The organism is Streptomyces pilosus (genome assembly GCF_014649835.1).
GTDB classification, from domain to species: domain Bacteria; phylum Actinomycetota; class Actinomycetes; order Streptomycetales; family Streptomycetaceae; genus Streptomyces; species Streptomyces pilosus.
In genome coordinates, this window is sequence record NZ_BMTU01000001.1 from 736,441 (window position 1) to 1,182,713 (window position 446,273).

At 72.5% G+C, this 446,273-nt stretch carries 366 protein-coding genes, 9 tRNA genes and 5 pseudogenes (1 of these 380 running past the window's edge); 176 read left to right on the forward strand and 204 right to left on the reverse strand.

What is annotated here, in order from left to right:
* From IE118_RS03380 to IE118_RS03400, 5 genes are all read left to right on the forward strand, one after another.
* Positions 1–772, forward strand: partial view of an NAD(P)/FAD-dependent oxidoreductase gene (locus IE118_RS03380; RefSeq protein WP_189555709.1) — the 3' portion only. 446 nt of this gene lie to the left of the window's left edge; the window shows 772 of its 1,218 coding nt (coding positions 447–1,218); its start codon lies beyond the left edge, outside the window; it ends in the stop codon at positions 770–772.
* Positions 772–3,369 (forward strand): nitrite reductase large subunit NirB, encoded by a 2,598-nt coding sequence (gene nirB, locus IE118_RS03385; RefSeq protein ID WP_189555710.1) that lies wholly within the window; start codon positions 772–774, stop codon positions 3,367–3,369. Before IE118_RS03380 ends, nirB begins: the two co-directional genes overlap by 1 nt.
* Positions 3,366–3,716 (forward strand): nitrite reductase small subunit NirD, encoded by a 351-nt coding sequence (nirD, locus tag IE118_RS03390; protein WP_189555711.1) that lies wholly within the window; start codon positions 3,366–3,368, stop codon positions 3,714–3,716. The genes nirB and nirD overlap by 4 nt, the downstream gene beginning before the upstream one ends.
* A gap of 245 nt (positions 3,717–3,961) precedes the next feature.
* Positions 3,962–5,119, forward strand: coding sequence for an alkaline phosphatase PhoX (locus IE118_RS03395; protein ID WP_189555712.1), 1,158 nt, complete (start codon positions 3,962–3,964; stop codon positions 5,117–5,119).
* A gap of 149 nt (positions 5,120–5,268) precedes the next feature.
* Positions 5,269–5,703, forward strand: coding sequence for an excalibur calcium-binding domain-containing protein (locus IE118_RS03400; protein ID WP_189555713.1), 435 nt, complete (start codon positions 5,269–5,271; stop codon positions 5,701–5,703).
* A gap of 46 nt (positions 5,704–5,749) precedes the next feature.
* Here IE118_RS03400 and IE118_RS03405 read toward each other — a convergent pair whose 3' ends face one another.
* Positions 5,750–6,406: a hypothetical protein gene (locus IE118_RS03405; RefSeq protein ID WP_189555714.1), complete on the reverse strand. Its 657-nt coding sequence runs from the start codon at positions 6,404–6,406 to the stop codon at positions 5,750–5,752.
* 179 nt (positions 6,407–6,585) lie between these two features.
* Entirely contained in the window at positions 6,586–9,333 is a 2,748-nt protein-coding gene (gene ppdK / locus IE118_RS03410) for a pyruvate, phosphate dikinase (protein ID WP_373298259.1), read from the reverse strand.
* A gap of 548 nt (positions 9,334–9,881) precedes the next feature.
* On the opposite strand from ppdK, the gene IE118_RS03415 reads away from it, so the two are divergent.
* Positions 9,882–11,606: an alkaline phosphatase family protein gene (locus tag IE118_RS03415; protein ID WP_189555716.1), complete on the forward strand. Its 1,725-nt coding sequence runs from the start codon at positions 9,882–9,884 to the stop codon at positions 11,604–11,606.
* A gap of 105 nt (positions 11,607–11,711) precedes the next feature.
* On the opposite strand, the gene dusB is transcribed toward IE118_RS03415, so the two are convergent.
* The gene (gene dusB / locus IE118_RS03420) at positions 11,712–12,866 is read right to left on the reverse strand and encodes a tRNA dihydrouridine synthase DusB (protein WP_189555717.1); all 1,155 of its coding nucleotides are present in this window, start codon (positions 12,864–12,866) and stop codon (positions 11,712–11,714) included.
* A 242-nt stretch (positions 12,867–13,108) separates the two neighbouring features.
* Here dusB and IE118_RS03425 point away from each other — a divergent pair, with 242 nt between their 5' ends.
* Positions 13,109–13,315 (forward strand): hypothetical protein, encoded by a 207-nt coding sequence (locus IE118_RS03425; RefSeq protein ID WP_189555718.1) that lies wholly within the window; start codon positions 13,109–13,111, stop codon positions 13,313–13,315.
* 55 nt (positions 13,316–13,370) lie between these two features.
* Here IE118_RS03425 and IE118_RS03430 read toward each other — a convergent pair whose 3' ends face one another.
* Positions 13,371–14,753, reverse strand: coding sequence for a glycine--tRNA ligase (locus IE118_RS03430; protein ID WP_189555719.1), 1,383 nt, complete (start codon positions 14,751–14,753; stop codon positions 13,371–13,373).
* A gap of 161 nt (positions 14,754–14,914) precedes the next feature.
* Between IE118_RS03430 and IE118_RS03435 the strand changes: the two genes are divergently transcribed.
* The 4 genes from IE118_RS03435 to IE118_RS03450 all read left to right on the forward strand — a co-directional run bounded on the left by IE118_RS03435 (position 14,915) and on the right by IE118_RS03450 (position 18,081).
* Entirely contained in the window at positions 14,915–15,910 is a 996-nt protein-coding gene (locus IE118_RS03435) for a metal ABC transporter substrate-binding protein (RefSeq protein ID WP_189555720.1), read from the forward strand.
* Between the two features lie 23 nt (positions 15,911–15,933).
* A complete protein-coding gene (locus IE118_RS03440; RefSeq protein ID WP_189555721.1) occupies positions 15,934–16,707 on the forward strand; it encodes a metal ABC transporter ATP-binding protein in 774 nt (257 codons plus the stop codon).
* Complete coding sequence (locus IE118_RS03445; protein WP_189555722.1) at positions 16,707–17,594, forward strand: metal ABC transporter permease; 888 nt, start codon at positions 16,707–16,709, stop codon at positions 17,592–17,594. Before IE118_RS03440 ends, IE118_RS03445 begins: the two co-directional genes overlap by 1 nt.
* A 76-nt stretch (positions 17,595–17,670) precedes the next feature.
* Positions 17,671–18,081 carry a Fur family transcriptional regulator gene (locus IE118_RS03450; RefSeq protein WP_037639387.1) on the forward strand — a complete coding sequence of 137 codons (411 nt, stop codon included), beginning with the start codon at positions 17,671–17,673 and terminating at the stop codon, positions 18,079–18,081.
* Positions 18,082–18,178: 97 nt separating this feature from the next.
* Here IE118_RS03450 and IE118_RS03455 read toward each other — a convergent pair whose 3' ends face one another.
* From IE118_RS03455 to IE118_RS03470, 4 genes are all read right to left on the reverse strand, one after another.
* Positions 18,179–19,015: an isoprenyl transferase gene (locus tag IE118_RS03455; RefSeq protein ID WP_189555723.1), complete on the reverse strand. Its 837-nt coding sequence runs from the start codon at positions 19,013–19,015 to the stop codon at positions 18,179–18,181.
* 36 nt (positions 19,016–19,051) lie between these two features.
* The gene (gene recO / locus IE118_RS03460) at positions 19,052–19,798 is read right to left on the reverse strand and encodes a DNA repair protein RecO (protein WP_189555724.1); all 747 of its coding nucleotides are present in this window, start codon (positions 19,796–19,798) and stop codon (positions 19,052–19,054) included.
* A 184-nt stretch (positions 19,799–19,982) separates the two neighbouring features.
* The gene (locus IE118_RS03465) at positions 19,983–20,198 is read right to left on the reverse strand and encodes a hypothetical protein (protein ID WP_189555725.1); all 216 of its coding nucleotides are present in this window, start codon (positions 20,196–20,198) and stop codon (positions 19,983–19,985) included.
* Positions 20,195–20,404 carry a hypothetical protein gene (locus IE118_RS03470; protein WP_189555726.1) on the reverse strand — a complete coding sequence of 70 codons (210 nt, stop codon included), beginning with the start codon at positions 20,402–20,404 and terminating at the stop codon, positions 20,195–20,197. The genes IE118_RS03465 and IE118_RS03470 overlap by 4 nt, the downstream gene beginning before the upstream one ends.
* Positions 20,405–20,519: 115 nt before the next feature.
* On the opposite strand from IE118_RS03470, the gene IE118_RS03475 reads away from it, so the two are divergent.
* Positions 20,520–21,353: a helix-turn-helix domain-containing protein gene (locus IE118_RS03475; protein ID WP_189555727.1), complete on the forward strand. Its 834-nt coding sequence runs from the start codon at positions 20,520–20,522 to the stop codon at positions 21,351–21,353.
* Positions 21,335–21,547, forward strand: a complete 213-nt coding sequence (locus IE118_RS03480; protein WP_189555728.1) for a DUF397 domain-containing protein — start codon at positions 21,335–21,337, stop codon at positions 21,545–21,547. The genes IE118_RS03475 and IE118_RS03480 overlap by 19 nt, the downstream gene beginning before the upstream one ends.
* Before the next feature lie 6 nt (positions 21,548–21,553).
* Here IE118_RS03480 and IE118_RS03485 read toward each other — a convergent pair whose 3' ends face one another.
* The 8 genes from IE118_RS03485 to IE118_RS03520 all read right to left on the reverse strand — a co-directional run bounded on the left by IE118_RS03485 (position 21,554) and on the right by IE118_RS03520 (position 29,728).
* The gene (locus tag IE118_RS03485; protein WP_189555729.1) at positions 21,554–21,745 is read right to left on the reverse strand and encodes a hypothetical protein; all 192 of its coding nucleotides are present in this window, start codon (positions 21,743–21,745) and stop codon (positions 21,554–21,556) included.
* Positions 21,746–21,756: 11 nt separating this feature from the next.
* Complete coding sequence (locus IE118_RS03490) at positions 21,757–22,350, reverse strand: ArsR/SmtB family transcription factor (RefSeq protein ID WP_189555730.1); 594 nt, start codon at positions 22,348–22,350, stop codon at positions 21,757–21,759.
* 512 nt (positions 22,351–22,862) lie between these two features.
* Positions 22,863–24,077 (reverse strand): hypothetical protein, encoded by a 1,215-nt coding sequence (locus IE118_RS03495; protein WP_189555731.1) that lies wholly within the window; start codon positions 24,075–24,077, stop codon positions 22,863–22,865.
* A 102-nt stretch (positions 24,078–24,179) separates the two neighbouring features.
* The gene (locus IE118_RS03500) at positions 24,180–25,187 is read right to left on the reverse strand and encodes an SCO2521 family protein (RefSeq protein WP_189555732.1); all 1,008 of its coding nucleotides are present in this window, start codon (positions 25,185–25,187) and stop codon (positions 24,180–24,182) included.
* Position 25,188: 1 nt separating this feature from the next.
* Positions 25,189–26,154, reverse strand: coding sequence for an SCO2522 family protein (locus IE118_RS03505; RefSeq protein WP_189555733.1), 966 nt, complete (start codon positions 26,152–26,154; stop codon positions 25,189–25,191).
* Entirely contained in the window at positions 26,151–27,068 is a 918-nt protein-coding gene (locus IE118_RS03510; RefSeq protein ID WP_189555734.1) for an SCO2523 family variant P-loop protein, read from the reverse strand. Before IE118_RS03510 ends, IE118_RS03505 begins: the two co-directional genes overlap by 4 nt.
* A 3-nt stretch (positions 27,069–27,071) precedes the next feature.
* A complete protein-coding gene (locus tag IE118_RS03515) occupies positions 27,072–28,916 on the reverse strand; it encodes an SCO2524 family protein (protein WP_189555735.1) in 1,845 nt (614 codons plus the stop codon).
* A gap of 59 nt (positions 28,917–28,975) precedes the next feature.
* The gene (locus tag IE118_RS03520) at positions 28,976–29,728 is read right to left on the reverse strand and encodes an SCO2525 family SAM-dependent methyltransferase (protein WP_189556065.1); all 753 of its coding nucleotides are present in this window, start codon (positions 29,726–29,728) and stop codon (positions 28,976–28,978) included.
* A gap of 336 nt (positions 29,729–30,064) precedes the next feature.
* Between IE118_RS03520 and IE118_RS03525 the strand changes: the two genes are divergently transcribed.
* On the forward strand, positions 30,065–30,613 hold the full coding sequence (locus IE118_RS03525) for a GNAT family N-acetyltransferase (RefSeq protein ID WP_189555736.1): 549 nt from the start codon (positions 30,065–30,067) through the stop codon (positions 30,611–30,613).
* A 46-nt stretch (positions 30,614–30,659) separates the two neighbouring features.
* On the opposite strand, the gene IE118_RS03530 is transcribed toward IE118_RS03525, so the two are convergent.
* The gene (locus tag IE118_RS03530; protein ID WP_189555737.1) at positions 30,660–31,361 is read right to left on the reverse strand and encodes a TerB family tellurite resistance protein; all 702 of its coding nucleotides are present in this window, start codon (positions 31,359–31,361) and stop codon (positions 30,660–30,662) included.
* A 186-nt stretch (positions 31,362–31,547) separates the two neighbouring features.
* Entirely contained in the window at positions 31,548–33,269 is a 1,722-nt protein-coding gene (leuA, locus tag IE118_RS03535; RefSeq protein ID WP_189555738.1) for a 2-isopropylmalate synthase, read from the reverse strand.
* Positions 33,270–33,599: 330 nt separating this feature from the next.
* On the opposite strand from leuA, the gene IE118_RS03540 reads away from it, so the two are divergent.
* From IE118_RS03540 to IE118_RS03550, 3 genes are read left to right on the forward strand one after another with little or no spacing between them, the layout of a single operon-like run.
* The gene (locus tag IE118_RS03540; protein WP_189555739.1) at positions 33,600–34,670 is read left to right on the forward strand and encodes a M4 family metallopeptidase; all 1,071 of its coding nucleotides are present in this window, start codon (positions 33,600–33,602) and stop codon (positions 34,668–34,670) included.
* 21 nt (positions 34,671–34,691) lie between these two features.
* Positions 34,692–34,958, forward strand: coding sequence for a protealysin inhibitor emfourin (locus tag IE118_RS03545; protein ID WP_189555740.1), 267 nt, complete (start codon positions 34,692–34,694; stop codon positions 34,956–34,958).
* Positions 34,959–35,016: 58 nt separating this feature from the next.
* Positions 35,017–36,330 (forward strand): GH1 family beta-glucosidase, encoded by a 1,314-nt coding sequence (locus IE118_RS03550; RefSeq protein ID WP_189555741.1) that lies wholly within the window; start codon positions 35,017–35,019, stop codon positions 36,328–36,330.
* On the opposite strand, the gene era is transcribed toward IE118_RS03550, so the two are convergent.
* From era to IE118_RS03595, 9 genes are all read right to left on the reverse strand, one after another.
* The gene (gene era, locus IE118_RS03555) at positions 36,331–37,284 is read right to left on the reverse strand and encodes a GTPase Era (RefSeq protein WP_189555742.1); all 954 of its coding nucleotides are present in this window, start codon (positions 37,282–37,284) and stop codon (positions 36,331–36,333) included.
* Positions 37,285–37,383: 99 nt separating this feature from the next.
* The gene (locus tag IE118_RS03560; RefSeq protein ID WP_189555743.1) at positions 37,384–37,863 is read right to left on the reverse strand and encodes a hypothetical protein; all 480 of its coding nucleotides are present in this window, start codon (positions 37,861–37,863) and stop codon (positions 37,384–37,386) included.
* A gap of 233 nt (positions 37,864–38,096) precedes the next feature.
* Positions 38,097–38,450: a cytidine deaminase-like protein gene (locus IE118_RS03565; RefSeq protein ID WP_189555744.1), complete on the reverse strand. Its 354-nt coding sequence runs from the start codon at positions 38,448–38,450 to the stop codon at positions 38,097–38,099.
* A 20-nt stretch (positions 38,451–38,470) separates the two neighbouring features.
* Entirely contained in the window at positions 38,471–38,830 is a 360-nt protein-coding gene (locus tag IE118_RS03570) for an MmcQ/YjbR family DNA-binding protein (RefSeq protein ID WP_189555745.1), read from the reverse strand.
* Positions 38,827–40,137, reverse strand: a complete 1,311-nt coding sequence (locus IE118_RS03575; RefSeq protein ID WP_189555746.1) for a hemolysin family protein — start codon at positions 40,135–40,137, stop codon at positions 38,827–38,829. Before IE118_RS03575 ends, IE118_RS03570 begins: the two co-directional genes overlap by 4 nt.
* A complete protein-coding gene (ybeY, locus tag IE118_RS03580; protein ID WP_189555747.1) occupies positions 40,134–40,631 on the reverse strand; it encodes an rRNA maturation RNase YbeY in 498 nt (165 codons plus the stop codon). The genes IE118_RS03575 and ybeY overlap by 4 nt, the downstream gene beginning before the upstream one ends.
* Positions 40,632–40,643: 12 nt before the next feature.
* Positions 40,644–41,714, reverse strand: coding sequence for a PhoH family protein (locus IE118_RS03585; protein WP_189555748.1), 1,071 nt, complete (start codon positions 41,712–41,714; stop codon positions 40,644–40,646).
* 157 nt (positions 41,715–41,871) lie between these two features.
* Complete coding sequence (locus IE118_RS03590) at positions 41,872–42,993, reverse strand: carbohydrate kinase family protein (RefSeq protein WP_229846646.1); 1,122 nt, start codon at positions 42,991–42,993, stop codon at positions 41,872–41,874.
* A 103-nt stretch (positions 42,994–43,096) separates the two neighbouring features.
* Positions 43,097–44,392, reverse strand: a complete 1,296-nt coding sequence (locus tag IE118_RS03595; protein ID WP_189555750.1) for a glucarate dehydratase family protein — start codon at positions 44,390–44,392, stop codon at positions 43,097–43,099.
* A gap of 488 nt (positions 44,393–44,880) precedes the next feature.
* On the opposite strand from IE118_RS03595, the gene IE118_RS03600 reads away from it, so the two are divergent.
* On the forward strand, positions 44,881–46,212 hold the full coding sequence (locus IE118_RS03600; protein WP_189555751.1) for an MFS transporter: 1,332 nt from the start codon (positions 44,881–44,883) through the stop codon (positions 46,210–46,212).
* 37 nt (positions 46,213–46,249) lie between these two features.
* Here IE118_RS03600 and IE118_RS03605 read toward each other — a convergent pair whose 3' ends face one another.
* From IE118_RS03605 to hrcA, 9 genes are all read right to left on the reverse strand, one after another.
* Positions 46,250–47,242, reverse strand: coding sequence for an adenosine deaminase (locus IE118_RS03605; RefSeq protein WP_189555752.1), 993 nt, complete (start codon positions 47,240–47,242; stop codon positions 46,250–46,252).
* 20 nt (positions 47,243–47,262) lie between these two features.
* Positions 47,263–48,168 (reverse strand): ribonuclease Z, encoded by a 906-nt coding sequence (locus IE118_RS03610; protein ID WP_189555753.1) that lies wholly within the window; start codon positions 48,166–48,168, stop codon positions 47,263–47,265.
* Between the two features lie 6 nt (positions 48,169–48,174).
* On the reverse strand, positions 48,175–48,528 hold the full coding sequence (locus IE118_RS03615; protein ID WP_189555754.1) for a histidine triad nucleotide-binding protein: 354 nt from the start codon (positions 48,526–48,528) through the stop codon (positions 48,175–48,177).
* A 62-nt stretch (positions 48,529–48,590) separates the two neighbouring features.
* Positions 48,591–51,854 carry a S41 family peptidase gene (locus IE118_RS03620; protein WP_189555755.1) on the reverse strand — a complete coding sequence of 1,088 codons (3,264 nt, stop codon included), beginning with the start codon at positions 51,852–51,854 and terminating at the stop codon, positions 48,591–48,593.
* Between the two features lie 45 nt (positions 51,855–51,899).
* Positions 51,900–52,424, reverse strand: coding sequence for a hypothetical protein (locus IE118_RS03625; RefSeq protein ID WP_189555756.1), 525 nt, complete (start codon positions 52,422–52,424; stop codon positions 51,900–51,902).
* 173 nt (positions 52,425–52,597) lie between these two features.
* Positions 52,598–53,338, reverse strand: coding sequence for a 16S rRNA (uracil(1498)-N(3))-methyltransferase (locus IE118_RS03630; RefSeq protein ID WP_189555757.1), 741 nt, complete (start codon positions 53,336–53,338; stop codon positions 52,598–52,600).
* Positions 53,335–54,408 carry a nitronate monooxygenase gene (locus IE118_RS03635; protein ID WP_189555758.1) on the reverse strand — a complete coding sequence of 358 codons (1,074 nt, stop codon included), beginning with the start codon at positions 54,406–54,408 and terminating at the stop codon, positions 53,335–53,337. Before IE118_RS03635 ends, IE118_RS03630 begins: the two co-directional genes overlap by 4 nt.
* A 112-nt stretch (positions 54,409–54,520) precedes the next feature.
* A complete protein-coding gene (gene dnaJ, locus IE118_RS03640; RefSeq protein ID WP_189555759.1) occupies positions 54,521–55,657 on the reverse strand; it encodes a molecular chaperone DnaJ in 1,137 nt (378 codons plus the stop codon).
* Positions 55,657–56,673 carry a heat-inducible transcriptional repressor HrcA gene (gene hrcA, locus IE118_RS03645; protein WP_189555760.1) on the reverse strand — a complete coding sequence of 339 codons (1,017 nt, stop codon included), beginning with the start codon at positions 56,671–56,673 and terminating at the stop codon, positions 55,657–55,659. Before hrcA ends, dnaJ begins: the two co-directional genes overlap by 1 nt.
* Positions 56,674–56,835: 162 nt before the next feature.
* Here hrcA and IE118_RS03650 point away from each other — a divergent pair, with 162 nt between their 5' ends.
* Complete coding sequence (locus IE118_RS03650; RefSeq protein ID WP_189555761.1) at positions 56,836–57,570, forward strand: MBL fold metallo-hydrolase; 735 nt, start codon at positions 56,836–56,838, stop codon at positions 57,568–57,570.
* Positions 57,571–57,604: 34 nt separating this feature from the next.
* A complete protein-coding gene (locus tag IE118_RS03655; protein ID WP_189555762.1) occupies positions 57,605–58,411 on the forward strand; it encodes a DUF3097 domain-containing protein in 807 nt (268 codons plus the stop codon).
* 190 nt (positions 58,412–58,601) lie between these two features.
* Here the strand turns inward: IE118_RS03655 and hemW are convergent, their stop codons facing one another.
* The 4 genes from hemW to lepA form a co-directional block, all read right to left on the reverse strand.
* Positions 58,602–59,834, reverse strand: coding sequence for a radical SAM family heme chaperone HemW (gene hemW / locus IE118_RS03660; protein ID WP_189555763.1), 1,233 nt, complete (start codon positions 59,832–59,834; stop codon positions 58,602–58,604).
* Between the two features lie 27 nt (positions 59,835–59,861).
* Entirely contained in the window at positions 59,862–61,889 is a 2,028-nt protein-coding gene (locus IE118_RS03665) for a SpoIIE family protein phosphatase (protein WP_189555764.1), read from the reverse strand.
* Between the two features lie 238 nt (positions 61,890–62,127).
* Positions 62,128–64,002, reverse strand: a complete 1,875-nt coding sequence (locus IE118_RS03670) for an AMP-dependent synthetase/ligase (protein ID WP_189555765.1) — start codon at positions 64,000–64,002, stop codon at positions 62,128–62,130.
* 249 nt (positions 64,003–64,251) lie between these two features.
* Positions 64,252–66,120: a translation elongation factor 4 gene (lepA, locus tag IE118_RS03675; protein ID WP_189555766.1), complete on the reverse strand. Its 1,869-nt coding sequence runs from the start codon at positions 66,118–66,120 to the stop codon at positions 64,252–64,254.
* 254 nt (positions 66,121–66,374) lie between these two features.
* Between lepA and rpsT the strand changes: the two genes are divergently transcribed.
* On the forward strand, positions 66,375–66,641 hold the full coding sequence (gene rpsT / locus IE118_RS03680) for a 30S ribosomal protein S20 (protein WP_189555767.1): 267 nt from the start codon (positions 66,375–66,377) through the stop codon (positions 66,639–66,641).
* A 277-nt stretch (positions 66,642–66,918) separates the two neighbouring features.
* Here rpsT and IE118_RS03685 read toward each other — a convergent pair whose 3' ends face one another.
* The 9 genes from IE118_RS03685 to leuS all read right to left on the reverse strand — a co-directional run bounded on the left by IE118_RS03685 (position 66,919) and on the right by leuS (position 79,073).
* Positions 66,919–67,314: a nuclear transport factor 2 family protein gene (locus IE118_RS03685; RefSeq protein ID WP_189555768.1), complete on the reverse strand. Its 396-nt coding sequence runs from the start codon at positions 67,312–67,314 to the stop codon at positions 66,919–66,921.
* Between the two features lie 102 nt (positions 67,315–67,416).
* Positions 67,417–68,406: a DNA polymerase III subunit delta gene (gene holA / locus IE118_RS03690; protein WP_189555769.1), complete on the reverse strand. Its 990-nt coding sequence runs from the start codon at positions 68,404–68,406 to the stop codon at positions 67,417–67,419.
* A 55-nt stretch (positions 68,407–68,461) separates the two neighbouring features.
* Complete coding sequence (locus tag IE118_RS03695) at positions 68,462–68,707, reverse strand: hypothetical protein (RefSeq protein ID WP_189555770.1); 246 nt, start codon at positions 68,705–68,707, stop codon at positions 68,462–68,464.
* A gap of 23 nt (positions 68,708–68,730) precedes the next feature.
* Positions 68,731–69,570, reverse strand: coding sequence for an arylamine N-acetyltransferase family protein (locus IE118_RS03700; protein ID WP_189556066.1), 840 nt, complete (start codon positions 69,568–69,570; stop codon positions 68,731–68,733).
* A 28-nt stretch (positions 69,571–69,598) separates the two neighbouring features.
* The gene (locus IE118_RS03705) at positions 69,599–72,235 is read right to left on the reverse strand and encodes a ComEC/Rec2 family competence protein (protein ID WP_189555771.1); all 2,637 of its coding nucleotides are present in this window, start codon (positions 72,233–72,235) and stop codon (positions 69,599–69,601) included.
* Positions 72,232–72,939: a ComEA family DNA-binding protein gene (locus IE118_RS03710; RefSeq protein WP_373303148.1), complete on the reverse strand. Its 708-nt coding sequence runs from the start codon at positions 72,937–72,939 to the stop codon at positions 72,232–72,234. The genes IE118_RS03705 and IE118_RS03710 overlap by 4 nt, the downstream gene beginning before the upstream one ends.
* 1,357 nt (positions 72,940–74,296) lie before the next feature.
* Positions 74,297–75,142, reverse strand: a complete 846-nt coding sequence (locus tag IE118_RS03715) for a DegV family protein (RefSeq protein ID WP_189555773.1) — start codon at positions 75,140–75,142, stop codon at positions 74,297–74,299.
* A 137-nt stretch (positions 75,143–75,279) separates the two neighbouring features.
* Positions 75,280–76,026, reverse strand: a complete 747-nt coding sequence (locus tag IE118_RS03720) for a hypothetical protein (protein WP_189555774.1) — start codon at positions 76,024–76,026, stop codon at positions 75,280–75,282.
* A 173-nt stretch (positions 76,027–76,199) separates the two neighbouring features.
* The gene (gene leuS / locus IE118_RS03725) at positions 76,200–79,073 is read right to left on the reverse strand and encodes a leucine--tRNA ligase (protein WP_189555775.1); all 2,874 of its coding nucleotides are present in this window, start codon (positions 79,071–79,073) and stop codon (positions 76,200–76,202) included.
* Between the two features lie 483 nt (positions 79,074–79,556).
* Here leuS and IE118_RS03730 point away from each other — a divergent pair, with 483 nt between their 5' ends.
* Together IE118_RS03730 and IE118_RS03735 are read left to right on the forward strand one after the other, a co-directional pair.
* Entirely contained in the window at positions 79,557–80,849 is a 1,293-nt protein-coding gene (locus IE118_RS03730; protein WP_189555776.1) for a ferric reductase-like transmembrane domain-containing protein, read from the forward strand.
* Positions 80,846–82,456 (forward strand): NADH-quinone oxidoreductase subunit NuoF family protein, encoded by a 1,611-nt coding sequence (locus IE118_RS03735; RefSeq protein ID WP_189555777.1) that lies wholly within the window; start codon positions 80,846–80,848, stop codon positions 82,454–82,456. Before IE118_RS03730 ends, IE118_RS03735 begins: the two co-directional genes overlap by 4 nt.
* Positions 82,457–82,582: 126 nt before the next feature.
* On the opposite strand, the gene IE118_RS03740 is transcribed toward IE118_RS03735, so the two are convergent.
* The 9 genes from IE118_RS03740 to IE118_RS03780 form a co-directional block, all read right to left on the reverse strand.
* A tRNA-Ala gene (locus tag IE118_RS03740) sits at positions 82,583–82,655 on the reverse strand.
* A 125-nt stretch (positions 82,656–82,780) separates the two neighbouring features.
* Positions 82,781–83,014, reverse strand: coding sequence for a hypothetical protein (locus tag IE118_RS03745; protein WP_004931461.1), 234 nt, complete (start codon positions 83,012–83,014; stop codon positions 82,781–82,783).
* Between the two features lie 3 nt (positions 83,015–83,017).
* Entirely contained in the window at positions 83,018–83,191 is a 174-nt protein-coding gene (locus IE118_RS03750; protein ID WP_189555778.1) for a hypothetical protein, read from the reverse strand.
* A gap of 201 nt (positions 83,192–83,392) precedes the next feature.
* Positions 83,393–83,465, reverse strand: a tRNA-Ala gene (locus tag IE118_RS03755).
* Between the two features lie 131 nt (positions 83,466–83,596).
* Positions 83,597–84,262, reverse strand: a complete 666-nt coding sequence (locus IE118_RS03760) for a histidine phosphatase family protein (RefSeq protein WP_189555779.1) — start codon at positions 84,260–84,262, stop codon at positions 83,597–83,599.
* Positions 84,253–84,699 (reverse strand): ribosome silencing factor, encoded by a 447-nt coding sequence (rsfS, locus tag IE118_RS03765; RefSeq protein ID WP_189555780.1) that lies wholly within the window; start codon positions 84,697–84,699, stop codon positions 84,253–84,255. Before rsfS ends, IE118_RS03760 begins: the two co-directional genes overlap by 10 nt.
* Before the next feature lie 94 nt (positions 84,700–84,793).
* On the reverse strand, positions 84,794–86,470 hold the full coding sequence (locus IE118_RS03770; RefSeq protein ID WP_189555781.1) for a LytR C-terminal domain-containing protein: 1,677 nt from the start codon (positions 86,468–86,470) through the stop codon (positions 84,794–84,796).
* A 16-nt stretch (positions 86,471–86,486) separates the two neighbouring features.
* Positions 86,487–87,125: a nicotinate-nucleotide adenylyltransferase gene (nadD, locus tag IE118_RS03775; protein ID WP_189555782.1), complete on the reverse strand. Its 639-nt coding sequence runs from the start codon at positions 87,123–87,125 to the stop codon at positions 86,487–86,489.
* A 70-nt stretch (positions 87,126–87,195) separates the two neighbouring features.
* The gene (locus tag IE118_RS03780) at positions 87,196–87,360 is read right to left on the reverse strand and encodes a hypothetical protein (protein ID WP_189555783.1); all 165 of its coding nucleotides are present in this window, start codon (positions 87,358–87,360) and stop codon (positions 87,196–87,198) included.
* 372 nt (positions 87,361–87,732) lie between these two features.
* Between IE118_RS03780 and IE118_RS03785 the strand changes: the two genes are divergently transcribed.
* A complete protein-coding gene (locus IE118_RS03785) occupies positions 87,733–88,851 on the forward strand; it encodes a M48 family metallopeptidase (RefSeq protein WP_189555784.1) in 1,119 nt (372 codons plus the stop codon).
* A 98-nt stretch (positions 88,852–88,949) separates the two neighbouring features.
* On the opposite strand, the gene IE118_RS03790 is transcribed toward IE118_RS03785, so the two are convergent.
* The 5 genes from IE118_RS03790 to proB form a co-directional block, all read right to left on the reverse strand.
* Positions 88,950–90,023, reverse strand: coding sequence for an SCO2583 family membrane protein (locus IE118_RS03790; RefSeq protein WP_189555785.1), 1,074 nt, complete (start codon positions 90,021–90,023; stop codon positions 88,950–88,952).
* Between the two features lie 64 nt (positions 90,024–90,087).
* The gene (locus tag IE118_RS03795) at positions 90,088–90,645 is read right to left on the reverse strand and encodes an SCO2584 family spore wall biosynthesis protein (RefSeq protein ID WP_444545704.1); all 558 of its coding nucleotides are present in this window, start codon (positions 90,643–90,645) and stop codon (positions 90,088–90,090) included.
* Positions 90,646–90,757: 112 nt separating this feature from the next.
* A complete protein-coding gene (locus IE118_RS03800; protein ID WP_189555787.1) occupies positions 90,758–92,044 on the reverse strand; it encodes a glutamate-5-semialdehyde dehydrogenase in 1,287 nt (428 codons plus the stop codon).
* A gap of 63 nt (positions 92,045–92,107) precedes the next feature.
* On the reverse strand, positions 92,108–92,560 hold the full coding sequence (locus tag IE118_RS03805; protein WP_491591188.1) for a DUF8830 family protein: 453 nt from the start codon (positions 92,558–92,560) through the stop codon (positions 92,108–92,110).
* Between the two features lie 141 nt (positions 92,561–92,701).
* The gene (gene proB, locus IE118_RS03810) at positions 92,702–93,808 is read right to left on the reverse strand and encodes a glutamate 5-kinase (RefSeq protein WP_189556067.1); all 1,107 of its coding nucleotides are present in this window, start codon (positions 93,806–93,808) and stop codon (positions 92,702–92,704) included.
* Between the two features lie 234 nt (positions 93,809–94,042).
* Here proB and IE118_RS03815 point away from each other — a divergent pair, with 234 nt between their 5' ends.
* Both IE118_RS03815 and IE118_RS03820 read left to right on the forward strand, forming a co-directional pair.
* On the forward strand, positions 94,043–95,473 hold the full coding sequence (locus IE118_RS03815; protein WP_189555789.1) for a polysaccharide pyruvyl transferase family protein: 1,431 nt from the start codon (positions 94,043–94,045) through the stop codon (positions 95,471–95,473).
* 102 nt (positions 95,474–95,575) lie between these two features.
* The gene (locus tag IE118_RS03820) at positions 95,576–97,651 is read left to right on the forward strand and encodes a CDP-glycerol glycerophosphotransferase family protein (protein ID WP_229846647.1); all 2,076 of its coding nucleotides are present in this window, start codon (positions 95,576–95,578) and stop codon (positions 97,649–97,651) included.
* Here the strand turns inward: IE118_RS03820 and IE118_RS03825 are convergent.
* The 10 genes from IE118_RS03825 to IE118_RS34405 form a co-directional block, all read right to left on the reverse strand.
* Positions 97,620–98,843: a glycosyltransferase family 2 protein gene (locus IE118_RS03825; RefSeq protein WP_189555790.1), complete on the reverse strand. Its 1,224-nt coding sequence runs from the start codon at positions 98,841–98,843 to the stop codon at positions 97,620–97,622. The genes IE118_RS03820 and IE118_RS03825 overlap by 32 nt on opposite strands.
* Positions 98,844–99,041: 198 nt before the next feature.
* The gene (locus tag IE118_RS03830) at positions 99,042–101,117 is read right to left on the reverse strand and encodes a CDP-glycerol glycerophosphotransferase family protein (protein WP_189556069.1); all 2,076 of its coding nucleotides are present in this window, start codon (positions 101,115–101,117) and stop codon (positions 99,042–99,044) included.
* A 177-nt stretch (positions 101,118–101,294) separates the two neighbouring features.
* Positions 101,295–102,791 carry a bifunctional cytidylyltransferase/SDR family oxidoreductase gene (locus IE118_RS03835; RefSeq protein ID WP_189555791.1) on the reverse strand — a complete coding sequence of 499 codons (1,497 nt, stop codon included), beginning with the start codon at positions 102,789–102,791 and terminating at the stop codon, positions 101,295–101,297.
* 769 nt (positions 102,792–103,560) lie between these two features.
* Positions 103,561–105,006, reverse strand: coding sequence for a GTPase ObgE (obgE, locus tag IE118_RS03840; RefSeq protein WP_189555792.1), 1,446 nt, complete (start codon positions 105,004–105,006; stop codon positions 103,561–103,563).
* Positions 105,007–105,112: 106 nt separating this feature from the next.
* Positions 105,113–105,367, reverse strand: coding sequence for a 50S ribosomal protein L27 (rpmA, locus tag IE118_RS03845; RefSeq protein WP_055632588.1), 255 nt, complete (start codon positions 105,365–105,367; stop codon positions 105,113–105,115).
* Positions 105,368–105,381: 14 nt separating this feature from the next.
* Positions 105,382–105,702 (reverse strand): 50S ribosomal protein L21, encoded by a 321-nt coding sequence (gene rplU / locus IE118_RS03850; protein ID WP_004931419.1) that lies wholly within the window; start codon positions 105,700–105,702, stop codon positions 105,382–105,384.
* A gap of 219 nt (positions 105,703–105,921) precedes the next feature.
* Entirely contained in the window at positions 105,922–106,518 is a 597-nt protein-coding gene (locus IE118_RS03855) for a hypothetical protein (protein WP_189555793.1), read from the reverse strand.
* 72 nt (positions 106,519–106,590) lie between these two features.
* The gene (locus IE118_RS03860) at positions 106,591–113,589 is read right to left on the reverse strand and encodes an RHS repeat-associated core domain-containing protein (protein ID WP_229846648.1); all 6,999 of its coding nucleotides are present in this window, start codon (positions 113,587–113,589) and stop codon (positions 106,591–106,593) included.
* A gap of 96 nt (positions 113,590–113,685) precedes the next feature.
* A complete protein-coding gene (locus tag IE118_RS03865; protein ID WP_189555794.1) occupies positions 113,686–117,336 on the reverse strand; it encodes a LamG domain-containing protein in 3,651 nt (1,216 codons plus the stop codon).
* Between the two features lie 74 nt (positions 117,337–117,410).
* Positions 117,411–118,943, reverse strand: coding sequence for an FG-GAP repeat domain-containing protein (locus IE118_RS34405; RefSeq protein WP_268248917.1), 1,533 nt, complete (start codon positions 118,941–118,943; stop codon positions 117,411–117,413).
* A 737-nt stretch (positions 118,944–119,680) separates the two neighbouring features.
* Here IE118_RS34405 and IE118_RS03875 point away from each other — a divergent pair.
* From IE118_RS03875 to IE118_RS03890, 4 genes are all read left to right on the forward strand, one after another.
* On the forward strand, positions 119,681–120,283 hold the full coding sequence (locus IE118_RS03875) for an acyltransferase (protein WP_189555795.1): 603 nt from the start codon (positions 119,681–119,683) through the stop codon (positions 120,281–120,283).
* A gap of 158 nt (positions 120,284–120,441) precedes the next feature.
* Positions 120,442–121,545: a non-hydrolyzing UDP-N-acetylglucosamine 2-epimerase gene (gene wecB, locus IE118_RS03880; protein ID WP_189555796.1), complete on the forward strand. Its 1,104-nt coding sequence runs from the start codon at positions 120,442–120,444 to the stop codon at positions 121,543–121,545.
* 191 nt (positions 121,546–121,736) lie between these two features.
* Positions 121,737–123,017: a glycosyltransferase gene (locus tag IE118_RS03885; protein WP_221345289.1), complete on the forward strand. Its 1,281-nt coding sequence runs from the start codon at positions 121,737–121,739 to the stop codon at positions 123,015–123,017.
* Complete coding sequence (locus IE118_RS03890; RefSeq protein WP_189555798.1) at positions 123,014–125,158, forward strand: glycosyltransferase; 2,145 nt, start codon at positions 123,014–123,016, stop codon at positions 125,156–125,158. Before IE118_RS03885 ends, IE118_RS03890 begins: the two co-directional genes overlap by 4 nt.
* A gap of 74 nt (positions 125,159–125,232) precedes the next feature.
* Here IE118_RS03890 and galE read toward each other — a convergent pair whose 3' ends face one another.
* From galE to IE118_RS03925, 7 genes are all read right to left on the reverse strand, one after another.
* Positions 125,233–126,201, reverse strand: a complete 969-nt coding sequence (galE, locus tag IE118_RS03895) for a UDP-glucose 4-epimerase GalE (protein WP_189555799.1) — start codon at positions 126,199–126,201, stop codon at positions 125,233–125,235.
* A gap of 79 nt (positions 126,202–126,280) precedes the next feature.
* Complete coding sequence (locus tag IE118_RS03900; RefSeq protein WP_189555800.1) at positions 126,281–127,564, reverse strand: nucleotide sugar dehydrogenase; 1,284 nt, start codon at positions 127,562–127,564, stop codon at positions 126,281–126,283.
* A 10-nt stretch (positions 127,565–127,574) separates the two neighbouring features.
* A complete protein-coding gene (locus IE118_RS03905) occupies positions 127,575–129,218 on the reverse strand; it encodes a glycosyltransferase family 2 protein (protein ID WP_189555801.1) in 1,644 nt (547 codons plus the stop codon).
* Complete coding sequence (locus IE118_RS03910; RefSeq protein ID WP_189555802.1) at positions 129,208–130,233, reverse strand: Gfo/Idh/MocA family protein; 1,026 nt, start codon at positions 130,231–130,233, stop codon at positions 129,208–129,210. Before IE118_RS03910 ends, IE118_RS03905 begins: the two co-directional genes overlap by 11 nt.
* Positions 130,230–131,345 (reverse strand): DegT/DnrJ/EryC1/StrS family aminotransferase, encoded by a 1,116-nt coding sequence (locus tag IE118_RS03915; protein WP_189555803.1) that lies wholly within the window; start codon positions 131,343–131,345, stop codon positions 130,230–130,232. Before IE118_RS03915 ends, IE118_RS03910 begins: the two co-directional genes overlap by 4 nt.
* Positions 131,346–131,790: 445 nt before the next feature.
* Positions 131,791–136,023, reverse strand: coding sequence for an Rne/Rng family ribonuclease (locus IE118_RS03920; protein WP_189555804.1), 4,233 nt, complete (start codon positions 136,021–136,023; stop codon positions 131,791–131,793).
* 263 nt (positions 136,024–136,286) lie between these two features.
* Entirely contained in the window at positions 136,287–137,063 is a 777-nt protein-coding gene (locus tag IE118_RS03925; protein ID WP_189555805.1) for a TIGR03936 family radical SAM-associated protein, read from the reverse strand.
* Between the two features lie 605 nt (positions 137,064–137,668).
* Here IE118_RS03925 and IE118_RS03930 point away from each other — a divergent pair.
* Together IE118_RS03930 and IE118_RS03935 are read left to right on the forward strand one after the other, a co-directional pair.
* Complete coding sequence (locus IE118_RS03930; protein ID WP_189555806.1) at positions 137,669–138,520, forward strand: hypothetical protein; 852 nt, start codon at positions 137,669–137,671, stop codon at positions 138,518–138,520.
* Between the two features lie 342 nt (positions 138,521–138,862).
* Positions 138,863–141,157: a peptidoglycan recognition protein family protein gene (locus tag IE118_RS03935; protein WP_189555807.1), complete on the forward strand. Its 2,295-nt coding sequence runs from the start codon at positions 138,863–138,865 to the stop codon at positions 141,155–141,157.
* A gap of 70 nt (positions 141,158–141,227) precedes the next feature.
* Here the strand turns inward: IE118_RS03935 and IE118_RS03940 are convergent, their stop codons facing one another.
* The 11 genes from IE118_RS03940 to IE118_RS03990 form a co-directional block, all read right to left on the reverse strand.
* Entirely contained in the window at positions 141,228–143,192 is a 1,965-nt protein-coding gene (locus IE118_RS03940) for a TIGR03960 family B12-binding radical SAM protein (protein WP_189555808.1), read from the reverse strand.
* 64 nt (positions 143,193–143,256) lie between these two features.
* Positions 143,257–144,828, reverse strand: coding sequence for a CYTH and CHAD domain-containing protein (locus IE118_RS03945; protein WP_189555809.1), 1,572 nt, complete (start codon positions 144,826–144,828; stop codon positions 143,257–143,259).
* A gap of 113 nt (positions 144,829–144,941) precedes the next feature.
* Positions 144,942–146,144, reverse strand: coding sequence for a rod shape-determining protein RodA (gene rodA, locus IE118_RS03950; protein ID WP_189555810.1), 1,203 nt, complete (start codon positions 146,142–146,144; stop codon positions 144,942–144,944).
* The gene (gene mrdA / locus IE118_RS03955; protein WP_189555811.1) at positions 146,141–148,465 is read right to left on the reverse strand and encodes a penicillin-binding protein 2; all 2,325 of its coding nucleotides are present in this window, start codon (positions 148,463–148,465) and stop codon (positions 146,141–146,143) included. Before mrdA ends, rodA begins: the two co-directional genes overlap by 4 nt.
* 129 nt (positions 148,466–148,594) lie before the next feature.
* Positions 148,595–149,263, reverse strand: a complete 669-nt coding sequence (gene mreD / locus IE118_RS03960) for a rod shape-determining protein MreD (RefSeq protein ID WP_189555812.1) — start codon at positions 149,261–149,263, stop codon at positions 148,595–148,597.
* 13 nt (positions 149,264–149,276) lie between these two features.
* Positions 149,277–150,218 (reverse strand): rod shape-determining protein MreC, encoded by a 942-nt coding sequence (mreC, locus tag IE118_RS03965; protein WP_189555813.1) that lies wholly within the window; start codon positions 150,216–150,218, stop codon positions 149,277–149,279.
* Positions 150,219–150,390: 172 nt separating this feature from the next.
* Positions 150,391–151,410 (reverse strand): rod shape-determining protein, encoded by a 1,020-nt coding sequence (locus IE118_RS03970; RefSeq protein ID WP_024887540.1) that lies wholly within the window; start codon positions 151,408–151,410, stop codon positions 150,391–150,393.
* 328 nt (positions 151,411–151,738) lie between these two features.
* The gene (gene ndk / locus IE118_RS03975) at positions 151,739–152,152 is read right to left on the reverse strand and encodes a nucleoside-diphosphate kinase (RefSeq protein WP_189555814.1); all 414 of its coding nucleotides are present in this window, start codon (positions 152,150–152,152) and stop codon (positions 151,739–151,741) included.
* 65 nt (positions 152,153–152,217) lie between these two features.
* A complete protein-coding gene (locus tag IE118_RS03980) occupies positions 152,218–152,568 on the reverse strand; it encodes a DUF4233 domain-containing protein (RefSeq protein WP_189555815.1) in 351 nt (116 codons plus the stop codon).
* A gap of 6 nt (positions 152,569–152,574) precedes the next feature.
* The gene (gene folC / locus IE118_RS03985) at positions 152,575–154,074 is read right to left on the reverse strand and encodes a bifunctional tetrahydrofolate synthase/dihydrofolate synthase (RefSeq protein WP_229846649.1); all 1,500 of its coding nucleotides are present in this window, start codon (positions 154,072–154,074) and stop codon (positions 152,575–152,577) included.
* A 347-nt stretch (positions 154,075–154,421) separates the two neighbouring features.
* The gene (locus IE118_RS03990) at positions 154,422–157,046 is read right to left on the reverse strand and encodes a valine--tRNA ligase (protein ID WP_189555816.1); all 2,625 of its coding nucleotides are present in this window, start codon (positions 157,044–157,046) and stop codon (positions 154,422–154,424) included.
* Positions 157,047–157,183: 137 nt separating this feature from the next.
* Here IE118_RS03990 and IE118_RS03995 point away from each other — a divergent pair, with 137 nt between their 5' ends.
* Entirely contained in the window at positions 157,184–158,140 is a 957-nt protein-coding gene (locus tag IE118_RS03995; RefSeq protein ID WP_189555817.1) for a hypothetical protein, read from the forward strand.
* A 37-nt stretch (positions 158,141–158,177) separates the two neighbouring features.
* Complete coding sequence (locus IE118_RS04000) at positions 158,178–159,059, forward strand: hypothetical protein (protein WP_189555818.1); 882 nt, start codon at positions 158,178–158,180, stop codon at positions 159,057–159,059.
* 80 nt (positions 159,060–159,139) lie between these two features.
* Here IE118_RS04000 and clpX read toward each other — a convergent pair whose 3' ends face one another.
* The 5 genes from clpX to IE118_RS04025 form a co-directional block, all read right to left on the reverse strand.
* On the reverse strand, positions 159,140–160,426 hold the full coding sequence (gene clpX / locus IE118_RS04005; RefSeq protein ID WP_004931355.1) for an ATP-dependent Clp protease ATP-binding subunit ClpX: 1,287 nt from the start codon (positions 160,424–160,426) through the stop codon (positions 159,140–159,142).
* Positions 160,427–160,607: 181 nt separating this feature from the next.
* Positions 160,608–161,288 (reverse strand): ATP-dependent Clp protease proteolytic subunit, encoded by a 681-nt coding sequence (locus IE118_RS04010; protein ID WP_306430354.1) that lies wholly within the window; start codon positions 161,286–161,288, stop codon positions 160,608–160,610.
* A 115-nt stretch (positions 161,289–161,403) separates the two neighbouring features.
* Positions 161,404–162,009 (reverse strand): ATP-dependent Clp protease proteolytic subunit, encoded by a 606-nt coding sequence (locus IE118_RS04015; protein ID WP_030217676.1) that lies wholly within the window; start codon positions 162,007–162,009, stop codon positions 161,404–161,406.
* Positions 162,010–162,372: 363 nt separating this feature from the next.
* Positions 162,373–163,773, reverse strand: a complete 1,401-nt coding sequence (tig, locus tag IE118_RS04020) for a trigger factor (protein WP_189555819.1) — start codon at positions 163,771–163,773, stop codon at positions 162,373–162,375.
* Between the two features lie 165 nt (positions 163,774–163,938).
* Positions 163,939–164,015 (reverse strand) — tRNA-Pro (locus IE118_RS04025).
* 167 nt (positions 164,016–164,182) lie between these two features.
* On the opposite strand from IE118_RS04025, the gene IE118_RS04030 reads away from it, so the two are divergent.
* Positions 164,183–164,256, forward strand: a tRNA-Gly gene (locus IE118_RS04030).
* Positions 164,257–164,322: 66 nt separating this feature from the next.
* On the opposite strand, the gene IE118_RS04035 is transcribed toward IE118_RS04030, so the two are convergent.
* From IE118_RS04035 to IE118_RS04095, 13 genes are all read right to left on the reverse strand, one after another.
* Positions 164,323–165,471: a tyrosine-type recombinase/integrase gene (locus IE118_RS04035; RefSeq protein WP_189555820.1), complete on the reverse strand. Its 1,149-nt coding sequence runs from the start codon at positions 165,469–165,471 to the stop codon at positions 164,323–164,325.
* Positions 165,471–165,680, reverse strand: a complete 210-nt coding sequence (locus tag IE118_RS04040; RefSeq protein WP_189555821.1) for an excisionase family DNA-binding protein — start codon at positions 165,678–165,680, stop codon at positions 165,471–165,473. The genes IE118_RS04035 and IE118_RS04040 overlap by 1 nt, the downstream gene beginning before the upstream one ends.
* Before the next feature lie 2 nt (positions 165,681–165,682).
* Positions 165,683–167,068, reverse strand: a complete 1,386-nt coding sequence (gene repSA, locus IE118_RS04045; protein ID WP_308431812.1) for a replication initiator protein RepSA — start codon at positions 167,066–167,068, stop codon at positions 165,683–165,685.
* On the reverse strand, positions 167,065–167,763 hold the full coding sequence (locus tag IE118_RS04050) for a DNA cytosine methyltransferase (protein ID WP_189555822.1): 699 nt from the start codon (positions 167,761–167,763) through the stop codon (positions 167,065–167,067). Before IE118_RS04050 ends, repSA begins: the two co-directional genes overlap by 4 nt.
* Complete coding sequence (locus tag IE118_RS04055; RefSeq protein WP_229846650.1) at positions 167,760–168,005, reverse strand: hypothetical protein; 246 nt, start codon at positions 168,003–168,005, stop codon at positions 167,760–167,762. Before IE118_RS04055 ends, IE118_RS04050 begins: the two co-directional genes overlap by 4 nt.
* A 5-nt stretch (positions 168,006–168,010) precedes the next feature.
* Positions 168,011–168,190 (reverse strand): hypothetical protein, encoded by a 180-nt coding sequence (locus IE118_RS04060; RefSeq protein ID WP_189555824.1) that lies wholly within the window; start codon positions 168,188–168,190, stop codon positions 168,011–168,013.
* Between the two features lie 92 nt (positions 168,191–168,282).
* Positions 168,283–168,522 carry a hypothetical protein gene (locus tag IE118_RS04065; protein WP_189555825.1) on the reverse strand — a complete coding sequence of 80 codons (240 nt, stop codon included), beginning with the start codon at positions 168,520–168,522 and terminating at the stop codon, positions 168,283–168,285.
* A gap of 1 nt (position 168,523) precedes the next feature.
* Complete coding sequence (locus IE118_RS04070; RefSeq protein ID WP_018846190.1) at positions 168,524–168,814, reverse strand: hypothetical protein; 291 nt, start codon at positions 168,812–168,814, stop codon at positions 168,524–168,526.
* Between the two features lie 15 nt (positions 168,815–168,829).
* Complete coding sequence (locus IE118_RS04075) at positions 168,830–169,012, reverse strand: mobile element transfer protein (protein WP_189555826.1); 183 nt, start codon at positions 169,010–169,012, stop codon at positions 168,830–168,832.
* A gap of 16 nt (positions 169,013–169,028) precedes the next feature.
* Positions 169,029–169,667 (reverse strand): DUF2637 domain-containing protein, encoded by a 639-nt coding sequence (locus IE118_RS04080; protein ID WP_189555827.1) that lies wholly within the window; start codon positions 169,665–169,667, stop codon positions 169,029–169,031.
* A gap of 77 nt (positions 169,668–169,744) precedes the next feature.
* Positions 169,745–169,921 (reverse strand): hypothetical protein, encoded by a 177-nt coding sequence (locus IE118_RS04085; RefSeq protein ID WP_189555828.1) that lies wholly within the window; start codon positions 169,919–169,921, stop codon positions 169,745–169,747.
* 17 nt (positions 169,922–169,938) lie between these two features.
* Complete coding sequence (locus IE118_RS04090) at positions 169,939–171,273, reverse strand: FtsK/SpoIIIE domain-containing protein (protein ID WP_189555829.1); 1,335 nt, start codon at positions 171,271–171,273, stop codon at positions 169,939–169,941.
* Between the two features lie 2 nt (positions 171,274–171,275).
* Entirely contained in the window at positions 171,276–171,605 is a 330-nt protein-coding gene (locus tag IE118_RS04095; protein WP_189555830.1) for an SCO3933 family regulatory protein, read from the reverse strand.
* A 189-nt stretch (positions 171,606–171,794) separates the two neighbouring features.
* Between IE118_RS04095 and IE118_RS04100 the strand changes: the two genes are divergently transcribed.
* The 3 genes from IE118_RS04100 (at position 171,795) to IE118_RS04110 (ending at position 174,280) form a co-directional block, all read left to right on the forward strand.
* Positions 171,795–172,115: a putative quinol monooxygenase gene (locus IE118_RS04100; RefSeq protein WP_189555831.1), complete on the forward strand. Its 321-nt coding sequence runs from the start codon at positions 171,795–171,797 to the stop codon at positions 172,113–172,115.
* Positions 172,112–173,347: a helix-turn-helix domain-containing protein gene (locus tag IE118_RS04105; protein WP_189555832.1), complete on the forward strand. Its 1,236-nt coding sequence runs from the start codon at positions 172,112–172,114 to the stop codon at positions 173,345–173,347. The genes IE118_RS04100 and IE118_RS04105 overlap by 4 nt, the downstream gene beginning before the upstream one ends.
* A 705-nt stretch (positions 173,348–174,052) precedes the next feature.
* The gene (locus tag IE118_RS04110) at positions 174,053–174,280 is read left to right on the forward strand and encodes a hypothetical protein (RefSeq protein ID WP_189555833.1); all 228 of its coding nucleotides are present in this window, start codon (positions 174,053–174,055) and stop codon (positions 174,278–174,280) included.
* A 393-nt stretch (positions 174,281–174,673) separates the two neighbouring features.
* On the opposite strand, the gene IE118_RS04115 is transcribed toward IE118_RS04110, so the two are convergent.
* Positions 174,674–174,868 carry a hypothetical protein gene (locus IE118_RS04115; protein ID WP_189555834.1) on the reverse strand — a complete coding sequence of 65 codons (195 nt, stop codon included), beginning with the start codon at positions 174,866–174,868 and terminating at the stop codon, positions 174,674–174,676.
* Positions 174,869–175,491: 623 nt separating this feature from the next.
* On the opposite strand from IE118_RS04115, the gene IE118_RS04120 reads away from it, so the two are divergent.
* Positions 175,492–176,679 carry an acyltransferase family protein gene (locus IE118_RS04120; RefSeq protein ID WP_189555835.1) on the forward strand — a complete coding sequence of 396 codons (1,188 nt, stop codon included), beginning with the start codon at positions 175,492–175,494 and terminating at the stop codon, positions 176,677–176,679.
* A 16-nt stretch (positions 176,680–176,695) separates the two neighbouring features.
* Here IE118_RS04120 and IE118_RS04125 read toward each other — a convergent pair whose 3' ends face one another.
* Positions 176,696–177,154, reverse strand: coding sequence for an HD domain-containing protein (locus IE118_RS04125; protein WP_189555836.1), 459 nt, complete (start codon positions 177,152–177,154; stop codon positions 176,696–176,698).
* A 22-nt stretch (positions 177,155–177,176) separates the two neighbouring features.
* Positions 177,177–178,355 (reverse strand): PP2C family protein-serine/threonine phosphatase, encoded by a 1,179-nt coding sequence (locus tag IE118_RS04130; protein ID WP_189555837.1) that lies wholly within the window; start codon positions 178,353–178,355, stop codon positions 177,177–177,179.
* A 163-nt stretch (positions 178,356–178,518) separates the two neighbouring features.
* Here IE118_RS04130 and IE118_RS04135 point away from each other — a divergent pair, with 163 nt between their 5' ends.
* Entirely contained in the window at positions 178,519–179,769 is a 1,251-nt protein-coding gene (locus IE118_RS04135) for a GNAT family N-acetyltransferase (protein WP_189555838.1), read from the forward strand.
* Positions 179,770–179,772: 3 nt separating this feature from the next.
* On the opposite strand, the gene IE118_RS04140 is transcribed toward IE118_RS04135, so the two are convergent.
* The gene (locus tag IE118_RS04140; RefSeq protein ID WP_189555839.1) at positions 179,773–180,603 is read right to left on the reverse strand and encodes an Fpg/Nei family DNA glycosylase; all 831 of its coding nucleotides are present in this window, start codon (positions 180,601–180,603) and stop codon (positions 179,773–179,775) included.
* Between the two features lie 43 nt (positions 180,604–180,646).
* Positions 180,647–181,132 carry a ribose-5-phosphate isomerase gene (locus IE118_RS04145; RefSeq protein ID WP_189555840.1) on the reverse strand — a complete coding sequence of 162 codons (486 nt, stop codon included), beginning with the start codon at positions 181,130–181,132 and terminating at the stop codon, positions 180,647–180,649.
* Positions 181,133–181,361: 229 nt separating this feature from the next.
* On the opposite strand from IE118_RS04145, the gene IE118_RS04150 reads away from it, so the two are divergent.
* Positions 181,362–182,867 carry an amino acid permease gene (locus tag IE118_RS04150; RefSeq protein WP_189555841.1) on the forward strand — a complete coding sequence of 502 codons (1,506 nt, stop codon included), beginning with the start codon at positions 181,362–181,364 and terminating at the stop codon, positions 182,865–182,867.
* Positions 182,868–182,886: 19 nt separating this feature from the next.
* Here IE118_RS04150 and IE118_RS04155 read toward each other — a convergent pair whose 3' ends face one another.
* Entirely contained in the window at positions 182,887–184,746 is a 1,860-nt protein-coding gene (locus tag IE118_RS04155) for a serine/threonine-protein kinase (RefSeq protein WP_373303150.1), read from the reverse strand.
* 176 nt (positions 184,747–184,922) lie between these two features.
* On the opposite strand from IE118_RS04155, the gene IE118_RS04160 reads away from it, so the two are divergent.
* Positions 184,923–185,648, forward strand: a complete 726-nt coding sequence (locus IE118_RS04160; protein WP_189555842.1) for a hypothetical protein — start codon at positions 184,923–184,925, stop codon at positions 185,646–185,648.
* A 67-nt stretch (positions 185,649–185,715) separates the two neighbouring features.
* On the opposite strand, the gene IE118_RS04165 is transcribed toward IE118_RS04160, so the two are convergent.
* Positions 185,716–186,300, reverse strand: a complete 585-nt coding sequence (locus IE118_RS04165; protein ID WP_189555843.1) for a biotin transporter BioY — start codon at positions 186,298–186,300, stop codon at positions 185,716–185,718.
* Between the two features lie 302 nt (positions 186,301–186,602).
* Between IE118_RS04165 and IE118_RS34690 the strand changes: the two genes are divergently transcribed.
* The 9 genes from IE118_RS34690 (at position 186,603) to IE118_RS04205 (ending at position 195,295) form a co-directional block, all read left to right on the forward strand.
* The gene (locus tag IE118_RS34690; RefSeq protein WP_351804954.1) at positions 186,603–186,686 is read left to right on the forward strand and encodes a putative leader peptide; all 84 of its coding nucleotides are present in this window, start codon (positions 186,603–186,605) and stop codon (positions 186,684–186,686) included.
* Positions 186,687–186,767: 81 nt separating this feature from the next.
* Positions 186,768–187,985 (forward strand): ROK family transcriptional regulator, encoded by a 1,218-nt coding sequence (locus tag IE118_RS04170; protein ID WP_189555844.1) that lies wholly within the window; start codon positions 186,768–186,770, stop codon positions 187,983–187,985.
* Between the two features lie 210 nt (positions 187,986–188,195).
* The gene (locus IE118_RS04175) at positions 188,196–189,257 is read left to right on the forward strand and encodes an ABC transporter substrate-binding protein (protein ID WP_189555845.1); all 1,062 of its coding nucleotides are present in this window, start codon (positions 188,196–188,198) and stop codon (positions 189,255–189,257) included.
* Positions 189,254–190,114, forward strand: a complete 861-nt coding sequence (locus IE118_RS04180; protein ID WP_189555846.1) for an ABC transporter permease — start codon at positions 189,254–189,256, stop codon at positions 190,112–190,114. The genes IE118_RS04175 and IE118_RS04180 overlap by 4 nt, the downstream gene beginning before the upstream one ends.
* On the forward strand, positions 190,090–190,806 hold the full coding sequence (locus IE118_RS04185; protein WP_189555847.1) for an ABC transporter ATP-binding protein: 717 nt from the start codon (positions 190,090–190,092) through the stop codon (positions 190,804–190,806). The genes IE118_RS04180 and IE118_RS04185 overlap by 25 nt, the downstream gene beginning before the upstream one ends.
* 133 nt (positions 190,807–190,939) lie before the next feature.
* Positions 190,940–192,298, forward strand: a complete 1,359-nt coding sequence (locus IE118_RS04190; protein WP_189555848.1) for an LLM class flavin-dependent oxidoreductase — start codon at positions 190,940–190,942, stop codon at positions 192,296–192,298.
* 30 nt (positions 192,299–192,328) lie between these two features.
* A complete protein-coding gene (locus tag IE118_RS04195) occupies positions 192,329–193,225 on the forward strand; it encodes a TauD/TfdA dioxygenase family protein (protein ID WP_189555849.1) in 897 nt (298 codons plus the stop codon).
* 137 nt (positions 193,226–193,362) lie between these two features.
* Positions 193,363–194,742: an amino acid permease gene (locus IE118_RS04200; protein WP_189555850.1), complete on the forward strand. Its 1,380-nt coding sequence runs from the start codon at positions 193,363–193,365 to the stop codon at positions 194,740–194,742.
* A 310-nt stretch (positions 194,743–195,052) separates the two neighbouring features.
* Positions 195,053–195,295, forward strand: coding sequence for a hypothetical protein (locus tag IE118_RS04205; protein ID WP_189555851.1), 243 nt, complete (start codon positions 195,053–195,055; stop codon positions 195,293–195,295).
* Positions 195,296–195,298: 3 nt separating this feature from the next.
* On the opposite strand, the gene IE118_RS04210 is transcribed toward IE118_RS04205, so the two are convergent.
* A complete protein-coding gene (locus IE118_RS04210; protein WP_189555852.1) occupies positions 195,299–195,946 on the reverse strand; it encodes a mycothiol-dependent nitroreductase Rv2466c family protein in 648 nt (215 codons plus the stop codon).
* Positions 195,947–196,083: 137 nt separating this feature from the next.
* Between IE118_RS04210 and pepN (IE118_RS04215) the strand changes: the two genes are divergently transcribed.
* Positions 196,084–198,660, forward strand: a complete 2,577-nt coding sequence (gene pepN, locus IE118_RS04215) for an aminopeptidase N (protein ID WP_189555853.1) — start codon at positions 196,084–196,086, stop codon at positions 198,658–198,660.
* A 243-nt stretch (positions 198,661–198,903) separates the two neighbouring features.
* Entirely contained in the window at positions 198,904–199,956 is a 1,053-nt protein-coding gene (locus tag IE118_RS04220) for a putative endonuclease domain-containing protein (protein WP_189555854.1), read from the forward strand.
* Positions 199,957–199,983: 27 nt separating this feature from the next.
* Here the strand turns inward: IE118_RS04220 and IE118_RS04225 are convergent, their stop codons facing one another.
* Positions 199,984–200,433, reverse strand: a complete 450-nt coding sequence (locus IE118_RS04225; RefSeq protein WP_373303151.1) for an NUDIX hydrolase — start codon at positions 200,431–200,433, stop codon at positions 199,984–199,986.
* A gap of 235 nt (positions 200,434–200,668) precedes the next feature.
* On the opposite strand from IE118_RS04225, the gene IE118_RS04230 reads away from it, so the two are divergent.
* The gene (locus IE118_RS04230; RefSeq protein ID WP_189555855.1) at positions 200,669–203,989 is read left to right on the forward strand and encodes a S8 family serine peptidase; all 3,321 of its coding nucleotides are present in this window, start codon (positions 200,669–200,671) and stop codon (positions 203,987–203,989) included.
* Between the two features lie 61 nt (positions 203,990–204,050).
* Here IE118_RS04230 and IE118_RS04235 read toward each other — a convergent pair whose 3' ends face one another.
* Positions 204,051–205,034, reverse strand: a complete 984-nt coding sequence (locus IE118_RS04235; RefSeq protein ID WP_189555856.1) for a hypothetical protein — start codon at positions 205,032–205,034, stop codon at positions 204,051–204,053.
* Between the two features lies 1 nt (position 205,035).
* A complete protein-coding gene (locus tag IE118_RS04240) occupies positions 205,036–205,572 on the reverse strand; it encodes an RNA polymerase sigma factor (RefSeq protein WP_189555857.1) in 537 nt (178 codons plus the stop codon).
* A gap of 334 nt (positions 205,573–205,906) precedes the next feature.
* Between IE118_RS04240 and IE118_RS04245 the strand changes: the two genes are divergently transcribed.
* Positions 205,907–206,923 carry an aspartate-semialdehyde dehydrogenase gene (locus IE118_RS04245; RefSeq protein WP_189555858.1) on the forward strand — a complete coding sequence of 339 codons (1,017 nt, stop codon included), beginning with the start codon at positions 205,907–205,909 and terminating at the stop codon, positions 206,921–206,923.
* Positions 206,924–207,117: 194 nt separating this feature from the next.
* On the forward strand, positions 207,118–209,694 hold the full coding sequence (gene pepN / locus IE118_RS04250; RefSeq protein ID WP_189555859.1) for an aminopeptidase N: 2,577 nt from the start codon (positions 207,118–207,120) through the stop codon (positions 209,692–209,694).
* A 355-nt stretch (positions 209,695–210,049) separates the two neighbouring features.
* On the opposite strand, the gene IE118_RS04255 is transcribed toward pepN (IE118_RS04250), so the two are convergent.
* Positions 210,050–211,015: an EamA family transporter gene (locus IE118_RS04255; RefSeq protein WP_189555860.1), complete on the reverse strand. Its 966-nt coding sequence runs from the start codon at positions 211,013–211,015 to the stop codon at positions 210,050–210,052.
* Between the two features lie 100 nt (positions 211,016–211,115).
* On the opposite strand from IE118_RS04255, the gene IE118_RS04260 reads away from it, so the two are divergent.
* The gene (locus tag IE118_RS04260; protein WP_189555861.1) at positions 211,116–211,640 is read left to right on the forward strand and encodes a MarR family winged helix-turn-helix transcriptional regulator; all 525 of its coding nucleotides are present in this window, start codon (positions 211,116–211,118) and stop codon (positions 211,638–211,640) included.
* A 105-nt stretch (positions 211,641–211,745) separates the two neighbouring features.
* Here the strand turns inward: IE118_RS04260 and IE118_RS04265 are convergent, their stop codons facing one another.
* The 3 genes from IE118_RS04265 to IE118_RS04275 form a co-directional block, all read right to left on the reverse strand.
* Positions 211,746–212,021 carry a hypothetical protein gene (locus tag IE118_RS04265; protein WP_189555862.1) on the reverse strand — a complete coding sequence of 92 codons (276 nt, stop codon included), beginning with the start codon at positions 212,019–212,021 and terminating at the stop codon, positions 211,746–211,748.
* A 64-nt stretch (positions 212,022–212,085) separates the two neighbouring features.
* Complete coding sequence (malQ, locus tag IE118_RS04270) at positions 212,086–214,152, reverse strand: 4-alpha-glucanotransferase (protein WP_189555863.1); 2,067 nt, start codon at positions 214,150–214,152, stop codon at positions 212,086–212,088.
* Between the two features lies 1 nt (position 214,153).
* Positions 214,154–214,429 (reverse strand): hypothetical protein, encoded by a 276-nt coding sequence (locus IE118_RS04275; protein WP_189555864.1) that lies wholly within the window; start codon positions 214,427–214,429, stop codon positions 214,154–214,156.
* A gap of 315 nt (positions 214,430–214,744) precedes the next feature.
* Here IE118_RS04275 and IE118_RS04280 point away from each other — a divergent pair, with 315 nt between their 5' ends.
* The 4 genes from IE118_RS04280 (at position 214,745) to IE118_RS04295 (ending at position 220,294) form a co-directional block, all read left to right on the forward strand.
* Positions 214,745–217,618: a glycoside hydrolase family 84 protein gene (locus tag IE118_RS04280; protein WP_189555865.1), complete on the forward strand. Its 2,874-nt coding sequence runs from the start codon at positions 214,745–214,747 to the stop codon at positions 217,616–217,618.
* A gap of 80 nt (positions 217,619–217,698) precedes the next feature.
* The gene (locus IE118_RS04285; protein ID WP_189555866.1) at positions 217,699–218,232 is read left to right on the forward strand and encodes a PadR family transcriptional regulator; all 534 of its coding nucleotides are present in this window, start codon (positions 217,699–217,701) and stop codon (positions 218,230–218,232) included.
* Positions 218,229–218,927, forward strand: a complete 699-nt coding sequence (locus IE118_RS04290) for an ABC transporter ATP-binding protein (protein WP_189555867.1) — start codon at positions 218,229–218,231, stop codon at positions 218,925–218,927. Before IE118_RS04285 ends, IE118_RS04290 begins: the two co-directional genes overlap by 4 nt.
* Entirely contained in the window at positions 218,924–220,294 is a 1,371-nt protein-coding gene (locus IE118_RS04295) for an FtsX-like permease family protein (protein WP_189555868.1), read from the forward strand. The genes IE118_RS04290 and IE118_RS04295 overlap by 4 nt, the downstream gene beginning before the upstream one ends.
* Before the next feature lie 64 nt (positions 220,295–220,358).
* Here IE118_RS04295 and IE118_RS04300 read toward each other — a convergent pair whose 3' ends face one another.
* Positions 220,359–220,895 carry an HNH endonuclease gene (locus tag IE118_RS04300; protein ID WP_189555869.1) on the reverse strand — a complete coding sequence of 179 codons (537 nt, stop codon included), beginning with the start codon at positions 220,893–220,895 and terminating at the stop codon, positions 220,359–220,361.
* A 314-nt stretch (positions 220,896–221,209) separates the two neighbouring features.
* On the opposite strand from IE118_RS04300, the gene IE118_RS04305 reads away from it, so the two are divergent.
* From IE118_RS04305 to IE118_RS04355, 11 genes are all read left to right on the forward strand, one after another.
* Positions 221,210–222,295, forward strand: a complete 1,086-nt coding sequence (locus tag IE118_RS04305; protein ID WP_189555870.1) for a mechanosensitive ion channel family protein — start codon at positions 221,210–221,212, stop codon at positions 222,293–222,295.
* Between the two features lie 217 nt (positions 222,296–222,512).
* Positions 222,513–223,730 carry an ROK family transcriptional regulator gene (locus tag IE118_RS04310; RefSeq protein WP_189555871.1) on the forward strand — a complete coding sequence of 406 codons (1,218 nt, stop codon included), beginning with the start codon at positions 222,513–222,515 and terminating at the stop codon, positions 223,728–223,730.
* 88 nt (positions 223,731–223,818) lie between these two features.
* Positions 223,819–225,084 carry a 6-phospho-beta-glucosidase gene (locus IE118_RS04315; protein ID WP_189555872.1) on the forward strand — a complete coding sequence of 422 codons (1,266 nt, stop codon included), beginning with the start codon at positions 223,819–223,821 and terminating at the stop codon, positions 225,082–225,084.
* Positions 225,075–226,046, forward strand: a complete 972-nt coding sequence (locus IE118_RS04320; RefSeq protein ID WP_189555873.1) for an N-acetylglucosamine kinase — start codon at positions 225,075–225,077, stop codon at positions 226,044–226,046. Before IE118_RS04315 ends, IE118_RS04320 begins: the two co-directional genes overlap by 10 nt.
* Before the next feature lie 240 nt (positions 226,047–226,286).
* A complete protein-coding gene (locus IE118_RS04325; protein WP_189555874.1) occupies positions 226,287–227,729 on the forward strand; it encodes a GlnX family signal transduction membrane protein in 1,443 nt (480 codons plus the stop codon).
* A gap of 53 nt (positions 227,730–227,782) precedes the next feature.
* On the forward strand, positions 227,783–228,826 hold the full coding sequence (locus tag IE118_RS04330; RefSeq protein WP_189555875.1) for a glutamate ABC transporter substrate-binding protein: 1,044 nt from the start codon (positions 227,783–227,785) through the stop codon (positions 228,824–228,826).
* A 78-nt stretch (positions 228,827–228,904) separates the two neighbouring features.
* Entirely contained in the window at positions 228,905–230,239 is a 1,335-nt protein-coding gene (locus IE118_RS04335) for a hypothetical protein (protein WP_189555876.1), read from the forward strand.
* Positions 230,240–230,261: 22 nt separating this feature from the next.
* On the forward strand, positions 230,262–232,823 hold the full coding sequence (locus IE118_RS04340; RefSeq protein WP_189555877.1) for a serine/threonine-protein kinase: 2,562 nt from the start codon (positions 230,262–230,264) through the stop codon (positions 232,821–232,823).
* Between the two features lie 3 nt (positions 232,824–232,826).
* Entirely contained in the window at positions 232,827–234,353 is a 1,527-nt protein-coding gene (locus IE118_RS04345) for a PP2C family protein-serine/threonine phosphatase (protein WP_189555878.1), read from the forward strand.
* A 121-nt stretch (positions 234,354–234,474) separates the two neighbouring features.
* A complete protein-coding gene (locus IE118_RS04350) occupies positions 234,475–235,821 on the forward strand; it encodes a vWA domain-containing protein (protein WP_189555879.1) in 1,347 nt (448 codons plus the stop codon).
* Between the two features lie 81 nt (positions 235,822–235,902).
* Positions 235,903–237,219, forward strand: a complete 1,317-nt coding sequence (locus IE118_RS04355) for an FHA domain-containing protein (protein WP_189555880.1) — start codon at positions 235,903–235,905, stop codon at positions 237,217–237,219.
* A gap of 17 nt (positions 237,220–237,236) precedes the next feature.
* On the opposite strand, the gene IE118_RS04360 is transcribed toward IE118_RS04355, so the two are convergent.
* Positions 237,237–238,223, reverse strand: coding sequence for a methyltransferase domain-containing protein (locus IE118_RS04360; RefSeq protein WP_189555881.1), 987 nt, complete (start codon positions 238,221–238,223; stop codon positions 237,237–237,239).
* 49 nt (positions 238,224–238,272) lie between these two features.
* Between IE118_RS04360 and IE118_RS04365 the strand changes: the two genes are divergently transcribed.
* From IE118_RS04365 to IE118_RS04380, 4 genes are all read left to right on the forward strand, one after another.
* Entirely contained in the window at positions 238,273–238,686 is a 414-nt protein-coding gene (locus IE118_RS04365) for a globin (RefSeq protein ID WP_189555882.1), read from the forward strand.
* 174 nt (positions 238,687–238,860) lie between these two features.
* Complete coding sequence (locus IE118_RS04370; RefSeq protein ID WP_229846652.1) at positions 238,861–242,124, forward strand: ABC transporter permease; 3,264 nt, start codon at positions 238,861–238,863, stop codon at positions 242,122–242,124.
* A 174-nt stretch (positions 242,125–242,298) separates the two neighbouring features.
* Positions 242,299–245,049, forward strand: coding sequence for an ABC transporter permease (locus IE118_RS04375; protein WP_229846653.1), 2,751 nt, complete (start codon positions 242,299–242,301; stop codon positions 245,047–245,049).
* A 55-nt stretch (positions 245,050–245,104) separates the two neighbouring features.
* Positions 245,105–246,067 (forward strand): ATP-binding cassette domain-containing protein, encoded by a 963-nt coding sequence (locus IE118_RS04380; protein WP_189555883.1) that lies wholly within the window; start codon positions 245,105–245,107, stop codon positions 246,065–246,067.
* A 36-nt stretch (positions 246,068–246,103) separates the two neighbouring features.
* On the opposite strand, the gene IE118_RS04385 is transcribed toward IE118_RS04380, so the two are convergent.
* From IE118_RS04385 to IE118_RS04400, 4 genes are all read right to left on the reverse strand, one after another.
* Complete coding sequence (locus IE118_RS04385) at positions 246,104–246,769, reverse strand: DUF8185 domain-containing protein (protein ID WP_189555884.1); 666 nt, start codon at positions 246,767–246,769, stop codon at positions 246,104–246,106.
* Positions 246,766–247,188, reverse strand: coding sequence for an acyl-CoA thioesterase (locus IE118_RS04390; RefSeq protein ID WP_189555885.1), 423 nt, complete (start codon positions 247,186–247,188; stop codon positions 246,766–246,768). Before IE118_RS04390 ends, IE118_RS04385 begins: the two co-directional genes overlap by 4 nt.
* A gap of 4 nt (positions 247,189–247,192) precedes the next feature.
* Entirely contained in the window at positions 247,193–248,857 is a 1,665-nt protein-coding gene (gene ettA / locus IE118_RS04395) for an energy-dependent translational throttle protein EttA (protein WP_189555886.1), read from the reverse strand.
* A gap of 177 nt (positions 248,858–249,034) precedes the next feature.
* Positions 249,035–249,676 (reverse strand): GNAT family N-acetyltransferase, encoded by a 642-nt coding sequence (locus tag IE118_RS04400; protein ID WP_229846654.1) that lies wholly within the window; start codon positions 249,674–249,676, stop codon positions 249,035–249,037.
* Positions 249,677–249,842: 166 nt separating this feature from the next.
* Here IE118_RS04400 and IE118_RS04405 point away from each other — a divergent pair, with 166 nt between their 5' ends.
* Positions 249,843–250,337, forward strand: a complete 495-nt coding sequence (locus IE118_RS04405; RefSeq protein WP_189555888.1) for a DUF2243 domain-containing protein — start codon at positions 249,843–249,845, stop codon at positions 250,335–250,337.
* Entirely contained in the window at positions 250,334–251,206 is an 873-nt protein-coding gene (locus tag IE118_RS04410; protein WP_189555889.1) for a cytochrome c oxidase assembly protein, read from the forward strand. The genes IE118_RS04405 and IE118_RS04410 overlap by 4 nt, the downstream gene beginning before the upstream one ends.
* On the opposite strand, the gene IE118_RS04415 is transcribed toward IE118_RS04410, so the two are convergent.
* From IE118_RS04415 to IE118_RS04430, 4 genes are all read right to left on the reverse strand, one after another.
* Complete coding sequence (locus IE118_RS04415; RefSeq protein WP_189555890.1) at positions 251,172–252,581, reverse strand: Cys-Gln thioester bond-forming surface protein; 1,410 nt, start codon at positions 252,579–252,581, stop codon at positions 251,172–251,174. The two genes, IE118_RS04410 and IE118_RS04415, sit on opposite strands and share 35 nt — an antisense overlap.
* Positions 252,582–252,836: 255 nt before the next feature.
* Positions 252,837–253,316: a single-stranded DNA-binding protein gene (locus IE118_RS04420; protein ID WP_189555891.1), complete on the reverse strand. Its 480-nt coding sequence runs from the start codon at positions 253,314–253,316 to the stop codon at positions 252,837–252,839.
* Positions 253,317–253,702: 386 nt separating this feature from the next.
* Positions 253,703–255,547: a YfjP family GTPase gene (locus IE118_RS04425; protein WP_189555892.1), complete on the reverse strand. Its 1,845-nt coding sequence runs from the start codon at positions 255,545–255,547 to the stop codon at positions 253,703–253,705.
* A 3-nt stretch (positions 255,548–255,550) separates the two neighbouring features.
* The gene (locus IE118_RS04430; RefSeq protein WP_189555893.1) at positions 255,551–257,161 is read right to left on the reverse strand and encodes a dynamin family protein; all 1,611 of its coding nucleotides are present in this window, start codon (positions 257,159–257,161) and stop codon (positions 255,551–255,553) included.
* A gap of 320 nt (positions 257,162–257,481) precedes the next feature.
* Here IE118_RS04430 and IE118_RS04435 point away from each other — a divergent pair.
* A tRNA-Arg gene (locus IE118_RS04435) sits at positions 257,482–257,557 on the forward strand.
* Between the two features lie 67 nt (positions 257,558–257,624).
* Here the strand turns inward: IE118_RS04435 and IE118_RS04440 are convergent.
* Positions 257,625–258,599, reverse strand: coding sequence for a GNAT family N-acetyltransferase (locus tag IE118_RS04440; protein WP_189555894.1), 975 nt, complete (start codon positions 258,597–258,599; stop codon positions 257,625–257,627).
* Between the two features lie 294 nt (positions 258,600–258,893).
* Between IE118_RS04440 and IE118_RS04445 the strand changes: the two genes are divergently transcribed.
* Positions 258,894–259,862: an alpha/beta fold hydrolase gene (locus IE118_RS04445; protein WP_189555895.1), complete on the forward strand. Its 969-nt coding sequence runs from the start codon at positions 258,894–258,896 to the stop codon at positions 259,860–259,862.
* Between the two features lie 67 nt (positions 259,863–259,929).
* Here IE118_RS04445 and IE118_RS04450 read toward each other — a convergent pair whose 3' ends face one another.
* The 4 genes from IE118_RS04450 to IE118_RS04465 form a co-directional block, all read right to left on the reverse strand.
* Entirely contained in the window at positions 259,930–260,205 is a 276-nt protein-coding gene (locus IE118_RS04450) for a hypothetical protein (protein ID WP_189555896.1), read from the reverse strand.
* A 144-nt stretch (positions 260,206–260,349) separates the two neighbouring features.
* Positions 260,350–260,619, reverse strand: coding sequence for a hypothetical protein (locus IE118_RS04455; RefSeq protein WP_189555897.1), 270 nt, complete (start codon positions 260,617–260,619; stop codon positions 260,350–260,352).
* A 208-nt stretch (positions 260,620–260,827) separates the two neighbouring features.
* Positions 260,828–261,097 carry a hypothetical protein gene (locus IE118_RS04460; RefSeq protein WP_189555898.1) on the reverse strand — a complete coding sequence of 90 codons (270 nt, stop codon included), beginning with the start codon at positions 261,095–261,097 and terminating at the stop codon, positions 260,828–260,830.
* Between the two features lie 111 nt (positions 261,098–261,208).
* Complete coding sequence (locus IE118_RS04465) at positions 261,209–261,469, reverse strand: hypothetical protein (RefSeq protein ID WP_189555899.1); 261 nt, start codon at positions 261,467–261,469, stop codon at positions 261,209–261,211.
* A gap of 318 nt (positions 261,470–261,787) precedes the next feature.
* Here IE118_RS04465 and IE118_RS04470 point away from each other — a divergent pair, with 318 nt between their 5' ends.
* The gene (locus IE118_RS04470) at positions 261,788–262,027 is read left to right on the forward strand and encodes a chaplin (RefSeq protein WP_189555900.1); all 240 of its coding nucleotides are present in this window, start codon (positions 261,788–261,790) and stop codon (positions 262,025–262,027) included.
* Positions 262,028–262,195: 168 nt separating this feature from the next.
* Here IE118_RS04470 and IE118_RS04475 read toward each other — a convergent pair whose 3' ends face one another.
* Entirely contained in the window at positions 262,196–262,468 is a 273-nt protein-coding gene (locus tag IE118_RS04475; RefSeq protein ID WP_189555901.1) for a hypothetical protein, read from the reverse strand.
* Positions 262,469–262,626: 158 nt separating this feature from the next.
* Entirely contained in the window at positions 262,627–263,481 is an 855-nt protein-coding gene (locus IE118_RS04480; RefSeq protein WP_189555902.1) for a hypothetical protein, read from the reverse strand.
* Positions 263,482–263,799: 318 nt separating this feature from the next.
* Between IE118_RS04480 and IE118_RS04485 the strand changes: the two genes are divergently transcribed.
* From IE118_RS04485 to IE118_RS04520, 8 genes are read left to right on the forward strand one after another with little or no spacing between them, the layout of a single operon-like run.
* Entirely contained in the window at positions 263,800–264,885 is a 1,086-nt protein-coding gene (locus IE118_RS04485; protein ID WP_189555903.1) for a DUF3344 domain-containing protein, read from the forward strand.
* Between the two features lie 44 nt (positions 264,886–264,929).
* Complete coding sequence (locus IE118_RS04490) at positions 264,930–266,174, forward strand: glycosyltransferase (RefSeq protein ID WP_189555904.1); 1,245 nt, start codon at positions 264,930–264,932, stop codon at positions 266,172–266,174.
* On the forward strand, positions 266,171–267,601 hold the full coding sequence (locus IE118_RS04495) for an exopolysaccharide biosynthesis polyprenyl glycosylphosphotransferase (protein WP_189555905.1): 1,431 nt from the start codon (positions 266,171–266,173) through the stop codon (positions 267,599–267,601). Before IE118_RS04490 ends, IE118_RS04495 begins: the two co-directional genes overlap by 4 nt.
* A 6-nt stretch (positions 267,602–267,607) precedes the next feature.
* On the forward strand, positions 267,608–268,951 hold the full coding sequence (locus tag IE118_RS04500) for an O-antigen ligase family protein (RefSeq protein ID WP_189555906.1): 1,344 nt from the start codon (positions 267,608–267,610) through the stop codon (positions 268,949–268,951).
* Positions 268,948–270,699, forward strand: a complete 1,752-nt coding sequence (locus IE118_RS04505) for a lipid II flippase MurJ (protein WP_189555907.1) — start codon at positions 268,948–268,950, stop codon at positions 270,697–270,699. The genes IE118_RS04500 and IE118_RS04505 overlap by 4 nt, the downstream gene beginning before the upstream one ends.
* The gene (locus IE118_RS04510) at positions 270,683–271,447 is read left to right on the forward strand and encodes a polysaccharide deacetylase family protein (RefSeq protein ID WP_189555908.1); all 765 of its coding nucleotides are present in this window, start codon (positions 270,683–270,685) and stop codon (positions 271,445–271,447) included. The genes IE118_RS04505 and IE118_RS04510 overlap by 17 nt, the downstream gene beginning before the upstream one ends.
* A gap of 1 nt (position 271,448) precedes the next feature.
* Positions 271,449–272,585: a glycosyltransferase gene (locus tag IE118_RS04515; RefSeq protein ID WP_189555909.1), complete on the forward strand. Its 1,137-nt coding sequence runs from the start codon at positions 271,449–271,451 to the stop codon at positions 272,583–272,585.
* Between the two features lie 15 nt (positions 272,586–272,600).
* Positions 272,601–273,248 carry a YveK family protein gene (locus IE118_RS04520; protein ID WP_189555910.1) on the forward strand — a complete coding sequence of 216 codons (648 nt, stop codon included), beginning with the start codon at positions 272,601–272,603 and terminating at the stop codon, positions 273,246–273,248.
* A 50-nt stretch (positions 273,249–273,298) separates the two neighbouring features.
* Here the strand turns inward: IE118_RS04520 and IE118_RS04525 are convergent, their stop codons facing one another.
* Positions 273,299–274,633, reverse strand: coding sequence for a glycoside hydrolase family 26 protein (locus IE118_RS04525; protein WP_189555911.1), 1,335 nt, complete (start codon positions 274,631–274,633; stop codon positions 273,299–273,301).
* 169 nt (positions 274,634–274,802) lie between these two features.
* Between IE118_RS04525 and IE118_RS04530 the strand changes: the two genes are divergently transcribed.
* Positions 274,803–276,071, forward strand: coding sequence for a carboxylate--amine ligase (locus IE118_RS04530; protein ID WP_189555912.1), 1,269 nt, complete (start codon positions 274,803–274,805; stop codon positions 276,069–276,071).
* Between the two features lie 2 nt (positions 276,072–276,073).
* Entirely contained in the window at positions 276,074–277,339 is a 1,266-nt protein-coding gene (locus IE118_RS04535; protein ID WP_189556079.1) for an FAD-dependent oxidoreductase, read from the forward strand.
* 104 nt (positions 277,340–277,443) lie between these two features.
* On the opposite strand, the gene IE118_RS34590 is transcribed toward IE118_RS04535, so the two are convergent.
* The 5 genes and pseudogenes from IE118_RS34590 to IE118_RS33935 form a co-directional block, all read right to left on the reverse strand.
* Positions 277,444–278,349: a chaplin gene (locus IE118_RS34590; protein WP_229846655.1), complete on the reverse strand. Its 906-nt coding sequence runs from the start codon at positions 278,347–278,349 to the stop codon at positions 277,444–277,446.
* 174 nt (positions 278,350–278,523) lie between these two features.
* Complete coding sequence (locus IE118_RS04545; RefSeq protein WP_189555913.1) at positions 278,524–279,426, reverse strand: ABC transporter permease; 903 nt, start codon at positions 279,424–279,426, stop codon at positions 278,524–278,526.
* Positions 279,423–282,080, reverse strand: coding sequence for an alpha/beta fold hydrolase (locus tag IE118_RS04550; protein WP_189555914.1), 2,658 nt, complete (start codon positions 282,078–282,080; stop codon positions 279,423–279,425). The genes IE118_RS04545 and IE118_RS04550 overlap by 4 nt, the downstream gene beginning before the upstream one ends.
* 132 nt (positions 282,081–282,212) lie before the next feature.
* Complete coding sequence (mmsA, locus tag IE118_RS04555; RefSeq protein ID WP_189555915.1) at positions 282,213–283,715, reverse strand: CoA-acylating methylmalonate-semialdehyde dehydrogenase; 1,503 nt, start codon at positions 283,713–283,715, stop codon at positions 282,213–282,215.
* Positions 283,716–283,921: 206 nt separating this feature from the next.
* Positions 283,922–284,014, reverse strand: a pseudogene (locus IE118_RS33935) (5-deoxy-glucuronate isomerase); the annotation flags it as partial.
* 665 nt (positions 284,015–284,679) lie between these two features.
* Between IE118_RS33935 and IE118_RS04560 the strand changes: the two are divergent.
* Entirely contained in the window at positions 284,680–284,880 is a 201-nt protein-coding gene (locus tag IE118_RS04560) for a helix-turn-helix transcriptional regulator (RefSeq protein ID WP_189555916.1), read from the forward strand.
* 65 nt (positions 284,881–284,945) lie between these two features.
* Here the strand turns inward: IE118_RS04560 and IE118_RS04565 are convergent, their stop codons facing one another.
* The gene (locus tag IE118_RS04565) at positions 284,946–285,989 is read right to left on the reverse strand and encodes a zinc-dependent alcohol dehydrogenase family protein (RefSeq protein ID WP_189555917.1); all 1,044 of its coding nucleotides are present in this window, start codon (positions 285,987–285,989) and stop codon (positions 284,946–284,948) included.
* 207 nt (positions 285,990–286,196) lie between these two features.
* Between IE118_RS04565 and IE118_RS04570 the strand changes: the two genes are divergently transcribed.
* Positions 286,197–286,436, forward strand: a complete 240-nt coding sequence (locus IE118_RS04570; protein WP_189555918.1) for a heavy-metal-associated domain-containing protein — start codon at positions 286,197–286,199, stop codon at positions 286,434–286,436.
* Positions 286,437–286,564: 128 nt separating this feature from the next.
* Positions 286,565–288,823 (forward strand): heavy metal translocating P-type ATPase, encoded by a 2,259-nt coding sequence (locus IE118_RS04575; RefSeq protein ID WP_189555919.1) that lies wholly within the window; start codon positions 286,565–286,567, stop codon positions 288,821–288,823.
* Between the two features lie 549 nt (positions 288,824–289,372).
* Here IE118_RS04575 and IE118_RS04580 read toward each other — a convergent pair.
* The 10 genes from IE118_RS04580 to IE118_RS04620 form a co-directional block, all read right to left on the reverse strand.
* Positions 289,373–290,518 carry an RNA polymerase sigma factor gene (locus IE118_RS04580; RefSeq protein ID WP_189556081.1) on the reverse strand — a complete coding sequence of 382 codons (1,146 nt, stop codon included), beginning with the start codon at positions 290,516–290,518 and terminating at the stop codon, positions 289,373–289,375.
* An 8-nt stretch (positions 290,519–290,526) separates the two neighbouring features.
* The gene (locus tag IE118_RS04585; protein ID WP_189555920.1) at positions 290,527–290,934 is read right to left on the reverse strand and encodes a YciI family protein; all 408 of its coding nucleotides are present in this window, start codon (positions 290,932–290,934) and stop codon (positions 290,527–290,529) included.
* A gap of 468 nt (positions 290,935–291,402) precedes the next feature.
* Positions 291,403–292,692 carry a citrate synthase gene (locus IE118_RS04590; RefSeq protein WP_189555921.1) on the reverse strand — a complete coding sequence of 430 codons (1,290 nt, stop codon included), beginning with the start codon at positions 292,690–292,692 and terminating at the stop codon, positions 291,403–291,405.
* A gap of 219 nt (positions 292,693–292,911) precedes the next feature.
* Entirely contained in the window at positions 292,912–295,200 is a 2,289-nt protein-coding gene (gene recD2, locus IE118_RS04595) for an SF1B family DNA helicase RecD2 (RefSeq protein ID WP_189555922.1), read from the reverse strand.
* Between the two features lie 54 nt (positions 295,201–295,254).
* Positions 295,255–296,238, reverse strand: a complete 984-nt coding sequence (locus tag IE118_RS04600; protein ID WP_189555923.1) for a DUF1648 domain-containing protein — start codon at positions 296,236–296,238, stop codon at positions 295,255–295,257.
* Positions 296,235–296,582 carry a GntR family transcriptional regulator gene (locus IE118_RS04605; protein ID WP_189555924.1) on the reverse strand — a complete coding sequence of 116 codons (348 nt, stop codon included), beginning with the start codon at positions 296,580–296,582 and terminating at the stop codon, positions 296,235–296,237. Before IE118_RS04605 ends, IE118_RS04600 begins: the two co-directional genes overlap by 4 nt.
* Positions 296,583–296,770: 188 nt before the next feature.
* Complete coding sequence (locus IE118_RS34595; protein WP_308431813.1) at positions 296,771–296,974, reverse strand: hypothetical protein; 204 nt, start codon at positions 296,972–296,974, stop codon at positions 296,771–296,773.
* A 126-nt stretch (positions 296,975–297,100) separates the two neighbouring features.
* Positions 297,101–297,229 (reverse strand): hypothetical protein, encoded by a 129-nt coding sequence (locus tag IE118_RS34600; RefSeq protein ID WP_308431814.1) that lies wholly within the window; start codon positions 297,227–297,229, stop codon positions 297,101–297,103.
* 84 nt (positions 297,230–297,313) lie between these two features.
* Complete coding sequence (locus tag IE118_RS04615; protein ID WP_189555925.1) at positions 297,314–297,559, reverse strand: DUF397 domain-containing protein; 246 nt, start codon at positions 297,557–297,559, stop codon at positions 297,314–297,316.
* A complete protein-coding gene (locus IE118_RS04620; protein WP_189555926.1) occupies positions 297,556–297,753 on the reverse strand; it encodes a DUF397 domain-containing protein in 198 nt (65 codons plus the stop codon). The genes IE118_RS04615 and IE118_RS04620 overlap by 4 nt, the downstream gene beginning before the upstream one ends.
* A gap of 154 nt (positions 297,754–297,907) precedes the next feature.
* Here IE118_RS04620 and IE118_RS04625 point away from each other — a divergent pair.
* Positions 297,908–298,225 (forward strand): annotated as a pseudogene (locus tag IE118_RS04625) (ATP-binding protein); the annotation flags it as partial.
* A gap of 58 nt (positions 298,226–298,283) precedes the next feature.
* Positions 298,284–299,639 (forward strand): hypothetical protein, encoded by a 1,356-nt coding sequence (locus IE118_RS04630; RefSeq protein ID WP_189555927.1) that lies wholly within the window; start codon positions 298,284–298,286, stop codon positions 299,637–299,639.
* A 140-nt stretch (positions 299,640–299,779) separates the two neighbouring features.
* Here the strand turns inward: IE118_RS04630 and IE118_RS04635 are convergent.
* The 3 genes and pseudogenes from IE118_RS04635 to IE118_RS04645 form a co-directional block, all read right to left on the reverse strand.
* Positions 299,780–300,453, reverse strand: a pseudogene (locus IE118_RS04635) (nucleotidyl transferase AbiEii/AbiGii toxin family protein).
* Positions 300,450–300,815, reverse strand: coding sequence for a hypothetical protein (locus tag IE118_RS04640; RefSeq protein ID WP_189555928.1), 366 nt, complete (start codon positions 300,813–300,815; stop codon positions 300,450–300,452). The pseudogene IE118_RS04635 and the gene IE118_RS04640 overlap by 4 nt, the downstream one beginning before the upstream one ends.
* 109 nt (positions 300,816–300,924) lie before the next feature.
* Entirely contained in the window at positions 300,925–301,554 is a 630-nt protein-coding gene (locus tag IE118_RS04645; protein WP_189555929.1) for a TetR/AcrR family transcriptional regulator, read from the reverse strand.
* Between the two features lie 105 nt (positions 301,555–301,659).
* Here IE118_RS04645 and IE118_RS04650 point away from each other — a divergent pair, with 105 nt between their 5' ends.
* On the forward strand, positions 301,660–302,712 hold the full coding sequence (locus tag IE118_RS04650; protein WP_189555930.1) for an aldo/keto reductase: 1,053 nt from the start codon (positions 301,660–301,662) through the stop codon (positions 302,710–302,712).
* Between the two features lie 30 nt (positions 302,713–302,742).
* On the opposite strand, the gene IE118_RS04655 is transcribed toward IE118_RS04650, so the two are convergent.
* Positions 302,743–303,657, reverse strand: coding sequence for an RNA polymerase sigma-70 factor (locus tag IE118_RS04655; RefSeq protein ID WP_229846656.1), 915 nt, complete (start codon positions 303,655–303,657; stop codon positions 302,743–302,745).
* Between the two features lie 200 nt (positions 303,658–303,857).
* On the opposite strand from IE118_RS04655, the gene IE118_RS04660 reads away from it, so the two are divergent.
* Positions 303,858–304,343, forward strand: a complete 486-nt coding sequence (locus IE118_RS04660; RefSeq protein WP_189555932.1) for a carboxymuconolactone decarboxylase family protein — start codon at positions 303,858–303,860, stop codon at positions 304,341–304,343.
* 458 nt (positions 304,344–304,801) lie between these two features.
* Here IE118_RS04660 and IE118_RS04665 read toward each other — a convergent pair whose 3' ends face one another.
* Positions 304,802–305,140: an XRE family transcriptional regulator gene (locus tag IE118_RS04665; protein ID WP_030818657.1), complete on the reverse strand. Its 339-nt coding sequence runs from the start codon at positions 305,138–305,140 to the stop codon at positions 304,802–304,804.
* The gene (locus IE118_RS04670; RefSeq protein ID WP_373298278.1) at positions 305,137–305,523 is read right to left on the reverse strand and encodes a type II toxin-antitoxin system RelE/ParE family toxin; all 387 of its coding nucleotides are present in this window, start codon (positions 305,521–305,523) and stop codon (positions 305,137–305,139) included. Before IE118_RS04670 ends, IE118_RS04665 begins: the two co-directional genes overlap by 4 nt.
* 378 nt (positions 305,524–305,901) lie before the next feature.
* Between IE118_RS04670 and IE118_RS04675 the strand changes: the two genes are divergently transcribed.
* The 15 genes from IE118_RS04675 (at position 305,902) to IE118_RS04745 (ending at position 325,220) form a co-directional block, all read left to right on the forward strand.
* A complete protein-coding gene (locus IE118_RS04675) occupies positions 305,902–306,945 on the forward strand; it encodes a LacI family DNA-binding transcriptional regulator (RefSeq protein ID WP_189555933.1) in 1,044 nt (347 codons plus the stop codon).
* Positions 306,942–308,486 carry a sugar ABC transporter ATP-binding protein gene (locus tag IE118_RS04680; RefSeq protein WP_189555934.1) on the forward strand — a complete coding sequence of 515 codons (1,545 nt, stop codon included), beginning with the start codon at positions 306,942–306,944 and terminating at the stop codon, positions 308,484–308,486. The genes IE118_RS04675 and IE118_RS04680 overlap by 4 nt, the downstream gene beginning before the upstream one ends.
* Positions 308,476–310,434 (forward strand): ABC transporter permease/substrate-binding protein, encoded by a 1,959-nt coding sequence (locus IE118_RS04685; RefSeq protein ID WP_189555935.1) that lies wholly within the window; start codon positions 308,476–308,478, stop codon positions 310,432–310,434. The genes IE118_RS04680 and IE118_RS04685 overlap by 11 nt, the downstream gene beginning before the upstream one ends.
* Before the next feature lie 97 nt (positions 310,435–310,531).
* A complete protein-coding gene (locus IE118_RS04690; protein ID WP_189555936.1) occupies positions 310,532–311,437 on the forward strand; it encodes a ribokinase in 906 nt (301 codons plus the stop codon).
* On the forward strand, positions 311,434–311,823 hold the full coding sequence (gene rbsD / locus IE118_RS04695; RefSeq protein ID WP_189555937.1) for a D-ribose pyranase: 390 nt from the start codon (positions 311,434–311,436) through the stop codon (positions 311,821–311,823). Before IE118_RS04690 ends, rbsD begins: the two co-directional genes overlap by 4 nt.
* 310 nt (positions 311,824–312,133) lie before the next feature.
* Positions 312,134–312,466, forward strand: a complete 333-nt coding sequence (locus IE118_RS04700) for a hypothetical protein (protein WP_107500479.1) — start codon at positions 312,134–312,136, stop codon at positions 312,464–312,466.
* Between the two features lie 18 nt (positions 312,467–312,484).
* Positions 312,485–312,796 (forward strand): pore-forming ESAT-6 family protein, encoded by a 312-nt coding sequence (locus IE118_RS04705; RefSeq protein ID WP_189555938.1) that lies wholly within the window; start codon positions 312,485–312,487, stop codon positions 312,794–312,796.
* A 61-nt stretch (positions 312,797–312,857) separates the two neighbouring features.
* On the forward strand, positions 312,858–313,247 hold the full coding sequence (locus tag IE118_RS04710) for a DUF6507 family protein (RefSeq protein WP_189555939.1): 390 nt from the start codon (positions 312,858–312,860) through the stop codon (positions 313,245–313,247).
* Positions 313,244–315,820: a hypothetical protein gene (locus IE118_RS04715; protein ID WP_189555940.1), complete on the forward strand. Its 2,577-nt coding sequence runs from the start codon at positions 313,244–313,246 to the stop codon at positions 315,818–315,820. The genes IE118_RS04710 and IE118_RS04715 overlap by 4 nt, the downstream gene beginning before the upstream one ends.
* Before the next feature lie 10 nt (positions 315,821–315,830).
* Positions 315,831–316,700, forward strand: coding sequence for an immunity 49 family protein (locus tag IE118_RS04720; RefSeq protein ID WP_229846658.1), 870 nt, complete (start codon positions 315,831–315,833; stop codon positions 316,698–316,700).
* 28 nt (positions 316,701–316,728) lie between these two features.
* Entirely contained in the window at positions 316,729–316,992 is a 264-nt protein-coding gene (locus tag IE118_RS04725; protein ID WP_189555941.1) for a hypothetical protein, read from the forward strand.
* A 31-nt stretch (positions 316,993–317,023) separates the two neighbouring features.
* Positions 317,024–318,394: a type VII secretion integral membrane protein EccD gene (eccD, locus tag IE118_RS04730; RefSeq protein WP_373298257.1), complete on the forward strand. Its 1,371-nt coding sequence runs from the start codon at positions 317,024–317,026 to the stop codon at positions 318,392–318,394.
* Positions 318,395–318,407: 13 nt separating this feature from the next.
* Positions 318,408–319,736, forward strand: a complete 1,329-nt coding sequence (locus IE118_RS04735) for a MinD/ParA family protein (RefSeq protein ID WP_189555942.1) — start codon at positions 318,408–318,410, stop codon at positions 319,734–319,736.
* 76 nt (positions 319,737–319,812) lie between these two features.
* Positions 319,813–323,820: a type VII secretion protein EccCa gene (eccCa, locus tag IE118_RS04740; protein WP_189555943.1), complete on the forward strand. Its 4,008-nt coding sequence runs from the start codon at positions 319,813–319,815 to the stop codon at positions 323,818–323,820.
* Entirely contained in the window at positions 323,817–325,220 is a 1,404-nt protein-coding gene (locus IE118_RS04745) for a DUF6177 family protein (protein ID WP_189555944.1), read from the forward strand. The genes eccCa and IE118_RS04745 overlap by 4 nt, the downstream gene beginning before the upstream one ends.
* A 63-nt stretch (positions 325,221–325,283) precedes the next feature.
* Here IE118_RS04745 and IE118_RS04750 read toward each other — a convergent pair whose 3' ends face one another.
* From IE118_RS04750 to IE118_RS04760, 3 genes are read right to left on the reverse strand one after another with little or no spacing between them, the layout of a single operon-like run.
* Complete coding sequence (locus tag IE118_RS04750) at positions 325,284–326,084, reverse strand: sugar phosphate isomerase/epimerase family protein (protein ID WP_189556086.1); 801 nt, start codon at positions 326,082–326,084, stop codon at positions 325,284–325,286.
* A gap of 35 nt (positions 326,085–326,119) precedes the next feature.
* A complete protein-coding gene (locus tag IE118_RS04755) occupies positions 326,120–327,274 on the reverse strand; it encodes a dihydrodipicolinate synthase family protein (protein ID WP_189555945.1) in 1,155 nt (384 codons plus the stop codon).
* Entirely contained in the window at positions 327,271–328,422 is a 1,152-nt protein-coding gene (locus tag IE118_RS04760; protein WP_189555946.1) for a Gfo/Idh/MocA family protein, read from the reverse strand. The genes IE118_RS04755 and IE118_RS04760 overlap by 4 nt, the downstream gene beginning before the upstream one ends.
* A 248-nt stretch (positions 328,423–328,670) precedes the next feature.
* Between IE118_RS04760 and IE118_RS04765 the strand changes: the two genes are divergently transcribed.
* From IE118_RS04765 to IE118_RS04775, 3 genes and pseudogenes are all read left to right on the forward strand, one after another.
* Complete coding sequence (locus tag IE118_RS04765) at positions 328,671–329,717, forward strand: LacI family DNA-binding transcriptional regulator (protein WP_189555947.1); 1,047 nt, start codon at positions 328,671–328,673, stop codon at positions 329,715–329,717.
* A gap of 411 nt (positions 329,718–330,128) precedes the next feature.
* Positions 330,129–330,929, forward strand: a complete 801-nt coding sequence (locus tag IE118_RS04770) for a sugar phosphate isomerase/epimerase family protein (RefSeq protein WP_189555948.1) — start codon at positions 330,129–330,131, stop codon at positions 330,927–330,929.
* Positions 330,926–331,209: pseudogene (locus IE118_RS04775) on the forward strand (hypothetical protein). The gene IE118_RS04770 and the pseudogene IE118_RS04775 overlap by 4 nt, the downstream one beginning before the upstream one ends.
* A 55-nt stretch (positions 331,210–331,264) precedes the next feature.
* On the opposite strand, the gene IE118_RS04780 reads toward IE118_RS04775, so the two are convergent.
* Complete coding sequence (locus IE118_RS04780) at positions 331,265–332,194, reverse strand: EamA family transporter (protein WP_189555949.1); 930 nt, start codon at positions 332,192–332,194, stop codon at positions 331,265–331,267.
* Between the two features lie 161 nt (positions 332,195–332,355).
* Here IE118_RS04780 and IE118_RS04785 point away from each other — a divergent pair, with 161 nt between their 5' ends.
* The 3 genes from IE118_RS04785 (at position 332,356) to IE118_RS04795 (ending at position 336,219) form a co-directional block, all read left to right on the forward strand.
* Complete coding sequence (locus IE118_RS04785; protein ID WP_189555950.1) at positions 332,356–333,273, forward strand: LysR family transcriptional regulator; 918 nt, start codon at positions 332,356–332,358, stop codon at positions 333,271–333,273.
* Positions 333,274–333,577: 304 nt separating this feature from the next.
* On the forward strand, positions 333,578–335,416 hold the full coding sequence (locus tag IE118_RS04790; RefSeq protein WP_189555951.1) for a glycoside hydrolase family 3 protein: 1,839 nt from the start codon (positions 333,578–333,580) through the stop codon (positions 335,414–335,416).
* Between the two features lie 155 nt (positions 335,417–335,571).
* Complete coding sequence (locus IE118_RS04795) at positions 335,572–336,219, forward strand: hypothetical protein (RefSeq protein ID WP_189555952.1); 648 nt, start codon at positions 335,572–335,574, stop codon at positions 336,217–336,219.
* A 13-nt stretch (positions 336,220–336,232) separates the two neighbouring features.
* Here the strand turns inward: IE118_RS04795 and IE118_RS04800 are convergent, their stop codons facing one another.
* The 3 genes from IE118_RS04800 to IE118_RS04810 form a co-directional block, all read right to left on the reverse strand.
* The gene (locus IE118_RS04800) at positions 336,233–337,666 is read right to left on the reverse strand and encodes a S28 family serine protease (protein WP_189555953.1); all 1,434 of its coding nucleotides are present in this window, start codon (positions 337,664–337,666) and stop codon (positions 336,233–336,235) included.
* 96 nt (positions 337,667–337,762) lie between these two features.
* Positions 337,763–338,149: a hypothetical protein gene (locus IE118_RS04805; protein ID WP_189555954.1), complete on the reverse strand. Its 387-nt coding sequence runs from the start codon at positions 338,147–338,149 to the stop codon at positions 337,763–337,765.
* A gap of 92 nt (positions 338,150–338,241) precedes the next feature.
* Positions 338,242–341,949 (reverse strand): ABC transporter ATP-binding protein, encoded by a 3,708-nt coding sequence (locus IE118_RS04810; protein WP_189555955.1) that lies wholly within the window; start codon positions 341,947–341,949, stop codon positions 338,242–338,244.
* 214 nt (positions 341,950–342,163) lie between these two features.
* On the opposite strand from IE118_RS04810, the gene IE118_RS04815 reads away from it, so the two are divergent.
* Entirely contained in the window at positions 342,164–342,988 is an 825-nt protein-coding gene (locus tag IE118_RS04815; protein WP_189555956.1) for an endonuclease I family protein, read from the forward strand.
* 90 nt (positions 342,989–343,078) lie between these two features.
* Here IE118_RS04815 and IE118_RS04820 read toward each other — a convergent pair whose 3' ends face one another.
* The gene (locus IE118_RS04820) at positions 343,079–343,675 is read right to left on the reverse strand and encodes an NADPH-dependent FMN reductase (protein WP_189555957.1); all 597 of its coding nucleotides are present in this window, start codon (positions 343,673–343,675) and stop codon (positions 343,079–343,081) included.
* Positions 343,676–343,788: 113 nt separating this feature from the next.
* On the opposite strand from IE118_RS04820, the gene IE118_RS04825 reads away from it, so the two are divergent.
* Positions 343,789–344,628: a helix-turn-helix domain-containing protein gene (locus IE118_RS04825; RefSeq protein ID WP_189555958.1), complete on the forward strand. Its 840-nt coding sequence runs from the start codon at positions 343,789–343,791 to the stop codon at positions 344,626–344,628.
* A 95-nt stretch (positions 344,629–344,723) separates the two neighbouring features.
* On the opposite strand, the gene IE118_RS04830 is transcribed toward IE118_RS04825, so the two are convergent.
* Together IE118_RS04830 and speB are read right to left on the reverse strand one after the other, a co-directional pair.
* Positions 344,724–346,409, reverse strand: a complete 1,686-nt coding sequence (locus IE118_RS04830) for a thiamine pyrophosphate-binding protein (RefSeq protein WP_189555959.1) — start codon at positions 346,407–346,409, stop codon at positions 344,724–344,726.
* Positions 346,406–347,374 carry an agmatinase gene (speB, locus tag IE118_RS04835; RefSeq protein ID WP_189555960.1) on the reverse strand — a complete coding sequence of 323 codons (969 nt, stop codon included), beginning with the start codon at positions 347,372–347,374 and terminating at the stop codon, positions 346,406–346,408. The genes IE118_RS04830 and speB overlap by 4 nt, the downstream gene beginning before the upstream one ends.
* Before the next feature lie 159 nt (positions 347,375–347,533).
* On the opposite strand from speB, the gene IE118_RS04840 reads away from it, so the two are divergent.
* Both IE118_RS04840 and IE118_RS04845 read left to right on the forward strand, forming a co-directional pair.
* On the forward strand, positions 347,534–349,003 hold the full coding sequence (locus IE118_RS04840) for a PucR family transcriptional regulator (RefSeq protein ID WP_189556087.1): 1,470 nt from the start codon (positions 347,534–347,536) through the stop codon (positions 349,001–349,003).
* Positions 349,004–349,112: 109 nt separating this feature from the next.
* On the forward strand, positions 349,113–349,901 hold the full coding sequence (locus IE118_RS04845) for a phosphatase (RefSeq protein ID WP_189555961.1): 789 nt from the start codon (positions 349,113–349,115) through the stop codon (positions 349,899–349,901).
* Here the strand turns inward: IE118_RS04845 and IE118_RS04850 are convergent.
* From IE118_RS04850 to IE118_RS04860, 3 genes are all read right to left on the reverse strand, one after another.
* A complete protein-coding gene (locus IE118_RS04850) occupies positions 349,898–350,779 on the reverse strand; it encodes an acyl-CoA thioesterase (RefSeq protein ID WP_189555962.1) in 882 nt (293 codons plus the stop codon). The genes IE118_RS04845 and IE118_RS04850 overlap by 4 nt on opposite strands.
* A 35-nt stretch (positions 350,780–350,814) precedes the next feature.
* A complete protein-coding gene (locus tag IE118_RS04855) occupies positions 350,815–351,972 on the reverse strand; it encodes an acyl-CoA dehydrogenase family protein (protein WP_189555963.1) in 1,158 nt (385 codons plus the stop codon).
* A 110-nt stretch (positions 351,973–352,082) separates the two neighbouring features.
* A complete protein-coding gene (locus tag IE118_RS04860) occupies positions 352,083–352,691 on the reverse strand; it encodes an SACE_7040 family transcriptional regulator (protein WP_189555964.1) in 609 nt (202 codons plus the stop codon).
* Between the two features lie 87 nt (positions 352,692–352,778).
* Between IE118_RS04860 and IE118_RS04865 the strand changes: the two genes are divergently transcribed.
* From IE118_RS04865 to glmS, 13 genes are all read left to right on the forward strand, one after another.
* Positions 352,779–354,395 carry a carboxyl transferase domain-containing protein gene (locus tag IE118_RS04865; RefSeq protein ID WP_189555965.1) on the forward strand — a complete coding sequence of 539 codons (1,617 nt, stop codon included), beginning with the start codon at positions 352,779–352,781 and terminating at the stop codon, positions 354,393–354,395.
* 26 nt (positions 354,396–354,421) lie between these two features.
* Entirely contained in the window at positions 354,422–356,428 is a 2,007-nt protein-coding gene (locus tag IE118_RS04870; RefSeq protein WP_189556088.1) for an acetyl/propionyl/methylcrotonyl-CoA carboxylase subunit alpha, read from the forward strand.
* Complete coding sequence (locus IE118_RS04875) at positions 356,425–357,372, forward strand: hydroxymethylglutaryl-CoA lyase (RefSeq protein WP_189555966.1); 948 nt, start codon at positions 356,425–356,427, stop codon at positions 357,370–357,372. The genes IE118_RS04870 and IE118_RS04875 overlap by 4 nt, the downstream gene beginning before the upstream one ends.
* A gap of 6 nt (positions 357,373–357,378) precedes the next feature.
* Positions 357,379–358,539, forward strand: a complete 1,161-nt coding sequence (locus tag IE118_RS04880; RefSeq protein ID WP_189555967.1) for an acyl-CoA dehydrogenase family protein — start codon at positions 357,379–357,381, stop codon at positions 358,537–358,539.
* 209 nt (positions 358,540–358,748) lie between these two features.
* Entirely contained in the window at positions 358,749–359,795 is a 1,047-nt protein-coding gene (locus IE118_RS04885) for an ABC transporter substrate-binding protein (RefSeq protein ID WP_189555968.1), read from the forward strand.
* Positions 359,796–359,858: 63 nt separating this feature from the next.
* The gene (locus tag IE118_RS04890; protein WP_189555969.1) at positions 359,859–360,740 is read left to right on the forward strand and encodes a siderophore-interacting protein; all 882 of its coding nucleotides are present in this window, start codon (positions 359,859–359,861) and stop codon (positions 360,738–360,740) included.
* 155 nt (positions 360,741–360,895) lie between these two features.
* Positions 360,896–362,338, forward strand: a complete 1,443-nt coding sequence (desA, locus tag IE118_RS04895; protein WP_189555970.1) for a lysine decarboxylase DesA — start codon at positions 360,896–360,898, stop codon at positions 362,336–362,338.
* A complete protein-coding gene (locus tag IE118_RS04900) occupies positions 362,322–363,614 on the forward strand; it encodes a lysine N(6)-hydroxylase/L-ornithine N(5)-oxygenase family protein (protein ID WP_189555971.1) in 1,293 nt (430 codons plus the stop codon). The genes desA and IE118_RS04900 overlap by 17 nt, the downstream gene beginning before the upstream one ends.
* Complete coding sequence (locus IE118_RS04905; protein ID WP_189555972.1) at positions 363,611–364,150, forward strand: GNAT family N-acetyltransferase; 540 nt, start codon at positions 363,611–363,613, stop codon at positions 364,148–364,150. The genes IE118_RS04900 and IE118_RS04905 overlap by 4 nt, the downstream gene beginning before the upstream one ends.
* A complete protein-coding gene (locus IE118_RS04910) occupies positions 364,147–365,919 on the forward strand; it encodes an IucA/IucC family protein (RefSeq protein WP_189555973.1) in 1,773 nt (590 codons plus the stop codon). Before IE118_RS04905 ends, IE118_RS04910 begins: the two co-directional genes overlap by 4 nt.
* A gap of 95 nt (positions 365,920–366,014) precedes the next feature.
* On the forward strand, positions 366,015–366,890 hold the full coding sequence (locus IE118_RS04915; protein ID WP_189555974.1) for a DUF4429 domain-containing protein: 876 nt from the start codon (positions 366,015–366,017) through the stop codon (positions 366,888–366,890).
* A 75-nt stretch (positions 366,891–366,965) separates the two neighbouring features.
* Positions 366,966–367,223, forward strand: a complete 258-nt coding sequence (locus IE118_RS04920; RefSeq protein WP_189555975.1) for a hypothetical protein — start codon at positions 366,966–366,968, stop codon at positions 367,221–367,223.
* A 13-nt stretch (positions 367,224–367,236) separates the two neighbouring features.
* Complete coding sequence (gene glmS, locus IE118_RS04925) at positions 367,237–369,054, forward strand: glutamine--fructose-6-phosphate transaminase (isomerizing) (protein ID WP_189555976.1); 1,818 nt, start codon at positions 367,237–367,239, stop codon at positions 369,052–369,054.
* 84 nt (positions 369,055–369,138) lie between these two features.
* Here the strand turns inward: glmS and IE118_RS04930 are convergent, their stop codons facing one another.
* Positions 369,139–369,666, reverse strand: coding sequence for a universal stress protein (locus IE118_RS04930; protein WP_189555977.1), 528 nt, complete (start codon positions 369,664–369,666; stop codon positions 369,139–369,141).
* A 1,081-nt stretch (positions 369,667–370,747) separates the two neighbouring features.
* Here IE118_RS04930 and IE118_RS04935 point away from each other — a divergent pair.
* The 3 genes from IE118_RS04935 to IE118_RS04945 all read left to right on the forward strand — a co-directional run bounded on the left by IE118_RS04935 (position 370,748) and on the right by IE118_RS04945 (position 373,000).
* Positions 370,748–371,977, forward strand: a complete 1,230-nt coding sequence (locus IE118_RS04935) for a helix-turn-helix domain-containing protein (protein WP_189555978.1) — start codon at positions 370,748–370,750, stop codon at positions 371,975–371,977.
* Between the two features lie 229 nt (positions 371,978–372,206).
* Positions 372,207–372,809, forward strand: coding sequence for an oligoribonuclease (gene orn / locus IE118_RS04940; protein WP_189555979.1), 603 nt, complete (start codon positions 372,207–372,209; stop codon positions 372,807–372,809).
* 118 nt (positions 372,810–372,927) lie between these two features.
* Positions 372,928–373,000 (forward strand) — tRNA-His (locus IE118_RS04945).
* A 90-nt stretch (positions 373,001–373,090) separates the two neighbouring features.
* Here the strand turns inward: IE118_RS04945 and IE118_RS04950 are convergent.
* A complete protein-coding gene (locus IE118_RS04950; protein WP_189555980.1) occupies positions 373,091–374,146 on the reverse strand; it encodes a LacI family DNA-binding transcriptional regulator in 1,056 nt (351 codons plus the stop codon).
* A gap of 343 nt (positions 374,147–374,489) precedes the next feature.
* Here IE118_RS04950 and IE118_RS04955 point away from each other — a divergent pair, with 343 nt between their 5' ends.
* From IE118_RS04955 to IE118_RS04970, 4 genes are all read left to right on the forward strand, one after another.
* A complete protein-coding gene (locus IE118_RS04955; protein WP_189555981.1) occupies positions 374,490–375,848 on the forward strand; it encodes an ABC transporter substrate-binding protein in 1,359 nt (452 codons plus the stop codon).
* Positions 375,849–375,853: 5 nt separating this feature from the next.
* Positions 375,854–376,864, forward strand: coding sequence for a carbohydrate ABC transporter permease (locus tag IE118_RS04960; protein WP_189556089.1), 1,011 nt, complete (start codon positions 375,854–375,856; stop codon positions 376,862–376,864).
* Positions 376,865–376,876: 12 nt separating this feature from the next.
* Entirely contained in the window at positions 376,877–377,788 is a 912-nt protein-coding gene (locus IE118_RS04965; protein WP_189555982.1) for a carbohydrate ABC transporter permease, read from the forward strand.
* Between the two features lie 112 nt (positions 377,789–377,900).
* The gene (locus IE118_RS04970; protein WP_189555983.1) at positions 377,901–379,340 is read left to right on the forward strand and encodes a GH1 family beta-glucosidase; all 1,440 of its coding nucleotides are present in this window, start codon (positions 377,901–377,903) and stop codon (positions 379,338–379,340) included.
* A 187-nt stretch (positions 379,341–379,527) separates the two neighbouring features.
* Here IE118_RS04970 and IE118_RS04975 read toward each other — a convergent pair whose 3' ends face one another.
* From IE118_RS04975 to IE118_RS04985, 3 genes are all read right to left on the reverse strand, one after another.
* Positions 379,528–380,928, reverse strand: a complete 1,401-nt coding sequence (locus IE118_RS04975; protein ID WP_189555984.1) for a cellulose binding domain-containing protein — start codon at positions 380,926–380,928, stop codon at positions 379,528–379,530.
* A gap of 106 nt (positions 380,929–381,034) precedes the next feature.
* Complete coding sequence (locus tag IE118_RS04980) at positions 381,035–382,444, reverse strand: sensor histidine kinase (RefSeq protein WP_189555985.1); 1,410 nt, start codon at positions 382,442–382,444, stop codon at positions 381,035–381,037.
* A complete protein-coding gene (locus IE118_RS04985) occupies positions 382,441–383,160 on the reverse strand; it encodes a response regulator transcription factor (RefSeq protein WP_189555986.1) in 720 nt (239 codons plus the stop codon). The genes IE118_RS04980 and IE118_RS04985 overlap by 4 nt, the downstream gene beginning before the upstream one ends.
* A gap of 110 nt (positions 383,161–383,270) precedes the next feature.
* On the opposite strand from IE118_RS04985, the gene IE118_RS04990 reads away from it, so the two are divergent.
* Positions 383,271–383,831 (forward strand): hypothetical protein, encoded by a 561-nt coding sequence (locus tag IE118_RS04990; protein ID WP_189555987.1) that lies wholly within the window; start codon positions 383,271–383,273, stop codon positions 383,829–383,831.
* A gap of 33 nt (positions 383,832–383,864) precedes the next feature.
* Here the strand turns inward: IE118_RS04990 and IE118_RS04995 are convergent, their stop codons facing one another.
* The gene (locus tag IE118_RS04995; RefSeq protein WP_189555988.1) at positions 383,865–384,737 is read right to left on the reverse strand and encodes a spermidine synthase; all 873 of its coding nucleotides are present in this window, start codon (positions 384,735–384,737) and stop codon (positions 383,865–383,867) included.
* A gap of 42 nt (positions 384,738–384,779) precedes the next feature.
* Positions 384,780–385,196, reverse strand: a complete 417-nt coding sequence (locus IE118_RS05000) for a hypothetical protein (RefSeq protein WP_189555989.1) — start codon at positions 385,194–385,196, stop codon at positions 384,780–384,782.
* A gap of 285 nt (positions 385,197–385,481) precedes the next feature.
* On the opposite strand from IE118_RS05000, the gene IE118_RS05005 reads away from it, so the two are divergent.
* Positions 385,482–386,930: an NsdA family TPR-like regulatory protein gene (locus tag IE118_RS05005; RefSeq protein ID WP_189555990.1), complete on the forward strand. Its 1,449-nt coding sequence runs from the start codon at positions 385,482–385,484 to the stop codon at positions 386,928–386,930.
* Positions 386,931–387,142: 212 nt separating this feature from the next.
* Here IE118_RS05005 and IE118_RS05010 read toward each other — a convergent pair whose 3' ends face one another.
* Positions 387,143–387,739, reverse strand: coding sequence for a histidine phosphatase family protein (locus IE118_RS05010; RefSeq protein WP_189555991.1), 597 nt, complete (start codon positions 387,737–387,739; stop codon positions 387,143–387,145).
* Positions 387,740–387,932: 193 nt separating this feature from the next.
* Between IE118_RS05010 and IE118_RS05015 the strand changes: the two genes are divergently transcribed.
* The 8 genes from IE118_RS05015 to IE118_RS05050 all read left to right on the forward strand — a co-directional run bounded on the left by IE118_RS05015 (position 387,933) and on the right by IE118_RS05050 (position 395,106).
* Positions 387,933–388,892 (forward strand): phosphatase PAP2 family protein, encoded by a 960-nt coding sequence (locus IE118_RS05015; protein ID WP_189555992.1) that lies wholly within the window; start codon positions 387,933–387,935, stop codon positions 388,890–388,892.
* Entirely contained in the window at positions 388,843–389,982 is a 1,140-nt protein-coding gene (locus IE118_RS05020) for a hypothetical protein (protein WP_189555993.1), read from the forward strand. Before IE118_RS05015 ends, IE118_RS05020 begins: the two co-directional genes overlap by 50 nt.
* On the forward strand, positions 389,973–391,574 hold the full coding sequence (locus IE118_RS05025; protein ID WP_189555994.1) for a hypothetical protein: 1,602 nt from the start codon (positions 389,973–389,975) through the stop codon (positions 391,572–391,574). The genes IE118_RS05020 and IE118_RS05025 overlap by 10 nt, the downstream gene beginning before the upstream one ends.
* Positions 391,571–392,920 carry an AAA domain-containing protein gene (locus IE118_RS05030; protein WP_189555995.1) on the forward strand — a complete coding sequence of 450 codons (1,350 nt, stop codon included), beginning with the start codon at positions 391,571–391,573 and terminating at the stop codon, positions 392,918–392,920. The genes IE118_RS05025 and IE118_RS05030 overlap by 4 nt, the downstream gene beginning before the upstream one ends.
* Before the next feature lie 163 nt (positions 392,921–393,083).
* Positions 393,084–393,764, forward strand: a complete 681-nt coding sequence (locus tag IE118_RS05035) for a DUF2238 domain-containing protein (RefSeq protein ID WP_189555996.1) — start codon at positions 393,084–393,086, stop codon at positions 393,762–393,764.
* 181 nt (positions 393,765–393,945) lie between these two features.
* Positions 393,946–394,311, forward strand: a complete 366-nt coding sequence (locus tag IE118_RS05040) for a DUF8844 domain-containing protein (RefSeq protein WP_189555997.1) — start codon at positions 393,946–393,948, stop codon at positions 394,309–394,311.
* Between the two features lie 137 nt (positions 394,312–394,448).
* On the forward strand, positions 394,449–395,042 hold the full coding sequence (locus IE118_RS05045) for a bifunctional DNA primase/polymerase (protein WP_189555998.1): 594 nt from the start codon (positions 394,449–394,451) through the stop codon (positions 395,040–395,042).
* Positions 395,033–395,106, forward strand: a tRNA-Lys gene (locus IE118_RS05050). Before IE118_RS05045 ends, IE118_RS05050 begins: the two co-directional genes overlap by 10 nt.
* A 59-nt stretch (positions 395,107–395,165) precedes the next feature.
* Here IE118_RS05050 and IE118_RS05055 read toward each other — a convergent pair.
* Complete coding sequence (locus IE118_RS05055; protein ID WP_229846659.1) at positions 395,166–396,506, reverse strand: M6 family metalloprotease domain-containing protein; 1,341 nt, start codon at positions 396,504–396,506, stop codon at positions 395,166–395,168.
* Positions 396,507–396,858: 352 nt separating this feature from the next.
* Here IE118_RS05055 and IE118_RS05060 point away from each other — a divergent pair, with 352 nt between their 5' ends.
* Entirely contained in the window at positions 396,859–398,712 is a 1,854-nt protein-coding gene (locus IE118_RS05060; RefSeq protein ID WP_189555999.1) for a putative bifunctional diguanylate cyclase/phosphodiesterase, read from the forward strand.
* On the opposite strand, the gene IE118_RS05065 is transcribed toward IE118_RS05060, so the two are convergent.
* Together IE118_RS05065 and IE118_RS05070 are read right to left on the reverse strand one after the other, a co-directional pair.
* Positions 398,688–399,794, reverse strand: coding sequence for an LLM class flavin-dependent oxidoreductase (locus tag IE118_RS05065; RefSeq protein ID WP_189556000.1), 1,107 nt, complete (start codon positions 399,792–399,794; stop codon positions 398,688–398,690). The genes IE118_RS05060 and IE118_RS05065 overlap by 25 nt on opposite strands.
* A gap of 152 nt (positions 399,795–399,946) precedes the next feature.
* A complete protein-coding gene (locus IE118_RS05070) occupies positions 399,947–400,678 on the reverse strand; it encodes a maleate cis-trans isomerase family protein (RefSeq protein ID WP_189556001.1) in 732 nt (243 codons plus the stop codon).
* Positions 400,679–400,951: 273 nt separating this feature from the next.
* Here IE118_RS05070 and IE118_RS05075 point away from each other — a divergent pair, with 273 nt between their 5' ends.
* The 7 genes from IE118_RS05075 to IE118_RS05105 all read left to right on the forward strand — a co-directional run bounded on the left by IE118_RS05075 (position 400,952) and on the right by IE118_RS05105 (position 406,429).
* The gene (locus IE118_RS05075; protein WP_189556091.1) at positions 400,952–401,899 is read left to right on the forward strand and encodes a D-2-hydroxyacid dehydrogenase; all 948 of its coding nucleotides are present in this window, start codon (positions 400,952–400,954) and stop codon (positions 401,897–401,899) included.
* 277 nt (positions 401,900–402,176) lie between these two features.
* Positions 402,177–403,106, forward strand: a complete 930-nt coding sequence (gene ehuB / locus IE118_RS05080) for an ectoine/hydroxyectoine ABC transporter substrate-binding protein EhuB (RefSeq protein ID WP_189556002.1) — start codon at positions 402,177–402,179, stop codon at positions 403,104–403,106.
* Positions 403,103–403,816 carry an ectoine/hydroxyectoine ABC transporter permease subunit EhuC gene (gene ehuC / locus IE118_RS05085; protein WP_189556003.1) on the forward strand — a complete coding sequence of 238 codons (714 nt, stop codon included), beginning with the start codon at positions 403,103–403,105 and terminating at the stop codon, positions 403,814–403,816. The genes ehuB and ehuC overlap by 4 nt, the downstream gene beginning before the upstream one ends.
* Positions 403,816–404,466, forward strand: coding sequence for an ectoine/hydroxyectoine ABC transporter permease subunit EhuD (gene ehuD / locus IE118_RS05090; protein ID WP_189556004.1), 651 nt, complete (start codon positions 403,816–403,818; stop codon positions 404,464–404,466). Before ehuC ends, ehuD begins: the two co-directional genes overlap by 1 nt.
* Positions 404,456–405,241 carry an ectoine/hydroxyectoine ABC transporter ATP-binding protein EhuA gene (gene ehuA, locus IE118_RS05095; RefSeq protein WP_189556005.1) on the forward strand — a complete coding sequence of 262 codons (786 nt, stop codon included), beginning with the start codon at positions 404,456–404,458 and terminating at the stop codon, positions 405,239–405,241. The genes ehuD and ehuA overlap by 11 nt, the downstream gene beginning before the upstream one ends.
* A 235-nt stretch (positions 405,242–405,476) precedes the next feature.
* Positions 405,477–406,235 (forward strand): IclR family transcriptional regulator, encoded by a 759-nt coding sequence (locus IE118_RS05100; protein WP_189556006.1) that lies wholly within the window; start codon positions 405,477–405,479, stop codon positions 406,233–406,235.
* Positions 406,236–406,355: 120 nt separating this feature from the next.
* Positions 406,356–406,429, forward strand: a tRNA-Lys gene (locus IE118_RS05105).
* A gap of 53 nt (positions 406,430–406,482) precedes the next feature.
* Here the strand turns inward: IE118_RS05105 and IE118_RS05110 are convergent.
* The 3 genes from IE118_RS05110 to IE118_RS05120 all read right to left on the reverse strand — a co-directional run bounded on the left by IE118_RS05110 (position 406,483) and on the right by IE118_RS05120 (position 409,240).
* Positions 406,483–407,088, reverse strand: a complete 606-nt coding sequence (locus IE118_RS05110) for a lytic polysaccharide monooxygenase auxiliary activity family 9 protein (RefSeq protein WP_189556007.1) — start codon at positions 407,086–407,088, stop codon at positions 406,483–406,485.
* A gap of 124 nt (positions 407,089–407,212) precedes the next feature.
* Complete coding sequence (locus tag IE118_RS05115; protein ID WP_189556008.1) at positions 407,213–408,358, reverse strand: SPFH domain-containing protein; 1,146 nt, start codon at positions 408,356–408,358, stop codon at positions 407,213–407,215.
* A gap of 105 nt (positions 408,359–408,463) precedes the next feature.
* The gene (locus tag IE118_RS05120) at positions 408,464–409,240 is read right to left on the reverse strand and encodes a peptidoglycan-binding protein (RefSeq protein WP_189556009.1); all 777 of its coding nucleotides are present in this window, start codon (positions 409,238–409,240) and stop codon (positions 408,464–408,466) included.
* Between the two features lie 195 nt (positions 409,241–409,435).
* Between IE118_RS05120 and IE118_RS05125 the strand changes: the two genes are divergently transcribed.
* The 3 genes from IE118_RS05125 to glxA all read left to right on the forward strand — a co-directional run bounded on the left by IE118_RS05125 (position 409,436) and on the right by glxA (position 413,949).
* Positions 409,436–409,509, forward strand: a tRNA-Lys gene (locus IE118_RS05125).
* Positions 409,510–409,969: 460 nt separating this feature from the next.
* Positions 409,970–412,012 (forward strand): glycosyltransferase family 2 protein, encoded by a 2,043-nt coding sequence (locus tag IE118_RS05130; RefSeq protein ID WP_189556010.1) that lies wholly within the window; start codon positions 409,970–409,972, stop codon positions 412,010–412,012.
* Positions 412,009–413,949 carry a radical copper oxidase GlxA gene (glxA, locus tag IE118_RS05135; RefSeq protein WP_189556011.1) on the forward strand — a complete coding sequence of 647 codons (1,941 nt, stop codon included), beginning with the start codon at positions 412,009–412,011 and terminating at the stop codon, positions 413,947–413,949. The genes IE118_RS05130 and glxA overlap by 4 nt, the downstream gene beginning before the upstream one ends.
* A 78-nt stretch (positions 413,950–414,027) precedes the next feature.
* Here glxA and IE118_RS05140 read toward each other — a convergent pair whose 3' ends face one another.
* From IE118_RS05140 to IE118_RS05155, 4 genes are all read right to left on the reverse strand, one after another.
* Positions 414,028–415,065, reverse strand: coding sequence for a glycoside hydrolase family 6 protein (locus IE118_RS05140; RefSeq protein WP_189556012.1), 1,038 nt, complete (start codon positions 415,063–415,065; stop codon positions 414,028–414,030).
* Positions 415,066–415,405: 340 nt separating this feature from the next.
* A complete protein-coding gene (locus IE118_RS05145; RefSeq protein WP_189556013.1) occupies positions 415,406–416,032 on the reverse strand; it encodes a class F sortase in 627 nt (208 codons plus the stop codon).
* Between the two features lie 91 nt (positions 416,033–416,123).
* Positions 416,124–416,903 carry an HAD-IIA family hydrolase gene (locus IE118_RS05150; RefSeq protein ID WP_189556092.1) on the reverse strand — a complete coding sequence of 260 codons (780 nt, stop codon included), beginning with the start codon at positions 416,901–416,903 and terminating at the stop codon, positions 416,124–416,126.
* 433 nt (positions 416,904–417,336) lie between these two features.
* The gene (locus tag IE118_RS05155) at positions 417,337–418,449 is read right to left on the reverse strand and encodes an ROK family transcriptional regulator (protein WP_189556014.1); all 1,113 of its coding nucleotides are present in this window, start codon (positions 418,447–418,449) and stop codon (positions 417,337–417,339) included.
* Between the two features lie 56 nt (positions 418,450–418,505).
* Here IE118_RS05155 and IE118_RS05160 point away from each other — a divergent pair, with 56 nt between their 5' ends.
* The gene (locus IE118_RS05160) at positions 418,506–419,573 is read left to right on the forward strand and encodes a Gfo/Idh/MocA family protein (protein WP_189556015.1); all 1,068 of its coding nucleotides are present in this window, start codon (positions 418,506–418,508) and stop codon (positions 419,571–419,573) included.
* Positions 419,570–420,058, forward strand: coding sequence for a heme-degrading domain-containing protein (locus IE118_RS05165; RefSeq protein ID WP_189556016.1), 489 nt, complete (start codon positions 419,570–419,572; stop codon positions 420,056–420,058). Before IE118_RS05160 ends, IE118_RS05165 begins: the two co-directional genes overlap by 4 nt.
* A 101-nt stretch (positions 420,059–420,159) precedes the next feature.
* On the opposite strand, the gene IE118_RS05170 is transcribed toward IE118_RS05165, so the two are convergent.
* The 3 genes from IE118_RS05170 to IE118_RS05180 all read right to left on the reverse strand — a co-directional run bounded on the left by IE118_RS05170 (position 420,160) and on the right by IE118_RS05180 (position 422,369).
* Positions 420,160–421,017 carry a fumarylacetoacetate hydrolase family protein gene (locus IE118_RS05170; protein WP_189556017.1) on the reverse strand — a complete coding sequence of 286 codons (858 nt, stop codon included), beginning with the start codon at positions 421,015–421,017 and terminating at the stop codon, positions 420,160–420,162.
* Positions 421,018–421,190: 173 nt separating this feature from the next.
* Entirely contained in the window at positions 421,191–421,910 is a 720-nt protein-coding gene (locus IE118_RS05175) for a YidC/Oxa1 family membrane protein insertase (RefSeq protein ID WP_189556018.1), read from the reverse strand.
* A gap of 135 nt (positions 421,911–422,045) precedes the next feature.
* Positions 422,046–422,369 carry a DUF6412 domain-containing protein gene (locus IE118_RS05180; protein ID WP_189556019.1) on the reverse strand — a complete coding sequence of 108 codons (324 nt, stop codon included), beginning with the start codon at positions 422,367–422,369 and terminating at the stop codon, positions 422,046–422,048.
* Between the two features lie 286 nt (positions 422,370–422,655).
* Here IE118_RS05180 and IE118_RS05185 point away from each other — a divergent pair, with 286 nt between their 5' ends.
* On the forward strand, positions 422,656–423,669 hold the full coding sequence (locus tag IE118_RS05185; protein ID WP_189556020.1) for an SEC-C domain-containing protein: 1,014 nt from the start codon (positions 422,656–422,658) through the stop codon (positions 423,667–423,669).
* Positions 423,670–423,747: 78 nt separating this feature from the next.
* Here the strand turns inward: IE118_RS05185 and IE118_RS05190 are convergent, their stop codons facing one another.
* Both IE118_RS05190 and IE118_RS05195 read right to left on the reverse strand, forming a co-directional pair.
* A complete protein-coding gene (locus IE118_RS05190) occupies positions 423,748–424,581 on the reverse strand; it encodes an alpha/beta fold hydrolase (RefSeq protein WP_189556093.1) in 834 nt (277 codons plus the stop codon).
* Between the two features lie 295 nt (positions 424,582–424,876).
* Positions 424,877–425,197 carry a hypothetical protein gene (locus IE118_RS05195; RefSeq protein WP_229846660.1) on the reverse strand — a complete coding sequence of 107 codons (321 nt, stop codon included), beginning with the start codon at positions 425,195–425,197 and terminating at the stop codon, positions 424,877–424,879.
* 315 nt (positions 425,198–425,512) lie between these two features.
* Between IE118_RS05195 and IE118_RS05200 the strand changes: the two genes are divergently transcribed.
* From IE118_RS05200 to IE118_RS05210, 3 genes are read left to right on the forward strand one after another with little or no spacing between them, the layout of a single operon-like run.
* Positions 425,513–425,977 carry a very short patch repair endonuclease gene (locus tag IE118_RS05200; RefSeq protein WP_189556021.1) on the forward strand — a complete coding sequence of 155 codons (465 nt, stop codon included), beginning with the start codon at positions 425,513–425,515 and terminating at the stop codon, positions 425,975–425,977.
* A 25-nt stretch (positions 425,978–426,002) separates the two neighbouring features.
* Complete coding sequence (locus tag IE118_RS05205) at positions 426,003–427,040, forward strand: DNA cytosine methyltransferase (protein WP_189556022.1); 1,038 nt, start codon at positions 426,003–426,005, stop codon at positions 427,038–427,040.
* On the forward strand, positions 427,037–428,569 hold the full coding sequence (locus IE118_RS05210) for a DNA cytosine methyltransferase (protein WP_229846661.1): 1,533 nt from the start codon (positions 427,037–427,039) through the stop codon (positions 428,567–428,569). Before IE118_RS05205 ends, IE118_RS05210 begins: the two co-directional genes overlap by 4 nt.
* Before the next feature lie 15 nt (positions 428,570–428,584).
* Here the strand turns inward: IE118_RS05210 and IE118_RS05215 are convergent, their stop codons facing one another.
* The 3 genes from IE118_RS05215 to IE118_RS05225 are packed head-to-tail and all read right to left on the reverse strand — an operon-like array spanning position 428,585 to position 432,602.
* A complete protein-coding gene (locus IE118_RS05215) occupies positions 428,585–429,454 on the reverse strand; it encodes a DUF6339 family protein (protein ID WP_189556023.1) in 870 nt (289 codons plus the stop codon).
* Positions 429,451–430,446 carry a hypothetical protein gene (locus tag IE118_RS05220; RefSeq protein WP_189556024.1) on the reverse strand — a complete coding sequence of 332 codons (996 nt, stop codon included), beginning with the start codon at positions 430,444–430,446 and terminating at the stop codon, positions 429,451–429,453. Before IE118_RS05220 ends, IE118_RS05215 begins: the two co-directional genes overlap by 4 nt.
* Positions 430,443–432,602 (reverse strand): helix-turn-helix transcriptional regulator, encoded by a 2,160-nt coding sequence (locus IE118_RS05225; protein ID WP_189556025.1) that lies wholly within the window; start codon positions 432,600–432,602, stop codon positions 430,443–430,445. The genes IE118_RS05220 and IE118_RS05225 overlap by 4 nt, the downstream gene beginning before the upstream one ends.
* Before the next feature lie 480 nt (positions 432,603–433,082).
* Here IE118_RS05225 and IE118_RS05230 point away from each other — a divergent pair, with 480 nt between their 5' ends.
* From IE118_RS05230 to drmB, 5 genes are all read left to right on the forward strand, one after another.
* Positions 433,083–433,250 (forward strand): hypothetical protein, encoded by a 168-nt coding sequence (locus IE118_RS05230; RefSeq protein ID WP_189556026.1) that lies wholly within the window; start codon positions 433,083–433,085, stop codon positions 433,248–433,250.
* Between the two features lie 105 nt (positions 433,251–433,355).
* Positions 433,356–438,104, forward strand: a complete 4,749-nt coding sequence (locus tag IE118_RS05235; protein WP_189556027.1) for a DEAD/DEAH box helicase — start codon at positions 433,356–433,358, stop codon at positions 438,102–438,104.
* Positions 438,101–440,005: a UvrD-helicase domain-containing protein gene (locus tag IE118_RS05240; RefSeq protein WP_189556028.1), complete on the forward strand. Its 1,905-nt coding sequence runs from the start codon at positions 438,101–438,103 to the stop codon at positions 440,003–440,005. The genes IE118_RS05235 and IE118_RS05240 overlap by 4 nt, the downstream gene beginning before the upstream one ends.
* Positions 440,002–443,247 carry a helicase-related protein gene (locus IE118_RS05245; RefSeq protein WP_189556029.1) on the forward strand — a complete coding sequence of 1,082 codons (3,246 nt, stop codon included), beginning with the start codon at positions 440,002–440,004 and terminating at the stop codon, positions 443,245–443,247. Before IE118_RS05240 ends, IE118_RS05245 begins: the two co-directional genes overlap by 4 nt.
* Positions 443,244–445,106 (forward strand): MrfA Zn-binding domain-containing protein, encoded by a 1,863-nt coding sequence (gene drmB / locus IE118_RS05250; protein WP_189556030.1) that lies wholly within the window; start codon positions 443,244–443,246, stop codon positions 445,104–445,106. The genes IE118_RS05245 and drmB overlap by 4 nt, the downstream gene beginning before the upstream one ends.
* A gap of 8 nt (positions 445,107–445,114) precedes the next feature.
* On the opposite strand, the gene IE118_RS05255 is transcribed toward drmB, so the two are convergent.
* Positions 445,115–445,753 (reverse strand): ATP-binding protein, encoded by a 639-nt coding sequence (locus IE118_RS05255; protein WP_189556031.1) that lies wholly within the window; start codon positions 445,751–445,753, stop codon positions 445,115–445,117.
* Positions 445,754–445,992: 239 nt separating this feature from the next.
* On the opposite strand from IE118_RS05255, the pseudogene IE118_RS05260 reads away from it, so the two are divergent.
* Positions 445,993–446,214, forward strand: a pseudogene (locus IE118_RS05260) (helix-turn-helix domain-containing protein); the annotation flags it as partial.
* Positions 446,215–446,273: the final 59 nt, after the last annotated feature.

A 446,273-nucleotide genomic window follows, 5' to 3' on the forward strand; every position in this document is an offset into this window, starting at 1 on the left:
CGGACTGCTCGGCGTCTCCGCGGCCCGCGCGCTCGCGGTGCGCGGCGCGCAGGTCGTGCTCGCCCAGCAGTCCGAGCGGCTCATGGAGCGCCAGCTCGACCCGGCCGCGTCCGCGCTCGTGCGACGCCATCTGACCGGCCTCGGGGTGGAGGTGCACACCGAGTGCCGGGTGCGGGACGTGCGCTGCGCCGGCGGCGCGGTCCGCTCGGTGGAGCTGGCCGACGGGTACGCCCTCGACGCCGACCTCGTGGTCCTGGCGTGCGGGGTGCACCCGCGCACCGGGCTCGCGCAGGCGGCGGGCCTCACCGTCGGCAAGGGGGTCGTCGTCGACGACGAGCTGCGCACCTCCGACCCGTACGTCCACGCCATCGGCGACTGCGCCCAGCACGCCGGCACGGTGTACGGGCTCGCCGCCCCGGCCCTCGAACAGGCCGACGCGCTCGCCGCGCTGCTCGCCGGGGACACCACCGCCCGGTACACCGGCACCCGTTCCCTGACCCGGCTCACCCTCGCCGGCCGTCCCGGCTCCTTCGACCTCGCCGCGTTCGGCGAGACCGAGGCGCTGCCGGGCGACGACGTCGTGCAGCTCACCGACGCCACCCGCGGCACCTACCGCAAGGTCGTCGTCCGGGACGACCGCCTGGTCGGCGGGGTCCTGGTCGGCGAACTCGGCACCGTCGGCGCCCTCGCGCGCGCCTGGGAGGGAGCAGAGCCGCTCCCGACCGCCGGCCGGCCCCTGCTCCACCTGCTCACCAACGACGGAGGCTCCTGATGTCCACGGACACACCGACCATCGTGCTCATCGGCCACGGCATGGTCGGCCAGCGTTTTCTGGAGGCGCTCGCCGAGCGCGGCCTCACGGCCACGCACCGGGTGGTCGTGCTGTGCGAGGAGCCGCGTCCGGCGTACGACCGCGTGCAGCTCACCTCGTACTTCTCCGGGAGGACGCCCGGGGACCTGTCCCTGACGGACCCGGCGTTCATCGAGGCGCACGGCATCGACCTGCGCGTCGGCGACCCGGCGCTGGCCGTCGACCGCGAGGCGCGCCGGGTGACCGCCCGCTCGGGTCTGGTCGTGGACTACGACGTGCTGGTCCTGGCCACCGGCTCCTACCCGTTCGTGCCGCCGGTGCCGAACAAGGACGCCGAGGGCTGCTTCGTCTACCGCACGATCGAGGACCTGCTGGCGATCGAGGAGTACGCGAAGAACTCCACGACCGGCGCGGTGGTCGGCGGCGGACTGCTCGGCCTGGAGGCGGCGGGTGCGCTGAAGGGGCTCGGGCTGACCTCCCACATCGTGGAGTTCGCGCCGCGGCTGATGCCGGTGCAGGTCGACGAGGGCGGTGGCGCGGCCCTGCTGCGCACCATCGAGGAGATGGGTCTGTCCGTGCACACGGGCGTCGGCACGCAGGAGATCGTGGTCGGTGAGGACGGCGCGGTCACCGGCATGCGGCTCTCCGACGGGTCCGAACTCGCCACCGACCTGGTGGTGTTCTCCGCCGGTGTCCGCCCCCGCGACCAGCTCGCCCGGGACTGCGGACTCGACGTCGGCGAGCGCGGCGGCATCACGGTCGACGAGCAGTGCCGCACGGTCACCGACCCGCGCGTGTTCGCGATCGGCGAGTGCGCGCTGGCCGCCGACGGGCGGGTGTACGGGCTGGTCGCGCCCGGCTACGAGCAGGCGGAGACGGTGGCGGCGACCCTCGCCGCGGACGAGTCGGCGTTCACCGGCGCGGACCTGTCCACCAAGCTGAAGCTGCTCGGCGTGGACGTGGCGTCCTTCGGCGACGCGCACGGCACCGCGGAGGACTGCCTCGACGTCGTCTACTCCGACTCCCGGGCGGGCCTGTACAAGAAGCTGGTCATCGGCCGGGACGGCACGCTGCTCGGCGGCATCCTGGTCGGCGACGCGGAGGCGTACGGCACGCTGAAGGCGTTCACCGGCTCGGTGCCGCCGGTCTCCCCCGAGTCGCTGGTGCTGCCGGCCGGTGCCGGGGCGCCCGTCCAGCTCGGGCCGTCCGCCCTGCCGGACGACGCGATCATCTGCTCCTGCAACAACGTCCGCAAGGGCACCATCCGCGAGGCGGTCACCGAGCACCGGTGCACCACCGTGCCCGAGGTGAAGAAGTGCACCAAGGCCGGCACGACGTGCGGCAGTTGCGTCAAGGTGCTGGGCCAGCTCGTCAACGCCGAGCTGGAGGCGAGCGGCGTCGAGGTCGACAAGGGACTGTGCGCCTGCTTCTCCCAGACCCGGGAGGAGCTGTACGAGATCGTCCTCGCGCTGCGCGTCACCTCCTTCCGGGACCTGCTCGACCGGCACGGCCGGGAGGGCGCCCGGGGCGGTGACGGCTGCGAGGTCTGCAAACCGGCGGTCGGCTCGATCATCGCCTCCCTCGCCCCGACGATCGGCGCGAGCACGCACGTCCTCGACGGCGAGCAGGCGGCCCTGCAGGACACCAACGACCACTTCCTCGCCAACCTCCAGAAGAACGGCTCGTACTCGGTCGTGCCCCGCATCCCCGGCGGGGAGATCGCCCCGGAGAAGCTGATCGTGATCGGCGAGATCGCCCGCGACTTCGGCCTCTACACGAAGATCACCGGCGGCCAGCGGATCGACATGTTCGGCGCCCGCGTGGAGCAGCTGCCGCTGATCTGGGCCCGGCTGGTGGACGCCGGCTTCGAGTCCGGGCACGCCTACGGCAAGTCGCTGCGCACGGTGAAGTCCTGTGTGGGCCAGACCTGGTGCCGCTACGGCGTCCAGGACTCCGTGCGCATGGCGATCGACCTGGAGCTGCGCTACCGGGGACTGCGCTCCCCGCACAAGCTGAAGTCGGCGGTCTCCGGCTGCCAGCGCGAGTGCGCGGAGGCCCAGTCGAAGGACTTCGGCGTCATCGCCACCGCGAACGGCTGGAACCTCTACGTCGGCGGCAACGGGGGCGCCACCCCGCGCCACGCGGACCTGCTCGCGCAGGACCTCTCCGACGCCGAACTGGTGCGCCTGATCGACCGGTTCCTGATGTTCTACATCCGCACCGCCGACCGTCTGGAGCGCACCAGCGTCTGGCTGGACCGGATCCCCGGCGGCCTGGACCACGTCCGGGACGTCGTGGTGCACGACTCCCTCGGCATCTGCGACGAGCTGGAGGCCCTGATGGCCGCCCATGTCGCCCACTACCGCGACGAGTGGGCCGAGACCATCAACGACCCCGGGAAGCTGGCCCGGTTCGTGTCCTTCGTCAACGCGCCCGACACCCCCGACCCGGTGGTCGCCTTCGTTCCCGAGCGCGACCAGATGAAGCCCGACCTGCCGCTGCTGTCCATCGGCCTGCGACCCGCCGACGACGTCCTGGAAGGAACCGCCACGCGATGACCCTGACACTGGAGACCACCGATCTGAAGGTCCGGATCCGCCTGACGGACGACTGGTTCACCGTCTGCGACCTGAGCGCGCTGCTGCCGGGCCGCGGGGTGGCGGCCCTCCTCCCCGACGGCCGCCAGGCCGCCGTGTTCGCCGACCGTTCGGGCCGGCTCTACGCCATCGACAACCGCGACCCGTTCACCGGCGCGGCGGTCCTCTCCCGGGGGCTGACCGGCACCCACCGGGGCCGCCCGTTCGTCGCCTCCCCGCTGCTCAAGCAGCGCTTCGACCTGGAGTCGGGCCGCTGCCTGGACGACGAGGCGGTGCGGGTGACGGCGTACGAGGTGAAGGCGGCCTGAGGGAACGGCCGCTGTCGGCCTCCTGTCAGGTCCGTGCCGTGCCGGCAGCCCCGGACGACGTTCACGGCGGTGGCGGTACCGCTGCGGGCGCCGCCGTCTCCCTGGTGTGCGCCTGCTCGCGGGACGGTCATCTGCCGGTACACCCCCGTCCACGGGGCGTCCACTCCGTGCCCCTAGGTTCGCTGCTCGCACGGCCCCCGCCGCCGGCCGGCGGCGGGACGGTCACGGCACCCCTTGGAGCGACAGTGGAACGTCGTAGCTTCCTTCGTGCGACCGCCGTCGGCGGTACCGCCGCCGCGCTCGGCGGAACCCTGTGGCGGGGTGCGGCGCACGCCGCCCCCGCCCAGCCCGGCACCGGCCCCTACGGCCCGCTCGGCGCGGCGGACGCCCAGGGCATCGCACTGCCGGCGGGCTTCACCAGCCGGGTCGTCGCCCGTTCCGGGCGGACGGTCACCGGCACCTCGTACACCTGGCACAACGCCCCTGACGGCGGCGCCTGTTACGCCGACGGACCGGGCTGGATCTACGTGTCCAACTCGGAGATCAACCCCTCGGGCGGCGCGAGCGCGCTGAAGTTCTCCGCGACCGGGGCGATCACCGGCGCCTACCGCATCCTGTCCGGCACGCGGCAGAACTGCGCGGGCGGGAAGACGCCGTGGAACACCTGGCTCTCCTGCGAGGAAGTGGACCGGGGGTACGTCTTCGAGACCGACCCCTGGGGTGCGAAGGCGGCCGTCCGCCGCGACGCCATGGGCCGCTTCAAGCACGAGGCGGCAGCCGCCGACCCCGTGCGCGGGGTGATCTACCTGACCGAGGACGTCTCGGACGGCTGCTTCTACCGCTTCAGGCCCGGCACCTGGGGCGATCTGTCGTCGGGCACCCTGGAGGTCCTGATCGGCGGCAGCGGCACCAGCGGCCCGGTGAGCTGGGCGCGGGTCCCCGACCCCTCCGGCGCCACCGCCACCCGCAACCAGGTCTCCGGTGCCAAGCGCTTCAACGGCGGCGAGGGCTGCCACTACGCGGACGGCACCTGCTGGTTCACCACCAAGGGCGACAACCGGGTCTGGCAGTACGACGCGTCCGCCCAGACCATCGAACTCGCCTACGACGACTCCCTGGTGACGGGCGGCTCCGCTCCGCTGACCGGGGTGGACAACGTCACCGGTTCCTCCTCGGGCGACCTGTTCGTGGCCGAGGACGGGGGCACCATGGAGATCTGCGTCATCACGCCCGACGACGTGGTGGCCCCGTTCCTCCGGGTCAGCGGCCAGTCGGCCTCCGAGATCACCGGCCCGGCCTTCTCCCCGGACGGCACCCGCCTGTACTTCTCCAGCCAGCGCGGCACGAGCGGAAGTTCGTCCGGCGGCATCACGTACGAGGTGAAGGGCCCCTTCCGGACCTGACGCGAAGTCCGTGGCGGAGAGCCACGGTCTCGTGACGTAACGTTCACATCACAGGTTCTTCATATCTCCCAGCCGCCACGAGCACCCCAGTAGCTTCGGCAGCCTCGTACCGAGAACACGCATACGCCCGATCTGGGGGGCTCCTCACCATGAATCCGTTCCGTACCTCCGCCGCCGCGCTCCTCGCCGCCCTCGCGGTGGCCGCCGTACCGGCCACCGCCGTGGCGCACGACGGCGACCACCCGTTCAAGAACTGCACCGAGGCGTACGAGAACGGGTACAAGAACATCGCCAAGGGCGACGACCACTACGGCAAGCACCTCGACCGCGACAACGACGGCGTCGGCTGCGACCAGCCGCCCGCGGACTTCGTGCCCCACGAGGAGACCGGCACGGACTCCGGGGACGACAGCACCGACGGCACCGGCGACACCGGCAGCAAGGAGCAGAGCGGCGGCGGCACCGACCTCGCCGAGACCGGCGGCAGCGACACCACCCCCTACATCGCGGCGGGCGGCGGGGCCGTGGTCCTGCTGGGCGGCGGCCTGATGATCGCGGCCCGCAAGCGGCGCGACAACCGCTGACCTTCCTGGGCGCGGGGAGCCGACCCGCCGGCCGGCCCCCCGCGGCTCACAGGGACAGCAGCAGCGAGTCGGTCCTGCCCTTCCGGCGGCGCACGTGCCCGCGCCAGCCGGCCAGCACCGCCATCAGCGTCCACGCCACGAGTCCGGCACCCAGCCCGCCGAGCCGTCCGGTGGCGTCCACCTCGTCCGCCTGCTCCATGGGGACCACGCCCTCCGGGTCACGGATGACGTCGAGCCGTTCGCCCACCTCCGGGGCCCAGGCGGAGCCGTTGTAGGTCAGCCGCTCCGTCAGCTCCGCACCGTCCGCCGTGCGCAGCGTGTACCGGTGGTTGTCGCCGCCCGTGCTAGCCGCCTCGTCGGCGACGATCACCACGCTCTCGCGCACCCCGCGCACCTCCAGTGCCAGTTCGGGGGCGTACTGGACGGCCCCGACCAGGATGAACAGGCCCGGAACCGCGGACAGCAGCGCGATCCACGCCGCCCGGTGCAGCAGCATGAGCGCGACGACGAACGCCAGGCACAGCACGACGCCCACCGAGATGGGCACCCATGTCCAGCGGAGTGCCAGGTAGGACGCGAGGGCGGTGAGCATCGCGGCCAGCCATCCGCAGGCCGCCACACCGAGGGTGCGCCGCACGGACTGCCACGGGTCGACGGCGTACCCGCCCATGCTGCTCAGCGGTCTGATGGTGCTCCTGCGCATGCGGATCGGCACTGCGTCCCCCCGTGGTGTGGCCTGCGCGGCTCGGTGGATCTCCCTCCGGCGGACCCTACACAGACGAGAGAGCGGCACCCCCGCACGGGTGCCGCTCTCTCCTTTCGTGATCCGGAGCCGTCGCCGATCGGTGAGGGTGGTCGGGTGACAGACGACGGCTCCGGGGTTCAGCGGTGGTCGCTGCCCGTGGAGGTGACCGCCGCGCGGCCGGCCTCCAGCCGGGCGACCGGGATGCGGAACGGTGAGCAGGAGACGTAGTCCAGGCCGACCTCGTGGAAGAAGTGGACGGACTCCGGGTCGCCGCCGTGCTCGCCGCAGACGCCGAGCTTGAGGTCGGGGCGGGTCTCGCGGCCGGCCTTGGCGGCCAGCTTCACCAGGGAGCCGACGCCGTCCTTGTCGATCGTCTCGAACGGCGACACCCCGAAGATGCCCTTCTCCAGGTACGCGGTGAAGAAGCTGGCCTCCACGTCGTCCCGGGAGAAGCCCCACACCGTCTGGGTGAGGTCGTTCGTGCCGAAGGAGAAGAACTCCGCCGCCTCCGCGATCTGACCGGCGGTCAGCGCGGCCCGCGGGAGCTCGATCATCGTGCCGATGGAGAGCTTGAGCGAGGTGCCGGTGGCCTCCTCGACCTCGGCGATGACCTGGTCGGCCTCCTCGCGGACGATCTCCAGCTCCTGGACCGTGCCGACCAGCGGGATCATGATCTCCGCGCGCGGGTCGCCCTTGGCGGTCCTGCGCTCGGCGGCGGCCTCCGCGATGGCCCGTACCTGCATGGTGAACAGGCCGGGGATGACCAGGCCGAGGCGGACACCGCGCAGACCCAGCATCGGGTTCTGCTCGTGCAGCCGGTGCACGGCCTGGAGCAGGCGCAGTTCGTTCTCGTGCGGCTCCTGCCGGGACTCGGCGAGGGCGACGCGGACCGACAGTTCGGTGATGTCGGGCAGGAACTCGTGCAGCGGCGGGTCGAGCAGGCGGACGGTGACGGGGAGCCCGTCCATCGCCTCGAACAGCTCGACGAAGTCCCGCTTCTGCAGCGGCAGCAGCGCCTTCAGCGACTCCTCGCGCTCGGCCTCGGTGTCGGCCAGGATCAGCCGCTCGACGAGTTCGCGCCGGTCGCCGAGGAACATGTGCTCGGTGCGGCACAGGCCGATGCCCTGGGCGCCGAAGCGGCGGGCGCGCAGCGCGTCCTCGGCGTTGTCGGCGTTGGCGCGCACGCGCAGCCGGCGCTTGCGGTCGGCGAAGGCCATCATCCGGTGCACGGCCTCGACGAGCTCGTCGGCGTCGTCGGCGCCCGGGTGCATGCGGCCCTCGAAGTACTCGACGACCGGCGAGGGCACGACGGGGACCTCACCGAGGTACACCTTGCCGGAGGAGCCGTCGATGGAGACGACGTCGCCCTCCTCCACCACGTGCCCGCCCGGGACGGTCATCCGGCGGCGCTTGGTGTCGACCTCGAGTTCCTCGGCGCCGCAGACGCAGGTCTTGCCCATGCCGCGGGCGACGACGGCCGCGTGGGAGGTCTTGCCGCCGCGCGAGGTGAGGATGCCCTCGGCCGCGATCATGCCGTCCAGGTCGTCGGGGTTGGTCTCGCGGCGGATCAGGATGACCTTCTCGCCGGAGCGGGACCACTTGACGGCGGTGTAGGAGTCGAAGACCGCCTTGCCGACCGCCGCGCCCGGGGAGGCGGCGATGCCGCGTCCGACCTGCTCGACCTTCGCGTCCTCGTCGAAGCGGGGGAACATCAGCTGGGCGAGCTGGGCGCCGTTGACCCGGCAGAGCGCCTCCGCCTCGTCGATCAGGCCCTGGTCGACGAGCTGGGTCGCGATGCGGAAGGCCGCGCCCGCGGTGCGCTTGCCGACGCGGGTCTGGAGCATCCACAGCTGGCCGCGCTCGATGGTGAACTCGATGTCGCAGAGATCCTTGTAGTGGTTCTCCAGGGTCTCCATGATCTGCATGAGCTGGTCGTACGACTTCTTGTCGATCGACTCCAGATCCGCGAGCGGCACGGTGTTGCGGATGCCCGCGACCACGTCCTCGCCCTGCGCGTTCTGCAGGTAGTCGCCGTAGACGCCCTGGTGGCCGGAGGCGGGGTCGCGGGTGAAGGCGACGCCGGTGCCGGAGTCGGGGCCGAGGTTGCCGAAGACCATGGAGCAGACGTTGACGGCGGTGCCGAGGTCGTGCGGGATGCGCTCCTGGCGGCGGTAGAGCTTGGCGCGGTCGCCGTTCCAGGAGTCGAAGACGGCCTTGATGGCGAGGTCCATCTGCTCGCGCGGGTCCTGCGGGAAGTCCCGGCCGCACTCGGTCTTGACGATCTTCTTGAACTTGGTGACGAGCTTCTTGAGGTCGGCGGCCTCCAGCTCGGTGTCGACGGTGACCTTCTTGGCCGCCTTCGCCGCGTCCAGCGCGTCCTCGAAGAGTTCGCCGTCGACGCCGAGGACGGTCTTGCCGAACATCTGGATGAGGCGCCGGTAGGAGTCCCAGGCGAACCGGTCGTCGCCGGCCTGCGCGGCCAGGCCCTGCACGGACTTGTCCGACAGGCCGATGTTCAGGACGGTGTCCATCATGCCCGGCATGGAGAACTTGGCGCCGGAGCGGACCGAGACGAGGAGGGGGTCGTCGGCCTGGCCGAGCTTCTTGCCCATCTTCGCTTCGAGGGCGTCGAGGTGCGCACTCACCTCGTCACGCAGTGCCGCCGGCTCCTCGCCACTGTCGAGGTAGGTCTTGCAGGCCTCGGTGGTGATGGTGAAGCCGGGCGGGACGGGAAGGCCCAGGTTGGTCATCTCGGCGAGGTTGGCGCCTTTGCCGCCGAGCAGGTCCTTGAGGTCCTTGTTGCCCTCGGTGAAGTCGTAGACGAACTTCACGCCCTCAACGCTCGCACCCGGCTGCGGTACGTGGGGATCTTTGTTTTCCGACACGGGTCTCGACTCCCTCGAGGACGCGGTGGCTGCCCTGACGGCGAGGAATGTACCCAGATCAAAGGCATCTGGGTACGTCCACTTGTGCGTCATGCGCCCGTAACCACTCGTGCGCCAGCGGATTGAAAGTCAAAGCTTGGCAAGCGCTCACCGCCGAGTGTTTTCACTTCTTGAACGCATCACCTCGCCAACCGGCCCCACCAGTGCTCATGTGAGCGGCTATGTCCACGTCTGATTTCGCTCGATGAACGATCACCGAGTGGCACTGAGTGCCATCCTTTGAGAAGTGCAACCGCTCAAGATCCGCTCATCTGAGCGCAACCCTTATCAAGGGTGGCGAGAATCACGCTGCCACACGGCGTGGGATTCCACCATGCGGACCGGCCCGGCGCACCCCGCCGCCCGGCCCCGGACGCGCGCTCCTCACCAGGAAATCCCCCGGTCAGGTGAACGCACCGGCCGGTCCGCCCGTACGGAACTGAGGCGGACCCGGACCCCCACGCCGGGTCCGCCTCCTCACCGGCCTCGGTACGGAAGGAACCTCCGGGTTGCCCGCCTTCACTCGTGTCCTCGCACGCCTGCGCGCCCTGCCACGCCCGCGCGTCCTCGCCCGCCTGCGGGCCGCACGCGACGCGCACCCCACCGCCGCCCGCGCCGTCCGGTGGGCCGTCCACGTCCTGGCCGCCGTGCTGGTGGTCGGCGCGCTCCTGATGCCCAACACGGCCCCCGCGGTGCGCGCCGACCGCTTCACCCGCATCCCCGCCGAGGCGATCGTCGGGGCCGTCCTGCTGCTCGCCCTGCCCCGCCGGCCGCGCATCGTCGTGGCCGCCCTCTACGGGGCGGGGATCGGCGTGCTGACCGTGCTCAACCTGCTGGACATCGGCTTCACCGAGTACCTGGGCCGCGGCTTCAACGTCGTGCTGGACTGGGGGCTGCTCGACGACGCCCAGTCGTACCTGAAGGACTCGATGGGCGCCACGGCGGCCGACGCCGCGGCCGTCGGCGCGGTCCTGCTCACCCTGCTCCTGGTGACCGTCATGGCGCTGGCCACCGTCCGGCTGGGCAACCTGCTGGCCCGGCACCGCGTCCGCGCCACCCGGGGCGCGCTGCTCGCGGGCACCGTGTGGATCACCTGCACCGCGCTCGGTGTGCAGGTCGCCGGGGTGCCGGTCGCCTCCGACCTGGCCTCGGAGGCGGTGAAGGCGCAGACCCGGCGCGTGGTGGACACCCTGCGCGACGAGGCCGCGTTCGCGAAGGAGTCCCGGGAGGACACCTTCGGCGCCACTCCCCCCGACCAGCTCGTCCCGGACCTGCGCGGCAAGGACGTCGTCTTCGCCTTCATCGAGAGCTACGGCCGCAGCGCCCTGGAGGACCCGCTCATCGCGCCCGGCGTCACCAGGACCGTCGACGCCCGCACCGCGGCGCTCACCAGGGCCGGCTACGGGGCGCGCAGCGGCTGGCTCACCTCGGCGACGTTCGGCGGCAGCAGCTGGCTCGGCCACTCCACGGCCCTGTCCGGCCTGTGGATCGACAACCAGCAGCGCTATCGGACGGTCACCAACGGCGACCACCTCACCCTCACCAAGGTCTTCCAGAAGTCCGGCGCCTGGGACACCGTCGGCGTCATGCCCGGCGTGCAGAAGGCCTGGCCGGAGGCCGAGTGGTACGGCCTCGACAAGGTCTACGACGCCTTCGACCTCGGCTACCGGGGGCCGAAGTTCAGCTGGTCGCCGATGCCGGACCAGTACGCCCTGGCGGCGTACGAGCGGCTGGAGCACGGCAGGGAGCGCGCCAGGCCGCTGATGTCGGAGATCATCCTCACCTCCAGCCACCAGCCGTGGGCGCCGCTGCCCGAGATGGTCGACTGGGACGGACTCGGCGACGGGTCGCGCTTCGACGCCGTCGCGAAGGCGGGGAAGAAGTCCGCCGACGTCATCGCCGACTCCACGGAGTCCCGGCGGGAGTACGGCAGGTCGATCGCGTACTCGGTCACCAGCCTCACCGAGTGGCTGGAGCGCTACGGCACCGACGACACGGTGCTCGTCTTCCTCGGCGACCACCAGCCCATCGCCCAGGTGAGCGGCGACGGGGCGAGCCGGGACGTGCCGGTGACCGTGGTCGCCAAGGACCCGGAGGTGCTGGAGAAGATCGACGGCTGGAACTGGACGGAGGGGCTGCGGCCGGCGAAGGACGCGCCCGTGTGGCGGATGGACGCCTTCCGCGACCGCTTCCTCACCGCCTACGGCTCCGTCCCGCACCCCACCCGGGACTGACCGGCCGCCCGGGGCGCCGGGTCGGCCGCCGGAGGTGCCGGTCGGTGCCGCCGGAGGCGCCGGGTCGGCAGCCTGAGGTGCCCGTCGGCCGCCGGAGGTGCCGGCTCAGCCGCCGGAGGTGTCGAGTTCCGCTTCCTCGCCGACCCCGGCACAGTCGTAGGGGTCCTTCAGCCAGCCGTCCGGCAGCACCACCCGGTTGTTCCCGGACGTGCGGCCGCGGGGGCCGTCGGCACCGGCCGGCCAGGGCTGGTCCAGGTCCAGCTCGTCGAGCCCGGCCCGCAGTTCCTCCAGCGAGGAGGTGACCGCGAGCCGCTTGCGCATCTCGGAGCCGACCGCGAAGCCCTTCAGGTACCAGGCGACGTGCTTGCGGAAGTCGATCACACCGCGGGACTCGTCGCCGATCCACTCGCCCAGCAGCGTGGCGTGCCGGACCATGGCGTCGGCGACCTCCCGGAGGGCCGGCCGTGCGTAGGCGTCGGGGCGCCCCTCGAAGGCGGCCACCAGGTCCGCGAACAGCCACGGCCGGCCGAGGCAGCCCCGGCCCACGACCACCCCGTCGCAGCCCGTCTCGCGCACCATCCGCAACGCGTCCTCGGCCGACCAGATGTCGCCGTTGCCGAGCACCGGGATCTCCGGCACGTGCTCCCTGAGCCGTGCGATGGCGTCCCAGTCGGCGGTGCCGCCGTAGTGCTGGGCGGCGGTGCGGCCGTGCAGCGCGATGGCGGTCACGCCCTCCTCGACGGCGATCCGGCCGGCGTCCAGGTAGGTCAGGTGGTCGTCGTCGATGCCCTTGCGCATCTTCATGGTCACCGGCAGGGCGCCCGCCCCGCCGACCGCCTCGCGCAGGATGGACCGCAGCAGGTTCCGCTTGTACGGGAGGGCCGAGCCGCCGCCCTTGCGGGTCACCTTGGGGACCGGGCAGCCGAAGTTGAGGTCGATGTGGTCGGCGAGGTCCTCCTCCACGATCATGCGGACGGCCTTGCCGACGGTCACCGGGTCGACGCCGTAGAGCTGGATGGAGCGCGGCTTCTCGGTCGCGTCGAACCGGATCAGCTGCATGGTCTTCTCGTTGCGCTCGACCAGCGCCCGGGTGGTGATCATCTCGCTGACGAACAGCCCCTTGCCCCCGCTGTACTCCCTGCACAGGGTGCGGAAGGGGGCATTGGTGATCCCGGCCATGGGAGCGAGCACGACGGGCGGCTGCACCGTGTGCGGGCCGATGGGCAGGACGGTGTTCACGGTCGGCGAGGGCGTGGGCATTCCCCCATTGTCCCGCATGTCGCGGGGTACCCCGGCACGGTGATCGTGAACGGTCATTAGTTAACCGCACTATCGAAATCCGCCTGCGAGGAGGGCGCCGTAGCCCCACCGCACCCCGACCCCCCGCTGCCCCGCCCCCAACCCCACACCCGCGGAGGTGACTTGTGCGGCACACTCCTTGTCACCCCCGAACCGGGGCACAAGAACGGCGACACCGTCCCCGCCGAACCGCCGGAGGCACCATGCCGCAGATCGACACCAGCAAGGTCAGCCGCTGGGACCTGCACGGACGGGAGCACACCGTGCACGTCCAGCGCACCGGTGTGCAGCGCACGATCAGATGCGACACCTGCGGCTGGCGCCAGGGCGCCCAGTTCCTGCCGTGGCTCAAGGCGCAGGAGCACCTGACGGAGGCGCACCAGGCGACGGTGGACCCGACCGTGACATGAGCCCACCCACCGCCCGGTCCGGGTGGTGGGTGGGCTCACGAGAGGTGCCGGGAGGCTAGGCGCCGATCAGCCGGGAGGCGAGGTACCCCTCGATCTGGTCCAGCGAGACGCGCTCCTGCTTCATGGTGTCCCGCTCCCGGACGGTCACCGCGTTGTCGTCCAGCGTGTCGAAGTCGACCGTGACGCAGAACGGCGTGCCGATCTCGTCCTGGCGGCGGTAACGGCGCCCGATCGCACCGGCGTCGTCGAACTCGATGTTCCAGTTCTGCCGCAGCGCCTGCGCGAGCCCCTTCGCCTTCGGCGACAGCTCGGCGTTGCGGGACAGCGGGAGCACGGCCGCCTTCACCGGCGCGAGGCGGTGGTCGAGCCGCAGCACGGTCCGCTTCTCCATCTTGCCCTTGGCGTTGGGCGCCTCGTCCTCGACGTAGGCGTCGAGCAGGAAGGCGAGCATGGCCCGGCCGACACCGGCCGCCGGCTCGATGACGTACGGCGTCCAGCGCTCGCCGGCCTCCTGGTCGAAGTAGGCCAGGTCCTGGCCGGAGGCCTTGGAGTGCGCGCCGAGGTCGTAGTCGGTGCGGTTGGCGACGCCCTCCAGCTCGCCCCACTCGCTGCCGCCGAACTGGAAGCGGTACTCGATGTCAGCGGTGCGCTTGGAGTAGTGGGAGAGCTTCTCCTTCGGGTGCTCGTACCACCGCATGTTCTCCTCGCGCAGGCCGAGACCGGTGTACCAGTTCCAGCGCTGCTCCATCCAGTACTCCTGCCACTGCTCGTCCTCGCCCGGCTTGACGAAGAACTCCATCTCCATCTGCTCGAACTCGCGGGTGCGGAAGATGAAGTTGCCGGGCGTGATCTCGTTGCGGAAGGACTTGCCCATCTGGGCGATGCCGAACGGCGGCTTCTTGCGCGAAGCGGTCTGCACCTGGGCGAAGTTGGTGAAGATGCCCTGGGCGGTCTCGGGACGCAGGTAGGCGATGGAGCCGGAGTCCTGCGTCGGGCCGAGGTGGGTGGAGAGCAGGCCCGAGAACTGCTTGGGCTCGGTGAAGGTGCCCTTGTTGCCGCAGTTGGGGCAGCTGAGGTCGGCGAGGCCGTTCTCCGGGGCGCGGCCCTTCTTCTCCTCGTACGCCTCCTCCAGGTGGTCCGCGCGGAACCGCTTGTGGCAGGAGGTGCACTCGGTCAGCGGGTCCGTGAAGGTCGCGACATGACCGGAGGCGACCCACACGTCCGGGGCGAGGATCACGGACGAGTCGAGGCCGACCACGTCCTCGCGCGAAGTGACCATGTAGCGCCACCACTGGCGCTTCAGGTTTTCCTTGAGCTCGACACCCAGCGGTCCGTAGTCCCAGGCGGCCTTCGTACCGCCGTAGATCTCACTACTGGGGAATACGAAGCCACGGCGCTTGCTCAGGCTGACGATGGTGTCGATCTTGTCGGCGGCCACGGTGCTCTCTTCATTACGACGACGGGCGACGAAGCGAGATTGCTTCCAGCGAAGGACTCAGGCTACCGGCGGGTCCTGCCCCGCGACCAATTCGGTGTCCGCTACAGGCCGCTCACGTGCTTTGTTGACAACGGTTTCCATATTTGTTGAAAATGAGTGTCATGAACGTACGACGACGCCACATATCCGCGGCCGCCCTGGCCGCGGTCACCGCCCTCGGCCTCGGCGGCCTCACCGCCTGCTCCTCCGACAGTTCCGCCGCGGGCAGCACCGACAAGTTCGACGTCGTCGCGTCGTTCTATCCGATGGCCTTCCTCGCCGAGCAGATCGGCGGCGAGCACGTGAACGTCACCAGTCTCACCCAGCCCGGCCAGGAGCCGCACGACCTGGAGATCAGCGCCAAGCAGACCGCGCAGCTCCAGGACTCCGACGCGGCCCTCTACCTCAAGGGCCTCCAGCCCACCGTCGACGAGGCCATCGGCCAGTCCGAGGTGAAGACGAAGATCGACGCGGCCACCCTGACCTCCCTGGAGTCCCACGCCTCCGAGTCCGGCGGCCACGAGGACGAGCACGCGCACGAGGACGAGCACGGCCACGAGGACGAGGATCACGGCCACGACCACGAGCACGAGGAGGGCCAGGACCCGCACGTCTGGCTCGACCCGGTCAAGTACGCCGAGGTCGCCGAGGGAGTCGGCAAGGCCTTCGAGAAGGCCGACCCCGACCACGCCGCCGACTACAAGAAGAACACCGCGGCCCTGGTCGGCAAGCTGAACGCCCTGGACGAGAAGTTCGAGACCGGCCTCGCGGACCGCAGGACCGGCGTCTTCATCACCACGCACGCCGCCTTCGGGCACCTCGCCGAGCGCTACGGCCTGACCGAGGAGGCCATCAGCGGCCTGGACCCCGAGTCGGAGCCCAGCGGCGCCCGCGTGAAGGAACTCCAGCAGACCGCGAAGGCCGACGGCGTCACCACCGTCTTCTACGAGACCCTCGTCAGCGACAGGACCGCCAAGACCCTCGCCGCCGACGCCGGACTCCGCACCGACGTCCTCGACCCCGTCGAGGGCATCACGGACGACTCCCGCGGCGACGACTACTTCCAGGTCATGGAGGCCAACCTCGCGGCGCTGCAGAAGGCCCTGGGCGCGAAGTGAGCGGCACACCACCGGAGGACGGCATGACGACGACCGAACCCGTCATCTCCCTGCGCGGCGTCCGCGCCGAGCTGGGGGCGCGCCCGGTGCTGCGCGGCATCGACCTCACCGTGCGGCGCGGCGAGGTCGTCGCCCTGCTCGGCGCCAACGGCTCCGGCAAGTCGACGGCCGTGCGCGCCGTCATCGGCCAGGTGCCCGTCACCGACGGCGCGATCGAGCTGTTCGGCACCCCCCGCAACCGGTTCCGCGACTGGGCGCGCGTGGGCTACGTCCCGCAGCGCACCACCGCCGCCGGAGGCGTGCCCGCCACGGTCACCGAGGTCGTCTCCTCCGGGCGCCTCTCCCGCACCCGCTTCGGCCTCTTCCGCAAGGCCGACCGCGAGGCCGTACGGCACGCCCTGGACCTCGTCGGCATGACGGACCGTGCCAAGGACTCCGTCGACGCCCTCTCCGGCGGCCAGCACCAGCGGGTCCTGATCGCCCGCGCGCTCGCCGCCGCCCCCGAACTGCTGATCATGGACGAGCCGATGGCGGGCGTCGACCTCGCCAGCCAGGAGGTCCTGGCCGAGACCCTGAGGGCTCAGGTGGCCCGGGGCGCGACCGTCCTCCTCGTCCTGCACGAACTGGGCCCGCTGGAGCCCCTGATCGACCGGGCGGTCGTCCTGCGCGACGGCTGCGTGGTGCACGACGGCCCGCCCCCGGAGGCCGTCGGCCAGCACGCGCTGCCCGGCCACGACCACGTCCACCCGCACGCCCCCGCGGGCGCCGAACCGATCCGTACGGGACTGCTCAGCTGATGGAGATCCTCGACTACGCCTTCATGCAGCGGGCGCTGCTCGCCGCCGTCCTGGTCGGCATCACCGCCCCCGCCGTCGGCATCTACCTGGTCCAGCGCCGTCAGGCCCTCATGGGCGACGGCATCGGGCACGTCGCCATGACCGGCGTCGGCCTCGGCTTCCTGTTCAGCTGGTCCCCGGTGTGGATGGCGACGCTGGTCTCCGTCCTCGGCGCCGTCTTCATGGAACTGGTCCGCTGGTACGCCAGGACCCGCGGCGACATCGCCCTCGCGATGCTCTTCTACGGCGGCATGGCCGGCGGCGTGATGTTCATCAACCTCGCCCCCGGCGGCTCCACCGGCAACCTCTCGTCCTTCCTCTTCGGCTCCCTGTCCACGGTGTCGGAGTCCGACGTCACCGCGATCTGCCTGCTGGCCGCCTTCGTGGTGCTCGTCACCGTCGGTCTGCGCAAGCAGCTGTTCGCGGTCAGCCAGGACGAGGAGTTCGCGCGGGTGACGGGCCTGCCGGTGCGGTTCCTGAACCTGCTGACGGCGGTCACGGCGGCCGTGACGGTCTCCGTCGCGATGCGCGTCGTCGGCCTGCTGCTGGTGAGCGCGCTCATGGTGGTGCCGGTCGCGGCGGCCCAGCAGCTCACCCGGAGCTTCGCCGCCACGTTCGCCGTCGCCGTCGCGATCGGCGTGACGGTGACCATCGGCGGCACGGTCACCTCGTACCACCAGGACGTGCCGCCCGGCGCGACGATCGTGCTGCTCACCATCGGCGCGTTCATCGCGCTGACCGCGCTGGCCACCCCGCTGGCCCGCCGCCGCGCCCGGGCGATCGCCGCCGGGCAACCGGGCGGCGATCCCGCGGAGTGCGCGATTCCGGCCAGCCGGACGGCCGGCTAGCGGCCGGCGCCCGACTCTCCTCCGCCCGGGCTGGCACAATGGCCCGGGCAGACGCCCGATGTGAGGAGGCAATCCCGTGACGACCGCAGGACCGCCCGTGAAGGGCCGCGCCACCCGGCAGCGCGCCGCCGTGGCGGCTTGCCTCCAGGAGGTCGACGAGTTCCGCAGCGCGCAGGAACTGCACGACATGCTCAAGCACAAGGGCGACTCGGTCGGGCTGACCACGGTGTACCGCACCCTGCAGTCGCTCGCCGACGCGGGCGAGGTCGACGTCCTGCGCACCGCCGACGGCGAGTCCGTCTACCGCCGCTGCTCCACCGGCGACCATCACCACCACCTGGTCTGCCGCAGCTGCGGCAAGGCGGTCGAGGTCGAGGGCCCTGCCGTGGAGAAGTGGGCCGAGGCCATCGCGGCCGAACACGGCTACGTCAACGTCGCCCACACGGTCGAGATCTTCGGCACCTGCGCGGACTGCGCGGCGGCGTAACACCCCCCGCCCGGCCGCCGGCCGCGGGCAAGCGTGCCGCCGGGCGCCCGGGCCGCCCCACGCGCCCGGCGGCCGGCGCACGCCACCAGCGCCCCGCTCAGGACTCCTGGCGCCCCTCCATGGCCAGCAGTTCCTCGTTGGGGATGGCCCCGCCGAACCGCCGGTCCCGGGAAGCGAATTCCAGACACGCCCGCCACAGGTCACGCCGGTCGAAGTCCGGCCACAGCACGTCCTGGAAGACCATCTCGGCGTAGGCGCTCTGCCACAGCAGGTAGTTGGACGTGCGCTGCTCACCGCTCGGCCGCAGGAACAGGTCCACGTCCGGCATGTCCGGGTAGTACAGGTACTTCTCGAAGGTCTTCTCCGTCACCTTCGACGGATCGAGCCGCCCGGCCCGCACGTCCTCCGCCAGCGCCTGCGCGGCATCGGCGATCTCGGCGCGGCCGCCGTAGTTCATGCAGAAGTACAGGGTCAGCCGGTCGTTGTCCTTCGTCTGCTCCTGGGCGATCTGCAGTTCCTTGGCCACCGACTTCCACAGCTTGGGCATCCGCCCGACCCACCGCACCCGGATCCCCAGCTCGTCGAGCTGATCGCGGGTCTTGCGGATGAAGTCACGGTTGAAGTTCATCAGGAAGCGCACCTCGTCCGGGGAGCGCTTCCAGTTCTCGGTGGAGAAGGCGTAGAGCGAGATCGCCCCGACCCCCATCTCGACCCCGCCCTGGAGCACGTCCAGCACCCGCTCGGCGCCGACCTTGTGCCCCTCGGTGCGGGGCAGCCCGCGCTCCTTCGCCCAGCGCCCGTTGCCGTCCATGACGATCGCCACGTGGTTCGGGACCAGCTCCCGGGGGAGCTTCGGCGGCCGCGCGCCCGACGGGTGCGGTTCCGGCGTCCTGTACTCCCGGCGCTGACGCCCCAGGAACCCGCGTACGACCATGTGCCTCTCGTCTCCTCTGGCTGTGCGCTGCGCGCGTCACTTCTCGACGAACCGGAGCGAGCGCAGCCCGCGCTCCAGGTGCCAGTGCAGGTAGGCGGACACCAGCCCGCTCCCCTCCCGGACGTAGCGCGCCTCGCACGCGTCCGCCGTCTCCCAGTCTCCCGTAAGCAGCGCTCCGAGGAGTTCCAGGGCCTGCGGCGAGGGTACGACGCTGCCGGGCACCCGGCAGTCCGGGCAGATGGAACCGCCCGACGCAACCGAGAAGAACCGGTTCGGGCCGGGCATCCCGCACTTCGCGCAGTCGGTGAAGCTCGGTGCGTACCCGTTGACGGCGAGGGAGCGCAGCAGGAACGCGTCGAGGACGAGAGGGGGCGCGTGCTCGCCCCGGGCGAGGGTCCGCAGGGCCCCGACCAGCAGCAGGTACTGCTGCACCGCCGGCTCCCCCTCGTGGTCGGTGAACCGCTCGGCCGTCTCCAGCATGGCCGTACCGGCGGTGTAGCGGCCGTAGTCCGTCACGATCCCGCCGCCGTACGGCGCGATGGTCTCGCTCTGCGTGCACAGCGGCAGGCCGCGCCCGACCAGCTCGCTGCCCTTGGAGAAGAACTGCACGTCCACGTGCGAGAAGGGTTCGAGGCGGGCGCCGAACTTCGACTTGGTCCGGCGCACCCCCCTCGCCACGGCGCGTACCCGGCCGTGCCCGCGCGTGAGCAGGGTGATGATCCGGTCCGCCTCGCCCAGCTTCTGGGTGCGCAGCACGATGCCGTCGTCGCGGAACAGACTCATGGACCCATTCTCCCGTACGCGGGCACCGGCCCGTGCCCACGGGTACGGGCCGGTGCCGCTCGAGGCCCTCGGCCTGTTCCGCGTCGGGGGCGGGTCCCGTCAGACCGGGGGTGTCCACCGGGCCGGTCGTGACGGTGCTGACGCGCACGCCGCTCCGACCGGACGAGCGGCCCGGTGCACCGCGTCAGGAAAGCTCACCCCGGCTGCGCGCGTTGACGTAGGCGGTCGCCGCGCGCAGCCGCTCGGCCGGGGTCGCGCTCCGCAGGACGCCGGGATCGGCGTCCCACTCCCGGCCGCCACCGTAGGGTCTCAGCTGGACGTAGGGCCCCTCATGGCCCATGACGACGCCGATCCGCTCGGTCCCGGTGTCCACCACGTGCGCACCCAGGGGCGGCCTCACCGCAGCACCGCCGCCGCGATCCGCCGCGCGGTCTCCACCGAACACCGCCCCAGTTCGATGAGCGGACAGGGCGCCTCCCGCGCGAGACTCACCGGGTCGAGACCCAGTGACGGCAGGGAAATTCCGGCCTTTGCGAGTGCCGCCCGCAATTCCTTCACCACTTCCTCCGCTTCCTCGACGCAGTGCGCCGCGTGTCGTGCCGTCACGCTGATTCCCTTCCTCTCCGTCCTTCACTCTTCGTATCCCAAGAGTGACGCTCCGTGGCTACACTCGGAAGGGGTTCACGCCCTACAAGTGCGGCGCTGCACAAAGGGGTTAGCGATGGCCAACGGTTCGCGTCAGGCGGCGTGGGAGTTCTTCGGCGCGGAGCTCAAGCGACGCCGGGAGGAGGCGGGGTTCACGCAGGTGGAGCTGGGGACGAGGGTGTTCGTCTCGGGCGGCTACATCGGCCAGTTCGAACAGGCCATCCGGAAACCGCAAGGGGACGTGGCCCAGCGGATCGACGAGACTCTGCAAACCGACGGTATTTTCGAGCGGCTGTGCACACAGCTGATTGACGACCACCGGTACGCCGCATACTTCGCCAGGGCTGCGGAGCTGGAGACACGGGCGACGAGTATCTGTGAGTTCGCTCCCGCCCTGGTCCCGGGACTGCTGCAAGTTCCCGCCTACGCGCGGGCGGTCACCTTGGCGATGAATCCGTTCGCGCTCGACGAGTTCATCGACGAGAAGGTAGCGGGGCGCGTGGAACGTGGTCGCATCTTCAAGGAGGTGACGCGGCCGCTTTACTGGGTCATCCTGCACGAGAACGTGCTCCGGGTCCCGGTCGGTGGGCCGGCAGTGATGGCGGAGCAGCTGGAGCACATCGTGCGGCTCACGCGGGCACGGACGGTGGTGGTGCAGGTACTGCCGTACTCGGCCGGAGGGTACGCCGTGATGACCGGAGACCTGCGGCTCATGGAGTTCGACGACGCACCGCCGACCGCCTATACAGAGGCCGTGTATTCGGGGAGCCTGCTGGACGATCCGGCCGTGGTGAAGCGAGCGCAGCGGGCTTACGATCTGCTCAGGGCGGACGCATTGCCACGGGAGGCGTCACTGGCCCTCATCGAATCGGCGGCGGAAGGCTTCAGAAGATGCGCGAGTTCGACCTGAACAAGGCTCGCTGGCGCAAGAGTTCCTACAGCGACGGCAACGGAGGCAACTGCCTCGAAGTCGCCGACGGAGTCCCCGGTGTCGTCCCCGTCCGGGACAGCAAGCTGGACGCCGGCGGACCGGTGATCGTCATCGGGGCGGCCGCCTGGACGGCGTTCCTCTCCACCGGCGTCATGACTCCGCGGCCCGCGTAGGGGACGTCAGCGGACGAGGGCCGGCGTCCTCGGCGCGGTGGTGACCAGGCGCAGGCCGAGGCCGACCAGCGTCCAGCCGAGGCGGGCGCGCAGGAGCCGGTGGGGCCCGGCCGCGGCCGCGAGGCGGTACGCGTCCGCTTCCGCGCGGAGGTCGAGGGCACGGACGCGGTGCAGGGCGAGATGGGTCTCGGGGTGCATCGGGCAGCCTCTCAGTCCGTACGAGTGGGAAAGACGTGGGTGTGGACGCGCACCTGCTCGGCGTCCGGGGCACCCTCGCCGGGGGCCTTGGCGCGGTAGCTCTCCAGCAGTTCGTGCATCCTCTGCTTCAGCTCGTCCGCGAGCTCGGGAGTGAGGCGCAGGGTCCAGTCGCTCAGGTCCCACGAGGTGCGCCACGATTCGGGCCAGTCACCCTGGGTGCCCAGCCAGGTCGCGATCTCCCGGGTGTGCTGGTTGGCGACCTCGTGGAGGAACAGGTCGGCCGCTCCACGGACTTCGGGATCGCCGTCCCTGACCAGGGCGTCGTCGAACCGCACCCCCTCGTGGGCCGCCTTCCACCACCGCTCCCGCCCCTTGCCGTGCTCGGGTGCGTCCTCCACGAACCCGTGGGCGGCGAGCTGGCGCAGGTGGTAGCTGGTGGCTCCGCTGGACTCGCCGAGCTTGGCGGCCAGCTGGGAGGCGGTGGCCGGGCCGTTGCGCCGCAACGCCCTCAGCAGCTCCATGCGCAGCGGATGCGCCAGGCCGCGCAGTGAGCGGGCATCGAGGCTGTGGACCTTGAAATCCTGCGGGTCATTGGGCTCGTCCATGGATACAAAGGTAGCTTTGCAAAGGAAGCTGTGCAACGGATTTCATGCAACCACTTCTTTGCAAGTCGATGAGCTGCTGATGACGCCGTTGGCGTGACGTTTCCGCTCCCGCGCAACCAGGGCTCCCCCAGCCGCGCTCCTGTCCAGCAGAACCGACACCCCCTGGTGAGGAGACCGGCCATGACCGCGACCGCTTTCGAGTACGGCCCGCACCACGCCTTCACCCACCCCGGCGCCGTCGCGGACGACTCGGCCGCCCCCTGGTGGCCCGCGCCCGCCGGATCGCCGGACGGCGACTACCTGCTGGCCCCGCCGGACCCGGCCCGCCGCATCGACACCACGATCGACCCGCGCGACCGCCGCCGGCATCCCGCCCCGCCCCGAGGACCGCGAGGCCATCGAGAGCCTGAGCGCCCTGTCAGGCAGCATCAACACCACCATCCAGCGCTGGCTGCACCACACCCTGTGAGGACCGCCCGGCGGAGACACGAGAGGGCCGAGGGCCCCCGCCGTCATCCCCGGTCGACCATCCAGGTGCCGTCCTCCTCGTCGTCGACCCGTACCTCCAGCTCGCGCAGGCTCATGCCGGCGTCCCAGAGCTCCCGGAAGCGCTTCATGCGGTCCTGGACGTGATCCTGGCGCGCGATGAGCCGGGTCCTGATGTTGACGTCGCGCAGATCCTGGTCGATCTCGAAGGACACCGTCTCGTCGTAGACGATGAAGTCGTTGGTGGTGCCCCGCAGCAGGTGCGGCGGCAGCTCCGGCAGGACGGCCACCCGCACCTCGATGTGCAGGACCTGCTGCTCCTCGCAGAGCCGCAGCAGCCGGTCGTCCAGCTCCCGCGCGCTCTCCAGCAGGAACAGCCGCCGCACCGGGACCCCGTGCTCGATCGCCTCCCGCTGGGCGTGCAGATAGCGGCTGGCGGGTTCGCTGTTCCAGAACTCGCGGTCGACGGAGGTGCTGGTGGCGCAGATGGAGTGCTCCGCGGCCCGGGTGAGGGTGAGCATCCAGTCGTGGTTCTCCCCGGGGCATTCCGCGGTGAGGGTGGAGAGATCGGACATGTGCCCGATCACCCGCTGCATCTCCAGGCGGACGAAGGTGGTGAGGATCGGCAGGCCCGGGGACAGGACCTCGGCGAAGTTGGTGGCCAGGTCCGGCACGGACTCGATGCGCACCCACGCCGGTGCCGGTTCGGGCTGCGGCTCGGCGGCGCGCGCCGGGGCGACGAGGCGGGTCTCGACGAGCTGCTTCATGTCCTCGGTGTGCCGGGTCAGCCCGCTCTGCAACTCGTCGTCGTAGCGCCGCAGTCCGTCCCGCACGGTGGCGGCGGTCTCGGCCAGCAGGTGCTCGGCCCGCCGGGCCCGCTCCTCCGCCGTGCGGTCCGGGCCGAGGAGGAGGTGCTGGGCGGCGAGCGCCGCCGCGGCACAGAGCGCGGCCGCGCCCAGGTGCCGCCCCGTACCGTCCTCCGGGCTCAATAACGCGGCCAGGCCCCAGGTGAGCAGCCCGGCGACGAGGCCGACCAGCAGTCTGCGGGGCCACAGGGTGGCGTCGGTGTCCCCCTCCGGGCCGTCCGTGGCGGTGCCGGCCGGTGGCCGGTCCCGGCCGTGCGCGGTGCGGGGCGGCACCGGCCCGCCCGGTGGCCGGCGGCCGTCCGGCCGGTCGGACGGGCCCACGGTGACCTGCGGGCCGGCCGTTTCTTCGGGTTGCGGTGACTGTGCCGTGCTCATCTCGCTTCTCCCCCCGTCGGGAAAACGCGTCGGTTCGGGGTGCGGACAGGTGCGTGGGGCCCGGTCGGGACCGCTCACGGCAGGTGGGCGTCCCGGGCCGGATCAGGGCGTCGGCTCCACCTCCCGGCGCGCCGGAGGGATCGCGTGCAGGGTCAGCTGGTCGCGGACGCGCTGCACCAGGGCGAGCCACTGCCGGGTGAACCCGGGCTCGTCCTCGAGCACGTCCCACAGCGGGGCGAGTTCCCTGGACACGCGGGCCCGCGGCATCCACAGGTGCAGCAGGTGGTCGACGGCGGGCCTCAGCGCCCCGACGACGACGGGCAGGTCGTCCGCGGCGGCCGGCCGGCGCCGCGGCGCGGGTTCCCCGGGCCCCAGGCGGATGCCGTCGAGGATGCGGACCAGGGTCGTCAGCAGCCAGTCGTGCAGGGCGAGGTCGTCACAGAGCCCGGCCACCTCGGCGCTGCCGGTGCCCTCGGGGACCCGCAGCCGTACGGTGCGCAGCTCGGCCTCCGCGAGGGTGAACCGTTCGAGGGACGGGCCCTCGCCGTCCGGCGCGGGCACCGCCACCCAGCGCAGCCGGGTGGGCCGGGACCTGAGGGGCGGCCGCTGGTCGAGCAGCGGGTGCCGCAGCAGCCGCGTCTGCAGTCCGGCGGCGATCAGCCCGACGTCGAGGTCGCCGTGCCGGCCGCCGCCGAGGAACCCCTCGGCGACCGCGTCGCGGGGCAGCCTGCCGAACGGTTCGACCACCGCGGGCCGTACCAGGTAGTGCCCCCAGGGCCGGCGGTGGTCGGGGCCGGTGGCCGGGACCCGGAAGTACGCGGAGGTCTGCAGGACCCGTCCCTCGGTGAGCGCGGCCCGGGCGGCGACCGTGCCGACCGCGCGGACCCGCGCGCCGTTGGAGCTCGGCAGCGGGCAGTCGACTCCGGTGAGGACGTCGGGGGAACGCCCGTAGAGGTTGGGGCGCTCGGAGACCAGCACCCGCTCGTCGGCGCGCAGGCGCAGCAGCTGGGCGGCGGCACGGCTGTCGAGGGCCTGCCCGGCGGGCAGCAGGCAGGTCCGGACCTCGCCGCAGGCGAGCACGGCACGCGGTACGGTCTCCTCCGGCCGCACCTCAGGACCCCTCGTAGAAGAGGTAGGAGATGCGGTCGGCCACCGAGGCGGGTACGGGCACGCCCTCCCGGGCGGACCGTTCGGCGACCTGGCGCAGTGCCTCCGGGTCCACGTCGGTCTGGTCGAGGATCACCCGGACCGCGTGCTCGACGGGCAGGAAGCGGTTGGGCAGCACGGAGCAGGTCCGGTAGGCGGCGAAGGGCGCCGCCCGCGGGTTGAGCCGTATCAGCGCGGGCAGTTCGTCCCAGTCGTCCGGGAACGCGGCGTCCGTGTGGGGGTGCGGGTCGAGGACGGCGTCGCCCTGGTGGCGCAGCAGTCCGAGACGGGCGAGCTGCCACACGGCGGCCAGGAAGGGGCAGGACCACACGCGCTGCCCGTCGGGGGTGTCGTTCCACAGTTCGACGTCGAGGAAGACGGAGTGGCGGCGGGCCGCGGTCTCGGTGGGCGGCTGCCACGCGGCGGCCTTCCGCATGGCCTGCGGGGCGCGCGCGGTGGGGCTGCGCACTCCGTTGGCCAGCCAGCCGGTCTGTGCGGCGGGGGGCCGGTGGCCGTAGCTGCCGGGCGGTGGTTCCTCGACGATGCGGCCGGCCACCGCCTCCGCGACCGGCACCTTGCCGGTGACCGCGCAGCCGGACTCGCGGGCCAGGTAGTCGACGGACAGTCCGGCGCGGTCGGCCTCCGCCAGCAGCAGGGGGACGAGTTCGGCGGGGCTGGAGAAGCGGGTGAAGTAGTCGTCGATGAGGAAGCAGGTGCTGATCCGGGGGCGGGTGCTGCCCGCCCGGTCGGCCGCGGCGGCACGGGCCGCCTCCGCCCAGGGGCGCACCCGGGCGAGGTGCCGGCGCAGGTGGTCCGGCCCCGCTTCGAAGTCCTCCATGTAGAAGTGGCCCAGCTCCAGGGAGAGATGGGCCAGCGGCACCGACTGGGTCCGTGGTTCGGCGGTGGTCTCGCGGAACACGGCTTCCGTCATGGCCGCCCCCAGTGGGAGTCGTCGGTCAGCCGCCGGGCGATCTCCTCGAGCGCCTCCAGCGTCTCCTTGTTGGCGATCTGGGTGGAGAGCACGTCGTCCTCGGTGATCAGCTGTTCGCGCCACTGCAGGATGGGCTCCAGCGGTACGGTGCCGAGGACCACGCTGTCACCGATGCGCTGGTCCGCGGCGAGCCGACGCAGCGCCTTGTTGCAGGCCTGCATCCAGGCTTCCTGGGCGTGCGACACCTGCGACCACAGGGGCGACTCGGGATCGGGGACGGCGGCGCGCACGAAGCGGATGTTGCCCTGCAGGGTCTGCTCGTCGTGGCCGCGGTCGACGCCGCTGCGGACGATGCCGTTCTCCTTGTGGACGAGGCCGGCCGCGGCGATGACGTGCTGGTGCGTCCAGCGGTGGAAGACCAGCCAGCGGTAGGGGACGTTGCGCATCCGGGGGTGGGCCGTCGCCGCCAGCACCAGGTCGACGGCGTAGCTGCGGCCGGCGCTCAGGTCCACGACGACGAGGTCGAACTCGCCGTGGAGGCGCAGGAAGAGGTCGATGCACCGCTCCAGGGCGTCCTCTCCGGTGGCGAACTCGCCGCCGCCGGCGTCGCCGGGGTAGAGGACCAGGCGGCCGGACTGGTTCTGCCGGGCGCGCAGCACGGGGTGTTCCGTCTGCCGCCAGATGTCGATGCCGACCGGCTCGGTGACCTCGCCCTCCAGGTAGGAGTGCAGGCCCTGCTCCTCGGTGCCGCGCATCGCGCTGGGGACGTCGAAGACGGCGGCGGCGGTCGGCGACCCGAAGTCGAAGTCGACGTAGGCGACGTGGTCGCCGGTGAGGGCGCGCTGGTAGGCCAGGTTGGCGCTGGTGACCGAACGGCCCGTGCCTCCCTTGTCGGAGGCGGCGAAGACGAGCACGGCTCAGCCCTCCTGCCCGGCGGCGTCCCGGGCCTGGGCCAGGGTGTCGAGCTCCTGGAGCACCGGCAGGGCGAGGGCAAAGGCGGTGGCGGGCCGTTCGTCGAGGAGACCGCGGGCGTGGTCCAGGCGGCTCTCGATGCTCCGCATGGCCCGTCCGCGGCTCCCGTCGGCGGTGGTGGACGCCTCCAGCTGCTCCTTGCCGAACAGGTGGGTGGCCTCGCTGAGCAGGTCCCGGGCGAGCTCGGCGAGTTCCGGGCTGCGGATGGGCTGCTGCTCGTACAGGTTGCGGGCGGCGACCAGGCACTCGGTGACGCGCTCGGTGACGCTCCAGGACAGGCGGCGGGTGATGCCGTGCGCGTCCGGGTAGACCGCCCGTACGTTGTCCCAGAGGCCGGCGCCGGGGCCCTCCTCGATCCTGCGGTTCCACAGGTGCTCGAAGGTCTGCTCGGCGAGGCGCAGCAGCCGGTCCTGGGCGTCGATGTTGCGGGAGAGTTCGGCGAGCTGGACGGTCCGCTTGAGCAGCTGGGCGGAGAAGTCGGTCATCCGCCACTGGAGGAGCGACCCGGAGCGTTCGGACCCGGCGAGCGGCATCAGCACGCCCGGGTCGTGCAGCCGGACGACGGGGTCGTTCCTGGTCATCCTGCTGGTGACGCGGCCCCGGTCGGCCAGGCGTTCCATGATGGCGACGGTGCGGGTGAGGTCGTCGTCGGTGGCCTTCCGGCGGACCAGGTCGTGCACCAGGATGGCCGCGACGGTCAGGGAGAAGTACTCCGATTCCAGGCGCAGTCCGGTGGTCTGCCAGGGGAGGTCCTCGAGGGGCCAGCGGTCGCTGCCGAAGCGGGCGACGGTGGACCAGTACTGCTGGCTCAGCTCCCAGCGCAGCCGGAGCGCCTCGGCGAGCTTCTGCTGGTCGGCGTTGAGCAGGCCCAGGGTGAGGGTGCGCTCCGAGAAGAGGTCCTGGATACCGTCCAGGGCGACCACGGTGAAGTACACGTAGGGCAGCCGGTCGGCGATGCCGTCGGGCTGGCCCGGCACCTGGACGTCCAGGTCGGTGATCCGCGGCGCGTCCTGGACGATGCCCCAGGCCCAGCCGCACTCGAAGAGCTGGCTCTCGTCGCGGATGCTCTCGTCCACCTGGATGCCGCGGCTGAGGCTCTCGATGATGGTGGCCCGCAGGGGGCGGAAGCGGCGGGAGAACTGCTGGAGCACCGCCCGGTCGGAGTGCCGGTTCTGCCCGATGACCTGGATCAGCCGCCGGCCCTGTTCGGACTCGGCGTCGAAGACGTTGACGGTGAAGGAGCGCAGCAGGCTGATCATCGCGGAGGTCAGCCGGCTGTTGGTGGCGTCCCTCAGTTCGCCGAGCGCCCTGCGCACTTCGGGGCGGGTGGTGCTGCTCTCGTAGACCTTCAGGAACCCGAGGGTGGCGAGACAGAGCGTGACGGACATGGAGTAGGAGTCGACGACGCCCAGCTTGCCCTGTTCGTAGCTGAGTTCCTCGTTGGCGTCGGCCGGTTTGAAGTACGGTCCGCCGGCGAAGGTGGGACTGTCGTCGGGCCCGGTGTAGGTGCGCATGAACTGGGTCAGCGCGGTGATCAGGTTCGGCGGGATCTCCAGCCGGCTGCCGACCTGCTCCAGCGCGCGCAGCACGTCCCGCTCGGTGGTGTCCGGCTGGTCCAGGCGGAACGCCGGGATCTCGGTGGCCGGATACAGCAGACACAGCAGCCGCTCCGCGTCCGCGACACTGCTCAGCCCGTCGGTGTCCCCCCAGACGAGCTTGCCGTCCTCGAACGAATGACGGGCCGCGGCCCGCCACAACTCCAGCAAGTGCTGCCGTGGCTTGATCTGCATCCCCTACCCCGCCTCACACAGATCCGGGTTGCCCCCGTGTGCAGTCATGGTCCCCGTTCCTACGTCGTGGCAATCTCCGAGCTGCGCCGCCCCAGGGCGAGGATCATTCCCTCGTGTCCCGGCCGCACCACATGGTGCAGATCGTGGATCTCCAGGCCGTCGGCGTAGCCCTCGAGGCTCTCCCGGACCCGGCGCTCGTCGACCCGGCAGGCCGGGTAGTGGTGTTCGCCGATCCGGTAGCCGACGGACTCCTTCATGAAGGCGGCGGCGAACGGGGCGCCCTCGTTCAGCGCGCCCATGAAGCAGGCCACCCCCCGGCGGAACTCTTCGGGGCACTCCGAGATCGAGTCGGCCACGAAGAACATCGTCCCGATGTCCCAGCGGCGCCGGCCGTCGAGGTCGAGGAGGTTCGCCCGCTCCACGCGCACGATGTCCCCGAACCGGCTCCTCGGCTCGACCCGTTCGTAGGCGGGGTGGTCGCGGAGCACGTCCCAGAAGGGGTCCCACACCGTGTCGTACCCGGCCGGGGACGCCTGCTTCTCCAGGTACTCGACATTGGGGCGGGCGTACTCGAGCAGAAGGAGCTTCTCGCACCAGGGCAGCATGGACAGCGCCGGGTAGAGGTTCGCTCCTGCGCCCACGTCGACACCCCGTACCGCGGCCGGGACCCCGCCCGCGAAGCAGCCGCTGAAGTGGTCGCGCATCAGCCGCACGATCAGCAGGTCGACCTCGAGCGGGGTGCGGTAGTTCAGGTCGACATAGGCCTCTGGATCGAACTTCGACCACGGGGCGTCGGCGTTTCGGTCCATCATCACCCTGCCGCGTTCCATTCAAAGTCGGACAAGACCGTGTGCCCTGTCTGCGCGTCCCGGTGGACGTCGGCAGGCGAAACAGCATCTCCGGTTCTCGCACGGTAGGCCGCTGTGGCACGCGGAGACAGCCAGGAACACGCCAGTCCTCAGTGAACGGGCGCACACCAGGCGCACGTCAGCAGATCTCTGCACACCCGAACTCGCCCTTGCACGCGGTGAATTGGACGCTCACTCTAGCCAGTGGACATCACCGGCCGCCACCGGAAGCCTTCAATCACCCCGGTGTGAACGGTCGGTGCGTCGTGTTGACGTCCGCACGTCCCGACTGGGGGTTGCATGACCGCCGAACCGCTGGAGCGCACGCTGGACCACGACGGGCACCTCGGGGAACCCGCCGGGTTCCAGGGGTCCCGCAGTCCGTCCCTACGGGCGGCCCGGGAGTCCGACCTGCCCGAACTGCGCCGGCTCGACGAGGAGGTCTTCCAGGAGGTCGCCTATCCGGCCTTCCTGCTGCGCCAGCTCTACGACATGTACGCGGAGCACCTGCTGGTCCTCGACGAGGGCGAGGGGCGGCTGCGCGGATACGTGCTGGCCGCCACCACGGCACTCAACCGGGACAGCTGGATCCTCGGCCTGTGCGTGACCATGAGCCGCCGCCGGCACGGTCTGGGCCGGGAGCTGATGACGGAGGTCCTGGCCCGGCTGCGCCAGGACGGGATCGAGCAGGTCCGGCTGACCGTGGAGCCCGCCAACCACCCGGCGATCCTGCTCTACCGCTCTCTGGGATTCCGCCCGGAGCCGCCCGACGACGGCATCCGGCCCGACTACTTCGGCCCCGGTCAGGACCGCCAGATCATGCACCTGCGGCTGTCCCCGGACCACTGAGCGACCACCGACCCCGGCAGCGTGGACCCCGTGCGCCGGGGGCGTCTCAGGACGGCGTCCGGGCCGCCGCCAGGAGGCGGGTGACGTCCGTCGAGCAGATGGTGAGGGCCGCGCCGACCGTGGCGAGGGCGTCGCGTTCGGCGGGGGTGTAGGGGCCGTCGGCGAGGGCGATGCGGGCGCCCTGGAGGAGGATGGACTCGCGGCCGGGGGCGGCGAGGTGGGGGGCGAGGGGGTCGAGTGCCTCGTGCAGTTCGATGGCGAGGCCCGCCGCGCAGGGCTCGCCGGTGAAGCGGCCGGTGTCCGCCTCCAGCGCCTCGACCAGCGCGGCCAGCTGCTCCTCCGTGCAGTCGTCGAAGCCGGCCGCGCGCACACCGGCGGCGGCCGTCTCCAGGGAGGCGCGGGAGCAGACGCCGCCGGCGGCGAGGACCGCGAGGGCGACCGTGTGGACGGCGTCGCGGAGCATCGCGGCGAAGCGGGTGGTGGTGGGATGGTCCAGCACGTCGGTGCCGAAGTGACGCCCGCAGGCGGCGCATTCGACGGTCGGGGCGGACTCGCCGCGCGGCAGCACCGGCACGCCGAGCAGAGTGAAACGGCGGCGCCCGGTGAGCCGCTGGTAGTTGCGGTCACCGCCGCAGCCGGGGCAGAAGAACTCCCCGTCGCCGACGGCGGTCCACGCCGTGCGGGTGCCCAGCAGGCGCGACAGTCCGGCAGCAGCCGTATGACCGTGGGGTCCCCGTTCTGGCAGCACGTCGCACCTCCGTCAACGCCACGGCAGCATCGCCGCGCTTGCGTGATGTTAGCCACATCCGTGAGCCGGAGTCAGTACCCCGGGTGAGACCTTTCCGTGACCTCCACGGCCTTTGGCCGGTAAACGACGGGGCTCCGCCCGCCGTGAACGGCGGGCGGAGCCCCTCAAACCGCACGAAACGGCTGCTCAGCGCGCCGCGCGGTTGACGGCCGAGACGACCGCCTTCAGCGAGGCCCGCGTGGTGTTCGCGTCGATTCCGATCCCCCACAGGACCTTGTCGCCGATCGCGCACTCGATGTACGAGGCGGCCTGCGCGGAGGCGCCCTCGCTCATGGTGTGCTCCTGGTAGTCCAGCAGGCGTACGTCGACCCCCACGGCGCCCAGCGCGTCGAAGAACGCCGAGATCGGCCCGTTGCCGGAGCCGGTCAGGGTGGTCCGCTCGCCGTCGACGGTGGCCTCGACGGTCAGGGTGTCCACGCCGTCGCGGTCGGTGGTGGACTGGCCGTTGGCGACCTGGATGCGGCCCCAGGGGTTGTCCGGGTTGGGCAGGTACTCGTCCTGGAAGACGTCCCAGATGGCGGTCGGGGTGATCTCGCCGCCCTCGGCGTCCGTCTTCGCCTGGATGATCTTCGAGAACTCGATCTGCATCCGGCGCGGCAGGTCCAGCTTGTGGTCGTTCTTCAGGACGTAGGCGATACCGCCCTTGCCGGACTGGGAGTTGACGCGGATGACGGCCTCGTAGGAGCGGCCGACGTCCTTGGGGTCGATCGGCAGGTACGGGACCGCCCACTCGATGTCGTCGACGGTGACGCCCCTGGCCTTCGCGTCCGCCTCCATCGCGTCGAAGCCCTTCTTGATGGCGTCCTGGTGGGAGCCGGAGAAGGACGTGTAGACCAGGTCGCCCACGTACGGGTGGCGCGGGTGGACCTCCATCTGGTTGCAGTACTCCCACGTGCGACGGATCTCGTCGATGTCGGAGAAGTCGATCTGCGGGTCGACGCCCTGGGAGAACAGGTTCATGCCCAGGGTGACCAGGTCGACGTTGCCGGTGCGCTCGCCCTGGCCGAAGAGGCAGCCCTCGACCCGGTCGGCGCCGGCCATCAGGGCCAGCTCGGCGGCGGCGACGGCCGTGCCGCGGTCGTTGTGCGGGTGGACCGACAGGCAGACGTGCTCGCGGCGGGAGAGGTGGCGGCCCATCCACTCGAAGCGGTCGGCGTGCGTGGAGGGCGTGGAGCGCTCGACGGTGGCGGGCAGGTTGAGGATGATCTCGCGGCCGGGACCGGGCCGGTAGGTGTCCATCACCGCCTCGCAGACCTCCAGGGCGAAGTCCAGCTCGGTGTCGGTGAAGATCTCGGGGCTGTACTGGTAGCCGAACTCGGTCTCGTCGCCCAGCAGCTTCTCGGCGTACTCCATCACCAGGCGGGTGCCGTCGACGGCGATCTGCTTGATGTCGTCCTTCGAGCCGCGGAAGACCACGCGCCGGAAGACGGGCGCGGTGGCGTTGTACAGGTGGACGGTGGCGCGCCTGGCGCCCTTCAGGGACTCCACCGTGCGCTCGATCAGGTCCTCGCGGGCCTGGGTCAGTACGGAGATGGTGACGTCGTCCGGGATGGCGTCCGGGTCCTCGATGATGGAGCGCACGAAGTCGAAGTCGGTCTGGCCGGAGGCGGGGAAGCCCACCTCGATCTCCTTGTAGCCCATCTTCACCAGCAGGTCGAACATGGCGCGCTTGCGGGCGGGCGACATGGGGTCGATCAGGGCCTGGTTGCCGTCGCGCAGGTCGGTGGAGAGCCAGCGGGGAGCGGTGGTGATCCGCGCTTGCGGCCAGGTGCGGTCGGCGAGGTCGACCTGCTCGTAGCGGCCGTACTTCTGGATCGGCATGGAACTGGGCTGCTGGCGGTTTGCCATGATGCGTGGGCTCCTCGGAGGTCCGCGGGGGTGTCCTGGTGGACGGCCGACGGCGCAGCGCCAAACTCCGCGGGGAGGGGGTCGGCCTCTACTGCAGGCCCTCACCGCGGCAGCTAAGGAGAAGCAGCCCGAAACGCATGATGCTCCGCAGCTTAACCGAGTCGCTCACCGTGCGAGGTCTCGTATCAGTATGCGGGACCGCGGGGACGAAGGGGACAAAGAGTGCCGCATACCACTTTCCGCGTCCACGGGAGGCGGGGTGCCGGGGGTTTTCATCCATCATGGTCGCGGGGGGTGACAGGGCGGTGACGCAGTGCGATGGTTCCGGACATGACCAGGAACGGGGGCTTCGAGCCCGTCTTCTGCACGATCATCCCGCCGCACGTCCTCGACCGGCTCGCGCAGGCCGACGACCCGGCGCTCTCCGGGCCCGCGCGCCGCACCATCCAGCGTGACGCCTACGAGCGCACCCGGCGTCATCTGACCAGCGTGGTGGGCGCCCCGGCCGTCGCCCTGCTCGCCGACGCCGAGCCCGGAAAGCCGTACCGCACCGTGTACGACGCCCGGCACGGTACCGACCTCCCGGGGACGAAGGTGCGCGGCGAGGGCGACGCGCCCGGCAAGGACGCCACCGTCAACCGCGCCTACGCCGGTCTGGGCGCCACGTTCGAGCTGCTGCTGAAGGCCTACGGGCGTGACTCCATCGACGGCGACGGGCTGCCGCTGGACGCGACCGTGCACTACGACGAGGACTACAACAACGCCTTCTGGAACGGCGAGCAGATGGTGTTCGGCGACGGGGACGGGGAGATCTTCCTCGACTTCACCAACGCCATCGACGTCATCGGCCACGAACTCGCCCACGGCGTCACGCAGTACACCGCGAACCTGACGTACTACGGGCAGCCGGGCGCGCTCAACGAGTCGGTGTCGGACGTCATCGGCGCGCTCATCAAGCAGTACACGCTCGGCCAGACCGCCGACCAGGCCGACTGGCTGATCGGCGCCGGGCTGCTCGCCCCGCGGGTCACGGGCAAGGCGCTGCGTTCCATGAAGGAGCCGGGCTCGGCGTACGACGACGACGTGCTCGGCAAGGACCCGCAGCCGGCGACGATGGACGACTACGTCCGCACCGGACGGGACAACGGCGGCGTGCACATCAACTCCGGCATCCCGAACCACGCCTTCTACCTGGCGGCCACCACCCTCGGCGGGCACGCCTGGGAGCGGGCCGGGCAGGTCTGGTACGACGTGCTGACCGGCGGCGACCTCACGCAGGACGCGAAGTTCACGGACTTCGCCACGCTGACGGTGAAGGCGGCGCGCGCCCGGTACGGCGACGGCGACGAACTGCAGGCCGTGACCAAGGCCTGGGAGCGGGTGGGGGTGCGGACGCTGTAGTTCCGTACTAGACACGGACCCATGCGCATTCAGGTGAGACGCACGGGCGGATTCGCGGGCATCGAGCGACAGGCCGAGGTGGACACCTCGGGGCGGGCCGACGCCCACGAGTGGCACGCCCTGGCCGAGCGTGTCCTGGCCGGCGGCCGGGGCACGCCGCCGACGGGGGTGCCGGACGGCTTCGCCTACCGGATCACGGTGGACGGCAGGTCGGTGTACTGCGCGGATCCCCGGCTGTCGGACGAGCAGCGCGCGCTGATCCGCAGAGTGCTCAAGGAGGGCGCGTAACCGTCTTCCGGCGCAGGGGCGTTGACGTGGCCGACCGGCTGTGCGGATGATCCGGGCCATGGCGACGACGAAGGCGATGCCCCGCTTCCCGGACGGTTTCCTGTGGGGTGTGTCGACCTCGGCACACCAGATCGAGGGGGCGGTGGACGAGCGGGAGCCGTCCGTGTGGGACGTGTTCTCGGCGGAGCCGGGGCGGGTGCGGGACGGTTCGACGGCGGCGGTGGCCTGCGACCACGTCCACCGGCACGCGGAGGACGTGGCGCTGCTGGCCGGCCTGGGCGTGGACGCGTACCGCTTCTCCGTCTCCTGGCCGAGGGTGCTGGCCAAGGGAGGTCTGGACTTCTACGACCGGCTGGTCGACGACCTGTGCGCGGCGGGCGTGCGGCCGGTGCCGACGCTGTTCCACTGGGACCTGCCGGTCGGTCTCGACTGGCTGGAGCGGGACACGGCCGATCGGTTCGCGGAGTACGTGACGGAGGTCGCCGGGCGGCTGGGCGACCGGGTGCGCACGTGGATCACGCTCAACGAGCCCGCCGAGCACACCCTGCTGGGGCACGCGCTGGGCGTGCACGCGCCGGGCAGGAACCTGCTGTTCGACGCGCTGCCGGTGGCCCATCACCAGTTGCTGGCGCACGGGCTGGCGGTGGGGGCCCTGCGGGCGGCGGGGTCCGGCGACATCGGGATCGCCAACTCGCACGCGCCGACCTGGCCGGCCTCCGAGGACGAGGCGGACGTGACGGCGGCCGGCTTCTACGACGCCCTGCTGAACCGGATGTTCGCCGACCCGCTGCTGCTCGGCCGCTACCCGGAGGGCATCGGCGAGCTGATGCCGGGCGACGTCGAGGCGGACCTGGAGGTCATCGCGGCGCCGCTGGACTGGTACGGGATCAACTACTACGCGCCGACGCGGGTGGGCGCTCCGCAGGGCACGGAGATCGATTTCGGCGGGGTGCGGATGCCGGCCGAACTGCCCTTCTCCGTGCGGGAGATCGAAGGGCGTCCGGTGACGGACTTCGGCTGGCCGGTGGTCCCGGAGGCGCTGACGGAGGTCCTCACCACCTTCCGTGCCCGCTACGGCGACCGGCTGCCCCCGGTGGTCGTCACGGAGAACGGCTGCGCCTACGAGGGTCTGGACGACCGGGACCGCATCGCCTACCTCGACGGCCACCTGCGCGCCCTGCACCGGGCGCTGGAGGCGGGCGTGGACGTACGCGGCTACTTCGTGTGGTCCCTGCTGGACAACTTCGAGTGGGCGGAGGGCTACGCCCGCCGCTTCGGGCTGGTCCACGTCGACTTCGGCACGCTGGAGCGGACCCCGAAGGCGTCGTACGGCTGGTTCAGGGACGTGCTGCGCGCGCAGCGCGGCGGCTGATCAGAAACCCAGGCGGCGCAGCTGCTTCGGGTCGCGCTGCCAGTCCTTGGCCACCTTCACGTGGAGGTCCAGGAACACCGGGGTTCCGAGCAGCGCCTCGATCTGCTGGCGGGACTTGATGCCGACGTCCTTCAGGCGCTTGCCCTTGGGGCCGATGACGATGCCCTTCTGGCTGGGGCGCTCGATGAAGAGGTTGGCGTGGATGTCCAGGAGGGGCTTGTCGGCGGGGCGGTCCTCGCGCGGGAGCATCTCCTCGACGACCACGGCGATGGAGTGCGGCAGTTCGTCGCGGACGCCTTCCAGGGCCGCCTCGCGGATCAGCTCCGCGACCATGACCTGCTCGGGCTCGTCGGTGAGGTCGCCCTCGGGGTAGAGGGCGGGGCCCTCCGGCATGAGCGGGATCAGGAGGTCGGCGAGCAGGTCGACCTGCCGGCCGGCGGTAGCCGACACCGGGACGATCTCGGCCCAGGTGATGCCCAGTTCCCGGCCGAGCTGGTCGACGGCGATCAGCTGTTCGGCCAGGGCCTTGCCGTCCACCAGGTCGGTCTTGGTGACGATGGCGACCTTCGGGGTCTTCTTGATCCCGGCGAGTTCCTTGGCGATGAAGCGGTCACCGGGGCCGATCTTCTGGTCCGCCGGGAGGCAGAAGCCGATCACGTCGACCTCGGCCCACGTGGTGCGCACCACGTCGTTCAGCCGCTCGCCGAGGAGGGTGCGCGGTTTGTGCAGGCCGGGGGTGTCCACCAGGATCAGCTGCGCGTCCGGGCGGTGCACGATGCCGCGCACGGTGTGCCGGGTGGTCTGCGGCCGGTTGGAGGTGATCGCCACCTTCTGCCCGACCAGAGCGTTCGTGAGGGTGGACTTGCCCGCGTTGGGGCGGCCCACGAAGCAGGCGAAACCGGCCCTGTGGACGGCCTCGGCCGGCTGCTCGGATGACTGGGTACGAACGCTCATGCCGCCCATTCTCCCTGATGCCGGGAGCCGCGCCGCACCACCGTCCGCAACGGGGCCGGACCGGGCGCCCGTGGGTGCCCGGTCCGGCCCCCGGTGGGCTCAGTCGAAGACGAACGGGCCCGGCGCCTGGGGTCCGGTCGCCGCGCAGGTGATGGTGATGAAGCCGAACGCGGTCACCTTCAGGGTGCCGCCGAACGCCTCCAGGCTGTCGCCGGAGGCCACGGTGCCGGTGAGCGGGCCGACCTCGAGGGCGTCGCCGGCCGCCATGGCCGGGTTCCTGGTGCCCTTGAGGACGGTGGTGCCGCCGCCGGCCTTCACCATCGTCAGCTGCGAGACGAGGGAGTCCTTGGCGAGGGCGACGGGCGCCGTGACCGCGGAGGTGGTGAGGGTGACGGTGGCGGACGTGCCGTTCTGGGTCGCTGTCAGGGTGGCCGCGCCGCCGCCCCAGGTCCCGCAGTCGGCGTTGACGGTCGCCGCCCCGGGGGCGACGGCCGCCGCGGCGGGGGCGAAGGCGAGTCCGCAGACCGCGAGAGCGCCTGCCGCCAGGGACAGACCCGTTCCGAATCGCTTGCCTCTCATGGGATTCCGGCTCCCTTTCCGTGTGGGGGGAGTTCCGTGTGGGGGGAACTCCGTCGGGGGAACTGTTCGCGGAACTGATCGGCAGATGGGGTCCGGACCCGCTGCGTGACGCCGGCCGCCCGCGACATCTCGCCGGGACCGGCGTTTCCATTGATGCGCGGGGGGAGAGGGCGCGACAAGGTGGATATCCGGCCTATCGACCGGTGGTGACACATGCGGAGCGGGCCGGTGCGTCAGCCCGCGGTGAGCGTCTCCCGCACCGTTCCGTCCGGGCCGGCCAGCAGCACCGCGGTGCCGGGCCCGCCGAGGTCCCGTACGGCCGCCCGGTCCTCGGCCGGCACCGTCTCCGCCGCCGTCACCACGGCCGCCGCCTCCAGGGAGGTCGCGCCGGACGCCACGGCCATCGCCACCGCCGTCCGCAGGGCGCTCAGCTTCAGGGAGTCCAGGGCCACGGTCCCGGCGGCGTAGGTCCGCCCGGTCTCGTCGCGTACGGCGGCCCCCTCGGGCACCCCGTTGCGGGCCCGCACGGAGCGGGCCAGGGTGACGATCTTGCGGTCCTCGGGGTCGAGGGCGGTGGTGTCGGTCATGATCCGAGCATAAGGGGGGCTCAGGGACGGTCGAGGCGGAGGCGCTCGGCCCGCGGGAGACCGGCCACGACCAGGTCGTACGAGTCCTCCACCAGTTCCCGGACCAGGCGGTCCGGGAGGGCTCCGTCGACCGTCACCGTGTTCCAGTGGCGCTTGTTCATGTGGTAGCCGGGGGCGATCAGGTCCGGGTGCTCGGCGCGGAGCCGGACCGCGTCCTCCGGGTCGCACTTGAGGTTGACCGTGAGGGGCCGCGCGTCCAGCGCCGTGAGGGCGAACAGCTTGCCGCACACCTTGAACACCGAGGTTTCGGGGTTGAAGGGGAAGTCCTCCACGGCGGCGCCGAAGGACAGACACAGGGCACGCAGCTCTCCCGGCGTCACTCCGGCCCGTCCTCCTCCCCGCCCGGCGGGTCCGCGGGCCCCACCGGCTCCACCAGCACCGTCACGATCTTGTTCCGGCGGCCGGCCGACGCCTCCGCGGTCAGCCGCAGCCGGCGCTCGTCGGGCAGCTCGACCACGGACGACGCGCCCGCGATCGGCACCCGGCCGAGATGCTTGGCGAGCAGGCCGCCGACGGTCTCCACGTCCTCGTCGTCGTACTCCTCCAGCCCGTACAGCTCGCCGAGGTCGGTGATGTCGAGGCGGGCGGTGACCCGGTGACGGTCCTCGCCCAGCTCCTCCACCGGCGGGATCTCCCGGTCGTACTCGTCGGTGATCTCGCCGACGATCTCCTCCAGGATGTCCTCGATGGTGACGATGCCCGCGGTGCCGCCGTACTCGTCGACGGCGACGGCCACGTGGTTGCGCTGCTTCTGCATCTCGCGCAGCAGGTCACCGGCGTTCTTCGTGTCGGGTACGAAGAACGCCGGGCGCATCGCGGTGGACACCAGTTCGCTCTCGGCGTCCCGGCTGATGTGCGTCTTGCGCGCGAGGTCCTTGAGGTAGACGATCCCGACGATGTCGTCCTCGTTCTCGCCGGTCACCGGGATGCGGGAGAACCCGGAGCGCAGGGCGAGGGTGAGGGCCTGGCGGATGGTCTTGTACCGCTCGATGACCACCAGGTCGGTGCGCGGCACCATCACCTCGCGCACGAGCGTGTCGCCGAGCTCGAAGACGGAGTGCACCATGCGGCGCTCCTCGTCCTCGATCAGCGACTCCTTCTCCGCGAGGTCCACCATCGCGCGCAGCTCCGCCTCGGAGGCGAAGGGGCCTCGCCGGAAGCCCTTGCCGGGGGTGAGCGCGTTGCCGATGAGGATGAGGAGCGACGGGATCGGGCCCATGATCCTGGCGAGCGGCACCAGGACGTACGCGGCGGCCGTGGCGGTGTTCAGCGGGTGCTGGCGGCCGATGGTGCGCGGGGACACGCCGACGGCGACGTAGGAGACGAGGACCATGACCGCGATGGCGATCAGCAGCGCCTCGGCCGTCCCGTCGAACTCGCGCAGGCAGCCGTAGGTGATCAGGGAGGCGGCGGCCATCTCGCAGACGACGCGGACCAGCAGCGCCACGTTGAGGTAGCGGGTGGGGTCGGCGGCGATGCGGGCGAGCTGGGCGCTGCCCCGGCGGCCGGACCGTACGGCTTCCTCGGCGCGGAAGCTGGAGACGCGCGCGATGCCGGCCTCCGCGGAGGCGGCCAGCCAGGCGATGACGACGAGGCCGATCGCGCCGAGGACGAGTGTCGGACTCATGAGACGGTCGGGGCGGGGGACGGGCCGGTCAGGCCCTTCTCCGCGCGCCAGCCGTCCACGATGGCGGCCTGGAGACCGAACATCTCGGCCTTCTCGTCCGCCTCCTCGTGGTCGTACCCCAGCAGGTGCAGCACACCGTGGACGGTGAGCAGTTGCAGCTCCTCGTCCATGGTGTGCCGCGTCGGGGCGTCCTGGCCCTGCCGGGCGGCGACCTCGGGGCAGAGCACGATGTCGCCGAGCAGCCCCTGCGGGGGCTCGTCGTCGTCCTTGGACGGCGGCCGCAGCTCGTCCATCGGGAACGACATGACGTCCGTCGGCCCGGGCAGGTCCATCCACTGGATGTGGAGCTGCTCCATGGCGTCGGCGTCCACGACGATCACCGAGAGCTCGGAGAGCGGGTGGATGCGCATGCGCGCGAGCGCGTAGCGGGCGATGTCGAGGATCGCCTGCTCGTCGACCTCGGTGCCGGACTCGTTGTTGACGTCGATCGACATCTGGTGCTCGGTCTACTTCCCCTTGTGCCCGGACCTGCCGCGGCCGCCCTCGTGGGTGCCGTTCTGGGTGCCGTGCGTGCTGTCGTACTGCTCGTACGCGTCGACGATACGGCCCACCAGCTTGTGCCGGACGACGTCCTGGGACGACAGCCGGGAGAAGTGGACGTCGTCCAGGCCCTCCAGGATGTCCTGCACCTGCCGGAGTCCGGACTTGGTGCCGTCCGGCAGGTCGACCTGCGTCACGTCACCCGTGATCACGATCTTCGAGTCGAAGCCGAGGCGGGTGAGGAACATCTTCATCTGCTCGGGGCTGGTGTTCTGGGCCTCGTCCAGGATGATGAAGGCGTCGTTCAGCGTGCGGCCGCGCATGTAGGCCAGCGGCGCCACCTCGATGGTCCCGGCCGCCATCAGCCGGGGGATCGAGTCGGGGTCGAGCATGTCGTGCAGCGCGTCGTAGAGCGGGCGCAGGTACGGGTCGATCTTCTCGTAGAGCGTGCCCGGGAGGAATCCGAGCCGCTCCCCCGCCTCGACCGCCGGCCGGGTCAGGATGATGCGGTTGACCTGCTTGGACTGCAGGGCCTGCACCGCCTTGGCCATGGCCAGGTACGTCTTGCCGGTGCCGGCGGGGCCGATCCCGAAGACGATCGTGTGCTTGTCGATCGCGTCCACGTAGCGCTTCTGGTTGAGCGTCTTGGGTCGGATCGTACGGCCGCGCGAGGACAGGATGTTCTGCGTGAGCACCTGGGCCGGGGTCTCCTGGCCGTCGCTCTCCCCGTTCTCGCTCGCCTTGAGCATGGCGATCGAGCGTTCCACTGCGTCCTCCGTCATCGGCTGCCCGGTGCGGAGCACCAGCATCATCTCGTCGAACACGCGCGCGATGAGGGCGACCTCCGTCGCGTCGCCGACCGCGCTGATCTCATTGCCCCGGACATGTATGTCGGCCCCCGGGAAGGCCTTCTCGATCACACGCAGGAGGGAGTCGCCGGACCCCAGCACGGTCACCATGGGGTGCTGGGCGGGAACGGTGAACTGCACTTTCGCCTGTCCCTGCGCGGGGGTGCGATCTGTCGGTGTCTGAGTCATGGGCCGGCTCTGAAGGCCTGCGGATCCTCCTCGTCACGGCCGCGCACCGGAGGGCGGCCTCGCGATTCCCAGGGTACGACGGAGGACTGACAAGCCCGTAGGGCTTTTCGTACCGGCTCGCCTCCGCGTCGCGGGCGGGGCGGTGGGCTGCCGGCCGTCAGGCCGACCGGCGGAAGCCGATCGTCGGCACCGCACGCCGCAGCGGCCAGGGCCGCACGAGTTCCTCCGACACCAGGCCGGCCAGGAAGGCGTAGCGCCGCAGCGCCGAGGGGTCCTGTCCCTCGACCGACTGCACCCTGCGCCACCACGCGCCGATCTCCGCCCATCCCGGCGCCGACAGCGATCCTCCGAACTCCTGCACGGACAGCGCCGCCGTGAGTCCGGCGAAGGCGAGCCGGTCGGCCAGCGGCCACCCCGCCAGGCTCCCGGTGACGAAGCCGGCCACGAACACGTCGCCGGCGCCCGTCGGGTCGAGCGCCTCCACCTCGATCGCGGGCACCGAGGCCGTCTCCCCCGTGCGCCGGTCGACCGCGTAGGCGCCCTCCGCGCCCAGGGTGACCACCGCGACCGGTACGTGCTCGGTGAGGGCGTGCGCGGCCGCGCGCGGGCAGTCGGTGCCGGTGTACCGCATGGCCTCGTCCGCGTTGGGCAGGAACGCCTCGCAGTGCCGCAGGTCGGGCAGCCGGGCGAGGTCCCAGGCCCCGCTGTCGTCCCAGCCGACGTCGCCGAAGATCCTCGCCCCCTTGCGGGCGGCCTGCGCGATCCAGGGCGCGACGCGACCGGGGGTGAGGGAGGCGACGGCGGCCCGCGCGCGCGGCGGGCAGTCGGGTGCCGGTTCCTCCGGGGGCGGTTCGTGGCCGTGGGAGACCATGGTGCGCTCGCCCTCGTACGCCATGGAGACGGTGACCGGCGAGTGCCAGCCGGGCACGGTGCGCGACGGGGAGAGGTCGATGCCTTCGCCCTGCTCCAGGGTGTCCCAGCAGTACTCGCCGTAGTGGTCGCTGCCGAAGGCGGCCGCGAGGGAGGTGCGCAGGCCGAGCCGGGCCAGGGCGGTGGCCATGTTGGCGACGCCACCGGGGCTCGACCCCATCCCGCGCGCCCAGGACTCGGTCCCGCGCACGGGGGCGGAGTCGAGGCCGGTGAAGACGATGTCGAGGAAGACCGTGCCGGTGAGGTACACGTCCCAGGGCGGGTCGTGCGGGGTGCGCAGGGCGGCGAGGGGATCGAGCGGGGACGGGCGGTCGGGTCCCTCGTCGCGTGCCTTCCCGGTGGACGCCATCACGGTGCGCTCCCTGACATGGTGCGGATCAGGCCAGTGTGCACCACACCACCGACAAGGTGACGGCCGTCACCCCGGGCGCGCCCCCGGGCGGATCAGCGGATCACCAGCGCGGCACCGGAGGGGTGACCCACTCCGGGTCGGTGATCCGCATCGCCGCCGCGTCGTCGCGGTCCCGCAGCGAGCCGTCGTCGTCGAGCCACCGCCGGTGGAGGAAGGCGAGCCGCTCCCGGTCGAGCTCCACGCCCAGGCCGGGCGCGTCGGAGACCCGCACGGTGCCGCCGTCGAAGCCGAGCCGTTCGGTGAGGACGTCCTCCGACTGCCAGGGGTAGTGGGAGTCGCAGGCGTGGTGCAGGTCCGGCACGGTGGCCGCCACGTGGGTCATCGCGGCGAGGCTGATCCCCAGGTGTGTGTTGGAGTGCATGGAGACGCCGACCCCGAAGGCGCGGCAGATCGCGGCGAGCTGCCGGGTGTGGCGCAGTCCCCCCCAGTAGTGGTGGTCGGAGAGGACCACCTGCACGGCGTTCCGGGTGAAGGCCTCCCTGATCTCGGCGAACGTCGTCACGCACATGTTGGTGGCGAGCGGCACCCCGGTGCGGGCGGCGACCTCGGCCATGCCGGGGGTGCCGAGGGTGGGGTCCTCCAGGTACTCCAGGAGTCCCCCGAGTTCCCCGGCGACCCGTACCGAGGTCTCCACGGACCAGGCGCCGTTGGGGTCGAGGCGCAGGGGGTGGCCGGGGAAGGCGGCGGCGAGGGCGCGGACGGCCGCGATCTCCTCGTCGGGCGGGAAGACGCCGCCCTTGAGCTTGAAGGACGTGAAGCCGTACCGCTCCTTGAACCGGCGGGCCTGCTCGACGACTCCGGCCGGGTCGAGGGCGGCGCCCCAGTCGTCCTTCTCCGCCGGCACGCCGTCCGGGTGGGCGGCGTACTTGTAGAAGAGGTACGCGCTGAACTCCACGGTGTCGCGCAGCTTGCCGCCGAGCAGGGCGTGCACGGGCAGGCCGAGGCTCTTGCCGAGGGCGTCGAGGCAGGCGACCTCGAAGGCGGAGAGCACGGACAGGCGCAGCTTGTCGGCGCTGCGCGCCCCGCGCAGTCCGCCCGTGTCGACCCGGCCGGAGAGACGGGAGGCGTCGACGGCGACCTGGCCGGCCTCGGCGAAGAGCCGGTTCAGGTCGCCGGCGCGGCGGCCCCGCAGCCGGTCCGCGAGCGGCCCGGCCAGCTCCAGGTACCTGGTGTCGCCGTAGGTCTCGCCGAGTCCGGTGGTCCCGTCGGCGGTCACCACCTCCACGATCAGCCGGGGGGTGTACGGCTGGTGCACGCCCTGGGTGTTGAGCAGGGGCGGGTCGGCGACGAGGACCGGTGTCAGGCGGACGTCCGTGATGGTCGGATCGCGGTGCACGGGGGCGGCTCCTCCGTTGTCGGGTCCGGGGCTCCGGCGTGCTCCCCGCCCAGCGGGCATTCACATACCGGAATGGAGGTTAGATACGCGAATCGGGGACGTCAATGGGCCGTCCGCCTCCAGGAGCCGGGGGGCACCCTGCGGCGCGGGTGTCGCACACTGGTGCGGGCGCCGTCACGGGCGGGACGGCGGGCGCCGTCACGGGCGCCGACCCGTGCGGGACCGGACGCGTGCCCCCGGGCCCCGCCGAGGGGTCGGCCGGGCCGCGATCGCCGCAGGTGGCGGGGTATGTCACCGGCGAGAGCGGTCGCTGCTACCCGACCTTCCGGAGTACCAAACCCTTAAGTGACGTAGATCACATCTGGCGCCCTCCCGTTGCCCTCCCCCGGCTTGATACAAATTGCCCGCGCGCTCCTGTCGATCGACGGTCGTCGCCCCCCTCTTCCCCGCTTTACGCACCGTCCCTTTCGCACGCCCTGGGAACGCCCGTGTTCGCCCCTCGCACCACTCCCTGGCCCCTCGTCGCCCTCTTCACGGCCGGGTACCTCGCCCCCTATCTGCTGCCGACCACCGTCGGCCGGCTGGAACGCGGGCTCGACCTCTCCGCCACCCAGGCCGGGGCCGTCGGCAGCGCGCTGCTGCTGAGCTCCGCCTCCGCCGGTTTCCTGCTGGCCTCCCGCGTGGAACGCGTGGGGGCGCGGGCCCTGGCCCGGCTGGGTCTCGTCCTCGCCGTCGTCGGTTACGGCGCGGCCGCCCTCACCGACGCGGTACCGGCCGTCGTCGCCGGTGCGGTGATCGGCGGCTTCGGCTCCGGCACGGCCACCACGGTCGCCGCCACCCGGATCGCCGCCGAACGGGATCCGCACCGGGCCTCCACGCTCGGCCTGCTCAGCGTCTCCGCGCTCGCGGGCCTGGTGTACCTGACGGTGCCCCGCCTGCCGGGCCACGGACTCACCCTCGCCGCGATCGCCCTCACCGCGGTGGCCGTGTGGCCGCTGACCGCCCGGCTGCCCGCCGGCACCCCCGGCCCCCGGCCCACCGCGACCGACCCGGTCGCCGCCCGCCTGCCGCACCGGCGTTCGGGCATGGTCCTGGCCGGCGCCATGCTGCTGTGGTCGATGGCGCAGAACGCCCTGTGGGGTGTGAGCGGACGCATCGGGGTCAGCCAGGCGCACCTGTCGGAGCCCACGGTGGGCGTCGTCTTCGCGGTGGCGCTCGGCGCCGGCCTGCTGGGCGTCCTCGGCGCGGGCGCGCTCGGCTCGCGGCTCGGCCGCGCGCTGCCCATCGGCGGCGGGACCGTCGTCATCGCGGGCTGCATCGCGCTCAGCGCCTCGGCGACCGGGCTGGCCGGCTTCGCCGCGGGCGAGATCGCCTGGAACACGATCTACCCGGTGGTGCTGTCGTACCTGATCGGGCTGGCCGCGTCGCTGGACCCGCGCGGGCGGTGGGCCGTCCTGGTCGGCTCGGCGTCCGCCCTCGGCACGGCGGCGGGCCCGCTGACCGGCAGCGTGCTGTCCGCGCAGGCCGGCTTCCCGGTGATGGGGGCGGTGCTGGCGATCGGTCTGCTGCTGGTCGCGCTGCCGATGACGGCGGTCGCCCTGCACACCGGCGGACGTCCGCTGCTGCCGGGCGCGGTCCGCCGCCGCGGCGGGCACCCCGCGGCCCTGGTCGCCGCCGCGACCGGCACCCCCTCCCCCGCCGTGCCGGAGGTCGGCGCCCCGGAACAGCCGGTGGTGGAGATTCCCCTGGACGGCACCCCCGCCCCGGCGCAGCGCGCCTACGACACGGCGGCGGCCACCCGGGGACCGGGCACCGTCTGACGCGCCCCCGGTGCCCGGGCGCCCGGACGCCGGGGCGTCAGCCGAAGTCGTACGCCTCCACCTCGGCGAGGTAGCGCGCCCGCAGCTCCTCGTCGTCCTCCAGGAAGGAGGCGAGGAAGGAGTTGCGGGCCAGCTCGCGCAGGCGCTCCGGGGACAGTCCCAGCGTCTCGCGCACCGCGTCGAAGGTGTCGCCCGCGTAGCCGCCGAAGTACGCCGGGTCGTCGGAGTTGACCGTGCACATCAATCCGGCGTCGAGCATCGCGGGCAGCGGGTGGTCGGCGAGGGTGTCGACCGTGCGCAGCCGGACGTTGGACAGCGGGCACAGCGTCAGCGGGACCCGCTCGCGCACCAGCCGCTCCACCAGCGCCGGGTCCTCCACGCACCGCAGTCCGTGGTCGACCCGCTCCACACCGAGGACGTCCAGCGCCTCGGTGATGTACTCCGGCGGGCCTTCCTCACCGGCGTGCGCCACCCGCCGCAGCCCCAGCGCGGCGGCGGCCTCGTACACCGCGCGGAACTTCACCGGCGGGTGCCCGACCTCGGCCGAGTCGAGCCCGACACCGGTGATCCGGTCCAGGTACGGCTTCGCGGCCTCCAGCGTGGCCAGGGCCGACTCCGCGGACTCGTCCCGCAGGAAGCACATGATCAGCCGGGTGGAGACGCCGTGCGTCTCCCGGCTCCTGCCCAGCGCCCGCCACAGCCCCTCGACCACCGTCTCCATGCCGACGCCCCGCGCGAGGTGCGCCTGCGGGTCGAAGAAGATCTCCGCGTGCCGCACGCCCTGCGCGGCGGCGCGGGCGAGGTAGGCGTCGGCGAGGTCCTCGAAGTCCCGCTCGGTGCGCAGCACCGCCATCAGCTCGTAGTACAGGTTCAGGAAGGACTGGAGGTCCTGGAAGCGGTACGCCTCGCGGAGCGCTCCGGTGTCGGCGTAAGGAAGCTCCACGCCGTTGCGCGCGGCGAGGGCGAAGGCGAGCTCGGGCTCCAGCGTGCCTTCGATATGAAGGTGAAGTTCGGCTTTCGGTACGGGCATCAAACAATCGTACGGCCGTGTCACCGACGCTTCGGAAGCGCCACCCGGTCAAGATCGCGTGCCACCGTCAGCTCGCCCTCGTACCCGGCCGCCCGCGCCTGCCGCCCGAACTCCTCCGGGTCGGTGTAGCGCTGGCTGAAGTGGGTGAGGACCAGGTGCCGGACACCCGCCTCCCGCGCCACCCGGGCCGCCTGCCCGGCGGTCAGGTGGCCGAACTCGACGGCGAGCGCCTCGTCCTCGTCGAGGAACGTCGACTCGATGACGAGCATGTCGCAGCCCTCGGCGAGGGCGTACACCCCGTCGCAGAGCCGGGTGTCCATGACGAACGCGAACCGCTGTCCGCGCCGCACCTCGCTGACCTCCTCCAGCGTGACGCCGTCCAGCGAGCCCTCGCGCCGGAGGCGTCCGACATCCGGGCCCTCGATGCCGTGCGCGGCCAGCCGGCCGGGCAGCATGCGCCGGCCGTCGGGTTCGACCAGCCGGTACCCGTACGCCTCGACGGGGTGGGAGAGTCTGCGCGCCTCCAGCGTGTACCCGGGGGTGCGGGCGAGGGGGCCGTCGGTGTCGACGGGCGCCTCGGTGAGGGTGACGGTCTCGCGGTAGGCGGTCGCGTACCGCAGGCGCTCGAAGAAGCGCTGCCCGGAGCGCGGGTAGTGGGCGGTCACCTCGTGCGGCACCTTGTCGAGGTTGACCCGCTGGATCACCCCGGCGAGGCCGAGGGAGTGGTCGCCGTGGAAGTGGGTGACGCAGAGGCGGTTGAGGTCGTGGGCGGCGACCCCGGCGCGCAGCATCTGGCGCTGGGTGCCCTCACCGGGGTCGAAGAGGATGCCCTCGCCGTCCCAGCGCAGCAGGTAGCCGTTGTGGTTGCGGTGCCGGGTGGGGACCTGGCTGGCGGTGCCGAGCACCACCAGTTCACGTACGGACAAGGCTGCCTATCCGGGGGGCCAGGCGAGGCCGCGGCCGCCCAGGACGTGGGCGTGGGCGTGCCAGACGGTCTGCCCGGCGCCGCCGCCGGTGTTGAAGACGATGCGGTAGCTCTCCAGCTGCTCCTCGTCCGCGACGGCCTGCGTCTCGCGCAGCACGTCGGCGGCGAGCCCGGGCGCCTCGGCGGCGAGGGCGGCGGCGTCCTTGTGGTGCGCCTTCGGGATCACCAGGACGTGGGTGGGCGCCTGCGGGTTGATGTCGCGGAACGCGACGGTCGTCTCCGTCTCCCGCACGATCGTCGCGGGAATGCTCCCGTCGACGATCTTGCAGAACAGACAGTCGTCCTGGGGCTCCCCAGCCATACGCCCTCCTCGGCCTGACGATCACCTACCCGGGCATGGTATCCGCGCCCGCGCCCCCGTGGTCACTCCTGCCCGCTCCCGCCCCACGGCAACGCGGGCGGGACCTTCGCCGGTGTCGATTCCAGCGCTTCCAGCGCCAGCCGCACCGCCTCGTCCAGCTGCACGTCCCGCCCCGCCGCGTGGTCCTGCGGCCGCTGCACCACCTCCACGTCCGGGTCCACCCCGTGGTTCTCCACCCCCCACCCGTGCCCCTCCAGCCAGAAGGCGTACTTCGGCTGTGTCACCGCCGTCCCGTCGACCAGCCGGTACCGGCTGTCGATGCCGATCACGCCGCCCCACGTGCGCGTACCGACCACCGGTCCGATGCCCAGGGCCCGGATCGCCGCGTTCACGATGTCCCCGTCGGACCCGGAGAACTCGTTGGCGACGGCCACCACCGGCCCCCGGGGCGCGTCCCGGGGATAGCTCTCCGCCCGCATCCCGCGCGGCAGGTCCCAGCCCACGATCCGCCGGGCCAGCTTCTCCACCACCAGCTGCGAGGTGTGCCCGCCGCGGTTCTCCCGCACGTCCACGACCAGCCCCTCGCGCAGCACCTCCACCCGCAGGTCCCGGTGGATCTGCGCCCATCCGGGCGCCTGCATGTCCGGCACGTGGATGTACCCCAGCCGTCCCCGGGACTTCTCGAGCACGTACGCCCGCCGGCCGGCGACCCAGGCGTGGTACCGCAGCGGCTCCTCGTCGGCGAGCGGCACGACGACCGCGTGCCGCGGCTCCCCGCCGCCCGCGGGGAGCACGGTCAGCTCCACGGGCTTCCCCGCCGTCCCCACCAGCAGCGGCGCGGGCCCGGTCACGGGGTCGACGGGCTGCCCGGCGACGGCGAGGATCGCGTCCCCGGCCCGTACGGCGACGCCCGGTGCGGCGAGCGGCGAGCGGGCGTCCGGGTCGGACGTCTCCGCGGGCAGGATGCGGTCCACCCGCCAGCTGCCGTCCTCGTGCCGGGAGAGGTCCGCCCCGAGCAGCCCCTGCCGGGCCCCGCCGCCGTACCCGCCGCGCGGAATGACGTACGCGTGCGAGGTGCCGAGCTCCCCGTGCACCTCCCACAGCAGGTCCACCAGGTCGTCGTGCGTGGCCAGCCGGTCGAGCACCGGCCGGTACCGGTCGAGCACGCCGTCCCAGTCCACGCCGCTCATGTCGGGACGCCAGAAGTTGTCCCGCATGATGCGGCCGTTCTCGTCGAACATCTGCCGCCACTCGACGGCCGGATCGACAAACTGGCGGACCCGCCCGAGGTCGACGGTGATGTTGGTGTCGCTGTCCTCGTCACCGGAGGCGCGCCGGTCGCTGGGGACGACCTTCAGCCGCCCGTCGGTCCACAGCAGCACCCGCTTGCCGTCGCCGCTGACCTCGAAGTGGTCGGCGTCCACGGCCAGGTGCTCGACGCGCTGCTGGGCGAGGTCGTAGCGCTCCAGGTCGGTCTTGGGGTCCGGGTCGTCGGGCGTGGCCCGGGACGCGCCGAGCACGCCCCGCACCGGGTGCCGCAGCCACAGCACCCCGTCCTTGGCGGCGCGCAGGTCGGTGTAGCGGGCGGCCTCGACCGGGAACGGCACGATGCGGTCGGCGAGACCGTCGAGGTCGATCCGGGTGGCGGGGGTGCCCTCGCTGTCGGGCGTCTCGTCCCGGTCGGGTGTCTCGAAGGGCCGGCCGTGCCGCTGCGGGCCGAACGGCGACGGGGTGGTCGCCGCGAGGGTGATCAGGTACGGCCGTACGCCCTCCACGAAGGCCAGGTCGAAGACGTGCTCGTCGTAGACCGGGTCGAAGGAGCGGCTCGACAGGAACGCCAGGTGCTTGCCGTCGAGGGTGAAGGCCGGCGCGTAGTCCTGGAAGCGCAGCGGGGTGGCCTCGGTGACCGACAGGTCGGTGGTGTGGGCGAGGCGGAGCTGGCTGAGCGGGCGCGGGCCGGGGTGGGACCAGGCGAGCCAGCCGGAGTCGGGGGAGAAGACCAGCCCGGAGACGTCGCCGTCCTCGCTGCGGTCGACCTCGCGGACCTCGCCGGTCTCGCGCTCGACGAGGAGCAGGCGCCCGTCGTGCGAGGCGACCGCGGCACGGCTGCCGTCGGGCGCCATGGTCAGCTCCACGACCCGGCCCAGCTGTCCGGCGGCGACGCGGCGCGGGGTGGCACCGGGGGCGGGACCGGTGGCGGGGGCGAACTCCAGGGCGTCGTCGCCCTCGGCGTCGGTCACCCACACCACCCATTCCTCGCCGTCCGCGCGGAACGCGCGCGGGCGCCGTGCCCGTACGCCCGGTGTGGCGGCGAGGGCGCGGGCGGGTCCGGAGCGGTGGGTGACCCAGTGCACGGTGCCGCGCACGCAGACGGCGCTGCCGCGCGCGGTGTGGTCGGGGGAGGCGGAGCCGAACCAGCGGGCGGCGTTCACCGGGAACGGCTGGAGGTCCACGCGCTGTCCGCCGAGCCGCACGTCGAGCCGGCGCGGCTCGGCCCCCTCCAGGTCGTCCAGGATCCACAGCTCACCGGCGCTGGAGTAGACGACCCGGGTGCCGTCGGTGGCGGCGTGCCGGGCGTAGAACCCGTCGAGAGGTGTGTGACGCCTGAGGTCCGAGCCGTCGGCCAGGGAGGAGTACAGGGCGCCGGTGCCCTCGTGGTCAGAGAGGAACGCGACCCTCCCCCACTCCCGGCCGCGCTCGAGCGGGGGGACCCCCGTCCCGGCCCACAGCGGGTACTCGATGTTCCCGTCGAGGTCCTCGTGCAGCCGGACGAACTCGCCGTCGCCCCCCGAGTCGATCCACAGCTTGCCCGCGGTGCCGCCCCGGTAGCGCTTCCACCACGCGGCCTCGCGGCCCATCGGCGCGGACAGCAGCACGGTGTGCGGGCCGTGGGCGACGTCGCCGACGGGCCCGTACGGCAGGGTGTCCGCCGGGCCGCCGTCGAGGGGCACGGCACGGGCCCGACTACGGCGTGAACTGGCCTCGCCGTAGGTGGTGAGCGCGAGGACCCGGCCGTCGGGCGTCCAGCCGCGCACCTGGGTCCTGGAGCTGCCCCAGTGGGTCAGCCGGCGGGCGCGTCCTCCGTCCACGGGCGCGACGTGCACCTCGGGGGCGCCGTCGCGGGTGGAGGTCCAGGCGACGGTGGTGCCGTCGGGCGAGATGCGCGGATGGTTCACCGGCACGTTGTCGGCACTGACCCGCCAGGCCCGGCCGCCGTCCAGCGGGGCGAGCCACACGTCGTCCTCGGCGGTGAAGGCGACCAACTCGCCGTGCGGATGCGGGAACCGGAGATAGGCGGCGGATGCGACCGATGCGGGCTGTGTCACCCGGTCACCCTATGCAGGGCGCGGCGGTCCGGACAGGGGTTCCGATCACTTGCCCTCGACGGGGCGACAGGACGGGTACTGGTCGCACCACACGGTCGTCGTGACGGTCACCGTGACGGTGGGATCCGGTCCGCGGCCGGTCGGTTCGCCCACCCGGGGCGGGCTCTTGTCCTCGCAGTCGCCGAGGCCGTCGACGCGGAACACCTGCTTCCCGCCCACCTTCGCGGTGATGTTCCCGCGCACGCAGGCGCCGTTGACGGCGTGCGTGATCTTGCCGGTGACGCCGATCTCCTTGCCGTCCTGGGTCTCGCCCTCGCAGTCGACGGCGGCGACGGTGTTCTCCTGCGCCGACGGCGCCGAGCCCTTCCGGTCACCGAACGACGCGGTGCAGGTGAGCCAACGGACGTCGGCCTTCCTCCGGTTGAGTTCGTCGGTCACGGCCTCGTCGGTGGTGAACGCGACGGCCGTGGAGCCGAGGCCGCCGCCCTCACAGGCGGTGAGCCCGCCGGCGGCGGCCACGGCGAGGCCCACGGCGAGTGCGATGCGCGGAATCCTGTTCAACGCCCCCATGCACGGCAGCCTGCCACCGTCACGGGTGGGGCGGTAGAGCGCATACGGCCACGTACGCCTCGCGCCCTCGGCCCTCCGTACGCCGGAGGGCCGGCTTCCAGCCCCTCCGGCGTCCGGGGAGCGGGGAGCGGGGCCCGGGGCGGGAAGGGGCGGCGGGGCGAAGGGACTCCTGGTCAGGACCAGCGGCCGGTGCGCCCGAGCAGCAGCGCCGCGGCGGCCGTCCCCGCGGTGGAGGTACGCAGGACACTGCGGCCCAGCCGGTAGGGTTTCGCGCCGGCCCGCGCGAAGAGCTCCAACTCCTCGGGCGACACGCCGCCTTCGGGTCCGACGACCAGCACGATGTCGCCGGACGCGGGCAGTTCGGCGGTCGCCAGCGCCTCCGTACCGCTCTCGTGCAGCACGGCGGCGAAGTCCGCCTCGGCCAGAAGTGAGGCAACCTGCTTGCTCGTCGCCGCGTCCGCGACCTCGGGGAAACGCACCCGGCGGGACTGCTTCCCCGCCTCCCGTGCCGTCGCCCGCCACTTCCCGAGGGCCTTGAGCCCCCGCTCGCCCCTCCACTGCGTGATGCAACGCGACGCCGCCCACGGCACGACGGCGTCGACGCCGACCTCGGTCATCGTCTCCACGGCCAGTTCACCCCGGTCCCCCTTGGGCAGGGCCTGGACCACCGTCAGCCGGGGCGACTCCTCGGGCTCCTCCTCGACGTCACCGAGCCGTACGACCAGCCGGTCCCTGCCCTCGGCGGCCTCCACCTCGCCCTCGGCCCAGCGGCCGGCCCCGTCGGTGAGGACGACGTCCTCACCGGCCCGCAGCCGCCTCACGGAGACGGCGTGCCGTCCCTCGGGCCCGTCGAGCACGTAACGGCCACCCGGGGCCGGGTCGAGACGGTCGACGACGAACACCGGCGCGGTCATCGGGCACCTCCCGCCGACAACGCTGTCCGGGCGGCGGCGAGTTCGGCGGCCAGCACCTCCACCAGCTGTCCGGCGGGCAGCTCCCGGGCCATCCGGTGCCCCTGGCCCGCCCACAGCGCCATGCCCTGCGCGTCACCGGCCTTCGCGGCGGCCTTGCGCAGCGGTGCGGTGAGATGGTGGACGTCCGGGTAGGCGGCGGGCGCGTACGGGCCGTGCTCGCGCAGGAAGCGGTTGACCAGGGCGCGGGCGGGACGGCCGGAGAAGGCCCGGGTCAGCTCGGTGCGGACGTACAGGGGGCTGGTGAGGGCCTGCTTGTGCAGGGCGTGCGCGCCGGACTCGTGGGCGGCGAGGAAGGCCGTGCCGAGCTGGGCGGCGGCGGCACCGGCCGCGAGGACCGCGGCGATCTGGCCGCCGCGCATGATGCCCCCGGCGGCGACGACGGGGATGCCGACGGACTCGCGGACCTGCGCCACGAGGGACAGCAGCCCGGTGCCGGAGCCGTCCGTCTCCGGGACGTCGTGGTGGGTGCCCTGGTGGCCGCCGGCCTCGACGCCCTGTGCGATCACGGCGTCCGCGCCGGCCCGCTCCACGGCCCTGGCCTCCTCCGCCGTGGTGGCGGTGACCAGGGTGTAGGTGCCGGCCCGGCGCAGGGCGTCCAGGACCTCGCGGCCCGGTACACCGAAGTGGAACGACACGACCGGTACCGGGTTGTCCAGCAGGACCGCGAGCTTGGCGTCGTAGCCGTCGTCGCGGCCGCTGTCGGGGTCGCCGAGCTCGGTGTCGTACCAGGTGGCCTCACCGGCCAGCTGGTGGGCGTAGACACCGACGGCCGCGGGGTCGGCGGTCTCCGGCTGCGGCAGGAAGAGGTTGACGCCGAACGGCCTGGACGTCAGTCCCCGCAGCTGCTTGATCTCCTGGTACATCCCGTCCGCGGTCTTGTACCCGGCGGCCAGGAAACCGAGTCCGCCCGCCTCGGACACGGCGGCGGCGAGCTGCGGCACGGCGACACCGCCCGCCATCGGCGCCTGCACGATCGGGTGCGGGAAGAGATCGGTCGGTACGGAGGACATGACCGCATGGTGTCACGTCCCCCGGCCGTCTCCGAATCCGACCTTCCCCGTGGCACAGGCCACTTTTCGCCGTGCCGGGGACCGGGGTGCGGGCGTCCGCGGGAGCCGTTCCTCAGCGCCCGTTGAACGCGTCCTTGAGGCGCGAGAACAGTCCCTGCTGACCCGGCTGGAACGTGCCCTGCGGCCTCTCCTCGCCCCGCAGCTTGGCCAGTTCCCGCAGCAGGCGTTCCTGCTCGGGGTCGAGCTTGGTCGGGGTCTGGACCTCGACGTGCACGATGAGGTCGCCCCGGCCGCCGCCGCGCAGGTGGGTGACGCCCCGGCCGTGGAGCGGGATCGACTGGCCGGACTGGGTGCCGGGCCGGATGTCGACCTCCTCCATGCCGTCCAGCGTCTCCAGCGGCACCTTGGTGCCGAGGGCCGCCGCGGTCATCGGGATGGTGACCGTGCAGTGCAGGTCGTCGCCGCGCCGCTGGAAGGTCGGGTGCGGCAGCTCGTGGATCTCGACGTACAGGTCGCCGGCGGGGCCGCCGCCGGGGCCGACCTCGCCCTCGCCCGCCAGCTGGATCCGCGTGCCGTTGTCGACACCGGCCGGGATCTTGACCGTGAGGGTGCGCCGGGAGCGGACCCGGCCGTCGCCCGCGCACTCCGGGCACGGGGTCGGGACCACGGTGCCGAAGCCCTGGCACTGGGGGCAGGGGCGGGACGTCATGACCTGGCCCAGGAAGGACCGCGTGACCTGCGAGACCTCACCGCGGCCGCGGCACATGTCACAGGTCTGCGCGGTGGTGCCCGGGGCCGCGCCCTCGCCGCTGCAGGTGGTGCAGACGACCGCCGTGTCGACCTGGATGTCCTTGGTCGTGCCGAACGCGGCCTCGTCCAGCTCGACCTCGATGCGGATCATCGCGTCCTGGCCGCGGCGGGTGCGCGAACGCGGTCCGCGCTGCGACGCCGTGCCGAAGAACGCGTCCATGATGTCGGAGAAGTTGCCGAAGCCTCCGGCCCCGAAGCCGCCCGCGGCGCCGGCGCCGGCCTGCGAGAGCGGGTCGCCGCCGAGGTCGTAGACCTGCTTCTTCTGCGGGTCCGACAGCACCTCGTAGGCGGCGTTGATCTCCTTGAACCGCTCCTGGGTCTTCGGATCCGGATTGACGTCCGGATGCAGCTCGCGGGCGAGCCGCCGGAAGGCCTTCTTGATCTCCTCCTGCGACGCGTCGCGGCGCACGCCGAGTACGGCGTAGTAGTCCGTGGCCACTACGACTCCGCCAGGATCTGTCCGACGTACCGTGCCACTGCGCGTACCGCTCCCATCGTTCCGGGGTAATCCATGCGGGTCGGGCCGACCACACCGAGCTTGGCGACAGTCTCGCCGCCCGAACCGTAGCCGACCGACACGACGGACGTGGAGTTGAGTCCTTCGTGGGCGTTCTCGTGACCGATACGCACGGTCACGCCCGGATCCTTCGCCTCGCCGAGCAGCTTGAGGAGCACGACCTGCTCCTCCAGCGCCTCCAGGACGGGCCGGATCACCAGGGGGAAGTCATGTCCGAAGCGGGTGAGATTGGCGGTGCCGCCGATCATCAGCCGCTCCTCGTTCTCCTCGACGAGCGTCTCCAGGAGAGTGGAGAGCACCGTCGAGACCGTACCGCGGTCCTCCGCCTCGAAGGCATCCGGCAGGTCCTCCACCAGACTCGGCACGTCGGTGAAGCGGCGGCCCGCGACCCGGCTGTTGAGCCGCGCCCGCAGGTCCGCGAGGGACGCCTCGCCGAACGGCGCCGGGCAGTCGACCATCCGCTGCTCGACCCGGCCGGTGTCGGTGATCAGCACCAGCATCAGCCGCGCGGGCGCCAGCGCCAGCAGCTCCACGTGCCGCACCGTCGAGCGGGTCAGCGACGGGTACTGCACGACGGCGACCTGCCGGGTGAGCTGCGCGAGCAGCCGCACCGTCCTGGCCACCACGTCGTCGAGGTCGACGGCGCCCTCGAGGAAGTTCTGGATGGCGCGCCGCTCCGGCGCGGTCATCGGCTTCACACCGGCGAGCTTGTCGACGAACAGCCGGTAGCCCTTGTCGGTGGGGATGCGCCCGGCGCTGGTGTGCGGCTGGGCGATGAAGCCCTCGTCCTCCAGGGCCGCCATGTCGTTGCGCACGGTGGCCGGGGAGACGCCGAGGTTGTGCCGCTCGGTGAGCGCCTTGGAGCCGACGGGCTCCTCGGTGCCCACGTAGTCCTGGACGATGGCGCGCAGCACCTGGAGTCTGCGTTCACTGAGCACCGCGCACACCTCCAGTAGCCTTCCGCCCGGTAACGGCTCTGGCACTCTTCGCACGCGAGTGCCAGACTTCCCCGGCCCAGTGTACGGCCGGGGGGTACACCCCGGGCAAGGCCGGTCCCGCGCCGTCGCGCCGGGCGGCGTCGTCCCCGATAGCGTCCCGTCATGACCGTGACTTGGGAAGAGTCGGGATGGGAGCAAGTGGCGCCCGGGGTGGGGCGGTGCCGGCTGCCGGTGTGGGACTGCACGGCGGGGATCGTGGTGGGCGCGGACGGCGTGCTGCTCGTCGACGCGGGTTCGAGTCTGGCCGAGGGCGCGCGGTTGCGCACCGGGGCGCGGGCGCTCACCGGCCGCCGTGTGACGCATCTCGCGCTCACCCACCCGCACTTCGACCACGTCCTCGGGGCGGCGGCGTTCGCGGGGGCGGAGGTGTTCGGGGCGGTGGGCATGGAGACCGTGCTGACGGCGCGCGGGCGCGAGGAGCTGCGCGCGGACGCGGTGCGGTGGGGGCTGGACGCGCGGGCGGCCGCGGAGGCGGCGGACGCGCTGGTCCCGCCCCGGCACGCGGTGTCCGGGGAGTGGACGCTCGACCTGGGCCCGGACGGCGGCCGGCAGGTGCTGCTGGCGAACGTGGGCCCGGGGCACACCGCGCACGACCTCGCGGTGCTCGTCCCCGGCGACCCGGAGGTGGTGTTCTGCGGCGACCTGGTCGAGGAGTCGGGCGAGCCGCAGGCGGGCCCCGACGCCGTCCCCTCCCGGTGGCCGGCCGCGCTGGACCGGCTGCTGGCGCTGGGCGGCGAGGACGCGCTGTACGTCCCCGGGCACGGCGCGGTGGTGGACGCGGCGTTCGTGCGGGCGCAGCGCGACGCCCTGGCGGCACGTTTCGGCGTGTCGGAGTGATCACGGCGGCCGCGATCCTCGTATCGTCGTCAGAATGCGCCAGTACTCCGCCGATCTGACCCCTCCGTGGAAGAAGCCGCAGCCCGTCCCCGAGGTCGCCGCCGAGCCAGGACTGGTGGTGGAGGAGCCCGGGACCGGCTTCTGCGGCGCGGTGATCCGCTGCGAGGCGGGCACGGTCACGCTGGAGGACCGCTTCGGCAAGCACCGGGTGTTCCCGCTGGAGCCGCGCGGGTTCCTGCTGGAGGGGCGGGTCGTGACGCTGGTGCGTCCGGCCTCCGGTCCCCGGCGGCCCGCGCGTACGGCGTCGGGTTCGGTGGCCGTCCCCGGCGCGCGGGCGCGGGTGGCCCGCGCGGGGCGCATCTACGTCGAGGGGCGGCACGACGCGGAGCTGGTGGAGAAGGTGTGGGGCGACGACCTGCGCGTCGAGGGGGTGGTCGTCGAGTACCTGGAGGGTGTCGACGACCTGCCGTCGATCGTGGAGGACTTCGCGCCGGGGCCCGACGCGCGCCTCGGGATCCTGGTCGACCATCTGGTCCCGGGGTCGAAGGAGTGGCGCATCGCGCAGGCGGTGACGAGCGAGCACGCGCTGGTGGTGGGGCACCCGTACATCGACATCTGGGAGGCGGTGAAGCCGGCGTCGGTCGGCATCGGGGCGTGGCCGCGGGTGCCGCGGGGGCAGGACTGGAAGACGGGGGTGTGCGCGGCGCTGGGATGGCGGGTGGCGAACACGGGGGAGGCGTGGCGGCGGATCCTCGACTCCGTGCACTCGTACAAGGACCTGGAGCCGCAGCTGCTGGGCCGCGTGGAGGAACTGATCGACTTCGTCACGGCACCGGCCTGAGGGGCGCGGTGTCGCGGCGGGTCTTCTCGCCCCCGCCGCCCCTTCCCGGTCCCGTCCCCGGGGGCGCTGCCCCCGGACCCCCGCTCCTCAAACGCCGGAGGGGCTGAGGTAGCCCCTCCGGCGTTTGAGGAGCGGGGTCTGGGGCGGAGCCCCAGGTCGGGACGGGAAGGGGCGGCGGGGGCGAGGAAAGTCAGTCCACCAGGTCCCGCACCACCGCGTCCGCCAGCAGCCGCCCGCGCAGGGTGAGGGCCGCGCGGCCCTCGTCGTAGGGGCCCTCGGCCAGCAGGCCGTCGGCGAGGGCCCGGCCCGCAGCCGCAAGCCCCTCCGCACGGAGCAGCGAAAGAGGCACCCCCTCCGACAGCCGCAGCTCCAGCAGGATCCGCTCCACCCGCCGGTCCTCCTCCGACAGCAGCTCCCGCCCCGCCCCCGGCGACCGCCCCTCCGCCAGTGCCGCCGCGTACGCCCCCGGGTGCTTGACGTTCCACCACCGCACCCCGCCCACGTGCGAGTGGGCGCCGGGGCCCGCACCCCACCAGTCGGCGCCGCGCCAGTACAGCTCGTTGTGCAGGCAGCGCCCCGCCTCCGAGGTCGCCCAGTTGGACACCTCGTACCAGTCGAAGCCGGCCGCCGACAGCATCTCCTCGGCGATCAGGTACCGGTCCGCGTGGACGTCGTCGTCCGTCATCGGCACCTCGCCGCGCCGGATCCGGCGGGCCAGCTGCGTGCCCTCCTCCACGATCAGCGCGTACGCCGAGACGTGGTCCGGGCCGGCGCCGATCGCCGCGTCCAGGGACGCCCGCCAGTCGTCGTCGGATTCCCCCGGCGTGCCGTAGATCAGGTCGAGGTTGACGTGCTCGAACCCGGCCGCGCGGGCCTCCGCGACGCACCGCTCGGGGCGGCCGGGGGTGTGCGTGCGGTCGAGGACCCTCAGCACGTGCTGCCGGGCGCTCTGCATGCCGAACGAGATGCGGTTGAAGCCGCCGGCCCGCAGCGCCGCCAAGTAGGCGGGGTCGACCGACTCCGGGTTCGCCTCCGTGGTCACCTCGGCGTCCGCCGCCAGGCCGAACTCCTCGCGGACCGCCCCCAGCATCCGTACGAGGTCGTCGGCGGCCAGCAGCGTCGGCGTGCCGCCGCCCACGAACACCGTGCGGACCTCGCGCGGGTCGTCGCCGAGCACCTTCCGCGCCAGCCGGACCTCGTCGACGAGCGTCCCGGCGTAGTTGTCGCGGGAGGCCAGCACCCCGCCGCTGCCGCGCAGCTCGGTGGCGGTGTAGGTGTTGAAGTCGCAGTAACCGCAGCGGGTCGCGCAGTACGGGACGTGCAGGTAGAAGCCGAGGGGACGGTCCGTGGCCCCGGCGAGCGCGGACGCGGGCAGCGCGCCGTCGGCGGGGACGGGCTCGCCGTCGGGGAGTGCGGAAGGCATGTGCTCCATTGTCCCGCACCCGCCGGCTCACTCGGCCTGGAGCACCAGGAGGGCGAGGTCGTCGGCCGGCGGGCGGGCCCCGAACTCGTGCACGAGCTGCGTGATCCGTTCCGCTATCGGCCCGGCGTCCATCCCCGCGCACCCGGACAGGGCGGTGGCGAGCCCGTCCCCGTCGTCGAACTGGTGGGGGCCGGAGCGCCGCTCGGTGACTCCGTCGGTGACGCAGAGGAGCGTGTCGCCGGAGTACATCTCGAAGGTCTCGCTGGTGTACATGACGTCCTCGACGACTCCGAGGAGGGTCTGCGGCTGGGCGACCGTACGGACGGAGCCCTCGGGGTCGAGCAGCAGGGGCAGCGGGTGTCCGGCGGAGGCGAGGGTGCAGCGGACGCCGCCCGCGAAGGGGACGAGTTCGCCGAAGAGCAGGGAGAGGAAGCGGGTCTGGGGGCCGTCGCCGGGCGCGGTCGGGCGGGCCCCGGCGGCCACCAGCGCGCGGGCGGCGGCGTCGGCGGCCTCCGTGGCGTCGTCGAGGAGGAGCTGGTTGAGCCGGTCGAGGACGTCGGCGACGCGATAGCCCTCGCGGGCCAGCAGCCGCAGCCAGGGCCGGACGAGTCCGATGACGACGGCGGCCTCGGGCCCCTTGCCCTGGACGTCGCCGACGGCGAAGCACCAGCGGCCCCGGCCGGCCGGGAAGAGGTCGTAGAAGTCGCCGCTCGGTCCGCCCTTGTCGCAGGGTTCGTGGACGAGGGCGCTGCGGACGCCGGGGATCTCGGCGACGGCGCCGGGCAGCAGTCCGCGCTGGAGCACGGCGCTGATGGTGGCCTGGCGGGAGTACTGCCGGGCGGCGCCGATGGCGAGCGCGACCCGCCGGCCGAGGTCCTCGACCAGCCCGGTGATCTCGTCGGGGAACCGGTCGATGCCGCCCCGCCCGATCACCAGCGTCCCCAGCGGCCGCCCGCCGGCGACGAGCCGGTAGGCGAGGGCGGCTCCGTGGGCACCGTCGCCCGGGCCGTCGTCCAGGGCCGCGCCGCCGGGCCACGGGTAGGGCCGGGGCCCGGGGTGGAGCGGGTCGCCCGGATCGGGCGGGTGCTGTTCCAGGGCGTGGCTGAGGGCCTCGATGCGGTTCTCGCTGGCGTGCCAGACCCGGGCGAGGCGGGGGCCGCCGGCCCCGCGGGCGCCGTCGTCCCAGCCTCCGTGGCCGGTGGTTTCGTCCTCCAGCCACACCGCGCACCAGTCGGCCAGCCGGGGCACGATCAGCTGGCCGGTGAGGGAGGTGACCAGGTCCTCGTCCAGTTGGCCGGCGAGCAGGTCGGAGGCCTCGGCGAGGAAGGACAGGGCGCCGCGCCCCAGCCAGGTGCCGTCCCGTCCGTCGCGCCGGGCGAGCCAGTCGTCGCCGTAGGAGCCCGCCAGCCAGGTGTCGCGGCCGCCCGCCCCCTGGCCCTCCCGGTGACCGGGGGCGGGCCGGACGGTGAGCGGGTCCAGGGGGCCCCGGGCGAGGCTCTCCGCGACCCTGAGGTCGTGGACGTGGGCGTGCTCCCCCGCGTACGGGGCGCCCCGCTCGCCGGCGGCGTGCTCCGGGTCGGCGGGCAGCCGCGCCCACACGGTCTTGCTGCCGGGGCGGTAGGTGATCCCCCAGGACTCGCAGAGCGCGGCGACCAGACGCAGGCCGCGCCCGTACTCGGGGGTGTCCGGTGCCGGGGGCGGTGCGCTCTCGCCGTCGCGCGGCGCGCGGGAGGGGTGGTGGTCGGCGACCTCGACGACGAACGCGCCGGTCTCCTGCTCCAGCCGGTACGTCAGACGGACCTCGGTGCCGGCGTGCACGACGGCGTTGGTGACCAGTTCGCTGGCGACGAGCGCGGCGTCGTCACCTACGGGGCCGGTGAGGTGCTCCGCGCCGGGCAGGGCCAGTTCGGCCCACTCGGTGAGCGTCTTGCGCAGCAGTGCCCGCGCGGAACCGGGCGCGAGGGGGCTTCCGGACAGGGTCGCTTCCACCCGCGCGCACCCCCGCGGGTCGGAGGCGCGCGAGGCGGTCTCCCGCTGGGTCGGAATGGCCCGCATGGGCAGCTCCCCGGGCAGTTCGTACGAATGCAACCTCGATCACTGCCCACAGGGTGACAGACAGACCCCGCCCATAAGCAACGAGTTACCGAAGTGGGCCGCCAGGGATGCGAACCGTGGTACGCGTGTGGTCAGGAACGGTCAGAAAGCCGTCTCCTTCCGGACAACGGGAAAAGCGGGGCGGGGTCCCGGGCCGTGTCGGCCCGGGACCCCGCCCCGCTCGGTCACACCGTGGGTGTCACGCCTCGCGGGAGCCCTCGTACATCTCCTCGATGAGGTGCTTGTACTCGCGCTCCACCACCGGGCGCTTCAACTTCAGGCTCGGGGTGATCTCGCCGTGCTCGACGTCGAGGTCGCGGGGCAGCAGGCGGAACTTCTTGATGGTCTGCCAGCGCTGGAGACCCTCGTTGAGCTGCTTGACGTAGCCGTCGACCATCTCGACCGTGGCGGGCGCGGCGACGATGTCCGCGTACGCCTTGCCCTCCATGCCGTTGTCGGCCGCCCAGGCCGTGATGGCGGCCTCGTCGAGGGCGATCAGGGCGGTGCAGTAGTTCCGGTCCGCGCCGTGCACCAGGATGTTGGAGACGTACGGGCAGACGGCCTTGAACTGGCCCTCGACCTCGGCGGGGGCGATGTACTTGCCGCCGGAGGTCTTGATGAGGTCCTTCTTGCGGTCGGTGATGCGCAGGTAGCCGTCGGCGGACAGCTCGCCGATGTCGCCGGTGTGGAACCAGCCGTCCTCCTCCAGCACCTCGGCGGTCTTGTCGGGCAGGTTGTGGTAGCCCTGCATGATGCCGGGGCCGCGCAGCAGGACCTCGCCGTCGTCGGCGATGCGGACCTCGGTGCCGGGCAGCGGCTTGCCGACGGTGCCGGTGCGGTAGGCCTCGCCGGGGTTGACGAAGGACGCGGCGGAGGACTCGGTGAGGCCGTAGCCCTCCAGGATGTGGACGCCGGCGCCGGAGAAGAAGTAGCCGATGTCGGGGGCGAGGGCGGCCGAGCCGGAGATGCAGGCGCGCAGGTTGCCGCCGAAGGCCTCGCGGATCTTGGCGTAGACGAGCTTGTCGGCGACGGCGTGCCGGGCGCGCAGGCCCGCGGGGGCACTGGCCGTGCCGGTGCGGCGGAAGTTGTCCTGGGTGACCTTGGCGTACTCGCGGGCGACCCCGGCGGCCCACTGGAAGATCTTGTACTTGGCGCCTCCGCCGGCCCTCGCCTTGGCGGCGACGCCGTTGTAGACCTTCTCGAAGATGCGGGGCACGGCGGCCATGTAGGTCGGCCGGACCACCGGCAGGTTCTCGATGATCTTGTCGACGCGGCCGTCGACGGCGGTCACGTGACCGGCCTCGACCTGGCCGGAGATCAGCACCTTGCCGAAGACGTGGGCGAGCGGCAGCCACAGGTACTGCACGTCGTCGCCGTGGACCATGCCGGTCGCCGGGATCGCCTTGGCCATGTACGCCCAGGCGTCGTGGGGCAGGCGGACTCCCTTGGGGCGGCCGGTGGTGCCGGAGGTGTAGATCAGGGTGGCCAGCTGGTCCTTGGTGATCGCCGCGACCCGCTCCTTGATCACCTCCGGCTCCTTCTGCAGCCGGGCGGCGCCGAGCTGCTCCAGGTCGGCGAGGGTGATCACGAAGTCGTCCGTGTCGACACCGGCCGGGTCGACGACCACGACGCGGACGAGGTCGGGCAGCTCGGCGCGCTTGGCCACCGCCTTGGCCGCCTGCTCGGCGTCCTCCGCGACGAGCACCCGGCTCTGGGAGTCGGACAGGATGTAGGCGGACTCGTCCGCGTTGGTCTGCGGGTAGATCGTGGTGGTGGCGGCGCCCGCGCAGAGGATGCCGAGGTCGGCGAGGATCCACTCGACGCGGGTGGCGGAGGCCAGGGCCACCCGCTCCTCGGGCTGGACGCCCAGCTCGATCAGGCCGGCCGCGATGGCGTGCACCCGTTCGGCGGTGCCCGCCCAGGTGAGGGACTTCCAGTCGTCCGGGCCCTCGCCGGAGGCCGGCGGGACGGGGTAGCGGTAGGCCTCGGCGTCCGGTGTGGCCGCCACACGCTCCAGGAAGAGGGCCGCCAGGGTCGGCGGTCGGTTCTCGATCAGTGTCTGTGTGTCGCTCACGACATCCTCCGGGGCCCGCGACGGTGCGGCTGGCTCAGTGCGGCTGGGGTTTCCTCGCGCGTCGTTGTTTAACTCGCGAGTAACTATCGAGCACGGACAGAGTAAGGGCCGACCGGCCTCGGCGTAAGGGGCCACGGCCTGTTACTTCATACAGAGGACCACCCCCGATGCGCGCGGGGGCCCGCCGCACCGACGTGCGACGGACCCCCGTTCCGCCCGGTTCGCGGAGTGACCCGCGGTAACCTCCGGCTACTTCTTGGCCTTGCCCGAACCCGCGCTCTCGTCGCTCGACAGCACGGCGATGAAGGCCTCCTGCGGGACCTCCACGGAGCCCACCATCTTCATCCGCTTCTTGCCCTCCTTCTGCTTCTCCAGCAGCTTCCGCTTGCGGGAGATGTCACCGCCGTAGCACTTGGCGAGGACGTCCTTGCGGATGGCGCGGATGGTCTCGCGGGCGATGACCCGCGAGCCGATGGCGGCCTGGATGGGCACCTCGAAGGCCTGGCGCGGGATGAGCTCGCGCAGCTTGGCGACGAGCCGCACGCCGTACGCGTACGCCGCGTCCTTGTGGGTGATCGCGGAGAACGCGTCCACCTTGTCGCCGTGCAGCAGGATGTCGACCTTGACCAGGCTGGAGGTCTGCTCGCCGGTGGGCTCGTAGTCCAGGGAGGCGTAGCCGCGGGTCTTGGACTTCAGCTGGTCGAAGAAGTCGAAGACGATCTCCGCGAGGGGCAGGGTGTAGCGGATCTCCACCCGGTCCTCGGAGAGGTAGTCCATGCCGAGCAGCACGCCGCGCCGGGTCTGGCACAGCTCCATGATCGAGCCGATGAACTCGCTGGGCGCCAGGATGGTGGCCCGCACGACCGGCTCGTACACCTCGCTGATCTTCCCCTCGGGGAACTCGCTCGGGTTGGTGACGGTGTGCTCGGTGCCGTCCTCCATGAGGACCCGGTAGACCACGTTCGGCGCGGTGGCGATCAGGTCGAGGCCGAACTCGCGCTCCAGGCGCTCGCGGATCACGTCGAGGTGCAGCAGGCCGAGGAAACCGACGCGGAAGCCGAAGCCGAGGGCGGCGGAGGTCTCCGGTTCGTACACCAGGGCCGCGTCGTTGAGCTGGAGCTTGTCGAGGGCCTCGCGCAGCTCCGGGTAGTCGGAGCCGTCGAGGGGGTAGAGGCCGGAGAACACCATGGGCTTGGGGTCCTTGTAGCCGCCCAGCGCCTCCTCGGCGCCCTTGTGCTGGCTGGTGACGGTGTCACCGACCTTGGACTGGCGGACGTCCTTCACACCCGTGATCAGGTAGCCCACCTCGCCGACGCCGAGGCCGTCGGCCGACAGCATCTCCGGCGAGTTGGTGCCGATCTCCAGCAGCTCGTGGGTGGCGCCGGTGGACATCATCCGGATGCGCTCGCGCTTGTTGAGCTGGCCGTCGATGACACGGACGTACGTCACGACACCGCGGTAGGAGTCGTAGACCGAATCGAAGATCATCGCGCGGGCGGGGGCGTCCTTGACGCCGACCGGGGCGGGGACCTCGGCGACCACGCGGTCCAGCAGCGCCTCGACGCCCATACCGGTCTTCGCGGACACCTTGAGCACGTCGTCCGGGTCGCAGCCGACCAGGTTCGCCAGCTCCTCGGCGAACTTCTCCGGCTGCGCGGCCGGCAGGTCGATCTTGTTGAGCACCGGGATGATCGTGAGGTCGTTCTCCATCGCCAGGTAGAGGTTGGCGAGGGTCTGCGCCTCGATGCCCTGGGCGGCGTCCACGAGGAGGATCGTGCCCTCGCAGGCGGCGAGGGACCGGGACACCTCGTAGGTGAAGTCGACGTGCCCGGGGGTGTCGATCATGTTGAGGATGTGCGTGTTGCCCTTGTCGTGGGTCGGCGCCCACGGCAGGCGCACGGCCTGGGACTTGATCGTGATGCCGCGCTCGCGCTCGATGTCCATGCGGTCGAGGTACTGAGCGCGCATCTGCCGCTGCTCGACCACTCCGGTCAGCTGGAGCATCCGGTCGGCGAGCGTGGACTTGCCGTGGTCGATATGGGCGATGATGCAGAAGTTGCGGATCAGCGCCGGGTCGGTACGGCTCGGCTCGGGCACATGGCTGGGGATCGCGGGCACGCAGGGTCCTGATTCTTGAGGCGTCCGCATACGTGTGCTTGTCCGTCTGCGGTCTCGGGTCGGATCGATACGTAGCTTCCATCGTCCCACGCGCGGGGACCGGGGACGGGTTTGGGCCACCGAATGGGCCGCTGGTAGTGTGGAGGGCTGTGTCTCATGCCCTCTCGGTGCGAGGCACGTCTTCTGGAAAATCACCCGGTACGGACCGTGCGGCTCCCGTGCGGCCCCGTGCCAGAACCTGTAGAGGCTCATTCGTGGCGAACATCAAGTCCCAGATCAAGCGGAACAAGACCAACGAGAAGGCGCGGCTGCGCAACAAGGCCGTCAAGTCCTCTCTGAAGACCGCGATCCGCAAGGCCCGCGAGGCCGCCGCCGCGGGTGACACCGAGAAGGCCACCGAGTACCAGCGCGCCGCCGCGCGTCAGCTCGACAAGGCCGTCTCCAAGGGCGTCATCCACAAGAACCAGGCCGCCAACAAGAAGTCGGCGCTGGCGCAGAAGGTCGCGGCCGTCAAGGGCTGAACAACCCTGTGATCTGATCGCCGGCGGGACTCCGGGCGGGCCCTCTCTCTCCGCCCCCGGCCGGCACCCCGAGCTCGTACGCGGCCTGCGTTCGCCACGCGGGTACGGGCTCAGCAGCTTCATCCGAAGGCCCCGTCCCTCACCCTTCCCCAGGGTGGCGGACGGGGCCTTCGGCGGTCCGGGACCCGGGCGCGTGACGCCCGGGTCCGGACGTCATGGCGCTGCGGCGCTACGGTGCTACGGCGCTACGGCGCTACGGCGCTACGGCGCTACGGCGCTACGACCAGAAGGCGTTCGTCGCGTCGAGGTCCGCGACGCACTCGTCGAGGTCGGTGATCCGGTCCCCGACGATCCGGAAGACGATGCCTCCGTCGTCGTCGATGTGCTTTCCCCGCCGGTCGGCGGTGAAGTGGTGCAGCGTGACCGCGTGGCCCCTGCCGTCGACCAGGACCTGCCGCAGCTCGACCCGGAACGTCCCGCCGGTCTCCTCACCGAGCCGCCGGTAGACGTCGAGGATCGCGTCCTGGCCCTTGTGGTCGCCCGAGAGGATCCCGGTCCCGGGCACGTGATGCGTGGCGTCGGCCGTCATCAGGCCGCGCAAGGTGTCCATGTCCCCACGCGTGAACGCCTCATAGCCCTTGCGGACGAGCTGTGCGTTCGGGTGTTCAGCCATGTCGCTCGCCGCCTTTCCCTGTCCGGCGACCTGAGCTGATACGTCCGATTCTCCTCCCCCGGGGGGCGGGAGGGCCACTCGGTCAGCCGATCCGGCGGGCCGCTACGCCCGTCCCCTCGACCTCGCCGCCCGCGCGATGGTGACGACCGCCTTCTCCAGGGCGTACTCCGGGTCGTCCCCGCCGCCCTTCACCCCGGCATCGGCCTCGGCGACCGCGCGCAGCGCCACGGCCACGCCGTCCGGGGTCCAACCGCGCATCTGCTGCCGGACCCGGTCGATCTTCCACGGCGGCATGCCCAGTTCCCGGGCGAGGTCGGCGGGCCTGCCGCCGCGCGCCGACGACAGTTTGCCGATCGCCCGCACGCCCTGGGCCAGCGCGCTGGTGATCAGCACCGGGGCCACCCCGGTCGACAGGGACCAGCGCAGCGCCTCCAGGGCCTCCGCCGCGCGGCCCTCGACGGCCCGGTCGGCGACCGTGAAGCTCGACGCCTCGGCCCGGCCGGTGTAGTAGCGGCCGACGACCTCCTCGTCGATGGTTCCTTCGACGTCCGCGACCAGTTGGGACACCGCCGAGGCGAGCTCCCGCAGGTCGCTGCCGATCGCGTCGACCAGCGCCTGGCAGGCCTCCGGGGTGGCCGAGCGCCCGGTGGTGCGGAACTCGCCCCGCACGAACGCCAGCCGGTCCGCCGGCTTGGTCATCTTGGGGCACGCCACCTCGCGCGCCCCGGTCCTGCGCGCCGCGTCGAGCAGTCCCTTGCCCTTGGCGCCGCCCGCGTGCAGCAGCACGAGGGTGATCTCCTCGGCGGGCGCCCCGAGGTACGCCTTGACGTCCTTGACGGTGTCCGCCGACAGGTCCTGCGCGTTGCGCACGACGACGACCTTGCGCTCGGCGAAGAGCGACGGGCTGGTCAGCTCGGCGAGGGTGCCGGGCTGGAGCTGGTCCGGGGTCAGGTCGCGGACGTCCGTGTCGGCGTCGGCGGCCCTCGCAGCGGCCACCACCTCCTGCACGGCACGGTCGAGCAGCAGGTCCTCCTGGCCCACGGCGAGCGTCACCGGGGCGAGGAGGTCGTCGGATGCGGTCTTCCTGGCCATCGCGACAAGCATCCCACGCACCACCGACAACGCCGCCCGGACGTCCGCGGTCCCGCTACGGCTCCTCCCGCCAGCCCTCCCACGCGGCGACGAACTCGTTCAGCTCACCGGGGTCGAGCCGTTCCGCCTCGTCCCGCAGGACGACGAGCCACTGCGCGTCCTCCGCGTCGTCCTCCCCGGCGAGCGCGTCCCGCACCAGCCGCGGTTCCTCGACCACGCCGAACCGTTCCCCGAGCGCCTCGGCCACCTCCTCCGCGGCGTCGCGGTCGGGCAGCACCAGCACATGTCGCACATCACTCACACGGGCCATTGTCCGGTACGGGATCAGTCGCTCCCGCCGGTGTCCCGCACCGTCGGCACGGTGTCCAGCGTGATCCCGAACCGGTCCCGGTAGAGCGCCAGCACCTCCTCGTCCGTCCCGGCCTCCCGCTGCTGCCGGGTCCCGTCGGGCGAGGTGACCGTGAACCGGCGGCCGCTGAGCGTGATCCGCCCTCCGTCGTCGGTGATCCGCGAGCACACGAGGGACCGCGAGAAGTGCGAGGCCGGCGAGCTGCTGTGCCACCAGGAGCCGACCGTGAAGTCGTCGAGCACCCTCGGCCTCACCTCCAGGCGGTACACCGGCCGGCCGTCGTGGATCACGTCCAGGTCCGCGGCCTCCACCGTGTGGTGCCCGCCGCGCACCCCGGCCGCGTCGGCCCCGGCCTCGACGATCCGGAAGGTGCCGCCGGGATCCTGCTGCTCGCCCCGCTCCCCGAAGGCGAGCGGGAGGTGGAAGTGAGCCCCGAAGCCGACGTCGACCAGCCGGTCGCCGCCGTCGACCGTCCGTACCCGCAGCGCGAGATGGTCGTAGGGGATGCCGAGCCGGCCCCCTTCCCCGTACACCCGCGCGGCGAGCAGGGTGACGTCGTAACCGAGCGCGGCGAGCAACGCCGCGAACGCGCCGTTGAGTTCGTAGCAGAATCCGCCCCGCCCGGCCTCCACGACCTTGTCCAGCAGCCGCTTCTCGTCGAGCACGATCTCCTCGCCGAGGTGGATGGACAGGTTCTCGAACGGCACGGTCCTCAGGTGCCGCAGGTGCAGCTCGCGCAGGGCGTCCACGGTGGGCCAGGCGGGCTGTCCGGCGCCCAGCCGGCGCAGATAGGCGTCGATCGCCGCGGTGTTCATGCCACCAGTCATGCCGTCAGTCATGCCCTCAGTGTCGCGCCACAGCGAGTTCTCCGCTCCCGTCTTCCCCACCCCCGGTCACCGCCAGCGCCCCGTCCCGGTCGGTCCGCAGCACGCGCGCTCCCCGGGCGCGCAGCGCGGCGACGGTGCCGGGCGCCGGGTGTCCGTAGGTGTTGTCCCGGCCGGTGCTGATCAGCGCCAGCCGCGGGTCCGCCAGGCGCAGCAGGCCCGGGTCCTGGTGGGCGGAGCCGTGGTGGGCGACCTTGAGGACGTCCACGCCGGCCAGGCTCCGGGCCGCCGCCGATCCGGCCAGGGCCCGCTGGGCCGGTGGTTCGAGGTCGCCGAGCAGCAGCAGGCGCAGACCGGCCGTGCGGACCAGCATGGCCACGCTGGCGTCGTTCGGTCCCTCCGATGCCGGATGGCCGCCGGACGGCGGCCACACCACCTCCCAGGACAGGCCGCCCGCGCGGCGGACCTCACCGGCGGCGGCGCGGGTCAGGGGGATGTGCCGGGCGGCGGCGAGTCTCCGTACGAACGCGGCCTGGCCGGCGGGCTCCTCCAGGGCCGTGGTCGCGACGGCGCCCACCTCGCGTCCGCGCAGGACACCGGGCAGGCCCGCCACGTGGTCGGCGTGGAAGTGGGTCAGGACGACGAGCGGGACGCTGGTGACGGCGAGGGAGCGCAGACAGCGGTCCACGAGGGCGGGTTCGGGGCCCGCGTCGACGACCACGGCGGCCCCCTCCCCCGCCGCCAGCACCATCGCGTCGCCCTGCCCCACGTCGCACATCACCATCCGCCAGTCCGGGGGCGGCCAGCCCGTGATCGCCTCGGTGAGCGGGCGGGGCTGCACCACCAGCAGGACCAGCAGGAGGGCGCAGGCACCGCACCACCAGGGGTGTGCCAGGAGCCGGCGGCCCACGGACAGCGCCACGAGGGTGGTGGCGCCGAGCGCTGCCGCTCCGGCCCATCCGCCGGGCCAGTCCACGCCCGCGCCTGGCAGTGCGGCACCGGTTCTGGCGACCTCGGCGATCCACTCCGCGGGCCAGCTCGCGCACCAGGCCAGTGCCTGCGCCGCCGGCATCGCGACGGGCGCCGTGGCGAGGGCGAGGAAGCCCAGCACCGTGGCCGGGGCGAGCGCGAACTCCGCCAGCAGGTTGCACGGGATCGCCACCAGGCTCACCCGCGCGGCGAGCACGGCGACCACGGGTGCGCAGAGCGCCTGGGCCGCGCCCGCGGCGGCCAGCGCCTCCGCCAGGCGGGGCGGTACGCCTCTGCGGCGCAGTCCCGTGCTCCAGCGGGGAGCGAGGGTGAGCAGCGCTCCGGTGGCCAGTACGGAGAGGAGGAAGCCGTAACCACGGGCCAGCCAGGGGTCGTAGAGCACCAGGAGCAGCACGGCCGTGGCCAGGGCGGGGACGAGCGATCTGCGGCGGCCGGTGGCGAGCGCGAGCAGGGCGACGGATCCGCAGGCCGCGGCCCGCAGCACGCTGGGGTCGGGCCGGCAGACGACGACGAAGCCGAGGGAGAGAGCGGCGCCCAGCAGTGCCGTGCCCCGCAGGGAGACGCCGAGACGGGGGGCGAGTCCGCGGCGTTCGGCGTTCTGGGCCAGACCGGGCGGGCCGAGGAGCAGGGCGAGGAGGATGGTGAAGTTGGCGCCGGAGACGGCGAGTGTGTGGGTGAGGTCGGTCTCCCGGAACGCCTCGTCCAGCTCCGGGGTGATTCTGGCGGTGTCGCCGACGACCAGCCCGGGCAGCAGCGCCCGGGCGTCGGCCGGCAGTCCGTCGGTGGCCTCCCGCAGCCCGGCCCGCAGCCGGCCCGCCAGCCGCTGCGGCCCGGAGGGCCCGCTCACGGTCTCGGGCCCGTCGCGGCCCTTCACCCGCAGGACGGCCGCGAACCGGTCGCCGCCCGCCCGGGCCGGAGCGAGCCTGGCCTCGACCCGCAGTCGGGTGGAGGGGAGCAGGCGGAGCCATGGGGACGGGGAGGAAGAGGAAGAGGGGGAGGAGCTCCGGTCGTCGTGGGGCGTGGCGGGTGCGCCCGGGGGTGTGTCGACGATCAGGAGGACGGGTGCGCGGGTCTCCTGCGCCCCTTCTCCGGCCCGCTCCACGCGCCGGACGTCGGCCTCGATCAGTACGGACGCCGGGGCCATGCGGTTCCCGCTGACCCTGGGCCGGGTGAGCCGGGGGTCGGCGGTGACGACGGCCTCCGCGGTGACCCGCGCGTACTCCCCCGCGAGCGCGGGGACGGGGCCGCGCCGCAGGTCCGCGCCGTGCAGGCCCGCCGATCCCGCCGCGGCGGCCACACAGAGCAGCACGGCGGCCGTGGCGTGGGCGGTGGCGCGGGCTCGCTCCGTGAGGCGGCTGCGGGTCGCGAGGAGCGCGCCGGCCGTCAGCAGGCAGAGGCCCACGGCCGTCACCACGGAGGTGGGCGGCGCGTGCAGCGTCAGGGCCGCCGTGGCCCACGCGGCCAGGGCCGGCGGGACCAGCCGGAGGTCGGGCGGGCCCTCCTGCCGCGGATGCGCGGCACCCAGCCGCCGGCCGGAGGCGGCGTGGACGGTGGGGCGGGTGGAGGCGGCAGCGGCAGTGCCGACAGTGCCGGCAGTGGTGGTGACGGCGGTCGGGGTTGCCGGGTTCGTCGCCCCGGTGTCCGCGGCCGTACGGGGTGCCGTCATGGCCGGACGAGGTCCCGGAGGTCCGCGAAGCGGCGTTCGCCGATGCCGTTGACCTCGCGGAGTTCGTCCACCGAGCGGAAACCGCCGTTTTGGGTGCGGTAGTCGATGATGTGCTGGGCCAGCACGGGGCCGACTCCGGGAAGGCTGTCGAGCTGGTCGAGGGTGGCGGTGCCGAGGGACACCGGGGCGACGGGGCCGCCGGCTGCCGTGGCCGCGCCGGGGGCGCTGCCGGGGGCGGCCGCCCCCGCGCCCGGCGGTGCCGGGGCTCCGACGACCAGTTGTTCGCCGTCGACGAGGAAGCGGGCCCGGTTGAGGGCGTCCGTCCTGGTGCCGGGGCGGACCCCGCCGGCCGCACGGAGTGCGTCCTCGACGCGGGAGCCGGCCGGCAGGCGGTGGATTCCCGGCTCCCGCACCTTGCCGCCGACGTCGACCACGATCTCGGCTGCCGCCGGGCCGCCGGAGCCCGCCGGGGCCGCTGCCCGTGCCGGCGGCGGTCCGTCCGCCGTTCCCGTGCGCTCCTCGCCGGGGTCGGCCGCCCGGACCACTTCCGGGGGCCGCACCGGCTGGGTGCGGCCCGACCAGAAGTGCTGCACGGCGAAGCCGAGGACCAGCACGAGCAGCGCCGACAGGGCGAGCACGCTGCGCCGCTCCAGGCCGCAGCGCGTCTGCACCCACAGCGGCAGTCGCTCCCGCAACGCGAGCACGGCCCGGTCCGGTCGCCGGACCGGGGGCCAGTCCGGGTCGCGGCGAGCGGGAGGCCCCGGTTCGGGCACTCCCCCGGGCGCCCCGCGGTCGACGGAGTCCGAGCCGCCGCCCGCCCGGTCCGTGCCCGGATGGGGAGGAGGAGGATTGCCGTTCACCCGGTCCGTGCCCGGATCGGGAGGAGGAGGACTGCCGTTCGTCCGACCCGCGCCCCGATCGGGGCGGTGCGGCGGAGGCTCCTGGGCGACCGTCCGGCCCGCTTTCCCCGGACGCCCCGGGGCCGCTGACGGGTCCGCCCGCACCGGGCCGCCCTCAACAGCCCCGCGCGGGTTAGTACTCGAAGCTTCCGCCGGCCACAGGGGTGCCACGACCGCCCGCCGGTCCACCGGCACGTGATCCCCGGCAGTCGCACGTGGACGGACACCGGAACCGCCCGAGAGCCCAGGCGGTGCCACGGCCGCCCGTCCGTCCGCCATGCCACCCCCACTGGCAGCGCCTGGGCGGCCAGCCGCGTGCCCCGGCCCGAGCGAAGCCGCCACCAACGCCCGTGGGTCCACCATCACCACGCGCCGCGCACCAGCCGTGCGTCGAGGAGCACCGGAGCTCCCCGAGGCCGGAAGAGGCGCCACGGCCGCACGGCGGTCCCGCGCCGGGGCGTCCCTCCCCCCGCCCGCCGCCGCGGGCGCCGGGCGGCCCGGGGCGAACGCGCGGGCCACCGCTGCCCGTCGGTCCGCCCGGGCGCGGTTCACGGCGGCCTCACGGTCCACCGGCATCCCGCGGGCGCCCTCCGGCAGCCGCGCTTCCCCGGTGCCCTCCGCCGGCCGGGCTTCCCCGGCGCCCTGCGCGAGTCGAGGAGCGGAAGCCCCACGGTCACCTGCCGGACCCTTCGACGTCCGGGCGGGGCGAGGCCTATCGGCATCAGCCGCCGGTCCCCCGGCCCGCCCCCCGTGCCCTGGTCCGTCCGCTGCCCAGCTCGGCACCGGCCTGGCGGTCCGGCCACCGGCCGAGGCGGCCGGGACGGTAGGAGCGGCCGGAGCAGTAGGAACGGTCGAACCCGGACCCTCTTCGTCGCCGTCCTCACCGAACAGGGCATCCGCCCGCCGCCGGAGTTCCTCCGCCGAGGCGTGCCGTGCGTGTCGTGCCCGGGACCGGGGCCTGTCGTCGCGGCGGTGGCGGGCGCGGCTGTCGGATCCGGGGCCGCGGCCCGGTCCGCCGGTCGGGGTCGCCGTGCGTGAACGTGATCGAAGTGCCATGCGAGGAGGATCCGGCACACCGGCCCATCCGCGCAGATCCCGGTGTAATTCCGTGGATCACCGGCCGCTTGTGGACAACTCCGTCACCCGTACGAGCGGACCGGCCTCACCGGGCCGAGACCACGACCCCCAGCAGCCCGGGGCCCGTGTGCGCCCCGATCACCGCGCCCACTTCGCTGACGTGCAGCTCCGCCAGGCCCGGCAGCCGGGTCCGCAGCCGTTCCGCGAGGGCGGAGGCCCGGTCGGGGGCGGCGAGGTGGTGGACGGCGACGTCGACCTCCGCGCCGCCCGCCCGGTCGGCCGCGATCTCCTCCAGGCGGGCGATCGCCTTGGACGCCGTACGCACCTTCTCCAGTGGTTCGATGCGGCCGCCCGCCAGTTGCAGCAGCGGCTTGACCGCGAGCGCCGAGCCCAGCAGGGCCTGCGCGGCACCGATCCGGCCGCCCCGGCGCAGATAGTCGAGCGTGTCGACGTAGAAGTAGGCCGACGTGGCAGCCGCCCTTTTCTCCGCGGACGTGACCGCGTCGTCGACGGTGCCGCCCGCCTCCGCGGCCTCCGCCGCGGCCAGCGCGCAGAACCCGAGCGCCATGGCGATCATGCCGGTGTCCACCACCCGGACCGGCACCGGTGCCTCGCGGGCGGCGACGACGGCCGCGTCGTAGGTGCCGGAGAGCTCGGCGGAGAGGTGCAGCGAAACGATTCCGGTCGCGCCGGACTCGGCGGCCCTGCGGTAGGTCTCGGCGAAGACCGCGGGGCCGGGCCGGGACGTCGTCACCGGGCGCCGCTTCTGCAAAGCCTGGGCGAGGGAACGGGTGGAGATCTCGGTGCCCTCTTCGAGGGCGCGGTCGCCGAGCACCACGGTCAGGGGTACCGCCGTGATGCGGTGCCGCTCCATCGTCCGGGCCGGAAGGTAGGCCGTTGAATCGGTGACGATCGCGACATGGCGGGACATGAGCTGGAGGTTACCTGGCGTAGTGCCCGTGCGGCAGCCCGGCCCGGCGGGCCGTGTCCGGCCGTGGCCGGATCACACGCCGCTCGAACGGTCCCGGTCCCCGCTCGGACAGACCCGGTCCGACGCCCGGGCGGTCCTCACGTGGTGCTCTCGGGGCGCGGCTTCTTCTGCCAGGGGTAGGTGGGTCGCGGCGCGGGCGGGTCGAGGGCGGGGCGCGCGGTGTCCTGCTCGGGCTGCGGCCCGGGGGCGGTCTCCGGCGTTCCCGGCCAGGACTGGCCGGCCGCCGGGGCGTCGGCGGCGGGGGCCTCGGGCCAGCGCGGGGGCGCGGCCGGCTGTTCCGTGGTGGTCCAGTGGCGCAGGGCCCCGGTCTCCACGTCGATCTGCCCGGTCAGGGAGTCCAGGTCGTCGCCGGAGTAGCGGTGGGCGCGGTCGCGGACCGCCCAGCGCAGGGAGTCGGCGGAGCCCGTGATGCGCTCGGTGCGCTCGCGCAGCTCGGGCAGGCGCGCCGAGAGGGTGGTGCGGTCCGGTTCGGACTCCAGTCGCCTGAGCTCGCCGTCCAGTTCGTGGCCGTGGGCGCTGAGGCGCTGGAAGAGACCGAGGGACTCCTTGACCGACTCGTCCTCGGCCGCGGCGGCCTCCAGCGCGTCCTGCGTGGCCCGCATGGAGGTGCGCAGCTTGAGGCGGAGCTGGGCGATCTCCCCGGCCGGGCCGCTCTGGGCGAAGGCCTTGGCCCGCAGGGTGTGGTCCTCGACCGTGCGGCGGGCCTGGGTGATGTGCCGGTCGGCACTGCGCTTGGCGGCGCCGACGGCCTTCACCGTGGCGTAGACGCCGAGCACCACACAGAGCACGAAGAGCAGGGCGACCACTGCGAACACCGCTTCCACGAGGCTCCTCCTCCGGGCCCTTCGGCCTGTACCGGCGCACTGCGCGCCGCTCTTCAACGGTAAACGCAACGGGCAGGTCAGGAGTTCCGCCGGAACCCCGAACCTGCCCGTAGGGGACCACCCGGAGCCGGGTTGGCGGACGCCCGGCCCCGCGCGATCACCTCACGCTCACCTCACGCCGGGACGATGTTCACCAGCTTCGGCGCCCGCACGATCACCTTGCGGATGCCGGCGCCGTCCAGTGCCGCGACGACGCGCTCGTCGGCCAGGGCGGTCTTCTCCAGCTCGTCCTCGGAGATGTCCGGGGACACCTCCAGGCGCGCCTTGACCTTGCCCTTGATCTGCACGACGCAGGTCACCGTCTCGTCGACCACGTACGCCGGGTCGGCCACCGGGAAGTCCCGGTGCACCACCGAGTCGGTGTGGCCCAGCTTGCGCCACAGTTCCTCCGCGATGTGCGGGGCCAGCGGGGCGACCAGCAGCACCAGGGACTCCGCGACCGTGCGCGGCAGCGGACCTCCCCGCTTGGTCAGGTGGTTGTTCAGCTCGGTGACCTTGGCGATGGCGGTGTTGAAGCGCATGCCCTCCAGGTCGCCGCGCACCCCGTCGATCGCCTTGTGCAGGGCGCGCAGGGTGTCCTCGTCGACCTCGTCGGTGTCGGCGACGGTCACCTCGCCGGTCGACTCGTCGACGATGTTGCGCCACAGCCGCTGGAGCAGCCGGAACTGGCCGACCACCGCGCGGGTGTCCCACGGCCGCGACACGTCCAGCGGCCCCATGGCCATCTCGTACAGGCGCAGGGTGTCGGCGCCGTACTCGGCGCAGATCTCGTCCGGAGTGACCGCGTTCTTCAGGGACTTGCCCATCTTGCCCAGCAGCCGGGAGACCCGCTCGCCCTGGTACCAGTAGCCGCCGTCGCGCTCCTCCACCTCGGCGGCCGGCACGGCGATGCCCCGGCTGTCGCGGTAGACGTAGGCCTGGATCATGCCCTGGTTGAACAGCTTGTGGAACGGCTCCGCCGAGGAGACGTGCCCCAGGTCGAACAGCACCTTGGACCAGAAACGGGCGTACAGCAGGTGCAGCACGGCGTGCTCGGCGCCGCCGACGTACAGGTCGACACCGCCGTGCGGCATGCCCTCGCGCGGGCCCATCCAGTACTGCTCGATCTCCGGGTCGACCAGCTTCTCGGAGTTGTGCGGATCCAGGTAGCGCAGCTCGTACCAGCAGGAACCGGCCCAGTTGGGCATGGTGTTGGTCTCGCGGCGGTACCGGCGCGGGCCGCGGCCGTCGCCCAGGTCCAGGGTGACGTTCACCCAGTCCGCGTTGCGGGACAGCGGCGTCTCGGGCTGGGTGTCGGCGTCGTCCGGGTCGAAGGTGCGGGGGCTGTAGTCCTCGACCTCGGGCAGCTCCAGCGGCAGCATCGACTCGGGCAGGGCGTGGGCGACGCCGTCCTCGTCGTAGACGATCGGGAAGGGCTCGCCCCAGTAGCGCTGGCGGCTGAACAGCCAGTCACGCAGGCGGAAGTTGACGGTGCCCTCGCCGTGGCCGCCGCGCTCCAGCCAGTCGATGATGCGGGTCTTGGCCTCGGCGACGCCCAGACCGTCCAGGGAGACCTCGTCGTTCGACGAGTTGACGATCTTCGCGTCGTGGGAGGAGAAGGCGGTCTCCCACGTGGAGGTGTCGGTACCGCGGCCGTCGGTCGGTTCGACGATGCAGCGGATCGGCAGCTCGAAGGCGCGCGCGAACTCGAAGTCGCGCTGGTCGCCCGCCGGTACGGCCATGATGGCGCCGGTGCCGTAGCCCATCAGCACGTAGTCGGCGATGAAGACGGGGACCTGTTCGCCGTTGACCGGGTTGGTGGCGTAGGCGCCGATGAAGACGCCGGTCTTGTCCTTGGCCTCGGCCTGCCGCTCGACGTCGGACTTGGAGGCGGCCTGCGCGCGGTAGGCGGCGACGGCTTCGGCCGGTGTCGCGTGGCCGCCGGTCCACACCCGGTGGGTGCCCTCGGGCCACTCCTGGGGCGTGAACTTCTCCACCAGCGGGTGCTCGGGCGCCAGCACCATGTAGGTGGCGCCGAACAGGGTGTCGGGACGGGTGGTGAAGACGGTGATGTTCTCGCCGTCGATGGGGAAGCCGACGCGGGCGCCCTCGGAGCGGCCGATCCAGTTGCGCTGCTGCAGCTTGATCGCCTCGGGCCAGTCCAGGGCCTCCAGGTCGTCCAGCAGCCGGTCGGCGTAGGCGGTGATGCGCATGTTCCACTGGCGCAGCTTGGCCTTGAAGACGGGGAAGTTGCCGCGCTCGGAGCGGCCGTCGGCGGTGACCTCCTCGTTGGCCAGCACGGTGCCCAGACCGGGGCACCAGTTGACGGGCGCGTCGGAGGCGTAGGCCAGGCGGTACCCGCCCAGCACGTCGGCGCGCTCGGCCTCGTCCAGCTCGTTCCAGGAGCGGTCGCTGGGCAGCGGGCGCTCACCGGACTCGAACAGCTCGACCAGCTCGGCGATCGGGCGGGCGCGCTTCGCCTCCTCGTCGTACCAGGAGTTGAAGATCTGCAGGAAGATCCACTGGGTCCACTTGTAGTAGTCCGGGTCGATCGTGGCGAACGACCGGCGCTTGTCGTGGCCCAGGCCCAGCCGGCGCAGCTGGGCTTTCATGTTCTCCATGTTGGCCTCGGTGGACACGCGCGGATGCGTGCCGGTCTGCACCGCGTACTGCTCGGCGGGCAGGCCGAAGGCGTCGAAGCCCAGGGTGTGCAGGACGTTGTGCCCGGTCATGCGCTGGAAGCGGGCGAAGACGTCGGTGGCGATGTACCCCAGGGGGTGGCCCACGTGCAGGCCGGCACCGGAGGGGTAGGGGAACATGTCCATGATGAACTTCTTGGGGCGGGCGGCCAGCTCCGCGTCGCCCGCCAGGTCGCCCTTGGGGTTGGGGGCCGCGTACGTCCCCTCGGCGTCCCAGAAGTCCTGCCAGCGTGCCTCGATCTCGGCGGCCAGGGCGGCCGTGTAGCGGTGCGGCGCGGCCTCCGCGGCTGCGGGGTTCGTCTCGCTCATGATCCTCAATGCTCCATCGATCGTCTCTGCCTGCTGCTGCGGCTGGGCGGAAATGAAAAATCCCCTCGCACAGGAGGGGACGCCGCGCCGATTCCGGCCTGCCGTTCACCGGCGGTCGGGACTGATCAGCGCGGCCCGCTAAGCAGAAGGCGTACGGCACGCATGGCGTCAGGGTACCGCAGCGGCCGATCTCACCGCGACGCACGCGCCCGCCGCGTTGACCCAAGGTCAAAGGTTACTTCGCGTAACGACCACTAACGGGCATCACAACGGCCACATTGTCTTTTGATAACAGCGCAATAACTCAAACCTCGTACTGATCGGTACGTCGAGCCTTAGAGTTCGGCAGCGGGACCGCTTTACCGAACCGTTCGGAGTTGCCCCCATGAACCCTCGTCCAGACAGCAGCCCTCCCCCCGCTCGGGGCCGGTCGGCTGCGACTCCGTCGTGCCCGCTCCACGTCGTGACGTCGGGAGGTAGGTCGTGAGGCCGGACGACAGCACGGCGGACGACTGGTTCGCCGAGTTCCTCAACTTCGGCGTGGGCGTCCTCGCGCTCGTCTGCCTCAGCTGCTCGGTGATCTGGGGACTGGTCGCCCAGGACCGCATCCTGCTCGGCCCGCGCCAGCGGATCCTGGCGCAGGCGGTGCACCGCGCCACCGCGGTCGCCGCGGTCGTCTTCCTGCTGATCCACATCGTCATCAAGCTGGCCCTGGACCACACCACGTGGATCGCCGCGGTGATCCCCTTCGGGCTGGCGCTCACCGACGACGAGGCCGTCGCCGGCCGGTCCTTCCTCATCGGACTCGGCACCCTCGCCGGGATGCTGATGATCTTTGTCGCGATCACCGGCGTACTGCGCAACCGCTTCGCCTCCCCGGCGCCGGTCGCGGCCCGCTGGCGGGCGATGCACATGCTGGCCTACCCGGCCTGGTGCGCGGCGCTGGTCCACGGCCTCTACGCGGGTCGAGCGGCCAAGCCGATCTTCCTGATCCTCTACGGGCTGTCGCTGCTCGGCGTCATGGCGGCCCTGTTCGTGCGCGCCTCCCCGCCCCACGTCAAGCGCAGAATCGCCGACCGGCTCACCGCGCTGCTCGGCACCGCCGACCAGCGCGCCCGTGAGCAGCTCGAGGAGAGCCGGGCCCGGGCGGCGGAGTCAGCCCTGCCCGGGTACGAGGGCGGACGCGGCTCCGGGCGGGGCGGGCGGCGCCGGCGCGGCGAACAGCCGTCCTACGACACCGGTGAGCGCCCCCTGTACGGGGGCGGCGGCCCGCTGTACGAGACCGCCGAGCGCGCGCCGGCCCCCGAACCGGCGAACGGTTTCGCGGCCGCCTACCGCGCGGTGTCGACGCCCGGCCGGCCCCCGTTCGAACAGGAGCCGCTCACCGACGCGACGGCCCGCATGGAACTGCCGGTGGACCTCCGGCCCACGGAGACCTTCCCCCGCGTGGACGGCCCCTCCAGCACCTCGGGCAACTGGCCCATCCCGTCCCCGCCGCCGGTCGGCGAGGCCCCGCCCTCGGCGTACGACCCGCTCAACGACACGGGATACAACATCCCGGCGTATGACAATTCGGCCGGCTCCGGCTTCGGTTCACGTGATGTGTACGACACCGGTGAGACGAACGGCCTCTACGACACGTACAACCCGAGTGACACGTACAACAGCGGTCCCGCCAATGAACCACTCCCCGGTGCGTCGCCGTCGTCCTCCTACGACTTCGACGCACCGGGTTCGGGCGAACCTTGGAACACGCCCTCCGGAGGCTTTAAGTGAACGAGGCCCTGCCCGACGTACCCGAAGTCCGCGTGGTCGGGCTTCCCCAGCTCACGTCGGGCTTCGACCTTGTCGACCGGCTCGATCTGCCCATGCACCTCAAGGTGCACGGGCCGCTCGAGCCCCTGGGCGGTGAGCAGCTCGCGCAGCTCGCCGAACGCATCAACCTCAGGGGCCGCGGCGGCGCGGGCTTCCCCTTCCACAAGAAGCTGCGCTCGGTCGCCGAGACGGCCATCAAACGCGGCGTGCGGCCGGTCGTCGTCGTCAACGGAAGCGAGGACGAACCGGCCTGCCGCAAGGACACGGTGCTCATCAACCGTGCCCCCCATCTCATCCTGGACGGCGCACTGCTGTGCGCCGAGGCCATGGGGGCCCGCACGCTCGTGGTGGGGGTCACCCGGGAGTCCACCCAGCGCTCCATGGAGGCCGCGCTCGCCGAGCGCGGCCTGAACAACGGCCGCCGCTCCGCGCTGCGCGCCCGTGTGCAGCGCAACCCGGTCCGCATGGTGACGGGGGCCGCGGCCTCCCTGATCCGGTCCATCGACGGCGGGCCGGCGATCCCGCCCGGCCGCAAGACCAGCGCCTCGAAGAACGGCGTCGGCGGCGCGCCCACGCTGCTGTCCAACGCCGAGACGTTCGCCCAGCTCGCCATCGCCGCCCGGATCGGCCCGGAGCGCTACGGCAACACCGGGCTGTACGACGAGCCGGGCACCGTGATGCTCACGGTCTCCGGGGCGGTGGCCCGCCCCATGGTGATCGAGGTGCCGACGGGCGTACCGCTGCGGTACGTCCTCCAGCTCGCCGGTGCCCCGCCGATGCCGCAGGGGGTGCTGACGGGCGGCTACCACGGCAAGTGGATCGACGCGGCGACCGTCAACGAGGCGATCGTCTCCCGCAACTCCCTCGACGCGGTGGGCGGTTCGCTGGGCGCGGGGGCGATCCTGCCGATCAGTCAGGACACCTGTCCGCTGGGCGAGTCGCTGCGGGTCGCCCAGTGGCTGGCGGAGGAGAGCGCCGGCCAGTGCGGCCCCTGCTACCTGGGGCTGCCGGCGGCCGCGCGCGGACTGGAGGACATCCTCAACGGGGGCGGTCCGGCCGCCCTGGAGGCGGTCAAGCAGGTCGCGAAGAACGTGAAGCGGCGGGGCGCCTGTTCGCACCCGGACGGCTCCGCGATGTTCCTGGAGTCGACCGTCAAGGCGTTCACCGACGACCTGGCGGCCCACGTCCTCGGCAACGGCTGCGGACGGCCCGTGGCGGGTGTCCTGCCGCTCTTCGAGGGGGGCAGGGCCCCTACGGGCATCCCCGGCGGCGGGGGCGAGGAGAACGGCCCCAGCCGTCAGAAGATCTACGTCGACTGGACGCTGTGCCGGGGCCACGGCCTGTGCGCGGACATCCTCCCGGAGGTGTTCCAGCTCGGCGCGGACGGATTCCCGACGGTGGCTCAGGCGCAGGTGCCGCGGTTCGCGGAGGCCAAGGCGCTGCGCGCGGTGCGCCGCTGTCCGGCACTGGCGCTGCGCATCGAGGACGAGGCCCCGCAGGCCAAGGCGCCGTCCCGCAACCTGCCGGTGCTCTCCCAGGGGCGCGGCCGGCGGGCCCTGGGCCGCTGAGACCCGTAGGGGGGTCCGTCCGGCGTCACGCGCCGGACGGACCCCCCACCACCACGGCCGGCGGTTCTCGGCACCACAACGGGCGAGGGCGGACCATCCGTTCGGATGGTCCGCCCTCGACTTCTGTGGAGCTAAGGAGAATTGAACTCCTGACCTCCTGCATGCCATGCAGGCGCTCTACCAACTGAGCTATAGCCCCTTGTCCTGCTCCGCCCGGTTTCCCCGGCGGCGACGCCAACTTTACACGGTCGACCCGGCCCAACACCAAATCGGTTTCGCTCCGCCCGGTCATGTCCGACATGCCCCACCTGCAGCGGGGCCGGATCAGGCGGTGACGAACGAATAGAAGCGCTTGAGCGTGCAGTGCTCCTCGAGCAGCCGCCCGTAGATCGGCTCGCCCTCGAGTTCGCGGTACGTCTCGATGGGGTCGCCTTTTATGATCAGCGCCCGCGCGCACTCCTCGCACCAGTACTGGTACTCGGGATTGATCGGCTCCATGTCGCGGACGATGGGCGTGCCGCTGCCGCACCAGTCGCACTTCCGCCTGTGTGCACCCATCGATCAGCTCCAGCTGTGGCCGCAGGCCGTGCACACGAAGGAGATCCCGCCGTTGTCCCCGAGCACCTGGGCGACGTGCGCGGAACCACAGGAGGGGCAGCTGAGCCGGGTCGAGGTCCGTCGGGTCGACACCGCTCCGAGGAGGTGGTCGACCTCCTCGAGGATGCTCCCTGGCATCACAACTCCCTCCCGTCGGGCCGCGCCCCCTTCCGGTCGTTTGATTCTGCCACGACCGGGCCGACACGGTCAGCGACGCCGTGGTACCGGTCGGGACACGGCCGCACGCCTCGCAGAGGTATACGCCCGGAGGTGCCGTCCTGCTCATCGGCGGACAACGAAAAAACCCGCCTCCCTGGAGGAGGCGGGATCTTCGTCATGTGGAGCTAAGGAGAATTGAACTCCTGACCTCCTGCATGCCATGCAGGCGCTCTACCAACTGAGCTATAGCCCCTGGTTGCCGCGGAGGCGGCTTCCCGGTGTTTCGTCCCGCTCGGCGGGGCGAACAAGAAGAACTTTAGCCTGCGACCTGCCAGAAAGTGAAATCCGGGTCCCGGGGCGTCCCCGGGACCGATCGGACGGCTCTCAGTCGTCGTCGCCGAGCACGGGTTCCGGCAGCGTGCCGGCGTTGTGCTCCAGCAGGCGCCAGCCCCGGACGCCCTCGCCCAGGACGGACCAGCAGCAGTTGGTGAGGCCGCCCAGGCCCTCCCAGTTGTGCGGGTCCAGGCCGAGCAGCCGGCCGATGGTGGTGCGGATGGTGCCGCCGTGGCTGACCACGACGAGCGTGCCGTCCTCCGGCAGCTTCTCGGCGTGCCGCAGCACCACGGGGGCGGCGCGGTCGGCGACCTCGGTCTCCAGCTCTCCCCCGCCGCGGCGGACGGGCTCGCCGCGCTTCCACGCGGTGTACTCGTCGCCGTACCTGGCGATGATCTCGTCGTGCGTCAGGCCCTGCCAGACGCCCGCGTAGGTCTCCCGCAGGGCCTCGTCGTGGGTGACGTGGAGGCCGGTGAGCGCGGCGAGCTCCGCGGCGGTGGCCGCGGCCCGCTTCAGGTCGGAGGCGACGATGGCGTCGGGCCGCAGACCGGCGAGCAGGCGGGCGGCCCTGCGGGCCTGGGCGACGCCGGTCGCGGTGAGCTCGACGTCCGTGGAGCCCTGGAAGCGGCGCTCCACGTTCCACGAGGTCTGGCCGTGCCGCCAGAGGATGAGGCGGCGGCCCCGGCGCACGCCCTCACCGGTGGCGCTCACCGCCACTCACCACCCGGCTGCGCCGTCTCCTCGGCCTCCTGCTGCTTGGCGTGCTCGGCGGCCTTGCCCTTGGTGGCGCGGGCGTCCTCGGGAAGCTCCAGCTCGGGGCAGTCCTTCCACAGCCGCTCCAGGGCGTAGAAGACACGCTCCTCGCTGTGCTGGACGTGGACGACGATGTCGACGTAGTCGAGCAGCACCCAGCGGGCCTCGCGGTCGCCCTCGCGGCGGACCGGCTTGGCGCCGAGCTCCTTGCTGAGCCGCTCCTCGATCTCGTCGACGATCGACTTGACCTGGCGGTCGTTGGGCGCGGAGGCCAGCAGGAAGGCGTCGGTGATGGACAGCACGTCACTGACGTCGTAGGCGACGATGTCGTGCGCGAGCTTGTCGGCGGCCGCCTGGGCGGCGGTGCGGACGAGCTCGATGGAACGGTCGGTTGCGGTCACTGCCAGGCTTTCGATAGGCGGTCGTTTGCCCTCAAGGGTCTCACGGACCGCCCAGCGCACCCCACGTGACGAGCGCGGGGTGCGCGCGGGCCGGCTAGGAGCCGGGATCGTAGTCCTGGCCGAGGACCACCGAGACGCGGGCGTTCGCGGAGGTCTTGCCCCGGGTCACGGAGTCGGCCGGCAGCCCCAGGGTCTTGGCGACCTCGCCCGCGTTCGCCTTGTCGGCGGCGTCGGCGTAGACGACCTTCGAGGTGGCCTCCGCGTCGGCGGTGCCGGCCTCGCGGAAGGTGAAGCCGCCGTTGAGGAGGATCACGCGGGCCTTCTCGGTGCGGTCGTCGACCCCGGTGGCGTTGCGCACGGAGACGCTGACGGCGGCGTCCGGGTCGGGGCTCTTGGCGGTGCCGCCGAGGACGTCCTTGACCACGCCGTCGCTCGCCTCGGCGGTGAGCGTGCCGTCGTCCCGCACGGGCAGCAGGGCGGTCCTGTGGTCGCCGCCCTTGGCGAGGTCGGAGAGCCGGGCGAGGAAGGAGCCGAGGTCCTTGTCGGTGAGCGGCGGCTCGATGATCTGCCCGAGGGTCTGGATGGTGACGGTGGCGGCGTCCGGGTCGGAGGTCATCTTGCGCAGGACGCCGTGCAGGACCTGTCCGAACCGCTCCAGCTGGGCGTCCTGCGCCTCGCCGGGGCCGCGGTGGGTGGCGTAGGCGACGGCCGCCTTGCCGCTGAGGGTCTGGCCCTTGCCCTTCCTGACGAGGGGGGCCTCGCCCTTCTTCGCGTCCGGGTCGGGCACGTCGGTGTCGGTGTCGACCTCGATGTTGCCGACGAGGTCGACGAGGGTGAGCAGGAACGGGGTGTCCAGCCGCCAGGTGCCCTCGATGTCGGTGCCGAGGACGGTGTCGAGGGAGGTCCTGGTGCCCTCGGAGCCGTCGTCCTCGACCGACTTGGCGAGCGTGGTGGTGCTGCCGTCGTCGGCGGTGAGGGCGAGGGAGTTGGGCAGCAGGACGGTGGTGCCCTGCTTGGTGGTGGTGTTGTCGACGAGCAGGGCGGTGGCGGTGCCGCCCCGGTCGGTGTCGTGCAGGTGGACGACGAGCACGTCCCGCTTCTGGGCGCCGGCCGCCGTCGTGGTGCCCGTCTCCGGGCCGGAGGAGAGTCCGGGCAGCTTCCCGGCGTACCAGAGGTAGCCGACGCCGCCGGCCACGACCAGGGCGAAGGCGACGGCGAGGGCGACGACGCGGCTGCGGGCGCGGCGCTTGGCCTCCTCGCGGCGCTCGGTGCGGTTCTCGGTGAACTTGAGCCAGTCGATGACGTCCTCGGAGTCGCCGTCGGGCTCCTCGACGAAGGCGAACTGCTCGGTGCGGTACTCCCGGCCGGGCTCGTCGGGGGCCGGGTCCTCGTCGACCGGGCCGGCCTGCTGCGGGATGTGCGCGGTCTGTTCGGTGACTTGGGGCTGCTGTCCGGTGCCGTGCGGAGCCGTCTGCCCGTAGGGGTCGTACGCCGGCTGCTGGTGTCCGCCGGCGCCGTAGGCGTCGTAGGCGGGGGCCTGGGGCTGCTGCGGGGCGCCGCCGGTCGCGTAGGGGTCGTACGCCGGCTGCTGGGGCCCGCCCGTGGCGTACGGGTCGTAGCCGTAGCCCTGCCGGTCCTGCTGCTGGTAGCCGTCGTACTGCTGCGGCTGCTGGTCCGTGGCCTGGCGGTAGACAGGCCGGCCGTACTCGTCGTAGCCGACGAGCTCGTACGGGGCGCCGCCCCCGTATCCCGCGTCGTATCGGTCGTTCACCGGTGCCCCTCTCGGATCACTCGCCGCGGTACAGCTCGCGCTTGTCGATGTAGCGCACGACTCCGTCCGGCACCAGGTACCAGACGGGTTCTCCCTTGGCGACTCTCGCACGGCAGTCCGTCGAGGAGATGGCGAGGGCGGGAACCTCCACCAGGGAGACACCGCCCTCGGGGAGTCCGGCGTCGGTCAGGTGGTGTCCGGGCCTGGTCACGCCGATGAAGTGCGACAGGGAGAAGAGCTCCTCGCTGTCGCGCCAGGTGAGGATCTGGGCCAGGGCGTCGGCGCCGGTGATGAAGAACAGGTCCGTGTCCGGGTTGAGTGCGCTCAGGTCGCGCAGGGTGTCCACGGTGTAGGTGGGGCCGCCGCGGTCGATGTCGATGCGGCTCACGGAGAACTGCGGGTTCTCGGCGGTCGCGATGACCGTCATCAGGTAGCGGTCCTCGGCGGCGGAGACCGCCCGGTGGCTCTTCTGCCAGGGCTGGCCGGTGGGGACGAAGACCACTTCGTCGAGGTGGAACTGCGCGGCGACCTCGCTGGCCGCCACCAGGTGCCCGTGGTGGATCGGGTCGAAGGTGCCGCCCATCACACCCAGACGGCGCTTGCGCCGCTCGGCCGGGCCACTGCCGGGGCCGGTAGGCATGTCCTGCTCTCCCATGCGTGCAGACCCTACCGGCCCCGCCCGGGCGCCCCGTCCGCCAGTGCCCTGCCGGGCCGGCCGACGGGGATCAGCGGTCGCGGTTGAAGCGGGTGGTGATCCACAGCAGGGTCAGCAGGGCCAGCAGGACGAGACCGCCGACGAGGTAGGGGTTGAGACTCTGGTGGTTGCCGCTGTGCTCTCCGCCCTCGGCGGCGAGGGTGACCAACTGGGCAGCGGCGCTGGGGAAGCTCATCTTCGGCAGAACCAATCGCGTGTGGGCGGGACAAGGACGTCCGCTCATCGTATGCGGGCGTCTCCGCGACGATCACGCCGACTCCGCCGTTACGGGCGACCGCGGTGTCCGGAGCGCCCCGGCAGGAACCTTGTCCGGCTCTCAGTCGTCCTTCCGGCTGTAGCCGCGCAACAGGAACCACGCGGTGAGCGCACAACCCACCAACATCACGACCAGAACGATCCGGATCACGATTCCCGCGCCTCCTCGGCCTCACCGCACGTCCGCACTGCCCGTCCACGGTATCTCCGCCTAGGCTGGGGCTTCGCCGCGGGGGAGCGGAGGGGCCGCGACGGGGCCCGCACAGGTCACTCAGACGCACATGGGGGAAACATGTCCGACGGCCACCAGCACAACGGGCACGAGAGCGTGCCGAGCAGGCAGCGCAGGCGCTTCCCCGGGATCTCCTCGCGTGCGTACGAACACCCGGCCGACCGCTCCGCGCTGGTCGCGCTGCGGAAGCTGAGCGGCTTCGACACGGTCTTCAAGGCGCTCAGCGGGCTGCTGCCCGAGCGCAGTCTGCGGCTGATGTTCCTGTCCGACTCGGTGCGGGTCTCGGACCGGCAGTTCGCGCACCTCAACGACATGCTGCGGGACGCCTGCTACATCCTGGACCTGGAGAAGGTCCCGCCGATGTACGTCGCCCAGGACCCGAACCCCAACGCGATGTGCATCGGTCTCGACGAGCCGATCATCGTGGTGACGACGGGGCTGGTGGAGCTGCTCGACGAGGAGGAGATGCGGGCGGTCGTCGGGCACGAGGTCGGGCACGCGCTGTCCGGGCACGCCGTGTACCGGACGATCCTGCTGTTCCTGACGTCGCTGGCGGTCCGGGTCGCCTGGATCCCGCTCGGCAACTTCGCGATCATGGCGATCGTGACGGCGCTGCGCGAGTGGTTCCGCAAGTCGGAGCTGTCCGCGGACCGGGCGGGGCTGCTGGTCGGCCAGGACCTCCAGGCCTCGATGCGCGGTCTGATGAAGATCGCGGGCGGCAACCACCTGCACGAGATGAACGTGGACGCGTTCCTGGAGCAGGCCGAGGAGTACGAGGCCGGGGGCGACCTGCGCGACTCCGTGCTGAAGATCCTCAACGTGCTGCCCCGCACGCACCCGTTCACCACGGTGCGGGCCGCCGAGCTGAAGAAGTGGGAGGCCTCCCGCGACCACCAGCGCATCATGGACGGCCACTACCCGCGCCGCGACGAGGACGGCGACGCGTCGGTGCGGGACTCCTGGCGGGAGTCGGCGAGCGCCTACGCGGGCGAGGTGAAGAACTCCAAGGACCCGCTGATGAAGCTGGTCAGCGACCTCGCGGGCGGCGCCGGTGACCTGGGCGACCGGGTCCGCCGCGGCTTCGGCGGCTTCGCCTCCCCGGGCCCGAAGCGGGGACCGGCGGACCCGGAGGGCCCCTCGGACACCCCCGGCGGAGAACCGCCCCGCGACGGCGCCTGACGGCCACGCGCCCGGGGACGGCCGAGGGCCGGGTGGCGGCCGCGACGGGCCGTGGGCCGGGTGCGGGACCCGGGACGGCCGCCGAGGGCCGACGCCGGTCAGAGTTTCGGCTGGGCGGCCGGTGCCAGGGAGCCGCACAGGGCCGGCGGGGTGTCGGCGGTGTAGGGGTCGGTGCCGGGGGGCGCGCCCTGCTCGGCCGTCCGGCCGGCGAGCAGCGGGCGCAGCCGGGAGACGGTGTCCTCGGCGCAGGACAGGGGCCCGGCCTGGAGGTGCGCGACGACGAGTTCGGCCTGGTGCAGGCGGAGGTCGTCGTGGTCGAAGCGGAAGCGCAGTTCGCGGCGGACGGTGAACAGCGACGCCTCGGCGTCCCGGCCCGCGCCGGCCGGCCGCACCGCGTACACGAAGGTGTGGTCGGTGGTCACCTCCAGGGTGGCGGCGTCGGCCTCGGCCGCCCGCATGGTGCCGCGGACGCGGATCCCCGGGTCGGCCAGTTCCACGCGGGAGGGGTCGAAGCGGACCAGCCACCCGGTGGGAGCGTGCCGTCCGTCCGCGGCCGGCCGGTCGAAGCTCCGGTCGAACTGGCCGTGCTGCCCGGAGTCGAGCAGCATCCGTACCGGGCGGGTCTCGTCGCCGGTGAGCACCCCGGGGTCGAGGGAGGACCGTACGAGGTAGTCCTTCGCGGTGAGCAGGGCGGTGACCACCTGGCTGTCGGAGAAGTGCGCGGTGCTCCGGGACGCCGGGAGGGGGACGCCGTCGGCGCCGGTGTTGAAGGGCGCCGCGGGGCTGCGCGCGTAAAGCCGTTCGACGTCGGTGGTGCCGGGCACCTCGCCGCGGGGGGCGAGCGGGACGACGGTCGTCCGCAGCGGCTCGGCGGGCTCCGCGCCCGCGGGCGTCCGGTAGGGGCTGCGCACGCCCAGGTACACGGCGGTGCCGAAGGCCACGGCGATCAGCAGGACCAGGACCAGCGCCTGCCGGGAGAGTCCGCCCCGGCGCAGGGGCGGGCTGCGGCGGACGGCCGGGGCGTGGTCGGTGATGCGCTCCCGCGCGGAGTACTCCCGGAGCCGGGCAGCCCGGACGAAGGACTCGTCGAAGACGACGGACCCGTACTCGTCCTCTCCGCCTCCGGGGGCTCCCTCGGGTGTCCCCTCGGGCGGGTCCGAAGGCCCTCCCATATCTTCAGGGTGGGTCCCGGGGCGGCGCGGTAAACGCGTGCCGCAGGTTCGGTTCCGGCCGGTCTCAGGGGCTGCTGCCGGGGATCACCGGGACGGCCGGCCGGGAGTAGTCGGCCGACGCGGAGGGGGCGGCGGCGCTGCCCTGTTCCACACCTGTGGAGGCGGGTGGCGGGGTCGGGTCCTGCCGGCTGGAGGAGCCGCCCCGGTAGACGGCCGAGAAGGCGAGCGCGACCATGCCGATGCCCATCACGAGGGCGAGCACCCAGGCGACGGTCCGGTGCCAGCGCGCCTGCCTGCCGTACGGGCCCGGGGAGCCGTAGTCGTCCTCCAGGGCGTCGGCGTCGGCGTCCGGGCCGAGGTGGCGCGGGCCTGCCCGGTAGCCGCCGTAGCCGTCGTCGCGGCGGACGCGGGCCCGGTGTGCCTCGGCCTCGGAGGCCTCGGCTCTGGCCTGCGCGGCGGCCAGGAGGCGTTCGACGGCGGTCGGCTCGTGCACCTCGGCCGCGCGTACGAAGTCCTCGTCGAAGACCACGGAGGCGAACTCTTCGTCCGACACCCCGCGGTCGTGGTCGTCGTCGGGCTCCCAGCCGTCCGGGAACGGCGTGCCCCCCACGTCCTCCGGCACGCGTCCAGAGTAGACCTGGGGGGTCGTTTTGGGCAGACGGTATGGAAATTGATCCATCTGCCGGGACGCCCGGCCGCCGTCCCGTCGCGGCGGACGCCCGCCGCGCCGCGGTTCAGCGCCGTACGTGGCCGTCGCCGGTGACGATGTACTTCGTGCTGGTCAGCTCGGGCAGGCCCATCGGGCCCCGGGCGTGCAGCTTCTGGGTGGAGATGCCGATCTCCGCGCCGAAGCCGAACTGGCCGCCGTCGGTGAAACGGGTGGAGGCGTTCACCGCGACCGTGGTGGAGTCCACCAACTGGGTGAACCGGCGGGCGGCCTGCTGCGAGGTGGTGACGATGGCCTCGGTGTGTCCCGAGGTCCACAGCCGGATGTGCTCGACGGCCCGGTCGAGGGAGTCGACGACGGCGGCGGCGATGTCGTGGGACAGGTACTCGGTCTCCCAGTCCTCCGTGGTGGCCTCGACGACGGTGGCGCGGGAGTCCTTCGCGTACGCCATGACGCGCTCGTCGGCGTGCACGGTCACCCCGGCGTCGGCCAGGGCGTCCAGGGCGCGCGGCAGGAACTCGGCGGCGATGTCCTGGTGGACCAGGAGGGTCTCCGCGGCGTTGCACACGCCGACCCGCTGGGCCTTGGAGTTGACCAGGATCTCGACGGCCATGTCGAGGTCGGCCTGCGCGTCGACGTAGACGTGGCAGTTGCCGGTGCCGGTCTCGATGACCGGGACGACCGACTCCCGCACGACCGTGTCGATGAGGGAGGCGCCGCCGCGCGGGATGAGCACGTCGACCAGGCCCCGGGCGCGCATCAGCTCGCGCACGCTGTCGCGGCCCTCGCCGGGCACCAGCTGCACGGCGTCGGCGGGCAGCCCGGCGCCGTGCACGGCGTCGCGCAGGACCTTCACCAATGCGGTGTTCGACCGGTACGCGGAGGAGGAGCCGCGCAGCAGGACCGCGTTGCCGGACTTCAGGCAGAGGGCGGCGGCGTCGACCGTCACGTTGGGCCGGCCCTCGTAGATGATCCCGACGACGCCGAGCGGCACCCGGACCTGGCGCAGGTCGATGCCGTTGGGCAGGGCCGAGCCGCGCACGACCTCGCCGACGGGGTCGGGCAGCGCGGCCACGTCCCGCACGTCGGCGGCGATGGCGCGCACCCGCTCCGGGGTGAGCGTGAGCCGGTCGATCATGCCCTCGCTCAGGCCGCCCTCGCGGGCCTTGGCCACGTCCTGGGCGTTGGCCTCGACGATCTCGCTCGCGCGGACCTCCAGCGCGTCGGCGATGGCGAGCAGCGCGTCGTCCTTGGCGGCGCGCGGCAGCGGAGCCAGGGTGGCCGCGGCGCCCTTGGCCCGGTAGGCGGCCTGGTCGACCGGGGACATCGAGTCGTACGGGGAGAGCGTGGTCATACAGGGAAGGGTAGTGCGGGCGGCGGGCGCCGTCGGCGGTCATCCCGAACCATGAGACCGGCCTCAGAAGGGGTGGACGCCGACGGGAGTGGCGAGGACCGGGCCGTATCCGGCGGCGACGCGCTGGTGGTAGGTCGGCCGGTCGATGACCTCCAGCCCCACGATCTCCCACGGCGGCAGGCCCGCGGTCTGCCGGTGCTCGCCCCACAGGCGCAGCGCCACGGCGGCCGCGTCGTGCAGGTCGCGGGCCTCCTCCCAGTAGCGGATCTCCGCGTGGTCCTCGGCGTAGCGGCTGGTCAGCAGGAAGGGGTGGTCGTGGGCCAGCTGTTCCAGGGCCCGCCGGACCTCCGTGACGGGGGCCGGTGCTCCGGAGACGCTGAGGGTGACGTGCCACAGCCGGGGCAGGTCGTCGTCCTCGCCGGCCGGGAACCGGTCCCCGGCCGCGACGGCGGTCAGGGCGCGCTCCTCGCCGCCCGCGCGGTCGCCACCGCGGGACGCCGTCGTACCGGGGCGCACTCGTCTCACGACGGCCTCCTTCACACGCGGACCGCCCGGGGATCGGGCGGACTTGTCCCTGCGACAAAGTTGAGCAGCCCGCCGCGGATCGCGGGGCGGTTTTGCGGAACGTCCACCACCGAGGGCGGACGTTCCGGCACATTACGGATGCAGGACCACCAGATCGTCCCTGTGTACGACCTCCCGTTCGTACTCGCGACCGAGATCCCGGGCGAGTTCGCGGGTGGAGCGGCCGATCAGGAGGGGGATCTCCCTGGCGTCGAAGTTGACCAGGCCCCGGGCGACCGCACGGCCCTCGCGGTCCCGCAGCTCCACCGGGTCGCCCGCGCTGAACTCCCCCTCGACGCCGGCGATCCCGGCCGGCAGCAGCGACTTGCGGCCCTGGACGACCGCGCGCACGGCACCGTCGTCCAGGGTGAGGGAGCCCTGCGGGGTGGAGGCGTGCTGGAGCCAGAGCAGCCGTTCGGCGGAGCGGCGCCCGGTGGGGTGGAAGTAGGTGCCGGTGTCGCCGCCGGCCAGGGCCTCGGCGGCGTGCACCGCGCTGGTCAGGACCACCTGGATGCCGGCGGCGGCGGCGATCCGCGCGGCCTCGACCTTGGTGACCATGCCGCCGGTGCCGACGCCCGCCTTGCCCGCGCTGCCGATCTCGACGTGCGCGAGGTCCTCGGGGCCCCTGACCTCCGCTATGCGCGAGGTGCCGGGGCGGGAGGGGTCGCCGTCGTAGACGCCGTCCACGTCGGAGAGCAGCACCAGCAGGTCGGCGTGGACCAGGTGGGCGACGAGGGCGGCGAGCCGGTCGTTGTCGCCGAAGCGGATCTCGTCGGTGGCGACGGTGTCGTTCTCGTTGACCACCGGGAAGGCGCCCATCGCGAGCAGCTTGTCGAAGGTGCGGGAGGCGTTGCGGTGGTGGGCGCGGCGGCTCATGTCGTCGCTGGTCAGCAGCACCTGCCCGACCCGGATGCCGTAGCGGGCGAAGGAGGCGGTGTAGCGGGCGACCAGGAGCCCCTGGCCGACGCTGGCGGCGGCCTGCTGGCGGGCGAGGTCCCGGGGGCGGCGGCGCAGCCCCAGCGGGGCGAGCCCGGCGGCGATGGAACCGGAGGAGACGAGGACGATCTCCCGCTCTCCCCCGCTCCTCATCTTCGCCAGGACGTCGACGAGCGCGTCCACCCGGTCGGCGTCCAGACCGCCCGCCGCGGTGGTCAGCGACGAGGAGCCGACCTTGACGACGATCCTGCGTGCCTCGCCCACGGCCCGCCTTGCCCCTGCCACCTTGCCGCCTTCACGTCGATCGGTCGCCTCGCCAGGCAATCTACGGGAAACCGGGCGACAGGCGCGCGACGGTCCATCCTCCGGACCGGCCGGGTGACGGGCCGACCACGCACCGCGTACGGCGAAAGGGTTGTGTTGGTTGCCTGTAGAAATCAAAGAACGATTGAAATTATTGTGTCGTCCGAGACATGTCCAGATCGTGAAGGGCGCCCAGTGAGACGCATCCTGCTCCGTTCGGGTAAGAACCCGTTCGACGTCGTACCCGTGGAGGAGGCTCTCCACCGGGACGTCATCGCCACCAACTCGGGCAACCTGATCTTCAGCGATGCCGCTCACAAGATCCTCACCGCTCCCGGCACCGAGGTCGTCTCGAACGGCATGCGGACGGAGGTCGCCGCCGCCGGGCAGATCAACGACGAGTACGACGCGTTCGTGGTTCCGCTGGCCAACGCCTTCCGGCCCTCGTTCGAGCCGGCGCTGAAGCGGCTGACCCGGCTGATCGGCAAGCTGAAGATCCCGGTCGTGGTCCTCGGGGTCGGCGCCCAGACGGGCATCACGTACGACCCGGCGCGGCTGAAGGCCATGGAGCCGACCGTCCGCGCCTTCTGCTCGGCGGTCCTCGACCACAGCGCCTCGATCGGCGTGCGGGGCGAGTTCACCGAGAAGTACCTTAACGACATGGGCTTCAGGGACGTCGAGGTCATCGGCTGCCCGTCGATGTTCCTGCACGGCGACACCCTCACCGTCGAGAAGCGGGCCGCCACCCTGGCCCCCGACGCCCGCGTCGCGGTCAACGGCTCGCACACGGCGATGCACGGCGGCGGACTGCACAAGATCGTCTCCCGTGCCCACGCGCGCTACCCGAACCTGCGCTACATCGGCCAGAACCTCACCGACGCCAAGCAGTTGCACTGGCGGGACGTGAACTCCCCGGCCGGCCGGATCACCCTGATGCCGACGCACCCGGACCACCCGATGTACCGGGAGGACAAGGTCCGCGTGTACATCGACCCGCAGACCTGGTTCGACGATCTGCGGGACTTCGACTACTCCTTCGGCTCGCGCATCCACGGCAACATCGCCGCGCTGCTCGCGGGCACGCCCGCGACCGTGCTGGCCTTCGACTCCCGCACGCTGGAACTGTGCCGCTACTTCGAGATACCGCACCAGCGGCTCGACGAGACCGCCCCGGACACCGACCCGGCCGAACTGTACGAGAAGGCCGACTTCGGCGCGCTGACCGGCAACCACCGTGACCGGTTCGACCGCTTCACCGCCTTCCTCGACAAGAACGGCCTGCAGAACACCTTCACCCACGGCGACGGGGGCAAGGCCTTCGACGAGAAGATCAGGGCGCTGCCCTTCCCCCCGGGCGTCCGCCCCTGGCTGGACTCCGACCCGGCGTCCCTGGCCACCCGCCTCAACTGGATGTACGGCCGTGTCAGCGAGCTGACCGCGGACAACACCAGGCTCAAGCGCGAGCTGACGCGGGCCAGGTCCGGCGCCAAGGCGGCGGGCGCGGCGGCCGGCAGCGGTTCGAAGACCTCGGTCTACCGCCGCGCCCGGCGCGTGGTGGGCGGCCCGCTGCGGCGCGCCCTGCAACCGGTGCGGCAGCCGTCGCAGAAGGGCCGCGGAGCGGTATAACACGGGCCGGTCACTCCAGGGCCGGGGACACGCGCGTGTCGTCAGGCGGCCGGCGCGCGTTAACCCGGGCGCCCGTTCTGCGACAACCCTGGAGTGCCCGCAGTGCCCGTACCCTGGTCCCACCGGCGGCGGACAGCCGCGAAACTGCTCTTCCCGGCCGCGCTGGCGGCCGTCTTCGCCGCGCAGGCGGTGGGCGCCCTGCTCCCGCACGTCCCCCTGCTCATCGCCGCGACGGCGGTGTCCCTGACGCTCGAGGCGACGCTGTACCGCTGGCAGCCCGCCGTGCTGTCGCTGTTCACGAAGGCGCACGCGGACATCACCGTCCGCTGTCTCCTGCGTGACCTGCTGCTCATGGTGGGCCTGCTGCACCTGGGCGGGCAGAGCAGGGAGACGCAGTACGCGCCGCTCGTCGCCGGACTGCTCGCCTGCTACGCGCTGCACTGCGCCAGTCAGGCGGTGTCCGTGCTGGTCCGCCGCACCCGCACGCTGCCCGTGGTGACCCGCAACATCGACGCCTCGGCGCTGCGCCTCTCCCCCGCCCCGCCCGCGCTGCTGCGCCGTCCCGGCCACCGGCTGCTGGTGCTGGGCCTGCCCGCGACGGCCGGTCTGGCGGCGACGGCGGTGACCGACGACACCCGGTGGGCGGCGGCCGGTGTCGCGCTGTCGCTGCTGCTCGCCCTGGCCGGTCTGGCCGCCCTGCTGCTGCGGCTGCTGCCCGGGCGGCGGCCGGCGGACGAGCGGGAGGTGCTCGACTGGTTCGACGCGTGGCTGGCGGAGTACCGGCCGACGGTCGGGCTGTACTTCTCCGGCGGGGCCGCCTCCGCCTACCAGGCGGGCATGTGGCTGGAGCCCCTCGCCCGGCTGGACGCCCGTCCGGTCGTCATCCTGCGGGAGCGGTTCATGGTCTCCCGGATCGCGCCGACCGACATCCCCATCGTGTGCCTGCCGAAGGTCCCCACGCTGATGCGGCTGGAGCACTCCACGCTCCAGGTGCTCATCCACCCCTCCAACTCCGGCAAGACCTCGCAGGTGCTGCGCATCCCCACGATCAAGCACGCCTTCGTCAACCACGGCGAGAGCGACAAGCTGTCGTCCTGCAACCCGTACGCGAAGGCCTACGACGAGGTGTGGGTGGCCGGCCCGGCGGCACGGGAGCGCTACGCGCTGGCCGAGGTGGGCGTGGACGACAAGGACGTGGTGGAGATCGGCCGCCCGCAACTGGACGCCGTGCGCCCGTACGCGGGCCCGCCCGCCGGGTCCCGTACGACCGTGCTGTACGCGCCGACCTGGGAGGGCTGGGACGGCAACCCGGGGAACACGTCGGTGGTCGCGGCCGGCGAGAACCTGGTGCGGGCGCTGCTCGCGGACCCCGGGGTGCGGCTGCTGTACAAGCCGCACCCGCTGACCGGATCGGTGGACCCGCGGGCGGGCGCCGCGGACCGCCGCATCCGCGAACTGATCCACGCGGCCAACCGGTCCCGCCCCGGCCGGGTCACGGAGCCGTCGGCGGAACTGGCGCGGCTCACGGCGGAACTGGACCGGCTCACCACGTCCGGCTTCCGGGCGGGCGCCGACCAGGTGGAGCGGATGCTCGCCCAGAGCGCCCCCGAGCCGGGCCGGGCGGAGGCGGTGACGCGCCTGACCGCGGCCTGGGAGGAGGCGTACTGGGCCTCGCTGCCGGACGGGGAGCACCAGGTCGTCACCGAGGCCCGGCCCTCCCTCTACGCCTGCTTCAACGAGGCCGACCTGCTGATCAGCGACGTGTCCAGTGTGATCACCGACTTCCTGGCCGGCGGCAAGCCGTACGCGGTGGCCAACACCGGCGACCTCAGCGAGCCGGAGTTCCGCGCGGCCTTCCCGACGGTGGCGGCGGCGACGGTCCTGACGCCGGACGCGTCCGGGGTGCCGGCCCTGCTGGACGCCGTACGGCACCCGGAGCGGGACGGCCTGCGCGAGGCGCGCGCGGAGTTGCAGCTGCGGCTGCTGGGCCCGGCCGTCCCGGCCGCCCAGGAGCGCTTCGCGGCGGCCGTCGGGGCCCTGTGCGCGGCGGCGCGCGAGCACCGGGCCCGCGTGTCGGACCGTCACGCCACGGAACTCCCCGGTCAGCGCCGGGAGACGGCGGGGGCCGCGTCCGGGGGCGCCGCGCTCACGCCGCAGCGGCCTTCCCGCCGGGCTTGACGCCACGCGACGCGCGGAGCAGCCGGCGGACCCTTCTGACGGCCCGGCGCAGCACGGCGGGCGTGCCGTCCTCGCGGTAGCCGGGGACGGCGCGGGCCTCGCGGGGCGAGGCCAGGTACACGGAATCGGGGATGCCCGCCTCGCGGTCCCCGTAGTAGGGGTAGGCCAGGTAGACGTGGCGGCCGCGCCTCTTCAGTACGGCGGGCGGTCGTTCCTTCGTACGTAACCTCAGTACGCCGAGGAGGAGTTCCGGCCGCCGCTCGGCCACCAGGTGCAGCCGCAGCCGCTCCTCGACCTTGAGCAGCCGGGCGACGCCCTCGGTCCAGTGGCGCTCCATCAGCGGCTGCGCCAGTTCCAGCTTGCGGGCGCGCACCTCGTCGGTGTCCCTGAGGAACACGGGGCCGAACTGGGGCAGCAGGGTGATGGTGAACGGCCGCAGCATCAGCAGGTCACGGCGGGGGCCCGCGGGGACGAGGGCGGCGATCAGGTCCATCAGGGCGCGGGCGGAGTCGAAGCGCAGGGTGTAGCCGCCGCTCTTGGTGACGTGCTTGCCGTCGGTGCGGCCCACCAGGTAGTAGCAGGTGTAGTCGGCGACCACCGAGACGCCGTCCGCGCGCAGGTACGCCTCCATGGTGAACAGCGCGTCCTCGCCGGTCCACAGGGACTCGTCGAACCGCATGCCGTGCCGTTCGAGCAGCGCGCGGCGGAACAGTTTCTGCGCGCTGAGGGTGTACTTGATGTTGGACGAGTAGACGTCGGTGCGCTCCAGCGTCCTGCCCCACATGGACTTCGGCGCGCCGCGGTTGACGCCCTCGATCCGGCCCAGGACGACGTCGGTCCCGGCGCGGTCGGCCATGTCCACCATCCGCTCCAGGGCTTCGGGGCCGAGCCGGTCGTCGGCGTCCAGGAAGAAGACATAGCGGCCGCTCGCCCTGGCCAGGCCCACGTTGCGCGGGCCGCTGGGGCCGCCCGAGTTCTGCTGCCGGATCACGGTGACCGGCATGGGGGCACGGTCCGCGAACTCCTCCAGGCACCGCCCCGTACCGTCGGTCGAGCCGTCGTCGACCGCGACGACCTCGACCCGCTCCGGGCCGATGGTCTGCGCCTCGACGGACGCCAGGCACTCGGCCAGGTACGGCATCGCCTCGTATGCCCCGATGATCACGGTGACATCAGGCTGCGCCACGGTCACGCTCCCTCTTCGCAGGAAATCCTCTTGTATCGCCTCAATCGCTACGAGTTAGACGGGTGTTCGAAGACGACGGTTGTCCCGGCCCTCCGCCAGTGGCTCACGTCACAGGGTGGCCGCGGGTCGTGCGGGTATGCGAAAGGGTTGGGGTCACGAGAAGTGCTTCTCGTGACCCCAACCCTTTCGGCTGCGTGAGACCCGTCAGCGGGCTTCGACGCCCTCCGTCCCGTTCTCCACCGAGGCCCGGGGGGCGGGCACCACGTCCACCGGCTCCACCTCGGGACCGCCGACCGTGATCCGGCTCTCCTGGCCGAGGTTGCGCGCCTCGGCCTTCAGGGCGAGCTGCGCGACGGCGGCGTTGAACCGCTCGATGGACGTCGGCTCGTCCGGGCCGAGCAGGTACCGCTTGAGCTCGTCACGGGCCCCGGCCAGCGGGTCGGCGGCCGGCTCGCGGACGGCGTCGAGCAGTCCGCCGAGCTGCGCCGCGTCGTTGGAGAGGATCACCGCGGCGCGCACCGCCGTGTTCTGCCGCCTGAACTCGTCCGCGCCGAGTCCGGCGGAGTCGGTGACCGCGTACGGCTTGCCGCTGGCGATGAAGTCGGACACCACGCTGGAGATGTCGGAGACCATCGCGTCGGAGACGTTGAAGCAGTCGTACAGGCGCGGCTCGGCGCCGGTGATGACGCGGTGCTCCCACTCGGGGAAGGAGCTCCAGTAGGCGGCGTTCCACTCGGCGCGCAGCCGGGCGGTCTCCTCGTGCCGGGCGATGTCGACCAGTCCGTCGCGGGTGGCCTCGGCCTCGTCGCCCTTGTCCACGAGGCCGGTCAGCCGGTCGAGGCGGGCCTCGATGCGGGCCAGTTCGGCCTTGGCGCGCGACTGGACGGCGGCGTCGGCGGTGAACCGCGGGTCGGCCGCGCGGGCGGCGGCGGCCTTCTCGACCAGCGCGGTGATGCGCTGGTGGGCGGCCTTCGCCTTCGGGCTGCGGGTTCCGGTGAAGGGGTGCGGCTTGTACAGGACGCGCACCGCCGGGTCGGCCTCGACCAGCTGCTTCACGATGTTCTCGCCGGCCAGCAGGAGCGAGGTGTTGCCGGGGTTGTCGTCCCAGCCCTCCCAGGTGGGCGCGTACAGGATCGTCGGCATGCGGCCGGCGGGGGCGTCCTGGCGGGGGCGGATCGGGGCCAGCTGCGGGCGGCCGACCTCGACGATGTCCTCGTCGCGGATGCCGACGTCGGCGATGGCGTAGCGGTCGCGGCCCGCGCGGCCGGCCGTCCACACCTCGTCGTAGACCTTGCTGAACGGGTTGACGCTGGCGAGCTTGTCGCTGTCGCCGTGGCCGATGAAGACGTGCTTCATGGTGGGCACGCGCAGCAGGTGGATGTTCTTGCCGACGTTCGCCGGGTACAGCGCGACCCGCACGGTGGACAGGTCCATGTTCATCAGGTGCACCCCTCCGGGCACGCAGACGACGGGGACCGTGGTGGGCGCCAGCTTCTCCAGGATGACGTTCTCGCGCAGGATGACCAGCGGGCGGGTGTCCAGCCGCGCCATGGTGTCCAGCCACATGTTGACCTGGTAGGCGGAGTCCTTGGAGCCGGAGAAGTACAGCACGGTCTCCGGCCGGTAGTCGCGCAGCCAGCCGTCCAGGGCGCCCAGCACCTTCTTGGCGTTCGGCGGGACCTTCCGGCCGCGCAGGTGGGGCGCCAGCGCGAGGACGTACAGGGCGGCGGCGCCCACGGTGACGCCGATGCCGGTGTAGCCGACGGCGGCGGAGTCCAGGGAGGCGCCGGCGAGGACGCCGGCGACGGCCGCCAGGTCGAGGTGGAGCATCTTCTCGGAGGCCCGGTGTATCAGCGCGTGCGGCGGGGCGTCCGGGATGCGGAGGCGGGAGACCAGGTCGACGTTGCGGGTGGCGACCGGGAGGCGGCGGCGGTTGCCGATCAGGGTGGTGACCGCGCCGTGGCAGACCTGGAGCCCGTAGAACGCGACGAAGCAGGCGATCGCCCCGTAGTAGATCAGGTTGTCCCCGAGGTCGAGTCGGGCCAGCAGCAGGATCAGCAGGAGCTGCCGGATCAGGAAGCGGATCGACAGGCCCGCCCGCACCTTGCTGAGGCGGTTGACCAGGTAGCTGCCCTTGCGGTGCAGATAGTGGTCCGCCAGGTACGTCACGGCGGCCGCGGCCGCGAAGGCGGGGATGCTCGGGACGAGCGCGGCCAGCATGAGGCCGGCGTAGCCCAGCGTCATGAGGACCGCCGCGGCCAGTTCGGCCGCGCTGCCCACCCGGGCGACGCGTATAGCGGTGGATATCACGGAGGAACCTGCTCTGGGAGGGGAGTGCCGGTTTTGTGTCTGCGTATAAGGAGGCTACGGATTCAGGCCCCCGCGAAGCCCCGTTTCCGATTGGTTAACGGGTGACCGCAGAGGCCTGAATATCCGGAGTCTAATTGGCCTTGATTATTACACGCCGTCCTGTCGGTCCAGCACGGAGGCCAGCGCCCCCTCGAATCCGGAGGCCCGTGCGGCGTCCGCCGTCGGGTCCTGCTGCCGGACGTCGATGACGTGCCCGGTGAGCTCCGACAGCAGCACGTCCAGCGAGGTCCGGGCCACGGCCTCGGAGGAGAGCAGGCTGCCCGCGGGCTCCTGGCCGAACGCCTTGGTGCGCATCGGTGTGGCGGTGCGCTCGGGGTTGATGCAGTTGACGCGGACGCCGTCGCCGGCCCACTCGTCGGACAGGGCCTGGGTGAGGTTCACCATGGCGGCCTTGGTCGAGGAGTAGAGGCTGTACTCGGCGCGTCCGCGGGTGTAGCTGCTGGAGGTGTACAGCAGCAACTGGCCGTTGGTCTCGGCGAGGTACTTGTAGGCGGAGCGCGCGATCTGCACGGGGGCCAGGTAGTTGACCTTCAGCGCCTCCTCGATGGTGGCGTTGTCGGTCTCGGCCAGCTTGCCTATGCGCAGGACGCCGGCGGTGTTGACGACGTAGTCGATGCGGCCCGTCTCGGCGTACGCCTTGGACAGCGCGTCGTCGACCTCCTCCGGGTTCTCCACGTGGGTGCCGGTGGTGGAGCGGCCGAGCGCGAAGACGGTGGCGCCGTAGGACTCGGCGAGCTGGGCGATGTCCTGGCCGATGCCGTAGGAGCCGCCGAAGACCACCACGGTCCTGCCGGTGAGCAGCCGGCGGTAGGCCTCCTCGCCGTTCTGCTCGGGGGCGGCGGTGGAGCCGAGCTGGAAGAGCTTGTCGGCGATGAAGACGTCGACGGGCTGGGTGACCTTCATGTTGTACTCGTCACCGGCCACGACGTGGATCGGCACGTCCGGCAGGTACTTGAGCACGACGGAACAGTCGTCCGTCGCCTGGAAGTTGGGGTCGCCCGCGGCGACCTCGTAGGCGCGGCGGATGGTGGACAGCTTGAAGGCCTGCGGGGTCTGGCCGCGGCGCAGCCGGGAGCGGTCCGGGATCTCGGTGATGAACTCGCCGTCCTCGCCGTGGGTGCGCGTGACGATGATGGTGTCCGCGGAGGGGATGGCCACATCGACGGCCTGGTAGCGCTCCAGCGCGGTCACGCAGTCGTCGATGACGCGCTGCGACAGCAGGGGGCGTACGGCGTCGTGGAAGAGGACGTTGCGGTCCTCGCCCTCGGCCAGGCCCTCGCCGAGCGCCGCGATGGCCCGCTCGGTGGTCTCGTTCCGGGTCGCGCCGCCCTCGATGACCCGGGTCACCTTGGTGAAGCCGGCCTTGGCGACGATCTTTTCCACGTCGGGCACGTATCCCGGGGCCATCAGCACGATGATGTCGTCGATCGAGCCGGCCTTCTCGAAGGTGGCCAGGGTGTGCTCGATGACTGCCTTGCCGGCGATCTTCAGCAGCTGCTTGGGAATCGACAGACCCACCCGCTGGCCGGTGCCACCGGCCAGGATCACTGCGGTGGTACGGGGCTTGGCTATGTGCTGGGACACAGGTGACCTACCTTGGGGCGACAGGGAACTTCGAAATGGTCCCACTTGGGGTTACCGCAGTGCAAGGTGAGAGCCCCCCGCCGCATATGTGCACGCAACCTCTCATTCACCTGGGACTCCTGGTACTTCGTGACGGTTCCCTGGACGTGCCGTGAATTGCTGTGAGTAACTCCACAGGAGTTATGCCATTGCCGTGCGTGACGGATGAGGCCCACCCGTCACTTCGGCGCGGGCCGTGCCCCACCTCCGTGCAGCGGTGACCGAGGACCTTCGTCAGTTCCTTCGACGATGTCCGGTGAACCGTACGCCCTTTGCCCGGGTGCGTCGTCATCCGGGGCGGCCGGAGCGCGGTACGGGGCTCCCACCACCGCTCCGTACGGGGCTCCCCGCCGCTCCGGCGGGGGCGGGACGCGGCTGCGGCACCGGCTGCGCGGGCGGTCCACCGGGTGGGCGGACCGGTGCGCGGGCGGGCGGCGGCGGTGCCGGACCGGCGCGGGCCGCCGGCCGCCCGGTGCCGGGGTGCTCACCGACGGTCAGGGTGACGGTGTCCGGATCTTCACGTCCGGGGGCCAGGCCGCACGAATTCTTCGCATATTCGATCGCACCGTTCCGCACGATCTTCGAAGAGCGCGATTACCGGTCGCCCTTTGCCGCGGAAATTCCCCGTCGGGATTCCATGGCATTTTCGTTTCGGCCGCGTCCGTCCGGCCACGGAAAAAGCCCGGCACCCGCGTGGGCGCCGGGCTCTCCCGGCCGGGCCGCCGGACGGCTAGAACGGCTCGAAGTCGTCGTACTCCCGCTGGACGTCGTCCCGTTCGGCCTGGCGGTCGCGGCGGCGCTGGGCGGCCGGACGGGGGGCCTCGAAGCGGTGGTCCTCGCCGCGCCGGCCGAGCATCTCCGCGCCGGCCGTCGCGGTCGGCTCCCAGTCGAAGACGACCGCGTTGTCCTCGGGTCCGATGGCGACGCCGTCGCCGGTCCGGGCGCCGGCCTTCATCAGCTGGTCCTCGACACCGAGGCGGTTGAGCCGGTCGGCGAGGTAGCCGACGGCCTCGTCGTTGTTGAAGTCGGTCTGGCGGACCCAGCGTTCGGGCTTCTCGCCGCGCACGCGGAAGAGCGGCTCCCCGCCGATCTCCTCACGGGTGACGGTGAAGCCCGCGTCGTCCACGGCCTTGGGCCGGATGACGATGCGGGTCGCCTCCTCCTTCGGCTTGGCGGCCCTCGCCTGGGCGACCAGGTCGGCGAGCGCGTACGACAGTTCCTTCAGCCCCATGTGGGCGACGGCCGACACCTCGAAGACGCGGTAGCCGCGCGCCTCCAGGTCGGGGCGCACCATCTCGGCGAGGTCCTTGCCGTCGGGCACGTCGATCTTGTTCAGGACGACCATGCGGGGGCGGTTGTCGAGGCCGCCGTACTGCCGCAGCTCCTCCTCGATGATGTCGAGGTCGGAGAGGGGGTCGCGGTCGGACTCCAGCGTGGCGGTGTCCAGCACGTGCACGAGCACGCTGCACCGCTCGACGTGCCGCAGGAACTCCAGCCCGAGGCCCTTGCCCTGGCTGGCGCCCGGGATCAGCCCCGGCACGTCGGCGATGGTGTAGACGGTCGACCCGGCGGTGACGACGCCGAGGTTCGGGACAAGGGTGGTGAAGGGGTAGTCGGCGATCTTCGGCTTGGCGGCGGAGAGCACCGAGATCAGCGACGACTTGCCGGCGCTGGGGTAGCCGACGAGGGCCACGTCCGCGACGGTCTTCAGCTCCAGGACGACGTCCTGGAGGTCCCCCGGCTCACCGAGCAGCGCGAAGCCGGGCGCCTTGCGGCGCGCGGAGGCGAGGGCGGCGTTGCCGAGGCCGCCGCGTCCGCCCTGGGCGGCGACGTAGGACGTGCCGTGGCCCACGAGGTCGGCGAGCACGTTCCCCGCCCTGTCGAGGACGACGGTGCCGTCCGGCACGGGCAGGACCAGGTCCTGGCCGTCCTTGCCGCTGCGGTTGCCGCCCTCACCGGGCTTGCCGTTGGTGGCCTTGCGGTGCGGGGAGTGGTGGTAGTCGAGGAGGGTCGTCACGGACTGGTCGACGGTCAGGATGACGTCGCCGCCGCGTCCGCCGTTCCCGCCGTCGGGTCCACCGAGCGGCTTGAACTTCTCACGGTGGACGGAGGCACAGCCGTGGCCTCCGTTACCCGCGGCGACGTGCAGCTCGACGCGGTCCACGAAGGTGGTCATGGTGGGGTGCCTCCAGAGACGTATGAGCGATTTTCTGTCTTAACACGCGAAAGGCGGACCCGCCTTCCCGACCGGGAAGTGAGGTCCGCCTCGCGAAAGCTTCCGATCAGGCGACCGGAACGATGTTCACGACCTTGCGGCCACGGTGGGTGCCGAACTGCACCGCACCGGCGGCCAGGGCGAACAGCGTGTCGTCGCCGCCGCGGCCGACACCGGCGCCCGGGTGGAAGTGGGTGCCGCGCTGGCGGACCAGGATCTCGCCCGCGTTCACGACCTGACCGCCGAAGCGCTTCACGCCGAGGCGCTGAGCGTTGGAGTCACGACCGTTACGGGTGGACGATGCGCCCTTCTTGTGTGCCATCTCTCCTCAGTCCCTTACTTCGCAGCCGCGGGGATCTCAGTGACCTTGATCGCCGTGTACTGCTGGCGGTGGCCCTGACGACGGCGGTAGCCGGTCTTGTTCTTGTAGCGCAGAATGTCGATCTTCTGGCCCTTGTGGTGGTCCACGACCTCGGCCTGGACCTTGATGCCGGCCAGCACCCACGGGTCGCTGGTCACGGCGTCGCCGTCGACGACGAGCAGGGTCGAGAGCTCGACCGTGTCGCCCACCTTGGCGGTGGAAATCTTGTCAACCTCAACGATGTCGCCGACAGCAACCTTGTGCTGGCGACCACCGCTGCGCACGATGGCGTACACGCGGATCTCACTCTCACTCGAAGAACGGCACCCCCGCAGGCCAGCCACCCGGCAACGAACACGGACGACCTCTCCCGGCCACCGAGGCACCCGGAAGGAAGAGGTTTACGGGGATGTGGCGGCCCCTGTGGACACGCCGACGGTCAAGGTTACGGGGCCCGGCTTGAGGGGTCAAACCGGGCCCCGGGCGCAAAGGACCTCACCAGGCCGGTCGAGCCCTCACCGCTCGCCCTGAAGGTTCCTCAGGTGAGCCACGAGGTCTGCGGTCGGAACCGTCGCACCCGCGCCCTTGATGCCTCCCACCGTATCGACCTGATACCGGTCCGGGGCCACTTCCCGCACGAGGAACTGGCGGCTCCCCCCGTCCAGCGGGTCCACCCGGAGCCGGACGACACCGTGCGTGACGGTGGGAAACAGGAGACGCAGCCGCTCGTCCTCGTGCAAACGGGTCAACAAGGTGCGTTGATCCGCGTGGAAATCGGACGACAGGAGGCGCGACCACTGCAGAGGAGCCGGGTCGCCCGCTGCGAGCGGCCGGGCGAATTCGTCGAGCTCCATGAAGGGATACTTCGCTTCGAAGTCGTCGAGCGGAAGTCCGTCACGCCACGCCGCCACCGCCTCCACGACCAGACCAAGATCGTCCGTCGAGCCGGTCACCCAGGTGAATCCCGGCGTGTGCACCCCGATGAGGAACAATCGCTCCTCTGCCGCGAGACCGACCGAGACGACACCTCTGTCCGTCTCGACTCGCACGGGCGCGGATACCGGACCGATCGGTCCGACGTCGCATCCACGCCGCCCTGCGGTCTCCGCCATGGCCCTTCCCAGACTGCCGGCTGCCGCCACGTCCGGGTACAGGGCCTTCCATTCCGCATCCATGATCGCCTCTCAGCAGCCGCAATGTGGTAGCACCCCACCCTTGACGGGATCCAGCGCGCCGTCCAGCCCAGACAGATCCGGCATCGCTGTTTCCGCGTCCAGGGTTACGCCCTTGCCGCTCGTATTCGGTGAATACCACTTGATCGAACTCCATGATCGCTGGCCGTTGGCGAGAGCCCGGGCGATGTAGGCCATTTCGAGGTCGGTGGCGTATCCGTCCTCACCGTTGGTGAGTCCGCGCTGCGCGGCCTCCATGAAGTCACCGAGCCCCGACTTGTTGACGTGCAACGTCACATTGGGATCGACGATGGCCTTGCGTGCCGCCATCTTCCAGCCGTCGCCGGGCACATTGGAGAAGGTCTCGAAGCCGTTGTCTCCCGCCCACTTGTCGAGCTTGCCATTGTCCTGCCAGCCCAGGGCGACATCACAGTTGTGCACCAGGAGCGGTGTCGTGCCGGCCAGGACGTAGTAGGCGTGGATGCCCGTCACGGTGAGGTCGTGGGTGCGCTGCCGCTTCTCGAAATGACGATTGGCTTCGACCTCGACCGTGTCGCCCGAAGGCGTGTGGAGCGTCATCCCGGGCTTGAGATCGCCGGCCTTGATCCAGGCCTGCTCCGACTTCACCCAGAACGGGTGGGTGGTCGTGGCGACCAGAGCCTGGGACTTGCCTGAGGCGGTCTTCACCGTGAGGTCGGAGAAGTGCTTGTCGTCCTCGGTGACGATGGTTCCCGCGACCTCGCGAGCCGTCTTCTCGCCGGTTTTCGTGTCGGTGGTGACGACCTTGTCGCCCAGCTCCACCTGCTCGATCTGCTTGGTCTTTCCGTTGGCGAGCAGGACCTTCGTGCCGGGCAGGAAGCTGTGGCATTCAGGCTTTTTCTTCTTCTTAAGTGCCTCGGCCGCCTTCTTTCTGGCGTCCTTCAGTTTCTCCCCGGCCTTGGCCAGCCCCGCGGTCGCGTTGCTGACCGCCTTGTTGGCCTTCCACAGGCTCTTGACGCCACCGATCAGGTCTCCGACCAGGCCCGTGACCCTCTTGGCGAGGCGGTAGCCCTTGGCCCAGTTCCACGGGGCGCCGTACTTCGCGAGAACCTTGCCCGCCAGGCCGCCCGCGAAGCTGCCGGCGATGTTGAGCAGGGTCTCGCCGCACGATCCGACGTCACCGGTGGAAATGCAGTCCAGGGCCGCGTCGACCCCGAGGATGTCGCGGACGATCTTGACGAGGGCCTTGCCCGCGGACTTGATCCGCTGCTTGGCCGCGGCCTGCTGCCCCTGTGCCTGGGTGACCTTCCAGGACGCCAGGTCGTAGTCGGACTGCGCCTTCTCGACCTTCGTCTTCGGGTAGTACGGCTGGCCGCCGCGGCACTCGATCAGACCCTCCCGGCACTCCGGGATGATCATGCCGCTGGGGTCGGCGTGCGTGACCGGCGAGTTGTTCGCGTACGCGTAGCCGTTGATCTGCTGCGGCTGCGTGTGATCGATGATCGGGTCGACGGAGATGAACTTGCCGATCACCGGGTCGTACTCGCGCGCCCCCAGGTGGGTCAGGCCGGTCGAGGCGTCCATGGTGCCCCCGACGTAACCCTTCTCCCCGGGCCAGATGCCGGTCTTCTCCCCGCGCTCGACACCGAACGGATCGAAGCGGCGCTGGCTGACCGCGCCCGTCGCGGCGTCGATCGCCACTTCACCCGTGCCGTGGTGGTCCGAGGCGATGAACGACACCTTGCCGGCGGTACGGACCGCGACAGTCTGGCCGGCGTGGTCGTAGTAGCGGGTGGCCTCCTTCTTGGTTCCGTCGGCGGAAAGCTTCAGTTCCGTGCCCGGCAGGTAGACCGTGGTCCCGGACGGGTCCTTGCGCAGCAGGCGGTTGCCGGATCCGTCGTAGAGATAGCTGGTCTTCGTCCCGTTCGCCTCCGTGGCCTCTTTCAGCTTGCCCTGATCGGTCCAGACCAAGGACTGGGCGTCGCCATCAGTGGTGCGTTTGGTGGTGTTGCCCGCGTCGTCGTACTCGTACGTCGACTGCCGGTCACCCGTCGGGGTCTTCTCGACGATCTTGGTGACCTGGTGCGGGCCGTCGCCCAGCGCGCCCGCGGTGCCGTACTCGTAGCTGCGGGTGATGTTCTTCGACGCGTCGAGCCCGGTGTCGTGGACCGTCTCCGAGACGCGGTTGCCGATGGCGTCGGTCTCGTAGGACTTCCAGTACGGGGCGGGTCCGCCCAGCGGGCTCGATCCGGCCGCGGGGTCACAGGCCGCCGGGCCGCTGCCGTCCACCGGGGTGGCGGAGCCGCGCGTGCCCATGCCGGCCGCGCTCGCCGCGGTGGCCTGCGGAGTCCAGGCGTCCTTCAGCCGCTGCCGGCCGTCGTAGGCGAAGCACTGCATGTCCGGCGCGGCGGAGTTCGAGGTGTCCGCGATCGACAGGACGTTGCCGGCCTGGTCGTAGGAGTACCGCGAGTCCTTCGCCGGAGCCGTCGCGCCGTAGACGTCGACCACCGAGCGGGTGAGTCGGTTGGTGCCCTTCTCATAGCTGTAGGTCTGCCACACCTTCTTGCCACTGCCGGTGGACAGCTCCAGCTGCTGCAGCAGGCTCTTGCCCGAGTAGACCGTGTTGGTGACATAGGGGGTGGAACCCGTCGTGGTCATCGGGCGCTGCAGGCTGTCATACGTGTAGGTCAGTACCTCGGCCGGCAGATCTCCGACGGCAGGCAGGCCAGTGCTCTGGACTGTGCCGTCCCGGTTGTAGCCGGACGTGAAGACGTAGGTGCCGGCGAGATCGCCCTGTGAGGCCGGTATCTGGTAAGCCGTCTTCAGGGGGCGGTAGAACTCATCCATCGACTGGACTGCCGTGGCGAAGTACTCGGTCGAAGAGGTGTAGCTGAGGGAACCGTAGGCATAGCCCAGCCAGCCCGCCTTGTCGTACCTGTTCTCGGTGAGCTTGGTGCCCGTGTCGGGGTCGCCCTGCCAGGTCGTCACCACGCGGCCGAGGCTGTCGTAGACCGTGGAGTTCTTCTTGTTCCGGCCGTCGTACGTGGCGACCGGGCGGTCCAGCACGTCGTACTCCGTGCGCGAGGTGCCCGCGTCGGGGTCGACCGACTTGGTCTTGCGCCCCAGCTGGTCGTACTCGTAGCGCCACACGTTGCCCTTGGCGTCCGTGACCGTCTCGAGCTGACCCGCCGCGGTGTACGTGTACGTGGTGGAGTCGTAGGGAACGCCCGCCGCCGGGGAGGCGCCCCGGTAGTGACGGATCTCGGAGACGTTGCCCTGACCGTCGGTGACCGTCGTGGTCGGCACGCCGCCGACCGGCGGGTCGACGTGCGTCAGTTCACCCTCGTACGAGGTCGTGGTGCGCCACTGCTCGCCGCCGCCGACCGCGAAGACCTGCGTGGTGGGCCGGCCCAGACCGTCGTACTTCATCAGGCTCTGCTGGCCGACCTCGCCGTTGGCGACGATCAGCAGCTCGGCCGAGGGAGCGCCCGCCGCGTTGTACGTGGCGTTGGTCTTCTTGACGTTGCCCGTGCCGTCGTACCAGGTGTCGGCGACCATGCGGGTGCCGTCCAGGCCCTCGGTCTGGATCTGGCGCGGCCGGAGCAGGGCGTCGTAGAGCTGGTACTCGCTGCCGTAGGACCCGTCGTTCTCGATCTTCTCGGTCTTGATCGAGGTGACCTTGTCCTTGCGGACGTCGTAGGAGTACTTGATGCTCGGTGTCTGCCTGCTCTCCCGGTCCGCCAGCCACACCGACGTCAGGCGGCCCATGGCGTCGTACGCGAGGTCGGTGCGCTTGCCGTTGGGGTCGGTCTGGCCCTTGGACATGCCCCAGGCGGGCTCGTAGTCGGTGGTGGTGACGTGACCGGCGGCGTTGGTGACGGCTGTCTTCGTCAGCAGGCCGTTGGTCTCGGTGTAGACGGTCTTCGTCTCGTTCTGCTTCGCGTCCTTCTGGGACAGCGGCCGGCCGTAGGCGTCGTAGGTCGTGGTGCCGGTGACCTGGTATGTCGCGGTGGTGCCGTTGTGCGACGTCATCCGCTCGGTCTTCGTCGCGTCGCCCTTGACCGGGGCCGCGCCGAAGGCTCCGGCGTCGTAGGAGGTGCGCTCGTCGGCGAGGACCTGCGTCCTGCGGTCGGGGGTGGCGGAGCACCTCACCGAGACGGACTCGCTGCGCGCGGGCAGCGACAGGATGTTCTTCGCCGTGTTGTCCGCGTAGGTGGTGCGGGTGCAGGAGTCGTCCTTGGCGGTGGAGAGGTCGCCCTGGTCGTCGACCGTCAGCACCCGGCCGGTGCCGTTCGACGTGTCGTACGTGGTGGTGGCCCGGGTCTCCTGCCAGGTCCCGTCCGCCTTCAGGTTGAGGCCGCGGCCGGTCTGGGTGCGCACGATCACCGCGCGGGTGGTGCCCCAGTCGCGGGTCTGGGTCGCGGTGTAGTGCTTCCAGGGCGTGTTGATCGTCTTGGCGACCAGCTTGGAGCCGTCGTAGGTGGCGACCTCCAGCTCGTGGCCGGTGAACTCCTCCTCGTCCTTGTACGACGTCCCGGTGGAGTCCTTGACCGTCACCGAGCGGGCGCCCCCGGACGGGTCCTTGTCGCCGTCCATGCCCTGCAGGAAGGTGTAGTCGACGCGGGTCTTCTGCTCGTCGGCCGTGCCGCTGGTGACCTTGACCTTGCCGTAGCCCTGCCAGCCGCCCCAGGTGAGGTACTTCTCGTCGGTGATGCCGTCCGGCTTCGCCTTACGCCAGGCGGCGTCGCCCTGGTAGTCGTAGCGGGTGACCATGCCGTCGCTGCCGCCGGTGCGGTCGGTCTCGATGACCGCGGCGACGACGTACTTGTGGAACCAGTCGGTGATCGGGTCGACGAAGCCGGGCGGCGCCCACTTCACCGGGTAGCAGCGTTTGGTCGACTCGCCGGGCTTGGGCAGGGCCGACTTGGCGCACTCGGTGGGCGCGTAGTTGACGTCGAGCTGGGCGCCGGTCTCGCTGAGCACCATCGACAGGCGGTAGCGGTGGAAGGGCGCGATGTTGTCGCCGATGGCGTCGACGCGGTTGGCGAGCTGCTCGCCGAAGAGGTCCACCGAGGGCAGTTTCACCGCGGTGGTGCCGGCCCGGCCCTCGTGCGCGATCTTCGACAGCCAGAGGGTCTTGGAGTCGTCACCGTTGTCGGTGAACAGGTGCGTCAGGAGCCAGGCGTCCACGTCCCGGTAGCTGGTGGCGTCCTTGCGCATCTGTGTGACGACCGAGGTCAGCCGCTTGGTGGTGAAGAACGTCTGCACCGGCGAGGTGCACTTCGTGCTCGCCTTGCACTCCTGGTCGACCGGTACGTCCGGCCATCGCGCGGCGTTGGCCTTGGTGCGCTTGCTCTCCGCGCAGTCGAAGGCGTCGGTGGGCAGGCAGCGCTCGGCCGTGTCGAACACGATCCGGGCCGGGGCCTTCGCCGCGTACACCTTGCCGTCCTGCTGGCCGTAGTCGATGCGCTCGAGCCAGCCGCCGCGGTGGTACGCGGTGCCGTTGACGTCCGTCTTGCCGTTGAGCGCGTAGTGGTTGGTCTCGCGCTCGTAGTAGTAGGACATCACGTTGCCGTGGGTGTCCTTGACGTAGTCCAGGCTCCAGCGCCAGGCCTGCTTGCAGTGGGCGGAGGAGAAGGTGGCGTTGTGGCAGGGCTCACCTGAGTCGTCGCCGAAGACGGGGGCGGTCCACACGGACTCCGTCTCCTCGTTGCCCGAGGCCCAGCCCGGCAGGCGGTTGAGGCCGAACCAGTACTCGGTGCCGTCCGAGGTGGTGATCCGCCAGTGCTCGCCCTTGTCGCCGCTGCCGCCCTCGTCGCCGTTGACGGCGCCGGTCAGCCGCTCGACCTTGGAACCGTCGTCGGACGACATGTGCCACTTGCCCGTGGTGTCGTCCTTGACCAGCTCACCCGAGGTGCCGTTGAGCATGACGGTGGCGTTCTCGAACGCCCAGCACTGCTCCCCCGAGTCGGCGTGGCCGTCCTCGGAGCAGGGCTTGTACCGGCGCTCGATGTAGCCGGGGTCGTAGGAGAAGCCCTCGCCGATCCAGGAGCCCTGGTTGTTGGTGGCCGCGGTGCGGCCGTCCGCCGACTGGGAGGAGTAGCCGAGGCCGACGGTCGGGGTCAGACCGCCCGGCGTCGGAACGGATCGGAAGGGATAGTTCCAGTTGAACGCGCCGGAGGAGGTGGCGACGCTCCAGCCGGCCGACGGCGCCAGTGCCGTCGCCTTGTACGTGCCCTGCGCACCCGACGGGCCCGCGGCGACCGCGACCAGGGAGGCCGCGCCGGCGGCCATGGTGGAGGTGCCCTCCGCTGGGGCGGGGGCGGCCGTGACGTCGGCGGAGACCGTACCGGTCCGCACGTCGTTGACCGTGGGCAGCACCGTGGGCTGCCCGGGGCACTCCTTGCTGCCCGGTACGGCGACGGTGGCGCAGGCGGGGAGCTGGACCAGCCGGAGGCGGGAGGCGTAGGAGCCGCCGAAGCCCTCGGCGAAGTCCGAGTAGTCCACGGTCAGGCGGACCTTCGCGGGTGCCTTGCCCTCGCCGTCGGCGCGCTCGACGCCCAGCACGACGCCCGCGCCGAGTCGCGCGGCGCGGGCGGGGTCGAGGACGTCGACGCGGACGCTCTCGGCGGTCGCCGCCGCCTTCGCGCCGGCGGCGGCCTTCGCCTTCCCCCGGGCGGCACCGGCGCTCGCCTCGCCGACCGTGACCGGCAGCCCGCCGATCTCGGTCGGGCCGGCCGCGCCCACGGTCAGCTCGGCGCCGCCCTCGCGGGGCCACACCGCCTTGTCCAGGCCCCTGACCGCGGCCGCGCGGGCCGGGTCGGAGGGGCGGGGCTTCGCTTTGGCCGAGGTCCCCTTGGCGGGATCCCCGTCGTCCTGAACGCCGGGGCGGCCGGTGCGGCCCCGGTTCCCGTCGTCGAGCACCACTGCCTCGACCGACGACGCGGACAGCGCGAGCGAGAGCCCGAGCACTGTCGCGGCGACCACCGGTTTGGGCATGCGGCGGCTCAGTGAGCGGCCACGGAAGAACATCCGTCAACTTCCTGATCGTAGGGGGTGGGAGAAGAGCAGGCCGGACAGGTGTGCCGGGTCCTGGTGGACCCGGCACACCTCATCTGTGACGGTGCGTCACATGTCGGGAAGGGCCGTCAGCGCGGCCATCTGCTGCACCGCGACCTGGTCGGCCGCGCCGCCGTACACCCGCACCTCGTCGATCGCGCCGGCGAAGTACTCGCTCGCCCCGCGCAGCGAACGGCCCACCTGGAGGCCGCCGGTGGCGGACCAGAGGGTGGTGTCGTCGCCGTGGGCGCCCGCGACGAGCTGACCGTCGACGTACAGCCGGATGGCGTTGGCGAAGGCGTCGTAGACCACCGCGAGGTGCTGGCCGGAGCCGCCGGTGTCGGGCAGCGCCTGGTCGTCGGTGAAGGTGACGACCTCGGGGGCCGCCGCGTCGGTCCTGGCCACCGCCAGCTCCCACTGCTGCGTCGCGGCCTGGTAGCGGACCTGGACGCGGTTGGCGTGGGCGCCCGGCAGGGACAGCACCGTCTGGGACTTCTCCGGGTCCAGCGAGGTGAGCTGGGCACGGGCGGACACGGTGAAGCTGCCGGTGCCGGTGACCGGGGCGGTGGCGGTGGACGCGTAGTCGCCGTCGCCGTCCAGGACGAGGTTGCCGTCGCCGACCAGAGCCGCGATGTCGAACAGCGGGTCGGCCGGGCGGTAGACCGAGGCGTTGCCCGCGAGGGTCAGCGCCTGTCCGCCGCCGCTCTCCGCGGAGGCGCCGCCCGCGGCCTCGTCGAGCTGCCAGTAGCCCCTGCGGTCCGGCTTGACCGTCATCAGCTCGGCCACCTGGGCCGCGGGCAGGACCCGGTCGAAGACGCGGACCTCGGCGAGGTCACCGGTGAAGTGGTCGCGGTAGCCGCTCTTGGCCGTGGCCCGGCCGATCTGCAGCGGTCCGTACGACTTCCAGGCGGAGCGGCGCTGGGCGGTCCACTTCGACTCCTTGTTGATGTAGAGCCGCAGCTCCGGGCCACCGGACTTCTGGGCGTCGTACACGCCGGTCAGCAGCACCCACTGGTCCTTGACCACCGTGGTGCCGGCGGCGACGGCCTTCCACTCGCCGAGCGAGTCGACGTCGTTGACCGGGACGGCGAACTTCCAGGCCTTGGCGGTGGCGTCGTAGCCGAGGGTGAAGCCGGGCTCGCCGGTGCCGTCCTGGCTGAGGACGGTCATGTCCCGGTCGAGCGCGGTGGGCCGCACCCAGGCGCTGACGCTGAAGCTCCTCGTGGTGTCCAGCACGGTCTCGCTGACGTCGAGGTAGGCGTCGGCGCTGCCGTCGAAGCGGGCGGCCCTGTCCGCCTTGCCGCCGGGGCCGTCCGCGCCGAAGGCGACGGCGGGGCCGGCGGTCGCGGAGAACTCGCCGCTCTCGTCGTGGGCCTCGGTGCCGTCGGCCGGGTCGGCGAGGTTCCACTGGGCGACGACGGGGCTGCCCTCGCTCACCAGGAAGTCGTACAGGGTGCTGCTGGCGTGGCCCGCCTTGTCGAGGGCGATCACCTCCAGCACCTGGCGTCCGGCACGGGTCGGCATCCACTGCGTCGAGACCGGACCGCCGGCCTTGTCCGGGGTCAGCGTGGCGAGCGCGGCACCGTTGAAGCCGTACTGGTACTTGACGACGTCGGTGTCCGGGATGGCGTCGTTCGGGTTGGGCGAGAAGGTGAAGGTGCCGTAGGTGCCCACGCCGTCGTGGTAGACGGTGTCGGACGGGTACTGCTTGGACAGCACCAGCGGCTTGCCGGGCCAGGTCCTGTCGTAGACGAACTCGCAGCGCTGGGCGGGGTCGCCCGTCGAGCTCCACGGGCCGTAGCCGTCACCGTCGGTGGCCCGCGCGCTCCAGTAGATGACCGTGTTCTGCGGGATCGTCGACTTGACGGTGTGCTCGAACTTGGTGGCGGTGGTCGGCGAGAGCCAGTCGCGGCTCAGGTAGGTGTAGGACTTCGCCTCCTTGGTGGTGGGGTCGGTCCAGTCGACCTTGAACTCGACCTTCACCTTGTCGGTCCTGCCGTTGCCGTGGTCGGGGTCGCTCGCGATGGCCTTCAGCGTCGGCGGCCGGTCGACGGTCGGGCGGCTCGCGCCCCACTTGCACAGACCGCCCGGGTCGGTGGACATGTCCGCGGTCCGGATCTGCCGGGGCAGGTTGTTGTACTTGATCGACAGGAAGGCGTTGCCGCAGATCCGCTTCCACTCGGCGAAGCGGGACTCGTCGGCGGCGCGCAGGCCGAGCGTCATCGCGTTCCAGCCGTCCGTGGCCGCCGTCCTGATCTCACTGGTCAGCTCGCCGCTCTCGCCCGACTCGAAGTTCAGGTTGGGCTGGCTGGAGCAGGACGTCGGGGAGATCGCCTTGTCGACGGTCCCGATGTGGTCGTCCCAGTCGTCCTGGGTGTTGGACCAGTTGCTGGACGAGGTGATCGTGTGGTTCTTGCCGCCGATCCGGTAGAGCCGGATGGGCTCGGCGGTCGGGGACGCGCTGTAGATGTGCTCCACCCGTGCGGAGAAGGTGGCGCCCTTGATCTGCTTCCCCTTGTAGAAGGAGAGCGGCATGGTGAACAGCACGCGGCGGGAGCCGACGCCGTTGCAGGAGACGGGGTTGTAGTCGGTGGGGCACTTGCCCACGCCGGCGCTGCCGGAGTACTTCCAGTCCTGCTCCGAGGGGATGCCGGACATGACGCCGGTCCAGGCGGTGCGCGAGGTGGTCCGCTGGATGGGGTCGATGACGACGGGGAAGACGGTGTCCTCGCCCCGGAGGAGCTTCCGGTCGGGGATCAGGCTGAGCCGGTCCCCCGCGACCTCGACGTCCAGCGGGGCGACGCGGCCGCCGCCGCCGGGACCTTCGAGCGCCGGCTCGGGCGTGGCCCGCGGACCGGGGGCGGCCGTGGCGGCCGCCTCCTGCCCGGCTCCGGCCGCCGCGGACCGCAGCGCCTTCGCCACGGCCTTCGGGCCCTGCTTCGCGGCTGCGGCCTCCCGTACGGCGGCCGAGTCCCACATGGCCGGCTTGCCCGCCTGGAAGACGGTGCCGCCGACGACGGCGTCCTCGGCGACGATCGCGCCGGTGGCGTCCTCCGCGACCTTCAGGCCGTCGGCCGTCATGCCGAGGTCGAGGCGGGCCAGACGCGGGTCGGCCGCCGCCTCGGGCGTCTTGACGACGAGGAGGTGGCCGAAGCCGTCGGCCTCGGCCCGCACGGCCAGGTCGACGCCGGGCAGCGCCTCGGCGTAGGTGGCGGTGTCGCCGTCGACGCGCGGCTCGGGCAGCTTCCCGTACGGCCAGGACAGGGCGAACTCGCGGCCCGCCCGCTGCATCGTCACGAACGGCCTGCCCGCCTGCCCGGCGGAGAAGGCCAGGTCGACGGTGGCGGCCTTCGGGCCCCAGGTGCCGTCGGCCCGCTCGACCAGCGTCGGATCGACCTTGACCCAGGTGCCGCCCTGGAGGGTGCGCACGGGCTCGGTGTACTCGCGGGCGGTGAAGGAGCCGTCGGGCTCGGCGAAGATCTCGCGGCGCTCGCCGCGCAGTCCGACGACCTCGGTCTTCTTGCCGGTCTTCCGGGCCGCGGCGAGCGCCTGCTGCTCGGTCACCACAGGCTGGTCGGCCGCGACCGGAGTCTGGCGCTCCGGTCCGCCGCCGCCCGGGAGGGCCACCACTCCCGCCACCACCGCTCCGGCGACGGCGGCCGCCAGGGCGGCGCGCACCGCGAGGGCGCGCCGTACCGGCCTGTGTCTGTCTGCGGACACCTGTCCACGCTCCCCTTCGTCCATGTCCGTCCCGCCGCTGCGGCCGCCGGCCGCGTGGTTTCCTGCCGTCGCCGTCATCGGACCGCCGCCCCGAAGGCGGTGCCGGTGGCGGGGATGCCGCCCTCGCCGGGCCGGAACGTCACCGTCGGCTCTCCCCCCGAGGCGACGTTCCACGGGAAGCCGTGGACCGCGCGGGACTCGGCGGGGCCGTACGGCATGCCGACGTGCAGCAGGGAGGGGGTCGCCGCGAGGGAGAGTCCGGCGAGCTGGCGGTGGGCAGGAGCGCCGGGGATGCCGTACCCGGGGTCGATCCACTCGTCGGAGGCGCCGGGCGGTCCGACCAGGGGGATGACGTGCACGCCGCCCTTGTCCCGGTGCTCGTCGGACGACTCCTCGCCGGGCACGCCGACGGCCAGCCGGGTGTTGGCTCCGGTGGAGGTGGCGTTCGGGGCGGTGCTGACGGCGGCGAGCTGCTGGCCGAAGAAGTCACCGGCCTCGGTGTCCTCGGCGACGTCCGCGGTGTTCTGGTCGATCCAGGCGACCTCGTCGTAGGTGCCGTTCGCCGCGATCCGGAAGACCTGGACGGCACCCGCGTCGACCGTCGTCGACAGGTCCTCGCCCGGGACGCCGACCGCGAGCAGCACCTGGGTCGTGGTGGTGGCGCCGGAGGACCGGTACGGAACCATGGCGAGCGAGGCGCCGAACTGGTCGCCGGCCTCCTCCGCCCCGCTGATCCCGTCCAGGTCCTGGGAGAGGCCGCCGAGCGGCTTGGGGTAGCCGGAGGTGAGCGCGTGGCTGAAGTACCCCGCGCCACCGCCGAAGGGCGTGGTGCCGATCGCCTCGCCGGGGTTGCCGACCGCGAAGTGGGTGGGGGTGGCCGCGAGGCTGGAGCCGAAGCGGTCGTCCGCCTCGGCCACGCCGGCCACCGCGCCGGCCTTGTCGGTGTCCTGGTGGTTGAGGGTGGCCGTCTGCGCGGTGCCGCTGACGTAGTGGAAGCCCCCCGCGTCCTGGATGTCGCCGATCGACTCGCCCGGGCAGCCGATCAGCAGGTAGGGCGTGCCGGAGGAGGTCTTGCCCGCCGCGACGGCGTAGCCGACCCAGTCCTCGGCCTCCGGGCCGCCGCTCAGGGGCTTGTCCGCGCCCTGGAGGAACTCCTTGACGGCCTTCCCGCCGTTCAGCCCGGCGGGGGAACCGTGGAGGACCTGCACGACCCCGGCGTCGGGAACGGTCCCCAGGTCCTCGTACGGCGTGCCGACCACCAGGTCGCTGCAGCCGTCGAGGTCGGCGTCGTAGACGGCGAGCGCGAAGCCGTACCGGTCGCCCGTCTCGGGCCCTCCCGGGATGCTGTCCAGCGCCTGGGACACGGTCAGCGTGCCCTTGCCCCCGCCGTAGACGACGTGGATCTCGCCGGCTCCCCGCACCCCGGTCACCGTCGCCTCCGGGTCGGCGATCGCCGTGTCCCTGATGCCGTCGCCGTTGAAGTCCGATTCGACGCCGGAGGGACAGGCGACGGCGGCCGCGGCGGGTGTACCGCCGGTTCCCACACCGAACGTCAGCAACGCCCCCACGGCGACGGCGACGGAACCGCGCCGCCAGATTTTCCCCACCCTTGACACAGACGCCCCGCAAATAAGGAGGAATGAAAAAAGTCCCGAGATCATTGCTCCACGCGAAGTCCCTCTGCAATAGCCGTCCACGTTTCGATGACCATGACATAAGTCACAGGAAAGTCACAGGCTCTCCAGGGGAGGCGCACAGAAGGGCGCGACTCCCACACCATCTCCACCAGGGCGCATCCGCGCCGCAATTCCGGCAAAGTGCCCCGATGCGGAAATCCCGTCGCGGCGGAAGACCTGCCGGGCGTCCACCCTTGCCCTCGTATGCGCCGATTGACCGCTCCCCGGCGCCCCACGGGCGCGCACGCCGGCCGGCGGAATCCGTGCGGACGTGACCGGCCCGCTCGTCCGCCGGCGCGCACGGCTCGGCGGACACGTCAGGGCGCGATCGGAGAAGATGGCCGGAAAGAGCCGTACGGAAAACACGTGCGGACGGATATCAAAAGCAGCCGCATTCACCGCCGACACTTCTCCCACACCGTGCGAAATGGTCATTCCGTGAAGCCGCCGGAACGCCCGCCCTCCCCGTCGGCATTTCCGGTGACGAACACGTCGGGCGCTCGTTTCCGGCCGCCTCGCGGGCACCCGGGCGACACCGTCGCCACCCGCCCCGGACCGTCCCGGACGGCGGCGGCCCCGGCGACGCCCGCCCGCGGGAGACTCGCGTGCCCCCGCCTCCGGCGGCCCCGTATGCTCACCAGGCGAACCGGTCAGCGGAAGGCGAAGAAGTGAACTACAGGGTCCAGCCCAGCGCCCAGGTGGACGAGCAGGCCGAGATCGGCGCCGGGAGCAGCGTGTGGGACCTCGCGCAGATCCGGGAAGGCGCCCGTCTCGGTGAGGGATGCGTGATCGGCCGCGGGGCGTACGTCGGTTCCGGCGTGCGCATGGGCGACAACTGCAAGCTGCAGAACTACGCGCTCGTGTACGAGCCGGCGGAGCTCGGCGACGGCGTCTTCATCGGTCCCGCCGTGGTCCTCACCAACGACCACAACCCGCGCTCGGTGGACCCCGAGGGCAAGCAGAAGCGCGGGGGCGACTGGGAGGCGGTCGGCGTCCGGATCGCCGACGGTGCCTCGATCGGCGCCCGGTCCGTGTGCGTCGCGCCGGTTAGTATCGGTCGCTGGGCGATGGTCGCCGCCGGCGCCGTCGTCACCAAGGACGTCCCGGATTTCGCCCTGGTCGTGGGTGTTCCCGCCCGCCGGGTCGGCTGGGTCGGCCGGACCGGCGTGCGTCTGGTGGAACGTACGGACGAGCCGGGACTGTGGGAGTGCCCGCAGACCGGTGCGCTGTACACCGAGAAGGATGGTCTCCTGACCGAAAACGAAGCGTAACGGATAGCAACCCGTTACCGACCCGTACAACCGTTCAGGGCTGCCCCGCGTCAGATGAGGTGTGCGGCGGGGGACCACCCCTGCGCACATCGTCTCTTCGGGCCGGGGCCCGGCCCGCTGCTCGAACCGACAGCCCGAACACAGAAGAAGAGCACTCAGTGAAAGTCATCAGCGTCGTCGGCGCCCGTCCGCAACTGGTGAAGCTCGCCCCCATCGCGGCGGCCTTCGCCAAGTCCGATCACGAGCACGTCATCGTGCACACCGGCCAGCACTACGACGCCGACCTGTCGGACGTGTTCTTCTCCGGTCTGGGCATTCCCGACCCCGACGTGCACCTGGGCGTCGGCTCCGGGAGCCACGGCCTGCAGACCGGCGCGGTCCTCACCGCCCTCGACCCCGTGCTCGAACGGGAGCGGCCCGACTGGGTCCTGGTCTACGGCGACACGAACTCCACCATCGCCGCCGCTCTGTCGGCCGTGAAGATGCACCTGCCGGTGGCCCACCTGGAAGCGGGGCTGCGCTCCTTCAACCGGCGCATGCCGGAGGAGCACAACCGCGTCCTCACCGACCACTGCGCCGACCTGCTGCTGGCCCCCACCGAGGAGGCCATGCGGCACCTCGCGAACGAGGGCCTCGCCCACCGGGCCCGCCTCGCGGGCGACGTCATGGTCGACATCTGCCTGCGCATCCGGGACGCCGTCCTCGCCGGTGAACACCCGGCCCCCGTCCTGCCCGAAGGCATCGACCCGGCCGAGCCGTTCCTGTTCGCGACGCTGCACCGCCCGGACAACACCGACGACCCCGAGCGGCTCGCCGCCCTCGTGGAGTCGCTCGCGAAGCTGCCGCTGCCGGTCGCCCTCGCCGCCCACCCGCGGCTGGTCGCGCGCGCCGCGGAGCACGGCATCAAGCTGACGCAGGGCAACCTGCACGTCGGCCGGCCGCTGCCGTACGCGGGCCTGGTCGCCGCCGTCCTCGCCTCCGCCGGCGTGGTCACGGACTCCGGGGGACTGCAGAAGGAGGCGTTCCTGCTGGAGCGCGTCTGCACCACGGTCCGTCCCGAGACGGAGTGGGTGGAGACCGTCGGCACCGGCTGGAACGTCCTCGTTCCCGACCCGCACCTGCTGTCGTCCGAGGAGTGGGCCGCCACGGTGACCCGCACCGCGCCGGACGCCGACCCCGGCATCCCCTACGGCGACGGCCACGCCGCCGAGAACGTCGTCCGGATCATGGAGGATTGGGAAGGAGGCAGCCGGCGCGCATGAGGCGGCTCCCGGGACGGGAACACCCGTCCCGGCGACGATCCGACAGGGTCGTTTCACCGCATTTTGCCGTGCTAGCGTCAATCGCCATGTCACCGTCTCCCCAGTCCCGGCCGTCCGCGGAAGGCACGCGGCCGCACGCCATCTACCTAGCCATCGGATTCCCTCCGGCCGCCAAGAGCTCGGCCTACCGGATGCGCGAAACCGCCAACCAGTTCATCAACGCCGGCTGGGACGTCACCGTCGTCACCATCGCCCGGGACTCGTGGGAGCGGGACTCCGGCATCGACCTCTCCCTGCTCGACCAGGTCGACCCGAGGGTCGAGGTGGTGGAACTGCCGCTCGCCCGCGAGGACCTCGAGACGGACATCCGCCTCTTCGACGAGGCGCGTGCCCTCAACCCCAACGGCTGGATCAACGCCCTGCGCAGGCGTCAGCAGAAGGCCTTCCCGGAACCGAACTTCGGTGAGTGGAGGGGCGACCTGGAGGACGCCGTCCTGCGCATCCACCGGGAGCGGCCCGCGGACCTGCTGCTCGCCACCTGCGTCCCCTACGTGAACCTGGCCGCGGCCTGGAAGCTGTGGGAAGAGGCCCGGGTGCCCTACGCGGTGGACTTCCGCGACGGGTGGTCCATCGACGTCGTCGAGGGTGTCGAGGCGTTCTCCCCCGACTCGGAGGAGGGCCGCTGGGAGGAGAAGATCCTCCGGCACGCCGTCTCCCTGTGGGTGGTCAACGACCCGATCGCCGAGCACTACCGGAAGCGCTACCCGGACTTCGCCGACCGCGTACACGTGGTGCGCAACGGCTACGACGCGGACAGTTCGCCGGGCCGCCTGCACGCCCCCGACCCCGAGGCCGGTCTGGTCTTCGGCTACCTGGGCACGGTCAACTTCAGCACCCAGCACCTGCAGACGGTGCTGAACGCCTGGCGTGCGGCGCGCGAGAAGGAGCCGCTGCTGGCCAACGCGCGGTTCGAACTCCGCGGCCACATAGGCGCCGGCGCGAGCCGCGAGGCGAACGGGCACTCCGAAATCCTCAAGCAGGCCGAGGCCGACGGGGTGTTCTTCCAGGGGCCCGCGGCCAAGGCCGAGGTGTCCTCCATCTACGCCCGGTGGGACGCCATGGTGCTGATCCTCATCGGCGGCCGGTACGTGACCTCCGGCAAGGTGTACGAGTACATGGCCACCGGCCTGCCGATCGTCTCGGCGCACGCCGTCGAGCACGACGCGTCGAACGTGCTGAAGGGCCACCCGCTCTGGACGGGCGCGGTCGGCGTCGACGAGGCGGGCCTCACGGAGTCGTTCGTCAGGGCCGCGCACATGGCGGTGGAGACGACCGACGAGATGCACGCCGAAGCCATGGCTCACGCCGATCGCTTCACCCGTGAAGCGCTGATGTCCGTCGCCGTGAAGAACCTCGTCGAAGACCTCACCAGCCGGCGGGGCTCGTCGACCACCGGAGGATCCCCCTCGTGACCGAAGTCCTTCTCGTCGCCTCCGCCCGGCCGCAGTTCGGCGTCCTCGCCGAGTCCGTACGCAAGTTCAAGGCGCAGGGCGCGCGCGTCCGCCTGGCCGGGACGTTCCACCTCGAGCCGGTCGCCGAGGAAGTCTCCGCCCTGGGCCTGGCCGAGGCGCACCAGCTGCCGCGTGGGCTGTCCCACCGCAGTCAGGCCCTGCGCCGCCGGGCGAGCAAGTCGCCCCGCGGTCTGCGCGTCTGGATGCAGTCGCAGCGCGACTCCTGGCTCCGCGGCCGGGCCCGCAAGGCCGACGTGCTGGTCGCGCTGGACCCCGACGCCGTCTACACGGTGTGGCGGCTGGCCCAGTACAACCGCGGCGCGGAAGCGAAGTTCGGTCTCGCGGCCGGTCTGAAGGCCGTCGAGACCCTGACGGCCGGCGACGGCGGGTCCGCCCGCCGGCCGACGGCTTCCGTGCTCCCGCCCCTGCCGATGGTCGCCCGTGACGTCCGCCGCAGTGTCGAGAGCCTCCCCGCCACGCTCCTGCGGACCGCGACGGCCCGGCCCGTGATGCGGTCCGGGGTCGGTGCCCGGCTCTGGCGCACCGCCGTCACCGCACCGGGCATGCCGGTCAAGGTGCGTGCCGCGACGTCGCGTTACGTCTCCGAGGGCATGCGCTGGGCGGGACGCACCAGCGGTGCCGCCCTGGCCCTCACCCAGGCCGCGGGGAAGATACCGGACCTCGCGCTCAAGGCGGAACTCCTCGACGAGGCGGTGATGCAGGAGGTCTCCAAGGGCATCCGCCCCCGCCACCTGGACAAGGCGACGGCGACCCAGCTCGCCTACGCCGACGCCGAGTTCGCCGCGGGGCGGCTCGACACGGCGGCGAAGGCGCTGAACCGGGCCCTGTTCCTCGGCTTCCACCGCGTCCTGCACATCGACCAGTTGTCGTCCCCGCTCGCGGACGACGCCGAGGGGTTCGTCGCCCCCTTCCACCGGTCGAAGGTGATGCGGGCGGTCGGCCGCCCGCAGGGCCGCCGCGTCCCCGCGGCCCCCGCGCCCACCGACCGCCCGCTGCGGCTGCTGATCATGACCAGCGCCAACGACAACTTCCTCCGTCTCGTCCAGCAGCACTACGCCGACCACCCCGGCGTCGAACTGCGCTTCCTGGACCTGGCGGCGTCGAAGCACTACAAGCGCGCCGCGTGGGCGGCCACGCGGATGCTGCAGGACCGGCTGGCCGAGGGCACCAGCGACTACCAGGAAGAGGTGGAGCGGCTGATGCGCCCCCACCTCGACTGGGCCGACACCGTCTTCCTGGAGTGGGCCGCGGGACCGGCCAGCATGCTCACCACCATCGATCCGGGCGACGCCAGGATCGTGGTGCGGCTGCACAGCTACGAGGCGTTCACCCGCTGGCCGCACCAGACGGACTTCTCCCGGATCGACGACCTCGTCTTCGTCGCCCCCCACGTGCGGGACCTGACCACGTCGCTGGTTCCCCAGCTCCGCGGTGAGCGGGCGCCGCGCCTGCACGTCCTGCACAACGCCATGGACCTCTCCGGCTTCGCCCGGCCGAAGAGCCCCGAGGCCCGCTTCAACCTGGGTCTGGTCGGCCTCAGCCAGGTCGCCAAGGACCCCAAGTGGGCGGTGCGGGTCCTGGAGCAGGTGCGCAAGCACGACGAGCGCTACCGGCTGCTCCTGGTGGGCGGCGACATGAACCGGAAGACCAGCCAGGCCACCCGTGAGTACCGCCGCGACTTCGAGGCGGAGCTGGCTCCCCTGGTGGAGTCCGGAGCGGTGGTACGGGTCGGACCGACGGACGACGTCCCGGCCGAGCTCGCCTCCATCGGCACCATCCTCAGTTCCTCGGTGCGCGAGGGCTGCCACGTCGGTGTGATGGAGGGAGCCGCGAGCGGGGCCGTCCCGGTCGTGCGGGACTGGCCGTTCTACGCCGGCAAGGCCAACGGCGCCCGGACCCTCTACCCCGGGGACTGGGTGGTCGGATCGCCCGAGGAGGCGGCCGAGCGGATCCTCAAGACGACCAGCACCGAGGAGGCGTGGCGGCAGGCCGGTCAGCGCGCCGCCGAGCACGCGCTGACCGAGTGGGACTGGCCCATGGTGCGCAAGCACTTCGACCAGCTGTTCCTGAGCAACGGCTGACCGGGAAGCGGTGATCGAGAAGCGGGGAGGGCCTCCGGTCGGAGGCCCTCCCCGCTTCTCGTCGTCCTCGTCGGTCAGGAGTGGCGCAGGCGCCATCCCTCCCACGCCGACTCGACCATCGCGCGCACGTCGTGCCGCGCGTTCCAGCCCAGCGTGGAGCGGGCGAGGTCGGCGGAGGCCACCACGCGCGCCGGATCTCCCGGACGGCGCCCCCCGACGGCCGGCCGGACGCCGGTACGCCCGGTGACGTCCAGGATCACCTCGATCATCTCGGCGACCGACACGCCCTCGCCGCGCCCGATGTTCAGGGTCAGTCGGGCGTCGGGGTCGGCGACCAGCCGGCGGGCCGCCGCGACGTGCGCGGTGGCGATGTCCTCGACGTGGACGAAGTCGCGTACGCACGTGCCGTCGGGCGTCGGGTAGTCGTCGCCGAAGATCCGCGGCGCCTCGCCCTCGTCCAGCCGTTCGAAGACCATGGGGACGAGGTTGAAGACGCCGTCGTCGCCCAGTTCGGGTGTCACCGCCCCCGCCACGTTGAAGTAGCGCAGCGAGGCCGTCGCCATCCGGTGGGCGGAGCCGACCGCCGTGACCAGCCATTCCCCGGCGAGCTTCGTCTCGCCGTAGGGGTTGATGGGGGCGGGCGGCGTCTTCTCGGTGACGAGCTCCACGTCGGGCATCCCGTAGACGGCCGCGGACGAGGAGAAGACGAAGCGGCTCACGCCCGCGGCGACGGCCGCCCCGAGCAGGACGCGCAGGCCCTCGACGTTCTCGTGGTAGTAGTGCAGCGGCCGCGCGACGGACTCGGCCACCTGCTTCTTGCCCGCGATGTGCACGATGCCGGTGACGGCGTGCTCGCGCAGGACCCGGTCCACCGTCTCCCGGTCGAGCACCGTGCCGACCTCCAGCACCACGCCCCCGGGAAGCCGTTCGGCCCGGCCGGTGCTCAGGTCGTCGAGGACGACGACGCGCTCGCCACCGTCCGTCATGGCTCTCACCACATGGGAGCCGATGAAGCCCGCGCCACCCGTGATCAGCCAGGTCATGAGAATTTCGCCTCTCGTGCCAGGGCCCCGCTCCGGCGTGTGCCGGGGCGGGGCCACCCAGTCGTGCGCCGGAGCGTCCTCAGCCGCCGATGACGACCCGGCGGACGCCCTTCCAGGCCTCCGGGTCGGTGGTGCGGCGGCCGTCCACGAGGACCGTGACGTCCGGCAGGTCGGCCGGGGTCAGGGCGCGGTACTCGGCGTGGTCGGCCTGGAGGATGGCGGCCGTGACCTTCTCGCCGGCGTGCGGGGTGAGGCCGTGCGCCGCCAGCTCCTCCGCGGTGTACATCGGGTCGGAGACGAACGGCACCGCGCCGCGCGCCCTGAGCGCCTCGACCGTCGGGAAGACGCCGGAGAACGCCGTCTCCTTGACGCCGCCGCGGTAGGCGGCGCCCAGCACCAGCACGTTGACACCGGTCAGGTCGCCGTAGGCGGCGGCGAGCAGGTCGACGGCGTACTCGGGCATCGCGGCGTTCGCCTCGCGGGCGGAGCGCACCACGGTGGCGGCCGGGTCGTTCCACAGGTACATCCGCGGGTAGATCGGGATGCAGTGGCCGCCGACGGCGATGCCCGGCTGGTGGATGTGGCTGTAGGGCTGCGAGTTGCAGGCCTCGATGACCTTCTTGACGTCGATGCCGTTGCTGTCGGCGAACCGGGCGAACTGGTTCGCCAGGCCGATGTTGACGTCGCGGTAGGTGGTCTCGGCGAGCTTGGCGAGCTCGGACGCCTCCGCGGTGCCCAGGTCCCAGACACCGTTGGGGCGGGGCAGGTCGTCGCGGGCGTCGAAGTCCAGGACCGCCTCGTAGAAGGCGACGCCGCGAGCCGCCGAGGCCTCGTCGATGCCGCCGACCAGCTTCGGGTAGCGGCGCAGGTCGGCGAAGACCCGGCCGGTGAGCACGCGCTCGGGCGAGAAGACGAGGTGGAAGTCCTCGCCCGGGGTCAGGTCCGAGCCCTCGGCGAGCATCGGTGCCCAGCGGGTGCGGGTGGTGCCGACCGGCAGCGTGGTCTCGTAGGAGACGAGCGTGCCCGGCTTGAGGCCCCGGGCGATCGCCTGGGTGGCGGCGTCCATCCAGCCGAAGTCCGGCACGCCCTCGGCGTCGACGAACAGCGGGACGACCACGACGACGGCCTCCGACTCGGCCACCGCGGCGGCCGTGTCGGTCGTCGCGCTCAGCAGCCCGGCGTCCACGGCCTGCTTGAGCTTGACGTCCAGGTCGTGCTCGCCGGGGAAGGGCTCGACGCCGGCGTTGACCAGCTCGACGACCTTCTCGTTGACGTCCGCCCCGATGACGCGGTGGCCCTTGGAGGCGAACTGCACGGCGAGCGGAAGCCCGATCTTGCCGAGCGCTACTACACAGATGTTCATGGTTCGGTCGTTACTTCCTCTTGAGACCGCGGACGAGTGTGGTCTTCACCCGGGAGGCCAGGGACTTCTTCGGCGGGTACATCCGGGCCGTGGCGACCACCACGCGGCCCTTGTCGTTGACGAGGGCAGCGGCACGGTAGGGGTCGTCGAGGCCGCCCCAGCGGCGGGACAGCGGCATGGGCCGGTCCTTGCCGGGCACCGGGATCTCGTACGTCGTCCCGGCGAGCCGCAGGTAGACCCTGGCGCCGAGCTTGGCGTCGGTCCGCTGCAGCGGGACGCGGGCGTGCAGGACGGTGCCGACGCCGTCCTCGGCGGGCTCGGTGGTGTGGTCGCCCACCGGTTCCGGGAGGGAGTGGCCGGCCGGCAGCTTCCTCGCCCCGGCCTTGTCGGCCGACTTGGGCATGGCCCCGCGGGCGAGCCGCAGGACGGCGCCGGCGTCGCCGACGACGGGCACCCTGACCGACGCCGTGTACGTGATGCCCTCGCCCTCCTGCTGCCAGGCGGAGGCGAGCAGTTCGGTGCCCTGGGCGAGCCGGCCGGGGACCGCCTCGCCGACGAGCTCGTAGCACCGGTCGGGCAGGCCGATCAGGGAGTCGCGGAAGCCGGGGTAGCGGGCGTAGGCGCGGTCCCCCTCGGCGACGAAGGGCGGCGCGCCGTGCTGCTTCTCCGAGGTGATGGCCTCGCACAGCTCGTCGATCGCCCCGGCCCGGGCCAGACAGACGCGCACCCGGCGCTTGACGTCCATCGCGTCCCGGATGCCGTCCGTGAAGTAGGCGTCGGCGAGCCGGGCGATGCCCGCGCAGATGTCGCGCTGCAGCTCACGGTCCAGGGCCGGGAAGTCGTCCTGGACGAGCTTGGCGAGTTCCCAGGTGAAGTGGCGGCGCAGCACGGCGTCGCGCTCCGGGCCGGCCTCCAGGAGCCCGGCGGTGAAGTCCATGATCTCCGCCGTGCACCGCAACCGGGCCAGATGGTCGGCGCGGTAGGTGATGTTGCTGGCGTCGCCCCGCTTCACCGCGTAGTAGCAGGTGTAGTCGGCCACCACGGAGATCTTCCGGGCGCGCACGCACGCCTCGATGGTGAACGGCTGGTCGCTGCCCACGGGCAGGTTCTCGGGGAAGCGCAGCTTGTGCCGCTCGACCAGCTCGCGCCGGAACAGCTTGGTGTTGGCGAGGGTGAAGGGCAGGGCGGAGTCGGTGAGAGCGATGTCCGGGTCGCTCTTCTTGTACAGCGCCTGGTGGACGTAGCGCCCGTTGGTGCCGACCATCTTGCCGACGACGACGTCCGAGCCGTGCTGGTCGGCGCAGGCCACCATGCGCTCCAGGGCTTCCTCGCCGAGGTAGTCGTCGGAGCCGATGAAGTAGACGTAGCGGCCGGTGGCGACGTCCAGCGCCCGGTTGCTGGGTGCCGCCGGGCCTCCGGAGTTCTCCTGGTGGATCACCTTGACGGTGTCCGGGTAGCGCTCGGCGAAGCGGTCCAGCTCGGCACCGCTGTCGTCGGTGGAGCCGTCGTCGACCGCGACGATCTCCAGACGCTTGCGTCCGATGCTCTGCCCGACGAGGGAGTTCAGGCACTCCGTCAGGTAGGGCATCGTGTTGTACACCGCGACGATCACACTGACGTCCGGTGCGGTGCGCCCCTGGCGCTCAGCCGCCATGACTGATCAGGTCCTCCGGCAGCAGCGAGACGGTGCGGTGGTCCGCGGCCGACTCCAGCACCGCGGCGGCGACCTCGACGGTCCGCAGGCCCTGGCGCAGGGTGCAGATGTCGGCGGGACGGCCGAGGACCGCGTCGCGGAACAGCTCGTGCTCGACGAGGAGCGGCTCGCGCTTGGGGATGGCGTAGCGGATCATGTCGCCCTCGGCGACGCCGCGGAAGGCCTGGAGGGCCTCCCACTCGGTGGCCACCGCCGAGTTGGAGTGGAAGGTCAGGTCGGCGGTGAGGGTGTCGGCGATGAAGCAGCCGCGCTCGCCGGTGACCGAGGTGAAGCGCTCCTTGAGCGGGCTCAGCCAGTTGACCAGGTGGTTGACCATCGTGCCGTCGTCGAGGCGGCCGACCGCGGAGACCATGTCCTCGTGGGGGCGGCCGCTCTTGGAGACGGTGTGCGCGGCGATGGAGGTGTAGGAGCGGCCCGTGACCCAGCCCGTGAGGTCGATGTCGTGGGTGGCCAGGTCCTTGACCACGCCGACGTCGGCTATCCGGTGCGGGAAGGGGCCCTGGCGCCGGGTGACGACCTGGTACACGTCGCCGAGCTCGCCCGCCTCCAGGCGCGCCCGCAGCGACAGCAGCGCGGGGTTGCAGCGCTCGATGTGCCCGACGCCGGCCACCAGGCCGCGGGACTCGAAGGCCTCCACCAGACGGCGCGCCCCCTCCACCGTGTCGGCGAGCGGCTTCTCGACCAGCGCGCAGACACCGGCGGCGGCCAGCTGCAGGCCGACCTCCTCGTGCAGCGCGGTGGGGCAGGCGACCACGGTGTAGTCGACGCCCAGGTCGATCAGTTCCTCGACGGTGGCAAGGACGGGGGCGCCCTGCGCGGCACCGTGCTTGTCGCCCATCGGGTCGACGACGCCGACGAAGTCGACGCCCTCCAGGCCGGAGAGGATGCGGGCGTGGTGGCGCCCCATGGAGCCCAGGCCGACGAGTCCGGCCCGCAGCCGCTTCGCGGTGCTCACTTCTGCTCCCCCAGGGCGTTCACGGCGGACACGATGCGCTCCAGGTCCCGCGGTGCCAGGCCCGGGTGGACGGGCAGCGAGACGACCTCGGCCGCCGCGCGCTCCGTCTCGGGCAGGTCCCAGGTCCGGCCGGCCTTCTGGTCGGGCTCCCAGTACGGCTTGAGGCGGTGGATGGGCGTCGGGTAGTACACCGCGTTGCCGATGCCGGCCTCGCTGAGGCGGGCCATGGCGGCGTCCCGGTCGCCGCTCACGCGCACGGTGTACTGGTGGTAGACGTGCCGGGCGCCGTCGGCGACCTTCGGCGTGACCACGTTCGGCGCGGTGATGTGCTCGGTGAGGTACGCGGCGTTGGCGATGCGCTGCTCGGTCCAGGCGGGGAGCTTGGCGCGCTGCACCCGTCCGATGGCGGCGGCCACGTCCGTCATGCGCATGTTGGCGCCGACGATCTCGTTGGCGTAGCGCTGCTCCATGCCCTGGTTGCGCAGCAGGCGCAGGACGCGGGCCACTTCGGCGTCCTCGGTGCTGACCATGCCGCCCTCGAGGGCGTGCATGTTCTTGGTCGGGTAGAAGCTGAAGGTTCCGGCGCTGCCGAAGGCACCGACCGGCGTGCCGTGCAGTGCCGCCGCGTGGGCCTGGCAGGCGTCCTCGACGACGGCGAGGCCGTGCCGGCCCGCGATGTCCATGATGCGGTCCATGGCGGCCGGGTGGCCGTACAGGTGGACCGGCATGACCGCCGCGGTGCGCGGGGTGAGGGCCGCTTCGACGGCCGCCGGGTCGAGGCAGAAGCTGTCGGCCTCGATGTCGGCGAAGACCACGTCGGCGCCGACCAGCCGTACCGCGTTGGCGGATGCGGCGAAGGAGAACGACGGCACGATGACCTCGTCCCCCGGGCCGATCCCCAGGGCGAGCAGGGCCAGGTGCAGCGCGGAGGTGCCGGAGTTGACGGCGACGCAGTGCCGCCCGCCGACCAGCTCGGAGAACTCCTCCTCGAAGGCGGCCACCTCCGGCCCCTGTACGACGCGGCCGCTGCGCAGCACGCGCACCGCGGCCTCGATCTCCTCCTCGCCGATGACGGGCCTGGCGGCCGGTATCAACTCATGGGCGTCGGTCATCGACGCTCCCCCTCCTCGTTCGGCGGCCTCGTGGGCGCCTCGCGATGTGATCGGGAAGGGACGGTCCCGAGCGCGGGACGTCCGTGTCCGTGTTGTCGAGATGCAACCGATGTCCGTCCACGGCACCGGTCTCCGCCCGGGTGTTGCCCCCTGGGAGCCCGTGACGGAGAACAGCCGCCTCCCGCACAGGTCGCGGTGAGCGGCTGGGTCCACGGCGGCGGCGGAAGTACAGCGGCCGAGACCGTGATTACGTTACCAGCAGATGAGAGGGAAAATTTCTCACAGTTACCACAGAGAAACCTTCCAGCGGTCAATGAGCGACCACGCGCGGACCCCGGCGCGGTCCCCGCGTGATCGAACGTGATCAGCGGGTCGGCGGCGGGGCGCGGTCCGGCGCGGGACACCGGTGTCTCCCGGTGTCCCGCGCCCGACCTGCCGTGACCGGTCAGTCCTCGGTGGTGGCCGTGACCGACGAGGACGGCTGCTGTTCCGCGGCCGCGGTCTTCTTCGACGCCGCCTTCTTCGCGGTCGTCTTCTTGGCGGCGGCCGTCTTGGCGGCGGTCTTGGTGGCCGTCGCCTTCTTGGCCGTCGTCTTCTTGGCGGCGGTCTTCTTGGCCGTCGCCGTCTTCTTGGTCGCGGCCTTCTTCGCCGTGGCCTTCTTGGCCGCCTTGCGGGCGGTCTTCTTGGCCGGTGCGGCCTCCGCCTCGCCGTCGGCGGTCTCCGTGCTCGCGGCGGCGGGCTCCTCGGTGGGCGCCTGCTCGCCGGCGGGCACCTGCTCCTCGGCGGGGGCGGACGGGACCACCACGACGGCCGTGTCCTCCGACGCGGTGGAGGTGCTCGGCTTGCGCACCGCGCGACGGCGCGGGCGGGCCGGGGCCTCGGGCTGCGCCGGGGCGGGCGCCTCGGCGGGAGCCTCCTCGGCCGCCGGGGCCTCCTCCGTCCTCGCGGGCTCCGCGACCGTGACCACCGCGGCCTCCGCTCCCGCCGGGGAACCGGCCGGCGCGGACACCTTGCGGGTGGCCCGGCGACGCGTGCGGGCCTTGGGCGCGGCCTCCTCGGGCACCACGGCGTCCTCGACGGCCGCGGGCTCGGCGAGCGCGTCGGCTGCCGACTCCGGCTGCACCGGACGCGCGGCCTCCTCGGCGGCCGTCACGTCCTGGGCCGTCGGCACGGGCTCCCCGGCCGCGACGGGCTCCCCGGTCCGCTCGTCGGCGGCCTTCGGCGCCTGCGGTACCTCGGCGGTCCGGGCGGCCCGGTCGGTCTCCCGCTTCGGGGCTCCCGCGGGGGCGGACGCCCGCCGGCTCGCCCGGCGGCGCGTGCGGCCACGGGTGGCCGCGGCCTCCGCCTCGGCGGCGCTGCTGTACAGCTCCTCGTCCGGCGTGAACTCGGGGGCGGGGAGCGCGGCCGGCTCGGCGGCCCCGGCGGCGACCTCGGCCACCGACTCGGCCTCGGCCTCGGCTTCCTGCTCCGCCGTCCCGGCGATCTCGTGCTCGTGCGGTGCTTCCGCCGCGCCGGCCCGTGCGCGCTTCCTGCGCTTGCCGCCGCCGCCGGCGGCGGCCGGCTGGTCCAGGTGCACGAGGACACCGCGGCCGTTGCAGTGGACGCAGGTCTCCGAGAACGACTCCAGCAGGCCCTGGCCGACCCGCTTGCGGGTCATCTGCACCAGGCCCAGCGAGGTGACCTCGGCGACTTGGTGCTTCGTACGGTCGCGGCCCAGGCACTCCAGAAGGCGCCGCAGCACCAGGTCGCGGTTGGACTCCAGGACCATGTCGATGAAGTCGATGACGATGATGCCGCCGAGGTCGCGAAGCCGCAGCTGGCGCACGATCTCCTCGGCCGCCTCCAGGTTGTTCCTGGTGACCGTCTCCTCGAGGTTGCCGCCCTGACCGGTGAACTTGCCGGTGTTGACGTCGACGACGACCATCGCCTCGGTCCGGTCGATCACCAGCGAACCGCCGCTGGGCAGCCAGACCTTGCGGTCGAGTGCCTTGGCGAGCTGCTCGTCGATCCGGTACGTGGCGAAGACGTCGACCTCGCTGGTCCAGCGGGACAGCCGCCCGGCCAGGTCCGGCGCCACGTGCGACACGTACCCGTGGATGGTCTCCCACGCGTCGTCGCCGCTGACGACGACCTTGGAGAAGTCCTCGTTGAAGATGTCCCGCACGACCCGGACGGTCATGTCCGGCTCGCCGTACAGCAGCGTCGGGGCGTTGCCGCCGTTCTTGGACTTCTTCTTGATCTCCTCCCACTGCGCCTGGAGCCGCTCGACGTCGCGGCGCAGCTCGTCCTCGCTCGCGCCCTCGGCGGCGGTGCGCACGATGACGCCCGCGTCCTCGGGGACGATCTTCTTGAGGATGGTCTTCAGCCGGGACCGCTCGGTGTCGGGCAGCTTGCGGCTGATGCCGGTCATCGAGCCCTCGGGGACGTACACGAGGTAGCGGCCCGGGAGGGAGACCTGGCTGGTGAGGCGGGCGCCCTTGTGGCCGATCGGGTCCTTGGTCACCTGGACCAGGACCGACTGGCCGGACTTGAGCGCGGACTCGATGCGGCGCGGGCCGTGGCCCATGCCCAGCGCCTCGAAGTTGACCTCGCCGGCGTAGAGCACCGCGTTGCGGCCCTTGCCGATGTCGATGAAGGCGGCCTCCATCGACGGCAGCACGTTCTGCACCTTGCCGAGGTAGACGTTGCCGACGTACGAGGTGGCCTGCTCCTTGTTGACGTAGTGCTCGACGAGCACCCCGTCCTCCAGGACGCCGATCTGCGTGCGGTCGCCGTACTGGCGGACCACCATGACGCGCTCGACGGCCTCGCGGCGGGCCAGGAACTCGGCCTCGGTGATGATCGGCACGCGGCGGCGGCCCTGCTCGCGGCCCTCGCGGCGGCGCTGCTTCTTGGCCTCCAGACGGGTGGAGCCCTTGATGGACTGCACCTCGTCGGACGGCTCGCTCGCCTTGCGCGGCTCGCGCACCTTGACGACGGTCCGCTCGGGGTCGTCGGTGGTGGCGTCCGACTCGCCACCACTGTCACCGGCCCGGCGACGGCGGCGGCGACGGCGGCGGCTGCTGCTGGAACCGCCGGAGTCGTCGCGGTCCTCGCGGTCCTCGCGGTCCTCGGCGTCCTCCTCGGTCTGCTCGGCGGTGTCCTCGGCGTCCTGGGCGGCCTGTTCCGAGGCGATGCGCTCGGTGTCGGCGTCCTCGTCCCCGGGCTCGCCGCCCTCGACGTCGGAGTCGGCGGACTCACCGCGCCGGCGGCGGCGCCCGCCGCGGCGACGGCGGCGGCGCGCACCGGAGGACTCGCTGTCGTCCTGGTCGTCGGTGTCGGCGTGGTCGTCGGCCGGCTCGTCGGCCTCGTCCGCCTCGTCCTCGGCGTGGGTCGCGGCAGCGGCCTCGGCGGCCGGTGCGGCGGCCTCGGCCTCGTCGCCCGCGCCCCGGCGCCGGCGACGGCGGCGGGAGGCGGCGGGCTGCTCCTCGGCGAACTCCTCGGTCTCCTCCTCCGGCCCGTCGGGCGCGACGACCTCGGCCGCGGCCTCGGCGGCGGCCCGCTCGGGGGTCTGGAAGCGGGGTTCGGTGAACACCGGCGGCTGGAACACGGCGACGGCCGGGCGCGCGGGGCGGCGGGGCGAGCCCTCCGCCTCGTCGGAGCCGGCGGAGTCGGCGCCGCGGGCGGTGCGCGCGGGCTCGGCGAACCCGGCGGCGGCCTTGCGGACCGCGCGCCGGCGGCGGCGCGGGGCGGCGTCGTCGGCGGGGGCCTCGTCGGCCTGCGGGGTCCGCTCGGTGGGGGCGGGAGCCTGTTCCGGCTTCTCGTCCTCGGTCACCGGGGCCTCCTCGGCGGTCGGGGCGGCCTGTGCGGGCTCGTCCGCGTCGCCCTCCGCCGTCCCGGCGGTCACGGGGGCGCCGGCGGGCGCGGAGGCGCGGCGCGCGGCACGACGCCGGGTGCGGCGCGGGGCGGCGTCCTCGTCGGTGCCGTCGGTGCCGTCGGTTCCGGCCGGCTGGGCCTGCTCCGCCGGGGTCTGCGCCTGCTCGGCGCCGTCAGCGGTCACGTCCGCCTCGGCGGTCGCCGCCGGCGCGGCAGCGGTGCGCGTCGCACGGCGACGGGTCCGGCGCGGGGCGGCGTCTTCGGCGGCCTCGGCGGGCGCGGGGGCCTCCGCCGCTCCGGCGGTGGCGGTGGCCTCGGTGGCTTCCGGCGTCCCGGGGGCGTCCGGCGTCCCGGTGGCCTCGGGGCCGGCCGGCGGCGTGGTCACCGTGCGGGTGGCCCGGCGGCGGGTGCGCCGGGGGGCGGCGTCCTCCGGGGATTCCGCGGCGGCCACGGCCTCGGGGGCCGCGGTGGCCCGCTCCGCGGCGGGCGTCACCGGCACGACGGTCTCCGCGGCCTCGGCCGCGGCGGGTGCCCCGGCGGGCGCGGCGGCGCGGCGCACCGCACGGCGGCGCCGGGGGGCGGCGGCCTCCGGCTTCTCCTCGGTCGCGGTGCTGCCCGGCGTGTCCGCGAGCCCTGCGGGCCCGGGCGTGTCGGCGGACTCCGCGGCCGGTGCGGCCGTCGTGACGGTCTCGGCCGCCGTGGTGCCGGCCGTGGCGGCGGGCGGACCCGCCGGGCGGGACGCGGCACGCCGCCGCCTGGGCGGCAAGGTGTCGCTGGGGGTGTTCGGTTCGGAGCCCTCGGTGGGCTCGTTCGGTTCGAGCATGCGGGCGTTTCTCCCGTCAGGCTCCCGGGCGCCGCACCTGGTCCGGCGATGCCGGTGACGTCCGCGGCTCGCGCGGTGCGCGGTTGCCGCCGTCCGGGGCGCGGGCGCCGCTCGGGAGCTCTCTGTGTCCTGTCTCGCCGGTTCCGTACGCCGAATGCGTACGGCCTGGCGAAAGTCTTCTGGTCGGTGCGCTGCCCGACCCAGGTGGCTCCCGAGTTCGAGGGCGGCGCTTGTACGACGTCCGTCCCTGCGCGGGACCTTCCCTACGCGGGCGCCGTCGCGGCGGCAGTGGCGCCGGCCGGATGCGGCTCGGTCGCTGCTGCCTCGCGGTCGGGCGCGAGCGGGTCGGTCACCGTGCCGGTCTCTTCATCGAACAGCCCCTGCGCCAGCCTGGTCACCGCTGCGGGGACCGGCGGCGCCAGGTCGGCCACGGCGCGGAGACCGGACAGGACGTCGTCGGGTCGTACGGCAGGCGTCACGTGCCGAACAACCAGCCGCAGTATCGCACAGGGCTGGTCGGTCGGCCTATCGGGCTGCGACGAGTGCGCATCGGCGCTCTCCAGGGCCACGACCGCGGAGCGGGCGTCGAAGGTGCGGATGCCGTTCTTGGTCCGGCGCTGGACCTCGACGGTCCCGGCCGCCTCGAAGACGTCCACCGCCCGGCGGGCGTCCTCGGGGCTCACACCGTCCAGCCGCAGCTCCCACACGGAGGCCGTGAGCCGGTCGGCGAGGCCGGACGTGCGTGCCTCGACCGCTTCGACGATGTCGAGTCCGGCGGGCATCGACTCGTCGAGGAGGCCGCGCAGCCGCTCGGGGTCGCGCGGCTCGGTGAGCGCGATCTCCAGGTACTCGGCCTCGCTGCCCGTGCCGGTGGGTGCGGCATTGGCGTACGACACCTTCGGGTGCGGCGTGAACCCCGCCGAGTACGCCATGGGCACCTCGGCGCGGCGCAGCGCGCGCTCGAAGGCGCGCTGGAAGTCACGGTGACTGGTGAACCGGAGGCGGCCGCGCTTGGTGTAGCGCAGTCGGATGCGCTGCACCGCGGGTGCGGGCGGCGGGCCTTCGGGCTGTCGCTTGCCCAGTGGATCTTCTCCTCGTTGCACGGAGACGCGGGGCGCGCCTCCCTATCCAGCGTACGGCCGTACGACTACCCCGGTGTCCCGGTCCGGGAACGGGGGTCGTGGTCCTCTTCAGAGTACGTCCGAGCCGGGACGCCGGTTCCCGGCGGCCCGGGCTCCGTACCCGGCCCCCGCTGCCGGGAGCCGGGGCCGGGTCACCGGCCGGTGGGCCGGTGACCCGGCCTGCCCGGCTGCCCGGGGGGCCCTGCGGTGCGGCGTGGACCGCAGGGCCGGCCGGTGCGGCGTGGACCGCAAGATCCATACCGGGGCAGACGCCGGAGCGGCCCGCGCGGATGCCCCATGGAGCCACGGATGCCTCTCATCCGCCGAACGCCAGTCGAAGAAAAGGAAAGGAAGAGACTCGTACAAAACAATTGTCGGCACGGCCGTTCACTCATTCGCCGCGCATCCAAGTGACACGGGGGCCGTTAGTCGCTGTATGAAGGCAAGCAGGTCAGGGCCGCTCCAACTCCACGTCGCAGAACTGCTGTTGACTGCTCCCGCCGGCCCGATGAATCAATTCTGAGATGAATGAAGAACGTTACGACCCTCTCTGGTACGGCACCGACATCCCGGACCAGTACAACGAGGCGGGCACCGGACGGCACCGGGCCGGAGCCGTCCACGCGGAGTCCGTGGAGCCGGCCGTCCCTCCCTGGAACCCGGCGGCGGACCCCGCCGTCCCGCCCTGGGACCCGGCGATGGACCCCGCCGTCCCGCCCTGGGACCCGGCCGAGGAACTCGCCTACCTGCTCCAGGAGGCCCGCGGCGAGGAGTACGGCAGAACCGTGCCGCCTCCGCGCGAGGCCCCCCCGGTCACCGCGCCCCCCTCGGGCAGCCCCCTGGGCAACCTCCACGAGATCACGGCCGAACTGCCGCCCCTGCGCCCGCCGGTCCCGCGCGGCCACCGCAAGCCCCCGCGCAAACGCCCCGACGCACTGCGCGTCGCCAGCTACGTCATCGCCGCCATGGCAGCGGTCACCGTGTCGATGGTGAGCGTCTTCAGCGGCGTGGTCACCTACGAACCCCTGCTCCTGGTCACCACCGCGCACAGCAGCGGCGACTCCTCCGCCTGGTGGCCCATCCTGGTCTACGGCCCCTGGCTGGCGGGCTCCCTCTCCATCCTCCGCGCGGCACTCCACCAGCGGCGCGCCCTGCACTCCTGGTTCGTCGTCCTGCTCTTCTCCTCCGTCGCGGTCCTGCTCTGCGTGGCCGAGGCCCCCCGCACCCTCACCGACACGGCGGCTGCGGCCCTCCCGGGCGTGGCCGCCCTGGCCTGCTTCCAGCAACTGGTCCGCCAGATCACCCTCACCCGCCCGCCCCGCCGGACGGCCACCCCCCGCCACCGCGTCCGCCCGTACGGCCGAGAGGTCCCGTAACCCGGCTCCCCCGAGCGCAAGGAGAGCGGCCCCCGCCAGGCGCGGAGGGCCGCTCCCGGGCGCGTGCGGCCCGCTCGTACGGCCCCGCGCGCCGGCGGCTCCGCACGGCGCCGCGGCCGGTCCGTCCGCCGCTCGCCGCACCGGACCGGCGCAGTGATCCCCGTCACCCGCGAGGGCCCGGTCCCCTTGTCCCGCACGGCCCGCACCGCGCCGCGCCCGTCCCCCTGACCTCGGCGTACAACCTTCCCCGGGTCACGTGTGTCTCTCCTGTGCCGCCCGTGCGGGCGGCGGGCGTCCCCCTCCGCTCCTCCTCCTTACCGCAGAAGGACCTCGCGAGCTGACATGCGCACACCACGACACTTCTGGAAGACGTCCGCCGTCGTAGCGGCCGGTCTCTCCGGAGCCCTCGTCCTGCAGGCCGTCACGGGCCAGGACAGCCCCGGCTCCGCCGCCGGCGGCACACCCGGGCCCGTCAGCAGCAAGGCGGAGACCACCGCACTGCAGGTCTCCGGGGACGGCACCACCGCCTCCCTCGGCAAGCGGGACACCGCGCCCTTCAGCATGCTCGGTGTGACCTGGTCCGACCCCGCCGCCCGCGTCGGCGGCACGGTCGAGGTCCGCACCCGGGCCGCCGGCACCGGGAACTGGTCGCGATGGCTCACCCTGGACGGCGACAGCGGCCAGGGGGAGAACGGCGCCGCGCGCGGCGGCACCGAACCGGCCTGGGTGGGCCCCTCCGACGGCGTCGAGGCGCGCGTCGACGGAAAGGACGCGGCCCCCCTGCCCCAGGGCCTGCGCCTGGACATGGTCGACCCCGGCAGCGGCGAGGTCACCGCGCTGGAGCCCGCCGCCTACACGGTCGACGAGACCGGCACACCCGAACCCACCCCCACCGAACCGGCCCCCGCCACCCCGACCGACCCGGGCACCGGCACCGAACCCCAGCCGGACGTCACCGTCACCGGGACGCCCGCCTCCGGGACACCGGCCACGCCCACCCCCGCCGAGCCCACGGAACCCGAGCCCCCGGTGACCGAACCGTCGGACTCCGCCCCCTCCCCGCCCGCCGCCTCCCCCAGCCCCTCGGTGAGCGTCCCCGCCGCACCGCCGTCCACCGCACCCCGCCCGCCGGTCACCTCCCGCGCCACCTGGGGCGCCGACGAGTCGATCAGCCCGGAGGAACCGAGCTACCTGCCCGGCGAGAAGATCAAGGCGGTCGTGGTGCACCACACCGCCGAATCCAACGACTACACCTGCGCACAGGGCCCGGCCGTGGTGCGCGGCATCTACGCCTACCACGTGAAGCAGCTCGGCTGGAAAGACCTGGGCTACAACTTCCTGGTCGACAAGTGCGGCACGGTCTACGAAGGCCGCAAGGGCGGCGTCGACCGGCCCGTGATGGGCGCCCACGCCTACGGCTTCAACAGCGAGACCACCGGCATCTCCGTCCTGGGCACCTACACCTCCACCGCGCCCTCCACGGCCGCCATGACCTCCGTCGCCCGCATCGCCGCGTGGAAGCTCGGCCAGTACGGCGTCTCCCCCACCGGCACCGCCACCCTCACCGCGGGCGACAGCGGCCGCAGCTACACCGGCAGGACCTGGGCCAAGGGCGACCGGCTCACCCTGCCGGCGATCCACGGCCACCGGGACGGCTACAACACCCAGTGCCCCGGTGACGCCTTCTACAACAAGCTCGCCACCGTCCGCACCTGGGCGGGCGGGCCGGTCTCCGGACTCACCCTGAAGTCCGTCACCGGCGGCGGAACCTCCGGCACGACCACCTACACCAAGGCCGGCATCACCGTGAACTGGTCGGCCACCACCCCGGCCGCCCTCGTCGCGAAGTACGAACTCCTGGTCGACGGCAAGGCCGTGACCACCACCGCCGGCACCGCCACCTCCGCCAAGGCCACCCTGACCGCCGGCACCCACAAGGTCGCCGTCCGCGCCGTCCACCAGTCCGGCACCACGACCACCACGGCCGCCGCGACCGTCGTCGCCGAAACCACCGCCCCCACCTTCACCACCAAGCCGAACCTGTCCCTGCGCACCGGCACCGTCAACACCGCCGCCGTCCCGCTCACCCTGAAGTGGAAGGCCACCGACGGCGCCGCGCTGAAGGAGGTCCGGCTCACCGCCCCGACCGCCAAGACCTACGGGCCGACGGTCACCGGCGCGAACCACACCGCCAGGTCCGGCGCCGCCACCACCTGGTCCCTGACCGCCCGCGACCAGGCGGGCAACACCGCCGGCGCCTCCGTCGCCGGCACCCCGGTGATCCTCCAGGAGAGCTCCGCCACCAGGTCCGGCACCTGGACGACCAAGTCCTCCACCAGCTACCTCGGCGGCAAGTCGTACAGCAGCTCCGCCAAGAACGCCTCACTGAGCTGGACCTTCACCGGCCGGTCCGTCGCCTGGATCGTCTCCCGCGCCGCCACCTCCGGCCAGGCCCACATCTACGTGGACGGCACGAAGGCCGCCACCGTGGACCTGAAGTCGGCCACCACCAAGTACCGCGACGCGATCTGGACGAAGACCTGGAGCAGCAGCGCCAGGCACACGATCAAGATCGTCGTGGTCGGCACCAGCGGCCGCCCGGCCGTCACCACCGACGGCATCGTCCACCTGAAGTAGCACCCGGCAGCACTGAGCCCCCTCCGGACCGGAGGGGGCTCAGTGGTCGCCGGAGGCGCTTGCGGCCGGCTCAGTGCACGTGCCCGCTCGGCGCCGGCGCGCCGTTCTTGACCGTCAGCGGCAGCAGCTTCTTGCCCGTCGGGCCGATCTGGATGCTGGTGTCCATCTGAGGACACACCCCGCAGTCGAAGCACGGGGTCCAGCGGCAGTCCTCGACCTCCGTCTCGTCGAGGGCGTCCTGCCAGTCCTCCCAGAGCCAGTCCTTGTCGAGACCGGAGTCGAGGTGGTCCCAGGGGAGGACCTCCTCGTAGGTGCGCTCGCGGGTCGTGTACCAGTCGACGTCGACGCCGAAGGACGGCAGGGTCTTCTCCGCGCAGGTCATCCAGCGGTCGTAGGAGAAGTGCTCGCGCCAACCGTCGAAGCGGCCGCCGTCCTCGTAGACCGCGCGGATGACCGCGCCGATGCGGCGGTCGCCGCGGGAGAGCAGGCCCTCGACGATGCCGGGCTTGCCGTCGTGGTAGCGGAAGCCGATGGAGCGGCCGTACTTCTTGTCCCCGCGGATCTTGTCGCGAAGCTTGCCGAGGCGCTCGTCGGTCTCCTCGGCGGAGAGCTGCGGGGCCCACTGGAACGGCGTGTGCGGCTTGGGGACGAAGCCGCCGATGGAGACCGTGCAGCGGATGTCGTTGGAGCCGGAGACCTCGCGGCCCTTGGCGATCACGCGGGTGGCCATGTCGGCGATCTGCAGGACGTCGTCGTCGGTCTCGGTGGGCAGACCGCACATGAAGTACAGCTTCACCTGGCGCCAGCCGTTGCCGTAGGCGGTGGCGACGGTCCGGATGAGGTCGTCCTCGGAGACCATCTTGTTGATGACCTTGCGGATGCGCTCAGAGCCGCCCTCGGGGGCGAAGGTGAGGCCCGAACGGCGGCCGTTGCGGGTCAGTTCGTTGGCCAGGTCGATGTTGAAGGCGTCGACGCGGGTGGAGGGCAGGGAGAGGCCGATCTTGTCCTCTTCGTAGCGGTCCGCGAGGCCCTTGGCGACGTCGCCGATCTCCGAGTGGTCGGCGCTCGACAGGGACAGCAGGCCGACCTCCTCGAAGCCCGTGGCCTTGAGGCCCTTGTCGACCATCTCGCCGATGCCGGTGATCGAGCGCTCGCGCACCGGGCGGGTGATCATGCCGGCCTGGCAGAAGCGGCAGCCGCGGGTGCAGCCGCGGAAGATCTCCACGGACATGCGCTCGTGGACCGTCTCGGCGAGCGGCACGAGGGGCTGCTTGGGGTAGGGCCACTCGTCGAGGTCCATGACGGTGTGCTTGGAGACGCGCCAGGGCACGCCCGACCGGTTCGGTACGACGCGGGCGATCCGGCCGTCGGGCAGGTACTCGACGTCGTAGAAGCCGGGGACGTACACCCCGCCGGTCCTGGCGAGGCGGAAGAGGAGTTCCTCGCGGCCGCCGGGGCGGCCCTCCTCCTTCCAGGCGCGGATGATGCGGGTGACCTCCAGGACGGCCTGCTCGCCGTCGCCGATGACCGCGCAGTCGATGAAGTCGGCGATCGGCTCGGGGTTGAAGGCCGCGTGGCCGCCCGCCATGACGATCGGGTCGTCCAGCGTCCGGTCCTTGGCCTCCAGGGGGATGCCGGCCAGGTCCAGGGCGGTGAGCATGTTGGTGTAGCCGAGCTCGGTGGAGAAGCTCAGGCCGAACACGTCGAAGTTCTTCACCGGGCGGTGGCTGTCGACGGTGAACTGCGGGACGCGGTGCTCCCGCATCAGCGCCTCGAGGTCCGGCCAGACGCTGTAGGTGCGCTCGGCGAGGACGCCGTCCTGTTCGTTGAGGACCTCGTAGAGGATCATGACGCCCTGGTTGGGCAGTCCGACCTCGTAGGCGTCCGGGTACATGAGCGCCCAGCGGACGTCGCAGCTGTCCCACGGCTTGACCGTGGAGTTGAGCTCTCCGCCGACGTACTGGATCGGCTTCTGCACATGCGGGAGCAGAGCTTCGAGCTGCGGGAACACAGACTCGGCGACTTCGGCAGGCATCTCGCGAACCTTTGTGTGCTGAGTGGGGTGACCATTCAGCGTAACGCGGCCGGAGGGGTACTCCCTACGCCGTCCAGGGCCGGTGGTCCCCGGTGATCGCGTCCCAGGCGTCGGGGAGGGCGTTCTCGGCGAGTTCGGCGCGGCGTTCCTCGCGGGCGTGGAGGACGCCGTAGGTGAAGGCGTTCTCCCCCGCGGCGTGGGCGACGGCGGCGAGTTCCCGCAGGGTCCGGCGGGCCATGACGCTGTCCTGGTGGTCGCCGAGCAGGCCCTGGAGCGACTTCATGGAGGCGACGAGCCGCTTGGCCGGTTTGCCGAGTGCGGGGGTGGCGGCCTCGGCGGCGTAGCGGGTGCGCTTGGCCTTCTTGCGGGCCTCGTGGAGGGCGACGTCGCGGTCGGTGCCGGGGGGCAGGTCGAGGGCGCGGGTGACGAGGCCGGTGAGTTTGTCGAGGTCCTTGCGCACGGCCTTGGTGAGGACCTTCTCCGGCGCGGCCCCGGCCTTCTTGCGCAGGGGCGGGTCGCCGACCAGGGCGTCCAGGGTGTCGAGGAGGGTGAGGTAGCGGCGGGAGTCGAGGATGCCGGTGAGGCGTCCGTGGGCTCCGGCGTGGCGGGCCTCGGCCCAGTGGGTGAGGCGGCCGGCGACGGGGCCGTGCACGAGGTCGGGGGGCAGGTCGGCGAGGCCGGCGTCGAGGCGTGCGGCGAGGACTTCCTGGTCGCGGTCGAGGCCGAGCTCGCCGGCCAGCCACTTCAGGTCGGTGGCGACGGGGTCGGTCGTCTCCCGGTCAAGGACGGTGCGGAAGGTGCGGAAGGTGCTGCGCAGGCGGCGGGTGGCGACGCGCATGCTGTGCACGGCGTCGGGGAGGTCCTGGCGTACGGCGGGGTCGAGCTCGACGAGGGCGTCGCGCTGGGCGCGGACGTAGGCGAGGACGTGGTCGCCGGCGGTGACGGGTTCGCCGACCGCGCGGGAGCGCCGTTTCCGCTTCGGGGCCGCTTCGGGTGCGGTGGCGGGGGTGGGGTCCGTCGCCGGGGTGGCGGTGCAGGGGGGTGCCGTCTCGGCCAGGGCGCGGGCCAGTTTGGAGGACGACCGGGCGGGGCGGGCGCCGGCCTTGCGGAGGCGTTTGTCGACCTTGTCGAGGAAGGCGGGGTCGCCGTCGTCGGCGAGTTCGACCTCGATCTCGGTCCACCGGGCGGTGCCGCCGTCGCCGGTGAGGCGTTCGGCGTGGACGGTGTCGATGCTGACCTCGGCGAGGAGCCGGCCGTCGGTGTCGAGGAGGTGGCGTACGTCGCGGTCGGAGCGCAGGCGGACGACGGGCAGCAGGGGGTGGTGGCGGACGCGGGAGCGGACGAGGGCGGCGAGTTCGGCCGGGAGGGTGTCGGAGAGCGGGGCGCGGATCTCGTCGCGCACGCCGGGGGCGACGGGGAACTTGAGGTGCCAGCCGGCGTCGGAGCCGCCGGTGCGGCGGCGCAGGGTGATGGCGGACGCGGCGAGGCGTTCGTCGGCGGTGTCGTGGTAGGTCGCGTCGAGGTGGGTGACGCCCCGGTCGTGGACGGAGGCGACACCGGGGACGCGGGTCAGGTCGGGCAACCCGTCGGTGTCGGACTCGTACTTGCGCTCGATCTCTCGCTTGGTGTCCGCCATGGATCGAATCTAGTCGCCGCGGGAGCGGAGCGGCAGTGGGCCGCTCCGCACCGGTGACGTGCGGGCCTGCGCGAGGGCCGCGCTCGCGCGGGCCCCGGAGGGGGTGCCGGGGGTCAGGCGGACATCGGCCGTTGCAGTTTGATCGACTGGAGCAGGCCGACCGCCAGCCAGGTGGCGAACATGGAGGAGCCGCCGTAGGAGACGAACGGCAGGGGCAGGCCGGTGACCGGCATGATGCCGAGGGTCATGCCGATGTTCTCGAACGCCTGGAAGCCGAACCAGGCGACGATGCCGGCGGCGACGACGGTGCCGTACAGGTCGGTGGTGTCGCGGGCGATGCGGCAGGCGCGCCAGAGGATGATGCCGAGCAGGGCGATGATGAGGGCGCCGCCGACGAAGCCGAGTTCCTCGCCGGCGACGGTGAAGACGAAGTCGGTCTGCTGCTCGGGGACGAACTGGCCTGTGGTCTGGGAGCCCTCGAACAGGCCGGAGCCGGTCAGTCCGCCGGAGCCGATGGCGATGCGGGCCTGGTTGGTGTTGTAGCCGACGCCGGCGGGGTCGAGTTCGGGGTTGGCGAAGGCGGCGAAGCGGTTGATCTGGTACTCGTCGAGGACGCCGATCTGCCAGACGGTGACCGCGCCGATCGCCCCGGCGCTCATCAGGCCGAAGATCCAGCGGTTGGAGGCGCCGGAGGCGAGCAGCACGCCGAGCACGATGACGACCATGACCATGACCGACCCGAGGTCGGGCATGAGCATCACGATCAGCATGGGGACGACGGCCAGGCCGAGGGCCTGCAGGACGGTGCGGTGGTCGGGGTAGGGCTTGTCGCCGGCGTCGACCCTGGCGGCGAGCAGCATCGCCATGCCCAGGATGATCGTGATCTTCACGAACTCGGAGGGCTGGAGGGAGAAGCCGCCGGGGAGCTTGATCCAGGAGTGGGCGCCGTTGATCGTGGAGCCCAGGGGGGTGAGCACCAGGAGGATCAGGAAGACCGAGGCGCCGTACAGCAGGGGCACGGCGGTGCGCAGGGCGCGGTGGCCGAGCCAGATGGCGCCGATCATCAGGGCGATCCCGATGCCGGTGTTGAGCCAGTGCCGGACCAGGAAGTAGTAGGGGTCGCCCTGGTTGAGTTCGGTGCGGTTGCGGGTGGCCGAGTAGACCAGGAGGGAGCCGAGCAGGGACAGGACGAGTGCCGAGAGCAGTATCGGCCAGTCCATGCGGCGGGCGAGGGAGTCGCGGGCGAAGACCCGGGTCCAGCCCGCTCGTTCGGGGCCGTATCCGGAGACCTGGAAGCTGTTGACGCCGCCGGTCATGACGTCGTCCTCCGTGTTCCGGTCCGGGTGCGCCGGTGGTGGGTGTTGCAGCGGGCGCGGCCGCCGCCGGGGCGTGGTCCGCCGCCCCGGCGTCGCTCCCGCCGGCGGGTGTCGCGGTTGGTGTTCTCCGGTGAGGGCGTCGTGCCGGTCTGCTGGGGGTCGGCGGGGCCGTCCTGGGGGGTGGTGGCGCCGGGCGAGGGGGTGGCCCGGTCCTTGGCGGGGTCCTTGGAGATCTTCGGGGCCTTGATGGTGCCGTCGGTGCGGACCGCGGGGAGGGTCTTCTGCGGTGTGGGCAGGAGCGCCTTCTTCTTGTCGATCTCGCCCTCCGGGGAGACGCCGTAGAGGGCGTTGTAGATGTTGCGCACGGCGGGGCCCGAGGCGCCGGAGCCGGTACCACCCTGGGAGATCGTCATGACGATCGAGTAGTCCTTGGTGTACGTGGCGAACCAGGAGGTGGTCTGCTTGCCGTGGACCTCGGCGGTACCGGTCTTGGCGTGCATCGGGATCTCGTCCTGCGGCCAGCCCCCGAATCGCCACGCGGCCGTACCGCGGGTGGCGACTCCCTCGAGGGCTTCGTCTATCTGGGCGAGCGTCTTCTTGGTCATCGGCAGCTTGCCGTGGGCCTTGGGCTGGATCTCCTCGACCGCCTTGCCGTCGGGGCTGATGACGGCCTTGCCGACGGTGGGGTGGTAGAGGGTGCCGCCGTTGGCGAGGGCCCCGTAGATGGCGGCCATCTGGATGGGGGTGACGAGGGTGTCGCCCTGGCCGATGGAGTAGTTGACGGAGTCACCCGCGCGCAGCCGGTTGCCCTCGAGGCAGTTCTCGTAGGCGATCTTCTCGGCGTAGCTGCCGTCCTTCTTGCCGTACTTGCACCAGGAGTCCTTGTTGGCCGTCCAGTAGTCCTTCTTCCACTGGCGGTCCGGGACGCGGCCGGTGACCTCGTTGGGCAGGTCGATGCCGGTCTCCTCGCCGAGGCCGAACTGGTGGGAGGTCTTGTAGAACCAGTCCTTGGCGTTCTTCTTCGGCTTGTTGCCGCCGTCGCGCTTCCACTCCTCGTGGGAGAGGCGGTAGAAGACGGTGTCGCAGGAGACCTCCAGGGCGCGGCCGAGGCTGATGCCGCCGAAGCTCTGGGACTCGAAGTTCTTGAAGACCTGGCCGCCGATGGAGTACGAGCTGGAGCACTCGTAGGGGCCTTCGAAGGAGTACCCGGCGTTGATGGCGGCGGCCGTCGGGATGACCTTGAAGATGGAGCCGGGTGCCGACTGGCCCTGGATGGCGCGGTTGAGCAGCGGGTAGTTGGAGTCCTTGCCGGTGAGGGCCGCGTAGTCCTTGGCGGAGATGCCGCCGACCCAGGCGTTGGGGTCGTAGGTGGGGTTGGAGGCCATGGCGACGACGCGGCCGGTCTTGGCCTCCATGACGACGACGGCGCCGGAGTCGGCCTCGTAGGTGCGGTTGGTGTTGCGGTCGTGCTGCTTGCGGGCTTCCTTCATCGCCTCGTTGAGTTCGTACTCGGCGATGCGCTGGACGCGGGAGTCGATGCTGGTGACGAGGTTGGCGCCGGGCTGGGCGGGGTCGGCCTCGGCCTGGCCGAGGACGCGGCCGAGCTTGTCGACCTCGTAGCGGGTGACGCCGGCCTTGCCGCGCAGCTGCTTGTCGTACTGGCGCTCGAGGCCGGAGCGGCCGACCATGTCGGAGCGCAGGTAGGGCGAGCTGGTGTCCTGCGCCTTCTGGATCTCCTCGTCGGTGACGGGCGAGAGGTAGCCGAGGACCTGGGCGGTGTTGGCCTTGCCGGGGCTGGTGTAGCGGCGCAGGGCCTGCGGTTCGGCGGTGATGCCGGGGAAGTCCTCGGCGCGTTCGCGGATCTGCAGGGCCTGCTTGGGGGTGGCCTCGTCGGTGATGGGGATGGGCTGGTACGGCGAGCCGTTCCAGCAGGGCTGGGGGGTCTCGGCGTTGCACAGCCGGACCTTCTGCTCGACCTCTTCGGGCTTCATGCCGAGGACGGCGGCGAGTTTGCTGAGGACCTCCTTGCCGTCGTCCTTCATCTTCATGAGGTCGGTGCGGGAGGCGGAGACGACGAGCCGGGTCTCGTTGTCCGCGAGGGCCACTCCGCGCGCGTCCAGAATGGAGCCGCGGACGGCGGGCTGGACGACCTGCTGGACGTGGTTGCCGGAGGCTTCCTTGGCGTACTGGTCGCCCTCGCGGATCTGGAGGTACCACAGGCGCCCGCCGAGGGTGCCGAGGAGGGAGATGACGAGGACCTGGATGACGACGAGCCGGATCTGGACCCGCGGGTTGCGGCCGGTCTCGGGGATGTTGGTCACGCGGTTTCCTCCTCTCTCAGAGCGTGTGGGCGTGGGGACGGCGTACGAGGGATGAACGGCCGGTACGCCGGTCGGCGTTCCGCCGTCGTTCACTCGTCGGAGTGATGTTTCGGAAGAAGTTCCGGGCGGTCACAGGCGCTTGACCCCCTTGATGCGTCCGGCGCGGGCCGTCCGGGCCCGGGCCGCCTTGGTCTTCAGTCCGCCGCGCTGGCCGCCGATGCGCAGTCCGGTGCCGCCGGAGAGCCAGCCGGAGGAGATGTCGCCGGACGCCGTGGAGCCGGTCTCGGCGAGCGGATCGTTCTCGGCGCGCCGGGCCAGGGCCATGACGCCGGGCACGACGAACGGCGCGAGCAGCAGGTCGTACAGGGCGGCGGTGAACAGCAGGGAGCCGAGGCCGACGTGGCGGGCGGCGGTGTCGCCGACGAGGGCGCCGACCCCGGCGTAGAGCAGGGTGGAGCCGACGGCGGCGGCGACCACCACGACCATGGGACCGGTGGCCGACCTGACCTGCCCGCTCTCGGGCTTGACGAGTCCGGCGAGGTAGCCGATGACGCACAGCACGAGGGCGTAGCGGCCGGCGGCGTGGTCGGCGGGCGGGGCGAGGTCGGCGAGGAGTCCGGCGCCGAAGCCGACGAGGGCGCCGCCGACGTGGCCGTAGACCAGGGCGAGGCCGAGGACGGTGAGCAGCAGCAGGTCGGGGACCGCGCCCGGGAGGTGGAGGCGGGCGAGGACACTCACCTGGATCACCAGGGCGACGACGATCAGGGAGCTGGAGAGCAGGATCCGGTTGACGCGCATGGGGTGACAGCTCCTACTGCTCTTGCTGGTTCAGGCCGTCGGCAGGGGCGGAGGGGGTGACGGTCACCGTCACGGTCGGGGTGGGGGTCGGCTCGGGCTTCTTGGGCAGCACCGTGTCGCGCGGGTCCTTCTTCGGGGCCTGGACGACGACGCCGACCACGTCGAGCTTGCTGAAGCTGACGTACGGCGTGACGTAGAGGGTGCGGGTGAGGTCGCCGCCGGAGGGGTCGACGCGGGAGACGACGCCGACGGGCACGCCGGGCACGAACGGCTTGTCGGCCTGCGAGCCGAAGGTGACCAGGCGGTCGCCCTTCTTGATCTCGGCCTTGCCGTTGAGCAGTTCGACGCGCAGCGGGCGGTCCCCCTGGCCGGAGGCGAAGCCCAGTTCGTCGGAGCCCTCCATGCGGGTGCCGACGGTGAAGTCGGGGTCGCTGGCCAGCAGCACGGTGGCGGTGTTCGGGCCGACGGTGGTGACCCGGCCGACGAGCCCGTCACCGTTGAGGACGGTCATGTCGCGCTGGATGCCGTCGTTGGCCCCCGCGTCGATGGTGATGGTCCAGGAGAAGCCCTGGGCCGCTCCTATGGCGATGACCTGGGCGCCCTTGATGCCGTACTGGCCCTTGCCGGAGACGCTCAGCAGCTTGTCGAGCTGGGCGAGGCGGCTGCGGCTGCGGTCGTCGCTGCCGAGTTCGGCCTTGAGCGCCGCGTTCTCCCGCTCCAGCCGGGCGAGCCGGTCGTGCCGGTCGCCGGACTCGCGGACGGCGGTGACCGCGTTGCCGATCGGGTCGACCGCGCTGGACACGCCGTTCTCGATCGGGCCGAAGACGGTCGCCGCGGCCTGCCGGGCACCGTCGACCGGAGAATCCTCCCCACCGCGGATGTCCACCGTGATCAGTGCGAACGCGATGGCGATCAGCAGCACCAGGAGCAGCCGGCTCTCTCGTGTGTCCCTCACGTGCGGCGGCCGTGCCTTCCTCGTCGAGAACGGGTGTGCGGTGTCGTGTTGTTCAGGTGTCTGACGGTGTGTTCGGTACTTTTCGAGGCGTTGTGGGCGATCCCGTGCCTCTATACCAGCGATCCGCCGTACGAGAGGTGAACGTCCCGTACGGCGGAATCGAGGCGTCGTGTCATCTGCGGGGCTGGGCGTCCAGCACCTGCTGGAGCGCCTCGAACTCCTCGACGCACTTGCCGGAGCCGAGCGCCACGCTGTCCAGCGGGTCCTCGGCGATGTGGATGGGCATGCCCGTCTCCCGGCGCAGCCGCTCGTCGAGGCCGCGCAGCAGAGCGCCGCCGCCGGTCAGGACGATGCCCCGGTCCATGATGTCGCCGGACAGCTCCGGCGGGCACTTGTCCAGGGTGGTCTTGACCGCGTCGACGATGGCGTTGACGGGCTCCTCGATCGCCTTGCGCACCTCGGCCGCGGAGATGACGACGGTCTTGGGCAGTCCGGAGACCAGGTCCCGGCCGCGGATCTCGGTGTGCTCGTCGGTGTCGAGGTCGTACGCCGAACCGATCGTGATCTTGATCTGCTCGGCCGAGCGCTCACCCAGCAGGAGGGAGTACTCCTTCTTGATGTGCTGGATGATCGCGTTGTCCAGTTCGTCGCCCGCGACGCGGATGGACTGGGCGGTGACGATGCCGCCGAGGGAGATGACCGCGACCTCCGTGGTGCCGCCGCCGATGTCCACCACCATGTTGCCGGTGGCCTCGTGGACCGGCAGCCCGGAGCCGATGGCGGCCGCCATGGGCTCCTCGATGATGTGCACCTGGCGGGCGCCGGCCTGGGACGACGCCTCGATGACGGCGCGGCGCTCGACGCCGGTGATGCCCGAGGGCACACAGACGACGACCCGCGGACGGGCCAGATACCGCCGCTTGTGGATCTTCAGGATGAAGTAGCGGAGCATCCGCTCGGTGATCTCGAAGTCGGCGATGACGCCGTCCTTCAGCGGACGCACGGCGACGATGTTGCCCGGCGTGCGCCCGATCATCTTCTTCGCTTCGGCACCGACCGCGAGGATGCCACCGGTGTTGGTGTTGATCGCGACGACGGACGGCTCGTTGAGTACGATCCCGCGACCCCTGACGTACACCAGCGTGTTGGCGGTCCCGAGGTCGACAGCCATGTCACGGCCGATGAACGACATTGAGTTCCCCATCAGGATTCGACTGGCCTTCCCGCGAGCTTTTGAGGGCTTTTCAGGTCGGCGAGGTGGGTGCGGTGACGTGAAGGCTTCCATCGTAGACGCGCCTTCGCGAACACCGCGCGAGGGTCTTCGCCATTGTCATCAGATGGCGGGTCGCCCTGCTTGTGGAGACGGGCCATCGGGGGCATCCGTTCCCCCGAACGCCGCGCATATGCCAGAAATGGTCCGGGGGCAAAGCCCCCAGACCATCCGACAAACCACAAACGTGCTGGCCACGGCCGCGACGTGATCGTTATGCGGAAAATCCGCTACGGCCGTTCGGGCGACGTCACGCGCGGCCCGGGAAGAAGATCTTCACCTCGCGTTCGGCGGACTCCTCGGAGTCGGACGCGTGGATCAGGTTCTCGCGGACGATCACACCGAAGTCGCCGCGGATCGAACCGGGCTCGGCGGCGATCGGGTCCGTGGGGCCCGCCAGCTTGCGCACGCCCTCGATCACCCGCTCACCCTCGACGATCAGGGCGACGACCGGGCCGGAGGCCATGAACTCCATCAGCGGCTCGTAGAACGGCTTGCCCTTGTGCTCGCCGTAGTGCTGCTCCAGCGTGTCGTGGTCCAGGGAGCGCAGCTCCAGCGCGGTGATCTGCCAGCCGGCCTTGCGCTCGATACGGCTGATGATCTCGCCGGTCAGGCCACGACGGACGGCGTCGGGCTTGAGCAGGACGAGGGTGCGCTGGGTCACGACGGAGCTCCTTGTGCGTGAAGTGGTGCGGGGTCACGAGATTACCGGGCGTGTCGCGGCCGCTGTCACGCAGCGTCAGGCTGCTCCGCCTGCGCGGCGAAACGGGCCTTCGCTTCGTCCACCTTTCGCCCGAAGTGCACCGATGCCCACCACAGCAGCGCGAAGACCGCGCCCATGAAGAACATCATCGGGACGAACACACCGGAGGCGATCAGCGCGAGCTGCAGCGCCCAGCCGAGGCCCACCCCGCCGGGCCGGGTGATCACCCCGCACAGGGCCACGCACAGGAACATCGCGATGCCGCAGACCGTCCACACCGTGCCGGTGGACAGGTCCGCGTCCTTCATCGCGACCAGTCCGGCGAAGCCGATGATGAAGAACTCGCCGATCAGCGTCGAAGCGCAGAGCGTACGCACGGGAACTCAGCCCCTCCCCAGGAGCAGTCGGGCCTCGCCGACGGTGATGACGGAACCGGTGACGAGCACACCGCCGCCCGCGAACTCGCCCTCCTCCTCGGCCAGCGTGATCGCGGCCTCCAGGGCGTCGGGCAGCCGCGGTTCGACCTGGACGCGGTCCTCGCCGAACACCTCGACGGCGACCGCGGCGAGCTCGTCGGCGTCCATCGCGCGGTGGCTGGAGTTCTGCGTGACGACGACCTCGGCGAAGACCGGCTCGAACGCCTCCAGCAGCCCGCGCACGTTCTTGTCGCCGCTCGCGCCCACCACGCCGATGAGCCGGCTGAACTGGAACGCCTCGCCGACCGCCTCGGCCGCCGCCCGCGCGCCCGCCGGGTTGTGCGCGGCGTCCAGCACGACGGTCGGCGACCGCCGTACGACTTCGAGCCGGCCCGGGGAGGCGACGGCGGCGAACGCCTTGCGCACCGTGTCGATGTCGAGCGGCTGGGCGTGCTGGGAGCCGACGCCGAAGAACGCCTCCACGGCGGCGAGCGCCACGGCCGCGTTGTGCGCCTGGTGCGCGCCGTGCAGCGGGAGGTACACCTCGGGGTACTCACCGCCGAGTCCGCGCAGGGTCACCAGCTGGCCGCCGACGGCGACCTGCCGGGCGACGACCCCGAACTCCAGGCCCTCCCTGGCCACCGTGGCGTCCACCTCGACGGCCTTCCTCAGCAGCACCTGCGCGGCGTCCACCGGCTGCTGCGCCATGATCACCGTCGCGTCGCGCTTGACGATGCCGGCCTTCTCGGTGGCGATCTCCGCGGGCGTGTTGCCGAGCCGGTCGGTGTGGTCGAGGTCGATGGGCGTCACCACGGCGACGCTCCCGTCGATCACGTTCGTCGCATCCCAGCTGCCGCCCATGCCGACCTCGACGACCGCCACGTCCACCGGCGCGTCGGCGAAGGCCGCGTACGCCATGCCGGTGAGCACCTCGAAGAAGGACAGCCGGTACTCCTGCCGGGAGTCGACCATCTCGACGTACGGCTCGATGTCCCGGTACGTCTCGACGAACCGCTCGGCGGCGACCGGGGCCCCGTCGAGGCTGATCCGCTCGGTGATCGACTGGACGTGCGGGGAGGTGTAGCGGCCGGTGCGCAGTTCGAAGGCGCCGAGCAGGGCCTCGATCATGCGGGCGGTGGAGGTTTTGCCGTTGGTGCCGGTGATGTGGATCGACGGGTACGAGCGCTGCGGCTCGCCCAGGACGTCCATCAGGGCGGCGATCCGGCTGACCGAGGGCTCCAGCTTGGTCTCGCCCCAGCGGGTGGCGAGCTCCGCCTCCACCTCGCGCAGCGCCTTGTCGACCTCGGGGTCCTCGGGACGCGCGGGCACGTCCGCCTGGGGCGGCCCGCCCTGGGTGCGCAGGGTGCGGCTGCCGGCCTCGATCACCGCGAGGTCGGGGTCGCGGTCGGTCTCGGCGGCGACGATCTCCTCGAAGGAGTCGCTGTCGTTCGGGGGGAGCTCACTCACGAACCCCAGTCTACGTACCTCCCCCCACCACCCCCGGCCCCGTCCCGCCCGCCGCGAGCAGCACCGCCGCCCGCCGCGAGCAGCACCGCCGCCAGGCTGCGGGCAGTCGTGCCGCCGGGGCGGCACGGGTGGGCGCAGGCGGCGCCTCGTGCGCGCCGAGCGGCGCGGTCCACCCCCGGGCCGCCGAAGGCCCCGGAGCTGTTCAGCTCGGGGGCCTTCGGCGGGTTGCACCACTCGCCGGCGCTCGCAGGGTGCCGCTGGAGACACCTCCCGGGCCCCTCGGGCACTGGGAGACGCACGGCTGCCCGCAGCGGCGGCGAGTCGGTCCCGTGTGCGACGCGGCGGGGTCAGGCCGCCGGGAGGCGGTTCAGCTGGGACTGGATGCGGACGATGTCCTCCTCCGCCTTCGCCAACCGCGTGCGGATCTTGTCGACCACCTGGTCCGGCGCCTTCGCCAGGAACGCCTCGTTGCCGAGCTTCGCCGTCGCCTGCGCCTTCTCCTTCTCGGCGGCGGCGAGGTCCTTCGCCAGCCGCTTCCGCTCGGCGGCGACGTCGATCACACCGGACAGGTCCAGCGCGACCTCCACGCCCGCGACCGGCAGGGTCGCCGTGGCGGTGAAGGAGTCACCCTCCGGCTGGAGGCGCAGCAGCTGCCGGACGGCCGGCTCGTGCGGGGCGAGTGCCGTCCCGGAGAGCGTCAGCCGGGCCGGGACCCGCTGGCCGGGCTGCAGCCCCTGGTCCGCACGGAAGCGGCGGACCTCGGTGATCACCGACTGGAGCGTCTCGATCTCCCGCTCGGCGTCCGCGTCCCGGAAACCGCTGTCCGACGGCCAGTCGGCGACGACGACCGACTCGCCGCCCGTCAGGGTCGTCCACAGCGTCTCCGTGACGAAGGGGACCACCGGGTGCAGCAGCCGCAGCGTGACGTCGAGGACCTCGCCGAGGACCCGCTTGCTGACCTCGGCCGGGGCGCCGCCCGCCTGGAACGTCGTCTTGGACAGCTCGACGTACCAGTCGAAGACCTCGTCCCAGGCGAAGTGGAACAGTGCGTCCGACAGCTTGGCGAACTGGAAGTCGTCGTAGTACGCGTCGACTTCGGCGACGACCGAGTTCAGCCGGGACAGGATCCAGCGGTCGGTCGGCGACATCTCCGAGGCGTCCGGCAGCGGACCCTCGACGGTCGCGCCGTTCATCAGCGCGAACCGCGTCGCGTTCCAGATCTTGTTGGCGAAGTTGCGCGAGCCCTGGACCCAGTCCTCACCGATCGGCACGTCGACGCCGGGGTTGGCACCGCGGGCGAGGGTGAAGCGGAGCGCGTCACTGCCGTACTTGTCCATCCAGTCCAGCGGGTTGACCGCGTTGCCGAAGGACTTCGACATCTTCTTGCCGAACTGGTCGCGAACCATGCCGTGCAGGGCGATGGTGTGGAACGGCGGGGTGCCGTCCATCGCGTACAGGCCGAACATCATCATCCGGGCGACCCAGAAGAAGAGGATGTCGTAGCCGGTGACCAGGACGGAGTTGGGGTAGAACTTCGCGAGCGACCCGGTCTCCTCGGGCCAGCCGAGCGTGGAGAACGGCCACAGGCCGGAGGAGAACCAGGTGTCGAGGACGTCGCTGTCCTGGTGCCAGCCCTCGCCGGTCGGCGCCTCGTCGTCCGGTCCGACGCAGACGACCTCGCCGTCCGGCCCGTACCAGACGGGGATGCGGTGACCCCACCACAACTGCCGCGAGATGCACCAGTCGTGGAGGTTGTCGACCCAGTCGAAGTACCGCTTCTCCATCTCCTGCGGGTGGATCCTGACGCGGCCGTCGCGGACGGCGTCACCGGCCGCCTTGGCCAGCGGGCCGACCTTGACCCACCACTGCATGGACAGCCGCGGCTCGATGGTGGTCTTGCAGCGCGAGCAGTGGCCGACGGAGTGGACGTAGGGCCGCTTCTCGGCGACGATCCGGCCCTCGGCGCGCAGCGCGGCGACGATGGCGGAGCGGGCCTCGAGCCGGTCCAGGCCCTGGAAGGGGCCGTGGGCGGTGATGACGGCGTGCTCGTCCATGACCGCGATGGCGGGCAGGTCGTGGCGCCGGCCGATCTCGAAGTCGTTCGGGTCGTGGGCCGGGGTGACCTTGACGGCGCCCGTGCCGAACGCCGGGTCGACGTGCTCGTCGGCGACGACCGGGATGGAACGGTCGGTCAGCGGCAGCTTGACGAGCTTGCCGACCAGGTGCTTGTAGCGCTCGTCCTCGGGGTGGACGGCGACGGCCGTGTCACCCAGCATCGTCTCGGCGCGGGTCGTGGCGACGACGATGGTGTCGTCCCCGTCCCCGTACTTCATGGAGACGAGCTCGCCGTCGTCCTCCTGGTAGTCGACCTCGATGTCGGAGATCGCGGTCAGACAGCGCGGGCACCAGTTGATGATGCGCTCGGCGCGGTAGATCAGCTCGTCGTCGTAGAGCCGCTTGAAGATGGTCTGGACGGCCGTCGACAGGCCCTCGTCCATGGTGAAGCGCTCACGCGACCAGGCGACGCCGTCGCCGAGACGGCGCATCTGGCCGGAGATCTGCCCGCCGGACTCGCCCTTCCACTGCCAGACCCGCTCGACGAACGCCTCGCGGCCCAGGTCGTGGCGGGACTTGCCCTCCTTGGCCAGTTCCCGCTCGACGACGTTCTGTGTGGCGATGCCGGCGTGGTCCATGCCGGGCTGCCACAGCGTCTCGAAGCCCTGCATGCGCTTGCGGCGGGTCAGGGCGTCGATCAGCGTGTGCTCGAACGCGTGCCCGAGGTGCAGGCTCCCGGTGACGTTCGGCGGGGGGATGACGACGGTGAACGGCGGCTTGTCGCTCTTCTCGTCCGCCTCGAAGTAACCGCGCTCCACCCAGCGCTCGTACAGCGGCCCCTCTACATCGGCCGGCGCGTACTGGGTCGGCAGTTCGGTCGTGGGCGCTGGTGGCTGCTGCTGAGCGTTCTCGGTCACGGGGCTCAGTTTAGAGGCGTCACGAGCCTGTCCCGAAACGCGTTTCGTTTGTAACGGTGCGACCCCCGCCCGCCTGAACGCTTCCCTCCTGAGTCAGGATGTCAGCAACGCGTAAGCATCTGGAGGGGAACCCAGTAATGAGCTACAACCAGCCGGGCCCGTACGGCGGGCAGCCCCAGCAGCCCGGGCCGTACGGCCAGCCGGGACCTTACGGCCAGCAGCCGCAGGCTCCGCAGCCCGGCTACGGCTACCCCCAGCAAGCCCCGCCGCCCGGTCAGCCGGGTTACGGCTACCCGCAGCAGCCCGGTCAGCCCGGCGTCCCGCCGCAGCAGCCCCCGTACGGCCAGCAGCCGCCCTACGGCCAGGCCCCGTACGGCATGCCGCCCCAGCCGCCCGCCTCGGGGGGCGGTGGCAAGAAGGCGGCGATCATCGTCGGCGCGGTCGCGGTCGTCGCGGCGATCGGCGTGGGCGCGTACTTCGTGATCGGCGGGGGCGGCGGCGCGGCCGGCCTGGAGGACGACGGCCCGCACAAGCTGGCGACGCCGGAGAAGGTGCTGAGCGAGTACACGCGCGTCGGCGAGGGCGGCGAGGACTCGGGCTCCGACATGGCGAAGGACCTGGCCAAGGGCGGCATCAAGGACGGCACGTCCGTGGCCGCCGCCTACTCGACGGCCGACTTCAGCAACTACGACCCGCAGGACCCGACCTCGCTCCCCGACCAGTCGGAGCTGCTGGCCGCCAAGGGCGTGTCGTTCTTCGGCGCCTACGGCGAGGTCACCGACCCGGAGGCCGCGGTCGACAAGATCTTCGAGTCCCTCAAGAAGGAGACCGAGAAGGGTTCGGACAACAAGCTGATGTCCGAGCTGGTCGGTGAGCCGGAGTCGGTCGACATCGACGGCGCGGTGATGAAGTGCCAGGCGGCCAAGGGCACCAACGACCTCACCCAGAAGGCGACGACCAACTGGTTCTGCGCCTGGGGCGACTACAGCACCATCGCGGTGGTCTCCCCCGGTGACAACACCAAGGACATCACCAAGAGCGCCGCCGCGGACATCACCACCAAGCTGCGCGACGAGGTCCGCACCAAGGCCTGAGCGCCGCGGCGTCAGTGACTGGAGGGGAAAGCAAGCAATGAGCCACAACCAGCCGGGCCCGTACGGGGGGCAGCCCCAGCAGCCGGGGCCGTACGGCGGGCAGCCGCAGGCTCCGCAGCCCGGCTACGGCCACCCGCAGCAGCCCGGCGTCCCGCCGCAGCAGGCTCCGCACGGTCAGCAGCCGCCGCACGGCCAGGCCCCGTACGGCGCGCCGCCCCAGCCGCCCGCCTCGGGGGGCGGCGGCAGGAAGGCGGCGATCATCGTCGGCGCGGTCGCGGTCGTCGCGGCGATCGGCGTGGGCGCGTACTTCGTGATCGGCGGGGGCGGCGGCGCGGACATCGCGGACGACGGGCCGCACAAGCTGCAGCCGCCGGCCTCGGTCGGCGCGTACAAGAAGGGCGGCGGCTCGTCCGGTTCGGGCGACGGCGGTCCGACGGGCACGAAGTCCGAGGCCGACCTGGAGAAGATCGGCATCGAGGGCGGCAAGGTCGTGAAGGCGTCCTACGCCACCGGCTCGGCCGACCGGCTCGGCAAGGCGATGGCGTTCAACGGCGCCTACGGGGAGATCAGCGACCCGGAGGGCTCCATCGACAAGGCGTTCGTCAACGCCCACGACAACTCCAAGGACGCCGGGGACACCGCCGGCGCGAAGGAGACGGTCACCTGGGAGGGCAGCCCGGAGACGGTCGAGCCGGACGGTCTCGACGGTGCCGTCATGAAGTGCCAGACCGCCGTGATCGCCGAGGGCGCCACCAAGCTCGAGATGCCTGTGTGCGTGTGGGCGGACCACAGCACCTACGGCGTGGTCAACGGACTGGACCTGGCCGCGGCGCAGAAGGGCGGCAGCGGCGGCCTCGCCACGAAGGACGTCGCGGCGTTCGCGGCCGACCTGCGCTCCGCCGCACGGGTCAAGGCCTGACCGCGGTTCGTCCGCACGACGAGAAGGGGCCCCGGTCGATGACCGGGGCCCCTTCCGCGTCGCTGTGCACGCCCTCGCGGTTACGCCGTCTTCTGCTCGCCGGATCCCCGGCCGCGGGCGTCGCGCGGGATCAGGGTCGGGTTGACGTTGGAGAGGACCACGTCGGCCGTGATGACCACGCGGGCGACGTCCTTGCGGGACGGGACCTCGTACATCACGCCCTGGAGGACCTCCTCCATGATGGCGCGCAGTCCGCGGGCGCCGGTCTGGCGGAGGATCGCCTGGTCCGCGATGGCCTCCAGCGCCTCGCGCTCGAAGTCCAGCTCCACGCCGTCCAGTTCGAAGAGGCGCTGGTACTGCTTCACCAGGGCGTTGCGCGGCTCGACCAGGATCTGGAGCAGGGCCTCGCGGTCGAGGTTGTGCACCGAGGTGATGACCGGGAGCCGGCCGATGAACTCGGGGATCATGCCGAACTTGACCAGGTCCTCCGGCATGACCTCCTCGAACTGGTCCTTGGACTCCATCTCCCGCTTCGAGCGGATCGTCGCGCCGAAACCGATGCCCTTGGCGCCGGCCCGGCCCTCGATGATCTTCTCCAGTCCGGCGAAGGCACCGCCCACGATGAACAGCACGTTCGTCGTGTCGATCTGGATGAACTCCTGGTGCGGGTGCTTGCGGCCGCCCTGCGGCGGGACGGACGCCGTGGTCCCCTCGAGGATCTTCAGCAGGGCCTGCTGCACGCCCTCGCCGCTGACGTCACGGGTGATCGACGGGTTCTCGCTCTTGCGGGCGACCTTGTCGATCTCGTCGATGTAGATGATCCCGGTCTCGGCCTTCTTGACGTCGTAGTCGGCCGCCTGGATCAGCTTCAGCAGGATGTTCTCGACGTCCTCGCCGACGTACCCCGCCTCGGTGAGCGCCGTGGCGTCGGCGATCGCGAACGGGACGTTCAGCATGCGCGCCAGGGTCTGGGCGAGGAGCGTCTTGCCGGAGCCGGTGGGGCCCAGCAGCAGGATGTTGGACTTCGCCAGCTCGATGGCGTCCTCGCGGCCCTGCGCACCGCCGTTCTCGCCGGCCTGGACGCGCTTGTAGTGGTTGTACACGGCGACGGAGAGGGCCTTCTTGGCCGCCTCCTGCCCGACCACGTACCCCTCGAGGAACTCGTAGATCTCGCGGGGCTTGGGAAGCTCCTCCCAGCGGACCTCACTGGTCTCCGCGAGCTCTTCCTCGATGATCTCGTTGCAGAGATCGATGCACTCGTCGCAGATGTACACACCGGGCCCTGCGATGAGCTTCTTGACCTGCTTCTGGCTCTTGCCGCAGAACGAGCACTTGAGCAGATCGCCGCCGTCACCGATGCGTGCCACGGTGTGCTTCCCCTTCGCCTGGGAGACGACCGGACGTCCGTGTCCGGCGGCTCCTGGTGCTGCCTTATGTCGACGGTACCTTGCCTGGGCCCCCGTTCGGGCCCCCCTTGGCACGGTTCACTTTGACGTGGACCGTGCCAAACCGTGCCAAGGGGCGGCAGACGTTACACCCCGCCTCGCGTCAGCGCAGGCTGGAGTTGTCCATCTTCCGGGTGGTGATGATCTGGTCGATCAGTCCGTACTCCAGCGCGTCCTCGGCGGTGAGGATCTTGTCGCGCTCGATGTCCTCGCGGATCTTGTCCAGCGGCCGGGTGGAGTGCTTGGCCAGCATCTCCTCCAGCTGCGTACGCATCCGGAGGATCTCGTTGGCGGCGATCTCCAGGTCGGAGACCTGACCCCGGCCGGTCTCGCTGTACGGCTGGTGGATCAGCACGCGCGCGTTCGGCAGGGCCATGCGCTTGCCGGGCGTGCCGGCGGCCAGCAGGACGGCGGCGGCGGAGGCCGCCTGGCCCATGCAGACCGTCTGGATGTCCGGCTTCACGTACTGCATCGTGTCGTAGATCGCCGTCAGCGCCGTGAAGGAGCCGCCGGGGCTGTTGATGTAGACCGAGATGTCACGGTCGGGGTCCATCGACTCCAGGCACAGCAGCTGCGCCATGACGTCGTTGGCGGAGGCGTCGTCGATCTGCACACCGAGGAAGATGACGCGCTCCTCGAAGAGCTTCGCGTACGGGTCGTACTCGCGGATGCCCTGGGAGGTGCGCTCGACGAAGCGCGGGATGACGTAGCGGGACTCGGCCGCGGGGCCGGTGTACTCGGCGCGTGCACGGTCGTACAGGCCGCTGCCGGGGAAGTCGTTCACGGTGTCTCCTGGAAGGGGGCTGAGGCGGTCGGCTGGGGCTGCTGGGGCTGTACACCGGGCCCCGGGCGGGGCCCGGTGGGGGCGTCTACGGGGCCGCGGGGCCCCGTACGGCCGCTCAGGCCCCGGTGCCGCCGCCGCCCGGCATACCGGCGGCCGTGGGGATCACGTCGTCGATGAGGCCGTACTCCTTGGCCTCGAAGGCGTCGAACCAGCGGTCGCGGTCGGAGTCGCGGGTGATCTGCTCGACCGACTGACCGGTGTGCTGGGACGTCAGCTCGGCCATGCGCTTCTTGGTGTGCAGCAGACGCTCGGCGTGGATCTTGATGTCCGAGGCCGAACCGGCGAGACCGGCTGACGGCTGGTGGATCAGGATCTCGGCGTTGGGCAGCGCGAAGCGCTTGCCGGGGGTGCCCGCGCTCAGCAGGAACTGACCCATGGAGGCCGCCAGACCCATCGCGATCGTCACCACGTCGTTCTTGATGAACTGCATGGTGTCGTAGATCGCCATGCCGGCCGTGATGGAGCCGCCGGGGCTGTTGATGTACAGGTAGATGTCCTTGTCCGGGTCGGCGGCAAGGAGCAGCAGCTGTGCGGTGATCTTGTTGGCAATGTCGTCGTCGACCGGCTGGCCGAGGAAGATGATCCGCTCGCCGAGCAGCCGGTTGTAGACCTGGTCGCCGAGGCCGCCACCGATAGAGGGCTCGCCGGCGGCTGAGGGCATCAGATTCGTCACGTATCCACCTGCTCGTCTTACGACGGCGCCGGGCCGTCTCACGTTTCCCTGCGGGGCTGGAGCCGTCTTCGGTGACTCCCCTGCCCTCGTATTCATGGACCCTAACGCGGGGGCTGCGCCGGGGAATCCCGGTAAGCGGGGTGTTCGCCGGGGGCGTAGCGCGGTGTACTCCGCGAAGCGCCGCGCGGGGGGCGCCGGACGCCCGCTCGCCGGCGGGGCCGTCCGGGTCGGACCGCGCGGTTCCCTGCGCCCCCGGCGGGCCGCAGCCGCGCCGGACGGACCGGACGGAAGGGCCCCGGGGTGTCGTCCACCCCGGGGCCCTGTCGATCACGTCGGAGACGACGCGAGGGATCAGCCCTCGGTCTTCTCGCCGGCCTTCTCGTCCGCCTTGTCCTCGGCGGCGTCCGCGGCCTCGGCGGTCTCGGCGGTCTCGTCCTCTTCCTCGTCCTCGAGGTCGACGATCTCGCCGTTGGTGTCCTTGACGGTGGCCTTCTCGACCACGGCGGCCAGGGCCTTGCCGCGGGCGACCTCACCGACGAGGAGCGGGACCTGGCCCTGCTCGACGACGGCCTGGGCGAACTGGTCGGGGGACATGCCGGAGGAGGCGGCGCGCCGCATGAGGTGCTCGGTGAGCTCCTCCTGGTTGACGTTCAGCTTCTCCTGCTTGACGAGCTCGTCGAGGACGAACTGGGTCTTGATGCCCTTGACCGCGGCCTCGCGGGTCTCGGCGTCGAACTCCTCCTCGGTCTTGCCCTGGATCTCCAGGTACTTCGCGAGGTCGAGACCCATCTGGCCGAGCTGGTGGTGCTCGAGGTTGTGCTTGCGGGTGTTGATCTCGTCCTCGAGCAGCTTCTCGGGGACCGGGACCTCGACCAGCTCGAGCAGCTTCTCCAGGACACGCTCCTGCGCCTGCGTGGCCTGGTCGTACTGCTTCATGTTCTCCAGGCGCTTGCGGCTGTCCGCCCTGAGCTCCTCGAGGGTGTCGAACTCGGAGGCGAGCTGGGCGAAGTCGTCGTCCAGCTCGGGCAGCTCACGCGCGGCGACCTGGGTGACCTTGACGGTGACCTCGGCCTCCTTGCCGGCCGCCGAGCCACCCTTGAGCTCGGAGGTGAAGGTGGCCTCGCCACCGGCCTCCACGCCCTTCACGGCGTCGTCGATGCCGTCCAGCAGCTCACCGGAGCCGATGGTGTACGAGACGCCGTCGGCGACGCCGTCCTCGAGGACCTCGCCCTCGACCTTGGCCTGCAGGTCGATGGTGACGACGTCGCCGTCCTGAGCGGCGCGCTCCACCGGGGAGGTGGAGGCGAAGCGCTCGCGCAGCTCCTCGACGGCCTTGTCGACGTCCTCGTCGGTGACCTCGACGGCGTCGACCTCGACCTCGATGCCGGAGTAGTCCGGGATCTCGATGGCGGGGCGGATGTCGACCTCGGCGGTGAAGTTCAGCGTCTCGCCGTCCTTCAGCTCCGTGATGTCGACCTCGGGCTGGCCCAGCGGGTTCAGCTCGGCCTCGTTGACCGCGTCGGTGTAGAACTTCGGGAGGGCGTCGTTGACGGCCTCCTCCAGCACCGCACCGCGGCCGAAGCGCTGGTCGATGACCCGGGCCGGGACCTTGCCCTTGCGGAAGCCCTTCACCGTGACCTGCTGGTTGATCTTCTTGTACGCCGCGTCGAGGCTGTCCTTGAGCTCCTCGAAGGGCACCTCGACAGTGAGCCGAACCCGGGTCGGGTTCAGGGTCTCCACGGCGCTCTTCACGGTTCGGTCTCCTTGTGGCTGACTTCTCGGGTTCTGCCGGGACCAGAGCGGTCCGGCCGATTCGCCGCCCGGAGGACTTCAGAGACACACAGGGCGTGCAGCTTGCATAGTAACGGCAGCGGCTACGGCACCCAAAAGGCGATCACCGGCGGATGGGCAGGTGGCTGGTCGGGGTGGCGGGATTTGAACCCACGGCCTTCCGCTCCCAAAGCGGACGCGCTACCAAGCTGCGCCACACCCCGTCTGGTGCGAGACGAAGGGTACATGCACCCGGGCGGAACGGCCTCCGCATTCCCGCGCGCGGTGCGGTCGCGCGCGGCGGGTCCGGAAACGGGGTGTGCGACGAGGGCGTACGACCCGCTACGATGCCTGTCAGTGCCGCGGCCTTCCGACGCGCGGCGCGCTCCGTGCGGGCGTAGCTCAATGGTAGAGCCCCAGTCTTCCAAACTGGCTACGCGGGTTCGATTCCCGTCGCCCGCTCCACATGGCTCAGGGCCAGGTCAGAGGATCTTTCCTCCGCCTGGCCCTGACCGCTTTCCGGGGTCCCGATCAATCAGTCGTGTCCCCGGCGTGCCCCTTGGGCTTCCGATCCCTGCCCTTCCTGCCCCTGTCGACGAGCCCGGACACGGCATCGGCGATCAGCCGGTCACGCTCGGCGCTGGCGTGTTGGTAGATCAGCGCGGCCCGGGCGGTGCTGTGGCCCATGCGCGCCATCAGCTCGCGGGTGCTGGCACCGGTCGACGCGGCGAGCGTGTTGCCGGTGTGCCGAAGATCATGGAAGTGCAGGGCCTTGACCCCGATGTCGTCGCACGCCTTACGCCACAGCCGGTTGAAGTGGTTCCGTCGCGGAGTCGCCCCCTTCGCGCCCACGAACACCCGGCCATCCGCACCCGGTTCGGCGTACTTGTTCAGATGCTCACGGATCTCCGGGAGGATCGCGGCCGGGATCGAGACCGTGCGCTTGCCGGCCGCGCTCTTGGGTGCCTTGATTTCACGCTGTCCGTTGTTGAGTTCGGCGACGGCCCGGCGGACGCGCACGGCAGCGTGGTCGAGGTCGATGTCCCGACGATGCAGACCGATCAGTTCGCCCCAGCGCAGGCCGAGGAAACCGGCCATGAGCACGAGCACCCGGTAGCGCGGCTGGATGGCGTCGGCCAGGTCGTAGACCTCCTGCACGGTCGCGGTCGGCCGCTCAGGTGTGTGCACCACGCTCGCACCTTTGATCGTGCACGGATTGCGCCGGATCATCTGGTCAGCGACAGCGGTGCCCAGGATGGCGCGAAGCAGGGCGTACGCCTTGGCAACGGTCGTGGGCCCCGTCCCGGCAGCGAGCTTGTCCGCACGCCAGCGACGCACGAGCGGGGGCGAGATGTCGGCAACGTTGACGGGCTCGAACGTGGGTGCGAGGTGGTGCCGGAGTAACGAGGCGTAGAGCTGCCGCGTCCGCGTGGTCACCTCGCGTTCCTCAATCCAGGCAGCGGCATACGGACCGAATGCCACCTTCCCGGCGTCAGGGTCGTGCCAATCACCGCGTCGCATCTCGGTTTGCTTATCGGCAAGCCAGGCGTCCGCGTCCTTCTTCGTACGGAAAGTCTCAGGGGCCGGTCGGAGCATGCCGTCAGGACCAACGTAGCGGGCTTGATAGCGGCCGGACGGGAGCTTGCGGACCCGGCCGAACTGGCGACGCTTCCCTGCCATCAGGCAGCCACCCCCCGGACAGCTCCACTAGGCCGGCGAGGCTGAACCGTGTTGGACTTAATCAGCGCGCACACGGCACTTTCGCGAATGCGCACATGCCTTCCAACCTTGACGTACTCGATGCGCCTTTCCTCGATCAGCCTCCGAGGGAAACGCACCGTTGTCCCCAGCAGTTCGGCGACCTGGTCCACGGTCAGCAATCGGTCCATGTTCAGTCCTCCCCTTGGGCATCGAGGTCTTGCAGGGCTTCCCGGGCGGTTTCGCGGTTGTGTTGGATGTCGCGGCGGATGTTGGCGGCGAGCCAGGATTCGCCGGGTGTGTGGCCGTGGCCGGCGTAGGTCCAATGGGCGAGGGTGAGCGTGGTTGCTTCCTGGTCGTCGGGGTCGGGCAGGCCAAGGGCTTGGCGTTGCTGCGTGGCGCGGTAGTCGGCGCGGGTCTGGCGGAGGGCACCGAGGGTGGTGGAGTAGCGGCGGGACTTGGTGGAGAAGTGGCCACGGAAGCCGAGCATGTGGGCCCAATCGCGCAGCTTGCGGTCCGGGTAGAGCGCATGGAGGTCGAGGCACGCGGCGATGAGCCGGGCCGGGTGGTCGGGCACGCCGAGCAGGACGAGGGCTTCCTTGTTACCGATGCGGCGGTCCACGGTGCCGGTGGTTTCAGCGGCCTTGGTGGCGTACTTGGCGACGTAGGAGGCGACGGCCTGTTCGCTGATCTCCTCGCCGTCACCGAAGGCCCGGATCGGCCGTACATCGAGCTGTGTGCCCCACCGCAGGGTGCGGGCGGGCTGGTCCCCGGACGGGGGCACGTCGACTGCCACGCGCGCAGCAGCGGCATGGATCGCGTCGGTGAGCAGGTCGAGGGTGGCCCAGGCCGGCGGGGGATCGTCTGGCCCGGCGGGGCCGTCGAAGCGGATCACGGCATGGAAGTGCACTGACCCGCGCTTTTGGTACTCGGCGACCTTGCCGAAGGCAACGCGGGACTGTTCTTTGGCGTCCTTCTGTGTGAGTCCGGCGCGCTTGGCGATCTCGCGGCGCAGGTAGATCGTGAAGTAGCGCCACAGCTCGGAGGCGTGGTTGTTCCACAGCACCGCGCTCGCGTAGTCGTAGGTGTCGGGGTCGAGCGGTGTGCCCAGCTCCGGGGCGTCCTCGTCGTGGCGGGTGCCGCAGCGGCAGGGCCGGTTGCCGGGCCGGTTGTGGACCGGGCCGAACGAGGGTGCGGTGAGGGTGGCGAAGACCCGCGGGTGGTCGCGGATCGTCTCGGGGGTGCCCTTGGCCGGGTCGCCGACGAGGCCGGCGCGGATCAGGTGGTAGGTGTCGCCGGCGTAGGTCCAGGCGCATGCCGGGCAGCGGGAGGCGCGGCGGTTGCCGCAGGCTACGCGGAGCCGTCCGCCGGGTTCGGTGTCGGTCGAGTAGGAGTGCAGCACGTGTCCGGTTGCGGCGTCGCGGGTGACGGTCGAGCCCTGGAGGTGGATCGGGTCGGAGCAGCCGCCGGTGCGGCGGATCTGGTCTTGGATGCGGTCGAAGCCGGTGGACCCGGCCAGCCTCAGCACGTCGGCGAGGGTGGCCGGGTCCAGGCCCGCCATGGTGGCGGCGTTGGTCACGCGAACACCTCCTGGCGGGCGGTCACGAAGGCGTGGCCGATCCAGTGGGTGTAGGCGGGCGGGATCGCCTCGGTCAGTTCCTCGCGGACGTCGGTCCAGGTGATGCCCATGGCGTGCTGCATTTCGGGGACGGTGGCTTTGCCGCCGCCGTTGCCGTATGCGGCGACATAGGGGCCGGTGCGGTGGACGCCGTGGCGGTGGCCGCGTACGTAGCCCCGGTGCCGTGGATGAGCCGGTTTCGGGGTGGACCAGCGGCCGAGTTCGAAGTTGCGGTGTCGCAGGACGCCGAGGCCGAACATCTCCCCGCAGAGGGTGAGGTCTTTGCGGATCTCGGCCCGTCCGTTGGGCTGCTCGATCACGTACGGCAGGCCCGTGCGGTCGAGGAGTTCGCGGGTGGCTGCCACGAGGTCGGCGTGCGTGCCGCCCCAGCCCTGGGAGGCGTTGGTTCCCACGGTCAGCGTGCAGCCGGCCTGGCAGGGCGGGGAGGCGTGCACGAGGGTGTACCGCTCGGTGTCGCCCGTCTCGATCAGGTGGGCGAGGTATTCCAGCGCGTCGCCCCGGTGGTAGGCGAAGGGGTAGCGGGGTCGGTCGGCGATGTCGCAGCCGTCGACCGTGAATCCGGCGCGGTGGTAGCCCATGGCGGCCCCGCCGGCGCAGGAGAACAGGTCGAGGACGCGGCCCGGTGCGGTGGTCATCGGGCACCGTCCTTGCGGCTCTTGCGCGGGGGGTCGGAGTGGAAGCGGCGGGTGCCCAGGTCGCGGCCCTCGTGCTCGTGGCGGGGGGCGCTGGGGTGGCGGTCGTTCCAGTCCTCCGCGCACACCTTGTGGACGGGCTCACCGTCGTGGGAGCGCAGCGGGGTGGGCTTGCCGCACTGGGTGCAGGGGCAGTCGCCGCCGTGGTCGTAGTGTTGGCTGGAGGTCCAGTTCAGGAGTCCCACGACGGTCACCTCCCGGCGCGGACGACACCGGCGGGGGCGGTGTGGCCGGTGCCCTTGCAGGTCGGGCAGGGGACGCGGAGGGTGGCGCGGGTGCCGTCGGTGTGGCGGGTGCCGGTGGTGATCGCGGCGGTGGCGAAGCCGTCGCAGTCGCGGCAGACGCGCGTGTTCGGGGCGTGCTGGGGCATGATGAGGCTTCCCTTTCGGGTCCGTTGGATCTGGAAGGTGAGGGCCGTCCGGGGCGGCGGATACTTGGCGGTAGAGGCCGCCCCGGAGGGCGTTAGCGTCGGCGGTTGCGGCGACGCGGGGGGTTGACCGGCGGGAGGGCGTCGTAGGCGGTGCGGCCCTGCTCGAAGGAGGCGCGGTCGTCGCCGTTCATGCCGGTCTCGCCGATCTGTCGGTTGATGCGCCTCACGGTCTTGCGGTCGCCGTGGCGCTGGGCGATGGCGTATTCGCGGCCGAGTTCGGCCATCTGCGGGTTGGCCGGGGTGTCGTTGCTCTTGCGGCTGAAGAAGCCCATGTCATTTGCCCTTCCGTGTTTTGGAGGTGCGGTTGATGGCGTAGCTGAGTCCGCCGGTGGCCGACAGGACCGCAACGGCCGCGCCGGCGACGACCTGGACGACGAAGGCGATCACCAGCAGCACTGCGACCGATCCCGTGACGACGACCAGCGTCAGGACGATCGGGCCCGTGTAGGAGCGGGGTGCTTCCTGCACGATCACGACGCGGCGCAGGTCGGTGCCGGGCGGGATCTGCCGGTAGAGGTCGGCGGGGATGTGTCCGGCGCGGATCTGGTCTTCGGGGAGCTGCATGGTGGTGTCCTCCTCTCAGGTGCAGCGGTGGGTACGGGCGGCGAGTTCGGCCGCCGAGCGGTCGCGGTGCTCGGTGGAGAAGCCGCATCCCGGGGCGGTGCAGGCGGCGGCGTGTCGGATCTGGCCGCGGCCGTTGTTGAACGTGCCGACCCTCACGGGGCCGATGCGGATCACTGCGTAGAAGCGGTTCGGGCGCACGAGGGGTCACCTCCTTTCAGGCGAGTTGGGCGACGATTGCGCCGGCGAGGTCTTCCGGGATGCCGAGGCGAGCGCGCAGGGTGGCGGTGTCGATGTCGGTTCCGGTGCGGGTGCGGTGCTCGGTGGCGACCTTGCGTGCGTGGTCGACCAGCGCCGGAGGCACCGCCGGCGCCGGGACTTCCGGCAGGGCCGGGGCAGGCTCCGGTGTGGCGGTCTCCGGAGCAGGTTCGGGCACCTCCGGTCGGTCGATGACCGGGGCAGGACCGGGCTCGGGTTTCGGGGCTAGCGGCCGGTCGGGTGGGGTGTGGACGAGGAGGGTTCCGCCGAGGAAGGCGAGCGCGGGCCAGCCGGCGACGAGGATGCGCAGCCAGGCAGGGACGTGGTCGAGGTCGAGGAGGCCGGCGGTCGCGACGTTGGCGCCGAGGGAGGCGACCAGGGCGATGACGAACCAGGTCCAGGCCGAGCGGTCCCGGCGGGCGGTGCGCAACCGTCGCCAGGCGGCGACCAGGAGCAGGTCGACGGAGACCGGGTAGGCCCAGGCCTTCCAGCCGGTCTGTCCGGCTGCTTCGGCGAGGTCGTGCAGGTGGGCGAAGGACAGGGCACCGGCGATCACGGCTTGGATGAGTACGGCGTCGATGCGGATCGAGCGGGACACGTCTTCACCTCCGTTCACGGGGTCGAGCCGGGGGCGGGGCGGAACACGGGTGGCCGTGCCGCCCGGCCCCGGCGGGTTCACTCGGTGGTGGGTGCTTCACCGGAGCCGAAGCAGGTCAGGCACATGGCCGCCTGCCGGTGCTCGGTGGCACGGCCCTTGCGGGGGCCGACCCGGACGGTTTCGGCGATGTCCCCGTTGCCGTCGCAGTCCGGGCACTTCGGGATGCGAGGCTTGGCGCGCTTGCGTGGAGCCATGAGCGGATCCCCTCCGGTCAGGTCTGCGGGCTTACCAGTGGCGGCACGGTGGGCATAGGCGGGACCGTGCGGGCGTGCGGGCGGAAGGGGGCCAGGAACGGCAGATCGGGGGTGAGGTGGGCGAACTCCTTGCAGATGGCCGCCGCTTCCGCCGGGGTGGTTTCCGGGGTGCGGATGCGGGACCAGCCACCGGAGGTGTCGCCGGCCACCGCGACGCCGGGACGGTCCACCCGGATCGAGGTCGCCGCCATCACCGCGTCCGGGGCGATGTCGCCCAGGCCCATCTCCGCGGTCTGTTTGTCGTTGACGCGGTGGACCACACGGCCGGTGAGCTGGGCCCGCAGCGCGGTGGCGCCCCTGCCGAGGTCGGAGCCGAAGCGCTGCCCGCACACCTCCAGGTAGATGCCGACCGCGCGTGCCATCTGACCCAGCCGGACCAGTTGCATGACGGTCCGGTCCCGTGCCGCCTCATCCTTCTTGGAGGTGACGAAGAACAGCTCTGCCACCTCGTCGATCAGGACGACCAGCGGCACCGGCCGCAACCTCTCGGGCAGGTCCCACACGTCCGAGACGCCGTAGAGGGCGAGGAGATCGAAGCGTTCACCCATCTCCAGCACCAGCGCGTCTATCAGGCGGCCGGCCATGTCCGCGTCGGTGGCCAGCGCCGACAGCCGGGGGACGTAGCGGCTGTGCTCGACACCGCGCTTGCAGTCGATGCCGATCAAGCCGACCGGGAGCTTCGCCAGGCCCTTGACCAGGTTGCGCTGGTACATGGACTTGCCCGAGGAGTTCGCGCCCAGGGTCAGCGCCATCGGCACCGTGCGGTAGTCCCGCTCGAAGACCGTGCCGTCCTCCCGCAGCGCCACCGGAACCACCAGGTCACGCGGTCGCGCCTTACGTGGCAGACGGACCCGGCGCAGCACGTCGTAGCCGGTCATCCGCAGCTCGACATAGCCCGGCTTGGTCTCCGTCACGGTGACCGACTGGACACCGAAGGCGTGCCGCAGCCGCTCGCAGGACGCGGCCACATCCGCGGGCTCCAGACCGGCCGGCAGCCGCAGCGTCACACGCAGCCCGGTCGAGGTCGGGCGGATGCGGCGGACCTTCGGCGGCACCGGTCGAACGTCACGGCGGGCCAGGTTGCGCGTCATGAACGCCCGCAGACCGGACGGCTGCACCGTCAGCCCGCACACGTCCATGGTCGACCGGTAGGACCAGGTGAACCGGCCCCACGTCAGTGGCAGACCCACCGTCGACCAGTACACGCGCGGTGCCCGGTACTTCGCGTAGCCGAGACCACCGGCGCCGGCTAACGCGCCCGTGGCCTCCAGCCACATCGTCAGGTCAGCCATGATCAGGCCGCCGGTGTGACTGCAACCGCGCGGAACGAGATGCCGTGCCGCTTCTGGCCGTTGAACTCGTTCTCCCAGTCACGCGCCTTCAGCCCGATGACCTTCACCGGCATGCCCGGCTGGAGCCCCTCGGGGTAGCCCGTCTCCGGGATGGTCACCTGGTAGAGGTTGCCCTCCCCCTCGTCCGAGACCAGCAGGCCCACGGTCGACAGCGGCGCGCCGGTTTCCCGGTCCATCGCGCGCTCACCGGTCTTGACGTTCGCGAGCTTCGGCGTCGGCGCGGTCGCCACGAACACCACGGCGGTCGAAGTGTCAATCTTGAAGGACGGCATTATGGAGTCTCCCCTAGTGGGATGAGCCCCGGGCTGCGTTGTGATCTTGGCGGATGCACGTAGCTCGGGGCGCCTTGTTGTTCTGACACCTCGAAGCTACTCGCAGGAAAACTGCGAGTCAACAGAAAAGCTGCGACTAGCAGCAAAAGTCTGTCTCTGCGAGACTGGGTGCGACGAGAAGGGGAAGAAATGACCAATTATGGCCTTTTTGTTCGGTTCACACTTCGCGAGGGTGCCGGCGAGGCGTTCGACGCACTGATCCGGAAAACCACCGCTGGCATCCAGGCACACGAGCCCGGCACGCTGGTGTACGCGTGCCACGAGGTCGAGGGTGCCCCTAATGAGCGGGTCTTCTTCGAGTTGTACGCCGACCGTGACGCCTTCGAGGAGCACGAGCGTCAGCCCCACACTCGCCACTTCCTGACAGAGCGCACGAAGTACGTCGAGAAGACCGAGGTTGACCGGCTCCAGCCGTACGCCGGCAAGTACCCCAGCGGGGGCGAGGCATGACGGACTCCGACACCAGGACCCTCGGCAAGCGCGTCAAGGAATTGCGCCGCACCGCTGGCATGTCACAGAGCGACCTCGCCGCCGCGATGGCGCGTTCCGAGAGCTGGGTTTCGCAGGTGGAACGAGGAGTGCAGCCTGTTGAACGGCTGTCGATCCTCCAGGCGCTCGCCGATGCGCTGAAGGTGTCTGTACGTGAACTCCGACCAGATGCGGCACCCGCCGAGGAGGCCGAGCCGACAGAGCCGCACGGGAGCAACGACCTCGATGGGCTGCGCGTCGCCCTCACTGGGCACCCGGCCCTGGGCAGCCTCTTTGAAGAGCCGCCGGCCGAACAGATGCCCTCGCTTCCCGACTTCCGGCAACGCGTGGACGAGGCGTGGACGCTCGCGCACGCATCGAGCTACGCGGCATTGAGCGATCACCTTGCCGGGCTGCTTCCCAGCCTTGAAGCGGCCGTACGCCACGCGCCGGCGAGCGACCGCACCGAACTCCATGCGCTCCGCGCCAAGGCGTACCAGGTGGCAGCAGCGAGCTTCACCCGGCAGGACCAGGCCGACGCGGCATGGGTTGCGGCGGACCGGGCGCTACAAGCAGCCGAGCTTGCGGGCGAGCCGCTCGAGGTCGTGGCGAGCCTGTTTCGCATGGCGCATGCCTTCATGCGTCAACGACACATGGAGCAGGCCGAGCAGGCGGCGAAGTCCGCAGTTACCGTCATGGCGCCGAGAGCGGAGGCGCCCGCATGCCCCGCGGAAGAGCTGTCCCTCTTGGGTGCCATGAACCTGGTTCTGGCTGTGATCAATTCGAGGGAGGGGAACCGAGCAGGGACCCATGAGCACATCGACCGAGCGCGCGGGATCGCAGCGCGGTTGGGGGAGGACCGCAACGATTTCGACACCGAGTTCGGGCCGACGAACGTCGAGATTCACGCGGTGAGCACGGCGGTCGAGTTGGGAGACGCAGGGGTTGCCCTGGAAGTGGCGCAGCGGGTTGACGCGTCGGTCCTCTCCCCCGAGCGGCAGTCACGTTTCCTCCTTGACGTAGCGCGAGCGCACGCGCAGCGGCGACACGTCGGCGAGGCTACAGCCGCACTCTTGGAAGCCGAGGCTTTGGCGCCCGAGCAGATCCACGACCACCACTTGGCCCGCGAGGTCATCCGCGACTTGGTGCAACTCTCGGAACCACGTGTGCCCGAGTCCCTGCGCGGATTGGCCGAGCGGAGCGCGGTCGGATAGCCGATCTTGTTACAGATTTCTCTACCTCATCAAGCCCCGGCTGCGCTCCGCTCCGCCGGGCGCGCTTCCCGGCTCCGCTCCGGGCGCCGCTCCTGCCTTCGGCCCGCTCCGCCCGCGCTGCGCCGACGCGCGCCCACTGGTGGGTAGGGCCGAAGGCCACGGGGCGATCACCGCAGAGAGCGGCCAGCGGTCAACGACGATGCCTCCGGCGGGGGATCGGCCGGCACCGGGATGGAGGGGGGCACCGTCGCCGACCGCGGGCCCGTAGTGGCGTGCGGTGGGGGTGCTCCCATCCCGACCACCGACGACCCAGGCAGAGCCGAGCAGACGCGGCCCCTGGCGTCCAGGTCGTTCGTACAGTGGCGCGCTCCACCTGGACGCCAGGAACCACGCCCGCTCCACGGTGTGTGGGTCGACGGCGGACGGGATGGGAGCTGGGGTGATTGGTGGGTTGGTGTAAGACAACGAGCACCGGCAGAAAGGCCGTTGAAGCAAGCGGCGCCTCGAATGAGGTACGATTCTCCCCAACTCTCGCCAGAGAGAACGCCGACAAGCCGTGTGCGTCAGGCCCTAGACAAGCGGACGCATCACGGCTGCGGCTCGGTCAACGAACAACCTGGAGGGACCGTGAAAGAACCCCAAGGTCAGCCCGCTGAACCATCTCCACCATCGCATAGCAATGGTTTAGCTAAATCAGGAGACTACATGGCCGACGCGACCGCACGCAAGCTCGTGTTGGCCGGTGACACGCTCGTCTTGACCGGCGGCACGCTCGTCTTGACCGGCGGCACGCTCGTAGTGCAAGCGGGAACGGTCGCCATGCACGTGCCTACACACTCGAAGATCGCGACAGCAACACAGATCATAGGCCTGATCACAGCGATCATAGGTCTACTGCTGGTTGTCACTAGCGCAGTCACAATGCTGTCGTAGCAGCGCCCGCAGCCTCCTGTGTGTCCGTCACGCAGGAGGCTGACATAGCAGCGCACGCGTGTCCCTCGCGTGTCCGTCACGCAGGAGACTGACGGGGAGCTACGGGGACTCCCGGGCTAATCGCGAGATACGACCAGGCCAAGGACCTCCCAGCTCAGCAGCAACCCACATACGCGATCTTCCAAACTGGCTACGCGGGTTCGATTCCCGTCGCCCGCTCTGTACGGCTCAGGGCCGGGCCGGAGGATGATTCCTCCGGCCCGGCCCTGTTCGCGTGGCCCGGCGCGCGGAGGGTCGGTGGCGGGGCACGCCGGTGTGGACACCGCGTGCGCCCCCGGGGCGGTGAGGGCGACGTGGGCGGGCCCGCGGGCGGCCGGGGGGCCGCCGGGGGCGTCAGAAGCTGATCGAGTTGATCATCTCCGCTATCGAGTCCAGGAAGCGCTGGATGTCGTCGGCCATGCCGGTGGAGGCGAGGAAGAAGCCGAAGAGGACGGCGACGAGCGCCGGCCCCGCCTTGATGGAGCCGCCTCTCAGCAACACCACCAGGATGATCGCCAACAGCAGCACCACAGACAGTGAAATGGCCACAACTGATCACACCCTCGGTCGGTTCGGCTTCCCCGGCCCGGGCGACGCGACCCCGCGCACCCCGCCAGAACCATCGTGCCACCAACAGGGCCACGTCATGCGGCCGCTGACGCATCGTCCGTCCCCCAGTTTCCCGGCGTACCGGATCCCATCCGCCCGGGAAGGCCAACTGCGCCGTATCGCACGACAATTCGAAGGAACACCCGTGCAGGAATTCGGCAGAGCCGTCGCCGTCCCCACACAATGCGTTCGCAGGTAATTCGAATTGCCGCCGCGGATACCTCGGCGGCTTCGGGGACAACTCCCCGAAGGGGAGCGAAGGCGGACATATCACCGGAGTCGCCTGCCGACCTCATGCACGGATTGATCCGGAACAATCCTGACAAGAAGGGTCGTCCCGGGTAATCAAACCCCCCTGCCGCATCCTGTGTTGACCGTCACCTCACCGGCACGCTCACATTCCCCGATCGTGGGTACCCGGACCGAATATCAGTGACGACGTCGGGCGTTTTACGGAATCCCACGGACAACGCTAGGGTGCCTCAGATGTTCCACGCTGCCTCGTCCCCCGCAAGCGCAGCGAGTTCACCGATCGTCTTCCCGAGTTCCCGCCGGGAGGGTCAGTGACGAACTCGCAGCGACCGTACGGCAACAGCAGGACGCCGCTCCCCCCGGCACAGTCACCGGCGGACGGAGTGCCGAGTCCGCGCACCAACAGCAAGGAAGACGACCGGCCGGCCCCGTCCGGCAGACAGCGCGACGCGTTCTTCGACAACGCCAAGTACCTGGCGATCGTGCTGGTGGCCGTGGGCCACGCGTGGGAGCCGCTCAAGGGTGACAGCCGCGTCCTGGAGGCGGCGTACTCGGTCGTGTACGCGTTCCACATGCCGGCCTTCATCATCATCTCCGGCTACTTCTCGCGCAGCTTCGACATGCGGTCCGACCGGCTGCGGCGACTGATCACCGGCGTCGTCGTGCCGTACATCGTCTTCGAGACCGCCTATCCCCTCTTCAAGCGGTTCGCCGGCGGCGACCCGCAGCAGGAGATCAGCCTTCTCGACCCCTGGTACCTGACCTGGTTCCTGGTCGCCCTGTTCGTCTGGCGGCTGACCACGCCGATCTGGAAGCTGGTCCGCCACCCCCTGCCGCTGGCCCTCGGCATCGCCATGCTGGCCAGTGTCAGCCCCGAGATCGGCAACGACCTCGACCTGCAGCGCGTGCTGCAGTTCCTGCCGTACTTCGTGCTCGGCCTGTGCCTGCGCCCGGAGCACTTCCGCCTGGTGCGCCGCCGGTGGTTGCGCATCGCGGCGGTGCCGGTCTTCGCGACGGCGCTGGTGGCGAGCTGGCTGGCCGTGCCGCGGCTGAGCGCCGCGTGGTTCTACCACCGTGACTCGGCGCAGGAACTGGGCGGTCCGTGGTGGGCGGGTCCGGTGATGGTGCTGGCGACGTTCGGCTGCTCGCTGCTGCTGACCGCCTGCTTCTTCGCCTGGGTGCCGGGCCGCCGCACCTGGTTCACCGCCCTCGGCGCGGGCACGCTGTACGGCTACCTGCTGCACGGATTCGTGGTGAAGGGCGGCGACTACCAGGGCTGGTTCGAGCCGGCCGCGCTGCACACGCCGCTCGGCGCGGTCGTGGTGACCGTCCTCGCGGCCGTCATGGTGACGGCGCTGTGCAGTGGGCCGGTGCAGCGGGTCTTCCGGTGCGTGGTGGAGCCGAGGATGGAGTGGGCGTTCCGGCGCGACGCCGCGGAGCCGGCCCGGGAACCCGGGCGGGCGGAGGCGCGCCGGCCCCGCGAGAAGGTCAACGCCTAGCCCGTCCGCTCCCCCGTCACACGAGGCCGAGGAGTGCGCGCATCCGCGCGTACTTCTCGGTCAGCCGTTCGCGGGTGGCCCCGTCGAGGACCGCGAGCCGGGCCGGGTCGGCGTTGTGCGCCAGGTCGGCCTCCTTCACCAGCAGCGCGCCCGGGGTGGCGAGGATGCGGGCCGCGTACGCCTCGGGCGGCTCCCCGGTCCGTTTGGTGACCGCGAGGACGATGTCCTTGGTGCGCCGGGTGAGCGGGGCCTCGTCGAGCCACCGCTCGGTGAGTCTGCCGTCCTCGACGGCGTCGTGCAGCCAGGCCGCCGCGATCTGTTCCTCGTCACCGCCGCGCGACCGTACCCCCTCGGCGACGGCCTGGAGGTGCTCGGCGTAGGGGCGGCCCGCCTTGTCGGTCTGGCCGGCGTGCGCGGCGCGGGCGACGGCCTCCACCCGGCCGGGGGTCAGCGGGGTACCCGGTGTCTCGGTCACCCGTCCAGTGTGCACGGGGAGTTCAGCGGGCCGCGGCGGCCGTCGGGCCCTCCCGGCATATGAGCAGCAGCGCCCGGTCGTCGTTGACGTCCTTGGCGACCGACTCGATGAGGTGCCAGGCGGCGCCGTGGAAGCCGCCGGCGACGTAGCGGTCGGCCTCGCCGGTGAGGCGGTCGATCCCCTCGACCATGTCCCGGTCGGAGGTCTCCACCAGGCCGTCGGTGAACAGCATCAGGACGTCCCCGGGCCGCAGCGAGCCCTTCACCGAGTCGAACTGGGCGCCGTCGTACACCCCCAGCAGGGGTCCGTCGGCGGCCTTCTCCTCCCAGCGGCCGCTGCCCGCGCTGAGCTGGAGGCCCGGCGGGTGCCCGGCGGAGTACAGCTCGTAGTCACCGGAGTCCAGGTCGAGGACCAGGTGGATGGAGGTGGCGAAGCCCTCGTCCCAGTCCTGGCGGAGCAGGTAGCCGTTGGCGGCGGGCAGGAAGGAGTGCGGCGGCAGGCTGCCGAGCAGGCCGCCGAAGGCGCCCGACAGCAGCAGGGCGCGCGAACCGGCGTCCATGCCCTTGCCGGAGACGTCCGTCAGGACGACCTCCAGCGTGCGCCCGCCGTTGGTGCGGGCCGCGACCACGAAGTCGCCGGAGAACGACTGTCCGCCCGCGGGGCGCAGGGCCATCTCGCGGTGCCAGCCGTCCGGCAGCTTCGGCAGCTTGCTCTGCACCCGGATGCGTTCGCGCAGGTCGAACAGCATGGTGCCGCCGCGTCTCCAGGGCACGCCCACCCGGCTGCGGAACTGGGCGACGAGCAGCCCGAAGAAGCCGCAGGCGGCGACGACGAGGACCACACCGGGGGTGACCCGGGCCGCGCCCTCGGTGTACGGGCCGAGCTGTACCGCCTCCACGATCAGCGCGGCCGCCGCCGCCGCGTACAGGCCGAGCAGGCTCGCCGGGCGCAGCAGCAGGCCGCCCACGACGATCGGGACGACCAGCGCCGCCGGCGCGCACCACACGGAGTTGGCGAGGGTCCCGGCCGCGATCAGCGGAACGGTCAGGAGGAGTCCGGCGAGCGCGATCCAGTCCGAGCCGTCACCGCGGAAGTAGTCGACGGCGGCTCGGCGCACGCCGACGCGGGCCCGGTGCCACTGCTTCTTCAACCGGGCCGTGAACGTGTCGGCTTCCGCGCGCCGCTCTCGTCCTGCTGCCATTAGTTCGGGACCCTATCCATCGGACCGGCCGCTTGGCACGGGAGGTCCTGGTTGTCCCCTCGACGGGGACCGGAATCACAGTGAACTTCACCGAACGCCGCCGTGGGGACGCCCGGGAGAAATTCCGTCGCTCGCCCCGCATTGTCCTGGTAGGCATGGGGCCATGGCGAACGAGCTGACGGGCCCCGTGCCCGAACTCCGGGTACTGAAGCCGGAGGAATGGGACAAGTTGTACGCGAACCTCATCCGGGCGTTCGGCGGGACGCCGGAGGCGGAGGAGGAGCGGGAACTGTGGCGGGCGCTGACCGAGTACGACCGCTTCCTGGGCGCCTGGGAGGGCGGGGAGTGCGTGGCGTCGGCGGGCGCGTTCCGCTTCCGACTGACCGTGCCCGGTGGCGCGTCCGTGGCGGCCGCGGGGGTCACGATGGTCAGTGTGGCCGCCACGCACCGGCGGCGCGGGGTGCTGACGTCCATGATGCGGCGGCAGTTGGACGACGTCCGGTCCTGGGGCGAACCGCTGGCGGTGCTGACGGCGTCCGAGCCGGCGATCTACGGCCGGTTCGGGTACGGAGCGGCGACCTTCCAGGCGGACGCGGAGATCGACACCCGGCGGGCGGGGCTGTCCGTGCCGCCCGGTACGGATGACGTACGCCTGCGGTACGTGGATCCCGCCGACGCGCTGGACGCCTGCGAGGCGGTCTACGCCCGGCTGGTGCCGGGCCGCCCGGGCATGGTGGCGCGGGGACCGGGCTGGGAGCGGCTGGGGGTGCTCGACCCGGAGAGCGACCGGGGCGGCGCGTCGCCGCTGCAGTGCGTGGTGGCCGAGCGGGACGGCCGGACGGTCGGGTACGCGCGGTTCCGGGTGAAGCCGTCCTGGGGGCCGGGCGGGCCGGACGGCGAGGTGCTCCTCAGCGCGCTGGAGGCGCTGGATCCGGCGGCGGGCGCGGCGCTGTGGCGCTTCCTGTTCGACATCGACCTGACGTCGACGCTGGTGGCGCGGGGGCGGCCCGTGGACGAGAGCTGGCAGTACCTGGTGTCGGACATACGCCGGGGCCGGCCGACACTGAAGGACGCGCTGTACGTGCGGCTGGTGGACGTCGGTGCGGCGCTCGCGGCGCGGACGTACCGGGCGCCCGTGGACGTCGTGCTGGAGGTGGAGGACGCCTTCTGCCCGTGGAACGCGGGACGCTGGCGGCTGAGCGGCGACGCGAAGGGGGCGTCCTGCGAGCGTACCGAGGACGCCGCCGATCTGGCCCTGTCGGTGCGGGAGCTGGGGGCCGCCTATCTGGGCGGGGTGGGTCTCACCGCGCTGGCGTCGGCGGGCCGGGTGCGCGAACTGCGGGACGGGGCGCTCGCGGAGGCGTCCCTGGCGTTCGGGAGCGACCCGGCGCCGTGGCTGCCCCACGGCTTCTGAGGCTCATCGGGGGCGCTGGCAGCCGGGGCACCAGAAGAGGTTGCGGGCGGCGAGGTCGGCGGTGCGGATCTCGCCGCCACAGATGTGGCAGGGCAGGTTCGCCCTGCGGTAGACGTACACCTCGCCGCCGTGGTCGTCGACGCGCGGCGGGCGGCCCATCGCCTCGGGGGTGTGTTCGGGGCGGACGGTGTCGATGCGGTTGTGCCGGACGCCCTCGCGCATCAGCGCGACCAGGTCGGCCCAGATCGCGTCCCACTGGTCCGGCGTGATGTCCCGGCCCGCACGGTAGGGGTCGATGCCGTGCCGGAAGAGGACCTCGGCGCGGTAGACGTTGCCCACGCCCGCGACGACCTTCTGGTCCATGAGGAGCGCGGCGATCGTGGTGCGGCTGCGGCTGATCCTGCGGTACGCGAGGGCCGGGTCGGCGTCGGGGCGCAGCGGGTCGGGGCCGAGCCGCTCGTGCACGGCCCGCTTCTCGCCGTCCGTGATCAGGGCGCAGGTGGTGGGTCCGCGCAGATCGACGTACGAGGTGTCGCCGGCGAGGCGCAGACGGACGGTGTCCGTGGGCGGCGGTGCCGGGGCCGGTCCGAAGGTGACCTTGCCGAACAGGCCGAGGTGGATGTGGACCCAGTCGGTGTGCGCGGGCTCGGGGTCGCCGAAGCCGAGGAAGAGGTGCTTCCCGTGGGCGTCGGTGGTGTGCAGCGGGGTGCGGTCGAGAAGAGCGGCGGCGTCGCTGAACTTGCCCTGGGGGCTGGTGACGCGCAGGGGCCCGCCGGCCGCGAAGGCGCCCGCGTAGTCCTGGGCCAGCCGGTGGATCGTGTGGCCCTCGGGCACGGGTCCCCCCTCGCTCGCTCTTTCTCGTCCCGCGGTCCGCCGTCTACTGCTGGGGGTGGTGGGCCGGGATCGGGGGGAGGTCGCCCGTGGTCTCGTAGGCGGAGAGCATGTCGATGCGGCGGATGTGCCGCTCGTCGCCGGAGAACGGGGTGGACAGGAAGATCTCGACGAACTTCGTGGCCTCGTCCTGGCTGTGCATGCGCGCGCCGACGGCGACCACGTTGGCGTCGTTGTGCTGACGGCCCAGGGCTGCCGTCTCCTCGCTCCAGGCCAGGGCCGCCCGTACGCCGTCGACCTTGTTCGCGGCGATCTGCTCGCCGTTGCCGGAGCCGCCGATCACGATGCCGAGGGCGCCCTCGTCCGCGGCGGTCCGCTCGGCGGCGCGGAGGCAGAAGGGCGGGTAGTCGTCCTGGGCGTCGTAGAGGTGCGGACCGCAGTCGACGGGCTCATGGCCCGCCTCCTTGAGCCACTCGACGAGGTGGTTCTTGAGTTCGTAGCCCGCATGGTCGGACCCGAGATACACGCGCATGCGTCGAGTGTGACACGGCCGCCCGCGGGCGGCGGCGCGGGGTGGCGGCGGGGAGCGGCGACACGGGGCGGGATGCGTGAGAAGTGTGAGGGAATCCACAGAACCTTAGGAAAAGTTCCAGTAAAGGTCCGATTCAAAGGTTCCCCTTTGAGTTCACCTCCGTTTCACTGGTCCGGCTCGTACCCCGCTCGTTCGGGGACCGCTCGACCGGCGCAAAGGAAGACCCCCCATGACTTCGCAGCCGACCCTGCCCCGGACCGGGAACGGCCCAGAGAAGCCCGGCGGCCCCGGGAACCCGCCGGACTCCGGCCTCCAGGCCGGGCTCAAGAACCGCCACCTGTCGATGATCGCCATCGGCGGTGTCATCGGCGCCGGCCTCTTCGTCGGTTCCAGCACCGGCATCGCGACCGCCGGCCCCGGCATCCTGCTGTCGTACGCCCTCGTCGGCACGCTCGTGGTGCTGGTGATGCGGATGCTCGGTGAGATGTCCGCGGCGAACCCGACGTCGGGGTCGTTCTCCGCGCACGCCGACCGGGCCCTCGGGCCGTGGGCCGGGTTCTCCATCGGCTGGCTGTACTGGTTCTTCTGGGTCGTGGTGCTGGCGGTCGAGGCGACCGCGGGTGCCGCGATCCTCGAAGGGTGGATACCGGCCGTACCCCAGTGGGGCTGGGCCCTCATCGTGATGGTGGTGCTGACCGCCACCAACCTCGCGTCCGTCGGCTCCTACGGCGAGTTCGAGTTCTGGTTCGCCGGGATCAAGGTCGTCGCCATCGGCGCGTTCATCGTGATCGGCGGTCTGGCCGTGTTCGGTGTGCTGCCCGGTGCCGACAGCGACCAGGCGGGGCTCGCCAACCTCACCGACCACGGCGGTTTCCTGCCGAACGGCGTCGGCGCGATCCTCACCGGCATCCTGCTCGTCGTCTTCTCCTTCATGGGCAGCGAGATCGCCACCCTGGCCGCCGGTGAGTCGGAGGACCCGCAGCGGGCCGTCACCAAGGCGACCAACAGCATCATCTGGCGCATCGGCGTCTTCTACCTGGGCTCGATCTTCGTCGTGGTCTGCCTGCTGCCCTGGGACAGCGAGTCAATCGCCGAGGACGGCTCGTACGTGGCCGCCCTGGACTCCCTCGGCATCGCGCACGCCGGTCAGATCATGAACTTCATCGTGCTGACGTCGGTGCTGTCCTGCCTCAACTCCGGGCTCTACACCGCCTCGCGGATGGCCTTCTCCCTCGGCCGGCGCGGGGACGCGCCGAAGGCGTTCGCCCGGACCACCCGCCGGGGCGTGCCGCGGAACGCGATCGTCGCGTCGGTGGTGTTCGGCTTCGTCGCCGTGTTCTTCAACTACAAGTTCCCGGACTCCGTCTTCCTCTTCCTCGTCAACTCCTCCGGCGCGGTCGCGCTGTTCGTGTGGCTGGTGATCTGCTTCTCGCAGCTGCGGATGCGGAAGATCATCGAGGCGGAGGCGCCGGAGAAGCTGGTCGTACGGATGTGGCTGTACCCGTATCTGACGTGGGCCAGCGCGGCGTTGATCGTGTTCGTGCTCGGCTACATGCTGACGGACACGGAGCACAACGGCCGCACCACGATGCTGCTGTCGCTGATGGTCGCCGGCGTCGTGCTCGCCGTCTCCTTCGTGAAGCAGCGGGTGGCGGGGCGGCGCGGTGACGCGGACGCCGGCACGGACACCGGCACGGACACCGGGGCCGCCCGGGACGGGGCGCGGACCGGCTGACCCGGGCGTCCCGTCGCGCTCAGAGCACCGTGAACCCCCGTTTGACCTCCTCGTACGTGGCCAGTGCGGCGGCCTCGGTCTCCGGCCGGTACCAGGTGTTGATCTGGTACGACGTGCCGCCCACGTCGAAGCCCAGCAGCCGGGCGTGCCAGGGGAGGCCGTCGAGGGTGAAGGTGTACTCCCAGACCACGGCGGGGTGGCCGCGGAACGTGGTCTCCTCCAGGCGGATCTTCACGTAGTCCCGGCCCTGGTGGGCGTTGCGTTCCGACGTCTGCCAGGTCCGGAGCAGGTCGCCGCGGGCGAGGGAGGACTTGGCTGCGAGTTCCTGGCTGCCGTCGGGGGACGTGTAGTGGATCTCGGCCCCCGTCCGCACGTTGCGCCGCCAGCCGTCGGGCGGCGCCCAGGCGAAGCCGCCCGCCTCCCGGCGCGCGCCGGGCGGGAGGGTGGCGGGGCGGGAGGTGCCCTCGACGGTGGGCGGGGCGGTCCCGGACGGGACGGTGCCGGACGGGACGGTCGCCGAGGCGCGGGCGCGGGCGCCGTGCCCGGCTTCACCCGAGTCCGTCACCAGCACGACGGCCACGGCCACGGCGGCGACCCCGGCAGCGGCGGCCGCCACCAGCCTCCGCCGCCCGGCGGCCCCGCCCGGCCGCCGCGGGTGCTCCGGCAACGGCCGCTCCTCGGTGCGGGCCCGGGCGAAGTCGTCCCGGCCGTCACCCGGGGCCCCCGGACCGTCCGGCACATCGCCGCTCGCCCCGCCCGGGACAGGGCCTGAGCCGCCCCGGCTGCCGCCCCCACCTCCCGGATCCCGCAGTACACCCGCGCTTCCCCCGCCCTGGGCAGGGCCCGGGCCCGTCCCGGGCGGCGCGGGAGCGCCTCCGGGGCCGGATCGCCTGTCGTTCCCGGGGCCGGGGCCGGGCCGGCCACGGGCGGTGTGGGGTGTGGTCGTCACGGGGCCGCCGGGATGCTCGGGTGGGCGGTGTCCGTCCGTCGTCGCCGGGTCGGGGCGGTCGTCCCCCGCCGCCCCCGGCCGACCGGGCCCCGGTGCGGGTGCCGGGAGTGCGGGCATCGTCGGAGGTGGAGGTGGGTGGGCTACGGGGGTCAGCGTGCTGCACAGGGTGTCCAGGGTGGGGCGGGCGCCGGGGTCCTTGTGGAGCAGCGCGGTCAGCACCTCGCGCAACGGGCCCGCCGCCGGCGGGATGTCGGGGCGTTCGTGGAGGACCGCGTGCAGGGTGGCCAGGGTGGTGGCGCGGGCGAAGGGGGAGTGACCGGCCAGGGCGGCGCAGAGGGTGGCGCCGAGGGACCAGAGGTCCGACGGCGGGCCCTGCGGCCGTCCGGAGACCCGCTCGGGGGCCATGTAGTCGGGGGAGCCGACCAGCATCCCCACCACGGTGAGGGCCTTGGCGTCCTGGATCGCGGCGATGCCGAAGTCCGTGAGGACCGTGCGCCGCACCTCCCCCTCCTCCACCAGTACGTTCCCCGGCTTGATGTCCCGGTGCAGCACTCCCCGCGCGTGGACCTGCCGCAGCGCCGCCAGGAGTCCGAGGCCGATGCGGGCCGTGTCACGGGGGCCCAGCGGCCCGTCCTCCGCGATGATCCGCTCCAGCGAACGGCCGGCCACCAACTCCATGACGATCCACAGGCGTTCGCCCTCGTCGACCACGTCGTAGACCCGTACGACATGGGGGTGGTCGATCCGGGCGGTCGCCCTCGCCTCGCGCAGGGTGCGCTCGCGGCGCGTGCCGGAGTCCTCCGCGTCGACGCCGTCCATCCGCATTTCCTTGACCGCGACCTGGCGGTCGAGCATTTCGTCGGCGGCTCGCCACACCCGCCCCATTCCCCCCTGGCCGATACTCTGGACCAGCCGATACCGCCCCGCCACCAGTATCCCTGGAACACCGCCGCTGTGCGTATTCCCCGGCAATGGGCTGCACCCCCTCCGCGATGCGCAGCGTGAAACTCGATAGTCACACTTCGGGCCGCCCCAGCATAGTGCGGACAAATCTTGTGGTACCTCTTCGAGTACTGCGTATTCAGGCGCAGGCAAGGGGGACGAACATGAGTTCGCGTCACATGACGATCACCACGGGTCTGCTGGTCACAGCATCTTTCTCGGCGGCCCTGTTCCTGTCCGGCACAGCCGGCGCGGAGGATCAGGGCCCGGGGAGCAGCAAAGGGGGAAAGGCCGTCGACAAGGCACCGGCGGGGGTCGGACTGACCACCCTCCTGACGGAGAGGATCTCCGTCGACAACAATTCGAAGAAGACCCGGATCACCGCCACGGTGAAGAACGGGGGAAGCAAGGAAAGCGGCAGGATCAGGCTTCTCGTGGTCGGTTTCGACGGCCTGACCGTCAAGAACGTCGAAGGCTGCTCCCCCCTTGCCGGGAAAGAACTTCCCGAGGGATCGAACAGTGGTTTCTCGTGCGCCGTCGGCAGCCTCGCGGCGGGGGCGTCGACGTCGTACGCCGTGGACGCGACGTACGACCTGAGCAAGGCCGGGAAGATCTGCCTGCCCGTGCAGACGGCGGACGGCGCCACCACGTTCTGGCAGCAGGGGCCGGTGCCGTTCGGCACCACCAACCCCTCGCCGGACGCGCCGGCGACACCGCTGCTCCTCGGCACCGACAACCAGCCGGCCGGCCCGGGACGGGACGAACTGGCCAGGACCGGACCCGCCGCGCAGCGGGCGGTGCTGGGGGCGGCCGCCGCCTCGATGGTCACGGCCGGCGCCGCCGCGCTGTGGTGGGTGTCGCGGCGCCAGGCCGGGCCCCGGCGGGGCTGACGGCGCCACGCGAAGAGGCCCGCCGGTCGGTGCGGACCGGCGGGCCTCTTCCCTGCGAACCGTGCGGCTACCGCTTGTCGACGAGCTTCCAGGCCGTGGGCAGCACGCCCATCGCGAGCGCCGCCTTCAGCGCGTCGCCGATGAGGAACGGGGTCAGGCCGGCCGCGATCGCGGCGGAGGCGGACATGCCGGTGGCGAGGGCCAGGTAGGGCACGCCGACGGCGTAGATGATCGCCGAGCCGAGCACCATGGTGCCCGCCGTCCGCCAGGCGGAGCGGTCCGCGCCGCGCCGGGCGAGCGCACCCACCACGACGGCGGCCAGCAGCATGCCGAGGATGTAGCCGAAGGACGGCATCGCCATCCCGGACCTGCCCTCCGCGAACCACGGCACACCGGCCATGCCCACCAGCGCGTACACCGCGAGGGAGGCGAATCCGCGGCGCGCGCCGAGGGTGGTGCCGACGAGGAGCGCCGCGAAGGTCTGGCCGGTCACCGGCACCGGGGAGCCGGGGACCGGCACCGCGATCTGGGCGGCCAGGCCGGTGAACGCGGCACCGCCGAGCACGAGCACGGCGTCCCGGACGCGGGAGGCCGGCACCAGGTCGGCGAGGACCTGTCCGGATCGGGCGGACGTGACGGAAGCGGTGCTCATGGGGTCTCCGCGGGGATGAGGGCGGTTGGGGACACCGCGACGCTATACCGGCTCCCGTGCGCCGATCACCGTCAGCGCTCGACAAAGGCACGAACACGGACTTGGTGGACTCCGGACAAAGAAGGGTGACGGCCAGGGGTGCGAGGTGATGCCGGTCACGGAGGTGAGGTGGTTTCGCCAACACCCGGCCGGACATGGGCTGCTGTAGAAAACCGCCAAACGGTCCGCCGGGGTGCGCGGTCGCCGTCTCGCCCGTCGGTCGGCGTCTGGGCAGGGCGGGGGCCGTTTGCTAGCTTCGAGCCATGGTCGCCCAGTCCCGGAACTTCACCTCGCGTCGCCACGTCGACCTGCGACGCGTCGGCGCGGCCGCCTGTCGCCTCCGCTAGCGGGGCGGGCCGAGCGGATCCGGCGCGCCCCGACTCCCGTACGTCGGCGCAGTGTCGGACCCGTTCCCGAGGACGTTCCCCATGCTTCATACCGTGGCACCCCCTTCCCGTTCCCCCTCCCTCTCCGCCCCCGTACCGCGTGCCGCCGATCCCGACCGGCGGCGGACCAGTGCCCGTGTCGTGCTGCGGTGCGTGCTGGAGCACGGGCCGGTGGCGCGCAGCACCGTCGCCCGGCTCACCGGGCTGTCACCCGCCGCGGTGACCGACCACTGCGCCCGGCTGGCAGGGCTCGGGCTCGTCCGGGAGGCGGCGGCTCCCCGCCGTTCGGGCGGGGTCGGACGGCCGCACGTGCCGGTGGACGTGGACGCGTCGCGGCTGGTGGTGGGCGGGGTGCACGTGTCCGTGCCGTACACCACGGTGGCGTTGCTCGATCCGCGCGGCCGGGTGGTGGCCGAGCGGCGGCTGCCGCACGCGGACACCGAGCCGTCCCGGGTGCTGGCGCGGGCCGCCGACGCCCTGGCGGCGCTGCTGGACGGGTTGCCGGACGCCCGCCCGCTGGCGGTCGGCTTCGCGGCGGGCGGCTGGGTGGACCGGCAGGCCGGCACCGTCGTCGAGCATCCGCTGCTCGGCTGGCGGGACGTCGCGGTACGGGAGACGCTCGGCGCCCACACCGGCCTGCCGGTCCATGTGGACGGGCACGCGCGGGCGTTGGTCGGTGCGGAGCGGCTGTTCGGGCGGTCGGCGCGCGGCAGCCGCAGTGTGCTGCTGCTGTTCGCCGGCAACCTGGTCGACGCGGCGTTCGCCACCCATGACGAGGTGCACCACGGCCCCCGCTCGCAGGCGGGGACGATCGCCCATCTGCCGCTCGCGGGCGGTACCGAGCCCTGCCCGTGCGGCCGGACCGGCTGCCTGCAGGCCGAGTTGAGCGAGCGCACACTGTGCCGGCGGGCCCTGGAGGCCGGGATCCGCGGCGGCACGGACTCGGCGCGGGTCGTCGACGCGGCGGCGGCCGGGCATCCGGTGGCGGCGCGGCTGCTGCGGGAGCGGGCCCGTATGACGGGGCGCGCGGTGGGGCTGCTGACCGATGTCCTCAACCCGGAGAGCGTCGTCGTCACCGAGGCCGGTGTCCTGCACCGGCCGGACTGCCTCGCGGCGTTGCGCGGGGAGCTCGACGACGAGCGGGCGGCCACGGTCGTCCCGGCGAGTTTCCCGGATTCGCTGCTGGCCGTGGCCGGTGGCGCGGTGGCCCTCGACGTCCTCTACCGGGACCCTCTCGCCGTTTCACCTGAGCTTAATTAATTCAAAAACTCCGAATATTGACAGGCCTCTTCCCCGGACAGGAACATGCTGGTCATGAGCTGTCGCACCCTCTGCTGCTGACACGTTGACGCGCGAGCATCCGCAGCGTCCGTCCTCCTCTGCGTGAATTCTCTTCCGCGGTTCTTTCCGCCCTGAATTCCGTCTGCCTTCCTGCCCTGTGTCATGTGTGTGAAATCCGGGAGTTCCCTCATGCCCGCACCCCCTGCGTCCCGTCTCGACCGGCGGCGCTTCCTCGCCTCCGTGCTCGGTGTCACCGCCGCCGCCGGACTGAGCGGCTGCGCCGAGGCCGGCGCCGCGGCCGACGAGGCGTCACTGAAGGCCCCGCCGGCCAAGAAGGTCCCGGCCGGTACGAGCCTGAAGATCTCCTCGTTCGAGAACTTCCAGCAGATCCAGCTGAAGCTCGCCGGACTGGACGACCTGCCCTTCGAGGTGGCCGACTGGCTGAACATCGGGGCCGGTCCGGATGTCATCAACGCCTTCCGCGCCAAGTCCCTCGACCTCGCCAACAACGCCGGCATCCCGCCGATCCAGGCCCACTACCAGGGCTTCGACGCGAAGATCGTCGCGATCAACATCACCCGCAGGCCCAACTACCTCTTCGCCACTCGGCCCGGCAGCGCCATCCGCACGGTGCGGGACTTCCGCGGCAAGCGGCTCGCGTTCTCCCAGGGGCAGGCCCAGGGCGTCGTCCTGCTGCGCGCCCTGAAGGAGGCCGGGCTGGAGTACGAGGACGCCGAGCTGATCCCGCTGACCAGCAACCAGTTCCTCACCGCCCTGCAGTCGGGCCAGGTCGACATCGCGCCGCTCGGCATCAGCCAGGCGCCGTCCTACCTGAAGCAGTACGGGTCCCAGGGGGCCCGCACGATCCCCACCGACGTGGTGGACCTGCTCAACCTGCTGTGGGCGCCCACGACGGTGCTGGCCGACCGGGCGAAGGCCGCCGCGGTCGCCGCGTACATCCCGTACTGGGCCAAGGGCGCGGTGTGGCAGTACGAGCACCCCGACGTGTGGAACAGGGAGTACTTCGTCAAGACGCAGAACCTCACCCTCGCCCAGGCCGAGTCGATCACCGAACTCGCGAACAAGCCACTGTTCTCCCCCAGTTGGGACGAGGCGATCGCCTGGGAGCAGGAGACCGCCGATCTGCTGGCGGAGGGCGGCTACGTGAAGAAGTTCGACGTCACCACCCTCTTCGACCGGCGCTTCGAGTCCCTCGCCGCCGAGGCCGTACCCGAGGAGTACCGGACATGACCGCCGTGACCACGACCACCGCGACCCCGCCCGGGAGCACCGCGCCGTCCACCGCCGAGGAGGGGCACCGGGTCCGCCGGCGGCGGCGCCTCTCCCCCGGCAGGCGGCTGCCCGCCACCCGGCTGCTCGGACCGGCGCTCGTCCTCGTCCTGTGGGCCGCCGCCTCCGCCGCCGGAGAGCTCGACCCCGGCGCCGTCCCCGCGCCCTGGACGGTGCTGGAGACCGGCGCCCGGCTGTGGACCGAGGGCACCCTGGCGGACGACATCCTCACCTCGCTGCGGCGGGCGGGCTCCGGCTTCGTCATCGGACTGACCGCGGGCATCCTCCTCGCCCTGGCCTCGGGGCTCAGCCGGACCGGCGAGGCGCTGATCGACGGCAGCGTGCAGCTCAACCGGGCGGTCCCCACCCTCGGACTGATCCCGCTGTTCATCCTGTGGCTCGGCATCGGCGAGACCTTCAAGATCGCGATCATCGCCATCGTCGTCTACATCCCGATCTACCTGAACACGCACGCCGCGCTCTCCGGCATCGACCACCGGTTCGTGGAACTCGCCGAGGTGCAGGGCCTGTCCCGGCTCGCGTTCATCCGGCAGGTCGTCGTCCCCGGCGCGCTGCCCGGCTTCTTCGTCGGACTGCGGCTCGGGGTGACCGGCTCCTGGCTGGGCCTGGTCGTGCTCGAACAGATCAACGCCACCAGCGGACTCGGCTACCTGATGTTCCAGGCGCAGAACTACGGCCAGACGGACGTGATCCTGGTGGGTCTCGTCGTCTACGGCATCTTCGGCCTGGTCTCGGACACCGCGGTCCGCCTGATCGAACGGAGGGTGCTGTCATGGCGCCGCACACTGAGCAGCTGACCCGGCCCGCCGTGCGGCTGCGCGGCCTCACCCGGTCCTTCGAGGGACGTACGGTCCTCGACGACATCGACCTGGACCTGCCGGCCGGACAGTTCACCGCGCTGCTCGGGCACAGCGGCTCCGGCAAGAGCACCCTGCTGCGCGCCGTCGCGGGCATCGACCACGGAGTCGCCGGCAGCGGCACGCTCACCGCGCCCGAGCGGGTGTCGGTGGTCTTCCAGGACTCCCGGCTGCTGCCCTGGCGGCGGATCCTGCCCAACGTGCTGCTGGGTCTCGACGGCAGGGACGCCGGGGAACGCGGCCGTGCCGCGCTCGCCGAGGTCGGCCTCGCGGGCCGGGAGCGCGCCTGGCCGAACGAGCTGTCCGGCGGTGAGGCGCAGCGCGCCGCGCTCGCCCGGTCCCTGGTGCGGGAGCCGGAACTGCTGCTCGCCGACGAGCCGTTCGGCGCGCTGGACGCGCTGACGCGCATCAAGATGCACGCGCTGCTGCGGCAGTTGTGGGAGCGGCACCGGCCGTCGGTGCTGCTGGTCACCCACGACGTGGACGAGGCGGTGGCCCTGGCGGACCGGGTGCTGGTGCTGGAACGGGGGCGGATCGGGCTCGACCTGACGATCGAGCGCGAGGCGGGTGCGCACGCGGCGTACCGGACGCGGTTGCTGCGGGCGCTCGGGGTGACCGAGGCCGTGGCGTGAACGCCCGCCGTCCCGCGCGCGCCGCCGCCCCCGCACCCCAAGCCCCGAACAGGCCCCGTCCGCACCCGCCGCACGGGCGGTGCACGGCCGCCCGTGCCCGCACGCCACTCCCCGTCCCGAAGGAGGGACCCCCATGACCAGGAAGCTCCACCTCAACGCCTTCCTCATGAACACCGGCCACCACGAGGCCTCCTGGCGGCTGCCCGAGAGCGATCCGCACGCGCACGTCGACCTCGCCCACTACGTACGCCTCGCCCGCACCGCCGAGCGGGGCACCTTCGACTCGCTGTTCCTCGCCGACGGTCCCCAGCTGTGGAACAGCGTGGCCCAGCGCCCGGCCGGCGCGCTCGAACCGCTCACGCTGCTGACCGCGCTGGCGACGGCCACCGAACACATCGGGCTGATCGCGACCGCGTCGACGTCCTACAACTCCCCCTACAACCTGGCCCGCAGGTTCGCCTCGCTGGACATCATCAGCGGTGGCCGGGCCGGCTGGAACATCGTCACCACCGCCGGTACCCAGGCGGCCCGCAACTTCGGTCTGGAGGCGGAACCCGCGCACGCCGAACGATACGCGCGAGCCGCCGAGTTCCTCGACGTCGCCCGCCTGCTGTGGGACAGCTGGGAGGACGACACCGTCGTCGCCGACAAGGCGGCCGGGGTGTGGGGGGACGACGCCCGGATCCACCCGCCCCGGCACCGGGGGACGTACTTCCGGGTCGAGGGCGCGCTCAACGTGCCCCGCACGCCGCAGGGATACCCGCTCCTCGTGCAGGCGGGCTCCTCCGAGGACGGCAAGCGGTTCGCCGCCCGGTACGCGGAGGCGGTGTTCACCGCGCAGCAGACCCTCGCCGGCGCGCGGGACTTCTCCGCCGACCTCAAGGCCCGTACGGCGGCGGAGGGCCGCGACCCGGACCACATCAAGGTGCTGCCCGGCATCGTGCCCGTCCTCGGCTCCACCGAGGCCGAGGCGCGGCGGCGGGAGCGGGAGCTGGAGGACCACATCGTGCACGAGCACGGGGTGCGCCACCTCGAGGAGTTGCTGCGCCTGGCGCCCGGCTCACTGGAGCTGGACGCCGAGCTGCCCGACGGACTGCCGCCGGAGGAGGCCATCGAGGGCGCCAAGAGCCGCTACACGCTCGTCGTGGAGCTGGCCCGGCGCGAGCGGCTCACCGTGCGGCAGCTGATCGGGCGGCTCGGCGGCGGCCGCGGCCACCTGACCTTCACGGGTACGCCCGAGCAGGTCGCCGACACCATCGAGCGGTGGTTCTCGCTCGGCGCCGCCGACGGCTTCAACATCATGCCGCCCGTGCTGCCGTCCGGCCTCGACGCCTTCGTCGACCACGTCGTCCCGATCCTGCGCGCCCGGGGGCTGCTCCGCACGGAGTACGGGCCGCGGCAGACCCTGCGCGAGCGCTACGGCCTCCCGCGCCCCGCCAACCAGCACACCGCCACCGCCACCGCCGTCTCCCCCACCGCAGCCCTCGTCTGACCGGCCCCTTCCGGAAAGGAACCCGCACCCATGACCGACCTCAAGATCACCAAGGTGACCGCGCACATCGGCGCCCAGGTCTCCGGCGTCGACATCTCCCAGCCGCTCGACGACGGGACCGTCGCCGCGATCCGCGACGCCCTGAACGCACACAAGACCCTCCTCTTCGACGACGTGAACCTCGACGACGAGGGACAGCAGGCGTTCGCCCGGCACTTCGGCGACCTCACCGGTGCCCACCCCACCGTCCCCGCCGTCGACGGCGCCCCGAGCGTGCTGCCGGTCGACAGCGAGGGCGGCCGGGCCGCCAACAACTGGCACACCGACGTCACCTTCGTGCTCAATCCGCCGCAGGCCAGCACCCTGCGCAGCATCACGATCCCGCCCTACGGCGGCGAGACCCTGATCGCCGACGCGGCCGCCGCCTACCGCGACCTGCCCGAGCCGCTGCGCCGTCTCGCGGACACGCTGTGGGCGGAGCACACCAACGACTACGACTACGCCGTGCCGGAGGAGGCCGTGGACGAGCTGGAGGCGGCCCGGCGCGCCCAGTTCACGTCCCGTACGTACCGCACCGTCCATCCGGTGGTCCGGGTCCATCCCCTGACCGGGGAACGCGGGCTGTTCATCGGCGGGTTCGCCCAGCGCGTCGTCGGCCTGTCGCGGGGCGAGTCCCGCAAGGTGCTGGACCTGCTCCAGGCGTACGTCACCCGGCCGGAGAACGTGGTGCGCTGGCGCTGGTCGCCGAACCAGCTGGTGCTGTTCGACAACCGCATCACCCAGCACTACGCCATCGACAACTACGGCGGCCTGCCGCGCCGGCTGCACCGGGTGACCGTCGCCGGTGACATCCCCGTCGGCATCGACGGCGAGCGGTCCTACGCGGTCGAGGGGGACGCCTCGCACTACACGTCGGTCGCGGCGTGACCGGGACCCCGCAGTAACCGGATCATCACCCTCCGGATGACTGCCGTCCACATGCTGGGCGGTCTCCCCGTGAACGCGCGGAGGCCGCCCAGACTGGGCGGCGTTTTGTCATCTCCCGCATTGGACGAACCGCGCCCATGCCCAGCACCACCGTCGAGACGCCCCCGAAGCCGGACGGCGCCTCCCTCTCGAACGGCCTGAAGCAGCGCCATCTGTCGATGATCGCCCTCGGCGGGGTGATCGGCGCCGGCCTGTTCGTCGGCTCCGGCGCGGGCATCGCCGCCGCCGGGCCCTCCATCGTCCTCGCCTACACCCTCTCCGGCCTCCTGGTGATGCTGGTGATGCGAATGCTGGGTGAGATGTCGGCGGCGCACCCGTCGTCGGGTTCCTTCTCCGCGCACGCCGAGCGGGCCTTCGGCCCGTGGGCCGGGTTCACCGCCGGCTGGGCCTTCTGGGTGCTGCTGTGCACGGCGGTGGGCCTGGAGGGCATCGGCGCCGCCAAGATCGTCACCGGGTGGCTGCCGGGCACGCCCGAGTGGGCGTGGGTGGCACTGTTCATGGTGCTCTTCTGCGGCACGAACCTCGCGGCGGTGAAGAACTTCGGCGAGTTCGAGTTCTGGTTCGCCGCCCTGAAGGTCGGCGCGATCGCCCTGTTCCTGGGCCTCGGCGTGCTGGCCCTCGCCGGCGTGCTGCCGGGCACCGACTCCCCGGGCGCCTCGCACCTCACCGACTTCCTCCCGCACGGCGGCGAGGGCCTGGTGATCGGGCTGCTCGCCTCCCTCTTCGCCTACGGCGGCCTGGAGACGGTGACCATCGCGGCGGCCGAGTCGGAGGACCCGGTCAAGGGCGTGGCGAGCGCGGTCCGCACGGCGATGTGGCGGATCGCGCTGTTCTACATCGGCTCGATGGCGGTCGTCGTCACCCTGGTCCCGTGGGACGACCCCGCGGTCGTCGAGGACGGCCCCTACGTCGCCGCCCTGGACCGCCTCGGCATCCCGGGCGCCGGCCAGCTGATGAACGTGGTGGTGCTGGTGGCGCTGCTGTCCGCGATGAACGCCAACATCTACGGCGCCTCGCGCATCGGCTACTCGCTGGTGGAACGGGGCCACGGCCCCAGGGCCCTGAGCCGGGTGTCGGGCGGCGTGCCGCGGATCGCCGTCCTGGCCTCCTCCGTGTTCGGCTTCCTGTGCGTGCTGCTGAGCTACTGGCGTCCCGACGACGTGTTCACCTGGCTGCTGAACATGATCGGTGCGGTGATCCTGGTCGTCTGGATCTTCATCGCCGCCTCCCAGCTGCGGCTGCGCCGCCGGCTCGAGCGCGAGACGCCCGGGAAGCTGACGGTGCGGATGTGGGCCTTCCCGTGGCTGACGTGGGTGGCGCTGGCCGGCATGGCGGCGGTCTTCGTGCTCATGGCCCGGGAGCCGGACACCCGGGTGCAGCTCTACTCGACGGGCGGCATGACCCTGGCGCTGGCGGCGGCGGGATACGCCTGGCAGCGGGCGCGCGCCCGGGGCTGACCCGCCCGCCCGACCGATCGCCTCGACGGCCCCCGCGCGGACGCGCGGGGGCCGTTTCGCGTGCCCTGTCCCTGCGCCCTGTCCGTGTGTCCTGTCCGTGCGCCCTGTCACTGCGCCCGTTCCGCGTGTCCGCGGGCCGCCGCGCGACGCCTGCCGCTGCTAGCGTGTAGTTGCAAGTAGTGTGCAATAAGCGTCCTGCCTCGTGGTCGTCTTCTCACCGTTCACCCGGCAGGCGGAAAGAGGGAGGCCCCCGCGAGGACATGACTCGCGGGGGCTTCCGGTATGCGGCGATCCGGGTCATCGTTGGGCGGTGGCGACAACCAGGACGATGACGCTGCTCTGCTCGACCTGCGGCGGCCCGCACCAACACCGGCTGATGACCCCGCAGGAACAGGCCCGGGCCAAGCAGCAGCTGGGCCTACGGGCCGTGTACGACCTCTGGCTCTGCGAGAACGTGGTGGACGCCGAGTCCGGCCGGCGCTGCCGGACCCTGCGCCGGTGGGGGCGGACGAATCCGTTCCCCAGCCCCGTCAAACTGCTGCCGCCGGAGTGAGCCTCACAGGTTGCTGAAGTCCGGACCCTTGGTGCGGCTGCGCTTGATCTCGTAGAAGCCGGGGACGGAGGCGACCGCGAGGGTGCCGTCCCACAGGCGGCCGGCCTCCTCGCCCTTCGGGGCGGGGGTGACGACCGGGCCGAAGAAGGCGATCTGCTCGCCGTCGGCGCCGGGGACCGCGATCACGGGCGTGCCGACGTCCTGGCCGACCTTGTCGATGCCCTCCTGGTGGGAGGCGCGCAGCTGCGGCTCGTACGGGGTGGAGTCCCAGTGCTCCATCAGGGACTCGGGCAGGCCGACGTCCTTCAGGGCGGCGGCGACCGTCTCCCTGCCCGGGCCCTCGTCCTTGTTGTGGATGCGGGTGCCGAGCGCGGTGTAGAGGTCGCCGAGCACCTGGGCGCCGTGCTCCTCCTGGGCCGCGATGACGACCCGGACCGGGCCCCAGGCCTTGGTCTCGAGCAGTTCGCGGTACTCGTCGGGGAGCTCGTCGAGCCGGTCCTCGTTGAGGACCGCGAGGCTCATCAGGTGCCAGCGGACCTCGATGTCCCGCACCTTCTCGACCTCCAGCACCCAGCGGGAGGTCATCCAGGCCCAGGGGCACAGCGGGTCGAACCAGAAGTCGACGGGCGTGGCGGAAGACTTGTCCGGCATGTCACTCCTCGTGAAGGCAGCTTCTCCGGGTGACAACGCCGCGGCCCGTCCCGGCCATTCCCGGCTGACCCGCGTCAGGGGCACATGGCAGGATCGGTGCTGTTCATCCCTGTCGACGACGCATGAGGAGTCCGCCCGTGCCCGGTGAGAACCTGACCCGCGACGAGGCCCGGGAGCGGGCAGCACTGCTGTCCGTCGACGGCTACGAGGTGTCCCTCGACCTGCGGTCGGCGGTCGGCGACAGCGGCGGCGAGGGCCCGCGCACCTTCCGCTCCGTGACCACCGTGCGGTTCCGCTGCGCCGAACCGGGTGCGAGCAGCTTCGCGGACCTGATCGCGCCGGGCGTGACGGCCGTGTCGCTGAACGGGCGGGACCTCGACCCCGGCCAGGTCTTCGACGGCTCGCGCCTGCTGCTGGAGGACCTCGCCGCCGAGAACGAGCTGGTCGTCGACGCGCAGTGCGCCTACTCCCGCACCGGCGAGGGCATGCACCGCTTCGTCGACCCGGAGGACGGCGAGGTGTACCTGTACACCCAGTACGAGCCCGCCGACGCCCGTCGGGTCTTCGCCAACTTCGAGCAGCCCGACCTCAAGGCCCCCTACCGCTTCGAGGTGCGGGCGCCCGAGGGCTGGACGGTGTGGAGCAACGGCGCCGGTGAACTCACCGACGGGGTGTGGCGGTTCGCCGAGACGAAGCCGATCTCGACGTACATCACGTGCGTGGTGGCGGGCCCGTACCACTACGTGACCGACACCTACGAGCGGGTCCTCGAGGACGGCACGCGTCTGGAGATCCCGCTCGGCGCGATGTGCCGCAAGGGGCTCGCCCCGCACTTCGACGCCGACGACGTGTTCCTGGTGACCAAGCAGGGCCTGGACTTCTTCCACGACCACTTCGACTACCCGTACCCGTTCGGCAAGTACGACCAGGCGTTCGTGCCGGAGTACAACCTGGGCGCGATGGAGAACCCGGGGATGGTGACCTTCCGCGAGGAGTTCATCTTCCGCGGCAAGGTGACGCGGGCCTCGTACGAGGGCCGGGCCAACGTCGTGCTGCACGAGATGGCGCACATGTGGTTCGGCGACCTGGTCACCATGGAGTGGTGGGACGACCTGTGGCTGAAGGAGTCCTTCGCCGACTTCATGGGCGCGTTCTCGCTGGTCGGGGCGACCCGCTTCACCGACGGCTGGATCACCTTCGCCAACCGCCGCAAGGCGTGGGCGTACCGGGCGGACCAGCTGCCCTCCACGCACCCGATCACCGCGGACATCCGCGACCTCCAGGACGCCAAGCTCAACTTCGACGGCATCACCTACGCCAAGGGCGCCTCGGTGCTCAAGCAGCTGGTGGCGTACGTCGGCCAGGACGCCTTCCTCGAGGGCGCCCGCCGCTACTTCAAGCGGCACGCGTACGGCAACACCCGGCTCGGTGATCTGCTGTCGGTCCTCGAGGAGACCAGCGGGCGGGACATGGGCGCGTGGGCCCGCTCGTGGCTGCAGACGGCCGGTGTCAACTCGCTCACGCCGCAGGTGCTGCTGAACGCGGACGGGCGGATCGACGAGCTCGCGGTCGTGCAGGAGGCCGCCGAGTCGCACCCCGAGCTGCGCCCGCACCGGGTGGCGGTGGGCCTGTACCGGCGCACCGGGGCGGGCACCCTGGAGCGGTACGCGCAGGCCGAGACGGACGTCGACGGGGCGCGTACGGTCGTGACGGAGCTGGCCGGCGCGGACGCGCCGGAGCTGGTGCTGGTCAACGACGACGACCTGACGTACTGCAAGACCCGCTTCGACGAGACGTCGCTGGCGACGCTGCGGGAGCACCTCGGCGCGCTGACCGACCCGCTGGCACGCGCGCTGTGCTGGTCGGCGCTGTGGAACATGACGCGCGACGCGCTGCTGCCGGCCCGGGACTTCACCGATCTGGTGCTGCGCTTCGCGGGCCGCGAGTCCGACATCGGCGTGCTCCAGATGCTGCACGCGTGGGCGGAGTCGGCGGCCGTGCACTACACCGCGCCCGAACGGCGGGAGCGGGCCGGGCGGCGGCTCGCCGAGGGCGCCGCGGCCGGACTGCGGGCGGCCGGGGCGGGCAGCGAGCACCAGCTGGCGTGGGCGAGGTTCTTCGCCCGCACGGCGGACGCGCCGGCCGACTTCGAGCTGCTGTCCTCGCTGCTGGACGGCACGGTGACCCTGCCGGGTCTGGACGTGGACCAGGAGCTGCGCTGGGCGTTCCTGGAGCCGCTGGCCGCCCACGGGGTGGCGGACGAGAAGCGGCTGGACGAGGAGCTGGCCCGCGACGACACCGCCTCCGGCAAGCGGCACCACGTGCGCTGCCTGGCCGCCCGCCCGTCGGCGGCGGTCAAGGCGCAGTGCTGGGCGCGCGTGGTGGAGTCGGACGCGCTGTCCAACGCGCTGGTGGAGGCGACGATCTCGGGCTTCGCCCAGCCGTCGCAGCGGGACCTGCTCGCGCCGTACGCGGAGAAGTACTTCGCGGCGATCGAGCGGGTGTGGAGCGAGCGGTCCATCCAGATCGGCATGGACGTGGTCCGGGGCCTGTTCCCGTCCTTCCAGGACTCGCAGGCGACGCTGGACGCGACGGACGCCTGGCTCACCGCCCACGAGGACGCGGCCCCGGCCCTGCGCCGCCTGGTCCTGGAGTCCCGCGACGACCTGGCCCGCGCACTCCGCGGCCAGGCCTGCGACACCGCGGCCGGCTGACCCCGGCCACCACCGCGGGGCCCGGCGGCACCCTCCGCCGCCGGGCCCCGCAACGGTGCGGACACCGGTGTCCGCGGTCGTTACCGAACGCGGGCAATCAAGCCGTAACCCCTGGCCCTCACCCGAACGGACCAGGGGTTTTCGGTGTCCGAACACGCGTCCTTAAGTACGGGCTTGTCCTTGTTCGTCGACGGACGTGTAACAGGGGTTCCGGGGCGGTCCGGACGCGGGAAATTGCGGGTCATGAACCACAACACGCCGCTCTCCCCCCGCCCCCCGCACCACCTGTCCACCGGCGCCGGACGCCGCGTGCTGACCCACACGCAGCTGCGCGCCCACGGCGTCCCGGCCGCGGCGGCCGGTGAGCAGTGCCGGCCCGGCGGACCGTGGCAGCAGCTCCTCCCGGGTGTCGTCCTGCTCCACCCGGGTCCGCCGACCAGCGAGGAGCGGCTGCACGCGGTGCTGCTGTACGCGGCCCGGGAGCGGACCGTGAGCGTTCCCGTCCAGCCCGGCGGCGACGAGCCGCCCGCCTCCCCCTACGGCGAGGCGATGATCACCGGGCTGGCCGCGCTGACCCTGCACGGCTTCGCCTCCGCTCCCCCGCTGCCGTCCCTGGAGGCCTTCGACGTCTTGGTCCCGCGCCTGCGCCGGCTGCGCTCGACGGGCTGCGCCCGGATCGTCCGCACGCCCGCCCTGCCCGTCCCCGAGCAGGTCACCGGCCTGCCGGTGGCACCCGTGCCGCGCGCGCTGGCCGACGCGGTGGCGGGCATCGAGGACGCGGCCCTCGTGCGCCGGCTGCTGACGGAGGCGGTGCGCGGGGGCCACTGCGACCCGGCGGCGGTGGTGCGGGAGCTGACCGGCGCGAAGCTGCTGAACCGGCCGCACGTGGTGGACGCGGTGGACTCGCTGCTGGCCGAGGGCCGGGCGCTGGCCGAGGCGCGGCTGTACCGGATGGTGCGCGACCACGGCCTGCCGGACCCCTGCTGGAACGTCGACCTGCGGCTGCCGGGCGGCCCCCTCCTCGGCGGGCTGGACGCGTACTGGCCGGAGCAGGCGGTGGCGGTGGAACTCGACACCCGGGCGCCCCGTCCGGGCCGGCGCCCCCAGGACGACGTGCAGTGGACGGAGTACGCCCGCAGGCGTGAGCTCCTGGAGCGCCTCGGCATCACGGTCGTCCACGTCACCCCGCGGGGACTGCGGGACGCGGCGGAGCAGCAGGCGGCGGTGGTGCGTACGGCACTCACCGCCGCGGCCGACCGCGATCCGGCGGCGTACGTCGTCGTCCTGCCCCGCTAGGCCGTGGGCCGGAGGGGTTCCACCGCGCTACGGCTGCGCCCGGCCCGTCGGCGGGCGTTCGCGCCACAGGCGCAGGGCGATGTCGACCAGGCGGACCCGGACCAGGCCGGGGACGGCGTCGAGGGGCTGCCAGGCGGCGAGTTCCGTGGTCCCGCCGATCTCGTCGCGGAGCTCGCCGCCGGTGACGCGGGCCTCGTAGAGCAGGCGTATCCCGTGGTGGTCGACGGTACGGCCGAGGCGGGCGGGGAAGGTGCGGCGGGTGGAGTGCACGCCGAGCAGGCGGGTGACCTCCACGAGGTGACCGGTCTCCTCCTCGACCTCCCGGCGCACGGTGTCGTAGGGGTCCTCGCCGTGTTCCGTGCCCCCGCCCGGCAGCACCCACTCCGGGACGCCGCCGGGACCCGGGGAACGGGCGAGCAGGAGCTGTCCGTCACGCACCACCACGGCGTAGGCCGCCACCCTCAACTTCTTTCGCACCAGGTGACGTTAACCGGTGCGCACAGGGGCGACTTGTCGGCTTCGCCGCTCATCTCCCCATAAGCACACCGGGGGTTTTCCCCACACCTCCCTTTCGCTTTCCGACAACCCTCGCCAAACATCAGCACCTTGCGTAAGGCTCAACGATCGTCCGGGATCGCCTTCCGGACCCTCACGGCCAGGGTCGATCGGCTCCGGTCGCTGCCGATCGTTCCTTTACTTACAAGGGATGCCGATGACCAACTCCCCCCAGCGCGATTCCATATCGGGCACCAGACGCGTGGCCCGCATCGCCGTGGCCGCCGGTCTCGTCGCCGCGCTCTCCGCGGCCGGGCCCGTCCCGCTGGCCCTCGCCGCCGACACCCCGCCCGCCGCGCCGGCCGACGCCGACGTCAAGTCCGCCCCCGAGAAGCTCGGTTCGGACGACGCCGACCTGCTGGCGGAGGCCAAGGCCGACGGCGCCAAGCACGTCACGATGATGATCGCCACCGCTCCCGGCAAGACCGAGCAGGTCGCCGAGCAGCTGAACGCGGTCAAGGGCGGCTCGGTCGGCCGGACCGACGACAAGCTCGGCTACGTCCGCGCCACCGTCCCCACCGGCAAGGCCGACGCGGCGATCGCCGCCGCCACCAAGCTCTCCTCCGTGCACGGCGTCGACCTGCGCGACGAGATCCCGCTGGACGACCCGACGCCCGCCGCGGACACCACGAAGAGCGCCAAGGGCAAGGGCAAGGGCGGCCAGAAGACCTACTCCGGCCCCGACCGGCGGACGCCCGCGGAGAACCCGTACAACCCGTCCTTCGAGACCGGTGCCGTCGACTTCGTCGAGGACAACCCGAAGGCGGACGGCCGCGGCGTCACCATCGGCATCCTCGACTCCGGTGTGGACCTCGGCCACCCCGCGCTGCAGAAGACCACCACCGGCGAGCGCAAGATCGTCGACTGGGTGACGGCGACCGACCCGATCGTCGACAACGACCGGACCTGGCGTCCGATGGTGTCCTCCGTCTCCGGGCCCACCTTCACCTACGGCGGCGCGACCTGGACGGCCCCGGCGGGCACGTACCAGATCAGCACGTTCCTGGAGTCGTACACCACCGGCGGCGACGCGGACGGCGACGCCAACCGCGACGGCGACACCACCGACTCCTGGGGCATGCTCTACGACGCGCAGGCCGGCACGGTCCGCGTCGACCTGAACAACAACCGGGACTTCTCCGACGACACCCCGATGAAGCCGTACAAGGACGGCTTCCAAATCGGGTACTTCGGCACCGACGACCCGAAGACCGACGTGGTGGAGCGCCAGCCGTTCGTCGTGGAGATCCGCAAGGACGTCCCGATGGACCCCTACGGCGGCGACTGGACCGGCAAGAAGGCCGACTTCGTCAACATCGGTGTCATCGAGGGCTCGCACGGCTCGCACGTCGCCGGCATCACGGCCGCCAACGGCCTGTTCGGCGGCCGGATGGACGGCGCCGCGCCCGGCGCGAAGCTCGTCTCCTCCCGCGCCTGCACCTGGTCCGGCGGCTGCACCAACGTGGCGCTCACCGAGGGCATGATCGACCTCGTCACCAAGCGCGGTGTCGACATCGTCAACATGTCCATCGGCGGCCTGCCGGCGCTCAACGACGGCAACAACGCCCGCGCGGAGCTCTACACCCGGCTCATCGACACCTACGGCGTCCAGCTGGTGATCTCCGCGGGCAACTCCGGCCCCGGCGCCAACACCATCGGCGACCCCGCCCTGTCGGACAAGGTCATCTCCGTCGGCGCGACCGCCTCCAAGGAGACCTGGGCCGCCAACTACGGCTCCGAGGTGCGCACCAAGTACGACATGATGCCCTTCTCCTCGCGCGGTCCGCGTGAGGACGGCGGCTTCACGCCGACCCTGGTCGCCCCCGGAGCGGCCATCAACACCATCCAGACGTGGGTCCCGGGCGCCCCGGTCGCCGAGGCGGGCTACGACCTGCCGGCCGGCTACGGCATGCTCCAGGGCACCTCGATGGCCTCCCCGCAGGCCACCGGCGCCGCCGCGCTGCTGCTGTCCGCCGCGAAGCAGAAGCGCATCGACCTCACCCCGGCGAAGCTGCGCACCGCCCTCACCTCCACCGCCGAGCACATCAAGGGTGTGCAGGCTTACGAGGAGGGCGCCGGCCTCATCGACATCGAGGACGCCTGGGACGCCATCCGCGACGGTGCCACCGCGCACGAGTACACGGTGCAGGCGCCGGTCGACACCGCGATCGACCAGTTCCTGAAGACCCCGGGCTCCGGCACGGGCCTGTACGACCGTGAGGGCGGCCTGAAGGCCGGCCAGAAGAAGACGTACGACATCACGATCACCCGTACGTCCGGTCCCGACCGTGCGCTCCGCCACGAACTCGACATCGAGAACAACGAGGGCCGCACCTTCCGCATCGTCGGCGACGACGACGTCGTGCTGCCGCTGAACAAGCCGGTCACCGTCAAGGTCCAGGCCGCGCCCGGTTCGGCCGGCATCAAGAGCGCCATCCTCGAGGTCGACGACCCGCGCACCGAGGGTGTCGACCGGCAGGTCCTGAACACCGTGGTCGTCTCGGCTCCGCTGCAGCACACCTTCTCCGCGTCGGGCACGGCCCAGCGCAACAGCAGCACCTCCTACTTCGTCACCGTGCCGGAGGGTGCGAAGACGCTGGAGATCGCGATGAGCGGGCTGAAGGCCACCAGCCAGACCCGGTTCATCGCCATCCACCCCTACGGTGTCCCGGCCGACCCGACGTCGACGGTCAACTGCTACCCGAACTACAGCAACCCGGCCAACACCTGCCGCCCCGACGTGCGTTCGTACGCGAACCCGCAGCCGGGCGTCTGGGAGATCGAGGTCGAGTCGCGCCGCACGTCGCCGCTGCTCGACAACCCGTACAAGCTGGACGTCGCCGTGCTCGGCGCGGCCTTCGACCCGGAGACCGTGACGGTGCCCGAGGCGAAGATCGGCACGCCCGCCACCGCCACCTGGACGGTGACGAACGAGGCCGCCGCCATCGACGGCAAGCTGGTGGGCGGGCCGCTCGGCTCGTCCAGGACGGAGCGTCCCGCCATCAGGACCGGCGAGAAGCGGACGACGACCGTCGAGGTGCCCGCGGGTGCCGCGTCGCTCGACGTCTCCATCGGCAACGTCTCCGACACCGCCGCCGACCTGGACCTGGCCGTCTACGACCAGGCGGGCAACCGCGTCGCCCAGTCCGCCGACGGCGACTCGGAGGAGTCGGTCTCCGTCGCCTCCCCGGCGGCCGGCACGTACACCATCGAGGTGGACGGCTACTCGGTCCCGGCCGGTTCGACGGACTACGACTACCTGGACGTGTTCTTCTCCTCCACGCTCGGCACCGTCGGCGTCGACGGCTCCGCGCCGGTGAAGCTGGGCACGGGCGACTCGGCCACCGTCTCCGGCGAGGTCACCGTCGCCGCGGCGGCTCCCGAGGGACGCGCGTTCTTCGGACGCGTGCAGCTGGTGAACGAGCGCGGCACGGTCGCGGGCCTCGGCAACGTGGCGATCGGCAAGGTCGTCCCGTAAGCGGCTGACACAGCACGCGCGGGGGCGGGCGTCCGTACGGACGCCCGCCCCTTCGTCGTCCTCAGCCGCAGGTGAGGGTGCGCGACGCCGGGAGCGAGGCGGTGATCCGGGCCCGCTCGGGGGCGATGTCCGGCTCGCCGACGACCACCGCGTCCGGGTGTTCGCCGCCGGACGGCAGGCCGACCAGCACACGGTCGCCCGGTCGCAGCGGGGACGCCCCGGCGGTGTCCCGGAGGAACGTGACCTCCCCTTCGCCCTTGTAGTACCGGTCGGCCCGCAGCGTGACGCGCTCCACGCCCGCTGCCCCCGGCACCCGCTCCACCGCCGTCACCGTGCCTTCGGCGACCAGGCGCGCGCAGGCCAGGTAGCGGGGGCTGCCGAAGGCGACGCCGCCCGCCTCCTTGGAGTCCGCGGCGGCCCCCTGGGCCGTCGAGCCGTCCGCTCCCCCGCCCTGCGTCACCAGCCAGCCCGTGCCGAGCACCAGACCGGCGGCGGCAGCGGCGACCAGCCCGCCGAGGACGGCCTTCGCCGTACGGCGGCGGTGGGGGCCGCGGGTCCCGCCGGCGGTGCGGGGACGGGCGCCCCCGCGCCCCGGCGACGCGCCCGGGAGGCGTGGCGCCGGGTCCCGTCCGGGCGCGGCGCCGGTGTCCGGCCGGTCCCCGCCGTCGTTGCCCCGGCCGTCTCCGGGGCGGGGAAGCGGTCCCGCCGACGGGGCCGGGGTGTCCCGGCTCCCGGAGGCCGGGTCGGCCGGGGGCCGTGGTGCCGCGTCCGCGGCGCCGGTGTCCGGCCGGGCCGCCGTCTCCCCGCTGCCCGCCGGGCCGGCGCCCGGCGGGCCGGCGAGGGCGTCGCCGATCGCCGTCAGCCGCTCGCGCAGCACCGCCAGGTCGGCGACGGCGGCGTCCCGCTCGGCCAGGAACTCCGGATCCCGCCGGGCCGGCTCCGGCAGGGGCTCGTCGAGGAGGGCCGCCATCAGGGCGTCCATGCCGTCGTACTCGGGTCCTGGCCCCTCGCGGGACGGGTCCCGGGACTCGTCGTGGGCGGTCATGTCACACCACCTCGTCCTCGTGCAGGCGGGCGCGCAGGGCCCGTACGGCGCTGTGCAGCCTGCTCTTGACCGTGCCCTCCGGAACACCGAGCTGCTCGGCGATCGAGCGCACCGGCAGATCGGCGTAGAAGCGCAGCACGACGACCTGGCGCTGTGCGTCGGGCAGCCGGTCCAGGCCCCGGGCGACGGCGAGGGAGAGCACACTGGTCTCCTCGCCGGAGGGCGCCTGGGTCTGCCGCAGCGCGGCCAGCCGCTCCCCGAGCCGTTCCTGGCGGCGCTTGGCCCGGTGCCAGTCCATGGCGAGGTTGGAGGCGACGACCGCCGCCCACGCCGAGACGTCCCGGGGTGCCTCCCGCCCGCTCGCGGCCCGCTCCAGCAGCCGCAGGCGGACCTGCTGCACCCCGTCCGGCAGGTCCGCCTGCGGTACCCCGCCCAGGGCGAGCACCGCCCGCACCCGGCGTTCCTGTGCCGCGTCCAGCGGGTCGTCGTCGGCAGCGACGTACGCCCCCCGGCCGCGCCGGATCCTTCCGCGCAGCACCGGCCACCCCCCTCACGCTGTTTCTCCTACGACGCCACTCGGGCCGGGAACGTTCGCGCGGGGGGCGACGGGACCGCAGAGGCGTACATCACATCTCCGTGTGGGCGGGTGCCGGCCGGGCAGGGAACCTTGCGGTCCGCGACCCCCGGTGACTGAATTCCTCCTGGTCAGCGGGGTGGCGGCCGAAGGTCCGCGGTCCCCGTCCCCGGTCCGGCCGTCCCAGTGGGCGGGCATAACGGCAAAGAAGTGGACAGGCGGGCCGTGGTCGGCCGCATCATGGAAGAGCCTCGGCCGGGCACATCAGGTACGTATCAGGACGCAGTAGGGAGTCGCCGTGAGGGTCGGAATCGTCGGAGCCACCGGTCAGGTGGGCACGGTCATGCGCAGGATCCTCAAGGAGCGGAACTTCCCGGTCACGGAGCTGCGCCTGTTCGCCTCGGCCCGCTCGGCGGGCACGGAGCTGGACGGCGTGACGGTGGAGGACGCGTCCACCGCCGACTACAGCGGCCTGGACATCGTGCTGTTCTCCGCGGGCGGCGCGACCTCGAAGGCACTGGCCGAGAAGGTCGCCGCGCAGGGGCCGGTCGTGATCGACAACTCCTCCGCCTGGCGCAAGGACCCCGAGGTGCCCCTCGTCGTCTCCGAGGTCAACCCGCACGCGATCGCGAACCGCCCCAAGGGCATCATCGCGAACCCGAACTGCACCACCATGGCCGCGATGCCGGTGCTGCGTCCGCTGCACGCGGAGGCGGGCCTGGAGGCGCTGGTCGTCGCCACCTACCAGGCGGTGTCCGGGTCGGGTCTCGCGGGCGTCGCGGAGCTGCACGGGCAGGCGCAGAAGGTGATCGGCGAGGCCGACAAGCTGACCCACGACGGTGCGGCGGTCGACTTCCCCGAGCCCGATGTCTACCGGCGCCCCATCGCCTTCAACGTGCTGCCGCTGGCCGGCAACCTCGTCGACGACGGTCTGAACGAGACCGACGAGGAGCAGAAGCTGCGCAACGAGTCGCGCAAGATCCTCGGCATCCCCGGCCTCAAGGTCTCCGGCACCTGCGTGCGCGTCCCGGTCTTCTCCGGCCACTCGCTGCAGATCAACGCCCGCTTCGCCCGCCCGATCAGCGCCGAGCGCGCGACCGAGCTGCTGGCGGAGGCGCCCGGGGTGGCCCTCACCGACATCCCCACCCCGCTCCAGGCGGCCGGCCAGGACCCGTCCTACGTGGGCCGCATCCGTCCCGACGAGACGGTGGAGAACGGCCTCGCGCTGTTCGTCTCCAGCGACAACCTCCGCAAGGGCGCCGCCCTGAACGCGGTGCAGATCGCGGAGCTGGTGGCGGCCGAGCTCAAGGGCTGAGCAGGCCGAAGGACATCACGAGGGGCGGTCACCGGGCGCGGTGACCGCCCCTCGGCGCTCCCGCAGCGCCAGGTACCGCCGCGGCGCCGCGCCGCGGGATCGAGGGGTATCCCCATGGTCCGGCTCCGTCATCGCCCGATCCCGATCCCGCGTGGAAGGATGACGCAACCCACACATAACGAGGAGATGACCGCGTGCCTGGCACAAACCTGACTCGCGAAGAGGCGCAGCAGCGGGCGAAGCTGCTGACCGTTGACTCGTACGAGATCGATCTCGATCTCTCCGGCGCGCAGGAGGGCGGCACCTACCGGTCCGTGACCACGGTGCGCTTCGACGTCGCCGAGGACGGCCACGGCGCGGAGTCGTTCATCGACCTGGTCGCTCCGACCGTGCACGAGGTGACCCTCAACGGCGACTCCCTCGACCCGGCCGAGGTCTTCGCGGATTCCCGCATCGCGCTGCCGGGCCTGCTCCGGGGCCGCAACGTGCTGCGGGTGGAGGCGGACTGCGCCTACACCAACACGGGTGAGGGCCTGCACCGCTTCGTCGACCCGGTGGACGACCAGGCGTACCTGTACACCCAGTTCGAGGTGCCGGACGCCCGCCGCGTCTTCGCGAGCTTCGAGCAGCCGGACCTCAAGGCGACCTTCCGGTTCACCGTGAAGGCGCCGGAGGGCTGGACCGTCGTCTCCAACTCGCCGACGCCGGAGCCGCGCGACAACGTCTGGGAGTTCGCGCCGACCCCGCGCATCTCGACGTACATCACGGCGCTGGTCGCCGGCCCGTACCACTCCGTGCACAGCGTGTACGAGAAGGACGGCCAGTCCGTGCCGCTCGGCATCTACTGCCGGCCCTCGCTCGCCGAGCACCTCGACGCGGACGCGATCTTCGCGGTGACCCGGCAGGGCTTCGAGTGGTTCCAGGAGAAGTTCGACTACGCGTACCCGTTCGAGAAGTACGACCAGCTGTTCGTGCCGGAGTTCAACGCGGGCGCGATGGAGAACGCGGGCGCGGTGACCATCCGGGACCAGTACGTGTTCCGGTCCAAGGTGACCGACGCCGCGTACGAGGTGCGGGCCGCCACGATCCTGCACGAGCTGGCCCACATGTGGTTCGGCGACCTGGTCACCATGGAGTGGTGGAACGACCTGTGGCTGAACGAGTCGTTCGCCACCTACGCCGAGGCCGCCTGCCAGGCCGACGCGCCCGGCTCGAAGTGGCCGCACTCGTGGACGACGTTCGCGAACTCCATGAAGACCTGGGCCTACCGCCAGGACCAGCTGCCGTCCACGCACCCGATCATGGCGGACATCCGCGACCTGGACGACGTGCTCGTCAACTTCGACGGCATCACGTACGCCAAGGGCGCCTCGGTGCTGAAGCAGCTCGTCGCCTACGTCGGTGAGGACGCGTTCTTCCGGGGCGTACAGGCGTACTTCAAGCGCCACGCGTACGGCAACACGCGCCTGTCCGACCTGCTGGGCGCGCTGGAGGAGACCTCCGGCCGCGACCTGAGGACCTGGTCGAAGCAGTGGCTGGAGACGGCCGGCATCAACGTGCTGCGCCCGGAGATCGAGACGGACGGCAACGGTGTCATCACCTCCTTCGCCATCCGCCAGGAGGCCCCCGCGCTCCCGGCCGGCGCGAAGGGCGAGCCGACCCTGCGCCCGCACCGCATCGCGATCGGCCTGTACGACCTCGACGGGTCGACCGGCAAGCTGGTGCGCGGCGACCGAGTGGAACTGGACGTCGACGGCGAGCTGACCGAGGTGCCGCAGCTGGCCGGCAAGCCCCGTCCGGCCGTCGTCCTGCTCAACGACGACGACCTGTCCTACGCCAAGGTCCGCCTGGACGAGCAGTCCCTGGCCTTCGTCACGGAGCACCTGGGCGACTTCGCGTCCTCCCTGCCGCGCGCGCTGTGCTGGGCCTCCGCCTGGGACATGACCCGGGACGCGGAGCTCCCCGCCCGCGACTACCTCTCGCTCGTGCTGTCGGGCATCGGCAAGGAGTCCGACATCGGTGTCGTGCAGTCGCTGCACCGCCAGGTGAAGCTGGCGATCGACCTGTACACCGACCCGGGCGCCCGCGAGTCGCTGCTGGCCCGCTGGACCGACGCCACGCTGGCCCACCTGCGGACCGCCGAGCCGGCGAGCGACCACCAGCTCGCGTGGGCACGCGCCTTCGCGGCGACCGCCCGCACCCCGGAGCAGCTCGACCTGCTGGAGGCGCTGCTGGCCGGCACGCAGACCGTCGAGGGGCTGGCCGTGGACACGGAGCTGCGCTGGGCGTTCGTGCAGCGGCTGGCGGCGGTGGGCCGCTACGACGAGGCGGAGATCGCGGACGAGTACGAGCGGGACCGGACGGCGGCCGGCGAGCGGCACGCCGCGACCGCCCGCGCGGCCCGCCCGACCGAGGAGGCCAAGGCGGAGGCGTGGGCCTCGGTCGTCGACTCCGACAAGCTGCCGAACGCCGTGCAGGAAGCGGTCATCGCCGGCTTCGTCCAGACCGACCAGCGCGAGCTGCTGGCCCCGTACACCGACCGGTACTTCGAGGTGCTGGCGGACGTCTGGGCGTCCCGCTCGCACGAGATGGCCCAGCAGATCGCCGTCGGCCTCTACCCGGGCATCCAGGTGTCCGGCGAGACCCTCGACAGGACCGACGCCTGGCTGACCGCGACCTCCCCCAACGCGGCCCTGCGCCGCCTGGTCTCGGAGTCCCGCGCGGGAGTCGAACGCGCCCTGCGCGCCCAGGCGGCGGACGCGGGGGCGTAGACCCCGTACGCCCCGGGGACGAGGGGCGCCCGGCTTCGTGCCGGGCGCCCCTCGCCGGTTCCGCGGCCCACCGCGCAGGCGTCCTGGTCGGGCGTGAGCCGCACCGGCGGTGACGCGCCGCCGGTGCGGCGGGACCACCGTCCGTCCGAGGGCCGGCGGGAACCGGAGCGTCCAGCCGTCCACCGGTGCGGGGCCGGTTCAGGTGACGGTGCAGGTGACGGTGAGATCGACCGTCGCGCCGGTGCCCCGGGCCGTCACCTTCCGGTCCACCCGGCAGGCGGGCTCCGCCCGCGCAGGCCGGCGGGCAGGTCGTCCACCGCGTGGGACCCGCCGTCGGCGGTGGTGCCGATCCAGGTCACCCGGGTCGGCATCCCGCGGTCGCCTCAACGGGGACCTTCGGCGGTTCCCCGGCCGCGCGCGGGGCGCGGGAGGGCGCGAGCGCGTCGGGGGCGGGACGGGGACGTGGGGTGATCTGGCCCGCCACCGTCGCGCCGAACGCAAGCGCCATGCCGGCCAGCTGGAGCGGCGTCAGGGTCTCGCCGAGGGCCGCCCGGCCGACCACCGCCGCCGTGAGCGGGGAGAGCGGGCCGAGGAAGGTGACCTGGGTGGCGGTGAGCCGGCCGATGCCGCGGAACCAGAGCCAGTAGGCGATCGCCGTGTTCGCCAGCGCGAGGTAGAGGTGGCCCCCGATCGCCGGGGCGTCCAGGGCGGGCGGGGCGCCCTCGGCCAGCAGGGCGACGGGGGCGATCAGCAGGCCGCCCGCGGTGAGCTGCCAGCCGGTGAGGGCGAGGGGTCCCACGCCGTCCGGGCGGCCCCACCGCTGGGTGAGCACGGTGCCCGCGGACATGGACGCGGTGGCGGCGAGGGCGGCGAGCACGCCGACCGGGTCCAGCGCCCCGGCCGCCTTCAGCACGACCAGGCTGACACCGGACGCCGCGACGACCCCGGTGAGGACGCTCCGGGCCGTCGGCCGCTGCCCCAGCAGCGGGGCCGAGAGGGCGACCACGAGCAGGGGACCGGCCGAGCCGACGACCGCCGCCATGCCGCCGGGCAGCCGGTAGGCGGAGAGGAACAGCAGCGGGAAGAAGGCCCCGATGTTGAGCGCGCCGAGCACCGCCGACTTCCACCACCAGGCACCGCGCGGCAGCACGCGGACGAGGGCGAGCAGGACCAGTCCGGCCGGCAGCGCGCGCAGCAGGCCGGTGAACAGGGGGCGGTCCGGCGGGAGGAACTCCGTGGTGACGGCGTAGGTGGTGCCCCAGGAGACGGGCGCGAGGGCGGTGAGGGCGACGAGAGCCGTGCGGGCGCGGCGCGGGGACATGGACACCCCTTCCAGTAGGTCGCAAGTAGCTTACTCGCAAGCTACTTATTGTCGAGCCACTTTCTTGCGGGTGATCCCGCGGGCGCGGATACTCCTCGCCATGAGCACATCCCAGGAGCCGCGCGCCCAGGATCCCGTCGACGCGATCGTCGAGCAGTGGGCGCGGGTGCGGCCCGATCTCGACACGGCCGGCATGGAGGTCTTCGGGCGCGTCTTCCGGCTCGCGCGCGCCATGGGCGACCGGATGGAGAAGGCGTACGCCCGGTACGGCATCTCGCGCGGGGAGTTCGACGTGCTGGCCACCCTGCGGCGGGCCGGGGAGCCCTACACGCTCTCCCCGCGGGAGCTCTCGGGCGCGCTGATGCTGACCACCGGCGGGATGACGGGGCGGCTCGACAAGCTGGAGCGGGCGGGGCTGCTGCGCCGCTCCCCCGATCCGCACGACCGGCGCGGGCTCCAGGTCACGCTCACCGAGGAGGGGCTGGAGCTGATCGACCGGGCGGTCGGCGCGGGGCTCGCCGAGCAGACGGAGGCGCTGGCCGCGCTCGGCGGGGAGCGGGCGGCGCAGTTGTCCTCGCTGCTGCGGGAGTTGCTGTCGGCCACCGAGCGACAGGGGATGCCCTGACGGGGACGGGCCGGGCGTCCCTCACGGAGGGCAGCGCGGAGGGCGCCGGCGTCCGCTCGTCGCGGTGCCGGCGCCCTCGGTCACGTGCGTGGTGGGTGCTCCGGGTCAGGCCTTGGCTTCGGCCTTCGTGCTGATGTTGGAGCTGGTGACGTCCTTCTTCTTGTGCGACTTGTCGCCGACCGTCACCAGCCCGGCGATGATCACGAAGAGGGCGATCGGGGCCAGGACGTAGAGACCCAGCGTCTCGACGACGCTCAGGCCCGTGCCGGGGTCGTCGCCGTCGTCGCGGGTGAGCGCGAGCGCGGGGGACGTCATGAGCAGCATCATCAGCGTCGTACCGGCTGCCAGGGCGCCGGCGCGCAGGGCGTTCTTCTTGTCCACGCTCCCCAACGTATCGAACCCGGTTCAGGTGTGCGCGGCCGGGGTGTCGTAAGGGGCGGGGCCGTCACGGGGCGGGGTCGGCCAGGGTCGCCAGCAGGGCCCGCAGCCGGGGTGCGGCCGTCAGGTCCTCCAGCGTCACCGGGCGGCCCTCCGCGTCCGCGATCGGCAGGCGCCAGTTCGGGTACTGGTCCCACGTACCCGGCAGGTTCTGCGGACGGCGGTCGCCGACTCCGTCCGGGAGCCACACGCCGATCATCCGGGCGGGGGTGCGCATCAGGTACCGGTGCACGGCCCGGATCTCGGCCTCCTCCCCGGCCCCCTCCTCCAGCAGCCCCAGCCGGCGCAGCAGCTCCCGCCACTCCCCCACGTCCGCCGCCGCCTCCGCGCGCTCCTCCGCCAGGGGCCGGGCGAGCAGCCCCAGGCGGTCCCGGAGCTCCACGTGCTCCCCGCCGAGCCGCGACGCCGTGGGCGGCAGGTCGTGGGTGGTGGCCGTGGCCAGGCAGTCCGCGCGCCAGGTGTCCGGCGGCAGCGGGCGGCGGTCGCCCTCCCAGTCCCGCTCGAACCACAGCACCGAGGTGCCGTACACCCCGCGCTCGCGCAGCGCCTCGCGTACGCCCGGCTCCACGGTCCCCAGGTCCTCGCCGATCACCGGCGCCCCGGCGCGCGAGGCCTCCAGGACCAGCACGGCGAGCATCGCCTCGGCGTCGTAGCGGACGTAGGTGCCCTCCGTGGGCGGGTGGCCCTCGGGGACCCACCAGAGCCGGAACAGGCCCATCACGTGGTCGATGCGCAACGCCCCCGCGTACCGGAACAGGGCCCGCAGCAGGGCGCGGAAGGGCGCGTACCCGGACTCGGCGAGGCGGTCGGGGCGCCAGGGCGGCAGCCCCCAGTCCTGTCCGCGCGCGTTGAAGGCGTCCGGGGGCGCCCCGACGGACATGCCGGCTGCGAAGTGGTCCTGCTGCGCCCAGGCGTCGGCACCGGCCGGATGGACGCCCACGGCGAGGTCGTGGACGATCCCGACCGGCATCCCGGCCTCGCGCGCGGTGCGCTGGGCGGCGGTGAGCTGGGCGTCGGTGAGCCAGACCAGACGGGAGTGGAAGTCGACACGGTCCGCCAGGTCCCGGCGGGCGCGTGCGGTGCCGGGTGAACGGGGATCGCGCAGCTCGGCGGGCCAGCGGCGCCAGTCGGCGCCGTGCACCTCGGCGAGGGCGTACCAGGTGGCGTGGTCCTGGAGGGCCTGCCCCTGCGCGGCGCGGAAGTCGGCGTAGGCGGCCCGGCGGCCGGGGGCGAGCGGCACCTCGTGGACCAGTTCCAGGGCCTCCCGCTTGGTCTCCCAGACGGCGTCCCGGTCGATCAGCGCGTCCTTGTCCAGCACCGCCTCGCGCAGCCGGGCGGCCCGCTCCAGCAGGGCGCGGACGCGGTCGCGGTCGGCGACGTACGCGAACTCGGGGACGTCCTCGACCCGCAGGTGGACGGGGTCGGGGAAGCGGCGGGAGGAGGGACGGTAGGGCGAGGGGTCGGTCGGGGGGCCGGGGACGGCCGCGTGCAGCGGGTTGACCTGGACGAATCCGGCGCCGAGGGTGCGTCCGGCCCAGCCGGCGAGTTCACCGAGGTCGGCGAGGTCGCCCATGCCCCAGGAGCGGCGGGAGAGGAGCGAGTAGAGCTGCACCAGCAGGCCGTAGGAACGCCCACGCGGCGCGGGCAGCCGGGGCGGGGCGACGATCAGGTGGGCGCGGGCGGTGCGGCCGTCGGGCGCGGTGGCGGTCAGGTCGTGCACGCCGGGCGGGAGGTTCCGGGCCGCGGTGAGGGTCTCGCCCTGCTCGGTGCGGACGCCCAGCCGGGTGCCGTCGGGCAGCCCGGCGAGGGCGGCCGGGGTGGCGGTGCCCCAGGCGACCACGGTGGGGGGCAGCAGCCGTGCGCCCTGTTCGCGTTCGCGGGCCGTGAGGGCGGCGCGGACGGCGTCCGGGCCCGCCGCGTCCACGCCGAGGGCGGCCAGCGCGAGGGTGACGGCGGTGGCCGAGGCCGTGACCGTGCGGTCCGGCGAGGGGCTGTAGGAGGTGGCGACGCCGTACAGGGCGGCGAGCCGGGACAGGTCCGCGGAAGGGGGCTCGGCCGGCCGGGGCGCGGTCACCCTAGGGCTCCGGGCGGTACTGGGCCGGGAAGGAGTCGAGTCCGGAGGCGTCCGAGGAGTCCACGCAGGCGTCGGACTCGCTGGTCAGGGGGGTGGCATCGGCGAGCGGCGGTTCGCTGGTGAGCGGTTCGGCGTCGGGCAGCGGGGGTTCGCTGGTCAGCGGGAGTTCGGCGCAGGGGCCCTCCGCGCTGAACGCGCAGAGGTGGAGGTCGTCGGCGGAGGTCTCCGCCACGGGTTTGGACAGGGCCGGGGAAGGAACGTACGCGGGTGCGGTCACGGATGGTCTCCTCGTCGAGCACGGTGCGCGGATCACGCGGACGTGCGGGATGCGGGTGGTGCGGTCGTGCGGGTCGGGTTATCCCGCAGCCCTACCCAGCGGACGCGATGCCAGACGCCCCGGGGCTTCCAACGTGATCCTGCTCACATTCTGTTTTCATGCCCTCCCTCCACGGTGGGACAAACGCGCCACAACGGCCACTCTCATTGACACGTTCACCGCCGAGGTGGTGGGCTCGGGTTTCCCGGTAACGGAATGGACACGGCCGCTCGGCCGCCGGACCGTTCGGACCGCTCGAGCGACCAGGAGGGGCCCGTGCAGCTGCGGCGTGGGAGGACGGCGAACGCCAGGAGGGCCGCCCTCGCGTTCGCCGTCCTCGCCGGAACCCTGGGGACCGCGCCGGCCGCCGTGGCGGCGCCGCCCGCGCCCGGCACGGCCGCCTCGCCCACCGCCGACCCGGTGGCGGCCGCGGAGCCGTCCGTGTGGCCCCGCCCCCACTCCCTGCGCGCGAACGGCGCCCCGGTCGAGGTGACCGGGGAGGTCGCCCTGGTCACCGACCGGACGGCCGATCCGTACGCCGTGGAGGCGCTGCGGGAGCTGCTGCGCGAGGCCGGGGCACGCCGGTTCACCGCCCCCGGCGCACCGGTGCCCGAAGGGGCGCTCGTGGTGCGGGCGGGGACGGAACGCGCCCCGAACGACCCCCGGCGCGCCCTGCCGGCCGGCGGCTACACGCTGACCACGGGACGGGGGGCCGTCTCCCTCACCGGCGCGGACGGCGCCGGACTGTTCCACGCCGTGCAGACCCTGCGGCAGCTGCTGCGCCCGGACGGCACGATCGGCGCCGTCGTCGTGCGCGACTGGCCGGGCACCGCCGTACGCGGCGTCACCGAGGGCTTCTACGGGACCCCCTGGACCCACCGGCAGCGGCTGGGCCAGCTGGACTTCATGGGCCGCACCAAGCAGAACCGGTACCTCTACGCACCCGGCGAGGACCTGCTGCGCCAGGCCCGCTGGCGGGAGCCGTACCCGGCCGAGCGGCGCGCGGAGTTCCGGGAGCTGGCCGAGCGCGCGCGGCGCAACCACGTCACGCTCGGCTGGGCGGTCGCGCCGGGGCAGGCGATGTGCTTCGCCTCCGAGCAGGACCTGCGCGCGCTGACCCGCAAGCTGGACGCGATGTGGGCGCTGGGCTTCCGCGCCTTCCAGCTGCAGTTCCAGGACGTCAGCTACAGCGAGTGGCACTGCGGGGCGGATGACGACCGGTTCGGGTCGGGCCCCGAGGCGGCGGCCCGCGCCCAGGCGCACGTGGCGAACGGGGTGGCCCGGCACCTGGCGGACCGGCATCCCGGGTCCGTCCCGCTGTCGCTGATGCCCACCGAGTACTACGAGGAGGGATCGACGTCGTACCGGCGCTCCCTCGCGCGGGCACTGGACGAGGGCGTCGAGGTGGCGTGGACCGGGGTCGGGGTGGTGCCGCGCACCATCACGGGCCGGCAACTGGGCGAGGCCCGTGAGGCGTTCGGGCACCCGCTGGTGACCATGGACAACTACCCGGTGAACGACTACGCCCCGGGCCGGATCTTCCTCGGCCCGTACCAGGGCCGCGAGCCGGCCGTCGCCGCCGGTTCGGCGGCGCTGCTCGCCAACGCGATGGCGCAGCCCGAGGCGTCCCGCGTCCCGCTGTTCACGGCCGCCGACTTCGCCTGGAACCCGCGCGGTTACCGCCCCCAGGAGTCCTGGCGGGCCGCGATCGCCGACCTCGCCGACGGTGACGCCCGCCGCGAGCAGGCGCTGACCGCGCTCGCCGGGAACGTCTCCTCGTCGGTGCTGGGCGGCACCGAGTCGGCGTACCTGCGGCCGCTGCTGGAGGACTTCTGGCGGACCCGGCCGACGGCGCGCGGGACGCGCGAGCCCGACGCGGCCGTCCGGCTGCGCGCGGCCTTCACCGCGCTGCGCGACCTGCCGGGCTGGCTGTCCGGCACCGCCCTCGGCGCCGAGGTCGCCCCGTGGTCCGAGGGTCTGGCCCGGCACGGCGAGGCGGGTACGACGGCGCTGGACATGCTGGACGCCCAGCGGACCGGGGACGCGGCCGCCGCCTGGTCGGCGTACCGGAAGCTGGGCGAGCGGCGGAAGACGGCCGCGGCGGCGCGCGTGACGGTCGGCGAGGGCGTGCTGGACCCGTTCCTGAGCCGGGCGCAGCGGGCGTACGAGAGCTGGGCCGGACTCGACCGGGAGCCGTCCGCCGGCGGCGGGCCCGACCTCGGCCTGCCGCGCGCCCGCGTGATCGACACCGTGACGGTGCTCACCGACCCGGGCACGCGGGGGACCGTGGAGGCACGTGTGCCGGGTGAGGGGTGGCGCCGGCTCGGGACGCTGGCCGAGGGGGGCGCCACCGAGCTGCGGGGCGGCGGCCGGCCGGTGGACGCGGTCCGTGTCACCGGCGCCGGTCCCGACCGGGTGCGCCACCTGGTCCCGTGGTTCGCGGACGCGCCCGCCGCCTCCGTCGGACTGCCCGGCGACCGCGCGGACGCCGACATCGGCGGCACCCGCCGGCTGACGGCCACCCTCGGCTCGCTGCGCCCCGGCGAGGTGCGCGGCAGGCTGACCGTCGAGGCCCCGGAGGAGCTCGAGGTGCGGGTGCCCCGCCAGGCCCTGACCGCCCCGCGCGGTACGCCGCTCGAGGTGCCCGTCGAGGTGACCGTGAAGCCGGGGACGCCCGTCCGGGACTACGAGGTCAGGTTCGGCTTCGGCGGCGCGACCCGCACGCTGACGGTGCACGCGGTCCCCCGCGTCGGCGGCCCCGACCTGGCCCGCGGCGGCCGGGCGAGCTCCTCGGCCGACGAGACGCCCGACTTCCCCGCCCCGGCGGCGAACGACGGCGACCCGGAGACCCGCTGGTCCTCCCCGGTGGAGGACGACGCCTGGTGGCAGGTCGACCTCGCACGCCCGGTGCGGCTGGGAAAGGTGGCGCTGCACTGGCAGGACGCGCACCCGTCGGCGTACCGCGTGGAGGTGTCGGCGGACGGCCGCAACTGGCGCACGGCGGCTCGGGTCCCTGACGGCCGGGGCGGCCGGGAGAACGTCCGCATGGACGAGCCGGACGTCCGCCACGTCCGCGTCCAGGGCGAGAAGCGCGCGACCCGGTACGGCTATTCGCTGTGGTCGGTGGAGGCCTACGCGGTCGCGGACTGAGGGCTTCCCCTTGTGTCGGTTCCGGGCGGCCCGGGCTTCACTATTCACTCGGTACATATACTCAGTACATACTGATGTCCATGAGCACCCGTCACATCCTGCTGGGCCTGCTCGCCTCGGGGCCGAGCCACGGCTACGACCTCAAGCGACGCCACGACGCACGCTTCCCGCAGGCCCGTCCGCTGGCCTACGGGCAGGTCTACACGACGCTGCAGCGGCTGGTCCGGGACGGTCTCGCCGAGGTCGAGGGCACCGACTCGGACGGCGGCCCGGAGCGGACCGTCTACCGCGCCACGGACGAGGGTGTGCGGGAACTGTCCCGGTGGGCCGGGGAGATCGCCCCGCCCGCGCCGTTCGTGACGAACGAGATCTTCGCCAAGGTCGTGGTGTCGATCCTGTCCGACGGTGACCCCGCCGGGTACCTGCGCGCCCAGCGCGCCGCCCACATGGACCGGATGCGGGAGCTCACCGCGGTGAAGACGGCGGGGGGCGCCGACCTGGCGACCGTGCTCTCGGCCGACTTCGCCCTCAACCACCTGGACGCCGACCTGCGGTGGATGACGACCACGGCGGCCCGGCTCACCACCCTGACCGCGGAGGTCGACACGGCATGAACCACGGGGACAACACGGCGGGAGGGCTGCTCACGGGCCGCCGTCTGGTCAAGGCGCACGGCAGGACCGAGGCGCTGCGGGGCGCCACCGTCACCCTGGACGCGGGCGAGATCCTCGCGGTGACGGGCCCCAGCGGGAGCGGCAAGTCGACGCTGGCGCACTGCCTCTCCGGCATCACCCGCCCGGACGCCGGCTCCGTGACGTACGCCGGTCGGCGGCTGGAGGAACTGCCCGAGAAACGGCTGAGTGAGCTGCGCCGCACCGAGTTCGGGGTGGTGTTCCAGTTCGGCCAGCTGATTCCGGAGCTGACCGCGGCGGACAACGTGGCGCTGCCGCTGATGCTGGCGGGGGCCGGCCGCGCGGAGGCGCGGGCGACGGCCGGGGAGTGGCTGGAGCGGTTCGGGGTGCGCGGGCAGGAGGACTCACGGCCGGGGGAGCTGAGCGGAGGGCAGGCGCAGCGGGTGGCGCTGGCCCGCGCGCTGGTCACCGGGCCCCGGGTGGTGTTCGCGGACGAGCCGACGGGGGCGCTGGACTCGCTGGCGGGCGAGCAGGTGATGACGGCCCTGGTGCACACGGTCCGCGAGACCGGCACGGCGGTGCTGCTGATCACGCACGACGCGCAGGTGGCCGCGTACGCCGACCGTGAGGTGCGGCTGTGCGACGGGGTCGCGGCGCCGCAGGGGGCGGCGGCATGACGGCGTCCCTCCTCTCCGACCTGCGGCTGGCGTGGCAGCTCACCCGGGGTGCCGGCCGGCGCGAGTGGTGGCGGACCGGGCTCACCGCGACCGGGGCGGCGCTCGCCACCGGGTTCGCGCTGGCGGCCGGTGCGCTGGCCTCGCTGCGCGGCGGCCACCACTCCGATTCCCTCGCCGGGGGGCTGCTCGGCGAGCCCGGTACGCGCGCCGGGGTGATCCTCGCCCTGCTGCTGCTCCTCGTCCCGGTGCTCGGCTTCCTCGGGCAGTGCGCCCGGATCGGGGCCGTGCACCGCGACCGGCGGCTGGCCGGGCTGCGGCTGGCGGGGGCGACCCCGGGGCAGGTGCGGCGGATCGCGGCGCTGGAGACCGGGCTCGCCTGTCTGCTCGGGTCGGCGGTCGCGACGGCGGTCACGGTGCCGGTCCTGGTGGGGGCGTGGGAGCGGCCTCCGGCGCTCACCTGGGTGGTGCTCGCCCTGATCGCGCTCGCCGTGCCGGTGCTGGGCGCGGCGGCGGGCGCGCTGGCGCTGCGCCGGGTGGTGGCGTCGCCGCTGGGGTGGGTGCGCCGCGTCGGTCCGGCACGTCCGGGGCGCGGGCCGGGGCGGCTGTTCCTGGCGGCGCTGCTGCTGGTGGCGGGGGTGGCCCTGCTGGCGGCGGTCACCGCCTCGGGCACGCCGCGCGGCCCGTCGCTGTGGCGGACGCCGATGACGGTCTTCGGCGCGCTGCTCGCGGTCGGCGCGGGCTCGGTGTGGCTGTCCGGGGCCGCCTGCCGCCTCGTGGGGCGGACGCTGGCGGTGCGGGCCCGCTCGGCGGCGACGCTGATCGCGGCGGAACGGCTGCGCGACGACCCGTGGGCGGCGGCCCGCACGCACGCGGCGGTGCTGCTGGTGACGGTCGCGGGCACCGGGTTCGTGAGCGTGCGGCACATCGTGACGGAGGCGCTGCGCGAGGACCGGCACCGGCTCGCGGAGAGCGTCTCGTACTACACCACCGGGCTGGACCTCACCGGCGCGGCGATCGCGGTGGGTCTGCTGATCACCCTGTCCGCGCTCGCCGTCGGCACGGCCGAGTCGCTCGCCGTCCGCCGCAGCGGGCTGGCCGCGCAGGTGGCGGCGGGCGTGCCGCGGGCGGTGCTCGTCCGGGCGCTGCTGCTGGAGACCGCCCTGCCGCTGGCACCGGCCCTGCTGGTGGCGGGCGTCGGCGGACTGGCGATCGGGGCCGGATACTCCTCGCTCACCGCGTCCGGCGCCCTGCCGTGGTCCGCCCTGCTGGTCCCGCTCACGGTCTACGCCGCCTGCCTCCTGGCCTCGGCCACCGCCCTGCCCCTGCTGCGGCGCACGGTCCGCCCGTCGGAACTGCGCCACACCTGAACCGGCCCACGGGGACACCGCCGGCCCGCTCCCCGCCGGGCCGCCGGCGCCCGCGGGGGGGGGGTCAGGCGGAGAGGCCGTCGATGCGGGCCATCGCGTCCGCCGCCCCGTACGGCTGGAGGTACGGCAGCCAGCGCGGGTCGCGGTGGCCGGTGCCGATGATGCGCCAGGCCAGACCGGTGGGCGGGGCGGGTTTGTGGCGCAGGCGCCAGCCCAGCTCGATCAGGTGCCGGTCGGCCTTGACGTGGTTGCAGCGGCGGCAGGACGCGACGACGTTGTCCCAGACGTGCTTGCCCCCTCGGCTGCGCGGGATCACGTGGTCGACGCTGGTTGCGACGCCACCGCAGTACATGCACCGGCCCCCGTCACGGGCGAACAGCGCCCGGCGGGTGAGGGGAACGGGCCCCCGGTAGGGGACCCGCACGAAACGCTTGAGCCGGACCACGCTGGGTGCGGGGACGGTGACGGTCGCGCTGTGCAGATGGGCGCCGGTCTCCTCGAGGCAGACTGCCTTGTTCTCGAGGACGAGCACGAGCGCGCGGCGGAGCGGTACGACGCCGAGTGGCTCGTACGACGCGTTGAGGACCAGGACATGCGGCACGGACGGCCTCCTTGTACGCCGGCGGCGCGTGGCTCGCGCCGGGACGATCCGTAGTCAGTTTCTCCTCATGCCTGGTGGAAGCGCCACCATGTCCCGGTAACGGGCTGGGAGTGTTTTCGACCACATCCCGATGCATCCCCAGGATCATGGCCTGTTCAAGCACGGGTGAGCACGGTCTCTTCTTCCCGGAGCGAGCCGATCCCTTCACAATGCCCCGTTAGTGTGGTGGTTCTGCCCGTCCGGTGACCCGATCGTGACCTTGCCGGACTTGACCGCCGCGGCGGGGGCAGATCGTGCTCCTGGAGGTACCTGTCGTGTCCTTGTCCGCCGTCCTGTCGGCCGCCGATCCGTCGCCGACGCCCTCGGAGTCCGGGACCCCCGTGGTGCCCTCGCTCAAAGACGCCCACGAGAGCGCCACCAACGCCGCCGGCTGGGTCGAGGAGAACTGGTCGACGTGGCTGGCGATCGGCCTCAGGGTGCTGCTGATCGTGGTGATCGCGGTGGTCCTGAGAGTGGTGGTGCGGCGGGCGATCACGAAGCTGGTCGACCGCATGTCCCGCACCGGCCAGGCGGTGGACGGCACGGCGCTCGGCGGTCTGCTGGTCAACGCCGAGCGGCGCCGGCAGCGCTCGCAGGCCATCGGCTCGGTCCTGCGCTCGGTGGCGTCGTTCCTCATCCTGGGGACCGCCGCGCTGATGGTCCTCGGCACCTTCCAGATCAACCTGGCTCCGCTGCTCGCCTCGGCCGGTGTCGCGGGTGTGGCCATCGGTTTCGGCGCGCGCAACCTGGTGACGGACTTCCTCTCCGGCGTCTTCATGATCCTGGAGGACCAGTACGGCGTCGGCGACAGTGTCGACGCGGGCGTGGCGTCCGGCGAGGTGATCGAGGTCGGGCTGCGGGTGACCAAGCTGCGCGGCGACAACGGGGAGATCTGGTACGTCCGCAACGGCGAGGTCAAGCGCATCGGCAACCTGTCCCAGGGCTGGGCGACCGCCAACGTGGACGTGACGGTCCGCTCCGACGAGGACCTGGACCGGGTGAAGGCCACGCTGACCGAGGTCGCCGAGCGGACGAGCAAGGAGGAGCCCTGGAACGAGCTCCTGTGGAGCCCGGTCGAGGTGCTCGGCCTGGACTCGGTGCTGCTGGACTCCATGGTGGTCCGTGTCTCGGCGAAGACCATGCCGGGCAAGTCGCTGACCGTGGAGCGGGAGCTGCGCTGGCGCATCAAGCGCGCCTTCGACGCGAACGGCATCCGCATCGTCGGCGGCGCCACGGCCCTGGAGGACGCGCCGCCCGCCGATCCGACGGCCGGCGTCGCGGCCCCGTCCGCCTACGCGAGCACCGTCTCACCGCAGTCGATGGCGGCGTCCCCGCTGCCCCCGCCGAACATCACCAAGTAGGCGCGGCCACCGTGAGGGCGGCACCCGGGCGTCCCGGGTGCCGCCCTCACGCGTCCCTTTCCGCGTCTCCCCTTGACGCCCCCTCCGCACGGACATACGTTCACCTGGCCCAACAGGAAACTTTCCTAACAGTGCCGGGCGGGCGCCGCGGCCGGGATGGACGTCCCGCGCCGGCCGCTGAGAGGCTGGAGCCGAGGAAGGGCAGGTGTCGCACCCCATGGCAGGAACCGCCGGTCCGCCGGGCACCCCGCGCGTGCTGCGCGCCATGAACGACCGCACCGCCCTGGACCTGCTGCTGGAGCACGGCCCGCTGTCCCGCTCCCGGATCGGCCGGCTCACCGGCCTGTCCAAGCCGACCGCCTCCCAGCTCCTGGCCCGCCTGGAGGCGGCCGGGCTGGTCCTCGCCACCGGCACCACCGAGGGCCGCCCCGGCCCCGGCGCCCAGCTGTACGAGGTCAACCCGGCCGCCGCCCACGCGGCGGGACTGGACGTCTCCCCCCGGCGGATCCGCGCCGCCGTCGCCGACCTCACCGGCCGCACGGTCGGCCGGTACGAGCTGCCCACCCCGGGCCGCCGCTCCCCCGCACCCGCCGTCCAGCAGGTCACCGACGCCCTGGACGGCGCGGTGAAGGCGGCGGGGCTGTGCCGCTCCGACATCCACCACCTCGTCATCGGGACACCGGGCGCCTTCGACCCGAACACCGGACGCCTGCGCTACGCCTCCCACCTCCCCGGCTGGCACTCCCCGGCCCTCCTCGACGAACTGGCCGCCGCGCTGCCGATGCCGTTCGCCTACGAGAACGACGTCAACCTGGTCGCCCTGGCCGAGCAGCGGCGCGGCGCGGCCCGCGACCACACCGACTTCGTCCTGCTGTGGAACGAGGAGGGCCTGGGCGCCGCCCTGGTGCTCGGCGGCCGGCTGCACCGGGGCTGGACCGGCGGCGCGGGCGAGGTCGGCTTCCTGCCGGTGCCCGGCACACCGCTGGTCCGCCAGGTCGGCAGGGCCAACAGCGGCGGCTTCCAGGAGCTGGCCGGCGCCCAGGCCGTGCCCGTGCTCGCCCGCGAACTGGGCGTCCAGGACATCCCGCCGGGCCCGTACACCGAGCAGGCGGCCGCCCTCCTCGCGCGCGCCGCCGCGTCCCCGCCCGGCGACGGACCCGAGCACCGCCTCCTGCGGGCCTACGCCACCCGCCTGGCCACCGGCCTCGCCTCCCTGGTCTCCGTCCTCGACCCCGAACTCGTCGTCCTGAGCGGCACCGGCCTCACCTCGGGCGGCGAGGTGCTGCGCGCCCTGGTCCAGGCCGAACTGGAGGAACTGGCCGCCCCCCGCCCCCGGCTCGTCCTGGGCGACGTCCGTGAACACCCCGTGCTGCGCGGCGCGCTGGAGAGCGCGCTGGCGGCCACCCGTGACGAGGTCTTCGACACCTCCCGCTGAAACGGCGTCCCCGTGACGGTGTCGTCCGCGCCGCACGCGTCCGCCGAGGCCAGCCCGCTCACCGATGTGAAGGGACAGCAGACAGCACATGAAACTCACCGTGGTCGGCGGAGGCTCGACCTACACCCCCGAACTCGTCGACGGCTTCGCCCGCCTGAGGGACACCCTCCCCCTGACCGAGCTGGTCCTCACCGACCCGGCGACGGACCGCCTCGACCTGATCGGCGCCCTGTCCCGCCGCATCCTCGCCCGCCAGGGCCACCCCGGGACGGTCACCACGACCGCCGACCTGGACGCGGCGGTGGACGGCGCGGACGCGGTCCTCCTCCAGCTCAGGGTGGGCGGTCAGGCGGCCCGGCAGCAGGACGAGACCTGGCCCCTGGAGTGCGGCTGCGTGGGCCAGGAGACCACCGGCGCGGGCGGTCTGGCCAAGGCGCTGCGCACCGTCCCGGTCGTCCTCGGCATCGCCGACCGCGTCCGCCGGGCCAACCCGGACGCCTGGATCATCGACTTCACCAATCCGGTGGGCATCGTCACCCGGGCCCTGCTCCGAGCCGGCCACAAGGCCCTGGGCCTGTGCAACGTGGCCATCGGCCTCCAGCGGAAGTTCGCGGCGCTGCTGGACACCGACCCGGCCGGCGTCCACCTGGACCACGTGGGGCTCAACCACCTCACCTGGGAGACGGCGGTGCGCCGGGGCGGCCCGGACGGCGAGGACGTCCTCCCCGCCCTCCTCGCCGCCCACGGTGACACGATCGCCGCCGACCTGCGCCTCCCCCGCCCCCTGCTGGACCGCCTGGGCGTGGTTCCGTCCTACTACCTGCGCTACTTCTACGCGCACGACGAGGTCGTACGGGAACAGCGCACCAAGCCCTCCCGGGCCGCCGAGGTGGCCGACATGGAACGCCGCCTCCTGGCCCTGTACGCCGACCCCGGCCTCGACGAGAAGCCCGCCCTGCTCTCCCGGCGCGGCGGCGCCTTCTACTCGGAGGCCGCGGTGGACCTGGCCGCGGCCCTGCTCCGGGGCGCCGGCTCCCCGCACCAGGTGGTCAACACCGCCAACAACGGCACGCTCCCCTTCCTCCCCGACGACGCCGTCATCGAGGTCCAGGCGGCGGTGGGCCCGAAGGGCGCGAGCCCGCTGCCCGTCCCCCCGGTCGACCCCCTCTTCGCGGGCCTGATGGCCGGCGTCACCGCCTACGAGGACCTGGCCCTGGAGGCGGCCCTGCACGGCTCCCGGGACCGCGTGTTCCGCGCCCTGCTCGCCCATCCCCTGATCGGCCAGTACGCGTACGCCGACCGGCTCACCGACGAACTCGTCGCCCACAACCGGGAGTACCTCACGTGGGCCTGACCGCGGGCGTCCTCGCCATCGACGCCGGCAACAGCAAGACGGACGTCGCGGTGATCGGGTCCGACGGGGCGGTGCTGGCGGCGGCCCGCGGCGAGGGCTTCCGCCCCCCGGCGGTGGGTCTGGACACCGCGATGGGCACCCTCACCGGCACCGTCGGCCGGGCCCTCGCCGACGCGGGCGCCACGGGTGTCCTGCGCGTCTCGGCCTGCCTGGCCAACGCCGACCTGCCCGTCGAGGAGGAACAGCTGACCGCGGCGCTGGCCGCGTGCGGCTGGGGCGGGACCGTCGCGGTGCGCAACGACACCTTCGCGGTCCTGCGCGCGGGGGTCGATGAGCCGCGGGGGGTCGCCGTCGTCTGCGGCGCGGGCATCAACTGCGTCGGCATGCGCCCCGACGGGCGCACCGCGCGCTTCCCGGCGATCGGGCGCGTCTCCGGTGACTGGGGCGGGGGCTGGGCGCTGGCGGAGGAGGCGCTGTGGCACGCGGCCCGCGCGTCGGACGGACGCGGCGGGCCGACCGCCCTGGCGGACACGCTGCCTGCGCACTTCGGGCTGTCCGGCATGGCCGGGCTGATCGAGGCACTGCACCTGGGGCACGTACCGCGGGCGCGCCGGCACGAGTTGACCCCGGTGCTGTTCGCGACGGCGGCGGGAGGCGACGGGGTCGCGCGGGCGATCGTGGCGCGGCAGGCGGAGGAGATCGTCACGATGGCGGTGGTCGCGCTGACCCGGCTGTCCCTGCTGGACGAGGAGACGCCCGTGGTGCTGGGCGGAAGTGTCCTGGCGGCACGGCACCCCCTGCTGGACGACCGTGTCCACGCCCTCCTCGCCGAACGCGCACCGAAGGCGGTGCCCCGGGTGGTCACGGTGCGGCCCGTGCTCGGGGCGGGGCTGCTGGGGCTGGACGCCCTGCCCGCCCCGGCCTCCGCGCACGCGCGCCTGCGCGGGCACTACGCGTCGTAGCGGGGGCCGAGCCCCCGCCCGGCGCCGCGGGCGTGACCGGAACCGAACCGGACTCCCGGGCGTGTTCCTCGGCGGGGCTGGGGACGGCGAGGGGCGGAATTCCCGGGCGGGGCTGGGGACGGCGAGGGGCGGAATTCCCGGCAATCGGGCCGCAATCGGATCAAGATCGTGCCAAGGCCGGTGCACATGTCGGCCCCGGCGGCGATACTTGCCCGGAGGAATGACCATGGGGGAGGTCACGTGACACACACGCCGCACAGCCCGGCGCCACCGGGCCATGCCGCGCCCGCGCCGCCGGCGGCACCGCCCCGGCACCGCCCCGCCCCCACCGCCGCGTCCACCCCCGGGGCGCCCCCGCCCCCCGCCGTCCGCCGGACCGCCTTCGCCGAGGGCGTGGACCGCCTCCGCAGGGCCGCCACCACGGAGCCCGGCCGTCTCCGCGTCATCGGCGCGGTCCTGGCCGCCCTCGTCCTCGCGTTCGGCGCGGTGACGGCATGGCAGATGACCGACCGCGCCGCGGCCGCCGACGACGTCCTCACCGGCAGCCAGCCCCTCACCTCCGACGCCGCCGACATCTACCGCTCCCTCGCGGACGCGAACACCGCGGCGTCCAGCGGCTTCCTGGCCGGCGGCCAGGAGACCGCGGCCTCGCGGGACCGCTACGAGAAGGACATCCGCACCGCCGCCGGCAAGCTCGTCAACGCCGCGGCCAACTCGGAACCCGGCTCGTCCTCCGCGGAGACGATCGCCGAACTCAACCGCCTGCTCCCCGAGTACAAGGGCCTGGTGGAACGCGCCCGCACGTACAACCGCCAGGGCTACCCCGTGGGCGGCGCCTACCTGCGGTACGCGAACGAGAAGATGCAGAAGGAGATGCTCCCGGCGGCCGAGGAGCTGTACACCACGGAGAGCCGGCGCCTGCGCTCCGACTACGCGGACGCGACCCCGTACCCCTGGGCCGCGATCGCCCTCGGCGTCCTCGCGCTCGCCGCCCTCGGCTGGGCCCAGCGCCGCACCTACCTGCACACCCACCGCGTCTTCAACCACGGCCTCGTCGCGGCGACGGTGACCGCCGCCGTGGTGCTGCTCTGGCTGACGGCCGGCCACACCCTGGCCCGCTCCGGCCTGCACGACTCCTACGACCACGGCGTCCGCTCGCTCGACGTCCTGCACGACGCCCGCATCGCCTCCCTGAAGGCGCGGGGCAACGAGAACCTCACCCTGGTGGCGCGCGGCGCGGAGACGACGAAGGTGGGCGAGGAGACCTTCGACGCCTACGACCACGACTTCGGGCGCGACATGGACACCCTCGCCAAGGGCCTGGCCCGCGCCGAACGGCTCGCGGACGACGACAGGGGCACCAAACCGGTCTCCTCGGCGGTGAGCGACATGACCGAGTGGAAGAAGCGTCACGCGGCCGCGCGCGAGCAGGACGAGAACGGCAACTACCAGCAGGCGCTGGACATGGTGATCGGCGCCGAGGGCGCGACGGGCGAGTGCTTCGACAGCGTCGACCGGAACCTGGCCGCGGCGCTGGCGCACGAGGAGACGGAGTTCAGGCAGGCGGCGGGCGACGGCAGGGACGCGCTGACGGGTCTGCCGCTCGGCGCGGCGGCCTGCGCGGTGCTGGGTGCGGCCGGCGCGGTCCTGGGCATCGGCCGCAGGCTCTCGGAGTACCGATGAACACGCGCGTGCCGGACCCGCAGGGGGCGTTCGGGCCGGAGGAGGCGACGAGGATGACCGCACCGCACCCGCGGACCCGCCCCAAGGGCTGGGGCGGGGTGGGCGCGATGGCGACGGCCTGCGTCCTGGCCCTGGTCTTCGCCCTCGTCCTGACCTGCACCGGCTCCCAGGGCCGCAGCCCGGCGAAGACCACCGGTGAGTCCGTCTCCCACGCCGAACGGGCACAGGCCGACGAGGAGTGCACGGCCCCGGAGAAGCAGACGCTGGCCCCCTCCGCCGCCGACGGCCCCACCATCGCGGCGATCAAGAGCCGCCGGGGCGAGAAGCGCAAGCTGATCGTCGGCGTGGACCAGAACAGCTACCGCTGGGGCTACCGGGACCCCAACAGCGGGGAGAGCGGCAGGCTCGAGGGCTTCGACATCGACCTGGTGCACCGCATCGCCGAGGACATACTCGGCGACCGCGACGCGGTGCAGTTCAAGGCCATCCCGACCGACCAGCGCATCCCGGCGATCCAGGCCGGCCGCGTCGACATGGTCGTCCGCACGATGACGATCAACTGCGCGCGCATCCGGGACGTGGCGTTCTCCGCGCCGTACTTCAAGACGGGCCAGCAGGTCCTGGCCCCGAAGTCCTCGCCGGTCACCGGGTACGACGCGAGCCTGGCGGACCGGGAGATATGCACGGCGGCGGGCTCCACGGCGTACTCGACGCTGGAGGCGGACCGGAAGACGGGCCGGCTCCCGGAGTCGGCCGACATCGGCACGACGGTCCCCAACCAGCTGGACTGCCTGGTGCGTCTGCAGCTCGGCGAGGTGGACGCCGTCGTCACGGACGGGGCGCTCGCGGCCAGCCAGGCCGCGCAGGACCCGACGGTGGAACTCAAGGGCGCGGCCTTCACGACCGAGTACTACGGCGTGGCGATGAAGAAGGACGCGGACGACCTGGTCCGCCGGGTCAACCGCATCCTGGTGGACTTCCGGGGGGACACCGCGGGCGGCTGGGAGTCCTCGTACGCGAGCTGGCTGTCGGCCACACTGGGCCGCGACTCCGCCGCGTCGAAGCCCCCGGCCCCCCAGTACCTGCGCACGAGCTGACCCCACCGCGCCACCCGCCACCCCACCCCGACCTCACCCCAACCACACCCGCGACGACTTCCCAGCGAGAGGTGATCGATGGCCGACACGGATCCCACCGGGCCGGTGCTGGACCGGGACGAGGTGGACCGTGCGCTGGCGCGGCTCGGCGCGGAGCACGAGGCGATCGAGACCTCACTCCTCGCCCTGCAGGACCACGCGGGCCGGAGACTGCTGGAGGGCGCGCAGCTCACCGGGCTCACCGCCGAGCGCTGGACGACCACGGAGGCGTCGATCACGCTGCTGTGGACCTGCTTCGACGCGTACACGGACGTGCTGCGCACCGCCCGGGACATCCGCTCCCGCCGCCGCTGGTCCAGCCGCGAGGACCTGGCGGAGCTGACGGAGCTGCTGCGCGGCGAGCCGGTGACGCTGGCGGGCGGCGCGTCGGCGGCATCGGGCGCGCCCCCGGCCCACGGCGCCCCCGGCAGGCTCAGCGAGCGCTACTCCCTCGCGGGCCTCGTCGACCGCATGAACGAGCTGTACGCGACCTCGCTGGACATGGTGGTGGCCGCGGACGCGGTCTGGTCGGCGCTGCCCGCCCGGATCGATCTACTGGCCGCCGAACTCCACCGCACGAGCAGGCTCGCGCACTCGGTCGGGGTGCGCCCCGGCGAGCATCCTGCGGGCGACGACCTGGAGCGCATCACCCGCACCCTGACGAAGCTGCGCGAGCAGGTGGTGTCCGACCCGCTGGCGTTCTGGAAGCCGGCGGAGGGCAGTTCGGCGCCGGGCGGCGGCAGGCCCGACACCACGGTCTACGACCGCGAGGCGCGCGCCCTGGAGGACGTGCGCCGCGAGATCGACGCGGTGCTGACGGTCCGGCAGGACGCGGAGAAGCGCATCGTGCGGCTGCGTGACGTGCTGTCCCGCGCCGACCGCACGCTCGCCGAGGCGCGCACCGCGCGCGGCGAGGTGCTGGCGAAGATCGCGGCGACGGAGGTGCCGGTGGTGAGCGGGCCGCCGACGGCGCTCCAGGAGCAGCTGTCGACGGCCGCCGAGTACCGCCGGCACGCCCAGTGGCACCGCCTGTCCCCGCTGCTGGAGTCGCTCGAGCAGAAGGCGGAGGACGAACTGCTGCGCGCCCGGGAGTCGTTGACGGCGGTGACGGCACCGCTGGCGGTCCGCGCGGAGCTGCGCGGCCGGCTGGACGCGTACAAGGCGAAGGTGGCCCGGTACGGTCTCGCGGAGGACTCCCTGCTGGTGGAGCGGTACGAGAAGGCGCGCCGCATGCTGTGGAGCGCGCCCTGCGACCTGCGCGCCGCCGAGCAGGCGGTGCTGCGCTACCAGCAGGCGGCCGCGGAACTGCTCGGCGGCACCCCCCGGGTGCCGGACCAGGGCGGGCCCGAGGACCGGAGGGGGCCGGGCGCATGAGCGAGCAGGGGGAGGCGGGGTCATGACCGAGCCGGAGCGGCGGGAGCCCGGGACGGGCCGGGCCGCACAGGCCTGCCAGCGCCCCGAGTGCGGGGGCACCTACGAGGACGTGGGCGGCGGCGAGCTGTACTGCGACACCTGCGGCCTCGCCCCGGTGGTGTCACCGACGGGTCTGGTCGCCTCGCCCCCGACCGGCGTCACGGTGGGCGGCCGTGACTCGCGCGGCTCGGCGGGCAGCGGACGGTCCGCTGGCAGCGGCCGCAGCTCGCGCACCTCGTCGCAGTCGTCGAGGTCCCGGCGCTCGGTCTCCGGGCGGCTCTCCCGTTCGGTGTCGGGCCGGGCCTCGGGCCGTTCGGTGTCGGTACGCAGTTCCGGCACGGGCGCCGGCTCCTCCACCCGGGGCCGCCTGGGTGCCGGTCTTGTCCAGGTGCCGCCGATCCCGCGCCCCGATCCGCGCGGGATGGTGCTGGACGAGCCGGAGGTGCCCGAGCGGAAGCGGTTCTGCTCGCGTTCGGACTGCGGGGCGGCGGTCGGCCGGGCCCGCAACGGCAGACCGGGCCGGACGGAGGGGTTCTGCACCAAGTGCGGTCACCCCTACTCGTTCGTGCCGAAGCTGCGCTCCGGGGACGTGGTGCACGGGCAGTACGAGGTGGTCGGCTGCCTGGCGCACGGCGGCCTGGGCTGGATCTACCTCGCCGTGGACCGGGCGGTGTCGGACCGCTGGGTGGTCCTCAAGGGCCTGCTGGACACCGGTGACCAGGACGCCATGGCGGCGGCGATCTCCGAGCGGCGCTTCCTCGCGGAGATCGAGCACGCCAACATCGTGCGGATCTACAACTTCGTGGAGCACCTGGACCAGCGCACCGGCTCCCTCGACGGCTACATCGTGATGGAGTACCTGGGCGGCAAGTCGCTGAAGGAGATCGCCAACGCCCGCCGCACACCGGAGGGCAGGCGTGACCCGCTGCCGGTGGAGCAGGCGTGCGCGTACGGCATCGAGGCGCTCGAGGCGCTCGGCCACCTGCACAGCCGGAACCTGCTCTACTGCGACTTCAAGGTCGACAACGCCATCCAGACCGAGGACCAGCTGAAGCTGATCGACATGGGCGCGGTGCGCCGGATGGACGACGACGAGTCGGCCATCTACGGCACGATCGGCTACCAGGCGCCCGAAGTCGCCGAGGCGGGCCCGTCGGTGGCGTCCGACCTGTACACGGTGGCCCGTACGCTCGCCGTCCTCACGTTCGACTTCCAGGGGTACACGAACGTGTTCGTGGACTCGCTGCCGGACCCGGACAACATCGAGGTCTTCCGCCGGTACGAGTCGTTCTACCGGCTGCTGGTGCGCGCCACCGACCCGGATCCGGCGCGCAGGTTCGCCTCGGCGCAGGAGATGACCGAGCAGCTGACGGGTGTGCTGCGGGAGGTCGTCTCACTCCAGTCGGGCCGGGCCCGCCCCGCGCTCTCCACGCTGTTCGGACCGGAACTGCGGGTGACGGACGCGGAGTTGTTCCCGGCCCTGAACGGGGACGTGTCCCGCCTGGGTGCCAGGGTGCCGCGCCCGCGCAGGGAGCGGCAGGCCCTCGCCGCGGCGGGCGGCGCCCCGGCCGCTCCCGTCCCCGCCACGGCCCCCGCGGCCGTCGTCAGGCCCGTCGACTGTGCCCGCGCGGCCCTCGCCCTCCCGGTGCCGCACGTGCATCCCGCCGACCCCAACGCGGGCTTCCTCGCGGGTCTGCTGACGTCCGCTCCGGGTGAGCTGATCAACGCGCTGGCCGCCGCGCCCGCCCCGTCGGCGGAGACCAGGCTGCGCGAGATCCGGGCCCGGCTGGAGACCGGCGAGCGGTCCGTCGCGCTGGAGGCGCTGCGCGCGCTGGAGGAGCGGGACCCCGACGACTGGCGGGTGGTCTGGTACCGGGGCGTGGCCGCGCTGGTGACCGGCGACCACGAGGGCGCCGCGCTCGCCTTCGACGCGATCTACGACGCCTTTCCGGGTGAGATCGCCCCGAAGCTGGCGCTCGGCCTGTGCGCGGAGGTGCTGGGCCAGTTGGACAACGCGGCCGAGTACTACCGCCTGGTGTGGTCGACCGACCCGAGCTTCGTGAGTGCCGCGTTCGGGCTGGCCCGGGTGCGGCTGGCGGCCGGGGACCGCGTCGGCGCCGTACGGACGCTGGAGTCGGTGCCGGAGTCCTCCATCCACTACACGGCCGCCCGGGTGGCGGCCGTGCGGGCCCGGCTGCGGGGGCGTGCGGCGGTGCCCGGTGACGTACCGTTCCTGGACGACCTGGCCGCCGCCGCGGGCCAGGTCGAGGCCCTGGAGGCGTACGGTCTGGATCCGGCACGGCGCGAGCTGTTGTCGGCCGAGGTCCTCGGCTGCGGGCTGGACTGGGTACTCTCCGGGGGCCAGGGTTCCGCCCCTCCCGCCGCCGGGGGACGGACGCTGCTCGGCAGCGGCCTGGACGAGCGGGGCCTGCGCTTCGGCCTGGAGCGTTCGTACCGCACGCTGGCCCGGCTGGCGCGCAGCGGCGAGGAGAGGATCGACCTGGTGGAACGTGCCAATCGTTACCGCCCCCGGACATGGGTGTAGTTGATGTCGCAGATGCCTCAGCAGGCCGCTCTGTCGAAGTGCCCGAGCTGCGAGGAACCCCTCGAATCGGGTGATCGTTTCTGCGGTGCGTGCGGATACGACCTGTCGGTGGTGCCCGCACGGCCGCACGACGAGCCGACGATCGCCCTCAACGGTTCGGTGCCGCCCCAGGCGTCGGCGGAACGTCCCCGGACGCCGTCGGCGCCGCCCGCGGCCCCGGCCTGGCCCGCGCCCGGGCCGGACGGCTCCGTCGACGGGCCGCCGACCCATCAGCCGACGGACGTGCCCGGGACGAACTCGGACGGATCGCCGCTGTCCGGCGGGCCGGCCGCCCCGGCCGCACCCGCGGCTCAGCCCGACGCCCCGGTCCCACCCGCGGCTCCGCCGGCCGCCGGGCCCCCCGCGGCGCCGCCTCCGCCCCCGCCGTCCGCGCCCCCGGCGCCGTCGTCCGGTGTGCGTTTCGACCGCCGCGCGGAGCCGGACGCGTCCCCGGCGCCCGGCCCCGAGGGGCGTCCCGGCGGCGGCCACGATCCGGCGCAGCCCGAGGAGTACCCGCTCCAGGCGCCCGACCCGCGGGTGACCTCCGGACCGGACCGGCAGACGGCCGCCGGTGGCACGGTGTGCGTGGCGTGCCGTGCGGGCAGGGTGGACGAAGACGGCTACTGCGAGAACTGCGGCCACGCCCAGCCGCGCGAACGGGACCACATGGAACAGGAATGCGGCCCCCTGGCCGCGGTCAGCGACCGCGGCCTGCGCCACCACCGCAACGAGGACGCCTTCGGCATCGGCACCGCGACGCTGCCGGACGGCTCCCCCGTCTCCGTGGCGATCGTCTGTGACGGCGTCTCCTCGGCGACCCGCCCCGACGAGGCCTCCATGGCCGCCTCCCGCGCGGCGACCGAGTCGCTGCTGGCGGCCCTGCCGCGGGGCACCCACCCGCAGCAGGCGATGCACGACGCGATCATCGCCGCCTCCGACGCGGTCAACGCGCTGGCCGACGAGCCGGCCCCGGCCGACCGCGAGAACGCCCCGCACCAGAACGCCCCGGCGTGCACGATCGTCGGCACGGTGGTGGCGGCGGGCCTGCTGGTCGTCGGCTGGGTCGGCGACAGCCGCGCCTACTGGGTACCGGTCGACCGCTCCGCGCCGGCGGCCCGGCTCACCGAGGACGACTCGTGGGCCGCCCAGATGGTCGCCGCGGGCCTGATGGGCGAGGCCGAGGCGTACGCCGACCACCGCGCCCACGCGATCACCGGCTGGCTCGGCGCCGACGCCTACGAGCTGGAACCGCACACCGCGTCCTTCAAGCCGGACCGGCCCGGGGTGATCGTGGTCTGCACGGACGGCCTGTGGAACTACGCGGAGTCGGCCGACGAGATGGCCCAGGTCGTGCCCGCCGACGCCGCCGTGCGCCCGCTGCACAGCGCGCGGGTCCTGGTCGGTCACGCCCTCGACGGCGGTGGCCACGACAACGTAACAGTGGCCCTCGTACCGTTCCCGGCCGTCCCCCAGGGGGCAGGATCGGCCTGAGGCCGCGTGAGGGGAGCCCCTTGCGGGCTCCCACGGGGAAGCCTCGACGGACCGGAGGGGACCGGTCCGTCATCCGTCGTCGCCCCGCGCCGCCGGGGCACCCGAGGGGGATCGAACAGGCATGGCCATCTTGTCGAAATCGAACGTGCCGCAGTTCTCGGTGGACGTGTACCAGAACGAGTACCTGCCGGAGGGCGGCCGCGAGGTCAACGCCATCGTGACGGTGACGGCGACCGGCGGCGGCACCATCGGCAGCGCGGTGACGGCGCCCCACCTCTTCTCCCCGGGCGAGGGACCGTCGGCGGCCGTGGTGCTCATGGTCGACTGCTCGGGTTCGATGGACTACCCGCCGACGAAGATGCGCAACGCCCGGGACGCGACGGCCGCCGCGATCGACACCCTGCGCGACGGCGTGCACTTCGCGGTCGTCGGCGGCACGCACGTGGCCAAGGAGGTGTACCCGGGGGGCGGCGGTCTGGCCGTCGCCGGCGACGCCACCCGCGAGGAGGCCCGGCAGGCGCTGCGGAAGCTGAGCGCGGGCGGCGGGACGGCGATCGGCACCTGGCTGGGTCTCGCCGACCGGCTGCTGGCGTCGGCGGACGTGGCGATCCGGCACGGCATCCTGCTCACCGACGGACGCAACGAGCACGAGTCGCCCGAGGACCTGCGGGCGGCCCTGGACGCCTGCGCGGGACGGTTCACCTGTGACGCCCGCGGAGTGGGCACCGACTGGGAAGTGAAAGAAGTCACAGGCATCGCCTCGGCGCTCCTCGGCACCGCCGACATCGTCGCCGACCCGGCCCGTCTCGCCGCCGACTTCACGCGGATGATGGAGACGGCGATGGGCAAGGAGGTCGCGGACGTCTCGCTGCGGCTGTGGACCCCGGTCGGCACGACCGTGAAGTTCGTCAAACAGGTCGCGCCGACGGTCGAGGAACTCACCGGCCGCCGCTCCGAGTCGGGCCCCCGGGCGGGCGACTACCCGCTTGGTTCCTGGGGAGACGAGTCCCGCGACTACCACGTCTGCGTGGAGGTCCCGCCCGCGGGCATCGGCCGGGAGATGCTGGCGGCCCGTGTCTCGCTGGTCATTCCGCAGCCCGGCGGGGAGGTGCGCAACCTCGGCGCGCAGGGTCTCGTACGGGCCGTGTGGACCGACGACATGGCCGCCTCGACGTCGATCAACCCCCAGGTCGCCCACTACACGGGGCAGGCCGAACTGGCGGAAGTCATCCAAGAAGGGCTGGACCTTCGCAAAGAGGGGAAAATGGACGGAGCAACGGCCAAACTGGGCCGCGCCGTTCAGCTCGCGAGTGCGTCCGGCAACGCGGATACTGCGAAACTGCTTGCGAAGGTGGTGGACGTCGTCGACGCCGCGACCGGTACTGTGCGACTGAAGGCGAAGGTCGAGGAGGCCGACGAGATGACGCTCGAAACTCGGTCCACCAAGACTGTTCGTGTAAAGAAGTGACCGGAAGTAATCGAGCCTGACCCCTCGGGGTTGGAGAAATCCGGCCGGACCGGCCGGACAAGGAGAGGGGGAAGCGCCGACATGCCGACCTGCCCGAACGGACACCAGTCGGGATCCGACGACTGGTGCGAGGTGTGCGGTCACCGCATGGCGGGTGCCGTACCCCCACCTCCTCCCCCGCCGCCCGCGCCCGGTGGCGGCGGCTACGGCTTCCCGCCGCCCGGCGGCCAGCAAGGCCCCGGCGGCGGTTACGGCGGCCCCGGGGGTCCGGGGGGTCCCGGTGGCCGGGCCGAGCTGTGCCCGCAGTGCCGCACGCCGCGTGAGGGCGGCGCGCCGTTCTGCGAGGAGTGCCGGTGGAACTTCCTGACCAACACGGCGACCTCGTACACGCCGGCCGCGCCGCGTCCGCCGGCCCCCGGCCCGGGTCAGGGCGGGCCCTTCCAGCAGCAGCCGCCCGGCCCGTCGTACGGCGGCGGTGACTCCTACGACTACCAGGGGTCGCGTCCCTCCCAGATGAACCGCCCGGCCGAGCCCATCCCGCCGGGCCCGCCCGGCTTCGGCGGCGACCCCTCGCGCCCGGTACCGCCCCCGCCCGGCCCCGGCGGCCACGGCGGGCCCGGTGGCCCCGGTGGTCAGGGCGGTCAGGGCGGTCATGGTGGACCCGGCGGCCCGGGTGGTCACGGCGGCCCGAACGGTCCCGGCGGCCACGGCGGCCCGGGGGGCCCCGGCGCCCCGCAGGCGTTCCAGTCCGGGCCGCCTGCCCCGCCGGCGTACCCGCAGGACACCGGCCGCCGGCAGCCGGGCGGTCCGGCCTTCGGCGGCGGTGACGACGACTGGGTGATCTCCCCGCCGACCGGCGGCCCCGGCGGTCCCGGTGGCCCGAACGGCCCCGGCGCGCACGGCGGCTACGGCTACCCGCAGCCCGGCGGCGGCACCCAGGCGCCTCCCGGACCCGGCGGGTACCCGCAGCAGCCCGGCCGCCCGCAGGGCCCCGCCACCTGGACCGCGACCATCGGCCCGGACCGCGACTACTTCATGGCGATGATGCACCGCTCCGGCCCCGAGGCCGCCGGGCTCAACCTGCCCGCGTACTCGCCCGAGCAGCAGCGCCGGCTCACCGGCAACCAGATCACCATCGGCCGCCGCCGGCACTCCACCGGCGACACCCCCGACATCGATCTGTCCACCCCGCCGGAGGACCCGGGCGTCTCGCACCAGCACGCGGTGCTGGTGCAGCAGCCGGACGGCACCTGGGCGGTCGTCGACCAGAACTCGACGAACGGCACGACGGTCAACGGCTCGGACGAGCCGATCCAGCCGTTCGTCCCGGTCCCGCTCCAGGACGGCGACCGCGTCCACGTGGGCGCCTGGACGACGATCACCATCCGCCGGGGCTGAGCACCGGCGAACCGGGGCTAGGACGAGGGCACCGGCCAGACGAACGGCCCCGCGGGGTCGTCCAGCCAGGCCCGGTCGCCCTCGGCGGAGACGGTCAGGCCGTAGCGTTCGCGCTGCGGCCTGCCCTCGCTCTCCCACACCTCGTACGCCTCCCACGGGTCGAGGGCGCCCGAGGTCAGCTCCAGCAGGAAGCGGAACACGTCACTGCCCAGGGCCGCGCCCGGCAGCCCCTCCGGGTCCGGCGGTTCCCGCCGCGCACGGCCGGTGCCGCGCAGCGGCACGAAGTAGGCGGGCGTGTGCAGGAAACGCCCCTCGGCGTGGCCGGCGTCGCGCACGGTGAGCGCGAGCAGGCCGGTGGCGAACGGGGCGAGGATGCGGCCGCCCGGGCGGCACTGGGCGAGCCAGGCGCGCGGGACGGACGGCAGGGCGCAGGTCGCGATGACCCGGTCGTAGGGGGCGCGCGCCGGTACTCCGCGCGCGCCGTCGCCGGTGACGACGGCCGGGCGGTGCCCGGCGGCGTCGAGGTGCCGGCGGGCCGCCTCGGTGATCTCCGGGTCGAGGTCGACGGTGGTGACCAGGTCGTCGTCGCCGAGCCGGTGGGCGAGCAGGGCGGCGTTCCAGCCGCTGCCGGTGCCGATCTCCAGCACCCGCTGCCCGTCCCGGACGTCGAGACCGGCCAGCATCAGCGCCATGAGGGAGGGCTGGCTGCTGGAGGAGAGCAGTTCGCCGTCGCGCAGCCGGGTCGCCAGCGGGGTGTCCTCGTAGGCGCCGCGCAGCCACCGTTCGCGGGCGCCGGGGTCGGGGTGCTCGCCCCACCGGCGTTCGTACCCGCCGACGACCCCGACGTAGTAGTACGGCACGAAGAGGTGCCGCGGCACGGCGGCGAACGCCTCCCGCCACACCGGGTCGGTGCCGAAGGCCCCGCTCGCGCCGATCTCCCGCACGAGCGCCGCCCGCGCGTCCTCGGCGAGCCGGTCGAGCCGGTCACGGTCCTGGCCGCCCATGGGTCCACCGTACTTAGGCCTTGAGTCCTACGCCGTGGTGTCTGAGACCATGGACGGCGTGACAGAGATTCGGCGCGGCACGCTTCAGGAGCAGACCTTCTACGAGCAGGTCGGCGGGGAGGAGACCTTCCGCCGGCTCGTCCACCGTTTCTACCAGGGGGTGGCGGAGGACCCGCTGCTGCGGCCCATGTATCCCGAGGAGGACCTGGGCCCGGCCGAGGAGCGCCTCGTCCTGTTCCTCATGCAGTACTGGGGCGGCCCCACCACCTACGGCGCGACCCGCGGCCACCCGCGGCTGCGCATGCGCCACGTGCCGTTCAAGGTCGACCGCGCGGCGCACGACGCGTGGCTCAAGCACATGCGGGACGCCGTGGACGAACTGGACCTGTCCGAGGAACACGAGCAGACCCTGTGGAAGTACCTGACCTACGCCGCGGCCTCGATGATCAACTCCCCGGACTGAGGACACGGCGGCGCGCGTCGCCCTCCGCACCACGGTCACATTCCGAACGCGCGCCTCCGCATTCCGATCACGATCCGGTCAAGTCCGCGCACCACCCGGTTACCTCCCCCTCACCCCCTCTGACAGCATCACCGGCAGGTCCGGACAACCACGGGGGGTTGAGTGACTGCCGCAGTGAGTCCGGCACGTCTCGTGCTCGCCCGCGCGCGCACCCACCGCCCCCTGCTCGCCGCCGCGCTGCTCACGGTCCTGCTGACCACGGCAGTCCTCGCCACCCTCACCGCCTACTCCACCACCATCGGCGACGCCTCCCTCCGGCACGCCCTGGCGCACCCCGGTGACCCCGCCGACACCACCCTCACGCTCAAGGCCGAGGTCCCCGCGGACCGCCGCGCCGCCGCGGACACCGCCGTGCGCGAGGGCGCGCGCGCCGCCTTCGACGGTCTGCCGGTGACCCTGCGCACCCTGACCCGCTCCGGCCCGTACGCCCTCCCCGGCGCGCTCCGCCCCCCGGACCGGCGCGCCCGCGGTGACGAGCCCGACCTCACCCACCTCGCGGCCCTCGACCCCACGCAGATCCGCGTCACCGCCGGCCGCCTGCCCGCGCGGACCGCCGGCCCGGAGATCGAGGCCGCCCTGCCCGAGCGGGCCGCCCGCGCCCTCGGCCTGGCACCGGGGGACCGCCTCACCCTCACCGACCGCCTCGACGGCCCCCCGGCGCGCCTCCGCGTCACCGGCGTCTACCGCCCCGCAGACCCGGCCGCCCCCTACTGGCGGCTGGACGAACTCGGCGGCCGCGGCATCGTCGAACTGCACTTCACGACGTACGGCCCCCTGCTCGCCGACCCCGCCGTGTTCACCGGTGACCGGATCAGCACCGGACCCTCCGGATGGCTGGCGACGGCCGACTTCTCGACGGTGACCACCGACCGGACCGACGCGCTGCGCGAGGCCGCCCGCCGGGGCGCCGCCGCCCTGCCGAAGGCCGACGCGCTGGGCGGCACCGCGACCGCCACGACCGAGCTGCCCGCGGTGCTGGACCGGGTCGAGCGCTCCCTGCTCGTCTCCCGCTCGACCCTGCTGATCATCACCCTCCAGCTCACCCTCCTCGCCGGGTGCGCGCTGCTGCTGGTCGCCCGCCTGCTGAGCACCGAACGCGCCGGCGAGACCCGGCTGTTGCTGGCCCGCGGCGCCTCCCGCGCCCAGGTGGCCCGGCTCGCCGCGCTGGAGGCGCTGCTGCTGGCCGTGCCCGCGGCGGCCTGCGCCCCGCTGCTGGCGGGTCCGCTGACCCGGCTGCTGGCCGGGCAGGGGGCGCTGGCCCGGATCGGACTGCGCCTGGACGCGTCCGTCGCCTCGGTCGCCGGGCAGGGCACCGTGTGGCTGGTGTCGGCGGGGGTGGCGCTCGGCTGCGCGCTGGCCGTCACGGTGCCGGCGCTGACCTCGTCCTTCACGGCCGGCCGGGCCGGGCCGCTGCCCGGCGCGGTGCGCGCGGGCGCGGACCTGGGGCTGCTGGCGGTGGCCGGTGTGGCGTACTGGCAGCTGAGCCGCCGGCCGTCCGGGGCCACCGGTGAGGACGTCGGTGTCGACCCGCTCCTCGTGGTCGCCCCGGCGCTGGCGCTGCTCGCCGGCACGGTGCTGGCGCTGCGGCTGCTGCCTCCGGCCGCCCGGCTGGCCGAGCGCCGGGCCGCGGCGGGCCGGGGACTGCCGGGGGCGCTGGCGGGCTGGCAGTTCAGCCGCCGGCCGATGCGCGGGGCCGGTCCGATGCTGCTGCTGGTGTTCGCCGTGGCGCTGGGCATGCTGGCGATCGGCCAGGGCTCCTCGTGGGAGCGGTCGCAGGACGACCAGGCGGACTTCCGGGCCGGTGCGCGGGTGCGGGTCCTGGCCGCCGAGGGCGGCTTCGGCCGCACCGAGGCGTACGCGGCGATCCCCGGCGTACGGCGGGCCGCTCCCGCCGCCCGTACGACGGTGCAGCTGTCCGGCGGGCGGACGGCGACCGTGCTCGCCCTGGACTCCGCGCACGCGCCGGAGACACTGCTGATGCGTCCCGACCTGGCGCCGGTGCCGGTGCGCACGCTGGTGGCCCCGCTGGCGCCCGGGGGCGGCACGGCGGGCGTCCGGGTGCCGGCGGGCACCGGCCGCCTGACGCTGACGGCGCGGCTGGCGGGCGCGGGCCCGGAGACCGCGGTCGAGGTCACCGCCACCGTGGAGGACCCCTCGGGCATCCCGTACGCGTTCGCCCTCGGCGCCCTGCCCGCCGACGGGCGGCCGCACGACCTCTCCCTCGATCTCGCGGCCGCCGCCGAGGCACCCCCCGGTGAGCTGATCCTGACCGGGCTCCGGCTGGATTTGCTGCAGCCGCCCGGGCAGGCCGAACGCCACCGGTTCACGCTGGGAGCACTGACCGCCACCGACGGCGGCGGCCGGGACCGGTCCCTGCGGCTGCCGGACACCTGGGAGCTGTCCGCCCGCGCCGACGGCGCGGTGCCCGACCCCGACGCGGACACGAACCCGACCCCGCCCCGTACGGTGCCGGGCGATCCGGCGACCATCACCTACGGCACCGGTTACTTCGACCCGGAACTCGTGTGGCAGGCCTCGCCGCTCACGATCGGCCTCCGGGTCCCGCAGCCGGCGGCGTCCGAGGTCACCGCCGTGGCCACGGACCGCTACCTCGACTCCGCGGGCGCCCGTCCCGGGCAGCGGATGGACGTGCGGATCGGCGCGGGCACGGTGCCGGTGCGGATCGTGCGGGCGGTGCGGTCGCTGCCGTCCACACCGGCGGCCGGCGGGAAGGACGACGGGGGCTCCCTGCTGGTCGACCTGCGGTCCGTCAACCGGGTGCTCGCGGCGCGCGGCCACGAGTCCCTGCCGCCGAACGAGTGGTGGCTGGCGACCGCGCCGGGTGCCGCGGAACGGGTGGCCGGGGCGCTGCGTGCCCGGCCCGACCTCGATCCGTCCCGGGTGGTGGTGCGGGACGAGATCGCCGCGGAGCTGCGCGACGACCCGTTCGGCGCCGGTCCCGGTACGGCGTTCGGTGCGGCGGCCCTGGCGGCGGCTGCACCGGCGGCGGTCGGGTTCGCGGTGAGCGCGGCGGGGTCGATGCGCGAGCGGTCCGCCGAGTTCGCGGTGCTGCGTGCCCTGGGGGCGTCACGGCGCCGGCTGGCCCGGGTGGTGCTGGTCGAGCACGGCGTGCTGGTCGGGCTGGCGCTGGCGGTCGGTGTGCTGCTCGGCACGGTGCTGGCGCGGGCGGTCATCCCGCTGATCATGCTGACCGCGGAGGCGACCCGTCCGGTCCCGGAGGTCCTGGTGCAACTGCCCGCGCTGCGGGTTGCCGTCCTGCTGACCACCGTGGCCGCGGCCCCGCTGCTGATCACGGCCGTCCTGGCGCTGCGCAGGGCGGCCCCGGTGACATCCCTGCGCGAGCGGGGAGGCGACTGACATGACCGGCCGCACCCCGGCACGCGTCCCCACCCGGCGCCCGCACGGCGGCGGCGACGCCGCACCGTCCGCCGGCCGCGGACGCGCCGCTGCCGTGCCCGTCCGTGGCCGCGGCGGCTCCGAGCCCGTCCGTGGCCGCGACGCTGCCGTCGCGCGGGCGGGGAGGTGGCCGGCGTGAGCGTACGAGGTGCGGGGCGGCCGCCGGTCGTGGCCGGCTGGGTGCGTACCCGGCTGCGGTCGGCGCCCGGGGCGGCGGTGGCGTTCGCGGTGCTCGTCGCGGTGACCGCGTGCCTGGCCGCCGCGCTGCCGCTCGCCGTGGACCGGTACGGCGACGCGGGGCTGCGCCGGGCGTTGGAGGTGGCCGGGCCCTCCCGTACGACCGTCCAGTTGTTCGCCACCGACGACGGCATGCTCGTCCCGCAGGAGATCCAGGAGGCGGACCTGCGGTGGGACGCGGTGCGCGGCGCGTACACCGAACTCCTCGGGCCGGCCGGCCGGTCCCTGCCCCTCGACCGGGACCAGTCCGCCTACGGCGTGCGGACCACCGACCCGGTGCCGGTCGCGGACCCGGTGGAGCTGGCCCGGCCGTCCGCGCTGCCCCCGCAGCTCCACCTCGTCGCCCAGAACGACCTGGCCGGGCACTCCCGGCTGCGCGCGGGCCGGCTGCCGAAGGCCCCGGACGGTACCGGCGCGACGGCCCCGTCCGTCGAGGCGGCCGTCACCGCCGAGACCGCCGGCAAGCTGAACATCGCGGTGGGCTCGGTCCTGCGCGTGCCCGGCCCCCGGCGTGCCCCGCTCACGGTGCGCGTCACCGGCGTCGTCGACCCGCTCGCCCCCCGGGAGGCGTACTGGTCCACGTCGCCGGTCCTGCGCAGTCCGCACCTGAGGACCGTCCCCGACGACCCGGCGCGCAGCGTCTACTGGGTCGGCGCGCTGCTGCTGCCCCCGGACGCCGCCCCGGCGATCCTCGCCACCGGCCTCCCGGAGCGGTACTGGAACCTGGCCCCCGACGCCTCCGCCCTGCCCGCCCACGACCTGCCGCGGCTGACGTCGGCCGTGGCGTCCCTGGAGGCCGGCCCGCTGCTCCAGCAGGCGCGCGCGGCCGTCTCGCCCGGCGTGGAGGCGGACACCGCGCTCGACGAGGTGTTCGGCGAGTACGGGGCCCTGCGGACCGCGATCGGTTCGCTGGTCGCGGTCGCCGCCTTCGGCACCGGCACGGTCGCGGCGGTCGTCCTGCTCATGGCGGGCGGTCTCGCCGCCGACCGGCGTCGTGCCGAGCTCACCCTGCTGCGCGCCCGCGGCGCCTCCCTGCGCGGCCTGGCCGCCCGCCTGCTGGCGGAGACGGCGGTGGTGGCCGTGCCCGCCGCCGCACTGGGACTGACGGCCGCCCTGCTCCTGATCCCCGGGGCCCGCCCGGCGTACGCGGTGGCCGCCGCGGGCGCCGTCGCCGTCGTCGCCTGTGCGGCGCTGCCGCTGCGGGCCGTCGCGGCGCACCGCGCGGTACGCGTGCACGCCGCCCGCGAGGACGTCGCCGCGACCCGCCCGTCACGGCGCCGTACGGTCGCCGAACTCACGCTGGTCGCCGTGGCGGTGGGCGCGGTCGTGGCGCTGCGCACGCGCGGTGTGTCGGACGGCGAGGAGGCCTCCGGGGACGCCCTGGTGTCCCTGGCACCGGTGCTGGTGGGGATGATCGCCGCACTGGTGCTGGTGCGCCTCCACCCGCTGCCGCTGCGCGCGCTGGCAGGCCCGGCCGGGCGGCTGCGGGGCGTGGTGGGCCCGCTGTCGCTGGCCCGCGCGAGCCGTGCGTCCGGCTCCGCGGTCCTGCCGCTGCTCGCCCTGCTGACCGCGCTGACCACCGCCGCGTTCGGCGGCTCCGTCCTCACCGGTGTCGCCGACGCCCGGGACGACGCGGCCCTGCTCTCCGTCGGCGCGGACGCCCGCCTGGAGGGGGTGCCGGAGCTGCCGCCCGGCCTCGACGAGCGGGTGCGGCGCGCCCCCGGTGTCGAGGACGTCACCGCCGTGGCCGTCGCCCAGTACGCCCAGCCGCGGGACGGCAGGCTGGCGGTCCCGGTGGCCGCCGTCGACCCCGCCGGGTACGCGGCCCTGGCCCGGCACACGGACATCGGCGCGTTCGACGCGGACCGGCTGGTGGCGCCCGCGGACGCCGGCGTCCTGCCCGCCCTCGGCTCACCCGAGGTCGCCGAGCGCTACGGCACCCGGCCGTTCCGGATGGGGCTGGGCGACGGCGTGTTCGTCAGCGTGCGGATCGTCGAGGTGCGGGAGCGCACCCCGGCGGTCACCGGACAGGAGTTCCTGGTCGTGGACCGCTCGGGTGTGCCCGGGGGTTCCGCACGGCCGACGACGCTGCTGGTGACCGGCGACCGCCCGGACGGGCACGCGCTGCGCGAGGCGGCGGACGGCGACGCCCGGGTGCAGCTCCGCGCCGAGGAGCACGCGCGGTACGCCGACTCCCCGCTCCAATCCGGCGCCGAGCGCGTCTACGCGGCGGCCGTGGCGGCCGGCGCCGGGTACGCCGTGCTCGCGCTGCTGCTGACCCTGCTGCGCGCCGCTCCCGGACGCGCGGCGCTCCTGGCGCGGCTGCGCACCATGGGTCTCACCCGGGCCCAGGGCCGCCGGCTGCTCGTACTGGAGTCCCTGCCGCAGGCCCTGCTCGCGGCGGCCGGCGGCACCGTCACCGCCTGGGCCGCCATCCGGCTGCTGTCCCCCGGCATCGACCTGACGACCATCGCCGTCTCCGCGTCCTCGTCCCCGGCCGGGCGCGCGGTGCTGCGCACCGACCCGGTGTCGCTGCTGGTGCCGGCGCTGGCGGTGCTCGCCCTGGCCGTCGGGATCGCGGCGGCGCAGGCCTGGTGGTCCGGGCGCGCGGGGTCGGTGCGGGAGCTGAGGGCGGGCGATGCCCGGTGACCCCGCCACCGCCCGCTGTCCCGCCGCGACGACGACTCCCCGCTGGAGGGCCCCGATGACCTCGAACCCGACCCTGGCCGACCTCGCCGGCCGCGTCACGGCCGACCGTGACCGCCCGGCGTACGGCCACGACGCGCTCATCACCTGCGACCGGCTGGTCCGGGTGTTCACCGCCGACGGCGTGGAGGTGCAGGCGCTCCAGGGGCTCGACCTGCTGGTGCGCGAGGGCGAGTTGATGGCGCTGGTGGGGGCGTCCGGCAGCGGCAAGTCCACCCTGATGAACATCCTGGCCGGTCTGGACACCCCGACCGCCGGGGCGGCCCGCGTGGCCGGCCGCGACCTGCTGGCGATGACCGCGAAGGACCGTCTGGCCTACCGGCGCGAGGTCGTCGGCTTCGTCTGGCAGCAGACCTCCCGCAATCTCCTGCCGTACCTCACCTCCGCGCAGAACGTCGTCCTGCCGATGCAGCTGGCGGGCCGCCGCTCCCGCACCGCGCGCCGGGCCCGCGCCGAACGGGCGCTGGAGCTCCTGGAGTTGCTGGGGGTGGCCGACTGCCGGGACCGGCGCCCGCACGAGATGTCCGGGGGTCAGCAGCAGCGCGTCGCCATCGCCGTGGCGCTCGCGGGCGGTCCGTCGGTGCTGCTCGCGGACGAGCCCACCGGCGAACTCGACTCCCACACGGCGGAACAGATCTTCTCCGCGTTCCGCACGGCGAACGAACAGCTCGGCACGACGATCGTCATCGTCACCCACGACCAGGCCGTGGCGGGCGAGGTGCGCCGCACGGTCGCGATCCGTGACGGGCGCACCTCCACCGAGGTGCTGCGCCGCAGCGAGGTGGACGCCGCGACCGGCGACGAGAGGGTGGTCGCCCGCGAGTACGCGATGCTGGACCGGGCGGGCCGCCTCCAGCTGCCCGCCGAGTACACCCGCGCCCTCGGCATGCGCGACCGGGTGGCGCTGGAGCTGGAACCGGACCACATCGCCGTCCGCCCGGACGACAGCGAACCGGCGTGAGCGCACGCACCCGGTGCGGGCGGGCGCACGCGCGGTTCAGCGCACGCTGAGACCCAGGGCGCCGACGCCCGCCCGCCGCACGGCGACCGACCCGTAGGGCGTGCGCAGCCGGAGCCAGCTCCCCGAGGAGAACAGCCCCTGATCCGCCCCGCGCAGGAACCCCAGCGACTGGGCGGCGTGCACCGCGCGCACCGGCAGCCCGGTTCCCGCGACCGTGCGGGACCATATCTCCCGCCCGATGCGGTCGAGTTCGGCCCGGGTACGCGCCCCGGGCTCCAGTTCCTCCGTGCGGGAGCGGAATTCGGCGACCGACGCGGCGACGAGGGCCCGCAGCCGTTCGGGCGCCGGCAGTCCGGGCTCGGCCCGCCAGCCGCCGCGCGGCGGCAGCACGCCGGCCCACGGCGGCCCGGTCACCGCGCCCGGCACGGCGGCCGTGGCGGCCGTCTCGTCGACCGACTCCAGCAGCTCCCCCGCGGACACGGTCACGTCGAGCGTGACGTCGAGCCCGTTCTCGTACGGCTTCGCGAGCCGCACGGCGCGGATGGTGAGCACCTCGAAGGAGGGCGGCCGGCCGAAGACGGCCAGCGCCGTGCCCGCCGCCTGCAGCCGCACCGCGGCGGAGCGGTCGTAGTGCAGCAGCCGGGAGAGGAAGGCCGCGAGGTCCGCGGCCTCCCCCTCGTCGGCGAGGTGGAGCACCGTCATGCGGCGACGGCCTCCTCCTGCGCCCCGGCGGGGTCGTCCGTGTACTCCTTCAGGAAGGCGCGCTCCTCACCGGTGAGCCGGCGCGGGCGCTGCGCCTCGAAGTCGAACGGCACGATCACCGTCGACGCGCGGACGTAGACGAGGTCGTCGTCCTTCACCTCGTAGGTGAGGGTGAAGGACGCCGCCCTGATCTCGGTGACCCACAGCTCGATGTCGACCGGGTGGTGCCGGTGGACGAGCTGCCGCTTGTAGTCGATCTCGTGGCGTGCCACCACGGACCCCTGCTGGAAGTCCTTCTCCGGGCGGAACAGGAAGTCGATACGGGCTTCCTCCAGGTAGCGGAGGAACACCACGTTGTTGACGTGGCCGTACGCGTCCATGTCCGCCCAGCGCAGCGGGCAGCGGTAGATGTGCCGCAAGAGATCAGCCCCGGGTCAGCTTCTTGTAGGTGGCACGGTGCGGACGCGCGGCGTCCGGGCCGAGCCGCTCGACCTTGTTCTTCTCGTACGACTCGAAGTTGCCCTCGAACCAGAACCACTTGGAGTCACCCTCGTAGGCGAGGATGTGCGTGGCGACGCGGTCCAGGAACCACCGGTCGTGGGAGACGACCACGGCGCAGCCGGGGAACTCCAGCAGCGCGTTCTCCAGGCTGGAGAGGGTCTCGACGTCGAGGTCGTTGGTCGGCTCGTCGAGGAGCAGCAGGTTGCCGCCCTGCTTCAGGGTGAGCGCGAGGTTCAGACGGTTGCGCTCACCGCCGGAGAGCACCCCGGCCGGCTTCTGCTGGTCCGGGCCCTTGAACCCGAACGCGGAGACGTACGCCCGCGAGGGCATCTCGACCTGGCCGACGTTGATGTAGTCGAGCTCGTCGGAGACGACCGCCCACAGCGTCTTCTTCGGGTCGATGTTCTCGCGGCTCTGGTCGACGTAGGAGATCTTGACGGTCTCGCCGACCTTGATGGAACCGGAGTCGGGCTCCTCGATGCCCTGGATCATCTTGAACAGCGTGGTCTTGCCCGCGCCGTTGGGGCCGATGATGCCGACGATGCCGTTGCGCGGCAGCGTGAAGCTGAGGTCGTCGATGAGGAGCTTGTCCCCGAAGCCCTTGGTCAGGTTGCTGACCTCGACGACCACGCTGCCCAGACGCGGACCCGGCGGGATCTGGATCTCCTCGAAGTCCAGCTTCCGCATCTTGTCGGCCTCGGCGGCCATCTCCTCGTACCGGGCCAGACGCGCCTTGGACTTGGCCTGCCGCCCCTTGGCGTTGGAGCGCACCCACTCGAGCTCGTCCTTGAGGCGCTTCTGCCGCTTGGCGTCCTTGGCACCCTCGACCTTGAGGCGGGTGGCCTTGGTCTCCAGGTACTTGGAGTAGTTGCCCTCGTAGCCGTGCAGCCGGCCGCGGTCGACCTCGCAGATCCACCCGGCGACGTTGTCCAGGAAGTACCGGTCGTGGGTGACGGCGACGACGGTGCCCTCGTACTTGGCGAGGTGCTGCTCCAGCCAGTTCACCGACTCGGCGTCCAGGTGGTTGGTGGGCTCGTCGAGCAGCAGCAGGTCGGGGGCCTCCAGCAGCAGCTTGCACAGCGCCACCCGGCGCTTCTCGCCACCGGAGAGGTTGGCCACCGGCCAGTCGCCGGGCGGGCAGCCCAGGGCGTCCATGGCCTGCTCGAGCTGCGCGTCGAGGTCCCAGGCGTTGGCGTGGTCGAGCTGCTCCTGCAGCTTGCCCATCTCGTCCATGAGCTCGTCGGTGTACTCGGTCGCCATCTGCTCGGCGATCTCGTTGAATCGGTCGAGCTTGCCCTTGACCTCGGCGACGCCCTCCTGCACGTTCTCCAGGACGGTCTTGTCCTCGTTCAGCGGGGGCTCCTGCAGCAGGATGCCCACGGTGTAACCGGGGGTGAGGAACGCGTCACCGTTCGACGGCTGCTCGAGCCCCGCCATGATCTTGAGGACCGTCGACTTACCAGCGCCGTTCGGACCGACGACGCCGATCTTCGCCCCGGGCAGGAAGCTCAGGGTGACGTCATCGAGGATCACCTTGTCGCCGTGCGCTTTGCGCGCCTTGCGCATGGTGTAAATGTACTCAGCCAAGAGAAACCGTCCGGCAGCTTGAAATCTGGCAGTGGGCAGATACAGCCCATCTTGCCCGACCGCCACCCCTTGGGGGAAACCCGTCAGACCGAGCGCCCCTGACCTGCGCTTTCCCCCACGCCCTCCACGCCCCGCGCCGGGGCCACGACGGCCCGGGCCGCGACGGACGGCCAGGTCTCAGTCGCGCACGGCGCCGGTCAGCGGGGTCAGGGTGCGCCAGCCCGTTGTCTCGTACAGGATCCGGCCCTCCGGGGTCGCGACCAGGGTGCCCTCCGTCGCGCCCTGGCTCGCGGCGGCTTCGGCGAGGGTGCGCATCACGAGGCGGCCCAGTCCACGGCGCCGGTGGGCCGGGTCGGTCTCGACCTGGTCGACGACCGCGGTGGGGCCGGCGACGGCGATCTGCCCGCGCGCGGCGAAGGCGCCGTCGACGGTGCGCACGAGGACGCGGGTGACACCGGCCCGGGTCCACCTGCGCAACCGGTAGCCGCCGGCCGCCTCGGGCGGGGCCTGCGAGCGGGCGGCGTCCAGGGGCGCGGACATCAGGAAGCCCGGCCCGCCGGCGAGGGACCATCCGAGCCCGAGCCAGGGCTCGAGCACCTCCGGGGCCACGGGCGCCTTCAGCCAGACGCCGGGCGCGGTGGTGCTTTCGGTGATCTTGCGGACGGCCGCTTCGTCGGCGGCGGTCAGCACGTGGCGTGCGACGTGCCCGGGCAGTCCGACGTCGATGGTGAACCCCCAGGTGGTGAGGACGGGTTCCGCCGTGCCGCGCGAGAGGGACCAGCCGGAGACCCACGCTCGTACGGCCTCGGCCGGGTTCATGGACAGCGGAACACCCCCGCACATGAGTAATGGTCGTGAACCGACTATACCCATTACCGCCCGTGCTCGGTGTTCACCCGGATGCGGTCCGAGCGGGGGATGCGAGGGGCGTGCCGGGTACACGTGGCACACCCGTACGTCCCCCGTCCGTCAGGAGACCCGCGCGATGAGCAGCGAACCGGCCACGCCCGACCGCACCGCCGACCGCGTGGAACCGGGGCGGTCACTGGCCGTGGGCGCGCTGATCGGTGCGGCCGTGATGGCCGCCGTCGACGAGATCGTCTTCCACCAGATCCTGCACTGGCACCACTTCTACGACCGCTCCACCCCCGGCATCGGCCTGCTTTCCGACGGCCTGCTGCACACCGCCGAACTCATCGCCCTGGTCGCCGGGTTCTTCCTCTTCGCCGATCTGCGCCGACGTCACGCCCTCGCTCCCGCCCACGCCCGGGCGGGGCTCTTCCTCGGTCTGGGCGCCTTCCAGCTCTTCGACGGGATCGTCGACCACAAGCTGCTGCGCCTGCACCAGATCCGCTACGGCGTCGACGTCACCCCCTACGACTGGGCCTGGAACATCGCCGGCCTGGTCCTGCTGCTCGCCGGCATCGCCCTGACCGTGCGTGCCGGGCGCCTCGCCGGGACACGGCCGGCCGGTTCATGACCCTCACGGCCGTCCACCCCGGGCACACCGGCACCGGCCTCTTCGGTCCGGCCGTCGCCGCCCTCGTCCTGACGGCCGCGCTCGCCTACCTTGCGGCCGCCACCCGGCTGCGCCGCCGCGGTGACGCCTGGCCCCGTCACCGGGACGCTTCCTTCACCGCCGGGGCCGTCGTTCTCGGGTACGCGCTCATCGCTTCCCTGCCCGGCGGGCCGTTCACCGCTCACATGGTCCAGCACCTGGTGGTCGCGATGGCCGCTCCCCTGCTGCTGGTCCTCGCCCGTCCGCTCACCCTCACTCTGCGCGTCCTGCCGCCCGGCCCGGTCCGCCGGGGTCTGCTGACCGTGGCGCACTCGCGGCCCGTGGCCTGGCTGCTCTTCCCGCCCCTGGCCGCTCTCCTGGACATCGGCGGCCTGTGGCTGCTCCACCGCACCGGTCTGCTGGCCGCCGGGCACGGCCGGCCGCTGCTCGACGCCGTGATCCGGGGTCATGTGCTCGCCGCCGGGCTGCTGTTCACCTTCACCGTCTGCCAGCTGGATCCGGTGCGCCGCCGCTGGGGCCTCGCCTGGCGCGGCACGACCCTGCTGGCCGCCGGGTGGGCGCACGCCGTTCTCGCCAAGAGCCTCTACGCGACGCCCCCGCCCGGCACGACCTTCACCGACGGCGACCTGCACACCGCGTCCCAGCTGATGTACTACGGCGGCGACCTCGTGGAGATCGCCCTCGCCACCGTCCTCGCCGCCCAGTGGTACGCCGCCACCGGGCGCGCGTACCGCAGGGACCGGCTCCTTCCGCACCCCGGAGGCGCCGGAGCCGGCGGCGACGGCCGGCCCGGGCTCACTCCTCGGAAGTGGTCTGCCTCTGGCGGGTGATGACCAGGCCCGCTCCGCCGATGACGACCAGGGCGATCGCGGTACCGGTGATCCAGGGAGTGGCACTGGAGGCGCCGGTCGCGGCCAGGTCGGTGTCGGCGGGAGGGCTCACCAGGGGGCTGGGAGCGGTGAGGGTCTGGGTGGTGGTGCCCGCCTCGGCGGCGCGGGTGCGGCAGTCGAGCATGCCGGTGAAGCGCTGCTCGAAGCCGGGCGGCCCTTCGAGCGTGAAGTCGTACGGCTGGTCCTCGTTGAGCGGCACCGTCACCGTGGTGGATTTACCCGCCGTGACCGTGTGTTCCGTACCGGCCAGGGAGAAGGTGAACGGGGCGTCGCCGCGGTGGGTGACGGTGACGTCCACGCCGCCCTTGGCGCAGTTCTCGCGGGCCGACACGGCGGGAGTGGCGCCGTCCTGCGCCCAGGTGGCGCTCGCGGTCGCGGAGACGGTCGACTCGCTGGAGCCGGCCAGGATCTGTGTCTGGCTGCGGCTCTCGGAGACGAAGGCGCGGCCTACCGGCACCGTCGTGGAGGCCTGGACGGTGAGCGCGACGCTGCCCGCCGCCTCGTCCTCGGGCACCTCGAAGAAGATCCGGCCGCCGTCGGTGGCGGTGGTGACCGGCTTGCCGTTCGCGTCCACGATCCGCACGCCGGTCGTGGCCGCGTCCGCCGGCGGGGAGACCGTCACGCTGCGGGCGTCGGTGCGGACCGTCACCGGGCCGATGCGCTCGCCCGGCCGGCCGGAGACGGCCGGCGGGTCGAGGGTCAGGGATGCCCTGGGCTCCTGCTGGTCGCGGGCCTTCTTCTGGAGGTAGTCGGCGAGTTGCTCGGCCTGGGGGTCGACGGCGTCCACGTCCACGTCGTCGGAGTAACGCCAGATGGCCACCTGGGTGCCGGCCGCGGCGTCCTGTTCGGTGAGCCGGCCCCGGATGCCGGCCTTCTTCGCCAGCGCCGCGAGGTCGTTCACCTGCGGGTAGGAGTTCCGCAGGATCCAGCGGATCCGGCCGGCGTCCTCGTTGACGCCCAGCGACGTGCCGCTCCAGGCGGTCTCGTGGTACTTGGCGTCCTGCTGGGTCGGGGTCTGCACGTCGACGCAGTACGTGTGCAGGGTGCCGCCGCCCTCGACGGACATCTCGAACAGCCCCGCCGACACCTGGGTGTCGCCGGAGGCGCCGCGTATGACGGCGGAGCCGTACGTCTTGAGTCCGCCTATGGTCGCCGCGGCCCCGCTGTGTCCCGGCGCTGTTCCGTCGGCGTCGGCGGCCGCCGTTCCGGCACCGGCCAGCACGGTGGCGGCGACCAGTGCGGACACCAGCGTCCCCGCGGCGAGGCGGGCCGACCCACGTCCGCGCGAGGTCCACGCGGAGAACGAAACAGACACCTAATTCCCTTCCGAGCGGGACCCCGTTGGCGTGGGGGACGGTCCCACCAGCAGAATCTCCGGCCCCATGAGCACCCGGAGCCGTCCCGGCATCCTAAGGAGGCGACGGACAGCGCTTGCCGGTGATCGCGTCGGAGGCGGGATCCGACTCGTAATCGTTATCGCAGGAGCCCTCCCAGGCGGACTTGTCGACGAAAACACCCGGGTTGGTTCGGGTGCGCATCCATCGATAAGCCCCGGTTCGGGCGACTGACGTCACGTCATGACAACTGCCACGGGCATCGGTTGCCCTTCGACCTTCCGGTCCGGCGGTGAAGTGTCGGCGGACGTTTCCCAGTTGGGCTCCGGCCGGTCCGTCGCCGCGTTCTGTTCCGGGCGGGGGACGCGGCGGAAGGCGGTGGTGCCCCGGGCGAGGTCGTGGCCGATGGCCGCCGCGTCGATGTCCGCCGACATCCAGCCCTGCTGCCCCTCCCGTGTCTCCGTGCGCACCTTCAGCCGGCCCTGGACGATCACGGGCTCGCCCACCGACAGGGACGCCGCGGTGTTGGTGGCGAGCTGACGGTTGGCCCAGACCGTGAAGAAGTTGGTGTGCCCGTCCGCCCAGGCGCTCTTCTCCCGGTCCCAGTACCGGGAGGTGACCGCCACCCGGAACCTGGCCGCCGGGCCGGAGGCCGTCTCCCGGTACACCGGCCGTGTCGCCACGTTCCCCACCACGCACACCATCGTCTCGTTCATCGCGTCTGCCTCCCTCGTCCTCGCCCGCGCCCCGCCGGCCGTCACACCGGCGCCGGGCGGACACGCGTACGGGCCCGTCCCGTACGGCTGCCGTCTGGCGCGGCGGCCGCGGACCGTGCCCGCGATCGCCGTGGAATCAGACTGCCGCCGTCGGGCCGGGCCCGCCGAGCACTGTGGACCGCCTCCGGCCTGTGGAGATCTCCGTCACCCGCACGAGGGACCGCCCACCGGCCCGGGGATCCGACGCGACCGCACCACGGACCACGGCCACGCACCCGGACCGCGAACCACGCACCTGGACCGCGGCCACGCCGCGGACCACGCACCGCGGACCACGGACCACGGACCACGCATCACGCACCACGCACCACGCACCACGGGAGGCTTCAGCCCGTCCGGGCCACCGTCCCCGTGACCCGCCCGTACTGCTCCCGAACCTCCCGGTAACGCAGGAGCTCCGCGGCCACCGGATCCAGGACGCGGGCCCGCCCACAGCCCGCAGCCGCCTCCCGCAGCCGTCTCTCCGCCTCCAGCCCGTACCGCCGGGCGGGCCCGCGGGCGGCCAGGCGGCAGCTCCACTCGATGAGCGGACCGCCGACGATGCCGATCACCATCAGCAGCACCGGCACCCCCAGATTCGGCGCCATGACCCCGACGATCTGCCCCAGCAGCCACAGCCCGCCGACGAACTGAAGGGCCGTCATCGACATCTGGGCCAGCACCGCCACCGGCCACCATCCGGGCCGCGGCGGTCTCCCCGGCGGCAGTCCGGCGCGCACGGCGAGTTCGTCCAGGGCCTCCGGGAGCCCCTGGGACCCACGTACGGCCGCCTCCCGCACCGCCTGGGCCCACGGCGCCGGCAGTCCGGTCGAGGCCCGCTCGGCGACCGTGCGCACCGCCTGCTCCACGCGCTGCCGGGCGGTGGCCTCCTCGTCGAGCTGCCCGCGCAGGGTGGACCTGCCGGTGGAGGGCTCGCCCCGGTCCTGGCACCAGCGCCACAGCCGCAGCCAGGGCGTGCCGCAGGCGCGGTTGGCGTTGCGCAGCCAGGCACGCTCGGCGGCCTCGCCCGCCGCGGTGGCGCCCACCGCGTCCGCGAGCCGGTCGGAGAACTCCTCGCGCGCCTCCTCGCTCAGCCCGGTCCGGCGACGGGTGGCGTACACGGGCCACAGCCGGGCCGCCGCGACGTCCACGTCGGCGGAGATCCGGCGGGCCGGGGCCCCGCGTTCGCCGACGAACCGGCCGAGCGCCTCCCGCAGGTCGCCGACCCCCTCACCGGTCAGCGCGGACAGGGCGAGCACCGTCGTGCCGGGTTCGCCGTGCTCGCCGAGGGCGATGCCGTCCTCGTCGAGGAGGCGCCGCAGGTCGTCCAGGACCTGCTCGGCGGCCTCCCCGGGCAGCCGGTCGATCTGGTTGAGGACGACGAACATGACCTCGGCGTGGGCCGCCATGGGCCGCAGGTAGCGCTCGTGGAGCATGGCGTCGGCGTACTTCTCCGGGTCGACGACCCAGATGACCGCGTCGACCAGTCCCAGCACGCGGTCCACCTGCTCGCGGTGCTGGACCGCCGCCGAGTCGTGGTCGGGCAGGTCGACCAGGACGAGCCCGCGCAGCCGGTCGTCGGCGTCCGCGGTCGCCTGGAGGGGGCGCCGTCGGAGCCGGGGCGGGATGCCGAGGCGTTCGATGAGTCCGGCCGCGCCGTCGCTCCAGCTGCACGCGATCGGCGCGGCGGTGGTCGGCCGGCGTACGCCGGTCTCCGAGATGGGCACCCCGGCCAGTGCGTTGAACAGCTGCGACTTGCCGCTTCCGGTGGCGCCGGCGAGGGCGACGACGGTGTGCCGGCCGGAGAGTCCGCGCCGCGCGGCGGCCTCGTCGAGGACCCGGCCCGCCTGGGCGAGGGTGCGGTTGTCGAGCCGGGCGCGGGAGAGCCCCACCAGTTCGCGCAGCGCCTCCAGCCGCGCCCCCAGCTGCGGGCCGTAGGCCAGCGGGATCACCTTCTGCGGTGTGCTCGCCCTCGGCTCGGTCACCCGGCGCTGCTCCTCCCCCGCGTTGCCGTTCACCCGCCGCGCGATCAGCCCGTCGTCCCAAGGGCTCCCGGTGTCCGCCCGGGACGGCCCCTCGTCGTGGCGCCCGGAGGGCCCCGGGTCCTCGGACCGCCCGGGGCTCTCGGGGTCAGCGGGGTTCTCGGATCGCTCGGGGTGCTCGGTGTGGTCCTGGTCAGTGACGGCGGTCACCGGTCACCTCTCCTTCTGCAGTACGGACAACGCGGCGATGAGTTCGGGCTGGGGCTCCGCGTGCACCTCGAGCGTGTCGAGCGGGGCGAGCCGGCGTTCGCGTTCGGTCTCCATGACCCGGTCCACGTGCTCGACGAGGAGCCGTCCGCCGCGGTCGCGCAGCCGCAGCGCGCCGTGCGCGCCGATCCGCTCGGCGAGTCCCTCCCCCGCGGTCCTGGCCCGGCGGCCGCCCAGCAGCACGGTGGCGACGAGCGCGGCGACCAGTTCCGGGTCGGGTGCGACGCCCCGGTCGAGCTCGCGCACCTCGTCCTCGGCGAACTCCTCGAGTTCGCGCCGCCAGCGCCGTACGGCCAGTCCGATCCGGTGTTCCGCGCTCTCCGGGGCACCGTCGCGGGCGGCGAGTTCCGGGGCGTCCGCGGCGGGTTCGCGCCGCCAGGCGTCGTCCACGCGTTCGTCGGCGGCGGCGACGGCGCACAGCAGCAGCGCGCCGAGGCTCTCCACCAGGGTGTCGAGGAGTTCGCCCGGAGTGCAGTCCAGGGGGAAGGCGCGCCACCGCTTGAGCGCGTCCCCGGCGAGTACGGCTCCGGCCTGGAGCCGGCCGCGCACCCGCGCGTGCTCGCTGTCGTAGGCGCCCTCGATGGCGGTGGTGAGCCGCAGTGCGGCGGCGTACTGGGCGGCGGCGGCACCGGCGAGTTCGGGCAGGCGGGAGTTGAGGGAGTCCAGGACGCCGTGGGCGGTGCGGGCCATGACGTGCCGGCGCGCGGCGGGGTCCAGCGCCTGGTGCACGAGCCAGGTGCGCAGGGCCGCCACGGCGGTGGCCGGCAGCAGCCCGCCGCCCCACGCCGACTCGGGCAGTTCGGGCACGGTGAAGCGCGGTACGTGGCCGAGTCCGGCCTTGGTGAGCAGGGCGCCGTACTGCCGCGACACCTCGGAGACGACCTGGTGCGGGACCCGGTCCAGCACGGTCACGAGGCTGACGTCGTACTCCTTGGCGGTGCGCAGCATGTGCCAGGGGACGGCGTCGGCGTAACGGGCGGCGGTGGTGACCATGATCCAGATGTCGGCGGCGTTGATGAGTTCGGCGGCGAGGACGCGGTTGTCGGCGACCAGGGAGTCGATGTCGGGGGCGTCGAGGAGGGCGAGGCCGGGGGGCAGGGTGTCGGCGGTCTCGACCCGCAGGATGCGCGCCGGGTTCTCGCCGGGCAGGAGCAGGTCGTCCGCCGGGTCCTGGTGGTGCGGCACCCAGACGCGCGTGAGGTCGGGCAGCACCCTCATCCCGCTGAACCAGTGGTGATCCTCCGGATGGCAGACAAGCACCGGTGTCCGTGTCGTCGGCCGCAGTACGCCCGCCTCGCTGACCCGCCGGCCGACGAGGGAGTTCACCAGGGTGGACTTCCCGGCCCCGGTGGATCCTCCGACGACGGCGAGCAAGGGCGCCTCGGGATCTCTCAGCCGGGGCACCAGATAGTCGTCGAGCTGGGCGAGCAGTTCGTCGCGGTTGGCACGCGCCCGTGCGGCCCCCGCCAGGGGCAGCGGGAAGCGTGCGGCGGCGACACGGTCGCGCAGGGCGGAGAGTGCGTCGAGCAGCTGAGGCCGTACGTCCAAGGTCACCACATGCGAAGAATGCCCAATTTTAGGGGAATTCTGAAGCATATGAGCATGTCTGCGTGCCGACTGAACACAAGGGGTGGAAGGGGCGCCCGGGGCGCGGACACAGTCCAGGCATAACGAGTGCACAACACCCGGTGCGCGAGGGGCCAAAATCAGTGCACGATTCGCACCTGCCTGCGATTATCAGGACCGCTTCACCTAACCTCCACATCGAGCCACGGAGGCGAGGCGACAGGGACAAGGATGCGGGAGCCCTATCCTTGTCTCCGGCAACGTCGGAAACGCGCCCTCCCGGGGCACCATGACGACAGGCCGCCACACCGGCCCCCGTAGCTCAGTGGATAGAGCAGGCGCCTTCTAAGCGCTTGGCCGCAGGTTCGAGTCCTGCCGGGGGCGCCACCCGCTGTCGGCACGGACGCAGCGGAGGGGATCTTTCCTCGCGGGCACGTCAGGTCACGGCAAGGGCTCAGCGCCAGTCGTCGATCACGTAGGCGTCCGGGTGGCTGTAGCCGGGTTCGTTGGGCTTGTGCATGGTCACGCCCTGCAGCCAGGTGCGGAACCCGCGGTCGATCATGCTCCGGTAGGCGCCCTCGCGGGCGAGGTTCACGCCGGCGTCCAGTTGCCCCAGTCCCCGCTCGGCGGCGAGCTGTTCGCACGCGTCCAGCAGGCGTTCGAACCGGTCGGCGGCGCCCGGACCGGGGCGTACGGCGCCGAACTTGACGAAGCAGACGTCCTCGCCGGCCTCCGACCCCGTTCCGCAATGGCAGACGGCCAGGCCGTCGAGGCCGGCGTCGGTGCCCTCGAGGAGGACGGTGTCACCGAGCCCCTGGACCTGCGCGGCCACGATCTCCCGCTCCAGGCTGAGACCCTCGTGCACGGCACCCGTCAGCGCCCGGCCGAGACTGAGCGCCTCGGGCCGCTCGGCGGCGTTCAGCTCGCCGTACAGCACCCGGCCGGGCGCTGCGGCACCGGCGGTGACCTGCTTCTTCATGATGGCGGTGAGGAAGCGGGGCCAGAAGCCGTACCGGCGGTAGAGCTCGAGGTGCTTGGGGCTGTGCGAGAAGGTGAAGAGGCCGAGGTGGCCGTTCTCCCACGTGTCGAAGCAGGCCATGACCGGTTCCATGAGGCGCCTGCCGATGCCCTGGTCCCACAGGTCGGGACGTACGGTCAGGGGGCCGAAGTACCCGACGCTGCCCCAGTCGGCGGCGAAGTTCGATCCGACGACCTCGCCCTCGACGGTCGCCGCGAAGGCCGCGTGCGGGTCTGCAGCCCAGCGGGTGCGGACGTAGTCGGCCGTCCCGAAGAACGTCTCGGGCTCGGGGACCCCGAGGAAGGTCCCGAAGGCGACCCGGAAGATCTCGTCGGCCCGGTCCAGGTCCGGTTCGGCCAGCGGGCGGACCGACACCGGGACGGCGGCGCTCGTGCGCTTCGCTGCGGACATGATCGCTCTCCTTTCCGCCCCTGTTCCATCGCACCACGGACGTGCCCCGCGGGCGAAGCGACGGGTCGGCGGCGTCCCGGCCCGCCAGCGGCATGCGGGGAGCCGGAGGGGCGCCGACCGGGTCCGCCCCGCCCCCTCACCCCTGCCGTGCCGATCACCACCGCCGGCAAGGCCGCCCGGCGGGCTCCGGCGCCCCTGACCGGATCGCCCATGTTCGAGTGATTGCGCCCCGTGTGGGCGATTCCTGGTAATCATGGAGCGGTTCTCGTCGTTGCGCCTTTCCCGGAGCCGCTCATGCGCACTGCCGTCATCGCCGCCCAGGACCCGCCCCGCACGGGGCGCTCCGGGTCCCTCCCCTCAGCGCCCGAGCGGGCGGAGGAACGGGAACTCGCCTTCGAGGGGTTCGCGTACACCTGCCGCGTCGTCCGGCAGAGGGAACCGCGGACCGCTCCGCTGCTGCTGCTCGGGGGCTCGTCGCAGAACCGGTACTCCTGGCAGAGCCACGAGAAGTGGCTGGCACCGCTGTGCACGATGATCACCGTGGACCTGCCCGGGTACGGCACCTCCGACTTCCTCCCGGCGGGGTACGACATCGACTTCCTGGCCGACGCGGTCCAGCACACCCTGACGGAGATCGGCGTGCCGGAGGTGAACCTGTTCGGCGGCTGCTTCGGCGAGGTCGTCGGCCTCCGCTTCGCGCAGCGCCACCCGGAGTCCGTGCGGCGCATCGTCTTCGCGGCCGCGGCCATCCGGCTCCCCGACCTCTACCAGGAGGCCGTGCCGCGGCTGTCGCAGACCCTGGCGCGGGGCGACATCGAGCAGGCCGCCGACGGGCTGGTGCGGCTGTTCATGTCCGACCCTGAGGCCGGCAAGGTCCGCAGGCACGCGGCCGTGGCCCGGCTGCTCCAGCACCAGTTCGTGAACCAGACACCGGACGAGATCCGCAAGGCGGTCGAGCACAACACCCGGCTGGTGACGCACGGCTGCTACCGGCCGCTGCCCGTCCCCGCCGTGCCGGCGCTGGTGTTCACCGGGGAGTACGACACGCTGTGCACCCCGCAGATGGGCCGCGAGCTCGCCGCGGCGATGCCGGGGGCGCTGTTCACCACGGTCAGGGAGGCGGACCACCTGGTCACCGTCGAGCGCCGGCAGGAGTCGGCGGAGCTGATCGCCCGCTTCTGCACCGACCGTCCCCTCGACGACCTGCCGTACTGCACGCCCGTCGAGGTCCCGCGCGACGGGTCCTCCCCCACCCCGGCGTGACGCCGGTCATGAGGAGGGGCCGGAACCCGTTGACGGGTTCCGGCCCCTCCTCATGACCGCGAGGGCGTCAGGACTTCTTGTCGCCGACGAGGGCACCGGCCGCACAGGACACGGCCCCGCCTCCGGAGCACTCCCGCTGCACGCCGTCGACGAGCTGAACCGGCGCGGCCTTCTCGCCGGTGATCCGGTCCTCGCGCGCGTCGACGCAACGCACGTGTCCCCTGCCGTCGTTGGTGCACTTGCCGGGATTCTCGACAGCGGCAGCCTGAACGGCGCCGAGGCCGACCAGGGCGGAGCCCGCCAGGACGCCCGCCACCGCAGTGATCTTGATCGACTTGAACATCTACCTTTTCCTCAACGTTCGACCGCGCCACGACTGCGCGGCGGCGCCGTCACGTGACCGCGACGGCCAACGAAGCGGGGCAGGCCCTGAGCCCGAATCGCACGCGACCGGACGCCAGGGCCTGCCCCCTCACCCGAGGGTGTGTCACTTACCGCCGAGGCCGAGGTTGCTCGCGCACTCCACGGCGTTGGTCTCCTTGTTCTCGGCGTTGCCGAGACCCAGGATGCCGACCGCCAGGTTGATGTCGTCGATGGCGATCAGCGACTGGACCGAGTTGTCCTGGGCGCAGGAGGTGGTCTGGCTGCTGTTGATCTCCACCTCGGGCTCGTCACCGGCGAAGCTGACGCCGGCGCCGAGGAAGCTGACGCTGCCGAGCATGGCCATGACGACGGCGGCCTTCTGGTACGTGCGCATTACTGCTCCATTCTGGATGTGACGCGATCCCGGTCGGGATCGATCGGTGACAGTCGCCAATTTAAAGCGACCTTTTGCGGCAATTGATAGCGAAACGCCGAACGGTATTCACATGGCAAAAAGACACGTCACACTGCTGTCGCCATTTCACACAATCAGCCCGGCAATTCGACGGTCGAGCGACACGCGTCCACGTATCGCCGCGCCGTCAGGACTTGTCGCCCTTGAGGACGAGGTTGCTGGAGCAGGTGAGCTCACCCTTGCCGGAGCAGCTCTGCGACATCTTGTTGTCCACGCGGACTTTCCCGTCCTGCTCGGAGACGCGGTACTCGCTCTCCTGGACGCAGCGCACGTGACCCTTGTCGTTCTGGGTGCAGGCGCCGGGGCTCTCGGCGCCGACGGCCTGGACGGTACCGAGACCGATCAGCACGAGGCTCCCCAGGAGGCCCGCCGCCGCGATCTTCTTCGACTGGAACATCAACCTTTTCCTTGATGGTCGTGGGATGGCCGAAGGGGGCCGGGCGGGCCCGGGTCCGCGCCACGGGGGCGCGGGACCCGGAGCCCACCAGGCTCACCTGACAGCGACTGCTCAGCCGAGGTTCGAGGAGCAGGCCACCGAGTTGACCTCGGTGTTCTCCGCGTTGCCCAGACCCAGGATCGCGCCGACGCCCGCGTTGACGTCGTCGATCGAGACCAGCGACTGCACCGAGTTGTCCTGGGCGCAGGTCGTGGTCTGCTTGCTGTTGAGCTCGAAGCCCGGGTTGTCACCCGCGACGCTGACGCCGGCGCCGAGGAAGCTGACACTGCCGAGGACGGCCATCACGACAGCGGCCTTCTGGTACTTGCGCATTACCTCTCCGTTTCTCGAGTGGACACGGCCCGCGTCGGGCCGGTCACTGACAGTTGCTAACGTAAGCGACGTTTGCGGCTTTTGGTAGCCGAAACGCCCATATGCGTAACTTTCTTGTGAAGACGCAGGTCAGAGGCTCGTGATGGAGTACCAGACGGCTGAAGTCCGTGGCGCGTCGCCGTCGTTGCGGACCCCAAAGGGGGACCAAAGAGTGATCCCGGGACATTAGCCGTGACCGGACGCGGTCCCCCGCGTTGAGCGGGGAGTGCGGCGCTCGTCATGCCGCCGCGCTTAACAGATCCAGTTAAGGAGAACGTGATGTCTCGCATCGCGAAGGCGGCCACCCTGGCTCTCGGAACGGGCGCCGTGGTGCTCAGCGGCGCCGGAATGGCTTCGGCTCACTCCGGTGCCGAGGGTGCGGCGGTTCACTCGCCGGGCGTCCTGTCGGGCAACGTGGTCCAGGTTCCGGTCCACGTGCCCGTCAATGTGTGCGGCAACACCGTGAACGTGATCGGCGCGCTCAACCCCGCCGTCGGCAACGTGTGCGTGAACCACTGACGCAGCAAGGGCACTTACGTCACGGACATCCGTCGTAGTTCCCCGGGAGCCCCGGCCGCCTCGTGCGCCGGGGCTCTTCCCGTGTCCGGGCGCTTTCCACGAGCACGAGAACGGCGAACGCATTCGGCCCCCGGCGGAAACCGGGGGCCGAATGCTTGGCGCGGGATTTCAGGCGTGCAGCCCCACATCGCCGCGCACCGGCTTGGCCTCGTTCACGACAGCCGCCGCTTCCTTCGTCGTGCCGAGCAGCGTTTCCTCGTCGGAGTCCACCAGGGAGTCCGACTCGTACAGCGGCATGACCTCGAAGGGGACCGCGGTGCGCAGGCCGGTGTCGAGGCCGGTGGACGCCAGGTCCGTGGAGTCCGCGGCGAACGCGGGCCCGGCGACACCGGCGGCGATCAGGGACCCGGCAAGGACGGCGGCAGCCTTCAGGGACTTCATCGTGTTCCTTTCTTCGGCACCGCGGGGCGCCGGAGATGAATTCTGTCGCCGTGCACAACGATCCCCGGCCGGGGCGGAAACCGGGAAACCCGAAATCGCCAAGTCCTCATATGAGATCCAAGAACGACCGGTGGGGTGGGGTGCCGCTCGGCAGGGGGTCAGGAACCCGGCAGCAGGAGCGAGGTGAGTGCCGGGACCGTGGCCGGGGTGAGGGAAGCCGCCGGGGCCGCCTCGGCCGGTGCGGGCAGGACGACCGCCTCGGGGTCGGCGCCGACCAGGGCCTCGACGAGCTGGTCGATACGGGCCATCAGGTCGTCGGCCACGGCCGACTCCTGGTCCGCCACGGTCGTGGACTCCTGGTCCGCCGCAGTCGTGGACTCCTGCTCGGTGGCCGTCGTGGACTCCTGGTCCGTGGCCGCCGCGGACTCCTGCTCGGTGGCCGTCGCGTCGGTGTCCTGCTCGGCCGTCGTCGCGGACTCCTCCGCGGTGGCGGCCGCGGTGCCGGCCGCGGGCAGGAGCAGGTCCAGGACGTCCTCGAGGGCCTCCCGTACGGCGTCGAACGCGCCGTCCACGAGGTCGGAGGTCCCGGCCTGCGGCAGGAGCACGCCGGTCGTCGGCGTGACGGCGGGGGTGAGGGCCGGTGTGGTGGCCGGTGCCGTCGAGGACAGGACCGTGGTCGTGGTCATGGTCGTCGTGATGCTGGAGGCCGTGGGGTCGTCGTCGGCGGCCGCGGTCACGGCCGCCCGTGCCGCCTCGGCCAGCTCCCGCGCCCGGTCGGGGGACAGTTGACCGCCGTCCGACTCGAGCACGGCCCTCACCAGGGCGGCGACGGGGGCGAGTTCGCCCCGGTGCGCCCCGGCCCGGTCGATCTGCGCGAGCAGCGCGGCGGACGTCACCTCCCGGTCGTGGCCGGGGAGCGAGTCGGCCGCCATGGCGGCAGGGCCGGTGGTCGTGGCCAGAAGGGCGGCGCACAGGGCGCCGAATGCGATGCGCCGTGCCGGCAGAGCGCGCATGAAGGTTCCTTTCGCGGGCTTCGGATCTTGAGCTCACCGTCAGAGGACCCCGGGTGCCGCGCAACCGGGAGTACTCCCTTCGGTTGCGCGCCCGTCACTCTCCCGCGCGTTCTGCCGGATGGGGCGATGTTCCGGGTGGCGCTCGGCGCGAACCCGGCTTCACGATTCCAACACACTTGCCACTCTTAGGCGAATTTCGGTGAATTTGTCCGTTTGATGACTAGAGTTGCGACTCCCCGAAGCACCCTCATGGGCGGACGCATCGCACTCGTCCCCGCTGCCTGCCGCCGCCACCAGTTCCGAAAGGCTCCGACAGTCATGCGCCAAACCCTGGGTCAGCTGCTTCGCCATGCGACGGTGGGCGTCCTCGCCTGCGCCGCGCTCTGGGCACCCTGCGGTTCCGTGTCCGCCGCTCCGGCCGCTCCCGCGCCGGAGGCCGAGGGCCTCGCCTTCGGCGAGCGCTACCGGGCCCTCCAGCACGGGAACATCGTGCGCGCCGCCAACTCCTCCGCCACCTGCCGTCCGCAGGCCTCCTCGTGCCGCGACGTCCAGGGCGGCGCGCACGCGGTGAACGGCGACTTCGACATGAGCTACATCGACGTCGACAAGGACCCCAACACCTACAACTCCTCCCGCGCGGAGGTGCGGCTGCCCGCCGGCTCCCGGGTGACGTACGCCCGCCTGTACTGGGGCGGCAACCTGCTCGTGGGCGAGCAGAAGCCGGCCGCGGACAACGAGCGGGTGCTGATCGCCGAGCCCGGCGGCGACTACAAGGAGGTGCTCGCCGACACGGTCGTGGGCCACCGCGTGGCGGACGGCGCGGACGCCTTCCAGGCCTCCGCCGACGTGACCCGGCTGGTCCGGGACAGCGAGCCGGGCCTCTACACGGTCGCGCAGCTCAACGTGGCCGGCGGCAGGTCGGCGGCCGGCGCCTGGGGCGGCTGGACGCTGGTGGTGGCGTACGAGAACGCGGAGGAGCCGCTGCGGCACCTCAGCATCTGGGACGGCTTCGCGCCGCTGGGCTCCCGTGAGGGCACGCAGTTCCCGCTCCGCGACCTGCCGTTCCCGGCCGGCGCCGGGGGACGGGTGGGCCTGGTCGCGTACAACGGCGACCGCGGCACCACCGGCGACTCCCTCGTCCTCACCTCGGGCGACACCACCACGGCGTTCGGCGACGGCGCCAACCCGGTCGACGACGTCCTGAACTCCACGATCTCCGACCCCCGGGGCGCGGCCCCCTCGCGGGTGCCCGCGTACGCCAACACGCTCGGCTACGACTCGGACGTGTTCGCCCTCGGACAGGCCCTGCCGAACGCCGGTGACCGGGCCACCTTCCGGCTCACCTCCCAGCACGACGCCGCGTGGGCGGGCGTGCTGTTCGCCGCCGTCGACGCCCGTCGGTGAATCCGCCGCCCTCCGCCCCGACCACCTCTGTGAGTGAGGAAGCCGTGTCCACGGACCTGTCAGTGCCCGGACGCCCACCCCGGGTCCTGCACCTCACCCAGCCCGTGGAGGGCGGAGTCGCCCGGGTCGTGACCGATCTGGTCCGGGCCCAGCTGGCGGACGGTCTCGACGTCACCGCCGTCTGCCCCGACAGCGCGCTCAGCGGCCACCTGCGGTCGCTGGGCGCGCGGGTGCGGCACTGGCAGGCGACCCGGTCCCCGGGGCCCTCGCTCGCGCGCGAGGTACGGCACCTGGCCCGGCTGCTCGACGACGTGCGCCCCGACCTGGTGCACGCGCACTCGGCGAAGGCCGGGCTCGCCGGGCGGCTCGCGGTGCGCGGGCGCGTCCCCACCGTGTTCCAGCCGCACGCCTGGTCGTTCGAGGCGGTGGACGGGCCCACCGCCGCCCTGGCCCTGCGCTGGGAGCGGTGGGCGGCCCGCTGGGCGTCGCGGGTGGTGTGCGTGAGCGACGCGGAACGCGCCACCGGGGTGCGCGCCGGGATCGCCGGCCGGTGGACCGTCGTCCCCAACGGCATCGATCCCGAGCGCTTCCGCCCCGCCCCCGCGGCCGCCGTGCGGTCCGGGCTCGCGCCGCTGGCCGGACTGCGCGCGGGGGCGCCGCTCGCCGTGTGCGTGGGCCGGCTGTGCCGGCAGAAGGGGCAGGACGTCCTGCTGCGCGCCTGGGACGCCGTACTGCGCCGGGTGCCCGACGCCCGTCTCGTCCTGGTCGGCGACGGCCCGGACCGGGACCGGCTGCGCGCCGCCGCCCCCGACTCGGTGCTGTTCGCGGGTGCCGTCGCGGACGCCTCGCCCTGGTACCAGGCCGCCGACCTCGTCGTGCTGCCGTCCCGCTGGGAGGGCATGGCGCTGGCCCCGCTGGAGGCCATGGCCTGCGGGCGGCCCGTGGTGGTCACGGACGTCGACGGCGCCCGTGAGAGCCTGCCCCGCTCCTTCGCCGCCCCGTGCGTGGTGCCGCCGGAGGACCCCGGAGCCCTGGCGGAGGCGGTCGGCGCGCTGCTGCTCGACCCGCCGCTGCGCACGTCGCTCGGCGACCGGGGACGCCGCCACGTGCTGTTCCTCCACGACGTCCGGCACACCGCGAGGGCGGTCGCCGACGTCTACCGCGATCTGCTCGGCACCCGGCCCGCCGCGGCACGGAAGCACCCGTACGGGGCGGCCGGGGACGCCGAGGCCGACCGGACGTCACAGCGCGTCGAGCCCTTCGAGCACAGGGAGTCCATCCACTCGTGACCGCCGAACGCACCGTGCCCTCCCCCGGCGTACCGCCGCGGGAGCACGGATCCCCGCATGTCTCCGTCGTGCTGCCGCGCGGCTCCGACCACGGCCACCGGCCGCCCGCGCCGCGGCCGCCCGCACGGCCCGCCTCCCCCGTCCCGCTGCTCCTCGCGGACACCGCGGCCGCCCTGCTCGCCGCGGGCGTCCTCGCCGCCGCGCGACCGCACGCCGCGCTCGCCGCGGCGGCACTGGTCGCGGCGTCGCTGCTGCTGCGCCCGCGCGGCGGACCGCCGCCCCTGCCCGGCCTGCTGGACGAACTGCCCGCCGTATGCGCGCGTACGGCCGTCGCCTGGGCGGCGGTCGCGGCGCTGTGGGCGGCCCACCGGCCGGAGCAGGCACTGTCCGCCGGCACCGTGCTGGTGGGCGTGGCCGCGCAGGTGACGGCGGGCTGTCTGCTGCGTGCGGTGGTGCACGGGCGGCGGCGCGCGGCGCTGCTGCGGCACCCGCGCGCCGCGCTCGTCGTCGGGCCGGCGGCGACCGCGCAGCGGGTGGCCGCCGCCGTGCTGCGCCATCCGCGGTGCGGGGTGCGGCCGGTGGGGGTCGTCGACGGGCGCGGGGACGGGGGCGAGGGCCTGCCGGTGCTGCGTACGGACGAGGAGGTCGAGCGCGCGGTCATCCAGAACGGCGTGCGCGCGGTGCTCGCCGTCCACCCCTCGGTACGGGCCGAACGGGGGCCGCTGCTGCGGTCGCTGGCCGCTTCGGGGTGCGTGGTGTGGGAGGTGGACGCCGACGCGGCGCCGTACCCGGTGCGGGAGCGGCTGGCCGGTTTTTCCTGCCGACGGCTGGACTTCGCCCCGGCGCGCGGGGGCGGCCTCGGCAAGCGGCTGCTGGACGTCCTGGTGTCGGGGACGCTGCTGCTGCTGGTCAGCCCGCTGCTGCTGGTGTGTGCCGTGACGCTGCGGCTCGCGGACGGGCCGGGCGTGGTGTTCCGGCAGGAGCGCATCGGCCGGGACGGCCGGCCGTTCACCCTGCTGAAGTTCCGCACCCATCGCCCGGTCGACGAGCACGAGTCGGCGACGCGGTGGAGCGTGGCCAACGAGAACGAGATGCGCGCGTTCTGCCGGATGCTGCGGCGGACCTCGCTGGACGAGCTGCTCCAGCTGTGGAACGTGCTCCGCGGCGACATGAGCCTGGTCGGTCCGCGGCCCGAACGCCCCTTCTTCGTGGCCCAGTTCAGTCAGACCTACCCCGGTTACGCGGCCCGGCACCGGATGCGCACCGGAATCACCGGGTTGGCCCAGATCCACGGGCTGCGCGGCGACACCTCCATCGAGGACCGCTGCCGGTTCGACAACGCCTACATCGACGACTGGTCGCTGTGGCAGGACGTCTGCATCCTGCTGCGCACCGCGGCCACGCTGGTCCGTCCGACGGGGAGCTGACGACAGGTGAGTCACCTCCTCGTACCCCTGCCGCGCCGGGCCGCCGCGCTCGGGCCGGTGCTGCCACTGGTGGCGGTGGTCGCCCTGCTGGCGCTGCCGTCGGCGGGGGACGGCGCGGGGCCGGCCGACGTGATGTCCGCGCTGGCGGTGGGGTACTGCGTGGTCCGTCTGCTGCGGGAGCGGCGGCGTCCGCTGTCGCCCCGCGCGGCGGTGGTGCTGGGCCTGCCGGTCGTGGGGCTGGCGCTCGCCGCGATGGGGTCGGGTTCGGCGGCGGCGGGGATCGGCGGGATGGGCCGTTACCTCCAGGTCTTCGTACTGGTCCCGGCGGTGGTGCTGGTGCTGCTGCGGGGCCGGGCCGACTTCCGCGTGCTGGCCTGGTCGTTCGTGGGGCTCGCGCTGTGGCAGGGCGCGGTGGGCGTGCACCAGTACGTGACCGGCACCGGCGCCTCCTACCAGGGCGAGACCGTGCGGGCCGTCGGCACCTTCGGGGCCCAGGACGTGATGGGCATGGCGACGGCGGTGTCGCTGGGCGTGGTCTGCGCGGCCGGGCTCGCGCTGGGCCCCGCGCCGCGCCGGCAGCGGGTGGCGGCCGCCGGGTGCGCGCTGGTGCTGGTGCTGCCGCTGGCGCTGTCCTTCAGCCGGGGCGCCTGGATCGCGACCGTGCTGACGTGCTCCGTGCAGCTGGCGCTGGCGGGGCTGCGGCGGGCACTGAAGGTGGGGGCCGCCGTGGTCGCCTCGGGAGTGGTCCTCATGGGCGGTCTCGGGGTCGGTACGGCGATGCTCTCGGAGCGCGTCGACAGCATCACGCAGGTCACCGACGTCCCGGACCAGTCCGTGATCGACCGGTACACCCTGTGGGCGGCGGCCACCGGCATGTGGCGCGAGGAGCCGCTGACCGGCGTGGGGCTGAAGGGCTTCCCCGAGCACCGGGACCGGCACGCGGCCCTGGCCCTGTCCTCCGGCAGTGACGTCGGAGGCGCGGGCGGGACGTACCACAGGCAGGCGCTGCTCTCGCCGCACAACATGTACCTGCTGGTGCTGAGCGAGCAGGGCCTGGTCGGGCTGCTGACGCTCGCCGGGAGCTGGCTGGCGCTGCTGGTGTGCGCGGTGCGCGGGCTGCTGCGGGTGCGCCGCCGGGGCCCCGGCCTCGACTGCGGACTGGTCGCCTGCGGCCTGCTGCTGTGGCAGCTGACCGACTACGCGTACGGCGACATCGGCGGGCCCTCGACCGTGCTGACCGGTGTGGCCCTCGGTCTCACGGCGTGGTGGGGCCTGGCCCGTGACGAACGCCCGGACACCGCCTCCCCCGACGGGGTGGCCGGGCGGCTCGAGGAGGCCGTGGCGCGATGACGGCACTGCACTCCCGGCAGACCGGTCCCGGCGCCGGGCTCACGGCGGACGGGGACCGGGCGGGCGCACCCGGCGTACCCCGTCCTCCCGCGGCGGACGCGTGCACGGCCGGTGAACCGGGGCCGCCCGCGGCCGGTGACGGTGACGGGGCGAAGCGCACGGCGTCCCGGGGTTTCCTCGCGCGGGCCGCGCTGGTGACGGCGGTGCTGTCGATCGCCGGGTCGCTGCTCGGGCTGGTCCGGGACCAGTCGCTGGCGCGGCTGTTCGGGGCCGGGAGCGACACGGACGCGTTCCTCGTCGCCTGGACCGTGCCGGAGATCGCCGCCACGCTGCTGATCGAGGACGGGCTGGCGATCGCGCTGATCCCCGCGTTCAGTCTGGCGCTGGCGCGACGGGCCCGGGGGGTGCCCGGCGATCCGGTCCGCGAGCTGGTCGGGGCGACGCTGCCGCGGCTGTGCCTCGCCTTCGCCGCGGTGGCCTCGCTGACCGCCGCCGGGGCCCCGTACCTGGTCCGGGTGCTGGCGCCGGGGCTGCCCGATCCGGGCCTGGCCGTCGACTGCACCCGGCTCACCGCGATCAGCCTGCTGGCGTTCGGGCTCGCCGGGTACTGCAGCGCCGCCCTGCGGGCGCACCGGCGCTTCTCCGCGCCGGCGGCGATCTACGTCGCCTACAACACGGGCATCGTCGCGATGATGTTCGTCCTGGGCGGGGAGTGGGGCGTGCGGTCCGCCGCGGCCGGGGTCGCGGTGGGCGGCTGTCTGATGGTGGCGGTGCAACTGCCGTCGCTGTGGCGGGAGCTGTCGTCCCGCGCGCCGCGGTCCGCCGCCGCCACCGGGCCGGCCGACGAGGAGCGGCCGGTGCGGCTCGCCCTGATCGCCGCGGTGCTGCTGTTCGCGCTGTGCCGCCAGTCGCAGGTCCTCGTCGAGCGCTTCCTGGCGTCCTCCCTGCCCGCCGGCGCCATCTCGCACCTGAACTACGCGCAGAAGGTCGCCCAGATCCCGATGACGCTGTCGCTGATGGTGTGCACCGTCACCTTCCCGGTGGTGGCGCGCGCCCTCGCCGACGGCGACACCGGGCGGGCCCGCGCCCGGGTGGAGCGGGACCTGGTGCTCGCCTCCTGCGTGGTGCTGCTGGGCATGTGCGCGGTGCTCGCCTGCGCCCCCCAGATGATCGAACTGCTCTTCCAGCGGGGCGCGTTCACCGGCGCCGACACCGCCGCTACGGCGGACGTGATGCGGGTGTACGCGCTCGGTCTGCTCGGCCAGACCCTGGTGGGCGCCCTCGTCCGCTGCTACTTCTCCGCGGGCCGCCCCAGCTGGTACCCCGTCGGCGTGATGGCGGCGGGCATCGTCGTGACGTCGCTCGTCGGGGCCCTGGGCGTGGGCCGCTGGGGCGTGGCGGGGATCGCCGCCGCCAACGCCCTCGGCATCACCGTCACGGCGGCGCTGATGCTGGCGGGCCTGCGCACCGCCCGCCGCGGGGCCGCCACCGGCGTCTCGGTCGGGGTGCGCAGGGTGCTGGCCGAGCTGGGTCGGCCGGTCCTCGCCTCCGCCCTCGCCGTCGCCGCCGGGGCGTGGACCGCGAGCCGGTTCGCCTCGCCGGTGGCGGCGCTCACGGCCGGCTGCCTCGCCGTGACCGCCGTCTTCGTCCCGCTCGTCCTGTCCGTCCTCGGCACCCGGGGCCCCGTATCCGCGCTGCGCTCCGTACGCGCCGTCACTCGAAAGCTGACACATGGCCGCTTCCGTTGATTCCCTCGACGCCGGCAGACGACCGGCCCCCCGCTCCGGGTCCGTGCCCTGGGTGGCGATGTACCACTCGGTGGGCGACTGCTCCGACGACCCCTACCGCATCACCGTCACGCCCGAGCGGCTGGAGCGGCAGCTGGCGTGGCTGCGCCGGCGCGAGCTGCGCGGGGTGTCCGTCGCCGAGCTGCTCGCCGCCCGGGCCCGGGGCGAGGGGCGGGGCCTGGTCGGTCTCACCTTCGACGACGGGTACACCGACTTCCTCACCACCGCCCTGCCGCTGCTGCGGCGCTTCCACTGCGGCGCCACCCTGTTCGTCCTGCCGGGCCGGCTGGGCGGCGACAACGAGTGGGACCCGCTCGGCCCGCGCAAGCCGCTGCTGACCGCGCCCGGCATCCGGCGCGTCGCCGAGGCGGGCGTGGAGATCGGCTCGCACGGACTGACCCACGTCGACCTCACCCGCGCGGACGACGCCACCCTGACCGCCGAGGTCGCCGGGAGCCGCGCCCGCCTGGAGGAGCTGACCGGCGCCCCGGTCGCGGGGTTCTGCTACCCGTACGGCACGGTCGACGCCCGCGCGGTCGAGGCCGTGCGCGAGGCGGGCTACGCCTACGCCTGCGCCATCGATCCCGGCCCGCTGACCGGCCCGCACGCCCTGCCGCGCGCGCACGTGGGGCAGGACGACACGGCGCTGCGCCTGCACCTCAAGCTGAGACTGCACCGGCTGCGCCGGCGTGCGGTGGAGGGCGTGTGAGATGAGGGCGCTGCACATCATCACCGGACTGGGCGTCGGCGGGGCCGAGCAGCAGCTGCGGCTGCTGCTGCGTCACCTTCCCGTCGACTGCGACGTGGTGACGCTCACCAACCCGGGCCCGGTCGCGGAGGGGCTGGGTGCGGACGGGGTCCGTGTCGTGCACCTGGGGATGGCCGGCAACCGTGACCTGGCCGCCCTGCCCCGCCTGGTGCGGGTGATCCGCTCCGGCGGCTACGACCTGGTCCACACCCACCTGTACCGGGCCTGTGTGTACGGCCGGCTCGCGGCCCGGGTCGCCGGGGTCCGCGCGGTCGTCGCCACCGAACACTCCCTCGGAGACTCGCAGATGGAGGGGCGGCGGCTGACGGCGGGGGTGCGGGCGCTGTACCTGGCGAGCGAGCGGCTCGGCTCGGCGACGGTCGCCGTCTCCCCGACGGTGGCCGACCGGCTGAAGCGCTGGGGGGTGCCCGCCCCCCGCATCGAGGTCGTCCCCAACGGCATCGACGTGGACCGCTTCCGCTTCGACCCGGAGCGCCGCGCGCGCACCCGGCGGCGCCTCGGTCTGCCGGAGGGCGCCTTCGTGATCGGCGGCGTGGGCCGGCTCGCCCGCGGCAAGCGGTTCGACGTCCTCGTGCGGGCGCTGGCCCTGCTGCCGGAGGACCACTGGCTGCTGCTGGTGGGCGGCGGCCCCGAGGAGCACCTGCTGCGGCGCACGGCCCGCGAGGCCGGGGTGGCCGGGCGGGTGCTGTTCACCGGTGAGCGGCCCGGTCTCCCCGACGGCTCCCCCGGGCCCGATCTGCCGTCGCTGACCTCGGCGATGGACCTGTTCGCCTCGCCCTCCGCGGAGGAGGCCTTCGGGCTCGCCGTCGTGGAGGCGCTGGCGGCGGGACTGCCGGTGCTCTACGCGTCCTGCCCGGCGGTCGAGGACCTGCCGCCCGAGGCGACCTCGGGTGCCAGGCGGGTGCGCGGCGGCCCCGAGGCGTACGCCCGCGCGATCGCGGAGGTCCGCGCGGCGGGCCCCGCCCCGCGCACGGCCGGCCGGGCCGCGCGCCACTACAGCATCACCCGCAGCACAGCCCGCCTCATGGACGTGTACCGGGCAGCCGTGTCCGGCTCGTCGACGACCCCCGCACGTTAAGGGAGCACGCCCGTCATGACCGACACCCCGACCCGCCGCCGTCTTCCTTCCCTGGACCGCGTCCGGCAGTTGCCGGCCTGGTCCGCGCTGGTGGCAGGCGCCTTCCTCGGCGGACTGCTCGGCGGCGCGTACGGCCTGCTCACGCCGCCGTCGTACGCGGCCACCAGTTATGTCGTCGCCGTACCGGCGAAGGGGGCGACTCCGGACGCCGCCCGCGGCTTCGCCCAGGCCTACGGGCGGGTCGCGACGCAGGTCGCGGTGCTCGGCGACGCGCAGGTGTGGGCGGGGGTGCCGGTGCGGACGCTGCGGGACAGCGTGCGCACGGCGACCTCGCCGGACGCACCGATGGTGTCCGTCACGGCCACCTCGGCACGGCCCGAGGAAGCCGTCGACATGGCGAACGCGGTCTCGCGCGCGCTGACCCGGCACGCGGAGGCCACGAAGGACAGCACCCAGGTGCGGCTGGTGCAGTTCTCGCGCGCCGTGAAGCCGGGCGGGCCGGCGACCGCGCCGACGGCGCTCACCACGCTGGTGGGGGCGAGCGCGGGCGGGCTGCTGGGCGGTCTGGCCCTGCTCGCCCGGCCGAGGCGGGGCGGCCGGGACGACGGCCCGGTGCCGACCGCCTCGGTGCCCGGCCCGGCCGCCGCCGGCGTGCCGCGGTGACGGCGGTGCTCCCCGCCGGGACGGCGTCCGCCGCCCCGGCGCGGTCCGCCCTAGCGGCTGCGCGACCACCAGTCGAACCGTACGCACAGCTTCCCGCCGAGCCAGTACTCCACCCAGCGGCCCAGGTCCAGCGGGGAGCAGTTCTCCGTGGGCAGTTCCCCGGCCGGTGCGGACGGCGCCGGGGTGACGTCGGGGCCGGTGCCGGGGCCGGCGTCGTGGGTGCGCCCGTAGAGCGTGTCCCGGTAGACCCGGGACGATTCGGGGTTGTCGTCGCACTGCCACACCCCGTGCGGGCAGTAGTCGGTCACCGTGTTGTAGAGCGGCCGGTGTTCCTCCATCCACGCGAGCATGCGCCGCATGTACTCGGGGTTGTCGCCGTTGCGGAAGAGCCCCCATTCCGCGTACGAGATCGGCTTTCCGCGGGCCTTGGCGAAATCGACGTGCGCCCGGAGTCCGTAGGGCTCCTTCACCTGTTCGTCGAAGGACATCCCGGACGGCTGGTCGTAGGAGTCCATGCCGACGATGTCGACCGTGTCGTCCCCGGGGTAGCACTCCGTCCAGGGGACGGCGTCCCGGCCGCGGCTCGGGGTGAAGTCGAATCTGAACTTCTGTCCGGGGACCGCGCGCATGGTGGTGACGATGCGGTTCCAGTACCTCTTCCACGCCTGCGGGTCGGGTCCGCAGCGGTGGGTGTACGTGACGCCGTTCATCTCCCAGCCGAGCACCACGATCGTGTCGGGCACCTTCAGGTCGACGAGCCGCTCGGCGAGGGCGCGGAAGTGGTGGTCGAACTCGCCGGCCGCGCCCCGTCGGAGCAGCCGGCGGACCTCCTCGTCGGAGACGCCCGCCTCGTTGCGTTCCTGCATGGGCACGTTGAGGACGAACATCCGGTCCTCGTCGGCGTTGCGCCAGCGCGCCCACGACTCCAGGAACCGGATGTCGCCCTCGATGTCGCTCCACCGGTTGCCGGGCAGGTAGGTGTGGCCGACGCGCAGCTCCGCGCCGCCCAGCCAGCGGCTGAGCTCCTCCATGCGGGCCACGCCGCGTTCGTCGGAGGCGAGGAACGCGCCGAAGGCGGGCACGTCGCCCGCCTGCGGCGGGACGGTCGGCGCGGTCGGTGTCGGCCGGTGGAGCACCGGCACCTCGGGAACGGCGGGGACCGCGGGAACCGCGGGGATCGGGGGGACGGAGAAGTCGGGCGTGGGGACGGTGGGCGTCGGGACGGCCCGCGCCGCGGGCTCCGTCGGTCCCGGCAGTGCGGGGGTGGAGCCCTCGGCCCGCACCGCCCCCGCCGCGGGGCCGGCCGCCAGGGCGGCCGACACGACGAAGGCCGCCGCGCCCACGGCCATGGCGCGGGTCCTGACCCGCCTGTGCTGTGGGGCCATTGGCTGCTCCTCTTCTCGCTCTCGTCAGCCTGCTGCCTGACGCCTCGCTGTTGACGACCAGTCATATGAAGTCAGTCACAAGAAATCCGACGCTGCCACTGCCACTGCGGCTTTCGAGTGCCGTGATGCCCCGTGCGGGTGAGCCGGCGCCAGAGGAAAGTGAGAATGCGTGTCGTTGCTTGACACCGGAGTTCCCGCCGTCTTGCTGCGGATCGACCGGAATCCCTTTCACCACGGGACGCTGGGCGCCGTGCGGTCGCTCGGCCGGGCCGGGGTGGACGTGCACGTCGTCGCCGACTGCGCGGGCAGTCCCGTGGGGCGCTCGCGTTACGTCCGCCGTATCCATCCGCCGCCGGCGCCGGGGGCGTCCGCGGACGAGATCCTCGCCGTGCTGCGCCGGGTGGCCGGGCAGGTGGGGCGCCCGGCCGTGCTGATCCCGATGGACGACGCGACCGCGATCGCCGCGGCCCGGCTGCGCGCGGACCTCGCGCCGGCCTACCTGCTGCCCGGGATGCCCGCCGCGCTGCCCGAACGGGTCGCCGACAAGGCCGGACTGGCCGCGGTGTGCGCCACCGCTGGCATCCCCCATCCGACGACGCTGGTCCCGGACAGTGCCCGTGCCGCGGCCGACGACGCGCGGCGGCTCGGCTTCCCGCTGGTGGCGAAGTGGAGCCGGCCCTGGCTGCTTCCGCCGGGCAGCGGACTGCGCAGCACCCTGCTGGTGCACTCCGAGCGGGGGGCCCGGGACCTGCACGCGCGCACCGCCGAGGCGGGCAGTCCGCTGCTGCTCCAGGCGTACCTGCCGCCGGGCGAGGACCGGGACTGGTTCTTCCACGGCTACGCCGACGGCACGGGCCTCGTCCGCGCGGGCGGCCCCGGCCGCAAACGGCTGTCCTGGCCGCGGGGCGCGGGACTGACCGCGGTCGGCCACTGGACGCCCAACGCCGAGGTGGTCGCGCTCGCCGAACGCGTCACCGACGTACTCGGCTACCGCGGTGTCCTGGACCTCGACTTCCGCCGCTGCGGCGCGACCGGCCGCTACCACCTCCTCGACTTCAACCCCCGCCCCGGCGCCCAGTTCCGGCTGTTCGCGGACAGCGCGGGGGTGGACGTCGTACGCGCCCTGCACCTGGACCTGACGGGACGTCCGCTGCCGGAGGGGGATCCGGTGGCCGGGCGGGCGTTCGTGGTGGAGAACTACGCGCCGTTCGCGGCGCTGCGCACGGCCCCCGGCGGGCGCGAGCTGGCCTGGTACGCCCGGGACGACCGCGCTCCCGGATGGGCGATGTGGGCCCTGTGGGCGCGCCATGTGTCGGGCCGGCTGCGGCAGCGGCTGGGCCCGGCAGCCCCGGTGCCGGCGCCGCGTCCGGCCCCGGCGGCCCCGGCATCCCCCGCCTCTTCGACCTCCCTGACCGACAACGAGAAAGCGAGCAGCTGATGATGTACGACCTCCTGGTGGTGGGCGCGGGTCCCTACGGTCTGTCGATCGCGTCCCACGCGGCGGCCGCCGGACTGAACCTGCGCGTGTTCGGCCGGCCCATGGCGTCCTGGCGGGACCACATGCCCGGCGGCATGTTCCTGAAGTCGGAGCCGTGGGCGTCGAACCTGTCCGACCCGGCGGGGCGGTGGAAGCTGGACGCCTACTGCGCCGAGCAGGGCATGACGGCTCGTCACGCGGAGCCGATCCCGGTGGAGGCGTTCGCCGCGTACGGCCTGTGGTTCGCCCGCAACGCCGTGCCGCCGGTGGACGAGCGCACGATCGCCCGGGTGGCCTCCCACGCCGACGGCTTCACGGCCGTCACCGAGGACGGGGAGGCGCTGCGGGCGCGGACGGTGGCGCTGGCGGTCGGGGTGATGCCGTTCATCGAGGTGCCGGCGGCCCTGCGCGGACTGCACCCCACCCTGGTGACGCACAGCAGCCACCACAGCGACCTGGGCCACCTCCAGGGCAAGGACGTCACGGTGATCGGCGGCGGTCAGGCGGCGCTGGAGACGGCGGCGCTCCTCGCCGAACAGGGCACGCGGGTACGGGTGCTGGCCCGGGCGGAGCGGCTGCGGTGGAACGACGTGCCGCCCGCCCTGGAGCGTTCCCGGTGGCAGTCGGTCCGCTCGCCGCACAGCGGGCTGGGCCCCGGCTGGCGGAACTGGTTCTACTCCGAGCGTCCGGGCCTGTTCCGGCGGCTTCCGGAGGCGACCCGTTCCCGGATCGCGGCCACGGCGCTGGGCCCGGCCGGCGCCTGGTGGGTGCGGGAGCGGGTGGAGCGGGCGGTGGACCTGCTGCCGGGCCACCAGGTGACCGCGGCCGCCGCGGTGCCGGGCGGGCTGCGGCTGGACCTGACCGACCACAGGGGTGCCCGGCGCAGCCTGGAGACCGAGCACGTCATCGCCGCCACCGGGTTCAAGGCGCACCGTGACCGGCTCGGTCTGCTCTCCACGGAGCTGCGCGGCTCGATGGCGGCGCTGCCCGACGGGTCGCCCGCGGTCGGCCACGGCTTCGAGTCCTCGCACCCGGGACTGTTCCTGGCCGGTCTGGTGACCGCGTCCGGCTTCGGGCCGGCGATGCGTTTCGTGCACGGCGCGACGTACACGGCGTCGACGCTGGTGCAGGGGGTGCGCCGGCGGCTCGGTTCGACGCCGGTGCGGGGCACGGTTCCCGTCCCGGGCAGCGGCGCCCGCAGCGGTGCGCCGTCGCCGGTGCGCGGCTGACGGCAGGCACCACGAAGCGTCCCCCGGACCGGGAGGTCCGGGGGACGCTTCGTCGTGAGGGTGCGGGTGCCGGGCCGGGGCGGACCCGGCACCCGGACGTGCGGTTAGCGGCGCGCGCCGGCGCGGCTGCGGCGGTACAGCATCGCGCCGCCCGTGAGCAGCGCGGCGCCGGCGGCCGAGGCGGCCAGCATGCCGTCGCTGCCGGTCTCCGCCAGGTGCGGCGGGTTGCCGGGCACTTCCCCGGCCGGCGGCTCCTCGTCCCGCGTCGGAGGCGTCTTCACCTTGGTGGGAGGCTCGGGCGTCTCCTTGTCCTTCTCCTTCTCCTTCTCCTGGCCCGTCTCGTTGACGCAGGTGTTGTCGCTCGCGTCGTTGAACAGGCCCACGAGGTTGACGCTGTTGCCGCAGGCGTTCAGCGACAGGTCGATGGGCGCCTGGATCACGTTGCCGGAGAGCACGCCGGGCGAGCCCTGGGCGGCGCCCACGGCGTGCGCGCCCCCGGACTCGCTGTGCGAGGTGCTGGACGCGGACTCCTTGTGCGCGGGGTCCACCGAGCGGTCCGCGGACTTCTCGGAGTGGTCGCCGCCGGAGGTGTTGACACAGGTGTTGTCGTGCGCGCTGTTGAACGCGCCGACCGCCGTGACGTTGTTGCCGCAGGCGTTGACCGGCACGTGGACCGGGGCCTGCACGTTGTTGCCGGAGGCCACGCCGGGCGAGCCCTTGGTGCCGCCCTCGGCCTGCGCGCCGTCGCCGTGCTTGCCGCCCTCGGAGCTGTTGACACACGTGTTGTCGGAGGCCTCGTTGAACGCGCCGACCGCCGTGACGGTGTTGCCGCACGCGTTGACCGGCACGTGGACCGGGGCCTGCACGTTGTTGCCGGACAGCACGCCGGGAGAATCCTCGGCACCGCCCCCCGCGAACGAGTCGGCGAGGGCGGGGGTTCCGTACAGGGACAGAATGCCCGTGGCGGCGGCGGCCGCCGCGAACACTCCCCTGCTCAGGGTCTGTCGCAATGTGGTTGTCTTCCTGCTTGGAGAATCGGGAGCGGCCACGCGTTCTGGCCCTCCGCTGCCGCATGGCCTACTCCTTCATCAACCCGGCCGCACGGAATCGGTTGCGCAGGTTCACCCGGTTGGCCCGCGCGACGGGCGCGCGGGCCGGGGCTCGGGACACCACGTCCCGCCTCGTCAGGACACGACGTCCTTGCGCACGAACCCGCGGAACGCCAGCGCGAACAGCACGAGCGCGTACGTCACGGACACCGCCGCGCCCTGGATCATGCCGGACCACTCCGGGCTCGGCTGGACGGCGTCGGCCCAGGCGAACTGCCAGTGCGCGGGCAGGAAGTGACGCCAGTCGCCGAGCGCGGTGACGGCGTCCAGCACATTGCCGACGATGGTCAGGCCCACGGCTCCGCCGACCGCGCCCAGCGGGGCGTCGGTGCGGGTGGAGAGCCAGAACGCGAGGGCGGCGGTCACCAGTTGCGACACGAACAGGTACGCCACGACGATCACGAGCCGCTGCGCCGCGGTGCCCGGGTCGAGCGCCCCGCCGGTGGGGATCCGCAGCGGGCCCCAGCCGTAGGCGGCGGTGCCGACGGCGAGCGCGACCACCGGCAGCAGCACCATCGCGGCGAGGCTCAGTCCCAGTCCGACGACCAGCTTGGACCACAGCAGCCGCATCCGGGGCACGGGCGCGGCCAGCAGATAGCGCAGGGAGGACCAGCCGGCCTCCGAGGCGACGGTGTCCCCGCAGAACAGGGCGACGGGGATGACCAGCAGGAAGCCCGCCGACACGAACAGGTTCACGGCGGCGAAGTTGGCACCGGAGGCGGTGGCCGTGTCCATGAGGTTCACCCGGCCGCCGGGCCGGTCCGGTTCGCCGCCGATGGCGAAGGCGACCACCAGCACGAACGGCAGGAGGGCGAGGACCGCGCCCATGACGTAGGTGCGGCGGCGCTTGAGCTGGCGGGCCAGCTCCACCCGCAGGGGCAGGGTGCGGCCCGCGCGGTAGCCGTCGGCGACCTCGGCGGGGCGGGCGGTCGTCCCGGCCGGCCCGGCGGGTTCGTTCCGCTCGGTGAGCGTGCTCATGCGGAGCCTCCGATCAGGGTGAGGAAGGCGTCCTCGAGGCGGCGGTGCGGGCCGACCGAGGCCACGGGCACGTCCAGCCGCACCAGTTCGGCGACGAGGCGCGGGGCGGTGCCGCCGGCGCCGAGCCGGATCAGCAGCCCCTCGTCGGTGCGGACGGCCGAGGCGACGCCGGGCAGGGCGGCGATCTTCTCGGCGACCGGCTCCTCCACGGGCGTGACGGTGCCGACGAGCAGGGTGTCGCCGGAGCCGACGATCTCCTGCACCGGACCCGCCTGGACGAGCCGGCCGCGGTCCATGACGACGAGGTGGGTGCAGGACTGCTCGACCTCCGACAGCAGGTGGCTGGAGACGATCACCGTGCGTCCGGCGGCCGCGTACCGGATCATCACCTCGCGCATCTCGCGGATCTGCGGCGGGTCGAGGCCGTTGGTCGGCTCGTCGAGGATGAGCAGGTCCGGGAGGCCGAGCATGGCCTGGGCGATGGCGAGGCGCTGGCGCATGCCCTGGGAGTAGGTGCGCACCGCGCGGGCGAGCGCGTCCCCGAGGCCGGCGATCTCCAGGGCCTCGTCCAGGTGGGCGTCCTGGGGCGGGCGGCCGGTGGCCCGCCAGTACAGCTCCAGGTTCTCCCGGCCGGACAGGTGCGGCAGGAAGCCGGCGCCCTCCACGAAGGCGCCGACCCGGGAGAGCACCGGGGCGCCGGGGCGGATGGCATGGCCGAAGACGCGGATCTCGCCGTCGTCGGGCCGGATGAGGCCCATGAGCATGCGCAGGGTGGTCGTCTTGCCGGCGCCGTTCGGGCCGAGCAGTCCGAGCACCTGCCCCTTCTCGACGCGGAACGACAGGTCGCGCACGGCGTAGCGGTCCGCGGAGCGGGCGTAGCGCTTGCTCAGGCCGGTGATCTGCAGGGGCACGTCGGCGAGTGCGGGGTCGGGGGCCGGGGCGGTGGTGCGGCGGCGGCCGGTCAGCAGCAGGCCGAGGGCGATCAGCGCACCGGCGGCCGGGAGCCACACCACCCACGCGGGCAGCGGGGCGGCGGCGGTGGTCACACCGGGCGCGGTGGGCACGGTGAGGTCGCTCCGGAGGGAGACCGTGTACGTCGCCGGGGCGGCGGGGGAGGCGTAGCCGAGGTCGGTGGAGGCGAGGACCAGGCGCAGCCGGTGACCGTCCTCGACCTCGTGGTCGACGGCGGGCAGGGTGAGCGTCACGTCCTTGCCGGCCCCGGCGTCCCCGACGCGGACGGGGGCGACCAGCTGCGAGGGCAGGACCTGCTGCCGCCCGTCCGGGCCGACGTCGTACACCTTGGCGAAGAGGACGGCGTCGTCGCTGGTGGACGTGACGCGCACGGTCACGGTCGGTGAGCCGGTGATCCGCAGGTCGCCGCTGACCGGGGCGGACTCGAAGCGGGCGTGCTGACCGGGGAAGTCCAGGGAGACGCCGATGCCGAGCGAGGAGAGTTCGGCGAGTCCGCCGGAGCCGCCGAGGCCGGGCAGGGCGGAGACGGCGGGCGGGCCGCCGCCGGCCGGGTTGGCGAAGCTCTGCTCGGGGCGTCCGGTGAGCGGGACGGCCCTGGCGCCGCTGTCGAGCCCCGGGTAGCGGTCGGCGCTCGCGCCGTTGAGCACGGCCCGGCCGTCGGTGGAGTCGACGCCCCCGGTGCGGGTGACGCGGAAGGCGGGGCCGGTGTCGGCGCCCTTGTCGTCCTTCAGGTAGCGGTCGAACCAGGCGCGTACGCGCTGCTGGACCCGGCCGGTCTCCGGGTCGCCGCCGTCGTGTCCGCCGGCGATCCAGTCGACGCCGACCGGGGCGCCGTTGGCGCGGATCGCCCGAGCGGCGGCGTCGGCCTGGCCGAGCGGGAAGAGGGAGTCGGACTGGCCCTGGAGGAGGAGGGTGGGCACGTCGATGCGGTCGGCGACGGCGGACGGCGAGCGTGCCGCGAGGAGTGCGCGTGCCTCGGCGTCGGGGACGCCGGACTCGGCGACCCGCTCGTACATCGCGCACAGCGCCGGCTCGAACTTCTCGCACCCGCCGCCGGAGCTGACGAAGATGCCGGCCCACAGCTTCTTGAACACCCCGCCGGGGAACAGCGCGTCGGCGAGGTCGAAGTAGGTGATCGCCGGGGCGATGGCGTCGACCCGGTCGTCGTACCCGGCGGTGAGCAGGGCGACGGCGCCGCCGTAGGAGCCGCCCGCCATGCCGACGCGCGGGTCGCCGTCCTTGTCGAGCCGCACCTCGGGCCGGTCGGCGAGCCAGTCGATCAGCCGGGAGACGTCGGCGACCTCGCCCTCGGGGTCGTTCAGTCCGATCCTGCCGGTGGACTTCCCGAAGCTGCGCGCGGACCAGGTGAGGACCGCGTACCCGTCGCGCGCGAGGTCCTCGGCCTGCTGCCGCACGTCCTCCTTGCTGCCGCCGAAGCCGTGTCCGAGCAGGACGGCCGGGCGGCGCCCCTGGGGTCCGGCGGTGAAGTACGAGGTGTCGATGCGCACCCCGTCCTCCGTGGCCATGACCCGGTCGGCGCGGCGGACCGGGGGTGCGTCGTCCGAGGCGGCGGCGGTCCAGGTGCCGGCACCGGCGAGCACGACGACGGCGGCCGCGGCGGCGGCGGTCCGTCGCGGCCGCCGTGACCGCGGCCACCGCGCTCCGGGCAGTCGAAGATCCATGCGTCAACCGTACGGGGTCGACCTGTCGGCCAGTTGTCGACCGTGGACCGAACCCGGGGACCTCCCTGCGGCGTACGGGCCGCGTGCCGCGTACCGCGTTCGCGGTACGCGGCGGGTGCGGCTGCCGGTGCCTCAGTGGTTGCGCGGGAAGCCCAGGTCGACTCCGGAGGGGGCGTCGGCCGGGTCGGGCCAGCGGGTGGTGACGACCTTGCCGCGGGTGTAGAAGTGCGTGCCGTCGTTGCCGTAGATGTGGTGGTCGCCGAAGAGGGAGTCCTTCCAGCCGCCGAAGGAGTGGTAGCCGACGGGGACCGGGATCGGGACGTTCACGCCGACCATGCCGGCCTCGACCTCCAGCTGGAAGCGGCGGGCGGCGCCGCCGTCCCGGGTGAAGATCGCGGTGCCGTTGCCGAACGGGGAGGCGTTGATGAGGTCCAGGGCCTCCTCGTAGGTCTCGGCGCGCAGGACGCACAGGACGGGGCCGAAGATCTCGTCCTGGTAGGCCTTGGCGGAGGTCGGCACCCGGTCGAGGAGGGAGATGCCGATCCAGTGGCCGTCCTCGTGGCCGTCGACCGTGTAGCCGGTGCCGTCGAGGACCACGTCGGCGCCCTCGGCCGCCGCGCCGGTGACGTAGGAGGCGACCTTGTCGCGGTGGGCCGCGGTGATCAGGGGGCCCATCTCGGAGGTGGGGTCGTTGCCGGGGCCGATCTTGATCTTCTCGGCCCGCTCACGGATCTTCTCCACCAGCGTGTCGCCGATCGCGCCGACGGCGACGACGGCGGAGATCGCCATGCAGCGTTCGCCGGCCGAGCCGTAGGCGGCGGAGACGGCCGCGTCGGCGGCCGCGTCGAGGTCGGCGTCGGGCAGCACCAGCATGTGGTTCTTGGCGCCGCCGAGGGCCTGGACGCGCTTGCCGTTGGCGGAGGCGGTGGTGTGGATGTAACGGGCGATCGGGGTGGAGCCGACGAAGGAGACGGCCTTGACGTCGGGGTGCTCCAGGAGGCGGTCGACGGCCACCTTGTCGCCGTGGACGACGTTGAACACGCCGTCGGGGAGTCCGGCCTCCGTCAGCAGTTCGGCGAGGCGGACCGAGGCGGAGGGGTCCTTCTCGGACGGCTTGAGCACGAAGGTGTTGCCGCAGGCGATGGCGATGGGGAACATCCACATCGGCACCATGGCCGGGAAGTTGAACGGGGTGATGCCCGCGACCACGCCGAGCGGCTGGCGGATCGAGGACACGTCGACGCGGCTGGCGACCTGGGTGGACAGTTCGCCCTTGAGCTGCACGCTGATGCCGCAGGCCAGGTCGACGATCTCCAGGCCGCGGGCGACCTCGCCGAGGGCGTCGGAGTGGACCTTGCCGTGCTCGGCGGTGATCAGTCCGGCGATCTCGTCGCGGTGGGCGTCGAGCAGCGCGCGGAACCTGAAGAGGATCGAGGTACGGGCGGCCAGCGAGGACTGGCCCCAGCTCAGGTACGCCTCCTTGGCGGCGGCGACGGCGGCGTCGACCTCCTCGGCGGAGGCGAACGCGACCCGGGTGGTGACCTCGCCGGTCGCCGGGTCGGTGACCGGCCCGTGGTTGCCCGAGGCGCCTTCGACGGTCCTGCCGCCGATCCAGTGGTTGACGATCTTCGTCATGACCGAGAACTCCTTCGCAGATGGCGGCGTCGGGTGGAGACGTGCCGTGGGTGCAGCTCGTACAGCGGGTCCTGCTCGTGCGCGCCGGTCGCGGACGGGTGCGCCGCGGTCCGGGCCATGTCCTCATCCCAGCAGTTCCGCGGTCCCGGGCGGGCCCGACACAGTGTCGGCCGTTCGGGTCCGCGAGTGGACACATGGGAACGGGGCGGAACCTCCGGCGCGGGGCCACGGCGGGCGGGGAGTCGTCGCTCGCGGCTCGCTCCTGCCAAAGCGAGGCGGCCTCCCGCGCCGGAGGCGATCGGTGGGGTGCCGGGGGCGGCACCCGGGGAGACGTGGAGGGCGCCGGGCGTGCGCGGTGCGGCGGGAGCGGACGGCCCGGTCACGGGCTCCCCTCCGCTCCGCCCCGGGGTGATCGGGTCGTACGCCATCGCGGTCGTCCCTTCGCACGGCTCGTCGGTACGCACGGCCTCACGGCCGGTCCGGGTCCACGGCTTGTCGGGCTGTCTTCCGGCCCTCCAGGGTTTCTAGCCCGGCCTCGAAGCCCTGTCAATGTTTTGTCCGGACATTCGGACGAGAACATGCCCGCTCTCCTGGAAACGTCCCGGCCCGTCCGCCCTCCCGGCACGGCGCACCACCCGGCCGGCTCCCCGGGGCCGCGGGCTGACGGGGCCGGCCGGCACGGGAATCGGCCGACGCCCGCTCCCACGCGGGGAGACGGAAGTCAATGCGCCCCGCCGGTGAGCCGGAGTGCGCCCGTGCGTCACTCCTGTCACAAAAGCTCCGGCGCCGTCACGGGCGTCACACGGAGGCGGACCTTCCGTCACACCCGGCGCACAGCCCCTGCCCTGTCGTCGGCCGGCCTCGTTCACCGGGCACAACGCATGCCTGATCACCAGCGTGCACCCGGCTCCCCCTGACGGCCGCCCCCGGCCGCCTCCGCGGTGCGCGCGGGGAGGTGCCATCCATGACCGACCGACGGCTGTGGTCCTACAAGGACATCGCGGCCCACATCAAGGTGCAGCCGGACACGGTGCGTTCCTACCGCAAGCACGGACTGCTGCCGCCGCCCGACCACGTGGAGGGCGGCAAGCCGTACTGGTACGCCGACACCGTCCGCGCCTGGGTGGCCCGCCGCCCGGGCAACCGCGGCCGCAGGGACGGCTGACCCGGCGGACCGCGACGACCGTGCCCCGCCGCCCCGTGGCGGGGCACGGGTCTGCTCCCGGCCGCTCAGCTCCAGGGTTCGACGACCGTCACTCCGGCGCCGGGGGCCGTTCCCATGGCGGCGAGGGCCGCGGGGGCGGCGTCCAGGCCGATCGTGGCGGTCACCAGGAGGTCCGGGCGGAGCACTCCCGTGCGGACCAGTTCCAGCATCGGCGGGTAGGAGTGCGCGGCCATGCCGTGGCTGCCGAGGAGTTCGAGTTCCAGGGCGATGGCGCGGGCCATGGGGACGGGCGTGGTGCCCGTCGGCGAGGGCAGCAGGCCGACCTGGACGTGGCGGCCCCGGCGGCGCAGCCCGTTCACGGAGGCGGCGCAGGTGGCGGGTGCGCCGAGGGCGTCCAGGGAGAGGTGGGCGCCGCCGCCGGTGAGGTCGCGGACCGCTTCGGCGGGGTCCGCCGCGGCCGACGCGTCCACGCACTCCGCCGCGCCGAACCGCCGCGCCAGTTCCAGCGCGCCCGGCGAGACGTCGACGGCGACGACCCGGGCGCCCGCGGCCGCCGCGATCATCACCGCCGACAGGCCCACCCCGCCGCAGCCGTGCACGGCGACCCACTCCCCCGCCGCCACCCGGCCCTGCCGCACCACCGCCCGGTAGGCGGTGGCGAAGCGGCAGCCGAGCGAGGCGGCGGTCGCGTACGACATGCCGTCGGGGACCGCGACGAGGTTCACGTCCGCGTGGTCCAGGGCCACGTAGTGGGCGAAGGAACCCCAGTGGGTGAAGCCGGGCTGGGTCTGCCGCTCGCACACCTGCTGGTCGCCGGCCGCGCAGGCCGGGCAGGAGCCGCAGGCGCAGACGAACGGCACGGTGACCCGGTCCCCGGCGCGCCAGCCCGTGACGCGGGCGCCGACCGCCTCGACGACGCCGGCGAGTTCGTGGCCGGGGACGTGCGGCAGCGCGATGTCCGGGTCGTGGCCCTGCCAGCCGTGCCAGTCGCTGCGGCACAGGCCGGTGGCCTCGACGCGGACCACGACCCCGTGCTCCGCGGGTTGCGGGTCCGCGACCTCCCGCACCTCGGCCGGCTCCCCGTACCGCTCGAACACCACAGCCCGCATGGCCGGACCCGCCTTCCGATGGTCGTGACTTCCGGCGGAACGGTAACCCCGGGCGGGGCGTACGGTCAGGAGCGGTCCGGGGCCGGCCCCGCGGCCCCGGCCGGCCCGTCGTGGATTTATACCCCCTAGGGGTATAGTCTGGGTGCAGTGGCCCCGCGAGGCCCCGCTGTCCACCCCATCCCCCGCGTCCCGACGAGGAGTAACGACATGACCTCCCAGACCGACACCCAGGGTTCCGTCACCACCGTCTACAAGGTGAGCGGGATGAGCTGCGGGCACTGCGAGGGTGCCGTCTCCGGCGAGATCTCCGCGATCCCCGGTGTCGGCTCGGTGACGGCCGTCGCCTCCTCCGGCGAGGTGACCGTGGTCTCCGCGGCCCCGCTCGACGAGGCGGCCGTGCGCGCGGCCGTCGACGAGGCCGGCTTCGAGCTGGCCGGCACGGTCTGAGCCCCGCGCCGCACCCCTGAAGACACCCCGTGCGGCGTGAACCGGGCCGTACCGGCCACCCGTACCCCGTGGCCCCCGGCCCGGCCCGCCGCCGGGACCCGGACCCCGGACGTCCCTGGAGCACGGACATGACCAGCACCACCACCCCCGGGGCGCCGGCCGCCGAGCAGCCGGCCGTCTCGGAGGTCGAGCTGCTCATCGGCGGGATGACCTGCGCCTCCTGCGCGGCCCGCGTCGAGAAGAAGCTCAACCGCATGGACGGCGTGACCGCCACGGTGAACTACGCGACGGAGAAGGCCCGCGTCACCTACCCGGCGGGCGTCGAGGTCGCCGACCTGATCACCACGGTGGTGCGGACCGGCTACACCGCCGAGGAACCCGCGCCCGTGCGGGAGGCGGCCGACGAGCCCGCGGCGGCGCAGGCCGACCCCGAGCTCGCCGCCCTGCGCCGGCGCCTGACCGTCTCCGCGCTCCTGGCGCTGCCCGTCGTGCTGCTGGCGATGGTCCCGCCGCTGCAGTTCGACCACTGGCAGTGGCTCTCCCTGACGCTGGCCGCGCCCGTGGTGGTGTGGGGTGCCGCCCCCTTCCACCGGGCCGCCTGGACCAACCTCCGGCACGGCGCGGCCACCATGGACACGCTGGTCTCCGTGGGCACGCTCGCCGCGTTCGGCTGGTCGCTGTGGGCGCTGTTCCTCGGGGACGCCGGCACGCCCGGCATGCGCCACCCCTTCGAGCTGACCGTCTCCCGCGCGGAGGGCGCCTCCACGATCTACCTGGAGGTGGCGGCTGGCGTCACCGCGTTCATCCTGCTCGGCCGCTATCTGGAGGCCCGTTCCAAGCGCCGCGCGGGGGCCGCCCTGCGGGCGCTGATGGAGCTGGGCGCCAAGGACGTGACCGTGCTGCGCGAGGGCCGGGAGGTGCGGATTCCGGCGGAGCGCCTCACCGTGGGCGACCGGTTCGTCGTGCGGCCCGGGGAGAAGATCGCCACGGACGGCACGGTCGTGGAGGGCTCCTCCGCCGTGGACGCGTCCATGCTGACCGGCGAGTCCGTCCCGGTGGACGTCACCGCCGGGGACACCGTCACCGGCGCCACGGTCAACGCGGGCGGCCGGCTCGTCGTCGAGGCCACCCGGATCGGCGCCGACACGCAGCTCGCGCGGATGGCGAAGCTGGTGGAGGAGGCGCAGAACGGCAAGGCCCAGGTGCAGCGCCTCGCCGACCGGATCTCCGGCGTCTTCGTGCCCGTCGTGCTGCTGATCGCGGCCGGCACCTTCGGGCTGTGGCTCGGCTCCACCGGCGACACGGCCGCCGCGTTCACCGCGGCCGTCGCCGTGCTGATCATCGCCTGCCCCTGCGCGCTCGGCCTCGCCACTCCGACCGCGCTGATGGTCGGTACCGGACGCGGCGCCCAGCTCGGCATCCTCATCAAGGGTCCCGAGGTGCTGGAGTCCACCCGCCGCGTCGACACCGTCGTCCTCGACAAGACCGGCACCGTCACCACCGGGCGGATGTCCCTCCAGGAGGTGCACGCCGCCGAGGGCGTGGAGGAGCGGCTGCTGCTGCGGCTCGCGGGCGCCCTGGAGCACGCCTCCGAGCATCCCGTGGCACGGGCGATCGCCGCGGGCGCGGAGCGGCGGGCCGGTGCGCTGCCGGGTGTCGGGCGCTTCGAGAACGTCCCCGGCAGGGGCGTGCGCGGGCTGGTGGAGGGCCACGAGGTGGCCGTGGGGCGGTTCCCTGAGCTCCTCGGGGAGCTGCCGCCGGAGCTGGTCCGGGTGAGGGAGGAGGCGGAGCGCCGCGGGCGCACGGCCGTGGTGGCCGGCTGGGACGGGGCGGCGCGGGGCGTCCTCGCGGTCGCCGACACCGTCAAGGAGACCAGTGCGCGGGCGGTGCGCGAGCTGCGGGCGCTCGGGCTCACGCCGGTGCTGCTGACCGGGGACAACCGGGCCGTGGCCGGGGCGGTCGCCGAGGCCGTGGGCATCGACCGGGTGATCGCCGAGGTGTTGCCCGAGGACAAGGCCGAGGCCGTCCGGCGGTTGCAGGGTGAGGGGCACGTGGTCGCCATGGTCGGCGACGGCGTCAACGACGCGGCCGCGCTGGCCGTCGCCGATCTGGGTCTCGCGATGGGCACCGGCACGGACGCCGCGATCGAGGCGGGCGACCTGACGCTGGTCCGCGGCGACCTGCGGGTGGCGGCGGACGCGATACGGCTGTCGCGCCGGACCCTGTCCACCATCAAGGGCAATCTCGTCTGGGCCTTCGGCTACAACGTGGCCGCACTGCCGCTCGCCGCGGCGGGACTGCTGAACCCGATGATCGCCGGTGCCGCCATGGCCTTCTCCTCGGTGTTCGTGGTGACGAACAGCCTGCGGCTCCGGGCATTTCATTGAGGTCTCAAGTTGGGGTGTACCCCTGGAGTCCGGTAAGACCCTCACATAAGCTCTTCACACGGCTCGCGCATCTTCCTTACGCTTGAGCCCCGTGAGTGGTTTGCGGGCTCTTGCGCAGCTTGGGGAGATATGCAAGAGACGCAGATCACAGTGATCTGAACGTAACCATCGAAGGGGTTCGAAGGTCTAAGTTGGCGATGTCGGGCAGCGTCTTGGGGGGCGCCTACCGACATCTGGGGATGTCTTGGGGGACTTTCCCAGAGATTGCGTTGCCGGGGCACGTACCCGTGGGGAGCTTTGAGCGGCCCTCCCGAATGTGCGCTGTCCCGGCAGACCGCACACCGACGAGTGCGGCGGGTTCAGGTCCGTCCGTGCTCATACAGCGATTCAGGCGCTGTTCTCACAGGCGCCCGGCCGGATCCCGTGGGGGGAATCCGCACCGGGACATGGGAAGGCGCCCTGGTTCGTCGGCCCGTGGGGGGACCGGCGGCCGGGGCGCCTTTTCCGCGTTCGTCCTCCGTCCCCGCCCGTGTGCGGTGCGGGGAGGAGTCAGCGGCCGCGGCCCGCGTTGAGCCGGGCCGCCTGCCGGGTCAGGTGGTCGCGCTCGGCGAGGTCGGCCGCCTTGTGGGCCGCCTCGGCGTACAGCCGTGCCGCCGTCACCGGGTCGCCGTCCCGCTCGTGGAGGTAGGCCGCCACCGCCGTGTACCGGGGCAGTGCGGCGTCCAGGCCGGCCAGCGCCGCCAGCCCGGCGCGCGGACCGTCGGCCTCGCCGACGGCGACCGCGCGGTTGAGCCGGACGACGGGATTGTCCGTCAGGCGCACGAGTTCGTCGTACCACTCGACGATCTGCACCCAGTCGGTCTCCCCGGCGGTGGGCGCGTCGGCGTGCAGGGCGGCGACGGCGGCCTGCGCCTGGAACTCGCCCAGCCGGTCCCGGGCCAGGGCCGACTGGAGGATCGCGACGCCCTCGGCGATCATGCCCGTGTCCCACCGGCCGCGGTCCTGCTCGGCGAGCGGCACCAGGCTGCCGTCGGGCGCGGTCCGGGCGGCCCGCCGGGCGTAGTGGAGCAGCATGAGGGCGAGCAGCCCCGCCACCTCCGGGTGATCGATGGAGGCGGCGAGCTGCCGGGTGAGCCGGATGGCCTCGGCGGCGAGGTCCACGTCCCCGGAGTAGCCCTCGTTGAAGACCAGGTAGAGGACGCGCAGCACGGTGGCGACGTCCCCGGGACGGTCGAGGCGCACCCCGGCCACCGTGCGCTTGGCCCGGCTGATCCTCTGCGCCATGGTCGCCTCGGGCACCAGGTAGGCCCGGGCGATCTGGCGGGTGGTGAGCCCGCCGACGGCCCGCAGGGTGAGCGCCACCGCGGACGACGGGGTCAGGGACGGGTGGGCGCACAGGAAGTACAGCTGGAGTGTGTCGTCCACGGAGGGCGCGGGCCCCGCCTGCGGCTGCTCCTCGACGAGGTCCTCACGCCGGCGGCGTGCGGCCTCCGCCCGGGCCCCGTCGAGGAACTTGCGCCACGCCACGGTGATCAGCCAGCCCCTGGGGTCCCGGGGCATGCCGGCCGGCCACCCGCGGACCGCCTCGACCAGCGCTTCCTGCACCGCGTCCTCGGCCGCCGCGAAGTCGGCTCCGCGGCGGACGAGGACGGCGAGGACGCCCGGGGTGAGGCTGCGCAGCAGGACCTCGTCCATGGGTGGGGTCATTCCGTGATGGTGGGGGGCGCGGCGAGGAAGGGGCGCACCTCGAGCCACTCGTGGATCGGCTTCCCGCCGGCTCCGGGGGCGGCCGAGAGTTCGCCGGCCAGTTCGACGGCACGCTCGTAGCCGTCGACGTCGATCACCATCCAGCCGGCGATGAGGTCCTTGGTCTCGGCGAACGGTCCGTCGGTGACCGGCGGACGCCCTTCCCCGTCGTAGCGGACCCACGCCCCCTCGGGGGCGAGCGCCTGGCCGTCGACGAACTCACCGGTCTGCTCCAGCCGGGTCGCGAAGTCGTTCATGTACTGCACGTGCGCCGAGATCTCCTCGGGCGTCCACTGGTCCATCGGCACGTCGTTGACCGCGGCCGGAGCGCCCCGGTAGTGCTTCAGCAACAGGTACTTCGCCATGGTGTCTCTCCTGGGGTGCGGGTGCGGCCCATTGTGGTCGCGTTCACCCCGGGGACGGAGCCCGGCACGGGTTCTCGACATCACGCCGGACGTCTTCCCGGACTTTTTCCGGCGGGGTCGCTGCGGCGGGCGGAGGGGGCGCGGGTCGCCGTGCGCGGGTGGGCGGGTCGCCGTGCGCGGGTGGGCGGGTCGCCGTGCCCGGGTGGGCGGGTCGCCGGGTGCCGGCGGGACGAGTCGTGATGCCCGCCGGGGCGGGCTCGTGAGGGCGGGCGGGTCTCCGTCCGGCGGGACGGACCACGAGGCCGGTCGGCCTCGACGCGCCGGGACGCCGGAGCACGGTACGCCGACGGCCGGGGCGTGGTGGCGCCGGAGGCCGGGGCCCGGTGCCACGGGGAGGCGGGACGGCGCCGGGCCCCGCACACGAACGGCGTGTGCGGGGCCCGGCGAAGTGCTCCGGAGCGGTGCGGCTCAGCGCTCCTCGACGGGGACGAAGTCGCGCTCGACGACGCCCGTGTAGATCTGGCGCGGGCGGCCGATGCGGGAACCCGGCTCCTTGATCATCTCGTGCCACTGGGCGATCCAGCCGGGCAGGCGGCCGAGGGCGAACAGGACCGTGAACATCTCGGTCGGGAAGCCCATGGCCCGGTAGATCAGACCGGTGTAGAAGTCGACGTTCGGGTAGAGGCTGCGCGAGACGAAGTAGTCGTCGGAGAGCGCGTGCTCCTCCAGCTTCAGGGCGATGTCCAGCAGCTCGTCGGACTTGCCGAGGGCGGACAGCACGTCGTGCGCGGCGGCCTTGATGATCTTGGCACGCGGGTCGAAGTTCTTGTAGACCCGGTGGCCGAAGCCCATCAGGCGGACGCCGTCCTCCTTGTTCTTCACCTTGCGGATGAAGGAGTCGACGTCGCCGCCGGCGTCGCGGATGCCTTCCAGCATCTCCAGCACCGACTGGTTGGCGCCGCCGTGCAGCGGGCCCCAGAGGGCGGAGATGCCGGCGGAGATCGAGGCGAACATGTTCGCCTGCGAGGAGCCGACCAGGCGCACGGTGGAGGTCGAGCAGTTCTGCTCGTGGTCCGCGTGCAGGATGAGCAGCTTGTCGAGGGCGGCCACGACGACCGGGTCGAGCTCGTAGTCCTGCGCGGGCACCGAGAACGTCATGCGCAGGAAGTTCTCGACGTAGCCGAGGTCGTTGCGCGGGTAGACGAACGGGTGGCCGACCGACTTCTTGTACGCGTACGCGGCGATCGTCGGGAGCTTGGCCAGCAGGCGGATGGTGGAGAGGTTGCGCTGCTGCTCGTCGAAGGGGTTGTGGCTGTCCTGGTAGAAGGTGGACAGCGCCGAGACGACCGACGACAGCATGGCCATCGGGTGCGCGTCGCGCGGGAAGCCCTTGTAGAAGTTCTTGACGTCCTCGTGCAGCAGGGTGTGCTGCGTGATGTCGTTCTTGAACGAGGTGAGCTGGTCGACCGTCGGCAGCTCGCCGTTGATCAGCAGGTAGGCGACCTCCAGGAAGGTGGAGCGCTCCGCCAGCTGCTCGATCGGGTAGCCGCGGTACCGGAGGATGCCGGCCTCGCCGTCGAGATAGGTGACTCCGGATTTGTAGGCCGCGGTGTTGCCGTAGCCGCTGTCCAGCGTCACCAGACCGGTCTGGGCGCGGAGCTTTCCGATGTCGAAGCCCTTGTCACCGACAGTGCTGTCGATCACCGGGTAGGTGTACTCGCTGCCGTCGTACCGCAGTACTACAGAGTTGTCGCTCACGTCTTCCCTCACCGACGTTGTGCCTCATCTTCGAGGTGCCCTGACTGTCTCTACCATCCCCCACTCGGCTCAGGAGAGTGCACTCGGGGTCGACCATCGGGCCTATCGGCGGCACTGAGTGCCGTCAACTTGCCCATCCTGCCCCTTGCGTTCCTCATCCGGAAGGGCTCTGTGACCTTCACGACTCATTTGATCGATCATTTTTTGGTGAAGGGCCGCTCACCGGGGTGATTCGTCCCATGGTGAGGGGTCCCTGGCGCTGGCGAGGCGGTGGTCGAGGGCCGTGCACCGGCGGCCCGCCGAGACCGTGCGCACCGCCTGTCCGATCGCCTTGCGGGAGCCGACCAGGACGACCAGCCGCTTGGCCCGGGTGACCGCCGTGTAGAGCAGGTTGCGCTGGAGCATCATCCAGGCGCCGGTGGTCACCGGGATGACGACGGCCGGGTACTCGCTGCCCTGGGAGCGGTGGATGGTCACGGCGTAGGCGTGGGCCAGTTCGTCCAGCTCGTCGAAGTCGTACGGGACCTCCTCGTCCTCGTCGGTCAGCACCGTCAGGCGCTGGTCGACCGGGTCGAGCGAGGTGACCACGCCCACGGTGCCGTTGAAGACTCCGTTCTCCCCCTTCTCGTAATTGTTGCGGATCTGGGTCACCTTGTCGCCGACGCGGAAGACCCGGCCGCCGAACCGCTTCTCGGGCAGGTCGGGGCGGCCGGGGGTGACGGCCTGCTGGAGCAGTCCGTTGAGCGTGCCGGCGCCGGCCGGTCCCCGGTGCATGGGTGCGAGGACCTGGACGTCACGGCGCGGGTCGAGGCCGAACTTCGCCGGGATGCGGCGGGCGGCGACGTCCACGGTGAGCCGGCCGGCCTCCTCGGTGTCGTCCTCGACGAAGAGGAAGAAGTCCCGCATGCCGTCCGTGACCGGGTGCTGTCCGGCGTTGATCCGGTGTGCGTTGGTCACGACGCCGGACTGCTGGGCCTGGCGGAAGACGCGGGTGAGCCGGACGGCGGGGACGGGGCCGCCGTCGGCGAGCAGGTCCCGCAGCACCTCGCCCGCACCGACGCTGGGGAGCTGGTCGACGTCCCCGACGAAGAGCAGGTGCGCGCCCGGCGCCACCGCCTTGACCAGCTTGTTGGCGAGCAGCAGGTCGAGCATGGACGCCTCGTCGACCACCACCAGGTCGGCGTCCAGCGGCCGGTCCCGGTCGTAGGCGGCGTCACCGCCGGGCCTGAGCTCCAGCAGCCGGTGCACGGTGGACGCCTCCGCGCCGGTCAGCTCGGCGAGCCGCTTGGCGGCCCGGCCGGTCGGGGCGGCGAGGACGACCTTGGCCTTCCTGGCGCGGGCCAGCTCCACGACGGAGCGCACGGTGAACGACTTGCCGCAGCCCGGCCCGCCGGTCAGCACGGCGACCTTCTCCGTCAGCGCCAGCTTGACGGCCGCCTCCTGCTCGGGGGCGAGGTCGGTGCCGGTACGGCCCTTCAGCCAGCCGAGCGCCTTGTCCCAGTCCACGTCCCGGAACGCCGGCATCCGGTCCTCGTCGGTCCGCAGCAGCCGCCGCACCTGGGCGGCGAGGGCGACCTCGGCGCGGTGGAAGGGGACCAGGTAGACGGCGGTGACGGGGTCGCCGCCCTCCGGGCCGGGCACCTTCTCCCGCACGACGCCGGGGTCCTCCCCCTCCGCGGGCTCGGCGGCGAGCTCGGCGAGGCACTCGATGACGAGGCCGGTGTCCACCTGGAGCAGCTTCACCGCGTCGGCGATCAGCTTCTCCTCGGGGAGGTAGCAGTGCCCCTGGTCGGTGGCCTGCGACAGCGCGTACTGGAGGCCGGCCTTCACCCGGTCGGGGCTGTCGTGCGGGATGCCGACGGACCGGGCGATCCGGTCGGCGGTGAGGAAGCCGATGCCCCAGACGTCGGAGGCGAGGCGGTACGGCTGGTTCTTCACGACGGAGATCGAGGCGTCGCCGTACTTCTTGTAGATGCGCACGGCGATGGAGGTGGACACCTCGACGGTCTGGAGGAACAGCATCACCTCCTTGATCGCCTTCTGTTCCTCCCAGGCATCGGCGATCTTCTTGGTGCGCTTCGGCCCCAGTCCCGGCACCTCGATGAGCCGCTTCGGCTCCTCCTCGATGATCGTGAGGGTGTCGACGCCGAAGTGCTGGGTGATCCGGTCGGCGAAGACCGGCCCGATTCCCTTGACCAGGCCGGAGCCCAGGTAGCGCCGGATGCCCTGGACGGTGGCGGGCAGCACGGTCGTGTAGTTCTCCACGTGGAACTGCTTGCCGTACTGCGGGTGCGACCCCCAGCGGCCCTCCATCCGCAGCGACTCCCCCACCTGCGCGCCGAGGAGCGCGCCGACGACGGTGAGCAGGTCGCCGGCGCCTCGGCCGGTGTCGACCCGGGCGACGGTGTAGCCGTTCTCCTCGTTGGCGTAGGTGATGCGCTCCAGCACGCCTTCGAGCGTGGCGAGCTTGCGCGGCTCGCCGGGGGCCGTGGGTGACGGGTTGGGCATGATCCGACGGTACCGGTGGGGTGTGACAGGGGGTGCCGGGTCGGGACCGGCTCCTCACGTCGAGCGCTGCCCGATGAGGGAGTTCAGCAGGGCGGCTCCTCGTTCGGCGTCGTCGACGCTCACGGCGAAGTCCTTGCCCTGGGCGGTGCGGATCACGAGGCATTCGCCGCTGCGCAGCATCACGGTGGTGCCCAGCCCGCTCAGCCGGTACCCCCAGCCGCCGACCTGGGCGGCCGTGCGCGTCTCGACGCGGGCGGAGGCGATGCCGTCGGCCGCCCATCGCCGGGCCGGCCAGCCCAGCGGGCCGAAGGTGACGTCGAGTCCCTTCTCGCTCACCCGTGCCTGTACCGACGCGCAGGCGAGCACCACCACGGTGGCGAGGGCGAGGGGTCCGGCCAGCAGCGCGGCCTCCGTCCCCGTCAGGCCGCCCACCGCCGTGACCGACACCGCCACCGACACGATGCCGGTCACCGCCGCCATGCCGTGCAGCCAGGGGTTGGAGGCGCGGGACAGCCAGACGAACCGCTGTCCCTCCGGTATCTCCATCGTCGGCCCGGCCGGCGGCGGCACCGTCACCCGGGACCGGTGACCGGCCCACAGGGCCGTGGCGCCCACGGCGACCGCCGCCGCCAGGGTCGCGACCACCCAGCCCGTCACCGAACCGGCCTCGCGCCAGTCGGCGTTGTCCAGGTTCGCCCGCACGATGGACGCCTGGGCGCCGAGGAGCGTCACCCCGCCGAAGCCCAGGGTCGCGCCGAGCCATCCCGGCGCCGCCCCGCCGGCGCTGCCGCGGGCCCGCCACTGGACCAGTACCACGCCCACTGCCGTCACCGCCCAGATCAGCGCGGGGAAGAACGCCGCGGCCCACAGCGGCATGGAGGAGTCCGGTTCCCCCGACGCGCTCCAGTGCGTCGCCAGCCGGTCCGGCAACCGGTCCCTGGCGGCCAGCGGCAGAGCCACCAGCACCGCCAGGACCCCGGCGACCCATCCTCCGGCGCTCCACACCGCGGCACTTCCGCGTCCTGCTCGGTCGGTCATGGGATCCCCCTGATCATGTCGATGACGTCGTCCTTGCCGTATCCGAGGCGCGCCGCGTCCGCCACGACGTCACGGAGGCGGTCCAGCAGGGCCGAGCGCTCGTCCGCGCCCCGGGCCACGGTCACGCCCCGCCCCCGCCGGAACTCCAGCACCCCCTCATCACGCAGGGCCCGCAGGCCGCGCAACACCGTGTTGACGTTCACCCCCAGCGCCTGGGAGAGGTCCCGGGCCGGGGGCAAACGGTCGCCCGGCGCGCATTCGCCTTCGGCGATGGCCCGCCGGATCGCACCCGCCACCTGCTCGTGCAGGGGGCGGTGGTCCGCAACGTTCAGTCTCAGCAGCATGGTGCTAATGACAATAGCACCATGGTCGTGACACGAGGTGGCCCGATGACGTAGTGGCACCCCTCGGTCCGGCCGTCCGTCCCGCACGAGGCCTCGGAAAATGGGCGGCCTTCGCAGGTCAGGCCATGAGACGGTGCGCGTCGGCCGTCAGGTGCCGACGGAGGGGGAACCATGGGGTTGATCTACAGCTACGACATCCAGCTGCCACCCCGGAACGTCGCCGGGGCGCTGATCCGTGTGGCCGAGCTGGCACCGCCGACGCGTGACGTGCCGCCGCTGGGGGTAACGCTGCCGGGCGGTGAACGGGTGGTGGTCCCCTTCACGTCCGGGTTCAGGAGCGAGCCGGTCGACTGCTCGGCGGGCGGCACGTTCGAGCTGGACACCTCGCTCATGTTCCGCATCGACGACGCGGTGCGTGCCTATCTGGAGGCGCGCGGCGGTGGGGTCGAGGAGCACGGGCGCGTCCAGATCGGGTACGTCTACGCGACCGTCCGTCTCGCGTCGCCCCTGCACCCCGGTTACGCGTCGATCGAGTTCTGGGCGGCCACCTCGGCGATGAGCCGCCTGTTCGCGGCGTCGGCGAGCGTCAGGGAACTGTTCACCGACCTCACCGCCGCGGCCGGCGGAGTGTGCTGCCTGTTCGACACCGGCGACGGCGGACCCGGGGAGGTGTGCTGGCTCAACGGTGAGCCGACCCGGGAGACGATCGGCGGCTCCCGATTCCCGGACCTTCAGGCGCTGGCGGCGACGTGGCCCGACCCGGACGTCACGGTTTTCCCCGCGGGCGCCTTCAGCGCCGCGAGGAAAGGGGTGAAGGCGGCGGCCGGGAAGGTGAGGGTGGCTCGGGCGGGATCCTTGGAGTCACGGACGGCTGCGTGGGTGGGTGAGGTGGCGATCTCCACGCACTCGTTGCCGTCGCCGGGGCCCGAGTAGGACGACTTCCGCCAGGTCTCGCAGGTGGCCTCGGCAGCTTTCACGGCCTGGCCCCCGGCTTCTTCAGCGCTTCGACGAACGACGCGAAAGCAGGGACGGGGAAGGTGAGCGCGGCCCTGTGGGGGTCCTTGGAGTCACGTATGGCCATGCGGACCGAGCCGTGCGCGATCTCCACGCAGGAGTCGCCGTCGCCGGATCCGGAGTACGACGATTTCCGCCAGTGTCCGACTGTGTCCATGGGGTGCCTCACAGTTCCTTCGCCAGTTTGCCGATGACATCGCGCGACCGTCCGGGAGTGAGCGATACGGCCTCCACTTTATGGAACAGCGCGCGAAACGCTGCGAGTTGGGCGTCCGAGTCGATGAAGGCGGCGCCGTGCGGCCCGTCGCGTGACCGTGCACGGCTTGATCCGCCTCGTGGACGTCGCCGAACTCCTCGCCACGGAGCTGGTGTCCAACGCCGTACGGCACACCAAGGGCCCCGCCGGCCTGCGTGTGCGCTGGTCGCCGCCGGGGACGTTGCGGATCGGGGCGTGGGACGCGGACCCCCAGCCCCCGGAGCCGCCGCGCCCGTTGGCGGGGGACACCGAGTCGGAGGACGGGCGAGGGCTGGCGCTGGTGCGGGCCTGCGCCGACGTGTGGGGGTGGCAGCCGCTGTTCCGGCAGGGCAGTCCCGGCAAGTACGTGTGGTGCGAGCTGTCGGCGGCCTGACGCGCAACAGCAACAAACGGCTTGTCCGGACCCGGCTTCCCACGGATGCTCGACACTCATGAGCAGGGATGATGTCGACCGGCGACTCGTGGCGGCGGTTCAGGCCGGGGACGTCGAAGCGGTACGGGCGTCGTTGGACGAGGGTGCCGACCCGGACGCGCCGGGCGACCACGGGCTGCCGGTGCTGTGCGCGGCCGTCGCGGCGTTCGATTCCGCTGTCGCCGCCGTACTGGTCGAGGGCGGGGCCGATCCCGACCGGGTCCTGCCCGACGGGACCACACCGCTGTGGCGTGCCGTCGACGGCGGTTCCCCGGCCGTCCTCACCGCCGTACTCGGTGACGAGCCCCGGCTGCGGCTGCCCGAGGAAGCCCGCGAGCGGCTGCTCGCCTTGGCCCGGAGGTGGTACGAGACGGGCACGGCCGAGGAGTTGCGGCGCCGTACGGGCGCGTCGGAGCCGGTACGTACGGTGCGCGTGCCGGACGACCCCGACGAGTACCACCGGATCGACCAGGTCTCACTCGGCGGCCTGGTCGCACGGACCGGGCACGGCGGCATCCTGACCGCGCTGGAGTGGGCCTTCCGCATCCTGACCCCCGTGGACGACCTGGTCGCCCGGGCCGCCGACCAGCCGGACGAGCAGCACGCCACCTGGTGGGAGGTGCTGTCGGTCCTCCTGAAGCGCCCCAGCTTCGAGACCTGGCAGGCCGTGGTGGCCCACCGTCACCATCCCGACCCGGTACACCGCCGCTTCGTGGCGGAGTACCTGCGGACCCGGGGAGTCCTCGTGTACGACTCCCCTTACGCGCAGGAGGAGGGTGACTTCCTGGCCGCCTGGGCGGCGGAGGAGACGGACATCGAGATGCTCGTGAAGGTACTGGAGGCTTTCGCCGAGTACGAGCACCCCGGAACGGAGGACATCGGTCTCCGCTACGCCGGCCACCCGGATGCCCGGGTACGCAGGCAGGTGCCCGAGCTCTTCTGCCCCTGGGGCGCTTCCCTGACGTCCCCGGCCAGGGACGGGCTGCTCCCCCTCATCCGTGACCCGGACGCCCGGGTGCGGCTGCTCGCCTCCCGGATGGCCGTCCACGACGACGCCCTGCTCACCCCCGCCGTGCAGGCGCTGCTCGCCCTGGCCGGCGGCCCGGACGCCGGTCTGCGGGGTGAGGCGGCGGCACTTCTGGCCCCCTGCCCGGACCACTCGCCCGCGGTCGCCGACGCCTTGTTCGCGCTGCTCGACGAGGACGACCGGCTCACCCGCCTGGAGGCGGCCTACGGTCTCGCCCTGCGCGACGACCCGCGCACCGCCGAGGCGTACCGGCGGCTCAAGCGCCTCGGCCTCGCCGACCCCGACGATCACCGGTGGAGCAAGGTGGGGGACTGGCAGTACGCCAAGGACCACCCGCCCGCCGAGTGACAGATCCGGTGGCTCATGCCCCGTCCGGTGATGTACCGGCCGCGGCCCGGCCGGCTGCGGCTGGGACGAGCCGGGGCCATCTGTCGATGGCACGGACAGGTGGTCGGAGACTGCCGATGCGAGGAACCTGGCTCCGGCAGTCAGGTGTCCCGAAGTCCCGCGTCGTCGCCCAGCCGCTGGTCGAGATCACTGGTCCACTGCTGAGCCCACGCCCTGATCTCCATGATCCGGTCCTCGTCAAGACCATAGGAGGCGAACTCCTCGTCGTCGAACCACTCGGCTCCGGCCAATCGGTCACGCAGATCCTGCCGGCGGAACTCATCACGGCCGTGTCGTTCGCCCAACCGCTCGAGATCGGTGACCGTGTGGTGGGCGGATGCGGCGTGGACGTCGATCAGGTCGCGGACCGCGCCACGGTCGGCGAGCGCCCGGACCTTGGTGCCGATCACGTCATCGAGGGCGAGAACCGGGCCGTACTCGGTGGTGAGAGGCGCTGCCCAAAGGTTCTCCGTGAGGATGTCCACCTCGCAGTCTTCTCCGGTATCAGGGTCGGCCGCCAGCAGACGTGCCGACAGCGGGTCGACGTCGATCATCGTCACGCGCCAGCCCTGTTCGGTCAGTGCCCGGCACAGATGATCGGCGATGTCCGTCATGGGGGGGCGGGATTCTCCGTCGCGACGTCCAGGTCCTGGCTGAGCCGGTCGACCAGTCCGTGTGCCTGCACGGCATACCCGCCGGTGATGACCAGCGGGTAGGGCGTGCCGATGGCGAGGACGTCGGACAGGAGACGGTGGTGCAGGTCGCTGAGGTTCACGCGGCAGCTGACGCCTCACGGGCGAGGTCGGGGAAAGCGTCCTCCCACACGTCGCGGATGTGCCTGCTGATCAGAGTTCGCAGCGCGGGCCACTGAGAGGCAAGCAGGTGCCGGTTCACATAGGTGAGAAGATCGCGGCGTTGGCCCTCGGCCAGAACCGTCCGATAGAGACTCATCCGCTGACGTGGCCGGTCGAGGTCGTACACGCGCAGGCCGGACCAGGCGATGTGCAGCGGGAGCTCGACCTGGCCGTGCAGCGGTCCGGTCAACTCGTCCAGCCGATCCGGCAGACGGCCCGCGTACCGGGCGCGCAGCACATCTGCGGCAGAAGGCTCGAACGAGCGTGAGTGCAGCCGATCCACGTCGGCATTATCCCTCCGTTCACCGCATGCGTCGAAGCCCGAGCGGAGTTCGGTTGACGTGTGCGTCAGCTCAAGATGTCCGAGCCTGCGTCCTGCGAAGCCCGAGCCCTCACGTACGACCGTCACCGCCCCGCACGAACACCCCCGCCCGTGCTGCCGCCGCCGCGGCCTCGGCGGCCCGGTCGGCGGCGGCTTCGTCGAGGGGGGCGCCGCTGGTCAGCAGGCGGTAGTAGAGCGGAGCAGAGACGGCGCGGATCACCTCGTGGGCGTCGGTGCCCTCGGGGATCTCGCCGCGGTCGACGGCCTGTCGGACGCAGGGCGCCCACTCCTCGACGCGGGTGTCGTAGAAGCGGTGCAGGGCCTCGGCCGTCTTCGCCTCGCCGGTGGCGGCGGCGATCACCGCCTTGAACAGCGCACCCTGCCGCGGATCGGCCAGGGTGCGCCGCACGAGCCGGGCGTTGGCCCTGAGGTCACCGAGCAGCGAGCCGGTCTCGGTACGGGGCAGTGACTGCTCGGCCATGTCCAGCAGCAGATCCGCCACCAGGCCGGTCACCGTCCCCCAGCGGCGGTAGACGGTCGTCTTGCCCACCTCGGCGCGGCGCGCGACGTCGGCGAGGTCCAGGTGGGCGAAGCCGTGCTCCGCCAGCGCGTCCCCGGCCGCCCGCAGCACCGACGCCCGCACGCGCGCCGTGCGCCCGCCAGGGCGCACGGTTCCCGGATCCGCACCCTCGAACTCCATAACGGGACTCCAGTTCCATTAATCGCCCACTCCTGCTACGTTGGGCTCCACGTTAACGGAACCACAGACCCGTTTGACTGATCGGGCGACGAGAGAGGTACAGCCATGGAGTACCGGCGGCTGGGCGCATCCGGCCTCAAGGTCCCCGCACTGAGCTTCGGCGCCGGCACCTTCGGCGGCCGGGGCCCGCTGTTCGGCGCCTGGGGCACCACCGACGCGAGGGAGGCACGCCGTCTCGTGGACATCTGCCTCGACGCCGGGATCACCATGTTCGACACCGCCGACGTCTATTCCGGCGGGGCCTCCGAGGAGGTGCTGGGCGAGGCGATCAAGAACCGCAGGGACCAGGTGATCGTGTCCACCAAGACCGGCCTGCCGATGGGCGACGGCCCCGGCGACGCGGGCACCTCGCGCTCCCGGCTGATCAGGGCGTGCGAGGACGCCCTGCGCCGGCTCGGCACCGACCACATCGACCTGTTCCAGCTGCACGCCTACGACGCCGGGGCGCCGGTCGAGGAAGTCCTGTCCGCGCTCGACGACCTCGTGCGGGCGGGCAAGGTCCGCTACCTCGGCATCTCCAACTTCTCCGGCTGGCAGGCGATGAAGTCCCTGGCGAGCGCGGAGAGGTACGGCCACCCGCGCTACGTGGCCCATCAGGTCTACTACTCACTCGTCGGACGCGACTACGAATGGGAGCTGATGCCCCTCGGGCTCGACCAGGGCCTCGGTGCCCTCGTCTGGAGCCCGCTCGGCTGGGGACGGCTCACCGGGAGAATCCGCCGCGGTACGCCGCTCCCGGCCGGCAGCCGGCTGCACCGCACCGCGGACTACGGCCCACCGGTCGAGGACGAACACCTCTACCGCGTGGTGGACGCCCTCGACGAGATCGCGCGGGAGACGGGGAAGAGCGTTCCGCAGATCGCCCTCAACTGGCTGTTGCGGCGACCGACCGTCTCCTCCGTCATCATCGGCGCCCGCGACGAGCACCAGCTCCGCCAGAACCTCGGCGCCGTCGGCTGGGCGCTCACGCCCGGTCAGGTGGCGGCGCTCGACGCGGCGAGCGTCAGGACCGCGCCCTACCCGTACTTCCCGTACCAGCGCCAGGAAGGCTTCGCCCGCCTCAACCCACCCGTAATCGCGCCTCCGACCGCCGCCTGACCGGGCATCAGGCGGCGGAAGGCCCGCCGCTCACCGGTGCAGGACCGTGCGCCGGCGCATGCGCGTCAGCTTCTCCGGGTTGCGCACGGCGTAGAGGCCGGTGATGAGGCCGTCGTCGAAGCGTGCCGCCATCACCGTGTCGAGTTCGCCGTCGAGCCGGACGAGCAGCCCCGGGAAGCCGTTGACCTGCACCGGTTCCATCGAGACCGCGGCGGGCTGCTTGACGAGGCCGCCGAGCATGAGGCGGGCCACCTTGTCGGCTCCCCGGACCGGCCGCAGGACGGCCTGTTTGATGCCGCCGCCGTCGCCGAGCAGGACGACGTCCGGCGCCAGGATGTCGAGCAGGCCCTGGAGGTCGCCCGTCTCGACGGCCCGCTGGAACGCGGCGAGCGCGTCACGGGTCTCGGTCCGGGAGACCGCCCCGCGCGGCCTGCGCGCCGCGACGTGGGCGCGGGCCCGGTGGGCGGTCTGGCGGACCGCGGCCGGGCTCTTGCCGACGGCCTCGGCGATCTCGTCGTAGCCCAGGTCGAACACCTCGCGCAGCACGAACACCGCCCGCTCGGTCGGCGTGAGCGTCTCCATGACGAGCATCATCGCCATGGAGACGCTGTCGGCCAGTTCGACGTCCTCGGCGACATCGGGTGCGGTGAGGAGCGGCTCGGGCAGCCAGGAGCCGACGTAGGACTCCTTGCGGCGGCCGAGCGTCCGCAGCCGGGTCAGGGCCTGCCGGGTCGTGATGCGCACGAGATAGGCGCGCCGGTCGCGCACCTGGGAGAGGTCGACGCCCGCCCACCGCAGCCAGGTCTCCTGGAGGACGTCCTCCGCGTCCGCCGCCGAACCGAGCATCTCGTAGGCGACGGTGAAGAGGAGGTTGCGGTGGGCGACGAAGGCCTCGGTGGCGGGACCGCCGCGCCCGTCGTGCCCGTGCTCGCCGTGGTCGCTCATCGCTCCGACTCCGTCCATCCGTCCGCCCCCGACCGTGTCACGCGCACAGGACGCCGGCCACCGTCGTCCTGTGACATCCGCCGGCGGTAACCCACGTCACAGCGGCGCCCCGTCACACGGGCCGGACGGCCGGCATCTCGTGTGCGTCAGTTCGTCAGTTCGTCAGTTCGCCGGCAGGGCGATGACAGTGAGGACACGTCATGGACATCCGGTTCAACCTGTTCGAGAACGAGGTCGGCATCAAGCTCGCCAAGCGCTTCGCGGGCATCGCGCAGGTGGTGCAGCAGTCGCCGCTGCCGAAGTCCACGCAGGAGCTGGTCGCGTTGCGCGCCAGCCAGATCAACGGCTGCGGTCACTGCATCGACATGCACGTCAAGGAGGCGGCGGCCGCCGGTGAGAGCGAGATCCGTCTGCACCTGGTCGCCGCGTGGCGCGAATCCACCGTGTTCACCGAGGCCGAGCAGGCCGCGCTGGCGCTCGCAGAGGAGGGCACCCGGCTCGCCGACGCCCACCAGGGCGTGTCCGACGAGACCTGGGCCCGGGTGCGCGAGCACTACGACGACGACCAGGTCGCCGCGCTGGTCGCCGTGGTCGCCCTGATCAACGCGGCCAACCGCCTCGCCGTGATCCTGCACCAGCCGGGCGGCTCCTACGAGGCGGGGATGTTCGCCGCCGCGATGAACTGAGCCGGGCCGGCGCGGGGCCGGGGCCCCGGCCCCGCGCCATGGCCGGGCACAGGGCCACCCCCGGGGCACAGGCCCACGCCCCCGGGGACCGACCATGGGCGCCCCCGGGCACAGGCCGTGCATCCGTCCCACGGTCGCCTCCCGGGCACCTCGACGGCACCTTCGTGGATGCCCACCGCTGATGCGAGCTGTGGCGCCGGCAGTACGACCAGGAGCACCCGGCCGTCGGGTGGTCGGCCCCGGACGACTCATGTCCCGTGCGGTCACGAGGCTGCACCACAAGCGCACCGGTGCCACGTCCGACGAGGGCAAAGTCCACTTGTTCATCCAGGTCGGCGCCCGGACCGGCCTCAATGATCGCAGCTTCCCAAGCTGAGAGCGCGAGTTCGGTTCTCGTCACCCGCTCCATGAAGAAGCGACCTGGGCCTTGCTGATTGACGAGCGCTTTGGCGCGTGCCTCAGGCGACGGTGTACTCCGCGTCGCCGAAGTCTGCGACTACTCGCAAGCGGCCGCCGAGCGCTTCCACGTAGGCCCGGAGAGTCGCGACCTCCGCGCGATCCAGCTCACCGTGCTCGATCGCGGAGACCCGAGGTGCCGAGACCCCCATCGACGCGGCCACTTGGCGCTGAGTCAACGCTTGTTCACGCCTGACCTCGGCGAGCTTGTGAGCACGCACTTCGGCGGTCAACCGGTCCATGGCCGCTTGCTTCTCCTGAGGCGACCGCACCGGCAGCCCCGATGCCGCGCGCCGCTCGCGCGCCCTGCGCTTGGTCTCCTCCCAGCCCACGGTGCTCATTCGTACTCCCTGATTTCGAGATCAGCCAGATGTGCCTGGTATCGCTCTTCGGCAAGCGGAATGTTGATGTCGTACCAGCGCTGCCAGTTTCCGGCTTTGTCGCCGGCCACCAGCAAGACTGCCCGGCGCACCGGATCGAAGGCGAAGAGGATGCGGATCTCACTACTCCCGGACGATCCCGGCCTCAACTCCTTGAGGTGATGGTTCTCAGCACCCTTGATCCGATCCACCAGCGGACGACCGAGCGTCGGGCCCGTTGCCGCCAACATGTCGATGGCGTCTTCTACCTGTTCGGAGCTGTTCCAGTCCTCTTCGGCCAGCGCCTCGAACCATGCCGCGACCTCCCCGACGAGAACCACTTCCCATTGAGCCACGACCACAATGTTAATGCAAGCGTTAACCTCGCCCCGACGTCCGGCCCGACCCTCGCATCGAGAGGAAGCAAGCGGTCGGCGCTCCTGGCCGGGCGGCACGGTGAAGAGTTTCTTGGGCAGGGGCGACGCCAGTTCCGCCGCCCCCGGCACTCCCCTTCGTCCCTACCGGCGCGCCCACCACCGGCGATGGGATCCAGTCTCCGCCCCCGACTGACGCCCGCCCACGCGAGCCGCTCCCCGCACACCCGCAGGCAACCCCGGCCCGAAAGGACCCGCGCCGCCCGCCGGTCACGATTCGATTTCGGCCACCGGCCACCCCCTTGCTTCCCGCCGTGTAATCGATTCCAATCCTCCGTGTAATCGATTCCACGAGGAGGTGGAACGGCGATGGCGAGCATCAAGGACGTCGCCGCCGAGGCGGGGGTGTCCGTCGCCACGGTGTCGCGGGCGCTGAACGGGCACCCGTCGGTCAGCGAGGACGCACGCCGGCGCGTGTCGGCCGCCGTGGAGCGGCTGGGGTACCGGCCGAACGCCGTCGCCCGGTCCCTGCGCACCGACCAGACCCGCACGCTCGGCCTGGTCATCAGCGACGTGATGAACCCGTACTTCACCGAGCTGGCCCGCTCCGTCGAGGAGGAGGCCCGCGCGCTCGGCTACAGCGTGATCATCGGCAACGCCGACGAGCGGCCCGACCTCCAGGACCACCACGTCACCACGCTGCTGGACCGGCGCATCGACGGGCTGCTCGTCTCCCCCACCGACGGCGGGTCACCCGGCATGCTGGGTGCCGCCCGGGCCGGGACGCCGATGGTGTTCGTCGACCGCTGGATCCCCGGCGTCGACGTGCCCGTCGTCCGGTCGGACGGGCGCGACGCCGTACGCGACCTCGTCGCGCACCTGTACGCGCTCGGGCACCGCCGGCTGGCGATCATCGCGGGTCCCGCCGCCACCACCACCGGCCGGGAGCGCGTGGACGCCTTCCGGGAGGCGCTCGGCGCGTACGGGCTCGACCTCCCCGACGCCTACATCGGCCAGGGCGACTTCCAGGCCGACAGCGGCCGCCGTGTCACCGAGGGCTTCCTCGACCTGGCGGAGCCGCCCGAGGCCGTGTTCGCCGCCGACAACCTGATGGCGCTCGGCGCCCTGGACGCCCTCCGCGCACGCGGGCTGCGCGTCCCCGACGACATCGCGCTGGCCGCGTTCGACGACATCCCCTGGTTCGTGCACACCGATCCGCCGGTCACCGCCGTCGCCCAGCCGACCCGGGAACTGGGGCGGGCCGCCGTGCGCGCCCTGGTCGACCGGATCGAGGGGCGGCCCGGTGAGTCCGTCACCCTCCCCGCCCGGCTCGTCGTGCGCCGCTCGTGCGGTGAGCCGGTCTCCCCCGAACCCCCACAGTCCCCCTCCCCCGTACGAAGGAGTACGCCGTGAGCAGCCGCAGTCCGGACGAGTTGCTGCGCATCGAGGGCATCCGCAAGACCTTCCCCGGCGTGGTCGCGCTCGACAGCGTCGACTTCGACCTGCGCCGGGGCGAGGTGCACGTGCTCCTCGGTGAGAACGGCGCGGGCAAGAGCACGCTGATCAAGATGCTCTCCGGCGCCTACACGCCCGACGCCGGGCGGATCGTGGTCGGCGGCGAGGAGGTGCGCGTGCACGGCGCGCAGGACTCCGAGCGGCTCGGCATCGCCACCATCTACCAGGAGTTCAACCTGGTCCCCGACCTGACGGTCGCCGAGAACATCTTCCTCGGGCGCCAGCCGCGCCGGTTCGGCATGATCGACCGGAAGACGATGGAGGCGGACGCCGAGGTGCTGCTGGAGCGCGTCGGGGTGAAGGTCTCGCCCCGGGCGCGGGTGCGTGAACTCGGCATCGCACGGCTCCAGATGGTCGAGATCGCCAAGGCGCTCAGCCTGGACGCGCGGGTGCTCATCATGGACGAGCCGACCGCCGTGCTGACCTCCGAGGAGGTCGAGAAGCTGTTCGCGATCGTGCGGCGGCTGCGCGAGGACGGCGTCGGCATCGTCTTCATCACCCACCACCTGGAGGAGATCGCCGCCCTCGGCGACCGGGTCACCGTCATCCGGGACGGCCGGAGCGTCGGGCAGGTGCCCGCCTCCACGCCCGAGGACGAGCTCGTACGGCTCATGGTCGGGCGGTCGATCGAACAGCAGTACCCGCGCGAGCGGGGTGACGCCGGTGACGCGCTGCTCAAGGTCGAGGGACTGACGCGCGACGGTGTCTTCCACGACGTGAGCTTCGAGGTGCGGGCCGGCGAGGTCGTCGGCATCGCGGGGCTCGTCGGGGCCGGGCGCACCGAGGTCGTCCGTGCCGTGTTCGGGGCGGACCCGTACGACGCCGGGTCCGTGCACGTCGCGGGGGCCCCGCTGCGCCGGCACGACGTGAACGCCGCGATGACGGCCGGCATCGGCCTGGTGCCGGAGGACCGCAAGGGGCAGGGCCTGGTGCTCGACGCCTCCGTCGAGGAGAACCTCGGCCTGGTCACCCTGCGGTCCACGTCCCGCGCCGGGCTCGTCGACCTCAAGGGGCAGCACGAGGCGGCGGAGCGCATCGCCGGGCAGCTCGGCGTGCGGATGGCCGGTCTCGGCCAGCACGTGCGGACGCTGTCCGGCGGCAACCAGCAGAAGGTCGTCATCGGCAAGTGGCTGCTGGCGGACACCAAGGTGCTGATCCTCGACGAGCCGACGCGCGGCATCGACGTCGGCGCGAAGGTCGAGATCTACCAGCTCATCAACGAACTGACGGCCGCCGGTGCCGCGGTGCTCATGATCTCCAGCGACCTGCCGGAGGTCCTGGGCATGAGCGACCGGGTCGTCGTCATGGCGCAGGGGCGCGTCGCGGGTGAACTCCCCGCCGACCGCGCCACCCAGGACGCCGTGATGGCGCTCGCCGTCAGCACCGCCCACAGCAACAGCAGCAGCAGCAACGGAACGGAGGCCGACCGTGGCCACTGACACGCTCAAGAGCAAGCCGGGCGCGCAGGGCGGCGCCACGGGCGGCCTGCGCCGCCTGCTCCTCGACAACGGTGCGCTGACCGCGCTGATCGTCCTCGTGATCGCCATGTCGGCGCTGTCCGGGGACTTTCTGACCGCCGACAACCTCCTCAACGTCGGCGTGCAGGCCGCCGTGACCGCGATCCTCGCCTTCGGCGTCACCTTCGTCATCGTCTCGGCGGGCATCGACCTGTCGGTCGGCTCGGTGGCCGCGCTGTCGGCGACCGTGCTGGCGTGGAGCGCGACCGAGGCCGGCATGCCGGTCGTGCTGGCGGTGCTGTTCGCCGTCGCGACGGGCCTCGTCTGCGGTCTGGTGAACGGTTTCCTCGTCTCGTACGGAAAGCTGCCGTCGTTCATCGCGACGCTCGCGATGCTGTCGGTGGCGCGCGGCCTGTCCCTGGTCATCTCGCAGGGCTCGCCCATCGCCTTCCCCGACTCCGTCTCCCACCTGGGCGACACGCTCGGCGGCTGGCTGCCGGTGCCGGTGCTCGTCATGATCGTGATGGGGCTGCTCACCGCCTTCGTCCTCGGCCGGACCTACATCGGCCGTTCCATGTACGCCATCGGCGGCAACGAGGAGGCCGCCCGGCTGTCCGGGCTCCGGGTGAAGCGGCAGAAGCTCGCGATCTACGCCTTCTCCGGCCTGTTCGCCGCCGCCGCGGGCATCGTGCTCGCCTCCCGCCTGTCCTCCGCGCAGCCGCAGGCCGCGCAGGGCTACGAACTGGACGCGATCGCCGCCGTCGTCATCGGCGGCGCCTCCCTCGCGGGCGGCACCGGCAAGGCGTCCGGCACCCTGATCGGCGCGCTGATCCTCGCGGTGCTGCGCAACGGGCTCAACCTGCTGTCCGTCTCCGCGTTCTGGCAGCAGGTCGTCATCGGTGTGGTCATCGCCCTGGCCGTGCTCTTCGACACGCTGCGCCGCAAGGCGGGCGCGACCACCCCGGCGGCCGGGGCCTCCGGGGGCGGGAACCGGGGCAAGCAGGCACTCACGTACCTGATCGCCGCCGTCGTCGCCGTCGCGGTCGTCGGCGCCACCTCGCTGCTGCACAACGGGTCCTCGGCCGGCAGGACGCAGAAGATCGGCCTGTCCCTGTCGACGCTGAACAACCCGTTCTTCGTGCAGATCCGCGACGGCGCCGAGGAGGAGGCGAAAAAGCTGGGCGTGGACCTGACGGTCACCGACGCGCAGAACGACGCCTCCCAGCAGGCCAACCAGTTGCAGAACTTCACCAGCGGCTCGCTCTCCTCCGTCATCGTCAACCCGGTGGACTCCGACGCCGCCGGCCCGGCGGTGCGCGGTGCGAACAAGGCCGGCATCCCCGTCATCGCCGTGGACCGCGGCGTCAACAAGGCGGACGCGGCCGCGCTGGTCGCCTCCGACAACGTCGAGGGCGGCGCGCTGGGCGCCAAGGCGCTCGCCGAGAAGCTCGGCGGCAAGGGCACCATCGTCATCCTCCAGGGCCAGGCCGGCACCTCCGCCAGCCGGGAGCGCGGGGCGGGCTTCGCCGAAGGGCTGAAGGACTACCCGGGCATCAAGGTCGTCGCCAAGCAGCCCGCGGACTTCGACCGCACCAAGGGCCTGGACGTGATGACGAACCTGCTCCAGGCGCACCCCGACATCAACGGCGTCTTCGCCGAGAACGACGAGATGGCGCTCGGCGCGATCAAGGCGCTCGGCTCCAAGGCCGGAAAGTCGGTCCAGGTCGTCGGCTTCGACGGCACGCCGGACGGGCTGAAGGCGGTCGAGGCGGGCTCGCTGTACGCCTCCGTCGCCCAGCAGCCGAAGGAACTGGGCCGGATCGCGGTGCGGAACGCGTTGCGCGCCGCCGACGGCGAGAAGGTGGAGAAGATGGTGAAGGTTCCGGTGAAGGTGGTCACGAAGGAGAACGTGGCCGGCTTCGAGGGCTGACGCCGGACGCGCGGACGCACGCCCGCGCGACGCAGGGACGGAAGGGGCGGGCGGTCACGTCGACCGCCCGCCCCGCACGCGGATCGGGGAGCGATTCATGTACGACTACGACCTCCTGGTCGTCGGATCGGCCAACGCCGATCTGGTGATCGGTGTCGAACGGCGGCCGGACGCCGGGGAGACCGTGCTCGGCTCCGACCTGGCCGTCCACCCGGGCGGCAAGGGAGCGAACCAGGCGGTCGCCGCCGCCCGGCTCGGTGCCCGTACGGCCCTGCTGGCGCGGGTCGGCGACGACGGGCACGGCCGGCTGCTGCTGGACTCCCAGCGGGCGGCCGGGGTGGACACGGTGGGTGTCCTGACGGGCCGGGCGCCGACCGGGGTCGCGCTCATCACCGTGGACCCGTCGGGGGACAACAGCATCGTCGTCTCCCCGGGCGCCAACGGACGGCTGACACCGGCCGACGTGCGGGCGGCCGCGAGCCTCTTCCACGCCTCCCGGGTGGTGTCCACCCAGCTGGAGATCCCGCTGGAGACGGTCGGGGAAGTGGTGCGGAGCCTCGCGCCGGGCAGCCGGTTCGTACTGAACCCGTCCCCGCCGCAGCCCCTGTCGGCGGAGGTGCTGGCCGCCTGCGACCCGCTGATCGTCAACGAGCACGAGGCCAAGGTGATCCTCGGCGACGCGGGCGCGGCCGGCGACGAACCGGAGGACTGGGCGCGGCGGTTGCTGGCGAAGGGCCCGCGTTCGGTGGTGGTGACGCTGGGCGGGGAGGGCGCGCTGGTCGCCTCCGCGGAGGGCGTCGCCCGGGTGCCGTCGGTCACGGTGCACGCCGTGGACACCACCGGCGCGGGCGACGCGTTCACCGCCGCGCTGGCCTGGCGCCTCGGCGCCGGCGAGTCGCTCGCCGAGGCCGCCGCCTACGCGGCCCGGGTGGGGGCGGCGACGGTCACCAAGGAAGGTGCGCAGGTGTCGTTCCCGACGGCCGAGGAGGTCGCCGCGCTGTGAAGAAGCACGGAATCCTGAACCGCGGGCTCTCCGGCGCGCTGGCCGGCCTGGGACACGGGGACGGGGTACTGGTGTGCGACGCCGGCATGCCGATACCCGACGGGCCGCACGTGGTGGACCTGGCCTTCCGGGCGGGGGTGCCGTCCTTCGCCGAGGTGCTCGAAGGGCTGCTCGACGAGCTGGTGGTGGAGGGCGCGACGGCGGCGACCGAGATGCGCGAGGCCAATCCGGCGGCGGCGGAACTGCTCGACGGCTGCTTCCCCGCGCTGTCCCTGGTGCCGCACGATCGGCTGAAGGAACTGAGCGCCGGGGCACGGCTCGTCGTCCGCACCGGCGAGGCACGGCCGTACGCGAACGTCCTGCTGCGCTGCGGCGTGTTCTTCTGACGCCCTGAATCTCGCCGGTGCGCCGGCCGGAGAAACTTCGAGGGGGCCCGGTCCGTCGACCGGGCCCCCTCGGTCCCTCCCCCTGCCAGAACTCCCTCATCCCCCCCGGGTCCCCACCCAGAAGTCCTGACGCGAAGTTTGACCCGCGAGGTGGGGGGAGGGTTGCACGACCGCCACAAGATCTTTTCCGGGCCGCGGTGATGTCCGGATCGTGTCACATCGTGATCAACGGCGTTGCGTCCGCAACGGGTTGTGCGACAGCATGTTCGAGTAACAGGTGAGGCGTACGCGACGCACGGGGGTGACGCACGTGAAGTTCGACATGGGGTCCACGACCCTGTCGGATCTGGGCAGGAACACGGAGGGGTCGAGCACCGACCTGGGGACGCTGATCCGCATGCTCATCCAGGCGGCCGAGCCGCTGGAGGGCAAGTTCAACGGATCCGGCAAGGTCGCCTTCGACTCGTTCAAGACGCGCGCGGACGAGATCACCGCCGCGCTCAACGGGTCGCTGAGCGCGATCCTCGAAGGCCAGGGCGGCATGGACACCGCCTTCGCCACCGGTGACACCGAGCAGCAGGACAACGCGCAGCGCAACATGGGCGCGGCCAACTTCGACGCGGCACGCTTCGGCGCGCGCTAGTTCAGGGGGGTTTTGACGATGGGCCAGAATCTGGACCGCCGCTCCTACGACACCGGCGCGTCGAGCGAGGTGCAGGGCGGCTTGCAGGGGATCGTCGGGCAGCTGGAGCGCGTGCTGGCGGACCGGGACAAGGCCGTGAAGGCCGCCATGGCCGACTTCCAGGCCGACGGCGTCTCCGAGGAGTACCACGGCAAGGAGATGCGCTGGAACCGCGCGGCCGACGAGGTGCGCAGCATCATCCAACTGGTGCGCACGACCCTCGAGGACAACGACGGAACCGCCCAGTCGACGATGGCGAAGGCGCGCGCGGCGGTCGACAACATCGGCTGATGCGGCGCGGGCGCGCCGGCCGGCGACGGCACACGGGAGTACGGGGAAACGGGGAATCCGCATGACGGGGTGGGACATCTCACCGTCGGGCGTGTCAGGCGTCCTGAAGGAGACGGCGAAGGCGGCCGAGGGCCTCTCGAACACGGGGAAGGCACTCCAGGAGACGATGCCGAGCGCGGCCAAGTCGGCCGGCACGATCCAGCAGGGCGGCGTGGAGAAGAGCGGGGTCCAGGGCCCGGTCGGGGCGGCCCTGGGCGAGTTCTTCACCGCCTACCAGGAAAAGCTGATGTACGTCGCGGTGCGCACGTCGAACTCCCTCAACGGGGCGGCCGGCGCGACCAACGCGTACGTCAAGGGTGACCTGGACATGGCCGCGCGGGCCCAGGCGAACGCGTTGAAGGAACCGAAGATCGACCTGCCGGGGGCGGGCGGGCAGCAGGGGGGCTCGTGAGCGGGGATCCGATCGACCCGGAGAACATTCCGCAGTTCACCGGCGACCTGGAGGAACTGGGCACCGACCACCTGCTGTTGACGGCGCAGGCCATCGCCTTCCGTCAGTCCGGCTCGGACGTGCACAACCGGTTCCAGGGGCTGTCGGCGTGCTACACGGCGCCGGAGGCGGAGCAGTTGTTCGCCACGACGGCGCCGGTCGCCGCCAAGGCGGACGAGTTCGCGGACGACCTGGAGAAGGTCGCGGCGGCGCTCAGCTCGTACGAGACGGAGATCCAGCCGCTCGTGACGAAGCTGAAAAACCTCAAGCAGCGTGCGGAGACCTTCCGGCAGCAGATCGCGGGGGACGACGACTGGCGTGAGGACGACGACAACGTCCAGCTCAACAACGACCTGTGGCACGACGTCAACGCCACCACGTCCGCCTTCTGGCAGGCCGAGATCACCTGCCACAACACGATCACCGCGCTGGTGGGCGGCTCGACACTGATCCTGGAGGACGGCGCCGAGAAGCGCCTCATGGAGCGCGGCACCAGCACCTACGGCTTCACCGCCGACCTGCTGAACCAGTCCGAGGAACTGCCCTGGGGCAGCACCGTGGAGAAGGAGCGGCACGGGCTCGACTGGCTGGGCCACCAGGTGTGGGAGTTCGGCAAGGGCTTCGTCGTCGACGGCGTCTGGGGGACCATCCGGGGTCTCGGCACCCTCGTCGGCGTGGACGGCTGGGACGCGGCGGGCGAGGCCTGGAAGGGGCTCGGCAAGCTCGCGACCGGCGTGCTCATCACCGCGGTGCCCGTCGTCGGCGTCGCCTACTGGGCGATGCCCGAGGACAAGCTGCCCTCCTACCTGCGCGACTCCCGCAACACGGTCAAGGAGGCGGGCAAGGCGCTGGTGGCCTGGGACCAGTGGGGCGAGAACCCCGCCCGGGCGAGCGGCGCGGTCACCTTCAACGTCCTGACGACGGTGTTCACCGGAGGCGCCGGAGCCGCGGCGAAGAGCGGCGCGGTGGCCCGTACGATCGGCGCGCTCGGCAAGACCGCCCGGCTGGTCGACCCCATGACGTACCTGGGCAAGGCGACGACGTTCGGCACGGCCAAGGTCGCCGACCTGTTCGCCGGCCTGCGGGGCGTGCACGCGGGCGCCTACGACGACATCCTCTCCGGCGCGGGACGCGTGCAGCCCGACGGCAGCGTGGTGCGGGTCGGCGACGACGTGCCGGTCATCCGCGACAACGTCGTGGAGTGGCCCGACGGCACCCGGCTGAACCTGGACGACGGCTCGGTCGTCCGCGCGGACGGCACGGCGGCCCCGGCGAAGGTGGAACTGTCGGCGGCGGACCGGGAGTTGCTGGAGCAGAACCTGCGGCACGAGGAGCCCGCGCTCGTCGGGGCGGGCGACCGCACGGGCACCCATGCCGCCGGGAGCACGGCGGCCCACGTCGGCGGCGATGCGACCGGGCGAGCCGGCGGAAACACGCCTGCCTCCGCCCACGCCGGCGAACGCACCGGAGCACGCGGAACGGACACGATCCCAGCCCGCGACACGGGCGGGAATGCAGCGGGAGGCGACGGGCCGTCCGGCGGCGGGAACGACGGTGGCGCAATTCCCGGTCAGCACGCGGGGACCGGCGGCGGCCGCGCCGGCGGGGACGGCTCCGGCGGAACACCGTCCGGCAGCCGCGATCCGTTGGACGCCGAACGCGAGGTCATGCGCCGCCAGATCGAACGGGCCAACAACGACCCCGAGTGGTTCAAGGACCACTACCGCGAGAACGGGTACCGGCGCGACACGACCGCCGAGGGGGGATACGGCCAGGCCGTGCCCCAGCTGGCACGCAACCCGTTCGCACCGCCGAAGTGGATCGCGGCCAGTGACATGCCTCCGGCGATCAGGGAGCGGTACGTCCACCCGGATCCCATCCCGGGCAAGGCATCGGATCTCCCCCGGACAGTCGTCGATGACCTGAACGAGCAGGCGGCCAAGCGGGACGCGGCCGTCAAGGCCGACAAGGCGGCGGAGGACGCCCTCAAGAAGGCGGAGAAGGCTTACGCCGCCAACCGCACCGATGAGTTGGCCGCAGCGCGGGATCTCGCCGACAAGACGCACTCACCGCTCCACGGCGAGGCCAACCGGCAGAGCGAACTGCTCGGCGAGTACGCGGCCGAGCGCCACGCGATCCCGGAGCACTACGAGGGCGCGGTCCGCCTGGACGACGGGGCGTTCGGCAACAATCGGTTCGACCAGGTGTACCGGACGACGGACGGCCGGTACGTCGTCGTCGAGGCGAAGGGGTCCACGACAGCCTCCCTCGGGACGCGTAAGGGGCATAGTGGGCGGTTGGTGACCCAGGGAACGAAGGAATATTTCGAGACCATCCTCAACGAGATGGAAAAGCGGGCCCAGCGAAATGAAAACAAGGGCTTGCTCGAACAGGCCACCGCCGAGCGCACTCTGGCGAAAGAGCTGAGAGGCGCCCTCAAGACGGACAAGGTGGACTATGTCCTGGTCAAAGCCAAGCCTGACGGGGCTCAGTACGCTGGGTACGAAATGAAGCAATTCGACCTCACGAAATGAGAAGCCGTCCATGCTCACGCACATTTCACGACCCCCGTCGGAAGGGAATCATCCGAATCCGGACAAGTTCCGCGAGGAGCTCAACGAGCGCAGCCTGGAGAAGATCGGAGAGCTGACGGAGTGGCCGCAGGGCTTCGGTATGGCCTTCAGCAGTCTCGTGCACACCGCCAAGCTCCAGTGCTCTCTCGACCCCGCCGCGCAGAAGTTGGAGACGTGGGAGGCGTGGGTCATGGCCATGCAGGTGGGGTCTGCGCTGTTCGCGTCGGCGACCGCTCCTGAGGGCTCGACCGTCGAGTGCGTGATCGGTCATGAGGTGCGGACGATTCCCACCGTGGGGGTCACCCATTTCGTCGATGCGGGGACCTGGCTGGAAGCCTTCTGGCTGGCCGTCGTCTGCCGGGACCAGACACGGATGACGCAGCTGTGCGAGGTGCCGGTCGAGACGCTGCGGGCCTCCGGTGCCGTGTTCGAGGAGTACATCTACCACTGGGTCGACGCCCTCCAGACGTACTGGCTGGAGCGGCCGGGGCTCGGGGAGAAGCTCGTCGCCGCGTTCGACGGAACCGATCCGGACCGGCTTCGGTTCATGGACCGCGAGACGATGCTCAAGGTCCTGTATCCGCCGATCAACCTGTTCTACCGCTTCGTCGGCCGGGACGCGGACCAGTTCAACGAGGCCCTGGTCCGGGGCCTGGAACTCCACCGGGAGTACTGGACGGCGAGCGAGGAGCGACAGGAGACCTACGACGGTGGCATCCCCCTCGCGATCCTCGCCATCACCTGCCTCGCCCACGACGCCGGGCTGCCCGTCGAGGTCGAGTCGGAGTACCTGCCCGAGCACCTGCTCAAGCGCACCTGGCTCGGCGAATTCCCCACCTGACACGTGATGCACGAGATGAAGGACCGGCGTGACCGCACAGGACTACGACAGTCAGCTCCTCGAATCCGTCTCGGTACGGCGACGGCGGTTGCGGGACGCCCTGGTGTTCGGGGCGCAGCGGCAACGGCGGGCCGTGGACGAGCGGGTGGGGAAGGCGGTCGCGGGGCTGGTCATCGCGGCCGTGCTGTGCGCGGGGTGTGTGGGGTGGTCGTTCGTGTCGCACCGGCTGATCGGGCAGGGCCCGTACTCCTCCGGCGTTTCCACGCCCTCCGGCAGTCCTACAAGCCGGTGATAGGTTCGCGAACGTGATGTCTACGGGGGCCTTGAGCAGGGAAACGGCCGGTGGGCCGACGGTGCTGAGCCGGGTCACGCTCGTCGGTGAGCGGCGGCGCGTCGACCTCGTGCTTCCGGCGCGGGAGCCGGTGGGGCTGCTGTTGCCCGAGATCATGCGGTTGCTGGACGACCGCGTGGAGGGTCGGCCCGCCTCGCGCCACCTCGTGACCGTGGACGGCTCCGCGCTCGACCACGACAGCACGCTGGAGTCCGCGGGCATCCGCGACGGCGCCGTGCTGCGGCTCGTGCGCGCGGAGGACGCCCCGCCCGCCCCCGTGGTGCACGACGTCAGCGACGAGGTGGCCGAGGACCTCGGTCACCGGGCGTGGGTGTGGAGTCCGGCCGCCCGGCGGGTCACGGCGGGTGCCGCGAGCGTGGGCTGGGTGGTCGTCGCCGCCCTGTTCGCCCGGGCGCAGTACGACACGGCGCTGGTCGCCGCGGCCCTGCTCGCCGCCGCCGGTGCGGCTGCGGTCGCGGGCGCCGTCCTCGGGCGGGTGCGCAGGCACGGCCTCGCCACGACCCTGCTGTGCGCCGGTGGCGCGCTCGGGGTGCTGGGCGTGTGGAGCCTCGTCGACGACCTCGGCGGGACGTCGGCGGGCGCCGTCCGGCTCGCCGGTGTGGCCGCCGTGGGTGTGCTCGTCCTCGCCCTGCTCGGACTGTTCACGCCGCTGGGGCGGGGCGGACTCGTGGGTGCCGCCGCGGTGACCGTGACGGCCGTCGGCTGGGAGACGGTCCTCGCCGTGCAGTCCGGCGCCGGGACACCGGAGCAGCAGGCGCGCGTCGGTGCCGTGCTCGGCGTGGTCTGCGTGGTCGTGCTCGGGATGCTGCCGCGGCTCGCGCTGATGGCGTCGGGCCTCTCGGGGCTCGACGACCGGCGGGCCGGCGGGGTCTCCGTCAGCCGCCACCAGGTGTCCACCGCCCTGGCCGCCGCCCACCGCGGTCTGGTGCTCGCCACGGTCACCGTGGCCGCGTCGGCCGCAGCGGCCGCCGTACTGGCGCTGCGGGACCCCTCCGTGTGGACGGTCGCGCTGGCCTCGGTCCTCGCGGTGGTGCTGGCCCTGCGGGCCCGGGCGTTCCCGCTGGTCGCCGAGGTGGTCGTGCTGCTGGCCGCCGCCGCGGGCGTCACCGTGCGGCTGCTGCTGGAGTGGGCGGAGCGGTCCTCGGCGGCGGCGCCGCTGGCCGTCCTCGTGGTGCTGGCGGTGCTGCCGCTCCTCGTGCTCGCCGTGCAGCCGGCCGAGCACGTACGGGTACGGCTGCGGCGCGTCGGCGACCTGCTCGAATCGGTGGGCGTCATCGCTCTGCTGCCGCTGCTCGTCGGCGTGTTCGGTGTGTACGGGCGACTGCTCGACACCTTCGCTTAGGAGGCACGGCGGCATGACGCAGGGGCAGGGCGAGCAGCGGCCGCCGTCCGCGCACGGCGAGGGCGGCGACTGGCAGCGGGACGTGCTGCGTGAGCTGGGCGGCGACGGTCCCGGGAGCGGCCGCCCGGGCGCGGACGCCCGGCGGGCCGAGCCCACGCTGCGGCTCGTGCACCCCGCGCCCGCGCGGCCCGGCACCACGGCGGAGGCGGACGCGGGCGCGGGCGAGAACGCGTCCGCACCGCACGGCACACCACCCCACGCACCGCACGGCACACCGGCCGACGCACCGGCCGAGGCACCGCACGACGCACCGGCCGGGCCCGCGGCCCGGGACCTCGCACCCCGTGCCGGGGCCGCCGACGTGCCCCGCCCGGGCCGGCCCGCCCCGCCCGCCGCCCGCGAGCCCCACCTCCCCGCGGCCCCCGCCCCCGAGGCCGCCCCCACCCTCGACCCCCGCCTCCTCCTCGCCCTGGGGAGCCCCCTGCACGGCGACTCCGTGTCCCGGCGCACGGGCAGGGCGCTGCGCAAGCTCACCTCGTCCGTGTCCCAGGACGTCGCCGAACAGACCCGCATCGCCCGCGCGTTGCAGCAGCCCGTCACCACCGGCCGGGTGGTGGCCGTCACCTCCATCCGGGGCGGTGTCGGCAAGTCCACCGTGTCCGCGCTGCTCGGCCGCACCCTCAACCACTACCGGCACGACCCGGTGCTGACCCTGGAGGCGGACACCGCGCTCGGCACCCTGCCGGTGCGCATGGGCGCCGAGGCCGTGCGCTGGACCGTCGCGGACCTCGCGCCGGTCCTGCACCCCTCCATGAAGCTGACGGACGTGACGGGCTATCTGGTGCCGGTGTCCGACGGCGGCTGGCTGCTGCCCGCGAGCCGGGGCCAGGTCGGCCCGCCGCTCGACATGACGGCGTACCGCAAGGTGACGCTGGCGCTGCGCCGCTACTTCGCGGTGACCGTGGCCGACTGCGAGACGCTCCCCGGCGAGGTGGCCCGTACGGCGATGGACACCGCGCACGCCCGGGTGGTGGTCGCGCCGACCACGGCGGAGGGCGTCGGCGCCACCCGCCAGGTGCTGGACTGGCTGGCCCGGTTGCCGCACTCGGCCCTCGCCACGACGGTCGTGGCGCTGGTGGCGAACACTCCCGACACGCTCCTCGACGGCAAGACGGCCGCCGGGCACCTGAAGGATGCGGGGGTCACCGTCGTCACCGTGCCGTACGACCGTCATCTGGCCGGCGGGGGTCCCATCCGCACCGACCTCCTGGCGCACGCCACCCGGCAGGCCGTGCTGCGGCTGGCCGCCGAGGTGATGGAACGCGCGGTGAGGGTGCGATGAGGGCCCGGCCGGCGCGCAACGGCCCGTGCCCGCCCCGTCCCTCCTCCGCCACGAACCGCTCCGGAGAAGTCCGCCCGTGACCCTGAGAATCGTCCACCGGCCCGCCCGCAGCACCCGGCCCGCCGAGCCCGCCCGGCCCCGTACCGTCGAGGCGCCGCCCAACCTGCCCGAGGGGAAGATCGGCAACGCGGCCACCGCCCTGCTGCCGATGGCCGGCGTCATGGGCTCCGTGGTCATGATGACCGTGATCCGCAACAGCCGGTTCGCGGTGGTGGGCGCGGTCGTGCTGGTCTTCGCGCTGCTGGGCGCGGTGGCGCTGTTCGTGTCGCAGCGCGGCAAGGCGCAGCGCACCCGGCGCACCCAGCGTGAGCGCTATCTGGAGTACCTGGAGGAGCTCCGGGAGGACCTCGGGACCGCCGAGCGCCGTCTGCGGGACGCGGAACGGGAGCTGAACCCGCCGCCGGAGGCCCTCTACGACCTGGTGCGGGACCCCGCCCGGCTGTGGGAACGGCGCCGCAGGGACGCCGACTTCCTGCGGGTGCGGGTCGGTCTCGGCGACGTACCGGCCCCGGAGCCGGTGATCCAGCAGAGCGGTTCCGGCGGGGTGCTGACGCCACCGGACCCGTTCATGCTCAACGAGGCGCGCGCCCTCCAGCGCCGGTTCGCGACCGCCGCCGACGTGCCGCTGACGGTGCCGCTGGACCGGGCAGGGAACGTCAGCGTCGTCGGTGAGCGGGAGGACGTCCTGCGGGTCGTCCGGGCGCTGCTGGCGCAGACGGCGGTGACGCACGCTCCCGACGACGTGGCGCTGGCCCTCGCCGTGCCGGGCGAGCGGATCGCCGAGTGGCAGTGGGCGAAGTGGCTGCCGCACGTACTGGACCCGCAGGGGCACGACGGTCCGGTGGCCGCCCGCCGGATCGCGCCGGACCTCGGTCAGCTGGCCGGACTGCTGCGGCACGAGCTGGGCCGGCGGTCCGCGTACGCGGCGGAGGTGCGGCGCGGCCTGGCCGACCGGAACGCGCTGCGGCTGACGGACCGGCTGCTGGTCGTCGCCGACGCGCACGGCGAGCCGGCCGCCGAACTGCCCCGCCCGGACTCCGCGGTCGGACTGCCGGAGATGGGGATCACCGTGGTGCACCTGCTGCGGGAGCAGGTGCACGAGCCGGACGAGGTGGGCGTGCGCATCACCGTGGACGGCGAGCGGGTGACCGTGGAGGACCTGCGCCCCTCCGCCACCGAGGGCGCCGCCCGGCCGCCCGCCGCGGAGGGCACCGTCGACCCGGTCACCGCGGCCGGGGCGGAGGGCATCGCCCGGCTGCTGGCCCCGCTGCGGCTGTCACCGGAGTCCGTCGCCGAGGGCAGCCCCGTCACCGGGCCGGTCGACTTCCCCGCGCTGCTCGGCGTCGCCGATCCCGCCGATCCGGACCTGTCCGCCCTGTGGAAGCCCCGCAGCGAACGCGACTTCCTCCGCGTGCCCATCGGCCTCACCGACCGTCACGAACCGGTGCTGCTGGACCTGAAGGAGTCCTCCCAGCTCGGCATGGGCCCGCACGGGCTGTGCGTGGGCGCGACCGGTTCCGGGAAGAGCGAGCTGCTGCGCACCCTCGTCCTCGCCCTGGCCGCCACCCACTCCCCCGAGGACCTGGCGCTGGTCCTGGTCGACTACAAGGGCGGCGCCACCTTCGCCCCCTTCGCCGAACTCCCGCACACCGCCGGGATGATCACCAACCTGGAGAACCAGGCCGGGCTCGTCGAACGGGTCCACACCAGCCTCGCCGGTGAGGTCAAGCGCCGCCAGCAGGTGCTGAAGGACGCCGGCAACGTCGCCGACATCGGTCACTACGGCGTGCTGCGCGCCACGGAACGGCCGGACCTCGAACCCCTCCCCCACCTGTTCGTCGTCATCGACGAGTTCGGTGAACTCCTCACCGCCAAGCCCGACTTCATCGACCTGTTCCTGTCGATCGGCCGCATCGGCCGCTCCATCGGCGTCCACCTGCTGCTGTCCAGCCAGCGCATCGAGGGCGGCAAGCTCAAGGGCCTGGACACCTACCTGTCGTACCGGCTGGGCCTGCGCACCTTCTCCGCCGACGAGTCCCGCACGGTCCTCGACACCACCGACGCCTTCCACCTGCCGCCGCTGCCCGGCTTCGGCTACCTCAAGGTGGACACCTCCACCTACGAACGGTTCAAGGCGGGCTACGTGTCCGGCGTCCACCGCGGCCCGGCGGCGCGCGAGCGGCGGCCCGAGGAGCCGCTCGCCCTGACCTACCCGGCGTACAACACCGCGGGGCGGGACGAGGAACCGGAGGCGGAACCCTCCGCGACCCGGCGGGAGACCGGCCCCACCGTGCTGTCCCTCATGGTCGGCCGGCTCGCCGGCGCGGCGCCCGCCGTGCGTCGGGTCTGGCTGCCCCCGCTGCCGGACGCCGTCGCCCTGGACACGGCCGCCGGACCGGTCCGGGTCTCCGAGGACGGGCTGCACCTGGCGCGCGCCACGGGCGGGATGCGGGTGCCGCTCGGCGTGCTCGACGACCCGGCCCGGCAGTGGCAGGGCCAGTGGGTGCTGGACCTGACCACGTCCGGCGGTCACGCGGCCGTGATCGGCGGCCCGCAGTCCGGCAAGACCACGCTCCTGCGGACCCTGGTGCTGTCCCTCGCGGTCACCCACACCCCCCGGGACGTCGCCGTGTACGGCCTGGACCTGGTCGGCGGCGGCCTGTCGGCGCTGGCCGCCCTGCCGCACGTGGGCGGGATCGCCGGGCGGGCGGACCGGGAGCGGGCGGCCCGCACGGTCGCCGAGGTGCGCACCATGCTCGCCGAGCGCGAGGACCTGTTCCGCGAGCACGGCATCGACTCCGTGGACCAGCTGCGCCGGCTCCGCGCGCAGGGCCGGCTGCCGCAGCTCGGCTCCACCGACGTCGTGCTCGTCGTCGACGGTTTCGGCGCGCTGCGCGACGACTTCGCCGACCTCGACGAGCCGGTGGCCGACCTGCTGAAGCGGGGCGGCGGCTACGGCATCCACGTGGTGGCGGGCATGCTGCGCTGGAACGACGTCCGCATCGCCACCCAGTCGCTCTTCGGCACCCGCGTCGAGCTGCGCCTGAACGACCCCGCCGACTCGTCGGTCGACCGCAAGCTCTCCCAGACCCTGTCGCCGGACGTGCCCGGCCGGGTGCTCACGGACGGCAAGCTGTTCGCGCAGGCCGCGCTGCCCCGGCTCGACGGCTCCACCACCACCGGCGACCTGGGGCCCGCCCTGGACGAGGCGGCCCGTACCGTCCGCGCCACCTGGCACGGCGAACCCGCCGCCCCGGTGCGGGTGCTGCCCGCCCGGCTGCCGGCGACCCGGCTGCCCTCGCCGGCCGCCGAGCCGCGGCGGATACCGGTGGGCCTCGACCAGGACGCCCTCGCCCCCGTCGCCCTCGACCTCTTCGGCGGCGACCAGCACCTGCTGGTCCTCGGCGACAACGAGTGCGGCAAGACGAACCTGCTGAAGCTGATCGTCGCCGGGCTCGTCGAGCGGTACGCCGACGACGAACTGGTCTTCGGTGTCTTCGACCCGCGCCGCGGCCTGCGCGGCGTCGTCCCGGAGCCGTACCGGGGCGGCTACGCGCACAACGCGACGCTCGGCGCCGCCCTCTCCACGGGCATCGCCGCCGAACTCGGCAAGCGGCTGCCGGAGACCGCCGACCCGGACGCGCCCGAGACCGGCGAACCCTCCTTCCGGGGCCCGCGGATCGTCATCCTCGTCGACGACTACGACATCCTCACCACCGCCGGGCAGCAGCCCCTCGCGCCCTTCCTGCCGTACGTCTCCTCCGCGCAGGACATCGGCCTGCACTTCGTCCTGGCCCGCCGTACCGCGGGAGCCTCCCGCGCCCTGTACGAGCCGCTGCTGACCACCCTGCGCGAGACGGGCACCACCGCCCTGGTGATGGCCGGGGACCGCACCGAGGGACAGCTCTTCCCCGGCCTGTACGCCTCCCAGCAGCCACCGGGCCGGGGCGTCCTGGTCCGCCGCGGCCGGCGCCACCAGCTCGTCCAGACCGCGCTGGCCGATGCCGGGGAGGAGGACGCGTGACCAAGGACGTCATCGCCCTCACCCCGAGGATGCCGGACACCTGGGCCCTGCTGGCCGGCCTGTACGCGGGCGGCCCCGAAGCGGCCGTCACCGCCGAGGCCCGGGGCGCGGTGCTGCGCCTGTGCGCCCCGGACGGCAGGCCCCTGGTGTCCGTGGAGGCCCCGCTGCTCGTCCAGGTCCCCGGGGAGGCCGAGCGGCTGCTCGGACGGGACGTGCCCGTGCCGTTCTGGTGGACCGAGGCCCGGGCGTCCGGCGCCGTGCCCGAGGCCGGGCCGCTGGCGGCATCGGTGTGCGGGCGGCTCGCCCTGCTGCTGGGCGGCAGCACCTGGCCCGGGGAGGCGGCGGTGACCGACGTCGTGGACGTACGCGCGGCCGTCGCGCCGGACGACGGGCAGCCGGTCGTCGACGTCCTCACCGACACCACGTCCGTCGTGCTGGCCGACCGTCCCGTCCTCGCCCTGACCACCTGGCTGTCGGAGGTGCTGCGCGGCACCTCCGGGACGGACCGTGCCCTGCAGATCGTCACCCCGCCGCACGTCCGGCTCAGCGCCCCCGCCCGCGCCACCCTGCTCCAGGTGCCCAACCGCTGGGTCGTCCAGGACCCCGCGCAGGGCTACTACGACGGGCTGTCCGGGACGGTGCTGCGCTGGCAGGACGGGACGTTCACGCCCGCGCTGGGCGCGGACGGCACGGCCTCGGTCGCCGAGGCGTTCGGCCGGACGTCGCCGTCGCGGGAGCGGCAGCTCGTCGTGGCGTTCCGTACGGTGCTGCCCGCCCGCGAGGACGTCGTGCTGGGCGAGGCGCTGGAGGCGGCCTGGCGGGCGCTCACCGGTTCCGCCCCGGCCGGCTGGGGCACCGCGGAACCCGTCAACCTGCCCTGGTCACCGGGGCGGCTGACCGAACTGGCCCGCGACCGGGCCCCCGAACCCACCCATCTGCTCGTGACGGGGCATCCCGACCGGCCCGCGCTGGCCTGGATCCGGGTCACCCGGACGACCGCGGGCGTGGAACAGGACGTGACGCTCACCCTCGGCTACGGGGAGGGTGAGGAACCGCCGCTGGAGGCGATCACCCCCCTCGCCGGGACCCTCGTCGCGGAGCACGGCCTGACGACGATGCTGGCCTCGGTGCGGCGGGCGTCCCGCGACCTCACCACGGCGCCCGTGCTCCAGGCGCCGCCCGTCCCGGTCGCCTTCACACTGGGGGCGCGGGACGTACGGGGCATCGGGCTCACCCACGCCCGTCGGCCTCCCGTCGAGGTGCGGCCCGTCGTGCTGGGGTCCGCCGCCGAGCCCGCGCTGCACTATCCGCTGGGCGACGGGTCGGACGCCGGGGCGCTGGTCCAGCTGCGCCGTCTCGCGGCTCACCTGCGGGCGGGCGTGCCCGGGGCGGAGGCCTGACGGAGCCTCCGTCCCGGGCGGGCCCGGAGCGCGCCGCACACGGGCCCCGGGCCGGATCGCGGCTCAGGGCGCGACGTGCTCGGTGAACCTCCGGGCCGTCTCCGCCAGGACCTCGCGGCCGTCGCGGGCCCACAGGGCGTCGTTGAACAGCTCGACCTCGATGGGGCCGGTGTAGCCGGCCGCCTCGACGTGGCCCTGCCACTCGCGCATGTCGATCGCGCCGTCACCGATCTGGCCGCGGCCGTTGAGGACGCCCGCGGGCAGCGGGGTGGTCCAGTCGGCGAGCTGGAAGGTGTGGATGCGGCCCTGCGCACCCGCGCGGGCGATCTGCGCGGGCGCGGTGTCGTCCCACCAGATGTGGTACGTGTCGACGGTGACGCCGACCTGGTGGGCGGGGAAGCGTTCGGCGAGGTCGAGGGCCTGGGCGAGGGTGGAGACCACGCAGCGGTCGGAGGCGAACATGGGATGCAGCGGCTCGATGGCCAGTCTCACCCCGTGGTCCTCGGCGTAGGGGCCGAGTTCGGCGAGCGCGTCCGCGGTGCGTTCCCGGGCGCCGCGCAGGTCCCTGGAGCCGGGCGGGAGTCCGCCGGAGACCAGGACGAGGGTGTCAGTGCCGAGGGTGGCGGCCTCGTCGACGGCGCGCCGGTTGTCGGCGAGGGCGGCGGCCCGCTCGGCGGGGCCGGTCGCGGTGAGGAAGCCGCCGCGGCACAGGGTCGTCACCGCCAGCCCCGCGTCCCGGACCAGTTTCGCGGTCGCGTCGAGCCCGTACGCCCGGACGGGCTCGCGCCACAGGCCGACGCCCGGCACGCCCAGATCCCGGCAGGCGTCGACGAGTTCCGGCAGCGAGAGCTGCTTGACCGTCATCTGGTTGATGCTGAAGCGGGCGAGGCCGGCGGTGGTCACGGGGTCACCCCGTACAGGTGCAGCAGGGTCCTCATGCGGTCCTCGGCGAGCTTGGGATCGGGGAACAGGCCGAGGGTGTCGGCGAGTTCGTAGGCGCGGGCGAAGTGCGGCAGGGAGCGGGCCGACTGGAGGCCGCCGACCATCGTGAAGTGGCTCTGGTGGCCGGCCAGCCAGGCGAGGAACACCACGCCCGTCTTGTAGAAGCGGGTGGGGGCCCGGAAGAGGTGGCGGGAGAGTTCGACCGTGGGGTCGAGGAGGGCACGGAAGCCGTCCGTGTCCCCGGTGTCGAGGACGCGGACCGCCTCGGCGGCCAGTGGGCCGAGCGGGTCGAAGACACCGAGCAGGGCGTGGCTGAAGCCCTGCTCGTCGCCCGCGATCAGCTCGGGGTAGTGGAAGTCGTCGCCGGTGTAGCAGCGCACGCCCTTCGGGAGACGGCGGCGCAGGTCGACCTCGCGCCGCGCGTCGAGGAGGGAGACCTTGATGCCGTCGACCTTGTCGGGGTGGGCGGCGATGACCTCCAGGAAGGTGTCGGTGGCCGCGTCGAGGTCGGCGGACCCCCAGTAGCCCTCCAGCGCCGGGTCGAACATCGGGCCGAGCCAGTGCAGGATCACCGGTTCGGTGGTCTGGCGCAGGAGGTGGCCGTAGACGTCCAGGTAGTCCTCGGGGCCCCTGGCCGTCGCGGCGAGGGCCCGGGAGGCCATGAGGATGGCCTGGGCGCCGGACTCCTCGACGACGGCGAGCTGTTCCTCGTAGGCCGCGCGGACCTCGGCGAGGGTGCCCGCGGTGAGCTGGTCGGTGCCGGCACCGCAGGCGATGCGGCCGCCGGCCGCCTTCGCCTCGGCGGCGGAGCGGCGGATCAGCTCGGCGGCGCCCGCCCAGTCCAGGCCCATGCCGCGCTGGGCGGTGTCCATGGCCTCGGCGACGCCCAGGCCGTGCGACCAGAGGTGGCGGCGGAAGGCGAGGGTGGCGTCCCAGTCGACGGCCGCCGGTGAGTCGGGGGACACGTCCGCGAACGGGTCGGCGACGACGTGCGCCGCGGAGAAGACCGTACGGGAGGTGAAAGCGCTTCCGGGGGCGACGGCCGCCCGGGGTTCGGAGCGGGGTTCGTAGGCGCGCAGGGTGCCGTCGGCACCGGGCAGGTGGAGGGTCACAGCGCGATCTCCGGGACGTCGAGACGGCGGCCCTCGGCGGAGGACCTCAGGCCCAGCTCGGCGAGCTGGACGCCGCGGGCGCCGGCCAGCAGGTCCCAGTGGTAGGGGGTGCCGGTGCAGACGTGCTTGAGGAAGAGCTCCCACTGGGCCTTGAAGCCGTTGTCGAACTCGCCGTTGTCCGGGACCTCCTGCCACTGGTCGCGGAAGACCTCGGTGGCGGGGATGTCCGGGTTCCAGACCGGCTTGGGGGTCGCGGAGCGGTGCTGGACGCGGCAGTTGCGCAGGCCCGCGACGGCGGAGCCCTCGGTGCCGTCGACCTGGAACTCGACCAGTTCGTCACGGTTGACGCGGACCGCCCAGGAGGAGTTGATCTGCGCGATCGCGCCGCCGTCGAGCTCGAAGACACCGTAGGCGGCGTCGTCGGCGGTGGCGTCGTAGGGCTTGCCGTTCTCGTCCCAGCGCTGCGGGATGTGGGTGGCGGTGAGGGCCTGGACGGACCTCACCCGGCCGAACAGCTCGTGCAGGACGTACTCCCAGTGCGGGAACATGTCGACGACGATGCCGCCGCCGTCCTCGGCCCGGTAGTTCCAGGAGGGACGCTGGGCGTCCTGCCAGTCGCCCTCGAAGACCCAGTAGCCGAACTCGCCGCGCACGGAGAGGATGCGACCGAAGAAGCCGCCGTCGATCAGGCGCTTCAGCTTGAGCAGGCCCGGGAGGAAGAGCTTGTCCTGGACGACGCCGTGCCGGATGCCGGCCGCGTTCGCCAGGCGGGCGAGCTCCAGGGCACCGTCGAGGCCGGTGGCGGTGGGCTTCTCGGTGTAGATGTGCTTGCCGGCCGCGATCGCCTTCCGGAGGGCGTCCTCGCGGGCGGAGGTGACCTGGGCGTCGAAGTAGATGTCGATGCTGTCGTCGGCGAGGACCGCGTCCAGGTCCGTGGAGACGTGGTCGAGGCCGTGGCGTTCGGCGAGTGCCCGCAGGGCGTGCTCGCGGCGGCCGACGAGGACCGGCTCCGGCCACAGCACGGTGCCGTCGCCGAGGTCGAGTCCGCCCTGCTCGCGCAGGGCCAGGATGGAGCGGACCAGGTGCTGGCGGTAGCCCATGCGCCCGGTCACACCGTTCATGGCGATTCGCACCGTCTTGCGTGTCACGTCGTTCCCTTCGTACGCGGTCCGCGCGCCGCGTACGCCCCACCCGTCACGCGGCGGGAGCCGTCGCGTGAGGGGTGACTGGTGAACGTCACAGCAAGCGCTTTCTATGTACGGAGAAGTTAGCCTCTGAACGGCGTCGCGGACAAGACCGCCGTGCGGCGGACTTGTTCGAGGGGGCGAACAAACGGGCGTGGCGCCGTAGGGTCTGCTCGGAACGACGACGAAGACGCGCGACCGGAGGACGAGACATGACGGTGACCCTGGCGGACGTGGCGGCGCGCGCCCAGGTCTCACCCGCGACGGTGTCGCGCGTGCTCAACGGGAACTATCCCGTGGCCGCGTCCACCCGCGAGCGGGTGCTGAAGGCCGTGGACGAGCTGGACTACGTGCTCAACGGACCCGCGAGCGCGCTCGCCGCCGCCACGTCCGACCTGGTCGGCATCCTGGTGAACGACATCGCCGACCCGTTCTTCGGGATCATGGCGAGCGCCATCCAGGGGGAGATCGGGGGGCCGGGCGGGCGCGCGGGCGGGGAGAGACTCGCGGTCGTGTGCAACACGGGGGGTTCGCCCGAGCGCGAACTGACCTACCTCACCCTGCTCCAGCGGCAGCGGGCGGCGGCGGTGGTGCTGACCGGCGGCGCCATCGAGGACGCGCCGCACAAGGCGGCGACGGACGCGAAACTGCGGAAGCTGGCGGACGCCGGGACGCGGGTGGTGCTGTGCGGGCGGCCGCAGGCGCCGGAGACCGGGGCGATCGCGCTGACCTTCGACAACCGGGGCGGCGGGCAGGAACTCACCGAGCACCTCATCGGGTTGGGGCACCGGCGGCTCGGCTACATCGCGGGACCCCAGGAGCGGACCACGACCCGGCACCGGCTCGAGGGACACCGGGCCGCGCTGGCCGCGCACGGCATCGAGGAGGACCCCCGGTGGACCGTGCACGGGCAGTACGACCGGCGGTCGGGGTACGAGGCCACGCTCGAACTGCTGCGGCGTGACCCGTCGTTGACGGCCGTCGTCGCCGCGAACGACTCCGTCGCGCTGGGGGCGTGCGCGGCGCTGCGGGACTCCGGGCGGCGGATCCCGGACGACGTGTCGGTCGCCGGCTTCGACGATCTGCCGTTCAGCATCGACGTGGTGCCGGCGCTGACGACGGTGCGGTTGCCGCTGGCGGAGGCGGGGGCGCGGGCGGGGCGGATCGCCATGGGGCGGGAGGAGGCGCCGCCCGGGGGGATCGCGGTGGTGCGGGGGGAGTTGATGGTGCGGGGGTCCGTGGCGGGGCCGCGGGGGTAGTCGGGCCTGCCCGTTCCTGGGGGGCGGCCCCCGTGGGGGGTGTCTGTCGTTGCCTGCCGGGTGCGGGTGGGTGGTGGCCGGTCGCGCCGTTCCCCGCGCCCCTGAGGGGGTGGGGGTGGGGCGGGGTCTTCGAGGAGGCGGTTCCGCACGGGGCCGCGGGAGTGGCAGGGGTCGGCCCGCTGCCGGAACGCGGTGGGCGCGTCGCGGGTCGGGTGCGGGTGGGTGGTGGCCGGTCGCGCCGTTCCCCGCGCCCCTGAGGGGGTGGGGGTGGGGCGGGGTCTTCGAGGAGGCGGTTCCGCACGGGGCCGCGGGAGTGGCCGGGGTCGGTCGCGCAGTTCCCCGCGTCCCTGAGGGGGTGGTGGAGTAATGAGGAGGAGTCGAGCGGGCCGGTCGCGGGTAGTGTCCGTTTTTATGAAGCTGGCGTTCTCCACCCCCGGTGTCCCCGGCCTGCCCCTGACCGACGTGCTGGGCCTCGCAGCCGCGCACGGTTACCACGGTGTCGAGTTGCGCGCCCACGCGGAGGAACCCGTCCATCCGGGCCTCACTCCCGAACAGCGCGCCGACGTGGCCGCCGAGGTCAAGGCGGCCGGCCTGGAGATCCTGGGCCTGGCCGGTTACGTCCGGGTCGCCGCGCCCGGTGACGACGACACCGTCGTCGGGGAGATCCGGGCGCTCCTCGACCTCGCCCGGGACATCGGCGCCCCCTTCGTCCGGGTCTTCCCCGGCGGCGACGGCGGGGAGAACGCCGAGGAGGCGGACGCGACGGCCGCCCGGCGGCTGGGCACGGCCGCCGAGCACGCGACCGACGTGGGCGTACGCATCCTGCTGGAGACCCACGACTCCCACCCCACCGGCGCCGACGCGATGCGGGTGCTGGGGCTGGTCGGGCACCGGCAGGTGGGCGCGCTGTGGGACGTGATGCACACCTGGCTCGGCGGCGAGCAGCCCGTGGAGAGCTTCGCGGCGCTCTCGCCCCACCTCGGTTACGTCCAGGTGAAGGACATCGCCTCCGCCGACGACAGGACCCCGCTGCGGCTCGGCGCGGGGGTGCTGCCGCTGACGGACGTCGTGGAGACGCTGTCCCGGCACGGCTGGGACGGGTGGCTGTGCTGGGAGTACGAGAAGCGCTGGTACCCGGACGCGGCCAACTTCGCGGAACTGCTCACCCCCGGGCGGGAGCACCTGGCGCGGCTGCTGAACGAGTCCGCGTGATCGGTCCCGGCCTCCAGGTACGGCTCGCCCGGCCGTCACGGGACCTCGCTGCCGCCGAGCGCTGCTACGCCGGCGGTCTCGCCCTGGCCGTGCTGTGGCGCACCACTGAGCGGGTCCCGGGCGAGCATGACCTGCTGATGGTGGGACCGCCGGGGGCCGCCGACCGTCCGGTGGCGGCCGGCGGCACCCGGCGCACGACCCGTACGGGAAGGAGCACGGCGTGACGGTCGCCGGCCCGGACGGCTACCGCCTGGTGCTGAGCTCCCGCCTCCGGGGCTGACCGGCGGACGCCGGGCCGCCGCGGCGTCAGGCGCGCGGCCGGCCCGCGACCCGGTTCACCCGCCGACCGGGGTGCCCTCGGGGCGTGTCTCCGCGGTCCGCGGGGCCTCCGTGACCGGCACCGCCGGCCGCCGGCGCGGTGTCACCGACGCCAGCGCCACCCCGCCCACCAGCAGGGCCGCCGCCCACCACCGCAGCGGGGTGACGGACTCGCCCAGGAACAGGGCGGCCGAGGACATGCCGAAGACCGGGACGAGGAGGGAGAAGGGCGCGACCGTGGAGGCGGGGTGCCGGCGCAGCAGCCACCCCCAGGCGCCGAAACCGAAGACCGTGGCGACCCAGGCGACGAAGAGGACCGTGCCCGCGCCCCGCCAGTCCAGGGAGCGCAGCGCGTCGAGGTCGGCCGACGGGCCCTCGACGAGCAGGGAGAGGGCGAGCAGGGGGAGGACCGGGACGGTGCTCACCCAGATCATGAAGTTCAGGGCGTCCGGGGGTGCCGCCTTGCGGGTGAGGATGTTGGAGACGCCCCAGCAGGCGGCCGCCGCGACCACCAGGGTGAAGCCGAGCAGCGGGCCCGACGTGCCCTCGTCGACCGCCGCCACGCCGATCCCGGCCAGCGCCACCGCCATGCCGGCCAGACGGACCCGGGAGGGACGCTCCCCGAGGAGCGCGAAGGCGAACAGGGCCGTGAACACGGCCTGGATCTGGAGCACCAGGGAGGACAGCCCGCCCGGCATCCCCGCGTTCATCCCGACGAACAGCAGGCCGAACTTGGCCACGCCCAGCGCCAGTCCCACCCCCACGATCCACTTCCACGCCACCTTGGGCCGGCCCACGAGGAACACCGCGGGCAGGGCCGCGACGAGGAAGCGCAGCGCGGAGAAGAGCAGCGGCGGGAAGTGGTCCAGCCCGACCTCGATGACGGTGAAGTTCACGCCCCACACGGCGGTGACGAGGACGGCGAGGAGTACGTGGGCGGGTCGCATACGACGAGGATCACCGCCCGTCACCCTTCAGCACCAGCGACGATTCCTGCATGGTTGGATGAAGCAGCGCTAACCGATGCGCACCGCTCGCCCCTGACCGCCGCCGCCCGGAGACGCACCACCGGCCGACGGACCGTCACCGACCGACGGGAGTCGCCGTCATGCTCGACCTGCAGCGTCTGCGCGCCCTGCACGCCGTCTCGGTGCACGGCACCGTCGGTGCCGCCGCCGCGGCGCTCGGGTACACCTCCTCCGCCGTGTCCCAGCAGATCGCCAAGCTGGAGCGGGAGACGCGGACGGTGCTGCTGGAGCGGGAGGGCCGGGGGGTGCGGCTGACGGACGAGGCGCATCAGCTGGTGCGGGCCGCGCGGGAGCTGATCGCGATCGTGGAGCGGGCGGAGACCGAGCTGGAGGAGCGGCGCGGAGTGCCGGCCGGGCGGCTGACCGTCGCCGCGTTCGCGTCGGCGGCGCGCGGGCTGATGCCGGCCGTGCTGGCCGACCTGGCCCGCAGGCACCCGGCGCTCGACACCCGGCTCACCGAGATCGACCCCCACCTGTCCGTGGACCTGGTCGCCAAGGGCGCCGTGGACCTCGTGGTCGCGCACGACTGGGACATCGCGCCGCTGCCCGCCCCGGCGGGGGTGGAGCAGACGGTCATCGGGGACGACCTGTGCGACCTGCTCGTCCCCCGAGGACACCCGTTCGCGGGGCGTGCGGCGGTGCGGCGGGAGGAACTGGGCGGCGAGCGGTGGATCTGCCAGCCGCCGGGCCGGGTCTGCCACGAGTGGCTGGTGCGCACCCTGCGCGCGGCCGGGCACGAGCCGGAGATCGTCCACCAGGCGGACGAGAACCCCACCCTGGTCGCCCTGGTCGCGGCCGGGCTGGGCATCGCGCTGATCCCCCGGCTGGGCCGCGGCCCGCTGCCCGCGGGGGTGGTGGAGGTGCCGCTCGACCCCATGCCCGTACGACGGCTCTACGCGCTGTGGCGGACGGGGGCGGCCCGCCGGCCGGCGATCGCGGAGACGGTCCGCACCCTGGGCGCGCACTGGCCGGCGGTGTCGGCCCACACGCCCCGCTGACCCCCTCCCCCGGCTCCCGTCCCGGCTTCGGCCGGCGGGGAACCCGCCGGGGCCCGCGCCCGTCCCACCGGCACGCTGCCGGACGCGTCCGACGTGGTGCGGTGCCGGCCTCGCCGCCCCCGCGATCGCCGGCCCACCCCGCCGCACCACCCCCGGCGGCATGCCGTCGCCGGCGCCGCCCCCTCCCGCAGCGCCGGCGACGGCCCTCACCGGTTGCTGCGCATTCCCTTGACTGGCAGAAACTTCCCGGATATTGGTGACTTCCTGGCAGTTTCCTTCAAGGATGTCTCCCAAAGGAGCGCACGTGCCCGACAGCAGCACGGGAAGCAGCACCGCACGTCCGTCCAGACGTACCGTCCTCGCCGCGACGGCGGGCGTCACCACCGCCCTGGCGGCCGGCGGGACCGTCCACGCGGCCGCCGGCGCCCCCCGCCACGACGACCGAAGGCTGCGCGCCCTCATCTCCCGCATGACGCTGGAGGAGAAGGTCGGCCAGCTGTTCGTGATGCGGGTCTACGGCCACTCCGCCACCGACCCCGACCAGGCGGACATCGACGCCAACCTCAAGGAGATCGGTGTCCGCACGGCCGCCGAGCTGCTCGCCAAGTACCGGGTCGGCGGCATCATCTACTTCGCCTGGGCGCACAACACCCGTGCCCCGCACCAGATCGCGGACCTGTCCAACGGCATCCAGAAGGCCTCCCTCGGCCTGCCGCGCGGTCTCCCCGTGCTGATCTCCACCGACCAGGAGCACGGCATCGTGGCCCGGGTGGGCGAGCCCGCCACGCTGTTCCCGGGGGCGATGGCCGTCGGGGCGGGCGGGTCCCGTTCCGACGCGCGCGGGCTCGGCCGCATCGCGGGCGCCGAGCTGCGCGCGACGGGCATCCGCCAGAACTACTCCCCCGTGGCCGACGTCAACGTCAACCCGGCCAACCCGGTCATCGGCGTCCGCTCCTTCGGCTCCGACCCGCGGGCGGTCGCGGAGCTCGTCGCGGCGGAGGTCAGGGGCTACGAGTCGTCCCGCGTCGCCTCCACCGCCAAGCACTTCCCCGGGCACGGCGACACGGTCACCGACAGCCACGACGCGCTGCCGTACATCCACCACACCCGCGAGCAGTGGGAGGAGCTGGACGCTCCGCCGTTCCGGGCCGCGATCGCCGCCGGCATCGACTCGATCATGACCGCCCACATCGTCGTACCGGCCCTCGACGGCTCCGAGGACCCGGCCACCCTCTCCCGCCCCATCCTCACCGGCATCCTGCGCGAGGAGCTGGGCTACGACGGGGTGGTGGTCACCGACTCCCTCGGCATGGAGGGCGTCCGGACGAAGTACGGGGACGAACGGGTGCCCGTGCTGGCGCTGCAGGCGGGCGTCGACCAGCTCCTCAACCCGCCCTCCCTGGACGTGGCCTGGAACGCGGTCCTCGACGCCGTGCGCAGCGGCGAACTGACCGAGGCCCGGCTGGACGAATCGATCCTGCGGGTACTGCGGCTGAAGGCGCGGCTGGGCCTGTTCGAGGATCCGTACGTCTCGCACGAGGGCGTCGACCGCACCGTCGGCACCCGGGCACACCTGGCCGCCGCCGACCGGATCGCCGAGCGCGGCATCACCCTGCTCGTCAACGAGGGCGGTCTGCTGCCGCTGTCCCGGCGCAGGCAGCCGAAGCTGCTCGTGGCCGGTGCCGACCCCGCCTCCCCGTCCGGTACGACGGGACCGCCCACCGGGGTGCTCGCGGACGCCCTGACCGAGCTGGGCTTCACCGCCACCGCCCTGTCCACCGGCACGGCACCGTCGGCGGCGACGATCGCCAAGGCGGTCGCCGCCGCCCGGGACGCGGACGCGGTGGTCGTCGGCACGTACAACGTCGGTGCGTCGAGCAGTCAGAAGACACTCGTCGAACAGTTGTCGGCCACCGGGAAGCCGGTCGTCGCGGTCGCCATCCGCAACCCCTACGACGTGGCCCACCTGCCCCGCGTGGCGGCCTGCCTGGCGTCGTACTCCTGGACCGACGTCGAACTGCGGGCGGCGGCCCGGGTGATCGCGGGCAGGGTGAACCCGCGCGGGACGCTGCCGGTGCCCGTGCAGCGGGCCGACGACCCGGCGACGGCGCTGTACCCGGTCGGGTACGGGCTGAGGTTCTGACCGCCGGGCACGGGCACCGCCCCCTACCGTGTCGGACGTAGGGCGCATACGTCACACACCCGACACAGCGCACCCGCCGTGCGCAAAGCACCCCACATGTCTGGCGTGAGCCGGTTCGTCCGGTCACGCTGGACGGGGGTGTCCAGGGATTGGCGATGCGCGTGAGGACCAAGTGGTGGGCGCCGGCCGCAGCCGGAGCGGTGGGCGCGGTGCTGCTCACCGGCTGTCAGAGCGCGCCGGGCGGCGGCAGCGAGGGGGAGGGACGGTCTCTCGACCGGGCCCCGGCGGTGTCGCCGACACCGCTGCGCACCTCCGGCCACGGGGCGGTGTTCCTCGCGGTCGACGAGTGCAGTTCCTTCGGCCGGACCAGCTTCACCGAGATCTCCTGCGCCAGTGAACGGGCGGCGGCCCGGGTCGTCGCCCGCCACGACGGGACGGCGCGGGACGGGCCGCGCTGCCCGGCGACCACGGACTTCGTGCTGCACATCAGCGAACAGCGCCCGTCCCTGGACGAGGACGGCGACGGGGCGGTGCCGCAGGGCTACGCCTGCATGCGCCACCTCCAGCCGCCGCACCCCGGCGACCCCGGCGGCGGGGGCGGGCCGCGCACCATCGTCGGCGACTGCGTCTACGAACTGGGCGACGGCAAGGTCCGTGAGACCGCCTGCGACGGCAGCGGCGAGAAGCGGCCGCAGTTCGAGGTGACGAAGGCCGTGGCCACCCGGTCCGAGTGCCCGGCGGCCACGGCCCTCTACGTCCGGCTCGGCGGGACCGCACCGGTGGGCTGCGCCCGCCCGGTGTGATCCCGCCCCGGCCCTACGGGCGCAGCGTGCGCTGCCGCTCGACGTCCCGCTTGTCCAGCTTGGCGTCGAACTTCGCCAGCGGCTTGGCCGCCGCCGGGTTCTCCTGCACCGTCGCCGGGGCGACGTCCGCCCAGTCGAGGATGCGGGCCGTGGCGAACGCCTTCTCCTGCGCCACCAGACCGGCCACGTTGGCGCCGTGGTTCATGCCGGGCGCGGTGAACACGTACGAGTCGCGCGCGCCGTGCCCGACCCGGAACGGCTCGGCGCCCCACGGGTCGTTCTCGCCGTACACGAACAGCATCTGCCGTGCGTTGTGGCGGACCCAGGTGTCGACGTCCCGCATGGCCGACGGCTGGAACCTCATGTCGATCGAGCGGGGCACGAAGTTGCGCGGCGGCTGGTAGCCGTAGCGGATGTACTTCTTCTCGATGTGCGGGAAGTGGATGGTCGGCGCGCCCAGCTGCGTACCCGCCTGGTAGTAGTACGGCGTGTACGGGCTCAGGCCCTGGTCGGTGTAGAACGAGAAGCCGGAGATGGTGTCGACCGAGGTCCAGATCTCGTCGTCGGTGGCGTTCTTCGCGTCCGCCGGGATGTCCTGGCAGTCGGCGACGGTGCTGTACTGCCAGAAGCCCCACACGTAGTCCAGGACGACGGCCTCGTAGGCCCGGTCCAGGCTGCCGATGGTGTCGAAGGTGTAGCCGTTCTCGGCGGCGACCGCCGCGTACTTCTCCTTCAGCGGCGCCCGGCGCACCAGCGCCTCGCGCTGCACGCCGTTCAGCCGGTCGCGGCACTCCTGGGTGCCGACGGTGCGGAAGAAGCGGTCGTAGGCCGAGTCCTCCTTGTTCACCACGTCGTTGGGTGCGACGTAGGCGACCACGCCGTCCATGTCGCGCGGGTAGAAGCGCTCGTAGTAGGTGGCGGTCATGCCGCCCTTGGAGCCGCCCGTGGAGATCCAGTTCTCGCTGTAGATCTTCTTCAGCGCCGTGAAGATGCGGTGCTGGTCGCTGGCGGCCTGCCAGATGTCCAGCTTCGACCAGTCGGCCGGCTCGGGCCGGGACGGCGTGAAGAAGCGGTACTCCATGGAGACCTGGTTGCCGTCCACGATCTGCGTCGGCTCGGCGCGGCGCGGCGTCGTGGAGACGCTGTAGCCGCCCGTGTAGAAGACGGTCGGCCGCGCGGTGTCCTTGTGCAGCACGGTGATCCGCTGCTCGAACGTGCCCTTGGAGGGCCTGCGGTGGTCGACCGGCTGGGTGTAGTTGAGGACGAAGAAGCGGTACCCGGTGTACGGCTTCTCCTCGATCAGGCTCATGCCCGGAACGGAGAGCAGCCTCTCCTTGATGTCAGTGGTGCCGGTGGCCTCCGGCTCGGCGGCGGTGGCCGCCCCGGCCGTACTCAGTGTGCCTATGAGCACCGTGAGCGCCAGCAGCCATCTGAGCGCCTTGCGCATGCGCACTCCCCTGTGAGACAGATGTGCGCCGGAAGCTATCGGACCAACTCGTCACAGCAACAGGGGACATAGGGATATCCCTCGGTCGGCGCGCCGTCAGCAGAGGATCCAGCCGGAACTGACGGACCCCGTCGCGACGCTGCCCTTCACCCACACGCAGCGGCGGCCGGCGTGCACGGTCACCGGGCCCGCGTGGTACTTGAAGCGGCCCTGGTCGACGACCGGGCGGCCCCCGCGCGCCCGCACGCTCACCGACATCCTCCGCTGGGTGCCCTGCTTCTTGGCGACGGTGACGGCACAGACGTAGCCACCCCGCTTGTAGACCTCCACCGACCCCGTGGCGAACGGCAGGGTGCGCACCTTGCGCCCCGGGCACGGGGCGGCGGCGTGCGCGTCCCCCGGCGCCGCGACGGCGAGCAGCCCCGCGGCGGTCAACACCGCGAGACCCGTCGCGAGGTGCCGGCGTATCGCTGAACTGCCCACGGTGGTCCTCCCGTACCGCGCCCTCCGCGCCAGGCGGCGTACGGAAGTACGGACGCAGGACGTAGGTCCGATGGTTGCCCGTGCGGCCGCCGTCACGCCGGGGCCGGCACGTCCTCCCCGACGAACGTCCGCCACAGCGCCGCGTACCTGCCGCCGCGGCGGAGCAGTTCCTCGTGGGTGCCGTCCTCCGCCACCCGGCCGTGGTCCATGACGACGACCCGGTCGGCGCGGGCCGCGGTGGTCAGGCGGTGGGCGACGACCAGGGTCGTGCGGCGGCCCGCCAGCCGGTCGGTCGCCTGGTTGACCTGCGCCTCGGTGGCGAGGTCCAGGGCGGCGGTGGCCTCGTCGAGCAGCAGGACGTCCGGGTCGACCAGTTCGGCGCGGGCCAGGGCGATCAGCTGGCGCTGTCCGGCGGAGAGGTTGCGGCCGCGTTCGGCGACCTCGTGCAGGTAGCCGCCCTCCAGCGTGGCGATCATCTCGTGGGCGCCGACCGCGCGGGCCGCCGCCTCGACCTCGGCGTCGGTGGCGTCCGGGCGGCCGTAGGCGATGGCGTCGCGGACGGTGCCGGGGAAGAGGTACGCCTCCTGCGGTACGACCCCGAGCCGGTGCCGGTAGGCGGTCAGGTCCAGGTCCCTGAGGTCCGTGCCGTCGGCGGTGACCCGCCCGGCGGTGGGGTCGTAGAACCGGGCGACCAGCTTGACCAGGGTGGACTTGCCCGCGCCGGTCTCGCCGACGAAGGCGACGGTCTGCCCGGCGGGGATGGTCAGGTCGATGCCCTCGAGCGCCTCCTCGCCGTCCCCGTACGCGAAGTGCACGTCCTCGAAGGCGATCTCGCCGCGCAGGGAGGTGACGGGCAGCGGCTTGCCGGCCTGCTCGGTGGAGGTCGGCTCGCGCAGCAGCTCCTGGATGCGGCCCAGCGAGACGGACGCCTGCTGGTAGCCGTCGAAGACCTGGGAGAGCTGCTGCACGGGCGCGAAGAACAGGTCGATGTACAGCAGGTACGCCACCAGCGAGCCGATCGCCAGCGTCCCGTCGTCGACCCGTGCCCCGCCCACGACCAGCACCGCCACGGCCGCGACCGAGGACAGCAGCTGCACGAACGGGAAGTACACCGAGATCAGCCACTGGCCCCTTATGCGGGCGCTGCGGTAGTCGGCGCTGCGCCCGGCGAACCGGCGGCCGCCGTCCCGCTCGCGGCGGAACGCCTGCACGATCCGCAGCCCGGACACCGACTCCTGGAGGTCGGCGTTGACCGCCGACACCCGCTCGCGGGCCAGTTCGTACGCCTTCACGCTGGCCCGGCGGAAGAAGTAGGTGGCGACGATCAGCGGGGGCAGGGTGGCGAAGACGACGAGGGCGAGCTCGACGTCCAGCACCAGCAGGGCGACCATGATGCCGAAGAAGGTGACCACCGAGACGAACGCGGTGACCAGACCCGTCTGGAGGAACGTGGACAGCGCGTCGACGTCCGTGGTCATCCGGGTCATGATCCGGCCGGTCAGCTCGCGCTCGTAGTAGTCCAGGCCGAGCCGCTGGAGCTGGGCGAAGATCTTCAGCCGCAGCGTGTACAGGACGCGTTCGCCGGTGCGTCCGGTCATGCGGATCTCGCCGGTCTGCGCGGCCCACTGGAGGAGCACGGTGAGCAGGCCGAGCAGGGCGGCCGCCCAGACCGCGCCGAGGGCGGCCTGCGTGACGCCCTGGTCGATGCCGTGCCGGATCAGCACCGGCAGCAGCAGGCCCATGCCGGCGTCCACGGCGACCAGGCCGAGGCTGATGAGCAGGGGGGTGCGGAAGCCGCGCAGGAGACGGCGCAGGCCGTAGGAGTCCTCGGGGCGGACGGCCTGCCGCTCGTCGACGTCGGGGACGTCGTCGGCCGGGGGCAGGGCCGCCACCTGGGCGAGGAGCTCCGGGGTGGCCGGGGCGTCGGCGAGGGCGGCGTCCCGGGGTTCGCGGTCGCCGGTCCACAGCCGAGGGGTGACGCCGCGCTCGGCGTCGAACTCGGCGTCCAGCTCCTCGCGGACGGAGGTGTCCTCCTCCTGCGGCCCGGCGGGCGGGGTGTGGCCCGGGGAGACGGCGCCCAGCTCGTCGGGGTCGGTGAGCAGGCGGCGGTAGAGGGCGGAGCGGCGCTGCAGCTCCTCGTGGGTGCCGAGGTCGGCGAGCCGGCCGCCGTCGAGGACGGCGATGCGGTCGGCGAGGTTGAGGGTGGAGCGGCGGTGGGCTATCAGCAGCGTCGTACGGCCGCGCATGACGCTCTTGAGCGCCTCGTGGATCTCGTGCTCGACGCGGGCGTCCACGGCGGAGGTGGCGTCGTCCAGGACCAGCAGCCGGGGGTCGGTGAGGATCGCGCGGGCGAGGGCGACGCGCTGGCGCTGGCCGCCGGAGAGGGTCAGTCCGTGCTCGCCGACGGCTGTGTCGTAGCCGTCGGGCAGCTCGTCGATGAACCGGTCGGCCTGGGCGGCGCGGGCGGCGGCGGTGATCTGCTCGTCGGTGGCGTCGGGGCGGCCGTAGGCGATGTTGGCGCGCACGGTGTCGGAGAAGAGGAAGGAGTCCTCGGGGACCAGCCCGATCGCGGCGCGCAGGGACTCGGTGGTCAGCTCGCGGACGTCGTGGCCGCCGACGAGGACGGCGCCGCGGGTGACGTCGTAGAAGCGCGGCAGGAGCAGGGAGACGGTGGACTTGCCGGAGCCGGACGTGCCGACGACGGCGAGGGTCTCGCCGGGGCGGATGGCGAAGGAGAGGCCGTCGAGGACCGGCCGGCCGGGGTCGTAGCCGAAGGAGACGTCGTCGAACTCGACGGTCGCCGGGGCGTCGGCGGGCAGCTCCTTGGTGCCGTCGCTCAGGGACGGCTCGGTGTCGATCAGCTCCAGGACGCGTTCGGTGCCGGCCCGGGCCTGCTGGCCGACGGTGAGGACGACGGCGAGCATGCGGACCGGGCCGACGAGCTGGGCGAGGTAGGTGGAGAAGGCGACGAACGTGCCCAGCGTGATGTGCCCGCCCACGGCGAGCCAGCCGCCGAGCGCCAGCATCGCCACCTGGCCGAGCGCGGGCACGGCCTGCAGGGCGGGGGTGTAGCGGCTGTTCAGCCGGACGGTGCGCAGCCGGCCCGCGAACAGCCGCCGCCCGACCTCGCGCAGCTTGCCGGTCTCCTGCTCCTCCTGCCCGAAGCCCTTCACCACGCGCACGCCGCCGACCGCGCCGTCCACCACCGAGGCGACGGCGCCCGCCTGCGCCTGCGCGTACCAGGTGGAGGGGTGCAGCCGGGTGCGGCTGCGCCGGGCGATCCACCACAGGGCGGGGGCGACGGCGAGGGCGACGGCGGTGAGCGGCAGGGACAGCCACGCCATGATGACCAGGGAGATCAGGAAGAGCAGCAGGTTGCCGATGGTCATCGGCAGCATGAAGAGCAGACCCTGGATGAGCTGGAGGTCGCTGGTGGCGCGTCCGACGACCTGCCCGGTGGACAGCTCGTCCTGACGTCTGCCGTCGAGCCGGGTGATCGTGTCGTACATCTCGGTGCGCAGGTCGTGCTGCACGTCGAGGGCGAGCCGCCCGCCGTAGTAGCGGCGGACGTAGGTGAGGACGTAGACGACGAGGGCGGCGCCGATGAGCAGACCGGCCCAGAGCGCCATGTCCCTGGTCCCGTCGCCGATCACGTCGTCGATGATCACCTTGGTGATCAGCGGGACCAGCGCCAGTACGGCCATGCCGCCGAGGGACGCTCCCAGGGCGAGGACCACGTCCTTGGGATGACGCCAGGCGTAGCCGGTCAGTCGCCGTCCCCATCCCCGTTGCGGTGTCACGCGGGTGCCCTCCGATCGTCCTGATCTGCCGCAAGGCACCAACGCGGCCGGCGGCGGATTTCATCCCTCCGCACCGTCCGGGGTCGTACACGCCCAGCGGAGTGACGTGTTCTCGTCACGCAATCGCCACGTTCCCTCCACTCACCTGACTGCATGTGCATGCCACTCTCTCGGGTATCTCCCTCGTGCAACCCGCGTAGATCGGACACCCCACATGCTCGCGATACGCCTCCACCGCCGCCGCCGCACCGCCCTGGCGCTCGCCACGGCCACGGTCCTCGCCGGCCTGACCGTGCCCGCCGTGACCACCACGACGGCCACGGCCACCACCACCGCGGCCACGACGGCCGGCTACGACGACGCGTACTACGACGGTGCCGCCGGCAAGTCCGGCGAGGCCCTCAAGGACGCCCTCCACACGATCATCAGCGACCAGACCGAGCTGTCGTACTCGGCCGTCTGGGACGCCCTGAAGGTCACCGACCAGGACCCGGGCAACAGCAGCAACGTGATCCTGCTGTACTCGGGCATCTCCCGGAGCAAGTCCCTCAACGGCGGGGACACCGGCGACTGGAACCGCGAGCACGTGTGGGCCAAGTCCCACGGCGACTTCGGCACCTCCACCGGACCCGGCACCGACATCCACCACCTGCGCGCCGAGGACGTCCGGGTCAACTCGATCCGCGGCAACAAGGACTTCGACGACGGCGGCAGCGGCTTCACCGACGGCGGCGGCAGCCTCACCGACTCCGACTCCTTCGAGCCCCGCGACGCCGTCAAGGGCGACGTGGCCCGCATGATCTTCTACATGGCGGTCCGCTACGAGGGCACCGACGGCTGGCCCGACCTGGAGGTCAACGGCCAGGTCGACAACGGCAGCAACCCCTACATGGGCAGGCTCGCCGTGCTCAAGGCCTGGCACCAGGAGGACCCGCCGGACGCCTTCGAGCAGCGCCGCAACGACGTCATCCACGACTCCTACCAGCACAACCGCAACCCGTTCATCGACCACCCGGAGTGGGTCGAGTCGATCTGGTAGGCGCCGGGCGGCCCGCGCGACGGTCCCGCCCCCGCGCGGGCGGGGTGGGCCCGGGCACCCGCCGACCCGGACCCCCGCCCTCCCGGGCCCTCACCCCGGGTAGGGGACCGTCTCGCGGGCCGTGCGGAGGGCGCCGGCCCACCAGGCGAGCTGGTGCAGCAGCTTCTTCGCGTAGCCGGCGGACTCCGCGTCGAGGGGGCGGCCGTCCTCCCAGGCCACCCGGTTCAGCGGGAAGGCGAGACCGTCGCGGATGGTGACCGCGTGCAGTTCGGTCAGTACGTTCTCCAGGTGCAGGGCGGCGTGCCGGCCCCCCGCACCGCCTCCATAACTGACGAAGGCCACGGGCTTGGCCGCCCACTGGGTGTAGTGCCAGTCGATCGCGGCCTTGAGCGAGGCCGGGTAGCTGTGGTTGTACTCCGGCGTGACCATGATGAAGGCGTCGGCGCCCGCCAGGGCCTCCGTGAGCGGGGCCATGGCGGCGGGGCGCGGGTAGGAGTCGCCGGCCACCGACGGGTAGGCGTCCGGCAGGGCCAGGGGAATGTCGAAGTCGGCCAGGTCGACGACGTCGACGTCGAATCCGCCGTGCTCGCGGGCCTGCCCGGCGACCCACGAGCCGACCACGGGAGCGAACCGGCCCTTGCGGACGCTGCCGACGACGACCACGAGCCTGTGCTTGGTGTTGTCCATGCGTCCCACCCTGGAACCGTCTCGCGGGGGCAGCCAGACCGTGCTCAGGCTGGCCCCGACAGGGCCACCCTGAGCCCTCCGCGCGGGCCGGGAGCCGCCCTATGCTCGGGTCCATGGGGACACCGCTGGGCGACTTCGTCCGGATCAAGCGCGACAGTGTGCAGCCGGAGCAGCTGGGGCTGCCGGACCACGGCCGCCGCCGCTCGCCCGGCCTGCGCCGCTCGGACGTGGCCGCGCGCGCCGGGATCAGCGTCGAGTACCTCACCCGCATCGAGCAGGGCCGCGACCGCAACCCCTCGGTCGCCGTGCTGCACGCGCTGGGCGACGCGCTGGCCCTCAACACGGCGGAGCGCGAGCACCTGCGCTACCTCGCCAAGGTCTCCGGTGACGAGTGCACCGGTCACCTCGGGCCCGAGCCGGTGCGCCGGCACGTGCGCCCGTCCGTACGGGAGACCCTCGGACTCCTGGAACCGGGCATCGCGGTGGTCACCAACCGCCTCGGTGACCTGCTCGCCTGGACCGGGGCCTACGCGGCCGTCGCGGACGGCACGGGACTGCTGGAGGGCGACGCCCCGAACCTCACGCGCTACGTCTTCACCGACCCCCGGGCGAAGCGGCTCTTCCCCGACTGGGACGACGTCGCCGACGAGCAGGCGTTCGACCTGTGGCTCGGCCCGAGGGCCGAGAACGCGGAGTGGCTCGCCGCCGAGCTGACCCCCGCCGCCGGACCCGAGTTCACCCGCCGCCTGAACTCCCACGTGGTCCCGGCCCGCGGGGTGCTGCGGCTGGACCATCCGGCGGGCGGGGCGCTGCGGCTGCGCCGCCAGACGCTCGATCTGCCCGACGACGCGCAGCAGGTGCTCGTCCTGCTGCCGGCGGACGAGGAGACCGCCCGAGCGGTGGACCGGCTCCGCGACCGGTCCCGTCACGGAGGGCTGCGGGCCATTTCCTAGGCACCGCGGCGGCCCCCGGAGAGGGCCACGGGCGCCGGCCCGGGTGCGTGCGGGTCACCCGTCGGCGGGCCCGCGCGGCGCGGCCGGCCCGCCCCTCACCCCAGGTGCGTGGGGGCGAACATGCGGAGGACCGCGGGGAGGACGACGACCGCCGGGCCCGGGGTCGCCAGCGCCTGGGCGAGGTCCTGTTCCAGGGTCTCGGGGCCGGTGCGCAGGCCCGGCACGCCGAAGGACTCCGCCAGGGCGACGAAGTCCGGGCGGGTCAGCTCCGTCGCCGTGGACTCGCCGAAGGCGTCCGTCATGTACTCGCGCAGGATGCCGTAGCCGCCGTCGTCGACGATCAGCCAGGTGACGTTCAGGTCGTACTGGCGGGCGGTGGCCAGTTCGGCGACCGAGTACAGGGCGCCGCCGTCCCCGGAGACCGCGAGGACCGGGCGGGTGGGGTCGGCGACCGCCGCGCCGAGGGCGGCCGGGAAGCCGTAGCCGAGGCCTCCGGCGCCCTGGGCGGAGTGCAGGTGGTTGGGCCCCATGGCGTCGAACGCGGACCAGGCCCAGTACGTCAGGATCGTCATGTCCCAGAAGGACGGCGAGTCGGTGGGCAGGGCCCGGCGGACCGCGGCCAGCACGTGCTGTTCCAGGGTGAGGTCCTGCGCGGCGATGCGTGCGCGCACCCGGTCCAGCACCTCCCGCACCCGCTCCGGGGCGCCCCGGTCCTCCCGGGGCTCCACCGTTTCCAGGAGCGCCTGGAGGGCGAGGCGGGCGTCGGCGTGGATGCCGAGTCCCGGGTGGTTGGACTCCACCTTGCCGAGGTCGGCCTCGATCTGGATCACCCGGCCGCGGGGCACGAACGTGTGGTAGTTCGAGGAGAGTTCGCCGAGCCCCGAGCCGACGACGAGGAGGACGTCCGCGTCCTCCAGGAAGTCGGTGGTGTGCCGGTCCTCCAGCCAGGACTGGAGCGACAGCGGGTGCGTCCAGGAGAAGGCGCCCTTGCCGCCGGGAGTGGTGACCACCGGGGCCTGGATCCGCTCGGCGAGCTGCTTGAGCTTGCCGGAGGCGTCGGAGCGGACCACTCCCCCGCCCGCGATGATCGCCGGACGCTCGGCGTGCGCCAGCAGGTGCGCGGCGAGCGCGGTGAGTTCGGGGCGCGGCGGCAGCTCGTCCGGGGTGGCGTCCATCGCGGTCACCACCGGCAGGACCGTCTCCGCGAGGAGGACGTCCTGCGGGATCTCCACCCACACCGGCCCGTGCGGGACGGTCAGCGCCGACTTCCACGCCTCCGCGATCGCCGAGGGGATCTGCGAGGCCGTCCGCACGGTGTGCACGGACTTGACCACGCCGCGGAACGAGGCCGACTGGTCGGGGAGTTCGTGCAGGTAGCCGTGGCGTCCGCCGCCGAGGCCCGCCGTCGGGACCTGGCTGCCGACCGCCAGCACGGGGGCGGACGCGGCCGCCGCCTCCTGGAGCGCCGCCAGGGAGGTCAGCGCGCCCGGTCCGGTGGACAGCAGCAGCGGGGCGGCCTCGCCGGTGACGCGGCCGTACGCGTCCGCCGCGAAGCCGGCGTTGTTCTCCATCCGCAGGCCGACGTAGCGCAGGTCGGAGCGGCGCAGGGCGTCGAACACGCCGAGGGCGTGCTGGCCGGGCAGGCCGAAGACGGTGGTCGCGCCGAGCCCGGCCAGGGTCTCCACGACCAGGTCCCCGCCGGTGCGGCCGGGAGGCGGGTCGAGGGCCGCCTCCGTCTGCGCGGCGGTGGGGCGGAGCACCAGGTCGTGGTCGTGGGTCACTTCGCGCGGGCCTCTGCAATCTGGCGGGACATGATCGTGGTCAGCTCGTAGGCGGTGTGGGAGGCGGCGACCGAGGTGATCTCCGCGTGATCGTACGCGGGCGCCACCTCGACGACGTCCGCCGAGACCAGGTTGCAGGAGGCCAGCCCGCGCAGGATCTCGAGGAGCTCGCGGGAGGTCATGCCGCCGGCCTCGGGGGTGCCGGTGCCGGGAGCGTGCGCCGGGTCCAGGCAGTCGATGTCGATGGAGATGTACAGCGGGCGGTCGCCGATGCGCTGGCGGAGCTGGTCGGCGACCTCGTCGGCGCCCCGCCGGTAGACGTCGGCCGAGGTGACGATGCCGAAGCCCATCTTCTCGTCGTCGGTGAGGTCCTGCTTGCCGTAGAGCGGGCCGCGCGTACCGACGTGGGACAGGGCGGAGGTGTCGAGGATGCCCTCCTCCACCGCGCGGCGGAACGGGGTGCCGTGGGTGTACTCGGCGCCGAAGTAGGTGTCCCAGGTGTCGAGGTGGGCGTCGAAGTGGAGCAGGGCGACCGGTCCGTGCTTCTTCGCGACCGAGCGCAGCAGGGGCAGCGCGATGGTGTGGTCGCCGCCGAGGGTCATCAGGCGGGCGCCGGTGCCGAGCAGGTCGTCCGCGGCGGCCTCGACGGTCTCCACGGCCTCGTTGATGTTGAACGGGTTCACGGCGATGTCGCCGCCGTCCGCGACCTGGGCGAGGGCGAAGGGGGACGCGTCCTGCGCGGGGTTGTAGGGGCGCAGCAGCCGGGACGCCTCGCGGATGGCGTTGCCGCCGAAGCGGGCGCCCGGGCGGTAGGAGACGCCCGAGTCGAACGGCACGCCCACGACGGCGACGTCCGCGCGGCCGACCTCGTCGAGGCGGGGCAGCCGGGCGAAGGTCGCGGGCCCGGCGTACCGCGGGACGCGGGAGGAGTCGACGGGGCCGCGGGGCGTCTCGCTGCTGCTCATGAGGTCATGCCTACTTTCCTGGTCTTCGCCTGGCGCGCGCGTCCGCCCGGACGCACGGGCCACTGGTCTCTCCCGACCATAAGAGGGCGGAAAGCATCTGCGAAGTGTACGTTTCCTCCATTCCCGTCGCGCGGAGTGGAGGAAGTGTCCAGCATGTCGATGTCGGACCCCGTGGTCCCGCCCACGCCGCCCGTGCGGCTGGACGCCCTGCTGGCCCGCGAGGACCTCGGTCTGCGCCGGATCGCCGGACCGGACGGCCCCGGGATCGTCGTGCACTGGGCGCAGGCGTCGGAGATGGCCGACCCGTACCCGTACCTGCTGGGCGGGGAACTGCTGCTGTCGGCGGGCGTGCACATCCCCGAGGGGGCGGGCGCCGGGTACTTCGACGCCTACGTCTCCCGGATCGTGGCGGCGGGCGGCGCGGCACTCGGTTTCGGTCTGGCGCCGGTGCACGAGAAGGTGCCGGCGGCGCTCGCCGAGGCCTGCGACATGCACGGGCTGCCGCTGCTGGAGGTGCCGCCCAGGACCACCTTCTCGGGGGTGGCGCGGGCGGTCTGGCAGCTGATGGCGCAGGCCCGCACGGCGGAGCTGCGCCGGGTCACGGAGGCCCAGCAGAGCCTCGCCACGGCGGCGGCCCGCCCCGACCCGGTCCGCCCGGTGCTCGGCCGGCTGGCCCAGCGCACCGGGGGCTGGGCCGTCCTCCTCGGCCCGGACACCACCGAGCTCGCCGCCTCGGGCCCGCCCCCGCCCGCCGAGGCGAGGGAGTCGCTCACCCGCCTGGCCGGGCTGCTGCGCCCCTCCACGGCGACCGCCGCCCCGGCCTCCGCCAGCGACACCGTCGCCGGTACCCACCTCGCCGCGTACGCCCTCGGCCCCGGTCCCGGCTTCGTCCTGGGCGTGGCGTGGCCGCGGCGGTCCCCCGGCGACCACACCATCGCCTCCGTCGCCGCCGTCCTGCTGACCCTTCTCACCGGCAGGCAGCACCCCGCCACGGACCCGAGCCGCTCGTCCGCCGCCCTCGTCCGCCTGCTGCTGGGCGCGGCACCCGGGGAGGTGGCGCCCCTGCTCGGCGCGGACCGGTGGCGCGTGGTGCACGCGCGGCCGGACGGGCGGCCGGCCCCGGACGCCCTCGCCGTCTCCGCCCTGGGCGCGGCCCTGGGCTCCACGCTGGTGGACCCGGCCGGCGAGACCGTACGCGTCCTGGTCCCGGCCGGTCACCCGGTGGAGGCACGCCCCGGCTGGTTCCTCGGGGTCAGCGCGGCCGCCGCCCCGGCCGACTGGCCCGTCGCCGACACCCAGGCCGCCCGCGCCCTCGCCCGGGCCCGCGCCACCCGCGCCCCGCTGGTCCGGCACGGCGAGCGTCCCGCCCTCGCCGACCTCGTCCCGCCGGGCGACGCGGACGCCCACGCCCGGGCGCTGCTCGCGCCCATAGCGGCCGCCCCGGCCCTCACCGACACCCTGCGCACCTGGCTGTCCCTGCACGGCAGCTGGGACCGTACGGCGGTGGCGCTGTCCGTGCACCGCAACACCGTGCGGCAGCGCATCGCGCGGTGCGCGGCGCTGCTGGAGGCCGACCTGGACGATCCGGACGTGCGGATGGACCTGTGGTTCGCGCTGCGCCGCAGCTGAGGCGGGCCGGGGAACTGAGTATCCGTACGCAGTCGGCTGAGTACGTGACGCACGTCCCAGCGAGCGATACGCCAGGGACGCCCACCGGGGGCTGCTCCACAATGGGGGCATGCCGATACCCGGGACACCCAGCCGCGCCGAACTCCTCGAACACCTGGTCGCCACCCGCATCGCGGGCGATGTCGCCACCCCGCGCGAGAACAACCTCTCCCACTACCGGAAGCTGGCGAACGGCGACCGCCACTACTGGCTCGGCCTGGAGCTCGGCGAGCGCTGGACCGACGAGCAGGACGTGCTCGCGGTGATGGCGGAGCGGGTCGGCGTCAACGACGACCCGGAGTACCGGTACGGGCAGGACACCATCGACCCGGAGCTGACCGTGGCCGGGATCGAGCGCATGGCCGGGCGGCTGCGCAAGGCGGCCGAGGGCCGGCAGCGGGTGCTGTTCGCCACCGGTCACCCGGGCGGGCTGCTCGACGTGCACCGTGCGACGGCCGCCGCGCTGCGGGCCGCCGGCTGCGAGATCGTGGTCATCCCGGACGGGCTGACCACGGACGAGGGCTATGTGATGCAGTTCGCGGACGTGGCGGTGCTGGAGCACGGCGCCACGCTGTGGCACACCCACTCCGGGCAGCCGATGAAGACCATCCTCGGCGCGCTGGAGCGCGAGGGCCGCCCGCTGCCGGACCTGGTCGTCGCCGACCACGGCTGGGCGGGCGCCGCGGGGCAGTACGGCGTCGACTCCGTCGGCTACGCGGACTGCAACGACCCGGCCCTGTTCCTCGCCGAGTCCGAGGGCACCGTCCAGGTCACGGTCCCCCTCGACGACCACGTCACCAGCCCCCGCCACTACGACCCGATGACGGCGTACCTGCTGGCGGAGGCGGGGATCGCCTAGGCTCGGTCCTCGCGCGGGACGCGGACCACGCCCTCCTGGATGACCGAGACCGCGAGCCGGCCGTCCCGGGTGTGGATGCGGCCCTGACCCAGGCCCCGTCCGCCGTGGGCCGTGGGGGACTGCTGGTCGTACAGCAGCCACTCGTCGGCGCGGAACGGGCGGTGGAACCACATCGCGTGGTCCAGGGAGGCGCCGACGACGTCACCGACGGCCCAGCCGCCGCGCCCGTGGGCGAGCAGGATGGAGTCCAGCAGCGTCATGTCGGAGACGTACGTGGCGAGGACGACGTGCAGCAGGGGGTCGTCGCTGTCGAGCTTGCCGTTGGTGCGGAACCAGACCTGGGAGTGCGGTTCGCGCGGCTCGCCGAAGCGGCCGTAGGGCGGGTCGTCGACGTAGCGCAGGTCGACCGCCGCGCGGGCGCCGAGGAGGCGGTGCACGACCTCGGACGACAGGTGCGGGTAGCCGCGCAGCCGCTCCTCGGAGGTGGGCAGCGTGTCCGGGTCCGGTGCGGGCGGCATCGGCGCCTGGTGGTCCAGGCCCTCCTCGTACGTCTGGAAGGACGCCGAGAGGTGGAAGATCGGCTTCCCGTGCTGGACCGCCACCACGCGCCGGGTGGTGAAGGAGCGGCCGTCCCGGATCCGGTCGACGGTGTAGACGATCGGCGCGCCGGGGTCGCCGATGCGCAGGAAGTACGCGTGCAGCGAGTGCGCGGGCCGGTCCGCGGGGACGGTCCGCCCCGCGGCGACCAGCGCCTGCGCCGCCACCTGACCGCCGAAGACGCGGGGGACGGCGGAGGCGCGCGACCGGCCGCGGAAGATGTTCTCCTCGATCTGCTCGAGGTCGAGCAGATCGAGGAGTTCCTGTAGTGCCTGACTCATGGAATCAGTTGTATACGGCAGGGATTTCCGGGACCTTACAGGCCCATGTCCTTGGCGATGATCGACTTCATGATCTCGCTGGTGCCGCCGTAGATGCGGTTGACGCGGTTGTCCGCGTACAGGCGGGCGATCGGGTACTCGTTCATGTAGCCGTAGCCGCCGTGCAGCTGGAGGCAGCGGTCGATGACGCGGTGGGCGACCTCGGTGCAGAACAGCTTGGCGGAGGCGGCCTCGGCGGGGGTGAGCTCACCGGCGTCCAGGGCCTCGGTGGCGCGGTCGGCGACGGCCTCGGCGGCGTCCACCTCGGCCTGGCAGGCGGCCAGCTCGAACTTGGTGTTCTGGAAGTGGGCGACCGGCTTGCCGAAGACGGTGCGCTCCTGCACGTACTGCTTGGCGAACCGGACGGCGGCCTTGGCCTGCGCGTAGGCGCCGAAGGCGATGCCCCAGCGCTCGGAGGCCAGGTTGTGGCCGAGGTAGTAGAAGCCCTTGTTCTCCTCGCCCAGCAGGTCCTCGACGGGCACCTTGACGTCGACGAACGCCAGCTCGGCGGTGTCGGAGGTCTTCAGGCCGAGCTTGTCGAGCTTGCGGCCGACGGAGTAGCCCTCGGACTTGGTGTCCACGGCGAACAGGGAGATGCCGTGGCGGCGGTCCTCGGCCGTCGGGGCGGCGGTGCGGGCGCAGACGATCACCTTGTCGGCGTGGACGCCGCCGGTGATGAAGGTCTTGGCGCCGTTGAGGACGTAGTGCGTGCCGTCCTCGCTGAGCTTGGCGGTGGTCTTCATGCCGGCGAGGTCGGAGCCGGTGCCCGGCTCGGTCATCGCGATGGCCCACATCTCCTCGCCGGAGACGAACTTCGGCAGGAAGCGCTTCTTCTGCTCGTCGGTGGCCAGCATCTTGAGGTACGGCAGGGCGAGCAGCACGTGCACGCCGGAGCCGCCGAACTGGACGCCCGCGCGGGCGGTCTCCTCGTAGAGAACCGCCTCGAACTTGTGGGTGTCCAGGCCCGCGCCGCCGAACTCCTCGGGCACGCTGATGCCGAAGATGCCCAGCTCGCCGAGCTTGTAGTAGAAGTCGCGCGGCGCCTGGCCCGCCGCGAACCACTCGTCGTAGACAGGCACGACCTCGGCCTCGATGAAGGCCCGGATGGTCTCCCGGAACGCCTCGTGATCCTCGTTGAAAACCGTACGGCGCACCGCCGCCACCTCCGCGTACCTAGGCATGTCTAAGCGCTTGCTCAGACAAAGATACCGGCGGGTAGTCACAGGCGTCCAGAGTGCGGCCGCCCGCACCCCCGTAACGCTCGTCACGCCGCGGGCGCCGCCCCCGCCGCCGCGAACGCGCCCCGCGCCATCCGGTGCAGCAGCCCGGCGGTCGTCGCCCGCCCGGGGAGCGAACCGGGGCGGGCCAGGTGCGGAGTGGAGTTGAGCAGGCCGAAGACCGAGTGCACCGCCGAGCGGGCGGCCGGTTCGGCCAGCCGCGGGTAGAGCGCGCGGACCACCCCCACCCACAGCTCCACGTACTGCCGCTGCAACTGACGGACCAGCTTGCGGTCGCTGTCCCGGAGGCGGTCCAGCTCGCGGTCGTGCAGGGTGATCAGGGGACGGTCGTCGAGCGCGAAGTCGATGTGCCCCTCGATGAGCGAGTCGAGGACCGCCTCGGGCGCCGGCACCTCCCCGGCCTCCTTCAGGCGCTGCTTCGCGCCGGTCAGCAGCTGGCCGCTGATCCCCACCAGCAGTTCCGCGAGCATCGCGTCCTTGCCCGCGAAGTGCCGGTAGAGCCCGGGCCCGCTGATGCCGACCGCGGCGCCTATCTCGTCGACCCCGACGCCGTGGAAGCCGCGCTCGGCGAAGAGCCGGGCGGCTTCCTTGAGGATCTGTTCGCGGCGGGTGGGGGCGTCGGTTCTGGTGGCCATGAAGACGATTCTAGACAGGGAGGTTAGCGGTCGTTAACCTGAAGGAAATGCGTTAACGCTCATTAACAAGGTGAGGGGACCCGCAGGATGCATGAGGCACCGGAGCTTCACAGCGCGGCCGATCCCGCGTCGGAGGCCTTTCGGGCCAACGAGGAGGCGCACCGCGCCCTCGTCGGGGAGCTGCGCGGCAAGCTGGCCGCGGCGGCGCTCGGCGGTGGCGAGCGGGCGCGGGCACGGCACACGGCGCGCGGGAAACTGCTCCCGCGCGACCGCGTGGACACGCTCCTCGACCCCGGCTCGCCCTTCCTGGAGCTGGCGCCGCTGGCCGCCGACGGGATGTACGAGGGGCAGGCCCCGGCGGCCGGGGTGATCGCCGGCATCGGCCGGGTGGCCGGCCGGGAGTGCGTGGTCGTGGCCAACGACGCCACCGTCAAGGGCGGCACGTACTACCCGATGACGGTGAAGAAGCACCTGCGCGCGCAGGAGGTGGCCCTCGACAACCGGCTGCCCTGCGTCTACCTGGTGGACTCCGGCGGCGCGTTCCTGCCGATGCAGGACGAGGTGTTCCCGGACCGGGACCACTTCGGGCGGATCTTCTACAACCAGGCCCGGATGTCCGGCGCCGGCATCCCGCAGATCGCGGCGGTCCTCGGCTCCTGCACGGCGGGCGGGGCGTACGTCCCGGCGATGAGCGACGAGGCGGTGATCGTCCGGAACCAGGGGACGATCTTCCTCGGCGGCCCGCCGCTGGTGAAGGCCGCCACCGGCGAGGTGGTGACGGCGGAGGAACTGGGCGGCGGCGAGGTCCACTCCCGGGTCTCCGGCGTGACCGACCACCTCGCGGAGGACGACGCGCACGCGCTCAGGATCGTGCGCACCATCGTCTCCACCCTCCCCGCGCGGGGCTCCCTGCCCTGGAGCGTCGAGCCGGCCGTCGAGCCCAAGGTGGACCCGGCGGGGCTGTACGGGGCGGTGCCGGTCGACTCCCGCACCCCCTACGACGTGCGGGAGATCATCGCGCGGATCACCGACGGCTCCCGCTTCGCCGAGTTCAAGTCGGAGTTCGGGCAGACCCTGGTCACCGGTTTCGCGCGGATCCACGGCCACCCGGTGGGGATCGTCGCCAACAACGGCATCCTGTTCGCCGAGTCCGCCCAGAAGGGCGCCCACTTCATCGAGCTGTGCGACCAGCGCGGCATCCCGCTGCTGTTCCTGCAGAACATCTCGGGCTTCATGGTCGGCCGGGACTACGAGGCGGGCGGCATCGCCAAGCACGGCGCCAAGATGGTCACCGCGGTCGCCTGCGCCCGCGTGCCCAAGCTGACGGTGGTGGTCGGCGGCTCCTACGGAGCGGGCAACTACTCCATGTGCGGGCGGGCGTACTCGCCCCGCTTCCTGTGGATGTGGCCCAACGCGAAGATCTCCGTGATGGGCGGCGAGCAGGCCGCCTCCGTCCTCGCCACCGTCAAGCGGGACCAGATCGAGGGACGCGGCGAGCAGTGGCCGGCCGAGGACGAGGACGCCTTCAAGGCCCCGATCCGCGCCCAGTACGAGCGTCAGGGGAACGCCTACTACGCGACGGCCCGCCTCTGGGACGACGGTGTGATCGACCCGATGGACACCCGGCAGGTGCTGGGCCTGGCCCTGACCGCGTGCGCCAACGCGCCCCTGGGTGACCCCCAGTTCGGCGTCTTCCGGATGTGAGGGGACCCCTGACGATGACTGAGCAGATGTTCGAGACGGTACTGGTGGCCAACCGGGGCGAGATCGCGGTCCGCGTCATCCGCACCCTGCGGTCGATGGGCGTGCGCTCGGTGGCCGTGTACTCCGACGCGGACGCCGACGCCCGGCACGTGCGGGAGGCCGACACGGCGGTGCGGATCGGGCCCGCGGCCGCCTCGGAGAGCTACCTGTCGGTGGAGCGGCTGCTGGAGGCCGCCGCCCGCACCGGCGCGCAGGCGGTCCACCCCGGATACGGCTTCCTCGCCGAGAACGCGCACTTCGCGCGGGCGTGCGCGGAGGCGGGCCTGGTGTTCATCGGCCCCCCGGCGGACGCCATCGCGCTGATGGGCGACAAGATCCGCGCGAAGGAGACGGTGAAGGCGGCCGGTGTGCCGGTCGTGCCCGGCTCCAGCGGCAGCGGGCTGACGGACGAGCAGCTCGCCGGGGCGGCCCGCGAGATCGGCGTGCCGGTGCTGCTGAAGCCGTCCGCGGGCGGTGGCGGCAAGGGCATGCGGCTGGTGCGGGACGCCTCGCTGCTGGCCGACGAGATCGCCGCCGCGCGCCGTGAGGCCCGCGCCTCCTTCGGTGACGACACGCTGCTGGTGGAGCGGTGGATCGACCGGCCCCGGCACATCGAGATCCAGGTGCTGGCCGACGGACACGGCGGCGTGGTCCACCTCGGCGAGCGCGAGTGCTCCCTCCAGCGGCGCCACCAGAAGATCATCGAGGAGGCGCCCAGCGTGCTCCTCGACGAGGGGACCCGGGCCGCGATGGGCGAGGCGGCGGTCCAGGCGGCCCGCTCCTGCGGCTACCGGGGCGCGGGCACGGTGGAGTTCATCGTCCCGGGCAACGACCCCTCCTCGTACTACTTCATGGAGATGAACACCCGCCTCCAGGTGGAGCACCCGGTCACCGAGCTGGTCACGGGGCTCGACCTGGTGGAGTGGCAGCTGCGGGTGGCGGCGGGCGAGCGGCTGGCCCTCGGGCAGGACGACGTCCGGCTGACCGGTCACGCGGTGGAGGCCCGCATCTGCGCCGAGGACCCCTCCCGCGGCTTCCTCCCCTCCGGGGGCACGGTGCTCGCGCTGCGCGAGCCGCAGGGCGACGGGGTGCGCACCGACTCCGGGCTGAGCGAGGGCACCGAGGTCGGCAGCCTCTACGACCCGATGCTCTCCAAGGTGATCGCGTACGGACCCGACCGGGCGACCGCGCTGCGCAGACTCCGCGCGGCACTGGCGGAGACGGTCACGCTGGGCGTGCAGACCAACGCGGGGTTCCTGCGGCGGCTGCTGGCGCATCCGGCGGTGGTGCGCGGCGACATGGACACCGGGCTGGTCGAGCGCGAGGTCGACGGTCTGGTACCGGACGGGGTGCCGGCCGAGGCGTACGCGGCCGCGGCGCTGCTGCGCCAGGCCTCCCTCGCGCCCGCCGGCGCCTCCGGCTGGGCGGACCCGTTCGACGCGGCCGACGGCTGGCGTCTGGGCGGCACGCGGGCGTGGACGGCGCACCACCTGCGGGTGGCGGGCCACGACCCGGTGACGGTGCGGGTGCGCGGCACGGCCGACGGCGGGACCGAACTGCTGCTCCCGGGCTCCGGCACCCCGCTGCGGGGGTCCGCGGGCCCGGCGGGCGGGGACCGGTTCACCTTCTCGCTCGACGGGGTCACCCACACCTTCGCCGCCTCGCCGGACGGCACCTGGCTGGGCCGGGACGGCGACGCCTGGCACGTGCGGGACCACGACCCGGTCGCCGCCTCCCTCACCCGGGCGGGCCAGGCGGGCGCCGACTCGCTGACCGCGCCGATGCCGGGCACGGTGACGGTGGTGAAGGTCGCCGTCGGCGACGAGGTGGCCGCCGGACAGAGCCTGCTGGTGGTGGAGGCGATGAAGATGGAGCACGTCGTCTCCGCCCCGCACGCCGGCACGGTCACCGAGCTGGACGTGGCCCCGGGCAGCACGGTCGCCATGGACCAGGTGCTCGCGGTCATCGCACCCGTGGAGGAGGAGACGGCGTGAACACTCCGGAGCTCGGCCTGCCCATGGTCGTACCGGCGGCGGGACTGCCCGCGCGGGTGCGGATCCACGAGGTGGGTGCCCGCGACGGCCTGCAGAACGAGAAGGCGACCGTCCCGACGGCCGTCAAGGCGGAGTTCGTCCGCCGTCTGGCGGGCACCGGTCTGACCACCGTCGAGGCGACCAGCTTCGTGCACCCCAAGTGGGTGCCGCAGCTCGCGGACGCCGAGGAGCTGTACCCGGCCGTCGCCGGCCTGCCGGTGGAACTGCCGGTGCTGGTGCCGAACGAGCGCGGGCTGGACCGCGCGCTGGCGCTCGGTGCCCGGCGGGTCGCGGTGTTCGCCAGTGCCACGGAGTCCTTCGCCAAGGCCAACCTCAACCGCACGGTGGACGAGGCGCTGGCCATGTTCGAGCCGGTGGTGAGCCGGGCGAAGGCGGCGGACGTCCACGTCCGCGGCTACCTCTCCATGTGCTTCGGCGACCCGTGGGAGGGCGCGGTCCCGGTCGCGCAGGTGGTGAAGGTGTGCCGGGCCCTGCTGGACATGGGCTGCGACGAGCTGAGTCTGGGCGACACCGTCGGGGTGGCCACCCCGGGCCATGTGACGGCCCTGCTCACCGCGCTCACCGGGGCGGGCGTGCCCGTGTCCGCGCTCGGCGTGCACTTCCACGACACCTACGGCCAGGCCCTGTCCAACACGCTGGCCGCGCTCCAGCAGGGCGTCACCACGGTCGACGCCTCCGCCGGCGGCCTGGGCGGCTGCCCGTACGCGAAGTCCGCCACCGGCAATCTCGCCACCGAAGACCTCGTGTGGATGCTGCGCGGCCTCGGCATCGACACCGGGGTCGATCTCGGCCGTCTGGTCGCCACAAGCGTCTGGATGGCCGCCCACCTGGGCCGACCCAGCCCGTCCCGCACCGTCCGAGCCCTCTCCCACCAGGAGTCGTGAACGACCATGGACCACAAGCTCTCCCCCGAACTGGAAGAACTCCGCCGCACGGTGGAGGAGTTCGCGCACGACGTGGTGGCGCCGAAGATCGGTGACTTCTACGAGCGGCACGAGTTCCCGTACGAGATCGTGCGGGAGATGGGCCGCATGGGCCTGTTCGGCCTGCCGTTCCCGGAGGAGTACGGCGGCATGGGCGGCGACTACTTCGCCCTCGGCGTGGCCCTGGAGGAGCTCGCCCGGGTGGACTCCTCGGTGGCCATCACCCTGGAGGCGGGTGTCTCGCTGGGCGCGATGCCGCTGCACCTGTTCGGCACCGAGGAGCAGAAGCGCGCGTGGCTGCCCCGGCTGTGCTCGGGCGAGATCCTGGGCGCGTTCGGCCTGACCGAACCGGACGGCGGCAGCGACGCGGGCGCGACCCGTACGACGGCCCGGCTGGACGAGTCGACGAACGAGTGGGTCATCAACGGCACGAAGTGCTTCATCACCAACTCGGGCACCGACATCACGGGCCTGGTCACGGTCACCGCGGTCACCGGCCGCAAGCCGGACGGCAAGCCGCTCATCTCGGCGATCATCGTCCCGGCGGGCACTCCGGGCTTCACCGTGGCGGCGCCGTACTCGAAGGTCGGCTGGAACGCCTCGGACACGCGGGAGCTGTCCTTCGCCGACGTCCGGGTCCCGGCCGCCAACCTGCTCGGTGAGGAGGGCCGCGGCTACGCCCAGTTCCTGCGCATCCTGGACGAGGGCCGGATCGCCATCGCCGCGCTGGGCACGGGCCTGGCGCAGGGCTGTGTGGACGAGTCGGTGAAGTACGCCAGGGAGCGGCACGCGTTCGGGCGGCCGATCGGCGCCAACCAGGCGATCCAGTTCAAGATCGCCGACATGGAGATGAAGGCCCACACGGCCCGCCTCGCGTGGCGCGACGCGGCCAGCCGGCTGGTGGCCGGTGAGCCGTTCAAGAAGGAGGCGGCGCTGGCCAAGCTGTACTCGTCGACGGTCGCCGTGGACAACGCCCGTGACGCCACCCAGATCCACGGCGGCTACGGCTTCATGAACGAGTACCCGGTGGCCCGGATGTGGCGCGACTCCAAGATCCTGGAGATCGGCGAGGGCACCAGCGAGGTCCAGCGGATGCTGATCGCGCGGGAGTTGGGGCTGGCGGGCTGAACCACCCGTACCCGGACACAGTGGCCCGCGTCGGACCCGGCGCGGGCCACCGCTCTGCTTACGTGACCCACATCACGGGACAGGAACGGCATTTCGGCCGCGCGCGGGGCGATGCGCACCGGGCACCCCCTGGACAGATCGTGAGGTTAGGCTAACCTAAGCCTGATTCCGCCGAGGACGGCTCCGTACGCACGAAAGCAGACCCTTCCATGTCGAACGCCACAACCGCACGCCTCTCCCGTCGTGGACTGCTCACCGCCGGCGGCGTCCTCGGACTCGGTGCCGTGCTCGCCGCCTGCGGGAGCGACGACGCGAAGGACGGCGGCTCGGGCGCGAAGGGCTCCGGCGACGCGTCCGGCCCGTGGTCGTTCAAGGACGACCGCGGCACCACGGTGAAGCTGGACAAGGTCCCGGCGAACATCGTCGCGTTCACCGGTGCGGCCGCCGCGCTGTACGACTACGGCGTCCAGGTCAAGGGCGTGTTCGGCCCGACGGAGACCAAGGACGGCAAGGCCGACGTCCAGGCCGGCGACATGGACATCAGCAAGGTGACCATCCTCGGCAACGTGTGGGACCAGTTCAACGTCGAGAAGTACGCGACGCTCGCGCCCGACGTCCTGATCTCCACGATGTTCGACGACGCCGGCACCCTCTGGTACGTCCCCGAGGCGTCCAAGGACAAGATCGCCAAGCTCGCCCCGAGCGTCGGCATCTCGGTCTACGACCGTCAGCTGACCGCCCCGCTCCAGCGGATGTGGGAGCTCGCCGAGTCCCTCGGCGGCGACATGAAGGCCGCCAGGGCCACCGACGCCAAGAAGCGCTTCGAGGCGGCCTCCGAGCGGCTGCGCAAGGCCGTCAAGGCCAACCCCGGCATCAAGGTGATGGCCGGTTCCGCGAGCCCCGAACTCTTCTACGTCTCCGGCACCAACCTCTCGATCGACCTGGAGTACTTCAAGGCCCTCGGTGTGGAGTTCATCGAGCCGCCGGAGGAGGCCAAGGCCGTGGGCGGCGGCTGGTTCGAGAGCCTGAGCTGGGAGAACGTCGACAAGTACAAGGCCGACGTCATCATGATGGACGACCGCTCCTCGGCCATCCAGCCCGCCGACATCACCGAGGCGACCTGGAAGAAGCTCCCCGCGGTCAAGGCCGGCCAGGTCATCGCGCGGTCCGCCGAGCCCATCCTGTCCTACGACAAGTGCGCCCCGCTCGTGGAGAGCCTCGCCGAGGCCATCGAGAAGGCCAAGAAGGTCAGCTGACCCTCCCCGCGAGAAGGCCGGCCGCCCCTCCCCCGACAAAACCCTCCTGCCCCGGAGCCATAGGTGACCACTGCCGTAGCCGCCCCGTTCCGCTTCTTCGCCCTCCAGGTCGCAGCGACGAGGCGGCTCGGCCCGTCCCTGGTCCGGGTCACCTTCACCGGCCCCGAGCTGCGGGAGTTCCGCTCCGAGGGACGCGACCAGTCCCTGTCGCTGTTCCTGCCGCACCCCGGGCAGAGCGAGCCGGCCGTACCGCTCGAACTGGGTGACCAGTGGTGGCAGGGCTGGCGCAAACTGCCCGACGACGTGCGGGCGGTGATGCGCTCGTACACGCTGCGCGCGCTGCGCACCGACGCCGGGGGGCACACGAGCGCGATCGACATCGACTTCGTGCTGCACGGGGTCACCGGGGAGGGCGACCCGGCCGCCGAGGCGGGCCCGGCCTCCCGCTGGGCCGCCCGCGCCGCCGCCGGTGACCGGGTACTGCTGCTCGGCCCCGCCGTCGCCGACAACCGGGCGATCCGCTTCCGCCCGCCCGGGGACACCGATCTGGTGCTCCTGTGGGCCGACGAGACCGCCCTGCCCGCCACCGCGGCCGTCCTCGGGACGCTCCCCGCCGGTATGCGGGCGCGGGTCTGGCTGGAGGTGCCGCACTCGGGGGACGTCCAGGACCTGCCGACGGCCGCCGACGCGGAGATCACCTGGTTCGTGCGGGACGCCACGGCGGCCGCGGAACCGGGAGCCTCCCCCATGGCCCTGGACAGCCTGCGCGCCGCCGTGCTCCCGCCCGGCGCGCGTCCGTACGTCTGGATCGCCGGCGAGGCCGGCTGTGTGAAGCGGCTGCGGCGCCACGTCGTGAGCGAGCGCGGGATCGACCGCCGGCGGGTGACCTTCGTCGGCTACTGGCGTCGTGGCCTGACGGAGGAGCAGCTGCGCGAACAGGGTTGATTTGAAAGAGAGTTGACCCTCTCCCACCCACCGTGCGCGAGTGACCACGGTCACGGTGGAACGCGGATTACCGTCCCATTACCAAGGTTAGGCTAGCCTAAGTCACCGCACTGGCCCGCTCCCGCCCCGGACCGTCCCCACCGGAGGACCCCCACATGCGCTCGCACCTGCTCAACGACACCACCGCGGAGCACTACCGCCGCTCCGTGACCGAGGGAGTCGAGCGGGTGGCGGCCAAACTCGCCACCACAGCCCGGCCGTTCACCGGCGTCACGGTCGACGCCCTCGCGCCCCGCATCGACGCGATCGACCTCGACCGGCCCCTGCACGACACCACCGCGGTACTGGACGAACTGGAGGACGTCTACCTCCGGGACGCGATCTACTTCCACCACCCGCGCTACCTCGCCCACCTCAACTGCCCGGTCGTCATCCCGGCCCTGCTCGGCGAGGCGGTGCTCTCCGCCGTCAACTCCTCCCTGGACACCTGGGACCAGTCGGCGGGCGGCACCCTCATCGAGCGCAAGCTCATCGACTGGACGACCGCCCGCATCGGCCTCGGCCCCGCCGCCGACGGCGTGTTCACCTCCGGCGGCACCCAGTCCAACCTCCAGGCGCTGCTGCTCGCCCGCGAGGAGGCCAAGACCGGTGACCTGGCGAAACTGCGCGTCTTCGCCTCCGAGGTCAGCCACTTCAGCGTGAAGAAGTCCGCGAAACTGCTCGGCCTCGGGCCCGACGCCGTGATCTCGATCCCAGTCGACCACGACAAGCGGCTGCAGACCGTCGCCCTCGCCCGCGAGCTGGAGCGGTGCGTCGAGGCGGGCCTCGTCCCCATGGCCGTCGTCGCCACCGCCGGCACCACCGACTTCGGCTCCATCGACCCGCTGCCCGGGATCGCCGAACTGTGCGGGCGGTACGGCGCCTGGATGCACGTCGACGCCGCCTACGGCTGCGGTCTGCTCGCCTCACTGAAGTACCGCGACCGCATCGCCGGCATCGAGCACGCCGACTCCGTCACCGTCGACTACCACAAGTCCTTCTTCCAGCCCGTCAGTTCGTCGGCCGTACTGGTCCGCGACACCGCCACGCTGCGGCACGCCACCTACCACGCCGAGTACCTCAACCCGCGCCGCATGGTGATCGAGCGCATCCCCAACCAGGTCGACAAGTCCCTGCAGACCACCCGCCGCTTCGACGCCCTGAAACTGTGGATGACGCTGCGCGTGATGGGTGCCGACGGCATCGGCGGCCTCTTCGACGAGGTGTGCGACCTGGCCGCGGAGGGCTGGAAGCTGCTCGCCGCCGACCCGCGCTTCGACGTCGTGGTCGCGCCCAGCCTCTCCACCCTCGTCTTCCGCTACATCCCGGCGGCCGTCACCGACCCCGCCGAGATCGACCGCGCCAACCTCTACGCCCGCAAGGCCCTCTTCGCCTCCGGCGACGCGGTCGTCGCCGGCACCAAGGTGGCCGGGCGCCACTACCTGAAGTTCACCCTGCTGAACCCCGAGACCACGACGGACGACATCTCCGCCGTCCTCGATCTGATCGCCGGCCACGCCGAGCAGTACCTGGGAGAGTCCCTTGACCGCGCTTGCTGAAGCCCCGGAAACCACCTACGACTTCGTGGGCGTCGGGCTGGGCCCCTTCAACCTCGGCCTCGCCTGCCTCACCGAGCCGATATCCGAACTGAACGGCGTCTTCCTGGAGTCCAAGCCGGACTTCGCCTGGCACGCCGGGATGTTCCTCGACGGCGCCCACCTCCAGACCCCCTTCATGTCGGACCTGGTCACCCTCGCCGACCCCACCTCCCCCTACTCCTTCCTCAACTACCTGAAGGAGAAGGGCCGGCTGTACTCGTTCTACATACGCGAGAACTTCTACCCGCTGCGGGTCGAGTACGACGACTACTGCCGCTGGGCCGCCGCCAAGCTGAGCAGCATCCGCTTCGGCACGACGGTCACCGAGGTGACCTACGACGAGGCCGCCGAGCTGTACGCGGTCGCGACGGCGGCCGGTGAGACGTACCGCGCCCGGCACCTGGTGCTCGGCACCGGCACCGTGCCGTTCCTCCCGGAGCCGTGCCGCGGGCTGGACGGCGGCCTCTTCCACAACGCGCAGTACATGCAGCGCAAGGCGGAACTGCTGGAGAAGAAGTCGGTCACGGTCGTCGGCAGCGGTCAGAGCGCCGCCGAGATCTACTACGAGCTGCTCTCCGAGATCGACGTCCACGGCTACCAGCTCAACTGGGTCACGCGTTCGCCGCGGTTCTTCCCGCTGGAGTACACCAAGCTGACCCTGGAGATGACCTCCCCGGACTACATCGACTACTTCCGCGCCCTGCCCGAGGAGACCCGCTACCGGCTGGAGAAGCAGCAGAAGGGCCTGTTCAAGGGCATCAACTCGGAGCTGATCGACGCCATCTTCGACCTGCTCTACCAGAAGAACGTCGAGAGCGGGGACCGTCCGGTACCCACCCGGCTGCTCACCAACTCCAGCCTCACCGGCGCGCGGTACCAGGACGGCGCGTACACGCTCGGCTTCCACCAGGACGAGCAGGGCAAGGACTTCGAGATCCGCACCGAGGGCCTGGTGCTGGCCACCGGCTACCACTACGAGCCGCCGGCGTTCCTCGACCCGGTGCGCGAGCGGATCCGCTTCGACGGCCACGGCCGTTTCGACGTCGCCCGCAACTACGCCATCGACGTCACCGGCCGGGGGATCTTCCTGCAGAACGCGGGCGTCCACACGCACAGCATCACCAGCCCCGACCTGGGCATGGGCCCGTACCGCAACGCGTCCATCATCCGTGAGCTGCTGGGCACCGAGTACTACCCGGTCGAGAAGAGCATCGCGTTCCAGGAGTTCGCCGTATGAGCATCGGTACGTTCACCGTCCGCCCCCTGGACCCGCTCGAGGACGCCGAGCTGCTGCACCGCTGGGTCACCGACCCCAAGGCGGCGTTCTGGATGATGCAGGACGCCGCGCTCCAGGACGTCGAGCGCGAGTACCTGCGCATCGCCGCCCACGAGCACCACCACGCCTACCTGGGCCTGCACGACGGCGAACCCGCCTTCCTGATGGAGAAGTACGACCCCCGGTACGTCGAACTCGTCGGCCTGTACGACCCCGAGCCCGGCGACGTCGGCATGCACTTCCTGGTCGCCCCCACCGACCGCCCCGTCCACGGCTTCACCCGGGCGGTCATCACCGCCGTGATGGAGGAGCTGTTCGCCGACCCCGCCACCCGGCGGGTGGTGGTCGAACCGGACGTCGGCAACAAGGCCGTGCACGCCCTCAACGAGGCCGTGGGCTTCGTGCCCGAGCGGGAGATCGACAAGCCGGAGAAGCGCGCGCTGCTGAGCTTCTGCACGCGTGAACAGTTCGAGGCCGCCCGAGGAGCATCCGCATGACCCTGTCCGACGCCGTGGCGCACCTGTCCCCCCACCGCTGGGCGCGGGCCAACCGCCTGCTGATCCGCAAGGCGCTCGCCGAGTTCGCCCACGAGCGGCTCATCACGCCGCAGGACTCCGGCGACGGCCGGTACGCCGTCCACAGCGACGACGGCCGGACCCGGTACACGTTCACCGCTGCGCGGCGCGCCCTGGACCACTGGCACATCGACCCCGAGTCGATCACCCGCCACCGCGACGACGCCGAACGCGAGCTCGCGGCCCTGGACTTCTTCATCGAGCTGCAGAAGTCCCTGGGCCTGAGCGAGGAGATTCTGCCGGTGTACCTGGAGGAGATCTCCTCCACCCTCTCCGGCACCTGCTACAAGCTCACCAAGCCGCAGGTGCGGGCCGGAGAGCTGATCGACGCCGGCTTCCAGGCCGTCGAGACCGGCATGACCGAGGGGCACCCCTGCTTCGTCGCCAACAACGGGCGGCTCGGCTTCGGCGTCGACGAGTACCGCGCGTACGCGCCGGAGGCGGCGGCCCCGGTCAAGCTGGTGTGGCTGGCCGCCCACCGCTCGCGGGCCGCGTTCACGGCGGGCGTGGGCATCGAGTACGAGTCGTTCGTACGGCAGGAACTGGGCGAGGAGACCGTCGAGGGCTTCCACGACGTCCTGCGCGCGCAGGACCTCGACCCCGGCGACTACCTCCTGATACCCGTCCACCCCTGGCAGTGGTGGAACAAGCTGTCCGTCACCTTCGCCGCCGAGATCGCCCGCCGGCACCTGGTGTGCCTGGGCGAGGGCGACGACGAGTACCTGGCCCAGCAGTCCATCCGCACCTTCTTCAACCGGTCGCACCCCGGGAAGCACTACGTGAAGACGGCCCTGTCCGTCCTCAACATGGGCTTCATGCGCGGGCTCTCCGCCGCCTACATGGAGGCGACCCCGGCGATCAACGACTGGCTGGCGCAGCTCGTCGACAGCGACCCGGTGCTGCGCGCGACCGGGCTGTCGATCATCCGGGAGCGGGCCGCCGTGGGCTACCGGCACCTGGAGTACGAGCAGGCCACGGACCGCTACTCGCCGTACCGCAAGATGCTGGCCGCGCTGTGGCGGGAGAGCCCGGTGCCGTCCCTGGAGGACGGCGAGTCCCTCGCCACCATGGCCTCGCTGGTCCATGTCGACCACGAGGGCGCCTCCGTGGCGGCCGCGCTGATCGCACGCTCCGGGCTGGCCCCCACCGAGTGGCTGCGCCACTACCTGCGCGCCTACTACGTGCCGCTGCTGCACAGCTTCTACGCCTACGACCTGGCCTACATGCCGCACGGCGAGAACGTGATCCTCGTGCTGCGGGACGGCGTGGTGCGGCGCGCGATCTACAAGGACATCGCCGAGGAGATCGTGGTGATGGACGCCGACGCGGTGCTGCCGCCGGAGGTGGCCCGCATCCGGGCGGAGGTGCCGGACGACACGAAGCTGCTGTCGATCTTCACGGACGTCTTCGACTGCTTCTTCCGCTTCCTCGCCGCGAACCTGGCCGAGGAGGGCGTCCTGGACGAGGACGGCTTCTGGCGCACGGTCGCGGAGGTCACCCGCGAGTACCAGGCGTCGGTGCCGGAACTCGCCGACAAGTTCGCCCGGTACGACATGTTCGCCCCGGAGTTCGCCCTGTCCTGCCTGAACCGCCTGCAGTTGCGCAACAACCGGCAGATGGTCGACCTGTCGGACCCCTCCGGCGCGCTCCAGCTGGTCGGCACCCTGAAGAACCCCCTCGCGGAGTTCTGACCCACGAACGCGCGGGCGCCCCCGAGTACGGTCCTCGGGGGCGCCCGCCGCTTTCCGCACCCCGGAGTCCCGCGGTCCGGTGAAACAATCACCCCATGGCGGAAATCATCCAGAAGGACGGTACGTGGACCTTCGACGGCGAGGCCCTGCGACTGACGCCCGGCCGGGACAAGAACGTCGGCCTGCTGCGCAGGACCCTGGGTGAACTGGTGCTGCCCCTGCGGGCGTTGACGGGAATCTCGTTCGAGCAGGGCAAGAAGGCGGGGCGGCTCAGGCTGCGGCTGCGCGACGGCGCCGACCCGCTGCTGCAGGCGGCCGGCGGCCGGCTCACCGAGCCGCACGACCCGTACCAGCTGATCGTCGAGTCGGACCGGTACGGCGTCGCCGAGTACTTCACGGAGGAGGTCCGCACCGCCCTGCTGCTGGACCAGGTCCCCTCCGACCCGGTCTCCGAGTACCTGCTGCCCGGCCCGTCCGTGCCGCTGTCCGTCTCCGCCGGGGACGGCACGGTGAGCTTCGACGGCGAGCGCGTCCGCCTGGAGTGGAACTGGAAGACGGAGGACGCCAAGGCCGCCGCGGGCACCCGCACCCTCGCGGTGACGGACCTGACCGCCGTGGAGTGGCAGCCCGCGGCCGGACTGGAGAACGGGCACCTCCGCTTCCATGTGCGGCACGCCCCGACCAAGGCACCGGCCAAGTACGACCCCAACTCGGTGGAGCTGTGGGGCTTCAAGAAGGATCCGCTGATGGCGCTGGTCGCCGCCGCCGTCCAGGCCCGCCTGCCGCACCCGGCCGCGCCCGCCGGCGCGCCGGAGCCGGAGGCCCCGCGGCCGCCGGCCCCCCGCCCCTCGGGAGACGACCACGACGCGCTGCTGCGGCGGCTGCGGGAGCTGGGTGAGCTGCACCGGTCGGGGGTGCTCACGGACGAGGAGTTCACCCTCGCCAAACAGGCCGTCCTCAAGCACATGTAGCGGCCATTCTGCGGAGCCTGCCCGATATCGGGCACGATTCTTGCGCATCGGCCCCCGGCCCCTCAAAATCATCGGGTGCACGAGGAACTTGTCGATCATCTGGCGCGGTCCACGCCCCTCAGCCGGGGCGAGGCTCTGCGGGTGATCCAGGACGTGCTCGCCTACTTCGACGAGACGACCGAGGAATACGTCCGTCGCCGCCACCGCGAGCTCCAGGCCCAGGGCCTGGTGAACGCGACGATCTTCGAACGGATCGAGGCGGACCTCAGATACCGAGCGGTGGCGCCGCCCGAGCTCTCGCTCCGGCAGCTGCGCCGCATCGTCTACGGCTAGGAAACCAACGTACATGTGCGGAATCGTCGGATACATCGGCAGGCGTGAGGTCGCTCCCCTGCTGCTCGAGGGCCTGCAGCGCCTGGAGTACCGCGGCTACGACTCGGCGGGCATCGCCGTGACGTCCCCCAAGACGGCCGGCCTGAAGATGGTCAAGGCCAAGGGCCGGGTGCGCGACCTGGAGGCCAAGGTCCCGGCGCGCTTCAAGGGCACCACCGGCATCGCCCACACCCGCTGGGCCACCCACGGCGCCCCCTCCGACGTGAACGCCCACCCGCACCTGGACGCCGAGGGCAAGGTCGCCGTCGTCCACAACGGCATCATCGACAACGCCGCCGACCTGCGCCGCAAGCTGGAGGCGGACGGCGTCGAGTTCCTCTCCGAGACCGACACCGAGGTCCTCACCCACCTCATCGCCCGCTCGCAGGCGGAGAAGCTCGAGGACAAGGTCCGCGAGACCGTGCGCCTCATCGAGGGCACCTACGGCATCGCCGTGCTGCACGCCGACTTCCCCGACCGCATAGTCGTGGCCCGCAACGGCTCGCCCGTGGTCCTCGGCATCGGCGAGAAGGAGATGTTCGTCGCCTCCGACATCGCCGCGCTGGTCGCCCACACCCGGCAGATCGTCACCCTCGACGACGGCGAGATGGCCACCCTCAAGGCCGACGACTTCCGCACCTACACCACCGAGGGCACCCGCACGACCGCCGAGCCGACCACCGTGGAGTGGGAGGCGGCCTCGTACGACATGGGCGGCCACGACACGTACATGCACAAGGAGATCCACGAGCAGGCGGAGGCCGTGGACCGCGTGCTGCGCGGCCGGATCGACGACCGCTTCTCCACCGTGCACCTCGGCGGCCTCAACCTGGACGCCCGCGAGGCGCGCCGGATCCGCCGCGTGAAGATCCTCGGCTGCGGCACCTCGTACCACGCCGGCATGATCGGCGCGCAGATGATCGAGGAGCTGGCCCGCATCCCCGCCGACGCCGAGCCGGCCTCGGAGTTCCGCTACCGCAACGCGGTCGTCGACCCCGACACCCTGTACATCGCGGTCTCCCAGTCCGGTGAGACCTACGACGTGCTGGCGGCCGTGCAGGAGCTGAAGCGCAAGGGCGCGCGGGTGCTGGGCGTGGTCAACGTGGTCGGCTCCGCGATCGCCCGCGAGGCCGACGGCGGCGTCTACGTGCACGCCGGCCCCGAGGTGTGCGTGGTCTCCACCAAGTGCTTCACCAACACCACGGTCGCCTTCGCCCTGCTCGCCCTGCACCTGGGCCGCACCCGCGACCTGTCGGTGCGCGACGGCAAGCGGATCATCGAGGGCCTGCGCCGCCTGCCCGGCCAGATCGCCGAGATCATGGAGCAGGAGGAGGAGATCAAGAAGCTGGCCCAGCAGTACGCCGACGCCCGCTCGATGCTCTTCATCGGCCGCGTCCGGGGTTACCCGGTGGCCCGTGAGGCCTCCCTGAAGCTCAAGGAGGTCTCCTACATCCACGCCGAGGCCTACCCGGCCTCCGAGCTCAAGCACGGCCCGCTGGCCCTGATCGAGCCGGCCCTGCCCACGGTCGCGATCGTCCCGGACGACGACCTGCTGGAGAAGAACCGCGCGGCCCTGGAGGAGATCAAGGCCCGCAGCGGCCAGATCCTCGCCGTCGCCCACCAGCACCAGGAGAAGGCCGACCACACCCTCCTCGTCCCCAAGAACGAGGACGAGCTCGACCCCATCCTGATGGGCATCCCCCTCCAACTCCTCGCCTACCACACGGCTCTGGCCCTCGGCCGGGACATCGACAAGCCCCGCAACCTCGCCAAGTCGGTGACGGTGGAGTAGAAGCGCCCGGGCCGGCGCACGGCCGCTGCGCGAGAGGGACCCCCGCGTGCCCGCCCCAGGGCGGCGCCGGGGGTCCCGCCGCGTCTACGGGATGACGACGACCGGCCGCTGCGCCCGCTTCGCCAGCCTCCCGGCGACGGACCCGAAGATCCGCCCCACGAGCCCGTGGGTGGACCCCACGACGATCGCGTCGGCTTCGTACTCCCGCCCCACCTCTTCGAGTTCGTGGCAGATGTCCCCGCCGCGCTCGACCAGGATCCACGGCACCTCGGTCAGGTAGTCCGCACAGGCGAGCTCGAGCCCGAGCACCTCCGTGCGGTGGTCCGGGACGTCCACGAAGACCGGGGGCTCGCAGCCCGCCCAGACCGTCGTGGGCAGCCGGTTGGCGACGTGCACGATGATCAGGCCCGAGCCGAGGCGCCGCGCCATGCCGATGGCGTACGCGAGGGCCCGTTCGCTGGAGGTGGACCCGTCGAAGCCGACGACCACTCCGTGCCGGAACGCCGGGTCGCAGGGATGGCGTGAGTCCTCCGCCGCCAGGGGTTCGGCCGCCGTGGGATCGGCGACCGGCCGCTTGCGGTCCGCGGGTTCGAAGAATTCGTGACCGGCCATGGCTGTCTCGGAGTGGTGATCCTTCTGGGGGACGACAGTGTGCGGCGGAGCTGTGTCCGGGAATGGTCTTCCCAACCCCATACCCCCAAGGGTACGGCGGCACGCCTCCTTGGCCCAGACCCCGCGCATACCGGCAGGCGGGTTCCCCGGAGCATGCACGAGGGGGCGCCCGTCACGCAATGGTTGCTGCCCTGTACAGGCGGTTTGCGCGGGACCCGGTTGACCGGGAGAGTGGGGGCCGTCCGGGTCGCGCGCCCCGGTCCGCCGCGGTCGTCCGGCCGGTGACCACGGTGACCGGAGGTCCGGCCGCGCGGCGGTCCCCGTGAGCGACGCCACAGGGAGCGGCGCCTCGATGTCCGGCTCCGGGCCCACCCCGATCGGGACCGTGCCGCACCGCCCGACGGGATCCGGCGGCCGGTACGGCCCGCCGGGCGGCCTTCCGCAGCCCCTGGCCCCGGTGGCCCTGCCGGGGTGCGGCCCGTCCGTGGCGGGGCGGCTGCTCCGTGGCGGGGGCGGCCCGCGCGGCACGCGGTCCGGCGGCCGTCACGGGCGCCCGCCGGCCGCCGACGCGCCGCTCCGGGCGGGTCGGCGCACGGCCCGCCGCCGGGGAGCCGGGGGCCGCGCCGGGGCGGACGGCGCCGGGCCGGAACCGGACCGCGGGGCGGCCGGGCACGGGCTGGCGGGGATACACCGGTCGCGTGACCGGTTTCCGCGCCCGCCGCCGTATCTTTTCAGCCAACTTCCGGCTGGTGTACGCCTCCTGTGGCGACCACCCCCCATCCCTCGTCCGACCTGCGCAAAAAGGCTCCCGTGAGCCGCGCGCACCCTACGGGGATTGGCCACCGCGACAAGGCGCACTTCCCTGCACGCCCCGCGAGTGCAACCCTTCGTGATCGAATGCTTCACGCCAAGTTGCCAAGTCGACAATCCGCCGGGTGGTGAACCGGCCACCCGGGCGCAACTGGACGCAGTAGATTCGATCTTGACTGTCGTACGGCGGGGGACTCGTGCAGGACCGAGGGGAAACGTGCAGGAGCGACACAACCGAGGAGCCGCGACCACCGAGGGGGGCTTAGCAGTTATGAGCCACGACTCCACTGCCGCGCCGGAAGCCGCGGCCCGGAAACTCTCCGGGCGACGCCGCAAGGAGATCGTCGCGGTGCTGCTGTTCAGCGGCGGCCCCATCTTCGAGAGTTCCATACCGCTGTCGGTGTTCGGGGTTGACCGCCAGGACGCCGGCGTACCGCGCTACCGACTGCTGGTGTGCGGAGGCGAGGACGGCCCGCTGCGGACCACAGGGGGCCTGGAACTCACCACGCCACACGGCCTGGAGGCGATATCCCGGGCGGGCACCGTCGTGGTGCCGGCCTGGCGTTCCATCACCTCGCCGCCACCGCAGGACGCGCTCGACGCGCTGCGCCGGGCCCACGAGGAGGGCGCCCGCATCGTCGGGCTGTGCACCGGCGCCTTCGTCCTCGCGGCGGCGGGCCTGCTGGACGGCCGGCCGGCCACCACCCACTGGATGTACGCGCCGACGCTGGCGAAACGCTATCCGTCGGTGCACGTCGATCCGCGGGAACTCTTCGTGGACGACGGCGACGTGCTGACGTCGGCGGGCACCGCGGCCGGCATCGACCTGTGTCTGCACATCGTGCGCACGGACCACGGCAACGAGGCGGCCGGCGCGCTCGCCCGCCGTCTGGTGGTCCCCCCGCGCCGCAGCGGCGGCCAGGAGCGCTACCTCGACCGGTCTTTACCGGAGGAGATCGGCGCCGACCCGCTCGCCGAGGTCGTCGCCTGGGCGCTGGAGCACCTCCACGAGCAGTTCGACGTGGAGACGCTGGCGGCACGCGCCTACATGAGCCGCCGCACGTTCGACCGCCGCTTCCGTTCGCTGACCGGCAGCGCTCCGCTGCAGTGGCTGATCACCCAGCGGGTGCTGCAGGCGCAGCGGCTGCTGGAGACGTCGGACTACTCGGTCGACGAGGTGGCCGGCCGCTGCGGTTTCCGCTCGCCGGTGGCCCTGCGCGGCCACTTCCGGCGTCAGCTGGGTTCGTCCCCGGCCGCCTACCGGGCCGCGTACCGTGCGCGGCGCCCGCAGGCCGACCGGCACCAGGACGGCGAGGCGGCCGTGCACGGCCAGGGACCCGTCCCGCCCGGCCAGCCGGGCCAGCCGGGCCACACCGGGCACCCGCTGCCGCCGGCCCTGCACCCGGACAGTCCGCTGCCGCACCAGTCCCGCCGCACGGCGGCGGGCGTCGGCCCGTCCCTGACGGCCTCCGGCGTACCGGGCCAGCGCAGCGCGCCGTGATTCGGCAACGGTGACCGACGGGCCGGAGGCCACCGCCTCCGGCCCGTCCGGCACCCGAGGACATGGCCCGTCCGGGGCACGTCCGCGGCCCGTCCGCGGCCCGTCCGGGGCCGGGGCGGGGCCCCGGCGCGGCGGCCCCGGTGACGTTCACACCGGTACCGGGACATCACACCAGCGGGCGGCTCACCACCCGGTCCCGCACGGCGAGGCGCCCCGTAAGGTTAGACACATGAACGATCGCATGGTGTGGATCGACTGCGAGATGACCGGTCTCTCGCTGTCGGACGACGCGCTCATCGAAGTGGCCGCCCTCGTCACCGACTCCGAGCTGAACGTGCTCGGCGAGGGCGTGGACATCGTCATCCGCCCGCCGGAGCGGGCCCTGGAGACGATGCCGGAGGTGGTGCGGGAGATGCACACCGCGTCCGGTCTGCTCGCCGAGCTGGACGGCGGCACGACGCTGGAGGAGGCCGAGCAGCGGGTCCTCGACTATGTGCGCGAGCACGTCAAGGAGCCCGGCAAGGCGCCCCTGTGCGGCAACTCCGTCGGCACCGACCGCGGTTTCCTGCTGCGGGACATGCCGACCCTGGAGGACTACCTGCACTACCGCATCGTGGACGTCTCCAGCGTCAAGGAGCTGGCCCGCCGCTGGTACCCCAGGGCGTACTTCAACAGCCCCGAGAAGAACGGCAACCACCGCGCGCTCGCCGACATCCGCGAGTCCATCGCGGAACTGCGCTACTACCGCGAGGCCGTCTTCGTACCGCAGCCGGGACCCGACTCGGACACCGCGAAGAAGATCGCCGCCAAGCACGTCCTGCCTGCTCAGTAGGGCACCCGGGGGTCCCGGGAGGCCCCCGCCGAAAGGTGTGCGCGAGCACCCCTTCGGACCCTGTACACTTTTTCTCGGCCGGTCGGAGAAGTCACTGACCTCGACCGACAAGGCCATGGTGGGTGTAGCTCAGCTGGTAGAGCACCTGGTTGTGGTCCAGGATGTCGCGGGTTCAAGTCCCGTCACTCACCCTCACCAGTCAGCCGGTGACCTCGCGCGGAGGTCACCGGCTGAACTCGTTCCGGGGGGCGTGTGCGGGGCCGGCGGCCGCGCACACGCCCTCACGACGAGGCGCGGTCCACCAGCTCCGTGGCCAGCACCATCTGGCGGCGCTCCAGTCCCCTCGCCATGGACGGGCGGCGGTCGGCGACCTCGGTGAGCAGCAGGTCGATCATCGCGCGGCCCATCTCCTGTATCGGCTGGCGCACGCTCGTCAGCGGCGGGTCCATGTGGCGGGCGATCGCGGAGTCGTCGTACCCGACCAGCGCCACGTCGTCGGGGATGCGGCGGCCCGCCTCGCGCAGGGCCTGCCGGGCGCCGGCCGCGGTGACGTCCGAGGCGGCGAAGACCGCGTCCAGGCCGGGACGGCGCTCCAGCAGGGCCGCCATCGCGCGCCGGCCGCCCTCCTCGGAGAAGTCCCCCGGCTCGATCAGCAGCTCGTCCACCTCGTGGCCCGCGTCGCTCAGCGCGTCGCGGTACCCGTCGATGCGCCGCTGGGCGCCGTACACGTCCAGGCGGCCGGTGATGTGGGCGATGCGGCGCCGGCCCCGGCCGATGAGGTGCTCGACGGCCTGACGGGCGCCGCCGTAGTTGTCGGAGTCCACCGAGGCGAGCGTCTCCGCGGCCGAGCGGGGGCCGCTGATCACCGCGGGGATTTCCAGCTGGGACAGCATGTCGGGCAGCGGGTCGTCGGCGTGCACCGAGACCAGCAGCACCCCGTCCACCCGGTGCGCGGCCAGGTACTGGGCGAGCCGCTGCCGCTCCCGGTCACTGCCCGCGAAGATCAGCAGCAGCTGCATCTCGGTGTCGGACAGCGCCGCGCCGACACCCCGGAGGATGTCGGAGAAGTACGGCTCGGCGAAGAACCGGGTCTCCGGCTCGGGCACCACCAGGGCTATGGCGTCCGTACGGTTCGCGGCCAGCGCGCGGGCCGCCGTGTTCGGGACGTAACCGAGCTCGGCGACCGCCGCCTCCACGACCGCGCGCGTGGCGTCGCTCACCCGGGGCGAGCCGTTGATCACCCGGGACACCGTGCCCCGGCCGACCCCGGCGCGCGCGGCCACCTCTTCGAGGGTGGGCCGGCCGCCGCTCCGGCCCCGCGCTCCGTGGCTTGCCATCGGCTCCGCCTTCCTTCGTACGTCCCACCGGCCTGGAATGTAACAGCCCCGGCAGTGGCGGTGACGGCCGCGTCGAGGACACTGTGCGGACCGATCCGTTCCGCGGACGACCCGCCGGCGTCAAGTTAACGGGCAGATAACTGAACGCACTTTGCCGCGTCTGTTCCCTTGACACCCCCGCCCGGACCCGCGACTCTTCAACACATCACTTGTGGGAGCGCTCCCACAGTACCTGACACATACACAACCCGCACGTTCCCCGCCCGAGCCGCAATGCGTTCAACAAGGGTCCAACAGAGCCGTTGGCCGGGGGGTCGGCACGTCAGGGCAACAGGAGGACGCAATGCGAGCACGTACCCTCCCCCTCTCCCGTCAGCGGTCGGGCGGGGGGAAGCCCATCGCCCGCAAGGCACTGGCCGTCGCGGCCGTGGTCTCGCTGGGCACCGGGCTGCTGGCCGGCTGTGCCGACGACGGCGGAGACGACTCCGATTCCTCGTCGGGCGGCGGCGAGGGGAAGACCACGATCACCCTGGGCCTCTTCGGCACCATGGGCTTCAAGGAAGCCGGCCTCTACGCCGAGTACGAGAAGCTCAACCCCGACATCAAGATCGCCGAGAACGTCGTCGAGCGCAACGAGAACTACTACCCGGCGCTCCTCAACCACCTGACCACCAACAGCGGCCTCCAGGACGTCCAGGCCGTCGAAGTCGGCAACATAGCCGAGATCGTGGGCACCCAGGCGGCCAAGCTCGAGGACCTCTCCAAGGCTCCGGGGGTGAAGAAGGAGAACTGGCTGGAGTGGAAGTGGGAGCAGGCCACCACCAAGGACGGCCAGACCATCGGCCTGGGCACCGACGTCGGCCCGATGGCGATCTGCTACCGCAAGGACCTCTTCGAGAAGGCCGGACTGCCCAGCGACCGCGCGGAGGTCGCGAAGCTGTGGGCCGGCGACTGGAAGAAGTTCGTCCAGGTCGGCGAGGACTACAAGAAGAAGGGCCCCAAGGGCACCACCTTCCTCGACTCCCCCGGCGGTCTGATCAACGCGATCCTCAGCAGTGAGGAGGAGAAGTTCTACGACGCCTCCGGCGAGGTCATCTACAAGACCAACCCGGCCGTCAAGAACGCCTTCGACCTGACCGCCGAGGCCGCCGAGAAGGGCCTGGTCGGCGCCCAGACGCAGTTCCAGCCGGCCTGGGACCAGACGATCGCCAACAACAAGTTCGCCGCGATGGCCTGCCCGCCGTGGATGCTCGGCTACATCAAGGGCAAGTCGCAGCCCGACGCCGCCGGCAAGTGGGACGTGGCCGTGGCCCCCAAGTCCGGCAACTGGGGCGGCTCCTTCCTGAGCGTGCCGAAGAACGGCAAGAACGTCGACGAGGCCAAGAAGCTGGTGGCCTGGCTGACCGCGCCCGAGCAGCAGGCGAAGCTGTTCAAGGTGCAGGGCAGCTTCCCCAGCGCCCAGGCCGCGTTCGACAGCCCGGAGGTGACCGGCGCGAAGAACGACATGACCGGTGACGCCCCGATCGGCACGATCTTCTCCGAGGCCGCCAAGCAGATCCCGGTCCAGGTCATCGGCCCGAAGGACCAGATCATCCAGCAGGGCCTGACGGACAACGGCGTCATCCTGGTGACGAAGGGCAAGTCCGCCAAGGAGGCCTGGGAGACGGCCACCAAGACCATCGACAACAACCTGGACAAGTGACCCGCATGGCCACCCGCTCCGACACCGCCGCGTCCCCCGTCAAGGGGGGCGCGGCCCCGGGCCGTCCGCAGGACGGCTCCTCCACGGACAAGGAAGCCAAGCGCCGGGCCAAGCTGTCCCGCCGCTGGCAGCGCGACGCTCGCTGGAGCCCGTACGCCTTCGTCTCGCCGTTCTTCCTGCTGTTCGCCGCCTTCGGCCTGTTCCCGCTGATCTGGACCGGCTGGGCCTCGCTGCACCAGGTCGAACTGACCGCCCCGACCGACATGAACTGGGTCGGGCTGAAGAACTACACGCGGATCTTCGACGACGACTTCTTCTGGAACGCGGCGCAGAACACGCTGACCATCGGCATCATCTCGACCGTTCCGCAGCTGATGATCGCGATGGGCATCGCGCACATCCTCAACTACAAGCTGCGTGCCTCGACCTTCTGGCGGGTCGCGATGCTCGCGCCGTACGCCACCTCGATCGCCGCGGCCACCCTGGTGTTCGTGCTGCTCTTCGGGCGTGACTACGGCATGATCAACTGGGCGCTGGACTCGGTCGGGATCGACCCCATCGCCTGGCAGGACGACAAGTGGCCCGGCCAGATCGCCGTGTCCACCATCATCATCTGGCGCTGGACCGGCTACAACGCGCTCATCTACCTGGCCGCGATGCAGGCGATCCCGCAGGACCTGTACGAGTCGGCGGCGCTGGACGGTGCCAGCCGCTGGAAGCAGTTCCTCCACGTCACGCTGCCGTCGCTGCGCCCGACGATCCTGTTCACGGTGGTCGTCTCGACGATCGGCGCCAGCCAGGTCTTCGGCGAGCCGCTGCTGTTCGACCCCAACAAGGGCGCGTCGGGCGGCGCGGAGCACCAGTTCCAGACGCTCGGCCTGTACCTGTACGAGCAGGGCTGGGTGAACCAGCACCTGGGCCGTGCCTCGGCGATCGCCTGGACGATGTTCGCGATCCTGATCGTCATCGGCCTCATCAACCACGTCATCTCGCGCCGGCTGCGCGCCAGCAGTTAAGGAGTTGTGGCCGTGACGACGACTGTGACGCCCCCCGAGACAACACCCGTCGAGAAGCAGAAGCAGAGGCGCTCGCGTCTGCCCAAGTCCGCGCGGGCGGGTGGCACGCTGCACGGCGGTCCGATCGCGTACGTGATCCTGATCGTGTTCACGCTCGTGTCGCTGTTCCCGCTGGTCTGGACGGCGATCGCCGCGTCCCGGGACAACCAGCGCCTGGCGCAGACGCCGCCGCCGTTCTGGTTCGGCTCGAACCTGTTCAAGAACCTGGAGATCGCCTGGACCGAGGCCAACCTCGGTGAGGCGTTCCTCAACACCACGATCGTGGCGGGCACGTCCGCGGTGACCATCGTGGTGCTGTCGACGGTCGCCGGGTTCGCCTTCGCCAAGCTGCGCTTCAGGGGCCGCAACGCCCTGATGCTGGTCGTCATCGGCACGATGATGATCCCGCCGCAGCTCAGCATCATCCCGCTGTACATGATGGTCGCCAAGCTCGACTGGACCGACCAGCTGCAGGCGGTCATCTTCCCGTCGCTGGTGAGCGCGTTCGGCGTGTTCTTCATGCGGCAGTACCTGCTCCAGGCACTGCCGGACGAGGTCATCGAGGCGGCCAGGGTGGACGGCGCGGGCAGCTGGCGCGTGATCTGGCACGTGGTGTTCCCGGCCGCGCGGCCGGCCATGGCCGTGCTCGGCATGCTGATGTTCGTGCAGGCCTGGAACGACTTCCTGTGGCCGTTCCTCGTGCTGACCCAGACCGGCAACCCGACCGTGCAGGTCGCCGTCGCGGGCCTGGGACGCGGCTACACCCCGGACCAGTCCCTGATCATGGCGGGTGCGCTGCTCGGTACGCTGCCCCTGCTGCTGGTCTTCGCGATCTTCGGCAAGCAGATCGTCGGCGGCATCATGCAGGGCGCGGTCAAGGGCTGACGTCCGCGTCCGCACCCCAGGGGGCCGGGTCACCGCCGCCTCGGCCCCTCCCCCCTCCCCTCCGTCTTTCCGTACTCGTCGGTCCTCCACGACCTCCTATGGGAGCGCTTCCATGTCTGACTCCGCAACGCCGGCGACCCCGGTGACCTTTCCCCCCGCCTTCCTCTGGGGCGCCGCGACCTCCGCGTACCAGATCGAGGGGGCGGTGCGGGAGGACGGGCGTACCCCTTCCATCTGGGACACCTTCAGCCACACGCCGGGCAAGACCATCGGCGGCGACACCGGTGACATCGCTGTCGACCACTACCACCGCTACCGCGACGACGTGGCCCTGATGGCGGACCTGAACCTGGGCGCCTACCGCTTCTCCGTGTCCTGGTCGCGGGTGCAGCCGACCGGCCGCGGCCCGGCCGTCCAGCGCGGTCTGGACTTCTACCGCAAGCTGGTCGACGAGCTGCTGGAGAAGGGCATCAAGCCCGCCGTCACCCTCTACCACTGGGACCTGCCGCAGGAGCTGGAGGACGCGGGCGGCTGGCCCGAGCGCGACACCGCCTACCGCTTCGCGGAGTACGCGCAGATCGTGGGCGAGGCGCTCGGCGACCGCGTGGAGAACTGGATCACGCTCAACGAGCCCTGGTGCAGCGCCTTCCTGGGCTACGCCTCCGGCGTGCACGCGCCCGGCCGCACCGACCCGGTGGCCGCGCTGCGGGCCGCCCACCACCTGAACCTGGCGCACGGCCTGGGCACCAAGGCGCTGCGCTCGGTGATGCCGGCCCGCAACCAGATCTCGCTCAGCCTCAACACCTCGGTGGTGCGGCCCCTCTCGCCGAGCGACCCGGCGGACCGGGCGGCGGCCCGCAAGATCGACGACCTGTCCGGCGGCATCTTCCACGGCCCGATCCTGCACGGCTCCTACCCGGAGACCCTGCTGGAGGCGACCTCGTCGCTCACCGACTGGTCCTTCATCGAGGACGGCGACCTGGACCTGATCCACCAGCCGCTGGACGCGATCGGCCTCAACTACTACACGCCCACCCTGGTGTCGGCGGCGGACCCGGACGACAAGGGCCCGCGGGCCGACGGGCACGGGGCGAGCGCGCACTCGCCGTGGCCCGCCGCGGACGACGTCGCCTTCCACCAGTCGCCGGGCGAGCAGACCGAGATGGGCTGGTCCGTCGACCCGACCGGCCTGCACGAGCTGATCATGCGCTACCACCGCGAGGCCCCCGGGCTGCCGATCTACATCACCGAGAACGGCGCGGCCTACGACGACAAGCCGGACGCCGACGGCTCGGTGCACGACCCCGAGCGCGTCGCCTACCTGCACGGCCACCTGACGGCGGTGCGCCGGGCCATCTCCGACGGCGCCGAGGTGCGCGGCTACTACCTGTGGTCGCTGCTGGACAACTTCGAGTGGGCGTACGGCTACGACAAGCGCTTCGGCGCGGTGTACGTCGACTACGTGACGCAGCAGCGCACGCCGAAGTCCAGCGCCCTGTGGTACGCGCGTGCGGCGAAGACGGGAGAGCTCCCGGAGCCCGAGGGCATCTGACCTGCCCCCGGGATCCGGGCAACGGGGGACGCGGGGTACGGGGGGCGGGGCGCGGTGCACTAGGGGAGTGCCGCGCCCCGTTCGCGTGTCCGGCTGCCACCGGACGCGCGGGTGCCCCGGCCGGGTGGGGGGGACCGGCCGGGGCACTCGCTTCCCCGTTTCCCGAGAGGGTCTGTGGCGGGCGGTGTCAGCCGCGGGCGGCGAACGCCCTGGAGAAGGCGAACCTGTCCTGGAGGACCGAGCTGCAGGTGGCGTCGGCGGACGGCTTGGCGCCGCCGGGGCACTGCTGGTCGCGGGTGCCGGACCACATCGACAGCCATCCGAGGCCCTTGGCCCGGGCGAAGTCCACCAGCTGGGTGGCGTCGTCGACCGTGAAGATCTCGGTGACGACGTCGTTGACGCCGATCATGGGGGTGACGGCGACGGTCTTCCACGCCTCGCTCTCACCGAGGCCGAGGATGCCCTTGACCTGGGCCTGGGTGGCGGTGGCGGCCTGCTCGGCGTAGGTGCCCATGTCGCCGCTGTAGGCGGGCCCGTAGTCCATCGCCATGATGTTAACGGCGTCGATGCGCACGCCGTTCCGCTTCGCGTCGGCGAGCAGGCCGACGCCGTCCTGGGTGAGTCCTTCGGGCATGACCGGGAGGGTGAAGGAGACGTCCAGTGCCGGGTTCGCCCGCTGGAGCTTCGCGATGGCCTGGGCGCGGCGGGTGTGGGCGGCCGCGTCGGGCAGGGCGCTGCCCTCGACGTCGAAGTCGACCTTGGTGAGCCCGTAGGTGTCGACGACCTTGCCGTAGGCGGCGGCGAGCGCGTCCACCGAGCCACAGGTGGTGCCGAGTTCACGGCCCGCCGCGCCGCCGAAGGAGACCCGGACGTCGCCGCCCAAGGCGCGCAGCGCGCCGATCTGCCCGGCCACGGCGTTGCCGCCGAGACCGCCGGTGCCGCCCCAGGCGGGGGTGCAGCCGCCGGCGTCGGTGACGAAGGCGAGGTTGTAGTGCTTCACGCCGGTCGCCTCGGCGCTCGCGAGCAGGTCGAAGGCGGGGAAGAGGGAGGTGTCGACGTAGGGGGCGAAGCCTGCGTCGGCGGTGGTTCCGGTGCCGGTGCTCCCGGTGGGCGTGGGGGCGGTGGTCGGCTCCCCGGTGGGGGCCGGCTGCCCGGTGGGCGTGGGGGCGGTGGTGGGGCGGCCGCTCGGTTCGGGCGTGGGCGCGGTGTCCGTGCCGCCCTTGGCGACGAAGCCGACGGTGACGGACTCGCCGGCGGCCAGCCCGTCGGTGTCCCAGGCCGCGGACCGCACGGTGACGTGCCGGCCGTCCACCGTGGACCGGGCGTTCCACAGCGACCCGAGCTCGGTGCCGGCGGGCAGGTCGAACTCCAGCTTCCAGTCCCGCTTCCGCTCGCCGCCGGTGTTGGTCACCACGTACTGGGCGCTGTAGCCGGTCGACCACTCGCTGGTCCTCGTGTAGGCGGCGCCGACGCCGGCCGCCTGTGCGGTGCCGGTGAACAGGAACGCACCGCCGCCGGCCACGGCAGCGGCGGCCACCGCGCCGATCGCCTTGTTCCTGCCGCTGACCCTGCGCCGGTGCGTGCTCATCGCGTGCCTGCCTTCGTTGCTCATCGGGGGGTGCGGCAGCACGCTAGCGACGCCGAACCGGGCAAACTTCCCGTTCCGGAAGGCGGCCGGCGATCTTAGGGTGGGCTTAAGGAAGGGATCGGGGGCGGTTAAAGGACGCGGCGAGCCGGCCCGTCCTGCGGCGGCGCACGGTTCCCCGGTGCCCGCGCCGCCCCGGTGCCCGCTCGCGTCCGTCGAGCTGGATCCACACGCGCACCTCGGTCCCGCCGAGCACCGAGGAACCGATCCGTACGTCGCCTCCGGTGCCCTCGGCGAGCCGGCGCACGATGTCCAGGCCGAGTCCGGTCGAGCCGTCGCTGCCGGAGCCCCGGCCGCGGGCCATCGCCGCCTCGGGGTCGGGTATGCCGGGTCCCGCGTCGGAGACGAGCACGATCACCGCGTCCTCGCCGTTGTGCACGTCGACCGCGAAGGCGGTGCCCTCGGCGGTGTGCCGGAAGACGTTGCCGAGCAGCGCGTCGAGGGCGGCGGCCAGGTCGGTGCGTGCCACGGGGATCCGCACCGGCCGGTCGGCCCCGGCCACCCGCCACTTGCGGCCCTCGTCCTCGGCGAGCGCCGACCAGAACGCCATCCGCTCGCGCACCACTTCGGCCGCGTCGCACCCGGCGCCGGGTCCGGCCGCCGCCGTCTGCGGCTTGGCCTCGCGGGCGGTGCGGATGATGGTGTCCACCTCGCGCTCCAGCTGCTCGACGGCCGCCCGGGTCTGCTCGGCGGCCGGTCCCTCGCCGAGGGAGGCGGCGTTGAGCCGCAGCACGGTCAGCGGCGTGCGCAGCCGGTGGGACAGGTCCGCGGCCAGCTCCCGCTCGTTGGCGAGGAGCTGGACGACCTGGTCGGCCATGGAGTTGAACGCGACCGCCGCGAGCCGCAGTTCGGTCGGCCCCTCCTCCCGCACCCGGGCGCCCAGTTTCCCCTCCCCCAGTTCACGGGCCCCCTCCACCAGCCGCTGCGCGGGCCGCACCATCCGTACGCCCAGCCGGTCGGCGACCGCGACGGAGCCGAGGATCAGCGCGACGCCGACCCCGGCGAGCACCGCCCACGCCGTGCCGACGCCGTTGGTGACCTCGGACTCGGGCACGAACACCTCGACGACGGCGATCTCACCGCTGCTGAGCGCGACCGGCTGGAGCAGGGTCGAGCCGCCGGAGACGGTGGAGGTGGACGCCCGGCCCAGTTCCCGCACGGCCGCGATGTCCTCGGGGGCGGCCCGCCGCTTCCCGATCTCGAGGGCCTCGCTGCGGTCCCCGGCCGGGATGTGCACGGCCATGCCGGTGCCGGAGCCGGTGGAGGCGACGACGCGTTCGAGCTGGTCGCGGTCGGTGGTGATGGACAGGGCGGGGGCGACGGCCGCCGCCTCCCGCTCGGCGCCCGCGAAGGCCCGGTCGCGGGCCATCTCCCGGACGACCAGTCCGAGCGGCACCGCGAAGGCGACCACCACCATGGCCGTCACCGCCAGCGACACCTTGACCAGGGCCCATCTCATCGTGGCGGCTCCGCTCCGGGCGTGTGGGCGGCGGGCGGCTCCAGTTTCACGCCGACGCCCCGCAAGGTGTGCAGGTAGCGGGGCCGGGCGGCGGTCTCCCCCAGCTTCCGGCGCAGCCAGGACAGGTGGACGTCGATGGTCTGGTCGTCGCCGTAGGACTGCTGCCACACCTCGGCGAGCAGCTCCTTGCGGGCGACGACCACACCGGGCCGGCCGGCGAGGAAGGCGAGCAGGTCGAACTCGCGGCGGGTCAGGTCGAGTCGTACGCCGTCCAGTTCCGCCTGGCGGCGCAGCGGGTCGACGGTCAGTCCGCCGACCCGGATCACCGGCGAGGGCGCGGCCCCGCCGCCGCCGGAGCGGGCGCGGCGCAGCACGGCCGCCATCCGGGCCGAGAGGTGTTCCACCGAGAAGGGCTTGGTCAGGTAGTCGTCCGCGCCGGCGTTCAACAGCCGTACGACCTCGGTCTCGTCGTCCCGGGCGGTGGCGACGATCACGGGCACGTCGGTGATGCCGCGCAGCATCTTCAGGGCCTCGGAGCCGTCGAGGTCGGGCAGTCCGAGGTCCAGGACGACCACGTCGAACCGGAAGTGGGCGACCTCGCGCAGCGCCTCCAGTGCCGTGCCCACGCTGCGCACGGTGTGCGAGGCGTCGGTCAGCTGCCGGATCAGCGCCGAGCGGACGAACGGGTCGTCCTCGACCACGAGAACACTTGCCATGGGCGGCACCGTACGCCATGGCGGGCGGCCCCCGTCGGGGCCTGTGGACAACCGCGGGCGCCTCCCGGGGCGCGACACCCGTGGGGCCCGTGGGGCAGTATGGGCCGACGATGCGCAGAGGACTCGTACACGTACTGGCCTGGCTGCTCGCCACGGGCGCGGCGGTCACGCTGTCGTGGTGGGGTGTCAGCACCGTGATGGAGGGCACCGCCTACGACCCGCCCCGTGCCCTGCCCGTCGCGGCGGCCGGCGCGGAGGACGGGAAGTCGTCGCGCGCGGTGTCGTCGTCGACGCGGCGGCCGTCCGCGTCGCCGTCGAAGGACACCGGGGAGGACGCCCGGCCGTCGCGGGAGCCGTCGGCCGCACCCGCCTCCCGGCGGCCGGAGCCGGAGCCGTCCCCGACCACCGCGCCGCCCAGGTCCCCCGCGCCGCCGCCCGCGACGGCCTCCGGTGAGGTCAAGGGCTATGACACCGAGGGCGGTCGGGCGGTCTTCGACCTGGGGAGGACGTCCGCCTCGCTGGTGTCGGCCACCCCGGCGGCCGGCTGGTCGATGCAGGTGTGGAAGACGGAGACGTGGATCCGGGTGGAGTTCGCCTCGGGCGCGGACCGGGTGTCGGTGTTCTGCACCTGGCACGACGGTCCGCCGCGGGTGGAGATCGGGACCTACTGAGGCCCCGTCACCCGCCGTTCGCCGTCCGCCGGGTCAGTGGAAGAGGGAGGCGGGGGGTGCCGGTGAGGCGACGGCCGCGAGGTCGGTCACGGGGGCGGCTCCACCGGTGAAGTCCAGCAGTTCGCGGCCGTGCAGGACCCGGCCCGGGTGCGGGTCGGAGGCGGCCCGGCGGGTCAGTTCGGCGACGGGGAGGGGGGCGTCGGAGGCGACGAGGACGGCGTTGCCGAAGCGTTTGCCGCGCAGGACGGCGGCGTCCGCGATCAGCGCGAGTTCGGCGAACCGGGCGGCCGCGGTGGCGATCTGGCCGCGCAGGTGGGTGAGCGGCGGCCCGTCGGCGAGGTTGGCGGCATAGCTCCCGCCGGGGGCGAGTGCCCTGCGGACGTCGTCGAGGAACTCGGTGGAGGTCAGGTGGGCCGGGGTGCGGGCGCCGCTGAAGACATCGGCGACGACGAGCCCGGCCCAGCCGTCCGGCACCTTGGCGAGCCCTTCGCGGGCGTCCGCCGTGCGCACCCGTATCCGGGCCCTGGCGTCCAGCGGCAGTTCGCGCCGGACCAGTCGGACCAGCGCCGCGTCGCGTTCGACGACCTGCTGGGTGGAGCGGGGGCGGGTGGCCGCGACGTACCGGGCCAGGGTGAACGCGCCACCGCCCAGGTGGACGGCGTGCAGGGGCTTGCCCGGCGGGGCGGCCAGGTCGGCGACGTGGCCGAAGCGGCGCTGGTACTCGAAGGACAGGTGCGCGGGGTCGTCCAGGTCGACGTGCGACTGCGGGGCCCCGTCGATGAGCAGGGTCCAGGCCCGCGGCCGGTCCGGGTCGGGAACGAGCCGGGCGACTCCACCGTCGACGTCCTCGGTGACGGCCCGCGCACCGCCGGCCTGCCCGCGTCCACCGCTCCTCGCCCTGCCCATGGCCCCATTGTCCCAGGCGGCCCCGACCGGGCCCGCACGGGTTCAGGAGCAGCCGTCGGCGGCCTCGATCAGCCGCTGCGCCTCGCCCAGCGCCTCCCGCAGCGCGGCGGGGTCCGTCGCCAGGTCGGCTTCACCGGGCGGCAGCAGCCAGTCCGCACCCTCCACCGGCGGCTCGGGGGTGAGCCGCAGTCCGCGGCCCTCGGTCTCCGTGCAGACGCTGCCCGGTACGTCCCAGGCGGCGGCCGTCCCGGGCGGCACCAGGAAGCCGAGGGTGGCACCGCCCTCGCCATGCAGCACCGGGCCCATCGCGTCGCCCGCCGCGCGCCGCAGGATGTCGACCGCCTCCAGCCCCTGCCGGGCCGGCACGGTGACCACGTCGCAGCCCGTGCTCGGCGGTCCCGGCGGATCGAGCGGATCGAGCGGTTCTAAAGGATCGTCGCTCCGGATCGTCGTCATCATCCCGGCCTCCACCACACGTATCCCTGGCTTGGACAAGCGGTCGGGAGTCGGGGGGCTCCCGGTCCACAGAGCCCAACGAGCCGGGACGTCAACAGGTACGGCGGAAGTGCGCCGCAAAGGATGGCAGTTCATGGCGGATCGCGGAGGACATATCCGTTTTGTAGCCAAACTCCGCGTGGCGGCTCCGTCACAGCAGGTACGTTCAAGCCCGCCGGAAACAGGGCGGCACTCGGACAACTCGCCCGATTCCGGCATGGTTCGACGGTTCGCAGAGAGGACCCGGCCATGGCGTCGTCAACGGTGCCCTCGTCCACACCCGATCGGCCACCGCGGCCGAACCTGGTCTTCCGGCAACTGCGCGGAGCGCGTTCGCCGGCCGAGTTCGCCGCGGCGGTACGGCGGGCCGCCCGCGAGATCGGCGAGCGGGTCGCCTGCGACGCCCGGTACGTGCACAGGGTGGAGGCGGGTGAGATCCGCTGCCCCAACTACGCCTACGAGCGGGTGTTCCTGCACATGTTTCCCGGCCGCACGCTGACCGACCTGGGCTTCGCGCCCCGCTCGTCGGTCCGCGGACGCCGGGCCCGGACCGCCGGCGACGTGTCCGGCGGCCGGGCCGGGAACCCGGCGAACGCCACGGGTGAGAACAGCGGGGCGTACGAGCCGTATGAGACGCAGGACCGGTACGACACGTACGACCCGCACGACCACGAGGAGAGCGACGTGCTGCGTCGCGCATTCATGACCGGAGGGGGCGCCACGGTGGCCGCCGCCTCGCTGAGCCCCTACGGGTTCGCCTCCGACGCCTCGGCGGCGCAGCGCGCCGTGCGCCGCGCGGGGGCGAGCGACGCGGGCGTGCTGGAGGAAGCCGTCCGCCGGATCCGGCTGCTGGACGACCGGCACGGGGCGGACGGGCTCTACCGCCGTGCGGCGGCCCCGCTGCGGGCCGCCTACGCGCTGCTGGACGCGGGGGTGACACGGCAGCGGACGGCGGACCGGCTGTACTCGGGCGCCGGTGAACTGGCCATCTCGGTGGGCTGGCTGGCGCACGACTCGGGCCGCTTCGACGACGCCCGCTCGCACTACGCGGAGGCGCTGGCGACCGCGCGGATGACCGGTGACGCGGGGCTGGAGGCGCACGCCTTCTGCAACACGGCCTTCCTCGCGCGGGACACGGGCCGGCCCCGGGAGGCGGTGCGGGCGGCGCAGGCGGCGCAGCGGACGGCGCGGTCGCTGGGCTCGCCCCGGCTGATGTCGCTGCTGGCGCTGCGCGAGGCGGGCGGCTGGGCGGGGCTCGCCGACCGCACGGGGTGCGAGCAGGCGCTGGTCCGGGCGGGGGCCTACTTCGAGCGCGGCTCCTCGGAGGCGGACCCGGAGTGGATGAGCTTCTACGGGGAGGCGGAGCTGGAGGGTCTGGAGGCCCAGTGCTGGTCGACGCTGGGCGACTGGCCGCGGGCGGCACGGCACGCGCGCCGCGCGGCGGAACTGCAGGACCCGCACTTCACCCGCAACATCGCGCTGTACACGGCGGAACTGGCCGACGACCTGGCGCGCGGCGGCCGCCCGGACGAGGCGGCGGCGGCGGGGATGCGGGTGCTGGACCTGCTGGCCGAGGTGCAGTCGTCGCGGGTGCGCACGATGCTGGCGGGGACGTCCCGGGTCCTCCTGCCGCACCGCCGGGCAGCCGGCGTCTCCTCCTTCCTCGACCGCCACGCGGCGCTGCCGCGAGCGGTCTGACCGGCCTGCCGCTTCGCCGGGGTGACAACGCGTGGCCCGGCGTGGGCACCGGCCGGGGGCGGGTCGCGCGGCCCGGCGCCCCCCCCCAGTGCGCCGCGCCCACCCTCCCCTGTCGCCCCGGAGGCGCCTCCCTGGCCTTCAAGGCACCGCGGGGGCACCGCGAAGGCACGACTGCCCGCGATCACGCGCCGGCCCGCGCGCCCGGCCCCGCGTCAGTCCACCAGGTGCCCCACGTCGTTCCACGACTCGATCGCCGGCTCCCCGTACGCCCAGCCCAGCACCGACAGCGACGTCGGATTCAGCCGCACCCGCGCCGCGAAGTCCAGCGGCAACCCCAGCCACCGCGCGCCGATGGACCGCAGGATGTGCCCGTGCGCGAACACCAGCACGTCCCGGTCGGCGGACCGCGCCCACGCCACCACCTCGTCCGCGCGGGCGGTCACCTCGGCACGGCTCTCGCCCTCCGGAACGCCGTCCCGCCAGATCAGCCACCCCGGCCGGGACGCCTGTATCTCCCCCGGGGTCATCCCCTCGTACGCCCCGTAGTCCCACTCCATGAGCGTGTCCCAGCTCTCCGCCCGCTCCCCGAAGCCGGCCAGCTCGCACGTCTCCCGCGCCCGCACCAGCGGACTGGTCCGCACCTCGGCCCCGGTCAGCCCGTCGAGGGGCGCCTGCCGCAACCGCTTCCCCAGCAGCCCGGCCCCCCGCCGGCCCTCCTCCAGGAGCGGAACATCGGTCCTGCCGGTGTGCTTGCCGGACAGTGACCAAGCGGTCTGTCCGTGCCGGGCCAGCAGGATGCGCGGTGCCATGGGAGACCTTCCTGACATTCACAGAAATCACAAGCGGAACTTCTCCATCTTCGCGCACCCTGGTCAGGGGCAACCCGGCGGGAGATCTCTGCGTCTATGAGGGCCGAGGGCGTCTCACGGGGGGACGCGAGGACACCGTAGAGTGACTGGCCGCCGAACGAGCGGCGCACAAGGAGCAAGGGGGAGCGATCGGATGCCGCACACCGAGACACCGGGCACCGAGGCGGTCCCGGCGACCCGGCTGCGCTGGTGGACGGAGTTGCCGCTCATCCTCCTGGTGTACGCCTGCTACTCGGCGGGACGGCTGGTGGTACGGGGAGATGTCGCCGACGCCGTGGACCACGGCCTGGCGATCCTGCGCGTCGAGCAGGCGCTGTTCCTCAACGCCGAGCACCCGCTGAACCGTCTCTTCACCCGGGAACCCTGGATAGGCATACCCGCCGACTTCTGGTACGCCTCCCTGCACTACCTGGTGACCCCGGCGGTCCTGATCTGGCTGTTCCGGTCGCACGCGGTGCGCTACCGCGCGGCCCGCACCTGGCTGATGACGTCGACGTTCATCGGCCTCATCGGCTTCACCCTGCTGCCCACCTGCCCGCCCCGGCTGCTCGACGCGAGCCACGGCTTCGTGGACACGATGGCGTACTACAGCTCGTACGGCTGGTGGGGCGGCGAGGCGAGCGCCCCGCGCGGCCTCGGCGGGATGACCAACCAGTACGCGGCGATGCCGAGCCTGCACGTCGGCTGGGCGCTGTGGTGCGGCGTGATCCTGTGGAAGTACGGCAGGACCCGCCTGACGAAGACGGCCGCCGTCGTCTACCCGCTGGTCACCACGATCGTGGTGATGGGCACCGCCAACCACTACTTCCTCGACGCGGTCGCGGGCGCCGCCGTCATGGGGGCCGGCCTGCTCCTCGCCCCCCGCGTGATGCGCTGCGCCGACCTGGCCAAGGCCCGGTACCTGCCCCGGTACGCACCCGCCCCGGCGGCCCCGTCCGCCACGCGTACCCCGATTGTCAGTGCCGGATGCCAGACTTCCGCGGGTGAGCGAATTCCACGGCAGCGGCACCCCGAGTCGCCGTACGGACCAGCAACCGAACCGGGTGCCTCCCCCTCGGACGCGGGAGAGAGCGCTCCGGCACCGGCTCGCTGAACTGCGCGGCCCGGAGGTGCCGGCCAAGGCGCTGGACGCGCGCGCCCTGGCCGCCCTCGCCGCCAACCCGGGCTGCAGACGGCGCGCGATCCTCGACGGCGCCGGGGTGAACAAGGCGGCGCTGGCCGGCGCGCTGGGCTCACCCTCGGCCTTCGGCCAGTCCCAGTTCGCGCTCGTCCGGGGGAACGCCTTCGAGGCGAAGGTCAAGGCCGACGGCGGTACGGAGCTGCTGCGCCTCGCCCACGAGAAGCTGGACCGCGGGTCCGAACCGCCCGCCGAGGCGCGCGTGCCCGACCTCACCGCGCAGGGCCCCCAGGGGCGCACGGCCCGTACGGAGCTGGCGCTGCGCGAGGCCGCCGGGGCGCCCGGCGCGTGGACGCTGCTCGACCACCCGATGCTCGCGCTCGACGTCGCGGGCTCTCCCGCGTTCCTGGAGCCGGACGCGGTCGTGGTGCACCCGGACGGCAGCTGGACGGTCGTCGAGATCAAGTCGTTCCCCCTGCTGGACGGCGCCGCGGACCCGGCGAAGGTCGGCGCGGCGGCCCGTCAGGCGGCGGTGTACGTGCTGGCCCTGGAGCAGGTCGCCGCGCGCGTCGAGCCCGCCCCGCGGGTACGCCACCGGATCCTGCTGGTGTGCCCCAAGGACTTCTCCAACCTGCCGACCGCGTCCGCCGTCGACGTGCGCAAGCAGCGCGCGGTGACCGCCCGCCAGCTGGCCCGGCTCACCCGCATCGAGGAGATCGCCGACGCGCTCCCCGAGGGCACCTGCTTCTCGCCGGACCTGCCCGCCGAGCAGCTCACCCGGGCCGTGGAGGCGGTCCCGGCGGCCTACGCGCCGGAGTGCCTGTCCGCCTGCGAACTGGCCTTCCACTGCCGGGACCGCTCGCGCGCGGAGGGCGCGGTGACCTCCCTGGGCCGACCCGTACGGGCGGAGCTGGGCGGTCTGACGACGGTCGAGGACGTCCTGGCGGCGGCCCGCGGGGAGGCCGGTGACCCCGACGACCCGGCGGTGGCGGCACTGCGCAGGGCGGCGGCCCTGCGCGCGGAGGCCCTGGGGACGGCCTCGCGGGAGGTGGCCCCTTGTCCCTGATCGCCACCCTCGCCCGCCTCGAGGCCGTCAGCACCGGCCGCGCCCAGCCCGCCGCCACCGTCCGGCACCGGCACCTGTCGACGCGCCCCCTGGTGTTCGTCCCGCTCATCACCGCCGGTGAGGCCGGAGCCCCGCTCGGCGCGCTGGTGGGCACCGACCGGGACGCCCCGCGCCTGCTGGCCGTGCCGCAGCCGCGCGACCGCGACCTGCGCTTCGCGTTCCTGGCCGAGCTGGCCGACGTGGTGCTGCCGTACATCGACGGGTTCGCGGACGTCGTGGAGCCCGCCGAGCGGTCCGAGACCGACCCGGAGACCGGCAAGCGCGTGAAGGTCGAGGTCGAGCTGTGCGCGGACGCGCCCCAGCTGATCGTGCCGAGCCGGGCCGGCATCGACCTCGTACGGCTGCTCGGGCGCTCCACGCGGTTCCGGCGCACGGCGGAGCAGGACCCGGAGACCCCGTTCCCCGCGCCGCCGCGGGTGCCGCTCCTCGGACGCTGGCTGACGCACTTCGGGGAGCGGGCCCGCGTTCCCGGCTCCTCCCTCCTGCTGGCCATGACGGACGTCCTCGGCCGGCACTGGGCGACCGGGCAGTCCTCGCTGGAGGACCAGCACCTGGGCGCGCTGCTCGCCTGGATCGCCCCGCCCGAGGGCCGTTCCGGCGCCGAGGCGGCGCAGGAGGCGGAGCTCGCGCGGGACGCGGCCGGCCAGTTGCTCTGTCCGCCGGCGGGCCCGGCGACCGACCCGGCGTTCGACAACAGGCTCCTCGCCCCGGCGATCGAGCGGTACGACCGCGCCCGCACGGCGCTGGCGGCGGCGGAGGACGGCCTGGAGGCCGACGACCGCCTGGGTGCGCTGACCGCCGCCGAGCGGGAGATCCGCGCGCTGGTGGCGAGCCGTACCCGGCCCACGTGGGACGCGGTGTGGCAGGGCCTGGACCTGCTCCGGGAGCTCCCGGAGGGCTCGCGCGTCGAGGAGCGCTGGACCCGCGACCGCTGGTCCTTCACCGGTCACCGGGACCGGGTCGCGTCCGGCGAACCGCCCCAGCCGCGCCGCGACGACGCGGTCACCGCCGCGAACAAGCTCGCCACGCGCGAGCGCGAGCAGTCCCGTCTGGAAGCCCAGGAGGCGCTCGACGACCCGCTGGTGATGGCGGCCCGGCGGCTGTCCGGTGAGGCGTTCGCGGGTGAGGTGGTGGACGTGGTGATGGCGTACAGCGAGAGCAAGCGCCCGAGCCCCCGCCCGCTGGTCACCGTCCGCACGGACGACGGTCCGCACCTCGGCGAGCGGGCGCGGGCCTACCGCTCCCTGGGCGGGAAGCCGCAGACGGTGGAGTTCGTGGGCTACGAGGACGGCCCCGAGGGCGGCCTGCTGGTCCTGCGCGTCCTGGACAGGATGGGCCGGGGCAAGGAGCCGGAGCCGGGCTCGGTCCCCGAGAAGGGCGACCGGCTGTGCTTCACCCTCTTCGAGCACGAACCGCGCGGCGGCGCGAAGCTCCCCGACCCGGAGGAGACCCCGTGGACCCACGGCGGCCCGCCCGGTGAGGAGCCGGCGCCGGAGCCCGCCGACCAGGTGACCGAGGAGGACATCCTGTGACCGCCCCCGCCACCCCGGCCGTGTTCGACCCGGGCGCCGAAGCCACCCGGGCCACCGAGGCGATCCTCCACGACACCCTGCACGGCACCGCGCGCGGTGTCGTCGTCGACTCCCCGCCCGGCGCCGGAAAGTCCACGCTGGTGGTGCGCGCGGCGCTGGAACTGGCGGAGGCGGGCCGCCCGCTGATGGTGGTCGCCCAGACCAACGCCCAGGTCGACGACCTGGTCCTGCGCCTCGCCGAGAAGAACCCCGACCTCCCGGTGGGCCGGCTCCACAGCAGCGACACCGACCCCTACGACAAGGCACTCGACTCCCTCGACCACGTCCGTAAGTCGGCGAAGGCCGCCGACCTCGCCGGACTGCCCGTCGTCATCTCCACAGCCGCCAAGTGGGCCCACGTCAAGGGCGTGGAGCCCTGGCAGCACGCGATCGTCGACGAGGCGTACCAGATGCGCTCGGACGCGCTCCTCGCCGTGGCCGGTCTCTTCGAACGGGCCCTGTTCGTGGGCGACCCGGGCCAGCTGGACCCCTTCTCCATCGTCGGCGCCGAGCAGTGGGCGGGCCTGTCCTACGACCCCTCCGGCTCGGCGGTGACCACGCTGCTCGCGCACAACCCCGGCCTGCCCCAGCACCGCCTGCCGGTCTCCTGGCGCCTCCCCGCCTCCGCCGCCCCCCTGGTGTCGGACGCCTTCTACCCCTACACGCCGTTCCGCAGCGGCACCGGCCACGGCGACCGCGGGCTGGCCTTCTCCGTCGCCTCGGACGCCTCCGCCCCGGACCGTGTGATCGACGAGGCCGCGGCATCGGGCTGGGGCCTCCTCCAGCTCCCCGCCCGCCACACCCCGCGCACGGACCCGGAGGCGGTCCGCGCGGTGGCCCAGGTCGTCCGTCGCCTCCTGGACCGCGAGGGCGCCTCGACCTCCGAACGCTCCCCCGACCCCACCCCCCTCAGCGCCGACCGGATCGCCGTCGGCACCGCCCACCGCGACCAGGCGGCGGCGATCCGCGCCGCCCTCGCGGAACTCGGCGTGACGGACGTGGTGGTCGACACGGCGAACCGCCTCCAGGGGCGCGAGTACGACGTCACCGTCGTCCTCCACCCCCTCTCCGGCCGCCCCGACGCCACCGCGTTCCACCTGGAGACGGGCCGCCTGTGCGTCCTCGCCTCCCGCCACCGCCACGCCTGCATCGTCGTCTGCCGCGAGGGAGTCACCGACCTGCTGGACGACTACCCCTCGACGGAACCCGTCCAGCTCGGCACCCTCGTCAAGTTTCCGGACGGCTGGGAGGCCAACCACGCGGTCCTCGCCCACCTGTCCGAACACCGGGTGACCTGGCGGCCCTGACCGTCCACGGGACCGGCCGGCTCAGGGCGCCGGCGAGTTGTTCCGGCAGGGCGGTTGAGTAGGCGTACTCATGCCGGGGCGTCCGGGCGCGCCGAGGATGGCCGTACACCCCGGGCGGCCGGACGGCCGGACAGCCGGGGGCCTTGGACACGAGGAGCCACTGATGCCGTCCTTCCCCGCGCCCGTCGGATCACCGGCAGGCACCCTGTCCTTGCCGGGCCGCGGCGGCCGTCGGCTGCCCGCCGTCCTCGCGGCCCTCGTCGCGGTGGCGCTCGTGGCGTCGGCGTTCGGCGCCAAGGACCCGACGACCTGGGTGCTGGAGACGGTGTGGGTGATGGTGGGCCTGCCGTTGGCGATCCTGCTGCGCCACCGCTTCCCGCTGAGCGGCCTGCTCTGCGGCCTCCTGGCCGCCCACGCCGTCGTCCTGATCGTCGGCGGGCACTACACGTACGCGGAGGTCCCGGCCGGTGACTGGGTGCGCGACGGGCTCGGCCTGGAGCGCAACCCCTACGACCGCTTCGGCCACCTCATGCAGGGCTTCGTCCCGGCGATCCTGGTCCGGGAGCTCCTCGTCCGTACCTCACCCCTGCGCGGCAGCCGCTGGCTGGCCCCGCTGGCGGTCTGCGCCTGCCTCGCCTTCAGCGCAGGCTTCGAGATGCTGGAGTGGCTGGCGGCCGTGATCGGAGGACAGGCGGCCGACGCGTTCCTGGGGACGCAGGGCGACGTCTGGGACACCCAGTGGGACATGTTCTGCGCCCTGATCGGCGCCACCGCCGCCCTCCTCCTCCTCACCCGCCCCCACGACCGCAGCCTCACCCGCCTGGGAGCCACCACGAAGGACTGAGCCGCGCGGCGGCGCCGGTGATCCCCCGGTGGACACCACGACTTCCACCGGCCGACGAGCCGGCGGGCTCCCCGCGCAGGGGCACCGCCGGACACGGCGTCGACGCCCTCTTGCGCGGGCGCGGGACAATGGACGGTGGCCCGCCTACCGGGGGGCGATCGTCGTACGTGAAGGAGATCCCATGGCGGAGCAGGCGCCGCGTCGGGAGCAGCCGCGGCTACGCCCCGCGCCCTTGTTGTTCGAGCCCGCGGCGGCGGCCTCGGATCCGGAGCACTTCTTCGACCTGGAGTCGCTCGAGGATCCGCGCGCGCTGCTGGAGCGGGCGACCGAGCTGACGCTCGCGTTCCGTGCGGCGGCGGACCGGGCGACGGAGTTCCAGGCGATGGCGGCGGCCCAGCTCGCCGACCCCCGGCGCTTCGACCGGCTGACGGCGGCGGACATCGCCGAGCGCGCCGAGTGGACCGAGGACTACGCGAAGAAGATGGTCGAGTTCGGCCGGGACCTGATGCGCAGCGGCGAAGGGCCGGGGCACGTCGATCCCGCCTGAGCCCCTAGGGCTTGTCTGACTGCTCGAACGGGCGTGGCATATGCCGGACGGGCACGATACCTGTTAGCCCGTCCCCGCGTCCCCGGTTCACGCAACTCTGCGGAACCGTTCCCTCACGGGCGGTACATGTAGGCGTCATGAGCAGCCCACGGAAAGTCTCCGACGTCAGCGGTGTCACCCCGGACGGCGCCGCCTGGCTCGCCTCGGCCGGGACGTATCCGCGCAGCACGCTCGCGCACTGGGGGGAGCGGCCGGACGCGCCGGTCGTGCTGCCCTGCGGTGTGGTCTTCGACGTGGTGAGCGTGCCCGCGCTGTTCGGGCGCCGGATGCTGGACCGGCTGTGGGAGGAGGGGCCGGGGTCCGGCCCCGTGGCCGAGTTCCGCGGGCGGACGCTGCTCTTCGCCGCGCCCGGCACGGCCCAGCGGCTGCCCGCCCTCCTGGAGTGGGAGGAGTGGGGCGCGCGCGGCGCCCGGACGGACGGCGTCCCGCCGCTGCTGTGCCATGGCGCCGGTGACGCGGTGACCGTCCCCGCGCCCGCTCCCGCGGGCCCCGCCGACCCCGCGCCCGTCGCCCGCTGGCTGGTCGCCCCCGACACCCGTCGTCCCTGGTTGCCGGGCCCGGAGGTGCTGCTGTGGGCGGCCGTGCGGGCGGCCCGCGCCGCCGTGCGGATATCGATTTTTCCTCCCGCCGATCGTGATGCTAATGTCTACGACGTCAGCAGGCGCCGCTAGCTCAGTTGGTTAGAGCAGCTGACTCTTAATCAGCGGGTCCGGGGTTCGAGTCCCTGGCGGCGCACGACATGAGTGAGGCCCCTCGCAGCAGCGAGGGGCCTCACTCATGTGCGGTGGGTCCGGCTACCGCGTGCTGATCTTCACCGTCCACGCCCCGGACGCCGTGCGCCCCTCCACCTCCACCCGGACGGACGTCCCCGGCACCGTGAAGCTCTCGCCGAGGCCGACCGGCGCGTCCGCGAGGGGCGGGTAGACGGAGTCCTCCCCGCAGGCCTCGGTGTGCGGGTGCGCGTCGACGACCTCGACGGGGCCGCGCCCGGAGCGGGTGTCGGCGTTCACCCGGTAGACCAGCACCCCCTGCCGGCAGGCCGCCGTGTCGTTGCCGGCCCGGCCGCGCACCTCGAAGGCGAGCGCGGTGTCGGCGCCGGTGCGCACGACCGCGAGCTTGGTGCCCCGCCCGAGACCGAAGGACGGCGCCCCCGCCGCCCCCGTCACCGGTGTCCCGGGGCCCGCCGCCAGCGGCTCCAGCGTCAGCCGCACCGGCCCGGCCTGCACGCACCGCACCTGCCGGGGCTCCAGCCAGCCCAGCTTCCACTTGTGCCAGGCGAACAGGTCCGGTGCGAGGGCGAACTGGCTGCCCATCAGGTCCCAGTCACCGACGTGGGTGTCCCAGTCGCCCTTGCCGTCCACCGGCCGGTGGTAGAGGTCGGGCAGGTCGAAGACGTGGCCGGTCTCGTGGGCGAGGACGAGCCGGTCCGGGGGATGGTTCTCGAACACGGTGACGACCCGGTGGATGTCGGCGCCGTCGGCACGCATCGGACGGTCCAGGTTGACGACCTTGGTGGCGTCGGAGTCCACCCCGGGCGCGTCCGGGTCGGCGACGAAGTAGACGACGTCGTAGCGGGCGTAGTCGACGTGCCGGTCGGTGACGGCGAGCGCGTCGCGCAGGTAGGCCGCGCGGTGGGCGACGGTCCAGTCGCGCTCTATGGCGTACTCGGTGGAGGGGCGCGGCATGCGGATCCAGTGCCGCAGGGGGTGCGGGCGCAGGGTGAACTTGCCGTAGGACGCCTGCCGGAAGAAGCGGCTGGTGGCGGGGAAGTGGTCGGCGGCGAGTTCGGCGGGTGTGGTCAGGGGGTGGGAGTCGGGGAAGGACAGGAACACCATCACCGCGTCCAGGGACCGGGCGGGGCGGGGATAGGCGGCGTTCCAGGTGTCGAGGCCCTCGGAGTGGTGGGCGTCGGTGCGGGTGAGGGCGCAGGGCGCCGCGGAGAACGGCTCGGGGTCGGAGGGGACGCTGACCATGGAGGTCGCCGCGAGCGCCGACATGGTGGTGCACATCGCCGCGGTCATGCGCAGCCGGGGCCGTACGCCCGGCCGGCCGGGCAGGGACAGTCCACCCGAACGGCCGAACCGGCTGCGCAGCGCCGCACGGCCGAGTCGTCCCGGGGTGAGCTGACGCGGCACGGGGACCTCCGGGGAACGGTTCGCGGGACACCGCACCCCAGACTGTGATGGTTTGTCATACTGCGCCCTGTTCAACTGCACCGGACGGGTGAGAACGGGGGGAATCCGAACGGAGCCGAACGGAGTCGACTTCCTGTTCACTCACGGAACGTCACAACTGGTCGGAGGTCCGCATAAGCCGCCCACCCGTGGGCAGAAACGATCGGGCGGAGATGCGGATCCGGACGGAAGACCGGACAGTGGCTGGAAGGCCCCGGCTCGGGCCTCTATGATCGGCACACTTCCTGGTACTGAGAGACTTTCCTGCACGGACAGCGGCGGACAGCGATCGAGTGCACTGCGGGAGCGAGTGGTGAGCGGAACGTCCGAAGGGCCGGCGCCCGCGACGGAACTCGACCGGCCGGTCGTCACGGAGAGTGAGATCATCACCTCTGCCGGTACGGATCCCCCCGTCGTGCGCGCCCCCGCGCCGTCTCCCCCGTCGTACCGCTCCGTCTTCACGGCCGCGCCGCTGGCGATGGCCGTGGTCGACCGCGAGGGCCTGGTGACCGGCGCCAACGCGGCCCTCGCCGGCCTGCTGGGCCGCGACCAGGACACCCTGACCGGGGCCGTCGCCGCCGACCTGGTGGACCTGACCTCCGACGCCCGCACCTGGCACGCCTACCGCGAGATGCTGCGCGGGCGGCGGGCCCGGCTGCGCTGCTCGCGCCGGCTGAAGCACCCCGAGGGACACGCGCTGTGGGTGCGGGTGACGGTCGCCCCGCTGCCCGCCGTGGACGGGGGCGTGCTGCTGTCGGTCGCCGACATCAGCGACCACCGCGAGCTCCAGGAGCGCCTGCGGCACGTACGGATGCACGACCCGGTGACGCGGCTGCCCAACCGCACCCTGTTCTTCGAGCGGCTGGCCAAGGCGCTGGAGGCGGAGTCGTACGAGGAGAGCGGCACGGGCCGGATCGGGCTGTGCTACCTCGACCTGGACGGGTTCAAGGCCGTCAACGACACCCTGGGCCACCGCGTCGGCGACCAGTTGCTGACCGCCGTCGCCGAACGGCTCACCCGGTGCGCCAAGGAAGCGGCCAGGACCGGCACGCCGCTGGTCGCCCGGCTCGGCGGGGACGAGTTCGCGCTGCTCGTGGAGGACTCCACCGGCACCGAACAGCTCGCCGACCTCGCCGAGTCGCTGCTCGACGCGATCCAGGCACCGTTCGACCTGTCGGGCCGGCGGCTGTCGGTCTCCGCGTCGATCGGGGTGGTGGAGCGGCACGCCGCCGGGACCACCCCCACCGCGCTGATGCAGGCCGCCGACACGACGCTGTACTGGGCGAAGGCCGACGGCAAGGCCCGCTGGACCCTCTTCGACCCGGAGCGCAACGCCCACCGGGTGACCCGTCAGGCGCTCGCCTCCACCCTCCGACCGGCCATCGACCGGGGCGAGTTCGCGCTGGAGTACCAGCCGCTGGTGGGCATGGAGGACGACCGGGTGCACGGGGTGGAGGCACTGGTTCGCTGGCACCACCCGCGCTTCGGCACGCTGACGCCGAATCGGTTCATCTCACTGGCCGAGGAGGACGGTTCGATCGTGCCGCTCGGCCGCTGGGTGCTGCGCACCGCCTGCCGGCAGGCCCGCGCGTGGCAGCTGGAGCACCCGCAGGGACCGCCCATCTTCGTCAGTGTGAACGTGGCGGTCCGTCAGGTGTGGGACTCCGACCTGGTGGCGGACGTCGCGGACATCCTTCAGGAGACGGGCCTCGCGCCGGAACTGCTCCAGCTGGAGCTGACCGAGTCGGCGGTGATGGGCTCCTCCGGCCGGCCGATCCAGACCCTGAAGGCGCTCAGCGACATGGGCGTGCGCATCGCCATCGACGACTTCGGCACCGGCTACTCGAACCTGGCCTACCTCAGCCGGCTGCCCGTGTCGGTGCTGAAACTGGACGGCTCCTTCGTACGGGGCTTCCAGATCGAGGACCGCACCGCCAAGGCGAGCCCCGCGGACGAGGTCATCGTCGAGGCGATGGTGCAGCTCGCCCACCGGCTCGGCCTGACCGTCACCGCCGAGTGCGTGGAGACCTCGGCGCAGGCGACCCGGCTGCGCCGGATCGGGTGCGACACCGGTCAGGGCTGGCTGTACTCCAGGCCGGTGTCGCCGGACCGCATCTCCGAACTGCTGGACACGCCCGGGGTTCAGGCGGGCGTCGGCAATCCGTAGACGTCGGCGATCAGCTCGTAGGAGCGCAGCCGGACGTCACCGCCGTGGGCGTTGGCGGTGAGCATCAGCTCGTCGGCGCCGGTGCGCTTGCGCAGCTCGTCCAGGCCCGCGCGGACCTCGTCCGGGGTGCCGTGCACGACGTCGGCGTTCCAGGAGTCGATGAACTCGCGCTCCGCCGGGCTGAAGTCGTACGCCTCGGCCTCCTCGGGCGTGGGGACGAGCCCGGGGCGACCGGTGCGCAGCCGCACCATGTTGAGTGCGGCGGCCAGCACCTGACGGCGTGCCTCCTTCTCGTCGTCCGCGGCCAGCGCGGAGACGCCGATCAGGGCGTAGGGGGCGTCCAGGACCTCGCTGGGGCGGAAGGACTCGCGGTACAGGTCCAGCGCCGGGACGGTGTTCCGCGCCGAGAAGTGGTGGGCGAAGGCGAACGGCAGGCCGAGCATGCCGGCCAGCCGGGCGCTGAAGCCGGAGGAGCCGAGCAGCCAGACGGGCGGACGGTGCGGGGACTGCACCCCGCCGGGCGAGGTCGCCTGCACCGGGCCGGGGACGGCGTGGATGCGGGCGTAGGGGTGGCCGTCGGGGAAGTCGTCGTCGAGGAAGCGGGTGAGCTCGGCGAGCTGCTGGGGGAAGTCGTCTGCGCCCTCGTTCAGCCGGTCGGTGCGGCGCAGGGCGGCCGCGGTGGCCCCGTCGGTGCCGGGGGCACGGCCGAGGCCGAGGTCGATCCGGCCCGGGGCCAGCGCCTCCAGGGTGCCGAACTGCTCGGCGATCACCAGGGGCGCGTGGTTGGGCAGCATCACCCCGCCGGAGCCGAGGCGGATGCGCTCGGTGTGGGCGGCGAGGTGGGCCAGGATCACCGCCGGGGAGGAGGACGCCACGCCCGGCATGGAGTGGTGCTCGGCGACCCAGTGGCGGTGGAAGCCCCGGGACTCCGCGAGGCGGGCCAGCTGCACGCTGGTCCTCAGCGCGTCGGTGGCGGTGCTGCCCGCCCCCACGGTGACCAGGTCGAGGACCGAGAGCGGGACGGGCGCGTCCCCGTGGGCGGTGCCTCGTATCCCGTCGGCTGCGGTGTCGTCTGCGGCCACGGTGGGGTGCCTCCTGTGTGTCGCCGTGCGCTGTTCCCGGTGGACAACAGGGCCGGCACCCCTTCTATTCCGTGACCGGGCCGACCGCGGCATGGCTCCGTGACCGGCCCGGACGCGTTCTCCTCCGTGACCGGCCCGGACGCGGTCCGCGGTCAGACCTGGACGATCGGCTCCCGGGTGAACAGCGCGCCCAGTTCCGGGGCGTTCACCCGGCGGTCCGCCAGGCGCAGGCACTCCCAGACGGTGACCTGGTTGGCGGTGAGGACCGGCTTGCCCAGCTCCTTCTCCAGGGCGGGGATGTGGGCGACGGTGTGCAGGGCCGTGTCGGGCAGGAGCACCGCGTCGGCGTCGGGGGTGTCGGCCGCGCGGGCCAGCGCGAACAGCTCCTCCTCGCCCCAGGCGCCGACCTCGGCGTCCGTGACCGCCCCGGAGCCGCGCACGCCGGTGACCTCGGCGCCGCCGGCCCGCAGGAACTCGGCGAAGAGCGCCGCCACGTCGTCCGGGTAGGTGGCGCCGACGGCGACCCGCCGCGCCTCGATCTCCCGCAGCGCGTGCACGAAGGCGAAGGAGGTGGAGGAGGCGGGCATGCCGGCCGCCAGGGCGAGGCTGCGCACCTGCTCGTGGGCCCCGTCCCAGCCGTGCACGAAGCTGCCGCTGGTGCAGGCCCACACCACCGCGTCCGCGCCGGACAGGCGGAGCTGCTGGAGGCCCGCCGCCAGACGTTCGGGCGCGCCCATCTGGAGGAGCGCGTCCACCCGGCGCGCGTCCTCGCCGGTGTCGGTGTGCACCAGGTCCACCCGGACGTCGCTGCCCAGCAACTGCTCGATGCGCGGATAGTCGTCCTCTGCGGAGTGGCCCGGATAGAGGAATCCCAGTGCGGTCATGTCCAGCCTTCCTGCTGCTTCTCTTCCGGCACGTCCGGCGGTACCGGACCGGATGCCCGGACCGGACGCCCGGCCCGGCGGTACGGTCCCGGAGCGCGCCGACGCGTCGATCAGCGCCTGATACGGTCCCACCGCTCGGGTACCCCATCGGCGCAGCGCCGCCCATGTGGTCACCTGGTTGGCCGAGATGACCCGTATGCGCCGTTCCGCCTCCGGCCGGCCACCGGCGGCCGTCGGGGAGCCACCGTGCCGGAGAACCTGGAGGCGAAGCCCGTGACCGTCCCCACGCTGCTCGTCCTGGACGCCGATCCGCTCCCCCGCCTCGGCAGGCTCACCGGCCGGGTCAGGGTCGAGCACGCGGACGCCTCGACGCTCGCCGGGCGGCTGCCTGCCGCGGACGTGCTGCTGGTGTGGGACTTCGCCTCCGACGCGGTGCGCAGGGCGTGGCCCGGTGAGGGTCCCCGGCCGCGCTGGGTGCACACGGCGAGCGCGGGCGTGGACCATCTGCTCTGTCCGGAACTCGTCGCGTCCGACACCGTCGTCACCAACGCCCGCGGGATCTTCGACCGGCCGATCGCCGAGTACGTCGCGGCCCTCGTCCTCGCCTTCGCCAAGGACCTGCCGCGGACCCTGGAGCTCCAGCGGGAGCGGGCCTGGCGGCACCGGGAGACGCGCCGGGTCGCGGGGACCCGCGCCGTGGTGGTCGGCTCGGGCCCGATCGGCCGGGCGATCGCCGGCACGCTCGGCGCGCTGGGGGTGCGGACCGCGCTGGTCGGGCGGACCGCGCGGTCCGCAGTGCACGGCCCCGAGGACCTGGACCGGCTGATGGCCGGCGCGGACTGGGTGATCGCGGCCGCTCCGCTGACTGGGAGGACGCCGGGCATGTTCGACACCCGCAGGTTCGGGATGATGCAGCCGTCCGCGTACTTCCTCAACGTCGGCCGGGGGCAGCTGGTCGTGGAGGAGGCGTTGGCCCGGGCGCTGCGCGGACGGTGGATCGCGGGCGCCGCGCTGGACGTCTTCGCGGCCGAGCCGCTCACCCCCGACAGCCCGCTCTGGGAGCTGCCGGGGCTGGTCGTCTCCCCGCACATGAGCGGGGACACCGTCGGCTGGCGGGACGAACTCGGCGCCCAGTTCGTGGAGTTGTACGAGCGGTGGGCGGCGGGCCTGCCGCTGGTGAACGTGGTCGACAAGCAGCGCGGGTACGTACCGGGCCACTGACGTCCCGGTCGTGGCCGCACGGGCCCATCCGGCGTGGCGGACGTCACCACCGGCTGGGGAGCGCGTTCCGGACGGCCGCGCGGGTGACCGGGGCCCGGTCGTCCCGCGGCCCGGCCGTGCGGGTGACGCCGGGTGTGACCGGCCGGGTCTTCGGTGTACCGGCCGGCCGTCCCCCTCGTGGCGGTCCCGGACGGCCCGCCGGCCGAGGGCGCCGGGCCGGGACACCGGACCGAAAAAGATCGGCATAACCGCAGTGGCTTCGGGTAGCTGCGCGCCCATGGCTCCACCACACAGAACCCCTCCGAGGGGCACAACCCACCGAAGGTTCCGGACCGGCGGGCCCACACGCCGGTCGCTGCTCGCGGGGGTGGCGGCGCTCGGCGCCCTGGGGGCCGCGGGCTGCTCGCGGGTGGCCACCGCCTCCGACGTGCGGGGCGGTGATCTCCTCGACCGGCTGCGGGCGCAGGGCGTGGCCCGGCTCGGCATCGCGGGCGAGATCCCCTTCGGGTACATCGACAGGAACGGTGAGCTGACCGGTGAGGCCCCGGAGCTCGCGAAGGTCATCTTCAAGCGGCTCGGAGTGGACCGGGTGCAGCCGGTGCCGACGGAGTTCGGCTCCCTCATCCCGGGGCTGGCGTCACAGCAGTTCGACGTGGTGGCGGCCGGGATGTACATCAACCCCGAGCGCTGCGAGCAGGTCATCTTCTCCGACCCCGACTACCAGATGCTCGACGCCTTCATCGTGCGCAAGGGCAACCCCCTCGGGCTGCGCGACTACAAGGACGTCGTGGAGAAGAAGGCCAAGTTCGCGACCGGTACCGGCTACGCCGAGATCGGCTACGCGGTGGAGGCCGGGTTCGAGGAGAGCGACATCCTGATCGTGCCCGACCAGGTGGCCGGCCTGAACGCCGTGGAGGCCGGGCGCGTGGACGTCTTCGCGGGCACGGCGCTGACCGTCCGCGAGGTGGTCAAGAAGTCCTCGAAGACCGAGGCGACGGAGGCGTTCCAGCCCCTCGTCGACGGCAAGCCGCACACCGACGGCGGCGGTTTCGCCTTCCGCCCGAACGAGACCAACCTGCGGGACGCCTTCAACGCCGAGTTGCACAAGCTCAAGAAGAGCGGCGAACTGCTGCGCATCCTCAAGCCCTTCGGTTTCACCGAGGACGAGATGACCGATCTGACCGCGAAGGAGTTGTGCGGCGGATGACATCCGGACTGTGGGCCCTGGTACTCGACGGCGTCTGGGTCACGCTCCAGCTCCTCTTCTTCAGCGCGCTGCTGGCGACGGCCGTCTCCTTCGTGGTCGGTGTCGCGCGCACCCACCGCCTGTGGATCGTCCGCTTCCTCGCGGGCTTCTACACCGAGGTGTTCCGCGGCACCTCCGCGCTGGTGATGATCTTCTGGGTGTTCTTCGTGCTGCCGCCGGCCTTCGGCTGGCAGCTCGTGCCGATGTGGGCGGGCACCCTGGCGCTGGGCCTGACGTACGGGGCGTACGGCTCCGAGATCGTGCGCGGCGCGCTCGGCGCGGTCGACCCCGCGCAGAAGGAGGGCGGCATCGCGCTCAGCTTCACGCCCTGGCAGCGGATGCGGCTGATCCTGCTGCCGCAGGCGGTGCCGGAGATGATCCCGCCGTTCTCCAACCTGCTGATCGAACTGCTGAAGGGCACCGCCCTGGTGTCGATCATGGGCATGGGTGACCTGGCGTTCAGCGGCAACCTGGTGCGCCTGGCGCTGCAGGAGAGCGCGGAGATCTACACGTACGTCCTGCTGATCTACTTCGTGATCGCGTTCCTGCTGACGCGGGTGATGCGCGGGCTGGAGAGGAAGCTGAAGACGGGCGTGGGGAAGGCACCGGTGCGCGAGCCCGACACGGAGCTGAAGCGGCCCGAGACGAGCAACGTGGGGGGTGCCGCCTGATGGAGTGGGACTGGAGCGCGGTCTCCGACTTCATGCCGCACTTCTGGGACGGTCTGCTGGTCACCCTGCAGATCCTCGTCCTCGGGTCGCTGCTGTCGTTCGTCCTCGGCCTGGTGTGGGCGCTGCTGATGCGGGTGCCGTCGCGCTGGGTCACCTGGCCCGTCGGCGCGGTCACGGAGTTCGTCCGCAACACCCCGCTGCTCGTGCAGCTGTTCTTCCTCTTCTACGTGCTGCCCGAGTGGAACGTGACGTTCTCGGCACTGACCACCGGTGTGGTCGCCATCGGGCTGCACTACTCGACGTACACGATGCAGGTCTACCGGGCCGGTATCGAGGCGGTGCCGGTCGGCCAGTGGGAGGCCGCGACGGCGCTCAACCTGCCGGTGCGGCGGACCTGGACGGCCGTGGTGCTGCCGCAGGCGATCCGCCGGGTGATCCCCGCCCTCGGCAACTACGTGATCTCCATGCTGAAGGACACGCCGCTGCTGATGGCGATCACGGTGCTGGAGATGCTCGGCGAGGCGCGTCTGTTCTCGCAGCAGAACTTCCAGTTCACCGAGCCCCTGACGGTGATCGGCGTGGCCTTCGTCATCGTCTCCTACCTGGCCTCCCTTGCCCTGCGAGCCCTGGAGCGACGCCTTGCCCACTGACACCCTCCCCAATCCCGAGAAGAGCCCCGGGCGCAGCACCGGCGAGCTGATACGCCTGGAGCAGGTCACCAAGCGGTTCGGGGACAACACCGTCCTCGACCACCTGGACTTCTCCGTCGACGCCGGCAAGCACGTCACCCTGATCGGCCCCTCGGGGTCGGGCAAGACGACGATCCTGCGCCTGCTGATGACGCTGCTCAAGCCCGACGAGGGCACGATCACCGTGGACGGGCGGAAGCTGTTCCCGGCGACCGAGAAGGAGCGGCGGGAGGTGCGCAAGCAGATCGGGATGGTGTTCCAGCAGTTCAACCTGTTCCCGAACATGAGCGTGCTGCGCAACATCACCGAGGCGCCGGTCACCGTGCTCGGCATGTCGAAGGACGAGGCGGTGGAACGCGCCAAGGGCCTGCTGGACATGGTGGGGCTGGCCGACAAGTGCGACGCCCGCCCGGCCCAGCTCTCCGGCGGCCAGCAGCAGCGCGTGGCGATCGCGCGGGCGCTGGCGATGCGGCCGAAGGTGCTCCTCCTCGACGAGGTGACCTCGGCGCTGGACCCGGAGCTGGTCGCGGGCGTCCTGGACCTGCTGCGGGAGATCGCCCGCACCACCGACATCACCATGCTCTGCGTGACCCACGAGATGAACTTCGCCCGGGACATCTCCGACCAGGTGCTGATGTTCGACGCGGGCCGGGTGATCGAGACGGGCCCGCCGGAGAAGATCTTCAACGAGCCGGAGAACGACCGGACGCGGGAATTTCTCAGCGCGGTCCTGTAGTCGGGGACCGCCGGGCGGGCAACGTCCGAGGTCCACGCCCCGGATCATCCCTCTGACATATGCCAGAGGGTCGGCACCGCAGTTCGGAGGGCCGCGATCTCGTCAACACCCGCTTCCCGGCAGCCGCTTGACGGCTATCGTGGAGGGGATTGGCTGACCGGATCGCGGCCCTCGGCCGTGGCCGGGCAGACGGGGACATGACGAAGGGACCCACCAGCGAGCGCAGGGGGAAACCGTGGCGCTGAGGCAGGAGCCGAGCGCGTCGTACCACCCGGTCCAGGACGCGCTGCGCGTCCTGGAGACCGTGGCGCGACGCGGCACAGGAGTCAACGACACCGAACTCGCCCGCGAGACCGGCATCCCCGCGGAGCGGCTGACCACGCTGCTGCGGATGCTGCGCCGCGAGGCCTACGTCGAGCAGATCGCCGACGGGGCGTACGTCACCGGGACGGCCTTCGGCCGCCTCGGTTCCGCCGAGGGGCACGACCAGGCGCTGCGCGACCAGCTCCAGCACACCCTGGACCGGATCCGCGACTCGGTGGGCGCCGCCGTCTACATGACCCGGTACGTCGACGGCGAGGTGGAGGTCACCCAGTACGCCGACGGTCCGGCCACCCCGAAGGTCAACGAGTGGGTGGACTTCCGCTCCTGCGCGCACGCCACCGCGATGGGCAAGAGCCTGCTCACCCAGCTCGACCACGACGGCCGGCGCGACCACCTCGCCCGGCACCGGATGGCCCGGCTCACCTCGCGCACCATCACCAGCGACCGGCTGCTGCTGTCCCGGCTCGCCTCGCAGCCGCCCACGGTGCCGGTCCTGGACCTCCAGGAGTACGCGGTGGGCACGGTCTGCGCGGCCGTCCCGATCACGGCCGGTTCCTCGGTGGGCTGCCTGGCGCTGTCCCTCCCGGTCGAGCACGCCCACCGGCTGCGCCGGGCCGCCGACACCCTCAACCGCAACGCGGCCCCGGTGCTGCTCTCACTGGCGATCTGAGGCCTGTCCGGCGGATCATGCCGGGCAGGCCCTGGCCCCCGGGAGGGTGGTCGGAACCACCCCCCGGGACCGGGTATTATTTTTGTGTCGCCGGACGCGGAAGCGGACGGCGGGAGTCATGCGCCGCTAGCTCAGTTGGTTAGAGCAGCTGACTCTTAATCAGCGGGTCCGGGGTTCGAGTCCCTGGCGGCGCACCTGAAAGGGCCTCTCGTGGGAGCGAGAGGCCCTTCGACGTGCTCGGGCAGGATCAGAACGTGACGTCGGAGCAGGCGTAGAACGCGTTGCCCGTGTCATGGACCGTCCACACCGCGAGGATCACGTGGTGGCCACTGAGCCCGGACGGCAGACGGCCGCTGTGCGACAGGGTCTGCGGCGGGCGCTGACCGTTGTAGGGCACCGTCAGGAACGGTGTGAGGTTGAGGTCGGACCGGGCCAGGTTGTGGTTCTGGTTCCAGCCCGGCTTGGTGACGTAGTACTTGAAGTCGGTGGTGGCGTGCATGGCCGTGAACTGCCACCGGAAGGTGTAGTTCTGCCCGCCCGACACCCGGGTGGTGGGCCAGGCCCCGCCGGACGGGGTCCGCGGGCTGTCGAGCTGGGCGAACGGCGTGTTGCCGCCCGAGCAGATCCGCCCGTCGGCGGGCCCGGAGCCGGGGAAGCCCTTCGGCCCCTCGACGCTCTGCGGCTCCCACTGGATGGATCCGCAGTTGGTGACCGTGCCGTTCTGGCAGAGCTTCTGCCTGCTGATCGGCAGGTCGGTGTAGCCGTGGCTGCTGGCACCGCCGGAGGAGAACACGAGCGCTCCGGTCGTGGCCAGTCCCACCGCGGCTGCGTACAGCTTGGTCCGTGTGCGCATGCTGCCGCTCCTGGAGAACGTGGGGGAGTTTCGGTGAGCCGTGCGAGTAGGTCTAGACCAAGTTCAGATTATGGGCGCCGATTGAACATGTCCATACCAATCGCGGGCCGGGTTCTCCCTCCGTTCACGGCCCCGTCTCCCCCCGGCCCGCGCAGAACGCCACCGTCAGGTCCTTCACCAATACCTTGCGTTCCTGGTCGTCGAGCTCCACCAGCCCCCGCATCGTCAGCCGGGTCACCGTGTCCTCCACCGAATCCACGACCGAGCTGAGCACACGCGCCCGGTGCTGGGCGTCCAGCGCGGCGATCCGGCGCCGGTGCATCGCGGCGGCCACCTCCGGCACGTACTCCACCCGCACCGGCCGCACCGCGAGCACCTCCACCCCCACCGGCCCGGTGTCCGCCGCCACCAGCCGGGTCAGCGCGGCCCGCGTCGCCTCCACCTCCCCGCGCCCCGCCCCCGGCGCCGCCACCGGGACGCGCAGCAGTGCCGCCTCCACGCACTCGCGCAGGTAGCGCTCGTGGTCCTCGACGCCCAGCGTGGCCCGCGCGGTGTCCCGCACCCGCCACACCACCTGCACCGCCACCCGCAGCCCGACCCCGCCCCGGTCGGCCGCCGGCACCCCGTCGCCGCGCCAGTGCCGCAGCCGTACGTCCACCCGGCGGCGCAGCAGCAGCGGGTTGACCCACATCAGGCCGGTCCGCCGCACCGTCCCCCGGTAGCGGCCGAACAGACCGAGCACCCAGGCCCGCCCGGTACTCCCGCGGGCCAGCCCGCCGAACCCGAACAGCCCGAGTGTCCCGGCACCCGCGAACGCCGCCCACTGGGCGGGGCCGGGCCCGGCCGCACCGGCCCGCGCCACGATGCCGAGCGCCTCCGCGGCGAACGCCGGCACCGCGCCCGCCCACCAGGCGGTGGCCGCGCACCCCGCCGTCCCGCAGAGCCCGGCCAGCACCCCCACGGCACCGGGCAGCACCCGGGCCGGCCGCTCCACCAGCCCGGGATCGACCTGGGCGACGGCCTGCCGGGACCGCTCCCCCTTGTCCCGCCCCGCGCCCGGCCGGTGCGCGGCGACCGCGGGCCGCACCCGCACCGGGCCGGGCCCGGAATCCTCCCGATCTCCCCGGTCGTCACGGAACAGCAGGTGAAAGGGGATCTCGGTGGTGGACTCGGTGTGGATGAGCCGGACCGGCCGGGCGGCCGGCGCACCGTCCGGCGGCTGCCCGGGTTCGGGGACGTGCTCGGGGATGTGGGACGTGGTCGTGGTCATGCGTGCCTGCCTCCAGCCTCCGCGCCAGATGCGTCACCTTCGGGGGACCCGGACGCCGGGCGGTGCCCGGCCCCCGGAGGAACTGCGTACGGCAGGGGGACGCCGTCAGGAGAACAGCCGCCGCCAGGTCTCCGGGCCCGGGTGGCCGTCCGCCGCGCCGCCGCGCCAGCCCTGCGCCCGCTGGAACGCCCGCACCCCGCGGCGGTCCGCCTCGCCCCAGCGCGGCCCCGGCCCGCCGGTGCCGTACCGGCCGAACCCCTTCGCCACCAGCCGCCTGCCCAGCCGGGTGACGTGTTCGTTCTCCGCACCGGGACGGAACGCCGCCCGTCCCGGATAGCCCGGCACGAGGGGTCCGCGCGCCCCGCCCGCGGCGGAAGCGGAACCTCCGGAAAGGCCGTCCCGGCCCGCTCCGAAGAGCGGCCGCTCCCGGGCGGGCGGACCCGGCGGCCCGCCCGCGACGGCACCCGGCGACCCCGGCCCCTCCTGGAGCACCCGGGCCGCCGTGCGGTCCTCCGCCGTCCGGCCCCGGCCCGGCGGCGAGGCGCGGACCGGCCCGGCACCGCCGCGCACGAGCATCCGGCCGAATTCCGTGAGGGAGGCGGTGCCGGCTCCGGGACCGAAACCGGCCATCGCGTGCGGCACCTTCCGCGCGGCCCACCGCCGGGCCCGTCCGACGAGGTCCACGCGGGTGACCGCGGGCTCCCACCCGCCCCGGCGCCCCGGTTCGCCTGCGAAGACGTCCGGCCGGGCGGTGCGGTGCGGCGCCGGCTGTCCCGGGCGGCGGCCGAAGGGGGAATGCGGCAGCGCCCGCGGCTCGTGCGCACAGCCCGGACAGTCGCGGTCACCGGCCGGATCGAACGTCCCGAACACCGGAGACCCCATGCGATTCCCCTCACACTCCCGGCCGATTCCTCCACGTCTGCGCACGACGGCCAGTCTCGCAACGGTCCCGCGCACCCGCACCGTCGGCGGTCCGAATGACGTAAGGGCCCGGGTGACCCCGCAGGCCGCGGGCGCCCGGCGGGCCGGGTGGTCCGGGGCAGCCTCCGGGGTCCTGTAGAGTTACGCCGTCAGCGCGCGCCGCTAGCTCAGTTGGTTAGAGCAGCTGACTCTTAATCAGCGGGTCCGGGGTTCGAGTCCCTGGCGGCGCACCGACAGGACGGGCTCCTCGTGCAGACGGGGAGCCCGTCGGTTTTGGCCGGTTCTCCCCTCGCGTCCGTTGAGCGGAACCCTCACGCCCCACGTATGGAACAGCGGCCCCACCGCTCGCCCGGGCGTCACAATGGTCGCGTATGCCCGGTGTACACCGTGTTTCGCATCTTGCGATCATGATGGACACCGTAGACCCTGGTCTCTTCAAGAAGCTGCGGATTCGCGGCTGTTGGGGGGCAAGGGAACCGGTTGCCGGCGGAGCGGGGCGAGGGGCCCCGCTCGGCGGGTGATGCCGAGGGGGGCATCATGCAACCGGAAGAGCGCTGTGCCGTGTCTATAAGGTGTGGGTGACGTGGTGACAGCGGTCAACCACTGACACGTACGTGAAGGTCGAGGGGGACCGGCACGGACGTAAGGAAGCGACGAAACACGCGCGGAGCGCGTGTGGGGGGATGACTCATGACGTCGACGCCGACGGGCGCCCGGAAGGACAACGACCCGTCTGAGACCACCCAGCTCAGGGTGCCTGCGCACAGGACAGGAAACACGGGCACGTTCCGCCGGATCAAGAAGACGCTGCCGAGATACGACTACGAGCACTACAGCCGGCTCGCGGGTCCCCTCACCCAGCCCGATCCGAACAAGCCGTACAAGGTCCAGTACCGCTCGCTGATCGGCCAGGAGCCGCACCGCATCCGCATCGCGCTGATGCTGGCCGCGGCCCCGGTGCTGTCGCTGGTGCTGCTGGTGTGGCTGCTCCAGCCCGCGCACTGGACCGAGCGGGACTACGTGGAGTTCGAGTGGCTGCCGGCCCTCGACATCGTCATGCTCGTCTCGATCGGTCTGATCGAGTTCTTCCGCTGCATGAACGTGCTGTCGAACGCGCACGCGACCCTGGTCGCCCGCGACCCGATCCCGGTGGTGCCCGAGACCGGCACCCGCGTGGCCTTCCTCACCTCGTTCGTGCCCGGCAAGGAGCCGATCGAGATGGTGACGAAGACCCTGGAGGCGGCCGTCAAGATCCGCCACCGGGGCACCATGCACGTGTGGCTGCTCGACGAGGGCGACGACCCCGAGGTGAAAGAGGTCTGCGCCCGGCTCGGCGTGCGCCACTTCTCCCGCAAGGGCGTCGCGAAGTGGAACCAGAAGAAGGGCGCCCACCGCGCCAAGACCAAGCACGGCAACTACAACGCCTGGCTGGACGCGCACGGCGACGACTACGAGTACTTCGCCTCGGTCGACACCGACCACATCCCGCTGCCGAACTACCTGGAGCGGATGCTGGGCTTCTTCCGCGACCCGGACGTCGGCTTCGTCATCGGCCCGCAGGTCTACGGCAACTACGACAACTTCGTCACCAAGGCCGCCGAGTCCCAGCAGTTCCTCTTCCACGCGCTGATCCAGCGCGCCGGCAACCGCTACGGCTCGCCGATGTTCGTGGGCACCTCCAACGCGGTGCGCATCAAGGCGCTGAAGCAGATCGGCGGTCTGTACGACTCGATCACCGAGGACATGGCGACCGGCTTCGAGATGCACCGCCACAAGAACCCGGCGACGGGGAAGAAGTGGCGCTCGGTCTACACCCCGGACGTGCTCGCCGTCGGTGAGGGCCCCAACGCCTGGACCGACTTCTTCACCCAGCAGATGCGCTGGTCGCGCGGTACGTACGAGACGATCATCGGGCAGTACTGGAAGGGCTTCTACTCGCTCCCGCCGAGCAAGCTCTTCAACTACACGATGATGATCATCTTCTACCCGATGTCGGCCCTCAACTGGATCCTCGCGGCGATCAGCTGCGCGCTGTTCCTGGGCCTGGGCGCCTCGGGTGTGAACATCGACCCCACCATCTGGCTGATGCTGTACGGCAACGCCTCGGCGCTGCAGATCGGCCTCTACGTCTGGAACCGCCGCCACAACGTCTCGCCGCACGAGCCGGAGGGCTCCGGCGGTGTGGCCGGCATGGTGATGTCCGCGCTGTCGGCACCGCTCTACGCGAAGGCACTGATCGACTCGGTCCTGCGCAAGAAGAGCAAGTTCGTGGTCACCCCCAAGGGCGACTCGGCCAGCCCGGACACCTGGTTCGGAACCTTCCGGTACCACTGGTACTTCATCCTGATCTTCGCCGGCTCCATCACCGCGGGCTTCGTCTACGGGCACTCGCACCCGGCGATGGTCATCTGGGCGACGTTCGCCCTGCTCATCACCGCCGCGCCGATGTTCGCCTGGCGCCACGGCATGCGGCAGGACCGGAAGAAGCCCGGTGCCCACGCGGGGGGACGGCAGCCGGACGCCGACGAGGCGCCCCGGACGCAGGAGCTGCCGCAGGCGCAGCAGCCTCACGCCCCGCACCAGCCGCAGACCCGGCCCAGCTGGGCCGGCTCGCACGGCGCACCGGGTGGATCAGGGGGCCCCGAAGGGCCGGGAGGGCCCGGGGGCGGCAACCCCGGAAACGACCAGACCATGCAAATCGCCCTTGGTGGACTTGGGGGACGTAAGGAATGACTGACCGTGCAGGCCGCCGTCGCGCCCGTCGGATCGCGATAGGCACGGCGGTGGTACTAGCGCTGGCCGGGATGAACGGACCGTGGCTGTACCGCTTCGGCACCGAGAAATACCACCAGTACAAGATCAACCAGCCCGAGTACAAGGCCGCGAACGGCAAGTGGGAGATCGTCGAGTTTCCCGAGGAGTACCGGCAGAACACCATTCACGCGGCGCTGCTGCGCACCGGCAAGGTGCTGCTCGTCGCCGGCTCGGGCAACAACCAGGACAACTTCGACGCGAAGCGGTACGACACCCGGATCTGGGACCCGGTCAAGGGGACCATCAAGAAGGTGCCGACGCCCGCCGACCTGTTCTGCACCGGCCACACCCAGCTGGCCAACGGCAACCTGCTCATCGCGGGCGGCACGAAGCGGTACGAGAAGCTCAAGGGTGACGTGAAGAAGGCGGGCGGCCTGATGGTCGTCCACAACGAGAACCCGGACAAGCCGATCACCCTGCCGGCGGGGACCAGGTTCGTCGGCAAGGAGAACGGCAAGACCTTCGTCTCGAAGGACCCCGTGCTCGTCCCGCGCGCGACGAAGAACTTCGACAAGGAGACCGGCGAGTTCCTGGGCAACACCCCGGGCTACGGCCGTACCTACGTCGAGGCGCAGAAGAACGGCAACAAGTACGCCACCGGCACGCAGGACAACTACACCGTGCAGGGGCTGTCCGGCGAGGACGCGCAGAACACGTACGGCATCGCCGAGAAGCTCGCGCTGGACAAGAAGGACTTCCAGGGCATCGACGACGCCTTCGAGTTCGACCCGATCGCCGAGAAGTACATCAAGGTCGACCCGATGAAGGAGTCGCGCTGGTACCCGACGCTCACCACTCTGAGCGACGGCAAGATCCTCAGCGTCTCCGGCCTCGACGACATCGGCCAGCTGGTCCCGGGCAAGAACGAGGTCTACGACCCCGAGACCAAGAAGTGGACCTACACCGACAAGGTCCGCCAGTTCCCGACGTACCCGGCGCTGTTCCTGATGCAGAACGGCAAGGTGTTCTACTCGGGTTCGAACGCGGGTTACGGACCGGACGACGTGGGCCGCGACCCGGGCGTCTGGGACGTGGAGACCAACAAGTTCGAGAAGGTCCCGGGGCTGAGCGACCCGAACATGCTGGAGACCTCCGGCACCGTGCTGCTGCCGCCCGCGCAGGACGAGAAGTACATGGTGATCGGCGGCGGCGGGGTCGGCGAGTCCCGGCTGGCCAGCGAGAAGACCCGGATCGTCGACCTGAAGGCCGACGACCCGAAGTTCGTCGACGGTCCCTCGATGGACAAGGGCACCCGGTACCCGCAGGCCTCGATCCTGCCCAACGACGACGTGCTGATCTCCGGCGGCTCGGAGGACTACCGCGGCCGCAGCGACTCGAACATCCTCGAGGCGCGGATCTACGACACGGAGAAGAACGAGATGAAGCGGGTCGCCGACCCGCTGGTGGGCCGCAACTACCACTCCGGTTCCATCCTGCTGCCCGACGGCCGCCTGATGTTCTTCGGCTCCGACTCGCTCTACGCCGACAAGGCCAACACCAAGCCGGGCGAGTTCGAGCAGCGCGTCGAGATCTACACCCCGCCGTACCTGTACGGCGAGGAGTCCCAGCCCGAGCTGAAGGACGGTCCGGAGACCATCAAGCGGGGCAAGTCCGGCACGTTCACCTCGAAGGACGCCGCGTCGGTCAAGAGCGTCCGGCTGATCCGGCCGAGCGCCTCGACCCATGTGACCGACGTGGACCAGCGGTCGATCGAGCTGGACTTCACGACCGACGGCGACAAGATCACCGTGACGGTTCCGAAGAACCGGAACCTGGTCCAGGCGGGCTGGTACATGCTCTTCGTCAACACCGGCGACGGCACGCCCAGCAAGGCGCAGTGGGTGCAGGTCCCCTAGGGGGTGTCCGACACCCCTGGCGCCGCGCACACGTCAGTGCCCCGCACCCCGGAGGGGGTGCGGGGCACTCCGCGTCGTTCAGGAGCTCCTGGCCAGTTCCAGGGCGTAGTCCGCCCACCACTGGCCGGCCTTGGGACCGCCCTTGCACTCGCCGTCCGACTCGCCGGGCCGCTTCACCCACAGGTAGGCGTCGACCAGCGGGTCCGCCGTGTCCACCGTCGGGGTCTCGCCGAGGGCGCGGCCGGGCGGGTTGCACCAGCGTTCCTTCGGGTCGCCCTCGGTGTAGGGGCCGTTGCCGTTGCGGCTGGTGTCGATGACGAACGGCTTGCCGCCCACCTTGGCGGAGAGCTGCTTGCCGTAGGCGATGGAGTCCTCGGTGGTGTAGAAGTTCGACACGTTCACCGAGAAGCCGTCGGCCCGGTCGATGCCGGCCCGCTTCAGCGGGTCGAAGATCTGGTCGGGGTTGCCCCAGCCGGCGTTGCCCGCGTCGAGGTACACCTTGGTGTTCTTCAGGCCCTTGAGCTTGTCGATGGCGCCACCGAGCAGGTCGTAGCGCTCCTCGTGGTACTGCTGGGGGGTGCAGCCGTCCACCAGGTGCAGCACCGCGTCGGGCTCGAGTATCACCGTCGCCGGACGGTCCCCGATGCCGCGGGCCACGGCGTCGACGAAGTCCCGGTAGGCGTCGCCGTCGGCGGCGCCGCCCCGTGAGTACTGGTCGCAGTCGCGGTGCGGGATGTTGTAGAGGACCAGCAGCGCGGTGCGGTCGGCCTTCTCGGCGCCCTCGGTGTACGCGCGGGCCTGCTCCTCGGGCTTCTCCGGGCTGATCCACTCGCCGACGGGCTGCTCGGCTATCTTGCGGATCTGTTCGGCCTCCGCCTTCTTGCCGTCGCCCCGGAGCTCGGCGACCTTGCGGGCCGACAGGCCGTCGGGGTTGACCCAGAAGGGGTCGGTCTCCTTCGGCTGCTGCGTGACGACCGCGCCGGCCGCCTCGCCCCGGTCGTCGCCGTCACCGTCTCCGTCGCCGGAGGAACACCCCGTGACCAGCAGCGCCGCCCCCAGCACCGCTGCCGACGCCCGCCTCCCGGCGAACGCCCCGACCCCCCTGCTGCCGTACATCCAACCCCCCTTGGGTGCACTTGTTCCATGTATGCCGAGCCCCAATCCTGACATACGTCCCGCGGCACCCACGAAGGCCGTGCCCGCCTTGTCCGCGAGCTGTTACAGCGGGGCGTACGGGTGGGCCCTCCCCCGCCCCTGCGACGCCGGGAACGGCCGTACACCAGCGGCGATCACGGAAGGTCACCGTCAGGGAACCCGGCGTCGATCACTCGCCGGCTCGTCGTCCCGGGCGGGTGCTCGTCGTCCCGGGCGGGTGCTCGTCGTCCCGGGCGGGTGCTCGTCGTCCCGGGCGGGTGCTCGTCGTCCCGGGCGGGTGCTCGTCGTCCCGGGCGGGTGCTCAACGGCGGGCCGGATGCGCGAGGACGACGACGGGGCTCGCGCAGCCGCCGTCGGTGCGGCCGCCGGCGGTCGCGGCGCAGACGATCAGCCGCAGCCCGTCGTGCCGCTCCGCGGCCACCCGCCGGACGTCGTCGCTCCCGCTGCGGACCTCGCCGACGGTGTACCCGACGGCTGCGCCGTCCGCGCGGACCACCCGTACCTCCTGGCCGACGGTGATCCGGCCGCCGGCGCCGGCCGGGCCCGCCAGCAGGGCGAGGCCCGCGGTCCCCGGGGCCGTGCCGTCCGCGTACCAGGCGACCGCGCCCGCCCGCCCGGCCGGCCGCGGGACGCCCCGCGCGTCGAACGCGCCGGCTACCACGGGTGCCCGCAGGCCGAGGCCGGGGACGTCCAGCCGTCGCGGCACCGCGGCGGCCCCGCGGTCCGGCCGCCCCGCCGCCGCCATGTCTCCCGTGGCGGGACCGGCCGTACTCCCGGCGGGCAGGCCGTGCGGTCCTCCGCCGCCCCACAGCCACAGCCCGAGCAGCAGCACCAGCCAGACCACTCCGGCGAACAGCCGCCCCGTACCGGAGGGAAGCCGGTCCCGGCCCTCCCCGTGCGCACGGAGCGTGTCACCAACCGAACCCATCGTGAAACCTCCAGACACCTGGAGGCTCCCCCGCGGGACCCGGACGCGCATTCCCGCACCCGTGATGTCTGCTCCGAACGGGTGAACGCCGTCAGATCAGGTCGACGAGGTCCGCGATGGAGTCGACGACCTTCGACGGCCGGTACGGGAAGTTCTCCACCTGCTCGGGCCGGGTCAGACCGGTGAGCACCAGGAACGTCTGCATCCCGGCCTCCATGCCGGCCAGGACGTCGGTGTCCATCCGGTCGCCGATCATCGCGCTGCTCTCGGAGTGGGCCCCGATGGTGTTCAGCCCGGTGCGCATCATCAGCGGGTTCGGCTTGCCCGCGAAGTACGGCTGCTTGCCGGTGGCCTTGGTGATGAGCGCCGCCACCGCCCCGGTCGCCGGGAGCGGGCCCTCGGCGGACGGGCCGGTCTCGTCGGGGTTGGTGCAGATGAAGCGGGCGCCGTCGTTGATGAGCCGGACCGCCTTCGTCATCGCCTCGAAGGAGTACGTCCGCGTCTCCCCCAGCACCACGTAGTCGGGCTCGTGGTCGGTGAGGACGTAGCCGATGTCGTGCAGCGCGGTGGTGAGCCCGGCCTCGCCGATGACGTACGCCGACCCGCCCGGACGCTGGTCGTCCAGGAACTGTGCGGTGGCGAGCGCCGAGGTCCAGATGTTCTCGATCGGGACGTCCAGCCCCATGCGGCGCAGCCGGGCGTGCAGGTCGCGCCCCGTGTAGATGGAGTTGTTGGTGAGGACCAGGAAGGGCCGGCCGGACTCGCGCAGTTTCTTGATGAACGCGTCGGCGCCGGGGATCGGTATGCCCTCGTGGATCAGCACCCCGTCCATGTCGGTGAGCCACGATTCGATCGGCTTGCGGTCTGCCATCTGCGGGTTCTCCTGCCGTACGCGGTCCTGCCGTGCGCTCCAGCCTAAACAGACGGAGATCACGAGGGAATGACCACCGTGCGTCCCGGCCCCGACGCGCACGCCACGAGCCGTCCTCGTCCACTCCCCTCCCCCACCGATGCCGGACCGCGCGACGCGCCCCTCCCCCATCGCCCCGGGCCGGTCCTGCTCGGCCCGCAGGGCCGTCGCCGTCCGCCCCCCGGCGGCCCGGCCGGCGGGCCACAGCGCTCCCAGCACGGCGATGACCGGGCCGCCCAGTCCCAGCACGAGCGCGACCGGCCCGCCGTACACACGGAGGGGACGGACCCGGGCAGCCGCAGCCCGGCGCTCTCACCCATCGCGGGAACGACGAGGCCACGCAGGGCCACCTGCCCGCACCGGGCCGCACGCCCCCCACCCGCAGCCGCAGGCCCTACGCATCACCCCGCCCGAACACCGGGGCCAGCACCAACTGCGCCGCCCCCTCCGCCACCCCGAACGCACCGCCGGAGGCGAGCCGCACCGGCACCGCCGTGTCCCCCGTCCGCTCCGCGCGGGCGTCCAGCACCGCCTGCACGCCCCGCACGAACGCCTCCGCGTCCGCCTCCACGGTGCGCCCGCCCAGCAGCACCCGGTCGATGTCCAGCAGCCCCACCAGATTCGCCGCCCCCGCCCCCAGCACGCGCGCCGCCTCCCCCACCTCACCGCGCGCCACCGCCCCGAGGCACAGCGCCTCCACGCATCCCCGGTCACCGCACCCGCACGGCGGTCCGTCGAGCTGCACCACCTGGTGCCCGAACTCCCCCGCCGCCGTGCGCGGCCCGCGGTGCACGCTCCCGCCGATCACCAGCCCCGCCCCCAGTCCCGTACCGAGGTGCAGGTAGGCGAAGGACCCGCCCTCGCCGCCGACCGCCAGTCCCAGCGCCGCCGCGTTGGTGTCCTTGTCGACGACGACCGGCACCCCCAGCCGTTCCGCCAGCGCGTCCCGCAGCGGGAAGCCGTCCCACTCGGGGAACCCGGTCACCCGGTGCAGCACGCCCCGCCGGTGGTCGAGCGGCCCGGGCAGCGCCACCCCGGCCCCCAGCAACGGCCGCACCCCGGCCCCGTCCGCGCGCAGCGCCTCCACGGCACCGGCCACCCCGGCCAGTACCGCCTCCGCCCCCGCGCCCAGGTCCAGCGGAGCCCGCCGCCGGGCCACCACCGCCCCGTCGAGGTCGGCCAGCACCACCCGCGTCTCGTCCCGGTCCAGGTGCACGCCCACCGCGTGTCCGGCCTCCGGCACCAGGCGCAGCACCGTGCGCGGCTTGCCGCCCGTGGACGCCCGGCGTCCGGCGTCCGCCGCGAGGCCCTCCTCCCGCAGCCGGGCCGTGATCTTGCTGACCGCCTGCGGGGTGAGGCCGGTCCGCTCGGCGAGTTCCAGCCGGCTGATGCCGTCCGCTCCGGCGGTGCGCAGCAGGTCCAGCACGAGCGCGGTGTTGTGACTGCGCAGGGCGAGCAGGTTCGCCCCCTGCTGGCCGCCGCCCCTGCCGTCGTTCGTCCTGTTCACCCGCCCATTCTCCCTCCCGCTTGCACTTTGGCAACAGCGTTGCGAAAGTAGGAGGCATGACTGGCACTCCCCTCCGCGTCGGCCTCGTCGGCTACGGCCTCGCGGGCTCCGTGTTCCACGCCCCGCTGATCGCCGCGACCGAGGGCCTCGCGCTCGACACGGTCGTCACCTCGAACCCCGAGCGGCAGCAGCAGGCGCGCGCCGCGTTCCCGGACGTACGCGTCGCCGCGACCCCGGACGAGCTGTTCGCCCGCGCCGGCGAAATCGACCTGATCGTCATCGCGTCCCCGAACAGGACGCACGTACCGCTCGCCAGGACCGCTCTCGAGGCCGGTCTGCCGGTCGTCGTCGACAAGCCGATCGCCGGCACGGCGGCCGAGGCGCGCGAGCTGGCGGCGCTCGCCGAGGAGCGGGGCCTGCTCCTGTCCGTCTTCCAGAACCGCCGCTGGGACAACGACTTCCTCACCCTGCGCAAGCTGATCGACGAGGGCGAACTCGGCGACGTGTACCGCTTCGAGTCCCGTTTCGAGCGGTGGCGTCCGCAGCTCAAGGGCGGCTGGCGGGAGTCCGGCGACCCGGCAGAGATCGGAGGTCTGCTCTACGACCTCGGCAGCCACGTCGTCGACCAGGCGCTGGTCCTCTTCGGCCCGGTGACCTCCGTCTACGCCGAGTCGGACGTCCGCCGCGACGGCGCGCGCACCGACGACGACACCTTCATCGCGCTCACGCACGCGAGCGGCGTCCGCTCCCACCTGTACGTCTCCGCGACGACGGCCCAGCTCGGCCCGCGCTTCCGCGCCCTCGGCTCGAAGTCCGGCTACGTCAAGCACGGCCTGGACCCCCAGGAGGCCGCCCTGCGCGACGGCCAGCGCCCCGGCACCGGCTGGGGCATGGAGCCCGAGGAGCTGTGGGGCCGCATCGGCGCCGGGGAGTCCCCGGTGACCGGCGGCGGACACCCCGTACCGACCCTCCCCGGCGACTACCCCGCCTACTACGCGGCCGTGGCGGAGGCCCTGCTGTCCGGCGGCCCCAATCCGGTGACCGCGCTGGAGGCGGCCGCGGCCCTCGACGTACTGGAGGCGGCCCGCCGCTCCGCTGACGAGAAGGTGACGGTGACCCTGTGACGACCCCGGACGCGACCCCGACCGTGGAGGAGCTGGAGGCGCAGGAACGCCGCCTGGTCTTCGAGCACTTCACCCACGACGACGCCTGGGCCCTCGGCTCCCTGCTGGTGGCGACGGCGCGCGAGCGCCGGGCCCCCGTCGCCATCGACATCCACCGCGCGGGCCAGCAGCTCTTCCACGCCGCCCTGCCCGGCTCCGCGCCCGACAACGACGCCTGGATCGCCCGCAAGCGCCGGGTCGTCGAGCGCTACGGCTCCGCCTCCTACCTGGTCGGCGCCCGTCACCGCGCCAAGGGCACGACGTTCGAGGCCTCCTCCCGACTGGACCCGGACACGTACGCGGCCCACGGCGGTTCGTTCCCCATCACCGTCCGGGGCGCGGGCGTCATCGGCGCGGTGACGGTCTCGGGCCTCCCCCAATTGGAGGACCACAACATGGTCGTGGAAGCCCTGGACCGCTTCCTGGCCGACGCTCAGGCCACCTAGGGGCGCGGGGAACTGCGCGAAGGGGGTCCGGGGGCGAAGCCCCCGAGGACGGGAAGGGAAGGGGCGGCGGGGGCGAAATCTCAACCCCGCCGCCCACCCCCCTACGCGTCCGCGAACACCTGCCGCTGCCGCCCCAGCCCCCCGATCTCCAGCTCCACCACGTCCCCCGCCCGCAGATACGGTTTCGGCTCCGGCCGCCCCATCGCCACCCCCGCCGGCGTCCCGGTGTTGATGACGTCACCGGGATACAGCGTCATGAAGTGACTGACGTACCGCACGACCTCCCCCACCGGGAAGATCTGCTCGGCCGTCGTGCCGTCCTGCTTCAGCTCGCCGTTCACCCACAGCCGCAGCGACAGGTCCTGCGGGTCGGCCACCTCGTCCGCCGTCACCAGCCACGGCCCCAGCGGATTGAACGTCTCGCAGTTCTTCCCCTTGTCCCAGGTCCCGCCCCGCTCGATCTGGAACTCCCGCTCGGACACGTCGTGCGCGACGGCGTACCCAGCGACGTGCGCGAGGCCGTCCTCCGCCGACTCCAGGTACCGCGCCGTACGCCCGATGACGACGGCCAGTTCGACCTCCCAGTCGGTCTTCACCGACCCGCGCGGCACCAGCACCGTGTCCTCGGGCCCGACGACCGTGTCCGCCGCCTTGAAGAAGATCACCGGCTCGGAAGGCGGTTCGGCCCCCGTCTCGCGGGCGTGGTCGTGGTAGTTCAGCCCGATGCACACGATCTTCCCGATCCGTGCCACCGGCGGCCCGATCCGCAGCCCCGCCTCGTCCAGCGCGAGCAGCTCACCGGTGCCGGCGGCGGCCCTGATCCGGCCGAGCGCCGCCTCGTCGGCGAGCAGCGCCCCGTCGATGTCGGCGACGAGGCCCGACAGGTCGCGCAGGGTGCCCTCGGCGTCGAGCAGCGCGGGCCGCTCCCGTCCCGGCGCGCCGACTCGCAGCAGCTTCATGATCACGTCTCCCTCGGTCGCGGGCCCGCCGACGGCGCCCGCCCGGTACACGGCGGGCCACAGTCATCGGAGGACTGATCGATCCTCCAAGCCCGCCGGGTCACTCCGCAAGACCCCGTTCACGTACTGGACCGCGGGGCCGCCCGCGTACCCCCTCACCGGCAGAGCCGCCCTCACCGGTAGAGCACGGACCGTTCCACCACGCTCCACGTGGTGCTCGTCACCATGTACAGGGCGGCGGCAAGCGGCAGGACGGCGACGGTGATCAGCGTGAAGAAGGACATGAACGGCATCACCTTGGTGACGGCCGCCAGTCCCGGCACCTGCTGCCCGTCGTCGGCGCCGGCCGTGAGGGCCCGGGCGGCGTCCGTCATCCGCCGGGACAACCGGTAGCCGAACCAGGCGACCACCGTGACGACCGCGAACAGCCCGAGGTACACCAGCCCGGCCCCGCCGAACACCCCGCCGCCCGCGAGCGCGTCCGCCCACCGTCCGCCGAGCGGCGCGTCGAACAGCCGGTGGCCGAGGAGCTCGTTGGGGCGTCCGCCGATCGTCTCGTTGGAGAACAGGTGGTACAGCAGGAAGAACGCGGGCAGCTGGAACAGGCTCGGCAGGCAGCCGGACAGCGGCGACACCTTCTCCCGCGTGTGCAGTTCCAGCACGGCCCGCTGCAGCTTCTCGGGGTCGCGCGCGTGCTTGCGGCGCAGTTCGGCGATGCGCGGCTGGAGCGCGGCCCGGGCCTTCTGGCCGCGTGCGGCGGCCCGGGAGAGGGGGTGGACGAGGAGGCGTACGAGCGCGGTGAACAGGACGATCGCGGCGGCCGCGGCGAAGGCGCCGAACAGCGGCTGGAGCAGGTCGGACAGGTGCTCGACCAGGCTGGCGAAGACGGACATGGGTGAGCCCTCCGGGGGTCTCGTCGTGCCGGAGGTCCCGGGCGTGCCGGGACGGATGTACGGGATGGCGGCATGACGACCCGCGGCAGGGCGCGGTACGGGAAGGGAAGGAACGGAAGAAGTGCTGCCCGGGCCCTACGCGGCGGTCGCCGGGAGGGCGTGTCCCGGAGCCCGCGGCCGGGTGCGCCCCTTGGCGTCGGGGTCGCGCTGGGGCAGGAAGGCGGTGCGCCGGTCACGGTCGCGGATGGCCGTACGGACCCGGGTGGGCGGCACGACGGGCGCGGAGCGCGCGGCGACGAGGGAGCAGACGGTGAGCGCGCTGCCGGCGGCCGCGGTCGCGGCGAGCGCGACGTCGACCACGGAGAGCCCGCCGGCGGCCGGCAGCAGGACGAGGAGGAACGAGAGCAGCGGGAGGAGCACGCCGAAGGCGGACCGCACGGTCACCCGGTGCCGGATCACTCGCCGTCCCTCCTTCCGTCGCCCTCGTCCCGCGGGACCTGCTGTCCTGCCGGACCCGCTGTCGCGCCGGTGCACAGGTCCGCCGGCCCTCACCGGACCGCCGGCCTCACCGGGTCGAGCCCCGGTCACCGCACCAGCCACAACGTCCGGGAGGGGCCCCACGGTTCCACCTCACCGGAAATTCACCGTACGCCCCCGGGACGCCCCTCCCCCGGCGCCCCGGAGCGGCCCTCCGACCCCCCTGCGCCCTCACCTTCTGTCACCCGTCGGCAGTACCGTGTCCCCCATGCGCCCCGACACGCCTGCCGAAAACGTCGACCACACCGCTGAAGCCGCCCGTCTGGAGCGGACCGCCGACCTCTACCCCGAGGACGCCGAGGCCCTGCTCCTGCGGGCCGCCGCCCACCGCGAACTCTCCGGCGACCGCCCCGCCGCGACCACCCTCTACGACCGCCTCCTCGCCTCGGACGCGGCCCTGGACCAGCCGTTCCTGGTCCGCGCCCTGAAGGCCTCGAACCTCTGGGAGTACGGCCACGAGGCCGAGGCCCGCGCGATCATCACCGGCATCCGCGCGGCGGCCCCGCGCGACCCCGCGCCCTGGGTGATCGTCGCGGAGTCCCTGGAGGCGCACGACGAGCTGGAGCAGGCGCACGAGACGTACACGCAGGCGGTACGCCTGCTGCTGACCGGGGTGTCGCAGCCCCCGCGCGCCGCCCACCCCCTCCTCTTCGGCCGCCACCGTGTCCGCAGGATGCTCGGCGCGGCGCACGACGAGTGGGACGCCCTGGCGGACACCGTCCACACCCTCCCGGTCACCCTGGACGAGCTCCACGACCCCAAGCGCGTGTGGTCCCTGGGCTCGGAGAACCCGGCGGAGCTGGAGGCGGAGATCCTGCGCCTGCGCGCGGAAGTGGGCGCGTTCCGCGAGGCCCTGTCCCGCCCGTTCCCGGTCGCGGTCCTGCACTGGCCGGCGGCGGAACTGACGGAGCTGACGGAGGCATACCCGGCGCTGAACGTGGAGTACCCCTCCTACGACGCCCACCTGGCGTCGATAGAGGCGGACCTGCGCGAGCTCGCCGCCTCCGGCACCGGCAACCTCGGCATCGTCACGGGCACCGTCCCGTCGTTCGAGGCCTTCGCCGCCTCGGAGCTCACCTCCCCCGACGACCCGGCCCTCCTCCCCCAGTACGCGACCACGCTGGCGGCCCGGGGACGGGCGACGGCGTGGCCGCCGGAGCGGTCGGCGGCGTGCTGGTGCGGCTCGGGCCGGACGTACGGCGACTGCCACGGCACCGCGTGACGGCTCGGCGGCTTGACGGTGCGCCCGCCCGCCGGCTCGGCGAACGGGCGCACCGCTGCTGCTGCCGCTACCGGCCGGTCACTTGGCCAGGAAGGCGAGCAGGGCGTCCGTGACCTCCTGGCCGTGCGTCCACAGCAGGCCGTGCGGGGCGCCTTCGACGACCACGTACTCGGCCTGCGGCAGCGCCCGGTGGAACGGCTCACCGGTCGCCTCGATCGGCAGGATCCGGTCGGCGGTGCCGTGCAGGATCAGCGCCGGCACGTCGATCTTCTCCACGTCGGCACGGAAGTCGGTGGTCCAGGTCGAGACGCAGGCGAGCGAGGCGTACCAGGAGGATCCGGCGGCGACGTTCCAGCTGTTGCGCAGGGCCTCCTCGCTGATCCGGGTGCCGAGGTTCTCGTCCAGGTTGTAGAAGTCCTGGAAGAACGCGCTGAAGTAGGCGTAGCGGTCCTCGGTGACGGCCTGCCGTATGCCCTCGAAGACGCTCCCGTCGACGCCCGTGGGGTTGTCGTCGGTCTTGAGCAGGAAGGGCTCGAGGGAGGCGAGGAACGCGGCCTTGGCGACCCGCTCGGAGCCGTACGTGCCCAGGTAGCGGCCGACTTCCCCGGTGCCCATGGAGAACCCGACGAGGACGGCGTCCCGCAGGTCGAGCGTCTCCATGACGGTGTTCAGGTCGGCGGCGAAGGTGTCGTAGTCGTAGCCGGTGGTGGGCTGGGAGGACCGGCCGAACCCGCGCCGGTCGTAGGTGATGACCCGGTGTCCCGCCTCCAGCAGGGCCGCGGCCTGCTTCTCCCAGGAGTGCCCGTCGAGCGGGTACCCGTGGATCAGCACGACCGGCTGCCCGCTGCCGTGGTCCTCGTAGTAGAGGTCGATGGAAGCCGAGTTCTCCTGGCCAACGGTGATGAACGGCATGGTGGTTGCTGCCTTCCGTAAGGGGTCGGTGTCGCGCACTGGTTAGAACATAGCGCGCAATCGAGTTGTGCACAACTAAGTTGCGCGCAACTTATTGACGCCATCCCACCCGGGCGCCTCAGCAGACCGGCTCCCCCGCCGAACCGACGCCTCCCCACCCGGGGGGCACGACCGGTGATCACTCCGGCCGCACCCCCTCATTCCACCCGCCCCAGCGGACCCTCACCTCCACCGACGGGTCGAGATCCCGCCTCCATCGGTGGTTGCAGGAGACCGCCCCCGACCTCAACCACCATCAACTCCCTGACGGATCCGCGCGGACTGAGCCGCCCCGCTGCCGCGGCTGACTCAGGGCGACCAGAAGCAGCCCTCCCAGCAACAGGGCGTTGCCGCCGACATAGCGGGCCTCCGGAGGAACACTCGGCAGGACGCGGAAGTACATGAGGCCCTGCAGAAGAATGGACACCCCGATGAGCAGGGCCCCGAGACCGTAGAGCTTCGGCCTGGCGACATGACGGCGCGCCGAGGGCACAACCCACCCCGTCCGCAGCGTGCCCACCCCCGACGCGACCATCAGCAACCCCACGAGCACGCCGATTCCCACTACCCACACCATGGAGCCCCTTCCCTTCCCACGGACCAGAACCGGAACGAGATCGACGCCCGGCTCGAAGATCCCCCCACCCTCGCCCCACCGAGCAGCACCCGACCAGGGCAGGACCAGGCAGTCTCCACCGTGCCCTTACTGCCGTCGCCACCCGCGTACCGGGATCCGGCCCCGGAGGGACCTGTCAGCGAGCCGCCCCCGGAGCGGCCGCGACGGCCCTCAACAGATCCCGCAGCAACTCGCAGTCCACGCTCCCGGGCTTTCGGAACCGCAGGCACCCCTGGCCATGTCCCGCCCGGCCGGCAGCGCCGGCAGAATGCTGGTATGCACGGTGCTGTCCCGTCCTCCCCCAGCGTCTCCCACCGCATGAGTCGCCAAAGCTCCCGCGACACGGCTCCTGAGGTGGCGGTCCGGAGGATTCTCCACGCCGCAGGTCTGCGGTACCGGGTGAACGTGCCCGTCCCCGGAATGTCCCGTCGCACGATCGACATCGTCTTTCCCAAGGCCAAGATCGCGGTTTTCATGGACGGTTGCTTCTGGCACGGGTGCCCGGAGCATGCGACGAGTCTCAAGGCCAACGCGGAGTGGTGGCGCCGCAAGCTGGACCGGAACACGGCCCGGGACCGGGAGACCACGGGACATCTCACGTCTGCGGGGTGGACCGTTCTGCGGTTCTGGGAGCACGTCCCGCCCGATGAGGTGGCAGCGGCGGTGCAGGCCACGGTGACGCTAAAAAAGCGGGGCAGGGAGAGCCCCGAGGAAAGCGCGGGATCATCGAGCCGTCTGTGACGCAGACGGTAAGAGGGGGGGACCTATGACCGACCAGTTGGCTTTCGCGGACGTCTGCGCGGGCGCGGGCGGTCTGGCATCAGGGCTGGAGAGCGCCGGCTTCTCACCGGTGCTGCTGCTCGACAACAAGAGTCTGGCGTGCGAAACGTTGCTGGCCAATCGGCCGCAGTGGAATGTCGTCTGCGAAGACCTGATCGACTTTCTTCCGGAGGAGCACCCGGAGGTTTTGGACGTCGACCTGCTCTCGGCGGGTCTTCCCCGGGTGAAGGCTTCGGCAGCGGTGGGACGCGGGACCAGCGAGCCGGAACTGCGGCTGCTCAAGGCCGCGGTCTACCTCGTCCACGCTGTCCAGCCACGTGCCCTGCTCCTGGAGAACCTGCCCGCCCTCGTGGACTCGCCCGTGTACGCGGACGTCCGGTCGTTCATCGAGGACGAGTTGACGCACCTCGGCTACGGCTCCCACTGGTTCGTGCTGAACGCGGCCGACTTCGGCGTCCCGCAGGAGCGGCTGCAGGGAGTTCTCGTGGCACTCAGGGAACCGTGGTTCCACGCCTTCGTTCCGCCGCCACCGACGGTGAGTGAACATGTCTCGGCCGGTCGGGCGCTGCGCCGCTCGATGGGCGCCAGAGGTTGGTCCGAGGCCGATGCCTGGGCGGACCAGGCACGATCCGTGGCGCCGACCGTCGTCGGTGGCTCGGACAACCGAGGCGGGCCGGACCTGGGTCCGACCGGTACGAAGCGGGCCTGGGCGCGGATGGGGGTGAACGCCGGTGCGTTCGCCGACGAAGTGCCGGGGCCGGACTACGTGTGGCCGCGTTCGAACGACGTCTCCGAGATGTTGAAGATCACGGTGGACCAGGCAGCCGTACTCCAGGCGTTCCCACCGGAATGGCAGATCACAGGACAGAAGACGGCTCGTTACCGACAGATCGGACACGCGACTCCTCCGCCCGTGGGCAGAGCGCTCGGCAGGGCCATCTCGACCGCGCTGCGGTCGCCCGTAGGAGCACAGGCAATGGGGGGAACGGCACCCCCGATCGCCGGCTACACTTCAAGCCCATGAGTCACATCGAGAACGCACCGCCCCCACCTGCGGGTTTCCGCATCTTGGACCTCTTCGCGGGGCCGGGCGGGCTGGATGTGGCAGCTGATGTCCTGGGGTATCAGGTCACCGGCATCGAGTGGGACGACGACGCATGCGCCACCCGCGAGGCCGCCGGGATGGACACCTTCCACGGCGACGTGAGGAAGTACAGCGCATCGCACTTTCCCCACGCGCAAGTGCTGACGGGGGGACCTCCCTGTCAGACCTTCACCGTGGCGGGTCGCGGTGCAGGTCGCAGAGCACTGGACGACGTCCTCGGGTACATCGAGCGCCTGCATGCCGTCGTGAGCGGGGCCGAGGCGAAGTGGGAGGACGTCTCCCGCACCTGGCGGGAGATCACCGAGGAGCTCGGGGAAAAGGCGGCCGAGGCCGAGCGGATCAAGGCCGAGAAGCGCGAGGTCGACGCTCTCCGTGCGGTGGAACGCAAGGCCATCAGGAAGAGCCTCCAGGAGGATGGCAGTTCGCAGGAGAGGATTGATCGCGTCCTGAAGGCACTCAGGGCCTCGAGGGATCTCGCTCCCGAGGACGCGGACCTCAACGACCTGGTCGCGCAGTACAGCTCCCTGGGAACCGCGCTGAAGAGCATGAAGGCCGACCTCGAAAAGCTGGGCGACGAGCGGACGGGGCTGGTCCTCCAACCGCTGTGGTGGGTGATCGAGCGGTGCCGACGCCCAGGGCTGGAGCCTTTCGAGGCCGTGATCCTGGAGCAGGTCCCGGCTGTCATGCCGGTGTGGGAGAAGTACACCGAAGTGCTCGCCACTCTCGGCTACCGCACGAGGACGCAGCTGATGTTCACCGAGGCGTTCGGGGTACCGCAGACCCGCAAGCGCGCGGTGCTCATGGCCCGGCTCGGTGGGACCGAGATCCCCGAGGTGGCCGAGACTCATGAGCGCTACCGTCCTCGCCCAATTCTCACCCGGACGTCGAAGGAGACGGGCGCCCTCTTCTGGGACCCGGAGGAGACGGCCGTCGACAGGACGCCGAAGAAGTCATGGGTGTCCATGGAGACGGCTCTCAAGAAGGCACGGAGCATCGCGCCCGATCTGCCGGACCGCCCCGCTTTCACCGTCGTCTCGAACTACGGGACCGGCGGCGACCCCGGCGCGCGCGGCGAACGCGACCATGACGCACCGTCCGCGACGATCACCGGGAAAGTGTCTCGGAACCGGCTGGTTCACAAGGACACGAAAGAGGACCTCCCGGAAGAGTGCGCCCGGTTCACCTTCGCGGAGGCCGGAGTGCTCCAGACTTTCCCCGTCGCATACCCCTGGAGCGGCAAGGACCAGCCTCAGCAGATCGGCAACGCCGTGCCGCCCCTGCTCGCCCTGCACGTGCTGCGGCACGTCCTCGAGCCCGAACTGTCGGACGAGCAGGCGCGCGCCAGGCTGGAGCAGGCCGTCGCGGATCTGGAGGCCTGGCGGCCCGGCGAGCCGGCGAAGGTGCGCGAGCACGGTGAGTGGGAGGGGCACCCGCTCACCGGCAAGTGACCCCTTCTCTCCGCCCTACGGTGTCCGTCCCCTGACCGGTGCCGTCTCGAAGAGGTCGGCGAAGTACTCGGTGAGCTTCGCCACCGAATCCTCCCGGACGGGTTCCTCATCGGGCCCGGTGGGCAGAACGTGCCGGGGCACGGGCGGCGCGGACTCGGCATCCGTGATCCACTGGCGCAGCGCCCAGGGGTCGCGTGGCTCGTCCTCGGCGAACGCGTCGTAGATCACGGTGGCGCCGGCGGTGTTGATCGCCGTGATCAGCCCGTTGATCTCCCGCCCGGTGGTGGCGGTGCCTCGTTCCAGGATCCGCACCAGGGCCTGAGCGGTGGGCCTGTGGTCCACCAGGCTCACGCGCAGGGAGTTGTGAATGAGGTCCTGGTTGGAGCAGGCCCTCACCACCGGCGTGTAGTCGGCGCCGTTGCGGAACATCTCCGCCGCCCACCACAACCGGGAGAAGCACTGGCGGTCCGGAGCACCCATGAACCGGACCGGGTTGATGCGCGGAACCTTCCCCTCCGAAGCCGTCGGGAGGTGTCTCCAGGCCACATAGTCCGGCGCGACGGCCAGCGCGATGTGGTTCCAGATCCTCTTGTCCGCGGCTTCCCGCCGGGTGAGACGGAGCGTCGCGTGCAATCGGGGCGCCAACCAGCCGTCGGCATCCGTCCGGTTCTCCTTGAACTGGAACATCGCGTCGTCCACCAGGTCCCTCAGCGGCTCCACCGCCCACCTGGCGTCGTCCTCCGGCAAGGGCTCGACGACCTTGGCCAGGTCGACACCGCCGTGTCCCTGCACCCCCCTGAGGAGGTCCTCGGTGAGGAAGGGGTCGGCGGCGGCTCCGGACAACAGACCGAGCCGCTCGGGAACGTGATGGGGCCTCTCGATCACTCGCTGTCCTCTCGGTTCATCTGCTGCAAGGCGCGCAGGGCGTTGGCGACCGCCTTGCTCGCACCCGCGCGACGTACGGCGGCATAGTGGATCCGGGTCTGCAACTCCACCCAGCCCGTGTCGTCGGTCCGCCGTCGATGGACCCGGCGCAGTGCCTCCTCGACGTGCAGCCCCGGGGCCACGTCGGGGAGCATCTCCCGCAGAACCTCGCCCCTCCAGTCGGTGGGGAAGACCGGCGAGCCGTCCGGTTCGACCTCCAGATCGCCCACGGCACTGTGGAACACCGCAGTCCAGACATCCGTGGCCATCTGGGAGAGCAGGAGTTCGTGAATCTTGTTCTCGATCCCCCCACCATTGCCGCCCAGGAGGTCCGAGAACCCCTCGACGTCCGTATTGATCATCACCAGTGGCAGTCGACCCGAGGTGTCGATCACCCAGGGCACGTCGGCGTAGGGACGCAGCCACTCCCTCGCGCTCTTGGAGAAGCCGGCCTGCTTCACGTCGAGCCGCAGGCCGCCCAGCGGCTCTTCGGACACCACGTCGACGGTCCAGTCCGCATCGGTCTCGGTGATCGACCGCCCTTCCACGCCGTCGACCGTGGCGACTGCGTAGGCGGCGAGACTCGCACGTCCCGCGTGGTCGTCCCGAAGCACCTCGATCTGACCCGACCACTCCTTGCTGTCCGGAGCGTCCTGCCGCAGCTCCACGGTGGTTCGGAGATTGGTGTCCCCGTCGGTCAGCACCGCCAGGACTCGCAGACCGCTCCACGGGGCGTCCGCGTCGGTGGCGCCGGGGGGCAGGGTGGCGGAGAGGCCGATCCTGGCCGAGATCCAGTCCTCGTGCTGGGCCACACCCAGAGCCACGGTCCGCTGCGGAACGGAATAGGCGGAGGTGTCCAAGGGGTCGAAGGTGCCGTCGGGCAGCTTGAGCGTCGCCGACATCACCCGTAGGGCGATCGGACGGTTGAGTCGCTTGTACGGGTAGAACTTCATGCCTCACTCCCCTGCGCGCCGGCACGGAGTTCCAGAACGAGCCGCGTGAATTCGCTGCGTACCGGATGGCTGGTGACGTCGGTGAAGCCCTTGAAGACGGCTCGGCGGGCGTGCGGTGCGAAGCGGAGCGCTCCGCCCTCGACTTCGCATCCGTCCACGGCGACCAACTCGGCCCAGTCGAGCTTCGGCCGGCTGCCGGATCGGACGTCCAGCAGGACCACCGGGCTCATCGCGGGCAGTTCGTCGGCGCGCGGCAGTTTCACCTCGGCGGTGATCCTCCACTCCCCGGCGGCCCCGATCTCGGCGGTCAGCCCGTCCAGCTCCGGCAGCGTCGGGCCGGAGGCTCGCTTGGGAGCGGAGGTCTTGCGTTGCACGGTGAGTTTCTTGCGCAGCTTGGCGTTCTCCTGCGACCCGGCGCTCTTCGGCCGGACCACCAACTCCTTCACCGCCGCGTTGACCTCGGTGGTCAACCTGGAGATCCGATAGTGCGCACTGTGCGACCACCGAAGGGTCAGCTCCTCGGTCTGGCCCCAGCGGTCGTGCTCGGGTGGTTCGGCGGCGCGCAGGAACTCCTCCGCCTCCACCGCGAAGGGTGCCGAGTCGCCTGCGGCCTGTCCGACCAGGAGAACCGCTTGGAAGGTGTTGACGCCCAGAGGCAACCCACTGACGCCGGCCTTCCTGACGGTCATGCGGTTGCCGCGCAACGAGTGCACCTGATTCGGCACACCGTCCCTGTCCTCCGCCTCCGTGACCAGCAACACCCCCTGGTGGATACCGAGCGTGCCCCGGCGTCCTCCGGTGAGGGGCAGCCGAAGCGGAACGTTGCGGAGCGCCACCTGGCCGGCCTGAGTGAGCCGGTCAACGGTCGTCCCCTCGTAGAAGGCTCGCAACGCCCGAGTACGTGAGGGCTGCGTGACGCCGGGGTCGACCTTTTCCTCCGGGATGACGACCTCGCCATTGCGCAGTGTCCGTACGGACGTCTCCAGCAAGGGGAGTCTGCTGCCCCCGCCGGTCATGGCCGCCCAGAAGTCCCGGCCCAGCGCCTCGACGAGGCGACGGTGCATGACGGTGATGTCACGAGTCCCGTCGTCCTCGCTGCCACCGTTCTCGTCCTCGTCGATGACCGAGTCGGCCTTGTCCGACGCGAGACTCGCCACGTCGTGGGCGCCGACGATGAGGAAGGACGTTCCCGGCTCGTCGCTGTCGCGGGCGAGGTGGAGTCGTTCGACCGTCTCCGTGTCCGCCCACCACGAACGGACCACCTCCGCGCCGGGCGTCTCGGGGTCGGGGCGCCCCAACCAGGCGGGGCCCGCGCACTCGCGGCCCTCGACGGAGCGCCACGGGAGTTCGAGTCGTCCGATGACACGGCGTTCGGTGCGGCCCTCGTGGGGGACGGAGAGCGTGGAATTGATCAGGACCATGCCGAGTGCGCTGGTCGCCCAGAGGGTCGCTTTGCCGAGGCCGTACGAACCGCCGGCGCTGCTACCCGACTTGAGACTCTCCAACTGCCGGCGGACCACGGCCGCGAACTTGCCGTCATCGTAGTCGTCACCAGTGAGCCCCGAGGCGTTGTAGTCGTCGACGCGCAGAAGGATCAGGCGGCCCTTCTCGAACATGTCGCGCACTCCGGCGTCCACGACTCGTCCGACCTTCTGATCGGCGGCTGTCTCCGAGACTGCCAGGTAGTGGGGTTGGAGTTCGTCCCAGAGGATCGCGGCGCGGAACGCCTCCAGAGGCTCGCCGGTCAGTTCGTGGATCGTGTAGCGCACGCGGACCGGGCGCCCGTTCTCCACGAGGCGCTCGTCGAGACTGTTCTGGCAGGTCTCCCGCGCGAGCACCTGGACGTCCGCGTCGAAGGCGAACGCGGCGGCGTTCCCGCCGTCCCGCCCGCCGTCCCGGTAGCCGGGGCGGTGGTACCAGGTGACGGGCAGACCGGCCTGCGTGTCGGTGGTGCGGGTGTGAATGGTGCCCAGGTCCGTGCCCAGCGCCCTGGCGATCTCGCCCATGACGGTCGGACGCGGGACCGAACGCTTGGTGATCCACGCCGAGACAGCGGCTCGGGTCAGCCCCAGCTCTTCCGCCAGCTCCGCCTGCGTCATACCCGCGATCTTGAGCTGACGGGCCAACCAGGGCCCGAACTCCTCACCGGCCTCCATCTGGCCTCCCGCTCTTCGCCGTTGTCGTTGTGCCCAGGGTTCCGGACAGGCTAATTTGACACGGCGACAAGCGTCAACTGCCGCTTGACGGAGCACCGACCGCTCCGACCGTCAGTTCACCTGTCCACTTTGCCCATTAGGTCCGGAACACCGAGGAATCCAACGAGTTGCACCCCGGGATGCAGTTCACGTTCGGGAACGTCCCGCAAAGCGGAATCCCCAACTCCCGCAAATTGGCCCGGGATTGGGAGTGACACGATCGAGTGAATCCTCTAGGATCCTGACGGCGGCGCTGTCCGCCTCGCTCGGAACGACACCCCTGCGACAAGGGGTGAGGTGTATCCAATTCCACTCGCTCACCCCCGAACGCGCTCATGGTACGGGGATCCTCACACGACCGGAGGAACCGAAACAGCTATGGAAGACCCTCCCGGGGAGACGGAACCCCCGCACGACACGCCCCCGTACTCCATGCGCGAAATGGATTCCATTTACTTGGCCCTCTTCATGGCCGGTTCGATCACGGAACGTAAACAGATCCTCACCTGGTACGGCTTATCGATCGAGCACGCCCGCGAACTCTTCCGCGGCCTTCCCGGATCCCTCGATCCGACCGCCGCGGCCAACTTCGAGATCGACGACGACTGACCCGCTGGCCGTGCGTCATCGCAGGTCTGGCGGATTGCAACGTCCTGGCCCGATCCGCTCGCCCGTCTCTCAGGCCATTGACCTCGCACGAGAATCGAGATAGCAATGTCCGCTCACTCCTCGCACGTTGTCCGTACCGTTCTCGAACAGTCTTCTCGTGTCCTACGGACGTATGAGGTCGATCCCGGTCTCATTCCGGAGCACGCCAACGGCGAGCGTCGTATCACGCAGGGCGGCTACGGGGATCGCCAACTCTTCGAACTCGTACAGAACGCCGCGGACGAAATCGCCGCGCAGCCCGGGGGACGCATTCAGGTCGTCCTCACCGATACTCACCTCTACTGCGCCAACGAAGGGGACCCGGTGACCCCCGAGGGCGCGGAGACCATTCTCCGAATGAGCATGTCGCGCAAGAGAGGTGGCCAGATCGGCCGTTTCGGCGTGGGTGTGAAGTCCGTGCTGGTGGTCACCGACGCCCCGCAGTTCTTTAGCAGTTCCGGGTCCTTCGGTTTCGATCGCGAATGGGCACGCGAGAAGATCCGGTCGGTCCCCGGCGTACGGCAGCGTCTGGGTGAGGAGTTCGAGGCGCCGGTCCTCCGCATGGCGCGCCCTCTCGACGCCGCTGCCGAGCGTGCCCAGGACCCCGTTCTCGACGAGTTGTTGGGCTGGGCCACCACGGTCGTCCGTCTGCCACTGCTGGACGACGCCGCCGGCAGGTTGGCGCTCGACATGTACGGCGGGCGGGCGGGCGAATCGTCCCGGGAGGAGTTTCCGCTCGGCTTCCAACTCTTGTCGCCGCACGTGGCGAAGGTGGTCCTCGAGGACCGCCGGCCCCGTCCGCCCGTCCGCCGGGTGCTGACCACCGAGCAGTCCGGCGATCTGCACACCGTGTTCGAGGAGCGGACGGGACGGACGCCCACGACCGCCCGGTGGCGTGTCTTCTCCACCACGCACGAACCCGGTCCGGCCGCACGCGATGACGCCGGCGAGCTGCACGACCGGCTCACGCTCGACCTGGCGTGGGCCGTCCCCGACCTGGAGCAGGACCCGAAGAGCGGACTCCGGGTGAGCCCGCAGGCGCGGGGGCGGGGCCGCTTCTGGTCCTTCTTCCCCACCAAGTACGAGATGTCCTTGAGCGGCATCCTCAACGGCGCCTGGAAGACCAACGAGGACCGGCAGAATCTGCTCGACTCCTCGGCGTTCAACGAGGAGATGATCCGGGTCTCGGCCACGTTGGTGGTCGACTCCCTTCCGCGACTCGCCCCCGCCCAGGACCCCGCCGCATACCTTCCCCTGCTGCCCGGTCGGGTGAAGGAGGCGATCAGCTGGGCCGACGCGTTCCTCACCGAGGAGATCTGGAAGCATACGGCGGTCCGCCCCTCGCTGCCCGATCAGGAGGGCGTACTGCGCGTACCGACCCAACTGCGGATTCCCCCTCGTCTCGACAAGGAGCGCAGCACCGGTTGGTTGCGGCTGTGGCACGAGTGCCCGGGCCGCCCGTCGGACTGGCTCCATCCGAACGCCGAGGTCGACACGTTGCGCGCCGGCAAGGTCGAGCACATCCTCGGGGCGGCCGGATGCAAGCGGGCCGATGTACGGACCTGGCTGGAGGCACTGGTCGGCTGCGGCACCGCCGAGGCGTCGGCGACGGCGATCCGCATCCTCGCCGGCATGGTCGAGGCCAGGTCCCCGTACGCCGAGGAAGCCCGCAAGGCGAAGGTCGTCCTCACCGAGGAGCACGGTCTCGTCACCCCCGTGCCCGGCCAGGTCTTCCGTCGTTCCGACGACGGCGGGCTGCGGGAGTCCCTGAAGTACGTGGTCGGCGAGATCGGTCAGGACCCCGCGCTCGCGTCCGCGCTCAACGTCCTCGGCATCCGTGAGGCGGACGCCGAGGGCCGGTTCATCAGCGTCCTCGACCAGGGCTTCACGGGCTGGGCGGACGCCGAGTGGGAGCGCTTCTGGGACCTCTTCCGCCTGGCCGGTGGCCGCCGTCTGACCCACACGGTCCTCCAGCGCGTTCCCGACGCCCGGGAGACGCTGCGCGTCCGGACGGCGGACGGCAGGTTCCGCCCGGTGCGCGACTGCATGCTGCCGGGTGCCGTGGTCGACGCGGAACGCGAACCGAACATCGCCGTCGACACGAAGTTCCACTCCGACGACCTCGCCTTCTTCCGGGACATCGGCCTGCGGGAGCGGCCCTCGACCTCGATGCGTCCGGAGGGCGAGGCCTGGTTCGAGGAGTACCGGGAGGCCGTTCACGCATCCTTGCTGCGCACCCTGAGCCCCGGCACCCCCCGTCCGGCCCTCAACAGGATGAAGGTGGAGGGGTCGCCGATCGGTGGTCCGCTGCACTTCTTCCGGTTGCTCTCCCCGGAGTCCCGCGCGGCCTTCCTGGCGGCGCTTCCGGACGAGGCCGTGGTGGACAACTGGACACGCCAGGTCGGCGCCCAGACCAGTACGCGTCGGACCGTGGTGTCGCCGATCCGTTGGATGCTCAAGAAGCACGGGACCGTAGCGACCTCCAAAGGGATCAAACCGCTGCGGGAAGCCGTCGGGCCGCAGCTCGCCGACTACCGGGACGTCCTCCCGGTCGCCGGCATCTCCCCGGAGAAGGCACGGAAGCTAGGGTTGCCGACCACGGTCGACGAAGTTCCGGCGGAACGCTGGGAGACGCTCCTCTCGGAGGTGGCGCGAAGCGAGGACGACGCCTTCGTCGGCAACACCTACGTGATGCTGACCCGCTTCGGCGCAGAGTTCCCCGAGGACTCGCTGACCCGTTGCCGGATTGGGGACGCCTGGGGCAGCCGCCCCGACGAGGAGATCACCGTCGCGGTCGGCACCACCGAGTACCGGGCTCTGCGCGCGGAGCAGCTTCCCGCTCTGCTGGTGGCGACTCCGGAGGACGCCGAGCTGATGGTGGAGAGGTGGACCATGAAGCGTTTCGCCGATGCCATCTCCAAGGAGACCCGCGAGGTCGTCGACGGGGATCCGATCGCCCTCGTGGAGTTGTACCCCGCCCTGCGCCAGCGGCTGAGCAGCGGCGACCGCAGCACCGTGGTCCAGCGGTGCGTCGAGTTGGAAGAGGTGACCCGGACGGAGAACGGCACGAAGGCTCGTCCCCTGGACGCCGTACGCCAGGGCGACACGATCAAGGTGCGCGTGCCCCTGGCTCCCGAGCCGATGCTGCGGCTGATCGACCGGGAACTGGGCCTCGGGCTCGGCGCCGCCGGTTGCCGGGCGGTGCTCGAGCACCAGGAGCGCATGGCCCGGGACAGCGAAACCAAGGCAGCGCTCAAGGCCGTCCGCGACGCCGATGACGTCGTCGCCAAGATCGAGTCGTTGATCGGCGCCGAGGCCCTGCGCGCCGGACTGCCCGACGGGCTGATGGAGGCCGAACTGCAGGCGGCCGACGGCGCGGAACCCTCCGGTCACCGGATCGCTCAGATGGCCTTCAACGCGCACGGCGACGGTGTGCTCCAGCACCACGCCCGTGACATTCAGGCCCGCTTCCCGAACGCCCCGGTGTCCTACGGAGGTGCGTCCGCCGCTGTCGCCTTCGTGTCGGATCTGAGGTTGCCGGTGGCCTTCGCCGGCTCCAGGACTCCGACGCCGCCGGCCTTCGAGACGGTGGACGGCCCTCGGGACTTCCCTCGGCTCCACGACTACCAGGAGGACCTGGTCCGCAACATCACCACCCTCCTCGACCGTCTCGCCCCGCAGCGCGCCATGCTGTCACTGCCCACCGGAGCGGGAAAGACACGGGTCACTTCCGAGGCCGTGATCCGCTGGGTGAAGCGCGTCGGCGATCTGGTCGGTCCGCTGCTGTGGATCGCGCAGACCGAGGAACTGTGCGAACAGGCGGTGCAGAACTGGAAGTTCGTCTGGAACAAGGTCGGCGCCGAGCGACCTCTCACCATCAGCCGGCTCTGGAGCAGCCACGAAGTGGGGAACGTGGTCGAGAACCCCCATCTGGTGGTCGCCACCGACGCCAAGCTGGAGCGGTGTCTCGGAACCGACCAGTACGCCTGGCTGCGACAGGCCACGCTGGTCGTCGTGGACGAGGCCCACACCGCCATCTCCAAGCGCTACACCGAGATCCTGGGCCTGTTGGGACTCACCCAGTACGAGACCGGACGACACCTGCTCGGCCTGACGGCCACCCCGTTCCGCAACACCAACGAGGACGAGACCCGTCGCCTCGTCACACGCTTCGGCAACCGGCGGCTCGACGACGGCGTGTTCCCGTCCGGCGATGCCTACCGGGACCTCCAGGAGTGGGGGATGCTCGCCCAGGTCGAGCACCGCACCCTCACCGGTGGCCGGATCGAGCTGACCCGGGACGAGAGGACGCACGCCGAGCGCATGGCGATGCTCTCCCGTGCCGCCGAGCAGCGGCTCGCCGACGACCACGCGCGCAGCCGTCGCATCGTCGACGAGGTGGCGGGCCTTCCGAAGGACTGGCCGACGCTGCTGTTCGCGACCTCCGTGGATCACGCCAAGTATCTGGCGGCCATGCTCAACGACCGGGGCATCCGGGCCGCGGCGGTGGACTCCACCACCAGCGCACAGGACCGTCGCCGGCGGATCGAGGACTTCCGCGCGGGACGCATCCGTGTCCTCACCAACTACGGTGTTCTGACTCAGGGTTTCGACGCTCCCGCGACCCGGGTCGTGGTGGTGGCCCGCCCGGTCTACAGCACCAACGTGTACCAGCAGATGATCGGGCGTGGTCTGCGCGGGCCGAAGAACGGCGGCAAGCCGACCTGCCTGATCCTCAACGTCGACGACAACATCGCCAACTTCGACACCAAGCTCGCCTTCACCCAGTTCGAGCACCTCTGGAGCAGAAAGTGACCGACGCCTATCTCGACAGCCCTCCGCTCACGGACGAGCAGCGGGCCGTGGTCGAGCAGCCCTGGGACGCGCGCGTCCTGGTCACCGCCGGAGCAGGCGCGGGCAAGACGCACACCCTGGTGCGCCGACTCGACGCGCTGTGCGGCCACGAGGACCCCGACGAGGCGCTGGAGGCCGCCGAGATCCTGGTGCTCACGTTCTCCCGGGCCGCCGCCCGTGAGCTGCGCGAGCGGATCTCGCGACACGGGGAACGCGCCCAAAGGGTACGGGCCCGCACCTTCGACGCCTGGGCCTACGAGGTGCTCCTCCAGGCGCAGCCGGACGGCGAGTGGGGCACGGTCGGCTTCGACGAGCGGATAGCGGCCGCCACCCGCGCGATCGAGAAGGGGGCGCTCGAGGTCGGAGAGGCCGTCCCACCCGCACACATCGTGATCGACGAGGTGCAGGACCTCCTGGGCGGGCGACGCGAGTTGGTCGAGACGCTCCTCGACCGGTACCAGGAGAGCTGTGGCTTCACCGTCGTCGGAGACGCCGCTCAGTCCGTCTACGGCTTCCAGATCGCGGACCCGGGCGAGCGCGCCGACGAGACCGGCAGGTTCTTCGACTGGCTGCGCTGCTCGTACCCCGACGATCTCGTGGAGCTGAGCCTCACCCGGAACTTCCGGGCCGGCACCGAGGAAGCCGAGGTCGCGCTTGCGCATGGGCCCCGTCTCCAGCAGCTCACCGACCCGGACGAGGCCGCGACGCTCTACGACGAAATGCGCGACCTCCTCATGGAGCCGAAAAACGCGACGGGCGAGCTCTTCAACGAGTTGACCCTGAACGGTCTGCGGGACCTCACCGACACCTGCGCGATACTCACCCGCGACAACCAGGAGGCCCTTGTCGTCTCCGGCCTGCTGCACGCACACGGCGTGGAGCACCGGCTGCGGCGCCCGCTCGAAGAGCGTCCCGTGCCCTACTGGGTGGCCGAACTGCTGCGCGGCACCGAAGCGTCCGGCCTCTCCGAGGACCGGTTCCGCTCCCTCCTCGCAGCCGTCCCGCTGCCCTACGAACCGAACGCCGACGCCCTGTGGACGGTGCTGCGCCGGGTCGCGCGGGGACCCGGTCGCGGGGTGCTCGACCTGGACCGGCTGCGACGCACGGTCGCCGACGGCCGGTTCCCCGACGAGGCAGCCGACCCGGAGACCGCTCGGATCGTCGTCTCGACCGTACACCGGGCCAAAGGCCTGGAGTTCGACCAGGTGATCGTTCTGGCTCCACCGACCGTCGCGGAGTTGCACAAGCGGTACGGGGACGGACTCGACCTGCCCGCAGAGGCTCGGGCCCTGTACGTGGCGATGACGCGTGTCCGCCAGGACCTGTACCACGCGCCCCGCCCTGAGCTACCCCTCTTCAGGAGGGCAGGACACCGACGCGACGGCCGTCGCTACATCGGATCGTGGCGGTCCTACGACAGGTACGGGATCGTCGCCGAAGCGGGCGACGTGTGCCGGGACAACCCTCCCGGTCACGATATGGACGCCGTCGCCACCCAGGCATACCTCCTGGCCCACGTCCGCCCCGGCCAGAAGGTGGTGCTGCGCCGACGCCACGACCTGCCGATGGGAGAGACACAGAGCCCGCCGTACGCCCTCCTGCACGACGGGCGGGAGATCGGCGAGGCCTCCCAAAGGTTCCGCGAGGCCCTCTTCGAGGTGCAGAAGGTGAACCGTACCTGGGACCCCTGGTGGCCCGACGAGATCCACGACCTGTGGATCGACACCCTGGAGACCGTGACGGGCAGCACCGCAGCCGGCGCCAACGCCGGACTCGGTGAGCGCGGTGTCTGGACCGTCCCGCGGATCACCGGCGTCGGCCGGTTCCGCAGAGCCGACGACAACGAGGAGCAGCGAGCATGACGCACGTGGCAGGCCGGCACTCCGAGCACTACCTGGTGCGGGACAAGGAACTGCTCGTGGGGCTCCGCCGCGAACTCTTCGGCCCCGCCGAGGACGCCGCGCCGGAGGACCGGGACGAGGTCCTCACCCAGGACGCGCCGATCGACCGCTACCTGACCGGCGTGCTGTATCCGAGGGCGTCCAAGGAGCGGAAGGTCGAGATCGCCGCGGAACAGGACGGCCTGGACGTCCCGCCCGTGCTCCTGCGTGAGGACGTCGAGGAGCCCGGATCGGCGCAGGAGATCACGGCATCCGGAGACAGGCGCCCCTCGACCATGGGGCTCACCTTCGCGGTCGATCCGACCATAGGCGACACGATCGTGGTCTCGGCCAGGGCGGCGGTCTACGAACCCACCGACGCCGAGGGCAAGCCCGTCGAGGCCCGCCGGGCCGAGGCCCGTACCACCTCCGAACAGCGGGAACGGTGGCGGCGCAGGGTGCTGGAGATCCCGGACCGGTCCATCGCCGTGAGGGCGCCCGTTCCCGCCGAACCCATCGAACTCATCCCTGGCAAGGTCGCGTTGCACGTCATCGTTCGACGTCCCGACCCGACCACCGGCACGGTCACGATCACCGTCACGCTGATCAACACCCAGAAGGTCGGTGAGTGGGATCTCCAGGACGCCTTCTCCCTGTTCCAGTGCGGCCTGACGGTCCGGGCCGCCAACGGCTCCACCGCGTTCGTCGAACGCCCTGCCCCGTCCGTCGCCCACGACCCGGAGATCGCCACCAGTCGCCTGCTGCACCGGCACGCCCCGACCTTCGCCGTGGGGCACGGCTGCGCCGCCACGTGGGACTGGAACCCCTCGCCCATCGGCGTGACCGACACCGAGAAGGCCGGCGTCCCCGAGGTGCGCAGCGACTTCGTGCCCAGCGTGGAGGTACTGCTCACCGACTCCAATCCGGAGATCGACGACTCGACGCTGTCCATGCTGGGGCTGGCAGAGAAGCCCGACGCGGAGGTGCTGACCGCCCTGGAGGGTCTCGCCACGGGATACGAGCACTGGATCGCCCGAAAGCAGGTCGAGGCGGACGCTCTGGCCGGTGGCACCCACGGGGACCCCGCGCAGATCCAGGTCGAGGCCTGTCGCGAGGCGCTCGGCCGGATCCGAGAGGGCATCGAGTTGTTGCGCGGGAAGCCGGACCTGATGAAGGCCTTCCGCCTTGCCAACCGTGCCATGGCCGACCAGCGCGCCCGCAGCGCCTGGGTGAAGGGCGGACGTGTCGGCACCCCCGATCCGGCCGCCGGCAAGTGGCGCCCCTTCCAGATCGCCTTCGTGCTGCTCTGCCTGGCGGGCATCGACGACCCCGAGCACGACGACCGGAACATCTCCGACCTGCTCTGGTTCCCCACCGGTGGTGGCAAGACGGAGGCCTATCTGGGCCTGATCGCCCTCACCTCCTTCCTGCGCCGCATCCGCAACGGCGTGGACGGCGGTGGGGTGACCGTGATCATGCGCTATACGCTGCGGCTGCTCACCCTTCAGCAGTTCGAACGCGCGGCGATCCTGCTCTGCGCCATGGAGAACATGCGGCGTCGGACGCCGGAGCTGGGTCGGGAGGAGTTCTCCGTCGGCATGTGGGTGGGCCGCTCGGCCACCCCCAACACGCTGGCCGAGGCGGATGCCAAGCTCGACGAGCTGCGCGCGAACCTGGACAAGCGGCTCGCCACCGAGAACCCCGTCCAGTTGCATGCCTGTCCCTGGTGCGGAACGCGCCTCGACGCCCGGGACTACGAGGCCGACGAGGACGCCAAGCGGATGTTCGTCCGCTGCCCCGGCAGGGACTGCGACTTCGCCGATGGCCTCCCCGTCCACCTGATCGACGAGGCGGTGTACGACGCGCGCCCGACGCTGGTGATCGCCACTGTCGACAAGTTCGCCTCGATGCCGTGGCGTCCGGCGACCTCCGCACTCTTCAACCTGGACAACCTCGACGACGACACGCCTCCTCCCGAGCTCATCGTCCAGGACGAGCTCCATCTGATCTCGGGTCCGTTGGGGACTCTCACCGGCCTGTACGAGACCGCCGTGGACGCGCTGGCCGGCCGTCCCAAAGTGATCGCCTCCACGGCAACCATCCGTCGCGCCGCCGACCAGGGCCGCCATCTCTTCGCGCGCGGGGTTCGGCAGTTCCCGCCCGCCGGTCTGGACTCCCGTGACTCGTGGTTCGCGGTGGAGACGCCGCTCGAGGAGAAGGCGAGCCGCCGCTATGTGGGCCTTCTGGCCCCCGGCACCAGCCAGTCCACCCTGCTCATCCGCACGTACGCCACCTTGCTGCACCGGGCCATGCAGGCGCAGACCAAGGACGAGGTGCGCGACGCCTACTGGAGCCTCGTCGGCTACTTCAACAGCCTGCGACTGCTCTCCGCGGCCGAACTCCAGGTCCACGACGACGTGGTGGCCTACCTCGAGCTGCTGGCGGAGCGTGAGGGCGTCCCCGTGCGCTCGGTCGCCAACTACTCGGAGCTGACGAGCCGGATCGACGCGAGCGAGATCCCCACCCGGCTCAAGGGCATCGAGAAGAGGCTTCCCGACGAGGACACCGTGGACGTGCTGCTCGCCACCAACATGATCGCGGTGGGCGTCGACGTGGACAGGTTGGGGCTGATGGCCGTGATGGGTCAGCCGCAGACGACCGCCGAGTACATCCAGGCCACCAGCCGGGTCGGCCGCGCCCACCCCGGTCTGGTCGCGGTCATGCTCAACTCCACGCGCGCCCGGGACCGCTCCCACTACGAGAACTTCCAGCATTTCCACTCCGCTCTCTACCGCGAGGTCGAGTCCACCTCCGTGACACCGTTCTCCGCTCGCGCCCGCGAACGGGGCCTGCACGCGGTGATCGTCGCCCTCGCACGCATCCTCATCCCGGCCGCGCGGCCCAATGAGGGCGCCGGCGACGTCGAGTCCTACGTGGACGTCCTCCAGAACCGCGTCAAGCCCTTGTTGATGAAGCGGGTACGCGCCGTCACCGAGGCCGAGACCGATGCCGTATCCGACGATTTCGAGGAGTTCGTCGAGTGGTGGCGCGATGAAGCGAGCACCCACAATCGTCTGCTCTTCGAACCGCAGCGGGGTGATCGCGCCCCCGCACTCCTGAAGGCGTTCGACGACGAGTCCGAGGACGCCGAGGCGTGGCCCACGCTGTGGAGTCTGCGCGATGTCGACGCCGAGTCCGCCCTGTTCATGGAGGGAACACGATGACCCCGCCCCCTCGTCGCCGCCGGTCCGGAGCGAGCGGCGCCACGCCCTCCCACTCCTTTCCGCGACGCGGTGAGATCCGCCGCGCCCAGGCGATCACCACGTACGGCGTCGGATCACTCATCGCCGTCGACCACGAGTCCTTCGTCGTCTCGGGCCTGGACGAGGCCGATCGGAGCTGGCGTCCCGACGAGTCCCCGCGGATCTACGAACGACGGCTGGCCAGACTTCTCGATGTCGACCACTTCCGGCTGCCTCCGGCCTCCGACGACACCAGCAAGGACGGCCTCCGGGTCCGCCGGTTCCCGTTGATGCATTCGTGTCCCGAGTGCAACGAGCTGCAGCACCATCGAGACTTCAATCCGCCCGCCGGTCGCAGTGTCTGCGGCACCTGCGAGGTGGACCTCGTTCCCTCCCGCTTCGTCGTCGCCTGCGAGGCCGGGCACCTCGGCGAATTCCCGTACTGGCAGTGGGTGCACCGCTCGTCCGACCGCGGTTCCACGACCGTCGGCAAGTGCGGGGGGAAACTCAGGCTGCGCACCTCCGGACGTACCTCCTCGCTCCGTTCCATCCTCGTCTCCTGCACCTGCGGGCGGGCGCCCGAGGTATCGATGGAGGGCTCCTTCCGCAGGAAGGCGCTCAAGGACCTGGGACTGAAGTGCCGGGGCCACCGCCCGTGGCTCGGCACCTCCGCTGCGGATCAGGAGTGCGGACTGCCCCTGCGGACGCTCCAGCGCGGTTCCTCGTCGGTGTGGCAACCGGTGCTGAAGTCGGCGCTCTCCATCCCGCCGTGGAGCAACAGTCGCGAGGATCCGCTGGCCGGCCACTGGGAGAAGCTCAGGAAGTACGAGACCCGCGAGGCCGTCGAGATCTATCTCGATGCCGTCTTCACCGAGGGAGCGTGGCCCCTCTCCCTGGACGAGGTGATGACGCTGCTCGCCGCGGAACGCGAGGAGGATCCCTCGGACGGGGAACCCGCCACCTTCGACCATCGCTACCGCGCCCTGCGCAACAAGGAGTACGAGCGTCTGCGCTCCGGCAACGACGAGAGCGAGCACTCCCGCGACGAGCAGTTCGTCTGCGAGACGCCACTGGGCGACCAGAGCGTGCTCGATCCGCTCGGCGTCACCGGCCCGATGCTGGTCAAGAAGCTCCGCGAGGTGCGCGCGCTCAAGGCGTTCACCCGGCTCGTCGACGCCGAGTCGACGACCGACGCGAAGGAGATGCCGCTCTCCGACAAGCCCCTGCGCTGGCTTCCGGCCATGGAAGTTCGCGGCGAGGGAGTCTTCCTCCAGCTGGACGAGGAACGGCTGGGCACCTGGGAGAAGACGTTCGCGGTGGCGGCCCGGGTCGAACGGATGCGGACCGCCCACCAGCGGGTGCTGGATCAGCGGGCCGACGATCCGAGCCGGGCCGTCCCGTCTCCGGCCACCCCCCGGATGGTGCTGCTGCACACCTTGGCCCACGTCCTTGTCACCGAGTGGAGCCTGGAGGCGGGGTATCCGGCAGCGTCCCTGCGCGAGCGCCTGTACGCCGCCGACGACATGGCCGGAGTACTCATCTACACGGCGACGAGCGACTCGGCGGGCAGCCTCGGCGGTCTCGTCGCCCAGGGCGAACCGGATCTTCTCGGCCGCACGGTGTGCTCGGCCGTCCGCCGCGCCGAGTGGTGTTCCTCCGACCCGCTCTGCATGGAGACCGAGGTGTCCGCCACCGGCACCAATCTCGCCGCCTGTCACGCCTGCGTGATGCTCCCTGAGACGAGCTGCGAGCACAACAACATCCTGCTGGACCGCGCACTGCTGGTCGGCACGCCGGACGAACCCGCCGTGGGGTTCTTCCAACGGGTTTTGGCGGGCTGAAGCAGTCGTCACCGCCGACTGCTCGACAGGGTCGCCTCATAGCGACTCTGTGCGCGGTCGAGCGCATCGTCGGCGTCACAGCCGTGGGCCCGGAGCCAGCGGAGGAAGTCCGTGATCACGTCGATCACGGATTCCTCCGCCGCCGTCCGGCCCACCCTGCCGAGCCCGGGTTCGTAGCGGCAGGTCGGCGGCCTCAGCGTCGCGTACATGTCCAGCAGCGCCTCGGCGCGTGTCACCGACGGATCGTCCGAGCGACCGACCGGCGGCGCCTGCCCCGTGGCCAGCTCGCACCACGTCACCTTGCGGTCCTCCTGGATCCGGACGCCCCAGCGGTCGGTGAGGGCCTCGACCAGTGCCATTCCCCTTCCGCCCTCGGCGTCGACGTGCGCGGCGACAAGGGTGGGCAGGGCTCGCGCGTCGGGGTCGTGGACCTCGATGCGCAGGTGCGTGCCGTCCAGTGAAAGAGCGAGCGCGCCAGGGGTGCCGGGTCCGACGTGCGTGACGACGTTCGACACGAGTTCACTGACGCACAGTTGGGCTGTGTCGACGATCTCGTCCAGGTCCCAGGCGCTCAGGCGGTGCCGCACCAGGCGCCTCAGGGTGCCGACTTCCTCGGGATGGGCGGTGAACTTCACGTCCCACGCCATACGCGCCGTGTGCGCCGACCGACTCACGAACTCTCCCCACGTGTCCGTCTCGCTCCGGGCCTCGTGCCGCGGAGCGTCACGACCGTTCACTCTGTGTCGTGACGGGAGTACAGCATGGAGCCGACGCATCCCGTCATGCAATGTGCACAGCGGGATTCCCACTTCCGTGTGATTGGCAAGCAGCCCTCTTGGCATGAGACTGAACCCTGGTTACGCGACAGGTGGTTGAGGAGATCGAGATGGCCGGTTCACCGACGGCACGCCGTCGGCGTCTGTCGATCGAGCTGAAGAAGCTCCGCGAACAAAGCGCGTTGACCTGCGCCCAAGTGGGCCAGGCCCTGGACTGGAGCGGCTCCAAGGTCAACCGCATGGAGACGGGCAGCGGCAGGGTTCAACCGTCGGACGTCGACGCGCTCTGCCGGTTCTACGTCACGAGCGACGAGCTGCGCGAGTTCCTTAAGAGGTCCTAACAAAGGCGTTGGACGTGCCGGTGGGTGATCAGGCAGGTCGCGAGGCCGAG

Bases quoted from the DNA above. Each gene is read 5' to 3' on its own strand.
- nirB (WP_189555710.1), top strand. From the start codon at position 772: ATGTCCACGGACACACCGACCATCGTGCTCATCGGCCACGGCATGGTC.
- nirD (WP_189555711.1), top strand. From the start codon at position 3,366: ATGACCCTGACACTGGAGACCACCGATCTGAAGGTCCGGATCCGCCTG.
- IE118_RS03400 (WP_189555713.1), top strand. From the start codon at position 5,269: ATGAATCCGTTCCGTACCTCCGCCGCCGCGCTCCTCGCCGCCCTCGCG.
- IE118_RS03405 (WP_189555714.1), bottom strand. From the start codon at position 6,406: ATGCGCAGGAGCACCATCAGACCGCTGAGCAGCATGGGCGGGTACGCC.
- dusB (WP_189555717.1), bottom strand. From the start codon at position 12,866: ATGCCCACGCCCTCGCCGACCGTGAACACCGTCCTGCCCATCGGCCCG.
- IE118_RS03425 (WP_189555718.1), top strand. From the start codon at position 13,109: ATGCCGCAGATCGACACCAGCAAGGTCAGCCGCTGGGACCTGCACGGA.
- IE118_RS03435 (WP_189555720.1), top strand. From the start codon at position 14,915: ATGAACGTACGACGACGCCACATATCCGCGGCCGCCCTGGCCGCGGTC.
- IE118_RS03440 (WP_189555721.1), top strand. From the start codon at position 15,934: ATGACGACGACCGAACCCGTCATCTCCCTGCGCGGCGTCCGCGCCGAG.
- IE118_RS03445 (WP_189555722.1), top strand. From the start codon at position 16,707: ATGGAGATCCTCGACTACGCCTTCATGCAGCGGGCGCTGCTCGCCGCC.
- IE118_RS03455 (WP_189555723.1), bottom strand. From the start codon at position 19,015: ATGGTCGTACGCGGGTTCCTGGGGCGTCAGCGCCGGGAGTACAGGACG.
- recO (WP_189555724.1), bottom strand. From the start codon at position 19,798: ATGAGTCTGTTCCGCGACGACGGCATCGTGCTGCGCACCCAGAAGCTG.
- IE118_RS03475 (WP_189555727.1), top strand. From the start codon at position 20,520: ATGGCCAACGGTTCGCGTCAGGCGGCGTGGGAGTTCTTCGGCGCGGAG.
- IE118_RS03480 (WP_189555728.1), top strand. From the start codon at position 21,335: ATGCGCGAGTTCGACCTGAACAAGGCTCGCTGGCGCAAGAGTTCCTAC.
- IE118_RS03485 (WP_189555729.1), bottom strand. From the start codon at position 21,745: ATGCACCCCGAGACCCATCTCGCCCTGCACCGCGTCCGTGCCCTCGAC.
- IE118_RS03490 (WP_189555730.1), bottom strand. From the start codon at position 22,350: ATGGACGAGCCCAATGACCCGCAGGATTTCAAGGTCCACAGCCTCGAT.
- IE118_RS03495 (WP_189555731.1), bottom strand. From the start codon at position 24,077: ATGAGCACGGCACAGTCACCGCAACCCGAAGAAACGGCCGGCCCGCAG.
- IE118_RS03505 (WP_189555733.1), bottom strand. From the start codon at position 26,154: ATGACGGAAGCCGTGTTCCGCGAGACCACCGCCGAACCACGGACCCAG.
- IE118_RS03515 (WP_189555735.1), bottom strand. From the start codon at position 28,916: ATGCAGATCAAGCCACGGCAGCACTTGCTGGAGTTGTGGCGGGCCGCG.
- IE118_RS03520 (WP_189556065.1), bottom strand. From the start codon at position 29,728: ATGATGGACCGAAACGCCGACGCCCCGTGGTCGAAGTTCGATCCAGAG.
- IE118_RS03525 (WP_189555736.1), top strand. From the start codon at position 30,065: ATGACCGCCGAACCGCTGGAGCGCACGCTGGACCACGACGGGCACCTC.
- leuA (WP_189555738.1), bottom strand. From the start codon at position 33,269: ATGGCAAACCGCCAGCAGCCCAGTTCCATGCCGATCCAGAAGTACGGC.
- IE118_RS03540 (WP_189555739.1), top strand. From the start codon at position 33,600: ATGACCAGGAACGGGGGCTTCGAGCCCGTCTTCTGCACGATCATCCCG.
- IE118_RS03545 (WP_189555740.1), top strand. From the start codon at position 34,692: ATGCGCATTCAGGTGAGACGCACGGGCGGATTCGCGGGCATCGAGCGA.
- IE118_RS03550 (WP_189555741.1), top strand. From the start codon at position 35,017: ATGGCGACGACGAAGGCGATGCCCCGCTTCCCGGACGGTTTCCTGTGG.
- era (WP_189555742.1), bottom strand. From the start codon at position 37,284: ATGAGCGTTCGTACCCAGTCATCCGAGCAGCCGGCCGAGGCCGTCCAC.
- IE118_RS03560 (WP_189555743.1), bottom strand. From the start codon at position 37,863: ATGAGAGGCAAGCGATTCGGAACGGGTCTGTCCCTGGCGGCAGGCGCT.
- IE118_RS03565 (WP_189555744.1), bottom strand. From the start codon at position 38,450: ATGACCGACACCACCGCCCTCGACCCCGAGGACCGCAAGATCGTCACC.
- IE118_RS03575 (WP_189555746.1), bottom strand. From the start codon at position 40,137: ATGAGTCCGACACTCGTCCTCGGCGCGATCGGCCTCGTCGTCATCGCC.
- ybeY (WP_189555747.1), bottom strand. From the start codon at position 40,631: ATGTCGATCGACGTCAACAACGAGTCCGGCACCGAGGTCGACGAGCAG.
- IE118_RS03585 (WP_189555748.1), bottom strand. From the start codon at position 41,714: ATGACTCAGACACCGACAGATCGCACCCCCGCGCAGGGACAGGCGAAA.
- IE118_RS03590 (WP_229846646.1), bottom strand. From the start codon at position 42,993: ATGGCGTCCACCGGGAAGGCACGCGACGAGGGACCCGACCGCCCGTCC.
- IE118_RS03605 (WP_189555752.1), bottom strand. From the start codon at position 47,242: ATGCCCGTACCGAAAGCCGAACTTCACCTTCATATCGAAGGCACGCTG.
- IE118_RS03615 (WP_189555754.1), bottom strand. From the start codon at position 48,528: ATGGCTGGGGAGCCCCAGGACGACTGTCTGTTCTGCAAGATCGTCGAC.
- IE118_RS03625 (WP_189555756.1), bottom strand. From the start codon at position 52,424: ATGGGGGCGTTGAACAGGATTCCGCGCATCGCACTCGCCGTGGGCCTC.
- IE118_RS03630 (WP_189555757.1), bottom strand. From the start codon at position 53,338: ATGACCGCGCCGGTGTTCGTCGTCGACCGTCTCGACCCGGCCCCGGGT.
- IE118_RS03635 (WP_189555758.1), bottom strand. From the start codon at position 54,408: ATGTCCTCCGTACCGACCGATCTCTTCCCGCACCCGATCGTGCAGGCG.
- IE118_RS03650 (WP_189555761.1), top strand. From the start codon at position 56,836: ATGACCGTGACTTGGGAAGAGTCGGGATGGGAGCAAGTGGCGCCCGGG.
- IE118_RS03655 (WP_189555762.1), top strand. From the start codon at position 57,605: ATGCGCCAGTACTCCGCCGATCTGACCCCTCCGTGGAAGAAGCCGCAG.
- hemW (WP_189555763.1), bottom strand. From the start codon at position 59,834: ATGCCTTCCGCACTCCCCGACGGCGAGCCCGTCCCCGCCGACGGCGCG.
- IE118_RS03665 (WP_189555764.1), bottom strand. From the start codon at position 61,889: ATGCGGGCCATTCCGACCCAGCGGGAGACCGCCTCGCGCGCCTCCGAC.
- IE118_RS03685 (WP_189555768.1), bottom strand. From the start codon at position 67,314: ATGGCTGAACACCCGAACGCACAGCTCGTCCGCAAGGGCTATGAGGCG.
- holA (WP_189555769.1), bottom strand. From the start codon at position 68,406: ATGGCCAGGAAGACCGCATCCGACGACCTCCTCGCCCCGGTGACGCTC.
- IE118_RS03700 (WP_189556066.1), bottom strand. From the start codon at position 69,570: ATGAACACCGCGGCGATCGACGCCTATCTGCGCCGGCTGGGCGCCGGA.
- IE118_RS03705 (WP_189555771.1), bottom strand. From the start codon at position 72,235: ATGACGGCACCCCGTACGGCCGCGGACACCGGGGCGACGAACCCGGCA.
- IE118_RS03715 (WP_189555773.1), bottom strand. From the start codon at position 75,142: ATGTCCCGCCATGTCGCGATCGTCACCGATTCAACGGCCTACCTTCCG.
- leuS (WP_189555775.1), bottom strand. From the start codon at position 79,073: ATGAGCGAGACGAACCCCGCAGCCGCGGAGGCCGCGCCGCACCGCTAC.
- IE118_RS03745 (WP_004931461.1), bottom strand. From the start codon at position 83,014: ATGGGTGCACACAGGCGGAAGTGCGACTGGTGCGGCAGCGGCACGCCC.
- IE118_RS03750 (WP_189555778.1), bottom strand. From the start codon at position 83,191: ATGCCAGGGAGCATCCTCGAGGAGGTCGACCACCTCCTCGGAGCGGTG.
- nadD (WP_189555782.1), bottom strand. From the start codon at position 87,125: ATGGGAGAGCAGGACATGCCTACCGGCCCCGGCAGTGGCCCGGCCGAG.
- IE118_RS03780 (WP_189555783.1), bottom strand. From the start codon at position 87,360: ATGAGCTTCCCCAGCGCCGCTGCCCAGTTGGTCACCCTCGCCGCCGAG.
- IE118_RS03785 (WP_189555784.1), top strand. From the start codon at position 87,733: ATGTCCGACGGCCACCAGCACAACGGGCACGAGAGCGTGCCGAGCAGG.
- IE118_RS03790 (WP_189555785.1), bottom strand. From the start codon at position 90,023: ATGGGAGGGCCTTCGGACCCGCCCGAGGGGACACCCGAGGGAGCCCCC.
- IE118_RS03800 (WP_189555787.1), bottom strand. From the start codon at position 92,044: ATGACCACGCTCTCCCCGTACGACTCGATGTCCCCGGTCGACCAGGCC.
- obgE (WP_189555792.1), bottom strand. From the start codon at position 105,006: ATGACCACCTTCGTGGACCGCGTCGAGCTGCACGTCGCCGCGGGTAAC.
- rpmA (WP_055632588.1), bottom strand. From the start codon at position 105,367: ATGGCACACAAGAAGGGCGCATCGTCCACCCGTAACGGTCGTGACTCC.
- IE118_RS03855 (WP_189555793.1), bottom strand. From the start codon at position 106,518: ATGGCGGAGACCGCAGGGCGGCGTGGATGCGACGTCGGACCGATCGGT.
- IE118_RS03860 (WP_229846648.1), bottom strand. From the start codon at position 113,589: ATGTTCTTCCGTGGCCGCTCACTGAGCCGCCGCATGCCCAAACCGGTG.
- IE118_RS03885 (WP_221345289.1), top strand. From the start codon at position 121,737: ATGCGCGAAACCGCCAACCAGTTCATCAACGCCGGCTGGGACGTCACC.
- galE (WP_189555799.1), bottom strand. From the start codon at position 126,201: ATGACCTGGCTGATCACGGGTGGCGCGGGCTTCATCGGCTCCCATGTG.
- IE118_RS03900 (WP_189555800.1), bottom strand. From the start codon at position 127,564: ATGAACATCTGTGTAGTAGCGCTCGGCAAGATCGGGCTTCCGCTCGCC.
- IE118_RS03905 (WP_189555801.1), bottom strand. From the start codon at position 129,218: ATGGCGGCTGAGCGCCAGGGGCGCACCGCACCGGACGTCAGTGTGATC.
- IE118_RS03915 (WP_189555803.1), bottom strand. From the start codon at position 131,345: ATGACCGACGCCCATGAGTTGATACCGGCCGCCAGGCCCGTCATCGGC.
- IE118_RS03920 (WP_189555804.1), bottom strand. From the start codon at position 136,023: ATGCTCGAACCGAACGAGCCCACCGAGGGCTCCGAACCGAACACCCCC.
- IE118_RS03930 (WP_189555806.1), top strand. From the start codon at position 137,669: ATGAATGAAGAACGTTACGACCCTCTCTGGTACGGCACCGACATCCCG.
- IE118_RS03935 (WP_189555807.1), top strand. From the start codon at position 138,863: ATGCGCACACCACGACACTTCTGGAAGACGTCCGCCGTCGTAGCGGCC.
- IE118_RS03940 (WP_189555808.1), bottom strand. From the start codon at position 143,192: ATGCCTGCCGAAGTCGCCGAGTCTGTGTTCCCGCAGCTCGAAGCTCTG.
- IE118_RS03945 (WP_189555809.1), bottom strand. From the start codon at position 144,828: ATGGCGGACACCAAGCGAGAGATCGAGCGCAAGTACGAGTCCGACACC.
- rodA (WP_189555810.1), bottom strand. From the start codon at position 146,144: ATGACCGGCGGCGTCAACAGCTTCCAGGTCTCCGGATACGGCCCCGAA.
- mreD (WP_189555812.1), bottom strand. From the start codon at position 149,263: ATGCGCGTCAACCGGATCCTGCTCTCCAGCTCCCTGATCGTCGTCGCC.
- IE118_RS03970 (WP_024887540.1), bottom strand. From the start codon at position 151,410: ATGTCGTTCATCGGCCGTGACATGGCTGTCGACCTCGGGACCGCCAAC.
- IE118_RS03995 (WP_189555817.1), top strand. From the start codon at position 157,184: ATGAGCTACAACCAGCCGGGCCCGTACGGCGGGCAGCCCCAGCAGCCC.
- IE118_RS04000 (WP_189555818.1), top strand. From the start codon at position 158,178: ATGAGCCACAACCAGCCGGGCCCGTACGGGGGGCAGCCCCAGCAGCCG.
- IE118_RS04015 (WP_030217676.1), bottom strand. From the start codon at position 162,009: ATGCCCTCAGCCGCCGGCGAGCCCTCTATCGGTGGCGGCCTCGGCGAC.
- IE118_RS04035 (WP_189555820.1), bottom strand. From the start codon at position 165,471: ATGGCAGGGAAGCGTCGCCAGTTCGGCCGGGTCCGCAAGCTCCCGTCC.
- IE118_RS04040 (WP_189555821.1), bottom strand. From the start codon at position 165,680: ATGGACCGATTGCTGACCGTGGACCAGGTCGCCGAACTGCTGGGGACA.
- IE118_RS04050 (WP_189555822.1), bottom strand. From the start codon at position 167,763: ATGACCACCGCACCGGGCCGCGTCCTCGACCTGTTCTCCTGCGCCGGC.
- IE118_RS04060 (WP_189555824.1), bottom strand. From the start codon at position 168,190: ATGCCCCAGCACGCCCCGAACACGCGCGTCTGCCGCGACTGCGACGGC.
- IE118_RS04065 (WP_189555825.1), bottom strand. From the start codon at position 168,522: ATGGGCTTCTTCAGCCGCAAGAGCAACGACACCCCGGCCAACCCGCAG.
- IE118_RS04070 (WP_018846190.1), bottom strand. From the start codon at position 168,814: ATGCAGCTCCCCGAAGACCAGATCCGCGCCGGACACATCCCCGCCGAC.
- IE118_RS04085 (WP_189555828.1), bottom strand. From the start codon at position 169,921: ATGGCTCCACGCAAGCGCGCCAAGCCTCGCATCCCGAAGTGCCCGGAC.
- IE118_RS04090 (WP_189555829.1), bottom strand. From the start codon at position 171,273: ATGGCTGACCTGACGATGTGGCTGGAGGCCACGGGCGCGTTAGCCGGC.
- IE118_RS04095 (WP_189555830.1), bottom strand. From the start codon at position 171,605: ATGCCGTCCTTCAAGATTGACACTTCGACCGCCGTGGTGTTCGTGGCG.
- IE118_RS04100 (WP_189555831.1), top strand. From the start codon at position 171,795: ATGACCAATTATGGCCTTTTTGTTCGGTTCACACTTCGCGAGGGTGCC.
- IE118_RS04105 (WP_189555832.1), top strand. From the start codon at position 172,112: ATGACGGACTCCGACACCAGGACCCTCGGCAAGCGCGTCAAGGAATTG.
- IE118_RS04110 (WP_189555833.1), top strand. From the start codon at position 174,053: ATGGCCGACGCGACCGCACGCAAGCTCGTGTTGGCCGGTGACACGCTC.
- IE118_RS04130 (WP_189555837.1), bottom strand. From the start codon at position 178,355: ATGGCAGCAGGACGAGAGCGGCGCGCGGAAGCCGACACGTTCACGGCC.
- IE118_RS04135 (WP_189555838.1), top strand. From the start codon at position 178,519: ATGGCGAACGAGCTGACGGGCCCCGTGCCCGAACTCCGGGTACTGAAG.
- IE118_RS04145 (WP_189555840.1), bottom strand. From the start codon at position 181,132: ATGCGCGTGTATCTCGGGTCCGACCATGCGGGCTACGAACTCAAGAAC.
- IE118_RS04150 (WP_189555841.1), top strand. From the start codon at position 181,362: ATGACTTCGCAGCCGACCCTGCCCCGGACCGGGAACGGCCCAGAGAAG.
- IE118_RS04160 (WP_189555842.1), top strand. From the start codon at position 184,923: ATGAGTTCGCGTCACATGACGATCACCACGGGTCTGCTGGTCACAGCA.
- IE118_RS04165 (WP_189555843.1), bottom strand. From the start codon at position 186,300: ATGAGCACCGCTTCCGTCACGTCCGCCCGATCCGGACAGGTCCTCGCC.
- IE118_RS34690 (WP_351804954.1), top strand. From the start codon at position 186,603: ATGGTCGCCCAGTCCCGGAACTTCACCTCGCGTCGCCACGTCGACCTG.
- IE118_RS04170 (WP_189555844.1), top strand. From the start codon at position 186,768: ATGCTTCATACCGTGGCACCCCCTTCCCGTTCCCCCTCCCTCTCCGCC.
- IE118_RS04175 (WP_189555845.1), top strand. From the start codon at position 188,196: ATGCCCGCACCCCCTGCGTCCCGTCTCGACCGGCGGCGCTTCCTCGCC.
- IE118_RS04180 (WP_189555846.1), top strand. From the start codon at position 189,254: ATGACCGCCGTGACCACGACCACCGCGACCCCGCCCGGGAGCACCGCG.
- IE118_RS04185 (WP_189555847.1), top strand. From the start codon at position 190,090: ATGGCGCCGCACACTGAGCAGCTGACCCGGCCCGCCGTGCGGCTGCGC.
- IE118_RS04190 (WP_189555848.1), top strand. From the start codon at position 190,940: ATGACCAGGAAGCTCCACCTCAACGCCTTCCTCATGAACACCGGCCAC.
- IE118_RS04195 (WP_189555849.1), top strand. From the start codon at position 192,329: ATGACCGACCTCAAGATCACCAAGGTGACCGCGCACATCGGCGCCCAG.
- IE118_RS04200 (WP_189555850.1), top strand. From the start codon at position 193,363: ATGCCCAGCACCACCGTCGAGACGCCCCCGAAGCCGGACGGCGCCTCC.
- IE118_RS04210 (WP_189555852.1), bottom strand. From the start codon at position 195,946: ATGCCGGACAAGTCTTCCGCCACGCCCGTCGACTTCTGGTTCGACCCG.
- IE118_RS04220 (WP_189555854.1), top strand. From the start codon at position 198,904: ATGAACCACAACACGCCGCTCTCCCCCCGCCCCCCGCACCACCTGTCC.
- IE118_RS04230 (WP_189555855.1), top strand. From the start codon at position 200,669: ATGACCAACTCCCCCCAGCGCGATTCCATATCGGGCACCAGACGCGTG.
- IE118_RS04235 (WP_189555856.1), bottom strand. From the start codon at position 205,034: ATGACCGCCCACGACGAGTCCCGGGACCCGTCCCGCGAGGGGCCAGGA.
- IE118_RS04255 (WP_189555860.1), bottom strand. From the start codon at position 211,015: ATGTCCCCGCGCCGCGCCCGCACGGCTCTCGTCGCCCTCACCGCCCTC.
- IE118_RS04260 (WP_189555861.1), top strand. From the start codon at position 211,116: ATGAGCACATCCCAGGAGCCGCGCGCCCAGGATCCCGTCGACGCGATC.
- IE118_RS04285 (WP_189555866.1), top strand. From the start codon at position 217,699: ATGAGCACCCGTCACATCCTGCTGGGCCTGCTCGCCTCGGGGCCGAGC.
- IE118_RS04290 (WP_189555867.1), top strand. From the start codon at position 218,229: ATGAACCACGGGGACAACACGGCGGGAGGGCTGCTCACGGGCCGCCGT.
- IE118_RS04295 (WP_189555868.1), top strand. From the start codon at position 218,924: ATGACGGCGTCCCTCCTCTCCGACCTGCGGCTGGCGTGGCAGCTCACC.
- IE118_RS04310 (WP_189555871.1), top strand. From the start codon at position 222,513: ATGGCAGGAACCGCCGGTCCGCCGGGCACCCCGCGCGTGCTGCGCGCC.
- IE118_RS04315 (WP_189555872.1), top strand. From the start codon at position 223,819: ATGAAACTCACCGTGGTCGGCGGAGGCTCGACCTACACCCCCGAACTC.
- IE118_RS04330 (WP_189555875.1), top strand. From the start codon at position 227,783: ATGACCGCACCGCACCCGCGGACCCGCCCCAAGGGCTGGGGCGGGGTG.
- IE118_RS04335 (WP_189555876.1), top strand. From the start codon at position 228,905: ATGGCCGACACGGATCCCACCGGGCCGGTGCTGGACCGGGACGAGGTG.
- IE118_RS04340 (WP_189555877.1), top strand. From the start codon at position 230,262: ATGACCGAGCCGGAGCGGCGGGAGCCCGGGACGGGCCGGGCCGCACAG.
- IE118_RS04345 (WP_189555878.1), top strand. From the start codon at position 232,827: ATGTCGCAGATGCCTCAGCAGGCCGCTCTGTCGAAGTGCCCGAGCTGC.
- IE118_RS04350 (WP_189555879.1), top strand. From the start codon at position 234,475: ATGGCCATCTTGTCGAAATCGAACGTGCCGCAGTTCTCGGTGGACGTG.
- IE118_RS04355 (WP_189555880.1), top strand. From the start codon at position 235,903: ATGCCGACCTGCCCGAACGGACACCAGTCGGGATCCGACGACTGGTGC.
- IE118_RS04360 (WP_189555881.1), bottom strand. From the start codon at position 238,223: ATGGGCGGCCAGGACCGTGACCGGCTCGACCGGCTCGCCGAGGACGCG.
- IE118_RS04365 (WP_189555882.1), top strand. From the start codon at position 238,273: ATGGACGGCGTGACAGAGATTCGGCGCGGCACGCTTCAGGAGCAGACC.
- IE118_RS04380 (WP_189555883.1), top strand. From the start codon at position 245,105: ATGACCTCGAACCCGACCCTGGCCGACCTCGCCGGCCGCGTCACGGCC.
- IE118_RS04385 (WP_189555884.1), bottom strand. From the start codon at position 246,769: ATGACGGTGCTCCACCTCGCCGACGAGGGGGAGGCCGCGGACCTCGCG.
- IE118_RS04400 (WP_229846654.1), bottom strand. From the start codon at position 249,676: ATGAACCCGGCCGAGGCCGTACGAGCGTGGGTCTCCGGCTGGTCCCTC.
- IE118_RS04405 (WP_189555888.1), top strand. From the start codon at position 249,843: ATGAGCAGCGAACCGGCCACGCCCGACCGCACCGCCGACCGCGTGGAA.
- IE118_RS04410 (WP_189555889.1), top strand. From the start codon at position 250,334: ATGACCCTCACGGCCGTCCACCCCGGGCACACCGGCACCGGCCTCTTC.
- IE118_RS04420 (WP_189555891.1), bottom strand. From the start codon at position 253,316: ATGAACGAGACGATGGTGTGCGTGGTGGGGAACGTGGCGACACGGCCG.
- IE118_RS04440 (WP_189555894.1), bottom strand. From the start codon at position 258,599: ATGTCCGCAGCGAAGCGCACGAGCGCCGCCGTCCCGGTGTCGGTCCGC.
- IE118_RS04445 (WP_189555895.1), top strand. From the start codon at position 258,894: ATGCGCACTGCCGTCATCGCCGCCCAGGACCCGCCCCGCACGGGGCGC.
- IE118_RS04450 (WP_189555896.1), bottom strand. From the start codon at position 260,205: ATGTTCAAGTCGATCAAGATCACTGCGGTGGCGGGCGTCCTGGCGGGC.
- IE118_RS04455 (WP_189555897.1), bottom strand. From the start codon at position 260,619: ATGCGCACGTACCAGAAGGCCGCCGTCGTCATGGCCATGCTCGGCAGC.
- IE118_RS04460 (WP_189555898.1), bottom strand. From the start codon at position 261,097: ATGTTCCAGTCGAAGAAGATCGCGGCGGCGGGCCTCCTGGGGAGCCTC.
- IE118_RS04465 (WP_189555899.1), bottom strand. From the start codon at position 261,469: ATGCGCAAGTACCAGAAGGCCGCTGTCGTGATGGCCGTCCTCGGCAGT.
- IE118_RS04470 (WP_189555900.1), top strand. From the start codon at position 261,788: ATGTCTCGCATCGCGAAGGCGGCCACCCTGGCTCTCGGAACGGGCGCC.
- IE118_RS04475 (WP_189555901.1), bottom strand. From the start codon at position 262,468: ATGAAGTCCCTGAAGGCTGCCGCCGTCCTTGCCGGGTCCCTGATCGCC.
- IE118_RS04480 (WP_189555902.1), bottom strand. From the start codon at position 263,481: ATGCGCGCTCTGCCGGCACGGCGCATCGCATTCGGCGCCCTGTGCGCC.
- IE118_RS04485 (WP_189555903.1), top strand. From the start codon at position 263,800: ATGCGCCAAACCCTGGGTCAGCTGCTTCGCCATGCGACGGTGGGCGTC.
- IE118_RS04505 (WP_189555907.1), top strand. From the start codon at position 268,948: ATGACGGCACTGCACTCCCGGCAGACCGGTCCCGGCGCCGGGCTCACG.
- IE118_RS04510 (WP_189555908.1), top strand. From the start codon at position 270,683: ATGGCCGCTTCCGTTGATTCCCTCGACGCCGGCAGACGACCGGCCCCC.
- IE118_RS04515 (WP_189555909.1), top strand. From the start codon at position 271,449: ATGAGGGCGCTGCACATCATCACCGGACTGGGCGTCGGCGGGGCCGAG.
- IE118_RS04520 (WP_189555910.1), top strand. From the start codon at position 272,601: ATGACCGACACCCCGACCCGCCGCCGTCTTCCTTCCCTGGACCGCGTC.
- IE118_RS04525 (WP_189555911.1), bottom strand. From the start codon at position 274,633: ATGGCCCCACAGCACAGGCGGGTCAGGACCCGCGCCATGGCCGTGGGC.
- IE118_RS04535 (WP_189556079.1), top strand. From the start codon at position 276,074: ATGTACGACCTCCTGGTGGTGGGCGCGGGTCCCTACGGTCTGTCGATC.
- IE118_RS04545 (WP_189555913.1), bottom strand. From the start codon at position 279,426: ATGAGCACGCTCACCGAGCGGAACGAACCCGCCGGGCCGGCCGGGACG.
- IE118_RS04550 (WP_189555914.1), bottom strand. From the start codon at position 282,080: ATGGATCTTCGACTGCCCGGAGCGCGGTGGCCGCGGTCACGGCGGCCG.
- mmsA (WP_189555915.1), bottom strand. From the start codon at position 283,715: ATGACGAAGATCGTCAACCACTGGATCGGCGGCAGGACCGTCGAAGGC.
- IE118_RS04560 (WP_189555916.1), top strand. From the start codon at position 284,680: ATGACCGACCGACGGCTGTGGTCCTACAAGGACATCGCGGCCCACATC.
- IE118_RS04565 (WP_189555917.1), bottom strand. From the start codon at position 285,989: ATGCGGGCTGTGGTGTTCGAGCGGTACGGGGAGCCGGCCGAGGTGCGG.
- IE118_RS04570 (WP_189555918.1), top strand. From the start codon at position 286,197: ATGACCTCCCAGACCGACACCCAGGGTTCCGTCACCACCGTCTACAAG.
- IE118_RS04575 (WP_189555919.1), top strand. From the start codon at position 286,565: ATGACCAGCACCACCACCCCCGGGGCGCCGGCCGCCGAGCAGCCGGCC.
- IE118_RS04580 (WP_189556081.1), bottom strand. From the start codon at position 290,518: ATGGACGAGGTCCTGCTGCGCAGCCTCACCCCGGGCGTCCTCGCCGTC.
- IE118_RS04585 (WP_189555920.1), bottom strand. From the start codon at position 290,934: ATGGCGAAGTACCTGTTGCTGAAGCACTACCGGGGCGCTCCGGCCGCG.
- recD2 (WP_189555922.1), bottom strand. From the start codon at position 295,200: ATGCCCAACCCGTCACCCACGGCCCCCGGCGAGCCGCGCAAGCTCGCC.
- IE118_RS04600 (WP_189555923.1), bottom strand. From the start codon at position 296,238: ATGACCGACCGAGCAGGACGCGGAAGTGCCGCGGTGTGGAGCGCCGGA.
- IE118_RS04605 (WP_189555924.1), bottom strand. From the start codon at position 296,582: ATGCTGCTGAGACTGAACGTTGCGGACCACCGCCCCCTGCACGAGCAG.
- IE118_RS34595 (WP_308431813.1), bottom strand. From the start codon at position 296,974: ATGAGCGAGGTGTCCAGCTCGAACGTGCCGCCCGCCGAGCAGTCGACC.
- IE118_RS04620 (WP_189555926.1), bottom strand. From the start codon at position 297,753: ATGGACACAGTCGGACACTGGCGGAAATCGTCGTACTCCGGATCCGGC.
- IE118_RS04630 (WP_189555927.1), top strand. From the start codon at position 298,284: ATGAGCAGGGATGATGTCGACCGGCGACTCGTGGCGGCGGTTCAGGCC.
- IE118_RS04645 (WP_189555929.1), bottom strand. From the start codon at position 301,554: ATGGAGTTCGAGGGTGCGGATCCGGGAACCGTGCGCCCTGGCGGGCGC.
- IE118_RS04650 (WP_189555930.1), top strand. From the start codon at position 301,660: ATGGAGTACCGGCGGCTGGGCGCATCCGGCCTCAAGGTCCCCGCACTG.
- IE118_RS04655 (WP_229846656.1), bottom strand. From the start codon at position 303,657: ATGAGCGACCACGGCGAGCACGGGCACGACGGGCGCGGCGGTCCCGCC.
- IE118_RS04660 (WP_189555932.1), top strand. From the start codon at position 303,858: ATGGACATCCGGTTCAACCTGTTCGAGAACGAGGTCGGCATCAAGCTC.
- IE118_RS04665 (WP_030818657.1), bottom strand. From the start codon at position 305,140: ATGAGCACCGTGGGCTGGGAGGAGACCAAGCGCAGGGCGCGCGAGCGG.
- IE118_RS04675 (WP_189555933.1), top strand. From the start codon at position 305,902: ATGGCGAGCATCAAGGACGTCGCCGCCGAGGCGGGGGTGTCCGTCGCC.
- IE118_RS04690 (WP_189555936.1), top strand. From the start codon at position 310,532: ATGTACGACTACGACCTCCTGGTCGTCGGATCGGCCAACGCCGATCTG.
- IE118_RS04705 (WP_189555938.1), top strand. From the start codon at position 312,485: ATGGGCCAGAATCTGGACCGCCGCTCCTACGACACCGGCGCGTCGAGC.
- IE118_RS04710 (WP_189555939.1), top strand. From the start codon at position 312,858: ATGACGGGGTGGGACATCTCACCGTCGGGCGTGTCAGGCGTCCTGAAG.
- IE118_RS04720 (WP_229846658.1), top strand. From the start codon at position 315,831: ATGCTCACGCACATTTCACGACCCCCGTCGGAAGGGAATCATCCGAAT.
- IE118_RS04735 (WP_189555942.1), top strand. From the start codon at position 318,408: ATGACGCAGGGGCAGGGCGAGCAGCGGCCGCCGTCCGCGCACGGCGAG.
- IE118_RS04750 (WP_189556086.1), bottom strand. From the start codon at position 326,084: ATGACGGTCAAGCAGCTCTCGCTGCCGGAACTCGTCGACGCCTGCCGG.
- IE118_RS04765 (WP_189555947.1), top strand. From the start codon at position 328,671: ATGACGGTGACCCTGGCGGACGTGGCGGCGCGCGCCCAGGTCTCACCC.
- IE118_RS04770 (WP_189555948.1), top strand. From the start codon at position 330,129: ATGAAGCTGGCGTTCTCCACCCCCGGTGTCCCCGGCCTGCCCCTGACC.
- IE118_RS04780 (WP_189555949.1), bottom strand. From the start codon at position 332,194: ATGCGACCCGCCCACGTACTCCTCGCCGTCCTCGTCACCGCCGTGTGG.
- IE118_RS04785 (WP_189555950.1), top strand. From the start codon at position 332,356: ATGCTCGACCTGCAGCGTCTGCGCGCCCTGCACGCCGTCTCGGTGCAC.
- IE118_RS04795 (WP_189555952.1), top strand. From the start codon at position 335,572: ATGCGCGTGAGGACCAAGTGGTGGGCGCCGGCCGCAGCCGGAGCGGTG.
- IE118_RS04800 (WP_189555953.1), bottom strand. From the start codon at position 337,666: ATGCGCAAGGCGCTCAGATGGCTGCTGGCGCTCACGGTGCTCATAGGC.
- IE118_RS04815 (WP_189555956.1), top strand. From the start codon at position 342,164: ATGCTCGCGATACGCCTCCACCGCCGCCGCCGCACCGCCCTGGCGCTC.
- IE118_RS04820 (WP_189555957.1), bottom strand. From the start codon at position 343,675: ATGGACAACACCAAGCACAGGCTCGTGGTCGTCGTCGGCAGCGTCCGC.
- IE118_RS04825 (WP_189555958.1), top strand. From the start codon at position 343,789: ATGGGGACACCGCTGGGCGACTTCGTCCGGATCAAGCGCGACAGTGTG.
- speB (WP_189555960.1), bottom strand. From the start codon at position 347,374: ATGAGCAGCAGCGAGACGCCCCGCGGCCCCGTCGACTCCTCCCGCGTC.
- IE118_RS04840 (WP_189556087.1), top strand. From the start codon at position 347,534: ATGTCGGACCCCGTGGTCCCGCCCACGCCGCCCGTGCGGCTGGACGCC.
- IE118_RS04845 (WP_189555961.1), top strand. From the start codon at position 349,113: ATGCCGATACCCGGGACACCCAGCCGCGCCGAACTCCTCGAACACCTG.
- IE118_RS04850 (WP_189555962.1), bottom strand. From the start codon at position 350,779: ATGAGTCAGGCACTACAGGAACTCCTCGATCTGCTCGACCTCGAGCAG.
- IE118_RS04860 (WP_189555964.1), bottom strand. From the start codon at position 352,691: ATGGCCACCAGAACCGACGCCCCCACCCGCCGCGAACAGATCCTCAAG.
- IE118_RS04865 (WP_189555965.1), top strand. From the start codon at position 352,779: ATGCATGAGGCACCGGAGCTTCACAGCGCGGCCGATCCCGCGTCGGAG.
- IE118_RS04870 (WP_189556088.1), top strand. From the start codon at position 354,422: ATGTTCGAGACGGTACTGGTGGCCAACCGGGGCGAGATCGCGGTCCGC.
- IE118_RS04880 (WP_189555967.1), top strand. From the start codon at position 357,379: ATGGACCACAAGCTCTCCCCCGAACTGGAAGAACTCCGCCGCACGGTG.
- IE118_RS04885 (WP_189555968.1), top strand. From the start codon at position 358,749: ATGTCGAACGCCACAACCGCACGCCTCTCCCGTCGTGGACTGCTCACC.
- desA (WP_189555970.1), top strand. From the start codon at position 360,896: ATGCGCTCGCACCTGCTCAACGACACCACCGCGGAGCACTACCGCCGC.
- IE118_RS04905 (WP_189555972.1), top strand. From the start codon at position 363,611: ATGAGCATCGGTACGTTCACCGTCCGCCCCCTGGACCCGCTCGAGGAC.
- IE118_RS04910 (WP_189555973.1), top strand. From the start codon at position 364,147: ATGACCCTGTCCGACGCCGTGGCGCACCTGTCCCCCCACCGCTGGGCG.
- IE118_RS04915 (WP_189555974.1), top strand. From the start codon at position 366,015: ATGGCGGAAATCATCCAGAAGGACGGTACGTGGACCTTCGACGGCGAG.
- glmS (WP_189555976.1), top strand. From the start codon at position 367,237: ATGTGCGGAATCGTCGGATACATCGGCAGGCGTGAGGTCGCTCCCCTG.
- IE118_RS04930 (WP_189555977.1), bottom strand. From the start codon at position 369,666: ATGGCCGGTCACGAATTCTTCGAACCCGCGGACCGCAAGCGGCCGGTC.
- IE118_RS04935 (WP_189555978.1), top strand. From the start codon at position 370,748: ATGAGCCACGACTCCACTGCCGCGCCGGAAGCCGCGGCCCGGAAACTC.
- orn (WP_189555979.1), top strand. From the start codon at position 372,207: ATGAACGATCGCATGGTGTGGATCGACTGCGAGATGACCGGTCTCTCG.
- IE118_RS04950 (WP_189555980.1), bottom strand. From the start codon at position 374,146: ATGGCAAGCCACGGAGCGCGGGGCCGGAGCGGCGGCCGGCCCACCCTC.
- IE118_RS04955 (WP_189555981.1), top strand. From the start codon at position 374,490: ATGCGAGCACGTACCCTCCCCCTCTCCCGTCAGCGGTCGGGCGGGGGG.
- IE118_RS04960 (WP_189556089.1), top strand. From the start codon at position 375,854: ATGGCCACCCGCTCCGACACCGCCGCGTCCCCCGTCAAGGGGGGCGCG.
- IE118_RS04970 (WP_189555983.1), top strand. From the start codon at position 377,901: ATGTCTGACTCCGCAACGCCGGCGACCCCGGTGACCTTTCCCCCCGCC.
- IE118_RS04975 (WP_189555984.1), bottom strand. From the start codon at position 380,928: ATGAGCACGCACCGGCGCAGGGTCAGCGGCAGGAACAAGGCGATCGGC.
- IE118_RS04980 (WP_189555985.1), bottom strand. From the start codon at position 382,444: ATGAGATGGGCCCTGGTCAAGGTGTCGCTGGCGGTGACGGCCATGGTG.
- IE118_RS04985 (WP_189555986.1), bottom strand. From the start codon at position 383,160: ATGGCAAGTGTTCTCGTGGTCGAGGACGACCCGTTCGTCCGCTCGGCG.
- IE118_RS04990 (WP_189555987.1), top strand. From the start codon at position 383,271: ATGCGCAGAGGACTCGTACACGTACTGGCCTGGCTGCTCGCCACGGGC.
- IE118_RS04995 (WP_189555988.1), bottom strand. From the start codon at position 384,737: ATGGGCAGGGCGAGGAGCGGTGGACGCGGGCAGGCCGGCGGTGCGCGG.
- IE118_RS05000 (WP_189555989.1), bottom strand. From the start codon at position 385,196: ATGATGACGACGATCCGGAGCGACGATCCTTTAGAACCGCTCGATCCG.
- IE118_RS05005 (WP_189555990.1), top strand. From the start codon at position 385,482: ATGGCGTCGTCAACGGTGCCCTCGTCCACACCCGATCGGCCACCGCGG.
- IE118_RS05010 (WP_189555991.1), bottom strand. From the start codon at position 387,739: ATGGCACCGCGCATCCTGCTGGCCCGGCACGGACAGACCGCTTGGTCA.
- IE118_RS05015 (WP_189555992.1), top strand. From the start codon at position 387,933: ATGCCGCACACCGAGACACCGGGCACCGAGGCGGTCCCGGCGACCCGG.
- IE118_RS05035 (WP_189555996.1), top strand. From the start codon at position 393,084: ATGCCGTCCTTCCCCGCGCCCGTCGGATCACCGGCAGGCACCCTGTCC.
- IE118_RS05040 (WP_189555997.1), top strand. From the start codon at position 393,946: ATGGCGGAGCAGGCGCCGCGTCGGGAGCAGCCGCGGCTACGCCCCGCG.
- IE118_RS05045 (WP_189555998.1), top strand. From the start codon at position 394,449: ATGAGCAGCCCACGGAAAGTCTCCGACGTCAGCGGTGTCACCCCGGAC.
- IE118_RS05070 (WP_189556001.1), bottom strand. From the start codon at position 400,678: ATGACCGCACTGGGATTCCTCTATCCGGGCCACTCCGCAGAGGACGAC.
- ehuB (WP_189556002.1), top strand. From the start codon at position 402,177: ATGGCTCCACCACACAGAACCCCTCCGAGGGGCACAACCCACCGAAGG.
- ehuC (WP_189556003.1), top strand. From the start codon at position 403,103: ATGACATCCGGACTGTGGGCCCTGGTACTCGACGGCGTCTGGGTCACG.
- ehuD (WP_189556004.1), top strand. From the start codon at position 403,816: ATGGAGTGGGACTGGAGCGCGGTCTCCGACTTCATGCCGCACTTCTGG.
- IE118_RS05110 (WP_189556007.1), bottom strand. From the start codon at position 407,088: ATGCGCACACGGACCAAGCTGTACGCAGCCGCGGTGGGACTGGCCACG.
- IE118_RS05115 (WP_189556008.1), bottom strand. From the start codon at position 408,358: ATGACCACGACCACGTCCCACATCCCCGAGCACGTCCCCGAACCCGGG.
- IE118_RS05120 (WP_189556009.1), bottom strand. From the start codon at position 409,240: ATGGGGTCTCCGGTGTTCGGGACGTTCGATCCGGCCGGTGACCGCGAC.
- IE118_RS05130 (WP_189556010.1), top strand. From the start codon at position 409,970: ATGACGTCGACGCCGACGGGCGCCCGGAAGGACAACGACCCGTCTGAG.
- glxA (WP_189556011.1), top strand. From the start codon at position 412,009: ATGACTGACCGTGCAGGCCGCCGTCGCGCCCGTCGGATCGCGATAGGC.
- IE118_RS05140 (WP_189556012.1), bottom strand. From the start codon at position 415,065: ATGTACGGCAGCAGGGGGGTCGGGGCGTTCGCCGGGAGGCGGGCGTCG.
- IE118_RS05145 (WP_189556013.1), bottom strand. From the start codon at position 416,032: ATGGGTTCGGTTGGTGACACGCTCCGTGCGCACGGGGAGGGCCGGGAC.
- IE118_RS05150 (WP_189556092.1), bottom strand. From the start codon at position 416,903: ATGGCAGACCGCAAGCCGATCGAATCGTGGCTCACCGACATGGACGGG.
- IE118_RS05160 (WP_189556015.1), top strand. From the start codon at position 418,506: ATGACTGGCACTCCCCTCCGCGTCGGCCTCGTCGGCTACGGCCTCGCG.
- IE118_RS05170 (WP_189556017.1), bottom strand. From the start codon at position 421,017: ATGAAGCTGCTGCGAGTCGGCGCGCCGGGACGGGAGCGGCCCGCGCTG.
- IE118_RS05175 (WP_189556018.1), bottom strand. From the start codon at position 421,910: ATGTCCGTCTTCGCCAGCCTGGTCGAGCACCTGTCCGACCTGCTCCAG.
- IE118_RS05185 (WP_189556020.1), top strand. From the start codon at position 422,656: ATGCGCCCCGACACGCCTGCCGAAAACGTCGACCACACCGCTGAAGCC.
- IE118_RS05190 (WP_189556093.1), bottom strand. From the start codon at position 424,581: ATGCCGTTCATCACCGTTGGCCAGGAGAACTCGGCTTCCATCGACCTC.
- IE118_RS05195 (WP_229846660.1), bottom strand. From the start codon at position 425,197: ATGGTGTGGGTAGTGGGAATCGGCGTGCTCGTGGGGTTGCTGATGGTC.
- IE118_RS05200 (WP_189556021.1), top strand. From the start codon at position 425,513: ATGCACGGTGCTGTCCCGTCCTCCCCCAGCGTCTCCCACCGCATGAGT.
- IE118_RS05205 (WP_189556022.1), top strand. From the start codon at position 426,003: ATGACCGACCAGTTGGCTTTCGCGGACGTCTGCGCGGGCGCGGGCGGT.
- IE118_RS05210 (WP_229846661.1), top strand. From the start codon at position 427,037: ATGAGTCACATCGAGAACGCACCGCCCCCACCTGCGGGTTTCCGCATC.
- IE118_RS05220 (WP_189556024.1), bottom strand. From the start codon at position 430,446: ATGAAGTTCTACCCGTACAAGCGACTCAACCGTCCGATCGCCCTACGG.
- IE118_RS05225 (WP_189556025.1), bottom strand. From the start codon at position 432,602: ATGGAGGCCGGTGAGGAGTTCGGGCCCTGGTTGGCCCGTCAGCTCAAG.
- IE118_RS05230 (WP_189556026.1), top strand. From the start codon at position 433,083: ATGGATTCCATTTACTTGGCCCTCTTCATGGCCGGTTCGATCACGGAA.
- IE118_RS05235 (WP_189556027.1), top strand. From the start codon at position 433,356: ATGTCCGCTCACTCCTCGCACGTTGTCCGTACCGTTCTCGAACAGTCT.
- IE118_RS05245 (WP_189556029.1), top strand. From the start codon at position 440,002: ATGACGCACGTGGCAGGCCGGCACTCCGAGCACTACCTGGTGCGGGAC.
- drmB (WP_189556030.1), top strand. From the start codon at position 443,244: ATGACCCCGCCCCCTCGTCGCCGCCGGTCCGGAGCGAGCGGCGCCACG.
- IE118_RS05255 (WP_189556031.1), bottom strand. From the start codon at position 445,753: ATGGCGTGGGACGTGAAGTTCACCGCCCATCCCGAGGAAGTCGGCACC.